The organism is Dyella caseinilytica (assembly GCF_016865235.1).
Lineage (GTDB): Bacteria > Pseudomonadota > Gammaproteobacteria > Xanthomonadales > Rhodanobacteraceae > Dyella_B > Dyella_B caseinilytica.
On sequence record NZ_CP064030.1, the window covers coordinates 1,432,540 to 1,886,937 of the forward strand.

A 454,398-nucleotide genomic window follows, 5' to 3' on the forward strand; every position below is an offset into this window, starting at 1 on the left:
CCGGTATCTGCGCAGCAGCAAAACTCCCACCCCAATATCCTATTGCGCCAAATATTATCCCGCCAATCAAGCCAGTGATTACCGCGCCCGGACCTGTTTCGACGCCTACTAGCGCCCCGGCTGTCGCACCGATCCTGGCGCCAGCAATCGCACCTCCCCATCCGCCCATCTGCCGTACAACCTCTTTCTCAATGGGGTGTACGGATTTTGCCTTGAATGATTGATCGGTAGCCACTGAGAGATCATAGGCCGTAAACGCGATACTGAATACCTGAACCACGCGGGCATATTTCACAAAGCCCAAGGATATGGCTAACCCTTTTTGGGTGAATACACCAGATGGGGGGACGCTTGGTCGCGGCTGCAAGAGAATTTCTTTGTCCAATGCTTCAGAGTATCCACGTATGCGCTCTATGCGTTTTTTTAGGTGTGGATTTTGATTTGCGTATTCATCTAATGCAGCCCTGATTTCCGCGCCCGTAATAAGGCGCGCGCCCGATCGTTTAGCCTTTGCGATATCAATATAGACCGTCTTGCCATCGAAGCGAGCCGCGCCCGCCGGATAGTCTCCGCTAGTGGATACATAGCTAGTGACTTTTTCCATTCCCATTACGTGCTCGGCTACGCGCGCACTCGAATCTGTTCCCTTGGCCCAAAGGCCGTATTTTTCGGGGTACACTTCCCGCAAATTCCCCAATTCCCCAAGGTTAAGCTCCTTCAGATATTGGTTATCTGCATCCGCATAGCAGTTGCGGACCAGAAAGCCGTCGCGCCCAGGTTCGTCAACAACTACGAAAACAAAAACTTTGGCGGGCATGAGATGTCCAATCACGTCATATTTAGAATCCGCCGTCTGGTTGGTTGTGGTTTGATAAGTGTAATTTCCCATTATTTTCAGCGCTCCAATGCTTTAAGGTCGACAGCCATGACAAAGGTCTTCTGTCCGGTCGTATAGACGCGCGGGCATCGGCCATTTTCGTCCGTTAGTCCCTGGTAGATTTTGCCCGCGTCGTCTGTTATGTGGTGCAGGCAATTCGCTGCGGAGCGGCCCGAATCATCTACGATGCGTATTTGTTCGTCATGGTTGCAACGGTTTGCGTAGGGACGTTGCTCGTGCTTGTGCGCGCGGCCTTGCTTAATCAGATAATCTTGCCGCTTGGCAAGTACGTGATTCTTTCTACACGGGCAATGCACCGGGTCCAGATCTTTAACCATCTTGCGGCCTTCGTCCGTCAAGTTGCTAACGCTACCCAAGATGTGAAACGGGCCGCCGCTGCATTTGCCACATGATGCCCAATCAAGATCAACAGCCAGCGTGTGGCCTTCTTCGTCATACTGCGCTGACGATCCGCTCAACACTTCGCCGCGCTTAGTCGTTTTGTCGCCTCTCGCTACAAGTGCGATCATAGTGTGGCGCTCCAGCGCTCAAGCGCGCGAATCCCGACGGCGATATCGAGGCGTGCTGTGTCACGCGTATAGATACGGGGGCAAAAACCTTGCGCATCGGTTAGCCCTTTATAGACGCTACCGCTTGCGGTCCGAATGTGATATGGCGTACCAGATAGCGGTTGCCCGTTAGCGTCGATTACTCTTATGCGTTCGTCATAGTCGCCGATTGGCTTGACCGGCAACGGCGCACCGTACGCGTCATAGCCCATCACAGCTAGTTCGCCGGTATCGAAGCTATGCGAAGAATGATCCTGTGATGCGCGTAGTACGGGCGGCGGATGGCATTTGCAAATGCAGACATCGCCGTCTAGTGCCTGTTGTTTGCCATGCATCGTGGCGTTACGGTGTGGCCCCTTTGACCCAATATGGCCTACGGTCTTACACCCATTGCACCAGACCTCGGCCCCGATATAGGTAATCGGCACTCCGTGATCGGAGCAATTTTCTACGCCTTGTGTGACGATGCCACCATTGCTCGATTTATCGCCTTTCCTGAGTATGTACCGTTTCACTTTTCTTTCCGAATAATCGTGAAGCGGCTTGATGCCTCGCCCTTGCGCTCCGGGCTATCGGTGATGGTGTCGCCGTTATCCAGCTCGCTTCCGACAAAGGCGAGTGGTACAAAGTCCGCTGAATCTTGCAAGCTCAAGGCGGTGATAATCCGAGCGGTTGTGCCGTCCGCGTATTGCACGATATCGCCCAAAGTGGCGACCTTGCCCGCGCGGCCGTCAATCTGCCAATCCCGGCTCGGCTCGAGCAGGACGCCGCCGCGCGCGGTGGTTGCGCCGAATATAGCGAAGCGATAGTTTGGTTTTGTCGCGGGCGGCACATAGTGCGGCTCGAAGAAACCTTCCGGGTTTTCGCCTTCGGCTACGAAAAGGCCGGATTTCCCATTGTCCCAAGGGGTGAATACGATCCGGTCGCCGTTGCTAAGGCGACTGCCGACAAGGGCAAAACATTTGTTGCGCTCATGCGCGCGCGTTCCCGAACCGTCAATAATCGCTGCTTCGCTTGCGTCGTTGTAAGTCACGACATCGCCGACAAGGGCGGCACGAAAACCTAAAATCGATAGCTTGGACGATGTGCGCGTCACGTATCCGCCGCGCTCCGTGCGCGCACCAATCGTTGCGAAAGCGTACATCGTGCCCTTACATTCTTGATTCGACATTTGCAGTGTCCTTGACAGAAAATGCGCCCTTAGCGCGGAGTAGACGATTACAGCGAGAGGTCCAACAAAGTGCACCCTAAATCTTTCGGCCGTTTTTAAAATGTTTAAAAAAGACAATCAGATAAGTTTGAAAAATAGTCATAGATGAATGGGGTTGCGCGTGGGTAGTAGTGTCCTTGCGGACGATGTTGGTATCGGCCTGGATACGTCCCCATGCTTTGTCGGGGTCGCAGTCGGCCGAATGGAACGATTGCGGTACGGTGTGCACATGGGGTTGCAGCGACAGGATGGCCTCCATGCAGCGCGGGTGGTCTTGAGCAGGCTGAGTTTCGTGACACAGCCGTGCCAGACACGCGTGTCGCCCTCCAGCGGCGTCATGGTGAAGGAGGCATTCTTCCCGAGGTAGTCCGCACACGGCAGCTCGTCGGGATGAGTGAGATCAAGGGTGATCGTGTACGGCTCGCCCAGTTGTTCGCTGGCTTCGAACGACACCACCGATAGCGCGTGGGCGCTGGCGGTGCCCGGTACGTCCACGAAGTACTTTTGCAGGCCGGCGATGCGTTGCGGCGAAGCGCTGAGCCGTGAGGCCCTTGAGCCGATACCTGCCATGCGCATACTCCCTCTCGTATGTGGTGTAAGAGGGCACTACCTCATATCAAGCACAAGAGGGTCCATCGGAAAAGTCTGATTGGCTTGTGGGAGTGATGCGCGCGTGCTGTCCGTGTTGCGGTTTTCACCTGACAACAGAGTCAGTGCAACTGATAGCTGAAAGAAAAATCGACACGCGGCTCTCGATGCGGCGCACCGATCGGCACGTCGCCAACCGGTTCGGCCACCGTCAAATCGAATGAGTAGTAATGCTTGTCCGTCCAGCGCACGCCCACACCTGCCGTGCCAAGTTCGGCTACGGTGGGCGCTGCTCCCACATTGAGGTAGACGCGGGCAAATTGCCCGATCACATACGGCGTTACCTGCTTGATCCAGCGATCGGAAAAATCGTAGTGCTGGTTGATTTCCATTGATGCGCCCCAGCCGCTGTCACCCGACGTTTCGCCGGGGTCATAGGCAAGGCCATAGCGTGGGCCGCCGAAGCTGATCTGTTCGGTTGTCGGCAGGGTGTTGTTGCTGTATTGGCCGGTGATATTGAACACCGTGCCGAATCGGTGCGGCCACATGTTGCTCTGGATAAACGTGAGGTCGTAGCGCGTGAACTGCGGATCGGCCGGCGCCACTTCGACGATATTGCCGACCTTGGTGATCGTGCTTGCGTTTGCGCCGAGTCCATCCAGTCCATGCGCGATTTCAACGTTGATCTTCTGCACGCTCGTATCGCTGGCTTTCACGTAATCCATCTTGGTATCGAGCACGCGCAGGCCGTATTGCTGGATCAGTTTTGCGCCATTGATCGTATTGGTATAGATCTCTTCCATCGTTGTCGCATACGCGCCGCCGGTGGCAGTGAGGCTGCTATGGTTACTCAGCAGCAGCGGATAGCTGAAGGAAAACGCATACTGATCCTGGTGCAGATTCTGTTGCAGGTAGGCGGGTAACTGATCGTCCGTATTGGGGTTGCCCTGGTAGTGCGAGCCGCTGACATGCAGCATCAGGCCATCGGACCACAGCGGCTGCAGATAGGTCAGCGCATACAGGCGCTGGTCGCCGGGACCGGAAGGCAGCAGGGTGGAGAAGCCGATCTGTTCGGCCTGTGACAGCAGGCCATTTTCCGTCACGCTGGTAAGGCCCTGCACGCCTGGATGGTTGAAATCGATGCCGGTGGAGGCATTGAAGCGCGTACGCTTCACCGTCAACACCAGCCTGGTTGCGCCATCGGTGGTGGTGGGTGCAGGTACGTTTGCATCGATGTGCAGGCCAGGCAGCATGCCTAGTACTTGCAGATAGCGTTCGAAGGTTTTCTGGCGCAGCGGACGATCCTTGATGATGTGCTGGGCGATGGCGCGGACCTTCGGCTCCATGTTGCCCGCGTCGCCTTTGATATCCAGCTCGGCGACATAACCTTCCACCACGGTGATGTGCACCGTGCCGTTGGCAAACGTCTGGCTCGGCACGAAACCGAATGACAGTGCGTACCCGTGAGCCTTGTAGACCGCGCTGATCTTGTTGGCAGCAACCAACAGATCGGCGACACGTACTTGCTTGCCACTCATAGGGCTGAACAATGCAGCGATGTCTTTGAATGGCACGGCGTGAACACCCACCACATCGAAACGTCTCGGTGTGAGCGGCGTGGCGAGTAGGGCTGCGAGCTGCGGATTGGGTGCCTGTTGTTGCACCTCTGTGCTGACGCGGGGCGTGACCGGTGTTTCCACGCGCGGCAACGTTTGCAGCGGATTGGCCGAGGTCGGTGGGGCGGTAGGCGGGCGAACTTGCGCTTCCGTCTGCATCGCAGCCGCGATGGAGATGCCAAGAATCGGGCCGATCCATGCCTTCATGCGCTGCCCCCTGTTTTTGCCGCTTATCGCTAAAGCGCGCATCTTGAATCTGCGCACCGTTGATAAGGTGGAGGCAGCCGTAAGGCTGCCTCCACTTCAACGTGTGATGCTTTTTGTTCGGTCTAGCTGTTCGTCAATGCTTGCCAAGCAGGCCGGCGAGTCCATCGCCGCTGCCCTTGCTGCTGGATGATGACGAAGCCGTCAGCGAACCAAGACCTCCAAGCAGGCCGCCGCTGCCGCTGGTGCCGGTCAACCCGGCCACACCGTTGACGACGTTGCTCAAGGTTTGCGTTACTGGGTTGAGTACTCCCCCAGTGGGGTTCACTGCGGCAGTAGCGTTGGTGCCAACCGCGGCAACCGCACTGCCAGCGCCAGTAACGAGGTTGCCGACGAGGCTGGTCACCGGATTGAGCGCCGCCGCCGGGCCGCTGCCCAGACTGGCCAGTGCCTGGCCTGCGCCAATGACGGTCTGGCCGATGCCGGTCACCGCACTCGTTGTCCCAGCCAGCGTTACGCCGACCGGATTACTGATGCTGCCAGCATGGCCGAGGCCGGCCGTAACACCGTTACCGAGCGTCGCCACGGAACCGCCCAAACCGTCCACGGTGCCGCCAAGCAACGAAGTGATCGGCGCCGCAGGTGTGGATGCACCGGCGCTGCTGATCTGCGATCCCACCGACGCGACGATATTGCCCACACCGCTGGTGGTATTGCCGCCAACCTGCGATACCGCGGCGACAAGATTGCCGGCGCCAGTGCTGCCGTTGCTCCCGGTGAGTCCGGCGACCGGGTTGAGTATGCTGCTGGCCGTCTGCGTCACCGTCTTGATGAGGCCGGTGCTCAACGCGGTATCCAGCGGCCCGCTGCCGGCGGAAACATCGTTGCCGATGGTGGACACCAAGCCGCCAACCCCTGAGGTAATCGGCTGGATCGGTGAGCCTTGGAAGTCGCCGACACTGGTGACTGTCTGGCCGAGATCGTTGACCGCCTTGCCGGTGTCATCGACGACGCCACTGAGGCTATCGACGGTGGTTCCGACCGGATCACTGCTATTGCCGAGTTGACCCAGGCCGCTGGTTACGCCATTGCCCAGCGCACTGACGGCGTTGCCGGTGTTCTCCACGACGCCAGCCAAACCTTGTGTGGTGGCGTTGTTGCCCAACGGCGTGTTGGTGAGCTGCGAGCCAACAGTGCTGACTGCGCCGCCGAGGCTGGATACGACACCGCCGGCGCCAGTGGCGACTGCGCCAACCAGGTTGGACGGACCTGCCGGGGTTGGCGTTGGTGTAGGCGTAGGAGTTGGTGTCGGGGTGGGAGTGGGTGTTGGCGTAGGAGTCGGTGTTGGCGTGGGCGTTCCGGTGGGTGTTCCCGTCGGTGTGCCAGTGCCAGTACCGCTGCCGCCATTACCGCTGCTACCCGATATGCCAGTGCCGGAGCCTGAGGGCGACCCTGATGAGCCCGAACTTGATCCTGAGCTGCCCGAGCTGCCCGAGCTGCTAGACGGACTAGCCGAGCTGCCTGCAAACGGAGAACGCACCGAACCCGAGCCGCCGCATGCCGCCAGTGAGGCGAGCGCTGTGACAATCAGGCTGGAAAGAAGGGTGCGCTTGAGAATATTGCGCGAAGATATGCTACGCATGATCATCACTCCACGAACGCAATGCGTTCCACCTGTAGTGGATGCGTGAAAGTAGACATCGACCCGCCCGACCGGCTCATGCATGCCGGTACTTGTTCCGCGCGGAGCTTTCCCTCCTGTTGCCTGGACGCCTACATGAGTGAGGATCGGGCAACTTGATCGTGCGAGCATTCATGTGAATGCACCGTGGAGGAAATGTCTACAACTCAAGCACAGGTGTGATGCAGCCGTCTAAACGGAAGATTGCCATTGGCAATGCGCGCGAATTGGCATGCTTTATTCCCGGAACGCCCTTAATTCCCGGGTTTTTGGATCGATTCGAAGAACCGAGCCCTGCTCGTACCAATCGCCAAGAACGATGCGTTCAGCCGTATGGCCATCCAGGTCGACATAATGGATGGCAGGGCGGTGAGTATGGCCGTGGATGAGGTGTCTGACCCCCGCGGCACGCATGGCATCGGCCACTGCGCCAGCGTTTACATCCATGATGGTCTCGTGCGTGTTGCCGGTGTGTGCGCGGCTGTCTTCGCGCGCCTTCGCTGCAAATGCGCGGCGCGCATCCAAAGGCATGGACAGCACCTGCGCTTTCCATTCGGGCGTGCGCACATTGCGGCGTACAGTTTGGTACGCAACATCATCCGTGCATAAAACATCGCCGTGCATCAGCAGCGTTGGCGTGCCGTAGAGATCGTGCACGGTGCCATCGTCGAGCAAAGTTAAGCCTGCACGTTGGGCAAAATCTTCACCGAGCAGGAAGTCGCGATTGCCGACCATGAAATACACCGGCACTCCCGCGTCGTGTACGGCGCGAGTTGCAGTAGCGATGCGCTTGGGCAGTTCGGCGTCGTCATCGTCACCGATCCATGCTTCGACCAGATCGCCGAGGATGTACAACGCATCGGCGCGGCGCACTTCTTCGCTGGCCAGGTATTGCTCGAACAGCGAGGTGATCTGCGGGCGGCTGTCGTCCAGATGCAGATCCGCAATGAACAGCGTGCTCATGGAGACTTGGAAGTGCTGCTATCCGCACCGGCTGTGGAGCTTGCTGCGGCAGGCACCGGTTCACCGTCCACGGCCACGCTTTCAATGATGACCGGTGGATTGGGCACGTCCGCGGCAAACGGGCCTTGCCCGTGCGTGGGCAGGGCGGCGATCTTGTCGATCACATCCATGCCTTTCACGACTTTGCCAAACACGGTGTAACCCCAGGTCAGGCCGCTCTGGTTGCCGACGTAATCGAGGCGACGATCATCGACCAGGTTGATGAAGAACTGCGATGTGCCGGAATTCGGATCCGCGCCACGTGCCACGGCAACGGTGCCGCGCAAATTGGAAAGACCGTTGTCCGCTTCGCTCTGCACGGGGGAGTGTGTGCGGCGTGGCTGCAGATCCTTGGTGTAAAGACCGCCCTGGATCAGGTAACCGGGAATCACGCGGTGGAAAACCGTGCCCGGATAGAAACCTTCATGCACATAGCGGAGAAAATTGGCAACGCTCTTGGGCGATTTGTCTGCGAACAATTGCAGCGTGATATCGCCTTGCGACGTATGCATCACGACTGTCGGATTGTCTGCTGCGGGCGCTGCCGTGGCGGCGACCGGTTTGGTGGTCTGCGCGATGGCGAGCGGGGTGACGAGCAGGCTGGCCAGGAGAAGAAGCGGTGCAGTCAGCAGGTGCTTGGGCATGTTCGAAAGGGCGGCGCGGCAGAAATATCCACCCATGATACGCGGCTGCGAGCTGCTGTGGCTTAAATCGCCAGGAATGGGGGTATCGCGAGATCGGCTCCCTCCCCACGAGCAGGGGAGGGAGTTAGTGCACTGCCTTATTGCGCCGATAACGCCAGCGTCAAGCCCAGATCCGACAAGGGCGTCACTTCCTGCTCCAGATCAGCCTGGCTGAGCGGATGCTGGTCCAGCCACCCGGTTGGAAGCTGCAGGATGAGGCGCTGGGTGGTGGCGCTGAGCCGCATGGGTGGCTGCGATTCGGCGCGGCGCGCGCGCCGGAACAATACGGCCAGGCGCAGCAGTGCCGTGATGTACTTGGCAAGCTGCCGGTAGCGTTGGGGCAGGGCGGAGAAGGTGGTCTTGTCAGGCTTGCGGCGATGCGACTGCACGATCGCGGCCAACAGATGCTGTTCCTGCTTGGAGAAGCCGGCCAGGTCCGCGTTGCGCAGGATGTAGGCGCCGTGATGGTGGTACTGGCTGTGCGCAATGGCCAGGCCGATCTCGTGCACACGCGAAGCCCATGACAACCATTCGCGGGCTTCGGTGTCGAGTTTCCAGCTGGGCGCGATCTGGTCGAACAGCATCAGCGCGGTGGATTCCACGCGGCGCGCCTGGGCGCGGTCGACGCCATAGCGGCTGGCCAGTGCATCAATGCTCGCAGTGCGCGGGTCGCTGCCGCCGGCACGGCCGATCAGATCCCATAGCAGGCCTTCACGCATCGAGCTCTCGCACACCCGCAGGCGCTGGATGCCCAGCGCGGCGAAGGCCGCTTCGAAGATCACCACGGCGCCGGCGAACACGGGGGCGCGTTCTTCGGCCAGTCCGGGCAATTTGAGCGTGCTGATCTGCCCTTGTGCGAGCAGGGCATCGCGCAGCGCGGCAATCGCCGCGGGTGTGACGCCGTGATCGGAGAGCTTCATCGCTTGTACCGCGGCACCGATTGCCTTGGCGCTGCCGGAGGAACCGTAGGCGTCCGTCCAGCCGGCTTCCAGGTATTCCTCGGAAAACTGCTGCAGCAGCACGCCGATTTCATCGCGGGCGCGCTGCCAGCGCTTGCGCGTGAGCTTGCCGCCCGGGAAGAAGCGCTGGGTGGACGCAATGCAGCCCACCTGCACGCTTTCGGTATGCATCGGCGCAAGGCCACGGCCGATGATGAATTCGGTGCTGCCGCCACCGATGTCGATCACCAGGCGCGGATCGCGCGAGGCGGACAGGTCGTGGGCGACCCCCAGGAAGATCAGGCGACCTTCCTCGCGGCCGGAAACCACTTCCACCGGATGCCCCAACGCCGCCTCAGCGGCGGTGAGAAAGGCTTGCGGCGATGCCAGTCGACGCACCGTATTGGTGGCCACGGCGCGCACGCGCACGGTGGGGATGCCAGCGATGCGCTGGCCGAACTTGGCCAGGCAGTTCAATGCGCGGGCGCGATGTTCGGCATCCAGCGTGCCGTCCGCGCGCAGACCAGCGGCCATGCGCACCGTTTCGCGCAAGCGATCGATCACGCGCGGCTCGCCGTGCTCCATGCGGGCGACGACCATATGAAAACTATTTGAGCCGATATCGACGGCGGCCATCAGCTCGCCATCCTTGATTTGCATCGGGTCGCCGAGGCTCACGCAAGGCTCCTGGTCAGTGTGTAGCAATCATCATCCCAGCCTACACAGGGATGATGGCGTGGGAGCTGAGGATAGCTCAGATGATGGCGGCGATTTTCTCATGCGAATGCCCGCCATCAGCAAGCTAAGAGGCGGATGGTTTCGTGAGGCTGGCGCCACACAGGGATGCCAGCAAGGTTTCCTGCGCCGAGTGCGGCGGCAGCTCGTCTGGCGTGGCGCGCGTGTAGTGTCCCTCGCTGTCCAATAGCCATGCTTGCGTATTGTCGGCAAGGTAATTGGCCAGTGTTTCGTCGTAGACGCGCCGGGCCAGTACTGGATCGAGAATCGGGAACGCCACTTCGATGCGACGTATCAGATTGCGCTCCATCCAGTCTGCGCTGGCGCAATAGACTTCAGGCTCACCATCGTTTTTGAACCAATACACGCGGCTGTGTTCCAGGAAGCGCCCGACGATCGAGCGCACGCGGATGCGTTCGGAAACACCCGGCAGCCCAGGCCGCAGCGTGCAAGCACCACGCACGATCAGATCGATTTCCACCCCGGCTTGTGCCGCGGCATACAAAGCCTCGATGACGTGCGCCTCGTTCAGCGCGTTGAGCTTGGCCACGATCCGAGCAGGTTTTCCCGCTCGCGCGTGGGCAGCTTCGCGCTCAATCTTGGCGACCACGCTTTTGTAGAGCGTGAAGGGCGAGTGCAACAGCTGTTTGAGATTGATGGTCGGTCCGAGTCCGGACAATTGCTGGAAGACTTTGTGCAGATCTTCGCCGATTTCCGGATGAGCGGTCATCAGGCCGATGTCGGTATACAGGCGACTGTTGGATTGGTGATAGTTGCCTGTAGAGAGATGCAAGTAGCGACGCAAATGACCGTTTTCGCGGCGCACGATCAGCATCATTTTGGCGTGCGTCTTGAAGCCAACCACGCCATAGACCACTTGTACACCTGCTTCCTGCAGGCGTTCGGCGAGGCGAATGTTGGCTTCTTCATCGAAACGTGCGCGCAGTTCGATAACGACCGTCACGTCCTTGCCGTTACGGGCCGCTTCCACAAGCAAGTCGACCAGCGGGGTGTCTTTGCCTGCACGATAAAGCGTCTGCTTGATCGCGAGCACATCCGGATCCTGCACCGCTTCGCGCAACAGATCGACAACGGCGTTGAACGATTCGTAGGGGTGATGCAGCAGGACGTCGCGCTGGCTGACTATGTCGAACATCCGCTTCTTGCCCGTGCCGAATGCAGCCGGCATAGCCGGTGTAAAGCGCGGGAACTTCAGATTGGGGCGGTCGAGGTCGTCGTAGATCAATCCCAGGCGAATGATGTTGACCGGGCCATCGCAGCGGTAGACGTCGGTTTCTTCCAACTCGAAGTTGTTGATCAGCATCGACACGATCGACTGTGGGCAATCGTTGCCAATTTCCAGGCGGACCGGACGCGCATAGCCGCGGCCGACCAGTTCCTCGGTCAGTGCGCGAGCCAGGTTGTCGACTTCTTCTTCCACGATCAGTTCGCTGTTGCGCGTGACGCGGAACTGATACGCACCCACCACCTTGAAGCCGGGGAACATCATGTCCACGAATGCCTGCAACAACTCGGCCAGGAATACGACGTGATCGCCCGGGCCGCTCACTTCATCCGGAATGCGGATGATGCGTGGCAATGATCGTGGTGCGCGCACCAGCGCCATATGGCCTTCGTGGCCGAACGCATCGCGACCTTGCAGCACCACCGCGATGTTCAGCGTCTTGTTGAGAATGCGCGGGAACGGATGCGCCGGATCCAGACCGAGTGGCGACAGCACCGGCAACACTTCATTTTCGAAGTAGCCCTGCAACCAGCGACGTTGACGTGCAGTCCACTGCTTGCGCGTCAGGAAATGGATGTTCTCTGCGGCCAGTGCCGGACCGAGTTCGTCCTGCCAAGTGGCGTACTGAGCGCAAGTCAGGTCGAGCACGCGTTCGCGGATACGCGAAAGCAGGTCGCCGGAGGCCATGCCATCCGGCCCGGGAGCGGCCGAGCCGAACTGGTGGCGCTGCTTGAGCATGGCCACGCGCACCTCAAAAAATTCGTCGAGGTTGCTGGCCACGATACTCAGGTAACGCAGGCGTTCCAGCAGGGGCATAGCGGGATCGCGCGCTTGGGCAAGCACGCGGAAATTGAACTCCAGGGCGCTCAGTTCGCGATTGAGGAACAGCTCGGGCTGGGGTGTTTCGTCGACGACGGGTTGTATGGCTTGGCGGCGCGGCATCCAGCCATTCTCACTCATGTGCCACCACCGCGCCTACGTATTTGTAAGATGCCGTTCAACGTTCTGTAATGAGGCGAGCTCGCAGCCTGCGCGTTCGCGCTGCTTTCAGTTGCCTTCCACCAGCCGGTTTTCGTGTACTTCGGGCGCCAGCAGGCGCTCGCGGCCGAAGCAGCAGGTGAACGTCGAGCCCTGGCCGGGAGTGCTGCGGATATCCAGGCGAGCCTGATGCAGACCCAACACGTGCTTGACGATGGACAGTCCCAGGCCAGTGCCGCCGCTGTCGCGTGAACGGCTGGAGGATACGCGGTAGAAGCGTTCGGTCAGGCGAGACAGGTGATCGGCCGGAATACCGTAACCGGTATCGGTCACCGAATAATTGGCGCCTTCAGCCGTGCGCTCCCAGCGGATGGTGATGCGTCCGCCGGTAGGTGTGTAGCGCACGGCGTTGCTGACCAAATTGGACAGTGCGCTGTGCAGATCCTTCGGCGAGCCGAGCAGGTCCAGTTCAGCGCTGGATTCCACCGTGATGCTGTGGCGGCCCTGACTCAACGCTTCGGCTTCTTTGCGCAAGGTGGCGAGCAGCGGGGCCATCGGCACGCGTTCTTCGCTGACGTGATCCTGCGTTTCCAGACGCGAAAGGGTGAGCAGATCTTCCACGATCTGGCCCATGCGTTTGGATTGCGCGCGCATTTCGTTGAGCACTGGCGCCAGATGCGGCACGTCTTCCGGATCGAGCAGTTCCAAATAGCCGTGGATCACGGTAAGCGGTGTGCGCAGTTCGTGTGAGACGTTGGCGACGAAGTCACGGCGAATCTGTTCCAGACGCGACATGTGGCTGATATCGCGCGCCAGCAGTAAACGCTGGCGCTGGCCGAACGGCAGCATCGTCACGTTGATGTGGCGGCTGGGCTGGCCCGGCGCGCTGACATCGTTGAGGGGTTCCGGTGACGGCTCCTGCAGCCAGCCGGCCAGTTCGGAGTTGTGCAGCTTTTCTTTCAGCACCACGCCGCGGTCTTGCGGACGGCGCAGGCCGAGCAGGCTTTCGGCGGCATGGTTGAACCAGCGCACATGCTGGTCTTGGTCGAGCAACACGATCGCGTCCGGCAGGCTGCCAGCAGCGCGGCGCAGATCGTGCAAATTGGCGGCTAGGCGTCGGGAGCGCATCATGAATCGGTCATGCCGGGGTTGATCGGGATCGACAAGGGGAGCGGGGGAGCGCGAACTCATCATGGGCTTAGCAATGTGACGCAAGTGCGTCAGTAGCAAGACAATCTCTGCTACAGAGACCACCGCAACACCGATGGCTACGTGATCGTTGGCCAGCCAACCGATCAAGGCACCTGCAAGCAGGCCTGCAATGAGGATGAGGGGAAGTTTCCAGGCGCTCTGGACTTGGGGCATGGTTGGGGTCACCGGGAACAGGGAATCGTGAGTTGCGAATCGTAGAAGCTTTTGCGGTGCTTGCTTGTCACGATTCTCGATTCCCTGTTCTCGATTCGCGCCTTTTAAGGACTGGCCGAGAATCGATAGCCCGCGCCACGTACCGTCTGCACCATGTCCTCAAGCTTCCACGGCTCAAGTGTTTTGCGCAGGCGGCGGATGTGCACGTCGACGGTGCGCTCTTCCACATACACGCTGCCGCCCCATACATGATCGAGCAACTGGGCGCGCGAGTAGACGCGTTCCGGATGAGTCATGAAGAAGTACAGCAAACGGTATTCGGTAGGACCGATCGGCACCGGTTCGTCACCGGCAAATACGCGGTGCGCTGGACCGTCGATGCGCAGGCGCCCCAACTCGACCATGCCCGAGCCATCATCGCCCTGGCTGCGACGCAGCACGGCTTTGATGCGAGCGATCAGTTCGCGAGTGGAGAAGGGCTTGACCACGTAGTCGTCTACGCCCGCTTCCAGGCCGTTGACACGATCCATTTCCTCGCCGCGTGCGGTGAGCATGATGATCGGCACTTCGCGGCTCAGCTCTTCTTTGCGCAAGCGGCGTGCGAGATCCAATCCGCTGGTGCCTGGGAGCATCCAATCGAGCAGGATCAGGTCGGGAACCTGCTCGGCAATCGACATTTGTGCAGTGCGAGCGTCAGCCGCTTGCGCAGTGTCCATGCCAGCCTTGCGCAGGGCGAAAGCGACCATGTCGCGAATGGAAGCTTCGTCTTCAACAATAAGGATGCGTTTATGCACGCTAAGTCCGATGGGGGTGGCCTGTGACGCAAATATTGCAGCGGTGCAATGTTACGCGGCGATGACAGCCTGCAAAAACGCCTTATTGATCAGCGAAATTCATCTACCTTAATGCGAGTCGTTTCCCAAACTGAAACAGAGCCTGCCGCTGCAGGCCCCGTTGGATCCTAGCTGTTGTTGAGTTTGATTGCTGCCATCCGGGTTGTCATCTGTGGACACCCGCCGTTTGCGCAATTCCATCACCAGCGGGGTAAGTTCGGCGATATGGGCCTGGATGCGGGCGCGGGCGTAATAGTCCAGATCGGTGCGCTTGAGCAGGGTCTTGAGCTGTTCCATGGCGTCGAACGGCCGGCCCGACAGGTAACTGGCCTGGGCGTAGGCCTCGCCAGCCCGGACGCTGTCCCCGGCTTTCTCGCTGGCCTGGGCATAGGCCGTGAAAAGGTCCGGCTCATCGGTATCTTCCAGCATCGGCCGCAGCATGTCGGCGGCCTGGGCGGCCTGCGCCTTGGTGCCTCCCACGGTCAAAGCATTGGCGTAGGCGACGCCAACGGCCTTGTTGCGTGGAGATTGGGCGTTGAGCGCCGCGTAGATATCCAACGCGGCGCCGCGTTGGCCAGCCTGGAATCTGGCGCCAGCCATGGCCAGCCGCAGAATCAGGCTATCCGGATATTTGGTGAGCAGCGGCTCCAACTGCGTGATGGCCTTGGCGCCCTGGTCACTGCGGGTCAGGGCCAGGGCATAGCCGTAGTAGTTTTCCGTGGTTCTGCCGCTGCCATCGTGGCGCGCCAGCAGCTCGCTGTAATAGCTATCCATGCGGTAGGCGTCATCGGACAGCACTCGCACCCGCTCGCGCATCAGCAGATAGGTGTTGGGATCCTTGCTATTGTTCGCGGCGAGTAGGGCGGTTGGATCCTTCACGTAGGCGATCGGGGCGGTTTGCTTATCCCAGCTTGTCTTGTTCAGCAGATTGCCGTTGGGCAGCGATTTCTGTTCGGCGATCAGTGCAGTGGCCCGTGCCTTGGCGTCAGCGATGCGCTGCGGTGTGACCGGGTGATCCTGCAACAGGGCGGGGAGTTGGAAGCCGCCGGAATCGGCGCTCATGACGTCCTCCATGCGCTGGAAAAACTCTGCCATCGCATTCGGGTCAAAGCCGGCCTTGGACAGCGTCATGATGCCAGTGCGGTCGGCTTCTGCTTCATCCTTGCGGGTGAAGTTGATTTCCTTCTGCATGATCACGCCCTGGCCACCCAGCAGGGCCGCAGCGGCGGCCTGGCCGCCTGCTGCGCCGCCAGCGGCGATCGCGCCAAGGGCTACCAGCGCCATCAGCGGCGTGTCTTTCCTGGCCGCCTCGTAGGCGCGTTGCAGATGGTTCTGGGTGGTATGGCCGATTTCGTGCGCCATTACCGCGGCGAGTTCATCTTCCGTACGGGTGATGATGATCAGTCCAGAGTTGATGCCCGTATAACCGCCCGGAGCGGAGAACGCGTTGATGACCGGATCTTTGGGGATGAAGAACGCGAAGTGATCCTTCGGCTTGGCCGAATTCGATGCCAGGCGGAAGCCGAGGTTGTTGATGTAGTCGTCGGCCAGCGGATCGTCCAACACCATGTCCAGGGCACGCATCTGCTCCAGCATCATGGTGCCGTAATCCTGCGCCTCCTGCGGCGAAATCAATGCGTTGGCCGAACTGCCCAGATCAGGCAACTGGATGTCGTCCGGCTTGTCCTGCTGAGCGCCGGCAACAAAGCTGATAGCGGCCAGCACAAGGCCAGTCAGCAGGCGTTTACGCAGATGTCGTGGTGCATTGATCATAGATCGATAACAATAGCATCTGAGACCTTTCCGGATGGTTGCAGTTCAGCACCAAACGGCTTGTTTTTAAAGGCAGCCACCGCCATTTATGGCGCAAGTAATTTCGGAGCGTTGCAATGCCCAAGATCGAAGTCTATTCCACCGCAGTGTGCCCCTACTGCGTGGCCGCGAAGAACCTGCTGAAGGCCAAGGGCCTGAGTTGGCAGGAGGTGCGTGTGGATACCGATCCGGCAGAGCGTGACGCGATGCTTCAGCGCAGCGGTGGCCGTCGTACGGTGCCGCAGATCTTTATCAACGACCAGCTTGTCGGCGGTTACGACGACCTGGTCGCTGCCGATCGCAGCGGCAAGCTGGCCCAATTGCTGAGTGAAGCAGCATGAGCGCCGAAAAGGATCGTCTCGCCGAATTCACCGCATTCCGCCAGCGTATGAACGAGCGCATCCTGGGCGAAGACAACCAGGTCGTGCGCCGCTTCTTTGCGCTTGATACGCAGACGTACAAGGCCGGTGCACTGGATGTGAAAACCAAGGAAATGCTTGGTTTGGTGGCATCCATGGTGCTGCGTTGCGATGACTGCATCAGCTATCACGTCGCGCAGTGCAAGGAAGCGGGCGTCAGCCGCGAGGAATTCTTCGAGGTGTTCAGCGTCGGACTGGTGGTCGGTGGTTCGATTGTGATTCCACATTTGCGGCGGGCGGTGGATTTCCTGGACAAGCTTGAGTCGGGTGATGCGGCTGGGCAGGGTGTTGGCTGCGGCGACCACGCGTGATTTTCTCCGTCTCTCCTCTCCCCGAAAGGGAGAGGAGGCGAACGTGAAAAGCCCATCATTTGAATTGAAGCGCACGCTTCATTCGATTTAAGGCGATGCTCCATGCGAGCATTTGCAACACTCCCAAGCCCTTTCGGGCTATTCGCCGACAGGCGTATCAGGGATAATTGAGCGGTTTTCAACCAGGCGCCTTCCCCTGTGCGCCGGTTACCCGCTTCATTCCCAAGGAGTTCCCCCATGAGCAAGACCATCGCGGTGATCCCGGGCGACGGCATCGGCCCGGAGATCATGACCGCCACGTTGCGCGTGCTCGATGCGCTGGATTGCGGTCTGAGCTATGACACCGTCGAGGCCGGCATGATTGCGCTGGAAAAGCACGGCGATCTGCTGCCCAAGGCCACGCTCGATGCCATCGCCAAGCACGAAGTGGCGCTGAAAGGCCCGCTGACCACGCCGGTGGGCGGCGGCTTCACCTCGATCAATGTCACGCTGCGCCGTCATTTCGATCTGTACGCGAACGTGCGCCCGGCGATCAGCTTCCCGGGCACCAAGGCGCGCTACGAGAACATCGACATCATCACGGTGCGCGAGAACACCGAAGGCGCCTATCTGGCTGAAGGCCAGACGCTGTCGGAAGATGGTGAAGTGGCGACTTCGATGATCCGCAACACCCGCAAAGGTAGTGCTCGCATCGTTCGCTATGCGTTCGAGATGGCGGTAAAGAAAGGCCGCAAGAAAGTCACGGCGGTGCACAAGGCCAACATCATCAAGACCGCTTCGGGCCTGTTCCTCAATGTGGCGCGCGAGATCGCCAAGGAATACCCGCAGATCGAGTTCAACGAAATGATCGTGGACAACGCCTGCATGCAGCTGGTGATGCGTCCCGAGCAGTTCGACGTGATCGTCACCACCAACTTGTTCGGTGACATCCTTTCCGATCTGTGTGCGGGTCTGGTGGGCGGTCTGGGTCTGGCACCGGGCGACAACATCGGCGAGCATGCGGCTATCTTCGAAGCCGTGCATGGTTCGGCGCCGGATATTGCTGGCAAGGGTGTCGCCAATCCGTGCGCGTTGTTGCTGGCGGCGGCGGATATGCTCGATCACCTGGGCATGGTCGATAAAGGCACCAAGCTGCGTCAGGCAATCCGCGACACGATGGCGAACGATCGCGATCACGTCACGCCGGATCTGGGCGGCAAGGGTTCCACCCAAAGCTTTGGCGAGGCGATTGTTAAGCGCGTCAAAGCTTGAACTTGGTTCTTCGTAAATCAAAAAAAGGCCGCCATGGGCGGCCTTTTTTGTGTCGTGTCGCAGAGGGTGGTCTGACGCATCAGGCTGCTTCTCGACGTGCCGGCTGAAAACTTCCTGGCTCCGTCTTCGACGGTACCGCAATACGGTTCCAGCCGTTGATCATGATCACCAGCAGATTCAGATCCATCAGCTCGCGTTCGCTGAACTGCGCGCTTGCCTGTTGGTAAACCTCATCCGGCACACCATGCACAGGATCAAGCCGCGTCACCGCTTCGCACCAGACGAAGGCCGCGCGTTCGCGATCGCTATAAAAAGGCGCTTCACGCCAGGCTTGCAGCAGATAAAGGCGTTGCTCGGTTTCGCCATCGGCACGCGCTTCCTTGCTGTGCATATCGATGCAGTACGCGCAGCCATTCAATTGGGATGCGCGCAGCATCACCAGATGAACCAGACTCTTCTCAAGGCCGGATTGATCGATGTGCGCCTTCATCGCAAACAGCGGTTTCAGGGCTTCGGGATAGGTGTAGTAGGAAAAACGTGCCATGGGGAATGTCCTCGGTTGATGGGCCACAGTCGGCCGTTTCAATGCAAGGACGGGCCACTCGGCGATTTCGTGACAGTGGCCAACCGGGCCAGCTTTTCCGGATTGCGCAAAGAGTGAAGTGCGACGATGTGCTCACCATCGCACTCGATCCAGGTAGCGGTGGCCAGCTTGTCATCCACCCAGGTCAGCATGACCGGTGCGCCGTTGAGCATCTGCAGTTGCCGCCGCACAACGTGTTCCTCTTCATGCTTCGCGACCTGCAAGTAAAGACGGGTGATCCGGTCGCCGCCTAGCAGCGGTCGCAACGCAGCGGTGACCACGCCGCCGCCGTCGGATACGTGCATGGCATCTTCGGCAAACAGCATGCGCAGGTTTTCTTCATTCGGGTGTTCCAGCGCCTGGGCGAAGCGTTCCAGCAGACGGCGCTGCGTCTGAGTGTTGGTGGTGAAACGCGTACGTTCATCGCGCAACCGCTGTTTGGCGCGATGTGCACGCTGGCGGGAAGCTTCTTCGGTGATGTCGAGGATGGCCGCGGCTTCTGCGTGGCTATAGTCAAAGACATCGTGTAGCAGAAATGCCGCCCGTTCTTCAGCCGTGAGCCGTTCGAGCAGCACCAGAAACGACATGGTGAGCGTTTCAGCATGCTCGGCATGGGCTTCAGGGCGCTTTTCCAGTTCGATCAGCGGCTCGGGCAGCCAGGGGCCGGTGTAATGCTCGCGTTCTACCTTGGCGTGGCGCAGTCGATCCAGGGCCAGGCGTGTGGTGACGGTGACCAGCCAGGCTTCCGGATCATCCAGGCTGGACTTGTCTTGCGCATGCCAGCGCAGCCAGGCGTCATGAAGAATATCTTCGGCATCGGCCGGCGTGCCCAGCATGCGATAGGCGAGGCCGAGCAGGCGAGGGCGGTGTTTCTGAAACAGTTCGGTGTGCGCGTCCACGGCAGTCCTCCAGGCGGTCGTGCAACCAGGACGCGCGAATCCGCGAAAGCGTGACAGTCAGTGGTTCAGCGCACGAACGGCCATGGTGCCAGGAACACCAGCCAGATAAAGATCACCATGCCGATGTATTTCACCGTACGGAACAGCTTCGGGTATTTCTTCTTGAATTCCCGGTTGCGTGCGCGGTTGCGCTGGTTAAGCGCAAAGATGCGATTGACGAAGCCGGTCTTTTCTTCCGGCGATTCGGTATTCGGTGAAGCGGTGATCTTGCCCATGAAAGCCCCCACGCGGTGGTTGATGGCATTCATCAGTCGGGTGCGTAACGGGCGTTCCACGTCGGCGAACAGGATCACGCGAGTCTGGTCGGTCTTGTTTTCCACCCAGTGCACGTAGGTTTCGTCGAACACGACATCCTTGCCGTCGCCCCAGGCGTGTTCTTCTCCGTCAACAAAGATGCGGCAGTCGCGCGAATTGGGCGTGATCAGGCCAAGGTGATAGCGCAGCGAACCGGCGAAAGGATCGCGATGCGGGTTGAGTTTGCTGTTTGGCGCGAGCGTGGCGAACATCGCTGCCTTCACGCTCGGAATCGATTTCAGCAAGGCGACCGTTTGCGGGCACAGTGCCTCGGCGGAGGACAACGGTTCACCGTACCATTTCAGGTAGAAGCGCTTCCAACCTTGCTTGAAGAAGCTGTTGAAGCTGGCGTCATTGTTGTTTTGCGCGGCGCGGATATGACCTTCGTCAAACAGTTGCAGCGCTTCGTCGCGAATGATTTGCCAGTTGTTTTGGAGCAGGTCGAGTTGCGGGAAGCCGCCGCGGTCGAGAATCGGTCTGGCCGGTACCGCCGAGAAGGCGTACATCAGCAGGTTGTAGGGCGCGAACACCGCGGAGTGATCAACGAGCTGACGATCGAAGCGCAGGCGGGCGCGGCCACGCAGATGCACCAACAGCACGCACAGCACGAAAGCCAGCAGCACGTAGAGGACGATGAAACGGGGACTGAGGAAATCCATCGTGAAAAGCGGCTCGGGTAGCGCCAGGGATATGGCCGGAGTATGTGGCCGGAAAGCCGCAAGTCAAGGATTTTACGGCAGATCTATGCCTGCATGGGGCCGTTCCGGACGGTCTTAGTGACGCAGCACGTAAACGGCTCCGCCGCCCGGGCGATACCCATCCTTCAAGGCGCGATGCACATAGGCGGAAGCGCGACGTATCGCTTGGCGCGGCGTATGACCCAGGGCGAGTTCGGCTGCGATGGCAGATGCCAGCGTGCAACCGGTGCCGTGGCCCTCGCGCGGCAGGCGGGTGTGCCGGATTTCTATGACGCCGCGATCATCGAAGTAACGGTCAACCACCTTGTCGCCACGCGCATGGCCGCCTTTCAACAAGACACTGGCGGCTCCGAGGGCGAGCAAAGCTTCGCCGGCTGCTTCCAGTTGTCTAGCGGTGCGTAGCGGGCGGCCGAGCAGGGATTCGGCCTCGGGCAGGTTCGGAGTCACTATGTCAGCGAGCGGAATCAGCTCGTTGATGACGGCCTCGACGGCATCCTCGTCGAGCAGTCGCGAGCCGCTGGTGGAAATCATGACCGGGTCGACGACCAGCCAGGCAGGCTTGCGTCGGCGCAACTCCCTGGCGACGAGTCGTACGGTTTTGGCGTTGCCAAGCATCCCCGTTTTTACCGCGGCGATCGGGAAGTCATCGAACACTGCTTGGATCTGGTTGCGGATGTGCGCAAGTGGCACCGGATGCACTGCGGTGACGCCACGCGTGTTCTGCGAGGTGATGGCGGCAATGACTGACAAGCCATGCACGTGGTGTGCATGGAACGTTTTCAGATCGGCCTGAATGCCGGCGCCTCCGCCGGAGTCGGAACCGGCGATGGTGAGGGCGATGGGCGGTTGGTTGGAGGTTGCCACGCTCTTAGCTCGTCATTCTGGCGAAGGCCGGAATCCATCTATAACAATGCGGGATACAGGTCGATCCATTAAGGATTTTCTTCTTCGATCAAACGAAATTTACAGTCACGCTTCCAGTTCTTAATGGCTTTTTTTCGGAGGATGGCCGACTCCATTGTGTCATGGAGTTCAAACCAAGCGAGCAAATGCACATCGTAACGGTTCGTAAATCCGGCTACGAAGTCATTTTTGTGCTGCCAAATGCGCTTGATCAAATCGCTGGTGACGCCAACGTAAAGCGTGCCTCTACGACGGCTGGCAAGTATGTATACACAAGGTAATCGCCGGTCCATGGCTACGTCCCACATGGATTCCGGCCTTCGCCGGAATCCATTTCTGTTGCTTTAGCGGTAAATAAAACCTTGCTTTTTACAGTCTCAAACAGCAGGCCGGCTCTTACAACGCTTCCGACGCAAAATCCGCCAACCGCGAACGCTCGCCACGTCGAAGCGTGATATGCGCCGAATGCGACCAATGCTTGAAGCGATCAACCGCGTAGGTCAGGCCGGATGTTGTTTCAGTCAGGTAAGGCGTATCGATCTGCTCTACGTTGCCCAGGCACACGATCTTGGTGCCGGGGCCGGCGCGTGTGATGAGCGTCTTCATCTGTTTTGGCGTGAGATTCTGCGCCTCATCAATGATCAGGTAACGCGACAGGAAGGTGCGTCCGCGCATGAAGTTGAGCGAGCGGATCTTGATGCGCGACGCAAGCAGGTCGTTGGTGGCCTGGCGGCCCCAACTGCCGCCTTCTTCGGGATTGGCGAGCACTTCGAGATTATCGGTGAGCGCGCCCATCCACGGCGTCATCTTTTCTTCTTCAGTGCCGGGCAGGAAGCCGATGTCTTCGCCGACCGAGACGGTGGCGCGGGTCATGATGATTTCGCGATAGCGCTGCTGGTCCATGACTTGCGCCAGACCGGCAGCCAGCGCGAGCAGGGTTTTGCCGGTGCCGGCGGTGCCGAGCAGGGTGACGAAGTCGACATCGGGATCCATCAGCACATTCAGCGCGAAGTTCTGTTCGCGGTTGCGCGCAGCGATGCCCCACACGCTGTGGTTGCTGTGGCTGTGATCGTCGAGCAAGACCAGCGTCGCGCGCTGTTCGTCCACGTGCAGTACGCGCAGTTCCACGTTGTCGTCACCGGGCAGGAACAGGCACTGGTTGGGATACCAGTCTTCATCCTCATGGCGCTCGACTTTGTAGTAAGTGCGACCACGTTCGTTCCAGGATTGCACTTCGGGATGCTTGTCCCAGAAGCTTTCCGGTAGTTCCGTGGAGCCGGTGTAGAGCAGGGAAAAATCATCGAGGGCGCGATCGTTTTCGTAGTCCTCCGCATCAATCCCGTAGATCTTGGACTTGATGCGCAGGTTGATGTCCTTGGTAACCAGAATCACCGCACGATCCGGATTCTGGTCACGCAGTTCGATCACCGAGGAAAGGATCTGGTTGTCGGCCTTGCCATGCCCGTTCGTCGTGCGCTGCTGGAAATACAGCCGGCCCACCGCGCCGCCGCGCCTGAGCGTGACGCCTTCCGGGCTGCTCAGTTCCAGACCGTTGCTGATGCCGTGCCCGTTGCCGCGCTCGATCAGCTCGTTGAGAAAACGACTGACCTGGCGACCGTTGCGTGAAACTTCCGAAGCCCCTTTTTTCTTTTCGTCCAGCTCCTCCAGCACCGTCATGGGAATGAAGACGTCGTGTTCCTCGAAACGGAACAGCGAAGTGGGATCGTGCAACAGCACATTGGTATCGAGGGCGTAGATGCGCTTGCTTCCGGTCATGCGGAAGGAACCTCACGAGGTTTGAGGTGGAGAGGGAAGTGCACGTTTGCGAGAGCGTGTGACGTGGAAATCACCGGGTAGGAATAGCGTCGAGCACCGCCTGGGCATGGCCGGGCACCTTCACGCCCCGCCACTCCGCGGCGAGCTTGCCGTCGGGGTCGATCAGAAAGGTACTGCGTACCACGCCCATGTGACGTTTCCCGTACAGCACCTTTTCATGGATCACGTCGAAGGCGCCGCACCAGGTTTCCTCAGGGTCAGAGACCAGCGGGAATGGCAATTCCTGCTTGCTGGCAAAGTTGGCGTGGGATTTAACCGAGTCGCGCGAGACGCCGATGATTTCGGCGTGGCGTTTCTTGAACTTCGGATAGAGATCGCGGAAGTCTTTGGCCTCGTTGGTGCACCCGGGGGTGCTGTCCTTCGGGTAGAAGTAGACGACTACCCATTGGCCTTTCAGTGAATCGAGTTTCAGCGTGCTGCCGTCGCCGGTGACGCCTTGAAGCTTGGGTACTTTCTTGCCGAGTTCGGGCATGGGCTCTCCATCAGAACAGGAGTACTGCGTGTTCCTGGGATGGAGACTAGCGCGATGTAGATGACGGAAACAGCCTTGTCAGATGACGCTGGGCGGAGCATCCTAGAACTTCACCGGCTCCATGCTAAAACTTCACCGGATCCATGATGGCATCCAGATTCAGGCTGTCGCAGAACTCGAGGAAGTCATCGCGCAACGCGGCGATGTGCAGCTTGTCCGGTACCCCGATGGTGAATTGCGCCTGGAACATCGCGGCGCCTGTCTGCATGGCTTGGTAACGCATCGAGCTCAATTGTTCCACGCTGATGTCGTGGCGATTGAAGAAGTCGACGATCTTCACCAGGATGCCCGGACGGTCCGACGACACCACTTCCACCAGATAGGGCAACAAATGCCCGCTGGGTTCGCGCGGATTAGTGCGGTAGTGGGTAAGGCGGAACTCTTCCTCACGGGCGAGCTTGGTCAACGCTGTTTCGAGTTTGGCCACGGCATCCCAGGCGCCGGTGGCGAGCAGGGTAAGCGAAGTGTCCGCGCCAATCGTGGAAACCCGCGCGTCGGAAAGATTGCAGCCGGCATCGGCGATACGGCGTGCCAGCACAAGCAACGGAGTGCGGGCTGCAGGTGTCAGCGTCTGGATCAGCAGTTGGTGGTCGTTGCTGGATCGCGCTGAAAAAGGGTTGGTGGACATGGACGATGGCGACCCCGCGTCGTGCGGGATGACGACGAACGATACGCCAGCTTACTTGCCCGTCCCGCGGGCCCGCAAGTAACATGCATGGCTTGGCTTTTGTGCGGATTGCGCCATGAACATTCACGGAAGCGTCTGCGCGCTGGTTACCCCGTTCGGATCGGATGGGGCGCTCGATATGGCGGCGTTCGGCCGCTTGCTCGACTTCCAGATCGCGGGCGGTACCCAGGCGGTGGTCGTCGCCGGTTCCACCGGCGAAGCTCACATGCTTGAACACGACGAATACGATCGCCTGTTGGCCTTTGCGGTCGAACATATCGCGGGTCGTATCCCGGTGATCGCCGGTACCGGTGACGCCGGTACGGCCAAAACGGTGGCGCTCACCAAACGCGCGCGTTCGCTGGGCGCGGATGCGGCTCTGGTCGTGGCGCCGTATTACGTGCGTCCCACCCAGGAAGGACTGCGCCGCCATTTCCTCGAAGTGGCCGATCACGGTGGCTTGCCGGTACTGCTTTACAACGTGCCTTCCCGCACCGGCTGCGACCTGTTGCCCGAGACAACGGCCGCGTTGCGCGATCTTCCGGCTATCATTGGGATTAAGGAAGCACGCGGGGATGCTGAGCGGATTCAGCAGACCGCGGAACTTGTACGCCCGGATTTCGTCTATCTGTCCGGTGACGATGGCACTGCGGCGGAGGCCATGCTGGCCGGCGCCGCCGGCACCATTTCGGTGGCGGTGAATCTCGTACCCAGGGCGTTTCGTGCGTTGTGTGATGCGGCAAGGGCGGGTGACCGCGCTGCCGCGGCACGCTGCCACGCCGCGCTCGATCCGCTGGTGCAGGCGCTGAACTGTGCGCCCAACCCGATCGCGGTCAAGGCTGGCCTGCCCGAGCTGGGGCTGGGAACGGCCGTGCCGCGGCTGCCGCTGGTGGAGCTGGAACAGGGGCCGGAGCGCGAACAGTTGCGCAAGGCCTTGGCGACTCTGGCATCCTTGGCGGATGCCGCCTGATCGGGTCGGTGGCCCGCTCGTCTCAAACTTCGGAACATCTACGGAATCTCACTACATGAAGAAAACGTCCCTCGCCGTTGCCCTGCCGGCCCTGGCTCTCACTGGCCTGCTGCTTTCGGGCTGCGGTATGTTCCGTTCCGAACGGGCATGGCAGAACGCCAAGCAGGAATCGCCGCTGGAAATCCCGCCGGGCCTGGATACGCCTTCGGCGACCGCCGCCCTGGTGATTCCGCCGGCTGGCGGCAACCAGCCGAGCGCGAATGGCGCCACAGCGCGCGTGGGTAGCAACCCAGGCACCATTACCGATGGCTTCATCCTGGCTGACAGCGTGGACGAGACCTATCGTCGTGTCGGTGAGGCACTGGCCAATGGCGATATCGGTACGCTGCAGGGGCATGACGATGCAGCGCACACCTACAACCTTTCAGTGATGGCGTCCGACCAGCCGACGGAGAAGCCGAGCTTCTTGGCCCGCATGTTCGGCAAGGGCAGCAGCTCGAGTGGCCCGAATGTGGCGCCGCGTCCGGTGGTGGTCAGCGTCAACACCAGCGGCAAGGGTTCCAGTGAAGTGCGTGCCCAGGGTGACGCGGCTGCGGTGGCCAAGGTGGTTGATAGCCTGAAGTCGCGTCTAGGCGGCAAGGGCTGATTTTTGCGGTAGCCGGGAGTCGTAAAGGCGCAAGATTCGACTCCCGTTTCGCTGCTGGTAGCGATACAAAGAAAAACGCCGCCCAAAGGCGGCGTTTTTCTTATGTCTGGTCCAGGCTAGGGCGTGGAGTCTCGCCAGCAAATCGCTCTTACGATTTCCGACGCTCCACGGTCAATTTCCGGCCTTCAGCGCTCAAGCAAGTTGAACTTGTCCGGTTTGCCGTCCCATTCTTTGGCGTCAGGCAGGGCTTCCTTGCGCGTGACGATGACCGGCCAAGCCTTGGCCAGGTCCTTGTTCAGCGCGGTGAAGTGTTCCTGGCCGGCGGGCACGTCGTCTTCCGGGAAAATCGCGTTCGCAGGGCACTCCGGCTCGCACAAGGTGCAGTCGATGCACTCGTCCGGATCGATCGCCAGGAAATTGGGGCCTTCGTGAAATGCGTCGACAGGGCAGACTTCGACGCAATCGGTGTATTTGCATTTAATGCAGTTGTCGGTGACGACGAAGGTCATGCTGCCGTGTGCCTGCTTGAGATCGGAAAGCCGATCATAATGGAGAGGTGGCGCTCCCAACGAGGTTCGAACTCGTGTTCCCGCCTTGAGAGGGCGGTGTCCTAGGCCACTAGACGATGGGAGCGTATTGCTGCGAGGCGCGGTAGTATATCTGAATTGTCTCATCCGGCAACGTCTGCGGACGCCGCCCTTTGCAGGTCTAAACGCCTGCAGGACAATGCTTACGGCCGGTTTCAACCTCAGCCAAAGCATGTCTGGCGTGCCTGGCCGAGCCCACCGGAAGTTGGATACCCGCAAGGATTTCGATCGCTTGAATCCCAAATCCAGGAACCATCAGGCGCTGCACGTCATTACCCGCGAGCAGCACACAATTTCCCGCAAGAACATCAGCAAGGCGGCCTTGCGTGTGCTCTATCGCCTGAATGAGGCCGGCTATGACGCCTATCTTGTCGGTGGCGCTGTGCGCGATTTGCTGTTGGGTGGCCATCCCAAGGATTTCGATGTCGCCACCAACGCGACACCCGACGAAGTCAAAAAGCTGTTCCGCAATTGCCGCCTGATCGGTCGCCGCTTCCGCCTCGCCCACGTGGTGTACGGCAACGAGATCATCGAAGTGGCGACCTTCCGCGGCACCAGCGAGGAGCAGAGCGAAGGCGATCGCCACATCGTCGATGGCCGCATCGTGCGCGACAACGTCTGGGGCAGCATTGAAGAAGATGCGTTGCGCCGCGATTTCCGCGTCAACGCGATGTACTACGACATCAGCGATTTCTCGGTGCGCGACTACGTCGGAGGCATGCAGGATCTGCATGATCGCGTGTTGCGCCTGATCGGCGACCCGCAGACGCGTTATCACGAAGATCCCGTGCGGATGCTGCGCGCTGCGCGGTTGGCAGCAAAGCTCGATTTTCGCATCGATTCTTCTGCTTCTGCGCCGTTTGCCGAGTTGGGGCCGTTGCTTAGCGGCGTAGCTCCAGCGCGCCTGTTCGATGAATCGCTCAAGATGTTCTTGACCGGACATGGTTTGAAGAGCTTTCGCATGCTTGAACAGTGCGGCTTGCTCAAGTTCATGTTCCCGGCCACGGCACGTGCGCTCAAGCGTGGCGACAAGGCACTGCGTGCGCTGATCGAGCATGGCTTGGAAAATACGGACGCCCGTGTTGCCGAGGGCAAGTCGGTGACACCGGCGTTTCTGTTTGCCGTGCTGTTGTGGGGTGAAGTGCGCGATCTTGCGCATACCTGGACCACGCAGGGCAAGGATGACAATGATGCCTGGTCGCGTGCAGCCGTGCACGTTGTTGCCGAGCAGTGCCAGCGCGTTGCCATCCCGCGCCGTTTCACCATCACCATGGAAGAAATTTGGTCGCTACAGCCGCGCTTTGAACAGATCCAGCGCAAGAAGGTGTTCCGCTTGCTGGCACATCCGCGCTTCCGTGCTGCGTTTGATTTCCTGCTGTTGCGTGCCGCTGAATCGCCCGCCATCGGCGAGCTGGGGCAATGGTGGGCGCATGCCCAGCAGTTGCCACATGAAACGCTGGCGGCGGCTTTGCCGCTGCATCACGGCGCACCAGCAGGTGATCTCGATACGGCACGCGCCGGGGCGACACGCAAGCGCAAGCGTCGGCGCAAGCCGACCGCAGGCAAGTCCGGGGCCGGTTGATGCGCGCATACGTTGCGCTGGGCAGTAACCTCGGCGATTCGCGAAAACAGTTGCTCGATGCCATCAATGCCTTGGCGGATCTGCCGCACACGCACTTGCTGGCGCGGTCGCATGTCTACCGCACGCCGCCATGGGGCATGCACGATCAACCTGATTTCCTCAACGCTGTCGTCGCACTGGAAACGCCGTTGCCACCGCATGAGTTGCTTGATGCGCTGCTGGATATCGAGCGTGCCGCGGGCCGTGAGCGCAAAGAGCGCTGGGGTCCGCGCACCCTCGATCTCGATCTGCTGCATGTGGCCGGCAAAAGCGTCAACGACGAGCGTTTGACCTTGCCCCATCCGCACATCGCCGAGCGTGCATTCGTGTTGTTGCCTTTGAATGAACTCGCGCCTGATCTGGAAATTCCCGGGCAAGGGCGCGTCGCCGATCTGCTGCGAGCCGTTGATACGCAAGGCTGCGAGCTGCTTGCTTGAGCCTTTGCTATCCGAAGCCGGATAATTGTTCACCGCAACACTGAAGGAAACGGCCGTGTACGTGGAAAACAGCAGCGCTCCTGCACGCAAGCCGGTCACCGTACCGAGCCTGCATGCGATGAAAGCGGAAGGGCGCAAGATCGTGATGCTTACGGCATACGACGCCAGTTTCGCCGCACAGGTCGAGCATGCCGGTGTCGACATCGCGCTGGTAGGCGATTCGCTGGGCATGGTGGTGCAAGGCCAGCGCAGTACCTTGCCGGTCACGCTGGATCAGATGGTCTATCACACAACCATGGTGGCGCGTGGCTTGTCGGCCACCTTGCTGGCGGCGGACATGCCGTTCATGGCCGATCGCGATGTTGCCCATGCACTGGAAGCCGGTGCCCGGCTGGTCGGCGAAGCCGGTGCGGCCATGGTCAAGATCGAAGGCGCTTCGCCACACATTCTTGAATCGATCCACGCACTGACCGAGCGCGCGATCCCGGTTTGTGCACACCTTGGCCTCACGCCGCAGTCCGTGCACAAGTTCGGTGGTTACAAAGTGCAGGGCAGGGCGCTGGATGATGCGGAGCGCGTGTTGAGCGAAGCGCGTGCCGTTCAGCAGGCGGGTGCCAGCATACTGGTGCTGGAAGGCGTCCCCACGCCGCTGGGCGAGCGCGTCACGAAGGCGCTCGATATCCCGGTGATCGGCATCGGTGCCGGCCTGCATTGCGATGGTCAGGTGCTGGTGATTTACGACATGTTGGGCATTACGCCCGGCAAGCGTCCGAAGTTCAGCAAGGATTTTCTTGCCGGCCGGGGTTCGGTGAGCGAAGCGATTGCCGCTTATGTCACCGATGTGCGAAGCGGAGCGTTTCCCGCCGCGGAACACGGATACAACTAATAAATAACGCGATTCAGGCAGAGCCAAACTCATGCAAACGGTGCAAGACGCAGCAGGGCTGCGCGCCACGATCCGTGGCTGGCGCTCTCAGGGGCAGACGGTCGGCTTTGTGCCGACCATGGGCAACCTGCATGCGGGTCATCATTCGTTGGTCAAGCTCGCGCGGGCGCGGGCGGATCGCGTGATAGCAAGTGTTTTCGTCAACCCGACCCAGTTCGGCCCGAACGAGGATTTCGACCGCTACCCGCGCACGCTGGCTCAGGATCAGGCCGGCCTGGCTGAGTTCGGCTGCGATCTGCTATTCGCGCCGGATGTGGCGACCATCTATCCGTTTGGCGCGGCCGGCAGTGTCAGCCTGCACGTACCGGAGATCACCGACACCCTGGAAGGCGCCCATCGCCCAGGTCATTTCGATGGCGTCGCCACGGTGGTCTGCAAGCTGTTCAACCTGGTACAGCCGGATATCGCCATTTTCGGCCAGAAGGACTTCCAACAGCTGAAGGTGATCGAGCGCATGGTGCGCGATCTTGCCCTGCCGGTGAAGGTGATGGGTGCTCCTACCCAGCGGGCCGATGACGGTTTGGCTCTCAGTTCCCGCAATCAGTACCTGTCGTCGGAAGAACGGGCCGAATCGGTGCAGATCTATCAGACCCTGCAGCAGATGCGCGACCTGATCGCCAAGGGCCACGCCCGTAAGGTGGTGGAACAGGCGGCGGCATCCAAGCTGGAACGTGCCGGCTTCGTGCCGGATTATGTAGCGATCCGCCGCGCCGAGGACCTGTCCGAGCCGGCCGACGGCGAGCACGACGGGTTGGTCGCCTTGATCGCCGCCCGCCTGGGTGCCACCCGCCTGATCGACAACTTGTTGTTCGACTAATCCGGCGGGACTTGTTCAGGGTGGCCTTGGCCCCCATGTAGCCGCCGGGCGCCGATGTTGCGGCGCAATGGCGGCGGCTCGATAATATCGGGCTTATCAGGCAGTTCCTGCTGGAATGAAGTCATGCAACTCAACATGCTGAAGGCGAAGATCCACCGTGCAACCGTGACCCACGCGGAACTGCACTACGAAGGCTCCATCGCCATCGATGGCCTGCTGCTCGATGCGTCGGGCATTCGCGAATACGAACAGATCCACGCGTGGAACATCAACAACGGCAAGCGCTTTGTCACGTATGCGCTGCGCGCGGAAGAAGGCTCGGGCATCATCTCGGTGAACGGCAGCGCCGCGCATCGTGCACAACCGGGTGACCTGATCATCATCGCTGCGTTTGTGCATCTGAACGAAGCCGAGCTGGAGAAGTTCCAGCCGACGCTCGTGTACGTCGACAAAGACAATCGCATCAGCCACACCAATCGCTCGATTCCGAAGCAGATGGTTGCGGCGTAAGGCTGCCTGAATCTCTTTTCTTGTCTAGAGCCGTCATGCCCGCGAATGCGGGCATCCATGTTGCTCTAGGGCGAAAGGTGAAAATGGATGCCCGCTTTCGCGGGCATGACGGCTTTGAGGGCGAACCTCATTCTGCAGGAAAGTGTGGGCGATGCCGAGCCAGTGCCCACGCGACATGTTCGCGCACCATCGCCGACGGATGTTCCGCACGCGCCAGCAGCGCCGCGCTCACTTCTGCTGACGGCGGCGCATTCCCCAGCGCCACCGCAATATTGCGTAGCCAGCCTTCATAGCCGGTGCGGCGAATCGCCATGCCTTCGGTGCGGCGAAGGAATTCTTCCTCGCTCCAGGCAAACAGCTCTACCAGCTTGGCGCCATCCAGTTGATGACGTGGTGCGAAATCCGGTTCGGCGGTGTCTTGCGCAAACTTGTTCCACGGGCAGATCAGCTGACAATCATCGCAACCGAAGATGCGGTTGCCGATCGGTGCGCGCAGTTCTTCAGGAATCGAACCTTTCAGTTCGATCGTGAGGTACGAGATACAGCGACGTGCATCCAGCCGGTAAGGCGCGACGATGGCCTGGGTCGGGCAGATATCGATGCACTTGCGGCAGGTACCGCAATGCGCGCTCGCGGGTGCGTCAACCGGCAACGGCAGGTTGGTGTAAAGCTCACCCAGGAAGAAGTATGAGCCGGCCTGTCGATTGATCAGCACCGTATGCTTGCCGATCCAGCCAAGTCCGGCATTGCGCGCGAGTGCCTTTTCCAGCACCGGTGCCGAGTCGACATAGGCGCGATAACCAAACTCGCCAACCGCGGCGCGGATGCGCTCGGCCAATTTCTGCAAACGGTTGCGCATCAGCTTGTGGTAATCACGGCCAAGCGCATAACGGGCCACGTAACCGGCCTCGGCATCGTTGATCACGTCCCAGGCGTGCTGCGTGCCGGGCGGCATATAGTCCATGCGCACCGAAATCACACGCACCGTACCCGGCTCGAGTTCGTCTGGCCGGCTGCGACGGGTGCCGTGGCGCTCCATGTATTCCATCTCGCCGTGGTAGCTGTCTTTCAGCCAGCTAAGCAGGTGCTGCTCGTCCTTTTCCAGCGAAACGCCGCTGATGCCCGCCTCGGCGAAGCCAAGCTCACGTGACCAGCGCTTGATATCGCTGGCGAGTGTGCAGTAGTCGGGCGTGACGGTGGACATGCACCTATTGTAATCGCTGCCTATAATCGGCTGATGCACTCCTCCCCGCATCATCGCGATCTCTATACCGTCGAACAGGTACGCGCCCTTGACCGGCGCGCCATCGATGATCTTGGCATCACTGGCTTCGAATTGATGAACCGGGCGGCTACCGCTGCCTTTGCAGCGCTGTGTCGCCATTGGCCGGAGGCGCGGCGCATCGTGGTGTTCTGCGGTCCGGGCAACAACGGTGGCGATGGCTATCTGCTGGCCAGCCTTGCTCATGGCGCAGGCATGGCGGTCGAAGTGATCGAGCTAAGTGATGCCCCGCGCGGTGATGCCGCTCTGGCGCGCGATACCTGGCAGCGCAGTGAAGGTACCTCTCGTCATTGGCAACACGATGCGCCCTTGCCGCAGGCTGATGTCTACGTGGATGCGCTGTATGGGACGGGTTTGAATCGCGCCCCCGAAGCATCAGCAGCAAATCTGATTCAGCGTATCAACGCATCGGCGGTGCCGGTGCTGGCGCTGGATGTCCCTTCCGGCTTGAATGCGGATACCGGCGAATGCCCGGGCGTCGCTGTACGCGCTGATCTGACTGTCAGCTTCATTGCAGCGAAGCGTGGCCTGTATACCGGTCAGGCTGCCACGAAGGTGGGCGGTTTGCAGATCGACACACTTGGGTTGCCGGAAATCCTCTGGCAAGGCATGCCTACCGACGCGACCTTGTTGGAAGCCATGCATTTGCCGCCACGCGCACGCGATGCTCACAAAGGTGACTGCGGGCATGTGCTGGCGGTCGGCGGCGATCGCGGCACTGCCGGTGCCATTCGCCTGTGTGGTGAGGCTGCACTGCGCAGTGGTGCAGGTCTGGTCAGCATCGCGACGCGCAACGAGAATCTCATTGCGTTGAACAGTGCGCGCCCGGAGCTGATGGCGCACGGCGTACACGGGCCGCAGGAATTGCAGCCATTGCTGGATCGCGCGGATGTGCTCGCAGTGGGGCCTGGCCTCGGGCAAGGCGCTTGGGGGCACGCCTTGTGGTTGACCGCACTGGATAGCGGCAAGCCGATGGTGCTGGACGCGGATGGGCTCAATTTGTTGGCGCGTGAGCCGCATCGTTTCGATGGCCACGTTGTCTTGACGCCCCATCCAGGCGAAGCGGCGCGTTTGCTTGGTACGACCATTGCGCAGGTGCAAACCGATCGATTCGCTGCGGCACGTGCGCTGGCGCAACGCTACGGTGCAGTGGCTGTGCTGAAAGGTTCGGGCAGTCTGGTCGCGCATCCAGATGGACGTCTGGACGTCTGTATCTGGGGCAACCCCGGCATGGCTACCGGCGGCATGGGTGACTTGCTTACGGGCGTGATTGCCGCTTTGCTCGCGCAGGGTTGTTCTGCGTGGGATGCTGCTCGCATGGGCGTTGGCTTGCACGCTCGCGCTGGTGACCTGGCGGCGCATCATGGCGAACGAGGATTGCTGGCCAGTGATCTGCTTGAACCGCTTCGCGCGCTCGGCAATGGGTTTGCGCATGACTGAGCAACAGTGGGCGTTGCCCGACGAAGCGGCGACGCATGCATTGGGTGTCCGGGTTGCCGAAGCATTGGACGGCGGACTGGTCGTCTACCTGCGTGGTGAACTGGGTGCTGGCAAGACCAGTTTCGCCCGCGCTTTGCTCACCGCATTGGGTGTGGGCGAGCGCATCAAGAGCCCCACCTACAGCCTGGTCGAGGGTTATCAGGCGATGCAGCGTCCCGCCTGGCACCTGGATCTCTACCGCATCGCCGATCCGGGTGAACTCGAATGGTTGGGGCTGGATGCCTTGTCTGATCCGGCTGCTGTCGTACTCGTGGAATGGCCGGAGCGGGGGCAGGGCGCATTGCCGGCCGCCGACCTGGAGCTGAACCTCGGCTATGACGGCCTGGGCCGCCAAGCGCGGCTGCAACCGAAGACGCCGCGTGGCGAACGATTGCTTGCCCGGCTGCGCTGATCGTCGGATCAACGCTAAGTATCCGTTTCGGCTAAGAAAACTGAACAGCGCAGGGTATGTAGCCTTGCCTGTGAAATGCGTCGCTTAGCGCCGATAGCTTGAGCTCGTCTGACGAATAGGTTGCAGGTTATGGATATTTAAAGGAAAACCTCTTGCATTCAGTAAAGCGCTGCGCTTCAATGCCGCGTTATGAGGGGACTCCTTATCCGCGCTATCTGCATGACCGCCACCGCGCTCTTGACCGCGGGGCCGGCGATTGCTGTCCACGCCTCGGACGTGAAGAACGCTCGCGTCTGGGCAGGGCCCGAATACACCCGGGTGGTCTTCGATCTTTCCGGGCCGGCCAAGTACAAGCTCAGTCAGCAAGGCGATCAGATCGTGCTGGAACTGAGCGACAGCCGCTCTGCCGGACGTCTCACGCCATCCGCCCAAGGCCTCTTCAAGGGTTTGGACAGCAGCAGTCAAAACGGTTCGTTGCGCCTGACCGCCTCCGTTGCGCCCAATAGCCAGCCCAAGAGCTTCGTGCTTGGTCCTTCGGGGACGGCGGGCTATCGCCTGGTGCTGGATCTCTATCCGGGCGCCGATGGCAACGCAGCACCGGCCAAGGCGGTTGCCGCGCCCAGCATTCCTCCGATGAAGGTGGCGGCTGCCAGCCAGCCTGCGCCGGCTTCGTCCGGGGCCGATGATGCTGCCGATGCGGCGGCGCCAGCTGCTGCGCCGGATCCGGTGGTCATCAACGCCAGCAGCAAGCTGACCAGCCGCAAGGGTGTGACCACGCGGCAGGCTGCGGTGTTGCTCAACAGTCAGCGCCAAGTGATTGTGGCGGTCGACGCCGGTCACGGCGGCAAGGACCAGGGTGCACACGGCCCTGATGGGCTACTGGAAAAGGACGTAACCCTCGCCGTGGCGCGCGCGCTGGCTGCCCAGATCAATCGCCAGCCCGGCATGAAGGCCATCCTCACCCGCGACGGCGACTACTTCATTCCGCTCCAGCGGCGCTATGAAATCGCACGCCAGAACCAGGCTGACCTGTTCGTGGCGATCCATGCCGACTCCTATCCTGGCAGCGACGCCCGCGGCTCGTCCGTGTGGGTGCTGTCCTCGCGCGGCAAGAGCTCGGTGGCGGCGCAGATGCTGGCCGATCGTGAAAACAGTTCCGACCTGATCGGCGGCGTATCGCTGGCGTCAGAGAACGACAGTCTGGCTTCCGTGCTGCTCGATATGCAGCAGGGCTGGGCGGTGCAGGCGAGCGAAACGGTTGCCCAGAACGTGCTGAACGCGCTGTCGGCGCTGGGTCCTACGCATCGCGGCTATGTCGAGCACGCCAACTTCGTCGTGCTGCGTTCGCCGGACGTGCCATCGATCCTGGTCGAGACAGCCTTCATCAGCAATCCGGTCGAGGAGCGTAAGCTGGGCGATCCCGGCCATCAGCAGCAGCTTGCTTCCGCCATCATGGATGGCGTGAAGGGCTATTTCACGAGCAATCCACCGCCGGGCACGTGGTTTGCGATGGAGGCGGCACGCAGCAAGGGTGTCAACCTGGGTGGCAGTGAGGTTGCGAGCGCTGGCAAGTCGGAAGACAAGCTGGCCAGTGCCTCCACACCGGCAGACAGCGACGTACGTGACATGCACCGCGTCGCCAACGGCGAGACTCTGCGCAGCATTGCCAAGCAGTACGGCGTGAGCGTGGATTCGCTCAAGAGTATCAATGGCATCAACAGCAACAGCGTGCGTGTCGGCACCATGCTGGAGATTCCGGATAGTTGATCAGGGGGCGGGCTAACCCCTTTTACGCAAGCGGCACTGGCCCTGACTGTCCGCACGCCATCGGTCCGTCGACTCGACAGACGGCCGGTCTGCTTTCCTCGCTCCTCAAAACCGAGCACATCCATGTGCTCTCCCCGCGTGCGTCGACGTCCCTGCGGCCTGCGAACAGTCAGAACCAGTGCCACTTGCGTAAAAGGAGCTAGCGCGTCCCGAGGGCGCTCACTGCTAAGCTTGCGCCCCATGTCCCGGATCCGACCGCTTCCCCCCGACCTTATCAACCAGATCGCCGCAGGCGAGGTGATCGAACGGCCCTCGTCGGTCGTCAAGGAACTGGTTGAAAATAGCCTCGACGCAGGCGCCACGCGCATCGAAGTCGATATCGAACTCGGCGGTGCACGCCTGATCCGCGTGCGTGACGATGGCGATGGCATTGCCGCGGACGATCTTTCGCTGGCGGTCGCTTCGCATGCCACCAGCAAGATCGGTAGTTTCGACGATCTCGAGCATGTCGCGAGCATGGGCTTTCGTGGCGAAGCGTTGGCTTCCGTATCGTCGGTGGCGCGATTTGCGATCACCTCGCGGTTGCGCGGCGAAGATCAGGCTTTTCGCATCGAAGTGGACAGCGGCCGCATGCAGGCCGCACGCCCTGCCCAACATCCGCAGGGCACCAGCGTGGAAGTGCGCGACCTGTTCTACAACGTGCCGGCGCGGCGGAAATTTCTTCGCGCTGAACGCACCGAGTTCGCGCATATCGACGACTTGCTTAAATCGCTGGCGTTGGCCCGCCGCAGTGTTGAGTTTCGTCTGAGTCACAACGGCAAATCCGTGCGTGTATGGAAAGCGGCGCGTGATGACCGGGCGATGTTGGCACGCGTGGCCGAAGTGCTGGGCGAGACGTTTCCGCAACAGAGCTTGCGCATTGATCACGCTTCAGCAGGTATGCGTTTGTCCGGCTGGGTAGGTCTACCAACGGCATCGCGTCCACAAGCGGACTCGCAGTATTTCTACGTCAACGGCCGGCTGGTGCGTGATCGCGTGGTGGCTCACGCGGTGCGTCAGGCCTACGCCGATGTGTTGTTTCACGGCCGTCATCCGGCGTTCGTGCTGTACCTGGAGCTGGACCCGGTCGGCGTGGATGTGAACGTGCATCCTGCCAAAAGCGAAGTGCGTTTTCGCGAGCAGCGGCTGGTGCATGATTTCCTGTTCCGCACGTTGCACGAAGCCTTGGCGGAAACGCGTGCAGGCCAGAACGTGCCGTCCGAAACCCAGGCATGGGAACCTGCGCTGGCTGCAACGGCACCTGCTTTGCCGCTTTCAACTCGGCCAGGAGGAAGCTGGCAGGGTGGCAATAGCTTCTCCCAAAGCCGTCTGCAGCTTGGTGTACGCGAAGAACCTTTGGCCGGTTATGCAGCTTTGCTAGGTGATGTTGCCACAGCCCAGGTGCAACCGGCGCAGCCCATGCCACCGGCGAACGATGGCGAAGCGCCACCGCTGGGTTATGCGATTGCGCAGCTGAAGACCATTTACATTCTGGCTGAGAATGCACATGGTCTCGTGTTGGTCGACATGCATGCTGCACACGAGCGCATTACCTACGAAAAGCTCAAGAACGGTCGTGTCTGCAGCAATCTTCGATCGCAGATTTTGCTGGTGCCCTTGTCGGTAGCCGTCAGCGCGAAAGAAGCGGCCGCAGCCGAAGAGCATGGCGATGCGCTGGCGGAATGGGGGCTGGAACTCTCACGCAGCGGTCCCTCGGCTGTGGTCGTGCGGCGCATTCCAGCCTTGCTGGAAGGTGCGGACGTGGCCGAGCTCACGCGCAGCGTGCTGGGTGAGCTGGCCCAGCACGGCAGCTCACGCCAGTTGCAGGAACTGGAAAACGAATTGCTTTCCACCATGGCATGTCATGGTTCGGTACGCGCCGGGCGGCGCCTGACGATGCCGGAAATGAATGCCTTGCTGCGCGAGATGGAAGCCACCGAGCGTTCCGGCCAATGCAACCATGGTCGCCCCACCTGGGTGCAAATGGGTATGACGGAACTGGATAAGCTTTTTCTTCGTGGTCGTTAGGCAAAGCCTGTCTCTTTCGAAAATGGACGTCCATACTGCCCTCTGGCCTTGTCCTGAGCGGAGCGAACCCCATGTGGCGTCATGTCCTTGCCGGACTCATCCTAAGTACTGGAGTGGTTCTCGTGCACGCTGAAACTCCCAATCAAACCGTGACGCCGGATGCTTACCAGCAAGGCATCGAGCAATGGCGCGCCGAGCGTGTCGCGCGACTGACCGCACCAGAAGGCTGGCTCAGCCTGATCGGACTGGAATGGCTGCAAGAAGGTGCCAACAAGGTCGGCAGCGCGCCGGACAACGATGTGGTGTTGCAGGCAGGGCCAGCGCATCTGGGCGTTGTGACCCTGGACAAATCCGGACAGGTGCACATCAAGCTGGCCGATGGCAGCGGCGCCACCATTGATGGCAGGTCGGTGAGCGAGGCTACGTTGATCGATGATGCGCATGTTACTGGCAATGCTTCGCCGACTACGGTGGCGTTTGGCACGGCCAATTTCTACGTGATTGATCGCGAAGGTCGCAAGGCGCTGCGTGCGAAGGATTCATCTGCAGCGACCCGTCAACATTTTCTCGGTATCGATTATTTCCCGATCGATCCGACTTGGCACATCGTCGCAGACTGGGTGCCGTTCAATCCGCCACACGATCTGCAGATGGGCTCGGTGATCGGCACCATCGATACGGTAAAGGTGCCGGGCAAGGCCGTGTTTACCCGTGACGGACACACCTATGAGCTGCTGCCGTACCAGGAAGAACCGGGTGGCGAACTGTTTTTCGTGCTCGCCGACCGTACTTCGGGCCACGAAACTTACGGCGCAGCGCGTTTTCTCTACGCCGCGCTGCCGGTGAACGGCAAGGTTGTGCTGGATTTCAACAAGGCCTACAACCCGCCGTGTGCATTTACATCCTTCGCCACATGCCCGCTGGCGCCACCGGAAAACAGGTTGGATCTGCGTATTACCGCGGGTGAGAAGAAGTATCGTGGCGCGCATTGACCGTGGCGGGAATCGTTGAGGGCGGTCGTCGGCAACCTTGCCAGGCGACGCTCCTGCGATTCCCTGTTCACGACTCCCGATTTACACGCCCTTAAAGACGGCCTTGCGCTTCTCCAGAAACGCCGCTGTGCCTTCCCGCATGTCCTCGGTTGCAAACGCGAGCGCAAAGGCCTGGGTCTCGAACTCCAGTCCCTGATCAATCGATGTTTCGCCGCCCTGCAACACACAATCCAGAATGCCGGCGGCGGCCAGCGGCGCGGCGGCGAGTTGATCGGCGAGCGCATTGACCGTCTCGTCCAGCGCTTCCGGCGCGACCACTCGGTTCACTACGCCCAGCTCATAAGCACGCTGCGCCGTGATGGTGCCGCCGGTCAGGCATAGCTCAAGTGCGGCGCCGCGACCAGCCAGGCGCAGAAGGCGCTGGGTGCCGCCGAAGCCGGGGATCAGGCCAAGATTGATTTCCGGCTGGCCGAACTTTGCCTTTTCGCCGGCAATGCGCAGGTGGCAGGCCATCGCCAGCTCCATGCCGCCGCCCAGTGCAAACCCCTGAATGCGTGCTACGACCGGCTTGCCAAGACGTTCGATGGTGCTCATCAACCGCTGGCCTGTGCGTGAGAAGCTCTGCGCCTGAACTGGCGTGTAGCCGTTCATCTCGCTGATGTCTGCGCCGGCAACGAAGGCCTTGTCGCCCGCGCCGGCCAGTACGATGGCGCGCACGCTGTCGTCCTGAGCGGCCTGGTTGAAGGCGAGGGTGAGTTCGTTCAAAGTCTCGCGATTCAAGGCGTTGAGCTTGTCTGGCCGGTTGACGGTGATCGTGCGTACGGCATCGCGATTGCCGATCTCGAGGTTGCGGTAGGCCATCTCGGGCTCCGTGTGAACATGAAGCCGGGATTTTAGCAGCGGGAACCTTTGCTGCCTTCCGGCTTTCTCAGACAGACTCTTACGACGATGCCGAACGGCCGGCATAGCTGCATCAAACGCTCGAACCCCTTAGGATGGCGTCTTTGACCGTATGCTTGCCGCAACGGAGAAAGTAATGGCAAACACGCGTTGGCTGGTTTCAGGTTTTCTGCTGCTCGCCGCATCTGGGGTGCTGGCGCAGCAGAGGCCGGCTGCGCCCAATCCATCGCCACAGCCGCCGCCGGTGACGGTAAAGCTGGACAAGTACAAGCTCTCCTATGCCATCGGCTACCACCTCGGCACACAGTTTTCCCACGGGACTTTCCCGGTGGACATGGCTGTATTGCAAAAGGCTATGCAGGATGCGTACGCCAAGCGTCCGGCGGCGTTCTCCAAAGAAGAGATGTATCAGCAAATCGCCAGCCTCGGCGAGCTCATGCACGAGCAGGCGCTGGCCGAATTCAACCGCATCGCTGACGATAATGCGCGCAACAGTGCGGAATTCCTGGCCCACAACGCGACCTTGTCGGGCGTGGTGCAGTTGCCGTCGGGCATCCAATATTCAGTGATCAAAAAAGGCGACGGCACCGTCAACCCGGGGATGGATAGCCTGGTGACGGTGAACTACCGCGGCATGCTGATCGATGGTACCGAGTTCGACAGCACCTGGGCCCACGGCTCGCCGGTCAGCTTCACCTTGGATAGCGTGATTCGCGGCTGGCAATACGTGATTCCGCGCATGCATGTGGGCGATCGCTGGAAGGTGGTCATCCCATCCTCGCTGGCCTATGGCAAGCAAGGGGCCTTGCCGCGCATCGGCCCGAACCAGGCGCTGGTATTCGATATCGAGCTGCTGGACATCAAGCCGCCGAATCCCGAGGGGACGGGGCCCTGACGTAAGGAAGGCGCCTGCGTTAGCATGTTGGGAGAATGTCGAACGATTCCCCACTTTCCCAGCAAGCCATCCTTAGCCCCTGTGTCGGCATCTGCCGGCTCGATCCGCACGGCTATTGCCTCGGCTGTCACCGCACCGGCGACGAGATCGCACGGTGGCGCAGCATGAGCGAGACCGAGCGGACCCACTACATGGACGTGGTGCTGCCCGCACGCGAGTCCGCGTGATGGAATCGCTGCTGCACGCCCTGCGCCCGCTGTCCCAGCCGCCGGCTGCGCCCGGCTGGAACCATGCCCAGATGACCGATCTGCTTGGCGATGAGCCGCGCACACCGGCAGCGGTGCTGATCGGTCTGCGTGGCGAGGCCATGCCGCGCATGGTGTTCACGGTGCGCACGGATCATCTGAGTTCGCACGCGGGGCAGGTTGCCTTTCCCGGCGGGCGCACTGATCCGGCGGATGGCGACGCGCTCACCACGGCGCTGCGTGAAAGCGAAGAAGAGATTGGCCTGGATCGCCGCTTGGTTACACCGCTTGGTTATCTCGATTGCTTTGAAACCATCAGCGGTTTCTGTATCACGCCCGTCGTCGCACGCATTGCCGACGATGCAAACTTTCGTCCGGCCCCCGGTGAAGTGGCCGAAGTGTTTGAGGTGCCGCTGGCGTTCTTTCTGGAGCCAGGCAATCTGAAGCGCTATGTGATGGACTACCGTGGCCGCCGGCGCGAGATGGTGGAATTCCAACACGACGGACATCGTATCTGGGGCGCCACGGCTGCGATGTTGCAGAACCTGCTGCAAAGGATGGAGCGTCCATGAAAACGACTTTGATTTCCGTAACCGAGCTGGCCGCGCTGCCGCCATCCGAGGTGTTGATCGTCGATTGCCGTTACGACCAGTTCGACGCCGGCAAAGGCGAACGCGATTACCGCGCAGCGCATATTCCCGGTGCCGTATTTGCCAGCCTGGACCGTGACCTTTCCGATCTCTCTCGCATCCCTATGGGACTCGGGCGTCATCCTTTGCCGACGGAAGAAGTGTTTTCCGTCGCGCTGAGCCGGTGGGGCTGGCATCCCGGATTGCAGGTCGTGTGCTATGACGCCGGCAATGGCGCGTTGGCTGCCGCGCGACTTTGGTGGTTGCTGCGCTTGTGCGGCGTCAAGCAGGTGGCCGTGGTCGATGGCGGCTATGCCGCATGGACAGCAGCAGACCAGCTCGTATCCCAGGACATTCCGCAGCCCGCGCAAACGTCGGTGTCGCTGCACTATGACCCCGTCCAAGTTCTGGTCGACCACGCAGCGGTTGCTCATTTGAAGCACGATCTGCTGCTCGATGCACGCGCCACATCACGCTATCTGGGCGAAGTCGAGCCGTTGGATCGTGCGGCCGGTCATGTGCCTGGTGCGGCGAATCGGCCATTTTCCGAGAACCTGCAACCCGATGGCCGCTTCAAGTCGGCGGCTGTCTTGCGCCAGGAGTTTCTGGCGGTGATGGGTAACCATAAGCCGGAGCAGGTGGTGCATATGTGCGGGTCAGGCGTCACTGCATGCCATAACCTGCTGGCGATGGAGCATGCGGGTCTTGCCGGTTCGCGGCTTTATGCGCCGTCATGGAGTGGATGGGTGAGTGATCCATCGCGGTCGGTGGCGACGGGTAGTGGATCGTAACGACAGCCTGATTGAATCTTCACCCGAAGGCTCAGGCATCTCCATATGTGGTGTAAGAGCAAACTTGCCTTAATGTCATTCCGGCGAAGGCCGGAATCCACGCTTCGTACTGGCCATGGAATCCGGTCTTCGCCGGAATGACGGTGAGGTGTGCGTGAGCGTCAAGGTAGAGTTGCTTATTTTGCCTTGCTCTTGAGCCTCGCCACCAGCGCCTGCAAAGTCGCCTGCGTTTCCGGATGGAAAAACGCATCAACAAAGGTGTCGATCGGTAACGCATCGATATCAGCGTAAGCACTGGTCAGATCGGTACGTGCAATCTTGCGCGTGGCCAGCATGGCGTGCGCGGGCAGGGCGAGGGTTTCGTTCAACCAGTGCAGTGCGCGGTGGGTGACTTCATCCACGTTGGCGAGTTCGTCGACGAGTCCGCAAGCCAGTGCCTGCTCCGCATCAATCAGTGCGCCGGACACCAGCAGGCGTTCCGCGCGATAGTTGCCGACGATGCGGCGCAGAGCCATCTGGATGCAATCGGGCGCGACCAGCCCAACCTGCACTTCGTTCAAGCCAATGCGATAGGGGCCTCGCGCCATCACGCGGTAGTCACAGAACAGCGAAAGCACTGCGCCACCTGCAGGGCTGTGGCCAGTGATCGCAGCGGCTACCGGCACGGGTGAATGCGCCAGCGCAGCACAGGTGGCGAAGAACTCGCGCCAGAATTCACGCACGCCGGTGCGGTCGCGCGTAAGCAATGCCGGTACGTCTACGCCGGCAGAGAACATGCCTTGCGCACCCGATAGCATGATGCCACGCGCACCATCGCGTACAGCGTCAGCGATGGCACCCTGGATGGCACGCAACAGGTCCAGGTTGAGCGCGTTGACCGGTGGCCGCGCCAGTTGGATTTCGGTAACGGCGTCGTGCTTGGTGAGGTTGAGCATGGTGCGGCTCCGGAAGCGTTGCGGCTTGCGATATTGGATTTACTTGGATGTGTGCGCTTGCACTGTCGCCCCGGCGAAGGCCGGGACGACGAATGGTAGCTTGATCGCGACTATGGAGATTATGACTGCGGATCGTTATCCGCTGTCCAGGTATAACGCACGGCATAATCAAGCACGGCCTTGCCGTTGGCAGGTACATCGACCTTGAATTCCAGCGTATCGGTGGTCTGCTTGCTCGGCTTGACGCTGGACGAAGTCACCGTCCAGGTGCGCCAGCGGTAGGGGTACTCGCGTACGGTCACGGTACGTACGCTGTCGCCGGCGTTGGTGAGCGTGACGCGATAGGCTTCATCCATGGTGCGTCCGGCTTTGTCGACATGAAAGTTCGTGCGCTCCTGATCACCTTGCAGGTCGAAGACGGTGCCCAGCGTCATGGTGACGTCGGTGCCTTTGGGGGTGTCGTCAACGCGTCCCTCGCCGATGAACTGTGGCACGTTGTTGCGATCAGCCGTCAGGACACGCAGATAGCCAGCCGGCAGGCTGTCGAAGGCCGTAAACCGCAATGCACTGGTTATGCCGCTACTCATGCCGCCGCTATTAATAATGCTGTTGATCATCGGTCGCGACGGCGTCCATGGGCTGCCCGTTGTATACAACGTTGTACGTTCGCAACTCAGGGTACGCGTGGCGTAGAGAGGCACCTGGCTGACGCTGCCGTCGGGCAGATCAACAGGAGCAGGCAAGGTATAGCTGCGGTAGTCGCCCATGGAGGATTGCTCGGGCATCGCTTCCGCGGCGACAGGCGCTGCCATGGCTTTCATCATCATCATGGGGCGCGGTCCGTTGGCCCTGGCAAAATTCGGCTCGCCGGCAATCAGCGTCAGTTTGGCGTCCTGCCAATTGCTGCCGCTGCGGTTGGCGATGCTGGCGCGCGATTCAAACTGCATGCTGCAGCTATTGCCCGGTGCCAACGTCGCAACATATGCCGCGCGCCAGCCGATGCCCGAGGTCGGGTAGCTGAGTACGGCGGTGGTGTTGCCGGTACGCGAGGCATCCACGCGCAAAACCAGGCTGGAGCCGGTAGGGAAGTTGCTGCTGGTGGTATTCACGGCTGCGTAGTTGCGGATCAGTGTGGTGCCGCCGCTTGCATTGCGGACAATCAGTCCTTCGTCGCCGGCGCGCAACAAGGTCCCATTGGCTAATGGCTGGCCGTTGTCACCAAGTACGCTGATATTGCTGCCGGTCAGGCCGGTGAGTGCGGCGTTGGCGCCCTGGCCAAGCAGCAGCCGCTGCGAGACGACTTTCGCTTCGCCACCTGGAAACCCCAGCGCGATGGCTTCGGCATCCAGATTGTTCGGCAGGTTGCCGAGCACCACGTCATGTACGCCGGCCTGCAGATCCATACTGCGCTGCTCGCGCACCACGGCATAACCCTCATCAACCGTGCCGCCGCTATTGCTCGCATAAAGGCTGGCGCTGTCGCTGCGATACAGCGTTATCGACGCATTGTCGGTGGCCTGGGCCAGCGACGCGCTGAAGCAAACGGCACAGGCAATGGCGAGGGCGGTTCGGTGTTGGATCGTCATGAGGCACTCCCTTGGCGGATAACGTGCTCCGATCATAACGAGCGGACTGTGGCGGCGAGTGTGTCGCTACCACAGGCCGTTCTTGTGCGCTTCAGGACTTGCTTGGCTACTGCCCTTCCGGCCTTACGTTAACCATCCAAGGCACACCAAACTTGTCGACCAGCATGCCGAAGCCGTCGGTCCAGAAGGTCTTCTGGAAGGGCATGCCGATCTTTCCGCCTTGCGCCAGCGCGTTGAAGCACTTTTCGCCTGTTGCGACATCCGGCGCGGTCACCGAAAGGTTGAAGCCAGAGTGGGAGACTTTTTCATCGCTGCTGTCCGCCATCAGCACATGCGTTTTGCCGATGGCCAGCGTGGCATGAAGGATCTTGTCGGCCATGTGCGATGGCGTCGGATATGCCGAATCGTTTGGCGCATCCTTGTAGCGCATCTTCATCAGTTCGGTGGCACCAAGGGCGTCGATGTAGAACGCAATAGCCTCTTCACAGCGGCCGTCGAAGTAGAGATAGGGCTGAATTTCCATGGCGGTGATGTCTCCCATGTGCAGAAAGTCGGGATGTTCGCTTAGACGTTGACGGACGCAGCTGCGTCTTTGATCGGCTGGGGCAGCGATACGGATTTACCGCTGGCCGGATCCATCCACACCATCACGACATGCCCGTCGCAATAGAGCTTGTTCTTGTTGTCAGCATCAACAATGCGGTGTCCAACGGTCATCGAGCTGTTGCCCAGGCGTGTGCAGAACAGCTCCACATGCAACTGGGCAGGCCATTCGATCGGCAGGCGATAGTTGATTTGGCTGGCTGCCATCACCGGCATGGCATGATCAGTCATCCAAGGGCCTTTCAGGCTTTGCAGCCATTGCAGGCGCGACTCTTCCAGGAAGGTGAGATAGCTGGAGTTGTTGACGTGATTGAACGCGTCCAGATCGCGCCAGCGTACGCTGATCGAGGCGATATAAAGCGGCACGATCGCTTCGTTGGCATCGTTGGATAGTGTGGTCATGAGGCTACTTTGCGCTTTGGCTTGGCTTTGCTGTTGTTGGTTTCGACTTTGGGCCGCGTGGCTTTGACGGGTTTGAGATGAGAAGCCAAGAAACGGCCGGTGTGCGAACTAGGGGTGGCTGCCACCGTTTCCGGCGTGCCGGTGACCAGGATGCGGCCACCGCCGGACCCACCTTCAGGCCCGAGGTCGACGATCCAGTCGGCGGTCTTGATGACATCGAGGTTGTGCTCGATCACCACCACGGTATTGCCCTGATCCACCAGCTGATGCAGTACGTCGAGCAATTGCTCGATATCGTGGAAGTGCAGGCCGGTGGTGGGTTCGTCGAGGATGTAGAGCGTGCGCCCGGTTTCGCGTTTGGAGAGCTCCTTGGATAGCTTGACGCGTTGCGCTTCGCCACCCGATAGCGTGGTCGCGCTCTGGCCGAGCTTGATGTAATCCAGACCCACTGCGCGCAAGGTATCGAGCTTGCGCGCGATCACCGGCACGTTTTCGAACAATTTGGCGGCATCTTCCACTGTCATGCCGAGCACGTCGGCGATGGTGTGGCCTTTGTAGAGAATTTCCAGCGTTTCGCGGTTGTAACGCTTGCCGTGGCAGACGTCGCAAGGCACATATACGTCAGGCAGGAAGTGCATTTCCACCTTGATCATGCCGTCGCCTTCGCAGGCTTCGCAGCGGCCGCCGCGCACGTTGAAGCTGAAGCGGCCTGCTGTATAACCACGTGAGCGCGCTTCCGGCACCTGCGCGAACAGTTCGCGCAGCGGGGTGAACAGGCCGGTGTAGGTGGCTGGATTGGAACGCGGCGTGCGGCCGATGGGCGATTGGTCGATATCGACGACCTTGTCGAACAGATCCAGGCCTTCCACCGATTTGTACGGTGCCGCTTGCGTGCTGGAGCCATTCAATTCCGCGGCAGCCAGTGCGAACAGCGTGTCGTTGATCAGGGTGGATTTGCCCGAGCCGGACACACCCGTCACGCAGGTGAACAAGCCGGCTGGAATCGCCAGATCGACATTTTTCAGGTTGTTGCCGCTGGCGCCCTTGAGGTACAGCCAGGATTCCTTGTCGAGCTGTTCGCGACGCTCAGAGGGAACCTTGATTTCGCGCTTACCGGAAAGGTATTGGCCGGTCAGCGAGCGTGGTGCTGCAAGAATGTCTTTCAACGTGCCTTTGGCAACCACTTCACCGCCGTGCACACCTGCGCCCGGACCGATATCCAGGACGTAGTCGGCAGCGCGAATCGCGTCCTCGTCGTGCTCGACCACGATCACCGTATTGCCAAGATCGCGCAGGCGCGTCAGCGTGCCGAGCAGACGCTCGTTATCGCGTTGGTGCAGGCCGATGGATGGTTCGTCCAGCACGTACATCACGCCGACGAGACCGGCGCCGATCTGCGAGGCCAGACGGATGCGTTGCGCTTCACCACCCGACAGCGTGTCGGCTTGACGATCGAGCGTGAGGTAATTCAGGCCCACGTCGTTGAGAAAGCTCAGACGCTCGCGAATTTCCTTCACGATCTTCACAGCGATTTCGCCACGCCAGCCGGCGAGCTTGAGTTTCTCGAAGAAATCCAGCGCATCGTCGATCGAGCGCGACGTCAGCAGCGGCAAAGGCTGATCGGCGACAAACACGTTGCGTGCCGAACGATTCAGGCGCTGCCCACCGCAATCGGGGCAGGGATGGTCGCTGATGAATTTGGCCAGCTCTTCGCGCACGGCCGATGATTCGGTTTCTTTGTAGCGGCGCTCCAGATTCGGCAGGATGCCTTCGAAAGCATGCTCGCGCGTGACCTTGCCGCCGCGCTCGGTGAGATAGCGGAAGGCGATCTTCTCGTTACCGCTGCCGTACAGCACCGCCTGCTGCACCTTGTTCGGCAGTTTCTGCCACGGCGTGTCGACATCGAAGCCGTAGTGATTGGCCAGCGACAGGATCAACTGAAAGTAGTGGGCATTGCGCCGATCCCAGCCGCGCACCGCACCGCCAGCGAGTGAAAGCTCGGCATGACCAACCACACGCTCGGCCGAAAACACCTGGGTCACGCCCAAACCATCGCAAGTAGGGCAGGCGCCGACCGGCGAGTTGAACGAGAACAGTCGCGGTTCCAATTCCGGCAGCGAGTAATCGCAGACCGGGCACGAATAGCGCGAGGAAAACAATTGTTCGCTGGCTTTGGGGTCGGCTGCTCCTGCGCGTCCTGCGCCCGCGGCACTTGGGCTTCCCTGCCCGGCGTCCATGTCGACCACGATCACCAGCCCGTCGCCCAGGCGCAGCGCGGTCTCGAAAGATTCGGCCAGACGCTGCTTGATGTCGTCGCGCGGTCGGAAGCGATCGATCACTACTTCGATCGTGTGCTTCTGGCGCAAGGTAAGCGGCGGCACGGCATCCAGGTCATACACGATGCCGTCTACGCGGGCGCGCACGAAACCCTGCGCACGCAGTTGCTCGAACACCTGCACATGCTCGCCCTTGCGCTCACGGATCACCGGCGCCAGCAGCATGAAGCGCTTTTCGGGATCCAGCGCCAGCGTGGTGTCGACCATCTGGCTGACCGTCTGCGCTTCCAGCGGGATGCCATGGTCCGGACAGCGTGGCGTGCCGACGCGCGCGTACAGCAGACGCAGATAGTCGTAGACCTCGGTAATGGTGCCCACGGTCGAACGCGGATTGTGCGAGGTGGATTTCTGCTCAATCGAGATGGCCGGTGACAGGCCCTCGATATGGTCGACATCCGGCTTTTCCATCATGGACAGGAATTGCCGCGCATAGGCCGACAGCGACTCCACGTAGCGGCGCTGTCCCTCGGCATAAATGGTGTCGAACGCCAGCGAGGATTTGCCCGAGCCGGACAGGCCCGTAATTACGATCAGCCGGTCGCGGGGCAGGTCCAGATCGATGTTTTTGAGGTTGTGCGTGCGTGCGCCGCGAATACGTATGGTGTCCATGACGCGTCGATATGGGGGAATCAGTCACTATACCAAGCTGGTCAAACCAGCCCCCTCCATACCCGCAAAAACCTGCTGACAACGTTATGTCAGCAGGCGCGTTCTTGAAGGCTTGTCCGTGGCGCTTGCAAGGTTGACGGGTGGATATCTACAACAGACACATGGATCTAGGCAGCGGCAGGGCAGGCGAATATGCTCGACCGTTATTTTCCCGGTTTCCCGTACAGCGGAGGGTGTGACATGACGGTTGGCAAATGGGCTTGGGGTGTGGGCATGTGCTTGGTGCTGGTGGCTGGTCCCGCCCTGGCGGCCCAGCCGAGCGAAGCGCAGGTGCGGGAGCTGATGCAGGTGATGGACGTGCCTGGCCAGTTCGCCACCATGAACAACCAGATGGCTGCCATGATGAGTCAGCAGCTACCTTGCGTAGATGCCACCTTCTGGCAGACCTATATCGACAAGAATGGGCAGGAGCAGCTGACCAAGGCCATGATCCCGGCCTACCAGCACCACTTCACCTCCGATGAGGTCGATGGGCTGATCAAGTTCTACAAGTCCTCCCTGGGCCAGAAACTGGTGTCCCAGATGCCCGCCACCATGGCCGAAGCGGCCCAGGCCGGGCAGCAGTGGGGGCGTCAGCGCACCTCGGACATGTTCTCGGAGCTGCAGAAAGAGGGCAAATTGGACGCCCAGGGCCGTTGCCCAGGTACAGCCGGGTCCGATAACGGCGGCAGCGCGCCGACCCAGGGCAGCGATTCGGGCCACTGACCCCCCTCCGTCGACTGGTTAGTTGTTGACCAGCAAGCCCTTTCGTCGTTAAAATCCTCAGTTCGCTACGGCCGAATCGGTCGTGGCGAACCCAAGAGAATAACGACAGAAGGGCTATTCCCATGAGTTATGCAGTCATCAAGACCGGTGGCAAGCAATACCGCGTCCAGCAGGGCGATGTCCTGCGCGTGGAGTTGCTGAACGCCGAAGAAGGCGCCAGCGTGAAGTTCGACCAAGTGCTGCTGGTCGGCTCCGGTGAGACGATCACCGTCGGCGCTCCGATCGTGGACGGCGCCATCGTCACCGCCACCGTGCGCAAGCATGGCCGCGCCGACAAGGTCCGCATCATCAAGTTCCGCCGCCGCAAGCACCACAAGAAGCAGCAGGGACATCGTCAGCATTTCACCGAAGTCGAGATCACGGGCATCAACGCCTGATCAGCCGGAGTAGAGAGTCATGGCACATAAAAAAGGCGTAGGTTCATCCCGCAACGGTCGCGATTCGAACCCGAAATACCTCGGCGTGAAGATCTATGGTGGCCAGGCCATTGAGGCCGGCAACATCATCGTGCGTCAGCGCGGCACCAAGTTCCATGCCGGCACTGGCGTGGGTCTGGGTCGTGACCACACCCTGTTCGCGCTGGTCGACGGTACCGTCGAGTTCAAGACCCGCGGCGAGAACAATCGCAAGTACGTCAACGTCGTCAAGGGCTGATCGCCCCCGATGTTGCAGCGAAGGCCCCGCTTCGGCGGGGCTTTTGTTTTATGGCAGGAATCGTCAAAGATCAAAGCCAATTCCTGGCCCATGGCATGGCCGTCATTCCCTCGAAAGAGGGAATCCATCTTGCTCTTGAGCAGATGAAGTGAATTCCCGCTTTCGCGGGAATGACGCCTGTAAGGGTACGATTCCCCATTCCTGATTCCCCATTCCCGGCAGCCAGCTCATGAAATTCGTCGACGAAGCGATCATCAAAGTCCTGGCCGGAGACGGCGGCAATGGCTGCATCAGCTTCCGCCGCGAGAAATTCATCCCCTTCGGCGGTCCCGATGGCGGCGATGGCGGCCACGGCGGTTCGGTCTGGCTGGTCGCGGACGAGGGCCTGAATACCTTGGTCGACTTCCGCCATCAGCGCAGCTTCAAAGCGCAGCGTGGCCAGAACGGCATGGGCAGCGACATGTATGGCAAGGGCGGCGAGGACACCGTCATCCGCGTGCCCGTCGGTACGGTCGTTACCAACGTCGACACGGACGAAATCATCGGTGACCTCACTGCACACGGCCAGCGCCTGCTGGTGGCTCAGGGCGGCAAGGGCGGCCTGGGCAATATCCACTTCAAGAGTTCGGTGAACCGAGCGCCACGCAAATCGACGCCCGGTACGCCGGGTGAAGTGCGCGAACTGAAGCTGGAGCTGAAACTGCTCGCCGACGTGGGCTTGCTGGGTTTCCCCAATGCAGGCAAGTCCACGTTCATCCGCGCCGTGTCCGCGGCGACGCCGCGCGTGGCGGATTATCCGTTCACCACACTGCATCCTGGCCTTGGCGTGGTCAGCCTCGGCGCTGATCAGAGCTTTGTGATTGCCGACATTCCCGGCCTGATCGAAGGGGCTGCGGAAGGTGCCGGCCTGGGCATCCAGTTCCTGCGCCACGTCGCGCGCACGCGCTTGCTGCTGCACTTGGTCGATATCGCGCCGATCGACGGTTCCGACGTGGTTGAGCAGGTACACGCTATCGAGCATGAACTAGAGAAGTTCGATCCCGAACTCATGCAGCGTCCGCGCTGGCTGGTGCTGAATAAAGAAGACGTGCTGCCCGAGGACGAACGTCAAGCGGTGGCCGAAGACATCATCAAGCGCCTCGGCTGGACTCAGCCGTGGTTCCTCGTCTCGGCCATTGCGCGCGAGAACACAATGGCCGTCTGCCAGGCGGCGCAGCGCTTCTTTGAGGCGCAGCGCGAAGTACGCGAAGGCCGCACTGACATGCTGCCAGGCGATGTGCGGCTGCGCGGAGAGTGACCTGGCTCCCTCTCCCCTTCAAGGAGAGGGTTGGGGTGAGGAGCCGGCCTTGCGATAAAGGTTACAGATGCCGCCTTTGAAAAAGCAGCAAAAAATAAGCGTGATGATGATGGAGTTCAGGGCCAGCGTGAACCCTCACCCCAGTCCCCTTCCCAGAGGGGAATGGGAGAAAAGACGATGAAGCTCCAGGCGCGCATCTCCGCCTACCATCGGCTGCGAGACGAAGCGCTATGGCGCCTGCTTGCCGCCGACCATGCGCCCGAAATCATCGGCTTGCTGCAAACCTTGCTGATGGATGATGAGCGCAAGCTCAGCGCATCCATCCTGTTCGAACGCCTGCAGCATCACCTTGATGCGATCAACGCCTCCGACCTGCCGCGTGAGCTGCCGCGCACCGCGCAAGCCTATGTTGCCGATTGGCTGGCCAGAGGCTTTCTGGAGCGTCGCTTGCCCGAAGGCGCCAGCGAAGAAGAGTACGAACTCTCCGCGCACGCCGCGCAGGCTATCCGTTTCGTCAGCAGTCTGGATACGCCGCGTATGGCGGCTACTGAAAGCCGTTTGTCGCTGGTGATCCAGCAGCTTGCACACCTGGCTGAGCAGACCGAAACCGATCCCACCGCGCGCCTGAGTGCGCTGTATGCGGAGCGTGATTGTCTGGATGCGGAAATCGCAAGAGTCAGCACCGGCAAGGTGGCGGCGATCGATGGCAAGCGCGCGCTGGAACGCACGCGTGAAATCATTCGGCTGGCCGACGAGCTGGCCGAAGACTTCCGTCGTGTTCGCGATGATTTCGAACAGCTCAACCGCGAATTCCGCGAACGCATCATCGACGACGAAGGTGAGCGTGGCGACATTCTCGACAAGTTGTTCGAAGGCGTGGACCTGATCGGTGACAGTGAGGCCGGGCGAAGCTTCAACGCCTTCTGGAGCTTGCTCAACGATATCGAACAGAGCGCACAGCTCGATGCTGCATTGGAAACCGTGTTGTCGCGTAACTTTGCACGTAAGCTGCAGCGCCACGAACGACAATTTCTACGTGGCATGACCGGCGTGATGCTGGAACGCGGCAGTCACGTGCACGACGTCATGCAGAATTTCGCACGTAGCCTTCGTGGCTTCGTGCAGAGTCGCGGCTATCTGGAGCAGCGCCGCCTTAACCAACTGCTCAAGCAGGCGCAGGCCGAGGCGCTGCAATTACGCGACTCGGTGCAGGTGCGTCAGCGCACGCCGTATACGTTGCAACTGACCACCAGCCGGCTGCGTTCGTTGTCGCAATGGCGTTTGCACGATCCGCGTCAGGCTCGCGTGGATGGCAGCGTCGCGCGCAGCGATGGCGCTGCGATTTCGCTCGATAGCGTGGGCGAACTGGTGGCGCAGTCAGAAATTAATTACCGCGGCTTACGCCGCGATCTGCATGAACTGCTGGCCAAACACGACCAGCTTTCGATTGGCGCCGTACTCGCGCAGCGTCCGGCAGAGCAGGGCCTGGGCAGCATCATCGGTTACCTTTCGCTGGCGACACGACATGGCGTAATCGCCGATGGCGAGCAGGAAACCATCAGCTGGCGCGGCAACGACGGCAGCGATCGCCATGCCCGTATTCCTCTCGTGTGGTTCGTAAAAGCAAAGCGGCATGAATTTGCGTAGCTGAGCCAAGCTCTGCTGGACCGCTTGAGTTTGAGAACGATGAGCGCATGGCGGAATAAATCAGGTCGGCGCAGGGTAGAGCGACGGCCTGCATCAAGGATTATCCGGATATTCGTCCTATTTTTGGCCGATTGCCTATGCGTGCGTTGAGCATTCGGTTCAGCGTGGCCAATCGTTATGGCTCGCCTTCGGGCAGTGGCGAAGGGATGATTATCAGCGATATGCCGCAAGTTACGGGCGACTTATTTGATTTAGATCGAGGCCAAAATTTTTATAATAATGTCAACGAGATGTGAAACGAATTAGTGTGCAATTTCTCTCCTGAATAAGCGTGGATAGCCGTGCATAAAATGCTCTCTTTTCGTACATTTCCCCTGTTACATTTTGTCTACCGGTAAGTCACTTACCACCACCAGGGGAAACCCATGTCCCGTACTCAAGGAAGTCTTGTTCGTAACGCTGTATTAGTCGGTTTTATTGCTTTGGGTTTGACGTCCACGGCCATCGCACAGACTGCGTCACCCGCTACGGGCCTGGGAGCGTCCTGGCCGAATGCGGCAGACGTGAGCGCTGCATCGAATTGGCACGTCTACGTATTCCGCTTGCATGGCATCAAGTATGTGCAGATCAACGATCTAGGCGGCACCGTTCATGCGGCCATCGGTACGGCCAATGGGACCACGATCGTGCTGCCTGTCGGTGTCGATGCGCAGAACGTTACGACGACAGCCACAGCGGCATCATCGACGGCTCAGGTCGTGTATCACGATGCAAGCACGACCATCACCGCCACGCCACAAAGCAGTGGTGCGACGACATTCGCGGTGAAAAACGCGACGCAGTCCTGCCCCGAGGCTGATTGCTCGGGCAGCAACGTCATTCAGAATATTCCCTGATTAGCGCACCCATAGGCGCACACTTGCAGAGGCACGCTCGTGCCTCTGTTCCTTTTGCTTGGGGTCATGCAGCAGCATCGTCACGCGCGTACGACCTTGCACATTGCGTTGGTGCAGCTCTCCATCGAACAGGCGCACATGACTTCGCAACTCATCCATCTCGAAGCCCATCGCGCCCAGCTTGGTAGCGAGACGACGTCGATCAGCCGCTGCTTGGATGGCGCGAACGACACTGGACTCGTTTGTGGCATCTTCGACCGCAACAAATACCCAGCGCGAACCATTGGTTTCGCCACCACGCACGGTCAGACGCACACTTGAGCAGGCTACACGGGAGGCGACATAAACCACCGCCTCACATGCCGCACGGTATGCAGCTGCCAGCACGGCCGATTGCATGCGCGTGAAACCCCGGCCTTTGATGCTGCAATCATAGGCAATGCCCGCCTCACCCAATGCCTGGCCTATCGTTTCTTGCAACGCGGCGGGTAGCCCGCGTTCGCGCCATGCTAGTGGGTGCAAGCTCTCGGCAAGCCGATATACCTGGTCCTGAGCGGTAAGCGCCTGCTTGTAGTAGCTCTCGTTTTCAATGTGTGGGTGGATGCGGCGCATATTCTGAAGCAGTCGCCCGAACGTAACGTGCAACGTCCCGGCCACATATTCCAATGACTGCGCCGTGTGCCGCATGCGTTGTTCACCCTGCAGGTAGCTTTGCCGAGCCTGCTCCCTGGTGATCTGGGATTCGTCCAAATGAGTTCGCCCTTCCATCGATTGCGAACTGATACGTGCGCCGAGGGCATACAAGCTAGTGAGCGAAAGCGCTAAAAACAGTTCGGTTTGCACGACTGCAAGGTTAGCGTTCTGAGACTCGCTAGGCAGCACGAGCACAGCACAGACGATGGCAATGGTGCTGCCGAATGCGGTTGCTCGCCAACCATGCCGCAATGTGATCCAGACGACAGGTAGAAACATCATCATCACGGTCAGCTGCAGGTCGTCGGAGTTATGACGATGGCTCACCATGGCAAGCAACGCAGTGGCGGGAAGCATAATCGTCATGCCTTCAAGCAGCAGACGGCTTTCCAGTGCATGCTTCAGCTTTTCTCGAAATTGGCCTGCGCGGTACTCAAAAACTACAATCAGAACCCAAGGCACGATGGCGAGCATGGCGAAGTAAAAGCCGATGAAATACGCAATCGCGAGCGTTGGTGTAGGAGCCAGGTTGCCAGGCTTGCCATAAGCAAGAGTGATGGCGGTCATGGCAGACGCAGCGTAGGTAAGCGCTGACGCTAAGACGCAAGCGAGCAGCGCCTTGATGTTGACCATGTTCGTGGCCGGAAAGATGGCAAAACGCTCACGGCAGATCCATGCAATGGGCATGACGAAAGCAATGGGGGGAATGGCGCGCCACGCGACCCACATCGCGCCAAACTGATCGAGGCATGGGTACACCACGAGGAAGTTAGGCACGGCGTCGGCAATAAGAACCGCGAGCCAGTAGCGATAAGGCAGGAAAAGCAGCAGCGCTAAGCGCAAGGCCACGACAATTGAAAACTGCGTATGAGAGAACGGGTGAGCCGCCTCATAGACAAGCACGTATGCGACAGCGACGGCGATCTGTTTCAGCCACTCGCTTCTTAACCACCCGTTTCCCATACTCCGTGCCCCTTACGCGAAATGTGGTGATGCTTTTGTATCCCCGAATCGACGCGTGGAATGTCGACTATTCTGCCAATTCTTGTGTGGCTGCTGTGAAATCGCCGTGTAACTCGACGGCTCTTTAAAAAGTGCGGCAGGTTGTCGCACCTTCCTGTGCTCGATGTCACGTATAGGCAGCCAAGGCCTCCATGCGGGTAACCCTCTTGCGCTTTGGCACGCGACTTGCTCATGATTTTCCTGCCGGGAAGTCCAGGCGCCGCGGGTGCTAGCCCCGCATCAAGGATGACCGACGCCCGACCGCCGCCCCTCTATCGGGGGCGGCGTTTTAATTTATGGGGTGGCTATCGGTATGCTTGTGCGTTTGCATACCCCGCGATGCCGCGTGATGCCCTCCATTTGCGGGAGTAAGCGCTACGGCCAAGCGTGTGACTGACAAGAAAATCAATAAGTTATGCCACATATGCTGCGAATGAAAAGAGAAGTGACATGAATTTGCTTGAGGACGACACCGCTCTGGTCGAGGCCGTTGCGGAGAAGCCCAAAGGCGGCACCGCGCTGTTCGATGGCGACAGCGGCAGCCTGCCGCTGGATGCGCGCCGCGCTTTGTGCCTGCTGCTGGCCGGGCCGAGCCTGGACGCGGGTCGCTACAGTCAGCTGTGGACGGCCCTGTTGCGCCACGAAGCGGCACTGCGTTCACGCTTGTGCGACCTGTTCCTGGAACTGGTGATCGACCGCGAAGGCGGCGTGGCCTTTACACGCCAGTTTGATACGGGCGAACTGGATACGCCGGTGCTGTTGCGCACCTCGCCGCTGACGTTTATCGATTCGGTGTTGTTGCTGTATTTGCGTCAGCAGCTGGCCGAGGCCGAGGCGCATGGCCATCGCGCCGTGGTGGAAGAAGCTTCGCTGGTGGATGCGCTGTCCGTCTACGAGAAAAGCGTATCCACCGACCGCGCCGGTTTTGCGAAGCGCGTTGCCGGCGCGATCACCAAGATGAAAGACAACCACGTGCTGGACAAGCTGCGCGGCAGTGACGATCGCTACGAAGTATCACCTGCGCTGAAGTTGCTGTTCTCGGCAGAAGATGTACAGGCGTTGGCGCAGGCCTATCGTGAGCTGCGCGAGGCGGATGAAGGCCAGGAGAAGCCGGATGGCGAATGAGAAAGGTGCGCCGCGCAAGGCGCGTAGCAAGGCTGTGAAGGCGGCACGCCCGGTGGCCCCGTCGCTGTTCCTCTCCGATCTGCCTGATCCGCGCGACGAGCAGTTCCGCATGCGTCGCTTGCAGGTATTCAATTGGGGCACCTTCAGTGGCTTGGTCGAAGTACCGATTGCCGAGCGTGGCTTTCTGTTTGTCGGACGGTCCGGCTCGGGCAAATCCACCTTGCTGGATGCGATGTCGGCTGTGCTGGTGCCGCCCAACCTGGTCGATTTCAACGCCGCAGCGCGCGAAGCTGAGCGCAGCGGGCGCGATCGAAGCCTGGTCTCTTATGTGCGTGGCGCATGGGCGGACCAGCACGACAGTGATTCGGGCGAGATCGCCACGCAATACCTGCGCAAGGGCGCGACGTGGTCGGCGCTGGTGCTTGAATACCGCAATGCGATGGGTGCCACGGTCAGCCTGATTCGCCTGTTCTGGATAAGCGGCAACGGTTCCTCGGCCGCCGACATACAGAAGCATTACATGGTCGCCGAGCGCGCCTTCGATGTCGCTACGGAGTTGCAGGGTTTTGATCTTGATCGTCGCCGGCTCAAAACCCGCCTTGGTGAAGACGTGCATCATTTCGATACGTTTGCCGCATACGCCGAGCGCTTTCGCCGTTTGCTGGGCATCCAGAACGAGATGGCGCTGAAGTTGCTGCACAAAACGCAGTCGGCCAAGAATCTGGGTGATCTCAACCAATTCCTGCGCGGCTTCATGCTGGACGAGCCAGAGACCTTCGGAGCTGCGGAGCGGCTCGTTGCTGATTTCGGTGAACTGGATGCCGCACACAAGGCTGTCGTCATTGCCCGTGAGCAGGTCGATACCTTGGTGCCAGCGCGCGATTCATACGAAGGTTTGCTGCAATTGCGGCGTGCCACCAGCGAACTGAAAGAATTGCAGCAGGGCGTCGATCTCTATCGTGAACAACGCCGCTTGGCGTTGCTGGATGCGCGGCTTGCCGAACTGCAGGTACAGGATCAGGCGTTGACAGGCGAACTGGCGCAGCGCCGTCAATCGCTGGATAACCATGACCAGAAGCTCGCCGACTTGGAACATCAGCGGCGCGAACAGGGCGGCGATGCGATCGACCAATTGGAGCGAGAGCAAGAGCAGGTCAGCCGCGAGCGCGACGAACGGCTGCGCCGTCGCAACAAGATCGAGCGGGCGTGTCGTGAACTTGGTTGGACCATTCCTGGCACGGCACATGGTTTTGCCGAATTGGTGGGGCAAGCGCGTGAGCTGATCGATGGTGCGCGTGGTCGCGCTGTGGCACTGGAAGAACGCATGGACACGCTTAAGCGCGAGCGCGACCAGTCTGCTCGGCGTTTCGGCGAAGTGCGCTCGGAAATCGAGGCCTTGCAGCGCAACCCATCCAGTATCCCTGCGCCGACACAGGCCGTGCGTGCGCGGTTGTGTCAGGAGCTTGGACTCTCCGAAAACACACTGCCTTTCGTGGGTGAGCTGCTGCAGGTGAAACCCGAGCATGCGGCTTGGCGCGGGGCGATCGAGCGCGTAATGCATGGTTTTGCGCTCGCCTTGCTGGTCGACGAGAAGCACTACAGTGAAGTGTCCGCTTGGGTTAACAAGACTCATCTTGGCAGCAAGCTGGTGTATTACCGCGTGGGACGCGGCGAGGTACTCAACACGCGCAAGCTGGATTCGCGTTCGATGCTGCATCGGCTGGAGCTGCGTGATCACGCGCATCGCGAATGGCTCTCCGCCGAGCTGGCACGCCGCTTCGACTACACCTGCGCGGATTCCGCTGCGGCGCTGAAGCAGGCTGACCGCGCCATTACGCGCGAAGGCCAGGTAAAGCATCCAGGCGATCGCTACGAAAAGGACGACCGCCGTGCGGTAGACGATCGCAGGCACTGGGTGCTGGGCTTCGATAACCGCGACAAACTGACCGTCTTTGAAAAGGAAGGTCAACAACTGGCGCAAGCGATTGCCACATCCGATGAAGCCTTGAAGACCTTGCGCGACGACAATGCGCGCGAGGGCGACCGTCGTGTGCTTGCCAGCGCCTTGGCGGCCACCGAATGGGAAGAGATCGACGTCGCGCCCAAGTTGCACCGCCTGGGTGATATCGAAGCGCAGCTCAAGCAACTGCGCGAAGGTGACGCAACGTTGCTGGAGATCACCCAGCGCCTGGATAACGAACGCGAATTGCGGCGTCGTGCACAGGCAGCCTTTGAAGATGCTGCCGGTGAGCGCAATGCACTGCAACGCGAACGAAGCAACCTTACCGAGAAGCGGGAGGCGTGCAAGCAGAAGGCATCGCTCGCGACGTTGACGCCGCTACAGGCCCGTGGTCTGCCGGAGCGTTTGCCGGCACATCCACCGCTATCGCTGGATAACCTTGCCGATCACTTCCGTGTACTGGAACGTGGACTCAACGAGGCGCTCAGCAACCAGATCGATGATGATAATCGTCTGGCACAGCAGACGGAAGAATGTTTCCGCAGTTTTTGCCGCCGTTGGCCGCAGGACAGCGCCGATTTCACGCCCAATCTCGATTCAGCCGAAGGCTTCCTGGCCCGTCTGCGCCGCCTGGAGCTGGACGGTCTGCCCAAGCACGAGGCGCGCTTCTTCGAACTCCTGCAGAGCCAGAGCAAGCAGAATCTGCTGGTGTTGCAAAAACACATGATCGAGGCGCGCAAATCGATCGGCCAGCGCATGGAAGAGGTTAACGAAAGCCTGGAACGTGTGCCGTTCAACCGTGGCACCTTGCTGCAGATCGAGCTGACCGACCGCGGCCTGGCGGAAGTGAAGGAATTCCAGCTGCAACTGCGTGATGTGCTGTCGCATAGCCAGACCGAAGACCGTGCATTGGCCGAAGCGCAATTCAGCGTGTTGCGCCAGTTGGTGGCGAAGCTGGCGGCGGACGATCCGGAGCACAAGCGCTGGCGCGAGCAGGTGCTGGACGTGCGTCAGCATGTCGAGTTTGTTGGCGTGGAGGTGGAGGTCGGAACGCGTCGTCAGGTTGAGGTCTATCGCAGCGGCGCAGGCAAGTCGGGTGGGCAGCGGCAAAAACTTGCCACCACCTGCCTCGCTGCAGCCTTGCGTTATCAGCTTGGCGGCGACGATGGTCATCTGCCGCGTTACGCCGCTGTTGTGCTCGATGAGGCCTTCGACAAGGCCGACAACGAATTCACCGCGCTGGCGATGAATATTTTCGAGAATTTCGGTTTCCAGATGGTGGTGGCGACGCCGCTCAAGTCCGTGATGACGCTGGAGCCTTTCATCGGCGGCGCATGCTTCGTCGATATCACTGGCCGCCACGATTCGGGTGTGCTGCTGATCGAATACGACCAGGCCGAACGACGCTTGGCGTTGCCCGAGCGTGTGCGTGAAGCCGAAGCCGTGGTTTGACCCGCAGCGTGGATGACCTATGGCATAAGACGGCCTCTGTGGGACAGGAATCACGCATCATGTTTGTCCTGCAGGCCTTCACCGATACAGAGAGAACCTGATGAACAACCGCCGCGACTTCCTGAAAACCTCACTACTGGCTACGTCTGCGCTGGCATTGCCACGCCTTTCGCAAGCAGCTGTCGCGTTATCCGGCACGGTGCCGGGCGGGGTAGGGGCGCGCGTGGTATCCACCTGGGATTTCGGCATACCGGCTAACCAGGCAGCGTGGACGGTGCTGGGCAAGGGTGGCAAGCCGTTGGATGCTGTCGAAACCGGTGTGCTGGTGCCCGAGGCCGATCTCCACAACCACAGTGTCGGCCGCGCAGGTTATCCGGATCGCGACGGCAAGGTCACGTTGGACGCCAGCATCATGGATGGCGATGGCCGCTGTGGCGCGGTCGCAGCGCTGGAGCATATTGCTCATCCGATCAAGGTGGCGCGCAAGGTGATGGAAGACACACCGCATGTGCTGCTGGTGGGTGACGGCGCCCTGGAGTTTGCGCTGCAGGAAGGCTTCACCAAGGAAGATCTGTTGACGCCGGAATCGGCCAAGGCGTGGCATGAGTGGCTCAAGCAAGCCAAGTACACGCCGGTCGCCAACAGCGAAAACATCGACTATCACCGTAGCTTGCAGAGCCTCGGCATGCCGGGCGGCAAGAACAATCACGACACCATCGGCATGCTGGCCGTGGATGCCAACGGTCATCTCGCCGGCGCTTGCACCACCAGCGGCATGGCATGGAAGTTACACGGCCGTGTGGGTGATAGCCCTCTTATCGGCGCGGGTCTTTACGTCGACAACGAAGTCGGCGGCGCGACATCCACTGGCGTGGGCGAGGAAGTCATCCGCAATGCGGGCAGCTTCCTGGTGGTCGAGCTGATGCGCCAGGGACGTAGCCCGCAGGAGGCTTGCGAAGAAGCCGTGCGCCGCATCGTGAAGAAAAGGCCGGAAGCCACCAAGGACATGCAGGTCGGATTTCTGGCTCTGCGCCGCGATGGCGAATGCGGCGCATTCGCCATCCAGAAGGGCTTCACCTATGCCGTATGCGATGCGAAGCAGCAGGATCGACTGGTCGCTTCGCCCAGCCTTTACCAGACGACTTACACCTGATGCCGCACAACTACTTGCTTGAAATTGCCGCCGGTTCGCTGGCTTCGGCGCTGGCGGCGCAGGAAGGCGGCGCCGATCGCGTCGAGCTTTGCAGCAGCTTGGCCGAAGGCGGCATCACGCCGTCGTACGGCATGCTGGCCGTGGTGCGCGATCGCGTGCGTATTCCGGTGTATGTGCTGATCCGGCCGCGCGGTGGCGATTTTCTTTATGACGACGCCGAATTCGAGATCATGCGACGCGATGTCGAAACCTGCGCACAACTTGGCTTCGATGGCGTGGTCATTGGTGCGCTGGACGCGGATGGCGTAGTCGACCCTCGTTGCCGCGAACTGGTTTCCGCAGCGGGCAAGCTAGGCGTGACCTTTCATCGCGCCATGGATGCGAGCTCAGACCTGTCGCGAACCCTGGAAGACGTCGTCGCACTCGGTTGCGAGCGTGTGCTGACCTCGGGTGGCTTCGCCAATGCCCTGGCCGGTGCCGCCGCGATTGCCAGTCTCGTCGAACAGTCGGCCGGACGCATTGCGATCATGGCTGGTGCGGGCATTCGCTCACAGAATCTGGCTGAGGTGGCCACGCTTACTCGTGCGCATGAGCTTCACGGTTCGGCGCGTGCGCTGCATCGGTCTGCGATGCGCTATCTCAATCCGGCCTTGAAGGATCTGCCGCCGGATACGGAGCGGACCAGTGTGGATGAGGTACGGGCTATGAAGCATGAGCTAGCCGTGTTAGCCCTCTCCCGCAAGGCATAGATATCTATTGCCTGTCCCACTGGGACTAGTACCTTCGGGTTGCAGGAATGTTGGGGGAGGGAAGCAGCGCACGAAAAAGCCGGCGTTTCCGCCGGCCTCCCACTCCTCTTGGGAGTGGGAATTCAGGCACGAAAAAGCCGGCGTTTCCGCCGGCTTTTCCACCAACCCAATGCTAGCTAGGCCTTAGGCCAGCTCGCGAATCTTCGTGTTGAGGCGGCTCTTATGGCGAGCAGCCTTGTTCTTGTGGATCAGGCCGCGAGCGGCATAGCGATCCATCACCGGCTGGGCAGCGGCGAAAGCGGCCACGGCGCCGGCCTTGTCCTTGGCTTCGATAGCCTTGACGACCTTACGGAGGGCGCTGCGCACCATGGAACGGGCGCTGACGTTGCGCAGGCGGCGCTGCTCGGACTGGCGCGCACGCTTCTTCGCGGACTTGATGTTGGCCAAGATAGAACTCCGGAATGAAATAGCTGGGGTTGGAAAAAGGCGGTAATTATGTCGGTAATTTGCCGATGGGTCAAGCGCTTGGGCCGTTTGGCCAGGCCATAGCGGGCCATTTTCGCCTATCTGGCTCAGAAAAGCTGAAAATTATCGGGTCCAGGCAGCGGGGTAGCGCCATGGCGAGCTTTGGAGGCTTGCGAAAACTGTTGATGGTCCACGGCGTGGTGACGCTCGCTGCCGCCATTGTACTTGCCTTCTCTCCGGGCCTGATACCGAGGGTGGCCGGGGTGCAACTGGCGCCGCAGGCCTACCTTCTCGCCTATTTGCTGGCCGGTGCCGAATTCGGTATCGCGTTTCTATCTTTCGGCGGCAGCCAGCTCACCGATCCTAGGGCGCTGCGCCTGATTGCGGGCACCTGTATTGTTTTCCACGCGGCGTCCGCGCTGCTTGAGAGTTATGCGGCCTATCGGGAATCGGGAAACCACGTTCTTGCCGCCAATGTCGTCGCGCGTGTGGTCATCATTGCGCTGTTTGCTTTTTTCTCTCGACGAACGGCCAAATGACTCTTCGGTTGCATCGCTGCGTGCGACTGTCAGAATTCAGCCTTTGCCAACAACGGCATCAGGCGTTTGCAGGGGCTATGAAGGAATCGGGAGAAGCATGAAGTCGCCGAGCCTGTTACGCGGGCTGCTCTCGTTCAGCAGCATGACCATGGTTTCGCGCGTGCTCGGGCTGCTGCGGGATATCTCGATCAGCCATGTCTTCGGGGCCAATGTGGCGACCGACGCTTTCTGGGTCGCGTTCCGCATTCCCAACTTCATGCGCCGCATGTTTGCGGAGGGATCTTTTTCCACCGCATTCGTGCCGGTCTTTACCGAGGTGAAGGAAAAGGGCACGCACGCAGAGCTGAAGGAACTGATGGCGCGCGTATCGGGCACCTTGGGCGGTGTCTTGCTGGTGGTCACCGCGTTGTGCGTTTTGTTCGCGCCGCAGGTGGCAACGGTGTTTTCGCCGGGAGCGGTGGATCAGCCGCACAAGTTCGCGCTCACCGTCGAACTGCTTCGACTGACCTTTCCCTTTTTGCTATTCGTATCGCTGACGGCGCTTTCCGGTGGCGCGCTCAACAGCTTCCATCGGTTCGGGTTGCCGGCGCTGACGCCGGTGATTCTCAACCTCTGCATGATCGCTGGTGCGTGGTGGTTGTCGAAGCGATTGCAGACGCCGATTCTGGCGCTGGGCTGGGCAGTGTTCGCGGCAGGCATCCTGCAGGTGCTGTTCCAACTGCCGGCATTGCGCCAACTCGATCTGCTGACCAAGCCTCGCTGGGGTTGGAATCATCCGGATGTGCGCCGGATCATGCGTCAGATGGTGCCGACTTTGTTCGGTTCGTCGGTGTCACAGATCAACCTGCTGTTCGATACGGTGATCGCATCGTTGTTGATCTCCGGTTCGCAGACCTGGCTGTCGCAGGCCGACCGTTTCCTGGAGTTGCCGCTGGGTGTGTTCGGTGTGGCGCTGGGGACGGTCATCCTGCCGTCGCTCTCGCGGCATCACGTCGCCACCGATCATGAGGGTTTTTCCAGGGCGCTGGATTGGGGCCTGCGCACTACCTTGCTGATTGCCGTACCGGCGATGTTTGGTTTGATGCTGCTGGCCGAACCGCTGGTGGCTACCTTGTTTCAGAACGGCCAATTCCGGCCTTTTGATACGCGCATGGCCACGCTGTCGGTTACCGCGCTGAGCTTCGGCGTACCGGCCTACGCGATGGTGAAAGTGTTGCTGCCAGCGTTCTATGCGCGCAAGGACACGCGCACGCCGGTGCGTGCCGGTGTAGCAGCGCTGATCACCAACATGCTGCTCAACGGCCTGTTTCTGTTGGTGCTGTATGCCATGTGGGCGCCGTCTGCTTTGCGGGCTGGGCCTTTGTTGGACGGTTTGTCCAAAGTACCCGGCCTGCATCTGGCGCTGGGCATGGCCAGTGCCGTGGCGAGCTATATCAACCTGCTGTTGCTGTGGCGTTGGTTGCGGCAGGCGGATATCTACCAGCAGCAGGCGGGGTGGGGGCAGCATTGCACACGGCTGGTGCTGGCCTGTGCGGCCATGATCGTCGTATTGCTGCTGGGTCGCTGGTACTGGCCGGACTGGACGCAGATGCAAGTGATCGGCCGCGTGTGGCGCCTGGCGTTGTTGGTTGGTGCGGGCGGTGCGACGTATGTGGTCGTACTTTTCGCAACCGGCTTCCGCCTACGCGAATTGCATCATGAGTGACCGCTATACTGATGGCATGATGAAACTGTCCCGGGAAGTCGCCGGGCCGTGTCTGGCCCCCGGCGGCAGTGTGGTTGCGGTCGGTGCCTTCGACGGCTTGCATCGCGGCCATCAAGCTTTGTTGAATGAAGTGCGCGAACGGGCGCAAGCCCTCGGCTGCACGCCGATCGTGGTGAGTTTCGAGCCGCTGCCGCGTGCGTATTTTTCGAAAGAGCCGGTGCCGCGCCTCTCCAGCGTGCGCGAAAAGCTGCTCGGCTTCGCTGCGTCCGGCATGGAGCACACGTTGCTCCTGCGCTTCGACCAAGCCCTGACGGCGATGTCTGCCGAGGATTTCGTGCAGCGTGTGCTGCTCGATCGCCTCAACGTGCGCGAAGTCTGGGTCGGGGCGGATTTCCGCTTCGGCCACAAGCGCGCGGGCGACGTCGCCATGCTGGAACGCATCGGCGCCGAGCGCGGCTTTGTCGCCCACACCATGCCGGCGGTGCTGCTGGACGGTGAGCGCGTCTCCGCCAGCCGTGTACGAGCCTTGCTGGCGGCTGGCAACTTTGGCGCGGCTTCGCCCTTGCTGGGCCGTCCCTTCGTGATCGAAGGCAAGGTGGAATACGGCAATCAGCTTGGCCGTACCCTGGGTTTCCCTACCGCCAATATCCATTTGCGTGAGCGGGTTACGCCCGTCCACGGCATTTTCGCCGTGCGAGTGGGACTGGGCGAGGGTGCCTGCAGCTGGCCGGGCGTGGCCAGTCTGGGTACGCGGCCGACCGTCAACGAGGTGGCTGAACCGCTACTCGAAGTACACCTGTTCGACTTCGAAGGGGATCTGTACGGCCAGCGCATGGCGGTGGAGTTCGTAGCCAAGCTGCGTGACGAGATGAAATTCGACGAATTGGACGCATTAAAGGCTCAAATGAGTCATGATGCGCATTCGGCCCGGGAGATCCTGGGCATGAACCCTGTACTGATCGGCGACTAAGGCCATGAACCTGCCATTGTCCATGCCAGCCACGCGTACCACGCCCCCAACAGCGGCCGTGGCGATCATTATTATTTGAAGCACCCGCCGAAGCGCGTGCGTTAGGGGTGACCTGAGCGCGCATTCGTGGTTGTCATGACTTCTGAAAGCGCCGCGGGGTGTGTCGCGTGGCGCCGGGAAGACTGGGGGTCTTTCCAAGCCATGGGGCGCAGCCCGCGGCGCTTTCAGAAGTCACCCGAGGGGCCGGCTCTGTTTGCCCGCAGATCACAGGGGCATCGGTTCGACAGACAGCCAGTCTGCCTTCACCGATCCCCCTGTGATCTGCGTGCAAACAGAGCCGGTGCCGACCACGAATGCGCGCTCAGGTCACCCATGACCGCCGCGCGCGGCAAGCAGTAGCACGAGGCTTCGGTAGCCCTCCAGGCATCGAAGCGGGACCACCGTAAATACGGCACCGAGCGATGACCCAGGACTACAAGAGCACCATCAACCTTCCCCAGACTACCTTCCCGATGCGCGGCGACCTGCCCAAGCGCGAGCCGGGCTGGCTGGCCGAATGGGAAAAGGTACGGCGTTACCACCAGATCCAGGCCAAGACCGCCAGCCGGCCCATGTTCGTGCTGCACGACGGCCCGCCTTATGCGAACGGTGCCATCCACCTCGGCCACGCGATCAACAAGATCCTCAAGGACGTGGTGGTGAAGTCCAAGCTGCTGGCCGGCTATCACGCACCTTACGTGCCGGGCTGGGATTGCCACGGCATGCCGATCGAGATCCAGATCGAAAAGCAGTTTGGCAAAAACCTGCCCACCAACGAGGTGATGAGCAAGGCACGCGCCTATGCCAGCGAGCAGATCGAGAAGCAGAAGGGTGACTTCAAGCGCCTGGGTGTGCTGGGTGAATGGGATCGTCCTTACCTCACCATGGCACCGCAGAATGAAGCGGGCGAAATCCGCGCGCTGGCCGAACTGCTGCGCAAGGGTTACATCTACCGCGGCCTGAAGCCGGTCAACTGGTGCTTCGATTGCGGTTCGGCCTTGGCCGAAGCGGAAGTGGAGTACGAAGACAAAACCGACATCGCCATCGACGTCGGCTTTGCGTTCGACGACCCCGATGCCGTTGCCAAGGCGTTCGGACTGGAAAAGCTGCCCAAGCCCAGTGGCCAGATCGTGATCTGGACCACCACGCCGTGGACGATTCCCGCCAACCAGGCGCTCAACCTGCATCTGGAATTCAGCTACAGCCTGGTCGATACGGCCAAGGGCCTGCTGATTCTTGCCACCGAGCGCGTCGAGGAATGCCTCAAGACCTATGGTCTGGAAGGGCAGATCGTGGCTTCCGTGCCGGGGCAGGCGCTGGGTGACCTCAAATTCCGCCATCCGCTGTACGCGGTGGATCCGGGCTATGCGCGTCTTTCGCCGATCTACTTCGGCGACTACGTGACGCTCGATACCGGTACCGGCATCGTGCACTCCGCGCCCGCTTACGGCGTGGAAGACTTCCAGTCGTGCAAGGCGCACGGCATGAAGGACGCTGACATCCTCGCTCCGGTGATGGGCAATGGTGTCTACGCATCCTGGCTGCCGTTGTTCGGTGGCATGTTCCTGTGGAAGGCCAATCCCAAGATCGTCGAAGCGCTGGATCAAGCCGGCTCGCTGCTGCACCAGAACAAGTACGCGCACAGCTACATGCATTGCTGGCGGCACAAGACGCCGATCATCTATCGCGCCACGTCGCAGTGGTTCGCGGGCATGGACATCACGCCGAAGGATGGCGGCAAGACACTGCGCGAAACTGCGCTGGAAGGCGTGGAAGCCACTCAGTTCTTCCCGGCCTGGGGCAAGCAGCGCCTGCACAGCATGATCGCCGAACGTCCCGACTGGACACTGTCGCGCCAGCGCCAATGGGGCGTGCCCATGGCGTTCTTCGTGCATCGCGAAACAGGCGAACTGCATCCGCGCACGCCAGAGCTGCTGGAAGACGTTGCAAAGCGCGTTGAGCAGCATGGCATCGAAGCGTGGCAAAACCTCGACCCGGCCGAACTTCTCGGTGCGGATGCCGAGCACTACGAAAAGAATCGTGACACGCTGGACGTATGGTTCGACTCCGGCACCACGCACTGGCATGTGCTGCGTGGCTCGCATGCCGATGTGCTGCGTTTCCCGGCGGATCTTTACCTGGAAGGTTCGGACCAGCATCGCGGCTGGTTCCATTCCTCGCTGCTCACCGCCGCGATGCTTGATGGCAAGCCGCCGTACAAGCAACTGCTGACGCACGGCTTCAGCGTCGATGCGCAGGGCCGCAAGATGTCCAAGTCACTGGGCAACGGTATCGAGCCGCAGGACATCATGAACCGGATGGGCGCGGACATCCTGCGCCTGTGGGTGGCGTCGACCGATTATCGCTACGAGATGTCCTTGTCGGAGGAAATCCTCAAGCGCGTGTCGGACATGTATCGCCGCATCCGCAACACCGCACGTTTCCTGCTCGGCAATCTGGATGGCTTTGATCCGACCAGGCTGTTGCCGGTTGAACAGAGCCTGTTGCTCGATCAGTGGGCGATAGGCCAGGCCTACGAACTGCAGCAGGCTGTGGTGGCCGCTTATGATCGCTACGACTTCCCGGAGATCGTCCAGCGCGTACAGAACTTCTGCACCAACGAAATGGGTGCGTTGTACCTGGACATCACCAAGGACCGCCTCTACACGATGCCGACCGAAAGCCTCGGCCGACGCAGTGCGCAGAGTGCGATGTACCGCATTCTGGAAGCGCTGGTGCGTTGGTTGGCGCCGGTGTTGTCTTTCACCGCAGAAGAAATCTGGCAGCACATGCCGGGCGAGCGTAGCGAAAGCGTGCTGTTCGAAACCTGGTACGACGGTCTGGTGAACACGCAAGCTTCGCCGGAACAGCGCCGCTATTGGGCCGATCTGCTGTCGATCCGCGACACCGCTTCACGTGTGCTCGAAGACATGCGCAAAGCCGAGAAAATCGGTGCCGCGCTGGAAGCCAAACTGGTACTGCATGCCGATCCCGCGACCACGGCGCGCTATGCACAGACTGCCGATGAGCTGCGCTTCTTCTTCATCACTTCCGACCTGAGCTTTGCACCGTTGCAAGCGCGTCCGGCCGATGCGACAGCGTTGCCGCTGCAAGGCGGCGAGGTGCATGTCGCTGCCAGCGTGAGCGAAGCAGCCAAGTGCATCCGCTGCTGGCATCGCCGCGAAGACGTGGGCAGCAACCCTGCGCACCCGGACATCTGTAGCCGCTGCGTAAGCAACGTGGAAGGACCGGGCGAAGATCGCCGCTGGTTCTAGCCTTGAGCTAAAACCCTCTCTCCTTTGGGGAGAGGGTAGGGTGAGGGGCCGAGGTTGGCCTTGAACTGCAACCAGAGCCTCGCTTTGATACACACCGCTGCAAGATTGTTCCCTCACCCCAGCCCTCTCCCCGGAAGGGAGAGGGAGTTGGCCTTTCTAAACGTTTGAGTACGCTGATGCACCCCAAACCCAACGCACTCCCATGGCTACTGCTTTCCGCGCTATGGATCGCCCTCGACCAGCTCACCAAATGGTGGGCGGTGACCGCGCTGCAGCCGGCGGGCATGCCGTATCCGGTGATTCCGGGCTTCCTCAACTGGACACTGGCGTTCAATCCCGGCGCGGCGTTCAGCTTCCTGGCCCAAAACGGCGGCTGGCAGCGTTGGTTTTTCGTGCTGCTGGCGTTGGTGATCAGCAGCGCGCTGGTGGTGTGGCTAACGCGCACGGCACGCCGTGCATGGCGCACGGCATTGCCGTTGGCCTTGGTCATTGGCGGGGCGCTAGGCAATCTGATTGATCGCTTGCATGCCTCGCAGGTCACCGATTTCATCCAGGTCTACTACCGCGATTGGTATTACCCGACCTTCAACGTGGCTGATTGCGGTATCACCGTGGGCGCAGTGTTGTTGATTCTGTTCGGTCTGCGTCCCCCTGCGCACAAAGTGCATTGAGCGCGGGATGGTGGTTGTGAATACAAAGGGCCTGCTAAATGCAGGCCCTTTGCTTTTGCAGGAGGCGCGATGACAGGCCCTCGCCCAGCTCGATCGGGCTGCCGTGCGGTGGCAATTGTTATCACGGCTTAGCGATTGAACGTTTTGGGGCGGAATCGGACGCGGGTGGGCCATCCGTCGCCTTATCAGCGGCGTCCTTAGGCAGCCAATCGCGTGCGGACGAGGGTCGGAAAGAGGCTTGATACAGCCCTCCGGGCCGCCGGGCGGGCTTTCCCATTTGAGGTCGAGTCGAGATACCATGAAAATGTGAACTACGTCACACAATGGCGCGGTTCCTGCTTGGCTAAAAACAAAGGCAAGGTCGGGTCAGTCGGGGGCTGAGCCGAACCGGTACACCTCAAAACGGAACGGGGGAAAACTCCAGTGTCTTCATGCACGGCTGATGCAGGCGTTCGCGCGCGCGTCGAACGCCCAGCGGAAAAGCGCGGCCTGCGCTTACGTCGCACGGCCATCGCTTTGCTGGTGATGTTCACGCTCTACGGCACCGTGGACACCGTCTGTGCGCAAACGACGATGCAGGCGACGACAGACGCCGCAAGTCTGCTGGCTCAGGCGCGCGCTGCGCGAGCAGCCGGCAAGCGTGTGGAAGCGCTGGCGTATTGCCAGGAGGTATTGGCGCGCTGGCCGGACAATCTCGATGCGCGCCAGCTCAATGTTGCGCTGCTGTCTGAATTGGGCGCTTCGGCGCGCGCGAGGGAACTTGGCGCGGCGCTTCCCTCCCAGAGTCTCGCCGAACGCTACGGCCAGATCGCCGATTACGACGCGCATCAGGCGCGCTGGGCACGCGGTGAGCCGGCTGACGCGCACCATCCTTACGCCGAGGCCGACAAGGCTGCCGCCGCGATCGAACAACTGGCGAACGACCCCGCAGCACCCGCAGACATACGGCTGCGCGCACGCCTGGACTTGCTCGCCGTGCTGGATCAGGACGATCGAGCCGATGAGGTATTGGCCGACTACGCGTCACTGAAACAACAAGGCGTGTCACTGCCACCCTATGCCGAACAGGCGGTGGCTGACGCGATGATGCAAAAGCACGACGCTCGCGATGCGATTCCCTTGTACGAAGACAGCATTCGCCGCGATCCCGGTCCTTACGATCCGAGCGAAGTCGATCCGCGTATAGGCCTGGCATATGCGTACCAGGAAGCGGGTCGCTCGCACGATGCGCTATCGACCATTCACCAGCTAGCCGATAACGAAGCGCGCTGGCTGCATCTACGGAATGTGCGCGGCAATACGCAGAACCAGCCCAAGGTAGATGCTGACAGCAATGCGGCCATGATCGACATGGACGAGGGCTTGCTCAAAAAGGGCTACGAGCCGCTTGCCGCGATGAGTGCGGAAGCACCGGGTAATGCCGACCTTCGCCGCGATCTGGCGATGGCCGAACTGGCACGCGGCTGGCCACGCCGCGCCTTGCAGACTCTGCAGATCGCCGACACGCTGGATGAGCGCGACGCCAACGCGGACCTTGATGCCGCCGCCGCTCATCAAGCCTTGTACGACTACGCAGCGGTGGAATCCAATCTCGCGCAGGCGCAGCAGGAAGCCGGCCGCAGCGGACGTGTGCAGGATGCACTGGACGCGTGGGATCGCACGCGCGGCTGGCAGTTCGATCTCACGCATGACAATGGCTGGGGCAACAGTCCCGACTACGGTGATCGCGACGAAGAAACCCAGGCGACGCTGGCGAGCCCGCTGATCGATGATCATTGGCGTGTACTTGCCTTGGCGCAGTACGCCACGGCTTCCTTGCCGGAAGGTCCGGTAGTGCGCGAACGTGCAGGTCTTGGGTTGGAAGGCTATCTGCACGGACTGCAGTTCTATCTGGAAGCGTTGCCGTCGGCTGATCGCTTTGTGAAGCGTACGGACGTGGCCGCCGGCTTCAACTGGGCCATCAACGATCAATGGTCGTGGTCCACCGACTGGAGCAGCGCCAGCAACGATGTGCCATTGCGTGCGCAGTACTATGGCATCACCGGCAATTCAATCAGTACGGCTGTGCAATGGCGTGCCAGCGAACTGACCTCGGCACGCTTGGCGCTTTATCACGATCGTTTCAGCGACGGCAATCTGCGCGAAGGTTGGCTGGCGGATGTTGTGCAGCGCCTGCACACCGCGCCGAATCTCACTCTTGATGGCGGTGTGGAAATCGGCGGTTCGCATAACAGCGAAGACGATCGCCCGTATTTCAACCCGCGCGACGATCACTCCTACGCGGTCACCGGCGCGTTGCAAAACCTGCTCAGCCAGTACGAGGACCGTAGCTGGACCGAGCGCATCGACGTCGCTGTCGGCGGATACCAGGAACTCAACTACGGCACAGGCCTGATGGTCAGCGCGCGCTACGGACAGATCTTCCAGCCGCAGGCTGGCCTGCGTTTCGGATGGGGACTGAGCTGGCATTACCAGCCGTACGACGGCCGGCATGAGTCGCGCGTCGTGCTCGACCTGACCGTGCATTGGGGAGAGTGACGATGCGCCGATTCCTTCTCACCCTTGTATTGATGCTGATGACGGGTCTTGTGCAAGCCGCTGTGCTTACGCCGGCGAAACCCGACTTTATCGTGCTCACTTATCACGACGTTCGCGACGACGTCGGCGCGCAGGGCGATCACGATCCGGATGCGATCAACACCGACCACCTGATTGCGCATTTCGACTGGCTCAAGGCCAATGGCTATCGCGTGGTGAGCCTGGAACAGGTGGTGCGGGCTTCGCACGGTGGTCCGGCCTTGCCTGAGCACGCCGTATTGCTCACCTTCGATGACGGCCTGGAATCGTTTTACACGCGTGTCTATCCCTTGCTGCGCGCGTACGACTATCCGGCGGTGTCGGCGCTGGTCGGCTCATGGATCGACATGCCCGCAGGCCAGCAGATGGCCTACAACGGAGCGCAATGCACGCGCGACTGCTTTATGACCTGGGATCAGATTCGCGAGATCCAGAAGTCCGGTCTGGTGGAATTTGCCTCGCATACCTGGCAGTTGCATATGGGCATTCCCGGCAATCCGCAGAACAACCAGATGCCGTCAGTGACCACGCTGCGCTACGACATGGCCAGCCACAGCTATGAAAGTGATGAGGCCTACCTCGAGCGTCTGCGTGTCGACTTGCGCCACAGTTCCGATGAAATTGCGAAGGAAACCGGTCATCGCCCGCGCGCCATCGTCTGGCCTTACGGCTCCTACAACAAGATCGCCGTGCAGATCGCCGCCAGCGAGGGTCTGGACGTGTCCTTCAGCCTGGACGACAAGCTGCCAGACGTGCAGGTCGACAGTACGATTCCGCGCCTGCTGATCAGCGGCAACATCAACGCCAATCGCCTGGGCTGGCTGATTCGCCATCAGCAGCGCATCGATCCGGTGCGGGCCGTGCAAGTGGATCTGGACTATGTCTACGATCCCGATCCGGCGCAGCAGGAACGCAATCTCTCCGTGCTGCTCGATCGCATCAAGAGAATGCAGCCAAGCCAGGTGTGGCTGCAGGCGTATGCCGATCCGAAGGGCGACGGTGTGGCAGAGGCCGTGTACTTCCCGAACCGCCATCTGCCCATGCGCGCGGACTTGTTTTCACGTGTAGCGTGGCAACTGCGTACACGCGCTGGCGTTCGCGTGTATGCGTGGATGCCGGTGCTTGCCTTCCGTTTTCCCGATGCGCCAAACCTGCCATCGCTGGCAGGCGAACCGAAGCCCGGCGGGGATCACTATCGCCTCGCGCCGTGGGATCCAAAAGTCGAGCAGTGGATCGGTGATGTCTACGAAGACCTCGCCATGCATGCAGACGAAGCAGGCCTGCTGTTCTCCGATGATGCCTATCTGCGTGATACCGACAACCTCGGTCCATGGTCAAACAGGAATCCGGCGCAGCGGACTGCAGCGCTGATCGGCTTTACCCATGCACTGACTGACCGCGTACGCCGCTGGCGACCGCTGGTGAAAACGGTGCGCAACATCTACACCCGGCCGATCTTCGATCCTGCGGCAGAGGCGTGGTTTGCGCAAAGCCTGCCTGCTTTCCTGGCCGGCTACGACATGACAGCGATCATGGCGATGCCGCAATTGGACAAGCAGCGCGATACCGCGTCCTGGTATCGCGACTTGGTGGCGCGTGTAAAGGCGATTCCCGACGCGTTGAATCACACGTTGTTCGAACTGGCCTCGCACGATTGGCGCAGCGATCAACCTATCAGTGAAGCGAAGATGGGATCTCGCATCAGGTTGCTGCAGACAGAAGGTGTGCGTCATCTGGCTTACTACCCGGATGATTTCATCAAGAACCAGCCGCGGCTGGAAATCATTCGGCCGTCGATTTCGATTGCCGATTACCCCTATCCGGAGCCATCACGATGAACGGTGGCATCATTCACGTCCTGCTCGAATTTGCCTTTTTCTATCCCCTGGCGATGTCACTGCTGTGGATGAGCGGAGGCCTGCTTTATTTCCTGCGTTGGGAGCGCAAGGAGCCAGCGCGCGCCAAGCCACCTGCGCTGGCCTCCTATCCGATGGTGTCGTTGATCGTGCCGTGCCACAACGAAGGCGAGCAGGTGCGCGAGACCATTGCGCAGTTGTCCGAACAGTCCTGGCCGGATTTCGAGATCATCGCAGTGAACGACGGCTCTACCGACGATACCGGCGAGAAGCTCGATCAATTGATGAACGAGTATCCGCAGCTTCGCGTGATCCATTTGTCGAGCAATCAAGGCAAGGCGATGGGCTTGCGCACTGCCACGCTGGCGGCCAAAGGCGACTATCTGGTCTGCGTGGATGGCGACGCCATGCTTGACCGCTATGCCACGCATTGGCTGATGACGCATCTGTTGTCCAGTGCGCGCGTGGGCGCCGTGACTGGCAATCCACGCATCCGCAACCGCTCAACCTTGCTTGGCAAGCTTCAGGTCGGTGAGTTTTCCTCGATCATCGGCTTGATCAAGCGCGCGCAGCGAGTCTACGGACGCATCTTCACCGTATCCGGTGTGATCGCCGCGTTCCGCAAAGTTGCCTTGCACGACGTTGGCTACTGGAACACGGACATGGTCACGGAAGACATCGACGTCAGTTGGCGCTTGCAGATGCGTCACTGGGAAATCCGTTACGAGCCCAATGCGCTGTGCTGGATTCTCATGCCTGAAACCTTGCGTGGTCTGTGGAAACAGCGCCTGCGCTGGGCACAAGGCGGATCGGAAGTGTTGTTGCGTTACTGGTCCAAGCTGTTGCACTGGCGTCAGCGGCGCATGTGGATGGTCGCAGCCGAGTACGTCGTCAGCCTGATCTGGTCGTATGACATGGTCGCGATGGTCATGCTTTGGCTGCTGGGACTCATCATCACCTTGCCACCGTCGCTGCATGTGCCGACCTTGCTGCCGCAGTGGAACGGTGTGGTGCTTGGCATCGTCTGCATGCTGCAGTTTCTGATCAGTTTGCTGATCGATCGACGCTATGAAAAGCGCATCGGCCGCAATTACTACTGGATGATCTGGTATCCGATTGCCTATTGGATGCTGACCACCGCCACGTCCGTGGTGGCATTGCCAAGAGCCGTCATCAAGCGGCGTGGCACCCGTGCTGTATGGACCAGTCCTGATCGAGGTGTGAGATGAAAGCCGATCCCATTATCAACCATCCCGAGTACCAGAAGCCGTTTCAGCGTGCACTCTTTACTGTCATCACGATGGTGGCGTGGACCTTGTGGATCTCGTTGTGGCTGCCGCTGATTACCCTGATCGCCTGGCTGCTTGGCCTGCAGGATGTGTATGTCAAGCTGGGGCTGAATCATCCCTTCCGGGCGGCCAACGATTTCGGTCAGGTGTTGCAGGTGGCCGTTATCGCTGCGCTGTCGCTGGGAAGCTGGGCGTTTTACAACCGCATGCGCTTTGCGGGTAAGCAAAAGCGTCGCGCCAATCGATTCGTTGATATTGCCGAAATGGCCCCGGCGCTCGATGCCTCGGTAAGGACAGCACAGCATCTGCGTGCAAGCCGCCGCTCCGTAGTTCACTTCAGCGATACGGGAGGTCTGTTTCTGAGGCAGGAAGAATCGTGAGCCAAGTGTCGCGAGTGCATGTTCATGCGACCCACTCCGCGCGATTGCGGCCGTTGCGTTTGGCTGTGTAAAGCGCGTGGTCGGCGGTCTGGACCAACGCATCCGGTGCCATATCGTTGGTGGGCACGATGCTTGTGGCGCCGATGCTCACCGTGAGATAGCGGGTAGGGCTGTCCTCATGGCGCAGCTGTAGCTCGCTGACCTGCTTGCATAGTCGGGCCGCGACTTCCTGCGCCCCCTTGGCACGTGTGTTTGGTAAGACCAGCACGAACTCCTCGCCGCCGTAGCGGGCAAGCATGTCTGCCGGTCGCCGCAAGGCTTGCTGCAGCAACCTGGCGACCTCGCGCAAACAGGCGTCACCGGCCAGATGCCCGTAGCGGTCGTTGTATTGCTTGAACAGATCGATATCCACCAGCAGCAGCGAAATGACCTGCTGGCTGCGCAATGCCTGGCGCCACTCTCTGTCCATCGCTTCTTCAAAAGCGCGCCGGTTGGGAACGCCGGTAAGACTGTCACGCATGGCCATTTCGGCGAACCTGGTGCGGTCCTGGCGCAGTTGATCCTGGGTTTTGATCTGATTGACCTGGCTCAGGATGCTGCGCAGACCGTAACCAAGCACGGCAATCATCACGCCAGCCACACCAAGCCCGAAGTGCTGCCGGAGCAACAGCAACGCGAGCAACAGTACCGCGAGTGCCAGCAGCAGCGGACTGCCACTGCGAACAAAGCGCACGAGCCCGATGGGTGGATCGAGCGTTTGCGAGATTCGCGTTGACCCGGTCGATGCCAGCACCATGAAAACCAGGAAGGGCACATCGACAATCAGGTCGTAGAGGCTACCGATATCAGGCGCGACGTCCAACGCGACGTGATGGTTGTAATAAGCCGCAATCACGGCATAAAGACAAGAGAAGACGGCCAGCACGCCAAAAAAGTAGCGTCGCTCCAACGTATCCGCGGCCATGAAACGGATGATCGTCGTGGCCGCAAGAAAACCATTCTCCAGATCGAACATGTCGGCAATCATATGCGCGGCGATCGGATTGGAGGCGCCTTCCAGGCTTATCCACGAAAACATCAGCACGAAATAGAGATAGCCAAGGGTAAGCGTCAGCACCGCGTCGATCATGCGTTGCATGACGCTGGTTTCCACGCCCACCGTGGCAACGGCATAGAAAATCGGCACACCATAAAGCACGTAAAACAGCATGCTTCCGCCGGGTGCCACATTATTGTTGGCGAGAAACAGATCCTCGCGAAGGCTGACGATCATGCCGCATGTCCAGAGCAGCATGCTGGCAGCCACCAGGCTCCAGCCACGCGTGGGCGCCAAACCCGTCATCCACCCACGCCGCAGGGCCGCCGCAAACGCCAGCACCGGCGCCGCAATCAAGAACAGGTACGACATCACCATGGCATGCGCGGGCGCAAGCAGGAACGACGCTGCGTGCAGGCACACAAACGTGATTGCAAACAGCACCATCATCGGGGCGGCGATACCCTTGCTCATGCAGGGATACCTTAATACATGTCCCGAGGGAGGGATGCATGGTGGCGTTCCCGGGCTGGAGGCGTAATGAGGTTACAGACGGCTTGCCGTTACCCGACTGGCGTCGTTCCTCAGCCACACCTCGCCGTCATCCCAGCGAAAGCTGGGATCCAGTGCCTTCGATGTGACAAAGTTGCTGGGATGATGCCAAGGCCCACTAGGGCAACATTCCTCAACGTGAGGCGCGATTCGTCACCCCAAACCCAAGCAACAGGTTTTCAAGGATGCTTGCCAGCCGCGGCGTGATATCGGCGACGACGTGACTGAGGCGTGGATCGCTCTGGTAGAGCGGCAAAACCTCGGGTGCTGGCGTCGCCATTTGCCACAGCGCACCGGCCATGCTGGTTGCGGTGGTCACGGTATCGATGGCCTGGCGCTGCGTCAGCGAAGCGCACTCTTGCAACTGGGTAGCGATCGCATAGGCCGAATCAAGCGCGGCGAACTTGAAAGTGCGTACCGCATCCAGTGACACGTGACGCTCAAGGCTCAGCGCTGCGTGCGCCAAGAGATCGCAGAAAAAGGGGCGGTTGCCGAGCGATTTGGCCAGCGCGGATGCGACGGATTTCGGCGACATGTCGCCTGACCGTTTAACGCGCTTGGTCACGTCCTCGGCCCACGCCTGCCAAGCCGATGCAGTGAGGATGAGAAAGATCTGCTCGCGCGTTTCGAAGTAGCGAAGCATGGCCGACTTATGCATGCCGACGGCCTCGGCGATGTCGGTCAGCGATACGTTGCCCACGCCGTGCTCGGTGCCGAGCGCCCGGGCAGCCTCAAGGATCTCGTTCAGGCGTAATTGCTTCGCTTCGTGGCTGCGTGCGCGCTGGAAAGTCGATGTCGTCATGGGGTCATTTTAACAAAACTTCGTTGTGTTAACTTCGGGATTGTGCTGAAATGCCTTATCGGCAAGAAGTTTTCAACTCTGGAAGGCATCCTGATTATGAGTTCCCAAGTCTGGTTCATTACGGGTTCTTCCCGTGGTTTCGGCCATGCGTTGGCAACCGCAGCGCTGGAGGCAGGCGATTCCGTCGTCGCCACCGCCCGCCGGCCCGAGCAGCTTGCCGAGCTGGTTAAACAATATGGTGAAAGAGTGCTCCCGGTCGCCCTCGACGTCACCGATCCCGCCGCGGCGACCGCAGCCATTCAGGTAGCTGTCAACCGCTTTGGTCGACTTGATGTAGTGGTTAACAACGCAGGTTATGCCAATGTCTCTCCGGTAGAAACGACGAGCGAAGAAGACTTCCGCGCGCAGTTCGAGACCAACTTCTGGGGTGTCTACAACGTCTCGAAGGCAGCTTTGCCCATTCTGCGTGCGCAGGGGCACGGCATCGTCGTGCAATTCTCATCGGTCGGCGGACGGGTAGGTAGTACGCCCGGCCTCGGCTCCTATCAGGCCGCGAAATTTGCGGTCGATGGCTTTACCCGCGTACTGCAGTCGGAAACGGCGCCGTTTGGTATCAAATACCTGGTGGTCGAACCGGGCGGATTCGCCACCGATTGGGCAGGATCGTCGATGAAGATCCCTGACATGCCAGCGGAGTACGACCAGACCGTGGGCGCGCTTGTACGTATTCTGGCTTCCGGAGTTGCGTTGGCCGGCGATCCGAAGCGTGCCGGCGAAATCCTTGTCCGAGTGGTCAAGCACCATCCCTTGCCCACCCATCTGCTGCTCGGGGCCGGTGCCGTCAAGATGGCGCAGGAATACGCCAGGCATCAGATTGCCGAAGCGGCTGCGTGGGAGCAGGTCAGCACTTCCGCCAACTTCGATGAATCGTATCCCGTTGACCTTCCTGCTGGTGACGCATAACGGTCGCGTTCGGCGTACGAATCACGACGGTCGAAATCGTCGGAGGCAGGTGCGGGAAATAACCTTCAACGTACAACCCGATTCCCGCAGACGGGCTGGGAGCAGCTACGCATTTGTGAGAGGCTATCGTAGCTGATCGCCCAGGAGTTATCCGATGAACGGCAACGCCGTGCAAACTGACTTGCTTCGCCTGTTCGAGCGCCACGACGTGGAGCTGGAATTAGATGAAGATTGGCTGGTAACGGATGGCGATTTTCCCGCCGTGCGTACCCGTTGGCATGAGGGCGAAGAAGGTGCGCCGGGTCGGCTGGATGTTGATGTGGTGATCAGCGAAGAGCGCCACATCGAGGAAAGTTTTGCCGGCTACGGACGAGGTGACGCCGGCGCGCGCGATGCGCTGAAAGCGTTCGAACGCGACGTCTTGTACGTACTGCTGGCCGCATGCTGGTACGTGACCGATGACCGACGCATTCAATTGCAAAGCTGGGATCTGGGCATGCGAAGCTGGGATGTCTTCGTGGGGCCGCTCACGTTCAGTCGTGATGATGTGGCGGCGCCGGAAGGTTTGTTGTCCGGCTTGCACGATGCCCTGCGCAACGAATCATTGAGTGGCGAATTGCACTGGGTCCGCTTATTCCGCCGCGAGGCCGATGATGGCTCGGTGGTTGCCGAAGCGTTGCTCGATAATCAGCCATGGCCAGGTGGCGACCGTCTGCTGAGCCAGTTGAAGTGGCCGTCAACAGGGATGGGATACAGTGCGCGTTGCTTTATTGCGCTGGATATTCGTGATTACTGAAGTGACGCATTTACGTCGAGCTTCGTGAGTCGGAAGCACACTTCAAGTCCGGATTCCTCCACATTGCGGTCAATCCTGCAGCCTCTTCTTCATGAGGTGAGTTGATTACCTTTCAGGTAATTGGTTTGTTGAACTCGTATGAATAAGGTGTCTACACCGGCATCGATTCCGATGCGCCAATTCAGAGAGAACAAACCATGTCAGCTTTTCCTATCCATACCATCGAATCCGCGCCTGAACAGTCCAAATCGTCTCTTGAGGCGCTGCAGAGCGCGTTTGGCATCCTCCCGAATATTTTGGGTGGGATCGCCACGTCCCCGGTGCTGATCAGCAGCCTGGTTGGACTCTTCGGCAAAGTCCACGGCGGCAGCTTTTCCGAGGAACAGGTTCAAATCGTCCTGCTTACCAATGCCGTCACCAATGCGTCCTCGTGGGCCGTGGCATTCCATTCCTTCCTGGCCGTGAAAGAAGGTGTGGACGCTGCGGATGTCGATGCCATTCGCGAACGCAGGACTCCTCGGAATGCGAAGAACGCCGCCTTGTCAACGCTCGCACGGACGCTTATCGAAAAGCGCGGGCATCTCAATGATCACGATGCGTCGGCATTCCTCAATGCTGGTTTCGGCAAGGATCACCTGTTGGAGGTAATCGCTATCGTCGCCGCCTCCACGATCACCAACTACTCCGGCAATGTCACCCATCCGCCGCTGGAGGACGCTTTTCAGTCGTATCGTTGGCAGGCACCAGCGGCCTGAGCCTTTGGCTGCTCATCACAGAGGGGCTGCTTTCACCGGCGGCCTCTCAGGGCAGTTGATCTTCGGAGCAGCAATAGGCAAGCATCGTCACTATCGCAGGCTCCACGCGTTAGGGAGATTCACATGGGCACTGTTCGTACGAGCCAGAAACATCCCTCTGATGATTTGGGACTCCTGCTGCGTCACTGGCGGGAGGTGCGTGGTACCAGCCAACTTGGATTGTCGCTTGATGCCGGCGTTTCACAACGACACTTGAGCTTTATTGAAAGCGGTCGAAGCGCGCCAAGCCGTCAAGTATTGACCAGTATCGTGCAGTCGCTGGATGTTCCCCTGCGAGAGCGAAACGCTGTTTTTCTCGCTGCCGGCTACGCGCCGGTCTATTCGGAAACGCCCTGGAATGCGAAGGAGATGCAGGGCATCACTCGTGCGCTTGACCGTATGCTTCGCCAGCACGATCCATTTCCCGCCATGGTCATGGACCGCTATTGGAACGTGCTGACTGCCAACGAGTCATCGCCGCGTTTTTTCGGGTCGTTTATCGACATGGCGGCGCGCCATGGGCCGCGCAATATGCTGCATCTCATCTTTGATCCCGATGGTATGCGGCCATTCGTTGTGGATTGGGAAACAGTAGCCAGAAGCCTCGTCCAGCGCGTCTATCGCGAAACGGTTGGGCGCGTTCTTGACGAACAAACGCGCAGTTTGCTCGATGAATTGTTTGCTTACCCTGGCGTTGATCCATCTTGGCGACTGCATGGATCAGTCGGATCTGCTCCAAATCTTCCCATGATTCCCCTTGGGTTTAATAAAGACGGCAAGATCCTGAGCTATTTTTCGATGGTGACCAGTGTCGGAGCGCCACAGAGTGTCGCAGCGCAAGAGCTTCGTATTGAGTCCCTGTTCCCCGCGGATGAGGAGACAGAGGTGTTCCATGCAAAGTGGATGTCGAGCAGTCAGAAACAGGACTGAATCGATAATCCCTGAAGCGTCTAGCGAATATTCCGATTCCATAGAGCCTTACCGAACGCCTTCAGGGATGACATCCCAATTCGGAATACTTCATCAGCATTTGTCGCTCGGTCAGACCCCGTTTAGCGAGTTCCTCATCGGTCATCCGGCTTTTGAATATCGCATCCTTGCAATTCAGTACGTGACCTGTCTCGCTGACTATTTCAGAAATGCTCGGCGGCGTTTGAACGTGTATCCCTGCTACTTTCACTAACTCACCATCTCCCGGTATGTGGGCTGGTGCGTCTTCATGTGAACGAGTCAGCGCTTGCTCGAACTGACTATTTCCATACGGAATAGCCGGTGGCTCAGGCGATTCTTGAGTGACAGGAGCAGGAGAGACCGGTGTAGCCGATGGGTCTGATGGACTGGACGTGATAACGCGCACCGCGTGCTTCTGCACTTCGACATGCACGGCGGATACGTGTATCGGGTTGGTACGTATCGGTTGTGGCGCCGGTACTTGCTTCGGTTCCGACAGGTTCACGAAGACAACATGCAGCGGCTCGCTTTCCAGCGTGTCGCGAGGCTTTGGCGGAATCGTCACCCAGATATAAAAGATCAGGTGCAGTATCAGGGTAAGGGCGATTGCAACGCTGCGAAGAAAAAAAGGTTTGGTTTCTTGCTGCGTAGCATTCCATGCTTTTGATGCTGGCACGAGAGTCCCCCCGATAAGATCTCACGTAAGACTTGATGGGGGATGTGAAGTTCCCATGGTTCATTACGGTGTCGTGAGGCTGTCGTGGATTCTTGCGAGCTCATGCTGAGCTTCCTTTTGGGACCACAGCCTCAACGGAGATATTTGAGTGGGCACAGCTCTTCTAAGCGAGCGTAGTTTCTTCGACAGGCTGCAGGCTACAATCGGCTCACCCCAGCAGTAGCTATGACCTCACCGATCTGGGGTAATGCCTTCACAGGGAACAGGGACAGGGGACAAAGCATGGATGGCTATCGCACCATCATTCCGTCTTTTGCAACGGGCCGGTTTGCGGCGTCGCTGGATGTTATAAAGGGGAATCACGTGAATCGGTTGCGTAACGCCTTCGGGGCGTGGACAAGTCGTGTCACACCATTACTAGTCGCAGGGTTCTTGCTAATGACCTTTGCTGCGGCCGCTCAGGCGCAAGATTGCAGCGCTGCCAACACGCGCTGCGTTGCGCCGATTACAGGACCATGGCGTTATACGAATACCTTCTATTTCAACAATGTGTCGTTTCCATCGTCTGGAGCACTGATCGATGCCCTTCAAGCGTACATTGTCAAAAGCTACAGCTACTATCCGTTCTCCGTTTCATCCGTCTCTCCTATCGACGAATCCGCTTCCGTCCTCGCCGAGCCGCCGCCAGTAAACAACTGCACAAGCGGTGGTTCCTTTATGTCGGGTGGCTCCCCGATGGTCGATTGGGGGGTGTGCGCAAAACAGGGGGCTGACTATAAGATTAGCTGGAACAACATCGGAACATTTGTCCTAAACACTGCGGGAGGAAACCCTCCTTCCTCGGAGGATGCAATAGAGGGCTCAGACCAGGCCAACCGTCCAGTTGGTTGCCCCGTGAACTACGGTGCTGAGGAATTTTGCTACATCACGACGACGGCTCTGCAGCCGGACAAGAGCCGCAAGCCGGGCGCTTGCAACAAGTGCCGTCCTTCCACGCCCGATCCGGTAGATATCGCTGAGGGCTTCATGTGGGAAAACGTCGACGATATCGATGCCACAAGCGGCCCGAGCCTTCAGCGCAACTATAATTCGCAAGCCAACATTATCGTTAGCCTGCAACTTAAACCGGCCGAAGGCTTTGGTTATGGCTGGCGTACCAATTACAGCCGCCGCGTGCGTTATACCGCCACTTCCACGCTAACTGGTGCGTATGTCGAGCGTCCCAGTGGCCAGATCGTTTATTTCAGTCAGAACGCCAGCACCGGCGTTTGGTCCACCGATCCCGATGTCCATAGCATGCTGACCGAGATCCAAAGTAACGGCAGCATCAACGGCTGGACCTATTTCGACGAAGACACCGGCGACACCGAAACGTACAACAGCTACGGCAACCTGACCCAGATCGTTCACCTGGGCGGCCGAGCGCTAACGTTTGCATACGATTCGCAGAACGAATTGATCTCCGTCACGGACGATTTTGGGCGGAGCCTCACGTTTAACTACACCTCACCCAGTGGTGCCACGTACACTGGAAACGTACAGAGCGTGACCGACAGTGCGGGAAAAGTCTGGACCTACACCTACAACACCTCCAATAACACGTTGACCCAAGTGACGGCTCCCGATGGCTCGGCCATCGTCTACCACTACGAAAACTCCAATAATCCAGAGCTAGTCACCGGCGAAGGCTACGTGCCGGCCAGTGGTACGGAGGCACGCTATTCGTGGTTTACCTATGACAACAACAGCCGCGTCACGCAAGGTTATGACGGCGGCAATGCCAATCAAACGGCGCTGACCTACAACGGCAACGGTGCAGTAACTGTCGTCAACACGCTTTCTGCAAGCCAGACACAAACGCGCAACTACACCTTCAACATCGTGCAAGGCATGTCGAAGCTGGCCAGCATCTCCGGCAATTGCGACAGCACTTGCGGACCACAGAGCACTAACTTCGACAGCAGCGGCGACCTGCTTAGTGAAACGGACTTCAACGGTGTCGTTACCAACCACAGCTACAGCCCTGATGGGGCGGGCCTGGAAGTTCAACGCATCGAGGCCGCGGGCACGTCGGCACAACGTACCGTGCAGACAGATTGGAACGAAACGCTTCGTCTTCCTGTCGAGCGGCGCGCGTTGGATATCAACAACAATCTAGTTAGGCGCGAAGATTGGGTCTACAACACTGTTGGGGCAGTGCAAGTGCATTGCTTGATTGATCCCACCAACAGCGCTGCCTCCGGTTATAGCTGCAATGCTACGGGCACGGCGCCCGCGGGTGTACGCCGCAGCACTTACACCTACTGCACCGCCGTCGACACCGTGCAGTGCCCACTGGTCGGCCTGCTGCTCACCGCCACCGGACCACGCACGGATCTCACCCAAGCCACCACCTACAGCTATTACCTGGCAGCCAGCGCGGTGAACTGCGGCACCCCCGGCGCGGCCTGCTACCAACCCGGTGACTTGCATACCGTCACCGACGCGGCAGGCCACGTCACCACCGTCGCCTCCTACGACGCTGATGGTCGCATCACCAGGCTCACCGACATCAATGGTGTCAACACCGATCTGACCTACACCCCACGCGGCTGGCTGGCGACCCGCACAGTCAACGGTGCCACCACAACGTTCACCTATACCGCCTACGGAGCGGTGGCCTCTATCGCTGATCCGGATGGCGTGACCACCACCTACGGCTACGACACCGCCCATCGCTTGAACAAGATCACCGATGCGCTGGGCAACTACATCGTCTACACCCTGGACGCGGCCGGTGACAAAACGGCTGAGCAGGTCTACGACCCCAGCGGCACCTTGCACAAGGGCCTCACTCGCACCTTCAACACCCTGGGCCAGCTCACCACGGTGGTCGATGGCCTGAGCAACACGGTGTTCAACGCCAACACCAGCACCAGCTACGACGCCAATGGCAACCTGATCCAAAGCAGCGATGCCCTGGGTATCCAGCGCAAGCTTGGCTACGACGCGCTCAACCGTCTCGTCAGTGCCATCGACAACTACAACGGCAGCGATCCGGCCACCCAAAACACCACCACCGGCTACCAATACGACAGCCTGGACCGCCTCACCCAGGTCACTGACCCCAGCAGCCTCGCCACCACGTATAGCTACGATGGCCTGAGCGATGCGACCGGTCAGGTCAGCCCGGATACCGGCACGACAAACCGCACTTTCGATGCAGCGGGCAACGTCTTCACCCGCACGGATGCCAAGGGGATCACCGCGACGAATACCTTCGATGTCCTCAATCGCCTAACAAGCACCAGCTACGCCGACACCACGCAGAACGTGACCTACACGTACGATGAGGCCAATAGCGTGACCGGGTGCAGCAGCTCGTACCCCACCGGTCGCCTGACCCGGATCATCGAAAACAGCGTCACCACGGTGTACTGCTATGACGCGTGGGGCCGTGTCATCCAGAAGCAGCAGGTCACCGCGGCGGGCACGGACACCACCGGGTATTCCTACACCGCGGCAGGGCGTCTGAGCGGCATCGTGTACCCCAGCGGCACGCTGGTGAGCTATGCCCGGGACGGTGATGGCCGCATCCAGACCGTCACGGTGACGCCGCCCGGTGGTACGGCCAGCGCGGTGGTGAGTAACGTCACCTATCAACCGTTCGGGCCGGTCAGCGGGTATAGCTTGGGCAATGGGCAGGCGATCGCTCGGACCTACGATGCCAACTACAGGCTAACGGATCTGACAAGTCCAGCGTTCAACTTGCATGTTGCAAGAGACTCGATGGGTGACATCACGGCGATCGGCAATGCAGCTGGCGCCAACCCAGCCACAGAGACTTACGCTTACGATCCGCTGTATCGGTTGCTCAGCGTGACCGAAGCTGGCGGCGGTGTGTTGGAGAGCGTGACCTACAACCCGACCGGCGACCGGCTGAGCAAGGCCGGCTCGGGACTGGATACGGGCACCTACTCGTATAACTCCGGGACGCACCAGCTCAACGCCGTGGGTAATAACGCTTTCAGCGTGGACGCTGATGGCAACACCACGGCGATGACGCAGGCGGGTAGTACCTACGGTTTCGGGTACAGCGACCGCAACAGGATGACCATTGCGCAAGTGGCTGGCGTTACGGTGGGGAACTACACGTACAACGCCTTGGGACAGCGTATCCAGAAGGTTGCCAGTAGTGCGACCGAGCGGTATGACTACAACGAAGCTAGCCAGATGCTGGGGGAGTACGGCATCACAAATCGGGATTACATATGGCTTGATGGCATCCCAGTGGCCAACGTTGATACGTCAGGGTCGGCCAGCACGATTGCCTACGTAACGGCTGACCAACTCGGTACACCACGCGCGATTGCCACCAGCAACGGCACGACCGAGTGGCAGTTGCCGAATCAGGGCAATCCATGGAACGAAGTCTCCCCGATTTCGAGCGGCTATACGTACAACCTGGGTCTTCCGGGGCAGTATTTTGACGCGGAAACGGGGCAGATGAACTGGGGATTCCGTACCTACAATTCAGGGTTGGGGCGCTCACCGCAAAGCGATCCGATGGGATTGTTCGGCGGCCAATCGAGCACATATGCCTACGTCGGCAACAATCCGTTAATTAGAACTGATCCAAAAGGGCTTGCGTGCAATGGTCAAGGCTGTTGGACAACGCCAAATGAGCGACGCTATCTAGAAGGCGGTGATTATCTTGGGTACTACGGCGCAGCATGCTCGGGTGGTGATAGCTATGCTTGCTTCGCACAGCATGTGGCAGCAAACGACGATTTTATGGGGCACCTTGCAACGAATAGACTGAGTGATGCTATTGATGTTGAAGCCGAGAGGAATCATCAGTGCTCTGATAAACAAGCGATACTCAATCAGATACGTGAGGATCTAGCAAACGCTTACGCTAACTACCTGCCTAGCTCGGAGGATCAGGCACGCTGGCCGGTAGCAGAAGATGTTGCTGCCTTCCATTGGGCTGTATTCGCCCAGTTCGGTTTGCCGCCATCAACATTTGGCGGAACACCGCTTGGTGCGTGGGCTGGCGTAATTGCGCCCGATGTTTGGTGCCCGAATTGCAGTGTTGCAGCGGAGAATGGGCCATGGTGATAGATCAAGGCAAAAACATGAAAAAAGGTATCAAGTCACAAACATCTAAGGCATTTGTTGTGGCATGGATGGCATCAGTTGCAGTGGCGTTTGTAGCTGGCTGCCTTCATTCCATTCACATGGAGAGCGGTCATGTTGCTGAGTTTTTGAAAGGCATAATCTCGGGAAACAGAGATGCACTAACTACCTTTTTCCTTGTGGGATTGGTTGCTGCAATAGCGGCGGCGCTCATTTCTGCGCTGGTCATCGTTTTTATTGCTTGGCCGCTGTATTTGGCAGCGCGGCGACATAGGGTGCTTTCTTTGGCCGCCTACTTGTTCGCTGGCTTTCTTGTCTCGCTAATCGTGACCGGGATTCTCTTACTCACTCAGCGATACTTAGACCCTTTGCTTCCCAGTGACTATAAGCTTGAAGTCATTTCAATTCTGATTGCGGGACCAGTCGCCGCGATGTCGTTCTGGCTATTGGCGCGTCCGGACCGATACAACGATTACCCGAACCAGTAGGCCGTGATCGTCAACAATGTATGTTATGGATTCTTTCGTGCAATCCATCGCTGAAAGTGACCTTGGTGATTGCATCACCAAGGTCATCCACACCGGAGAGGGTTGCCTGAAGCCTTGCGTGCGCTGTCAAGGACATATCGCCAGGCCCAGGGTCCGCCAATTAGGTAGTTATGCTCAGATGAAACGATCCCAGCATTCACGACCCCTATGGATTGGCTTAGTGGCCTGCATTCTGTTCGCGCCGATGCTACTGGCCGGTCTTATGGTCATGTCCCCTTACAGCATCATGATTCCGCCGATCGGTATCCTTCTTGTTGGCGTACTTATATCGGGTGCTACCACTGTCTTAATCGCGTTGCCACTCGTTCTGTGGCTCCGCAAACGCGGCAAGCTCAGCGCGGTCAATGTGTGCGCCATGAGTATCCTGATTGGAGCGCTGTTATTCGCAGCATTCAACTTTAATCAGAACTATTTTCCACATATGAAGGACAAATCTTTGGCCTTGTGGATAGCCGAGCGGGCTGCTTTGAAGTCTATAGTGCCGGGTGGCATTCTGGGTCTTCTATCGGCGGCGGCGCTATGCGTCGGGGCAGGAATAACCGTTCTTCCAAACGGCAACCATACTGGGATCAAAGGGGTCAGAAACCTTTTTTAGGGCGCTCACGCGGTCGAATTTTTGCCGCGCACCCAAGTTCAGCTTCAATGATGGCCTGAAATTGGTTTGTTCGCAGTGCGTGTTGCTGTTGAAGATGAGCACGCGGAAAAGTGTTCTGACCCGTTTGTTGCTGCAATTTGGGGAAGATGGCATATCCACGGTCAGCTACGAAGACACAGACAGTTTTGCCGTTACCAAGGATTTTCTGAGCCACTATCCGCGACGACTAGAACAGCTCTTTGCCGATCCATAGAGATGGTTTGCCAACCCCGATGCGCTAAACAAACAATGAGCCATGAAGGTAGTGCCACGCAGGTGCGTAGGTTTCGCAAACGTCTGATTGACCCGGACGAGCCATTTAAATAGACGTCAACACTTCTTGTTGTCCCTTCCGCAACGACGCAGAGTCATTGGTAACGCGCTGAAACAACGAGTGCGTTGACTGATGCAGCTTTTTGCCCAGCGCAGGGCCTTCAACCTGGAGGCGCGGCATATTCGGTTGATCCGTAGCCCGCAAACTACCGACACCCGACCGCCACCCTTCGGTGTGGCGTTTTTCTATGTCTTCAGGGGTTCGAGCCATTATCAGAGCCGATATTAATGGCGCTTTGCGTTTGGCTTGAAGCAGTGCTCTTATTGAAGGTTGGGTATGCACCTTATTCACGCGCTCCGGCCTCGAGCAGAAACCCGGCGATTGCCCAATGCTCCGCATTTCTGGCGGCCATGATCGCCGTGCGCCCATTGCGATCTTGCGCATTTACATCGACGTCCGCATCGATTAGTACCAACACAATACGGTCATGACCCTTTTCCGCGGCCAAAGTTATCGCAGGCACACCTTTCTCATCTCGCGCATTAGCATCTGCACCACACGAAACAGCCGTTCTGACCCCTTCAAGGTCACCTTTGTTCACACACTCGATAAGCCACTCGTTATTTACTTCGTCATACCACTTCGGATCTCCCTCATCCATACCTCGCCCCTTCGCTCAGTTCGTGATTTGGCGGATAGGTCTGGACTTATCCGCGTGCCCGGCCGCGATGTTACCTGGCACATGCGTTGCCACTAAAGTTCGAGTCGGGAAGTAAAGGCGCCGCAGTGGTGCGCCACTGCATCAAGGATGACCGCCGCTCTCTTACACGGGCGGCGTTTTCTTTTTTGCGGACTGAAGTTAGACAAATTTCAGGCAATAAAAAACGCGCCAATGGCGCGTTTTTTAAGCTGGTACCGGTGATAGGACTCGAACCTACACGACATCGCTGCCAGTGGATTTTGAGTCCACCGCGTCTACCATTCCGCCACACCGGCACGTGAGCGAACACCTATTATGCAGGTTTCAGTTCACCGGGTCGAGAGTCAGCTGGCGATCGTGGCGCTCGTAACCGTGTTCCTGGCCTTTGGGTTGGAAAATGGCGCAGTGGGTCATGTTGCCGGAGTAGATGTGCAGGCTGACGGCCACGGTGTCGTCGCTGGGGTTGCGGATGGTGTGGTACTCGTGGGGCGGGATCAGGCTGCCGGCGGAGCCGGGGCCGGCCTGGATCGAGCCGACCGGCTGGAACTGGCACAGGCCGTCTTCGTCGGCCAGGCGTTCGTACTGCACCACTTCCAGGGAGCCGCTCCACACGCCTTCCACGCACCACATGCCACAGTGGTCATGGATGGGGGTGCCCTGGCCGGGGCCCCAGGTCATGGCCACCACGCAATAGCCAAGGTCGTCGCTGTGATACAGCTCGCGACGGGCGTAGCGGTCTTCGGCGGTCTCGAACACGCACTCGGGGAGCAAGATCTCCTTGCTGCGGATCAGCTTGCACAGGCTGTTGCGCAGGCTGTCGGTGATCGCGGGTGTGGAACCTTTGGCAACGGCTTCGTCGATGGCGCTGATGAGCTTTTGACAGCCGGGAAATTCCGTGGTGAGCATGGTGATCTCGGATAAGACTGGGTTTGCAGGTAACCCGTATGAAAGAACAAACCGGCTGAAGCCTGGATGAGGCTTCTCTGCTAGCCTTTTGTGATCAATGCCTGATCGGGCCCAAAGGGGGATCCATGGGTGTCATGGTGATTGTAGCGTACCGCCCCAAGCCGGGGCGTGAGGAGGATCTGGACGCCCTGGTCCGCGAGCACGTGCCCTGCCTGCGCGCGCTGGGACTGGTGACCGAGCGTCCGGCCCAGGCCATGCGCGCCAAAGACGGCACGGTGGTCGAGGTTTTCGAGTGGGCGAACGGCGCGATCGAGGCTGCGCACAACAGCTCACGCGTGGCGGACTTGTGGGAGCGGTTCGCCAACACCTGTGACTATGTGCCGCTGTGTGAGCTGCCGGAGGGGGCGGCGACGTTTGCCGAATTCGAGCCGATCGCGTTGTAGTACGTCAGACCGTATGTCGTCACTCCGGCGAAGGCCGGAGTCCATGTGTGGTTTTCGGTGCGGTTGCGGATAGATCCTGGCCTTCCTCGCTCATCAAAGCCGGGCACATCCGTGTGCCCTCTCCGCGTACGCCGGGATGACGCCGAAGTAGGGGCGATCAGAGTTTCGACAGAAAGCCACCGATGGCGCGGCTGTAGTTTTCGATATCCACCAGGAACGCATCGTGGCCTTGCGGTGAATCCAGCGCGACGAATTCCACGTTTGCGCCGGCCGCCTCAAGCCCTTCGGCGATTTGTTCTTGTTGCTCCAGCGGAAAAAGGATATCGGTGCTGACGCCGATCACCAGCGCGCGCTCGATATGGATGCGCTTAAGCCCTTCCAGCACGCTGCCCTGACCGTATTCGGCAATGTCGAACCAGTCGCTGGCGCGTGACAGGTAGAGGTAGCTGTTGGGATCGAAGGTACGTACGAAGCGTTGCGCATGGCCTTCCAGATATGACTCCACCTGGAATTCAAAGCCGAAGGGTTGTTCTTCGCGTTGTTCGGGATCGAGCCGGATGCGTGCGAAGCGACCGTTCCATTCCATTGCCGAGCGGTAGGTGATCACGCCGAGCTTTCGCGCGATGCTCATGCCGGTGTCCGGATAGTGCGCGTGGTCGTACTGGCCATCGTTCCAATTGGGGTCGAGCCGGATCGCTTCGCGTTGCAGCGAGCGGATGGCGATAGCGAACGGCTGTGCCTGCGGTGCAGTGTCTACGCTGATATGCGCGTGTACGCTGCCTGGATGCAGCAACATGTACGCCAGTGCACTCATGCCGCCCATCGAGCAGCCGATCAGGCAGGCCAACGTGTCGATGCCCAGGCTGGCAACCATCGCGTGTGCGGCGTTGGCGACGTCTTCCAGTGAAAGGTCAGGAAAGGTCAGGCGATAGGGCTCGCCGGTCGCCGGATCGATCGAGGCGGGGCAGGTGGAGCCCTTGTCGCTGCCCAGTGAGTTCATGCAGATCACGAACCAGCGTGTGGTGTCGATAGCCTTGCCCGGCCCGAGCATGCCTTCCCACCAGCCGGGCGATGGATCCGTCGGGTTGGATGCGGCGTGTGCGCTTGGCGATAACCCGGTAAAGATCAGTACGGCATTGTCGCGCGCCGCGTTCAGCGTGCCCCAGGTCTCATAGGCGACATGCGCGCCATGCAGTGCACCACCGCGCTTCATCGCAAAGGGCGACTGCAGTTTGAAGTATTGGCGGGCGTCCTTCATGACGATTTCCTTGATCCCGATGTGCTTGCATTCAAGACATGACGTGGTGCCGTTGAAGTGTGCCGGCGCTCTGCCAAGTTACGGGCTAATCATGCACTTTGTCGATCAGGATGTTGACCGGCGTTTTGCTGTCCACAGCGACAACACCGGCATCGCCTTCCAGATCTCCGGTCTGGGCGACCGCTTCACCACTATGACTGATACGTGCGCCGACAAAAACGCGCTGCACGGATGACAATTTCATGGACGGCATCATGCCCATGGCATCGGTCAGCGTCACCGTAGTTGGCAACTGGCTGGCATCGAGCCTCGCGACCGCGAGCGGCATCGGCGGACCGTTTTCCGCACGCGCGTAGACGAATAACGTATCACCGGTGGTGAGTTTTTGTTTGAGTGCCGGAGCCAATGCCACCTTCACCTGCAAGGCAGGTTCTTGTGAATGGTCCGATGACGGCGGCGTGCGGGTGCTTGAAGTCGGCGCAGGTTTGCCACTTGCCCGCGCTTCAGCCAGCGCGATTTGCTGCGCGACAGCCTGAGCCACGCTCGAGCCGGGCTGCAATTGCGGCTGCAACACGCGCCAGGTAGCTGCCGCATCGGCGTATTGGCCTTGCTGATAATCGCTGATGCCGAGCAACCAAAGGCCACGTTGATTATCAGGCTCAAGCTTGACCGCCTGTTGCAGCAAATCGCGCGCGCGGCCCTGGATGCGATGATCGGGCTGTGCGGCAGCATCGGCTTCGGCCCAGCCTGTCATGGCTGCCGTATCGTTCGGGGTGAGCTGCAGCACATGATCAAAAGCATCGCGCGCATCGCCGGGCTTCTGCATTTCCATCGCTGCTTGGGCGAGCAGCATCCAGCCTTGTGCATCCTTGGGATTGGCGGCGAGGTGGGCGCGCAGTTCGTCCAGTGCCGTGTTGATGTCTGTGGTCGTTTGCGTCTGCGTCGGTATGCCGTTAAGCACCGAAGGCGTACCGATCTGCAGATAGAGCAGGGCGGCACCGACAGGAACGACCAGTGCCACGAACAACATCAGCACGAAGATGCCACGTGGGCTACGCGAGCGCCGGCCGTGACGTAGCAGGGGAAGCAGCAGTAATGCCAACGCCACAGCGATCATCACTGCGGCGGCTATGTAAAAGGCAGGTTTCACCAATCATCCCCACTGTCGACGGGTGCTGCGGGCATGCTGGCCCGGCTGCGCTTGCGGATCGTGTAGCCAACGGCGAAGCCACCTGCAATTAGGATCAGCAGTGGCCCGAACCATAGCAGCCAGGTGTGTGCGTTCACGGGCGGATCGTAAAGCACGAAATCAGAATAACGATCCACCAGATATTGCTTGATTTCCGCGTCGCTCTTGCCCTGCTGCATTAGCTCAAACACCTTGTGGCGCAGGTCGCGCGCAAAGTCGGCGTTAGAGTCGGCGAGATTTTCATCCTGGCAGACAAGACAGCGCAACTCGCTGGTGAGGTGCTGGAAGCGCAGTTCCTCGGCATGATCGCGGAACGGCAGCGGATCGATGGCCTGTGCCGCCACCACGCCAGTGATGGCGATCAGCAGGACAAGCAAGGCAGTGCGAAGGAAGTTGCCCATTACGGCGCTTCCTTCTGCAAGGCCGCAATCGCCGGCTTGAGTTGCTGCGCGATGATCTCCGGCGTCAACGGGCCGATGCGCTTGTAGCGGATCACGCCCTTGCCATCGATGAGGAAAGTTTCCGGCGCACCGTACACGCCGAAATCGATCGCGGTATGGCCGGATTCGTCGGTGATCACTGTGTTGTAAGGATTACCGTGTTTTGCCAGCCATGCCTTGGCATCGTTGGGGTCGTCCTTGTAGTCGTAGCCGACCACCGGAATACCGAGATTTTGTGATTCAGCCATCAGCACGGGGTGTTCGTCGCCGCAGGCGAAACACCAGCTGGCAAACACGTTCACCAGGTAGGGCTTGCCCAGCATGGATTCCTTGGTCACCGTCTGCGCGGGTTCATCCAGTTTGGGCAGGGCAAAGGCAGGTGCGGGTTTATTGATTAGTGGCGAGGGCACCGCAGTAGGATCGTGCGAACTGTTCCACCAGATACCAAAACCGAGCAGGGCTGCGAGCAACAGGAATCCGAAAAAGGGCAGCAGACGGCTCATGCCTGGGACTCCTGCGCCGGTGCAGCGAGCGGCTGCACCGTTTCGGATTCGCGTTTCACACGGAAACGCCGATCCGCCGCACTGACGAAGCCACCTAGCATCATGAGCAGGCCACCACCCCATATCCAGCGGATAAAGGGCTTGGTGTAAAGACGCAACGCCCACGCACCTTCGATGTGCTGCGGATCCATCGGCTCGCCCAAGGCAACATACAGATCGCGTGTGATGCCGGGATCGACAGCGGAGGTGGTTTGCACTTGCTCGTGCGAATAGGTGCGTTTCTGTGGATGCATCACGGCCACTGTTGCACCGCTGCGCGATACGGTAACCACGCCTTGCGCGGCCTCCCAGTTCGGACCGGTTGCTTTCGTAACGCCGTCGAAGCGGAACTCGTAGCCGCCCACCGAAGCGACTTGTCCTGGCGACATGCGCACATCGCGTGTAACGCTGAGTGATTCGGACAGCAACACGCCAATCACAAAGATCGCCACGCCGACATGTGCCAGCAGCATGCCCCCCATTTCAGCGGGATAACGGCGACCTGCAGGCATCTCGCGCCAGCGCTTGACCACGTACAGCACGACGCCCACGCCAACCCACACGGCACCGGCGACACCGGCGATGGCCTTGAGCTGTCCTTCCACAAAGAACGCCGCGATTACTGCGCAGGCTGCTGCAGCGATACCTGCACGCACCAGTACTTGCTTGAGCACGGGCGCATCGCTCTTGCCCCAGCGCAGGAACGGACCAAACGGCAGCAGCACGACCACCGGCAACATCAGCAGCGGAAACAGCAGGCCGAAGTAGGGCGGGCCTACCGAGATCTTGCCCAGATTCAGCGCGTCGCCCAGCAGCGGGAAAAGTGTGCCGAGTAACACCATCGCCGCGGCTACGGTGAACATCAGGTTGCCGATCAAGATCGCACTTTCGCGAGAAACCAGGGCGAACGCTTTGCCGCCGGCGACTTTCGGCGCACGCAGTGCGTATAGCAACAACGATCCGCCGACCACGATGGCGAGGAAGCAGAGTATGTAAGTGCCGCGGCGCGGATCAGAGGCAAAGGCATGAACGGAAGTAAGAATGCCCGAACGCACCAGGAACGTGCCCAGCAGCGATAGCGAAAAGGCAAATAGCGACAGCAGAATTGTCCACGCGCGCAGCGAACCGCGCTTCTCCGTCACCGCCTGCGCATGAATCAAGGCCACGCCCACCAGCCACGGCATGAAGCTGGCGTTCTCCACCGGATCCCAGAACCACCAGCCGCCCCAGCCCAGTTCCGCATACGCCCACCAACTGCCGGCGACAATGCCGCAAGACAGAAAGCCCCACGCTGCATTGGTCCACGGCCGCGCCCAGCGCACCCAGGCCTGCTCCATCGAACCACCCAGCAACGCGGCGATGGAGAACGCGAAGGCCACCGAGAAACCCACATAGCCCATGTACAACACAGGCGGATGAAAGGTCATGCCCGGGTCTTGCAGGATCGGATTGAGATCGGCGCCGTCGGGCGGCATCGGCAGCAGTCGCGCGAACGGGTTGGAGGTGAACAGGATGAAGCAGAGAAACCCGACCGAAATGATTCCCAGCACACTCAACACGCGTGAAAGAAACACCTCAGGCAGTTGCCGGCTGAAGAGTGCAAACGCCACCGTCCAGACGTTGAGAATCAGCACCCACAGCAGCATCGAACCTTCGTGCGCGCCCCACACGGCAGCGATGCGGTAATACCAGGGCAACTGCACATTGGAATTGTCCGCGACGTACTGCACCGAAAAATCAAAACGCAGGAATGCCCACACCAGGATTGCGAACGCCAGCGCGACGAACACGGCTTGTCCGGTGGCTGCCGGTCGCGCCACGGCCATCAGTGCGCGATTGCCTCGCCATGCGCCGACCAGCGGCAGGATGCTTTGCGCCAGCGCCAGCATCAGGGCAAGAATCAGCGCCAGTTGGCCGAGTTCAGGGGTCATGGCTGCGGCTTGTCCTGGTTGGCAGCTTCATCGATGTGCTTGCCGGCGTGCGCCTTGGTCATCGCATCTTTCAGCTCTTTGGGCATGTAGGTTTCGTCGTGTTTGGCCAGCACTTCGGTGGCGACGAAGCGGCCGTTGTCCATGTGGCCGGTCGTGATCACCGATTGGTTCTCGCGGAACAGATCAGGCAGGATGCCGTCGTACTCCACCGGCATGGCACCGCTGGCATCGATGACGGTAAAGGTGACCTTGAGCGAATCACTGCTGCGCTGTATCGATCCTTGTTTCACCATGCCGCCGAGGCGGAACGTTTTGTAGTGCGTCGCTTCGCCCGCCTGCACCTGGCTCGGTGTAAACAGGTAGTTCATGTTCTGCTGCAGGGCGTACACAGCCAGCGCCGCGGAAATGATCACGGCGACGAGAACAATGATGACGATGGTGAGCCGGCGTTGGCGCGTTGGATTCATATTTGGACTTGCAGTTGCTTTACGCCCTCTCCCCTTCGGGGAGAGGGCTGGGGTGAGGGGACAATCTTGCGATGCGGATTGTTCTCTAGCATGGAGTTATCGCTAAATTTCTTGTGCGGAGCATTGAACTTCATGGCAAGCGTGGCCCCTCACCCCAACCCTCTCCCCGGAGGGGAGAGGGAGCAGAAGCACGTTCCTTGCGCGCGTCCTGCCGCGCCAAGCGTCCGCGTAATTCGCGCAGCAGGCGACGGCGGCGAAATTGCGGCGCCAGCCAGTCGATCAGCAGCACGGTAAAAAACACGCCATAGGCGGGCCACACATAGGCGGCATAACCGCCCATGGCAAAGAACGATTGCAGCGAATGGCTCATCGGCGGCCCTCGTCTTCGGCGATCTGGCGTACCCAGTCCTTGCCGCTTTCCAGCGCAAGCAGATCGGTGCGCGTGCGGCCGAACAGGCTGGCGATGTAGTAGAACTTGGTGGCGGCCATCATGGTGAGCAGCGGCCAGATCATCGACCCTGCCATGGTCGACGGACCCAGCAAGCGAATGGTGGAGCCTTGGTGCAAGGTGTTCCACCAGTTCACCGAGAAGTGCACGATCGGTACGTTGACGATGCCGATCAGCGCGAGGAACGCCGCCGTGCGCGCACCTTGCCGGCGATCCTCGAACGAGTGGTACAAGCCGATCACGCCCAGGTACAGGAACAACAGCACGAGTTCGGAAGTGAGCCGCGCATCCCAGGTCCACCATGTGCCCCACATGCGTTCGCCCCACAGCGAACCGGTCACCAGCGTGATAAAGGTGAAGGAAGCGCCGATCGGCGCCGAGGCCATCGCCACCACTTCCGCCAGCTTGATGCGCCAGACCAGCGCAATGAAAGACGCGATACCCATGATCGCGTAGACAAACAGACTCATCCATGCACAGGGCACGTGAATGAAGATGATGCGGTAGTCATCGCCTTGCTGATAATCAGGCGGCGCCAGCACCAAGCCGCCGTACAGCGCGACCAGGCCGAGAATCAGCGCCAGCGCAATCGCCCATGGCCGCAACCTACCGGCGAAGCGGTAGAAGACCGGCGGCGAGCTCAGTTTGTGCAACCACAATGGGATCCAGTTGGCCATGGCTACGAATCCAGCGCTATGCGAAGTGCCGCCGCGCATGCCAATGGAGCGAGCACGACGGTCAGTGCGAACGCCGCGCCTAACCATGCGATAGGGGCGATCCACGGCAGCCCCTCCTGGGCGGCTGCCAGCGCCCCGGCGGCAAAGATCACCACCGGCACGCACAGCGGCAGCAGCATCAGCGCCAGCAGCATACCAGAGCGCCGAGTGCCGGCCGTAAGCGCGACAAGCACGCCGCCGAGCAGGCTGAGCAGCGGCGTGGCCAGCAGCAAGGCGAGCAGTAAAACCGGGATTACTGGCGTTGGCAGGTGCAGCATGCCAGCCAGCAACGGTGCGATCACGATCAGGGGTACAGCGGTCGCCAGCCAGTGCGCCAGGATCTTCATACCCAGCATCAATGCCAGCGGTTGTGGCGCCAGCATCAGTTGCTCCAGCGAGCCGTCTTCGATATCGCTGCGGAACATCGCATCCAACGCCAGCAGCATCGCCAGCAGCACAGTGACCAGCACCACGCCGCCGGCAATGCGGCGCAGCAAGGCGTCTTCCGGCCCCAGTGCAAACGGAAACAGCGAGGTGACGATCAAGGCGTACAACACCGGTAGCGCCATGTCGCCGCGTTGACGCCAGGCCAAGGTGAGATCGCGACGCAGCACGGCCATGCAGGCATGCCCCAGACCGGAACGCCGTGGATCAGCCATGCAGCCGGATCCGTTGTGGCTCGCCACCGTGGAATTGCACTGCGCCATGGCTGGTCACCAGCGCCGCGCCGCCTTGGGCGACGTGCGCTTCCAACAGTCGGTTGACCAGCTCGATGCCGGTGCGGTCCAGGTTGGCGTAGGGCTCGTCCAGTAACCACAGGCTGGCCGGAATCAGCAGTAGACGGGCAAGCGCGACGCGCTTTTTCTGGCCTGCGGAAAGTTTGCGTACGGCTTCATCCTCGTATCCGTTCAGTCCAACCAGGGTGAGTGCCTCGTCGATGCGCTCAAGGTTGCGATGGCCATACAGGCCGATCGCGAATGCCAGGTTTTCGCGTGGACTGAGTTCAGCTTTCAGGCCCAGTTGATGGCCGAGGAATATCACTTCGCCGCTGCAGCGGTCCCAGGTCAGCGGTTCGCCGCGCCAGAGTAGTTGACCTTCTTCCGGGTGCAGCAAACCGGTGAGGATGCGCATCAAGGTGGTCTTGCCGCTGCCGTTGTCACCTTCGATCAAGGTGAGTTCGCCGGCGTCGAGGCGGAAATCCAGCGGGCCGAATACCGGCTCGTCCTGGCGATGAAAGCTCAGTGCGCGGGCTTCGAGTAGAGGTGTGGCCGAGGTGCTGGGATTCATTCCTGGCATTGTTAGGATGGCTCAGCCTGCTTGTCCATGCGGCGGCCTGTCACTGCTCAGGCGCAGGCGCGCATAACCCTGACCAAGGCCATGTACATAGGCGTTTTGCTGGAATTGCTGCGCCAGTTCATCGATATCGGCCAGGTTGGGCCCGACCACGAAAAGGCTCGCCTCGCGCCAGGCGCCGCCGACACCAAGCCCGGGACGGATGCATGTGGTGCGCGGCAGGTGGCGCAAAGCGGCGAGCAAGGCGTGCTGCGCAACATGGTTCTGTTGTCGCAACTGCACGTGCGAGCCGGGGTTCCAGGCGGTGATGAAAGCCCAGCTTCGTTCACCGATCAGCGAATGCAGCGGCGCCGGCAGTGCGGCGTCGACGTGGATGGAAACCCAGCCGCCTTTCGGAAGGCGTACCCGGTAATCGGTGGTCCGATAGGTGTCGATCAGTGAATTATCCATGGCGTAATTGGGGTAGCGGAGGCAGGGTGGCTTCCAGCGTCTTGACGGCGGTATCGAGCTGCACATCGTTCGCGCTGGTTGAACCACGCAGCAATTGTTCGAGGAGTTGGTCTTGGGCGCGACCGCGCTCGTACGCATACGCGTAGGGCAGGTGCGTGAAGGTGACCATGCGGTAGCGCGCCATGAAATGCTTTGGCGCACGCTCGGCGAGCCGTGCGCCCAGGTCACGCTTGGCGAGATAACGCGGATCGGCCACTGAATCGCGCATCTCGATGTAATTTTCCAGCGCCATCGCAGCGATGGCATCGGCGTTGGGCTGGCGGATGCGCTGGAACTCGGCGAATGCGTCGCCAGTATCGCTGCCGGATTCGGCCAGCAGATCGGCCAGTACAACGGTGTCCTCGAAACCGCAATTCATGCCCTGGCCGTGGAATGGCACGATGGCATGCGCGGCATCGCCGATCAGCAGTGCACGGCCATCGATATGCCAGCGGTCAAGATAGAGCGTGGACAGGCTGCCGACCGGATGGCTGTCGTAATCCTCTGCGAAGCGCGGAATCAGCGGCAACAGATCCGGAAAATCTTCGCGGAAGAAAGCCGCGGCGGTTGCAGCATCCGGCAACGTGTCGAAACTCGGATGTTTGTCGTGCGCCGGCAGGAACAAGGTGACGGTAAAGCTGCCCTCGGTGTTTGGCAGCGCAATGCACATGTAGCCGCCGCGCGGCCAGATGTGCAGCGCGTTGGGTTCGATGGCAAAGCGGTTGGGGCCGGCGGCGTGCGGAATCTCCAGTTCCTTGTAGCCATGGCCCAGTGGCTCAACACGGATGCCGAGCGGCAGGTAATCATTCATCGCTGTGCGCAAGGCGGAGCCGGCGCCATCGGCGCCTATCACTACTGCTGCATCGTGCTGGCGCTGGTTGCCGTGTTCGTCAGCCAGCGTGACGTGTCTGGCATCAAGATCGGCGGCGAGCAGCGACTGGCCAAAATGCAGCTTCACCCCGGCGGCTTCCGCCGCATCCAGCAGCAACATGTTCAGGCCGCCGCGCGACACTGACCAGATCACTTCGCTGTCGTCGACACCATAGCGCTGCAGACCGGAAGCGCCTTCGCGCGGATGCACCATGCGGCCACGCATCATCACCGCGCGTTGCATGACATCGTCGCCCAGACCGGCGGTGCGCAACGCCTGCAGGCCTCGTTCGGCAAGTGCAAGGTTGATCGAGCGGCCACCGGAAAAACCGACACGGCGGGGATCGGGACGTTTCTCGAAGACCTCCACCGCGAATCCGCGCCTGGCCAGCAGCTGGGCGAGCAGGGCGCCGACCAGACCGCCGCCGATCAGGGTGATAGCTTGCCGTGTCATGCTGCAACCCGTGGGAGGAAGCTTGTCACTGTTCCGCAACTGGGCGTTCAAGGCAAGTACGTTGAGCCAGGAATGCTCTTGCTGGAACCTTTCAGAAGCTCATGAAGTAGCCGCCGTTCACCGGCAGATTGGCGCCGGTGATGTAGCTGGCGTCATCGGCGGTGAGGAATATCACCGCGCGGGCGATGTCAGATGGTGTACCCAGGCGTCCGACGGGGATGTCGGCAATGATCTGCTGGCGGATGTCGTGCGGCACCGCGGCCACCATCGGGGTGTCGCAATAACCGGGAGAAACGGTGTTGACGGTGACACCCTTGCGAGCGGTTTCGCGTGCCAGCGCCATGCTGAAGCCGTGCACACCAGCCTTTGCAGCGGAGTAGTTGGTCTGGCCGAACTGGCCGGTCTGGCCGTTCACCGAGCTCAGATTGACGATGCGGCCGAAGCTGCGTGCCGTCATGCCTTCCACCACATGCCGACACATGTTGAACACGCCGTCGAGGTTGACGCGCATCAGGTCGTGCCAGTGCTGCGGATCCATTTTGCGCAGGCTGGTGTCGCGCGTGATGCCAGCTGCATTGACCAGAATATCGGCCGGGCCGATGCTGCGCTCGATATGGGCGATCAGGCTGCCACAGCCCTTGAAGTCACTGACATCGCCGGGTTCGAAACGGATAGCGCCGTTGTAAACAGAAACTTGTTCGCGAAAGGCTTCGATGCGTTCACCGCGCGTGGCCAGATCCACCGCGATCACCTGCCGTCCGGCGTCGGCCAGCCGCATGCAGATTTCGGTACCGATGCCGCCGATGCCACCGGTCACGATGGCGACACGGGAAGTGGGATTTGACGAAGTCATCACGTATGGATTCCACGCATGCCGCGCGGCAGCACATGTTGTGCCGCAGCGGGATCACGACCACGAATCACTGGGATTCCCGATCTCAGGGTTTCTTGGTGCCGGGGCCAGTGCCAGGACGAGCGGGCTGGCCGGGGCTGGGCGTCGCCTGCGAGGCGGCATCCAAAAAGCCGCTCTGCATCGATTTCCACGCATCCAGATTCCGCTGCGTCAGGTCGTTCAACAGCGACCAGGGGGTCTGCCCCATCAAGCTGTTGAGCTGAGTACGGAACTGCTGCTGCTGGTCCAGGAAGACCTGCAGACTGCGCTCCAGGTATGGTCCCATGAATCCCTGCAAGGAGTCGCCATAGAAACGGATGATCTGACTCAACAGCTGGGGCGACAACATCGGTTGTCCCTTTTCCTCGTGCTCCGAGATGATCTGGAGCAGCACGGAACGGGTCAGGTCCTCGCCCGACTTGGCGTCAAGAACCTGGAAGTGTTCGCCATCCAAAACCAGCTGACGGACTTCTTCCAGCGTGATGTAGCTGGAGATCTCCGTGTCGTAGAGTCGACGGTTCGGGTACTTCTTAATGATGCGATTTGCTTGTGCCATGCGGCACAAGCTAGCAGAAGGTATTGCGCCGCACCAGTCGGTGTTCAGCTTTTATGCTGCACCCAGGGGTGCAGCAATGGGGATGGGCCGAGAGGAGGGTGAAGGGGCGCCGCTCTCCCAGCCCCCTGACATCAATGCCCCGCGCCGCCGCCCGCGCTGCCAAAGGGCGGCCGGGCAAACCACAGCACGGGCAGCAGCAATACGAACAGGACGGCGCAGCCGTAGAACACGTCGTTGACGGCCAGGGTGTAGCCCTCCCGGTCCACGATCTGGTTGATGTAGCCCAATTTCTGGGTGGCGCTCAGGCCCAGGTGCGACAGTTTGTCCAGATACTGGCTCGAGGCTGGCGTGCCGTTATTGACGTATTCGGTCAATGAGGCGTGGTGATAGATACCCCGATGCTGCCACAGGGTCACCATCACGGCGGTGGAGACGCTGGAGCCGAGCGTGCGGAAGAAGTTGGAAAGTCCCGAGGCGCTGGCGATCTCCGACGCCGGCAGGCCGGAGAGGTAGATCTGGTTCAGCGGGATGAAGAAACAGGGAATCGCCAGGCCCATCACGAAGCGCGGCACGATCAGAGTGCCGAACGACGCTGCACTGTCAAACGTCGAGAACCAATAAGACGTGCCCGCAAAGATCACGAACGCCAGCGTCACCAGGATACGCAGGTCGATCTTGTGCATGTTGCGGCCGATGATTGGCGACAACAGGAACGCCAGCACGCCGCTGGGCGCGGCCGCCAGACCTGCCCAGGTTGCGGTGTAGTTGAGTGTGGTTTGCAGCCACAACGGAAACACCACGTTGATGCCGAAGAAGGCGAACATGCCCAGCGACAGGCTGATGACGCCCACCGTGAAATTGCGTTTCTTGAACAGCGACAGGTCGATGACCGGATGCTTGGCGTGAATTTCCCAGACCACCAGAAAGGTGAGGCAAACCACCGCGATCAGGCCCAGTGACAGGATCAGGGGGGAGTTGAACCAGTCGTGGTCGTTGCCGTTGTCCAGCATGAACTGCAGGCAGCCCACGCCAGCGATCAGCAATATGAGGCCAACCGCATCGATCGGTGTGCGGGCGGTTTTGGTTTCGCGCTTGTGCAACAAGGTCCAGGTGATGAGCGCCGCCAGCAAGCCAACCGGCGCGTTGATGTAGAAAATCCACGGCCAGGAGTAGTTGTCGGTGATCCAGCCGCCCAGTATCGGGCCGAAGATTGGCGCTATCACGACCGTCATCGCCCACATCGCGAGCGCAACGCCCTGACGTTCCTTGGGATAACTGGAAAGCAGCAGGGTCAGCGACAGTGCCACCATCGGGCCGGAACCTGCACCCTGCATCAGGCGGCCAAACACCAGCATCGGCATGGTGGTGGCCATGCCACAGAACATCGAGAACAGCACGAAAAGCAGCACAGAGATAACGAAGGTGCGTACTTCGCCGAAGCGGCGCGCGATCCAGCCGGTGAGTGGCTGCATGATTGCGCTGGCAAGCGAGTACGAGCTGATGGCCCACGTGCCCTCGTTGGGGCTTACCGCAAGGCTGCCGGCGATATGCGGCACCGAGACGTTGACGATGGTCATGTCCAGCACCTCCATGAAGGTGCTGAACGCGACAGCGATGGTCAGCAAGACCAGCGGCATGCCATGCAGAGGCTTTAGTGGTGCGGCGTTTTGAGGAGTGGCAGCCATGATGGCCTCGCAATCTTGCCTTGGCGTCATTCACGCTTGCGAAGTGACGCCGAGGCAATGGGGTGATGTGAAAGTTGCGGATGCCTGGTTTGCGAAGACCGGTGTTATTTGCCGAGATTGGCGCTGATGATCTTTTCCGCTTCCGCGTCGGCTTGGGCGGCGACCCGGTCATACACCGAGGTTTCTGCCGGAGGCTGCTGCGGGGCAGCGGCAAGCACGGGGCCCTGATCGTTGGTGATGTCTACCGTCACGTCGGTGGACAGCCCTACGCGTAGCGGATGCTTGTCGAGCTCGTCGTTGTCGAGCGCGATACGCACCGGCACACGCTGCACCACTTTGATCCAGTTGCCGGTTGCATTTTGCGCAGGCAGCAGGGAGAACACGCTTCCTGTGCCGGCGCCGAGGCCGATTACCTTGCCGTGGTATTCCACGCTGCCGCCGTAGATGTCGGTCGAGATCTTCACCGGCTGGCCGATACGGATATGGCGCAGTTGATTTTCTTTGAAGTTCGCATCGATCCACAGGTTGTGCAGCGGTACGATGGTCATCAGCTGCTGGCCGGGTGTGATGCTTGAACCGAGCTGCACACTGCGTTGCGCGACGTAGCCGGTCACAGGCGCAACGATGGTGTTGCGTTGTGCGGCAATCCACGCGGCGCGGAAATTCGCGCGCGCCTGTTGCACGGTCGGATTGTCGGCGATATCCACGCCTTCAATCGCGGCACGCGAAGCATTGGCTTGCGCCTTGGCGGTATCGAGCGCCGCTTGCGCCTGAGCCACCGCATCGCGCATGTGCTGCACGGTTTCCGGCGATTCGGCTTGCGCCGCGACCAGCGGCAGATGGCGCTTCAGATCGGCCTGCGCCTTGCGCAGATCCACTTCACGCGCCGCGACGGTGGCGTCGGCACTGGTGACGGTATCTGTCTGCTGGCGTACCTGGCGAACGGCCTGCGCCAGTGCGCTGCTGGTCTGGCGCAGACGCACATCGGCGTCGGTGCCATCCAGTTTCACCAGCACTTGCCCAGCTTCCACGTGCTGGGTGTCGTCGGTGAGGATCGCGACCACCGTGCCGGAGACCTGCGACGAAAGCGCGACCTGGTTGCCGCCAACGTAAGCGTTGTCCGTGGTCTCGCGACGCGAGAGTACGAAGAACCAAAGCAGGAACCAGATCACCGCGGCAAGCACGAACACCGTTGCGACGATCAGCAGAGCGCGACTGCGCTTGGCGGGATCCTTCGCGGCGAGGCCGCTGTCTTTGGCGTCCTTGGAGATATCAGTGGCGCTCATTTAGGGGGCTCCGGGGAGATTCGAAGGGGATGCAGAAGAGGAGGACGCGACCGGTGTCGCGCTTTGCTCGATGTCTGAGCGGTAACCGCCGCCCAGCGCCTTGATGAGGGCAAGATCGGTGCTGAGCGCCTGGGCGTGCAGGCTGACGGCCTGGTCACGCTGTTGCAGCCATTGCGCTTCGGCGGCCAGGCTTTCGCGGGCGTCTTGCGTGCCATGTGCCTGGCGGGCTTGCGCTGAGGCCAGCAGTGCCAGGTTGGCTTTCACCTGTATTTCCTGCTTTGCGCGGCGCGCGGCAATTTGCTGCGCGGTGACAGCCTGCGTGGCGACGTCGCGCGCGGCATCCGTCACGGTGACGTTGTATTGCGCGATGGACGCGTCAAGTTGCGCGCGGCTGGCACCGTAATTGGCTTTCAGCAAACCGCCTTCGAAAATCGGCAGATGCACCGCGGGTGTAATGCCGAACACGCGGCTGCCGGCCGTGAACAAATTGCCCAGGTCACCCTTGCTCCCTTCCACCAGTCCTGGAATGGTTATCGAACCCTGGTTGGTGCTGGAAAGACCTGCCATCGCGTTGATGCTGACGTCCGGGAAGTATTGGGCGCGTGCAACATCCGTCTGCTTCAGCGAGGCCTCGATTTGCCAGCGGCTGGCGGCGATGTCGGGGCGGCGGGCGATCAGATCCAGCCGCACATCGTCGGGCAGGGCGCCTTCCAGCTTGGGCAACGCGCGTGGCTTCAAGTTTGGCAATTCGGCGGGCGATACGTTGGTCAAGGCTGCAAGCACCACTTTGCGTAGCTCGACCGAACCTTCCAGCGTGACTTGCGCCTGTTGTGCATTGGCCAGTTGTGAGCGCGCCTGTTGCACCGTGTCGGGCAGATCAACACCCTGGTGCACGCGCAACTGCGCGATCTGCAGCAAACGCTGCTGCACGGCGACCGATTGCTTGGCGAGCGTGAGCCGGTTCTCATCTGCCAGCCAGCCGAAGTACGTGTCTGCGACGGCATTTTGCAGCGTCAGTGCTGCAGCGCTGTGTTGAGCTTCCGCCGCATGCGCCTGATCCAGCGCGGCTTCGATTGATTTGCGTTTCTTGCCCCACCAATCGAAATCGTATTGGAGTTGCACGCCAAGATCGGCCTGGTTGTACCAGTCGAAACCTAGCAATGCCGGCGGGAACAAACCGTGGTCGCTCATGCGCTGCCGCGTAACCTGGGCGTTGCCGTTGATCGTCAAGCCCGCTTGTGCAGCGGCCACACGAACCGACTGCTCGGCGGTCTGCACACGCGAGTGCGCCTGCGCGAGATCGGGCGACTGTTTCATCGCCAACGTTATCAACGCGTCCAACTGCGGATCGTTGTAGACGCGCCACCAGTCGGCGGCTGGCCAGCCAGCGCGGGTTGGCACCTGCAATCCGGCCAGCGGCACGTCATCGCGCAAGGCAGGATGCGGCAGCTTCGCCGGAATGACACATCCGGCAAGACCGATCGTCAACAGCGTTACCAGCGCAAGCGGCTGCATGCGCATGGACGCGAGGGAAGGGAGGGAGTTCATGGCGGATCACCCGCTTCGTGTTCGAGTTGGCTGAGGTTGTTGGCGAGCTTGCGCAGCAACCGGCCGAGATGGTGCCGGTCGGTCTGGCTAAAGCCGTTGAAGATCTGCAGGAGGCTGGGAAACATGCCGGGCAGCATTTTTTGCACGAAGCGTCGTCCTGCTGCGGTGATTTGCAGTACCACTTGTCGGCGATCGGCAGCGCTGGGGCCACGTGTAATCAAACCGCGTTTGGCCAGCGCATTGGCGATACGCGTCATGTTGGTCGCGCCTTGCGAAGTGAATTCGCATAGCTCGCCGGGCGTGGAAGAGCCATCAGGACGCGAAAACAACATCACGAGCGTGCGGAATTCGCTGTCGTTGAGTTTGTAAGGCCGAAGCTTGTGCTCGAACTCGGCCTGCAGGCGCTCAGCCACTAACAGCATGACGCGGCAAAGCTTGGCGTCCTCAGGCAGTTCCGGGATGGCTTTCCGGATGCCGTTGATACCTTCGTCAAGTCGCTTGATGTGGTCAATCAGGGACATTTCACTGGTGCATATTTCACTGATGAAATAAATGATGCAGTGAGATTTCCGGTGTTGCAAGTGCCGTTTGGGAATGAGCCCGGTTTGCAAGGGAAATCAAACGTCGCTCCGGTGAAGACCGAGCCTCAGCGAATTCGTTGCAGCGAAGGCAATGGGTTTCGGCCTTCCTTGCCCTTCAAAGCTGGGCAGGTCGGTGCGTCCTCTCGGCGTACGCCGGGATGACGATGTGCAGGTTCTACGAGACGGGGAGGCTTTCGGGGTTGATGCCGAACAACTGCATCAGGTTGGTCGTGGTGGCATTGGCGAGTTCTTGCGGATCTGCACCACGCAATTCGGCCACGCAACGTAAGGTATCGGTAAGGTAGGAAGGCTCGTTGCGCTCACCGCGATGCGCTGCGCCAGGCTGATCCGGCGCATCGCTCTCAAGCAGCAGATAGTCGATCGGCATGTTGGTGACGATGCGTCGCAGGCGCTGCGCGCGCTCGTAGGTGACGGGTCCGCCGATGCCGAGATGGAAGCCGATCTTCCACAATTGCTCGGCTTGTTCCTGGCTGCCGGAGAAGCTGTGCACGACACCGCGCAGGCCGCCAATGCGTCGCAGAGTGCTGGTCACTTCGTCGAGTGCGGCGCGCGCATGCAGGATCACCGGTAGACCAAATTCGCGTGCCAAGCCAAGTTGCTGGCGAAAGACATCGCGCTGCGCTTGTGCATCGTGGCCTTCTTCATGAAAGTCCAGGCCGATCTCGCCGACCGCGACGGGGGTGCCTGTTTCCAGCCAGCGTGACAGGCTGGCGAGATCTTCGCTCCGATGCCGGTGCATGAACATGGGGTGCATGCCGTATGCCGGAAACAGCCCGCTACCCAGCGGACACAAGGCGTGGATGCGTGGCCAGCTCGCAGCATCCGTACCCGGAATGACCTGCAACTTCACACCGGTTGCGCGGGCGCGTTCGAGCACGTCATCACGATCGGCATCGAAGCGGGCGTCGTCCAGATGGACATGGCTGTCGGCGAGCGTTGGCATGGTATCGGGCAATGGATTTATCCGGATTCGAACTGGACGCTAACTGGACTTGCGAAGGGGTCGACACTTTGGCGTTTCGGTCCTGTCCTATTCAGCATCTCGGCGCTTCAATGCGCAGCGTAAGATATCGCGGGGACGCAGCCTACGCTGCGGCTGTCTTTAAGTTAGGAGATTCAGCAATGAGTAAGTTGGTAGTCAATGCATTGTGCATGGGACTGGCGGCGTCGTTCACGCTCGGCCTGACAGCCTGCAACCGGCAGGCGAGTGCCGATGCAAACGGTGCGGCGCCGGCCAGTACGGCTGCCGCGGCGGCCCAGGCGGTAGCAGTAGCGCCGGGGCAGGCTCCTGTCCAAGCGCCGCCGCAAGCGGCGGATGACGGTTACGCCCAGGTGGTCAGCGTGGTGCCGGTGCGCCAGGACGTCAACAACCCGCAGCAGGTTTGTCATGACGTGGTGATCAACCGGACCGTGCCGCCGAAGGATCAGCATCAGATTGCCGGCATGGCCATCGGTGCGGTAGCGGGCGGCTTGCTTGGCCATTTGGTCGGGTCAGGCAAGGGCAACGGCCTGGCCACCGCGGCAGGTGCGATCGGCGGCGGTTATGCGGGCAAGAAAATCGAGGAAAGCCATCAGCAGGCAAACGTTCAATCCGAAGTCGTTCACCGTTGCAGTACCGTTGCGAATACCAGCAGTAATATCGTTGGCTATGACGTAACGTACGTCTATAACGGAGTGACACGTACCACTCGCATGGACCACGATCCCGGTGATCGCGTGAAAGTACAGCAGAGTGTTACGGTCGTCTCCGATGCCCAATGATCGAATCCCAAGGAGGTTGTCGTGAAAATCAAATCAGGCACGTTCGGTATGGCAGCTGCGCTGCTGGTGGGCACGGCAGCCCTTGCCGGCTGCCAGACCCAGCCGGTCTATCAGGGGCAGACGACCTACGGGTATCGTGGCTGCCAGAGTTGCGGTGTGGTGCAGCAGGTGCAGCAGGTCTACATCCAGCAGCAGGGCAACAACAATAACGCCGTACTGGGCACGGTGATCGGTGCAGTCGCAGGTGGTTTGCTCGGTAGCACGATCGGCCACGGTCGCGGCAATACGGCGACCACCGTGGTGGGCGCCGTGGCGGGTGGTGCGGTAGGCAATGCGATCGGCTCGCAGAACAGCCAGCCGGGCGGAACAGTACCGGCCTGGCAGATTGTGGTTCGCTTGGATAATGGCCAGTACGCAACGGTTACGCAGGGTCCCAATCCGGGTGTGCGTCCTGGTGACTATGTTGTGATCAGCAACAACCAGGTTTATCCGCGCTGATGGATGCTGGTATTGAAATAGGCGTTTAGACGTCTATTTGATTAAATGCTTTGCAAATGAAAAGGCCCTCTTGCGAGGGCCTTTTTTATGCCGTACTTGTTGGCGTCAATTGAGTGAGTAGAACTTGTGGTCGCCAATCGTCACGGCGCTGTGATTGCGTGACCACACTGGTGCAATAGATGCGGTGGCGAAGTGATCTGCGCGTGGCACGAAGATACGGCGTTCGTCGGCGGGAAGGTCCCAGTTAGTGATCGATTTGCCGGCGATATCCCAGGCCTTCTGGAATGCTACGAGATTATCGATCTGCTGAGTGAGGGGAGTGGTGGTGAGTGCAAATTGATGCGGTGATTTCACCACATCACACACCGTATCACCCCATTGACCGCGTTCGCGCCGACGCATGGCAACTTCTGCCACGGCCATCTGACCGACTGTCGACTGGCTGCGTGCTTCCAGATAGACGGTAGTCGCCAGACAAGTCTGGTCTGCGAGCGGTTGGGGCAGTACGGACATCAGCCACAACAACATGGAAAGTTTCATACCTGCCTCCAATTTGCAGTACGCCAAGACAACACATGCATGCCTTGACGTCGTTGCGGTGGACGGGCGGGCAGACCGTTCCACCTGGATATATCGCTGGCGCCGAAACTTGTGGCGACAGCGGTGGGCCGCAGAAACGCGGCGAAAACAACCGACATGTCCGATGTCGATCGTCATGTTTCCTGCATTGACGCTGCGGGCCGAAGGCCGTGAATGCAGCGCGTTCGCGCATACGGCGAGTTGTCCACCGGCAAGTCTTTCTGCCGGGTCGCGCCGATCCGGACCCCTCCGGTTCGTCGCGTATGTCGGCGCCCTGTAGGCTGGTTGGGCGCCAAAAAAGTGTTGGCGGAATCTAGTGGGCCTTTTTCATCTTTGCAAGTGCCTGGCCTATTCAGTTCACGTTTTGCTCACACTGAAAGTGTGTCTCGCAAGGTATTGAAATCAATCCTGCCAGCTCTCCAAAAGTGTCACTGAAACGCCGTCATCGCTAGTGTTTTCGGCACTTTGCGCGATGTTGTTGGCTGTCTCATCGGTGATGACAGCGAGTGCTTCGATGCTGTTGTTATGCGAAATGACAGTGAGCAATCGTACGAATTCACGATCACCGCGACGCAGTTCCACGCCATCGGAAACCTCTCTGGAGAGTTTGACTCGATGAAGGTGACGTTTGTTCCCGCCGCGATAATGCAGGCGTGCAACGATCTCTTGTCCGGGATAACAACCCTTGTCCAAAGCGACCGCGCCAAGTCGATGTAATGACAATGAAGGCGGCAGGAATTCATTCAACGTTGTGTTGGAAAGCCAAGGCCAGCCTGTGTGCAGTTGCGCGAGTTGCCACGCATCATCGTGAGCTATATCGACACCCAGTTGCAGTGAGTGCGAGCCACAACCCAATCGAATGATGTCGTCTTGCGTATCGACAATATGTACAGGAAGTGCATCGCCGGTTCGCAGCTTCATGCCTTCCGCGATCTGCAGTTTGACGCGCGAACGAAATACGAAACGACGCAACGCATCAACAAAATGTGTAGCTTCTCCGCCGCGCAAAAACACCAGCAAGCGTTCGTCGCTTAATCGAGCAAGATGGAACAGATGACGGATGCGCCCTTGTGCATCGAGCCAACTGCTGAATTGCCACTGGCCGACGGGCAGGGTGGCAACCTGGCTGGTGAATTGGCCATGCGCGAAGGCGGTGGCGTCCGGGCCATCGATGAAGATTGCTTGGGCGGGGCTGGATGTCTGCATTGCGTTGTGATGGGGGCAATGGGCGTATGGTGCAAGGCCGCAAGCGGATGCCTGCAACGCTTGAGGGCGTACGTCAACCGGTTGTGCCGCTATGCCGCAAGTATTACGCTTTTGGCGATAACTATGCCCGACACATCCTCCAAACCCGCCACCATTCCCGAACCCGCGAAGACGGAGCGTGCTGTAACGCCTGCTTTGCCCGCGCAGGAGCAGGAACAAGGCGGGCGACCGGCACCGGATCCCACGCGCTACGGCGATTGGGAAAAGAACGGGCGCTGCATCGACTTCTGATCCACGGCGCCGGAGCTGCGTCGTGGACGCGGCGATGGAGCAGGGGAGCAGGTGGCGGTGCGGGCATCAAGCGATTCCACCCAGGATAGCCGCCATGGCAGACACACAACGACCGCTTTCACCGCACCTACAGATATATAAGTGGCAAGTGCAGATGGTGACTTCCATCCTGCATCGCGCCTCCGGCATCGCCCTTGCCGTGGGCACGCTGATGGTCCTGTGGGGTCTTGTTTCACTGGCCGCTGGCGAAGACGCTTTCAACCAGTTCAAGGTCTGCAATGGCAGCCCGCTCGGCATGATCCTGCTGATCGGCTGGACCTGGTCACTTTTCTACCACCTGTGCAACGGCATCCGTCACCTGATCCAGGACGCGGGCGCCGGCTATGCCATTCCGCAATTTGTACGCTCCAGCTGGATGTCGATCATCGGTAGCCTGGTGCTGACCCTGCTCGTCTGGGCTTACGTGCTGACTGCCGGAGGTGTCGCATGAGCACGAATGCCAAGGATCTGCGCAACCCACTCAAGCGTGCACGCGGGCTCGGTTCCTCCCAGTTCGGCGTCGGCCACTGGTGGACCCAGCGCGTGACCGCTGTAGCCCTGATTGTGCTGGTGCTGTGGTTTGTAACGCTGGTGTTGGGTCTACTGCACGCTGACTACGCCACTGCCCGTGCGGCCGTGGCCAAGCCGTGGAACGCGGTGCTGCTGATTGCCTTCGTGATCACCGTGTTCTGGCACGCCGTGCTTGGCCTGCAAGTGGTGATCGAAGATTACGTGCATACGCGCTGGAAGGAGATTGTCCTTCTCGTGGCGATCAAGTTCATCGCGGTGCTTAGCGTGCTGGCCAGCACGCTGGCTGTGCTGCGCATCGCATTGGGAGCCTGAGGCCGATGGAAGCCTACAAGATTCAGCAGCACAAATATGACGTGATCGTGGTCGGCGCTGGCGGCGCGGGCCTGCGCGCCACCTTCGGCCTGGCCGAGAAGGGCCTGAAGGCCGCATGTATCACCAAGGTGTTTCCGACCCGTTCGCACACTGTGGCGGCGCAGGGTGGTATCGCCGCTGCGCTCGGCAACATGGGCGAAGACGACTGGCGCTTCCATTTCTACGACACCATCAAGGGCTCGGACTGGCTGGGCGACCAGGATGCGATCGAGTACATGTGCCGCGAGGCCATTCCCTCGATTCTGGAACTGGAACACTACGGCGTGCCGTTCTCGCGTACCGACGACGGCCGCATTTACCAGCGTCCGTTCGGTGGCATGACCACGCATTACGGCAAGGGCACCGCGCAGCGTACCTGCGCCGCCGCCGACCGTACCGGTCACGCCATCCTGCATACCTTGTATCAGCAGGCGCTGGCGCATGACGCCACCTTCTTTGTCGAATACTTCGCCATCGATCTGATCTTCGACGACGATGGCGTGTGCCGCGGCGTGCTGGCGCTCGACATGAACGAAGGCACCTTGCATCTGTTCCGCGGGCAGTCTGTGGTATTGGCGACGGGTGGTTACGGCCGCGCCTACTTCAGCGCCACTTCGGCACATACCTGCACCGGCGATGGCGGCGGCATGGTGCTGCGCTCGGGTCTCGCGTTGCAGGACATGGAGTTCGTGCAGTTCCATCCCACCGGCATCTACGGTGCTGGCTGCCTGATCACCGAAGGTGTGCGCGGCGAGGGCGGTTACCTCACCAACTCCAAGGGCGAGCGCTTCATGGAGCGCTATGCGCCGAGCGCCAAGGACCTGGCTTCGCGTGACGTAGTCAGTCGTGCCATGACGGTAGAGATCCGCGAAGGCCGCGGCGTGGGCGAACACAAGGATCACGTGCATCTGAACCTGATGCACCTGGGTCCTGAAGTGATTCACGAGCGCCTGCCTGGTATCGCCGAATCCGCACGCATCTTCGCTGGCGTCGACGTCACCAAGGAGCCGATCCCGGTACTGCCCACCGTGCACTACAACATGGGCGGCATTCCCACCAATTACTATGGCGAAGTCGTGCAGAAGAAGGGCGACGATGTGGATTCGGTGGTGCCTGGCCTATTCGCCATCGGCGAAGCGGCTTGCGTGTCGGTGCACGGCGCCAACCGCCTTGGCTCCAACTCGCTCCTCGACCTGGTGGTGTTCGGACGCGCGGTGTCGCATCGCTGCGCTGAAATCATCAAGCCAGGCTTGGCGCACAAGGACCTGCCGGCCAGCGCGCTGGACAAGGCACTCGGTCGCTTCGACGCGTTGCGTCACGCCAACGGCGGGACACCCACCGCGAAGATCCGCGCAAACATGCAGCGCACCATGCAGGATGACGCCGCCGTGTTCCGTACCGGCGAAACGCTACAGGCAGGCTCGAAGAAGATTTCCGAGGTCTACGACTCGTTCAAGGACGTGCGCGTGAGCGACCGTTCGATGGTTTGGAACTCCGACCTGATCGAGACCTTGGAGTTGTCCAACTTGCTGGGTCAAGCCGTGGCCACCATGCATTCGGCCGCTCAGCGTGAGGAGAGCCGTGGCGCACACGCCCGCGAAGACTTCCCCGACCGCGACGACCACAACTGGATGAAGCACACGCTGGTGAAGGTCGACGAAAGCGGCAAGACCAGCTTCGACTTCCGGCCGGTGCACATGTACACCTTGACCTCCGAGGTCGAGGTGGTGCCGCCGAAGAAGCGCGTTTACTAGTTGAAATTGGAAAGTGCGGTCATGGATGGCCGCCCTTTTGACTTTCGCGTTCAAGGACGAACGCACCAACATAGTCGAGGCAATCGTGGCCGAGTTCACGCTACCGAAGAATTCCAAGATCCAGCCGGGCAAGCACTATCCGGCGAAAGACGCGAAGAAACCGCGTACGTTCCGTATCTATCGCTGGTCGCCGGATGATGGCCAGAACCCGCGCATCGACACCTATGAAGTCGATCTGGCCGCCTGCGGCCCGATGGTTCTGGACGCGCTGCTGAAGATCAAGAACGAGATCGACCCAACGCTCACCTTGCGCCGCTCCTGCCGCGAAGGCATCTGCGGTTCGTGCGCGATGAACATCGACGGCACCAACACGCTGGCCTGTACCCGGGCCATCACGGAGTGCGCATCGGGCGACGTGAAGATCTATCCGCTGCCGCATATGCCGGTGGTGAAGGATCTGGTGCCGGATCTCACGCACTTCTACGCGCAGTTTGCTTCGATCAAGCCATGGCTGCGTACGCAGAGCGCGACACCGGACCGCGAGCGCCTGCAGTCGCCGGAAGACCGCAAGAAGCTGGATGGTCTGTATGAGTGCATCCTATGCGCTTGCTGCTCGACCAGTTGCCCCAGCTATTGGTGGAACGGCGACCGCTACCTGGGTCCGGCAATTCTGCTGCAGGCATACCGCTGGATCGTCGACTCGCGTGACGAGGACACCGGTGCGCGCCTGGACGATCTGGAAGATCCGTTCAAGCTGTACCGCTGCCACACCATCATGAACTGCGCGCGCACCTGCCCGAAGGGTTTGAACCCGGCGAAGGCGATTGCGGAGATCAAGAAGCTGATCGTGGAGCGCCGTTCGGCTTGATGGGTTTCTACCCAAAGCTTCGGTATAGCGCCATGGCTAGTTTTACCTCGTTGTCATTCCCGCGAAAGCGGGAATCCATGTTGCCCTTTGACGAAAGACGTCAATGGATTCCCGCTTTCGCGGGCATGACGGCGAGGAAAATTGGAAGATTTCTTCACCCTCGAAGCGGTGGATGCTAAATGGACACGGAGCGTTTCAAGCGACTTCGCTGGCGCACCCGCCGCGGCACGCGCGAGCTTGACGCCTTGTTTGGCGGCTGGCTGGAAACCTCGTTCCCTACCGCCGATGAAGCGCAGCGCCAGGCCTTCGACGAACTGCTCGATGTGCAGGACCCTGATCTATGGGACTGGGTGATGGGGCACGCCCAGCCGCCGCGTGCGGATTGGCAGGCGATCATCGATGACATCCGCACCCGCCATCGGCTTTGAATATCGCGCCTCGCGCTGGGTAGCCCGTCTTTTTGTCCTTGTGACACTGCTGGCCGCGCTGGCTGTGGTGCTGTCCGGTACGCCGCTGATCTTTCGGCTGCTGGTGGTCCTGGCCGTCACGGCAGGCTGTCGCCGCGCCGTGCGTCTTCTAAGCCTGCCGATCAACGCGGTGGGATGGGCTCATCAATCCGGCTGGACGTTGCGAGGCATCGACGGTTCGGATGATCCCGCAGCCCTGCTTTCGTCCCGCAGCATGCTTGGCATGGTCTTGCTGCGCCTGGCCAGCCAACGCTACGGCAGGCTTACCCTGTGGCTGGTGCCCGACAACAGCGATGCCGATATCCGGCGGCGCCTGAGAATGCGGCTGGCTGTGCTGCGGGACCGCGATCAGGACCAGGATTAGCCAAAAGTTGCCGCCATGCCCGGCTTCGGGCACTCTGCGCCCGCGGCATGGTCTTAGGAAAACCCCGGTGATCAGCGATCACCAGGCCATCGGAAGACCTGTCAACCGACCCCACAAGCGACCCTTACATGTTCCGACCGCTCGAGCTATTCATCGGCCTGCGCTACACGCGAGCCAAACGGCGCAACCAGTTCATCTCCTTCATCTCTACCGTTTCCATCGTTTGCATCACCATCAGTGTGATGGCGCTGATCACGGTGATGTCGGTGATGAACGGTTTCGATGATCAGTTGCGCTCGCGCATCCTCGGTGCGATCTCCGACGCTACGGTGTCCGGCCTGCCGGGGGAGAGCGTGCAGAACTGGCAGTACGCGATCACGACAGCCAAGTCCAATCCGCACGTGAGGGGCGCCGCACCTTACGTGGAGATTCAGGCGTTCCTGCAAGCGCAGCGATCCAGCGGCGCGATCGTGCGCGGCATCGAAACGTCGGAAGAACCGAAAGTTTCGGATTTCAATACACACATGATCGAGGGTTCGTTCGACTCGCTGACACCGCGTAGCTGGAACATTGTGCTCGGCAAGGATCTCGCCGTGCAGCTGGGCGTCAGTGTTGGCGACTCGGTGATCATGGTGGTACCGGTGTTGCGCGCCACCCCATCGGGTGCCATGCCCTTGCTGCGCCGCTTCAAAGTCAGCGGCATCTTCGAGATGGGCATGGAGGAGTTCGATTCCGGGACCGGTTTGATCAACATGCAAGATGCCGAAGCGCTCGCCGGCGTCAACGGTCCCACGGGCATTCGTCTCAAACTGGATGACATGTACAACGCCCATTCCGTCGCGCGTGACCTGGCCAACACGCTGGGGCAGATCTACATGGTGACGACGTGGATGGACAGCCATTCCAACTTCTTCTCCGCGATTTCGATGGAGAAGAAAGTGATGTTCATCATCCTCTCGTTGATCATCCTGGTAGCGGTCATCAATCTGATTTCGATGCTGATGATGCTGGTGACGGACAAGCAGGCGGATATCGCCATTCTGCGAACGCTGGGCTCGACCCCGCGCAGCATCATGGGCATGTTCATGGTGCAAGGCGTGTTGGTGGGTGTGGTAGGTATCTTTTTTGGCGTGACCCTGGGGTCGCTGCTGTCGTGGCGCTTGCCTGGCATCGTGAAGTGGATCGAGCACGTCACGGGATATACCTTCCTTTCGCCTGATATTTATTACATCAGCGAAGTGCCCAGCAAACTCGACTGGCATGACGTGACCTGGGTGGCGCTGATCACCTTCGCCTTCGCCATGCTTGCTACGCTGTATCCCGCCTGGCGTGCATCGCGTACCCAACCGGCGCAGGCGCTGCGCTATGAATAAGCCTATGACGAATGCTTCGACGGACATCGTGCTGCGTGCCAGCCATATCGCCAAGACCTATGAAGAAGGCGATCTGCACACCAAGGTGCTGACCGATGTGAGCTTCACCCTCAAGCGCGGTGAAACCTTGTCGATTGTCGGCGCATCCGGCTCCGGCAAGAGCACGCTGCTGCATATCATCGGCGGACTTGATACGTTGACCAGTGGCGAAGTGGAAGTGGAAGGCCAGCTGCTTTCCAAGCTTTCCGATGCGGCTCGCGGCCGTGTGCGCAATCGCTCGATGGGCTTCATCTACCAGTTCCATCATTTGCTGCCGGAATTCACTGCGCTCGAGAACGTGTGTATGCCGCTGCTGATTCGCGGCACCAACATCGGCGAAGCACAGAAGCAGGCCAAGGTGTTGCTGGAGCGCGTCGGTCTTGGCCAGCGTCTGGAACACAAGCCGTCCGAGCTTTCCGGTGGCGAACGCCAGCGCTGCGCAGTGGCGCGCGCGCTGGTCACGCGCCCTTCGTGCGTGCTGGGCGACGAGCCCACCGGTAACCTGGACGAAGACAACGCCGCGCAGGTCTATGCCCTGATGCTGGAGTTGAATCGCGAGATCGGTACCAGTTTCATCCTGGTGACGCACGACAATCGGCTCGCAGCGCGCATGGACCGCACGCTGGAGCTGCACAACGGCGAACTGCGCGAGAAGAACGCCAACTAGACGACCGGTTCGCGTACTGGGCTGCTTCGCCTCAGCCCAACCGAAGCGCAGCGACATTCCTTCAGCAGCAAAAGCTTGCCTCCTACATGGAGGCATCGCCGCGTGCGCTAGTTTCGCCTGATCGGGAGGCGAGTAGCAGGCACGTGCAGCAAACAGGAACATGGCCGGGAGTGATAGTGGTAGCTATCGCGCTGCTAGCCGGCGCGCTCTCGGTGCAGTGGCTGCCGGTATTGCCATCGCGTTTGTGGATAACGATTCTGCTTGGTGCGGCCTTGCTGCTCAGTTGGCGGATTCCGCCGTTGCGCTGGCTGTTCATCGTCTTACTCGGCTTTGGGTGGGCTGCATGGCGAGGTGGTATGGCTATGCAGGAGCGCCTGCCTGCCGATTGGGAGGGGCAGGATTTCGAAGTGCAGGGTCGTGTAATTGGCTTGGCACAGAGCCGGGCCGATGCGACGAGCTTCCTGTTCCAGATTGAGCGCGCTGCACGCAACGGACAAGCTGTGCCTTGGCATGGCCTTGCTCGCATAAGTTGGTACGGCGAGCCTCCTGCGGAGCTGGTACCTTGTTCGCGCTGGCAATTGCAACTTCGTTTGCGCCGGCCTCGTGGCATGGTCAACCCCGGTGGTACCGATAGTGAGCGCAGTGCGCTGGCGCGGGATATCGCTGCGGTTGGCTATGTGCGCGACGATTCGTCCAATCAGCGGCAATCCGCGACTGCCTGGTGCATGGATCGACTGCGCGCATCGCTGGCCAGCGATATTCAGCAGCGTGTGTCGGACACCCATGACGCGACGCTGCTGCGCGCATTTACTATTGGCGACACACGTGGTCTGGACACACAGGACTGGGACGTCGCACGTGCAAACGGCGTTTCTCACCTGATCGCCATTTCGGGATTTCATGTTGGTGTGGCTGCCGTGTTTGGTGCCTGGTTGTGCTGGACGTTCTATTGGGCGTGGCCATCGTTGGCCTTGTATTGGCCTCGCCCGCAGGCGCAAGCCACGGCAGCGCTGTCATGGGCTTTTGCCTATGCGGGCGTTGCCGGTTTCGGCATGCCTACAGTGCGCACCGTGCTGATGATTGCCACGGTTGCCCTTGCCCGATGCAGTCGACGCGCGACAGGAGGTGCGAACATCTTGGCGCTCGCGTTGATCGCCATTTTGCTTGTGGATCCCTTGGCGGTGCTTGAAGCCGGATTCTGGCTTTCGTTTGTAGGCGTGGGCTTTCTGATCCTGTGCCTGGAAACCAAAGGGCGCGGACTGCGCGCGTTTTTACATGAGCTGACGGTGGGCCAGATCGTGATGACGGTGGCATTGTTGCCGCTCACCTTGTGGTTTTTTGGAGAGGCATCCCTAGTCGGCGCCTTGTCCAATCTGGTTGCCGTACCTTTTGTCAGTTTCGTGATTGTGCCCTTCGCGTTGTTGGGCCTGTTGCTGCTGATGATATGTCCGCCATTGGCGACGCCGATACTCTGGTTATCGGCATGGCTCGCACATGCTCAGTGGTGGCTCTTGGAGCAAACGGCCCATTGGCCGGGCGCACATTGGTATTTGCCGACGATGCAACCGTGGGCGTTGATGCTGGCGACACTTGGCGCCGTCTGGCTGTTCATGCCACGTGGCGTGCCGCTGAGAGCGCTGGGTGTTTTGCTGTTCCTGCCTTTGCTGTGGCCAATACAGCATGTGCCGGATAAGGGGGCATTCCAGGCTTGGGTGCTGGATGTAGGGCAGGGCTTGTCGGTGTTAGTGCGCACGCGTGATCACGCTTTGGTCTACGACGCCGGTGCACGTTATCCCTCGCAATTTGATCTTGGTGAGGCCGTGGTGATTCCTTCACTGCACGCGCTCGGCATCGATAGCCTGGACATGTTGATGGTGAGCCATGCCGATAACGATCACGCCGGTGGTGCGCCCGCTGTGGCGGCGGCTTTCCCGATGGCGCGTCGTTATGCGGGTGAACCGGATCGCATGCAGCTGCCGGCAGAACAGTGTCTCGCGGGCCAGCAATGGGAATGGGATGGTGTGCGTTTCCGAGTGTTGAGTCCGGACGGAATGGGAGCGGCGTCTACGGCCAATGACCGATCCTGTGTCTTGCTGGTGGAGGGAAGGGGCGGCCGGTTACTGCTGACGGGTGACATCGCCTCTGACACGGAGCCGCGTGTCGCGGCCGCTTTGGGATCGGGGCCGCCATTGGTGTTGCAGGTACCTCACCATGGCAGCCGAACGTCTTCCAGCGCACCATTCATCAAGGCGATCGAACCTGAGTTGGCCGTCGTTTCGGCCGGCTGGCTCAATCGTTTCGGTCACCCGCGGCCCGAGGTGCTCGCGCGCTATGCACAAGCCGGCGTACCGGTCTTGAATACCGCACGGGAAGGCGCCATTCAGATTGAGTTCCCAGCCACCGCACAGCCCTTTGTCGCGGCTCGCTGGCGGCGGCTGGAGCGGCGTTACTGGCGGGAATGAATTGCCACCAGCCGCACGGTATACCTTTAGGACGCTGCTATCATGCTTGCTTCAGGCAAACGGCAGGGCCGGGAGTTAGGTTGTGGATGACTTGGGTCAGATTCTGATGGCTGGCGGCTGGGCGATGGCGCCCATCCTGATCTGCTCGGCGGTGGCGCTGGCGATCGTGTTGGAACGGTGCTGGACCTTGCGCCGCAGTTCGGTTTTGCCGGCAGGACTCTCTCAGGAAGTGCGCGAATGGGCGCGTTCCGATCAGCTCGATCCCGCCCACCTGGAAAAACTTTCCACCGGTTCACCGCTGGGCGAATTGCTGGCCGCGGCGCTGGCCGTGCGCAATCGCCCGCGCGAACTGATCAAGGAGCGCATTGAAGATACCGGTCGCCACGTCGTGCACCGGATGGAGCGCTATCTGAACACGCTGGGCACCATCGCGCTGATCGGTCCGCTGCTCGGCCTGTTTGGCACGGTCATCGGCCTGATCCGCATGTTCATGCAAGTGATGGTAGGCGGCATGGCCGATCCGACCAAGATGGCCGGTGGCATCGGTGAGGCACTGATCTGCACCGCAGCCGGTTTGACTGTCGCGATCCCGGCCTATGTGCTGCATCGCTACTTCCGTTCCAAGGTGGCCGGTTACTGCGTGGACATGGAAAAGCAGGCTACCTTGCTGCTGGACGATCTCACGCTGTCCGCGCCCGCGGCTACGCCACGCCCGCGTCGTGCCTCTGTCGCCGCTGGCGACAAGGCGCCGGTCTGAGAGACAGTGGACAGGTTCTGACACATGCGTATCGGTAACGACCGTCGTGGCGACGATTTCGAGATCAACGTGGTCTCGCTCATCGATGTGCTGCTGACTTTGTTGATGTTCTTCGTGCTCACGACCACCTTCGTGCAGCACTCGCGTCTGAAAGTGAATCTGCCGCAAGCCAGCGCAGAAGATCGCGACATGCAGCAGCCGGCCATCACGGTCATGGTGGATCGCGATGGCCATTTCTATGTGGGCAGCGACGAAGTGATCGGGCAGGGTGTGGACCCCCTCAAGACAGCGATTGCCCGTGTGGCTGGCGATGACCGCAGCCAGACCGTCACCATCCGCGCCGACGCGATGACGGCACACCAGAACGTGGTCACCGCCATGGATGCGCTGGGCCAGCTCGGCTTTACCCATCTTTCCATCGCGACGACGCCGACCCAGTCGGAAGCGGGCCAATGAGCGAAGGCAAAAAGAAAGTCGCGTTGTGGGACGCGGAAAGCCGCCGCGTCTACAAGCGATTGCTTGGTTATTCGGCCCGTTATTGGCCAGTGCTCCTGATCGCCATTGTGGGCTTCACGGTGGATGGCGGCGCCCTGGCGCTGTTCACTCGTGAGTTGCAGCCGATTATGGATAACCTTCTGACGAAGAAGGATCCTCATCTCATCCATTGGATGCCGATCTGGATTATCGGCATCTTCCTGGTGCGCGGCATTGCGATCTACATCAGCAACTACGGCATGGGTTATGTCGGGCGCAACGTGGTGCAAACCATGCAGCGCGATGTGTTTGGCGCGTATCTTCATTTGCCGACGTCGTATTTTGGCAATGAGCACTCAGGCCATCAGGTTTCGCGAATCACCTTCACCAGTGAACAGATTGCCGGCGCATCGACCGATGCACTGAAGGTGGCCATCACCGAAGGCGTGACCGTCATCGGCATGTTCTTCGTGATGCTGTACCAGAGCCTGTACCTCACCACGGCGTTGTTGGTGCTGGTGCCTGCGATCGTGCTGATAACGACGGCGGTGAGTCGTCGCTACCGCGTCATCAGCCGTCGTATCCAAGGCATGATGGGTTCGGTCACCGGCACGGTGGAAGAAATGCTGCAGGCCCATCGCGAGGTACGCATCTATGCCGGCCAGCAGCAGGCTGCTGAGCGCTTCAAGCAGGTGTCCGGGCGCGCGCGTTATCTCAACCTCAAGATCGTGGCGACCAGTGCCCTATCGGGCTCGACCATTCAATCGGTGGCGTCGTTTGCGCTGGCGGGAATGGTGTTTCTGGCCTCGCGTCCGGCGGTGATTGACAGCATTTCGCCGGGTGTATTCATGTCTGTCCTCGGCGCGATGGGCGGCATGCTTTCCTCGCTGAAGCGTCTGTCCAACGTGCAGTCGACGATTCAAACCGGCCTCTCGGCTGCGGAGAATTTGTTCGCGCTGATCGATACTCCGCCGGAAGTGGATCATGGCACTAAGGTGCTGGAACGTACGCGGGGCGACCTGCGCTTCGAGCAGGTACGCTTGATCTATCCGCGCAGCGAAATGGAAGCCCTGTCTGGCGTGGATCTGCATTGCGCGCCGGGTACCGTTACTGCGTTGGTAGGACGTTCCGGCAGCGGCAAGAGCAGTTTGGTCAGCCTGTTGCCGCGTTTCAACGAACCGACCAGCGGCCGCATCCTGTTGGATGGTGCTGATTACGAAAGCTATACGCTGGCCTCGCTGCGCAAGCAGATCGCTTGGGTGGGGCAGCAGGTTGTGTTGTTCGATGGCACGGTGGCCGAGAACATCGCTTACGGTGAATTGGCCGGCGCCACTGAGCAAGACATCAGGGCCGCTGCCGAGGCTGCCAACGCGATGGAATTCATCGCCAAGCTGCCCAATGGCATCCACAATCAGATTGGCGAAGGCGGCAACATGTTGTCTGGCGGCCAGCGCCAGCGTATCGCCATCGCCCGCGCCATCCTCAAGAACGCACCGATCCTGGTGCTGGACGAAGCAACCAGTGCACTCGATACCGAATCGGAGCGTTTGATCCAGCAGGCCTTGCAGAGGTTGATGCGCGATCGAACCACGCTGGTGATTGCCCACCGTTTGTCTACCATCGAGCATGCCGACCAGATTGCGGTGATGGATCATGGGCATGTTGTCGAGCGCGGCACGCATGCGGAATTGATCGCCATGGGCGGTCATTACGCAGCGTTGCATCGCATGCAATTCAACGAACCTTCTGTGGCCGTGGTTGCCCATTGATGCGATGAGCCTGGCCGAGACGCTCCAGAAGGGCTGGTACGGCCAAGCGCGCTTACCCTGGTGGTGTTCGGCCCTGGCCGGGCTTTACGGCTTGGTGGTGGCTGCCCGGCGTGGCATGTATCGATTGGGTTGGTTGCAAACGGTGCGCCTGCCTTGTCCGGTGATCGTGGTCGGTAACCTGACGGCCGGCGGCACCGGCAAAACGCCGCTGACGCTGGCCTTGATCGAGGCTTTGCGCGAACGCGGCTATCGGCCCGGTGTGGTGAGTCGCGGCTATGGCGGTACGCAGCGCGGGCCCATGCTGCTTGGGGATCTTCCTGATCCTTCCGAGATGGGTGATGAGCCCGCGCTGATCCGCGCAGCAGGCGTTCCGGTGGCGATTGGCCGGGATCGGCCAGCTGCTGCCAAGTTGTTGGTAGATGCCGGTTGCAATGTGCTCATTGCAGACGATGGCCTGCAGCATTACCGGCTGGCGCGCGATATCGAAATCTGTGTGATCGACGGCGAACGCCGTTTCGGCAATGCTCACTTGATGCCGGCAGGGCCGTTGCGCGAGCCGCTGCGCCGCCTGGATCGCGTCGACTTCCGCGTCTGCAATGGTGGCGAGGCGCGGGCTCATGAAGTGCCCATGCGCTTGCGCGGTGGTACCGCTCGCGCCTTATTGGATGGACACGAACAAGCCTTGAGTGGCTTCTCAGGTATGCGCGTGCACGCCGTGGCGGCCATCGGCCATCCGCAGCGCTTTTTCGCTAGCCTGGCTGCGCAGGGCATCGAAGTGATGCCTCACGCCTTCCCCGATCACCATGCCTTCGCCCCAGAGGATCTCGTTTTCAGTGACCATTTGCCGGTGCTGATGACCGAGAAAGATGCCGTGAAATGCCGGGCTTTTGCTCATGCTGACTGGTGGAGCGTTCCGGTCAGGGCTGAGTTGCCAGCCGCTTTTTACGACGCGCTTTGCGCGCGTTTACAGGACAAGGCCTAAACCTCAGGCCAGGAGCGGTATCATAGACGCCGTTTCCGGCTGCGAGTCAGCCTTCTTCTGTACGAGGTTTTCATGAGCCTGATCCAGGTACCGGTGTCCTTCGGCGAGCTGATCGACAAGATCACGATTCTCGAGATCAAGTCGCGGCACATCTCCGATCCGGCGAAGCTTGTCAACGTGCATAACGAACTCAATCTGCTCAATGCTACTTGGGCGAATCATCACGCGTCGCAGACCGATATCAGCAAGGAGCGCGAACGTCTGCTTGCCGTGAACGAAGCGTTGTGGGATATCGAGGACCGCATCCGCCTGAAGGAAAAGGCACAGCAGTTCGATGCAGAATTCATCGAGCTGGCACGCTCGGTGTATTTCCAGAACGACGAGCGTGCGGCGGTGAAGCGCGAGATCAATCTGAAGCTGGGTTCGCAGCTTGTGGAAGAAAAGTCTTACCAAAACTATCGTACGTAACCCGGCACAATCCCGGCCGCTTCGATGGCGGCCGGGCAGATCAGAAACACCCTAGCGCGATACGGTCGGCAGATCGTGAGGCACATCCTTCGACAGCATGATGGCATCGCCCACCAGTTCCAGCGTGAGTGGAGTGTCGGCGGACAGATCTTTCTTCGGCACGACCAGTCGCCAGCTGCCATCGGACTTGGCCTCACGGTAGAAGGCAACGATGCCTATGTACTGGGTGTCGGGCTTCAATGGCTGCGACATGCTTGCACTGCTGCCGGGATAAATCACTACGCCGCGCTCATCTTGCAGATCCTGCGTCAGAATGGTCTTGTCGCTGGCTAGCAAGTCGTCGTAACTCGCGTTCTGAAAGCGCTGGGTATCTTTGAGCTGGTACACACGCACAGCCACGGAATACGAGCGGCCAAGCGGGTCGGGATTGAGCATGGCGCGCGCTTTCATATCCACGTCCAGCGTAGTGACCTTCTTGTAAAAGGTGGCGTGGTACGCGCTGCTCGTGGCGCTAGACATGGTCTGCCATGCGCCGCATGCGGACAGCAGCAGACACATGACGGCGACCATGAGGATTGGGGTGATGGTGCGCATGAGAAACTCCCTTTTTATGCGGCGACGCCGGCAGCGCAGGCTGGTGCGGAAGCCATGGCAGGCGACGGAAACGCTTCATAGCGTCCCAGCGGTATATCTAGTGTTTGCGGCATGCTGGGCTTGAGCAGCATCGTCCAGGACATGCGTGAGCGCGAGTCCCCCAGTTTAGGCGCGGGCATCAGCGCGGAGTCCGCCCGCATCCGCAGCACGGCGTCGGCTTTCACGCCGATATAGCTGCGCAGAAAACCCATCAGATCGCGATACGAAGTGGAGCCTGGCAACAGGGCTTCCACCTGTTCCGCGGAACGGGGGCGCAGGGTGATGCGAACCGTCTTGGTGCGGCAGCGGATGCGACGGCCAATCACATCGCCCTGGCCCAGGCCGCGTGTCGTGGATGCATCGTCTTCGCGAACGGAACGGCCCAAGCATGCGGGTGCATCCACCTTGATCCACACCGAGTGGAATTCTTCGACATCCACCCCGACGCCAGGTACCGCCAGCATCACGACGCCTGCCAGTCCTTCAGCGGTGCGCGTGCGCTGATTGAGCAGACCAAGCAAGGCCAGTACGCGTGAATCGGGCAAACCTGCCTTGGCCGGCTTTTCACCCAGACCGAAGCCGGCCAAGGCGAGCAGATCGCGCGAGCGCTCATCGCGGCCACCCGGCGTAAAGCCCATCGGATAACGGTACTTGGACCACGTGCGATACAGCAGCGTCACCAGCCGATGGTGATACATGTCCAGAAAGGCCATGACCGCTTCGTAGCCTTCGCGCCGAAGGGCAATATCGTTGACCAGATGCGAGGGCATGGCCGCGTCCACACCGTACAACCCCATGAAGGTGGTGCGTACATCAGGCGGATGGTGTGGATGCTCTTCGTCCTGCTCAACGGCGCTGACTTCCGATGCCGGAAAGCCCATGCGCGGCCAGGGCCGGAAGCGCACGGGCTCGTGGTCGGCATTGTCTTGCGTACCCAGGCCGGGGCTTTCCGGCGCCTGCAATTCAAGCAATCGGCATAGCTGGAAAAATTGCATGCGTGGCGCACGCGCCATCAACGCCTGCATCAATGGCGTCATGGTTGCTGCGTTAAAGCTGTTCATAGTGGCGATCGCTCTGCAAAGCTGCATGGCCAGGTGATGCGCTGTCCATTGGGCAGGCTTACGATCCTTAGCTGGGTGTATAGATTCATTTCGGCATACTGTGCAAAGAAGCGATGCAGAAGTTCACCGAACAGATGCACATCGCCTTCTCCGGCGAACGCGTGACTGTCCAGCGTTATCTCGATCAGCACGCCACGCACGATGCCGCCGCCTGATACGCGTTCTTGCAGCGTCTGTGTCACTTGGCGAATGCCGGCGAGGCGGCGCCGGTTGAGTTCGTCGTCAGTCCAGTCGTACAAAGCGAGTGCGCCGCGCAGTACTTCGGCATCCATCAGCGAAAGGAAATTGGGCGCAAGGTGCGATAGCACGCGCCACTGGAAACGGTCGTGCACAGGCGGGTAGACCGGAAGCGTCGGCGTGCATAGATGGCGCACGCGCGTGACATTCGGCGCATTGCCCACCACCTGGTTGATGCTGGCTTCGCGCAAACTTTTACGCGGCAGCATGCCATTGGTTCCGGTGACGCGCAGCGAAAGCGTTTCTTCCGGAAGATCCTGCATGGATGACCAGGCGTGGCCGCCCAGGATCAGCGAGGTGACATACAAGCCATTGGCGCCTTGCCGTGCCCGGGTATGGAAGTAGCGCTCCGGTGCTTCATGTCGAAGCATGCCGCCACGATGGCGGAAACTCGAAAACGGGACGTAGGCGTGGCGTTCGGCCGTGTCGTGATCGAACGATTCCACCGCATCGACCGAGTAGGTTTCCACGTATTCGCCGTGATGATGTGCGGGCACCACGCGATATTCCGTATCGTGGTGGTTGACGTGGATCGGTTCGGCATCCAACTCAAACAGGTTGATAATGGGGGTGCAGAACAGTCGTACGTTTTCCGTACTAAATCGCATGTCGAGCGGATAATCATGCTCAAGCAGCACTTCCACCTCGAAGCTGTTGGCTTGCTCGGGCAGTAACGAGATATCCAGGCCACACACGTCGACGAACAGAAATTTTTCGCGGAAGGTGAAATATTCCAACAACAGCTGATAGCCGGAAAAGGCGGCTTCCGCCTTTGGCCATAAGCGGTCTTGTGGTGCAAAGCCGCCCGCTTGAAAGCGTACCTCGGGCAAGGGTACCGCCTCGCCATCGCGCACTTGCGGAATGCGCCAGGCCACCGCTTTGACGTGACGTGTCAGCGCCAGATGCATCGCGGTCGCCACGGGGAGATCCGCGTTCAGATATAGGCGAATGGTGGACAGGTCCACCGACTCGCGCCGTGCGGAATGATCCAGTTCGAAGCGCAGGCGAATCACCGACCGGCCATCGTGCCGCACCGCCGGCATGGCCTCGGTCAGACTGATGGGTTGCAGGGTTACTGGCTGCGTGGTGCGATACATGCAGCGCACGCCGGTACCGCCGATCGCGTCGGAACGTACCGTGATGCCAGCGTTCAATACTTCCGTCTGCTGGAGCGTTTCGCGCGAAGGCAGTATTTCCAGCATCGACAGCGACGGAATCATGCGCAGGTAGTGCGGCCACAGCAGGCTCACCAAGCCTTCGGTCAATTCGGGCAATTCATCGTCGAGTTTCTGGCGCAGGCGTGCAGTCAGAAACGCGAAGCCCTCGTGCAGACGCTCCACATAGGGATCGCGATCGCCAATGCGATCGATATTGAGCGCGCGTGCCCGGTCCGGATGCCGTTGCGCGAATTCCTTGCCTGCTTCACGCAGGTAGCGCATCTCGGCTTCGTAGTAACGCAGAATGGGGTCGTCCATGGGCGATATCCGTAAAAATAAAGTGCATCAGCTCAATGTGGCAGCGCGCGCGGGATCAAGCCGGGTCAGTTCGCCGAGCAGTTGTTCGATGTGATGGGTCAGCGTGACTTTGTCCGCATGCTTGCGGTTCAGGCCCTGACGAAGCACGCGCAGCAGGTGATGTTTCAGCTCGAATGTGAGCGAAGGCTCCCAATGGAGCACGTTCAATTCGCACACCGATGTATCCAGTTCGTGCAGCAGGTGTCGCGCCAGATCATCACGGCCGGCCTGGTCGGCCAGGCGGGCCATCAGCCAGCGTTGCAGAAAACGCTGGCGCGCCGATAGCGGGCCGGGCAACTGCGTCAACCACGCCAGCGTGGCATCGAGTCCTTCGCTATCGAGCAGGTCTCGCGACTGCGCTTCGATTTCCGGCCAGTCAATACCTCTTTCCTCCGCCTCGCCGGTCGGCATCGCCGCGGTCAGGCCATGAACGGGGTCGAGTTCGTGTACCACGGTATTGCGTGCGATCCATTCCAGTGTGGCATCGTCGGCAAACGGAGTGCCATCGCTGAAGGCCAGCCGTTCCACGCCTGGCAGTCGTGACAGCAATAATGAGAAATCCGTATGCAGCAGGTCGCGCCACTCGCGATAGGGCGAGCCGGCATGGTCCAGTGCCATATGCTGGAAATACTGCAGATCCAGCCACAGATGGTTGGCGCCTTCCATAAACGCGCCTTCCACGCGTTCGAGTAATTCGTGCCACTGCTTCTGCAGTACCAGTCGCTTCAGTTGCTGGCGAAGCTCACTGCGCGGGGCGATCAGGCGGGTGCGCGATTTATTGTCTGAAGGCGGCACTTCGTACACCGTATCCCAGCGCACGCAGCGCACCAGACGTGCCGATGGCAGGTAGCCATTTTCCTGATTACGCAGATAGGCGGCCATCACGCGTGCCCGCTCGATGAGGTCACGCGTGGAAACGACTTCTCCTGGCGCAGAATGCGCTTTGGCGGCAAGCATTGGCGCAGCCGGCGATTCGGAAGCGATTGCAGGCGCCTCATCGATCTCAAAGCGCGACACCAGCGGCTGCAGGTTGGGGCGCATGCCTTCCGGCCAGGTTTGGGTGCGCCTGACCAGCAGATCCAGCGCCGCGATCGCACGTTCCAGATCGGCGGGTTCGAACGCGCCGCGCGTGGCAAGCAGATCCATCATCCGCGTAGCGGCCAGCCATTCCAGGGCGCCCTTCTTGGGCTCCTGGCGTGAGGGTTGGACTGCGGTGCCGTAGCGCTCCACCAGTGCGGCGGTCAGCTCCAGGCCGTCTGCAAAACCTGCGGTACCGTGTTGGCGCAAGCGTGCGAAGGCGTAGTAGCCGGCCAGACGAAGATCCTTTCCGGTTTCCTTAAGCAGTTGCTCGCAGGAGCGTGCGATCAGCGCATCGTCGATATCCGAAAGCTTGGCCACTTCATCGCGAATTGCCAGAAAGGCATCTTCATAGGCGACATCGCGACCCACGCCGTCCGCGCCGGACAACGGGGCCACCCAATCAGCCCACACCGCCAACCGTTCTTGCAGCCACGCTTCCGGGCTGCGTGCGCCAAGCAGTTTTTTCAACAAATGGGTGAACATGCTTAGTCTCTTTCCGGCAGCGCAATACGTGGCAACAGGGAGGAGGGCGCGTCGCCCGAAGCGGCTACGCCATCGGGTGGCAAGGGGCCACCTTCGACGCGTCGTGGTGCTTCGCTGCTCGCAAAAATGCGGGTCGGCAGCACAAAGTGCCGCAGTGCCAACACTTCCAGAGGCCCTTTGCCGGTTTCGCTGCGCAACTGCACGCGCAGATCCGGCATGGTGCTCAGTGATGGCTTCCAGGTGAGCCGATAACGGGCGCTGTCCTCTTGCGTGACCGTGGCGTGCTCCAGCAACCGGATGAGACCGAAGCGGCCTTCGAATTGCAGCGTGGAGCGCAGGCCGCCCTGCTGGGTTTGCCAGGCGAGGTGGGTGTCGTTATCCAGAGCATCGCCAGGCCACTCGAATGGCATCCAGGCTTCGCGCTGGTTGAAGTAGTGCAGCGTGCGGCCAGACAGCACGATCGACAAATCCGTGATGTCTGGGGTTGGTACAGCACGCAGTTCGTAGCGCAGGTGCGCGTCGCCCGAGGGAAACAGTACATTGGCTACGCGTTGCAGGCGATTGAGTGCCTCCAGGAAGGCCGAGTCGACATGCAGTGACTGGTGTCCCGTGCCTTGTACTTCCACCCAATGGTCGCCCTGACGCTCCACGATCCCGCCCAGCTGGTTTTGTACAAACTGCATCAGCACACCGTTGTTTGCGCCCAGGAAACGCGCGAGTTGCGGCAGCGACGCATCGTTGTCGCTGTCGGCAAACGGATAACGTCCATCAAAGTTGGCATGCCAGTCTGCGACCAGGGTGCTGCGCCAGATGTCATTGAGGCTGGCCGTGGCGGGCTTCAGTACGGCATCCCACGCCTGGTCCAGGGGGCGCTGAAACAAAGCGTCTCCAAAGCCGCCCCATTGTTGACCAAAACTGGCTGCCACACGGCTTGCATAGTCGCGACTGTCGGCCAGTTCCGACGTCTTGCCCTGCAGGATAGCCTGCGCAGCCACGCGCGACATCGCATCCGGATCATCGCTCATCATGATCTGCTGCAACTTTAGTCTCACTGCTGTTACGCGTTCCAGATAACGCGACAGGCTCATGTCGCTATCGGTAGCGGCGAGCGCCCCCTTCTGCTGCGCATTCGTGCTGTCGCCGCCGGTCAGTTGCAGCAGCGGTCCGAACGCGTTAGCCAGCGGTGAGGCGTTGGCTGGCGTGATGTTCTTGGACGGATCGGGTTCGTCGCGTTGAACTAGCTGTTTTGCCTTGTTTACCAACGTGTCGGACAGCGATGCCACATCCGTGCCGGCGCCGGCCTGATACTCGATCACCTTGAACAAGGCCACCAGAGGTGAGCGCTGCGGATCGGCCAGCAGGTTCATCTGATCGACTGTGCCGGACAGGGAGTTATCCGACTGCCAGCGCACGCTGTTGAGAAACTGCTGCCAGGCGCGCGCGTAGTCGCTGAAATAGCGTTCGCGCAATGCCGTGCGCAACGCATCGGCCGACGGCGTCGCGGAAGAGGCCTTGCTGTCGCTCAGCACCCAATCGCCCTCAACGGTGCGCGTGGAACCCGCTTCGTCGATCGCCTTGCCGATGCGCTCGTCCCAGGCGCTGCGTGTAAACACGCCAGCAATGGTTTCCGAGGTGGAGAACAAGCCGCGGCTATTGGTATCGCCCAGCAGGGTCTGCAGAGAGACCGGTGGATACTTATCGCGATTTTCTGCGAGGATCTGCTGATACACCGTGTCTGTCGAGTTCTGCAGGCCGATCACACCGACCAATGTCTGGCGCGCGGCGTTCACCAAAGCCGGATTGGCCGGCACGGCCAGCGATACACCATCCGGCAAATAGCTCTTGGCTAAGTGATTTACATGGAAAGTCACCAGATGCTGCATCAGATCGTTCCACGCACCGACACTCAGCGATGAATCCAGCGGACGTTGTGCGGCCGATTCGCTTAACAGCAACTGTGTGAGAAAAGGTGCATCCGCATGCTTCGGGTCGGCCAACATCAAATACGCCTTCAGATCCGCATAAGCGCCTTTCACAGTGTCGTCGCCGCGGCTGGCAAGCGCCTGATCGGACAAGGTGCCGAGCTTTTGCAGCTTAGTTTCCAGATCTGCGTGCAGCGGTTGCACAAGTGCACGATCGCTCGCCTCGGCGTACGGCGGCCACAACGCCGCCTGCAGAGCCTTGTCACGATTCAGGCCAAAACGCATGCGCCATGGTGCGCCATGCTGTTGATGCGTCTCCAGCGTATCCAGTTCCTTTTGCACCATGTCCAACGCTTGCAACGATTCCGTACGGTTCTTGGCCGCCTGCACGGTTTGAAGCGCTGTTTGCACACGCGTAATGGCCTCGCGATTGAGCGTGAACGAGATCAGCGTACCCAGCAGCCATCCCGCTACGCAGGCGGTAGCGATCCAGGCAAACAGGTTCGACCACGAGAAACCTACACGGTGTCCTCGCACGCGACGGCTGTGCGCAACGATGGCTTCCCAGGTAGCCTGATGGGAGGGTGACGCGTTGTCGAAGCCTTCGACATGGCTCGACTTTTGTTTGAATGCCGGCGCAAAGAGCAGGCCCGAGATAAGCGCTTGCCGCCGATAGCCGCGGCCGTTCTGCGAGAGGCACTCCACCAACGCGGCTCCTTGTGAGGCGATGTACCCGGAAAGTTGCGCAAGGTACCGCACTTGGCGTTGCTCGCTCATGCGCTTTACGGCCGTGTCCGCCAGAAGGCGTGAAAGCTCTGTTAGCGCGGTCGTTTCTCGTACGTTTTCAATGCGGCCCCGCCACGTGCAGGCAACAGCCTCACCATGCTCAGGAACGGCGCCGTCTACATTTATTACGTTCAATACATATGTAGGAGCGGCCCAACGCAACGCCACGGTTTGCGCAAACCAATGTTTGGATAACACATCTGCGTCGAGCGGCGACTGGCGATGTTGGCTGCCCGACTGCACCACCACCATGGCATCCACTGGGCGGCGGCGAGTGCGGGCAATGGCGCGGAGCCATGCCATGTCTGGCCGCTCGTTCGAACCCGCATAAAGCAGGACTGCTTCGGGAAGTATTTGCCAACACGTTTCGGTTAGACCCGGCACCAGAGATTCGATGGCTTGTGTATCACCCGAGACAAGTAGCCAACGGCGATTGTAGCGCCACCGCCAACCATCGTAGGGGCGAAGAAGGCGCTTAAGCTGGTCCAGGCGCTCCTCGACCGTGTCGGCGTGCACTTTATACACCGCCGGATCGCGTTCATATCGCGTCGATTGGAGTACGGACGAACGGCTGGCAACAAATAGCCAAACCGCTGCGAGCTTGTCCTGAAGCAATATCAAGACAAGACCCATCAACAGCACAAAGATAACTCGGTGTACGGGGGACGAATCGATGTTTGCGCCAATGAAATAAGCTGCGAGGGCAGCGAGCACAGTCAATGCGCCCATCACCAGCCAGTAAATCGAAATTCTATTCAACTTCATTCCATCAATTCCTGCTTTCTTGGTGATGGCTGTCCATGCATTCGTTGGTTGATGGCGGTGCTATACGCCAGTGATGGAACCGAGGCCAAACATGCGCACGATGCTGTACCCATCACGATGCGGGTCTCACGACAGACATTTGCAAATGCGCTTCGCGACAGGCAATAAGTACAGGCCTGCCACACTGAGAGCTATGCTCAGCCGCCAGTACTGCGGCGAGCCATGAAGCGGCTACGCCGGCGTTACCGATGGCAGCATCGATATCGTGTACACCTGTAAGTGCCCCATCATGAGAGAAACTGAGCGTTACATTGTCTGCATCTCGCAGTAATTCAGGCTTGTCCGCCTCGGATAAGCCCGCTTGCCAAACATCGTGGACGTCGGATGCATCCGCGGCGCCCCACATCAATACCTTGCGCAAATCGTCCCGGCGGTCTGGTGCTGAAAATTCGACGGGACGATGGATAAGGGCCTCGACGTCGAGTTTGTATCGCGTCGCCAATGGCGGCCACGCCAGTAGCATGGCTGTTGCCGCCTCGGCACTGTTGGGTGCCGGCTTTTCATGTAACTGGATGGCCACAATAAGTGTGAACTTCTCCAAGGCACAGCTCTGACGAAGATCGAGCCAATCATCGAGTGTGATCAGACCGCGTGAGTTTGTAACCAGTTTCGTATCGGATGGTCCAAGCCCAAGTGTCTGCCAACAGGCTTGCCATACATCTAGCCATTCTCCCGACGTCTTGATGTCAGGCAGATACAGGTACGTCTCCAGCGGAATGTTGCGTGGGAGGTGAAGCAGCATCCCTTTCATCGAGGCTAATAAGTCCACTACGCACTCATGGAATCTTTGGTCGATATCTTCGCTGTCAGAATCGGGGAGCTGTGAATAACGCAGTGTTTCGTTATCGACAGCGAAGGCACGCGACTTCAGCGCAACGTCTCTGCCAATGACGCGCCGAGCCGCATGGCCGCGGCCTAATGCACATATGTATGCCGTGCGAAGCACCGCGAGCGGCTCTCTCGCAAACGCAATGGCTCGCTCGCGGTCTTGTTGGCGAACGTTATGCGTTGCTTCGGCATACGCGCTGTGGCTTCGGTAGTAATGCAGGCGCAAAACCAGGGCGGTCAACCACCCCGCGACGGGGAGAAGCAGTAACTGAATCCAGAACAAAGGCGTTTCGCTAGGCTTGCTGCCCGACCATGTCAGTAAGGTATAACCAACGCCCGCAGCCATGAATACAACAAACAGGAATAGCCATGCGCCGACCCGCGGTGGCGATGGGGGAATTTCCTCGTAGGTGTCGCTGGCAAGCTCAATAGGCATCGTGTGGGCTCTTTACAGGCTGGAGATCAGATGACATCCACACGTCGCGCGATGACCATGGCGTGCTACGGGAATACCACTCTCTGTAACCTTGGTGTCGCCCTCGATAATCAAGTTGGGCTGGACATCAGGGTGCTTGGGACAGATCACCGCGTCTCCTTTGCGTGCGACAAATCGGCCACGAATGCGCATCTTGGCCGAGGCGCTGATCACTTTGCCACCATGGTCGGTATCGTCGCCGTGCCGAATGAATTTGCTCATGAGTTGCCTCAGGACTAAGTGGAATTGATCACGCCAGCTGCGCGAATGTGGTCTGCGCAGAAGCCTGCGAAGTCGAAACGGGTTGAGTGTTGGCGGCGGTTTGATCGCCAGTCCAGGCGTTCTGATAAATAGTGCGATAACGCAGATAGCCGCCGGTGATGCGATAAGGTTCCAGCTTTTTGGCAACGTGAAAACCTGCGCGGGAATCGTGGATATAGTCATCCATAAGCTTGCTTACTCCGTCGGGCAGGTTCGCAGCATTGTTGATAGCGGCCAGCATGCCCTGCGTCGTGGCGTCTACCGGTTCGGAAGGATCTTCGTTGAATGCCCGATAAGAGAGTGTCTCCAGGGGCGAGCTCGCAAATAGCAGATCGTCAGATTTACCCTTTGTTACGCGCATGCGCTCGCGTACCTCCGCCATCTGGTAGGTGAAGTCATTTTGTGCTTCGACCAAATCCTTCTGGTCTTTGAGTGTGGACTGCTTATAAAAGCGGCGTGTCGACAAGCCTTGTCCGGCATTGAATAGCCCCGCGCGCCATTGCAAGTATTGACGTGTGTGCTGGTGTATCACATCGAGAACGGAGTCCTTGCCGGATGCAGCGCCTATGCCGCATTCATCCCAGAAGGCGTTCACCGCCTGAATGAGCGCCGGGGGGCAAGCGAAGTCCTGGACAAGGTCGGGGCGCTGTTTGATTTCTTCGACAGTACGTAAAGGCACCCCCGCCTTGATTGCCTCGTGGTGCATATCAATCAACGGAATCTGCGACAGCTGCGATAGCTTGCCCTGTTCGGTCGGCAAATAACCACCGCCCACATCAGAGTGCACGCCAGGATAGGCCACCTGCTTCACCTTCGCAGCCATTTCCAATGGAAAGCTACCCCGTTGCTCATGCAGGGCGATGAAGTGCACGCACTGCTCCACCGCTGGGTGAATGTGCATGTTGCCATCGGCCCACGCCATGTGCCCGTCGAAACCTGGTATGGCACTGGGCGAGCCGACGGAGGCGACCGTATCGAATAGACCCATAAAGTAGAGACGCAAGGGCACGCCCGCCAAGAAGTAACCGCCATCATCTTGTTTTAGGAGTTCGCATAGCCAATTTGCAAATACTCGCGCCTCGGCGGCGCCGCGCGAAAAACCGAATACAGCCACATTGATTTGCGTCACTTTGCGTTGACTGTTTTTTACGACGGTCGCAAGTTCTTTTTCCCAATTGCGAAGAGCCCTACGGCGATAAGGGGTTTCGAAAAGCAGATTACTTAACGATGAGCTCATGTTGTTGACGATGAGCTTGGCTTCCGAGTCGTCGAACAATACCGTGCCCGTAAGATAGGCATGTAAGGCATTGTAGACTCGCGTAATGCCCCAATTGATGCGATCCGCGCCCATATAGCCTGCGCCCATGCCGGCCCAATCGGTAAGCCATTCGGTATCATCACCAATTTTATCCCAGGGGGTGCCGAGGCCGGGTATGTAGAAGGGGAAAAAGCCATTCTCAAGATCATCGATGGACGAGTTGAAAAGGCGTGCAACGTTACTGTGCTTGCCACACGCTGTTTGCGTGCCATTGAGTCCAGGCTCGTTCCAGTCTTTGTTATTGCCGGTGCCATCGAAAAAAAGGCTGGCATAAACTTGCCCTTGGCATTCGCTTGACTCCTTGCTATTGATGCAGGTCAAGGCTCGTGCCCGTTGCATAGTTTCACGTGGCGTGAGCTTACGAAATCCATCAGCGGGCATCGGGGCGGGGATGGTTATGGTGTATGGCATATATGCTTCCCTGCGTTAGTATTTTTCGCGTATCAAAACTTGGCTTCGTCACCCTTTAGTCACCCTTTAAAGGGTAGTTTGGGAGGCCAAGACCTAGCGTGGTCACAAATACTTTTACGTTGCCATCTCAAAGGAAATGTACGGCAAACATGCCTCCATCTTCTGGACGATAGGGCGGAACTTCAACGGCGCGCTGCTGGGGTGTTCCCATTTCCAGCCCACCCCAATGCAAGACGACGGTCATGCCTGACTTGTATGTGCTTGGAATAGAGATGCAGTGGGTGAATTTTTCGCCACCTTCATGTTTTCCAATACAGGGACATCCCGCGCTGTTGACTGAGAAATAGCCAATATCATGGTTGGTGTGGTTATATCCGACCACATCTAGTGACATTGTGTCGTCGTTAGCGAAGCAGCCACTGAGCATCGTGACATGAATGATGAAAACCCCAAACTTTGCGGGTGGTTTAAACATGGGCTTGAAATATCGTGTTAGTGATGCTTGTGTTGTGAGTGGATGACGTGCTGCAAAAAAAAGTGAAGACGACCATCCGCTCTTTGCGCTGGGCAATTTTTTTATGCACGCTAATACTTGTGATCGAAGAATGGCTTTGATATGTGTGCACTTGCGAAATCTTTCAGCGGGCATCGGGCGGTAATGGTCGTGGTGCATGGCATATATGCTTCCTTGCGTTGTGAGTTTGTGCGTGTCACAGCTTGGCTTCATCGCCTTTCAGTGGATAGTTCGGATGCCACAACATGTATCTAGTAACAAACACTTTCACGTTACCATCTCGAAGAAAATGCACGTGAAATTCGCCACCATCATCCGGGTGATAGGGTGGTACTTCGACGGTTCGCTGTTGGGGTGTTCCTATTTCCAATCCGCCCCAGCGCACGGTGACAGTCATGCCTGGCTTGTATTTCTCTGAAATAGAGATGCAGCATACTGACTTTCCGCCCTCATGCTTACCTTCATAAGCACCTCCTGCATTGTTGACTGAAAAGTAGCCAATATCATGATCCGTATGGTTGTATCCGACCACGTCTAGTGACATTGTGTTGTCGCTAGCGAAGCAGCCGCTGAGCATCGTGATCAGCACGATGAAAATTCCAAACCTTGCGAGTCTTTTAAACATGATCCTGAAATATCGTGTTAGTGATGCTTGTGTTGTGAGTGGATGACGTGCTGCAAAAAAACGTGAAGACGACCATCCGCTCTTTGCGCTGGGCAGTTTTTTTATGCACGCTAATACTTGTGATCGAAGAATGGCTTTAATATGTGTGCACTTGCGAAATCTTTCAGCGGGCATCGGGCGGTAATGGTCGTGGTGCATGGCATATATGCTTCCTTGCGTTGTGAGTTTGTGCGTATCACAACTTGGCTTCGTCGCCTTTTAACGGGTAATTTGGATGTTCTTCGTAATACTTGGTCACGAAGACTTTAATGTCGCCATTGCGTAGGAAATGCACAGCAAAATGACCGCCATCTTCTGGTCTGTACGGAGGCACAATGACTGTGCGGGAAGCGGGGTTTTTACCTGCTTCGTCGCTCCACGTAACAACCACAGTCATGCCGTGTTTGTACTTTTCGGGGATGACTATGCAGCAAGAAAATTTTCCGCCGCCATGATGCTTCATTAGCAACGACCCGCCCTTACCGTTCACCGAAAAATCGCCAATATCACGATCGGTGTGGTTGTAGCCAATTACATCCAGCGACATGGTGTGGTTTCTGGCGAAACAGCTGCTTAGCACCGTGATAATAGCGACGAGAATTCCAATTATTGCGATTTGTTTAAGCATGATCGTGAAATCTCGTGTAGGTGATGTTGCGTATGACTGTGCAAGTTCTCGTACATGGGCTTAAATGTGCGTGTCCATGATTGAGGCGACGTTTTTGATCTGGATGGCTAAGGGGCCCAGCGTATAGTGCAGTCGAGGCTAGGGGTTGTAATGATCGCAGCGGTATAACTTGCCACGAACAGAGCGATTCCGGTTATGGCAATGATAGGTGTCGCGCAAATGCATCGCTTGGCAGAAAAGGGAGGTGTCACCATCGCTACCAGGGCAATGAAGCTGGATGCGATGAGCATTAAGAACGGGATAGGCCACCAGAACGCGGCGAGTATGATTAGTGCGCCAAGTGCGTCTCCGGCATGGCAGCCATAGATATGGTAGCCAACGAAGATCGATACGCTTATTGCTGCCCATCCGAGCGTGCTTACTATAAATGCTGAAACACCGCGAATAAGTGCATCAAATAAAAATTTCATGGCAATGATTTCCGTCTTTTCTTGTGGCGTATTGGTTAATTTTTTAGACGGTTATTTTTCGATGGTTCGTGGGTTTTGCATAATGTCCATATGCTGTCCGGCACTGAACTGCATCAGTCCACAAAGGGCTGCGCGTGTGATAGAGGGCGAGCTATTGGCGTGTGTATTGCCCCCATTAGGCCTGCCATAGAAGCCCAGATTCCACTGTCGGGAGTGGCTATTACGTATGGCATAGAGTGCTCATTGCGTTATCACGTTTGGTTGCGTGCTTTTGTTCAAGACTTCAGTGGACTGCCATAGAGGTTCTCCGGTGTTCCATACGCTTTCCGGTAGGGCATCGCACCAGTTCGCAAAGGACTGCGCGTGGACTGATGATGGTGATGCCAGGCGTTCCATAGCCAACGGGTGGTCGACAAAGTGGCCCGATGTATGCAGCGCTAACATCATGAATTGGACCTGGTCGTTCTTTTCGTAGAGAGCATGTTTCCGAGCCAGTCGACACTGTTCGGCAATGAAGGGGTGGAGCACCGAATAGGGCACCCGTTTGATCTCTTCCCGAAGGGTTCGACGCAATTCGAAGATCAAAGTATCGGGCTCATTCGCGGCAAGAAGCGTTTGCGCTTGTGCAACATCGAGTTGCAGGGGCGCGGTTATGGTTTGAGGCGTAACTCCACCCGACAGGGTTATTGAGTGTTGCTGTTCAACACCAAATCGATCGATGCTGCTCCATTGAACGATGTGCTGGGTAAAGAATGCCCGTTGATCAGGGCTCAAAATATCGAGCCATACGGGTAGGATGCGAGTGTCGTACCAACGCATAAGCATGGTTCGCCCATTGGGCATATGTACTAGATGAAACTGCCTAAGATGCTCTGCCATGGTCATCAACGGAGCGGATGCTGCTAGCTTGCTTAGGCAAGGTTTTTTCTGGCCTATGCGAATGATTTCGTCATGCAGTCTTTGACTGTCATCGTTGTGGCGGGTTATGTCGATGAGCAGGGGGGCCAGTTCTGGGAGTGACTCCTCTGTGTGACCCTGAAACAGCGATTCGTAGGGCATGCCCCAGTGCTCCAGCCGATTGAAAAATCGCATCTGTTGGCTGGAGTCAAGCAGCAGGTAATGAAACATTGGCGAATCCATCAGGTTACGTACACTCCAGGCGCACCCTGACGCATGGCGTCAATCAGGCAGCTTTTACAGGCGGTGCGGGGAAACTGCGGTAATGGCCTCGTGCTGGAGGCGGCTTCCACGGTGTCCCAAAAAGCGCATTTTTCGTAGATATCCCCTGGGGTACCGTTTTCGATGCCAGCAGGGGTGATTTTGATGTAAGAGCCGCCTGCGCCTAGCCAGATTTCCTTGTCGGCGGCAATGATCACTTTCCCAGCGCTGCTGGTAATAGTTAGATCTTTGAGTGCAGAAAGGGACAACGCATCGGACTGCGCTTGGGCGTCCCATTTGCCTTGAGCGGCGTAGAGCTTTATGCCTTGGCCTTGCGCAAACACAGATATGGCGTTGCCCGCCGCAACGGTCACATTTCTTGTGGCGCCAATATCAACGTTGCCGCCTGCGGTGGCGATGAGATTTTCAGCGGCATTGAGGTGCAGCGAGCCACCCGTAGTCATGCCTGCGCCGTCGGGTGCGCTAAGCAGAATGACCTGTGCCTGCAAATTCTTGAGTCGATCGGAGAGCAGCGCGTTTTGCGTGGCAATATCGGCAGCGAGAGCCTGCGCCGTTTGTGCCGTTTCCGAAAGAGCTTGCATCTGTGCCTGCGCTTGTTGCAATTGCGCCATGGCTGTCTGCATCTCCAACTGCCTGCCATTCGCACTCGGCTGTGAATCGGCGCTGATAAATACGCCTTTGGCTGCGCGCACACTCGCATGTCCATCGGTGCGCAATTCCGCGCCGGTACCGCGTTCGTTGTTCTGGTCATCCACCATATGCCCCAGATTGAGTTCGCTCGTCTGGGTCGGTGTGGTGAGGTGGATGTGTTCAATACCCTCGCGATCTTCCATGCGCAGTTCGTTCTGCGCGGCGGTGCGGATCAGGTTGCGTGTGTTGTTCTGGTTGGTGACCAGATCGGTGTGCTGGCTGTTGTGGACGGCGCCGACGATGTAGGGGCGATCGGGATCGCCTTGGGTAAAGCCCAGGATGACTTCCGCGCCGTCGATCAGCGGAAAGTGGTGGCCGTAGTCACGGCCGCTGTAGGGTTTGGCGAGCCTTACCGGGCGGCTGGTGCCGCCGGGGCTCCAGGTATCCAGATCGAACGGCAACTGCACACGGTATTCGCCGTCGGCGTTGAGGTAGGCGTACTTGTAGTTGCCCGGCGACATGATGCGTGCCGGAAGCAGGCCGCTGATGGTGGGCCAGGGTAGCGGCTGGCTGCGATAGGGACGATCGGCGGGGATGGCTTTAAAGGTATTGCTATAAGCCTTATCGCGTGCCGCTTCGTGGGCGACGGCGGTGATCACCAGGCCGTTAGGCGCATCGGGCAGCGTTGTGTCGCTGATCTGCAGCACGCTGCCAGCGCCCAGGGCGAGGACGTTGCCGGTGCCGTCATAGGTGATCTGCTGGGCCAAATGCGCCTGATGGCGCAATTGTGCAAGGCGTTGGGCATCGTCGGGATCGTTTTGATGCTCGCCCCAGCGGTAATCGGTGCCTTGGGTGGTGCTGTCGTCACGAGCGACGTTGGCATCAGCGAGTAACGAGACGCCGGCGGTGCGATGGTTATCGTCGTTGAGGTGAACGGTCTGTGTCACCCGGCGGCGTTGCTGCGCGAGCGATTTGATCGCCTCCGTACCGGTGCTTTCCAGGCCGGCGTCGGCACGCATCGGTGCAGTCTGTCCGCTTCGGTCATACGCATCGAGATCGTCACCGAATACGATGACCTCGCGGTCCACCGTTTGTTGGAAGCGGAACCAGATGCCTTCGTCCGCCGCGATACGTTGCAGAAAATTGAGCGTGGTTTCTTCGTATTGCGTGGTGTATTCACGCGTTGGGTAGGTGGCGCGCAGGCTGAACTGGAAATCGGTGGCGGTGAAGCCGGCATGGCGCAGCACCGCTTCCAGGATCTCTGGGGCGCTTTGTTGCTGGAACAGGCGGCTGGTGACGTCGCGCGACAGATCGGCCAGGCGTGGTTCGAGTACCAGGCGGTAGTGCGTTTGATCGGCGGAGGTGCTGATCTGGTGAAACTCGGTGATCAAGCCATGAAATACGCGTGCCGGAGCAGGGCTGGCCAACGTATTGGCGAGCTCGCCCACCAGAGATGCCAGCGACATGACGGTCAGGTCGATGGGCTGGATAGCGAAGCTGGCGGTTTTGCCCAGGATGGAGGCGGTCGTCAGGTCAGCGAATGAACTGGTGACGTCGATCTCGAAACGATACGGGGTGCTTAACGGTTCCTCGCCCTTGAAACTCAGTACGGAAAGCAGCGCGGGTGTGCCGGTGATGCTGAGGTGATAGGCCTGGCTGATGGAGGGTGTTACTGCCATGGGAAACCTTTTCCTTGCGTCACGATGCGATGGATTCACCGCACTGCATGGGGTTTGAACAGGATGGCTGCCAGCTTCGATAAGAAAGCTGGCAGCCATGGCTTCGGGTTGTGCTACGTCGTAGCGATTAGCTCTTGGCTTTAGGCATCTGCGAGACCAGCGACAGGCCAATATCCATGCCTTCCACCTGGAAGTGCGGCACGATGAAGAGCTTGATGCGGAAGAAGCCGGGGTTGTCTTCGATGTCTTCCACCGTGACCTTGGCTTCGCGCAGCGGGTGCGAGGCTTGCAGGTCGTCGCCCGGATCGGTCATCTCGGTGACGAGGTTCTTGATCCAGTTGTTGAGTTCCAGCTCAAGCAGGCGGCGGTCCTTGGTGGTGCCGATGTTTTCGCGCTGGATCAGCTTGAGGTAATGCGCAATACGCGAGAGCAGGAAGATGTACGGCAGGCGCGCGTTGATGCGGCTGTTGGCCGTGGCTTCCTTGGTGTCGTACAGCGCCGGCTTCTGGGTGGAGTTGGCGGAGAAGAAGCACGCGAAGTCGTGGTTCTTGTAGAACGACAGCGGGATGAATCCGAGGTTGGCGAATTCGAATTCGCGTGTTTCGGGGATCAGTACTTCGGTAGGGATCTTGGGCTGGTAGCCGGTGCCGAGGTCGTACAGGTGCACGGGCAGGTCTTCCACCTTGCCGCCAGCCTGCGGGCCGCGGATCTGCACGCACCAACCGTTCTTGATGAAGCTTTGCACCATGTTCGCGGCGAAGGCGAAGGCAGCATTGACCCATAGATAGCGGTTGTGGTCCGGACCTTTGACGGCTTCCTGGTAGTTGAAGCCACGCACGGGCTTGGTATCCGGCCCGTAGGGCAGGCGGCCCAGCACACGCGGCATGGTCAGGCCGATGTAGCGCGCGTCGTCGGTGTCGCGGAAGCTCTTCCACTTGATGTATTCGGCGCGATCGAAGTAGTTGCCGATGTCCTGAATGGCGGCGACTTCTTCCATGGTCTCCTTGCCGAAGAAACGCGGACCGGCAGAGCCGATGAACGGCATATGTGCGGAGGCGGCGACCTTGGAAATGTTGCGCAGCAGGGCAACGTCTTGCGGCGAGTTGTCGAATTCGTAGTTGGAAATGATCGAGCCGATGGGTTCGCCACCCGGGGTGTCGTATTCCTGGATGTAGGTATGGCGATACAAGCCGCTCTGGATCACTTCCGGCGTGTCTTCGAAGTCCTGTTGCAGGGCTTCCTTGGAAACGTCCAGCACCTCGATTTTCACGTTTTTGCGGAAGTCGGTGCGGTCGACCAGGAATTTCAAGCCGCGCCATGCGGCTTCGATCTGCTGGAATTCGGGGGAGTGCATGACGGCGTCGAGCTGTGCGCTGATTTGCGCATCGATGCGCCCGATGTGGAAGTCGAGCAGAGACTTGTCCAGGCGGTCGATCTGTCGGCTGGCGTCGCCCACCATTTTGAGGAACACGCTGACTGCACGCGCCATGCGTTCATCGGCAGGCGATTCGGAGAGCAGGTCGTTGTCCTGGAATGCTTCGAGCGGACGCGCTTCCTGCACCGGGCGCAGATTGATCTTGTCGCAAAGCGACTCGTAAACGCTGCGGCCTTCGAGGACGACGCTGGTGGTGTTTGCTTGGGTTTCCTTGCTTGCCATGGTGAATCCTTAATAAGTTGCCGTCGGATCGGGAGCGAGGTTGCGCGCAGATATGACAGGAGTGCGGCGGATGGCTAGCAACTCGAACGGTCCTCTGTTGGCGTGTCCTCGTCCGCTGTTTTGCGCCGCCTTCTCGGGCGTGGAGACAGGGTGGAAGGATCAGGTGTTGCCAGCGGGCTGTGCAGTGGCGATCTTTTCCAGATCGTCGCGTAGGCTCTGCGATAACGACTTGTCCTTCAGGATGCGCTCCAGCTCACGGCGGAAGGTGCCGTTGTCGAGCAGGTTGGATTTGAGATCCCGCAGCAAATTGCGCATGGCGAGAAGCGCCTGAAGTTCAGGAATCTGGCGTGCAACCGCTTCAGGTTCGAAATCCTTCATGGATTTGAAATCGAGCGCTACGGCAAGTTCGCTGCCATCACCGGCCAGTGCGTTGGGTACCGCGATGGTGGCTTGAGGATTGAGTTCGGTCAGCACTGAGTCGAAGTTATTTTTGTTGATGTCGATTTTTTTGCGTTCGGCCAGAGCGGTCTGCTCCTTGCCTGCACTGTAATCGCCCATGACCAGAAGCTTGAGCGGTAACTCGACCCGCTTCTGCACGCCGCCTGTATGCAGATCAAGGCTGATATTGACGCGGGCCTTGGGAATCTCGCGCTGATAGCTCTCTGCCATGTTTTTCTCCTGAAAGGTAATGACACGGTGTGTCAGTGGATGCGATGAGTCGGACGGCATGTGATCGATGTAGGCATCGGATCCCATGTTGCCGGCCATTTTTGGGGTTGCGTATTCGCTCTGGACGTCCTGCATCCACTGATCACACAGGGATATATCAGGCAGTCGGCAGGCATCATCGCCCGAGCTGAAGAATGCATTGCGTGGGGGATGGAAACAGCCGCACCCATATCGATGTGATGGGTGGGGTTTGTTTGAAAGGTTGAGTAGGAATCACCTGTAGTCCCATGTCGGGAAAAAGGAGTGGCGCTATCGGCGCCTGAAAGAATGTGCATTCTCGCGCGACCATACGCTCTGCAAAGTTGCGCTTGCGCAGTCGCGTGGACTGGGGCCTCATTCGCATCGTTTATCATTGAAGACGGGGCTTTTGCCATGCGTGCACAGAAGCCGCTGTGGCATGAGGGGTTGATCCTCACACCGCAGCATTTTCAACAGCAGGAACAATGGTTGCGGTTTGCCCACCGGCAATTGGCGTCTCTGGCCTTGGCGGAGCCGTGGGGCATGCTTGGCGTGGATGTAGACGAAGAGGCGTTGAATGCAAGCCGCTTCAAGCTGACGCGTCTCGCTGTGCGGCTGCCCGATGGAACATCCATCGATACATCTGTGACTGATATCTTGCCACCGGCGCGGGATCTGGCACGCGATGTGCCGCCGGATGTGCTCAGCATGACGGTTTATGCAGCGCTTCCCCTGTTGCAAGCCGATGGAGACAATTGCCGATTCGATGATGTGCCATCGCCGAGGCCGCGTCGTTATGTCCGGGAGTTTGCGGAAGTTGTCGACCAGAATGGCCATGGTGTTGAAGAGCTATCGGTGGAGCGGCATGCCCTGCGCCTGGTGTTCGAATTCGAATCGATGGCGGACGATGTGGTTTGTCCTGTTGCGCGTCTGAAGCGTGGCACGAATGGCCGATTCCAGCTTGACAATGCGTATGTACCGCCTTGCTTGTTCTTGTCGGCACATACCGCGCATCTGGAGCGTGCGACGCGAATGGCGGATATCTTGTTGGCCAAAGCCACGGCACTGGCGGCGCGGCGGGGTGAACGCATCGATCAGGTTGTCGAGTTTGGTGTGGCCGATGTGTCGCTGTTTTGGCTGTTGCACTGCATCCATACACATTGGCCGAGGCTGGCTTTTCTCGCATCGCATCCGCAGCAATCACCGGAACGGCTTTATGCAGTGCTATCGGAATTGGCCGGCGCATTGATGACGTTTTCGACTGGTCATGGATTGTCGGAAATTCCACGGTACGACCACGCGCGGCAGGATGAAATCTTTGCCAAGCTGGAGTCACTCGTTCGCACTCTCCTAAATGCGATTATTCCGTCGCGCGTTATTCCCATTGGACTGGTCAAGCGCGGTGCCACTTCATGGGTCGGACGGTTTGACGATGATCGCTTGCTTAAGAATGCGGATTACTACCTGTCGGTCAGTGCCTCGTTGCCGGCGCTTCAGCTGCTGGAACTGATTCCGCGATTGTGCAAAATCGGTGCGCCAGACGACGTTGAGCATATTGTGAACTCCGCATTGATCGGGATTCCCTTGAAGCCCGTCCAACGCGTGCCTGCGGCTATTCCTGTGCGTTTGGAAAATCAGTACTTCGCACTGGATGCGGCCGATCCGGCCCATGCGCGCATGCTGGCCGCACATGCTTGCCAGATTTATCTTCCGGCCTCGGTGCCGGAGGCTTCTCTTGAATTGTTTGCGGTGCTTCCGTCGTGACTATTTCGATTTTCGCCAAAATTAAACGCGCGGCGCCTTCAAGCATGCGCGAGTGCCTGCGCGAGACGGCGTTGCAGGTGTCGCTGATGGCGCAGGGTGGCCGCTCCCAGTCGGTGGAGGCGCTGCGTGAGCGCTGCATGAGCGTGGTAACGGAATTTGAGCTGGCACTGGATGCGCTTCAGGTTCCGGAGGATGTGCGGAATGAATTGGTACACGCACAATGCGCTCTGCTCGACGAAGTGGCGCTATCCAATCCGTCACCGGAAGACCACGGCGAATGGGCGGCACATCCGCTCCAGGTAGAGCGTTTCGGCAATTACGATGCCGGTGAGCGTGTGTTCGATAAGTTGAGCGAACGTATGCGGCAGGCGCCGCCGAATGTCGAAGTGCTGCAATGTTACGCGGCCATTCTCGGCTTGGGTTTCAGGGGTAGGTATGCGCGCGAAGGTGAGGCGGCTCGAAAGGCGCTGATCATGTCGCTGCAGTCGTTGCTGGCCAAGCTTCAGCCTGCTGTTGACCAGTCTTTCATCATCGACAAGACGCGCAGGTATACGTGGTTCCGCTTATCGCCATGGGCGGCAACGGTCGCCGCATGCATCGTGGCTGCATGCGTGTATGTTGCCTGCAATCGGGTTTTGGATGTTCAGTTGGCGCAATTGCTTACTCAGTCGCCATGATGGGTTATAGCGTGCTTGGCTATCCTTACCGCACGCAGGTGGCGTTTTGCACGCTGCTGGCGATCGGACTTGCGCTGTGCGTGGCGCCAGTCGTCGCAACGACGGCATGGATCTTGGCTGGTTTGGCGGCTGCAGTGGGCCTGTTGTTTATTATCTGGCGCAGCCTCCACTTGCGTCGCGCGACTGTTCGCCATGGCGCGGAGTTGGCCGCACTGGCCGCGGCGACGTCTTATTTGCCGCTGCGGCTGCGTACGCGCCTGCCGCTGGTGCTGGTGATCGGCAATCATCTCGATCAAGTGTTTGATCGCGGCGGCTCTTCGGACGCGCTTGTCCATGTAGGCGATGGCGCTATCTGGCTGCGTGCCGATCATTTGAAAGACCTTCCGCATCTTGCAGTGGCGTTGCGCCAGTGGCGCGACGGCCGTGCGCCGGACGGCATTGTAATGATGCTTTCGCCAAGCGCTTATGCGGATGTAGAAGACCTGTTCCAGGCGTTGAGGCTGACGCGACAGGCGGTAAGCGACACTTCACGTCTGCTGGGTAGGAGTTTGCCGGGTTACCTCGCTGTTTATCAGCGCGTCACCGACGACGAGATGTCTTCGTCATCATGGTTTGGCGTTTCGTCGGCATGGTCGATGCGCGACATGAGTCGCTTTGATGCCATTTCGAGATCCTTCGACACGGATATTGAGTGTTCCGATGGCGATCGCTTCAAGGCGTGGCGTGCTGCGGCGCTATCGGGTCTGATCGACTGGACGTGCGACGTAGTGTTACCGGCGCTGCAAGAGCGCCGGCAGCCGTCGCCTCCCTGGTCGCCGCACGGCGTGGCGTGGGTCGATGCAGGGTTGGGTGTATCCCCTGGTACCTCATCCGTCTGGAGCTCGGCCTTGCAAACGCGTACGCGTGTGGGTACGCCGACCTGTACAGGGACTGCGACACCTTGGCCACTTCCGCAGCCATTGATTGAAGCGATGCCTCAGCAAGCGTGGATGTCGCCACGTTTACGCGCCTTGGCACATGCGCTATGCCTTCTGGCGTGTGCTGCCGCGCTCGCTCTTGGGTGTGCAGCCTACAACAATAAAACGTTATTGGCGCAGACATCTGAACATCTGGACCGTTTCAGGTCGATTCCGGCGGCACATGATGATGCGCGCCGTAGAGCGCTGAGTGTGTTGGTGGATGACCGCGATCGGCTCGATCGATACCAGCGTACAGGGGTGCCAATACGGCTTGGTTTGGGCTTGTATCACGGTGCCGCAGTCATTCCTTCGCTCAATAACGCTATTGCTTCCTATCAACCTCCACCGCCGCCGCCCACGATATTTACCTTGGATAGCATGTCGTTGTTCGACACGGGAAAAGCCGCACTTAAACCCGGCTCGACGCGTCTGCTCGTCAACGCGCTGGAATCGATCAAGGCGCATCCGAAAGATCGCATTCTGGTGGCGGGTCATACCGATGATGTAGGCAATGCCAGTGCAAACCTGCAGTTGTCGGTGGCACGGGCTGTAGCGGTACGCGATTGGCTGATGGAAGCTTCAAACGTTTCCGTGTCGCGCTTTGCCATTCAGGGTTACGGCGATACGCGGCCCATCGCGGATAACGATACCGCTGAAGGTCGGGCACGCAATCGGCGTGTGGAAATTACGCTGATACCCGATGCCCCTGGCGGTTGAGCGTCTTGCAACTTTTGACCCCGGCTTCAAGGCGTCGGGGCGCCCCCGGAAACTTGTTGTCCGGGATCTTTGAAGTACCAATCTTAAGGAGAATCGAACATGGCAATTCCTGCCTATATGTGGATTAAGGACGACGGCGGTGCGGACATCAAGGGTTCGGTGACCGTGCAAGGCCGTGAAGGAAGCGTCGAAGTCGTGGCGCTGGATCACAGCGTGAACATTCCGACGGATTCGAACACGGGCAAGCTGACGGGTACCCGCATTCATAGGCCAATCACCTTTACCAAGGAAACCGATTCGTCAACGCCTTACCTGTACAAGGCCGTGACCAGCGGGCAGACGCTGAAGTCGATCGAAATCAAGTGGTACAAGATCGATGACGCGGGTAAGGAAGTCGAGTACTTCAATACCAAGCTGGATAACGTCAAGGTGGTGGCGGTGAAGCCGAAGATGCACGACATCAAGAACCCGTCTTTTGAGAAGCACAATCATCTGGAAGACGTGGAGCTGCGCTACGAGAAAATCACTTGGGCGTACAAGGACGGCAACATCATCCATTCCGACAGCTGGAACGATCGCTAAGCAATTAGGTTCGTTCCCACGCCGGTGCGGGCTCGCAGCCTGCGCCGGCTGCAGAAGCTTTACGTCGCGCTGCCGGTAGCTGCGATGACTTTCCTTCAATGCCCCCATGAAGGGCAAGGTTCTATTCGGCCGCCATCATGACACTTCGCGATGCCACCCATTTGCTGCGTAAACTCAACCCGCATATGACGGCTGCTCTCGAAGCCGCCGTTAATTTTTGCCAGGCACGCATGCAGGGCGAGGTCGCGCTTGAACATTGGCTGCTCAAGCTGATTGAGCACGGTGATGGAGATGTCCCGATCGTTCTGCATCATTATCGCATCGATATCGACGCCGTTTGGGAAGCCCTGCTGGCAGCGATTGATCGTTTTCCCCGTGACTTGCGCGGCAAGCCAGCGTTGTCGCGTGCATTGGCCGATGCGCTGCAGGATGCCTGGTTGCTCGCATCCAGGGATGAGTCACCGTCGATCCGTTCAGCGCATCTGATGGCCGCTTTGGTGGAGTCGCCGCATTGGCTGCGCGCTACGGATGCGTGGTCCTTGCTGTCGATAAGCGCAGCGCAGATACGGCGATTGATGCCGGTATTGGATCGGCAGTCGGTGGAATCCATGACCGACGACGTCATCGATAGTGCTGCAATCGGTGAAAAGTCAGTCGACGAGGATGCGCCGGCATCGCGCGAGCCTGTTTCTACTGTGGCCAGCCGCTCTGCCAAGGAAGAAGCGCTGGCGCGATTTGCCATCGACCTCACGGCCAAAGCCCGTGACGGCAAGATCGATCCGGTCTTCGGACGCGATCGCGAAATCGCGCAGATGGTTGACGTGCTAGGCCGTCGACGTAAAAACAATCCCATCTTGGTCGGCGAGCCGGGTGTGGGCAAAACAGCTCTGGTAGAAGGGCTTGCTTTGTGTGTGGCCGAGGGTAGTGTTCCAGCCTCGTTGCGTGACGTGCGCATTTTGACGCTGGATCTTGGGTTGTTGCAGGCCGGTGCGGGTGTGAAGGGCGAATTTGAACAGCGCCTCAAAAACGTGATTGACGAAGTACAGCGATCGGTCACGCCGGTGCTTCTATTTATCGATGAGGCGCATACGCTCATTGGTGCGGGAAATAGCGCAGGTGGCGCCGATGCGGCGAATCTGCTGAAGCCTGCGCTGGCGCGCGGCGAGCTGCGTACCATTGCAGCGACGACCTGGTCTGAATACAAGGAGTATTTTGAACGCGACGCAGCGTTGGAGCGTCGCTTTCAATTGATCAAGGTGGATGAGCCGGACGATGCCACGGCGTGCTTGATGATGCGCGGCCTGGTGGATCGTTATGCGGCTTATCACGATGTGCGTATCCTTGACGAAGCGCTTGTCGCGGCGGTCAAGTTGTCACGCCGTTACATTCCTGGCCGTCAGTTGCCGGACAAGGCGGTAGATCTTATTGATACGGCAGCGGCGCGCGTGCGCAAAGCCTTGGAGTCGCCACCCGTGGAGCTGCAATGCGCACGCGCCGAAGTGGTGGCGTTGGAGCGTGAGCTGGAGGTCGTCGAATACGATCGGAAGGCGGGAGTCGCAGTGCCGGATACACGCCTGCACACGATTGAAGCGCAACTTGCAGCCGCACGCACAGCCTCGAATGCTTTGCAGACATGCTACGACCAGGCGCTGAGTGAGGTAGCCGCATTCCATGATCAGCGTGACGGTGATGCAAACGCCACGCCTTCGACCTTGGCAGTGGCGCGCCAGTCATTGATGCTGGCGCAAGGTAAGTCGCCCGTGATTTCCCCGGATGTCGATGCCGCTGCCATCGCGCGCGTCGTGGCAGAGTGGACGGGTGTTCCGGTTGGCGATTTGGTGGAAGATGAGCTGATCGGTCTTCTTGCCCTGGAAAGTCGCCTGACCGATCGCGTAGTGGGGCAGGGCGACGCGCTCGCCGTGTTAGCGCAAAGCTTGCGCACGGCTCGCGCCGGCCTGAAAAACGAGCATTCGCCACTCGGTGTGTTTTTGCTGGTTGGTCCTTCGGGCGTGGGTAAAACGGAGACCGCGCTGGCGTTGGCAGATACGTTGTTTGGCGGTGAAGCTTCGCTCACAACCATCAATATGTCCGAATATCAGGAGGGGCATACGGTGTCCCAGCTTAAAGGGTCGCCGCCTGGTTATGTCGGTTATGGTCGTGGAGGGGTGCTCACCGAGGCGGTTCGGCAGCGCCCGTATAGTGTGATCCTGCTTGATGAAGTGGAAAAAGCCCACCGCGATGTGCTCGAAATTTTTTATCAGGTTTTTGATCGCGGCAGCATGCGCGACGGAGAAGGGCGCGAAGTAGATTTTCGCAATAGTGTGATCCTGATGACGTCCAATCTGGGGGCTGAGCAGATTATGGATCAGGTCGATACGGATCCGGATATCAGCAGCGAAGCGTTGCTGGCCGATATTCGCCCCATTCTTACGGATCACTTCCAGGCAGCGTTGCTTGCACGGTTTCAGCCCATCGTTTATCGCCCGCTGGATGCGGAAGCACTGACAGCCATCGTGCGTATGAAGTTGATGCACGTCGGCGAGCGATTACGGCGTCAGCATGGCATCGCACTTCACTGCGAAGATGTGTTGCTGGCCACTTTGGCACAGGCTTGCCTGATTCGAGAGTCTGGCGCTCGTAATGTGGATGGCCTGCTCAATACACAGGTCTTGCCCGTGTTGGCGCGTGAAATTCTATTACGCATGCAAGGTGGCGAGGTGCTGGGTGAAATATGCCTGGGCCTCTCCGAGTCCGGAGGGCTTGCCATCGATTTTGTGAGCCGTGCCTGCGCGCTTGACGTAAATGTGACTGCGGTCGAGGCATAAGGGGGCGGTATGCCGACTGGGCCATCCTTGTATGAGTTGCTTTCCGGCCATATTGGCGAGGTTTCGCTGGATACGCATGACGAGGCAACACAGGAGATCCTGAGCGTGATGGAGAATCTCAAGCAGATTCTTAATACGCGAGCCGGCGCGCTCAAACATCTTCCGGATTATGGGTTGCCGGATCTGAGCCAGATCTATCGTGCGTTGCCGGCTTCGGCGCACTTGCTGAAAACCCAGATGCAGAAAACGCTGCTGTCTTACGAGCCGCGGATTCGCGCGATTGATCTTGAACTGCTGCAGGATACCGACCCGGGTATGTTGGTCAGCTACGACCTTACCTGTCATTTAAAAAAAGGTGGTTTGGTACGTTACGGCACGCATTTTGAGCCAAGTGGACGGGCTTTTATGCATCTTCGCGGGCGGTGACAGATCGAATGCGTGGCGCTCTGCTGATTGTTTTTCTGCTTGTTTCGGCCGCATGCCATGCCGATTGCATTGATGAGGCTTCGACCTACCATCAGGTGCATCCTTACATTTTGCGTGCCATTGCGTTTCAGGAGTCGCGCATGAAGCCTTCGGTGGTTAATCGCAATACCGATGGAAGTACGGATTTTGGGATGATGGGCATCAACTCCGTGCATCTATCGGAACTGGATCGCTATGGCGTGAAACCGCATCAGTTATTCGATCCGTGTGTGAGTGCCTATGTGGCGGCGTGGTATTTGCGCCAGAAAATGGACAAGTATGGCAATACTTGGCGAGCCGTCGGCGCATACCATTCGGAAACGCCGCAAACGGGCGCTATGTATGTGGCGCAGATAAAAAGAATTCTCTATTCCTGGGGTGTGCACTAACGCGAATGGGTGCGGTAGCCCATTGCCTCGGCAGCGGCCTCGAAGCGTTCGATGACGTCGTTGATCTCGATCAGATCCATCACGCCCGGCCGTTCGATCTTGCTGCCCCACGGAATCTCGCTGGCTGGTTTGCCGAAGTATTTGCGCGAGGCGGCGTCGTATTTGTCGACGCACCAGCGGCGATCGGAATAGGGGCCTGAGCGTTCCGGATTGCTCGCGGCATGCAGACCGAGCACCTTCATGCCAACTGTGTTGGCCATATGCATCGGACCCGAATCGGGCGTCAGCAGCAGTTGTCCGCGGCAGAACATCCCCATCAGCTTCTTGAGCGTGTCCTTGCCAGTAAGGTCTAGCGGCTGATGGCGACAGGCAGCGAGTACTGCATCAGCCATGCTGCGCTCAGCCGGTGAAGGCCCGCCGATCAGCGCGACGCGCCAATACTTGGCCGCGGCGTGATCCATCACTGCGGCGTAGCGTTGTGGCTGCCAGTTGCGCAAGGTGTGGCTGGAAGTGGGGCTGACCAGCAGCGTGGGTTGATCGCCGGGCAGTTGCTCCGTTGCCCAGGCATGGTCCTGCTCGCCAATGGGGATATCCCAGCGCACATCCGTTTGTTTCAGGCCAAGCGGTTCGCAGAAACTGCCGATGGCCTGCAGCACATGCTCGCCGGTGCGGGCTGGGATGCGCTCGTTGATCACCAGCCCGTGCAGATCCTTGGCGCGGGCAGGGTCGTAGCCGATGCGCTGTTTGGCCTTGATGCCCAGACTCAGTGCGTTCGAACGCAGTGCGACCTGCATGTGCAGCAGGGCATCAAACTGACGTCCACGCAGGGCCGACCATACCTCGCGCATGCCCGCCCAACCGGCGCCCTTGTCGAAGGTGACGAATTCCACGCCCGGCAGATCGCCCACCAGCTTGCGTTCCAGCTTGCCCACGATCCAGGTCAGCGAGGTCTGCGGCCATGCCTGCTGCAACGTGCGGACCAGCGGCACCACGTGGGTGACGTCGCCAATAGCGGACGTACGCAGCAGACATATGGATTGGGGAGCGGACATGTAGAATCTTCGGGCAATGAACCAGAACAGGGCAGCGCCAGCACCGATGCACGAGCAACTGCACCAGGACGCCGAAGGTGTGATTCTGTTCGACGCCGACCTGTCGCCACAAGTCGATGGCGCCTGGTTCGACCTGGACTACTGGCGGGAGCGTGCCGCCCTTAGCACACTGGGCGGCGGTCGCGGCGGTATCGCCGTCATTGCCACGCCGGCTGGTGAATGCGTACTGCGGCATTACCGACGTGGCGGCATGGTGGCGGCCTTGATGGGAGATCGCTATCTGTGGACGGGCGCGGACCGCACCCGCAGTGTCGCCGAATTCCGCCTCTTGCAGGCCATGGGCAAGCTGGGCTTGCCGGTGCCGCACGTCGTGGCGGCACGTTATCAGCGCGCAGGGCTGTACTACCGCGCCGATCTGATCACCCGGCGCATTGCCGAGACGGGGACACTGGCCGAATGTCTCGCCGAGGGTCGTCTGGATGCGGAGCTGGCGCAAGAGGTCGGGGCGCTGGTCGCGCGCTTTCATCGCGAAGGCATCTGGCATGCGGATCTCAATGCGCACAACGTGCTGGTTGCGCCGGCTGCGCTTTACCTGATCGACTTTGATCGTGGCCGCATACGTGCGCCCGGAGCAGGTTGGCGCATGGCGAACTTGCAGCGGCTGCGGCGCTCGCTATTCAAGCTCGGCGCAGCCGCCGATGGTGAGGAAGCTTTTGATCAGAAGATCTGGCCCCCCCTGATGTATGGCTATGAGCGTACGCTAAGCGCATGAACTGGCATTTGCATTTTCTTGGTACGGGCGCTGCGCATGCGGTGGAACTCGGTTCATCATCCGCGGTACTGGAATGCGATGGCAAACCCTTGCTGCTGATCGACTGCGGTCCCGATACGTTGGACCGTTATCTGGCCGCCTACGGCGAACCGCCGCAAAACATCTACATCACGCATACGCACATGGATCACGTGGGCGGGATGGAGCGCTTGTTTACGCGTCTGTGGTTCAACGAAGCCTTGCGTGGCCGCACGCGCGTGTTTGCGCATGCGGCGCTGGTTCCATGGCTGCAGATGCGTGTGGCGGATTACCCCGGCGTGCTGGCCGAAGGTGGTGTGAACTACTGGGAAGCATTCCGGCTGGTGCCGTGCTCACGCGGGCTCTGGTTGGATGGCCTGTGGTTCGACGTGTTTGCAACGCGGCACCATCGGCCGGACACATCGTTCGGCATTGGCTTGCATGGAAGTTTTGTCTTTACCGGTGACACACGTCCGATTCCGGAAGTGTTGGCGCATTACGCAGCAGAGCCGGCGCTGATTGCCCACGATTGCGGTCTGGTTGGCAATCCTTCCCATACCGGCATCGACGATATCGAACGCGAATACGATGCCGCCCTGCGCTCACGTTTGCTGCTGTACCACTACGGCAGTGCTGCGGATGGCGCGGCGTTGGCCGCTCGCGGATATCGCATTGCGAGCACCGGACAGCACATCGCGCTGGCCGCTCCGCTGCCCCCGCGACCGGACGCCGGCTGAATCTCTCTCTTGTCTGAGTCAGGCCCAGACGCTATCCTTCCGCTTCTTTGCCGGGCTTGTGACGGCAAAAAGGGTTTTGCGTCCGGAGAGGTGTCCGAGTGGTTGAAGGAGCACGCCTGGAAAGTGTGTATACGGCTTATACCCGTATCGCGGGTTCGAATCCCGCCCTCTCCGCCAGCGCAATCATGGTTGAAACTGGCTACGCCTTGAAGTCATCGGGTTAGACGCCAGTTTCAGGCTTGAAACCCACGTCTATGGTGGCCCCGTCGGTCCCCCCGCGACGATAGTCCGCAAATCCCGCCAGGTCCGGAAGGAAGCAACGGTAGTGGATGATTCGGGTGCCGGGGTGTGGCTGGCGGGGCCGCCGCCTTTTGTGCCCGGCGACGCCGTCGCATGACTTGCCTTGAGCGACTTGGCACAATCGGCTTCTAGCCCTCTGCCTCAGAGCATTCCCAACGCATGTCCTATCAGGTACTCGCGCGTAAATGGCGCCCCCGCAAGTTCGCTGAACTGGTCGGTCAGGAACACGTGGTACGCGCCTTGACCAACGCCTTGGACAGTGGGCGCATGCACCATGCCTATCTGTTCACCGGCACCCGTGGCGTCGGCAAGACGACCATCGCGCGCATCTTCGCCAAGTCGCTCAATTGCGAGCGTGGCGAATCGGCTGATCCCTGCGGCGAATGCGCGGTCTGTACCGCGGTCGATGCCGGACGTTTCGTCGATCTGCTGGAAATCGACGCGGCCAGCAACACCGGCGTGGACGACGTACGTGAAGTGATCGAGAACGCACAGTACGCACCTGCGCGCGGTCGCTTCAAGGTCTACCTGGTGGACGAAGTGCACATGCTGTCCAAGCCAGCCTTCAACGCCTTGCTGAAGACGTTGGAAGAGCCACCGCCGCATGTGAAGTTCCTGCTGGCGACGACCGATCCGCAAAAGCTGCCCGTGACGGTGCTATCGCGTTGCCTGCGCTTCAATCTCAAGCGCCTGTTGCCCGATCAGATTGCCGGCCAGATGCATCACATCCTCGGTGCCGAGCATATCGAGTATGAGGATGCCGCCATCGCTGAGCTGGCGCGCGCCGCCGATGGCTCGCTGCGCGATGGTCTGTCCTTGCTGGACCAGGCCATCGCCTATGGCGGTGGTTCGCTGAAGGCAGACGAGGTCCGGGCGATGCTTGGCAGCGTGGAACGCGGGCAGGTGCTCGGCGTGCTCGGTGCACTGGCTGCTGGCGACGGACAGGCCTTGATGGTGGAGTGCGCGCGTATTGCGTCGTTCTCACCGGATTTTGGCAGCGTGCTGGATGATCTTGCCGCAGCGCTGCACCGTATCCAGTTGATCCAACTGGTGCCCGGTTACCAGCCGGATGCCAACGATGGCGACAGTCATGCACTGATCGGCCTTGCCGAACGGATGACGGCCGAAGACGTGCAGCTTTACTACCAGATCGCCACCGCCGGAAGGCGTGATCTTGCCTTGGCGCCTGATACCCGCACCGGCTTCGAGATGGCCTTGCTGCGCATGTTGGCGTTTCGTCCGTCCGATGATGCAGCTCCTGCAGCTCCTTCCAGTGGACAGCGAGTGATGCCGCCAGCGCCGCCACAGCGCGCGCCGATGGCATCATCCGCGCCCGTTGTTCCACCAAGCGCACAACCGCCTCGCCATGAAGCTGCTGCGGTTCCCTATCCCGCGCCATCGCGAGCGCCTACGCCTGCCGCGCCCGTTCAACGCATGGCGGATGCGGGTGGTTTGCCGGATTGGGAAAGTCTGATTCAGCGTGCCGACCTTCGCGGGCCGCTTGGCCAGCTCGCGCAGAATTGCGCTTTGCAGGGCAGGGATGGCAATACGATGATCCTGGCATTGCAGCCAACCTATATGCACCTGGCCGTCGAGCCGATCGTGAGCCAGATTGCCGATCGTCTCAGCGATGTCGTGGGTCAGCCGATCAAGCTGCGTTTCGTCAGCGACAGCCAGAGCGCTGCACATACCCCGGCGGCACGCGCAGCCGTCGCACGCAGCGAAGCACAGTCCGCTGCCGAAGCGTCGATCGAAGGCGATCCGGTGGCGCAAGCTTTGAAACGCGAATTTGGTGCGCGTGTGGTGCCGCAATCCATCAAACCATTTGAATCCTGATATTTCGGAGTAAACGTCATGAGAGGACAACTTGGCCAGCTGATGCAGCAGGCGCAGCGTATGCAGGAAGACATGAAGCGCGCGCAGGAAGAGATTGCCAAGCTTGAAGTCACCGGCAGTTCCGGTGGTGGCCTGGTCAGCGTCGTGATGAGCGGCGCGCACGAAGTGCGCCGCGTGCAGATCGATCGCAAACTATTTGCCGATGATCCGGAGATGGCTGAAGACTTGGTTGCCGCGGCGATCAACGATGCGGTGAACAAGGTGGCCGAGGCCAGCAAGAACAAGCTCGGTGGTGTCACCGCCGGGATGAACCTGCCGCCTGGTTTCAAGATGCCGTTTTGATACGTCACATTCATTCCCTCTTCCTTGGGAGAGGGTTAGGGTGAGGGAGCCATCTTGTGTTGAAGTTTGAAGCAAGCACAGCCCTTCATCCCCGCCCTCACCCTTGAGGAGAGCGTAAAGGTCTATGAGCTCATCCCCTCTGCTCAGTGAACTGATCGAAGCCCTGCGCTGCTTGCCCGGCGTAGGCGGCAAGAGTGCGCAACGCATGGCCTTTCATTTATTGGAGCGCGAACGCGAGCGCGGCTTGAAGCTCGCCGCAGTGCTGCAACAGGCCATGCAGAACATCGGTCATTGCACGCGCTGCCGCAATTTCAGTGAAACGCCAGTGTGCTCCATCTGCGCTAGCGCCAGTCGCGATCGGCACGTGCTCTGCGTGGTTGAATCGCCCACTGATCTGGCAGCGATCGAACAAGCAACCGGTTATCGCGGCCAGTATTTCGTACTGATGGGGCGGCTTTCGCCACTCGATGGTCTCGGGCCCGAGGAACTTGGTCTGGGTTTGTTGAGCGAGCGTCTGGCCGAAGGCGACGTGGAAGAGCTGATTCTCGCCACCAATCCGACTGTCGAAGGCGAGGCTACCGCACATTATCTGGCGCAACTGGCGCGCGCAGCGGGCATCCGGCCGACCCGGCTGGCGCACGGGGTCCCGTTGGGTGGTGAACTGGAATACGTCGACCGCGGCACCCTCGCGCATGCTTTCGGTAGCCGGCAATCCGTGGAATAACCTGCACACAGCGAAGGAAAACACTTATGGGTGACACCATCTTCGGCAAGATCGTTCGTCACGAAATTCCCGCTGATATCGTTTTTGAGAACGATGAGGTGTTGGCCTTCCGTGATCTCAATCCGCAGGCGCCGGTCCATGTGCTGTTCGTGCCCAAGCGGACCATCGCCACGTTGAACGATGCCACCGGGGCCGACGCAGAACTGCTTGGCAAACTGCTGCTCGCTGCTGCCAGTTATGCGAAGCAGGAAGGTTTCGACAAGGAAGGCTATCGCACTGTCATCAATTGCAATGAGCATGGCGGTCAGACCGTGTTTCACCTGCATGTGCACCTGCTCGCAGGCCGTCGTATGACCTGGCCGCCGGGCTGATTCGCAGCGCTTTTTAGCGAGGTACAAAAAACGCCGGCAGATGCCGGCGTTTTTCATCAGGTGATCAGAACGATCAGCGGTGGCGAACCACGATGACCGGCGGTGCGTACCAGCCGCCGCCCCAGCCCCAACCGCCACCCCAACCCCAGCCTGGACCCCAATACGGGCCCCAGAAGGGATCATACCAGCCCGGGCCATACGGATAGCCTGCGTAAATCTGACGCTTCGGCCACAGGTAGACCACATTGGTTTCCACGCGCGGATAGGCGTAATCGTAATCACCCACCTTGCGGGTCATGGTGCCCTGGATGGTGCCAGTGACAGTGATCTCGCGGCCCGGCTTGAACACTTCCGGATCATAGAAGCCGGAGCGGCAGGCGACGAAGCGGCCCTGGCTGTTGTTGTTGTCGCGGACCGGACGCGCCTGGCTATCAAGCGGGCGACCCAGTACATAGAAGCAGGTCGACTGCTGACCAGGCTCGGTGCTGATGATGTCACCACCCCAGCGCACCTGCGTGCCGTTAGCCGGGGCCTGCTGGGCATTCAGTGATGAGATGTTGGCGTAGTTGCCCTGCAGCGGCTGTGGCACGGTGGCGCACGCGGCCATCAAGGTGCCGACCGCAGCGAGGCTGAGAATTCGGAAAAGGGGAGACATGGTGTGTTTCTCCATCATGGGCGGTTACATGCTACATCGTCGCGCGCAGCTTAGACCACGTGACGCGGTTGGAAATTCCGTACTGCCCGTCTAAACATGCGCAAAGATTCAGGGGATGGTTCGGCAGTGGCGTAGCGCAGATCGATATAGCACCTCATCAAATGGTCCAGTTCGGCGCGCTGCGTGGGCAACGCGCGGCCGGCGCGGCGAAGGTAGTGTTGCGGCCCCTCGCTGCGCCCTCGAGCGACGCCTGCACGACCAAGCTTGCGCTCCAGCGCACGCATGGCCGCCAGGGCCGGGTCGCCCTCCGGTCGACGCCACAGCGCCCATGCCAAGCCTGCTGCGCCGAACACCGCGATGCTGATGGCCAACAGCTTTTCCAGCATGTCGGTGTCGACATCGCGAATGCCAAACGGAGTCAGCATGCCGCGCTGGCGCAATGCGTCAAAACCGATAACGCCTTCGTTCCACCATCGGTTGACGATGTCCCAGTGATTGCGAAGCGATTCCAATACACCAGATTCGTACCAGGGCAGCAGAGGGTTACTCCCTCCCGCTGCCGTACCGAGGTTGATGCGTTGCGGACGAACCGCCGCCGTGGGATCGATGCGTACCCAGCCATGGCCATCCAGCCATACTTCGCTCCACGCATGTGCGTCAGAATTACGCACCAGCAAGTACTGGCCGATGTTGTTCCAGAAACCGCCCTGGTAGCCGGTGACGACGCGCGCTGGAATACCGGCGGCACGCATCAGTACAGTGAAAGATGATGCGTAGTGTTCGCAAAAACCTTCGCGTGTGTTGAATAGAAAATCATCCACCGCATCGTGGCCGAGCGGCGCCGGCACCAGGGTGTAGCTGAAACCGTCGTTGTGGAACATCTGCAACGCGGCCTGGATGATGGCGGCATCGTTGCGGCCAAAGCGTTGCCGCCACTGCGCGGCCAGTGCATGCGTGCGGGGGTCGAAATCTGGCGGCAGCTGCAAAGCATGCTGGCGCGTAACAGGATCGAGTACGGGTTGAAAACGATATCGCAGGGCGGAGCGCGCGGTGTAATCCAATGCGTCGTTGACTGGCTTGTCCGCAAAGACTTCACCATCCGCATGCATTTGCGATTGCGCGGGTGCTTGCAGTGGCAGATCCAGAACAGGCAGCACACGCTGGTGGGTGGGCTCAAGGTTGATGTGGTACGTAATGGTGCTTGCCGCTTCGATGGTGGGAGCCGCGTCGCTGGGCGAGTCGAGTCGTCTCCAATCCTTCCCGTCGTAATCCCACATCACATAGGCACGGAAGTAGCGCAGGTTTTTCAGTGGTGGCGCACTGTCGAAACTTACCCGCATGGCCGGGCTGTCATCGGTAAGTAGTTCGGTGAAGTCGCTCGGCGACATCTGATCGCTCAGTCCGGTAGTAGCCGCTTGGGTGCTGGATGTACCCCATAGCGGCGAGCTGAGCCGCGGCAAGAAGACAAACGCGGCCAATGCCAGGGGCAGCGATATCATCAGCAATAACAACGCAGGAAGCAGTTGGCGTGGCAGATTGATGGGTATCTGCGTCGGTTCCAGCGATCGCCAAGTCGTCAGCGCCGGCAGCAGGCCGAGCGCAACGATCAGGGTTGCGGTCAAACCCTGCCCGAACAAGAGGGCAGCCATCAGCAGGAAACAACCGAAGGCTGCACCCACGCGCGCATCTCGTGGTGTTTCGCTTTCGCTCAACTTGAGCACCAGCAAACCTGCAGCCAACGCCGATCCAGGATCACGGCCGAATACATTGCCGTAATCGAGCACGACTGCAGCGACCAACAGGAGCAGTGCCGGTACTCTCAACCATCCGGGTACTCGGCCCGGACGATGCCTGCGTTGCCACCAGCGCAAACCGAGCGCGGCGAACAGCGTGATGCTCAGCCAGACCGGCAGATGTCCGGCATGGACAGCCAACACGAACGCAGTGGTGATACACAGTAAGTCGAAGCTGCGATCACCTAACCGTTCCTGTGCGCGCCGATGTCTACCGCGCGCTATGGCCGTGAATAAAGCATTCATGGCAGCAACGCCAGTGCGCTCATGCCGCGCGCGTAATGGGCGTGGCCGCTGCCCAGTTCGATGGCTTCGCCTGGCAGCCAAAGACTCCATGGGCGGCCTTGCGCCTGTGCTTCACCGAGCCAGCGTGCAAGGCGGGCAATGCGCGCCTCGTTGCTCATTCCGTGCAATTGACGCCAATCGAGTTGCCATTCCTGCCGGGCTTCAGGTTGTTCGTAATCCTTGACCAGCAAGGATTCATGACGCGCGCTGGCCTTCCATGCCACATGGCGCATGGAATCGCCGCTGCGGTAATCGCGCAGTGCGGCCAGGTCTTCGCCGCGGTGCAGGCGTTGGCGACGATTATCTTCGGCCGGTAACGTGGGAGCGGGACCGGAAAGTTCGGGCCGCGGCCACACCAGCACCGCGTAGTTCGCATGCATCCAGCTCCACGCGCGAAACAGCCCTAGTGGCCAGGTGGTCCAGATGCGAAAGCGCGGCAGGCTGAGCCAGCCGCGTTCTTCGGTAGGCAGACGAAGGGTGACATCCGTACGCCCTTGCACGTCGAAAGCGCGGGTTTGTTCGTCGAGATCAAGCCGTACCGCTTGCCGCAGTCGCGTCGCTTCCATGTCGAAAATAATGTCGATCGGCTCGCCGGCGATGGCGTGTCCGGCGCGCAGCCCCCGCAAGCGCAATCCGTTGAGCGTGCGGAACGCGATCAGCATGCTGATCGCCGTGGCCGCGCCGAGCATGCAGGTAAGGAGAAGCGCGGCATTGTTCGAGTAGTTGAGGCTGCCTGCCATCATCACCAGCAGCAGCACCGTGAAAGCCAGGCCAAAGCCGGTCGGTACGATGTAGATGCGGCGCCGATGCAGTTCGATCGGCAGTTCTTCTTGTCGTCGATGTCGCGTCAGCGCCGGCAGTCGACGCTCCACCCATTGCTGCAAGCGCTGGAACTGAGCACGCATCAACGTCAGCGCTTCAATCGACCGCGACTTCGTTCAACAAGGTGCGTGCCAGCATCTCGCCGCTCGCGCCGCGTGCCGCGACCAGGCGATGCGCCGCCAGCGGCACGAACAGCGCCTGGAGATCTTCCGGCAACACATGACCACGATCGCTGATCATGGCCCACGCACGCGCCGCGGCAAGCAGGGACAAGCCTGCGCGTGGCGACAATCCCACCCGGATATCGGGATGACGGCGGCTGGCAGCCAGCAGCGCCTGCAGGTAATCGAGCAGGGCGGGGCTGGCGGTAATCGCCTGTGTTTGTCGATATAGGAGGTTGAGGCTGGGCGCGTCCAGTTGTGGCGTCAGGCGTGTCAGCAAATCACGACGGTCCGTGCCGGTGAGCAGTTCGCGTTCAGCGCTGGCGTCGGGATAGTCGAGCGAGACGCGCAGCATGAAACGGTCGAGTTGCGAGTCCGGCAAGGGAAAGGTGCCAGCCAGATCCAGCGGGTTTTGGGTGGCCACCACAAAGAACGGTTCCGGTAGCGCGTGGGTTTGGCCATCCACCGTGACTTGTCGTTCGGCCATGGCTTCGAGCAGGGCGCTTTGCGTTTTCGGCGTGGCACGGTTGATTTCATCGGCCAGTAGCAACCCGGCGAACACCGGGCCAGGATGAAAGCGGAACTGCCCCGTCTCGCGCTCGTACATGCTGACCCCGATAATGTCCGACGGCAGCAGGTCGCTGGTGAACTGCACGCGCTGGAAGTCCAGCGCGAAGCTCGCCGCCAGCGCATGCGCGAGCGTGGTCTTGCCGACGCCGGGTACGTCTTCCAGCAACAGGTGTCCACCTGCGATCAGGCAGGTAAATGCCAGTTTGACCTGACGTGCCTTGCCAAGCAGTACTTTGTTGACCTGGGCAATGGCGGCATGGACTTGCCGTTGCAGGTTTTCATCACGAAGCGGGGTGATGGCTGACATGGGTTTGTGGAAGGCACGGATAGATTCGGAGAGTGATGCCAGTGTAGTCGCCGGCCTTGCGCGCTGGCGAGCGGCATTCGTCACGGCCTTCGTATGTCTGCTTGTCGTGAAGCTGATACTTGCCGCCACGTTGCAGCCGTTCGGCGACGAGGCGTTCTATTGGCAGGAAAGCCGCCATCCGGCCTGGGGTTATAGCGACTTGCCGCCGCTGACGGCATGGCTGATTCGCGTCGGTGAGGCGATTGCGGGGCACGGTGTGCTGGGCATGCGCTGGCCATTCCTGCTGATGGGGAGCGCTTTGCCGTGGCTGCTGGTGGTGTTCGGCCGTCGCGTGTTCGGTGCGCGCGCTGGTTGGCAGGCCGGATTGCTTTGTCTGTGCCTGCCATTGGCCGGCAGCCTTGGGGTGATGGCGATGCCCGATGTGCCGCTTACCGTGGCAGGCACTGTCGCCATGCTGGCCTTGTTGCGGGTGATGGACGAAAGCCGTTGGCGAGACTGGTTGCTGCTCGGCGTGGCGCTTGCTGTTTGCTGGATGAGTCACTATCGCGCTGCCATGTTCATGCTCGCGGGCTTGTTGCTATGCCTGCTGACGCCGCGTGGTCGTCAGCAATGGACGCGTGGTGGTTTCTGGCTGGCGATGGGTGTTGCTGCAATCGGTTTGCTGCCACTGCTCATTTCCAACTGGCAACAGCATGGTGCTGGCTTGGCCTTCCAGTTGGTTGAGCGCAATCCTTGGCGTTTTCATGCCGATGCATTGGTGCAACCGTTGGAACAGGCGGTGACGTGCACGCCATTGCTCTATATCTGTCTGCTGTGGGCCGCCTGGCATGCCTGGAAGCGTCGTGCGGCCGGGCCGTGGGATGTGATCGCCTTGCTGTCGCTGACGTTTATCGTGGTCTATTTCGTTGCCGGTTTGTTTGCGGATGATCAGCGCTTCCGCGTGCACTGGCCATTGCCAGGTTACCTGCCTTTGCTAGCGGCGCTTCCAGTGTTGCTACATGAAGCACACGTATCTTTGACATGGCGCAGGTTTGCACTGGCTGGCGCAACATTGGCGTTTATGGCGCAGCTGGCCGGATTGCTTTATCTCGGTCTCGCGGCGTATCCGGATACGGCCCGATGGCTGGGCGCTGCACGCGCTTTTCCAACCGCCTTCATTGGCTGGCAGGAGAGTGCTGATATCGCCAGGGAGCAATTCGCTGTACGTCCCGCGGTGCTGGTGGCGGACAACTTCATGATGGCTGCGGAACTGGATTTCCAGTTCGATGGGCAGCGCCCTGTCTACACACTGGATAGCCCGTTGAACGTCAAGTACGGCCGCGCGCCGCAAGTGGCGCTATGGGGGTGGAATGAAATCGCATTGCGTCAGCAGCACGCGGGCGAGTCGGTTTTGCTCGTTGTTGACGAACATGCCTTGCGCGAGCGCGAGCGCGGACCTTGGCTCGGGTCTTTGTGTGCACGCATCGACAACCTGCAGCCGCTGCAAAGGCTGAGCTTGTTCGATGGTCGCAAGAGTGTCGCGTTTTATCGAGGACAAGTCGCTGCCGCGCCGTTTACAGCCGTTGCCAGTCCGGGGGATTGCATCGCCTGGCGACGTGCGGCAGCAGGTGAGGAGTGATCAGGGGACGCTGATGCCGGTGTCACGCAGCAACTGCGCCAGCGCAATCATGGGCAAACCAATCAGGGCCGTGGGATCGCTGTTTTCAATGCGTTCGAACAGGCTGATGCCCAAGCCTTCGCATTTGAAGCTGCCGGCGCAATCCAAGGGTTGTTCGCGTTCGATGTAGCGCGTGATTTCCGCGGCATTCAAGTGGCGGAAGTGAACGCGCGTGAGATCGAGATGCGTGCGCTGCGTTCCATCACGGGTATCGAGCAGGCAAAGCGCAGTATGAAAGTTCACGGCGTGGCCCGAGCAGGCCGCGAGCTGCGCATGGACACGTTCGGCGGAGCCCGGTTTTTCCAACAGCACGCCGTCCAGTTCGGCTACCTGATCCGAACCGATGATCAGGACATCGGTGAGCCCGGCTCCAGCATCGGTGGCCTTGGCTACCGCCAGCCGCATGGCGCGCTTGGCCGGCGCCTCATCGGGCCGTTCATCTTCAATGGTTCCCGGTGAGCGTGCTTCGAACGGCAGGCCGAGCCGTTGCAGCAACTCAGCCCGATAGCGGGAGGTGGAACCCAGGATCAGCCTGCGTGCCGTCACGGCTGGGCATCCAGCCGGATGTGTTCGCGCATGGCGCTGTCCAATTCGTTCTGGGCCTGACCCAGTGCCTGGAGCAGGGGGCGTAGCCGTTCGCGGGTCTGTTCCATGGCCTGGGTGGCGTTATTCAGTTCGGCCTGGGAGGCCTTCGGCGCATGGTCCCGGATCCAGATCCGCTGCTGCAGCAGCGCCAGCAACCCCGCGTCAACGGCATGGGCGGCCTCTTTTTCGCTGTCGGCGGGCAGGTCCGGGTTGAGCGACATCACCGCATGGGCCTGCTGTAGCCGGGTGCGGCAGGATTTCAGGTCGGCTTCCAGCCTATCGGCCAGATCCAGCAGGTGTCGGAGGCTGGTAGTCCGCCGGGTGATTCGGCGCAGGACAAGGGCGCCGGCGAGGGCGGCGACCACTAAGATGAACAGGACGGCCAAGCCGATCGTGAGATAATTATCCACTTACAATGCACGGCTCTGGCGGGATTGAGGCGCAGTCTGCCGTATGCGCCGGGTTCAGGCAAAGCCGGATGGTGGGGGTGTGACACGGTTTGCGGCTCCCCTTTGCCGATCCGGGGCGGTTGACTTGACCGGGTCGGAAAATTTACTATTTCATAGTTATGTCCGTGACACTGCCAGAGTCCGTGGACGCTTGGCGCATGGTTTCGGCGCGGCGTTCGTTTCAGGGAGCACTGCCCATCGCCGCAATGCCTCGCCTCTGCGAAGCACTGGCGGATGATGCAGGCGTGGCTTCGTATGAGCTCGATTTTGGTCGGGACGAGTACGGCACGGCTTATGTCGATGTCCGTGTCCAGGCGCCCTTGTGGCTGATCTGTCAGCGGACGCTCGAGCCATTCGTCATGCCTGTCACGGTCGACAGCCGACTGGGTCTGATCCGTTCCGAACGCGAAGAATCCGCGTTGCCGGGGGGGGTGGAGCCGCTGCTGGTGGCCGAGGACGCCAAGTTGAACCCGATCGATGTGATCGAGGACGAATTGTTGTTGGCGCTGCCGCTGGTGCCGGTCAATCCGGACAGTGAGCTGCCTGAAGAAGTCATACGCCCGCCGGAGGAAGCTGTTTCCGCCGGAGAGCGCCCCGATAACCCGTTCGCGGTATTGCGCGAACTCAAGAAGACCTGATTAAGCTGGAGAACCACCATGGCCGTTCAAAAGAGCCGCAAGACCCCGTCCACTCGCGGCATGCGTCGCTCGCATGACAAGCTGAGCACCGTGCAGCTGGCCACCGATCCGACCAGCGGCGAAGTGCATCGTCGTCACCACGTGACGGCCGATGGCTACTATCGCGGCAAGAAGGTGATCGACACCAACGTTTCGGTGGTCGAGGAAGACTGAGCCACCCCGCGAGCCTACAGGCTTAAGGGTCGGGTTCGGCAGGCGGCGCGGTGACGCGCCGCTTTGCGTTCCGGCGTCCGGCAACGTAACGTTGCGGTTCTAAAGTGCCTGTCACCCGCGCGGCGGATGGCGCAAGGCACTCTCCGCTTGCTGATGGATATTCAATGGCTCAGATCTACTCCCGCCTTCTTGGTACCGGCAGTGCGCTGCCAGAGCGCGTCCTCACCAACGCCGATCTCGAGAAGTTCGTCGACACCAGTGACGAATGGATCCGCGAACGCACCGGCATCCGCCAGCGCCACGTCGCTGCCGAAGGCGAAACCACGGGTGATCTGTCTACGCTTGCTGCGCAGCGCGCGCTGGAAGCTGCAGGCGTAAAGGCCTCCGAGCTGGACCTGATCGTACTGGGCACCACCACGCCCGATATTATTTTCCCCTCGACCGCCTGCCTCGTGCAGCACCGTCTCGGTGCGAATGGTTGCGCGGCGTTCGACGTCAATGCTGCATGCTCGGGTTTTGTCTACGCGCTGGGCATAGCCGATAAGTTCATTCGCAGCGGGCATTCGAAGAAAGTGCTGGTGATCGGTGCCGAAACGCTGACCCGCATGATCAACTGGGAGGAGCGCGAAACCGCCGTGCTATTCGGCGATGGTGCTGGTGCTGTGGTGCTGGAAGCTTCCAGCGAACCGGGCATCTACGCCACCTGCCTGCATGCTGATGGCGGCCATAAGGAACTGCTGTACAACCCGGTAGGCGTTTCCGTCGGTTTCAAGGATGCGCCCAACCATGGCGTGGTCATCCGCATGTCTGGTCGCGAAGTGTTCAAGGTGGCGGTGAAGACACTCGACTCGCTGGTCGAGGAGACGCTCGCAGCAGCCGGTATGGAAGCATCACAGCTCGATTGGCTGATTCCGCACCAGGCCAACCTGCGCATCATCGAGGCGACCGCCAAGCGCCTGAACATGTCGATGGATCAGGTGATCGTCACCGTCGATAAGCACGCCAACACCTCGGCTGGCTCCGTGCCGCTGGCGCTTGATTACGCCGTGCGTTCGGGCAAGGTCAAGCGTGGGCAGAATTTGTTGCTGGAAGCCTTTGGCGGCGGCTTCACGTGGGCTTCCGCGCTGCTGCGGTATTGAGTCAAGCCACAGAAGGCTCCGGTGCAATGGTTCCGGGGCTGCTCGTTCACGTTCAATCGTATGTATGGCGTTGCCTGAAGGCGGCGTATGTGTTGACGAGCCTGCAGCCTGCTTGCCAACAAAACGGCTGCGTATGCACATGAATGCTGGCACCATTGCGCCTTTCATTTTGAGGCACGCGCATTTCCTATGAGTTCTGCTTCGCTCGCTTTCGTTTTTCCTGGTCAGGGTTCTCAGTCGGTTGGCATGCTGGCTGACCTGGCGGCTGCTCACGGTGAAGTGAAAGCCACTTTCGACGAAGCCTCGCAAGGCGCGGGAGTCGACCTGTGGACACTCAGCCAACAGGGGCCTGAAGATCAGCTCAATCGCACCGAGAACACCCAGCCTGCGCTGTTGGCTGCCAGTGTGGCGGTGTGGCGGGTATGGCAGAAGCTCGGTGGTGCGCAACCGGCGCAACTTTCCGGGCATAGCCTGGGTGAATACAGCGCGCTGGTTTGCGCTGGCACCTTGTCGCTGCACGATGCGGCGGCGCTGGTTGCGGAGCGTGGGCGCCTGATGCAGGTCGCCGTTCCTGCCGGTGTAGGCGCCATGGCAGCGATTCTTGGCGGCGACGATCAGCAGATTGCCGATGTGTGCGCCGAAGTCGCGCAGGGGCAGGTCGTTGCACCGGCCAATTTCAATTCGCCCGGACAACTGGTCATCGCCGGTCATGCCGAGGCGGTGGATCGGGCATTGGCCCGTCTTGCCGAACGGGGCGTTAAAAAGACGGTGAAGTTGGCGGTGTCTGTGCCGTCGCACACGGCGCTGATGCGTGAAGCATCGGACACGCTGGGTGAGCGCATGACATCGATCAACTGGCACGCGCCAGCCATTCCCGTGGTGCAGAACGCCGAAGCGCGTGCCTACACCTCGTTGGACGATATCCGCGGCGCGTTGCAGCGTCAGTTATATCTGCCTGTGCGCTGGAGCGAATGCGTCCAGGCGCTGGTCGCTGGCGGCGCAACGCGCATGGTCGAGTGCGGTCCGGGCAAGGTGCTTGCCGGTCTGATCAAGCGTATCGACAAGAGCGTCGAAGCACGTGCGATCGGCGCACCGGCCGAACTCGATGCCGCTCGCAGCGAATGGGCTTGATGGATCAACGGTCACAGGAAATCGAAGCATGAGCACACTGCAAGGTGAAATTGCGCTGGTCACGGGTGCTAGCCGCGGCATTGGCGCGGCGATTGCCGATGAGCTGGCCGCGATGGGCGCAACCGTCATCGGCACGGCGACGAGCGAAGCGGGCGTTGCAGCGATCGGCGAGCGGCTTGCTGCGCACGGCGGCCACGGACGCGTGCTGAACGTCACTGACGGCGCGGCAGTAGAGGCTCTGATCGATGGGATCGCCAAGCAATTCGGCGCAGTGTCGATTCTGGTCAACAACGCTGGCATTACCCGCGATCAGCTGCTGATGCGCATGCGAGATGAAGATTGGCAGGCCATTCTGGACACCAACCTCACCTCGGTCTACCGCACCTCCAAGGCGGTGATGCGAGGCATGATGAAGGCGCGCAAGGGCCGCATCATCTCGATCGCTTCGGTGATCGGCCTTACCGGCAATCCCGGGCAGGCCAACTATGCGGCAGCCAAGGCCGGCATTATCGCCTTCTCCAAATCGCTGGCGCGCGAGATCGGTTCGCGTGGCATTACGGTCAATGTGGTGGCGCCGGGCTTTATCGATACCGATATGACCCGTGGCTTGCCGGAAGAGTCCAAGCAGGCCCTGCTGGGCCAGATTGCCCTCGGGCGTCTGGGCGAGGCCGTCGACATCGCCAAGGCCGTCGGCTTCTTGGCGTCGCCCGCGGCGGCCTACATCACCGGCGAGACCCTGCATGTGAATGGCGGCATGTACATGCCCTAAGTACGCCTGAGACTAAGGCGGGCTTGAAAAGGACACGGCCGGCGCAAGCTGAGGGCCTATGGCCCAGGATGTTGGGCCGTGTTGTTTGAAACTTGGTGGCTCTTGGGCCGCCGAGACAAGAGGAGTCGTCACGGCGGCGGTTTTAGGCGACAATTGGCGCTTTCGCGTCGACGCGGGCACCGTGGCGGCTTGTTTTCACTGGCATATGTGGCGGCTCAGCAACTTAGCCACTACAATGCCGCGGAATTTGCCGGTGAAAAATCCGGCAAGACAGACACACCCCTTGGGAGGTATAGGCAACATGAGCACCATCGAAGAACGCGTCAAGAAAATCGTCGTCGAGCAGCTGGGCGTGAAAGAAGATGAGGTCACGGCGAACGCTTCGTTCGTGGACGATCTGGGCGCGGATTCGCTGGACACGGTCGAATTGGTGATGGCTCTGGAAGAGGAATTCGAAACCGAAATCCCCGACGAAGAAGCCGAAAAGATCACCACCGTGCAGCAGGCCGTGGACTACATCAAGGCCCACACCAAGGAATGATTCCTTCGTGCTGCGGCGGCGCTTCCTGCGTCCCATGCACTACGTAGTGATACCGGAAGCTGCGCCATCTCGGCGCAGTTTTCGTTTCTGCAAGGTGTAACGTCCGATCCCGTATGGTTGGCTGTACAAGATCGGAGTGCATCGCAATATATGGAAAGTGATGCCTTCCGGCTGATCTTTCCTGAACCAGCTTAGGAATTCGATCCATGAGCAAACGACGTGTGGTAGTGACCGGCATGGGCATCATCTCGCCGGTCGGCAACGACATCGCCACCGCCTGGGACAACATTCTCAAGGGCGTCAGCGGCATCGGTTCTGTGACGCATTTCGATGCCACCGCGTATGCGACGCGCATCGCGGGACAGGTACGCGACTTCGATCCGGCAGAATGGATCGCGCCGAAAGAAATCAAGAAAATGGATCCGTTCATCCATTATGGCATTGCCGCAGGCACGCAAGCGCTGCGCGATTCCGGCCTGGAAGTGACGGAAGAAAATGCTCCGCGCATCGGCGTGGCAGTGGCGGCTGGCATTGGCGGCCTGCACACCATTGAACGCACGTCGATCGAATTGCACGACAAGGGCCCCCGTCGCGTATCGCCGTTCTTCGTGCCCAGTTCGATCATCAACATGGTCTCGGGCCATCTGTCGATCATGTACGGCCTGAAGGGGCCGAACATTGCGTGCGTCACTGCCTGCACGACCGGTGCGCACAACATCGGTTTGGCTGCGCGCATGATCCAGTACGGCGATGCCGACGTGATGATCGCTGGCGGCGCCGAGTTCGCCACCACCGGCACGGCGATGGCGGGTTTCTGCTCGGCCAAGGCCATGTCCACCCGCAACGATGAGCCGGCCAAGGCCAGCCGTCCGTGGGACAAGGACCGCGACGGTTTCGTACTGTCCGATGGCGCCGGTGTGCTGGTGCTGGAGGAATACGAACAAGCCAAGGCACGCGGCGCGAAGATCTATGCTGAGCTGGTGGGCTTCGGCATGAGCGGCGACGCTTATCACATCACCGCTCCTAGCGAGGGGGGTGAAGGTGCGGCACGTTGCATGCAAAGCGCGCTTAAGGACGGCGGCATCAATCCGTCCGACGTGCAGTACATCAATGCGCACGGTACCTCGACACCGCTGGGTGACCTGGGCGAAGTGTTCGCGGCCAAGCGCGTGTTCGGCGATCACGCCTACAAGCTGGCAATGAGTTCGACCAAGTCGGTGACCGGTCATCTGCTCGGTGCGGCGGGTGGCGTGGAGGCGATCTTCTCCATCCTGGCCCTGCGCGACCAAGTGTTGCCGCCCACGATCAACCTCGACGAGCCGGGTGAAGGTTGTGATCTCGACTTCGTGCCGCATACGGCGCGTGATGCGAAGCTCGATGTCGTCATCTCCAACTCGTTCGGCTTCGGTGGCACCAACGGTACGCTTGCTTTCCGTCGCATCTAAGTGACTGCCATCCATCGTGTAATCGCCGGCCGGCGCGATCTCCTCGCGCCGGCCGCTGCATTTCCAGAGCGTTATCCCGCGTTGCTTGAGAGTGTGACGCAGGGCAGTGCGCATGCACGCTACGACATCCTGTTCGCGTTTCCACAAGGCTCACTCACGCTGGGTGCCGATGGTTGCGTGCGTGACGATCAGGGGAAGACGCACCCGGGGCGCTTTCTTGATCTGCTCGATGGCGCATGGAAGATGGAGCGTTTATCGCACGGCAAGGACGATGGTTTGCCGTTCCATGGCGGCTGGGTATTGCTGCTCGCCTACGAACTGGCTGCGGAGATCGAGCCGAGCCTGCGTTTGCATTACTCGCCTTATTTGCCGGTGGCACTGGCCGTGCGCTGCCCTGCTGCGGTGATCGTGGATCATCTGCGTGACCAGACCGTGCTGGTTGCGGAAGCAGGTCATGAGGCCATGCTCGATGCCATGGCGGCAGATCTCGATGCTGCCACGCCGCAGATCCATCCACTCACGCTGCCTGATGTCATCGACGAAGATGATCCTTCCGTGTTCTTGGATGGGGTAGCTCGCGTTCACGAGCACCTGCATGCTGGTGACGTGTTCCAGGCCAATCTTTCGCGCGCATGGCATGCACAGTTTGCCGATGCGCCGACGGCGGCGAGTCTTTATGCCGCCTTGCGGCGTGCCAATCCTGCGCCGTTTGCTGGATTGCTGCAGCAAAAGGATTGGGCGGTCGTCAGTTCATCCCCCGAGCGCCTGGTCGAGGTGCGGCGTGGCATGGCGCAAACTCGACCGATTGCCGGTACGCGTCCCCGTGTCGCCGGTGATGATGATCTGGCGCGCATTCGCGAGCTCACTGCGCATCCCAAAGAGCGCGCCGAGCATGTGATGCTGATCGATCTGGAACGTAACGATCTCGGCCGTGTTTGCTGCCCCGGCACGGTCGAAGTGAATGAATTGATGGTGGTGGAAAGCTATGCGCACGTGCACCACATTGTTTCAAACGTGCGAGGTCGTTTGCGTGACGGCGTGACGCCAGGGCAGGTGATTGCCGCGACATTTCCTGGCGGCACCATCACCGGCTGTCCCAAAGTGCGCTGCATGGAAATCATCGCGGCTTTGGAACAGGCATCGCGCGGCGCCTACACCGGCGCGCTGGGTTATCTCGATCGCAACGGCGATCTCGACCTGAACATCTTGATCCGCACATTGACCTTGCATGGCCGTGACGTGAGCCTCCGTGCTGGCGCGGGCATCGTGGCCGATTCCGTGGCGGTGAAAGAACTGGACGAAACGCGCGCAAAGGCTCGTGGCATGTTGCGGGCGTTGGGAGTGGCGGGGTGATGATGCTGGTCAATGGCCAGTGGCAGGACAGTGTGTCGGCACTGGATCGCGGCCTGAGTTACGGCGACGGTCTGTTCGAAACCATTCGCATGGTGGGTGCACAAGCACCACTCTGGGAGCGGCACATGCAGCGTCTTGCGGCTGGCTGTGTCCGCCTGCGGATGCCGGCTCCCGATCCACAGCAGCTTTGGCGCGAAGTTCAACAGGTCAGCGCGGCCCTGCCGGATGCGGTTGTGCGCGTCACATTGACCCGCGGAACAGGCGAGCGCGGCTATGCGCCACCAAAGACGAGCAGTATGACGCGCATCGTCGCCGCGTTCCCGGCGCCGATGATTCCCGCTGCGTTCTACCGTGACGGCATTCGCACGCGTCTGTGCACGACCACGCTCGCCGATCAGCCCTTGTTGGCGGGTATCAAACATTTGAACCGGCTGGAGCAAGTGCTGGCACGCGCTGAATGGGACGACCCTTTGATCACCGAGGGCCTTGTCTGTGATCAGCATGGTCAGGTCATTTCGGCGACGGCGGCAAACCTGTTTGCCGTGATCGATGGTGTGTTGCTCACGCCGTCGGTGGAGCGTTGCGGTGTCGCCGGTGTCGCCCGCGCTGCTGTCATCCAAGCACATGCTGCCTGTGAGATCCGTGACTTGCCGCTGACGGAGTGCTTGCGTGCTTCCGAGCTCTTCCTCAGTTCCAGCGTTCGCGGCATTCTGCCGGTTCAGGCGGTGGGCGATACCGTGTACGCTCCCGGTCCGGTGACCCGCGCCATGCAGCGGTATTGGTGCGAGCTCGGTTTTTCGATGGAGCAGGCATGAAGCAAAGCAGTGCAAATTTGGGGCGCGTCTCTTGGCGCTTGCTGCTGTTGATCGTGGTGCTGGCATTCGCAGGCACCGCTGTGTGGTTCTGGCGTGATTTCTCGCGTTTCGGTGCCACGCCGCTGCGTGTCAGTGCCAGCGGTGAAAGCATCGATATCGGGCGTGGGACCAGTTTCAAGGACATCGTTCGCCAATTGCGCGGGCAGGGTCTCAGTACTTCGGCACCGTTTTACTGGCGCCTGCTGGCCGAGCGCATGCATGTGGCCGGACGCCTGCATGCCGGCGAATACGCGCTGGTGCCGGGCATCACACCGCAGCAATTGCTAAGCAATATGGCGCAGGGCAAGGTGATGCAGCGCGACGTCACCATCGTGGATGGCTGGGCTTTCCGAGATGTGCTGCAAGCCTTGGCCAAGGCAGACAAGTTGAAGCACGACACAGCAAACCTCGACGACGCCACGATCATGCAGAAGATCGGCTCGCCGGGAGAAAAGCCGGAAGGCCAGTTCCTGCCGGAAACCTATGCCTACGTGAGGGGTGACAGCGATCTCGACGTGCTGCGTCGTGCGCATGACGCCATGAACAAGACGTTGGCCGCTTTGTGGGCGCAGCGCGATCCCAATCTTCCGCTGGCCAAGCCGTACGACGCGCTGATCCTGGCATCGATTGTCGAAAAGGAAACCGGGCGTGCCGACGAGCGTAACAAGGTGGCTGGTGTCTTTGTCCGCCGTCTGCAGAAGAACATGCTGCTGCAGACCGATCCCACGGTGATCTACGGCATGGGTTCCAGCTACGCCGGTACGATTCACAAAAGTGATCTGACCACCGATACGCCTTACAACACCTATACCCGGCTGGGCTTGCCCCCCACACCGATCGCGATGCCGGGTAAGCCGGCGATCGAGGCGGCACTGCATCCGGCGACGGGAGATGCGTTGTATTTCGTAGCACGCGGCGATGGCACGCACATCTTTGCTGCGACGCTTGAAGAGCAAAATCGCAACGTCGCCTGTTACCAGTTGAAGCATTGCCAATGAATCTCTGTGGACCAGCGTCATGAGCATTCCTCCCTGGCACGTTGAGCATTGGACGCGGCTGCAAGCACGGCGCGAGCGCGATGCCTTGCCGCATGCTTTGCTGTTGTGCGGACCACGCGGGCTCGGCAAACGGGATTTTCTGCAGCGCTTCGTGCGTGGCTTGCTGTGCATGCATCCGAGCAACGGCGAAGCCTGCGGCAGCTGCCGCAGTTGCCTGCTGTTCGCGGCGGGTACGCATCCGGACTACGTCGCCCTGAGTTACGGGTTGCGCAAGGATGGCGTGCAGCGTTCGGAAATCGTGGTCGACCAGATTCGCGAGCTGTCCGCGCGACTCGCCACATCAAGCCAGTTTGGCGGTTGGCAGATCGCCAGTATCGATCCGGCCGATGCCATGAACGCCGCTGCAGCCAATGCGTTGCTCAAGACGCTGGAAGAGCCGGCGTCGCAAACCATGCTGATTCTTGTGGCCGACGAAGCCTGGCGTATGCCAGCGACCATCCGCAGCCGCTGCCAGCGCATCGATTTCCAGTTGCCTGACGAGCCGGCATCGCTGGCCTGGTTGCAGCAGACCGGCATTCGCGACCCACAGGCCGCGCTCGCGGCAGCTGGCGGCAATCCGGGGTTGGCCCGGATCTGGTCGGAAGAGGGCGCTTTGGCTCAGCGCCAGGAAGTCCGCAAAGATCTTACGGCGCTGGCCGCCGGGCGGGGTGACGCCATAGAGATGGGTAAGCGTTGGCTTGATGGTGGCGCCGAACAGCGGCTCTGGTTTGCGGCGCAGGCCGTGGCTGATGAAATACGCGCCCGCGCAGCCGCACAGACGGGACCGCTTTCCAGTGGCCTGGATACTGAAAGCCTTGGGGCCTGGTACGACGCGGCAAACCGGACACGGGAGGCGCTTCGCGGCCCCCTGCGCGGGGACTTGCTGTTGCTGGAGTTGTTGGGGCGCTGGCGCTAATGCCTTCGCTGTCCGTGTCCGCGCAGACCCGTTTGCTGGTCGTGGCGCCGCATCCGGACGATGAGACCCTTGGCTGCGGGCTGTTGATCCAGCAAGTGCTTGCAGCGGGAGGAACGGTCCGCGTACTGCTGCTGACCGATGGCGACAACAATCCATGGCCGCAGCGCTATATCGAGAGGCGCGTGGGTATCGATGCGGCTGGGCGCCGGCGCTGGGGGGCGTTACGACGGGATGAAGCGGCCCAGGCTGTCACGCAGTTGGGCTTGCCGGTTTCTGCACTGGAAAGCATGGGTTGGCCTGACATGGGACTGACCGCGAAACTACGCGACGATACCTCCGGCGTCATGGCTGCGATGCGCACGGTTCTGCGGGCGTTTGATCCCAATCTGATCTGTTGTCCCGATCTGAGTGATCGCCATCCGGATCATGGTGCCGCGCATGTGCTTTGCCGTCTGGCCTTGGCGGGTCTGGAGCCGCTGCCGGTCCTGCTTGCATATCCCGTACATGGCAGCGCCGATGCGTCCGCTTATCCGATCTTGATCGATGCCACCCCGGAGCAACTGCAGCACAAGTTGCGGGCCCTGGCGGAGCACAAGACGCAGATGAGACTGAGTGGCGCGCGCTTGCGTCGGTTGGCACTTAGTCCTGAGCGTTATATGCGGGCTGGATCGCAAGGCGGTTCGGGCTGTTTGCCTTGGCGTCCGCCAGCGATGCTGCAGCAGTGGCTGCGGCTGTTGGTCGCCACGCCGGCCGGTGTCCAGGACTTTCGCTGGAAGGATGCGCCGATGTCCTTCGAAGCCGACGGCTACCGGCTCCAGGGGGTATCTCATGATGGCGAGCGTGGCCCCGTTTTCGTGAAGCTCCACCTGGACTGGCCATCTCCGTGGATCTTTGATCACTGGGGCTGGCGCGCATTGTGAGCGGGTGGTTCCGTTTCGCCACAGATGTCTTTGCGCGCAGAGGGTCGGCTGGTTAGGATGTAAGTCCGCCATGCGCTTACCGCGTGGCACGACAGGAGTAAGCATGAACCCGGCCGCCGCCCGCCAGGGCATCATCTCGCTGAAATTCAAGGACACGGCATCGCTCTACAACGCGTACATGCCGTTCCTGAAGCATGGCGGCCTGTTCGCGCCAACGGCGCAGCGCTATTCGCTGGGCGATGAGGTGGTCTTACTGATTAGCCTGATCGACGAAAGCGAGCGTCTTTCGGTTGCCGGCAAAGTGGTGTGGATCACGCCGATCGGTGCGCAAGGTAATCGCACCGCGGGAATCGGCGTGCAGTTCAACGAATCCTCCGATGGCGAGGCGGCACGCAGCCGCATCGAATCCCTGCTGGCCGGTGCGCTGGGCTCCGAGCGAGCCACGCAGACGATGTAACCGTTCTGCATTAATGCACTGGCACCCGGTCGAAACGGGATCATTTGCGCATAAAACAACCAGAGACGTCTGCGAAATAGTCTGAGCAGACGCTTTTATTGCAAGAAATGTCCCATGGTGCGCCACACAAGGCTTGTCGGCCCACCCATGCGCGCTGATACAATGTCGCGATCCCCGGGCTCGCCCCGTGGATCGTCGAGCACCTGCATTCTGCACGTCAGCGTACAGGGCTGGACAGCCCGCTGAATCGAACTCCGGACCGTTTGCCCCGACGGTCACTGATGCACCATTGAGGTGCGGAGGTAAGTTAAATCGTGCTTGCCGAATATTGGCCCGTTCTCCTGTTCATCGCGGTTGCCGCTGGAATGGGCATCGTCCTCGTCACGCTCGGCCTGCTGGTCGGTCCGCGTCGTCCTGAATCAGACAAGCTCTCGCCGTACGAATGCGGCTTCGAGGCCTTCGAGGATGCGCGCATGCAATTTGACGTGCGCTACTACCTCCTCGCCATTCTCTTCATCATCTTCGATCTGGAAATCGCCTTCCTGTTCCCCTGGGCGGTGGTGTTCAAGCAGATCGGTATCGTGGCGCTGATTGAAATGGGACTGTTCCTGTTGCTGCTGGTGATTGGTTTTGCCTACGTGTGGAAGAAGGGAGCACTGGAATGGGAGTGATCTCCGCCATTGATCGGGTGATGCACAACCCGCAGCCGTTGAACGTGGTGGACGACATTCTGCGTCCGGCCGGCGACAACCCCGTCATCCAGCGCGGCGCGGTCACCACCAGCGTCGATGCGCTGATGAACTGGGCGCGTACCGGTTCCATGTGGCCGATGACGTTCGGTCTTGCCTGCTGCGCGGTGGAAATGATGCACGCCGGCGCGGCGCGCTTGGATCTGGATCGTTACGGCGTTGTGTTTCGTCCCAGTCCGCGCCAGTCCGACGTGATGATCGTGGCCGGCACGCTGGTCAACAAGATGGCGCCCGCGCTACGCAAGGTTTATGACCAGATGCCCGACCCGAAGTGGGTGATCTCGATGGGCAGCTGCGCTAACGGTGGTGGTTATTACCACTACTCCTACTCTGTGGTGCGCGGTTGCGATCGAATCGTCCCGGTGGACATCTACGTGCCGGGCTGCCCGCCCACGGCCGAGGCGTTGATTCACGGCATTTTGCAGTTGCAAAAGAAAGTCCGTCGTACCAGCACCATCGCGCGTTCCTGAAAGGCGTCGTCATGAGTGATATACAAACGAACTCGCTGGCCGAGCGCCTATCTGCGCGATTTGGCGATTTGCTGAAAATTACCGTTTCGCACGGTGAGGTCACGGCGGTAGCGACTGCTGCCAACCTGTTGACGGTGGCAACGGCGCTGCGTGATGAGCCCGGCTTCCGTTTCACCGAAGCGGTGGACCTGTGCGGTGTTGACTACCTGAGCTACGGCCAGACCGAGTGGGACACCACCGATGTCACCAGCACCGGTTTCTCCCGCGGTGTGGAAGGTGAGGCAGTCGGCCGTTTCACCTGGGCCGATCGTCCACGCGATGTGTCGATACCGAACCGTTTCGCCTCGGTTGTCCATCTGCTCTCGATCGAACTCAACCAGCGTCTTCGCCTGCGCGTGTTCTGCGAAGACGACAGCATGCCGGTGGTGCCGTCGCTGGTGCACATCTGGTTGGGCCTGAATTGGTTCGAGCGCGAGTCGTTCGACCTGTACGGCATCATCTACGACGGCCATCCGGATCTGCGCCGCATCCTTACCGACTACGGTTTCGTCGGTCATCCGTTCCGTAAAGACTTCCCGCTTATCGGCAACGTCGAAGTGCGTTACGACCCGGAGCAAAAGCGTGTGGTCTATGAACCTGTTTCGATCGAACCGCGCGTGCTGGTCCCGCGCGTGATCCGCGACGACGCCGACCTGATCCAGGCCAAGGCCGAAGCCGCCGACCACTGGCGGGAGAACTGAGCATGTCAGTGCAAGAAATTCGCAATTACACGATGAACTTCGGCCCGCAGCATCCCGCTGCGCACGGTGTGTTGCGCCTGGTGCTGGAGATGGACGGCGAAACCGTCGTTCGCGCGGATCCGCACATCGGCCTGCTGCACCGTGGCACCGAAAAGCTGGCTGAGTCCAAGCCGTTCAATCAATCGATCGGCTACATGGATCGTCTCGACTACGTGTCGATGATGTGCAACGAGCACGCTTACGTGCGCGCCATCGAGGGCCTGCTGGGCATCGAGGCCCCGGAGCGCGCGCAGTACATCCGCACGATGTTCGACGAGATCACCCGCATCCTCAATCACCTGATGTGGGTTGGCTCCAACGCGCTCGATCTGGGTGCGATGGCGGTGTTCCTTTACGCCTTCCGCGAACGCGAAGAGCTGATGGACTGCTACGAGGCGGTCTCGGGCGCGCGCATGCACGCCACGTATTACCGTCCCGGCGGTGTCTATCGCGATCTGCCGGGCAAGATGCCGCAATACCGCGAGTCGCCGTGGCACAAGGGCAAGGATCTGAAGCGCCTGAACAGCTGGCGCGAAGGTTCCATGCTCGATTACCTCGACGCATTCACTACCGATTTCTCGGTCAAGGTGGATGAGTACGAAGAGCTGCTCACCAACAACCGCATCTGGAAGCAGCGTACGGTCGGCATCGGTGTGGTCTCGCCGGAGATGGCCCAGCAATGGGGCATGACCGGCGTGATGCTGCGCGGTTCGGGCATTGCCTGGGATCTGCGCAAGAAGCAGCCGTACGCCAAGTATGCGGAAGTGGATTTCGACATCCCGGTCGGTGTGGGCGGCGACTGCTACGACCGCTACCTGTGCCGTGTTGAGGAAATGCGCCAATCCAACCGCATCATCAAGCAGTGCGTTAATTGGCTGCGCGCCAATCCCGGCCCGGTGATGGTGGATAACTTCAAGGTCGCGCCGCCCAAGCGTGAGGCCATGAAGGAAGACATGGAAGCGCTGATCCACCACTTCAAACTGTTTACCGAAGGCTATGGCGTGCCCGCCGGTGAAACCTACGCAGCGGTCGAAGCCCCGAAGGGCGAGTTCGGTTGCTACCTGGTTTCTGACGGCGCGAACAAGCCTTTCCGCGTGCATCTGCGCGCACCGGGCTTTGCCCACTTGTCGTCGATGGATGCCGTCGTGCGTGGCCATATGCTGGCCGACGCCGTGGCAGTGATCGGCACCTATGACCTCGTGTTCGGCGAAGTCGACCGCTGAGCCCGGAGGAAACACATTCATGAAAGCCACCGGAAATTACGAGCAGGTCAAGAACGTCGATCCGCTCGTCGTGCTCACCGAGCACACCCGTCATCACATCGATCACTGGCTGGGCAAGTTCCCGCCGGATCGCAAGCGCTCCGCGCTGATCCAGGCGCTGTTCGCCGCGCAGGAACAGAATCACGGCTATCTCACCGATGAGCTGATCACCGCCGTCGCCCGGTACATCGATGTACCGGCTGTGTGGGCTTACGAGGTGTCCAGCTTCTACTCGATGCTGGAAACCAAGCCGGTCGGGCGCAACAACGTCGCCGTCTGCACCAACATCTCGTGCTGGCTCAACGGCGGTGAAGACCTGCTGCGTCACTGCGAGAAGAAGCTCGGTATCAAGGCGGGCGAGAGCACTGCTGATGGCCGCGTGTATTTGAAGAAAGAAGAAGAGTGCATCGCTGCCTGCGTGTATGCGCCGGCGATGACGGTCAATGGTCATTACCACGAGCGTCTCACGACCGATAAGGTCGACGAGATTCTCGATGGTTTGAAATAAGGGAGGAGAGCCTGCCTATGGATTCCCAGCAGCTCGCGTTGCTCCGCAGCCGCCGTCAGGTGGTAGTGCGTGGCGCAGGGCAGGGTGGTTCCCTGGTCAAGCCGCGCGCTGCCGCATGGCGGCGGCTGCGGAGCAACCCTTCGGGCCGGGTCTGTTTGCCCACAATCCCGCGTCATCACTCAGTCGTGTATCGACATACACTCCTTCGTTCTTCCTTGGCTTGCGCGCAAACAGCTTCCGGCGCGAGCTGCTGGGAATCCATAGGCAGGCTCTAAAATGGCAGTCGGACCCGCACCCCAGGAACACCAGGTCGTCTATACCACGCTGCATTTCGATAAGCCGTGGGCGATGGACAGTTATCTGCAGGTGGATGGCTACAAGGCGTGGAAGAAGATCCTCGCTGAAAAGCCAGACCCTGCTTCGATCGTCGATATCGTCAAGAACAGCAATCTGCGCGGCCGTGGCGGCGCAGGCTTCCCCACCGGTCTGAAGTGGTCCTTCATGCCGAAGGGCAACATGCAGAAGTACATTCTCTGCAACTCCGACGAGTCGGAACCCGGCACGGCGAAAGACCGCGACATCCTGCGCTACAACCCGCATTCGGTGATCGAAGGCTTGGCGATCGCGTGCTACGCGACCGGTTCGACGGTGGCCTACAACTATCTGCGTGGCGAATTCCATCACGAACCCTTCGAACATTTCGAAGAGGCGCTGAAGGAAGCCTATGCTGCGGGGCTACTCGGCAAAAACATTCAGGGCACCGGCATTGACGTCGACATCTACGGCGCGCTCGGTGCAGGCGCTTACATCTGCGGCGAAGAAACCGCATTGATGGAATCGCTCGAAGGCAAGAAAGGCCAGCCGCGCTTCAAGCCGCCGTTCCCGGCCAACTTCGGCCTGTACGGCAAGCCGACCACGATCAATAACACCGAGACCTATGCTTCGGTGCCGGCCATCCTGCGCAACGGCGCCGAGTGGTTCCTCAATCTCGGCAAACCGAACAACGGCGGTCCGAAGATCTTCTCGGTGTCCGGTCACGTCAACAATCCGGGCAACTTCGAGATCCGTCTCGGCACGTCGTTCAAGGACCTGCTGGAATTGGCCGGTGGTGTTCGCAACGGCAACAAGCTGAAGGCGGTCATTCCCGGTGGCTCCTCGATGAAGGTGCTCAACGCCGACGAAATGATGGACGCCACCATGGATTACGACTGTCTGCAGAAGGCAGGTTCGGGCCTGGGTTCCGGCGCCGTGATCGTGATGGACGAGACCACTTGCATGGTGAAGGCCTGCCAGCGCATCTCGCAGTTTTATCACGCCGAATCCTGCGGCCAGTGCACGCCATGCCGCGAAGGCACTGGCTGGATGTATCGCGTGTTGACCCGCATCGTGGAAGGCAAGGGCACGCAGGATGACCTGCATCGCCTGAAAGCCATCGCCGGCCAGATCGAGGGCCACACCATCTGCGCATTCGGCGAAGCCGCCGCGTGGCCGGTGCAGGGCTTCCTCGCCAAGTTCTGGGATGAATTCGAATATTACGTGCAGCATGGTCGCTCGATGACCGAAGACCGGCTTGCCGAAACCCGTCGTGGAGTTGCTGCATGAGTGCGCAGCCAGCCAATACCGCGCCCGATCTTCTGAACATCGAGATCGATGGCAAGCCTACGCAGATCCGCAAGGGTGCGATGATCATCGAGGCGGCCGACGCCATCGGTATCGCGATTCCGCGCTTCTGCTATCACCGCAAGCTGCCGATCGCTGCCAATTGCCGCATGTGCCTGGTCGACGTCGAAATGGGCGGTCGTCCGATGCCCAAGCCGCAGCCGGCGTGCGCTACCCCGGTGGCCGAAGGCATGAAGGTCACCACCCGCACGGAAAAGGCGCTGAAATTCCAGCGCGACGTGATGGAGTTCCTGCTCATCAACCATCCACTCGATTGCCCGATCTGCGATCAGGGCGGCGAGTGCGAACTGCAGGATGTTGCGCTTGGCTATGGTCGCAGCGTGTCGCGCTACACCGAACGCAAGCGCACCATCGCCGATGAAAACCTCGGCTCGCTGGTCGCTACCGAGATGACTCGCTGCATCCAGTGCACGCGCTGCGTGCGCTTCACCAGTGAGATTGCCGGTACCTACGAACTCGGCGGCATGAGCCGCGGCGAGAACCTGCAGATCGGCACATACATTGGTAAAACGCTTGAGACGGAGCTGTCGGGTAACATCATCGACGTCTGCCCGGTCGGCGCGCTGACCAACAAGCCGTTCCAGTTCAAGGCCCGTGCATGGGAACTGATCGCCAAGCCGTCGATTGCCTATCACGATGCGCTGGGTTCCAACTTGTGGTTGCATTCACGCCGCGGCGAAGTGCTGCGCACGGTGCCGCGCGACAACGAAGCCGTCAACGAATGCTGGCTGTCTGACCGTGATCGCTACAGCCACCAGGGCCTGTATGCCGCAGATCGCGTGCATGCACCGCAGTTGAAGCGCAACGGCCAGTGGCAGAACACCACCTGGGAAGATGCGTTGGCCGCTGCGGCCGAAGCGCTGAAGAGCGTTTCCGGCAACGATCTCGGCGTGCTGGTGCATCCGTCGACCACCAACGAAGAAGGCGACCTGCTCGTGCGTCTGGCGCGCGGTCTTGGCAGCGCGCACGTCGACCATCGCCTGCGTCAGCTCGATTTCGCTGATAACGCCGTCGCTCGCTCATTCGGCATGCCGGTAGCAGGTGTGGATAAGGTGAAGGCGGCGCTGCTGGTCGGCTCTGACCTGCGTCATGAAATGCCGCTGCTCAATCATCGCGTGCATCAAGCGGTGAAGAAGGGCGCCAAGGTGTATGCCGTCAATCCGGCAGAATTCCATTTCAACTACAAGCTCGCGGGCGAGGCGATTGTCGCGCCGCACGCACTGCCCGACGCACTGCTGTCGCTGGCGAAGGCTGCGGTGGCTGCCGGTGTTACGGCACCAGCCCATCTGGCCGACGCGATCAACGCTGCTGCCAACGATCAGGGCGACGCCGATGCCATCGCCGCGCTCAAGTCGGGTCATGCCGTGGTGATTTTGGGCGAGGCGGCGGTCACCCATCCGCAGGCCTCCTGGCTTCGTGCCATCGCGCGTTTCATCGCCGAGGCAACGGGTGCTTCGTACAACGAGCTGCCGGCCGGCGCCAATGCGATTGGACTGGCCAAGGTGGGTGTGCTGCCGGGCCATGGCGGTCTGCATGCACAGGCCATGCTGGCTCAACCGCGCAAGGCTTACGTACTTTACGGCGTTGAGTTGCCGCATGACTTCGCGGACGGTACGGCTGTCACCAATGCCCTGCACGGCACGCAGCACATCATTGCTTTCACCGCCTTTGCCAGCCCGGCGCTGCGCGATGTGGCCGATGTGATCCTGCCGATTGGCCTTCTGCCGGAAATCGATGGCACGCTGGTTAACGTCGACGGTTTTGCGCAGCGTGTCGAGGCTGGCGCTAAGGCGCCGGGCGAAACACGTCCGGGCTGGAAGGTATTGCGTGCACTGGGCGGCCTGATGAAGTTGGCCGGCTTTGAATTCGACGATCTGGCCGGTCTGCGCAGCGGCATCGTGGAAGGTAATCCGGTTGGCACGCAGGGTCTGGCCGAGCGTAAGCAGGTCCAGGGTCTGAGCCGTCTCGCTACCTGGCCAATCTACCGCAGCGACGCGGTGTTGCGTCGCGCTACCGCGCTACAGGCCCACCCACTTAATCGTGCGCCGGCGGCCCGCTTGAATGAGGCCGAGGCACGGCGGCATGGATTGGGCGAGGGCGATCAGGTCAAGCTCGCGAATGTTGTTTTGCCAGTGGCGATCGATGCGACGGTGCCCGATGGCGCCGTGTGGATCGAAGCCGCCCACGATCAGACCGCGACGCTGCCGCCTTACGGCGCGGCTATCACCTTGAGCAAGGCGTAAATCATGGGCGATCAGATTCTTCATCAGCTAATCATCCCTATATTGCTGGTCCTGGCGGTCGTCATTCCGCTCACCCTGACGGTGGCGCTGTACGTGTACTGGGAACGCAAGGTGCTCGGCTGGATGCACGTGCGTATGGGGCCCAACCAGGTCGGTCCGTTGGGTTTGTTGCAGGCCTTCGCCGACGTGGTGAAGCTGATCTGCAAGGAAGTGATCCTTCCTACCAATGCCAACAAGTTCCTGTATTACACGGCACCGCTGCTGGCCTTGATTCCCGCGCTGGCAGCATGGGCGGTGGTACCTTTCGGTGCGCGCTTTGCGTTGTCCAACGCCAATGCTGGTCTGCTCTATCTGCTCGCGATGACATCGCTGGGTGTGTACGGCATCATCCTCGCCGGCTGGGCCTCCAACTCGCGCTATGCGCTGCTGGGCGCCATGCGCTCGGCCGCGCAGGTGATCTCCTACGAATTGGCGATGGGCTTGTGCCTGGTCTGCGTGCTGGTGCTCGCGGGCAGCCTCAATCTCACCGACATCGTCACGGCACAGAGCGGTCACAAGGGCATCCTGGACTGGTTCATGTGGCCGCTGCTGCCAGTGTTCGTGGTCTATTTCATCTCGGGTGTGGCCGAAACCAATCGCGCGCCCTTTGACGTGGCCGAAGGCGAGTCGGAAATCGTCGCCGGTTTCCATGTGGAATATTCGGGCTCTACGTTCGCGCTGTTCTTCCTGGCCGAATACGCCAACATGATTCTGGTCGCCTTCCTGGCTTCGCTCCTGTTCATGGGCGGCTGGCTGAGTCCGTTCCCGGAAAGCGTGCCGGTGCTTGGACACGCCAGTTTCATCTGGCTATTGCTGAAGGCTTTCTTCTTCGCGTTCCTGTTCCTGTGGTTCCGCGCCACTTTCCCGCGCTATCGCTATGACCAGATCATGCGCCTGGGTTGGAAGGTATTCATTCCCATCGCCATCGTGTGGGTGTTCGTCGCCGGTTGCATGAAGTACTACGGCTGGGTTCACATCGGCACGGGGGGCTAAAGAAAGCCATGTCTCGCATTACCAACTACTTCAAAAGCCTGCTGCTCATCGAATTGCTCAAGGGCATGGCGTTGACGGCCCGTTACTTGGTCAGTCCCAAGTACACGATGCGCTATCCGATGGAGCACATTCCCAAGTCCAACCGCTTTCGCGGTCTGCACGCGCTGCGTCGTTATGCCAACGGCGAAGAGCGATGCATCGCGTGCAAGCTGTGTGAAGCCGTGTGCCCCGCATTGGCCATCACCATCGATTCCGCTCCGCGTCCGAGCGACGGCCAACGCCGCACCACGCGCTACGACATCGACTTGTTCAAGTGCATCTTCTGCGGATTCTGCGAAGAAAGCTGCCCGGTGGACTCGATCGTGGAGACGCATGTGCATGAATACCACTTCGAACATCGCGGCGAGAACGTGGTGACCAAGCCTCAGCTGCTCGCCATCGGTGATCGCTTCGAGGCTGAAGTCGCGGCGGCACGTGCGCAAGACGCGGCCTATCGCTGAGGACACGACTGATGATTGATCCTTCTGTGTTCCAACTTGTTTGTTTCTACGCCTTCGCCGCGGTCACCGTCGTGGCGGCGCTGTCGGTGGTTACCCTGCGCAACTCGGTACACGCCGTGCTCGCCTTGGTGCTCACCTTCTTCAGTACCGCCTGCATCTGGATGCTCGCCGAGGCGGAATTTCTCGCAATCGCCCTGATCGTGGTCTACGTCGGCGCGGTGATGGTGCTGTTCCTGTTCGTGGTGATGATGCTCGACATCGACCAGGAAAAGCTGCGCGAGGGCTTCGTGAAATTCTTGCCGGTCGGCCTGATCGTCGCGGTCGCGATGCTGGTGGAAATGCTCGGCCTGATTGGCGTGCGTGTGCTGCATGCCCAGACCATGGGTGAGAATCCGGCTACCGCCGCGGGCATGTCCAACACCGCATGGCTGGGCCACGCGCTCTACACCGACTATCTGCTGCCGTTCGAAGTCGCTGCGCTCATCCTCACCGTGGGTGTGGTCGCCGCTGTGGCACTCACCTTGCGCCAGCGCACCGGTGTGCGTCATCAGCAAGCCAGCGAGCAGGTGCTGGTCAATCCGCGCGACCGTGTGCGCGTGGTGAAGATGGCAGCCGAGCGTCCTGTCGACAGCCAGGCTGCACCGGCCCAGGAGCCCAAGCCATGATTACGCTTTCACACTACATCGTGCTTGGCGCGATCCTGTTCTGTATCTCGGTGGCCGGCCTGTTCATCAACCGCAAGAACGTCATCGTGTTGCTGATGGCGATCGAGTTGATGCTGCTTGCCGTGAACATCAACTTCGTGGCCTTCTCCCGCTTCAATCACGACGTGGCCGGGCAGGTCTTCGTTTTCTTCATCCTCACCGTGGCCGCCGCAGAGTCTGCAATCGGCCTGGCGATCCTGGTCCTGCTGTTCCGTAACCGCAGAACGGTCAACGTCGCCGAAATCGACAGCATGAAGGGCTGAGCACCATGGAACTTTCCTCCTCCATACTGTTGACTATCGCACTGGCGCCGCTGGTGGGATGCTTGCTGGCGGGTTTCCTCGGCAAGCAGATCGGCCGCGTCGGCGCACATAGCGTCACCATTCTGGGCTTGCTGGTTTCCTGCGGCCTGTCGTTCTATGTGCTGTACCAGATCACTGCGGGTGGTGCGCCGGTCTACAACCACAATCTCTATACCTGGTTCGAGATTGGCAAGTACACGGCTAGCGTGGGTTTCCTGATCGATCGCCTCACTGCCATGATGATGGTGGTAGTGACCTTCGTGTCGCTGTTGGTGCATGTCTACACCATCGGCTACATGGCGGATGACGACGGCTACCAGCGCTTCTTCAGCTACATCTCGCTGTTCACCTTCTCGATGTTGATGCTCGTGATGAGCAACAACTTCCTGCAGTTGTTCTTCGGCTGGGAAGCAGTGGGCCTGGTGTCATACCTGCTGATCGGCTTCTGGTACAAGCGTCCGACTGCAATCTTCGCCAACCTCAAGGCATTCCTCGTCAACCGCGTGGGCGACTTCGGCTTCCTGCTTGGTATTGCTGCAATCCTGTACTTCCTGGGTACGCTGGATTACGCCACGGCGTTCGCCTCGGCTCCGACCCTGGTGGGTAAGACGCTGACGTTGACCCAGAACATCCACTGGGACGCGGCGACGGTGATCTGCATCCTGCTGTTCATTGGCGCGATGGGTAAATCGGCGCAGGTGCCGCTGCACGTGTGGCTGCCCGACTCGATGGAAGGCCCGACCCCGATCTCCGCGCTGATCCACGCGGCAACGATGGTGACCGCCGGCATCTTCATGGTGGCGCGCATGTCGCCGCTGTATGAACTGTCCGACACCGCGCTGAGTTTCGTGCTGGTCATCGGCGCTACCGGTGCGCTGTTCACTGGCCTGATCGGTATCGTGCAGAACGACATCAAGCGTGTGGTGGCGTATTCGACGCTGTCGCAGCTGGGTTACATGACGGTGGCGTTGGGTGTGTCGGCTTACGCCGGTGCCGTGTTCCACCTGATGACGCACGCCTTCTTCAAGGCGCTGCTGTTCTTGGGCGCGGGCTCGGTGATCATCGCCATGCACCACGAGCAGGACATGCGCTACATGGGTGGTCTGCGCAAGTACATGCCGATTACCTGCATCACGATGTGGATCGGTGCCCTGGCACTGTGCGGCGTACCGTTCTTCTCGGGCTTCTATTCCAAGGATTCGATCATCGATGCGGTGCACGAGTCGCATCGCTGGGGTTCCGGTTACGCATACTTCTGCGTGGTGGTTGGCGCGTTTGTGACGGCAACGTATACGTTCCGCCAGATGTACATGACCTTCCATGGCAAGGAACGCTTCAAGGTGGTTGAGCATCATGATCACCACGATGCACACGGCCACGATGATCACCATGACGATCACGGCCATCACGAGCCTGGCGTGCTGCACCATGCACCCAAGGAATCGCCGTGGGTGGTCACGCTGCCGCTGATCCTGCTGGCCATTCCGTCGCTGCTCGTGGGCTTCTTTACCGTGCAGCCAATGTTGTTCGGCAACTGGTTCGGTAGTGCAGTGCACGTCGACGAGGCCAACAACGTGCTCGGTGAAATCGGCAAGGAATTCGGCGGCTCAATGGCGATGGCGCTGCAAGGCTTTACCCAGCTGCCGTTCTTCCTGGTGCTGGCGGCGTTTATCATCACCACTTACATCTATCTGTTTAACCCGTCGGTGGCCGACAAGATCAAGAGCGCGCTGAAGCCGATCTGGGTGATCCTCGATCGCAAGTATTGGGTCGATGACATCTACTTCGCGATCTTCGCGCGTGGTGGCGTCGCACTGGGTCGCATGTTCTGGAAGGGTGGCGATGCCGCAGTGATCGACGGTGTGCTGATCGACGGCTCCGCCAGCACGATCAAGCGCATCGCATCGGGCGTGCGTCGTCTCCAATCCGGTTATCTGTATCACTACGCGTTTGCGATGATCCTCGGCCTCATCCTGCTTCTGGGTGGGTACTGGCTGGTCGGGCAATAAGGGAAGCGAGCTCCATGTTCAATCATCTGCTCAGCCTGCTGATCTGGCTGCCCATCGCAGGCGCGGTGCCTGTCCTGTTGGCCGGTTCGGACCGTCCTAACACGGCCCGCTGGCTGTCCTTGTTGGTAGCCATCCTCACCTTTGCCGTCAGCCTGTACCTGATTCCGCAATACAATACGGGCGCAGGCGGCATGCAACTGGCCGAAAATCACGTGTGGATTTCGGCGCTCAACGTCCATTACGCCCTGGCGGTGGATGGCATCTCGGTCGCGCTGATCCTGCTGACCACGTTCGTGGGCATCTTGGTGATCATTGGTGCCTGGGAAGTGATCCAGGACAAGCCGCACCAATACATGGCTGCGATGCTGGTGCTCGAAGGCCTGATGATCGGTGTGTTCTGCGCGACCGACGCCTTGCTGTTCTACGTGTTCTTCGAGGCGATGTTGATTCCGATGTTCATCCTCATCGGTATCTGGGGTGGTCCACGTCGTGTCTACGCGACACTGAAGTTCTTTATCTACACCTTCCTGGGCTCGATCTTCATGTTGATCGGCCTGATCTACCTGTACCTGAAGGCAGGCACGTTCGATCTGCACACGCTGGCGACGCTGCCGCTCACGCTGCAGGAGCAGAGCTGGTTGTTCTTCGCCTTCCTCATCGCGTTCGCGGTGAAGGTGCCGATGGTGCCGGTGCACACCTGGTTGCCGGATGCCCACGTGGAAGCCCCGACGGGCGGTTCGGTGGTGCTGGCCGCGGTGATGCTGAAGATCGGTGGCTACGGATTCCTGCGTTTCAGCCTGCCGATCGTGCCGGATGCTTCTGCGCAGTTCGCCTGGCTGGTCATCCTGCTGAGCCTGATTGCCGTGGTCTACATCGGCTATGTGGCGCTGGTGCAGGAAGACATGAAGAAGCTGGTGGCGTACTCGTCCGTGGCGCACATGGGCTTTGTTACCCTCGGCATCTTCATCGCCTTCATGCTGGTGCGCGAGCAGGGCAATACCGATGCAGCCCGTTTGGGTATGCAGGGTGCGATGGTGCAGATGATTTCGCACGGCTTTATCTCGGGCGCGATGTTCTCGTGCATCGGGGTGCTGTACGACCGCATGCACACTCGCCTGATCAAGGATTACGGCGGCGTGATCAACGTGATGCCGTGGTTTGGTTTCTTCTATGTGCTGTTTGCCATGGCCAATTGCGGCCTGCCGGGCACCAGCGGTTTCGTAGGTGAGTTCATGGTGATTCTCGCCAGCTTCAGCGCCAGTCCGTGGATTGCGTTGTTTGCTGCCTTCACCCTGATTATCGGCGCGGCCTACACGCTGTGGCTGGTGAAGCGGGTGCTGTGGGGCGAGGTGACCAATTCCCATGTGGCCGAGATGAAGGACATTAACGGGCGCGAAACCCTCGTGCTCGGTGCATTTGCCGCGCTGGTGCTGATCATCGGCGTCTGGCCTGAGCCGCTGACCCATCTGATGGACAGCTCGGTCACGCAGCTGGTCCAGCTGTTGGCCATCCATAAGGTTTGATCGAGAGCGACCATGCCGACTTTTAACGACATTCTCATCATGGTGCCAGAGTTCTATCTGGTTGCCGCGGCGTGTGTGCTCCTGCTTGCAGATGCCTTCCTGCCGGAAAACCAGCGTGGCATCACGATTCACTGGGCGTCGATCTTCGTGCTCGCCGCCGGCATCTACCTGGTCATGGCTCACCAGCCTGACGGCGCTGTAACCGCGTTCAACGGTATGTTCATCCGCGACGGAATGGCGGAGATCCTCAAGGTCTTTGCCTTGCTGAGCACCATCCTGGTGTTCATCTATGCCAAGCCCTACCTGAGTGACCGAAAGCTGTTTGTCGGCGAGTTCTACACGCTGATGATCTTCGCGGTGATCGGCGTGATGCTGCTGGTATCGGCTGGCAACCTGATCATGATTTACCTGGGTCTGGAACTGCTGACACTCTCGTCGTACGCGCTGGTTGCACTAAACCGCGATTCGCAGCTTTCGTCGGAAGCCGCCATCAAGTACTTCGTGCTGGGCGCGTTGGCCTCGGGCATGCTGTTGTATGGCATGTCGATGGTCTACGGTGCCACCGGTACGCTGGATCTGGCGCAACTGCGTGATGCGATCCCGCATAGCCAGATGCCGCATCTGCTGGTGTTCGGCCTGATCTTCATGATCATCGGTATTGCATTCAAGCTGGGTGCTGCGCCGTTCCACATGTGGATTCCAGACGTCTACCAAGGCTCGCCTACTGCCGTAACCGTGTTCATCGGTTCCGCACCAAAGCTGGCGGCATTCGGTATGGCGTTCCGCTTGCTCGGGACCGGCATGGCTGATCTGTCGCAGCACTGGCAGTTGATGCTGGCGGTATTGGCTGTGCTCTCGCTGGCAATCGGCAACTTGGTTGCCATTGTGCAGACCAATCTGAAGCGTCTGCTTGCGTACTCGACCATTTCCCACATGGGTTACCTGTTGCTGGGTCTGGTCAATGCAGGGCCGGAAGGTTATTCCTCGGCGATGTTCTATGCGATCAGCTATGCGCTGATGTCGACGGCTGCCTTCGGTGTGATTCTTGCGCTGAGCCGTGCGGGTTTCGAGTGTGAAGAAATCGACGACTTCAAGGGCTTGAATCAGCGTTCGCCGTGGATGGCGTTCTTGATGCTGCTGTGTATGTTCTCGTTGGCGGGTGTGCCGCCGATGTTTGGCTTCTTCGCCAAGCTGCTCGTGCTGCAAGCTGCGATCCACGCCGGCATGATGTGGTTGGCTATCGTGGGTGCTGTGTTCGCCATCATCGGTTTGTACTACTACCTGCATGTTGTGAAGGTGATGTATTTCGACAAGCCGGTGGAAGGAACCGAAGTGCGTCTTCAGCCTGATGTCACCCTGCGTCTTGCGCTGTCGCTGAATGCGTTGGTGTTGCTGGTGCTGGGTGTGTACTGGGGCCCGCTGCTGGGCTGGTGCAAGCAGGCATTTGTCGGTTGAGTGTCGCGTTACACATCTGTGATCGAGAAATTTTCAGTTTTAAGACTTGCAAGAATTCTGCCATCTCGCTAGAATTCTCGGACTCTGATGCGGGGTGGAGCAGTCTGGCAGCTCGTCGGGCTCATAACCCGAAGGTCGCAGGTTCGAATCCTGCCCCCGCTACCAGATCTTTCTTGGACAAGAAAGCCTCCTCGTGAGGCTTTTTTGTTGGGCGCAAGGATGCGAGCGCGTTTAATCGGGCAAAATGGCACGATAGGCGCGGGGGAAAGAGTCTGGAGGAGTCGGGACATCGGCGAGATAAGGGAATGGGCCGCTTGAGCCCATTTTTTGTTTCTGACGGTTAACGGATGACATGGACACGCAAGCTCTAGCACAACGTTTTACCGAGGTTTTGGCTGATCTGCAGTTGGAATGTCTCGGCGTGGAATTCAGCCCTTCGCAGGGGCAGAGTACGTTGCGTGTGTATCTGGATGCGGATGGGCGCGAAGTCACGCTCGACGACTGCGAAGCGGCTAGCCGCGAGCTGTCGGCGATGCTCGACGTTGAAGACCCGATCCCCGGGCATTACTTATTGGAAGTGTCCTCGCCGGGTATCGACCGTCCACTCTTCACGGTCGGTCAGTTCGCCAAGGTGGTTGGTAAGGAAGTGAAGGTGCTGTTGACAGCGCCGCTCGAAGGCCGCCGCCGCTTGCGCGGCAAAGTGGCCTCGGTGGAAGGCAGCCTGATTGCGCTGGAAGCCGAAGGCAAAGTGTTTCAATTCGGGCACGACGCAGTGGAAAGCGCGCGTATCGTGCCGGACTGGGTGGCGCTCGGGTATGTGCCGCAGCCCAAACCCGGCGGTCGCAAGCCGGGTAAGAAGAAATGAGTATTGAACTGGTCAATCTGTCGATGGGATGCCGGACGGCGTTCACGGAGTGGTTGCAATGAGCAAAGAGCTTTTGCTGGTAGTTGATGCGGTCGCCAATGAAAAGGGCGTGTCGCGTGACGTGATCTTCCTGGCCATGGAGGCTGCCTTGGCGTCCGCTGCCAAAAAGCGCTACCCGGACGAAGACCCGGACATCCGCGTCAGCATCGATCGCACTTCAGGCGACTATGAAACCTTCCGTCGCTGGGAAGTGATCGCCGATGATGGCGAGATGGAATCGCCGTTCCGCCAACTGCGCCTGATGGACGCAGTGGACGAGCGCGCGGACGCCGCCATCGGCGAATACATCGAGCAGCAGATCGAAAACGCCGAATTCGGCCGCATTGCAGCCCAGGCCGCAAAGCAGGTGATCGTGCAGCGCGTGCGCGAAGCCGAACGCCAGCAAGTGGTCGATGCGTTCAAGGATCGCGTGGGTGAGTTGGTCACCGGCATCGTCAAGCGTGTCGAGCGCGGCAACATTTACCTCGACCTCGGCAGCAACGCCGAAGCCTTCATTCCGCGCGACAAGACCATTCCGCGCGAATCGCATCGCGTCGGCGATCGCGTGCGTGGCTACCTGCAGGAAGTGCGCTCCGAAGTGCGCGGTCCGCAGTTGTTCGTGTCGCGCGCTGCACCAGAATTCATGATCGAGCTGTTCAAGCTCGAAGTGCCGGAAGTGGGCCAGGGCCTGGTTGAAATCAAGGGCTGCGCCCGCGATCCGGGCGATCGCGCCAAGATTGCCGTGGTCGCGCACGACAGCCGTACCGATCCCATCGGTGCCTGCATCGGCATGCGCGGCTCGCGCGTGCAGGCGGTGTCGAACGAGCTCAATGGCGAGCGCGTGGACATCATCCTGTGGCACGAGAATCAGGCGCAGTACGTCATCAATGCGATGGCGCCGGCGGAAGTGCAGTCCATCATCATGGACGAAGACAAGCACTCGATGGACATCGCGGTGGCCGAAGACAAGCTCTCGCAGGCCATCGGCCGCGGTGGCCAGAACGTGCGCCTCGCCAGCAAGCTCACCGGCTGGCAGCTCAACGTGATGACCCAGGACCAGGTCGCCGCCAAGAGCGAAGCCGAACAGGAATCTGCCCGCCAGCTGTTCATGGACAAGCTGGAAGTGGACCAGGAAATTGCCAACATCCTCGTGCAGGAAGGTTTTTCCAGCGTCGAGGAAATCGCTTACGTACCGAGCGCCGAGCTGCTAGCCATCGAAGGCTTCGACGAGGATATCGTCGAGGAACTTCGCGCCCGCGCTCGCGACTCGCTGCTGACGGAAGCCCTGGCAGTCGAGGAGACCCTCGACGAGCACCAGCCGTCGCAGGAGCTGCTCGAGCTGAAGGGCATGGACGAAGCCACGGCTTATGCGCTCGCCGAGCGCGGCGTGGTGACCGTGGACGATCTGGCCGACCTTGCAGTCGACGACCTGATCGATATCGAAGGCATGGACGAAGATCGTGCTGCAGCACTCATCATGGCCGCACGCGCGCCGATGATTGCGAAGCTGGAAAAGGGCGGCTAACCGCGGGCGACACGCCCTGGATGGGCGTGCCGAGGAACCCTTTGGGTTTCCACCAAGGATGGAGGTGACCGTGCAAAGCACTTTTGTTTTGTACGGACGATAAGCGCGGGAACGGCGGAGAAAGAACACGATGTCGGATGTCACGATCAAACAACTCGCCCAGGTTCTGGGTATGCCAGTCGACAGGTTGCTCACGCAGCTTGGCGAGGCTGGCATGAAATTCTCCGATCCGGAGCAAGTCATCAGCAGCACCGAAAAGGTGAAGCTGCTGGGCTTCCTGCGTCGCACGCACGGCAAGTCCGACGTTGCTCCCGAAGCGGAAGACTCCTCGCCTCGGCAAATTACCCTGAAGCGCCGCAAGATCAGCGAGCTGAAGGTCGCCACGCCAGGTGGCCGCGGCACGCAGAGCAGCGCCAAGACCGTGAACGTGGAAGTGCGCGCCAAGCGCACCTACGTCAAGCGCAGCGTGATTGCCGAGGAAGCCAGCGCGGATACGACGCGCGAAGATGCACTGCGCAAACTGCATGAATCGCAGCAACAGCGTGAGCATGAAGAAACCGAACGCGTCGATGCAGAACATCGTCGCCAGGAAGAGGCGCGCCAGCGCGCTGAGGAAGAGGCCCGCCGCGAAGCTGAAGCGGAGCGTGCGCGTCAGGAAGCGCAAGCCGCTGCCGAAGCTGCCGCCGCTGCTGCCGCCGCAGCCGAAGAGCAGCATTTTGTTGAAGAAACGGTTGCTGATGATGGGGTGGAGGTCAAATCTGCACCATCCGAAACGGAGCCGAAGGGCGCTTCCGAGCCGGTAGCCGTGCCTGTGCAGCGTATCGACCAGCATTCGCTGGGTATGATCCTTCCGCGTATCCACGAACCGCGCAAGCGTGAAAAGAAGCCCGTTGCCGTTGCTCCTACGCCGGCTCCTGCACCCGCGCCGGCCCCCGCCGCCGCAGCGGCGGGTGGTGCGGATAACCGCAACAAGCCGCGCCACGCCGTCCGCGAGCGCGACGATGTACCGGGTGGCAAGCGTTTTGCCGCCGGCGAGCTGCACCTTTCCGAAGCCGATCGCGCGCGTCGTTCCACCAAACGTGGCAAGTCCGGCAAGGGCTCCTCGCGTGACGTGCCGCGTTCCGGCAATTCAGCTGCGGCCACTGGTGCGCATGGTTTCTCGCGTCCTACCGCGCCGGTCGTGCGCGAAGTGGTTGTGGGTGACGCCAACGTCGTAGCCGAACTCGCGCAGAAGATGGCGGTGAAGGGTTCGGAAGTGGTGAAAGCGCTGTTCAAGATGGGCGTGATGGCCACCATCAACCAGACCATCGATCTCGACACCGCCGTGCTGGTGGTGGAAGAACTCGGCCACAAGCCGGTGGAAGCGAGCGATCAGGGTGCGGAAGCTGCACTGGCCGCGCACACCCAGAACGCCGAGCTCGAAGGCGAGCGCTTTGCACGTCCGCCGGTGGTCACCATCATGGGCCACGTCGACCACGGCAAGACCTCGCTGCTCGATTACATCCGTCGCACCAAGGTGGCAGCGGGTGAAGCGGGCGGCATTACCCAGCACATCGGCGCGTATCACGTGGAAACGCCCAAGGGCGTGATTACTTTCCTCGATACGCCAGGCCACGCAGCGTTCACCTCTATGCGTGCACGCGGTGCGCAATCCACGGATATCGTCGTGCTGGTGGTGGCGGCCGACGACGGCGTCATGCCGCAGACCAAGGAGGCTGTGCAGCACGCTCATGCCGCCAAGGTGCCGCTGATCGTCGCTGTCAACAAGATGGACAAGTCCGATGCCAATCCGGACAACGTCAAGCAGGGCCTCGGCAATCTCGAGGTGATTCCGGAAGAGTGGGGTGGCGACACGCCGTTCGTGCCGGTTTCGGCCAAGACGGGCATGGGTATCGACGATCTGCTCGATGCCATTTCGGTACAAGCCGAAGTGATGGAACTGACCGCCGTGAAGGACGGTCCTGCTTCCGGCGTGGTGATCGAATCCAGCCTCGACCGTGGTCGTGGCCCGGTGGCCACCGTGCTGGTGCAGCAAGGTACGCTCAAGCGCGGCGACTTCGTTGTCTGCGGTATCGAGTACGGTCGCATGCGAGCGCTGGTCGATGAAACCGGCAAGACCGTTCAGGAAGCCGGTCCTTCCATTCCCGTGCAGGTGCTCGGCTTGTCTGGCGTGCCGGAATCGGGCGACGATTTTGTGGTGGTGGCCGATGAGCGTCTGGCACGTGAAGTGGCGGCTGAGCGTCAGCTCAAGCGCCGCGAAACACGCATGGTCAGCAAGGCCAACCGTCTCGAAGACATCATGGCCCAGATGGGCCAGGGCGCCGAGCAGCAGACGCTCAATATCCTGGTCAAGGCCGACGTACAGGGTTCTGTGCAGGCCTTGCGCGAGTCGCTGAGCCAGATCGGTAACGAAAACGTGAAGGTGAACGTGATTGCAGCTGGCGTCGGCGGCATCACCGAATCCGATGCCACGCTCGCAGCAGCGTCCAAGGCGCTGGTCATCGGCTTCAACGTTCGTGCTGACGCCTCGGCACGCAAGGTGATCGATACCGCGGGTCTGGACGTCCGTTACTTCTCGATCATCTATGACGTGATTGATCAGGTGAAGCAGGCGGCATCGGGTCTGCTGGGCGTGGAAGTGCGCGAAGAAATCATCGGTATCGCCCAGGTGCGCGATGTTTTCCGCAGCTCCAAGTTCGGCGCCGTGGCCGGTTGCATGGTCGTGGAAGGCGTGGTCAAGCGCAGCAAGCCAATCCGCGTGCTGCGCGACAACACGGTGATCTTCCAGGGCGAACTGGAATCGCTGCGCCGCTTCAAAGACCTGGTCGACGAAGTTCGCAGCGGCATGGAATGCGGTATCGCGGTGAAGCAGTACAACGACGTGAAGGTCGGTGACCAGATCGAGTGCTTCGAGCGTATCGAGGTTGCCCGCACGCTGTAATGAAAGGGACGAGGAGCAAGTAGCGAAGGCGCGAAAACTCCACGTTCTATTGATTCGAAGCCCGGGCATGCTTTGCCCGGGCTTTTTCTCTTGTCGTAACCTAGCGAACCAGTGTCTTTGCTATTCGCTGCCACATCCCTGTTGTCAGGGATAGGAGCTACCCATGCCATCACGCGACTTCAAACGCACAGACCGCGTCGGCGCCGAACTCCGCCGTGAGATCGGTACTTTGGTGCATGCTGCCGTGCGCGATCACGGCTTGCCCTCGTGCAGCGTATCGGACGTGGAAGTAACACGTGACCTGGATTGGGCCACCGTATGGGTAACCGCGTTGCTGCCGGCGCAATCGAAGGAAGCCGTCAAGGCGCTCAACGAACTGGGGGGCGAATTCCGTCGCAGCCTCTCGCGCCAGATGCGCCTGCGCCGCGTACCGGAACTGCGCTTCAAGTACGACGATTCGGTCGACAAGGGCGAGCGCATCGAGCACCTGCTGCGCCAGGATTCGCCTCAGTCTGAGGCGGACGGCAACGAAGACTGAGTTTCCGTAACCGTTTCAGTATTCGCCATGAGTCGTCGTCGAAAACGCCCCGCTGCGCGTGACCTGCACGGCATCCTGCTGCTCGATAAGCCGTTGGAATTGAGCTCAAACAAGGCTCTGCAAATGGCTTTGGCGATTCTGCGTGCCGCCAAAGGTGGTCATACCGGCGCGCTGGATCCATTGGCCACCGGCCTGTTGCCTTTGTGCTTCGGTGAGGCCACCAAGATCGCCGGCAGCCTGCTCGGTTCACGCAAGGCGTATGTTGCCCAATGCCGCCTGGGTGTTACGACGACGACGGCAGATCTCGAGGGCGAGGTGGTCGAGCAGCGCCCGGTTCCCACACTGGATGACACGGCTATCGAGGCTGCGCTGATGCCTTTGCGTGGCCGGATCATTCAGATTCCACCGGTATATTCCGCGCTCAAACAGGACGGCGAGCCGTTGTACCTGAAGGCCCGGCGTGGGGAATCCGTTCAGGCTCCGCCCCGTGAGGTCGAGGTTGATCGGCTCGAGCTGGTATCCCGTACCGGGGACACATTGACCCTGCATGTGGAGTGCGGCTCGGGCACCTACATCCGCAGCCTGGCGGTCGATCTGGGGGAACGTCTGGGCTGTGGTGCCCACCTGACGGCGCTGCGCCGGCTCTGGGTCGATCCGTTCCGTGAGCCGGTGATGGTCACCCTGGATCAGCTTCGCGAGGCTGCTGAGCGTGGCGAAGAAGTGCTGGATCGCCTGTTATTGCCGCTTTCGGCGGGAGTTTCCGACCTCCCGGCCCTGCATTTCGACCCGGAAGCCAGTCACGCCGTCTCACAAGGGCGTCAGATTGAGTGGCCTGGCGATGCTCCTCAGGAGCGTTCCGCCGCTTTTGCCAGCGACGGGCGCCTGCTGGCCCTGGTCGATTGTGACGGGCAGGGCAGGGTGCGCATCCTGCGTGGCTTCAATCTCCCTGCCGTCTCCGTTCAGGCCTGAAGTCGGGCAGGAAAATCCATCTTTAACATGGTCTTGTTGCAATACGCTCAGGGTCGCTACAATAACCCTCTTGATTCAGTACGTTTGTCCAACTGTCGGAGCTTGCGCAACCTCATCGGGTGGTGAGGTTGCGCAAGTTCCGCACCCGTTTTTATAGGAAGAGATACTCATGTCCCTCACCGCAGAACAGTCCGGCAAGATCATTGCTGACTTCGGCCGCAAGCCTAACGACACCGGTTCGCCGGAAGTGCAGGTTGCCCTGCTTTCCGCCCGCATCGAACACCTCACCGATCACTTCAAGACCCACAAGCAGGATCACCATTCCCGTCGGGGCTTGCTCAAATTGGTCAATCAGCGCAAGAGCCTGCTCGGCTATTTGAAGAAAAACGACTTGGCTCGCTATCAGAGCCTGATCGAGCGCCTCGGCTTGCGTCGCTGATCGGACCTAAGGACAAAACCAAGTGGCAAAAGTAACCAAGTCATTCCAGTACGGTAATCACGAAGTCACACTGGAGACGGGCGAAATTGCCCGCCAGGCTTCGGGCGCCGTCATGGTCAGCATGGGCGGCACCGTCGTGCTCGTTTCCGTGGTGGCTGCGGCCAAGGCGAAAGATGGGCAGGATTTCTTCCCGCTCACCGTCGACTACGTCGAGAAGTTCTACTCCGCCGGTCGTATTCCGGGCGGCTTCTTCAAGCGTGAAGGTCGCCCGACCGAGAAGGAGACGCTCACCTCGCGTCTGATCGATCGCCCGGTGCGCCCGCTGTTCCCGGAAGAGTTCAAGAACGAAGTGCAGGTCATCGCGCAGGTCGTTTCGCTGAACCCGGAAATCGACGGTGACATCGCTGCAATGATCGGTGCCTCTGCTGCGCTGACGCTGGCCGGTATCCCGTTCAAGGGCCCGATCGGTGCCGCGCGCGTTGGTTACGCCAACGGCCAGTACCTGCTGAATCCGACCGTTTCGGAGCTCAAGACGTCCGATCTGGATCTGGTTGTCGCCGGCACCGCCAACGCCGTGCTGATGGTGGAATCCGAAGCCAAGCTGCTCAGCGAAGAAGTGATGCTGGGTGCGGTGGTGTTCGGTCACCAGCAGATGCAGGTGGTGATCAAGGCCATCAACGACTTCGCCGCCGAAGCCGGCCGCAAGCCGTTCGGATGGACCGCTCCGACGCGCAACGATGCGCTGTTCAACGACATCCAGGGCATCCTTGGTGATCGTCTGGAGAAGGCTTTCGCGATCCGCGACAAGCTGGAGCGCCGTGACGCCATCTCCGCACTGAAGAGCGACATCAAGACGGGTATCGCCGAAACCGCCGCTTCGCACGGCTGGAGCGATCTCGATATCAGCAACGCGTTTGCCGAAATCGAATACCGCACCATGCGCGATGGCGTGCTGAAGACCAAGATCCGTATCGACGGCCGCAAGCTCGACGACATCCGCCCGATCTCCGTGCGCGTGGGCGTGCTGCCGCGTACCCACGGTTCGGCACTGTTTACCCGCGGTGAAACCCAGGCGCTGGTCGTGGCCACCCTCGGCACTACGCGTGACGCGCAGATCATCGATGCGCCAGAAGGCGAGTCGAAGGATGCGTTCCTGTTCCATTACAACTTCCCGCCGTTCTCGGTGGGTGAAACCGGTCGTTTCGGTGCGCCGAAGCGCCGCGAGATCGGGCATGGTCGCCTTGCCAAGCGCGGTGTGCAGGCCGTCAAACCGAGCATCGAAGAATTCCCGTACGTGCTGCGCGTGGTTTCGGAAATCACCGAATCGAACGGCTCCTCCTCGATGGCGTCGGTGTGCGGCTCCTCGCTGGCCATGATGGATGCCGGTGTGCCGCTGAAGGCACCGGTGGCGGGTATCGCCATGGGCCTGGTGAAGGAAGGCAGCGACTTTGTCGTGCTGTCGGACATCCTGGGCGACGAGGATCACCTCGGCGACATGGACTTCAAGGTGGCCGGTAGTGCCGATGGCATCTCCGCGCTGCAGATGGACATCAAGATCGAGGGCATCACCGAGGAGATCATGAAGATCGCCTTGGAGCAGGCCAAGCATGGTCGTCTGCACATCCTGGGCGAAATGGCCAAGGTGATCAGCACGCCGCGTTCGGAAATGAGCGAATACGCACCGCGCCTGCTCACCATCAAGATCCACCCGGACAAGATCCGCGAAGTGATCGGCAAGGGTGGCGCCACCATCCGCTCCATCACTGAAGAAACCGGCACCACCATCGACATCAGCGACGACGGCACCGTGATCATCGCCTCGGTCAACCGCCTGGCGGCGGACGAAGCGAAGAAGCGTATCGATCAGATCGTTTCCGATGTCGAGCCGGGTCGCATCTACGAAGGCAAGGTCGCCAAGCTGATGGACTTCGGTGCCTTCGTGACGATCCTGCCGGGCAAGGACGGTCTGGTTCACGTGTCGCAGATCTCCAACGAGCGCGTCGAGAAAGTCTCCGACAAGCTCAAGGAAGGCGATATCGTCAAGGTCAAGGTGCTGGAAGTGGACAAGCAGGGCCGTATTCGCCTGTCCATGAAGGCCGTCGCCGAGGACGAAGGCGCCAGCGCCTGAGTTTTTCTGACAGCCTGATCATCGAAAACGCCCGGCCTCTGTAGCCGGGCGTTTTCATTTTTGAAAGGTGGGATTTGGTACGATCACGACTCGGCTCGAGGATGCAAGCATGTCGGACCAGGTCAATGATTTCTTGAAGGACTACCAGGCTTTTGCGCAGCAATCCTGGGATGCATGGATGCGGTATATGCAGCAATCTGGGGCACAGCCGCAGTTTGGCGTCAGTCCCGCCGCATCCAACGAGGATCTGCTGACCCGCAGCCTTTCCAGCCTCAAAGCTTATGGAAGCTGGCTGCAGCAAGCCGCCGGTGCCGCTGGGTTGGGACAATTTGGCAACTGGCAGCAGCCAGCAGCCATGCAGCCGTTCCTTGCAGCATTCAATCAACCCTTTGCACAGACAGTGGCGGGTATCGACAGCGCCTCTGCCTTCGGTCTGGATCACCAATGGCAGTCCTGGCTGCAGGCCATGCAGCGCGCCGGCATGGGTGGTATGGGCGGCATGGGAGCTGCGCCAGGGCCGTTACCGGCCTTTGGCCTCACGCGAGAAATGCAGCTGGACCAGCAAGCGCTGACCGCGGCCATCCACGAATATCTACAGATCACCAATCGCTATCAGGCGTTGCTGCAGCAGGTAAACACGAAAGGTATTGCACGATTGCAGGAAATGCTCGGGCAGCGCGCGGAGCCCGGCAAGCAGATCGAATCCATGAAGGCGCTGTACGACCTCTGGGTCGACGCGATGGAAGAAGCGTATTCGGAAATGGCTTTGTCCGACGAATTCCGCGACGTCTTCGGTGCGCTGGTCAATGCACAGATGCAGGTGCGCAAGCTGCAGCAACAGCAAACCGAGCAGATGTGCCGCGAACTGGGGATCCCGACGCGTAGCGAAGTGGACAGCCTTGGCCAGCGCGTGCAGCAATTGCGGCGCGAGCTGCAGACGAGCAGGTATCAGGAGTCGCACGCGGATGCTTCTGAAGTCGATGCATTGCAGGCCGAAATCGCTGAGCTAAAGCGTGAGCTGGCAGCCAGCAAGGTTGCCGCGAAGGTACGGCCCATCACCCGCAAATCCGGTGATGATGACAGTGCAGCAGCACCGCGCGCCAAAGCTGCGCGTTCCGCCTCGGGCAAGCGCAAGTAAGGATCGATCATGCAGACACCGTTGCACATTGACCCGCAGCAAATTTTCAACGAAATGGCCAATTTCCAGCGCAAGCTGGCCGCTGGCATGCAAAACCTCCGCGGTTTGGGCGAGCAGGAATACGCCAACACTCCGCGCGAGGCCGTCTACCGCGAAGACAAGCTCACCCTGTGGCACATGAAGGGCAGCAACAAGCCCACGGCCAAGGTGCCGATGCTGATCGTGTATGCGCTGGTGAATACGGTCTGGATGACCGATCTGCAGGACGACCGTTCGCTGGTGCGCAATCTGCTGGCACAGGGCGAAGATGTCTATCTGATCGACTGGGGTTACCCGGATGGCGCCGACCGATGGCTGACGCTGGACGATTATCTCAACGGTTATCTTGACCGCTGCATCGACGTGATTCGCAAGCGTCATGACATGGATGCGGTCAACCTGCTCGGCATTTGTCAGGGTGGCACGTTCTCGCTGTGCTACACCGCCATGCACCCGGAGAAGGTGAAGAACCTGATCACCATGGTGACGCCGGTGGATTTTCGTACGCCCGACAACATGCTCTCGCAGTGGGTGCAAAGCATGAACGTTGATCTGTTCGTCGACACGATGGGTAATATCCCGTCAGAGCTGATGAATTGGGTCTACCTGATGCTCAAGCCTTTGCGCTTGAACCAACAGAAGTACGTCAGCATGGTCGACATTCTGGATAATCCCAACGAACTGAAGAACTTCCTGCGCATGGAGCGCTGGATCTTCGATTCGCCCGATCAGGCCGGCGAAGCGTTCCGCCAGTTCATCAAGGAATTCTTCCAAGAGAACAAGCTGATCAAGGGTGATCTGCAGATTGGCAAGCAGCCGGTCGACTTGGGCATGGTTTCTCAGCCCATCCTCAACATCTACGCCACTCAGGATCATTTGGTGCCGCCGGATGCATCCAGGTCGTTGGGACGTCATGTCAGTACCACCGACTACACCGAGCTTGCCTTCAAGGGCGGTCATATCGGTATTTACGTGTCGGGACGTGCACAGCGTGAAGTCGCTCCAGCTATTCACCAGTGGCTGCGCGACCGAACCTGATAGCAATCGATCCAGGTCGGGGTCGTGGAATAGGTTGGGTTCGCGCAACTCATCCAACTGTTTTGCCGAGCGTGCGGGGATTACTGGGTCACGCTCACATCGAGTCCGCGGCAACCCAACCCACGATCTACCGTGCCTTGCCAGCCTGATAGAATGGCCCGATGACAAACGCCTCTTCCAAGCAAATCCACGACACCATTCGCGCCGTGCAATGGCATGGCGATCATTTGCGTCTGCTCGATCAGCGCTTGTTACCTGCCGAGGAAAAGTGGCTGGATTGCCGCGACGCTACGGCAGTGACCCTGGCGATCAAGGATCTTGCCGTGCGCGGTGCACCTGCCATCGGTATTGCTGCCGCCTGGGGCGTCGTCCTCGCTGCGCAGCAGGGCGAGGTGCTTGATCAGGCGCTGGCGCAATTGCGTGCAGCGCGCCCCACCGCGGTGAACCTGATGTGGGCGTTGGACCGCATGAAGGCGCGTATCGCAGCCGGTGCGGACACCGCGGCGCTGGAGCGTGAAGCGCAAGCGATCCAGGACGAAGATCTCGCCGCCAATCGTCATATGGGCGAACTCGGTGCAGCGTTGATTGTGCCGGGCTCCAGCGTGATGACCCATTGCAATACCGGCTCGTTGGCTACCTCCGGCTATGGCACGGCATTGGGCGTGATTCGCGCGGGTGTCGCTGCGGGACGCATTAATCAAGTGTATGCAGGCGAAACCCGTCCGTGGCAGCAGGGCGCACGCCTGACCATGTGGGAGCTGGTCCGCGATGGCATTCCCGCCAAGCTGATTGCCGACTCCGCGGCCTCGCACTTGATGAAGGCAGGCGAGGTGAAGTGGGTGATCGTCGGCGCCGATCGCATTGCCGCCAACGGCGATACGGCGAACAAGATCGGCACCTATCAGCTGGCCATCGCTGCGCGCCATCATGGCGTGAAGTTCATGGTCGTGGCGCCGTCGTCAACGGTCGACATGGCGACCGTATCCGGCGACGACATCGAGATCGAGCTGCGCGATGCAGCGGAATTGCTTAGCGTTGCCGGACGCCGCACCGTAGTGGAAGGCGCAGAAGCCTGGAATCCGGTCTTTGACGTAACACCTGCGTCGCTGATCGATGCCATCGTGACCGAACGCGGCGTGATCGAGCATCCCACCACGGAATGCATGAGAGCAGTGTTCTCGGAATGAAACTACGTCACGAAGTGATGCTGTTTGCCGTCGGCGGTGCCATTGGCTTCGTCGTCGACGCCGGTATCGTGCAGATGCTGGTGAGCTTTGCGCACTTCAACCCGTACTACGGGCGGGTGATTTCCTTCCTGATCGCAGCGACGGTTACTTGGTGGTGGAACCGTAGCCAGACCTTTGCAGCGCGGCAGAGTGGTCGTTCACTGGCGGCCGAATGGTTGCACTGGATGGCCTTGATGAGCGGTGGCGCGGCGATCAATTACGCCGCTTATGTGGCTTGCCTGATCGCGTTTCCAAGCTGGCACAAGTGGCCGGTGCTGGCCGTCGGGGTGGGCTCGTTTTTCGCCGCTTTCGTCAATTTCGTGAGCGCTCGGACGCTCCTTTTTAGACGCGCCAAAACAAGCTCGTAACTCATTGATTGGAAAGGTTTAAATAAGCGCTTTCCAATGCCTTTTGTGATACACTCCAGGGCTACCGCCTGACCCTGCAAACAAGTGCGCGAAGCGCGCTGTTCCGGGGCTCTTATTCGTTACCAGGGAAGCCTATTGATGGCAGAGCTCGCCAAAGAAGTCATCCGCGTCAATATCGAAGACGAAATGCGCCAGAGCTACCTCGATTACGCCATGAGCGTGATCGTGGGACGCGCCCTCCCGGACGTTCGTGATGGTTTGAAGCCCGTGCATCGCCGTGTACTGTTCGCGATGAACGAACTCAATAACTCCTGGAACAAGCCTTACAAGAAATCCGCCCGCGTTGTCGGTGACGTGATCGGTAAATACCACCCGCACGGCGATGCTTCCGTCTACGATGCGATTGTGCGCATGGCTCAGCCGTTCTCGCTGCGCTATATGTTGGTCGACGGCCAAGGTAACTTCGGTTCGGTCGACGGCGACAACGCCGCAGCCATGCGTTACACCGAGGTGCGCATGGCGCGCCTAACGCACGAACTGATGGCGGATATCGATAAGGAAACCGTCGATTTCGGCCCGAACTACGACGAAAGCGAGCACGAGCCGCTGGTGCTTCCCACCCGTGTGCCGAACCTGCTGGTGAACGGCTCGGCCGGTATCGCCGTGGGCATGGCCACCAACGTGCCACCGCACAATCTCAACGAGGTGATTTCGGCGACGATCGCGCTGATCGACGAACCCTCGCTCGGCGTCGATGAGTTGATGCAGCACGTGCCCGGTCCGGATTTCCCGACCGCCGGCATCATCAATGGCGCGGCGGGCATTGTCGAAGCCTACCGCACCGGCCGCGGCCGCATTCTGGTTCGCGCGCGTACCGAGATTGAAACCGAATCCAACGGTCGCGAAACGATCCTTGTTCACGAACTGCCGTATCAGGTGAACAAGGCGCGGTTGATCGAAAAGATCGCCGAGCTGGTGAAAGAAAAGCGCCTCGAAGGCATCTCTGAATTGCGCGATGAGTCCGACAAGGACGGCATGCGCATCGTCATCGAGATCCGCCGCGACGCGATGGCCGATGTGGTGCTCAACAACCTGTTCCAGCAGACCCAGCTGCAGGTGACCTTCGGCATCAACATGGTTGCGCTGGTCGATGGTCAGCCGCGCACGCTCAATCTCAAGGAAATCCTCGAAGCGTTCATTCGCCACCGCCGCGAGGTGGTAACGCGTCGCACGATTTTCGAACTGCGTAAGGCGCGCGCCCGCGCACATATCCTGGAAGGCCTGACGGTTGCGCTCGCCAACATCGACGAGATGATCGAGCTGATCAAGAACTCCGCTTCGCCCCAGGAAGCACGCGAGCGCATGCTGGCGCGCAAGTGGGAGCCGGGCATGGTGGGCGCCATGCTAGGCGCGGCTGGTGCCGAAGCTTCGCGTCCGGAAGACATGGATCCGCGCGACGGCCTGAAGGCCGATGGCTATCAGCTGTCCGACACGCAGGCACAGGAAATTCTGGCCATGCGCCTGCACCGCCTGACCGGCCTAGAGCAGGAAAAGCTTTCCGACGAATACCGCGAAATTCTCGAAACCATCCGCGGGTTGATCCAGATCCTAGAAGACCCCGTGCGCCTGCTCTCGGTGATTCGTGAAGAACTGGAAGTGATCAAGGCTGAGTTCGGCGATGCGCGCCGCACCGAGATCCAGCATTCGCAGGAAGATCTCAACGTCCTCGACCTGATCGCGCCGGAAGACGTGGTCGTGACGCTGTCGCATGCCGGTTACGTGAAGCGGCAACCCGCCAACATCTATCGCGCGCAACGCCGTGGCGGCAAGGGCCGTTCGGCCTCCGCGCTGAAGGAAGAAGATTTTGTCGAACAGCTGTGGGTGGTGAACACCCACGATACGCTGCTCACCTTTACCAGCACCGGCCGTGTCTACTGGCTGAAGGTCTATCAGATGCCCGAGGCTGGCCCGAACGCGCGTGGCAAGCCGATGGTGAACCTGCTGCCGTTGGGTGAAGGCGAGAAGGTGCAGGCGGTGTTGCCAGTGCACGAATACAGCGAAGACCGCTTTGTGTTCTTCGCTACCGCACAAGGCACAGTCAAGAAGACACCACTTACCGAATTTGCCTTCCAATTGCAGAAGGGCAAGATCGCCATCAATCTTGACGAGGGCGATGCGCTGGTCGGCGTGGAACTGACCGATGGCAACACCGACGTGCTGCTGTTCGCATCGAACGGTAAGGTCGTACGCTTCGATGAAGGCGAAGTGCGTTCGATGGGCCGTACCGCCACTGGCGTGCGCGGCATGAAACTCACCGATGGTGCCGAAGTCGTCTCGCTGATCGTGGCCTCAGAGGGCGACATCCTTACCGCCACTGAGCGCGGCTACGGTAAGCGCACCCAGCTTGACGAGTTCCCGAAGAAGGGGCGCGGCACGCAAGGCGTGATCGGCATCCAATGCTCCGAGCGCAATGGTGCTTTGGTCGCTGCTGCGCAGGTGACGGAAGCACACGAAGTGATGCTGATCTCCAACCAGGGCACCTTGGTGCGTACGCGTGTTACCGAGATCTCGCAGCTTGGCCGCAATACGCAGGGCGTGACGCTCATTCGCCTGCCTGCCGAGGAGTCACTGGTCAGCGTGGTTCGCCTGGATGCTGATGAAAGCAACGGCGATGAAGCCGATGTGGGTGATGACACCACGCCGCCCGAGCAGGGTGAGCCGGTGGATGCTTCGCCCAGCGTCGAGTGAGTTTGACGTCGTGTGTTATGCAAAGCCCCGGTTTAACCGGGGCTTTGTTTTTGCGTTGGAGCGGAGCGCACATCCTGCCGATGGAACGCTCAATAAGGCGTGTTTCAACGCTCGAAAGTACTTACAAGTAGGTCACACTGAATAGCTTGGCATTTGCGCCAGAATAGTGGGCGAAATATTCGAGTAGGTCACTGTGTAATGCTTTTTGCGCGTCGGTGAGTGACACGGAAGACGTGGCGTCAACGGTGTCTGCGCGCGTCTTGGCACTGAGCATGCGGGAGGCTGAGGCCGGCAGGTACACGCTGCCATAAAAATGTATGGCACCTCTCGATGACGTAGCGTGGGCACTCGTCGCCAGCAAGAACATGGCAAGAAGTGCATTCGCTAAACGATGACCGTTCATGACAACCTCCCATGAATGACCCGGCCATTGCGCTGCATGCGCTTGTATCTATCATCGGTTGGGCTTTGACCAACGCGCACGTCCATTTGCTTTTACCGGATCGCTTCTAAGCGCCCGAACACATTATTGTGAGAAGTGTCTTGCCTGCGGCGTGATCTATATCTTGTAATTTTGTAGGGCGCTCCAAGGGGCGGCGTTCAATATCGCCTCTGCCGTGGTGACACGCAGTTCGCCAGGGTGTTCAACATAAAGTTGTTTGACCACGCTGTCATCCGCATACAACGCCGCACGCCGCGAGCGGACACCCATGCCATAGGCAGCGCCATCCATCTCCCAGCCCAATGCTTTGGTAAACGCTGCGTTGCCATCTGCGAGCAGCTTAAGTCCCGCGGGGACATGCTGCGATGCGGCCCAGGCTTTCATCACGAAAGGGTCGTTGACGGCCAGGCAATACACGTCGATGCCCTGATTCTTGAAGTCACTATAGTGTTTGACGTAACCCGGCAGATGGCGTTCCGAGCAGGTTGGGGTAAAAGCGCCGGACACCGCGAACAGCACGACCTTGCGTCCGGTGAAGAGTGCTGCGGTTTGGATGCGTTGGATATCGGCGTCACGATCGATGACCGCCACTTCAATATCCGGTACGACAGAATCGATTTGGATGGCCATATGCTCGCTGAAGAAAAGGCAACGTCGGGGAATAGCTGGCCATGCTAACGCTCTGGAGGGTGCGCTGTCGCCTTGAAACCGTCAGGTTGGGAACCATCTAGGGTTTGTTCGCACTAGTGGCGTGGCCTGCGCCGGGAGCTGCTGGCCGTTTGTTCAAGCCATTGCGGTGCAGCGTAGGGGCCTTCTGAACGTTTTGAACTCAAAATGTCGGTCCACACAGTATGTGGAATCGATCAGAGCACCCCTAAGTTGCGGAGGTGGCCTGCCACGGACGATGATCCATGGCGGGCCGCTTGTGTTATCAGAGCATCCCTTGATCGATGCCGGGGAGTGGCAGTGGAATTCAAAGACTATTACGACATTCTGGGCGTGAAGCCCGACGCCAGCGAGACCGACATCAAGACGGCCTATCGCAAGCTGGCGCGCAAATACCATCCGGACAAGAACAAGGACGCTGGCGCCGAGGAGAAATTCAAGGCAATCAACGAGGCCAATGAGGTGCTGCGGGACACTGAGAAGCGCCGTGCCTACGATCAGCTGCGCGCAGGCGGCTATCGCCCCGGCGAACAGTTTCGGCCGCCGCCGAACTGGGGGCAGGGCCAGGGCTACGACTTTGGTGAGGCAGGCGAGGGCGACTTCAGCGACTTCTTCGAAAGCCTGTTCGGCCGGGCCGCTGGAGGCGCCCGCCAAGGGGCTCCGCGGCCGCGCCGTGGCCGTGATGTGCAGGCCCATGTGGATATCGACCTGCAAACCGCCTTTGACGGCGGCCGTACGCGCTTGAGCCTGGATGACGGCAGCGGCAAGGAACGGGTCTTGGAGGTGAAGATCCCCGCCGGCATTCAGCCCGGCAAGATCATCCGCCTGAGCGGCCAGGGGCAGCCTGGTGCGGCGGGTGGCCCGAATGGCGACCTGCTGCTGGAAGTGGGTATTCGCGACGATGCGCGCTTCAAGCTGGACGGACGCAACGTGCTGCATGTGCTGCCGGTCAGCCCGTGGGAAGCTGCCCTGGGCGCGACTGTGCCAGTGCCGACCTTGGCGGGTACGGTGGATCTGCGCATTCCTGCAGGTTCACAGTCGGGACGCAAGCTGCGTCTGAAGGGACGCGGTTTGCCGGGACCGACGCCAGGCGATCAGCTGGTGGAGATATCCATCCGCGTACCTTTGGCGGAGAACGAAGCGCAACGCGAGGCATACGAAGCGCTGCGTACCCAGTTCGCGCACTACGACCCGCGACATTGACCGCAATTTATTTAGATCTGGACATGCAAACGGCGCCGCAAGGCGCCGTTTTGCCAGGCGCAGAAGAGACGTTTCAGGCCGTCAGCAGTTCTTTCAGTACGGCGATCAGTTCTTCTTCCTTGATTGGCTTGGTGACATAGGCTTTGGCACCCTGGCGGATGCCCCACACCTTGTCGGTTTCCTGATCCTTGGTGGTGACCAGCACGATGGGAATGCCCGCCGTTTCGGGATCTTTGCTGATCGTGCGCGTCGCCTGGAAGCCGTTGAGGTTCGGCATCACCACGTCCATCAGGATCAGGTCAGGCTTCTCGCGCTTTGCCACATCGACACCGGCGGCTCCGTCTTCGGCTGTCAGCGTCTCATGCCCAAGCTTCTCGACGATGCGCTTGATACCAAGAAGCTGCGACGGCGAATCGTCGACAATCAGGATGCGTGCCATAAGGTGGGAATCCCCTTGTTGTTTCGTGAATTCTAACAGGAAGTCAGATAAGTGCTGACCTGCACTTCCTCAACTTGCCGGACTCGGCACGTGTCCAAACCCGGTTCTGCCGGATCAGACATGTAACGTGCCAGATCGGCGGCAGCCCCCGTCCATGGTCTGCTTCAGCAGGTTTTTTCTCAACTACCTGTGGCGCTCGATCGGCGCCGCACCCAGTGTAAACGCGCCGGGCCGGGTCAAACGTTGCCGACGCGCACAAGCGTGCGGCCGAACGAGTCGCCCGCCAGCATACGATCGAAAACATCCGGAAGCTGCTCCAGCGTGACTTCCCGGGTGGCGATCCGATCGAGATGGCGAGGTTTCCAGTCGCTGGCCAGATGTTGCCATACCTGGTCGCGCTGGTCGCGGGCGGTGCCGGCAGAGGCGATGCCGAGCAGGCTGACGCCGCGGATGATGAACGGCATCACCGTGCTGTCGAACGCGATGCCGCCGGCGTTGCCGCAGTTGGCGATATTGCCGTAGGGCACGATCAACGGTAGCAGTCCGGCGAGCATGGCGCCGCCGACGTTATCGAATGCACCGCCGAAGCGGGCCGAGTCCATCGGTTTGCTGCTGAAGGTGAGCTGGTGGCGATCAATGCATTCGCTGGCGCCCAGATCGCGCAGCATATCGAACTCGGCCGCCTTGCCACTGATTGCGTGCACCTCGTAACCCGCGCGGCTGAAGATGTCGATCGCCAGCATGCCGACACCGCCGCTGGCTCCGGTAACGGCGATAGGACCCAGCGCAGGCTTCTGGTGGTTATCCTGCATGCGCAGTAGGCCAAGTGCAGCGGTGAAACCGGCGGTGCCGAGGATCATGCTCTCGCGCAGACTCAATCCTTGCGGCAGGTGGATGGTCCACGACGAAGCCAGGCGGATGTATTCGCCATAACCGCCGTCGCGAGTCTCCGAAAGACCACTGCCCGTGCACAGCACGTTGTCGCCTTCCTTGAAGTGCGGGTCGGTGGAGGCCACCACGACGCCGGCCGCGTCAATGCCGCCGTTGAGTGGATACTGGCGAAGAATTTTTCCCTTACCGGTACCGGCGAGCGCGTCTTTGTAATTCACCGACGAGTACGCGACCTTCACCAGCACTTCGCCAGCGCTGAGCGCTTCCGTGTTCATGGTTTCGATGCCGCCGCGATAGCCAGCAGCGTCGTTGTGGATACGGAAGGCGCGAAAATCGATGGGTGCGGTCATGGCAGTGGTCTCGCTCAGGCTTTGACGCTGCTGTTGTCGATCCATTTCGGGGTGTGGCCACCCTCGTACTGCGACATCCAATCGAACAGCTGCTCCTTATCATCGCCGAACCAGATGCTCTCGCGCTGCTCCGTGCGCAGGAAGGCTTCGTTCACCATGTGATCCATCATCTGGCGCAGCTGCGTGTAGTAGCCGCGCACGTTGAGAAATGCGCAGGGATATTTATGCAAACCGAGTTGCGCCCAAGTCAGCATCTCGAACATTTCGTCCATGGTGCCGAAACCGCCGGGCAGGGCGACGAAGGCATCGGATAGCTCATACATGCGCGTCTTGCGCTGATGCATGGTCTCCACCACGTGCATCTCGGTCAGACCGGCATGCGCCACTTCGCGTTCGACCAATTGCCGCGGGATCACGCCGATCACTTTGCCGCCAGCGGCCAATACCGCATCCGCAACCGTACCCATCAGGCCTACTTTGCCGCCGCCGTAGACCAGCGCAATACCGCGGTGTGCCATGGCAGTGCCGAAGGCGCGTGCGCTTTCCTCGTATTCGGGATGCTTGCCGGGGCTGGAGCCGCAGTAGACGCAAAGGGCGGTTGGGAGAGGCATGGTGGAGATCGCTCAATCAGGTCACGAAGTAAAAACGCACTGTATCGATGCGTTGTTTTCGCCGAAGCTGAAAACAACAGGCCCGCCCATGTCGCCACGAGCGGGCCGTCGATCCTATGAACTCCGGATCATCGCGTATTCACGCTCTGCCCGGGGCGAAGTCATCCTGACTTCAATTGCCCTTGTGAATGGCGCGCTTGTCGACCGAGAGTGCCGCTTCGTGCACGGCTTCCGACAGGGTCGGGTGCGCGTGGACGATACGGGCCAGATCTTCGGCGGAGCCCTTGAACTCCATCGCCACCACGGCTTCGGCGATCAGCTCGGACACGCCCGGGCCGACCATATGCACGCCGAGCAGGCGATCAGTTTCAGCGTGGGCGATCACCTTCACCTGGCCAATGGCTTCGTTCATCGCCACGGCACGGCCGATGGCGGCGAACGGGAAGGTGCCGATCTTGTAGGGGATGCCGGCGTCCTTCAGTTCTTTCTCGGTCTTGCCGGCCCAGGCGATTTCCGGCTCGGTGTAGATCACCCACGGAATGGTGTCGTAGTTGATATGGCCGGCCTTGCCAGCGATCCACTCAGCCACGGCCACGCCTTCTTCTGAACCCTTGTGCGCCAGCATCGGGCCGCGCACGGCGTCACCGATCGCCCACACACCATCAACGCCGGTGTGGTTGTGCTCGTCGACCACAATGCGTCCGCGCTCGTCCAGCTTCACGCCGGTGTCGTCGGCCAGCAGGCCTTCGGTGTAGGCGCGACGGCCCACGGCAACGAGCAGCTTGTCCACGGTGAGTTCGTGCGAGCCGTCCTTGTCTTCATAGGTCAGCGCGACTTCGTTCTTTTTGACCTCGGCCTTGGTCAGCTTGGCGCCGAGCTTGATGGTCAAGCCCTGCTTGGCGAATTCCTTGGCAGCGATCTTGGCGACGTCAGCGTCGGCGACAGACAGGAAATCCGGCAATGCTTCGAGGATCGTCACTTCCGAACCCAGGCGATTCCATACGCTGCCCAGCTCCAGACCGATCACGCCAGCACCGATCACGCCCAGACGCTTCGGCACTTCATTGATGTCGAGCGCACCGGCGTTGTCGATGATGTTCTTGCCATCAAACTTGGCGAACGGCAACTCGATCGGCACCGAGCCGGAAGCGAGAATCACGTTGGTGGCGCTGATGGTCTGCTTGCTACCGTCGTTGCCGGTGATCTCGACGTTGTTGCCTTTCAGCAACTTGCCCTTGCCGAAGAACGGCGTGACTTTGTTGGCCTTGAACAGCTGACCAATACCGCCGGTGAATTGCTTGACGATCTTGTCCTTGCGGCCGATGAAGGTGGCCATGTCGACCTTCGCATTCTCGACACTGATGCCGTGCGCCGGGAGGTTGTGCGAGAGGTTGAAGTACTGCTTGGACGAATCCAGCAGCGCTTTGGACGGAATGCAGCCCACATTGAGGCAGGTGCCGCCGAGCGCCTGCTTGCCATCTTTGCCAACGAAGGCATCCACGCAAGCGGTCTTCAGGCCGAGCTGGGCGGCGCGAATCGCGGCCACATAACCGGCAGGACCGGCACCGATGACGATAACGTCGAATTTGTCGCTCATGATTGGAGGTTCCTGGGGAGCGGATCGTGCCGTATATGGCGGCGTGTAAGGGATTTCGAAAGGGGCCAGTTCGACGTGGCGGAAGCGCGTCGCGCGCTCCCGCCAGTCAGGAGCAGGCAATTACATGCCAAGCAGCATGCGCTGCGGGTTTTCCAACTGGTTCTTGATATCAACCAGGAACAACACCGCGTCCTTACCGTCGATGATGCGGTGGTCGTAGCTCAGCGCCAGGTACATCATCGGCGCGGCGATCACTTGGCCGTTCTCGACGATCGCACGCTCCTTGATGGTGTGCATGCCGAGAATCGCACTTTGCGGCGGGTTCACGATCGGCGTCGACAGCAGCGAACCGAAGGTGCCACCGTTGGTGATCGTGAAGGTGCCGCCCTGCAGGTCGTCCAGGCCGAGCTTGCCATCACGCGCCTTCTTGGCGTAATTGACGATGCCCTTTTCGATGTCGGCGAAGCTCATGGTCTGCGCATCGCGCAGCACCGGTGTCACCAAACCCTTGTCGGTGGACACGGCGATGGAGATGTCCTGATAGCCGTGATAGACGATGTCGTTACCATCGACCGAGGCATTGACGACCGGATGACGCTTCAGCGCTTCGGTGGCTGCCTTCACGAAGAAGCTCATGAAGCCGAGCTTCACGCCGTTGGCCTTTTCGAATTGCTCGCCCAACGTCTTGCGCATCCTGCTGACTTCAGCAAGGTTCACTTCGTTGAACGAGGTGAGCATCGCGATCGAGTTCTTCGACTGCATCAAGCGCTCGGCGATGCGGGCGCGGATGCGGGTCATCGGCACGCGCTCTTCCGGACGAGAGCCTGGTGTCGGCGCCACGGCGGGAGCCGGCGCGGCAGCGCCACCCTTGCCGTAGTTCACCAAATCTTCCTTGGTCACGCGGCCATCGCGGCCGGTGCCGGCAACCTTGGACGGGTCGATGTTCTGTTCGGTGGCCACGCGCAGGCCGGCCGGCGACAGATCCGCGGCGCCCGTGGCAGCAGCTTTCGGTGCGGCAGGAGCAGGAGCGGCGGGAGCCGGCGCAGCAGCGGCCGGTGCCGGAGCCGGGGCAGCAGCCACAGCGCCTTCCTCGATGACCGCGATCACCTGCTGGCTGTTCACGGTGTCGCCGCTCTGGAACTTGAGTTCCTTGATCACGCCATCGACCGGCGAAGGCACTTCCAGCACGACCTTGTCGGTTTCCAGGTCGACCAGGTTCTCGTCGCGCTTGACCGCATCACCGGCTTTCTTGTGCCAGGTGGCGATGGTGGCGTCGGAGACGGACTCGGGCAGAACGGGGACTTTGACTTCGGTGGACATGGGTAAGGTGATCCTGTGGTTTAGCGCTCATCCCTGAGCGCGAGAGTCAAAAAGCGGTCATCCTGACCGCACTTCTAATAGTATTTATTCTGCTGAGTGATCAGGGCCGATCGGCGCGACCAGTGCCTGTTCGACCAGCGCTGCCTGTTCGGCAATGTGATCGTTGAGGTGACCGGCTGCCGGCGCCGGTGAACGGGCGCGACCGGCGTAGGAAAGGCTTTGCTTGCTGCCCACGCAGGCTTGCAGGTGATGACGGATCTGGAACCAGGCACCCTGGTTCATCGGTTCTTCCTGGCACCACACCACTTCCTTCACGGAAGGATATTTTTCCAGTTCGGCCGTGACTTCCGGACGCGGGAACGGATAGAGCTGCTCGACACGCACGATGGCGACATCGTTGATGCCGCGCTTGTCGGCTTCTTCCAGCAGGTCGTAGTAGACCTTGCCCGCACACAGGACAACGCGCTTGACCTTCTTCGCAGGCAGGTCGCGATGCTCGCCGATCACCAACTGGAAGCTGCCGTTCGCCAGTTCGTCCAGCGTCGACACAGCCAGCTTGTGACGCAGCAGCGACTTGGGCGTCATCACGATCAGCGGCTTGCGTGCCGGGCGCAGCATCTGACGGCGGATCATATGGAAATCCTGCGCCGGTGTGGTGGGCACGCAAACCTGCATGTTTTCCAGCGCACACATCTGCAGGAAGCGCTCCAGGCGTGCGGAGGAATGCTCCGGACCCTGACCTTCGTAACCATGCGGCAGGAACAGCGCGAGACCGCACAGGCGATCCCACTTCGCTTCGCCGGAGCTGATGAACTGGTCGATCACCACCTGTGCACCGTTGGCGAAATCGCCGAACTGCGCTTCCCAGATGTTGAGCGTGTAGGGATCGGTGGTCGCATGACCGTATTCGAAGGCCATTACGGCTTCTTCGCTGAGCAGCGAATCGATCACTTCGACATCGGCATCAGGACGCAGTGTCGCCAGCGGCATGAAGGTGTGACCGTCCTTCTGATCATGCAGCACCGCGTGGCGATGGAAGAAGGTGCCGCGACCGGCATCCTGGCCGACCATGCGCAGGTTGTGGCCTTCGTCGATCAGCGTGGCGTAGGCGAGATTTTCGGCGAAGCCCCAGTCACCCGGGAGTTCACCGCTGGCCATCTTGCGGCGGTCGTCGTAGATCTTGGCGACGCGCGACTGCAGCGTCAGATCGTTCGGCAGATCCAGGATGCGGTTGGCCAGTTCCACCAGCTTGGTCTTTGCCACGCCGGTGTTGGCCGGAGTGGAAAGCTTCTTGCCGATGAATTGGCTCCAATCGACTTCCACGTCCTTGGTCAGCGACGGATGCAAGTCGGTCATCGCCGCGCCAGCTTCGAGGCGGTCGCGGTAAGCATCAAACTGCTTCTGCGCATCGCCGTCGGCGAGCACGTTTTCCTTCACCAGCGCCTGCGCATACAGTTCGCGCGTAGTCGGGCGCTTGCGGATGATCTGGTACATCACCGGCTGCGTGGCTGACGGCTCGTCGGCTTCGTTATGGCCGTGACGGCGGTAGCAGACCAGATCGATGACTACGTCTTTGCGGAACTGCTTGCGGAATTCGTAGGCCAGGCGAGTTACCTGGATCACCGCTTCCGGATCATCGCCGTTTACATGGAACACCGGCGCGTTGACCATCTTGGCCAGATCGGTGCAGTACAAGGTGGAGCGCGCGTCCTGCGGGTTGGAGGTGGTGAAGCCCACCTGGTTGTTCACCACGATGTGCAGCGTGCCGCCGATCTTGAAGCCGCGGGCCTGCGACATGTTGAACAGTTCCATGTTCACGCCCTGGCCGGCCAGCGCGGCGTCGCCGTGGATCAGCACGGCCAGCGACTGGGTGCGCTCGTGATCCTTGCGGCGAACCTGGCGCGCGTGCACCGAGCCGGCCACCACCGGATTGACAATTTCCAGGTGAGACGGGTTGAACGCCAGCGCCACGTGCACACCGCCCTTGGGCGTACGCACGTCGGCGGAGAAGCCCATGTGGTACTTCACGTCGCCGGAATGGGCCGGATCGTCCACCACGTGCTCGAACTTGCCTTCGAACTCGTTGAACAGGGTCTTCGGCGGCTTGCCGAGGATGTTCACCAGCACGTTCAGACGGCCGCGATGGGCCATGCCGATCACCAGGTCCTTGATGCCGTTGTCGCCAGCGGCGCGGACGATGTCGTCCACCATGGGGATCAGGCTGTCACCGCCTTCCAGCGAGAAGCGCTTCTGGCCGACGTACTTGGTGTGCAGGTAGCGCTCAAGGCCTTCGGCCGCGGTCAGTCCATCCAGGACGCGCTGCTTGCCGGATTTATCCAGGCCGGCGCTGCCGTTGGCTTGTTCGATGCGCGAGTAAATCCAGTTGCGCTGCGCATGGTCGGAGATGTGCATGAACTCCGAACCCACCGTATTGGTGTAGACGCGCTTGAGGCGGGAGTACAGCTCCCGCAGCTTCATGCGCTGACCGCCACCGGCGAAGTTGCCGCAGTCGAACTCGGTGTCGAGGTCGGCATCGGACAGGCCGTGGAAAGGCAGGTCCAGATCCGGCGCATGCGTCTTGTGGGCCAGGCCCAGCGGATCCAGATCGGCGGCGAGGTGGCCGCGTGAACGGTAAGCCGTCAGCAGACGCAAAACACCCGCCTGCTTGCGCGCGTGCTCATCGCTGACCGGGACCGCCACGGCGCCATTCGGGCGCTGCTTTTGTGCGGCCTCTATACGCGCAATGGCCGCGGAATGGGGAACGTCCCCAGACTCGCGGCCTTTGAAAGTCTTGAAGTATGTATTCCACTCGGCAGGCACCGATTCGGGATCGGCCAGCCAGGTTTCATACAACGATTCAACATAATCGGCGTTGCCGCCTGCGAGTTGCGAGGATTCTGAAAACTCGCGGATTAGGTTTGTGCTCACGTCACCACCGGCAGGGAAGGGAGGCCCGCAGCGATCCGCCTTGGGGGAGGCGGTTTCGCTGGCGAAAAATCCCGTTAATTATAGCCTGTGGCTGCTGCGACGCGGCAAGTTGATTGGCAATTTTTGTCAGGATGGCCGGCGGCTGGCCGACGAATACGAATGCAGCAGAGACAAGGCCTTAGCCTGTCCGCCTGTCCCATGCTTGGAGAGGATGCCTTGTCCCGGGGCAGATCCTGTTCAGCGAACGGTTTACAAACCCAGCGGCTGGAGCTGGGTTGCCGGTGCGGCACGTTCCCAGATTCGTTCGAACTGCAGCAGCAGCGGGGCTTGGCCAGGGCCATCGCGCAGGGCGGCGCGCCCTTCCAGCCGCTCGGCATCCGGCAGGAACAGGTAGCCATCGGTATCGTTGAGCAGCCACGCGCTGCTGGCCGTCGCCTCGCTGGTTTCTTCGTCGGACGGCATACGGATCTGGATCGCCGTGGACAGCCGTTGCGCCAGATCGATGAGACGGTGACCCATCCGCAACGCCGCGTTCGGGTTGCCGAGGATCAGGCGGATCTCGGCACCGCGTCCGGAGGTAGCAATTCGGCGCAATTCGGCCAATTCAAGCGGACTGCCCAGCATGTCCGGCGACAGCGCAGGGAGATAGATGGCCAGCTTGTAGCGGGCAGCGGCCAGCAACTGCAGCCGTGCCGCCGCTGCCTCTTCGCGGCCTGCTATCGCATAGGAACCAGAATCCGGCGGCGATGGTGATGTACTCAAGTGCGGCGTCCTCGCAGTTTGCGGACAATCAGGTAACCATCATTGACCAGGGCCAGCAGCAGGGCGCGCTCGGCGGCGTTCGGCTTATGCGGTGGCGCGAGAATGCGTTGCCCGCAAAGTTGCGTCGCCAGTGAGACCGTGGCCGGGTAAGCATGGCCGTTGGCGAACAGGGTGCACTGCGAACGATGCTGGGCCCAAGCCATCCGCGACCATGGATGGCGCAACAGCGACGCGCCGGCATCCAGTTGTTTTACCAATGCAGCTTCGGTCATCGGCTTGCTTGGTGCGAGCGGGGTCTGGGCGCTGCGGTAACGGGTGATGAAGCGGCCAAACCAGTCGGCAAGGGTGTTGTCATCCAGTCCTGCGGCGAGCGGCACGGCTTCCCGCGCCCGCTGCAGCGCTGCCTTGTCGATCTCGCCGGGGCGCTTGACCGGTGCAAGGTCCGGGTCGGCGTAGCGCTGGTCTTCCGTCAGATGTTCGGCCAGATAGTCGGCCAAGTCGCCTACCAGTTCGCCTTGCGACGGCGCGCGCATGCCGACCGAGAAGGTCATGCAGGGGCCGCCGAACGCCACGCCGTCGTGCGGAACGCCGGGAGGCAGGTACAGCATGTCACCGGGTTCGAGCAGCCACTCGTGCGTGGGTTCGAAATGTTTGAGTTGCTTCAGCTCCACATCGCTGCGGAAATCCTTCGGCGCATTCGGATCGATGCTGATTCCCCAATGACGCTGACCGAGCCCCTGCAGCAGGAATACATCGTATTGGTCGACGTGTGCGCCGACGCCGCCGCCGGGTTCGGCGTAGGAAATCATCACGTCATCCACGCGCCAGCTCGGCAGGAAGCTGAAATGATCGAGCAGGGCGGCAACATCCATATCCCACTTGTCGACGTCCTGCACCAGCAGCGTCCAGTTCGCGTCGCCGGTCTTGGCGAAATCACTTTCGCTCAAGGGGCCGGTTTTTACACGCCAGCGTTCGCGGTCTTCATCGTGCTGGATCAGGCGCGACAGAGCGCTTTCTTCGCAGGCGAGGCCGGCAAGGTCTTCCGGTTGGACGGGCGACTGGAAATCAGGGAATGCGTTGCGGATCAGCAGCGGACGCTTCTGCCAGTAGTCGCGCAGGAATTGCGCGGCAGTCATGCCAAGCGGCAGCTTTGGGGTGCCGCGTACTTCGATCGGCAGCGGCTTGCGGGAAGGGGAGGCGAGAGTCATGGGGTGGCATTGTAGGCAATCCGCCTGCAGATAAGCGCGTGTGGACTCGCCAAAACAGTCCATCCGGCACATGTGTCTGGCTGCACCAGGGATATGCTCGGCACGCCCTTTCTGTCCGGGCACAAAACCAAAACGGGAGGAGAGTATGGCTGCGGTAAGACTGGCTGCACCGAAGTTCCTCGTGTCATGGATAACCGGCGTCGCGTTGCTGATAGGGGTGGTCTTCCCAGTCGTGGCAACCGATACATCAGATCCCAATGCGGTCATGGCAGGACCGCAGCACGACGGCTCCCACGATTTCGACTTTCTTATCGGTGACTGGAAAGCGCATGTCCGTCGCTTGCCCGACCGCTTGGTCGGTGCGCATGACTGGGTGGAATACGACGGTATTTCCAACCACCACAAGCTGTTCGATACCAATGCCAACGTCGAGCAGTTCGAGGTCACCAGCACGGACGGGAAGGAGCGTCTTCGGGCGCAGACTTTGCGCATGTACAACCCGCATACGCATCAATGGATCATTTACGGTTTCGATGCAGACAATGCCGAGCTTGATCCGGCGGCGCCCGTCGTAGGCGAATTTCACGGCAACCGCGGCGAGTTCTACAACCGGATCACCTGGAATGGACGCGTCGTATTGGTACGCTGGATGTGGCTCAACGTCTCGCCGCATGCAGCGCACATGGAACAGTCGTTCTCAGCGGATGGCGGCAGAAATTGGGAAGTGAACTGGATCTGCGACCTGTCGCGGTAGTTTCGGCGACCGATGCAGGTAGCCACGGTGAACATGGGCGGCTACCTGCGTCAAGCATGCGCAATCGTCAGCGCAGCAGGTGGTAGAAGTTGTACAGCCCCAGCGTCAGCACGGTCAGGCCCGCCAGCAACGTGGTGACACGTGGCGGCAGACGGCGCACCAGCCACGCGCCAAATGGCGCGGCAATGACTCCGCCAAGGATCAATCCAAGCACCACGTGCAGCTTGCTTTCGCCGATGCTGAGCAAGAAGGTGATGCTGGCCGCGAGGCTTACGATGCACTTGGCCAGATGCACGCTGCCGATCACCATGCGCGGCTCCTGACCACGCGCCACCATGGTGGTGACGGTCAGAGCACTCCAGCCGCCGCCGCCGGCTGCATCGAGCAGACCTGCAACAAAGCCCAGGATGCCGGTGCCGCGTGGTACATCTGTCCGGCGATCCTTGCGTTGAGCGGTACGAAACAGCAGGAAAAGGCCCATGAATAGCAGATAGGGCGTAAGAAAATACCGGATCCACGTCGGTGGCAGATGGGCCAGCAGGGTCGCGCCAATCACTGCGCCGATCACGCCGGGAATGGCCAGCATCCAGAACAGACGCTTCTGCACATTGCCCGCCCACCAGTGGCTCAGGCCGGAGGCGCCGCAAGTGAAGGTTTCCGCATAATGCACGCTGGCGCTGGCGAGTGCCGGTGGCATGCCCATACCAAGCAGCATGCCAGCGGAGGTCACGCCGTACGCCATACCCAGCGCACCGTCCACCAACTGGGCGAGCGCACCGATGCCGGCGAAGATCAGGAATTCGGAAAGGGGCGACATGATGCTCGTTTGAACCGGGCAGTGGTCATCATGGCAAATGCCACACTGCCTTGTCCGGTCCGGCAGATCAGATCGTCTTTGCCAGATCGGTGGCGAGGCCGGTGTAAGTGCCGGGCGTCAGATCGAGCAGGCGCTGCTTCGCATCCGCCGGCAGCGCCAGGCTGTCGATGAATTGGCGCATGGAATCACGGGTGATGCCTTGGCCGCGTGTCAGCGCTTTCAATTGCTCGTAGGGCTCGGGCAGGCCGTAGCGGCGCATCACCGTCTGCACGGCTTCGGCAAGCACTTCCCAACTGGCGTTGAGGTCAGCTGCGAGGCGGTCCGCATTGACGTTGAGCTTGCCAAGACCTTTCTGCAGCGATTCCAGCGCCACCAGCGTGTGACCGAAGGCCGTTCCCAGCGCGCGTAGGACGGTGGAATCGGTCAGGTCGCGCTGCCAGCGGCTGATCGGCAGCTTTTCCGCAAAATGGCCGAGCAGGGCGTTGGCGAGACCGAAATTGCCCTCGGCATTTTCGAAATCGATCGGGTTGACCTTGTGCGGCATGGTCGATGAGCCAACTTCACCGGCCTTCAGCGCTTGCTTGAAATAGCCCAACGAGATGTAGCCCCACACGTCGCGCGCCAGGTCGATCATGATGGTGTTGGCGCGGCGGATTACATCGCAATATTCCGCAACGCCATCGTGCGGTTCGATTTGGGTGGTGTAGGGGTTGTAGTCGAGACCGAGGCTGGTCACGAAGTGCTGCGAGAACGCACGCCAATCGACTTCCGGATAGGCAATGGCGTGCGCGTTGTAGTTGCCGACGGCGCCATTGATCTTGCCCGGCACTTCCAATGCGGCCAGCTGCTTGCGCTGGCGCTCCAGGCGCGCCACCACATTGGCCAATTCCTTACCCAACGTGCTGGGGGAAGCGGTCTGGCCGTGCGTGCGCGAGAGCATCGGCAGATCCGCGTTGGCATGCGCGAGCTCGCGCAGCTTGGTGATGATCTTGTCCAGCCACGGCTGCAGCACGTCAGCGCGCGCATCGCGCAGCATCAGTGCATAGGAAAGATTGTTGATGTCTTCGCTGGTGCAGGCGAAATGCACGAATTCTTTCGCCTGGGCCAAGGTTTCATCGTTGCCGATGCGTTCCTTGATGAAATATTCCACCGCCTTGACGTCGTGATTGGTGGTGGCTTCGATCGCCTTGATGCGGGCGCCGTCCTCGACGCTGAAATCCGCTGCGATCGCTTTCAGCTTGGCAATCTGTGCCGACGAGAAAGGTGGCAGCTCGGCGATGCCCGGTTCGGCGGCCAGTGCCAGCAGCCATTCGATCTCCACGTGTACGCGGCGATGCATCAGGCCGAATTCGCTGAAGATGGGGCGCAGCGCTTCGGTCTTGCTGGCGTATCGGCCGTCCAGCGGGGACAGGGCGGTGAGGGCGTGGGTGGACATCGGGCAGCTTCCGGGGGACTCAGAATCCGGCATTTTACATTGCCGCCGGGTTTACGTCGGCAGGCCTATAGTTGACGGGTGAAAAATGCGCGGAAGGGTTGCTATGTGGCCGCCAGCGCCTTATCTCACGTCACATCTTCAAATTAGTACGACCCCAACCAGTTCCCCTGTTACGAGGCATTGCCATGAGCGGTTTTCGTATCGAGCACGACAGCATGGGCGAGTTGAAGGTGCCTGCCGACGCCCTGTACGGCGCGCAGACCCAGCGCGCGATCGATAATTTCCCCATCTCCGGCCTGCATTTGCCGCGATCCTTCATTCGGGCGCTGGGGCTGATCAAGGTGGCGGCCGCGGAGGCGAATCTCGCACTGGGGCATCTGAAGAAAACGCAGGCCTCGGCGATCCGCAAGGCTGCCTTGGCAGTGGCCGAAGGGAAGTTCGATGACCAGTTCCCGATCGACGTCTTCCAGACCGGTTCGGGTACCAGCACCAACATGAACGCCAACGAGGTGATTGCACATCTCGCAGCGAAAGCGGGTGCCAAGATCCATCCGAACGATCATGTGAATTACGGGCAAAGCTCCAACGACGTGATTCCCACCGCCATCCATGTCAGCGCGACCCTGACCACGCATGAAGAGCTGCTGCCAGCGCTGAAACGTCTCAAGCGCACGATCGATCGACGCGCACAGCAACTGCGCAATGTGCCCAAGACCGGGCGCACGCATCTGATGGATGCGATGCCGGTGACCTTCGGGCAGGAGCTTTCCGGTTGGTCGGCGCAAATCGAGTCGGCCATCGAGCGTATCCAGGATAGCCTCAAGCGTATGCGCCAGCTGCCGCTGGGTGGTACGGCGGTAGGTACGGGTATCAACGCTGATCCCAAGTTCGGCACCGCAGTGGCGCGTGAGCTGAAGAAGCTGACCGATGTGCGTTTCGATTCCGCGGACAATTATTTCGAAGGCATGGCCGCACAGGATGCAGCCGTCGAACTTTCCGGTCAGCTCAAGACGCTGGCGGTGGGCTTGATGAAAATCGCCAACGACTTGCGCTGGATGAACTCCGGTCCGCTTGCCGGCATCGGCGAAATTGAATTGCCAGCGTTGCAGCCTGGCTCGTCGATCATGCCGGGTAAGGTGAATCCGGTGATTCCCGAAGCCACCGCGATGGTGGCGGCGCAGGTGATCGGCAATGATGCCGCGATTACTGTGGCCGGCCAGTCGGGCAACTTCCAGCTCAACGTGATGTTGCCGCTGATCGCCTACAACCTGTTGCAGTCGATCCATATTCTCGCCAACGTCTCGCGTTTGCTGGCGGATAACGCGATTGCCGGTTTCCGCGTTAATACGGAGCGCGTGGATCAGGCGCTGGCAATGAATCCGATCCTGGTGACGGCATTGAATCCGGTGATTGGCTACGAGAAAGGTGCAGCGATTGCCAAGCAGGCTTACAAGGAGAAGCGTCCGATCATGGACGTGGCGCTGGAGAAGTCAGGATTGTCCAAGGATGTGTTGACGAAGCTGCTGGATCCGCGAGCGTTGACCAAAGGTGGCATCCATGGTGAAGGCGGTGGTGGTGGCGGTTGATTCACCGCCATTTTGTCAGTTAGCGACGGTGTCGTCCTTGCAGTCGCTGATGTCGTGATTGGTGACGAGATGACTATAGGGCTGGAAGGCAGGAAGCTTGGCAGCAAGTTGGTCCTGTGCGGTCTGAATGGCACCAAGGTCTTGGCATATTTTCAACGCCGACTGCTTCACTAGCTGGGCCTTGGCTTCGACATCCTGCCCGATCTGTTCGGGATGGCCGCTGGAGAGTGCCTGGGTCACACTCTTTGCCACTTGCTCGCCTATGGCCGCGCCCGCCTTGCCGGTGGCGATGCCATCCGTGCGCACCATCATGGCATTTTGGTAGTAGGTTTTTAGCAGTTCGCGCACGGCTGGATCAACGGCAACGGCCTGCTGGTTGATCTGCAGATCGCCATTGGCGCTGATCACAGCATCCGGTGCATTCGAAACGTACACCCTGATCTGCCCATCGCCTGCATGGATGCCGCCGTGGGAAAGATGAATGCCGGGACCGATGTTGACAATCGAATAGTCACTGCTGCCGTGGCCGCAGGCAGTGAGCAGACTGCATAAAGCCAGGGTTCCGAGCACATTTGCATAGTTCATGGCGATGCCTGTTGTTTGGGCGATGAATGCGCTTGGCAGAGCAGGGGGTCAGTTCTTGTTGTCGTTCTGGCAACTGGTGACGCTTTTTTGGGTCATGAGGTTTCCGTATGGCTTGAACTCGGCAAGCTGCGCGCTGAGCTGATCTTGCACCGTTTTGATATTGGCGCTGTCCTGGCACATTTTCTGGCTGAGTTTGCTCAATTGATCGGCGCCTGCTGAGGCATCCTGATCCTGGTCGGTTTTGGATTTGCCTTGCACTTTGTTCGCTAGTGCTTTAACTCCCATCCCGGCGCCAACCTTGCCCATTTCCTTGCCGGTTTGGCTCACGTCGTGGACATTTTGGTAATACAGCATCAGCAGTCCACGTTGAGCGGGATTGATCGTGATCACCTTATCAGCGATCTCCAGGTCACCGTTGGCGTTGATGGCGGCATCCGGCGTGCCGCTGACGTGCAAGGTCACGATGTTGTCTTTCAACGTGATCGCGCCATCCTCCATCGAGGTATCAGGTATGTCGCAGGCGCTGATGGCGGTGCACAGCGCAAGCAGCAGGATCGTTCGTTGGTACTTCATGATGTGTTCCCCTATCTGATCATGGTTGGCCAAGCGAAAAGTGTGTCGCTTCAGCTGTCGTCGCGCCAGCGGCGGAACCAGACGGACAGGGCGAGCATCGCGACACCGGCGACGGCGCCAATCCAGATGTCGGGCTTAGCCAGAACGCTGTAGGCGTTGGACAGGCTGAAGAAGTCACTGATGGCTTGCGGATCATGGCCGATCTGCACCAGGCCTGTGTCCTTGAACCAGCCGCCAGGGAAGACGCTGAACAACACGCGCGCCAGGATCTCGCGCCAGTACCAGTCGCTTCTCACGTCAAGCAGGCCGAGAATGTGGAACCAGCTCAGGATGACACCCAGCGCGACCGGAATCACCACTGCCCACAGGAAGGGTTTGCTCCTGGCCCACGACGAACACAGCATCAGCCAGCCGACGGTCGGCAGCGACCAGAGCATATAGATCGGAAGTGAGCCGATCAGGAAGCTGATTACCTGGAGGGGATGAGCCAACATCAGCAGCGACCACACACTCACACCGTGCAGTGACAAGGTGATAGCAAACAACAGTAGCATCGCAAAGCCGGTAAGCACGCCACAAGCGATCGCAATGATGGGTGCTGCGATGATCGCGGCGATGACCTTGGATGCAACGGTCTGCGTATTGGAGATTGGCAGGGATTTCCAGAACAGTATGCTGCGATCACGGCGGTCGTCATACAGCGCGCCAAGGCAGTAGAAAAACACGACGAAGCAGAAAACGATGCTGATCAGGAAACTGGCCGAAAGCATGGCCATATCCAGGCCGGAGCCCACCATCTGCATCTGATGCGCATCGAGCGAGTTGATCAGGCGGGGGAGGTTTTCGAGGTCGCCGGCATCACCGAAATGGAAGCCATGATGCACGCCGAAGACTTCGCCGCCGATGATGCCCATGATGTTCAATAGCAGGAACACGCCGCCTGTGATCACCGGGGCCCAGAAGAAGCCGCCGCGATGTTCCCAGAATTCGCGCTTGATCAACCAGTAGACAGTTTTCATGCGTAGGTCCCCTTCATGGTGGCGACGAACAGATCGCTGACAGAGGGGCGGCGGATTTCGCCGAGCGCCTGCAAGCGCGAGTGTTCGATGCCATCGAACAGGAAAATGCTTTTGCCAAATACCTGCCGCTCGTCCATGGGATTGAGCTGGCGTGCAGTGGCGGCCATGTCGGCGCTGCACAGGACTTCGGCGAAGCGTTCGCCGACCGCTTCCATGTCGGTATCGAGCACGATCTTGCCGTCGCGAATGAACATCAGGTCGGTGAGGATGTGTTCGATCTCCTCGACTTGATGGGTGGTGACGATAATCGTCTTGTTATCGTCGAAGTATTCTTCCAGCAGACTCTGGTAGAACTGTTTGCGGTAGAGAATGTCCAGGCCGAGCGTAGGCTCGTCCAGCACCAGAACTCGCGCATCAATGGCCATTACCAACGCCAGATGCAGCTGTACGATCATGCCTTTGGACATTTGCCTTACGCGTTGATCGGGCGTGAGTTTGGTGCGCGCCAGGAAGGCTTCGCATTTGGCGCGGTTGAAGCGTGGATGAATGTTGGCGACGAAATCGACCGCCTCGCGCACGCGTATCCACCGCGGCAGCACCGCAACGTCGGCGATAAAGCACACTTGCTCCATCAACTTGTCGCGCTGGGTGCGTGGGTCCAGTCCCAGCACGCTCAGGTGGCCCTGGAAATCGGTCAGACCCAGCATCGCTTTTAATGCCGTGGTCTTGCCGGCGCCGTTCGGGCCAATCAGGCCCACGATGCGGCCGGGCTGGATATCGAAGCTCACATTGTCCAGCGCAACGGCATTCTTGTAGCGCTTGCTCAGACCGCTGGCGGTGACGACAGCATTCATGAGTGATTCTCCGTATCCTGTGACGCTTCGCGCATCAGGGTTTTCAGGTCCAGGCCCAGGCGCTGCAGGCGTGCATACAGCGCCGGCCATTCCTCGCGCAAGAAGCGCTCGCGCTCAGACTTGAGCAATGCCTCACGGGCTCCATCTGTAACAAACATGCCCAACCCCCTCCTTTTTTCCACAAGTTGATCGTCGACCAGTTCCTGGTACGCCTTGGACACGGTGAGCGGATTGATCTGGAAATCCGCCGCCACCTGACGCACTGACGGCAGCGGGTCGCCCTCGTTCAAGGCGCCGTCCAGGATCATCGCCACAACGCGTTCGCGTAGCTGGCGATAGATCGGGACACTGTCGTTCCAGGTGATGGACATGGATTTATTCCTTGCTGATGCTGGCGAGCTTGGTGTTGCCAAACGAATAGTAGGGCATGGCCAATTGCGCTCCGAGCAGGCTTGCGCCGCTTTCGGACTCGCGCGCGATGGGCGAGTTGGCGATGGTGAGGCTGGCTGTCGTCAGCAGCGCGGCGGCACGCTTGTCTTCCGCTGAGGGGCGCACTTCCACCGGGGCCAGGTTGATGACCTTCACGCCATCGATTTCGGCTACGGGGGCTTTGGGGGTATTCGGGCTCATGGCAATCAGGCTGACCGAGGTGAACAGAACCGCGGCAGTCAAGGCGATCGGATTCGGTGCTTTCATGACGGCTCTCCTTAGTGATCTCGTGGACCGGTGTTGTAGTGAACTATAACACCATCTACGCAGGTGTCAACGACGACCGGATATGACTGATGGCCTAGGTCGAGCTAACCGCGAAATGGCGCTGGGCTGGGGTTCCTGGCCCGAGACATAGCCTGCGCCGCCACCGCACGAAGCGGCAGCGGCGGGTGTCAGGTATCCGCCCTGACAGGTATCAGCAGGTGGGGATCAGCGGCGGGAGGTGCGCGGCCGAGCGGGGCGCATCACGCGCCGGCGGAGCAGGGCTGACTGCAACACGCTTACGCTTCCAGCGCCGGCCCAGTAAAGGCACAGGCCGGCGCTGAGGTGCCAGGTGACTAGAAAGACGACAACCACCGGCAGCCAGTGCAGCAGCGTGCGCGCCTGTTCTGGCATCGTTGGATGAAGCAGCATGGCGGCGCAGGTCAACAGGGTTGCGATCAGTGTGAGCCAGATGTCCGGGCGCATCAGCTTCCCGATCCATAGAAACGCGCCTGCGCCAGCAACACTCTGGCGGATGGCCGCATAAAGGCCGGCGCCGAGCGGAGCCTGCACCATAGCCGTAAGCATTCCGCTCCCCCATCCGCTGGTCATGCCGTGTTGCCGGTAGAGATCCTGCACGGCGCCGGTGTAAGCGGCTGGATCTTTGGCGTGACGCTCGCGCAAGCGCTCAAGCTCGGGTTTCAGCTTCAACAGCTTGCGCTGGCGATGCCAGGATTGCTCGGCGGCGTGCAATGTCATCGGCAGCAGAAGCAATCGCACGGAGATCGCCATGGCGATGATGGCAAGGCCATAGCTGCCATCCAGCCCGTGGGCGAGTTGTGTCAGCAGCCCGGAAAGTCCATCTACGAACATCGACCACATGGCAGTGCTCCCTGTGCATTGCGCCTGTCCTGGCCAGATGGGCCTGAACGGATGTGATTCAAGCCTGTCGCGTGCTCGCTGGCGCAGTCAGCTAAAATCACGGATTGCATGAGGGAGCACGACAACGATGTGGTACGCCATCCTTGGCACGGATCATCCTGACTCGCTTGATCGCCGCATGGCGGCGCGCAGCGCCCATCTGGCTCGGCTGGAGGCCTTGCAGCAACAAGGTCGCCTGTTGCTGGCCGGCCCCTTTCCGGCGATTGACGCCGAGCAACCCGGCCCCGCCGGTTTCACCGGTAGCCTGATCGTGGCCGAGTTCGCCTCCCTGGCCGACGCCGAGCAATGGGCCAAGGCCGATCCCTATGTCGAGGCTGATGTGTATGCCAATGTCAGCGTCAAGCCTTTCCGCAAGGTGCTTCCTGCATGACCGCGGCGATGGTCGAGGAAATCCGCCAGCGCCTCACGGCGGCGCTACATCCCGTTGAACTGGAAGTGCTGGACGAGGGCCATAAGCACGCCGGACATGCCAATGAGGGTAAAGGGCATTTCCACGTACGCATCGTCAGCCCCGCTTTTGCCGGGGCTTTGCCGATCAAGCGGCACCGGCTGGTGTATGCGGCGCTGGGAGAGCTGATGGACAACGGGATTCATGCGCTGTCCATTGACGCCAAGGCGCCGGATTGAGCCGAATCAATCACTTGTCCGTGCTTTCCCGGATCTGTTCACGGTCCGGACGCATTGCGGCGCTGTCCCACGTTTGGCACAGTGACCCATCGCCCGCGCTTGTGGGCCATCCCTATTTGAGCTGCTGATCTGCATGCGTCTAACCACGATCAAACTCGCCGGATTCAAATCCTTCGTCGATCCGACCACGTTGCACCTGCCTACCAATATGACTGGTGTGGTGGGACCCAATGGTTGCGGCAAGTCCAACATCATCGACGCCATCCGGTGGGTGATGGGCGAAAGTGCGGCCAGCCGCTTGCGCGGCGACTCGATCACCGACGTGATCTTCTCCGGCTCGAATGCGCGCAAGCCAGTGGGGCAGGCGACAGTCGAGCTGATCTTCGATAACTCCGACGGCACCATTCAGGGCGAATACGCCCAGTACGCCGAAATCTCGGTGAAGCGCCAGGTGACGCGCGACGGGCAATCGGCGTATTTCCTCAATGGTGCGCGCTGCCGCCGCCGCGATATCACGGACCTGTTCCTCGGCACGGGTCTTGGGCCGCGCAGCTACTCGATCATCGAGCAGGGCATGATCAGCCAGATCATCGAAGCTCACCCTGAAGAGTTGCGTACGCATCTGGAAGAAGCTGCCGGTATTTCCAAATACAAGGAACGCCGCAAGGAAACCGAAAGCCGAATCAAGGCAACGCGCGAGAACCTCGATCGTGTGCGTGACGTACGCGACGAAGTGGACAAGCAACTGGAGCATCTCAATCGCCAGGCTCGTGCTGCCGAGCGATGGAAGGGCTACAAGGAAGAGCAGACCCGCAAGGAAGCCGAGCTGCGCGCCTTGGAATACCGTGGGCTGAAGAGCCAGCATGAAGGGCAGGGACAAGGGCTTTCCGCCGCCGAGATCGACATCGAAAAACGGCTGGCCACTCAGCGCCAGATCGAATCACAGATCGAAAGCGCGCGTGAACGCCATACTGAGACCAGCGAGCATCTGAATACGGTGCAGGCTGAGGTCTACAAGGTGGGTGCGGAGATTGCGCGCGTCGAACAGCAAGTTCGCTACAACCGCGAAACCGCCGACCGCTTGCAGCGAGCGCAGGCGGATGCCGAACGTGAGCATGGTGAGCTGGCCGCCCACATCGCCACCGACCGCGAGCAGATCGAAACGCTGCGTCTGGCTTTGTCCGAGGGGGAGCCGAAGCTGGAATCCCTGCAGCAAATGCAGGATGAAACCGCCGAGTCGCAACGCGAAACCGAAACCAAACTGGCAGATTGGCAGCAACGCTGGGATACCTACACCCGCACTGCCGGCGAGGCGAGCCGCGCCGCGGAAGTCGAGCGCACCAAGCTGGCGTATCTCGATCGCCAATCGATGGATCTTGGTAAGCGCAAGGAAACACTGGAAAACGAGCAAAAAGCCACCGACGTAGCGGCGCTCGATGCGGCCGCCGAGCAGCTACACAACGAGCACGATATGCAGCGCGAGCGCGTGGAATCGCTCGGCGGTGTGCTCGATCAGCACAAGCTGTCCTACGAAAAGGTGCTCGACGAAGAGCGTCAAGTACAAAGTGTATTGAACGAAGCGCGTCAGCAACTGCAGACGGCACGCGGTCGCCTCGCTTCGCTGGAGGCCTTGCAGCATGCCGCACTGGGCCAGGAAGAGAGCGCTTCCAGCACTTGGCTTGCGCAGTTCGGCCTCGATAAGAAACGCCGCCTGGGCGAAGTGCTACAGGTCGAGGCTGGTTGGGAAACGGCTGTCGAAACGGTGCTGTCCGGTTTCATCGACAGCGTTCTAGTCGACGGCGCACATGATCTGGCGCGTGAACTTCACGCGCTGAAAGATGCCGATGTCGCCCTGTTGGATGCGGCCGAAGGCGGCGTTGCCACGGCCGGTACGCTGGCGGCTCATGTACGCGGTCCTGCATCGGCGATGGCCATTCTGGGCCACGTGCTTATTGCTGAAACGATCGAGGAGGCGCATCAGCGCGTATCGGGACTTTCCGCGCTGGCGCCTTATCAGTCGGTGATTACCCGCAGCGGCGAATGGCTGGGACCGGGCTGGGCTCGCGTGCGCCGTGCGCAGGGCAATCAGGTTGGCGTGCTGGCGCGTGAGCGTGAAATCCGTGTGCTCACGGAACAGACCGAATCGCTGCAGGCACAGATCGAAGAAGCCTCGGCGCGGCTCGATATCCTGCGCACCAGCAAGTTCGAAACCGAGCGTGCTCGCGATGATGCGCAGCGCGAGTTGTACAACACACATCGCCGTCAGTCTGAGCTGGCCGGACAGCTGCAGAGCCATCGCGGCAAGGTCGAAACCGCTCGCGCCCGCTCAGAAAAAGTGGCTGGAGAGATTTCTGCGCTGATCGAGCAAATGGAAGAGCTGCAGGGACAGACGCGCGATGCCCGTGCGCGTCTGGATGAGTCGGTCAACAACATGGGCGATCTGGAAGATCAGCGCCGTGAGCTGGAAAACGAGCGGCGTGCGCTGCTCGAAGCCCGCGAAGAAGCACGCATGAACGCGCGCGAAGCGGCCGATCAAGCGCATGCGCTGGCACTGAGCATGGAGTCCAAACGTTCCTCGCTCACCTCGCTGGAGCAAGCGCTGGGACGTATGGATAGCCAGATCCGCGTGATCGAAGCGCGCCGCACCGAAATCGCCGAACAACTTGAGGCGGGCTCCGATCCCATTGCCGAACTGGAAGCCGAGCGCCAGACTTATCTCGATCAGCGTTTGCTGGTGGATCGCCAGTTGGTCGAGGCGCGTCGCGCGATGGAAGATTGCGACATCGAAGTCCGCAAGCTGGAACAACAGCGGCACAGCGTAGAGCAGGAGCTTTCAGGTCTACGCGAAAAGATATCCGAGCAGAAACTCGCAGCGCAGGCACTGCAGATGCGCGCAGATCAGCTGGCTGAGGCGATCACGGCGTCGGGGCTGGATCTGGAAACTTTGCTGGCCGAATTGGCTGAGGATGTCGACGCGACACAATGGCGTCAGCAACTGGCCGATCTCGCCCAGAAGATCGCGCGGCTGGAACCGGTCAACCTGGCCGCGATCCAGGAGCATGCCGAGCAGAGCGAACGCAAAACCTATCTCGACAATCAGCTCAACGATCTGACCAGCGCAATGGAAACGCTGGAAAATGCCATCAAGAAGATCGATCGCGAGACACGCCAGCGTTTCAAGGAAACCTTCGATCGCGTCAACGCAGGTGTGCAGGAGTTGTTCCCTCGTCTGTTCGGTGGTGGTCACGCCTATCTGGAACTGACGGGCGACGATCTGCTTAGCACGGGCGTATCGATCATGGCTCGTCCGCCGGGCAAGCGCGTATCCAATATCACGCTGCTTTCCGGTGGCGAGAAAGCGCTGACTGCAGTGTCACTGGTGTTCGCGATCTTCGCCCTGAATCCTGCGCCGTTCTGCTTGCTGGACGAGGTGGATGCGCCGCTCGATGAAGCGAACGTGGGTCGTTTCTCGAACATGGTGCGCGAGATGAGTGAAAAGGTGCAGTTCATTTTCGTCAGCCACAACAAGGCCACCATGGAAGCGGCCAGCCAGCTTTGCGGCGTTACCATGCGCGAGCCGGGTGTTTCGCGCCTCGTGCAGGTTGATCTTGCCGAGGCGGCCAAACTGGCCGGCGCCGCTTGAGGAGTGTGATCATGATGCCTGCAACCGAATTGGCACTGGCTTGGAATCCATGGGTCGGCATTCCGCTGACGATCATCGGCGCGATCTTGCTCGTGCTGGTGTGGCTGTTCGGTGAGCCCAGGAGAGAGCAGGGCAAGCGTCGCCCCGTGCCGGAGCCAAGCATGGAGCGGCGTGAGCCGACGCTGGGCGGTTCGGGCGAGCAAGACGATGCCTTCCCGGATAGGGATGACGATCGCCGCGATCCGCTGTTTTCCGCATCGTCGCCTCAGCAAGGCGAGCTGGATGTCGGTTTGCGTGAAGAATTGGAAAAGCTGGGTGCGGCGCTGGCGAACGAGCGCCATGGCTCCGCGCAGATGCCCAAGCCCACTGGTCACGCCGCATCTATTGTCGAGGTACTGCGTGCGCCGTCGCAGCCGGTAAATCCGCCGGAACCATCGCCGCAACCCGCTGCATTTATGCCATCGGCACCAGTGGAAGCGTATGAGCCTCCTGTTGCCGCGCCGGCTCCTGTTCCCACTCCCGCGGCAGCGGTTCCAGCACCGGCACCCACGCCACGCATTCCGCCACGTTCCGACCTGGGCAAACGTCCTTCGCAGTTGCCCGTCGAGCGCATTGTTACGTTGTTTGTGGTGGCTCGCGAAGGGCATGTCTTCAACGGTGCCGATCTGATCGTCGCTGCCGAAAAAGCGGGTCTTGAATACGGCGACATGGGCATTTACCACCGCCTGGTCGATGGCCGGCGCGAAGTGGGGCCCATCTTCAGTGTCGCTAACATGCTCAAGCCGGGCAGCTTCGACCTCACTCGAGTCGACACATTGCGCTCGCCAGGATTGAGTTTCTTCATGGCGCTTCCGGGGGCCGTCACTGCACTGGATGCCTGGGATGCGATGTTGCCGACGGCACAGCGTCTGGCGGAATTGCTGGACGGCCAAGTGCTGGACGAAGAGCGCAACGCGCTCGGACGACAGCGCATTGCGCATATTCGCGACGAATTGCGCGGCTGGGATCGTGATCACGATGGTGGCGAAATCCGTTTTGGCCGCTGATCGCGTGACATTCGCGCAAAAAAAAAGAGCGCCCTTTATGGGCGCTCTGTGAAACTAAGCTAAGGCCAGTGTTTTGTCTGACCGTTCGCTCGATCAGGCGGCTTTGCTGGTCAGCTGGCCAATCGTGATATGAGCGGCGGCCACCGCGTTGGTCTTGTGTTCGGCGCTGAGGTTTACGCCTTCGGCGCGAATGAACTCCACATCCGTCACGCCAAGGAAGCCGAGCACGGTGCGCAGATAGGTCTCCTGGAAATCCATGGCCGTCGCCGGACCGGCGCTGTAAACGCCGCCGCGCGAAGAAACCACGATCACGCGCTTGCCGGTCGCCAGGCCCTGCACGCCGGACTCGGAATAGCGGAAGGTTTTGCCAGCGACGGCGATGCGATCGATCCAGGCCTTCAGCTGGCTGGGGATCGAAAAGTTGTACATCGGGGCGCCGATTACGATGACATCAGCGGCCAGGAATTCTTCCATCACCGCCTCGCCCAGCTTGGCGGCTTCGCTTTGGGCATCGACGACTGGCGTCCAATGCGGCAGGGCGTGGGTGGCGAGGTCGCGATAGGTCGCGCTGGTGTTGGGGTTTTCGCGGGTGATCTGGGCGACCACGGCGGCGGTCAGCGCGCGCGATACGGAGTGCTGACCCAGCGGGCTTGCGTCAAGATGCAGCAGTTTCATGATGATATCTCGAGTCCAGTCGGGCAGTCCGACGTTGGAAACAAGATAGATTCAGGACAAACGAACGATAAGATAGGTCTTTCTGAACTTATTGTTCCGAATGGGAAACGACAATGACGGCTTTACCGGGTGCCATGCAGGATCTGAACGACCTGTATTTCTTTGCGGCGGTGGTCGAGCACGGTGGTTTCTCCGCCGCGGGCCGGGCTTTGGGCGTGCCCAAGTCCCGGCTCAGCAAGCGTATCGCCCAGTTGGAAGACCGGCTGGGAGTGCGACTGTTGCAGCGAACCACGCGCCGCTTCGTGGTTACCGAGGTGGGCGAGCGCTTCTACAGCCATTGCCGGGCTGTTCTGGAAGAGGCGCAGGCAGCCCAGGACGCCGTCGAGGAACTGCGGGCTGAGCCGCGCGGAGTGGTCAGGTTGAGTTGTCCGGTCTCGATCGCGCAGACGGTGCTGGCGCACATCCTGCCGGAGTTCATGGTGCAGTACCCAAAGCTGCAGGTAAGGGTGCTATCGAACAACCGCCGTGTAGACCTGATCAATGAAGGCTTTGATCTCGCTATCCGCGTACGCAACAAGCTCGATACCGACGCCAACATGATCGTGCGCAGTTTCAGCCAGGCGCGCGTGCTGCCGGTGGCCAGCCCGACCTTGCTCAAGGCGCACGGTCATCCCAAGCATCCAGAAGACCTTGCGCGCTTGCCGGCATTGTCCATGCAGGAGCACGAAGGCGCGCAGATCTGGGAGCTAATCGATGCGAACGGCGACCGGGTCAGCGTGGAAGTGCAGGCGCGTTTGATCACGGGTGATTTCGCGGTGTTGCTCCAGGCGGCACGAGCCGGAATGGGTGTCACATTGCTGCCAGAATTTGTTTGCGCGCCGGCCATTACGGCTGGAGAGCTGGAAGTGGTGCTGCCCGATTGGAGCGCGCCACAAGGTGTCATGCATTTCGTGTATCCAAGCCGTCGGGGCATGCTGCCGGGCGTGCGCGCGCTGGTGGATTTCCTGGCGGAGCGGCTGCCGGAGGCAACGCGTGTGAAGCATGAGCAATGCATGAAACGCCCGCTGGAGTCGATGGATCTTGCCGGCACTCCGATGCCCTGAGCCACCATGCTAGTCTTCGCGTTTGGACATCCATACTGCCGCCCATGACCATCGAAACCAAGCTTCCGAAAGTAGGCACCACCATCTTCAGCGTGATGAGCCATTTGGCCGTGCAGCACAAGGCGGTCAATCTGGGGCAAGGTTTTCCCGACTTCGAGCCTCCGCAAGCGTTGCGTGATGCAGTGAGTCGTGCCATGACAAATGGGCTCAACCAATACGCGCCTGGCATTGGCACCGCTGCGCTACGCGAGCAGATTGCACTCAAAACCGAGCGGCTTTATGGGCATAAGGTCAGTCCGGATAGTGATATCACGGTGACGTCCGGTGCGACGGAGGCCCTGTTCGCAGCGATTGCCGCGGTGGTGCGCGCAGGCGATGAAGTGATCGTGTTCGATCCGGCTTACGACTCCTACGAACCAGCGATCGATTTGCAAGGTGCGCGAGCTGTGCACATACCGTTGACGGTGCCCAGCTTTTCGATCGACTGGCAGCGCGTGCGTGATGCGATCACGCCGAAAACGCGCGTGATCTTGATCAACAGTCCGCACAACCCATCCGGCGCAGTGCTGTCGCGGGCGGATCTGGATGAACTGGCGGACATCGTGCGCAATACGCCGATCATTGTCCTGTCGGACGAGGTGTACGAGCACATCGTGTATGACGGCGCCGAGCACCAGAGCGTGTTGCGTCATGCAGAGCTGGCCGAGCGCAGCATCGTGGTGTCCAGCTTCGGCAAAACCTATCACTGCACCGGCTGGAAAGTTGGCTATGCCGTGGCACCCGCCAAGCTGTCGGCAGAGTTCCGCAAGGTGCATCAGTACCTCACCTTTTGCACCTTCCATCCCGCCCAGGTGGCATTCGCTGAATTCCTTGCCAGCACACCCGAGCATTACCTGGAATTGCCGGCGTTCTATCAGGTCAAACGCGATCGCTTCCGTAAGCTGCTGGCGCCATCGCGCTTGAAGCTGCTGGATGTGCCGGGCGGTTATTTCCAGTTGGTGGATTATTCGGCCATTCGCGACGAGGACGATCTCGCGTTTTGTGAGTGGCTGGTGAAAGAGGGCGGTGTGGCGGCTATTCCGCTCACGCCGTTCTATGAGAAGGCACCGGGCACACGTCTGGTGCGGCTGTGTTTCGCCAAGAGCGATGCCACCATGGATGCTGCGGCGGAGCGGCTATGCAAACTCTGAACGTCTCGCTGGTGCAAGGCGCGACACGCTGGCATGACGCTCCGGCCAATCGCGACTACTACGGATCGCTGGTGCGCCGTGTAGCAGGGCAGAGCGATCTGATCGTGTTGCCGGAAACGTTTCTTTCCGGCTTCAGCAACGACACGCGCAGCGCTGCCGAAGGCATGGATGGCGAGGGCGTGGCGTGGTTGCGTGCGCTGGCGACCGAGGTGAATGCCGTCATCACAGGCAGCCTGGCCATTCGCGAAGGCGAGAAGGTCTACAACCGATTGATCTGGGCGCGCCCCGACGGCAGCTTCTTGCAATACGACAAGCGGCACCTGTTTCGCATGGCAGGCGAGCACACGCGTTATGGTGGTGGCTCGGAGCGATTGATTGTCGAACTGAAAGGTTGGCGCATCCTGCCGCAGGTCTGCTATGACCTGCGTTTTCCGGTGTGGCTGCGCAACCGTCGGCTGGAAGCGGCAGCGGGCGGCATGGAATACGACCTGAGTTTGTTCGTCGCCAATTGGCCTGCGCCGCGCAGGCAGCCTTGGCGAACTCTATTGCGCGCGCGCGCTATCGAGAATTTGGCCTACGTCATCGGTGTAAATCGCGTAGGCACCGATGGCAATGACCTTCCTTACGCAGGCGATAGCGCGGTTATCGATCCGCTAGGCGAGCCACTGGTGGAGCTTGGCGTGCAAGAGCAAGTGGTGACGGTAACGCTTGATCCAGCGCTGCTGCTGGCTCATCGCGAACGCTTTCCGGCGTGGATGGATGCCGACGATTTCACGCTCAACGGCTTGTAAATGGCCGTGTCCTTACTCTGTGTTGTCTGAAGCATGAACAGAATATTTCAAAAATTTTCACAAAGAGTATTGACGAAGGTGGTCTGTACCTGAATAATTCCGCTTCTGGCTTCGGCGCCTTTCGAGTTTCGGGTAGGGTCGTAGCAAGACAGTTTTAACCATGCGCCCGTAGCTCAGCTGGATAGAGTACCAGGCTACGAACTTGGTGGTCGGGAGTTCGAATCTCTCCGGGCGCGCCATATTTTGAAGGCACGATGTTGTTCGGATCGTGTCTAGATCGCAGGCAAAGCATCGTTTGCGAGACCGGACAAAAAATTGGAGTCCGGCGTGTTCGATACGGATTGACCGGCCAGAGTGTCACCCGTAGCATTTCAGGACTCAGGTACGCGTAAGCTGACTGGGTTTCGAAAACGGGGTATAGCTCAGCCTGGTAGAGCGCCAGCTTTGGGAGCTGGATGTCGTGGGTTCGAATCCCTCTGCCCCGACCAGCAGGTGTTCTGCTTAAGTCAAGCGCCTGTAGCTCAACCGGATAGAGCATCGGCCTTCTAAGCCGACGGTTGCAGGTTCGATTCCTGTCGGGCGCGCCAGATTCGTGGTTACGGTGGGCGTAGCTCAGTTGGTTAGAGTACCGGATTGTGATTCCGGTTGTCGTGGGTTCGAGTCCCATCGTCCACCCCAATTTGCAGTATTTACAATGTAGTTTTTCGGGCCGTTAGCTCAGCTGGTAGAGCAGTTGACTCTTAATCAATTGGTCGTAGGTTCGACCCCTACACGGCCCACCAATTGAAAAGGCACTTAGCGAAAGCTAAGTGCCTTTTTCTTTATGTCGAGGCCAGCGGCCAGCATGGCCGGCTCGCGACGAACAAGGCTTGTGGTGGAATGGCGGGCGCCGCAAAGGCGCGAGATCCTTCTTCCATTGACGATGATCTGGTGTAGAAGGGAGCCGATTACGGCTCCCTATCCGGTAGAACCCAGCCGGCTACTTACGCAGCCAGAGGCATCATTCGTCGACACCGAAATCGAACAGCTCGCCCATATAAAGGCCATATTCGCCAGGTTTCAGGTCCGTGGTCGGCGTCAGTTTCCACTGGTTGCCGTTGCCGACAGCGACCGCGTCGTAGGCGATCTGGTTATCCTTGTCCGGAGCGCCTACGTTCTTCATGCCACCCCAAAAGCGGGAATTACCCAGCTTCAGCGAGCGATCCTGGTCACCCTTGTCCACCTCGACCGACACAATGTAGATGCGCCCCTTCGGCTGGTCAGTCGAGTTGACGATGAACGATGGCCGCGCATCGTGCGTGCGCACGGTGGCTGCAACACCCGGGAAGTTGTAATGCTCCAGCACCGTTACAAAGGCATTCGTCGTGCTGATGGTGCCGGATATGCCACGCAGGTGCACATTGCCCCCGTTCGTCGTGACCATCGTGACATCGAAGGGATTCCCCGCCATGGCGCCCGTGGGTGGCGTTCCCGAACCTGCAGCCGCTGAAGCTGCGCCACCGTCGGCGCGTTTTAGCATTTCAGAAATCACATCTTGCGAAACACCCGAGCTCTTCAGATTCACGAGGTCATCGACCTCCAGCTTGAAATTGACGGCGGATGCTCCGTCGATCTTCTCCTTGATTACTTCCGAGCTGAAACCTAGCTTGGCCAGCTTGACGACATCTGCGTTGGTCATCGCAGTAGTGCCGGAGGCCTGTGCGAAAGCAGTAGAAGTGGTAAGCAACTGGAGCGGCACCGCCCCCAGTGTGAGCATCAGTCCGATAACAGCAATCCTAGCGAAACGTGACTTCATTACATATTTCTCCCTGGTTGTAAGGGGGCTCCGATTTAACTATCCCCTTAAGCCCTGCCAGTATATGGCAGCTTGTATTTGTTCAAACGGCTCCGCGGTAGCTTTGATCGCTGGCTGGATATTGAATCAGGTGCCATGCGCAAATTGGATGCCTATTTCTTTGGCTCGCATTTCGATCCACTGATCCGAGGCCATGCTGACCTGCTCGTCTACTGCTTCCAAAGCCAACGAAGCGGATCGACGGCGAAGTTTTGTCAAGGACGGCGGTCGCTTCGGTTTGGTGATTGTGTTTTTGACTGCACATAGTCCGTGCGCAGTGCGGGTCAAGGAGATGCCGCATATTTTCTACGTACGAACCGCAAGCCTCCAAACGGCCGCCAACCTCAGTATTCATGGGAATTTGATCGGCAACGCCAGAGACCTGGGCATCAGTCTCACGACAATCTTGCCGTACAACGGGCCCCCGGCAGGGCCACACTCGATTTCCTAATTGGCGTGATCTGATCATTTGCAGCCCAGCAAGGGCATTCAGTGCTTGTGCGGGCCTGCCGCTCCTACTTAAAATGGATGGCTTGGCATAAGGTAATCATCGACTTAGGGTCGCGGCCCGACAGTTTTTCCACGAATCCGGTCTTTCCGGTGAAAATCGTTGAAAATCTGTGGGTTGCAATCCGGCAGACGATGCGAAAGTGGCGGAATTGGTAGACGCACTGGATTTAGGTTCCAGCGGGTAACCCCCGTAAGGGTTCGAGTCCCTTCTTTCGCACCACCGGCCTTGAGTTTGATTTTGCGGGCGGCCGGGGCCGCCGCGGCGCCGTTACGGGCCTTCACAGGTAATTCCAGGAGACGTCATGCAGTTTTCCGTTGAAAACGTCGGCAAGCTTGAGCGCAAGCTCACGGTCAAATTTCCGGCAGAGCGGTTCGAGACGCAGGTCAGCGCTCGTATCGCCGAAATGAGCCGCACGGTACGCCTGAAGGGCTTCCGTCCCGGCAAGGTGCCCGCCAATGTGATCCAGCAGCGTTTCGGCGCGCAGGTCCGCGGCGAAGTACTCTCGGACTTGATCGGCAGCACGCTGCGCGAGGCCTTCGAGAAGGAAAACCTGCGTCCGGTCGCCAATCCGGCGATCGATACCACAGGGCAGCCGGAGAACGGTGAAATCGCTTACACGGCGACGTTCGAAGTGATGCCGGAATTTCCTGAAATCGACGTCGCTGCGCTGGAAATCAGCCGCCCGGTGGCGGAAGTCAGTGATGCCGACATCGAGAAGATGATCGAGACGCTGCGCCAGCAGCGCCGCAGTTTCGAGGAAGTCGAGCGCGTTTCGGCCGAAAGCGACTTCGTGATGTTCGAATACGCCGCTGTCGCCGGTGACTATCGCTTCCCGGCCGAAGGCCTGGAGCGTGCGGGCAGCGTGATCGGTTCGGGCACGCTGTTTAAGGCGTTGGATGCCGCGCTGGTTGGCCGCAAGTCGGGTGAAGAGTTCGAGACCGATATCGAATTCCCGGCAGATTTTCGCAACGATCAGCTGGCCGGCAAGACCGCCAAGGTCAACTTCAAGATCGTGAAAGTGCAGGAACAGAAGCTGCCGGAAATCGATGCCGAGTTCATTCAGTTGTTCGGCATCACCGACGGCAACCTGGACAACTTCCGCAAGGAAGTGCGCGCCAACCTCGAGCGCGAACTGAAGGCGGCGCTGATGGCTCGTCTGAAGGCGCAGGTGGCCGAGAAGCTGGCCGAGACGCACAAAGAGTTGGAAGTGCCGAACCTGATGGTGCAGTCCGAGGCGCGCAATCTTGCCGCCGGCAGCGTACCGCGCGGCCAGCAGCCTCCGCCGCAGCTCATCGATTCGGCGATGCCTACCGCGCGCATGCGCGTGATCGCCGGACTGCTGATGGGCGAAATCGCCCGCAAGCAGGAACTCAAGCTGGACCGCACCCGCCTGGCCGAACAGCTCGCGGCGATTGCCTCCACCTACGAAGAGCCGGAGAAGGTCATTGAACTGTACAACGGGGATCCCCAATTGATGTCTGGACTGCAAAATCGCGTGATGGAAGACCAGGTGGCCGAGTGGGTGGCAGAACATGCCAACAGCACCGTGCAGAACCTGAGCTTCGACGAAGTGATGCGTCCGGTCGGCGCCTGAGACGATTCGATCAGGTCCGGCTATAGTCAGACCTGATTCGACGAATCGCCCTACAGTCCCCACACGCGGAGAGTCACACGCATGGCCATGGACCCGATCCAGAACCTCAACCTGGTGCCGATCGTTGTCGAGCAGACCGCTCGCGGCGAACGTTCGTATGACATTTACTCGCGCCTGTTGAAGGAGCGCGTGATCTTCCTGGTCGGTGAAGTGAACGACCAGGTGGCCAATTTGCTGGTGGCGCAGATGCTGTTCCTGGAGTCGGAAAACCCCGACAAGGACATCCATCTGTACATCAACAGTCCGGGTGGCGCGGTCACGGCCGGTTTGGCGATCTACGACACCATGCAATTCATCAAGCCTGACGTCAGCACCATGTGCATCGGCCAGGCCTGCAGCGCCGCCTCCCTGCTGCTGATGGCCGGGGCCAAGGGCAAGCGCTACTCGCTACCCAATTCGCGGGTAATGATCCACCAGCCATCGGGCGGCGCCCGTGGCCAGGCCACCGATATCGAGATCCAGGCCCAGGAAATCCTGTACCTGCGCCGTCGCCTGAACGACATTTACGTTCAGCATACCGGGCAGCCCCTGGAGAAGATCGAGCGGGATATGGAGCGTGACCGCTTCATGAGCGCCGAGGTTGCCAAGGAATACGGCCTGATCGACGACGTGCTGGACCGTCGTGCCGTCGAAACGGTCAAGTCGGCCTGATTTCCGCCGATCTCAAGCTTTAGGCAGACAGGGGTCCCGCGTCCGGGTGCGGACGCGGGACCCTGTGCTATTCTCGACCCGTAACCGGGATTTATCAGCAGGATCAAACGAATGAGCGACGAGCGGCAGGGCCGTTCCAACGACAGCGGCAAGATTCTCTACTGCTCCTTCTGCGGCAAGAGCCAGCATGAAGTACGCAAGCTGATCGCGGGTCCGTCCGTGTTCATCTGCGACGAGTGCGTGGAGCTGTGCAACGACATCATCCGTGAGGAGCTTGAGGAGAAGGCCGCCTCAGGGCGCAGCCAGCTGCCCAAGCCCAAGGAAATCATGGAGACCCTCGACCAGTACGTGGTCGGGCAGACGCGTGCCAAAAAGGCGCTCGCCGTCGCGGTCTACAACCATTACAAGCGGATGGAATCTCGCCAGCGCAGTGACGATATCGAGCTGGGCAAGTCCAACATCTTGCTGATCGGTCCGACCGGTTCGGGCAAGACGCTGCTGGCGGAAACGCTCGCGCGCCTGCTCAACGTTCCGTTCACGATCGCCGACGCCACCACGCTGACCGAAGCCGGCTATGTGGGCGAGGATGTCGAGAACATTATCCAAAAGCTGTTGCAGAAGTGCGACTACGACGTCGAGAAGGCGCAGTCGGGCATCGTCTACATCGACGAAATCGACAAGATCTCGCGCAAGAGCGAGAACCCGTCGATCACTCGTGACGTGTCCGGTGAAGGTGTGCAGCAGGCGCTGCTGAAGCTGATCGAAGGCACACTCGCCTCGGTGCCGCCGCAGGGTGGCCGCAAGCATCCGCAGCAGGAATTTCTGCAGGTCGATACCAAGAACATCTTGTTCATCTGCGGTGGCGCGTTCGCAGGTCTGGAAAAAGTTATCCAGCAGCGCTCGGAAACCACGGGCATTGGCTTCTCCGCCGAAGTACGTTCGAAAGAGCGCACGGAAAATCTCGGTAAGGTGCTGGCCGAAGTCGAGCCTTCGGATCTGGTGCGTTTCGGTCTGATTCCGGAATTCGTCGGTCGCCTGCCTGTTGTGGCGACGCTGGACGAACTGGACGAACCGGCGCTAGTGAAGATTCTTACCGAGCCGCGCAACGCTGTGACGAAACAGTTCCGCAAGCTGTTCGAGATGGAAGGCGTCGAATTGGAATTCCGTCCCGAGGCATTGCAGGCGGTGGCCAAGAAGGCGCTCAAGCGCAAGACGGGTGCACGCGGTCTGCGCACCATTCTTGAGCAAGTGCTGCTGGACACCATGTACGAGCTGCCGTCGCTGGAGCACGTCAGCAAGGTTGTGGTGGATGACGCAGTGATCGAAGGTCAGGCCGAGCCGTATCTGATCTATCGTGGAAACTTGCAACAGCAACCACGCATCAGCAGCGAGAGCGGCGACGCGGCTGCCTGATTGTTACAACATCCGCATCCCGCGGCCCCGGCGGGCAACTGCCGGGGCCGCGTGTTTTTTGTTAGCAGGCCAGCACTTGAGTGCTGGCCGCATCGCCTCCACTTGACGAGTCAATGACCTCGGCGCAGTGTCGGGGCCGTAAGCCTCATTTTTCGCGAGAGATTTCCTGCGATGGCAAAAAGTGCTGCAAATCCTGTCGCCACTGGCGCCCTTTTGGACGCGCTGCCGGTGCTGCCCCTGCGCGATGTCGTGGTCTATCCACACATGGTGATTCCGTTGTTCGTCGGCCGCGATAAGTCCATGCGTGCCCTCGAACGTGCCATGGAAGGTGAGCGCCAGATTTTGCTGGTGGCGCAGAAGAGTCCTGATATCGACGATCCCGAGGTGAAGGACCTTCACGAAATCGGCACGCTTGCCGGCGTGTTGCAGCTGTTAAAGCTGCCTGACGGCACCGTGAAAGTGCTGGTGGAAGGGCAGTCGCGTGTCGCGATCGAGGAATATCACGAAGACGGCGGCATGCTGACCGCACGCTCGCGTGTGATCGAGCCCGTCTACAACGTGAAGGAGCGCGAGCTGGATGTCGTTTCGCGCACACTGGTGTCGCTGTTCGAACAGTTGGTCAAGCAGAGCCGTAAGCTACCGCCGGAAGTGTTGGCGACCTTGTCGGGTATCGATGATCCTTCGCGTCTTGCCGACTCGATCGCCGCGCATCTCACTGTGCGCATGTCTGAAAAGCAAAAAGTGCTGGAGACGGCCGACGTCGGTCAGCGCCTGGAACTGCTGATTGGTCTGGTCGATGGCGAGATCGATCTGCAGCAGGTGGAAAAGCGCATCCGCGGCCGCGTGAAGTCGCAGATGGAAAAGAGCCAGCGCGAGTACTACCTCAACGAACAGATGAAGGCCATCCAGAAGGAGCTGGGTGAGGGCGAGGATGGCCCGAACGAAATCGAAGAACTGCAAAAGAAAATCGAAGACGCCGGTATGCCCAAGCCGGTGTTGACCAAGGCGCGTCAGGAATTCGGCAAGCTCAAGCAGATGTCGCCCATGTCGGCTGAAGCCACCGTGGTGCGCAATTATCTGGATTGGCTGATCGGCGTGCCGTGGAAGAAGCGCAGCAAGGTGCGCAAGGATCTCGCATTGGCGCAGGAAGTGCTCGACACCGACCACTTCGGTCTGGAGAAGGTCAAAGAGCGCATCCTTGAATACCTCGCTGTGCAGCAGCGCGTCAGTGCCATGAAGGGCCCGATCCTCTGCCTGGTCGGTCCGCCTGGCGTAGGTAAGACCTCGCTCGGCCAGTCGATCGCCAAGGCGACGAACCGAAAGTTCGTTCGCATGAGCCTCGGTGGCGTGCGCGACGAAGCAGAGATCCGTGGCCATCGCCGTACCTACATCGGTTCGATGCCGGGTCGCATCGTGCAGAACATGAACAAAGTGGGCACCAAGAATCCACTGTTCGTGCTCGACGAAATCGACAAGATGTCGATGGACTTCCGCGGTGATCCGTCCTCAGCACTGCTGGAAGTGCTCGATCCGGAACAGAACCACACATTCAACGATCACTATCTGGAAGTCGATCTCGATCTTTCTGAAGTGATGTGGATTGCAACGGCCAACTCACTCAACATCCCAGGCCCGCTGCTTGATCGCATGGAAGTCATTCGCATTCCCGGTTATACCGAGGATGAGAAGCTTGGCATCGCGCAAAAGTATCTGCTGCCGAAGCAGATCAAGGCGAACGGCCTCAAGCCTGAAGAGCTTAGTGTCGACGAGGAAGCGGTGCGCGATATCGTGCGTTACTACACGCGCGAATCCGGCGTGCGCAATCTTGAGCGCGAGATTTCCAAGATCTGTCGCAAGGTGGTCAAACAGCTGACCCTGGGTGAACACAAGAAGGCCGCAGAGAAGGCAAAACCCGAAACCAAGAAGGGCAAGGCCAAGGCTGCACCAAGTAAGGTGCGGGTGGACTCCGATAATCTCGATCATTATCTTGGCGTGCGCCGCTTCGACTTTGGTCGCAAGGAGCAGCAGAACGAGGTTGGTCTCGTGACGGGTCTGGCTTGGACTCAGGTCGGCGGTGATTTGCTCAGCATCGAATCGTCGATCGTCCCCGGCAAGGGCCGTCTGGTGCATACCGGTCAGCTCGGTGACGTGATGAAGGAGTCGATCCAGGCGGCGCTTTCCGTGGTGCGCGCACGTGCCAGCCGCATGGGCATCGAGCCGGATTTCCACGAGAAACTCGACCTGCACATCCACGTGCCGGAAGGTGCTACCCCGAAGGATGGTCCCAGCGCGGGCATCGCGATGTGCACGGCGTTGGTGTCGGCCTTGACCAAGGTGCCTGTCCGCTCCGAAGTGGCCATGACCGGCGAGATCACACTGCGCGGTCGCGTGCTGCCAATTGGCGGTTTGAAAGAGAAGCTGCTGGCGGCTCATCGCGGTGGCATCACCACCGTGATCATCCCGGACGAAAATCGCAAGGATCTGGCGGATATTCCGGAAAACATTACCGGATCGCTGGATATTCACCCCGTGCGCTGGATCGACGAAGTACTCGACATCGCATTGGAGCGTCCGCTGCAGCCGCTGCCCGCCAAGACGGATGCAGAGCCTGCGTCAGCATCGGCTGAGGCGGGTACGCACGACGAAACAACTGAAGCGCCTACACGTACCCATTAAGCGCAGGGGCTCCCCCCAGAGATTGCGATAGGCGACACGTTTTCCGTGTCGCCTCTTTCACACCGTGCAATACCGTCACGCAAGTGGCGGTTGTGCGGTGTGCGTCTGTGTGAGAGAAGATACCGCTGAACCCCCGCAAAGCGTTGGTAATGCTTGTATTGCGGACCCTTGGAGCCGCTGGTATAAAGGCTCACCGCCATCCTGGGGCTGCGCCAGCATGCACAGTGATGCGGGATCGCGTGGCAACGCCTTCCGTAGAATCCTTTCAATCCTTTCCTGCGTTGTCCCGTCCCATACCTATCCGCGGGCCGAATACCTGTTTAAGGGAGTAACTCAATGAATAAAACCGATCTGATCAATGCCGTCGCCCAAAAAGCCGAACTGTCCAAGACCGACGCCGGTCGTGCCCTCGAAGCTTTCTTCGAGACCGTGCAAGAGGCCCTGAAGAATGGCGACGACGTGGCGGTTGTCGGCTTCGGCACCTTCACCGTGCGCGAGCGTGCCGCCCGTACCGGTCGCAATCCTCGCACCAACGAAGAGATCAAGATCGCCGCTTCGAAGATTCCGGCGTTCAAGGCTGGCAAGGGACTCAAGGACGCCGTAAACTAAGCGGCCCGCTTGGTTGCGGGCGCTTAGCTCAGCGGTAGAGCGTCGCCCTTACAAGGCGAGGGTCGTAGGTTCGATCCCTACAGCGCCCACCAGTATGTGGAGCGGTAGTTCAGTCGGTTAGAATGCTGGCCTGTCACGCCGGAGGTCGCGGGTTCGAGTCCCGTCCGCTCCGCCACGGTCTGCAAGGGCGCCCCCGTGGCGCCCTTGTTGTTTAGGACATGCGCGGAAACGCGCCAACAACATCGCGGGAAGATCTATGCTGCAATCACTACGCGACAAAATGCAGGGATGGCCAGCCATTGTGGTGCTGGGCATCGCCGTATTTGCCATGTCATTCTTCGGCATCGAGGGTTACTTCAGCTCACAGTCTGAAACCTTCGTCGCCAAAGTCGGCAAGCGCGAGATCAGCCAGCAGCAATACCAGGACACCATGAACCGCATCCGTCAGCAGCAGCGTGCGCAGATGGGTGACCAGTTCGATCCGAGCGTGTTCGACAAACCCGAATTCAAGCAACAGGTGCTGGACGAGCTGATCGGCCAGCAATTGATTTTGCAAGCCAACGAAGACCTCGGCATGCGCGTGTCGGATCAGTCGTTGCGCGACACCATCGCTGCCAATCCTGCTTTCCAGGTTGACGGCCAGTTCAATGCGGACATGTATCGCGCGCAGCTCGCCGCTGCCGGCATGACGCCCGATATGTTCCAGAGCAACATTCGCACGTCGCTGGAAAGTGGCTTGCTGCCGGATGCCATCAGCGGTAGCACCATCGTCACCCAGACCGATATCGACCGTTACCTGGATATCAAGCTCCAGCGCCGTGACATTCGCTATTTCGTGTTGCCGCATGAAGCGCCAGCCGATAGCCAAGTCACCGATGCACAGGTGCAGGATTACTACACAGCGCACCAGGCGGATTTCATGAATCCAGAACAGGTGTCGCTGAAGTACATCGAAGTGAATGGCGCCGATCTGAAGCCGGAATCGCAACCCTCCGACGACGATCTCAAAAAGCGCTACCAGGATGAAATCGCCCGTTTCGGCTTGCCGGAACAACGCGAGGTTTCGCACATCCTGATCAACGTGCCGAAGAATGCGACACCGGCCCAGCAGAAGGTTGCGCTGGACAAGGCCGAGAAGATTGCTGCCGAAGCCACGCCGGAAAATTTTGCCAAGCTGGCGCAGCAGGATTCGGATGACGTCGGTTCCCGCCTTACGGGTGGCGATCTCGGCTGGCTGCAGAAGGGCGTTACCAATCCAGCCTTCGAGTCGGCCATGTTCGCGCTGCAGAAGGGTCAGATCTCCAAGCCGGTGCTGTCCGATGAGGGCTATCACATCATCTATCTGCGCGACGTGCGCAGTGGCCAGACCAAGCCGTTCGAACAGGTTCGCGACCAACTGCTCAAGGAAGCGACCTCAGCCGATCATGATCGCGCCTACAACGATGCCGCTGGCAAGATGACCGATCTCACATCGCAGAATCCGGGCTCGCTTGAGCCGGCTGCCCAGGCGTTGCAGTTGCAGATCAAGGAAACTCCGCTGTTCGGTCACAGCGGCGGGGAAGGCATTGCTGCCAATCCGAAGGTGATTGCGGCGGCATTCTCCAGCGACGTATTGAATTCCGGCAATAACTCCAGCTTGGTCGATCTGAGCAAGACCGATTCGGTGGTGGTGCGCCTCGACAAGCACGTGCCGGCTTCTCCCAAGCCGGTTGCCGAAGTGCATGATGCGATCGTGCAGAAGATCCTCGACCAGCGCATCGCTGATGCCGCCAAGCAGAAGGCTGAAGTGTTGGCCCAACGCCTGAACAAGGGTGAAGACATGGCGACGCTGGCCAAGGCCGAGCACGCTGATGTGCAGACCATCACGCAAGCCCAGCGCGTTCAGCAGGGCGCGCCGCAGCCGATTCTTGACCAAGCCTTTGTCACCCCGCACCCGGCCGATGGCAAGTCGCAATACGCGGACGTTTCGATGGGCAATGGCGCTTATGCCGTGCTCGCGGTCGACAAAGTCGAAGGCGGCGATCTTTCCAAGTTGACGGAAGACGATCGCCGGCAGCTGTATCGCCAGATGATGCAAGCTTACGGTGGTGTCGAGACCCAGGGTTTCATCGACATGCTGAAGGCGAAGAGCAAGATCCAGATCGCCAAGGACCGCATGTAATCGGCGCTATCGCGATCAAGCGATCATCATGATCAAAAGAGAAAAGGCGGCCTCGAGCCGCCTTTTTCTTTTCCACAAACCCGTTGCTCAGACGCCAGTCATGCCGAGGATGTTGTAGCCCGCATCCACATAGGTCACTTCCCCGGTGATGCCTGAAGCCAGATCCGAACACAGGAATGCGCCGACATTGCCGACTTCGTCGATAGTCACGCTTCGCCGCAGCGGTGCGTTTTCTTCCACATGTTCGAGCATCTTGCGGAAATTGGCGATGCCCGCTGCAGCCAATGTTTTGATTGGCCCGGCTGAAATCGCGTTGACACGCGTCGTCTCGGGACCAAGGTTGTAAGCGAGGTATCGCACATTCGCTTCAAGGCTCGCCTTGGCCAGTCCCATGACGTTGTAGTTGTTCAGGGCCCGCTCTGCGCCGAGATAGGTCAGTGTGAGGATGGCGCCATTGCGATGGGCCATCATCGGGCGCGCTGCTTTGGCCAGCGCGGCAAGACTGTAGCTGGAAATATCGTGGGCGATGGTGAAGTTTTCGCGCGTGAGGTGATCCAGAAATTCTCCCTGGATGGCCTCGCGTGGCGCAAAGCCAATCGAATGCACCAGGATGTCGAAACCATCCCAATGCTTGCGCAAGGCTACGAACAGGTTTTCGATTTGCGCATCCTCGGCAACATCGCAGGGCAACACGATGTTGGAGCCGAACGCATTGGCGGCTTCGTCGACGCGATCCTTCATTCGCTCGTTCGGATAGGTGAAGGCAAGTTGCGCGCCTTCCCGATGCATGGCGTTGGCGATGCCCCAGGCGATGGAGCGCTGGCTGGCAATGCCAGTGATAAGGGCTCGCTTACCATGCAGGAATCCCATGCGTCCTCCTGAAGATGATCAGTCAGCACACGAAGGCGCTCGCTCCCGCGAGTCTAGCAGGCAGTCGCGAGGACGGAGGGATTCAGGGCGTATCGAGCTTGAGTACTTGCCCCGGCTTAAGCGGCTTGCCGTGCAAGTTGTTCAGGCGTTCAATCTTGCTTACGCTCGTGGAGTAATTTTTGGCGATCTGCCACAAGCTTTCTCCCGAGCGCACCGTGTGAGTGCGGGCGTGGTGCGGCTTGGTTGACGTGTTGGAACTGTCGTCGGTGATGGCAGGTGCATCCGCAAGCATGGGCGGCGGCGGATTGTTGTCAGATAGGCTGGCCGTCATGCCCTGGTCGTTGGCTATCTGCAACGCGGTGCGCAACTGCTCGGCGTTACGATGCGGCATCAACAACAGGTGCCCCGGCGTGTTGTTATCCACGTTACCTGTAAGCAAAGCAGGATTCAGTTGCTTGAGCGTGTCGGCATCCATGCCGGCACTGCTGGCTGCATGGGACAGCGTCATGCTGTGGCTGACTTGCACCGCCTCCAGATGCTGATCTGGCGCCAGCGTGGGTAATTCCACATTGAATCGTCCGGGGTCGCGCACCACGCAGGAAATGGCCAGCAGCTTGGTCAGATGTTCACGTGTGACGCGCGGTACCGGCAGGTTCGGAATGGCCGGTTCGTCTGGGGGTAGGCCATGCTGCTGAACCAGCTTCTGCATGCCGAATTCGCCGCGGTTGAAGGCGTAATCCACCAAGCGCCAGTCATGCAGGTTGTCGTGGTAATCGTGCAGCATGCGCATGACGCCGTCAGTCGAGGCGGCTGTATCCAGGCGCCCGTCATAGCCGCGATCCGTATGCAATCCGATCACGTGCGCGGTACTGCTAACGATTTGCCAGATACCAACAGGAAGATTGCGATGTCCCGGCACGGGCCGGTACTGGCTTTCCACCCACGGCAACAGGGCGAATTCACCGGCTACGTCGTATTTCTCAGCGACTTGCTGCACATAGATGAGCTGCGGCAGCACCTGATTCATCTGTGTTTCAAAGCGCTGAGGATTTTGCGTATAGCGATGCGCCCATACCATGATCTGCGGATCGGCATCGCAATCGGACATGGCGAAGCTGCCGCGCAACCTGTCCCAGACATCTACCGTTTCCGGCTGCGAAGCAGGCGTTGCCGCTGCCTGGGGTGCAGGCGCTGGTGTCGGCGCAGGGGCTTGGGTTGGCGTAACTGTCGTCGCGGGCGCGTGCGTCGGGCCAGTCGTCGGTGGTGTCGCGCATGCCGCCAGTAACGAGGCAAGCGCAACGGGAAGAAGTCGTTGCGTGTGTTTCATGCGCGGAATGCGTCCTTGGCGGACCGCAGCGCGGCGAAACGAGCGACAGGATCATTCGCTGCACCATGCCGGCGACACCAGTCGATCACGCTCTCACTATCCACGCGCAGGAAAGGATTGCACGCCAGTTCGCTCGACAACGTGGCGGGCAGGCTCGGACGGTGTTCGGCTCGAAGCCTGGTCACTTCATCCAGTCGCTGCTTCAGTGCCGCATTATCGGGCTCGATGGTTTGCGCAAAGCGGCCGTTTGCAGCGGTGTATTCGTGGCCGCAACACACCAATGTGTCGCCGGGCAGGGAGGCAAGACGCTGTAGTGATGACAGCATCTGCGTGGGCGTGCCCTCGAACATGCGGCCGCAGCCGAGGCTGAATAAGGTGTCGCCACAGAGCAATACGCCTTCGCCAACGTAAACGATATGGCTCAGCGTGTGGCCCGGCACGGCGATAACTTTGAAGCGTGCAGATGGCTGTTGGAGTTCCAGCGTCTGGCCGTCGTGCACCCGATGCGTCGCGATCTCGATGCGGTCATCGTCAGGCGCATAGACGGGAATGCCGTAGCGGTCTCGCAGCTGGCCGGCACCGCCGATGTGATCGGCGTGATGATGCGTCAGCAGGACAGCGCGCAGGGTCAAGCCGCGAGAGGCGAGTGCCGCTTCCACCGGGCTGGCTTCGCCCGGATCCACCACGATGGCTTGGCCGCTGTCGTTATGCAGCAGCCAGATGTAGTTGTCGGCAAGCGCCGGTAACGGTACGACGTGCAAGGGCGTACTCCGCTCTGTTTCTTCGTATCGACTGACGCAGGCGTCCGGCATGCGCGCGACTGGGGACTATAAAACCCTAGGGACGACAGGTAGTTAGATATCCGTTAATCGAAATATCGTTCGAATCCTGTTGCGGACTGGTTCGTCTTTGTGAAGCCAGCCGGTAAACTCGCAGCCTGACCCCGCCCCCGCGACAGGCCCTCGTTCCATGCCACAGCGCGCCCACGATATCTACGCAAGTGCGCCCATGCGTGGTCTCATGGCCGATGAAACGGTAGCCTACCTGCCGGATCTGCGCCGTTGCGCAGGTACTCGGGCGCTGCTGCTCTCCGCCGCCGCCCAGGATGCGCCACCCAATCCACCCTATCTGGGCCAGTGGGTGACGCTCCGGCTCGCGCAGGGACGATTCCGGGGCGATGTCCAGGCCAGTGCCAGCGAGCCGTTGCCGTTTATAGACCGGGCTTTCGATCTGATCCTCCTGCGCCACGCTCTGGAGCCTGCTTCCCTTTCGCTGGACGAGATCATTCGCGTGCTGGCGCCAGGCGGCATGCTGGTGCTTACGGGGATCAATCCGTTGAGCGGCTGGACACCCTGGTGGCTTTGGCATACGCGTGGCAGCGATTCGCATGCCACGTCTCCCATGCAGTTGGCAGTCAGGCTGCGCCGGGCAGAACTGCAGATCGAGCGGGTACAGCGGGTAGGGCGAGCGTTGCCAGTACCCTCGAACGGACAAGCTGATGCGCCGGCCTTGCTTGGCGGCGGCTATGTACTGGTGGCGCGCAAGCAGGGCCCGATGAACGTACCGACGCGGCTGCGCCCCAAGCCAGTGACGCCGCCGGTGCGAGCCGGCCTTGCTCCCGGTGCGCGGCGCAATTCGGTCAGTTGATGGCGCGTTTCGAAGACACACCTCAATTCAGAAGAAGACGGAGCAGAACGAGTGGCGGATGTAGAAGCGTTTACCGATGGCGCGTGCCTCGGCAATCCCGGTCCGGGAGGCTGGGCGGCACTGTTGAGAGCCAAGGGAACGGAGCGTTTGCTGAGCGGCGGCGAGGCTCAGACCACCAACAACCGGATGGAACTGCTAGCCGCAATCAGCGCGCTCGAAGCTTTGACGCGCCCGTGCAGCGTCAAGGTCACCACCGATTCGCGTTACGTCATGCAGGGCATGGAAGAATGGGTGCCGCGCTGGATCAGCAACGGCTGGCGCACCGCCGATAAGAAACCGGTAAAGAACCAGGATCTATGGCAACGGCTTTCCGCCGCGGTAGCACCGCATCAGGTACGTTGGCAGTGGGTAAAGGGCCACGCCGGTCATGTTGAAAACGAGCGCGTCGATCAGGCTGCACGCGAACAGGCAGAGCAATTCAAGGAAAAGGCATGAGACAGATCGTTCTCGATACCGAAACCACCGGCCTCGAAGTACGTCAGGGCCACCGCCTGATTGAAATCGCCTGCGTCGAGTTGATTGAGCGCCGACCCACCGGTCGTCATTACCAGACCTACCTCAATCCGGATCGTGCCATCGATGAAGGTGCCCGCGAAGTAACGGGTATTGAGGATGAATTTCTGCTCGACAAGCCGCACTTCGAGGACATCGTCGAGGAGTTTCTGGCATTCATCGATGGCACTGAACTGATCATCCACAACGCGACCTTCGACGTTGGCTTTTTGGATGCCGAGTTAGCGCGCGCGGGCGCGCACTACGGGCGTATCAGGGACCGTTGTCCCGTGCTGGATACCCTGGCCATGGCGCGCGAGCGTTATCCCGGCCAGCGCAACAGCCTCGATGCACTCTGCAAGCGCCTTGGCGTGGACAACTCTGCGCGTGGCCTGCACGGGGGCTTGATCGACGCGCAGCTGCTCGCTGATGTTTATCTCGCGATGACGTCTGGCCAGGTCGTACTCGACCTGGGATTTGAAGGCGCAAACGAAACCGGCGAACGCTCGGTGGTCACGCCGCTGGTGCTCGCCCGCCGCCCGCGGGTGCTGCGCGCCAGCCAGGACGAACTTGACGCGCACGGCAAGCGATTGGATGCCCTGGACAAAAGCGCCGGTGGTCAATCGGTGTGGCGCCGGGTGGAAGTCGAGGGCTAAGAGCCGCCAAACAGGCGCTGATTTAGCGGTTGCGGGCGAGAATCGCGGTGACGTTGTCGCTGCCGCCCGCATCGAGGGCGGCCAGCAGCAGATGATCGACGCATTCCTGTGCGGCCAGATCTTGTCGGCCAACCATGTTGGCGATGGCGTTGTCGTTCACTTCTTCGGTAAGGCCATCGCTGCAGATGAGGAAGCTCATGTCGGGCGTGAGTTGTCCTTTGGCCAGGCTGATATGCAATTGCTCTAGCGCAGTGATGCCCAACGCCTGGGTCAGCACATTGCGTTGTGGATGCCGCCGAGCTTGGGACTCCTCGATTAGGCCAGCGTCAACCAGACTCTGCACCAAGGAGTGATCGTGGCTGACCTGACGCAGCCCGTTCTTCCACTGATAGATGCGGCTGTCGCCCACCCAGGCTATTTCGTAGTTCTGCTCGGATAGGCGGAGCGCCACGATGGTAGTGCCCATGGGGAGCGCATCGTCGTAGCGCTGTGCGCGTTCAAGCACGCGAGCGGCTGCGCCATGCACGGCTTCAGCCAGCGGCAAACCGCGGCGCACACCTTCGATCACCGCATCGCGCGCCAATGCTGAAGCCACTTCCCCGTGCTGATGCCCACCCATGCCGTCGGCAACTAGAAACAGGCCTAGCGCCGCGTCGGCGCAATACGTGTCTTCATTGCGCGTGCGGCGCAATCCAACGTGGGTTCCGTGTCCGAACTCGATCATGGGCATCTGCTGATTAGATAGGCGCAGCATGCCGGATGTGGATGCGTGGCGCAAAAATTTTGTGTGGTGATTCACAGAATGGTTTGGATATTGAGCGCGGTCACATGTTCAAAACACTTTCTTGATGGTTGTCTTGAGGCGCATGCAGGTGGATTGTTCTGCACGTCTATGGGCACCACCCTCCGTGAGTGGCGCTTCAGGACCAGCCTCCGGCTGTCTTTGTCGAACCGATAGCTCTTATCCAAATCACCCGCCGCCACCGCCAGATACGCAAAAAGCCCCACGAGGGGGCTTTTTGCGTATCTGGCGGAGAGGGTGGGATTCGAACCCACGGTACGCTTACACGTACGCCTGATTTCGAGTCAGGTACATTCGACCACTCTGCCACCTCTCCGAAAAGGTGCGCGTTGGTCAGCGCGAGCCGGACATGATACGTGCTCGCCCTGGGCCTGACAACTGCCTGGTTCGGGATTTATCGAGGCGAGGGGCTGGGAACGTCAAGGCGGGCCCCAAAGCGCTGCTTGCGTGGCAGGTAATCGTGATTCGGATCCAGCGACATCGCCACATAGCGGGATCGCCCCACGATTTCGTTACGGGGGAAGAAGCCCAGGTAGCGGGAATCCATGCTGTTGTCGCGATTGTCACCCATCAACAGATATTGGCCGGTCGGTACGGTAATCGGACCGAAATCACGCATCTCGCTGGGTCGATAGATCGAAAGCCGGATCAGGTGTTGCAGGTGGCCCAGGCTTTCCATTTCGTACCGGGCAGGATCCTGCTGATCGTCGTGGATGCCTTGCACGTTGACGGGCGAGTAGGTGGCGGCCACGCCATTGATGTAGAGCATGTTGTCGCGCAGGGCGACTTCGTCGCCGGGAAGGCCGATGACGCGCTTTACCAGGCGCTCATTAGCAGCGTGTGAATCGAGTACCACGATGTCGCCGCGTTGCGGATCAGCCAGATGGATGAGCGAGATATGTGTGAGCGGTACGCGGATGTCGTAGGCTGCCTTGTCCACCAAAATGCGGTCGCCAATCTGAATGGTCGGTTGCATGGAGCCGGTAGGGACGACACTCCAGTCAGCGAGCGCGCTGCGGAACATGATCATGCAGAGCATGAAGGTAATGAATCCCTTGTTCCGGTAGAGGTGCTGCATCAGGCTGCGCATCGTCTTCCCCTTCTTGCGGTAATGGATAGGGGTACAGACAGCGTTGCGATGATCGAGTTTCACAAAAGCAACGGGGCGGTGTTGCCACCGCCCCGTGCTTCAAGCCTTGTGCTTTAACCGGCTTTCTTCTTGGCCAGACGCAGCCAGGTATCGACCACGGTGTCAGGGTTGAGCGACACCGATTCGATACCCTGATCCATCAGCCATTCAGCCAGATCAGGGTGATCAGACGGGCCCTGGCCGCAGATGCCGACGTATTTGCCACGCTTGCGTGCAGTCTGAATGGCCATCGACAGCAGCTTCTTCACCGCTGGATCGCGCTCGTCGAACAGGTGGGCGACGATGCTTGAGTCGCGGTCCAGGCCGAGGGTGAGCTGGGTGAGGTCGTTGGAGCCGATCGAGAAGCCATCGAAGATGTCGAGGAATTCGTCGGCCAACAGCGCGTTGGACGGCAGCTCGCACATCATGATGATCTTCAGGTCATGCTCGCCTTGCTTGAGGCCGTTCTTGCCGAGCACCTCGACCACCTTGCGGCCTTCGTCCAGCGTGCGCACGAACGGGATCATCACCCACACATTCGTGAGACCCATCACTTCGCGCACGTGCTTGACGGCTTTGCATTCCAGACCGAACGATTCAGTGAAGCCGGCATCGACGTAACGGCTGGCGCCGCGGTAGCCGATCATCGGGTTTTCTTCATGCGGTTCGTAGCGCGAACCGCCGAGCAGATTGGCGTATTCGTTGGACTTGAAGTCGGACAGGCGCACGATCACCGGCTTCGGATACACCGACGCGGCGATGGTGGCGATGCCTTCGGCTAGACGATCGATGTAGAAGCTCACCGGATCGGCATAGCCGGCGATGCGCGCGTCGATCTTGGCCTTGGTTTCGGCATCCTGCCTGCTGTATTCGAGCAGCGCCTTCGGATGCACGCCGATATGACTGGCAATGATCATTTCCAGACGGGCCAGGCCGATGCCTGCGTTCGGCAGCATGCCGAAGTCGAAGGCGCGCTCGGGGTTGGCCACGTTCATCATGATCTTCAGCGGTGCTTCGGGCATCGCGCCGAGATCTGCAGTGACGCGGTCGAACTTCAGCTGGCCCTCGTAGATCATGCCGGTATCGCCTTCCGCGCAGGACACGGTGACGTCATGACCGTCCGGAATGGTGTTCAGCGCATTGCCCGTGCCGACCACCGCCGGTACGCCCAATTCGCGCGCAATGATTGCCGCGTGGCAGGTGCGGCCGCCGCGATTGGTGACGATGGCCGAAGCGCGCTTCATCACCGGTTCCCAGTCGGGGTCAGTCATGTCAGCGATCAACACATCGCCCGGCTGCACTTTGTTCATATCGGCCAGCGAACGAATCACGCGAGCCTTGCCTGCGCCGATCTTCTGGCCGATGGCGCGGCCTTCGGCCAGCACCTTGCCTTTTTCGGTGAGGTGGAAACGCTCCAGCTGCGTGGCATGCGCACGCGACTTCACCGTTTCCGGGCGGGCCTGCACGATGTAGAGCTTGCCGGTGTTGCCATCCTTCGCCCACTCGACATCCATCGGACGGCCGTAGTGCTTTTCGATCACCAGCGCCTGCTTGGCCAGTTCCTGCACATCGGCATCAGTGATACAGAAGCGGTTGCGATCAGCTGCCGGGGTTTCCTCGATGCGCACGCGCTCGCCAGGCTGGGTGGAATACACCATGCGTTGCTGCTTGGCACCGAGGCTGCGGCGCAGTACGGCCGGCTTGCCTTCCTTCAGTGTCGGCTTGAACACGTAGAACTCATCCGGGTTCACCGCGCCCTGGACAACCATTTCGCCCAGGCCGTAGCTGCCGGTGACGAACACCACATCGCGGAAACCCGATTCGGTATCGAGTGTGAACAGCACACCGGAAGCCCCCACATCCGAGCGCACCATCAGCTGCACGCCGGCGGAGAGAAACACGTCTTCGTGCTTAAAGCCCTGGTGCACGCGGTAAGCGATGGCCCGATCGTTGTAGAGCGAGGCGAAAACTTCTTTCACCTTATGCAGCACGTCGTCGATGCCGACCACGTTGAGGAAGGTTTCCTGCTGGCCGGCGAACGATGCATCCGGCAGATCTTCGGCGGTGGCGGAGGAGCGTACGGCGACGGCGATATTGTCGCTGCCGGCATCTTTGCAGAGCTTGATGTAGGCCGCGCGGATGGCATTTTCCAGCTCGGCAGGCAGGGCGGTGTCGACAATCCAGCCCCGGATTTCCTTGCCGCCGGCGACCAGTGCGTCGACGTCATCGACATCCAGTGTGGCCAGCCGTTCGGCGATACGCTTGGACAGGCCGCTCTTTTCCAGATACTGCTGGAAAGCGTCGGCGGTGGTGGCAAAGCCGCCCGGCACGGATACGCCGAGCTGGGCCAGGTTGCCAATCATCTCGCCGAGCGACGCATTCTTTCCGCCGACCTTGCCAAGGTCGGTCATGCGCAGTTGGTCGAGCCAAAGCACCAGATCGTTCAAAGGAGTCTCCTTAAGAGCTCGTCATTAATAAGCCGGGAGCGGTGGGGGAAGCCGGACCGCGAAAGACTGGTATTGTCCGTTGTCGATGGTGCGCGGCACAAGAAGACCATTGCGCGCAAAGACCGCGCCAACTGCATACCAGTCAGGTTTAAGTCAAGCAAAGACAGGAATTCTTGCTTGCGATATGGTGCAGGGCAGGAACTCCAATCGCCCATGGAATACCCATGCAACGCTCGGTTTTTTTCATCTCCGACTCTACTGGTATTACCGCCGAAACCATCGGAAACAGCATCCTTGCTCAATTCGAAGGGGTGCAGTTCGAAAAACATCGCCTGCCATTCATCGACAACCCCCAGAAAGCTGAGGCGGCAGCGACGCGCATCAAGACGCGGTATGCCCAGAGCGGGGATCGGCCGATCGTGGTCAATACCATGGCCGACCGGGCTCTGTGCGACATCGTCGCCAGCAGCGGTGCGCTGATGCTGGACGTGTTCGCGCCGTTCATCGGGCCATTGGAAGACGAGCTGGGCACCCGTCATTCCGGTGCGGTGAACCGCTCGCATGGCCTGGTGGACTTTGATAAATACGAGGCGCGCATCAACGCCACCAACTACGCCTTGAGCCACGATGACGGCCTGGACGTGGACTATGCCCAGGCGGATCTGATCCTGGTGGGTGTGTCGCGTTCGGGCAAAACGCCGACCTGCCTCTATATGGCCTTGCATTACGGGGTCAGTGCCGCCAATTATCCGCTGACCGATGAGGACCTGGAAAAGCTCGAACTGCCCGCCCGTCTGCGGTCCTATAAAAACCGCCTGTTCGGCTTGACCATTGAGCCCGATCGCCTGGCGCAGATCCGCGAACAGCGGCGCCCGGGCAGTCGTTATGCCACGCTGAAGCAATGCAAGTGGGAACTGGAACAGGCCGACCGGCTGTTGCGGCAGGCGGGGATTCCTTGCCTGAATACCACGCATGTATCGATCGAGGAGATTGCGAGCAAAATCTTCGATCAGTTCGGTATCGAAAAAACCATGTTCTAAGCGATGGAGAAAACCTTACCCCTATGAGTGCCGTTCTCGACCGCCGTGCCGCCTTGCTGCCAGGACGCTTTGAGTACCTGATGGGACTCTATGCCGAAAACTATCATCGGCTGACGCGCCTGTTCGCACCACAAAAGCTGGTAGTGGGCGATTACGTGTCAGACGTCGACGACGGTCTGCCGGTGCATTTGGTGGTACAGGAATGTCATCCGTATACGCTGGAGCTGGAACTGACGTACGGTTTCGTCGACGCACAGACTGGGCGTCGCGCGCCATCCGCCCAGCTGCGTGTCTATAACGATGCGCACGTGGCTGAGGCGCTGCACTGCCATCCGGGGCGTCACTTGTGGCAAGTGCTGGGGCCGTTCCCGCCAGCGCATACCGTGTTCCAGCATCGTTTGCAGATGAACGGTTTTCTGGCTCGTTGGCTGGAGTACCTGGCAGAGCAGGGGCATTCGGCAGGTACGCTGGAGCAGGTGTCGAAATAGGCGGTTAAGGGTTAAGGATGCTCTGATCTATTCCACGCATCCGGCATACCGTCCAGAAGACTCGCAGGCTGTATCGCGCGACTTGAACAGACGGCCAGTCTGCCCTGCGCCACGCAATAGAGCCTGCGAGTCTTCTGGACGTCACCCCATCCTTTGAATTCAATATGTTGGGGCCGGAGTGATGCGAGGCGCGCATACAGTGCGGTGACGGGTACGTGGAATAAATCAGAGCATCCTTAAGTCCCCTGATTTCAGGCAACAAAAAAGCCCGCGCGATGGCGAGCTTCTTGTGACGATCTTTCTCAGTAATGGCGGAGCGGACGGGACTCGAACCCGCGACCTCCGGCGTGACAGGCCAGCATTCTAACCGACTGAACTACCGCTCCGCGTTGTTACTGCCTTCCAGCGTACTCAAACACAATAAGTCCGTTTCCAATTCGATGCGACGGCTGGTTGGCTATCGCTTGAATTGGCGTCCCCACGGGGATTCGAACCCCGGTCGCCACCGTGAAAGGGTGATGTCCTAGGCCTCTAGACGATGGGGACGTTTGTGTTGGTGGAGCCAGGCGGGATCGAACCGCCGACCTCCTGCATGCCATGCAGGCGCTCTCCCAGCTGAGCTATGGCCCCACGGCTGGAAGCCCGAAAGAATAGGATGGGTTTGGAATTCCGTCAAGCAAATTTTTATAAAAATCTCATCGTTTGATGAACCGATCGTTTTGCTTCGACTGCTGTTGGATTGGTGCTTCGGTTTAAGCTCACGTCAAGACTGCGCCATGAGGACGGCATGCACGATATTGGCTTTATCCGCGACCTTGCGTTGGTGATGCTTGTGGCTGGTGCCACGACCATCCTGTTCCAGCGCCTGCGTCTGCCTGTGCTACCCGGTTACATCCTTGCTGGCGTGGTGATTGGTCCACATACACCAGGCGTGTTGGTGGCTGATCCGCGCGCCATTGGCGATATCTCCAACCTCGGCGTAGTGCTGTTGATGTTTACGCTGGGGCTCGAGTTCAGTGTGCGCAAATTGCGCCAGGTCGGTGGCACTTTGCTGCTGGTCACGGTGATCGAAGTCGGATTCATGCTGTGGATGGGTTATCAGCTTGGACTTTTGTTCGGCTGGGGTGGCAGGAATGCGTTGTTCCTTGGCGCGATCATCGCGCTGTCGTCGACCATGGTGGCGACGCGCACGCTGACCGAGAACGGTCTGCGGCAATGGCCATTCGCGCGGTTAGTGGTCGGCATGCTGGTAGCGGAAGACATGCTGACCATCGTGCTGCTCACGTTGCTTACCGCGATCGCAATCAGCGGCACAGTGCAGACAGTGGCGGCATTTACCCTGGTGGGGCACCTGGGGCTGTTTGTCATTGCCGGCATGATTGTGGGGCTGTTGCTGCTGCCACGCCTGGTTGATTACGTCGCCCGCTTCGACCGCGATGAAACGTTGCTGGTCAGCGTGCTCGGCATCTGTTTTGGCGCCAGCTTGCTGGCGGCGTGGCTGGGTTTCAGCGTGGCGCTAGGCGCTTTTCTTGCAGGTGCCGTAGTAGCAGAGGCGCGCAGTGCGCCGCGTGTCGTGCATCTGGTGGAACCTTTACGTGACATGTTCGCGGCGCTGTTTTTTGTGGCTATCGGACTGAAGATCGATCCGATGCAGCTTGTGCATTACGCGTTGCCGGCGCTGTTGATCGCGCTGACCGTGATGGTTGGCAAAAGCGTGGTATGCGGTCTGGGCATGTTTTTTATCGGTCACGATGTGCGCACCTCGTTGCGCACCGGCTTGTGCATGGCGCAGATCGGCGAGTTTTCGTTTGTGATTGCGACCCTCGGGCTGACGCTTGGCGCGGTGGACGACTTCATCTATCCCATTGCCGTGGCCACTGCGCTGATCTGCATGGTGTCGTCGCCATACTTGCTTCGTTCTGCGGATCTGCTGGCGCATGTCGGCGGAAAGATCGTGCCGCGCCCAATGCGCGTTTTGATGACCAGCTACAGCGGCTGGCTGGAGAACCTGCGTCCGGTGGATGACAACGCGGTGATCGCGGCGATGTTCCGCCGACTGTTGTGGCACATCGCAGTGAATGTGGCTTTGATCGTCACCCTGTTTGTGATGGGTGCTTACATCAATGCGCATAACGCAGCATGGTTCGAGCGTTGGGGATTGAGTCGTGATATGCGCCATTCCCTGATCTGGGCAGCAGCCTTGTTTCTGTCGTTGCCATTGCTGATCGCGGTGTATCGCAAAGCCGAGGCCCTGGGAATGCTGCTGGCAGAACTGGGAATACGCGAGCGTTTTGCGGGTGCGTACACCCAGACCATTCGGCAGATTCTTGCGAAATTGATCCCGCTGGCGACGCTGGTGGCGCTGGCTATCTTGGTCAGCGTGCTGGGATCGGCGATTTTGCCTCCGCGTGGTGTAGCGCTATCGCTAGTAGGTGCGTGCGTTTTGCTCGCAGTGCTGCTCTGGCGCGGATTGGTGAAAATGCATGCGCGGTTGCAGGCGGCGCTGCGCGAGACGCTGGAAAAGCCTTCACCTGCCGATCACAAATGAAACTGAATGCGATCGCGTGCACATACTTGCGAGTGAACCTTCGACTTGTATCGTGGTCAATGCCGGAACGTCGTTGCCAAGACCGGACTGGACACCGCACAATGGGTGGCCAGCCTCCATTTGGGGGAGGTCCGGCCGGCTCGCCGGCATATCCATAACGAGGGAGTTCCAAATGAAGCAATTTCTGCGACCCACGCTGACGGCGGCCGCGCTGGCCGTTGCGCTGGGCATGACCGCTGGCGCGCAGGCACAGACGTCCAGCACCGCCGCAACGGGCACGGTCGACAAGATCAAGGCCAGTACCGTCGTCGGCTATGAGCTGGCCGGTTCCGTGCCGCCGATCATGCGTGACGCCGTGGACCCGGCAACGGTTGCAAAGGCCGTTCAGGACGCACTTTCCGGCAAGAAGCCGCCGATGAGCGAGGCGGAGTTCAACTCCACCGCGCAGGCTTTCGAAGCACAGCTGCGTGCCAAGGCCAAGACCGAGTTCGACGCCGCTTCGGCCAAGAACAAGGCTGAAGGCGACGCCTTCCTCGCGAAGAACAAGTCCGCTGCGGGCGTGAAGTCCACCGCATCGGGCCTGCAGTATCAGGTGCTCAGCCAGGGCACCGGCGCTCGTCCGGGTCCGAATGACACCGTGAAGGTGAACTACACCGGTACGTTTGTGAACGGCGAAGTGTTTGACAGCTCGACGAAGAACAACCCGCCGGGCCCGACCTCGATCCCGTTGGCTCGCGTGATTCCGGGCTTCCGCGAAGGTCTGCAGTTGATGCAGGTTGGCGGTCACTACAAGCTCTTCATCCCGGCCAACCTGGCCTATGGTGCTGAGCCGCAGCGTCCGTTCCCGCCGAATTCCACGCTGATCTTCGACGTCACTTTGGTGAGCACCGGCCCGACTCCGGCTGGCGCCCCGCAGGGTGGTGCTGACGCTGGCGGCGGCAATGATGCTGGTGGTGGCAATGGTGGTGGCGAGCAGTAATCGCCGCTGGCGTACTGCAAGCAGGTCACACAAACAGGGCGCGAAGCGATTCGCGCCCTGTTTCTTTGCATGAATGCATACCGGACGGCTGACATGAGGGTTTCTTACACGCCCTGCTAGAATCAGCACCCCCGAGTAAGGTTTGATCCTATCCGATGAAAGTCACCATTTTCGGCACCGGTTACGTGGGCCTGGTCACGGGGGCCTGCTTGGCCGAAATGGGCAACCATGTTGTTTGTGTGGATATCGATCAGGCCAAGGTGGCACGCCTGGAGCGTGGTGAGATTCCCATCTTCGAACCTGGGCTCGAACCCATCGTGCGGCGCAATCACGCCAATGGGCAGCTTGAATTCACGACTGACGCAGCCAAGGCGATTGCGCATGCGCAGATCATCTTCATTGCGGTCGGTACACCGCCCGACGAAGATGGCAGCGCGGATCTGCAATACGTGCTGGGCGTGGCCAGGTCGGTGGGTCGTCATCTGGATCGCTACGCAGTGATCGTCAACAAGTCCACCGTGCCGGTCGGCACCGCGGATCGCGTGCGCAAGGCGGTGTTGGCAGAGCTGTCCGAACGTGGTGCAAACATCGAATTCGATGTGGCTTCCAATCCGGAATTCCTCAAAGAGGGTGACGCGGTCGAAGACTGCCTGCGTCCTGATCGCATCGTGATCGGCAGTTCCAGCGAGCGGGCCATCGAGATGTTGCGCAAGCTGTATGCACCGTTTAACCGCAATCACGATCGCACTGTGGTGATGGACGTGCGTTCGGCCGAGCTGACCAAGTACGCTGCCAATGCGATGCTGGCGACCAAGATCAGCTTCATGAACGAGATCGCCAATATCGCCGAGCGGGTCGGCGCGGATGTGGAGCTGGTGCGTCAGGGCATCGGTTCGGATCCGCGCATTGGCTATCACTTTATCTATCCTGGCGCGGGTTATGGTGGCTCGTGTTTCCCCAAGGATGTGCAAGCGCTGGAGCGAACGGCTCGTTCGGTGGGATATGAAGCGCGGTTGCTTAGTGCGGTTGAGGCAGTCAATCACGACCAGAAGGCGAAGCTGTTCGATTTCATCCAGCACTACTTCAACGGGAATGTGCGCGGCCGCACCATTGCCCTGTGGGGACTTGCGTTCAAACCCAATACCGATGACATGCGCGAAGCATCCAGCCGACGTTTGATGGAAGCGCTGTGGGCAGCCGGTGCCAAGGTACACGCGTTCGATCCGGAGGCGCGTGACGAGACGCGCCGCGTATACGGTGATCGCGATGATCTCGTCTTGTGCGACAACGCTTATCAGGCGCTGGAGGGCGCGGATGTGCTGGCTATCGTGACCGAATGGAAGGCTTTCCGTAGTCCTGACTTCGCACGTATACGCGCCACGCTGAAAGAGCCGGCCGTTTTCGATGGGCGTAATCTGTATCAGCCGGAAGCTGTCGAAGAAGCGGGTCTGGCCTATTACGGTATCGGCCGCGGACGCAGTGTGCGGTACCCTGAGTGATTATGAGCGACATCGAGCAACGACTTGCGGAACTGGAAGTACGGCTTACTTTTATCGATGATGCCGTACAGGCGCTGACGACGGTCGACGCGGAGCAATCCCAGCGCATTGCCGCGCTGGAGCGGATGGTGCGTGACTTGCGCAGCGAGTTGGCGACAGTGCGCACGGGGCAGGGGCACGATCCGCACTCCGAGCCACCGCCTCCGCATTATTGAGAAACTTGCAAAACCGGATTTCGATTATGGTCGATTCACTGCGAGATCAGCTGCTCAAGAGCGGCATCGTCAAACAGCTCAAGGACGAAAAGCGTCAGCAACAGCCCGCGCAACGTCCCAGCCCATCACATGGCAAGGGCAAGCCGCAGCACAAGCCCAACAGGCCGGCGCGCAGCCAGGAAGAGATGGACCTGGCCAAGGCGTACGCGATGCGTGCCCAGACAGAAGCCACTGAACGCAAGCGTGCCGAACAGGAGGCTGCCGAGCAGGCGCGTATCAAGCGCGAACGCAAGGCCAAGGTGCAGCAGCTTCTTCAGGGCAACATGCTCAATAAGGCCGATGCTGATCAGGCACGCCACTTCGAATACGGCGGCAAGATTCGCCGTATGTATGTGGATGCGGCCCAACTGGCTGATCTCAATGCCGGTAAATTGGGCATCGTGCAGAACGGTGGCCGTTATGTGCTTGTCACGCTGGCGGTTGCTGAACAGATTCGCCAGATCGATCCACATCTACTGGCACTGCTGATCGATCCGTCCACCGGTGGCATCGGCGATGACGGCGTGCCTGACGACCTGATGTGGTGAGCCGATAAAAACGAAGGTGCCGTAAGGGCACCTTCGTTGCCTTCCAGTTTGTTGTTCCAGTGGATCAACTGCCGGAGGGGAATTCGAAACCGCTCTGCTTCAGGGCTGGATGATCCCAGCCGTTCTTGGGTGTGAAGCGTTCGCCGTAGCGCTTGGCCAATGCTTCGAGCTTCTGGCGAATGGTGTCCACGCCCTCGCTGCGTACGTACTGGATCGGGCCACCGCGGAACGGCGCAAAGCCGGTGCCAAAGATCACGCCGGCATCCAGCAAGTCGGCATCATCCACAACGCCATCGCCGAGACAGGCGACAGCCTCGTTCACCATCGACAGAACCATGCGCTCTTGCAGATCCGGCGGTGGCGTGTAGTCCGGATCGACGTCGGGTTTCTGCGGCTTGCCATCCTGCCAAGTGTAAAGACCCTGGCCATCTTTCTTGCCGCGCTTGCCTGCTTCGAGCTTGTCTTCGAGTCCCGGTGGAAGTTCCAGTCCAAGGAACGGCGCCAGTTCTTTGCCGACTGAAGCGCAAACATCCAGACCGACGGTGTCGGCCAGTTCGATCGGCCCCATCGGCATGCCGAAGCTCTTCGCCTGCTTGTCCAGCACGGGGCCTGGTACACCTTCGTTATAAAGGCGCAGCGCTTCGAGCAGATAAGGCATCAGGATGCGGTTGACCAGGAAGCCTGGCGTGCCTTTGACGGCCACCGGCAATTTGCCGATCGCCTTGCAGAATGCCAGCGCGCGTTTCTCGATGACCGGATCGAGTTGATCATGACGAACCACTTCCACCAGCGGCATCTGCGCCACTGGATTGAAGAAATGCAGGCCAAGGAAACGCTGCGGCGCTTTCAGCTCCTTGCGTAACTCGTCGAGCGGAATCGAAGAGGTGTTGCTGGCCAGGATTTCATTGTTCTGGAATTGCGGCTCAATGGTGGCGTACAGCGCTTCCTTGGCCTGCGCATTCTCGAAGATCGCTTCGATCGCAAGATCAGCTTTGGCAACACCTGCACCCTCGACATCGGGACGCAGGCGGCGACTGGCGGCTTCCACTTTTTCGGGAGTCTTGAGCTTTTTCTCGTAGAGCGCGCGGGCGCGATCCAGTGCAGGCTGGATGTACTTCATCTCGCGATCCTGCAGTGTAACGTCGAAGCCCTTGAGCGCCGCCCACGCAGCAATATCACCGCCCATCACGCCGGCGCCGACCACATGCACGTGCTTGATCTGGGCGTCGACGCCGCTACCCTGCCTCTTGAGACGCTCTTGCAAGAAGAAGATGCGAATCAGGTTATGCGCAGTGGGTGTGTCGGCAAGTTTGGCTACCGAACGCGCTTCCAGCTTCAGTCGCTGCTGGATGCTGCTGCCGCCGCGTTTCCATACATCGATTAACGCGAAAGGGGCGGGGTAGTGTTCTTTGCGCACTTTGGCAGCAGTCTGTTTGATGACCATGGGGGCAAGGATCTGCCGTGCCAGCCAGGTGTTGGTGGCCCATGCAGTCGCCCGTTGTGCAAATGGCCGCACATGCGGGTTGCGCAGCAGCGCACGCGCTTCGGGCAGAAGCTCGTCCAGACGGGCCAAACGGTCGACCACACCCAGGTTCTTGGCGCGGCGGGCCGAAAGAGCCTTGCCAGTCAACATCACCGGCAGGGCTTCGGGGGCACCGATCAGGCGCGGCAGGCGGGCCGATCCACCCCAGCCAGGATGAATGCCCAGCATCACTTCAGGCAGGCCAATACGTGTCTTGTCATCATCGGCGGCAATACGCTGGCGGCAAGCCAGGATCAGCTCTGTGCCGCCCCCCATGCAGGCGCCGTGCACGGCCGCGACGGTCGGGCAGGGCAGTCGCGCCAGCGCCTCGTACACCCGTTGGCCATTCTCGATGTTTTCCAGCACGGTGCCGTGCTTGGCGTACTCGACGAATTCTTTGATGTCGGCGCCGACAGCGAACCCATTCGGCTTGGCCGAGTGAATGATCACACCGGCGGGCTTTTCGATCGCCAGGCGTTCGACAATCTGGCCAAGCTCATCAAGCACTTCGCGGGAAATCGCGTTGACGTTGCTGTTGGCGCGATCCAGGGTGAGCGTCACGATGCCGCTGTCATCCAGGCTCGTTTTCCAGTGATTGAAACGCAATCCTTCGAACATGGGGATTAAGGATGTGGCCGGGAAACCGCCACCATACCGTCCCGCAGCGTTGATTGCGAGACGCCCCAGTCCATAAATGGCAGGGGTTCTGGGGATGCCCCGATCATGTCGCATTGCCGCAATGACTTGCGGGGCGGGATGTCGCATGCGTCACGCCTCGGCACTCCGGCTATTGCGCTCGGCGTACGAGCGCGTAACGTACGAATGGCGACAACTTCTTTTACTAGGGCGCAATGACACCCCTGATGGCTCCATCGCCGCTTGCCGGCAGCGACATTTACGAGCGCATCCTGACTGCGCCCGGCGGTCTGGTCGTCCTTGAGCACGACCATAGTGCTGCTTTGATCGAGCAGTTTCGTGCGATCGCACGACACAACGGCCAAGCCGTCTATGTCTGGCATCCCGAGGAGGGCATGGAGAATCTGCGCGAAGCACACGCGCGTGTTCCAGGCTCGCAGCGCCTGAGCATTGCATTACGTTATATCCAGCAAAGCATCCATTTCGGAGTGTATCTGCTTTCGCAGTTCCCGCTGCCCATGTCGGCCATGGACAGCACCTTGCTGCGGCAGTTGGCGCGCGCGCCGGCGGGGCATGTCAGGCGCGTCGTGCTGCTCGACGCCGCGCCTGCTCTGATCGCCAGTTTCGACGACGTGGCGGTGCGCCTGAGTACGACGACGCCTGCGACGCAGCGTCCGCGTTTGCGTGATGGGCGCTGGCTGCTGTGAACGGCGCGGCGCTCCATACCGGAATTTTGCTGGTGGCATCGCAGCGCGAGTTGCGGCGCGAATTGTTCGACGTGCTCGATCGCGAGGGACATCCCACCATCTATTCCGCACGCGACACCACCCACGCAGCCATCTTGCTGGAAGGGCGCGCATCGCTGGCGTTGATCGTGGTGGCGTTCGAAGGCGATGGCCGCTCCAGCCTTACCTTGTGCGAGCAGCTCAGGTTGCTGCCTCCTTGCAGCGAAGCGCCGATCATCGCGGTGCTGGTGGATGAGGCGACGATCAAACCGGCCCAGTTGCCGACCGTGGTGGCCGGATGGCTATACGCCTCTCAGGTCGGGACAGAGCTGATTCCCCGTTGGCAGCAGTTGAGCAACGGCAAGCCGGCGGCAGTCGCTGAAAAGCTGGCGAGTGTTGTTTCATCACCTCGGCCTTCAACGCCGTTGCCGTCAACGGGTGGTGATTACCGCTTTGTGTTCGAGGATGGCGACGGCGATTGGCTGATTGTCGATCCAGTAGCTGAGCGTGTAGTGGAGGCCAGCCCGGCATACATGCGTCATAGCGGCTTGGCCAATAGCGTCCTGACCAGCCAGCCCTTGCGTGAAGTGCTGTCGTTTGAAAACAGCACCATGGAAAAAGCATTCAGCGATGCGGATCGCCGCTGGCTGGCTTGCCAGCGCAAATCGATCCGTGGACATGACACTGGCGAGGCCAGTGTGCGCCGCGTACGCCACGGCGGTCGCGACTTGATCGCGCTGCAATTTCGCAGCGATCGTGCGGGCGTGCGTCCAGCGGTTGCCCTGACGCTGTTGGCGCGCCTGTTCAGCGGCGGGCACGATGATGCTGGCGTCACCGAAACGGCCCAGTTGTTGCTGGATGAGATGGGCCTGGATTATCTGACCGTATGGTCGGCGCGGCCTGAAGAGAACAGCGTGCCGGTGCAGATCGTGCAGCGCTGGCGCGGGGAAGATAAGGTGCTGCCGGGCCCGCAATTGCAGAGTTCGTTGCGACTGGTACTCGGCGGCCGTACGCTGATGCATCCGCACGATGCCAAGCGCCTGGCCGATGTTGACCCATTGATCGGCCAACTCGATTTGCGCGGATTTGTCGGTTTACCGTTGCTGGACGAACGACATAGCGTGCTCGGTGCCCTGCTGGCCGGCAGCCGCAGTCCGTTTGGCGCGCATGAAATCGTGGAACCCGTGTTGCGATGTGCCGCGGCCCATTTCGCGCACATGCTGGAGCTGCGCCGTACACGTGAGCAGGGGCGTGCGGAAGGCTTGCTGGATGCGCTGACTGGGCTGCCCAACCGCCTGCTGTTCAATGACCGCCTCGACACCATCATTCGCGAAGCGACACGCACCGGCGAAACGTTTGCAGTGCTGTTCGTCGATCTGGACCGTTTCAAGTTCATCAACGACACGCTTGGTCATGCGGTAGGTGATCAGGTGCTGGTGGCGGTAACACAACGCCTGCGTAGCAGCGTGCGCGCGTCCGATACGGTGGCGCGCTATGCCGGTGACGAATTCACCATCGTGCTGCGGCATATCGTGAAAACAGACGATGTGCTGCGCGTTGCCGAAAAAATCGTGCAACTGATGGATGTGCCGTTGCATCTGGATGACGGTCCCGAATTGCAAGTCACAGCATCTATTGGCGTCAGCTTTTTCCCGGAAGATGCGCCGGATGCCGAAACCCTGCTCAAGCACGCTGACGAGGCGATGTATGCGGCCAAGAGCATGGGACGCAACAACTATCGGGTGTACGACGTCAGCCCAGCGCAGGAGCAGCAGAATGCCGCGCTGAAGGCGCGGCTTCGCCACGCCGAAGCGAATGGTGAATTGCGCGTGTTCTACCAGCCGCAGATTCATGCGGGTACCGAAGATATTGTCGGTATGGAAGCCTTGTTGCGGTGGGAGCATCCGGATCTGGGCAACATCGGTCCCGGGTTCTTCATTCCGCTGGCCGAGGAGACTGGGTTAATCGTTTCCATCGGCGAGTGGGTGTTGCGTACTGCTTGCAAGCAAGCCAAGGCTTGGGAGGACCGTTTCGGTCTTCGCCTCCGGCTTGGCGTCAATCTCTCGGCAGTGCAGCTGATGCAGCCGGATCTCTCTGAAGTGGTTGCTACCGTGCTGGAGGAGACCGGGCTCGATCCGGGCCTGCTGGAAATGGAAGTCACCGAAAGCATCAGCATCAAGGCGGCGCCCAATCTGATGGAGAACATGCAGAAGCTGCACAAGATGGGCTGCCATATTGCGATCGACGATTTCGGCACCGGCGCAGCCTCGCTGGATTACCTGCGCAAGCTGCCCGCCGATCGCATCAAGATCGACCAGAGCTTCGTGCGCAATATAGGTGTCGATCCGGATGACGAGGCGATCGTGCGGGCGACCATCGAAATGGCCCACCGGCTGAAGCGCGGGGTGGTGGCCGAGGGCGTGGAGATCGAACAGCACCTGCAGTTCCTGCGCGCCAATCATTGCGATGAGCTGCAGGGCTATCTGTTCTGCCGGCCCATCCCGCATGGCAGCTTCGAGCGTCTGTTGACCGAGCGGGAGCGTCTGCTATCCGGCGCCCTGGAAAAATTGCCGGCTTGAGTCCGGATCACGCGCACTTATCTTAGAATCTCGATGGGCCGTGACATCTCGCTGAACTTGCGGGCGCGGCGCGGGTCAGATCAGCTCACCCATCCGATGGGCGGAAGCCCGGTATGGTGCAGAGACGAAGGAGACGGCCCGGATGGGCGATAACGAACTCGACAGTGCGCTGGTTGAGCGTGTTCAAAATGGGGACAAGCGTGCTTTCGATCTGCTCGTGCGCAAGTACCAGCATAAGGTCTTAGGCCTGATCTCCCGTTATGTGCACAACCACGCCGAATGTGAAGATGTAGCCCAGGAGGCGTTCGTGCGGGCGTGGCGAGCGATTGGCTCGTTCCGCGGCGAGAGTGCTTTCTATACTTGGATGTACAAGATTGCCGTCAACACCGCCAAGAACCACCTGGTGGCGATGGGGCGGCGTCCGCCCACGGACGATATTTCGGTGGAAGATGCGGTTTTTGTACCCGGCGCAGATCGCATGCAGGAGAGCGCCACCCCTGAACGCGAATTAATGCGCCAAGAAATTGAACAAACGGTGTTTGCCACTGTCCAAGCTTTGCCCGAGGAGCTGCGGACGGCCATCACCCTGCGTGAAGTGGAAGGCCTCAGCTATGAAGAGATCGCCGAATCCATGGGCTGCCCTATTGGTACGGTGCGTTCACGCATCTTCCGGGCACGTGAGGCGATTGATGAAAAGCTGCGGCCCTTACTTTCAGACCGCGAGGATCGGACGTCATGAGTGAAGCGAACATGGAAACCCTTTCTGCGGCGATGGACGGTGAATTGTCCAAGGATGAGCTGCGCTTTCTACTGCGCCGCCTGGACCGCGATGCCTCGCTGATTGACGCCTGGGCCAGCTATCACGTGGCCGGTGACGGGTTGCGCCGCGAGCTGCCGATCATGGCCAGTGCCGGTTTCGCGGCGCGCGTCATGGAAGTCATTGAAGGCGAGCAGGCGACTATCCAGGTCGCGCCCAAGCGCCGGGAGTGGCTGCGCCTTTCCGTGGGTGGTGCCATTGCTGCCAGTGTGGCGGTAACCGCGCTGATGGTTTCGCAACCGACGGCGCCTGATGCCAAGCACGCAGTGTCCACCGCCAGTGTATCGTCGCAAGCTCAGCCCGCCGGCCAATCGCTGGCTTCGGCCAACCCCACGCGCGCTAACAATGACGTGCTGGCAGCGGTACCCCCTTCGTTGAGTGCGTATTCGGCCTCCGGATTGAGCCAGCGTGCTTCCGTGACCCTGGGTGATCCCTCCGACAACCCGTTGTTTCAGCAATACCCGGCCAGTCAGCGTTACTCCGTCAACGGCTATCGGGCGCTGAATAATCGTGATGGCAGCTATCTGCTGCTGATCGACACGCCGCAGGCCAAGTCTGCGGTACAGAACCCGGCCTACCAGGTGGGTGCCGGGCGTTAACGCCCGCACCTGCTTGCATATCGGCTGAGAGGTTTTCCTTTCACTTTTCTTGATCGCGTCCCTTCTCGTTCCACCCTACGAGCCATGGATCGGGAGTGGGGTGCCCAGCACCGAGGAGGAACCATGAGTTATCCCCGTCTCGTCAGCAGCCGTCTTTTCAGCGGTCTGATGTGCTGTGCCATGGCGATGGGCCTTGCAGGCCCGGGCATGGCATGGGCGCAAACGGTCCCGGCTGCCACGGCCTTGCCCGATTTCACTGGCATCGTGCAGAAGAATGCCCCGGCCGTTGTGCAGGTGGAGGCCAAGTACACCGGCCACCGCCCCAAAGGTGCGGGCGGCGGCATGCCGATGCAAGGTATGGATCCAGGACAGGCTGAAATCTTCCGGCGCTTCTTCGGCATGCCCATGATGCCGTCGCCCGAAGACCAGGCTCGCACCTCGCTCGGCTCAGGATTCATCCTTTCCAGCGATGGTTACATCATCACCAATAACCATGTGGTGGATGGCGCTGATACGGTGACGGTCCGCTTGCAGGATCGTCGCACGTTGACCGCCAAGGTGGTTGGCACCGATGCCACCTATGACATTGCCCTGCTGAAGGTTGATGCTGGTGGCAATCTGCCGGCGGTAACGATCGGCGATTCGCGGTTGCTCAAGCCGGGGCAGTGGGTGTTGGCCATCGGCTCGCCGTTTGGTTTTGACTACACGGTGACACAGGGCATCGTCAGCGCCGTGGGGCGTAACTTGGGCAGCCAGGATCAGCCTGCGACCTCCTTCATTCAGACCGACGTGCCGATCAATCGCGGTAATTCCGGCGGTCCCCTGTTCAACCTGCAAGGCCAAGTGGTCGGCGTCAACTCGCAGATCTATTCGAGTTCCGGCGGCTACCAAGGTGTGGCTTTCTCGATTCCGATCGACTTGGCGATGAACGTCGTCGATCAGCTCAAGGCCAAGGGATATGTCACACGCGGCGAACTGGGCGTGATGATCAAGCCGGTCGATGACGATGTCGTCAAAGCCCTCAAGCTGGATCGTGCACAGGGTGCGATTGTGGTCAGTGTGTCGCCGAACAGTGCGGCGCAGAAGGCCGGGCTGCAGGCGGGTGACATCATCCTTGCTTATAACGGACATACCATCGATCAGGGCGCTGACCTGCCTCCGCTGGTATCGATGACCAAGCCTGGTGATACGGTGCCCGTGCAGATCCTGCGCAATGGCCAGACCAAGACCCTCAACGCCACCATTGGCACCATGCCGCGTGACAAGAATGCTCTTGCCAGTGCGGAAGCCAGTGCTCCGAGCAAGGGTGCCGATGCGTTGGGCTTGACCGTGCAGAGCGTAGATCAGTCCACCCGAAGCCAACTTGGCCTGCAAGCCGGCGAGGGTGTGGCGATCGCCAATGTCACCGGACCGGTGGCCGCCCAGGCTGGTTTGCAGCCGGGTGACGTGATCCTGATGGTGAATCAGAAAAAGGTCGGTAGCGTTGACGCATTCCGTGCCGCTACGGCCGGCGTGAAGCCAGGAGATACGGTTCTCCTGCTGGTACGCCGTGGTGACCAGAGCAATTTCATTGCCCTGACGGTTGCCGACGCCAAGGACGAGTGAACCATCCCCAACAGGGACCTGCCCACGGCAGGTCCCTGGCAGCGGGCGGCTGGAATTCAATCCGAATTCTCAATCCATGCGATAATAAGCGGCTAATGTCGCCATCCCGGTGATAGGCTGCCCGCGCATCGCGTGAGGCTGCGAAGCTGACAGCGTATTCCATGGAACTGATCCGCAATTTCTCTATCATCGCCCATATCGATCACGGCAAGTCGACGCTTGCCGACCGCATCATCCAGATTTGCGGCGGATTGGCCGAGCGCGAGATGGAGGCCCAGGTGCTGGACAGCAACCCGATCGAACGCGAACGCGGTATCACCATCAAGGCTCAGTCCGTGTCGCTGCCTTACAAGGCGCGGAACGGCAAGACCTATCAGCTCAATTTCATCGATACGCCCGGCCACGTCGATTTCTCTTATGAGGTGAGCCGGTCACTGGCTGCCTGCGAAGGTGCATTGCTGGTCGTGGATGCGGCGCAAGGCGTTGAAGCACAATCGGTGGCCAACTGCTACACGGCGGTGGAGCAGGGGCTGGAAGTGGTGCCGGTGCTCAACAAGATCGACCTGCCCACCGCCGATCCAGACAAGGTCAAAGGTGAAATCGAAGCCGTAATCGGCATCGATGCCACGGATGCCGTGGCGGTCAGCGCCAAGACCGGGCAGAACGTCATTGAAGTGCTCGAGGCGATCGTTGCGCGCATTCCGCCGCCGAAGCCGCGCGATACCGATCGCCTGCAAGCATTGATCATCGATTCCTGGTTCGACAATTACCTCGGCGTGGTGTCGTTGGTGCGCGTCATGCAGGGCGAAATCAAGCCGGGCGACAAGCTGCTGGTGATGTCGACCGGTCGTGCTCACGAAGTCAGCGAAGTGGGTGTGTTCACGCCCAAGCGCAAGAAACTCGACAAGCTGTCCGCAGGCGAAGTGGGTTGGATCACCGCCGCCATCAAGGACGTGCACGGCGCGCCTGTGGGCGACACGCTGACCCAGGCCGGCAAACCTGCTCCGCATCCGCTTCCCGGCTTCCAGACCATGCAGCCGCGCGTTTTCGCCGGCCTATTCCCCGTTTCTGCCGATGACTATCCGGCGCTGCGCGAAGCGCTGGACAAGTTGCGCCTCAATGACGCTGCCTTGTTTTTCGAGCCTGAAAGCTCGGAAGCGATGGGCTTCGGTTTCCGCTGCGGCTTCCTCGGCATGCTGCACATGGAAATCGTGCAGGAGCGTCTTGAGCGAGAGTACGACCTCAACCTGATTACCACTGCACCAACGGTGGTTTATCAGATCCTCAAGGCCGATGGCTCGATCATGCAGCTGGATAATCCGGCGCAGCTTCCACCGTCGCCGCAGATCCAGGAGATCCGCGAGCCGATCATCGTGGCCAACATCCTCACGCCGCCCGATTACATCGGTAACATCATCACTTTGTGCGAAGAGAAGCGTGGTGTGCAGCGTTCGATCCAATACCTGGCGACCCAGGTGCAGATCAGCTACGAGCTGCCGCTGGCCGAAGTGGTACTGGATTTCTTCGACAAGCTGAAGTCCGTGTCGCGTGGTTACGCGTCAATGGACTATCACCTTGAACGCTTCGATGCCGGTCCGTTCGTGCGGGTGGACGTCCTGATCAATGGCGACCGCGTCGACGCGTTGAGCTTGATCGTGCATCGCAGTCATGCAGATCGCCGCGGGCGTGATTTGGTCGAACGCATGAAGGATCTGATTCCGCGTCAGCAGTTCGACGTGGCGATTCAGGCCGCTATCGGCGCACAGATCATTGCGCGTTCAACCGTGAAAGCGCTGCGCAAGAACGTTCTTGCCAAATGCTATGGCGGTGACGTCAGCCGCAAAAAGAAGCTGCTGGAAAAGCAAAAGGAAGGCAAGAAGCGCATGAAGCAGGTTGGCCGGGTGGAGATTCCACAAGAAGCCTTCCTTGCCGTGCTCAAGGTGGACAAATAGCAGCGGTCAGAGCACCTCTCGGGAGTCATTGCATGGATTTTGATTTTTCGGCCATTTTGCTCGCACTCACCGTGGTATTCGGGGTGGTGTGGGGTCTTGATCGCCTGCTTTTCTACAAGAAGCGCAAGGCCCGCTTTGACGAGGCGCGGGAGGAGTACCGTGATCCGATGCCCGTGGACTGGGCGCGATCGCTGTTTCCAGTGATTTTTGTGGTGCTGCTGCTGCGCTCCTTCGTTGCCGAACCGTTCCGCATCCCGTCGGGTTCGATGATGCCCACGCTAGATGTGGGCGATTTCATCCTGGTCAACAAGTTCGCCTATGGTCTGCGCCTGCCGGCCTTCAACAACAAGGTCGTCAGCCTCGGCGAGCCCAAGCGCGGTGACGTGGTGGTATTTCGCTTCCCCGGATACCTCTGCCGAGATGAAAACGGCAACACCATCCGCAGCGGCGACATGACCTGCGCCGATCCCCATGCCCCCGTGGCTAGCCAGAACTGGATCAAGCGCGTGGTCGGCGTGCCCGGCGATACCATCGAAGTCCAGGACAGCCGCATCGTCATCAACGGCAAGCCGGTGGTCGATACCCAGATCGGTCCGTTCAAGGGCAATCCCAGCCGCGCCGAAGACAATTACCTGCTCTACAACAACGCAAGCATCTGGAGCGAGCAGCTCGGTACGGTCAACCATTTGATTGCCCGCATGCCATCGCTGCAGACGCCGCCGATCCCGAATTCACGGGTTCCCTCGGTCGTGCCGGACAACTGTTACATCGTGATGGGCGACGATCGCGAAAACAGCGAAGACAGCCGCTGGTGGGGTTGTATGCCGGAGCAGAACCTGGTCGGCAAGGCATTCATGATCTGGTTCAGCTGGAAGGGCCTGCATACCGGTGCCGTGGATTTCCATCGTATTGGCAACGTGATCCATTGACACACAGGGTGTCGACTCCGTGTGGAACCGTGAACATGTCGCTGGCGGCGGACGCTCTGACAGGGCAAAGTATGTTCAACAGGCTCGGCAGGGCGTGTTCTAACGGCGGCATAGTGAGGGGACTATGAAATCGAAGCAGACTGGTATCACGCTGATCGGATTTCTCGTGGTGTTGGCGGTGGTTGTCTTTTTCGCCTATATGGCGATGAAGCTGGTGCCTTCCTACACCGAGTACATGGGCGTGGTGAAGGCCATGAACCAGATGTCCAGCGAGGGTGTAGACGGTAAATCCTTGGATGAAATCCGTCGTGAACTTCTCTTCAAACTAGGCTTTCAGTACGTCGACGACGCAACCATTCATCCCAGTGATATCACCATTGGTCAGGGCGCAAGCGGTAACGAGTTGCACGTCAGCTACGACAAGGACGTACCCTTCATGTACAACATCGATTTCCTGATCCATTTCGACAAGAGTGTGCCCATCCAGGGTAATGTCGTGGCACCCAACTAAGCACAGTGGAACTGCCTTATCACTTTCGCGATGACTCGCTTGCCGCGCTCGCACTGACTCATCGCAGCGTCGGCAAGCCGAACAATGAGCGCATGGAGTTTCTTGGTGACGCCCTGCTCGGAGCGATCGTCGCCGAAATGCTTTATGAAACGCACCCCAAGGCCACCGAAGGGGAGATGTCCCGCCTGCGAGCTCAACTCGTGAACGGTCAGGCGCTGGCGTCGCTGGCGCGTGAACTTGAGCTTGGCGACCAGCTCAAACTGGGTTCCGGTGAATTGAAAAGTGGCGGATTCCGGCGCGACTCGATTCTTGCAGACGCCTTTGAGGCACTGGTCGCTGCGGTCTATCTGGACGGCGGTTTTGCGGCCTGCCGGGAGACGGTACGGACCCTGTTTACCGATCGTGTTGCCGCGCTGCCGCGTTCATCCAAGGATGCCAAGACCCGCCTGCAGGAATGGTTGCAGGCCAATGGTTGGCCCTTGCCACAGTATGAGCTGGTGGCAACCGAGGGTGAAGACCATGCACGAATCTTCGACGTGAACTGCGTGGTCGCAGAGCCGATGGCAATTACGGCGCCAGGCCGCGGAAGCAGCCGACGACTGGCGGAGCAGGATGCGGCGGAAATCGCGCTGAATCGTCTGCTGGAGTCCCGAGAAGGCGCCTGATTCCATCCTGGGCCGCCTCCTTTCCACCCCTAAATTTTTTATCAGTGGCGTTCGCCAGCGCGCGGAGCCATGCTTATAGCCGTCTTTAGAGAGTACAGCGTGCCATGAACGATGAACGCGACGACATCGCCGAAAACGAACTGCCTCATCCGGATTTTCGTTGCGGCTTCGTGGCATTGGCCGGCCGGCCGAATGTCGGCAAGTCGACCCTGCTCAATGCCCTGATCGGCTTTCGCCTGTCGATTGTCAGCCCGAGGCCACAGACGACACGTCACCGGATCCTGGGCATTGCCACCAGCGAAGCGGGGCAGATTCTGTATGTCGATACGCCAGGTCTGCACCGCGGCGCCAAGCGCGCGATGAACCGTAGCCTCAATCGCGCGGTGCGTTCGGCGATCAGCGAAGTCGAGGTGGCTGCGCAAGTTATCGAAGCAGGGCGCTGGACGGACGAAGATCAGGCGCTTTACGAAGCCCTGGCCGAGCAACAGGTTCCCCGCCTTTTGGTGATCAATAAGGTCGACCTCAGCAAAGACAAGGCGGCCTTGCTGCCGTTCGTGGCCGATCTGTGCGAAAAGCACAGTTTTGACGCCGTGCATTACGTCAGTGCGCTCAAGCGCAAGGGACTGGATGCGCTGACGCAAGACATCCTGACGCGCTTGCCGGTGCGAGCGCCGATCTTTGGCGAAGATGAAATCACCGATCGCAGCGAACGCTTTCTGGCTGCCGAGATGGTGCGCGAGCAGCTGATGCTGCGCCTTGACCAGGAGCTGCCTTACGCCACCACGGTGGAGATCGAGCAATTCAACGATCGCCCTGATGGGGTAGCAGAAATCCATGCCGTGATCTGGGTCGAACGCGATGGGCAGAAAGCGATCGTGATCGGTCAGGGAGGCGCTCAGCTGAAAGCCATCGGCACGGCCGCCCGCCGTCATATGGAGCGCATGTTCGATCGCAAGGTGTTCCTGAAGCTCTGGGTCAAGGTGCGCGAGGGCTGGGTTGACGACGAGGCCATGCTCAAACAGTTCGGCTATACCGACTGATATGCCGCTGGGGCAGGGGGCTGATGCTTCATGCTGATCGAACAGCAACCAGCCTTTGTCCTGCATGCGCGTCCTTATCGGGAGACGTCACTGCTGCTCGAATGCCTGACGCGTGATCAGGGTCGTATCGGTGTCGTCGCGCGCGGCGTGCGCAGCCAGCGTGGACGGTTGCAGCGATCGCTGTTGGAACCTTTTCAGCCCCTGTTGCTTGATTTGCAACTGCGCGGCGAACTGGCCACCTTGCGCAGCGTGGAGTCCGCAAGCGCGCCCCTTCGTCTGCTGGGCGATGCAGGCTTGGCGGGGCTGTACATCAACGAATTGGTGGTTCGCCTCACCGAGCGTCAGGATCCACACCCCGAGCTCTACGCCGCCTATGCGCAAACCCTTGGTCGGATGGCGCAGGAGCCGCCGCTCGCCTGGCAGCTTCGTCGGTTCGAGCGCGATTTGCTTGGGGCCTTGGGGTACGCCCTGCAACTGAGCGAGGATGCCGACAGTGGTGGGCCTTTGCTCGCAGAGGCCTTGTACATCTATCGCCCCGAGCATGGTCCGGTGCGTTGCCGGAGCGCGGATCCACATGCCGTGCGCGGCAGCGACCTGCAATCCTTGCAAGAGGATCGCTTGCCAGACGCGCAAGGACTGCACGCCCTGCGCGGCATGATGCGGGCGCTGATCCGCTTCCACCTGGGTGGTGTCGAATTGCGTGCGTGGCGCGTCCTGCGTGGCGCCATCGTCCGCCGATAAGGAGGTCAGGAGGCCTGCAGCGCTGCCATCGTTTGCCTCAACGATTGGCGAAACGCTGTAAGCGGCAGCATGACACCCCGATGGGAAAGTTTCAGGTGCGATTGCAGTGACGCAATGTGTTCGCTCAATGCTGCCGCGCCGCAAAAGCCACAGGATGAGCGCAGCTTGTGCAGGCGCGCCTCCAGCGCCTCGGCGTCCTGGCTGAGGTCGTCCCATTCGCGGTCTATGTTGACCAGTTCTTGGTAGAACAAGCCTCGCAGCGCTTGCATGACGGCCGGTGTGCCGCTGGCATTCAATGCACGTGCGTCATCCAGCAGCGGCCTGTTTCCAGGGCCGGCGCTCGAGAGGGCAAGCACGTCCTGTAGATCTTTCAAAGTGCAAGGCTTGAGCAACACAGCATGGAAGCCAGCTGCGAGCAGGGTGCGTTGCTGGTTTGCATCGAGCTCTGCACTGCTAGCCACTGTGGGACTACTGGCCGAGCGTGCATCCGGCGCGTGGCGCAGATGGCGCAACACGCTCATGGCATCCATGTCCGGCATACGGCAATCGAGGATGAGTAGATCGAAGGCTTCGGTTTGCGCCTGCTCCAGCGCGCTGATTCCGCCGGGACTGAGTGCGACCCGGGCTCCCAGTTGATGCAAGGCATCGCCTAGAAAGCAAAGGCTGGTGGCATCGTCATCCGCGACCAATACATAGGGTGTCGCGGTAGGAGCGGATGAAGTGTCGGCAGATGCCTGCATGGCGTAGCGCTTCCTTGTGTCGTGTCCAGATAGCCTGCGTTGTAGCGGTTGATGCGTAATGTGAAAAAGCAGGTTGAAGTGTATGCCGAGAGTGGCCCTGCAGGGCGTATTCCCGCGCCCGATCCGGGGTGTCCACGGCTGACCTGACCAGTCCGTACACGGTCATGTCCGTATCGTTCAGCTTAGTTTGGCAGAATGCACCTACATGATCCGCCTGACTTATCGTTTGCTGTTATGCCTGTGCGTTCTGTGCAGCCTCATCGGGGCTGCCTCCGCGCGGGCGGATACCGTGGTCGCAGCCAAGCGGATCGCATTGGCGGGGATGACCCTGCAGGATGTCCAGGCCCAGCTCAAGCCCGGCGCCGATCCAAACACGGTCCAGATCAGCCTGCGTGCCGTCAAGGCCGACATTCCGGCGTTCGGCTTGCGGCATGTGCCATTGACCCTGGCGGGCAATCTGCGGCGTGACATCCAGATGCGCTGGATGTTCGATGGCACGATCCAGCTCAACGGCGCCCCGGGCGGAGTGCTAAGCGATGCCAGCATCAACATGGTGGTCGATGCATCAGCCAACACGCTGACGATCAACGCCGATCAGGGGCCGGTCCATATTGGCACGGCCTTTCCGCTGGACCAGACCAGCCACGTGCAGGTCAATCTGCGCAACTTCCCTGCCAGTTGGCTGCAAGGGCTCCTGGCAACGGCTTGGCCTGGGCACATCGCCAGCGGGAAGCTGGACGCGGATCTGGCCCTGGATGTGCGGGATGAGGGTTATCAATCGTCGGGTGACGTCACCGTGGCGGATCTCAAATACGCTACGCCAGCCGGCAATCCGGGCGGGGAAGGTTTGAGCGGCCACATGCGCTTCGCGATGGATGCGACGGGTCACCCGGCGCAGTGGACGCTCGATGGTGGCATTCACGGTGGTGTACTGCAATTGGGACCGGTGCTGGCCAAACTTCCTGCACACGATGTCGTGTTCGATCTCACCGCTGCGATGGAGAAGGGTGGTCTGGCCATTAGTGAGCTGCGATTGGATGACGCCGATGCGTTGCAACTGGAAGGCGCGCTTGCCATCGATAGCAAAGGCAATCTGCAGAAACTCCGACTGGATCATTTCCAGGCGCGTTTCCCCTCGGCGTACAACCGCTATGGACAACCTTGGCTGGACAGCACCGTACCCAATCTGCATGTGGCCGGGCGGCTCGAGGGACACCTCGATTATGCAACCGACACGTGGCGCAGCTTTGCCTTCCACACGGATGGATTCGATCTCGCCGACAGCAGTGGTCAACTGCAGGCTAACGGCTTGCATGGCGACCTGGATTGGTCGGAGCAGGGTGACCAGCCGGCCACCAGTCTTGCGTGGAATCAACTGGTGATGCGCCAGTTTGCGGTGGGCGCTATGCAATCGCATTGGCGCAGTCGCAGTGGCGCGCTCAGTCTGCAGTCTCCCCTCGATATGCCGCTCTGGAAGGGAGAGATTCACTTCACTGCCATGGAGTGGCGGCCTGCCGCGCCGAAGGCGGAACGCGTGAATCTGGCCGCGAATGTGGCAGGTATCGATATGGCCACGCTTAACCAGAGCCAGGGCTGGCAGCCTTTTGCCGGAACCCTTGGCGGCAGCATTACTTCGGTGCAATGGCTGGACGACCACTACGCCTTGCAAGGCGAGCTGACTATCAACGCCTTCGACGGCACTGCCACCATTCGTCGTCTTTCCGTGCAACAGCCTTTCAGCAGCATGCCGGTAGTGAGCGGGGATATCAGCTTGCATCACATCGACCTGGCGCCGCTGGCAGATACCTTTAACTTCGGCAGCATGACCGGACGGCTGGACGGCTCGATCAATGACCTGCAACTGATAGGTGGCAGCCCGATTGCGTTCAAGGCATCGTTACTTGCGGCGGATGGTGGACGAATCAGTCTGCACGCGGCCAACAATTTGTCCGTGGTGACTGGCGGTGCACCGGCCAGCGGCCTGCAAGGCGCGGTGATGAAGCTGTTCAAGACACTCAGCTACAAGCGCATGGGCATCAACAGCAACCTGCAGAACGGCATCTGCACCCTCAGCGGTCTGGAAGGCGATGCCAGCAGCTATACCATCGTCGAGGGCAGCGGTTTGCCCTATCTGCATGTCGTCGGCGAACAGAGTCGCATCGAATGGCCGGTTTTCCTGCGCCGTTTGAAGGCAGCCTCCCAGGGCACGGTTGCCGAGCGCTAAGAGTTCTGGCTGGTATCATAGGCGGCTGGTGAGGCGTCCACGCCCGATTTTTATCCTTTTTCTCCTTGCCTGGATCGGTCGATCCGGGCGTCATGTTTTCCAAGAGTGCCGATGAACGAGTTCGAAGCCCCCATTACCGATTTGAGTCATGACGGCCGGGGCGTTGCCCGCATCGACGGCAAGACGGTGTTCGTTAGCGGCGCCTTGCTTGGCGAACAGGTGCGCTTGAAGATCCGCAAGCGCCATCGCCATTTCGATGAAGCTGAAACGCTCCAGATCATCACGCCATCACCGCACCGGGTGGAGCCACGTTGCCCCCATTTTGGTCAATGCGGCGGCTGTTCACTGCAACACCTGGATGCGGCTTCGCAGATCGAAGCCAAGCAGCGCGTGCTGGTAGACAACTTTGCCCGTATCGGCAAAGTGGAACCGGAAAGCTGGCTGCCGCCGCTGACCGACGAAGCCTGGGGCTATCGACGCAAGGGCCGCTTGTCAGTGCGTGCCGTGGCGAAAAAAGGTCGCGTACTGGTGGGTTTTCGCGAGGAAAGTAATCCGCGCTTCGTCGCCGACATCACGCGCTGTGAAGTCGTACATCCTGCCATTGGCACAAAGATTGGCCTGCTGGGTGAACTGGTTGGCGGCATGGATGCTGCTGCCGATATCGCGCAGATCGAATTTGCCGCAGGCGACGATACGGTGGCCCTGGTTTTCCGTCATCTCAAGCCGTTGAGTGAAGGTGATCGCGCCAAGCTGATCACCTTCGCGCAAGAGCATGGCTTTGCTATCTATCTGCAGCCCGGCGGCATCAGCAGCGTGCATCCGCTATGGCCCGAAAATCCGCGCCTCGCATTCCGCGTTCCTGCGGGCGATGGCTTGGACGACGTCGAGCTGGAATTCCAGCCGCTCGATTTCGTGCAGGTCAACGCGGGCATGAACCGTCGCATGATGGCGCATGCGCTGGAACTGCTGGATCCGCAACCGACTGATCACGTGCTTGATCTGTTCTGCGGTCTCGGTAATTTCACCTTGCCGTTGGCGCGCCGCGTGGCCGAAGTGACGGGCGTGGAAGGTGAGCATGGTCTGGTTGCACGGGCAGCCGAAAACGCTGCGCGAAACAGCATTACCAATGCAAACTTCCATGTCGCCAACCTGTTCGAAGACCAGCGCGGCACCGAGTGGGCACGCAAGCCATGGGACAAGCTGCTGCTTGATCCGCCCCGCGCGGGCGCTGACAAGGTGCTGGAATACCTGCCGCACAAGGAAACCAGCCGTATCGTCTATGTTTCGTGCCATCCGGCTTCGTTGGCCCGCGATGCCGGCATCCTGGTCAACCAGCATGGTTTCCGGCTGGTGTCGGCCGGGGTGATGGATATGTTCCCGCATACAGCGCATGTCGAATCGATCGCGCTGTTCGAGCGCAGCTAGTAGCGCAGGTAATATCGCCACATGGGTATCGAAATCGAACGCAAATTCCTGCTGGCCAACGACGATTGGCGAGCTGCCGTGACGCAAAGCAAGCACATTGCACAAGGCTATCTTGTCAACGTGCGCGCCCTGCGCGAAGGCACCGCGCGGGCATCGGTGCGCGTACGCATCAGTGGCGAGCAGTCATGGCTGAATATCAAATCCGTGGAGTTGGGTATCGCCCGCGCCGAATACGAATTGCCGCTGCCGCTTGCCGATGCGCAATCCATGCTGGCAACGTTGTGCGACGGTGTGTTGGAAAAGACACGCCATCATGTGGACATCGATGGCTGGTTGTTCGAGATCGATGAATTTCTTGGCGACAACCATGGATTGCTCGTAGCAGAAATCGAACTGCCTGCTACAGACGCCGTATTTCCGCGTCCAGCCTGGCTGGGCCGGGAGGTCAGCAATCTGGCGCGGTATTACAACGTCAATTTGATCGAGCATCCGTTCGCTCAGTGGAGCGACGCAGAGCGTGATGCGGCCGACGCATCTCCCGGAGGACAGGCCTGATGCTTTTAATCGGTATCACCGGCACCGAGTTGTTGCCAGGCGAGCAGGCGTGGCTGACGGCACCGGGCGTGGCAGGCGTGATTCTGTTTTCACGCAATTACGCCAGCCGAGATCAATTGCTGGCGCTGGTTGAATCGATTCGCGCCGCTGCCGGTGAAGACTTCCTCCTGGCCGTCGATCAGGAAGGCGGTCCTGTGCAGCGTTTCCGCGACGGCTTTACCCGGTTGCCCGCGCTGGCCAAGATTGGCGCGGTATACGACCGCGATCCGACCGAAGCCGTGCGCCTGGCGGAGGAGCACGCCTGGGTCATGGCGAGCGAGTTGCGGGCCAGTGGTATCGATTTCAGCTTTGCTCCCGTGGCCGATCTGGCCAGGGGAAATGCCGCCATCGGCACGCGTGCCTTTCACGCCGATCCAGCAGTAACCAGTGAGCTGATCCATGCCTACATACGCGGCATGCATCTGGGTGGCATGGCGGCGGTGCTCAAGCATTTCCCCGGACACGGCTCCGTTGCCGTGGACACGCACAAGGCACAGGCGATCGACCCGCGCCCGCTGGACGACATTCGTCAGAATGATCTGCGCCCGTTTGTCGAAGCGTTTTCCGCCCATGCCGAAGCGATCATGATGGCGCACGTGGTCTATCCGGCCGTCGATGATCAGCCCGCCGGTTTCTCACGCTGCTGGATCCAGGACATCCTGCGCGGCGAGCTGGGTTTCCAGGGGGCGGTCATCAGCGACGACATCAGCATGGCCGCCGCGGGTGTGGCCGGTGGCGTCAGTCAGCGCGTGCATGCCCATCTGGAAGCCGGTTGTGATCTGGTACTGGCGTGCTTCCCCGACGTCGTCGAAGAAGCGATTGCCGCCATGCCGACACCTTCTGCCGCTAGCATCCAGCGCGTAGCGGCCTTGCGCGGTGCCATCGGCGCAACCTGGGCCGGTCTGCTGGACAACCCGCAGCGCGACCGTTTTGTTGCCCGTGTCACCGCACTCGATAGCTAAGGAATTGCCATGAGTCCATCCCTTTCCAATCAGGCTGTCCCGGCGCTGGCCGACGCCTTGCTTCGTTCCGATGTGCTTTTCGAGCGGGCCGAACTGGACACCATCATTGCCGATATGGGGCGCGCTATCGACGTGGCGCTCGATGGCGAACGCGCGGTATTCCTGACCGTCATGAATGGTGCGTTGATGTTCGGCGGCCAGCTTGCACTGGCCATCCGCACCGATCTCGAATTCGATTATGTGCATGCCACCCGTTATCGCGGCGCCACCTCAGGCAAGGATCTGCACTGGCTGCGCGAGCCGGTAGCATCACTGCAGGGACGCACCGTGCTGCTGGTCGACGACATCCTTGATGAAGGTCATACCCTCAAGGCAGTGCGCGACGATTGCGTGCGCCGCGGCGCAAAACGCGTGCTGGTGGCGACGCTCTGCTGCAAACGGCATGACCGTTGCGTGGAAGGTATCAAGAGCGATTTCAACGGGGTCGAACTGCCTGACCGCTATGTCTTCGGTTATGGCATGGATTACTACGAACAAGGTCGCAATTTGCCGGCGATCTATGCATTGAAAGAATAGGGCGGCTCTTTCGTTTTTCCTTTTCCGACCCTTTTGCCAAGGTAGCAATCCCCATGACCTCATTGATCGATCTGGCCGTTATCGGCGGCAGCGGCCTCTACCAATTCCCGGGCCTTCAGAACACCACGCGGCAAAGCGTCGATACGCCGTATGGCCCTGCCTCCGGCGATGTCGTCATCGGCGACTTCGCTGGGCGCCGCATCGCCTTCCTGGCCCGTCACGGCGAAAGCCATACCTTGCCGCCGCACCGCGTGAACTACCGTGCTAACTTGTGGGCGCTGCACCATCTTGGAGCCCGCAAGGTGATCGGTGTGAATGCCGTCGGTGGCATCCGCGACGACATGGGGCCGCGCGTCATCGTGGTGCCGGATCAGATCATCGACTACACCCACGGCCGCTTCACAAGTTTTTGCGATGTGGAAGGCGCCGAGGTCAAGCACATCGACTTCAGCGAACCGTATACGGCTTCGCTCCGTGTCGACCTGTTGGCGGCGGCGAAGAGGGCTGGTGTCGCGGTCATCGATGGCGGTTGCTATGGCGCCACCCAAGGGCCGCGCCTGGAAACCCGCGCCGAAATCGCCCGCATGAAGCGCGACGGCTGCGATCTGGTCGGGATGACCGGCATGCCCGAAGCCACCTTGGCGCGCGAACTGGAACTCGATTACGCCTGCCTTGCGCTGGTTGCCAACTTCGCCGCCGGGTGTGGTGACGAGGCGGAAATCAGCATCGAGGAAATCTTCGCCCACCTGGCCGCAGCCACCGGCTCAGTGCCGCCGATTCTTGCCGAATTGCTCAAAAGCTAAGCAAGCGATGCGCACTTAGGTCACGTCCGGGACGTACCAGACGCAGGCGCATATTGCGCTTTTCCTGAAAACATGCAGATACTTTCTCTGTGCCAGGGGCGGCGGACCTAGGGGTAGAGGTGGTTCTCGCAGAGACTTGGCGCATCCAGTCCTTAGATTCAGAGGTTCACGCAATGCGTTTCGGTACGGTCAAGTGGTTCAACGACGCCAAGGGTTTCGGCTTCATCGCACCCGAGGACGGTGGGGAGGACGTGTTTGTCCACTTCTCGGCGATCAACGCCAAGGGCTTCCGTAGTCTGCAAGAAGGTCAGCGTGTGAAATTCGAAGTGACCCAGGGCCCGAAAGGTGCTCAGGCGTCCGGAGTTGAACTCGCGCAGTAATTTCTCGCCGTTGCATGCAGTTCTGAAAAAGCCCTGCCCGAGCAGGGCTTTTTCTTTTTGGTCGGGAGTCGGGAATCGCAAGGGCCGCAAAGCGAAACGCTTTTCGATTCCTGCATTAAGCCACAAACTGCAGTCGCGCCAGCTCCGCATACAACCCGTCTTCTGCCAGCAGACTTTCATGCGTGCCTTGCGCCACGATCCGACCGCCGTCCATCACCACGATCCGGTCCGCGCGTTGCACGGTCGCCAGCCGATGCGCAATCACCAGCGTAGTGCGGCCTTTCTCCAGCCGTTCCAACGCCTGCTGGATGGCGGCTTCCGATTGCGCATCCAAGGATGAGGTGGCTTCGTCCAGCAGCAGCAATGGTGCGTTGCGCAGAATGGCGCGGGCAATGGCGATGCGCTGGCGCTGACCGCCGGACAAACGCACACCGCGCTCGCCAAGTTCCGCGTCGTAGCCCTTTTGCAGCAACTGGATGAAGTCGTGCGCTTCGGCGGCGCGCGCTGATGCGTGCACCTCCTCGTCGCTGGCGTCCTGGCGGCCGAAACGGATGTTGTCGGCAGCCGAGCCGCCAAAGAGCACTGTCTCTTGCGGGACGAGGGCGATGGCACCGCGCAATTCAGGCAAGGTCATGGCGCGCAGGTCGATGCCATCGAAGCTGATGCGGCCGCGTTGCGGATCATAGAAGCGTAACAACAGTGCAAAGACCGTACTCTTGCCCGCGCCGGAAGGACCCACCAGTGCCACCGTTTCGCCCGGACGGATATCCAGATTGAAATCGTGCAGTGCCGGTGCTTCGGGACGGCTGGGATAGTGGAATTCGATACCCTCGAAACGTAGTGCACCACGTACCGGCTGCGGCAGCGCCAGCGGGTGCACGGGATCGGCAATCGTGGCCTGTTCGTTGAAGAGCTCACCGATGCGTTCCATGGCGCCAGCCGCGCGAAGAACATCGCCCCATACATCCGAAAGGCCCATCATCGAACCGCCGGAAAGCATCGCGTACACGACGAACTGCGCCAGCACGCCTGCATCCAGGGTGCCTGCCAGCACGTCGCGCGCGCCGACCCACAGCACCAAGGTGATCGCACCAAAGAACAGCACGATGACTGCCGCGGTAAGTACGGTGCGCATGCCGATGCGCTGGCGTGCGGTGGACAGGGCGCGCAGGATGGCGTCGCCGTAACGCTGGCTTTCGATCCCTTCGCGTGCATACGCCTTCACCGCCGGAGCGGCATTCAAGGTTTCGTTGGCAATGGCGGCGGCATCGGCGAGGCGATCCTGGCTGGCGCGCGAGAGCTTTTGCACACGCCGGCCGAAGATCAGGATCGGTAGCACGACCGCCGGGATCACCAGGGCAGTAAGGCCGGCCAGGCGCGGGCTCGTCCAGATCATGGCCGCCGTGGCGCCAATCAGCATCACAGCGCTACGCAAGGCTACCGAGATGCCCGAACCCACCAGTGCCTGGACCACTTCAGTATCTGTGCCCAGGCGCGAAATCAGCTCACCGACACGGTTGCGCTCGAAAAAGCTGACGTCCAGCCGGATGACATGCTCATACAGTTTGGAACGCAAGGCCGCCAGCGTGCGCTCGCCCAGCAGCGAGATGCAATAGAAACGTGCCGCGGTGGCGAACGCCATCACCAGCGCCACTGCAAACAACCCCAGGAAGCTGCTGTTTATCGCTGCCGCGCTGGAGTTGCGAAAACCATGGTCGATCATGTGCCGAACGGCAGTCGGCAATATCAGCGTGGCTCCGGAGGCGATACCCAGAAAGACCAGCCAACCCAACGCCAGCTGCCTGTTCGGCTTGATGAACGGCCAGAGCAGGCGCAGCGAGCCGATGCGGCGGGGCGGTTTCGGATCGTTCGCTGGAGTGGTGCTCATGGGGCCTCGCTGCAAGCTGGATCGAATTCAGATGGGGGTATCGGCAAGTGATTCAATCGGGACGGCAGGCCCCGGATTATCCGGCTGAAACATCCGCCTGACCGATAGCTGCCGGCATGCGGGATGCTGCGCGCCGGTCACGCAAGCGCAAGAACGGCTGTTCCACGCCGTAATGAAGCAGGGTACCAAGCAGGGTAATGGCGACAGCGTAGAGGACGAAAGCCACCCATCCATGCACGGCCGGGTGTGCAGCCAGCCAGCGCGCCACGGCATGCAGGGCGAGCTTGTGGCTGAGGTACAGGCTATATGACATGCCGGCAATCCAGCCGGTGCCAGGTACTCGCCAACGTCCCAAGCCTTGCCGTCCCGCGCAGGCCGCCACCAGCAGCGCAATGCCGAACGAAAGCAGTGGAAATCCAAAGACACTGGGCATGAATGTCAGACGGTCGCGGAACAGCCAGATGGCAATGCCGACCACGGCAAGCCCGATCAGGGTCAAGATGTTCCCGTTGCGCTGCAGCAAACTCCACACGCTCGGACGGTAAGCCTGGATGGCCGCCAGCGTGACGCCGGCCAGCAAGCCATCCAGTCGGGTATAGGTCGGGTAGTAGATGTTCTCCAGATAATCCAAATTGTGTCGCGCCGCGTAGGCGCGTAACAGCATGCCGGCAGCGACGATCACGCTACCCACACACAGCGTGACTGGCAGCGATGGCCTGCGTGTCAGCAACCACGCCAGTGCGGGAAACACGAGATAGAACTGCTCCTCCACACACAACGACCATGCGTGCGAGAAAGCCTCGTTATGTTGATAGTCGATCAGCAGATTCAGCGTGAAGGTCAGGAACTGCCACGCCGGCTGCATCCCGGGCGCTTCGCGCCAGCTCGGAAACCACGCGTACACGGCGAGAACGACCAGGAACGCAGGCAGAATGCGATAGGTCCGGCGCCGGTAAAATTCAGCGAAATGGAGCGGCTGCCGCAAGCTCAAAGGCTTCAGCACCTGGTAGCCGATCAGATAGCCGCTCAACACAAAGAAAAGGTCGACACCCATCCAGCCGTAGTCGCCAATGGGTTGGAACGGATCACCGAGACCACCGACTATCCAGGAGTGGAACAGCATCACCCAGAGGATGGCGATGGCACGCAGCAAGTCGAGGCCGGACAAACGATTCATGGTTCCATCCCTAGGCACAGGCAGCGACGGGCCCCCGCCCGGATCTATTGCCAGCCGAAGCGGCGATTGTGGGGGGAAGGCATGCTATGTAAAAGGCTGAAAAAGGGCCTTTTGATGGCGGTGGCGCCGTGTTCTTAGTCGAGTGAGAACGCTTCGCTGCGTCCTCGGCTGATATCGACAATGCGCAGCCTGGCCTCGTCGAGCTGATGCTGCGGCAGGCGCATATGCAGGCTTACGCCGTTGGCGTCGAAGTTCTCTTGCTCGACCTCTGCGCCGAGTTCCTTCAAGCGAGCTTTCATGCGTGCCAACTCTGCAAACTCGCAATGCACACCCAACCGTGCCATAGCCACGATCGGTACGCGCTCGGCCAACCGCAGGCATTCGGCAGCGGTGCCACCGTAGGCGCGAGCCAAGCCGCCCGCACCTAGCTTGATGCCGCCGTACCAGCGCGTGACCACCACCGCGACGCGATCGATGCCTTGTCCGTCGATTGCCTGCAAGATAGGACGACCTGCGGTGCCGCCGGGTTCACCATCGTCATTGAAGCGGTACTCCTGGCCGATCCGATAAGCCCAGCAATTGTGCGTGGCTGTTGCATCACTCACAGCCTGCACGTAAGCCAGCGCTTGCTGCGGCGTTTCGACCGGCGCGGCCTGGGCAAGAAACCGGCTTTTGCGAATGTCTTCGCTGAGGCGTGCTGCGGCGACAAGGGTATGTAACATCGGATTCGCAAGGGTGCGGGATAGTTGAAGCCAAGCTGGATATCCTACTGCCTACACATTCAAGGGAACGAACAAGCATGTTGATCTTGCTGGTAGTGCTTTGTCTGCTTGGCCTGGCCTTCGGCCTTCTTCGTTGGCGCCGTTGCCAGTGGACGTCCTACGGTTTGGCCCTGCTGCTTTTCTTCTTGGCAGGCTGCGGGCCTCTGCCGGCGTTGCTGTTGAAATGGTTGCAGGCGCCGTATGCCACGCGCCCCACTATTACCTGGGCACAACGCAATGCCATCGTGCTGCTGGGCGCGGGTACTGCGCATGTAGTCGGCACCCAACAGGTGGAGCCGAATATCGCTGCCAATGGACGCATCATCGAAGCCTATTCTCTGTACCGCGCTTGCCGGCAGGGTGGCAACGATTGCAAGGTTGTGGTCAGCGGCGGCGATCCATTTCGCAACGGTATGACGGAGGCGGCGGCGTATGACCGAGTCTTGTTGTCGATGGGCGTGAATGACACCGACTTGCTGTTGGAGTCGCGCAGCATGAACACGTGGCAAAACGCACAGTTCGTGCAACCCATGCTCAAGGACTACCGTCCTGAACAGGTACTGCTGGTGTCATCGGCGACCCATCTGAATCGTGCGCTGATTTACTTCGCGCACTTTGGCATCGATGCCACACCCGTGCGCGGTGATTATGTCGATGTGCGTTTCACCTGCTGGCCAAATGCCTGGAACATGGCGCTGACCGATTTTGCCGCGCACGAATACATCGGCGTACTGACCTATCACTTCTACAACTTCATGGGCTGGAATGCGCCGCCCAGCCGGAACGGCGCAGCCTAGGTATTGAACATCGTTCCCCGCACGCAACGATCGTACCGCTGCAGTGGTTGAGGCCACCCAGCGATACGTAGCTACGTCACGCAGTTCACAACATGCTGCCCGCTTCGTTCAGGTGAAGGAGACATCGCTCACTTCACTCATGCCGAACGGGAGGGCAGTCCATGCCTTGGATGACCCAGCTTTTCAATACCAACGATCCAGCCAGAGGCCTCTTTCAGACACGCCCCTTGCACCGAATCACTCTGCCGGGAACGCATGATTCCGGGTGCTATCGAGATCAGACCTGGTCGAACTATCTTTCCAAGACACAGATGCAGGATATCGGTGCTCAGTTGCAGGGAGGCATCCGGTATTTTGACATCAGGCCGAAAAACCTGGGAGGTGGACAATTCGTCACTTATCACGGCGGCCTCTACGAAGGTGGCATGCTGACCGGGGCAGGGGGAATCCTGCAGCAGATTCAGGCGTACTTCGCCGGACTGCTGGCGCAGGATCGCGAACTAGTGATTCTCAATATTTCCCATTTTTCGAACTTCAACGCCGCAGCTCACCAGGCACTGATTAATGCGATCACTGGAGCGCTTGGGAACATCCTGGTTCAGCACAGGCAAAGTGCGATCAATCTGTTTGATGCGCCGTATCATAGTGTTCTCAGAGACGCGAATGCGGCCATGCGTTCGCGCGTAGCTGTGCTGTACGACGGCGCGATGGATACCCCTATCGATGCTTTCGTCACCCAAGCGGCTCAGAATGCGAACCTTCCTCCGGGTTTCTTCACCGTTGCGCCCAAGTACATCAGCCCGACCAACAATATCTTTCTGTTTGATCAGTACTCCAATAGATCCAATCTCGATAACAGCTTCTTTTATACCGGCATGAAGCCGGACCAGCTGGCCAAGTTGACCAATCGCGTTAATTACAATTACGCACCCAACGCGAATTGGGTTGTGCCGCCCCCGTACACCGCCAATTGGACTAACAATGCCCCCTTGGGAGTGGCCGGCACGATGCACTTGCTGTCCTGGACGCTCACGCCGCAGTTCAGCGGCGGAGAACCAATCTGGTATGCGGACCATAGAGCCAATCCGTATTTGGCTGATTTCTTTTCCGACGTAAATCGATGGGCCAATGGGGCGAGCTACAACGCTGTAAAAGATCCACAGGTCAACATTGTCTATGTGGATCACTATGAATCCCATCAACACAACAACCCGTTTTCACCATGGAATGGGCTGGCTATGCCGGTCGCAATTGCGGCGCGGATGAATGTGGGATCGGTCGGCCTTCCGAACACATGGTGATGAAAAGCTGTTGACGGGAGTGGCGCCCAATTAAGGGTGCGCTATGGATTGAGAGCCGCCGCGCTGACAATGGCGCGCGGCTTTTCTGTGCGCATGTCGGCAGGTTGGTTAGCTGTGGCGCAGGCACAATGCAATCACGTCATATCGTTCACAACATGCTGTCCGACGCGTTCAGGTGAAGGTGACATTGCTCACCTCACTCAAGCCAAACGGGAGGCAGTCCATGCCTTGGATGACTCAACTTTTCAATAGCGAACAAGCCAATGGTGATGACGTCAGAGGCCCTTTTCCAAAGCGTCCTTTGCATCGAATCGCGCTGCCAGGGACACACGATTCCGGATGCTATGTCGATAAGCCCATCTCGAACTCGCTTTCCAAAACGCAAAAGCAGGATGTGAATTCGCAGTTGAAGGGAGGCGTCCGGTATTTCGATATCAGACCGAAATACCTGGGCGACCAACAGTTCACGACCTATCACGGTTCACTTTATTACGGTGGCATGCTCACGGGTGACCAGGGGATCTTGCGTCAGATCCGGGACTTCTTTGAAGAGCTGGATGAGGAAGAGCGTGAACTGGTGATCCTGAATATCTCTCACTTCTCGGATTTCAGTGATCAGGCTCACCAGCAGTTGATCACGAAGATCGCCGAGGAATTCAAAGGGTTTCTGGTGCCCTTTACGCAGAGCGAGATCAATCTGTTCGACACGCCATACCAAGCGCTTTTGACAGATAGCGACGAGAACATCGCTTCGCGTCTGGTGGTGCTATATGACGGCGCTTTGGATACGCCACAGGAAAGCTACATCACCAAAAGGCTCCTGACCAAGGATGCTTTTCCGCCAGGTTTCTTCGTGGTTGCACCCAAGTACATCTGCCCGGTCAACAACATCTTTCTGTTCGACCAGTACGCCAACAAAATCTATGTGGAGGACTGGGGGACTTTTAAGGGCATGCTGCCAGACCAGTACGATAAGTTGACCCATCGCAGTAACTACAATTACGCGCCCAATTCGAATTGGATCGTACCAAGCGGCTATGACCCACATTGGACCGACAATGCGCCCTTGGGTGTGGATAGCACGATGCATTTGCTGTCCTGGACGCTGACGCCGCAGTCAATCGGGGGAGACCCCATCACCTACGCGGACGATTACGCCAATCCTGCCTTGGCCAGCTTCTTTTCCAAAGGGAGTCGGTGGGCGAATGAGCAAAGCTACGACTCTACGAAGGACCCGCAAATCAACATTGTTTACGTGGATGACTATCGGTCCGAGGTGCACAACAACGACAACTCGCCGTCATATGACTTGGCGATGCCGGTCGCGATCGCTATACAGCTCAATCTCGGCATGGTTGGGGATCCGAGCGCCTGGTGACACCGAGGCGTTGACGACCGTAAGTCGTCAGACCTGATCAGGCGAGGGCCGCAGTTGTACGATGCGGCCCTCGCGCTGTTTTCAGGCGGCTTTGGCCAGTGAAGCCAGATCAATCACGAAGCGATAGCGCACGTCGCTCTTGAGCATGCGTGCGTAAGCTTCGTTGATGTCCTGGATGTTGATCATTTCAACATCCGAGCTGATGCCGTGCTGGGCGCAGAAATCCAGCATTTCCTGCGTTTCAGCAATGCCGCCGATCAACGAGCCTGCGACCGAGCGGCGACCGAAGATCAGCTGGCCGGCGTGCGTCGGCGGTTCGATCGGTTCGACCAGGCCCACCAGTACATGCACGCCATCCAGCTTAAGCGTGGCGAGGTACGGGTTGAGATCGTGCTGGTGCGGCACGGTATCGAGGATGAAGTCGAAGCTGCCGGCTACGGCCTGCATTTGCTTGGGGTCGGTGGATAGCACCACATGATCGGCGCCGAGCCTGCGTGCTTCTTGTTCCTTGCCGGGCGAGCGGGTGAACAGCGTGACATCCGCGCCCATCGCCTTAGCAAACTTCAGGCCCATATGGCCGAGGCCGCCCAAGCCGATGACGGCTACCTTCTGACCTTTGCCGATCTTCCAGTGGCGCAGCGGCGACCAGGTGGTGATGCCAGCGCACAGCAGTGGTGCGGCGGACTTCGGATCCACGCCATCGGGGATGCGCAACACGAACTTGTCGGATACCACGATGCGCTCGGAATAGCCGCCATAAGTCGTCAATCCGTCTTGGCGGTCTTTACTGTTGTAGGTGAAGGTTGCGCCTTCCTTGCAGTACTGCTCAAGACCTTGCGCACAGGCGTCGCAATGCTGGCAGGAATCGACCATGCAGCCCACGCCGACCATATCGCCAGGCTTGAACGCGGTGACTTTGCCACCGACCGAAGCGACGCGGCCGATGATTTCGTGACCAGGCACCAACGGGTACATGCTGCCACCCCATTCGTTGCGGGCCTGATGGATGTCGGAGTGGCAGACGCCGCAGTAGAGGATATCGATAACCACGTCGTCCGGGCGCGGATCGCGGCGCTCGAAGCTATGCGGGGCCAGCGGGGTCGTGGCGGATTGCGCGGCATAACCGCGGATGCTCAGAGCCATGTGTTTCTCCTAAGGAGCGAGAGGCAAGCGGTGAATCGGAAGCTAGGCAACTAGTATGCGAAGCGTCTCCCGATCTGGGTAGTCGGATCCTACGAAATGCTTGCCTGATCCTGTAAAGTCGTTTTAGAGGACTCGCCAAGATCTGCAGTAACAGGCAATCTCTGGGTTCCCGTGAAATCTCAGTTTTCGTCCATGAATAGCCAATTAAAGCCAGAAAAGTCATTCTCGCGCCTGGAACGGGACCGCGAGGAATTGACAATCCTGGTTGAACGATACGCCCAGTCAGAAGGGGTGTGGCCAACTGCCTGGCCAGCCTTGTCGTTCTTCCGCGCGGATGAGCCCGGCGACCGCAGTTGTGCCATGTACGAACCCTGCCTGGGCCTGCTGTTGCAGGGTAACAAGCACATCCTGCTGGGAGAGGAACGTTTCGAGCAGGAAAACGGGCATTACCTGATCAGCTCGATCGACGTACCGGTTTCGGCCCAGGTGATGCGCGCCTCGCGCCAGCAGCCCTGCCTTTGCCTGACGCTGCGGCTGGATCCGGTGCGGATCGGCGAATGGCTGTCCGAGGTGAAACCGCCGAAGCGCTCGACGGTCACCGCGCGCGGATTGGCATTGAGTCCGGTCAGCGTCGAGATACTCGACCCGCTGCTGCGCTTGATCCGACTGCTCGAAACGCCGGTCGACCTGCCACTGCTGGCGCCACTGATCGAGCGCGAGCTGATCTATCGCTTGCTGACCGGCGAGCAGGGTGCGCGTCTTGCGCAGATCGCCATGGCGGGCGGGCAGGGACAGCAGGTTGCGCGTGCCATCCAGTGGCTGAAACAGCACTACAACAAGCCACTGCGTATCAGCGATCTGGCCAACATGGTGAATATGAGCGCGTCATCGCTGCATCATCATTTTCGCGAGATCACGGCGATGAGCCCGCTGCAGTACCAGAAGGTGCTGCGTCTGCATGAAGCGCGCCGCTTGTTGCTGACGGAAGGCTGTGATGTTGCCACCGCAGCGCATCGGGTTGGTTATGAAAGTCCATCGCAGTTCAGCCGCGAATACAGCCGGCACCATGGTGCGCCGCCGTTGCGGGATGTGAATCGGTTAAGGGCAGTGCGTGTTTGATTGGCGCATGTTGATCATCAAGTCAACGTGGTGCTCTTTGGTTGAGTGAACTTTACCCGTCGTCCCGGCGTAGGCCGGGACCCAGCGACTTCGATGCTGCCAAAGACACTAGGTCCCGGCCTGCGCCGGGACAACGGTGAGTGAGGTGTCACGTAGATGTGATGATGCCCAACATCAAAACTCCCGCATCACCATCAATCGGATCTCGCTCATATCCTCGATCGCATAGCGCACACCCTCGCGGCCAATCCCTGAAAGCTTCACGCCGCCATACGGCATGTTGTCCACGCGAAAACTCGGTACGTCGTTGACCACGACGCCGCCTTGCTCCAATTCGTTCCAGGCGCGCATCGCGTGCGCAAGGCTGTCGGTGAAGATGCCGGCCTGCAGGCCGTAATCGGAATCGTTGACCATCGCGATGGCATCATCCATTCGCTTGAACGGCACGAGTAGAGCAAACGGGCCGAACACTTCCATGGTGTTGACCTTGGCGTCGTTCGGCACGTTTTCCATCAGTGTGGCTTCAAGCATGTTGCCCTTGCGCTTGCCACCACAGAGGATCTTGCCACCGGCTTTGCGTGCTTCGTTGATCCAACCTTCCAGGCGTTCGGCAGCGGCCTCGTCGATCATGGGGCCAAGGAACACGTCTTTCTTTTTCGGATCGCCCGCCTTGAGTTTCTTCACGGCGGCGACGAGGCGCTTTTTGAGTTCGTCATAGAGGGAGGCATGCGCGTAGATACGCTGCACGCTGATGCAGCTTTGCCCGGACTGGTAGAACGCACCGAAGATCAGACGTTCGATCACCCTGTCCAGATGCGGCTGCTGATCGCCATCGATGATGCAGGCGGCGTTGCCACCCAGTTCCAGCGTCACCTTCTTGTGTCCGGCGCGTGCTTTCAGATCCCAGCCAATCTGGCCACCGGTGAAGGAAAGCAGCTTCAGGCGAGGATCTTCCACCAGCGGTGTTGCGTGTTTACCGTCCAGCGTAAGTACCGAGAAAGCACCTTTGGGCAAATCGGTTTCAGCGAGGATCTCGCCAATGATCAATGCGCCGATAGGGGTTTTTTCCGAAGGTTTCAGCACGAAAGGACAGCCCGCTGCAATGGCTGGTGCTACCTTGTGCGCCACGAGGTTCAACGGAAAGTTGAAGGGTGTGATAAACGATACCGGCCCCAACGGCACGCGCTTGGTGTAGCCGTGATAACCGTCCAGACGCGAAGCCAACTCCAGATTCAGCGTTTCGCCATTGATGCGTACAGCTTCTTCCGCGGCGATGCGGAAAGTTTCGATCAGGCGGGTCACTTCGCCAGCCGAATCCTTGATCGGTTTGCCAGCTTCGATGCACAGCGCCATGGCCAGCTCATCGTGCCGTTCCTCAAAACGCTTCGCACAATGCTGCAGCACCGCCTGCCTGGCCCAGGGACGAAAATCCTTCATGGGGCCGGCTGCTTTCACGGCGGCCTTGATGGCTTTTTCGGTAACGCTATCATCCGGCACCGCCACGCGGGTGGCGACCTTGCCGCTGTATTTGTCATAGACGTCCATCATGGACTTGGATGTCTGCGGCTGGTTAGCGAGATAGTAGGGGTAGGTTTTCTTGAGCATGGTCGTTTCCCTTAAACAGCGGCACTGAGACGGCGGATTTCTTCGTCCAGCACGCGGTGGTTGTCGGAATAGTCGATAGCTAGATCGATAAGGTGCACGCCGCCTTCGTCGAAGGCGCGCTTCAAGATCGGCAGGAACTCGTCGGCTTTTTCCGGACGATGACCGTGTGCGCCGTGTGCTTCAGCAAAGCGCACGAAATCGGGATTGTTGAGTTGCATACCGAAATCGGCAAAACCCATGTCAGCCTGCTTCCAGCGGATCATGCCGTAGGCGTCGTCACGCAGCAGCAGGATCACCAGATCCATCTTCAGGCGCACCGCCGTTTCCAGTTCCTGCGCGTTCATCATGAAACCGCCGTCGCCACAGATCGCCAACACCTTGCGGTCCGGGTGCACCATCTTTGCCGCCATCGCTGAAGGCAGACCCGCGCCCATGGTCGCCAGGGCGTTGTCGAGCAGTACGGTGTGAGGTTGGCGTGCTTTGTAGTAACGTGCGTACCAGAGTTTGTACATGCCGTTGTCCAGGCACAGGATGCCGTCGTCGGGCATGTATTTGCGCGTATCGCTCACTATCCGCACCGGGTGCATCGGGAAGCGCGGTTCGTCGGTATATTGCGCCAGCTGTTTATGGAAGGCAGTGCGCACCTTGTCGAAGTAACTGAAGTCCCAATCCGGCTGAACCACCAGCGCATCCGTCAATCGCTCGATGGTATGGGCGATGTCACCAACCACTTCGATTTGCGGGAAATACACCGTGTCGACTTCGGCCGAAGAGAAGTTGATGTGGATGACGGTACGACGCCCGCGCAACATGAAGAACGGTGGCTTTTCCACCACATCGTGACCGGCATTGATGATCACGTCGGCGGCATCAATCGCGCGGTGGACGAAATCGCCGTCGGAGAGCGCGGCATTGCCAAGCCACAAGGGGTGATCTTCGTCGACTACGCCCTTGCCCATCTGCGTGGTGAAGAAGGGAATGCCCAGCTTGTCAACAAACGCTCGCAACGCCACCGCGGTACGTTGACGATTGGCTGCGGCACCGATCATCAGGATGGGATGCTTCGCATTGCTGATCGCTTCGGCGGCTTGCACCAACGCAGCGTCGTCGGGAGAGGGGCGACGGGCGTATTCCGTCGGCAGCAGGATCGCATCCTCGATCTCATCGCGTGCGATATCTTCCGGTAACTCCAGATGTACCGCGCCGGGGCGTTCCTCCTCGGCGCGGCGAAACGCTTCGCGGATACGCGCGGGGATCGTTGCCCCCGACACGATCTGTCGCGTGTACTTGGTCAACGGCTGCATCATGTCGACCACGTCCACCAGCTGGAACAAGCCTTGCTTGTGCGTGCGGATCGGTTTCTGGCCGGTGATCATCAACATCGGCATGGCGCCGAGCTGGGCGTAAGCTGCGGCAGTCACCAGGTTCGTCGCGCCAGGTCCAAGAGTGGATAGCGCCACGCCCGCTTCGCCGGTCAAGCGGCCCCAGGTGGCAGCCATGAAGCCGGCCGCTTGCTCATGCCGGGTGACGATCAGCTTGATCGAGGACTCGCGCAGGGCTTCGACCAGATCCAGGTTCTCTTCGCCGGGAACACCGAAGATGCTGCGCACTCCTTCGGCTTCCAATGCTTTCACGAATAAAGTAGCAGCCTTCATGCATCGTCTCCGTAGTGAAGAAAAGCAGGTGCTATATGTACATCAATATTCGATTCGTGCGGGAAAGCGTTTCATTCGTGTGAAGAATGGATGCACTTGCTGGGGCCAGGCGTTCCCAGTAGATATTTATTCCTTGGTTACTTGCAACGGCAATTCGCCATCGGCAAGACGCGCGCGCAAGGGTGTATCGACAGCGATGTTTTGTGCTGAACGCAGCACTTTACCTTCAGCGTCGAACAGGATCGCGTAACCGCGCTCCAGCGTCGCCAGCGGGCTGACGGCATGCAGCGCACGTGCCGTTTGCTGCAATGTAAGCTGTTCACGCTCCAACTTGTGTTGGATCAAGCGGCGTAAATGCAAGGCGTGTTGCTCGATACGCTGCCGCAACAATGCGAGCTGTTGCCGCGGATGTTGCGTAAGCAGACGCGCATGGGCGCGATCAAGCCTGACGCCAAGCTGGGTTATCTCTACCGTGCGCGCAGCAAGTAACCGGCGATGCAGTTGCCACAAGCGCTCCTGGTCACGCGCCAGCCGCGCTTGCGGGCGTTGTGCCTGCAAGCGGGTGAGCAAGTGGTCAAGGCGCTGGATGCGTGCCTGCAGTCGCCGCTCCTGGATGGCGACGATGCGTTGGCGCAACTGATCAAGATGTCGCAGCTGTGCCCGGGCATCGGGCACCAGCAATTCCGCCGCGGCGGAAGGGGTGGGCGCGCGCAGGTCGGCCACGAAATCAGCAATGCTGAAATCGATCTCATGCCCCACGGCGCTGACCACCGGCACCTTGCTCGCATGGATGGCGCGGGCGACTTGTTCATCGTTGAACGCCCACAAATCCTCCAGCGAGCCGCCTCCGCGTGTAAGCAGCAATACGTCGTAACGGCCACAAGTCGAGGCTTTGCGCAGCATCGACACGATAGCCGGTGGCGCTTCGCGACCTTGCACTGGTACCGGCAATACGTCTACGTCGACCAGCGGCCAGCGGCGGGAGAGCACGCTTAGCACGTCACGGATGGCGGCGCCGGTAGCGGAAGTGATCACGCCAATCCGGCGTGCGAATCGGGGCAGGGGGCGCTTGCGGTCCTGGGCGAACAGGCCCTCGGCATCGAGCTGCGCCTTCAGTCGTTCGAATTCGCGCTGTAGAGCGCCTTCACCCGCCGGTTCCATATGCTCGGCGACGAGCTGGAATTCGCCACGCGGTTCGTACAGCCCCACGCGTGCGCGGACCAGCACCTGCATGCCATCGCTGGGTTTGAAGCGCAGCGAGCCGCTTTTGGGCTTGAACATGGCGCAGCGGACCTGTGCCGCGCTGTCCTTTAGCGTGAAATACAGATGCCCTGAGGCGGGCCGCGCCACGTTGGAAAGCTCACCCTCGATCCACACCAGTGGCAGGGCATCTTCCAGCAAGCCGCGCACCAGCCGATTGAGCGTGCTGGGCGTGAGGATGTGCCGCGGCGGCTGGCCTTTGGCACCGTCGCTGAAATCGTCGGGCGCGTGCATGGAGGCGGGAGACTAGCACGAATGGCTTGGAGAACATCCCATTGGCGCGCGATGCGCAGGCTCTTTGTTACGCATGATATACAAGTATTTGATTTATATTGTTTATGTTCTTTTTTCCTGGGCGCATGCAGGGCAATCACTCGCTTTCATCGACACTGCGGATGCGTCGCAGACGGCGCTGTCGCAGTTGCCAGGCGCGGATGCCTGTATTGATGGCAAACCATGCCGCCAGCGTCGCCACCGGCCAGCCGATAACGGCGGGCCATAGCACAGCGACCAGCGCAAGCAGGGCCAACAGCAGCGACGTACTCGCCAGGGTGCCGGTTTCGGTGTCGGCCAGCATGCGCCGCTCGGTCAGCGCGGCACCCATCGTATTGGCAATGCGCAAAGCGCCTGCGGCCGCCCGGCTGGAACTGCCACCTACGTGGCGTCGATGTGGTGGGTGCACTTCGCTGCTGCGCACGCTTTCACCGTGCCGGTAGCGACGCGGCGAAAGCACAATTTCGGTCGCGTTCTGCAGATCCTTTTCGTATTGGACGGCAAGCTGCGCGGCAAAGCCGGCGTCTTCAATGGCTACGTCGATTTCGCGATTGTTCAACCAACTGGCGAGGTTGAGATTGGACGAACCCACGCGCGCCCACTGTCCATCGGCAACGGCTGTTTTGGCGTGCAGCATGGAACCGTTCCATTCAAACACGCGGATACCGGCCTTCAGCAACGGGCGATAGCCGGAGCGGGACATGCTGGCGACGATGGGAATATCGCTGGTGCCCGGCACCAGCAAACGCACATCGACGCCATCTCGCGCCGCCGCTGAAAGGGCTTGTACATAGGGCGCAACGCCGACGAAATAGGCATCGGTCAGCCACAGGCTGCGGCGTGCCATCGAGGCGATGAGCTGATCGAGCCGATACATGCCAGCGGTTGCCGGTTGTGTGGCGATCACTCGCAGGGCGACATCGCCGGCTTCTTCACGCGGAATGGATGCAAAGACCGGCAGCGGTTCGCCTGCAGCATGCCAACTGTCGGCAAAGGCCGCTTCCAGTTCGGCTACGGCCGGCCCGCGCAGTGCCACGCCGGTATCGCGCCAGGGTTGCATCTTGCGCGAGGCATCGCCCAGCCACTTGGCGCTGATGCATACGCCGGAAAGAAAGCCAAGCACGCCATCGACAACAAGCTGTTTGCGATGGTCCCGGCTCATCCAGCCCAGCGAATGCCCGAATTGCGGCGGGTTGAAAACCCGGACCTGACCACCGGCATCACGCAACGGTTTCCAGAACGATTTGCCGGATTGCCCAAGGCACCCCATCCAGTCGACGATCACGGCGACGAACACGCCTTCGCGCGCCCGTTCGACCAAGGCGGCGCAGAACGCCTGGCCGACCTCGTCGTCGCGAATGATGTAGTTCTCCAGCAATACGCGCTCACGTGCACCACGGATCGCCGCGAGCCAGGCGGCATAGTGGGCTTCGGCATCGATCAGCAGTTCGACGTGATTGCCGCCAAGAAGGGGGGCGCCCGCCGTGCGGCTCAAGGCCTGCTCGGCCAGCAGCCGGTTTGGCGTAGGCGGTGATGATGTCGTGACCATGCCGCGAGTATATCGACGGCCTTTATCGCGTCACTTGCAGTCGTAGCCAGCGTGCCGGGACAGTCTGCGCAAGTTCACAAGCTTCTGGCATGATCATCCCATGTTGCCAGAGCAGCGTTTTACGGACACCGACGCCTGTGCGCAGCTGATCGTCGAGCGGCTGGGTGCCGATCTGCGGATTGCCGCCCCCCTGGGCCTTGGCAAGCCGCATGATTTGCTCAATGCGCTGTACGCCTTGATGCAGGCCGACACCTGGCGTTCGATGACGCTCTATACGGCTTTGTCGTTGACCCGGCCGCAACCCAAGCCGGGCCTGGAAGAACGCTTTCTCGGGCCGTTCCTGGAACGCCATTTCGGCGCCGATTACGTCGATCCGCAGTATGCGCTGGATCAGGAGCACGGCAAGCTGCCGCCCAATGTGGCCGTGCACGAGTTCTATATGCAGTCCGGTGTGTTGCTCAATTCGCCCAGCGCACAGCGCAATTACATCAGCCAGAACTACACACACGTCGCGCGCGACTTGGTGATCCAGGACATCAACCTGCTCGTGCAACTGGTCGCGCGCCATGAAACGCCGGGTGGTGTGCGTTACAGCCTCGCCTGCAATCCCGACCTTACGCTGGATTTCCTCGATCGTGTCCAGGCAGCAGGCAAGGCGCGTCCCTTGTGCGTCGCTGTGGTGCACCCTGCGTTACCGTACATGGGCGGACATGCGGAAGTACCGCATGACTTTTTCGATTTGGAACTGGCGCCGCCAACCTCGCCGCCGCTGTTCGCGTTGCCCCGGTTACCCGTGGATATTGTGGAATACGCGCTGGGCTTGCATGCCAGCGCCTTGGTCAAGGATGGCGGCTGCCTGCAGATCGGCATCGGCGCGTTGTCCGACGCCCTGGTAAAGACGTTGTTGCTGCGTCACAAGGACAACATCGCCTGGCGGCAAGCCCTGCTGGCACTGGATCCAGGTGGTGCCACACATGCACTTGCCGGTCGCATCGGCGGACTTGCCGGCTTCAAGACCGGTTTGTACGGCGCCAGCGAAATGGTGATGGATGGCTTCATGCATCTGGCCAAGGGCGGCGTTCTGAAGCGGCGCAGTTGGGACAACCTTGCACTCGAACGCGCCGCCGCAGCGGGACGTCTGCCGGAGGATGTTCCCGGCGGCCACTACCTGCGTGGCGGGTTCTTCCTCGGCTCGCGCGAACTTTATGATTGGCTGGAGGTGACGGCAGGCAGCGATCCGGATGCGGTGGACATGACCCGCATCTCCAACGTCAACCAGCTCTATGGCGACCATCAGCCGCTGGCCATGCTGCAGCGGCGTGGGGCGCGTTTCTTCAACACCTGCATGATGACGACACTGCTTGGCTCGGCGGTATCCGACGGGCTTGAGGACGGGCACGTCGTCAGCGGCGTGGGCGGCCAATACAACTTCGTAGCCATGGCTCACGAACTACCTGACGGACGTTCGATCCTGCTGATGCGCGCCACGCGCCAAGGCAAACATGGTGTTGAAACCAATGTGCGCTGGAACTACGGGCACACCACCATCCCACGTCACCTGCGCGACATGGTGGTCACCGAGTATGGTGTGGCCGACCTGCGCGGCAAAAGCGACAGCGAATGCATCGAAGCGATGCTGGCGATCAGCGACGCACGCTTCATCGATGCGCTGGCGGCCGAGGCCAAGTCGCACGGCAAGCTGGCGGCGGACTTCAAGATCCCCAAAGCGTGGCGCCGTCATCACCCTGACGTGTTGCGAGAGGCGCTGGCCAAACACGTCCATAAAGGCATGCTTCCGCCGTTCCCGTTCGGCAGCGATTTCACCGAGATCGAGCGGCGTTTGTTGCCGGCACTGGATTGGGTCAAATCATCAAGCGCGAGTTGGAAAGGGCGCTGGTCCTTGCTCAGGGCCTTGTTGCGTCCAGGTCAACCCGATTCAGGCGAAGCGGCAGCACTGGAACGCATGGGCTTGGCAAGCGCAAAATCGTTGAGTGATCGCTTGCAACGGCGCATGCTGCAAACGGCATGGCGGCGTCAGGCTATGTAAACACTGGTATTGCCGGTCATTCACACGGCGCACTGGATGATTTGCGCATAGCAGCACATCGGACACTGTGTCGCCGATGGCAGAATGCGGCTTCACCAGACGCCCAGGGGGAGGGCAAGGTAGTGACCTTAAGCCCGCAGTTGCGCACCGCCGGCACCTACATGCTGGTCGCCGGGGCGTGGATCTGGTTTTCCGGACACCTGCTCGGAAATCTCGTGCATGATCCGCACAAGATCGTTTTTTATCAGATCCTCAAGGGCTGGTTTTTCGTTCTCAGCACCGGATTGCTGCTGTACTGGCTGGTGGGTCGCACCGTGCACCGCCTTAACGAAGCCAACCAGCGGTTGCTGGATAACCACGAGCAAGCTTTGCGCGTGCTGGTCGAAGCCATGGATGCTCGCCACAAGGAGACCAGTGATCATTCCGAACGTGTTGTGCGCATGGCCACAGGGCTCGCACGCCTCGCTGGTGTGGAAGGCGCCGCCTTGCGTGATATTCGATTCGGCGCGCTGCTGCATGACATCGGCAAGCTGGCCTTACCCGACAGCATCCTGATCAAGCCGGGTAAGCTCGATGAAGACGAAACACGGCTGATGCGTACGCATCCGAACATCGGCTATGACATGCTGCAGCGGATCGATTTTCTGCATGGTGCGAGTGTCATTCCTCATAGTCATCACGAACGTTGGGATGGCACCGGGTATCCGCAGGGCTTGGCGAATGAAGACATTCCGCTGGCGGCCCGTATTTTCAGTGTCGTCGATGTGTGGGACGCCTTGAGTTTTTCGCGTGTCTACAAGCCGGCTTGGCCTGAGGACGAGGTGTTGAAGTACTTGCGTGATGCGGCGGGTACTCAGCTGGATCCCCGGCTCGTGCAACTGTTTCTCGACAACTACCCAGAACTGAAAGCGCTTGCACTTACGCCGAGTGCGTAAAATTGCCACCTTCCAGCACGTGCGTCAGCGAAATTGTGGGCAGGTTATGCCAGCGCTGCGGATCGAACGGTGTCGATACCAAAACGTGGATCTGACGAAGAAATGTGCTGCGTGGCATTTCGGTGGCCCCAAGACCCAGCAAATGCGGATTGCTGACCTGCGCATCGATCAGTGGGAATCCCCAGCATCGCAATTGCGAAGCAAGCGCACATAACGCCAGTTTCGAACCGCCGCTGCACGCGCTGAACATCGATTCGCCGCAAAACAGCTTACCGATCGACACACCGTAAATACCACCCACCAGACGGCCGGCTTCCCATACTTCTACGCTGTGCGCATGGCCTTGATCATGCAGCGCACTGTAAGCCTCGATCATGATCGGACTGATCCATGTGCCTGCTTGCCCTGCTCGCGGCGAGGCGCAGGCTTCGATCACCTGCCGGAAGGCTCGATCCATCGTGATCTCCCAAGCCTTGCCCATCAGGGCCCGGCGCAGGCTGCGGTTGGCGCGTAATGGCTCCGTATGAAAAACACAACGCGGGTCGGGCGACCACCACAGAATCGGTTCGCCTTCGTTGAACCAGGGGAAGATGCCGTGTCGATACGCTGTTTTCAGGCGTTCGGGCGATAGGTCACCACCAAAGGCGAGCAGGCCGTTCGGCTCGACGAGCGCGGTGCGCGGATCGGGAAAGCGATCTGGAACGTCTTCATCGAGCAAGGGTAGGCGGATCATTGCTTGGCGTAGGGGCTATGGTCGAGAAGCTCTTCCGCGTAAGCGTCTATGCCTTCGCGTTCTTGGGCAAGCGCGCGACCAACGGCCTGGCGAAAACCTTCGTGTAACAGGTAATGACGGGAGTGCGTGCACACCGGCAGAAAGCCGCGAGCCAGCTTGTGTTCACCCTGTGCGCCGGGCTCGAAGCGTTCAAGACGCTGCGAAATCGCGTAATCGATGCCCTGGTAGTAACACAGTTCGAAATGGAGATCGGGCAGGTCGACACAGGCTCCCCAGTAACGGCCATACAAGGTTGTTTCGCTGCGCAGGAATATCGCTACGGCGACAATGTCATCATCTTGTTTGGCGAGTGCCAGCTGCACGGTATTGCCTAGTTCCTTGCGCAGGTATTGGAAAAAAGGCTCGGTCAACGCGGCGTGATTGCCTTTGGCATCGAACGTCGATGCGTATAGCGCATGTACACGGCGCCAGCTTCGCATATCCAGCTCAGCGCCGCCGTGCATGCTGATTTGCAAAGGGTGATTGGCGACGCGCTGGCGTTCGTGCCGGATATTTTTCCGCTTCTTGTGGTTCAGCGCAGCCAAAAACGCATCAAAATCGGCGTAGCTGCGATTGTGCCAATGGAATTGCACATCGTTGCGTGCTAACCAGTCGTCATTGAATCCGGCAAGGTCGTCATCATTCAGAAAATTGGCATGGACGGAAGAAAGCTGCAGGCGCTCGGCCTGCTCTTGCATGGCCTGCACCAATAGCTCTCGCAGTGCTGGCGCTTGGACTGGATCGCGGCCGGCGAGCAGACGCGGTCCGACGACGGGCGAGTAGGGCACGGCATTGAGCAGCTTCGGGTAGTAATCGTGACCGGCACGCTCCCAGGCACTGGCCCAGCTCCAATCGAACACGAATTCGCCGTGCGAGTTGCCTTTCAGATATAGCGGTGCTGCCGCTATCAACGCGCCGTTGCGATAAAGGCCAAGATGATGAGCTTGCCAGCCCCAGTCAGGGCGGATGCAGCCGGTGCGTTCGAGACCGGCCAGGAAGCTGTGCGAGAGAAACGGATTGTCATCCAGGCGCAGAGCATCCCACGCTGCAGCAGGAATGTCGTCGATGTGGTCGTGGAAGCGTGCTTCGATCACGAGAATGATGCTGCCATTGACTCGACTATCGCGGTATCAGGAATGAGCGGTGATTTCGGCGTTGTTGATCAGTTTCTGCTTATCACCTGAAATCCGCAAAAAATTCACATCCGTCGTCCCGGCCTTCGCCGGGACGACGGGTTACGATTCATCGCAAGATGATCGACGATCAACCAACCGGCTTGCCCTGATCCAGCCAACGCTCCGCATCCAGGGCAGCCATGCAACCAAAGCCCGCGGATGTCACGGCCTGGCGATAAACATGATCGGCCACATCGCCCGCGGCGAATACGCCGGGAATTGAGGTCATCGTCGCCATGCCTTCCAGGCCGCTGCGGATCTTGATGTAGCCGTCATGCATTTCCAGATGGCCTTCGAAGATACCGGTGTTCGGCGTATGGCCGATGGCCACGAAGAAACCGGTTGCCTCGATATCGCGGGTGGCGTCGCTGTTGACGTCTTTCACGCGCACGCCGGTGACGCCGGTGTTGTCACCAAGCACTTCAGCAATGGAGTGGTTCCACACCAGCTCGATCTTGCCGGCAGCGGCTTTCTCGAACAGCTTGTCCTGCATGATTTTTTCGGCCCGCAACTTGTCGCGGCGATGCACCAGGTACACCTTGCGGCAGATGTTGGATAGGTAAAGGGCTTCTTCCACAGCGGTGTTGCCGCCGCCGACCACCACCACGTCCTGCTCGCGGAAGAAGAAGCCGTCGCAAGTGGCGCAGGCCGAAACGCCCTTGCCCTTGTAGTGCTCTTCGCTGGGGATGCCCAGGTACTTGGCGGTGGCGCCTGTGGCGATGATCAGCGCGTCACAGGTGTATTCGCCCGAATCGCCCTTGAGCCGGAATGGACGCTGCTTGAGGTCGGCGGTGTGAATGTGATCGAACACCATCTCGGTTTCGAAGCGCTCGGCATGTTCGGCCATGCGCTGCATCAGCTCCGGACCCTGCACGCCCTTTACATCGCCAGGCCAGTTGTCCACGTCAGTCGTGGTCATCAATTGACCACCCTGCTGCAAGCCGGTGACCATGGTCGGCTTGAGATTGGCGCGCGCAGCGTAGACGGCAGCGGTGTAACCGGCAGGACCGGAGCCGAGGATCAGCAGGCGGCTATGTTTAGGGGTGGTCATTGCTATAATCCTTAACGTTTTGCGGGCGACTTGTTCGGTGATTTCGCTGGATCGGCGGTGCGGGTTGCACCCGTGTCCCGGAAGTCCGCAAGGATGGGGAAGTCGCGGGGGCTATTCAAGGTATCAGCTGGCTGAGGGTGCTGTTCATCTACGAACCGCCAACATCCGGGCTGACCGGCACGAACCGCAAAAGCGCTCCGTCTCGCTTCGGCCAGGTTTTGGGGCGTCCGCAAAATATCCCTTTCTGTCGATCGCGTGGCCGTTGCGGCTTGCGCTTTCGTGACTCGCCCCCAACCACCCGGCCCTTGTTACACTGCGTCGCGCAATCCTATGCCAAATACTGAAACTGCAAGGAAAAAGACCCCGGTGGCGCGTAGCGCGAACGCAAAAAAAGAGAAAGACAAGCCGGGCATGAGCGAAGAGCTCAAGCGCCGCCTGCGCGAGGCCGGCGCATTGCTGCTGTTGCCGCTGGCGCTCTATCTGCTGGTGTGCCTGCTCAGTTACGACGGCACCGATCCCAGCTGGTCGCACGCCGACACCGGCTCGCACGTGAACAACCTGGGTGGCACGGTTGGGGCCTATATCGCCGATTTGCTGCGCTATCTGTTCGGTGGGGTGGCGTATTTCTTCCCCTTGCTGCTGCTGTTCCTGGGGGTGCAGGTGCTGCGCAACCACGGCGCGCGTAGCGTGCAGCCGTGGGAACCCTCGCTGCGGCTGATTGGTTCGGTGTTCTTCTTTATCACCTTGCCGGGGTTGTTCTGGATCAATTTTCCGGACAGCACCATGGGGCCGGAAGGTGCGGGCGGGGTGATCGGCCATGCGGTGGGCCACGGTCTGCTGCGCGCCTTCGGCGACAAGGGCGCGCCGTTGCTGCTGCTAGCCCTGTTCCTGATCGCGGTGACGCTGGCGACCGGCCTCTCGTGGTTCAAGGTGATGGACCTGACCGGGCAGGGCGTCGTGAGGCTGTTCTCCTGGTTTGGCGGCAAACTACGTGAAGCGCCGGAAGTGATCGCCGCGCACCAGGCGCGCGCTGAGCGCGAAGTGGTCAAGAAAGTCGAGGCGATCAAGCAAGCCAAGCGCGAGCCGGTGCGCATCGAAGCCCCGGCTGCGCCGGTGGTGAAGAGTGAGCGCGCCAAGGTGGAAACGCAGATTCCACTGTTCGTCGGCGCCGCGCAGCCGGGCGAACTGCCACCGCTTTCGCTGCTGGATGAAGCGCCGGAGCAGGGGCCGGGCTATTCGGAAGAAACACTGGAAGTGCTGTCACGCCAGGTCGAGCTGAAGCTGAAAGACTTCAAGATCGATGCCAAAGTAGTCGGCGTCTATCCCGGTCCCGTGATCACCCGCTTCGAGCTGGAACCTGCTGCCGGTGTGCGCGGCAGCCAGGTGTCGAGTCTGGACAAGGACATTGCACGTGGCCTTTCTGTGGTCAGCGTGCGCGTGGTCGACGTGATCCCGGGCAAGAACGTGATCGGCCTGGAAATCCCCAACGCCAAGAAGCAGATCGTGTACCTGTCGGAAATCCTGCGCTCCGACAAATACGATCAACAGAAATCGCCGTTGGCTCTGGCGTTGGGCAAGGACATTGCTGGTCGCCCGGCCGTGGCCGATCTGGCGAAGATGCCGCACTTGCTGGTGGCAGGTACCACCGGTTCGGGTAAATCGGTGGCCGTGAACGCGATGGTGCTTAGCCTGCTGTACAAGGCCAGCGCCAAAGACGTGCGCATGATCATGATCGACCCGAAGATGCTGGAGCTTTCGGTCTACGAAGGCATTCCGCACCTGCTCGCTCCGGTCGTCACCGACATGAAGGAAGCCGCCAACGCCTTGCGCTGGTGCGTGGCCGAAATGGAGCGCCGCTACAAGCTGATGGCTGCGGTGGGCGTGCGCAACCTGGCCGGCTTCAACAAGAAGGTGAAGGACGCCGAGAACGCCGGTCAGCCGCTGCTGGATCCGCTGTTCCGGCCGAATCCGGAAATGCCCAATCTGGCCGCCGAGCCGCTGGAACCGCTGCCTTACATCGTCGTGATCATCGACGAATTCGCCGACATGATGATGATCGTCGGCAAGAAGGTGGAAGAGCTGATCGCCCGCCTCGCCCAGAAGGCGCGTGCGGCAGGCGTGCATCTGGTGCTCGCCACGCAGCGTCCGTCGGTGGACGTGATCACCGGCCTGATCAAGGCCAACATCCCCACGCGCATCGCCTTCCAGGTATCCAGCAAGATCGACTCGCGCACGATTCTCGACCAGTCCGGCGCGGAAACCCTGCTGGGCCACGGCGACATGCTGTACTTGCCGCCGGGCACGGCCACGCCTGAGCGCGTGCACGGTGCTTTCGTGGATGACCATGAAGTGCATAACGTGGTCGCCTGGCTCAAGGCGCAGGGTGCACCGCAGTACATCGAAGGTGTGCTGGAAGAAGTGCAGGCGACCAGCGACGGCAAATTCATCAACGACTCCGGCCTGCCGCAGGATGGCGAAGAAGGTGGCGATGTCGAAGCGCAGCTGTACGACAAGGCCGTGCGCATCGTCACCGAAACCCGACGTGCGTCGATCTCCGGCGTGCAACGGCACCTGCGCATCGGCTACAACCGCGCCGCGCGCCTGATCGAGCAGATGGAACAGGACGGTGTGGTCAGTGCGCCCCAGCACAACGGCAACCGCGAGGTGCTGGCGCCTCCACCGCCGAAGCACTGATACAAAGCCCCTTTCCCTGCGGGAAAGGGGCTGGCGTGAGGGATTCACTAAGGAAAGTGTTCATCACACCCGCCATTAAGCCTCTTCGCAGCACACTTGGTGCATGCGCACCATCAGGAACAGGAATTCATGAAACGCTTCCGCTTCGCCGCACTCGCAGGCTTGTTTGCGTTATCCCTAACCCTATCGGCCCAAGCCGCCACCGGCCCGGCGCGCGCCCGGCTGGATGCTTTTGCGCAGGGCCTGCACGCGCTCTCGGGCAATTTCACCCAGACGCTCACGGATCCCACCGGCAAGGTGCAGACCAGCAGCGGCACCCTGGTGCTGGAAGCGCCGCGCCAGTTTCGCTGGGATACGCTCACGCCGAACAAGCAGACCATCGTTGCCGACGGTAGCCGCGTGTGGCTGTACGACCCGGATCTGGAGCAGGTTCAGGTGCGTAAGCAGGATGCCGAAGAGGCGCATAGTCCGCTGACGGTGCTCACCGACCTCAAGCAGCTGGACAAGGATTTCACCGTTTCGGAGCAGGGCGCTCACGACGGCTTGAACTGGCTACGCCTGACGTCCACCGGTTCGGATGCGCAATTTAGTTACGTTGATCTGGGCTTCGACGCCAACGGTTTGGCACGGATGCAGTTCAAGGATCAGCTTGGCGCGGTTTCCGACATCCGCTTCTCGAACTGGCAGCGCAATCCGACGATCCCACCGCAGGATTTTAATTTCACGCCACCCAAGGGTGCGGATGTGATTGGCGATTTGCCGGAACTGACGACGCAGCCGATCAAGAACTGAGCTGTTGGTTAAAGCAGCCTGTGAATCGGCTAGAAAATCTGAATCTTGCCCTACCGTCATTCCGGCGAAGACCGGAATCCATGGCGAGTGCGAAGCATGGATTCCGGCCTTCGCCGGAATGACGGCGTGGCAAGATTAGACTCAACGTAAATCGATTGATGCGTAGCTAAACAAAGACAACGCAAAGATCAGTGATCATCATCGTCATGATCCAGTCCCACCGCTCGCGGCGGATTAGCCGGCAGCCCCAGTGCATGACGTAGTTCCAACCGCGCCGCTTCGTAATCCTGCCGCCAAGTCGGATCTTGCATGATCTGGGTCGCAATCACCGTACCGGCCAGATGTCCCGCTTCCACATCACTGGGAAAGTGTGCGCCCATCACGATGCGGTGCTGGGCGTAGACGTCGGCCCGGGCAAAAATCGCTGCACGCTTCTCCGGTAGCATGTTCGCAAGCAGAACCGCCGTGCTGTAACCGAAGGTGGCGTGGCCGCTCGGATAGCTCCAGTCGTTGTCCTTTTCTTTCGCCAGCGGATGTACCTCGCTGGATACGGCTGCAGGTCGCTGGCGCTTCCAGTAATCCTTGACGTCTTTGACGGCATCTTTGTCGAAATTGAGCACGCGACTAAAGAACGCGGACGTTTTCGGCAACGCTTTCGGTTGAAGCCCGGATCCCAAAGCATCGGCAAAGCGGAACACCGAGCGTTCGGTGTCCGCCTTGGCGGCATCCATGTCTGCCTGCGTACGGCTTTGCTGCGTGGCCAGCACGACTTGCAGATCGTGCTGGGCCGCAGTCGAACCTGCTGCCGGCGGAGGCGGCAGCAGGTTCGACAGTTCGACTTTGTCGATACAGGTGGTACCGCCATCGTCGTCGGCCAGTGAGGGCTGGCCGATCAGAAGCAGCGTCAACAGTAGTGCATAACGTTTCATCAGAACAAATCCGCCGAAACGGTGAAGTTGAAGTTGCGGGCGGGAATGGTCCAGAACAGCGGCGTGCTGTCGGCGACAGTGGTGCCTTCCAGCGCGTTGATGTGAGTATTGTTGAACAGATTGTTGATCTGGAAGCCGATCTTGAAGTCCTTCACGTCGCTGATGTGCGGATCGAACTTATAGCTGGCGGTGAAGTTGGTTATCGCATAACCGCCGATCGGCGTGTCGTCGTTCGTATTGGCGGTGTAATAGGTCTTGCCGACGAACTTGTCGATCAACGAGGCATACACCGAGCCGTTGCTGTAGATCATACCCAGCGCGGCGGTCTTGTCCGGTGTGTTCGGGTTCCAGGTGTTGCTTTCGGTCTGGATCGCGCGGTTGAGCGAGCCGTTGGCATAGACACTGAAGCCGCCGCCAAGCATGTAGGTGCCTTCGAGCTCGACACCTTTGTAATGTACGCCACCACCGTTGTAGAAGTAGGTGATGTTGCCGACCTTCTGGCTCTGGATGAAGTTGTTGAAGTCGATCTTGTAGACATCGCCCGAGAGCGTCAGACGATCGTTGGTCCAGGTGGTGCCGAGCTGCCAGTTCGTGGTCTTTTCCGGCTGGAGTGCGCTATCGGAAAGCGACGGATCGGTGGTGTAAAACAGATTGAGGTTGGGCGCCAGGAAGCCCTTCGCCCACTGTGCATACGCGGTCCAGTCGGAGGTGAACGCGTAGTGGAAGGCGGCCGAAGGCAGCGTGGCGTTCCATTCCTTCGAATAGTCCTGTGGTAGACCGGTCTTCTGGTTGTATTCGGCATCGAGGTCGCGCAGGAAGTCCTCATACTTCACGCCGCCCACCAGGTAGGCCTGGTCGGTGATGTTCCACTGGTATTCCACGAACGGCTGGATGGTGCGCAGCGAGTCGGTCATGTAGCGGTCGACCGGACTGTCACTGCCCTTGGTCGGCGCGCCCGTCGTGTTGATGGCCGGCAGATCCACCGTGTCGTCGAAGTCATATTCCCAGCGCAGGTTGTCCTGGTGGTCGAACCATAGGCCAGTGCGGATTTCGCCTGGGCCCAGTTCCTTGCTCAGGCGGAAGATGTCGCCCCATGAGCGATACCAGTTGCGCATGTGCTGGCCGGGTACGTCGTCCGGGTCCTGGCAATCGTCGCCTTTCTTATTGCAGAACGTGCCGTTCGGCGTTTCACCGTTCGGGTCCAGGCCGTTGAAGCCGAAATGGTTGTAGGCGTAGGTGTAGGCCTTGTTGTCGATCGTCCAGCCATCAAACTCGGAGTGCAGACCGACATAGCCCATGTAAGTGCTGATCTGGTCATTGTTGTAGCGGTAGTAGGACTGGCTGTCCGGGTTGTTGTTCAGCGCATAGTTCGGGCCGTATTCGGCGATCTGCGCCTTGGTGGCACCCAGCGGCACATACTGGTTGATCTTGTTCCACATGCCGCCGAAGGTCAGCGTGGTGTTATTGCCCAGCGGCTGTACCACCTTCGCGAAGACATTCTGACGACGCTGGCCGGCGTAGGTGAGGTAGCCGTCGGAGGTGCTGTTCTGCACGTTGACCACGGCATTCGTGCCGCTGTTGTTGAGCTTGCCGGTGTCGATGGTGGCGCCTTCGATAGCGGTCTCCCAGCTGCCGAGGCTGATGTACGGATGGATATTGAAATCATTGGTCGGAACGAGCGATTCCACCGACACGGTGCCGCCGAAGGTGGCATCGCCCAGCGTGCTGGCTGTGCCTGGGCCGCGATCGACCGTCACGCTGCTGGTTTCTTGATTGGTGAAGTACGAGGTGGAGTGATGCGTAAAGTCGTTCGAGTCGCCCCACGGAATACCGTCGAAAGTGACGTTGTACTGGCCGTCCTGGAAGCCGCGGATGGAAGCCACGGACGTTTCCATCAAGCCCGAGCCGTTGGGCGCGATGGTGTATACGCTCGGGGAGATGGCCATGGCGTCCGTGTAGTCGCCAGTGGGCGCAATGTTTTCCTGGATGTAGGTGCTGCCGATGATCGACTGCGGCTCCGTCGCGATGGTGGAGCCCTGCGTCGGCGCAATGGCGCTTACCGCTGAATTAGCGTTTACCTGCAGTCCGGCAAGGGTCTTGGCCTTATTCGACGAGGCGCTGTTATCCGTATTGTCGGTTGCGCTGGGACCGCTGGTGGCAGCATTCGAATTATTGGCGGCATCCTGAGCCGAAACCGGGCTGGCAATAGCCAATGCAAGGCAAAGAGCGAGGTAAACCGACGAACGGCGGTGCAGCGCAAGTGTCGATGGCGTCATTGTTTTTTTCCGGTGCTTACGGGGTTGTAGAAAGCCCGACACCGTAGAGACGCTACATGACAATTACATAACAAATACATTAAATAGGCATTTTCTTTGCTGCGAAAGAAAATACGCTAAGCTTAATCTAAGATTTGAATGGTTTCTGTAATAAAGGGCATTTATTTTGATTATTTGTTGAGCAATTTAAGCTTGTTCTAAGAAATGGTCAATGAGTGTAATGAGTGATTATGGTAGATAATAATCACGGGTAATCGCGTTCCGCAAGATGGACGCTTCAACCGGCCCGTCTCATGGGCCGACATGCCGGATGTCCTATCATGCGGCCATGGATCGACCGCACCACACCTCCGAGCTGTTCGCGACGGATTCCGAAGAGCTGAAGCCCCTGGCCGAGCGCATGCGTCCGCGTAGTCTTGATGAGATCGTCGGGCAGCAGCGCCTGCTTGCGCCGGGTAAGGCCCTCCGGCGTGCGCTGGAAACCGGGCGCGTGCATTCAATGGTGCTTTGGGGGCCACCAGGTTGTGGCAAGACCACGCTGGCCCTGCTGGTGGCACGCTATGCAGACGCGGATTTTCGCGCCATCTCTGCGGTGCTTTCAGGGTTACCCGATGTACGCAAGGCGCTGGCCGAAGCTGAGGCCAATTTTGCCCAAGGCCGGCGCTCGGTGCTCTTTGTCGATGAAGTCCATCGCTTCAATAAGGCGCAGCAGGATGCCTTCCTGCCGCACATCGAGCGCGGCGTGATCATCTTTGTCGGCGCCACCACCGAAAACCCGTCTTTCGAACTCAATTCAGCATTGTTGTCGCGCTGCCGTGTGCATGTGCTGGATGCCGTGTCGCCGGACGATATTGCTGCCGCGTTGCGACGTTCGCTGGCTGATGACGAACACGGTCTTGGCGCGCTGAAGCTGGACGTTGCCGATGCCTCCTTGCAACTGATCGCCCAGGCTGCCGATGGCGATGTACGCCGTGCGCTGACATTGCTGGAAATCGCGGCCGAACTGGCTGACGGTCAGACGATCGACAACACCACGCTTGAGCAAGTGCTGGCCGACCGCACGCGCCGTTTCGACAAGGGTGGTGAGCAGTTCTACGATCAGATCTCGGCGCTGCACAAATCCGTGCGCTCGTCCGATCCTGATGCAGCGGTGTATTGGCTGGTGCGCATGCTGGATGGCGGTTGCGATCCGCTCTACCTCGCACGTCGCCTCACGCGCATGGCCGTCGAAGATGTCGGTCTGGCCGAACCGCGCGCGTGGCGCATGGCGTTGGATGCTTGGGACACCTACGAACGCCTCGGCAGTCCCGAAGGTGAATTGGGATTGGCGCAGTTGGTCATTTGGCTGGCTATCGCACCCAAGAGCAATGCCGCTTATATGGCTTATAACCAGGCGCGGGCAGTGGTCAGTGAAACCGGCACGCTCGAAGTGCCGATGCATTTGCGTAATGCTCCGACCAAGCTGATGAAAGGTCTGGGTTACGGCAAGGGCTATCAATACGATCACGATGTCGAAGGTGGTATTGCGCTCGATCAGCAATGCTTGCCCGATGCGCTGATCGGCACCGAGTTCTATCAGCCGGTGGAGCGCGGGCTCGAGCTGAAGCTGCGTGAGAAGCTTTCAGGGTTGCGTGAGGCACGCGCGCAGGCGCGTAGCGGGGGAAAGGGGAAGGGCGGATGATTTGAACGCCGTCCTGGCCCGGCCTTGGCCGAGCCAGTTCAGTAGCTGCTGGCAGGTGCCCTGGTGGCGTGCGTGGTGGCATGGGGTGGCTTGCCGCGTTGCGACAGCGTAGGTGCCGCAGCGATAATCCCCCATTCTTGCCCTGACACCGGATCCGAACATGCTGGACCCCTCATTGCTGCGTTCGCGCCTGGCCGAAACCGCTGCACGCCTCAAGGAAACCCGAGGCTTCGTGCTCGATGTGGCCTCGGTGGAGGCACTGGAAAGCCAGCGCAAGCAGTTGTCCACGGAAACCCAGGATCTGCAGAACCTGCGCAACACCCGTTCCAAGGCCATTGGCCAGGCCAAGGCTAAGGGCGAGGATGTGGCGTCGCTGATGGCCGAGGTCGCCGGCATCGGCGACAAGCTCAAGGCCAACGAGCTTGCCCTGGCTGAGGTACAGACCCAGCTGTCGGACATTGCGTGGCTGATTCCGAATATCCCGCACGAGTCGGTGCCTATCGGCAAAGACGAAACCGATAACAAGGAAATCAGCCGCTGGGGTACGCCGCGCAGCTTCGACTTCGAGGTAAAGGACCACGTCGACCTCGGCGAACGGCACGGCTGGCTGGATGGCGAAGCTGGCGCGAAGCTCTCCGGTGCGCGTTTCACCGTGTTGCGTGGCCAGTTGGCGCATCTGCACCGTGCCCTTGGCCAGTTTATGCTCGACCTGCACACGCGCGAGCATGGTTATCTCGAATGCAACGTGCCAGTGCTGGTCAACAGCGATTCGATGTTCGGCACCACCCAACTGCCGAAGTTCGAGGAAGATCTGTTTGCGACACAGGTGGGCGATTCGCGCCGTTACCTGATTCCGACCGCCGAAGTCTCGCTTACCAATCTGGTGCGTGACAGCATCCAGGATGCTGATGCATTGCCGTTGCGCTTTACCGCGCACTCACTGTGCTTCCGCGCCGAAGCCGGCAGTTATGGCCGCGATGTGCGCGGCATGATTCGCCAGCATCAATTCGAAAAAGTGGAAATGGTGCAGGTGGCCCGGGCTGGCGAATCCTATGCGCAGCTTGAGGAAATGGTGGGGCACGCCGAAAAAGTGCTGCAAAAACTCAACCTGCCGTATCGCAAGCTGTTGCTGTGCACCGGCGACATGGGCTTCCAATCCACCAAGACCTACGATCTGGAAGTGTGGCTGCCCAGCCAGAGCACCTATCGCGAAATCTCCAGTTGCTCCAATTGCGAAGACTTCCAGGCTCGCCGTCTGCAGGCCCGTGTGCGCAATCCGGAAACCAACAAACCCGAGCTGGTCCACACACTCAACGGTTCCGGTCTCGCTGTGGGCCGCACAATGATTGCGGTGATGGAGAACTACCAGAACGCCGACGGTTCCATCACCCTTCCCGAAGCCCTTCGCCCCTACATGGGAGGCGTGGAGAAAATCGCATGAACACCCCGGCGCGCACGTCATGGGACAACGTGGAGTTCTACACCAGTTACTTCCTCATGTTCGTGCTTGCCTCCGTGATCGGCACGCGCCTGAGCTTCGCCACGGTATGGGAACTGCCCATACTCGATCTGGTACTCAGCAGCGTTGCGCTCATCTTGGTCATCGCCAGCTTTTGGATCGCCCGTAAGCGCCGTAGCTGGCGCCTGTGGATCATCGCCTTCGCCACGGCCACGCAGATCCTGCCCATGATCGTGCGCCATCCTGTGATGTTGTTCCCAGTACTAGGCGGACTGATCCCGGTGATCATCATGGCATGGGCGTTGTTCTCGCTTTCTCGCAAAGGTTCAAATAGCCCTCGCGCGCGCGGTTCCTGATAAGATTAGCCCCCTTGATCGGCGCAGCTTGCTGCGTAGCGGTCACACAAATTGGAGAGGTGGCCGAGTGGTTTAAGGCAGCAGTCTTGAAAACTGCCGTAGGTTTACGCCTACCGTGGGTTCGAATCCCACCCTCTCCGCCACCCATAAAAAAGCGCCCTTAAGGGCGTTTTTTTATGGGTGGCGGAGAGGGTGATGTGGACGAACCCACTAGGTTCGACAAATTTGTCTGGAACAAATTTGGACAGCCGAAGGCTGGCCCCGGAGCGCTACGCGCGGAGGGGTTCGGCCCATGGACGGGCCGAACAATCCCGCCCGCCATACGATAACGATCGTTGATGCCAGTTTTCAAAACAAAAAGCCCCACAACTACATCATGGGGCTTTAAGGTCTTACTGACTAACCTCTTACTGAATTCAGCGCTTGCGAGCCTTCTTGCGAACAGCCTTCTTGGCAGCTCGTTTGGCCGGTGCAACCTTGGCCTTAGCCCCTTCAATCAGCAGACTTTCCGCCGTGACACCCCGACGTTTCACTGCCGCCGCGAACCACAGAGGGCGCTTGCCGCGGCCAGTCCAGGTCTGGCTGGGGTCATCCGGGTTGCGGTACTTCGGTGCGACCGAACCGCGCTTTCCACCCTTGCCACCACGAGTGGGGTAGACATCGGCCAGGCTGAGGCCGGAGCTGCTTAGCAAAGCGTCGATCTTCTTCCTGACTTCCTGGATCTGGTTGGCCCTTGCATCCTGCATGTGCGATTCGGCGTTTGCAATAAGTGCCTTGAGTTCTTTGGGAGACAGAGATTTTAGATCGATAGCCATGCATGGTCCTTGTTGACGGGTGTTTCGAATGGGTAGGTTATAAAGATTAGCAGTCCAAATGCAATAAACACGCTGCTTATTTTTAGCCGCGTGTTTATTTTCTCTTGGATTCGTATTTGTTCGTATTATTTGTACTTTTCAGTACTGTTGATGCCAAAGCTCAAACACGGCGGATATATGTGTTCCGCAAAGCAAGCATTCTTGTTTGGAGCAAAGTCATCGCTCCACAGTGGCTAGTCAACATTTATGTTTGCATAGGCGCTTGTCTGTCAATCGCCTTCGACGTGTCTTGGGTGCCGTTGGCGTCAACGGCAGCCCACATTATCGCGTCCATTTTTGCCTTTGATGGGATTGGCTATATCTACACAAATCACTGCAACGTTCGCCAGCAGTGGAGTTGGGCAAGTCAATGTTATCCAAGCTGACACGTGTCGGGTTCTGACAGATTGTGGAGGCAATGTGAGAAATCGAATCGGAAATGGATGGACACATCATCGACGATAGAAACGTTCTGAACGCATATAAACAGTTCATCGACCCTCACCAACCGCTTCGACAGAAACAGACCAAGCCGCTGCCTGCTCCGCCAGACCACAGGCGCAGCATAGAAAATGAGGTAGGTTGGTTATCGTCCAGGTCGACACAAAATCGACCAGATGCGCTGCCAAGGAGCGGTATTCTGCGCCTGAGAGCTATCATACGCACCAAGGTGCTTTAAAACGCGGATGTGGCGAGTGTCTGATGTGACACGGTTTCGGTGGCACTGGGGCATTTCCCTCGATTTCCGCTGATGATTCGGCCGCTAAGGCCTTGCTTCATGTGAGACAATCGGCGTTCCCGCAATACCCCTAGTTGCCATGACCCTCCCCAAAGATGCCTTCCGCCGCTTCCAGGAAGAACTGGCCGCGCTCGACAAGCAGATCGAACAAGACCGTGGAACGAAGAAACCCACGGCGAAACAAGCCGCCATGTCAGCTATGGAGCGGGCAAAAGAGGAGTTCCTGGCGCTCCGCCAACGCCACAATCTGACGGTAGCGGATGTGGTGTCTTTCTTTCCGGAGGAAGAGGGCATTGCGTACCTGCAAAGCTTGATCGCCCAAACGGAAGTGAAGCCCCGCCGGGGACGTAAGCCCAAGGCAGCCAGCAGCGACTGAGCGGCCGCTCAGCGCAGCATATTGCGAACAATCATGATCAGCTGTTCGCCGGCCAGCATGCCGAACAGCCCGATCAGCGCAACGGTAGGAGGGGCGGGCGACTTCACCCGCAGCAGGCCGTAGATAACGCCGACCAGCACGCCGACGGCCAGGGAAATGAGGTATGGCTTCATAGGATCTCCTGCACGGGATGTGTTGAATCAGGGAAGCAGCACCACACGGCCCGCTGTGCCATTGGCTACGGCTTGATAGGCCTCGCGCCCTTCGGCGAGTGCGTAACGATGGGCGATCACCGGCGCGTCGAACTTTCCTTTGTCGAAGCCTTGCGCAATGGTTCGCATCAGCCGCGCTGATTCCACCACGTCTAACTTCGCGCTATCTGCACCGAGCAGCTGTGTTTCGTTGTGGTAGAAATCGATCAGGTCTAATTCGACACGGCGGCGTCCGGTCCCGCTGATTTCCACGACGCGTCCGCGCCGTTTCGCCAGTCCAAGCGCCATCTCGAAGGCAATACCGCCGACGCTGTCGTAGACGACATCGACGCCATCGCACAGTTGATCGAGGCTCCGCACGCGTTCTACTGTGTGCTTATCGAACGGCACGAACGCGTCGATAAGTTTGCCCGCAGGCGAGTCTGCATCGATGGGCTGGCGATCGATCCCGATCACGCGGCAACCCAGCGATTTGGCGATTTGCGTCACCGCGCCGCCCACACCGCCACCTGCGCCGATCACGGCGATCGTCTCGCCTTCGCGCAGTTGCGCGTAATCGATGACGCCAAGCCAGGCGACGGCAAAGTTGACCCCGATGGCGGACGCCTGCCCGTGATCCAGTGTGCGAGGCTTGCGCGCCAATGCGCTCGCCGGTATCCGGATGTATTGCGCATGTGTCCCGTCGCGAGTAAAGCCGATATCGCCGCCTGTACCCCAGACTTCAGCGCCGAGCCAATCCTTGGGCCCTTGCTCCACAACGCCACTGAAATCACGCCCTGGAATGCGAGGCAGCGTGGTGTGGGAGAAATGACCGGAAACGTTTTTCACGTCACTGGGATTCACCGAAGCGGCAAGAATGCGCACAAGGGCGGAGTCCGCATCGATGGATGGGGTGGCGACGTCGACATAATCCAGCGCGTCTGGACCGCCGTGACCGGTGAATTGAAGAGCCTTCATGTGCGCCTTGATCCTGAACAGCTTTGCATAGCGTCAGTTTAGGCGACCGGTGTGCGTGACATCGGTCAAAGGCGTTCGAATTTCGGACAAGTGGGGCTGACGCCGTTACGGATCGGTGCTTCTGTCATTGTCGTCGGCCGACTTGTAAGCCACCGGGGGCATGCCGAGTTCGCGGCGGAACATGTCACTGAAGCTGCTCGGCTGATAGCCCAGCGAGCGCGCTATGGCGTTGATCGCGTGGCCCTCGGCGAGGCGCGAGGTGGCGACCGCCAACTGGACCTGACGCCGCCATTCGGCAAAACCCACGCCTAATTCCTGCGTGAACAGTCGGGAGATCGTGCGCACACTGGCGCCCGCGCGTTCTGCATGCTGCTCCAGGCTGATGTCCTGCGATGGGTTGTCGATGACCGCCTGGCACACTGATCCAAGGCGGCGGTCCGCACCATTGGGCAGGGCGATGCGTAGCGAGTTGTGTTTGGCGGCTAGCAATTCCAGCACGATCAGGCGGTACGCTGCATCACGATAGTCATCGCTGCGAAGATCACCTTCTTCGGTCATCGTTACGATAAGTTGCCGCAGCATCGGGCTGACTTCGAATACTTCGCCACGCGGACTCAACGATGTGACGACCTGTGGTTGCAGATAAAGATTGCGCATCTGCACCGCGCTCATCATGCGGATCGAATGCGGTAAACCCGCCGGCAGCCACACCGCACGTTGCGGCGGCACCACCAAAGCCTCCTGTCCGACCTCCACCCACATCACACCTTCGATGGCATAGAGCACCTGCGCCCATTCATGCGCATGCGGTTCAACGAAGGTGCCGCGAGGATGTTTGCGCTGCAGCGTGTGCAGGGCACGGTCGTCGTGATCGAGGCGGGGCGGGGTGGCGCGTGTCATGGCGATAGCATATCGCCGTCTTGCGCATAGTCGTGGAGAGCGGGCTGCCGGGTTTTGGGCCGGCAGCCCGGATGACATCAGGATTTGCCGAGCTCGGCCTTGAGCTTTTCGAGCTCTGCATCGACGGCGCTATGGCTGCGCAGGTCGTCCAGTTCTTTCTCGGTGCTGCTGCGGCGATCAAGCGGGTCATTCAGGATGCCGGCTTTCAGCAGCCCGTCCATGGCATCGGCCTTGGCCTGAGCGCCACTCACCTTGTCCTCGGCACGACGCAGGGTGTCGCCGACCTGGCCGAGCCGATTGCCCACGCCAGTCAAGGATTCGGTGACTTTTACCTGCGCCTGAGCTGCTGTGTAGCTGCTTTTCATCACCTCCTTCTGCGTGTGGAACTGCTCGATGCGGGTTTCGAGCGTTTTCTGGTAGCCGACCAGCTTCTCCACCTGGGCTGTGATGTTGTCGTGTGCCTTGGCCAGTGATTGTTGCTTGTCCAACGCTGCCTGACGCTTGCTTAGCGCTTCGCGTGCCAGATCCTCGCGGGAGGATTGCAGCGCAAGCCGTGCATTATCCTGAGCATGATCGGCTTCCTGCTTGGCCTGGTCCATCTGCCGTTCCAGCATTTTCTGCTCGGTGACGACTTCGGCCAGATGCTGCTTGGTTTCCTGCAGTCCGCTGATCATCTTTTCATAGGAAAGATCCAGCAGCTCATTCGGATCTTCCATCTTGTCCAGCAGTGCATGTGTCTTGGCCTGCAGCAGGTCGGCCATGCGTCCAAGGATGCTCATGTGCGTTCTCCCGTATCAATTGTTGACCGACAGCACTAGCTGAGGGTCGGGGATGGTCGAAGCATCCCGTTCGGTGGTGATGGGTGTGACCGCGGTACCCACGGCAAAGAATTCGATGATGTGCGGTTGCCAGTTGTGCGATCCTTCGTGCAGATCCACACCAACCACACCTTCGGCTTTAACGGCGATGGCCTCATGCTGCATCCGTTCCATCGCAATTTCCCGCGCGTCGTAGAGTGCTTGCGAGAAGTTGGTCAGCTCGGTGTTGCTGCCAATATTGCCCAGCGACTTGAACATGCCCTGGTGTGCAACGTGATACACACACGAGCCCATGACCATCTCCAGTGGGCGATAGCCGGACTGCAGCAAGGTCCAGAAATCCTGGCCGGAAAGATCGGAGGTAAACGGCTTGCCGTTATGGCCCTTGTATCCCGGATGTCCCTTGGCGTGGACAACACCTGTGCCAATGGCGATGAATTCCAGGATCTTGTCATCCCACTCCATACGCTTGACGGTGAGCTCAACTCCAACGATCCCGTCCGCGCCCATACCCTCAGCTTCTGCGCGCATACGCGACATCGCCAGTTCGCGCGCGTGATACATGGCCTGGGAAAGAACGCTCATTTCCTGGTTCTGACTCCAGCTCGCATACTGGATGCCCAGGTGGTAGATGCATGAACCCACGCACAGGCCAACCGGTTCAAAACCAGCCTTGCGCACCAGCAAAAATTCATTGACTGAGAAATCCGATGTGAAAATCCCGCCCGGATGTCCTTCGCTGCGCAGCCCTTTCAAACGCTCCAGCGCATGTTGTGGAATCGCCATGCCGTCACTCATATCGAACCCTCTTCCTGATTGGTGTCATAAACGTTGTGGGTGCTCGGCCGCGGTTTGATCAGCGGTGAGGGGCCATCGCACATATCCACGACGTGGCGGATATCGTGCGGCACCGAACGGTAGCGCTCTCCGTCGGTAACAGTAGCGATCACGATGTGCCGGCCGAGATAGCGGGGATTGTTGTCGTCTTCCACTTTTAGCAGCTCGCCAAAATGGATATGCGCCAACGCGCCGTTGCCGTACTTGTGGACGTCCTGGCGAAGCTCGCTCAAAGCTTTTTTGCGTACACGCTCCCAGAAGTTGCCTAGCGTAGTCAGCGGCTGGTTGAGCCAGCCGCCCCGGGCATCCAGAGGCATGAGACTGCCTTGCCAGTTGGTCAGCCACTCGTAATGGGCGCCGATGGCAATGCCGGTAGGCACGATTCCTGCCTCCAGCAGCCGCATGAATTCCAATGCCGACACCGTGGCGACGACGGGCTCCGGATTGGGCGGCATGTCTTCGATACGGATTGCGGTGCCGATCACGGTGAAGTCCATGCTGGATTCCACTTCCAGTTCGATCTTGCGCATGCGCACGTCGATGATGGCATTGGCTCCGGCCGCAACCGCTTCCTGCTTCATGCGCTGCAATGCAGTGTGCCAACCATTGATGTGCCCATTCGTCCAGGAGTAGCCGAAGTGGTACCAGCACGTGCCCGACACCATGGCGATAGGACGCACGCGATAACGATGCGTCTGCGCCAGTTCCACAGGTGTCATCGTGGCGATCCATGGCAACTTGCCGTTGCCTGCTTCGGCCAGGCGATGCTTGACGAAATCGGGAAGGTGATGATGCAGCAGCGCACTTTCCCACTTCTTTAGCCGTTCTGCGGCATCGCCCGCAAAGTCTTGTTGAGCTGAATCTGGTGTAGAGGGAAGGGAGGCATTGCCTCGAAAACGGTTAAACCAAGACATCTCGAAACTCCATGCTGTATTCCTTGCAGCGGGATTCGATGGATACGCCGTTATCATGACGGCGTGGTTATGGCGTTAGGACATCAGAAAGTCGTGCAGCACACTCTGTGCATTGCCCGCGTGCTCGGCCAGCGTCTGGATATCGCCTTGCAGTGCGCTCAGCCACGTGGGCACTGCCATGTGTTCGGTGCTTAGTGTGACGCCGTGCACCGACTTGCTGCGATGAGCGGAGAGTCGTTCTTTCTGAAGTTCCAGAACGTAGAGATGGTCGTGCGCTTCAACGCTTATTCGGGAAGCATGGCTGCTCTTGGAAAACAGTCCATCTTTCTTGCGTTCCACCGAAACCCGTCCGGGCATGGCGCCCTCGAGCCGCACTGCAAAGGCTTCCATGAATGCCTTCAGGTCGCCTTGGGCCTTGCGGTACCAGGCTGCGTTCAAATCGAAATCGCTGGGAATACTGCTCAAGGCTACGCCCCTGTAGTGCCAAGCAACACCACGGGTGGGCGAAGGCGCCTTCCGTGGTCCTCGAACCGACATCAATGTCTTTAACGTCGATTAGCCTAGCACGGACTTATCGGGCAGTGCATGAGTCTAAGGGGCCAGGTACCCCACATGGCGGGGTACCTGGCTACTCTCCAGATGACCGAAATATGTCCTGCCGGTGGCAGGACGCTCGCGTCAATACTTCAGCGTGACGCTGCCGTTACTGGTGGAAATACCATAGTTACAATTCGGGCCCGATGAACCGATGATGTTGTCGGGGCTCCAGGGATTGCTGAGTGTTGTGCCACTCATGTTCTTGACCACGATGCTGGTGAAGGCGACTGATCCGCTTGCAGGTAATAGGTCGCAATTGGAGATGTTGTAGGCCTCCAGCGTGCCACCGAAGACCCAGGTCAGTGCGCCATAGGGGCTGGTGGTAAAGGTCGTGGATGTTTTGCTGGTTTCGTCGGTGCTGGTGATCTTGGCGCACGTGCTGCTTGTACTCGTGCTAGTGCAGGTTGCGGTGACGATGCCGTAAATCTCATGTCCGGCTGCTGTGTTGATCGGGCCACTGTAGTAGGTGCTGCCGGCGTAGCAGCAATTCCAGCTGGACAGTGTCCACTCGCTTACACCGGAACCGCTGAAGGCGTTATATCCAAGCACCGGTTGCAAGATGGAATCCGGATTGCTGTCGTTCTGTTCCAGACCGGGGAAGAAATAATCCACCTGATCGGTGGTCTTGCTGGGATTGCTCGGCACGGTCCAAGTGGCGGAGATGCTTCCTACATCGGATGAACTGACATAGTCCGCAGTAAGCAGCCAGCCGCTGTAGCTGGAGGCAGGCTTCTTGCTTTGCGGAACGATTCCGAAGGCTCCATTCGCTTCAATCCGCACGCCGCTCTGGGTGTAGTGCGGCAGGGTGCATGCAGCGGGCTTGCGAATCGAACCGTCCAAGGCTTCGATGCTGCCATCGGCGTGGACTTTTTCACCATTGGCTACGGCGTGTACGCAGGATGCGGCAAAGTAGCCGTTGGGGGTGATGACATAGTCGAGTGGAACGTTCTGCGGCCGAAAGTTCGGGGCGAGCGAACTGACAGTCGTAAGCGCAGCTTGCGGTTGTGCGTCATCGACGGCCTGTGCGATGCCGGTCAAACCGACCAGCGACACAGCGGCAATCATCCATTTACCGAACCACGACGAACGCCTGACAAAAAAGGGTTTCATAGATCGCGCACTCCTCTCAAGATGATGACAAAGCGGTCCATCGCAAACGAAGGGCGTTGCCCCTCAAAGCGCAGCGAAACATAACCTGATGAAAAGGCGACTCCCCAGCCAAATATCCATGGCGTGTGCTTTGATGTTCAAAGCCGGCGTACTGTCGCGACGCACACGTGCAGCGGGCGTGAACCAAAGCTGCGGAATCCTTCACTTGATTTCGATGTGTGCGCTAGCCCGCGTTTAGCGCCCAGTTGCGCTGGATCAAAGGGACACGTGACGGTTACATGACGGTGAAAGGGGGCGGTAAAACGTCTATGGGGTGTGATGATCGGGATAAGATCTCCCTAAGCCAATCCCGGCAAAATGAAAGGTTGAGACAATACCTCCGGGTATGGTTGGTGAAGGTAAGAGGGCTATGCACATCATCCTGGTCGAAGACGACCTGCAACTGGGAACGGCCATCAAGCACGCCCTTGAGCAGATTTCCTATGCCGTGACCTGGCTACGCGATGGCCGGGAGGCTTTGACAGCCCTGCGTGACCAGACGGCCGACCTAGTACTGCTGGATCTTGGCCTACCCAACAAGGACGGCCTGGAGGTACTGGCCGAGGCCCGCCGTGCCCATGTGAATACACCGGTGATCGTGATGACCGCGCGCGACGCGCTTGAGGCGCGTGTGCGTGGCTTGGATGCTGGCGCGGACGACTACCTGGTCAAGCCTTTCCATCTCGAAGAACTTAGCGCGCGCATTCGCTCGCTGACGCGGCGCGCACAAGGTCTGGCAGCGAATCGTATCGATGTCGGCGTGATCAGCCTGGACATTGGTACTTCTGAGGCGGAATACCGCGGCAAGCGCGTGGAGCTGACCCGACGCGAATTCTCGCTGCTGCGCATCCTGATGGAACGCGCCGGGCGCATCGTGCGCCGCGAGCATCTGGAAAATTCCCTCTATGGACTCGATAACTCCGTCGGCAGCAGCGCGCTGGAAGTGCAAGTGCATGCCTTGCGCCGCAAGTTGAGCTTCGACGCTATCCGCACCATTCGTGGCGTGGGCTACATGATTCCCAGGGATCCCACGTGAATCCATTGAGTCTGCGCGGACGTCTGCGCTGGATGATCATCGCTGTGCTGGTGGCCGTGCTGCTGCCGCTGGGCCTGTATAGCTATCACAGCACGTTGAAGGAAACGCGCGAGCTGCTGGACGGGCGCCTCGCGCAGTCCGCACGCACGCTGGATGTGCTGATCCAGAATGGCGGCGTGGCATCGATCCGCAAGCAAGGGCAGGGGCCGTTGATCGTGCCGATTATCGGCCGCAAGGCCGAAGAAGAATTGATGCATGGTCGCACCTACGAGTCAGAAGTCGGCTATCAATTGCTCGACCGGCATGGACAGATCCAGCTGACCACCGCCAACCTGGCGCGACTGCCGCTGCCACATACGCTGATATCTGGCTTCGAAAATTATTTCTTTGAAGGCTATGGCTGGCGCGTGTTCACCTTGACCGACGAGGCCAACGGTGTCGTCATCCGCATGGGCGAACGCGACGATAGCCGTCGCGACATTACACATGCCCTGTCGGTAGACCTCGGGTTAACGCAACTGATCGGACTGCCCCTGCTGGCCGTGCTGGTCGGTTGGGCCGTGGGACGTGGATTGCGTCCGCTGGAACGTTTGACCCAGGCTCTCGCCTCGCGTGCGCCAGGCAGCCGCCAACCCATCCAGCTGGATCAAGCGCCGCAGGAACTGCAACCGGTCGTGCAAGCTTTGAACTCGCAATTGGAACGTCTGGAGGATGCGTTGGAACGCGAGCGCCGTTTTAGCGCCGACGTTGCGCACGAGCTACGCACGCCGCTTGCCTCTACCATGATTCATCTTGATACGGCGATGTCCGGCGAAGTCCAGCCAGGCACTAAAACTGCCCTGATCAGCGCGCAGTCCGGACTCTCGCGATTGGCTCGGCGCATTGAGCAATTGCTCGCCCTGGCGCGCATCGAAGCGGGTGCAGCAGCAGGGCAGCGGCGTGAAGTCGACCTGGTGGTGCTGGCCATGAACGTGATTGACGAGCTAGCGCCACTGCTTGGCGAGAGCGGCACCGATTTCGCCTTTCTGGAGCATGAGCAAAGCCTGCCTGTGCATGGCTACGAAGCTGCGCTCGCGGCTCTGTTGCGTAACCTGATCGAGAACGCCATGCATCATGTGCCACCCGGTCATGGCATGGTGCAATTGGCGCTTGAGCGTTATGGCGACAAGGCGGTGATCGAAGTGATCGATAATGGCCCTGGCATTCCTGCCGAACGCCGCGCAAGCGTATTTGCGCGGTTCCATCGCGAAGCGAGCAGCAGCGGTGATGGCTATGGGCTGGGTCTGTCGATCGTGCAGCGTGCCGCCCAGTTGCATGACGCCACGATCGAGTTGCTGGATGCGTCCTCGGGGCGTGGCTTGCGGGTGCGCGTCACGCTTCCCTTATTCGCCAGTGCCAAAGCGGCTTCGCCTTTGTCCGCCAGCGAGTAGGCGAGAGTGATGGCAACGGCCGACACTCTCGCCCCGGCCTGATATCAGGGCTTGCCCACGGTCAGTATGGCAAAGCTTCCAGGTACCACTTGCTGATGTCCACGTGCGTCTTTTTCCGTGCCCAGCTGCGCAGCTGACAGATAGATACGGTGCTTGAGTGGATCCAGTGCCTGGGTGCGTGCACTGATTTGGGTGGGTACATCAGCAACGACGTGGTAGTGATCGGGGTCGTCCTCATGGACGACGGTAAGGGTGCCGCTTTCTCCGTTGGAGCTGTAAATCATCCCTTCGGAGGCATCGAAGGTGACGGCATCCGGACCATCGCCAATCGCCACCGTCGCGACATGATGGCCGTTGACGGCATTGAGCACCGTCATGGTGCGGTTATCGCAGACAGAGAACAGCCGTTGATGCGTAGCATCCATCGCCAGCCCGCTAGGCGATTCGCAAGGCGCTAGCGACCAGGTATTGAGCACCTTGTTAGCGGAGCTGTCGATTTCTGCCAGCGCGGATTTGTCTTCAATATTGACGTAAATGTGGCCGGCATTGTCCGTCGCCGCAAATTCGGGCTTGCCAGGCAGTGCAATAGTAGCGATGACGGCATTCTTCGACGGGTCGATCACGCTGGCATTGCCGCTCTTGCCGTTAAACGTCAGCACATGATGCGATGCCTGGTCATAAAGAATGGCATCGGGTTTCTGTCCGGTGCCGGTAATCGTGGTGACTGTCTTGAGCGTATCCAGATCGAATACGGTGACGGAGTCAGATTTGCCGTTGCTGGTGAAGCCGTGGTGCAGATCCTGCGCGATGGCAATGCCATGTACGCCATTGGTATTCGGAATCGTACCGATCTGCTTGTTTGCATCGACATCGATCACGGCCACATGGTCACCACGGCTGACGAACAGATGGCGGCGCTGGGCATCGAAGCTGAGGTAGTCCCAACCACCGGCGCCACCAAGTTTCAGCTGGTTGATCAGCTTGTAGGCAGGTTGCGCCGCCGCACCCTCGATGGACGGCGTAGCAGCCAGGGCGGTGAAGGAGGCGAGCAATGCGGTACAAACGGCAACGGACAACGATCGATGCATGGGGCAAACCTAGTCTGAAGGGTAGGCCAAGCTTGCCCCGACTTACTTATAAGACCCTTAGTGACGGCGAGAGGGTTCCCATAGGGTGGATTTCACCAACGGATACGTACCCCCAAGTCTCCCATCGCGCCGCGGCGGTGCAGGCTGTCTATGTTGTGCAGGTAGCTGGCTTCGCCGTAGAAGCTGACATGTTCCGTTAACGTTGCGCTGACACCGCCGCCGAATTCCAGCGCGGTACTGGCGAGATTGCTGGGAATGGCATCCGTACCCGCAAAGACCGTGTTGTAGTCGCGGTGGAAGCTGCGCCACAGATTGAGTTTGAGATACGGCTGCCATTGCTGCGCATCGTTCGGGAAATTGCCAAGCAATCGTGCCCCGACACGGCCGGTAACGGCATTGGTGGGATTGAATGTCACCGTCGATACCGGATCCTGGAAGCCATCGGTGGTGATGTGCTGCATGATGACTTGCCCCTGCGGCTCCAGCGAAAGATGCGAGGTCAAGGCGATCGGCTTGCCAGTCTCCAGCGATGCGCTCACCGAACGCCCGCGTGTGTTGTTCTGGAATCTCTGGATGGAATTCACATTGGTGTTGAACCAGGTGCCCATCAGCACGGCGTCGATATACGCATTGGATGCTGTGATAAGCGTCCAGTACGCGCCCACGCTATCGCCGTGACTGCTCAGGTCACCGGCGCGAACATCATCGAAGCCGCCGACGTTGCCGTTCACGGAACCATTGGCATGCGTGTAGCCGACGAAGAGCCCGATGTGATCGCGCTGGCCGCTTTCGTCACCGAACGCGTAAATGTCATGCCCGGCTTGCGCGCCTTCCATATTGCCGTCGAAGCGTGGTGTTGCGCCGCCGCTTTGTTGCTGGTCGTTATGCGATCCCAGCACGCGTACCCATGCGGCAGGCACCCAGCCATCACCATTGACCTGCAGCTGGCCACCTTGCCGTTGGTCAAAAGTGCCAAGCTGGATCAGCCCCATTTGTGCAGCGACGGAAGGAATGGCGGAATCAAGCGCCACTTCAGGTCGGTACAGCGGCACCGGTGGATCCCCCGCTGGAGGCGGTGTTGGTAATGGGGGAGTGCCTTCTGCGGCAATCGGTGTGCTGGGAGTGGGTGTAGGAGTAGGAGTGGGCGCCGGTGTAGGTGTAGGTGTTGGGGTAGGCGTAGGCGTAGGGGTTGGTGTTCCCGTGATTTCCGCCGGCATGCTGGAACGCAGATACCAGTTGTTCGATGTGCCAGGCGTGACACCGCCTTCGAACAAATAATACGTATAGGCGCCTGCCTGGATGGAACCGCCATTCAAGGTGAACGCGCTGGATGCAATCGTCGCACCATTCGCCGCCTCCACCAGCATGATGCCGTTGGTGGTGGTGAGTCCGCCGGAACCTCCCGCATTCGTCACGTGGATGGACGTGTCGCCGCTGCCGGTGCCGCCACTGATTACAAGTTTGTCCGATGGTGAGCTGTCGTCACCCAGCACCGTATTCAACAGCAGCTTCGCCTGATTGCCCGTGTAGTTGCCGGTGATGGTGAAGGTGTTGGCGGCTGTCGAGCCGCCGTTGGTGAGGTCAATGGTGCCGGCATTGCTTACGTTGACCCATTGGCCGCTGGCATACGGACTGATGCCGCCATTCGCACCATTGCCCGCGAGCAAGGTGCTGCTTGCATCGATAGTGACAGTACCGGTTCCGGTGCCTGCATTGCCAACGGTCAGTGTCCCATCCATCGTCAACTGGGTGCCGTTGGTGACGTTCACGGTGGGCCAGTTCGTAAAGCCTGCGACGCCTGTCACCGTCGCACCGTTGAACGTCAGCGTATCGGTGGATGTTCCGGCACCGCTGACCGTGCCCGTGAGGTTGAACGTGCCTTGTATCTGCGCCGTATTGAACGCACCGCTGCCACTCCAGCTCCAATCGCTGCCTTGAGCAAGCAAGGTCTGGAAGCGCGTAAAGGCATTGGTGACATTGCCGGTGCCTTGCAGAATGACGGTTGCCGATTTACTGCCGCCACCATCGGCAGAGCCGATGATCTGCGAGCCTGTCTGCAAAATCAGCGTATTCACGCCGGTGCCCATTTGCACCGCTACGCCGCTGTGACTTTCCAGCAAGCCCGCATTGGTCACGATGCTGGCGCCATTGAGCGTGCGGACAGCCGCGCCCGATTGGGCGATGATCTGGCCGCCAGCCAGGTTCTGGATGTTGGCCGTGAAACTTGATCCAGCGGTATTGGAGAACACGGCATCGGCGCTGCTGCCCTGTGCCTGGATGGTGCCGCTATTGACCAGCTTGTCGTTGTTGCCCTGCATATAGGCGGTCGTGCTGCTGGCGCCCGTGGTCAACAGCGTACCGGTATTGGTGATCGTGCCGTTCTGGCCGAGGATCGACATCGCACGCGCATTGCTGCCGGATGTCGTGATAGAGCCGCTGTTGCTGAGGTTGTTGTTCGCCTGACCGGTATTCGTCTGGCCCCACGCGGCTGTCATGCCGTAAGCATTCGGCCCCGAAGTGCTGATTGAGCCGTTGTTGATCAACGTATTGCCGTTGCCGTTGGCCGCCATGCCATCGTTGTAAGCCCCCGTAGTGGTGATACTGGCGCCCGCGGCATTGGTGATGGTGTTGCTGTCGCCGCTGCCGAGCAACGCCGCACCGCGATTGGTGCCGGTGCCGCCGCCACCCGTGAGCGACAGAGTGCCGCTGTTGGTGATCTGGCTCGCCTGGTTCACGCTGAAGGACACCGGATTGACGGCGCGCGTGTTGCCGAAGTTCACATTGCTGGTGACCATGATGGTGACATTGCTGCTGCCCGATTGCGCTGTCACCGGCGCGACGCCCGAGCCGCTGCAGGTTACGGTGGTGCCACTTGCCGGTGTTGTGCTGGTGCAAGCGGCATAAAGCGCGCTTGGATGACACATGTACAGCAGCAACGCCGGCACGGCGGCATAGGCATTCAGCAAACGGGGGCGGGAAACGAGCGGAGTGGGTCTTGCACGGTTCTTATGCAACATGCCTTTCTCCCTGCGAAGCGGCCCTGAATTCCCTCAGGCGCCGGATAGCGGATGCAGCACATGGCTGCATCCGGGTAATGCAAGAACTTTCGGCTGTTGCGTTTTTGAAGCGAGACCCGTCAAGGTGGCGTGAAAGCCGCAATAATCAGCTTGTTACAGCGTAAATGTCACGCTGGCACGTACGGTGCGCGGGGTGCCCTGGTTGAGAATGAAGCCCCAGCTGGTCAGCCAGTACTTCTCGTTGGTGAGGTTGTCCAGCCCGACCCGATAGGTCACTGGATGACTGCCCAGCGTCGTGGTGTAGCGCGCACCCAGATCGAAGGTGTGGTACGCGCCGATGAAGTTGCTGTTGTTGGCGTCAACCGCTTCATTGCCAACGTAGCGGGCACCGCCAGTCAGGAACAGGCCGGGTACCTGTGGCACGCTGTATTCCACGTACACATTACCCTGCAGCCGTGGTGCGCCGTATGCGCGCTTGCCATCCACATCAGCGGCGGCTTGCACGTTGGTAGCGTCCAGATACATCACGCCGCCCATCAGCATCCAGTTCTGGCCCAGGTGAGTCTGTGCCGAGAAATCGATGCCTTGATAACGTGTCTGTCCGTTCTGTACGTAGACGTTGTCGTTGTTGAGGTACTGCAGGCCGCGCTGAACCTGGAACAGCGCGAGGTTGGTGCTCCAAGTGTCGAATTCGGTTTTGGCGCCGAACTCGAACTGTTTGCTGATGGTCGGCGAAAAAGTCTGGTAAGCGTTCGCAGCCGTTTCCGGTGCACTGCTGGCCTGCTCCAGCGATTGCACATAGCTGGCGTACAGCGTGACCGGTGCGATGGGTTTGTACATGATCGCAGCGGTGGGTGTGAGCGGATTCTTGGTGTAGCGCGCACTGGGCGTGGTGCTGCCCTGGTTGTACGACGTATCGATGTATTCCATGTAGCGCAGGCCGAGCAGGGCGGACCACTGCGGCGAGAACGTCACCGTATCGCTGGCGAACAGCGCACGCTGCGTGGTCGTTTCCGCCAGGTAGGTGGCATGGCTCACTGGCGTGTCAGGATTGGGGAAGATCGGCGCATCGAAGATGTTGCCGGTGCCCAGAAGCTGACTGGTGGTAAACAAGCCGGAGGGATAATGCTCGTCCAGGGCTTGCCAGGAAGCGCCGAACACCAGATCGTGCTTGATCGCGCCTGTCATCACTGTGCCGTTGAACATGCCTTGCCACTGCTGGTAGTCGTAGCGCGAATAGCCGAGGTAATTGAGGTCGGTGTAGGTGCCCTGGTTATCTGTGATGGTCAGCGCGCTGTCGTGGTTCTCGCGCGTCTGGTTGGCGTAGCTGTAATCAAGGTGGAAGCTCCAGTCAGGTGAGATATCCCAGGTCACGCCGGTGTTGGCGACGCGATACGTGGTTTGGTAACCGGTATAGGGCTGGCTGACGCGTTGGTCGCCTGGCAAGGGCGCCGGTGTGCTTACACCCGGGGCGAGGAGGATGCCGTAGTAGGTGCCTTGAACGTCGCGATCCTGGTAGATGCTGTTGAAGTGCCAATGCAGGTTGGAGGTGATGTCTTTGGTCAAGGCGAGCGAGGCAGCGTTGCGCCGGATATGCCCATCGTCCACGAATGTGTTGCCATCCTCATGCACGAGGTTGAGGCGATATCCCCAGCCGCTCTGACCACCAATCGTCCCGCCCAGATCGGCCTCTTCGCTGAGCACACCGTCGTTCATGTAGCCGAGTGTGAAGCTCGCATACGGTTGCAGGGTGGGCTGCTTGGAAACGAAATTGATAATGCCGCCGGGTGCGCCAAAGCCGTACATGAAACCACCTGGACCTTTCAGCAATTCGATCTGGCTGAAGGCCTCCAGTGGCAGATCAGTCCCCCAACTCGGTATCGACAAGCCATCCATCTTGTAGCCGTTGAGCAAATCCACTGGCAGGCCGCGCACCGCGATGCCTGATGATTCGCCGGAATAACCGCTGGACAGTGGCGTGACACCCGGATCCGCAGCAAAGGCCTCGTTGATGTCAATGGATTGTCGGTTTTGGATCAGATCCGACGTTACCGCGCTAATACTGAAAGGCGTGTCGAGCAGACTTCGCTGTCCCAATGCGCCGGTATCTGCTTCGGTTGCGTGATACGCGTCCTGTGCACTGGTCGCTGTGACGCTGACCTGATCGAGCACCTTCGCATTTTGCGGGTCGTTATCGTCGGCGTGCGCAATACCAACAGCCAGCGCCGACAAAATGAAAACGGCGAGGCGGCGGCGCGCCATGGAAAAATGCAAAGCGTGACAACGGGCAGCCACGGACATGCGGAACTCCTTGGTAAGTGATTTTTCGGCTGGCGATGGCTTGCCGATGAGATGAGAAGCGAAAAGCTATGACGTCGATGCAAGCGCCCATACGCTGCGTGGGTCGCCCTGACGTGCACGCCGTGCTGTGGCGCGCGCAAGGAGCGCGAAAATCAAGCCAAGAACGATGCCGGTCAGATCGACGCCAAGTACGGCAAAGCTTTGTGGGGAAGCGGTATTCAGCAGTGCCGACGCATTGCCAATCAAATCGGCACAAACGACGGTGATGGTCAGCACGCTGGTCGCTGCAAGCAATTCCACTGTGGCACGGGGAATCGGTCGCACGCAGGCATACATGCAGGCCGCCAGAAATAATCCATAACACGCGACGCGCTGCGCGATCTCGCTATCGGTGCCGAGATGTGAGGTCACCAGGGCAGCGGCAAATGCGCCGGAAATACCCAGGCACGTACCGATGCAAACGCCAATGGTGGCGCGCGCCATAACGCGCGTACGCGTGGGCTGATCGACATGGCGGCGCTTGCGCCGTGATTCGATCCACAACAGATTGCCCGAGTAAAATAGGAACGCTCCTGCCAACCCGAGCACGAAATAAAGCCATTTGACGAAATTGCCGCCGAACGTGCCGAAGTGCAGGCCATACATGGCTGAGTTGGTGATGCCGTTGATGGTGTGGCGAGTGCCAACGTGCGTCGACAGCGCTTTTCCATCCATCGCCAAAAGCGCCACGGTGCCGTAGGTGCCGAGCGTGTGCTGCGACAAGCCGCGTACCTCGGCGACGGCATTGCGGTCACCATAGTGCATGTAGTGCAGATAATCGGGTTCGAAACTGCTTACACCACCTGTCGTGGCCGCCTGCTGCGCCTGTGCGATCAGCGTTTCCGGCGGCAGCATTGGAGCCGTGGTATGGCTCACTGGAAGGCTGGGAGCGGTAGTGACTGCTTGCGCAAAAGCGTCATAGAGCTTGCCGTCGAAGGCGACGGTATTGAGCGCAGCGAGGGTAATGGTGAACAGGCAAAGAAGAGAACCTGTTACGGCGAAAATGATGTGAAAGGGCAGGCTTAGCACGCCGATGGCGTTATGCGCGTCCTGCCACAGGCGCTTGAGGTTATGACTGACCCGCATGGCGAACAGGTCGCTGACCAAATGTGGCAGATGGATCAGAAATCCTGAAATGAGCGCGAGGCCATACAGCACGCTCACGATGCCCATCAGGTACAGGCCGACTACCGGTATGCCAAGCGAATCGTGCAGTTCGTAAACGAAATCCGCCAGGTTGCCGCGATTCGCTTCATCACTGGGCTTGGCCATCTCGCTGTAGGTGGCAAAGCGCGTTCCATGGTCGTCCTGCCAATAAGCATACGCAGCATGCGCGGCATCACTGGGCAAGATGATGCCGAAGTCGTCTTTGGCTTGCGGATGTTCTGCGACAAGTCGTTCAATCAGGGTGCTGATCGGAACATCCGCATCGCGCGCCGTACGCCACGGAGGGTTCTGCCACGCCGCGATGGCATCGTGGAAAACCGTCAAGGCACCGGCGTAAAACGCTACAAATAGCGCAAAGCCAGCCAGCAGACCGGTCCATGTGTGGACCGTCTGGAATGTGCGAAGCGTGGCGGCTTTCATGACGCGAGTTCCTTACCCTGCATGGTGGGTCAACCAGAGCATCAGGAACGCGGCGGCATTGGCACCGCCCAGTGTCGCCCACGCGCGCACCGCGTTACGAAACGCGAACGCGCCGATCATCCATGCCATCCATAAGGGGAAGAATGCGATTAGCGCTGGGATGACCCAGTCCGCTCCATCGTTTGGCAGCACGCGCAGAAAGAGTCGGAGCATGACTGCCGCTAAGGGAAATCCCAACAAAACGCCGGCCAGGCAACGGCCGATCATGGTTGTTCAGTTCTTACGATGGCAGCGTGCCTGCGGCGCCACCAAGCCATATAGGGCAGCGCAACCCATGCCAGCATCAGCGTCGTCGCGGTGCCGGCAATGCCTGCCGCTGCGCCGGATGCGATACACCAGCACCACAGGCTGGCGAGAATGGCCATGACGCCGATGACGTTGTAGCCAAGCGCCAACGGCCTGCGCAACAGCCGCTGCTGCCGATGCGTGAGATAAATCGTCGCTGCGCCCAGAAAGCTCAGCAAAAGCGCGCAGACCATCACCATTTCGCGATATTTCCCAGTCCCACCTTGCGATATCTGGTGGGTACCGCGATATCGGTTATTGATGTTTGTTAATGGGAATTATTCTCATTAATGTGCGTCCCAATGTCAACCCGTCAGGTAGGAGCAAGGTTGTGACGCCCTTGTGGCGAGCCATCACCAGTCGATTGGGCGTTCGTCGCGAGGCGTCCCGTAGCTGTGCCGCTTTGACTTGCCGAACGCTAAAAGCAGGAATGACCGCATTGGCTTTCCTGCGTGGCTAGGTGTTTAGGAGTATGGTGGCAGCGCTACCTATCCATCATGCGGGTATTCGAACGATCGATACACCCAGCCCTTTATTGGCTGCCGCAATGCATTTCATGTGTCCGTTATTCGGTCGAGATGCGCTTTTCAGCCGCTGAGCAGACCAAAGGTTTTCAATCTACAAAGCGCTTTGTGTGTGAGTTCTCGCATTTGGGCCAGAGACCGATCAAGCCGAACGTCAGAACGAGACGGCTTCTCCGGCCATGATCGCGTCACCGATATCACTTTAAAAATGAGAGGACTCCTCTATGTCTAACACTCACCAGCGCAGCGCAAATGGGCCATCGCCCGCTGTGCCTGCTACCACCACTCCTGCTGTTGCCAAAGCTTCCTCTGGCAGGGGTCTGACCAGCGAGCGCATTGCCTCGGACATCGCTGCGTTCAACAAGGCCGGCGGCCACATTGAGGTGCTCGGCAATACGCCGTTCCATTTAAGGACGGGAAAAACCGAAACCCCAGCAAGCCCAGGCAATACCGCTTCTGGGCCCAAGCAGGCTGCTGACAAAAAGTAGCGGACGAAATATCCGCTGCTTTCGAGTGCTGAATGACGCGATCGTGCGATCATGCAGCATGACTGCTTTCGACACACTGCCCCTGAAACCCGCCTTGCTTGCCAGCGTTGAAACGCTTGGTTATAGCGAAATGACTCCCATCCAGGCGCAAAGCCTTCCAGTCATGCTGGAAGGGCGCGACGTCATCGCTCAAGCGCGGACTGGCAGCGGCAAGACCGCGGCCTTCGGGCTAAGCCTGCTGCAATCACTTAGCGTAGAAACGATCCGCTTGCAGGCACTGGTGCTGTGCCCGACGCGCGAACTGGCCGATCAGGTGAGCAAGGCCATTCGCAAGCTCGCTGCGAACATTCCTAACGTCAAGCTGCTGACCTTGTGCGGAGGCATGCCGCTGGGGCCGCAACTGGCCTCGCTGACGCACGATCCGCACATCGTGGTTGGCACGCCCGGCCGCGTGCAGGAGCATTTCAAACGGGGGAGCTTGCACGGTGGCGGCATCAAGGTGCTGGTGCTCGACGAAGCCGATCGCATGTTGGACATGGGTTTCAGCGAAGCGATCGACGATATTGTCGGGCGCATCGCGAAGCATCATCAAACGCTGTTGTTCTCAGCGACCTATCCGGACGACATCAGGGCGGTGAGTCAACGCGTGCAGCACAATCCGGTTGAAATCACCGTCGAGACGCCGGTCGAAGAGAAGCCTGCCATCGAACAGCAGTTTGCGGAGGTTGATGCCGACCGCAAACTCGACGCGCTGGCCCAACTGCTTACCGGCGAACGCGGTCAGCACGCCCTAGTGTTCTGCAACATGCGGCGAGATGTGGACACCGTAGCCAATGAGCTGGATCGGCGCGGTTTTTCTGCGCTAGCCTTGCACGGTGATATGGAACAGCGCGATCGCGATGAAGTGATGGTCCGATTCGCAAACCGAAGCTGCTCCGTGCTCGTGGCTACGGATGTCGCCGCTCGCGGACTGGACATCGCCGCACTGCCGCTAGTGATCAGCTACGACATAGCACACGATCCCGACACACATATCCATCGTATCGGCCGCACTGGCCGCGCAGGGCAAATGGGCCTGGCGATAACGCTATGTACGTCGCGTGAGAAGCCTAAAGCCGAAAACATCGAACAGGCGCTAGGCCGGCCGTTGCCTTGGCACCCTCTGAAGCTTTCGTCACCGCGCGGCAAGACATTGAATCTGGCGCCGATGAAAACGCTGGTGATCGACGCCGGTCGTCAGGACAAGCTCCGCCCCGGCGACATCCTCGGAGCGCTGACAGGTGACGCCGGACTCAAGGCGGATGACGTCGGCAAGATCGACGTTTTCGCTACGCGTGCCTATGTTGCCGTCAGCCGCGAGCTCGCGAACAAAGCACTGGAGCGCTTGCGTGCTGGCAAGATCAAAGGGCGCAATTTCAGGGTGCGGCCGCTGAGTTGAGGCCGAATTGCGGAACAAAAGGGTAGGAGTCAAATCGCTGAAAAGCGTTGGTGCCCGGAGCGGGAATCGAACCCGCACAACCTTTCGGTCGAGAGATTTTAAGTCCGTAGTCGATTTTTTCGCATTCAATGGGTTAGGTGTATTTTTCGTTCCGCAATTCTTACTTTTCGATACCCGTTAAACCGTTGTGGCAGCTAGAGTGGTGACGTTTTGCGGAACGACTATCGAGTCGGCGTGACCTTCGCGCCGCGCCGGTTTCGAGTATACGCCTCGGTCATCACGACAGACGTGTGGCCGAGCTGTTTTTGTGCCTCGCGGATGTCACTGGATGAATCCGCCTTATCGGTCCCCGCCTTGGCGCGCAGGTCACGGAACTGGAATTGACCCTTGGGCACGCCCGCTGCTTTCCTGGCCCGATCAAACGCCCCGCGCAACATAGGGTAGGTGAGTGGCTGCCCGGACTCGGCAACAACCAGACGGGTGGCGCGCACCACCAGGGAAGCCTTCCGCTTGGCGATTCGAGCGAGTAGAGTCTCCAACTCTCCCATGATTTCGATGCGTCGTTTGTACCCACGCTTATTCTGCCGGACGTGAAGAAAGCCGTCCCGGACGTCACGCTCGTCCATCTTGAGCGTGTCGGCCACGCGCTGCCCCGTCAGGTACGCCAAGTCCATGGCATCGCGTAGCGGCTCGCCTGCGACCTTCCATACCGTAGCAAAGAGATCATCCTCGACATATATGTCACGCCCCGTCTCTGTGAAGCCTCTGATGCCAGCGCATGGGTTTGGCAGCGCCGTATAGCCTTGCTCACGCGCCCAATTCCAGATATGGGATAGCAGAGCCTTCTCTCGGTTCGCCCGAATCTTGCCAGTGGCGCCACGCCAGCGCAGGAATGCCTTCACCTGATGGGGCTCGATCAAATCCAATGGAATCGGTGGATCGTCGAAAAACTCGATCAACCTAACCATTTCGCGCAGGTTGACCTTCTGCGTACCGGGAGCCTTCAGTGGGATCACTTCTGATCGATAGCGGTTAGCTACATAACGAAAGGTGATCACCTGCCGCGTCTTTTCAATTCCGGCATTCTGGATCTCAGCCCATTTTTTAATAGCGAGACCATAATCCGTGCCCAGCGACTCCTCTTTGCGAGGCTTGCCACCATGGTCATAGAAATAATACTTGGTGTCGCCCCTCTTGCGCACTCGCAGATGCGGGACAGCCCCTGATGTTTTCGGTCGGCGACCCATCGTCAAGCGGCCTTGTTGGACTTCCACGTTTTGACAGATTGCACCTGATCACGCTCACCCTCAACTGCGACGCGCGTCACCACCGGCCAGCCGTGAGCGTCCAGATAGTGGCGGATGCCATTCTGACGCAGGAAGGCGACTTGACCGGCTTTGCGCGGAGTACGGGCAAGTTCGGTCAATTCGTCGCGGGTGAGGCAAAGGCTCATTACTCCCTCCTCATCCTCTCAATTTTCTCAGCGGTGTTCATAGGCTTCACCTTTGCGCATCGCTTCGTCCATGGCGGCGTCAAGGAATTCATCATCAAGCGTTGCAATGTCTCTGCCCGTTTGGTTGAATAGCGCTACGGCGGGCGCATCCGGACTGCCTGCAGGAAGTCTCCACGCTACATTACGCAGCCACCGATACCTAATCGCATCCCTCACATCCTCATAGGCTGGCCGCGGGCTGGTATAGAGCGGTATCGATGCAAAGGGTTCTTGCCCGTTCCATTTGATCGGGTGGAATTCTCGGTGCACTACACCCGGCCCTAGACCTTCGTACTCATATACGTACAGATAAGGCTCATACTCCCCCAAATTCTGAGCGATTTGGTTGAGCATGGCGGCGGCATTGTTGCATGGGCTTAGTTCCATAGCACGCAACGCTTCGATCATCAAATCGATTTCCTCACGGGGGGGCATCATGAGTTTGACTCCCGAATCCAGCCTCGAAGAACCATTCTTCATCGCAATAACAATATTCCGAACCCTCGGGAATTTCTTCGTCACAGGTTGGACAGAATTTCTTCTCGCTCATCTCGCCTCTCCATCTGGTGCGGCGGCTAACATCAATTTCCATACTTCCGCAGCCCCTTCCTCGCATATATCGTTGCGGTCATAGTAGCTGTCGCCAGCGTCATAATTTCCGCCCGCCTTCAGCATTGCGACTGTCGGCTCAACCGGCGCCCACCGATACCCCTCGCGCTCTCGGCGTTCGGCTAGAAGTTGTAGCAACATCGTTTCAGTGCTACGAAAACCGCGCAATTGCATGCGCTCGGCCATGCTGAGAATTTCCTTATCAGTTGGCCTTGTCATCATCTCCGAACTCGGCGGGGTGGGGGTTTTCATGGCTTTAACCTCGGATCATTCATCGCTTTATCAATCGCTTCGCGTAAGTGATTGGATGTGCTTATAAACACTGCCTCCCTGCTGGGCTGTTCAATAGTTAGGAAAACTCCACCATCTATATCGAAACAAGCAGTAATGACTGAAACATCAGTCATGTCGGAAAGCCATTTCATGCGATCACTATCTGAGCCGCTATCTTCTAAAAAGGGAGTCAAGGCTTCCAATTGAGCCTCCAATTCCCTGATTATTTTTAACGCTTTGCCAAGCGTCATGACACTATCGGCATAGTTACCGCTCATCGCGCACCTCATCGCTAACGTGTGTGGAGTTGGTCTTTGCCTTGAGTTGTTTCATATAGCGGTTGAATAACCTATTTCGCATGGCAACTAAGCGTGGATCACTGGTGAAATGAAACCCAGGATATGTGCAGCGCCCATATCCATCTTCATATTCTGCTTTTTCACTTGGAAACCATTGATACATCCTTGCATTTGCTTCAGCCATAGCTGCGCCACGCGCAGTGATGAAATGTCGCTTGCGGCGTTCGCTGTAATAGATAGGGCGATCTATGCGAATAACACTCATGCTCAGCCCCATTCGTATGTCGGCGCAGCAGCCAACATTGCATCCCATGCCTTCTTTACGTTATGAATGCCACCGACATATAGAGCTACATGCTCCATGTTCTTTGTCAGCTCAATCGGAACAAGCTTCCATCTTTCCGGCGCGCCCTTCTTTCGCTCGTCGGCAAAGGCGCGTAGCATGGCCGACGCTTGATAGCGTGTGCCAATAGCCGAGTTACGCACGTCCATATTTTCAGCATCAATGCGATCTGCTATTGCCCGCATTTCCTCTGATGAGTAAATCATGTCTTCACCTTGATGCTGATGCGCCGTCCTTCCAGCTGATGGCTAAACCGGCGCTTGGTGGATGTGAGGGTTCGTAGCCACGGTTGACGCGCTAGGATGCGCTCCTGCAGCTTGTGGCTGTTGGCGTGCTTCATATGGCCTCGGTAGCTTGCCCATATCGACTGAAGCCTCCGAAAATCAGCAGGTGTCGCACGGGCCATATCGCCATGGACATGCTGTGATTGCCATGCCTGCAAAGTCTCTGTGGCATGACTCAGGACACGGTGACGTACGCGGGTATGCGTGGGATAAACCACATAGCCCAGAAAATCGATGCCGCTGGCTAACGGACGAAGGCGGATATCATCCTTAAGTTCCAGGCATAGCTCATCACGCAGGAAGGCACGGATCTGCTCCAGCCAAGCCTCCAGCACCGCGCGGTCACGATGGATCAGCACCATATCGTCCACATAGCGGACATAACGGGCTACGCCGAGAGTGCGCTTTACGAACTGGTCGAGCAGGTCCAGATAGACGTTCGCCATAAACTGACTACTCAGATTGCCGGCAGGAAGCCCGCAGTGAGGCGCGGCATTCTCCAGACGCTTATAGGCCGGAATGCGCGCCAATTCAGTCGGCATGCAACGATAGATGACACCCGTCTTCTCAACCGATTGACGGAGCAGGGCATGGATGGCGTGCATGATCCAGGGCGCTATGCCGGATCGCTCCATGCGAGGCTTTAGGATGCCCCACAGCACCTCACGGTCAATGGTCGGGAAGAAATTCTTGATGTCGATTTGCAGATACCAGCCGCCGCCCTGTCCGCTGTAAACCTGTCGCATGAAATGCTGGACGCGCTGGACGGCCTTGTGACTGCCTTTCCCTTTGCGGTTGGCATAGCTATCGTGAATGAAGGTCGGGTCGTATTCCGCCTCTAGGGGCGCGATGACGGCATGATGCACAACACGATCAGCGAAGTCAGGTGCATGGATCTGTCGGGCCTTCGGCCGCTGAGCAATGAAACAGGTCGCGGGACGCGGCTTCCAGGTAAAGCTGTTGAGGGCTTGCTGAAGCTCCAGCAAATGATCCATCCAATGATGATCGAATCGCAGCTGGTTGATACTCGCCACCTTGCCGCGGCGAGCCTTGATGAGAGCCTGATACAGCTCCTTGTACGTAACACCCTGACTCTCACTGGCGGGCACGGGGCGGCACACCGCAAGCGCACGTTTGTGGTTGTTGCGGTTGTTGTAGTTGACGTTGCCATTGTTGAAATTGACGTTCCACGCGTAGTCCGAGGACGACGCTAACCCGGAAACTTGCGATCCCGCCGAGCGATCGAGATGATGGCGCGGCATCGTCATGTGTTGACCTCCGCAGAGGTGCTCCGGGCACTCAGAGTCTTGGCACGCTGGCGAGACGTGACAGTCTTGCCATCCTGGCCTTTAGGGTATTGCAAACTGCGTTTCCAGCCGCCCACCATGCGACCCAACTCGACTTTCAGAAGCGCGAGAGCACCGAGATGGTTGGCACTGATCTGCCCTAATTCCTTCGCGGTTTGCAAGCCTTCAGCAAGATCATCGAGCGCCCAGGATAGGTCGCTCACCCATTTGATCGCATTGGCGGTATCACGCCAGGCACGATTGATGAGCGAGACGAGCCTATCGGCATAACTGCAGATCGTGCGACCAAGTTCGTAACGGTGAGATCGGGCAAAGCGACTCACCGTCCGATGGATCTCGGCGCGGAAAGATCGGGCTTTCTTCATGATGGGCGGAATGGCTGGATTCATGATTAGATTAAAGGCCCCAAAAAAGCCCCATCACTCCTGACTGGCGGGCACGGGGCGGCACACCGCAAGCGCACGACAGTGGTTGACGCGGCCGCCGCAGTCGACGTTGCCATTGCCGAAATCGACGCCCCACGCGAAGCCCGAGGACGACGCACAAGGATCTTTGCTAATCCATGCTCGCTCCGACTTGATGCCGGGATGTTTTTCAATATCGACGGCGGGGTTATATTTTCCGTAGTGAACGAGCCGCGTTGCTTCATGTGGCATCGCCATTTCCCATGGCGTATAGCCAGGAACTTGCTCCAGCTTCGCTACCGCTTCCGGCGCTTCGTAATGCGTAACGGATTTGGTGAAGGTATAGAGCATGTCCGTGCCATCGATGCGGTTGACGCCATCAGGCAACCGTTTACCGGCAATTGCATCCAACTTATTCTTGAGTGCTTCGGCGATCTCGCCGAGTGCATTTGCTGGATCGTTGATAGTTAGATCGAGATGAATCTTTGTCGGTGCGTTCATCATGTTCTCCATTGTGGGCGTACAGGGAAGCTGCCTGCGGGGTTGCGGTCGGTGGTTCCCAAGCCGTTATCCGCCTTGGCCCTCGGCAGGCAGCTTTCATGTCAGGCCGCATAGCGTGCTGCTAGTTCATCATCGGAATCGCGAATGCCTCGGGCACCCAGTACGACGGCGCACCAATGCACAGCTTTACAATTCAGTCCCTGGTCTTCTGGTACATCACCGATCACAAAAGCCAAGGTGATTGCATCTGTCGCCTCGCTGCGTGTCATGTCGAGGCTAGAGCCGCCAAGCATGATCCAGCCGCGTTGCCCGTCACCGCGATCGATGCCCGGCATCGATCGCCAACCAAGCAGTGTTCCGGCCAGCATATGTCGGTAGTCATCGCGCGATAGACGCAGACCGCCATGCCATATGAGCTGCTCGGCTAGATCGCCGCAGGCGGCGTTGAGCAAGCGACGCTGCGCGTCAGTCATATGACCGTCACCAGAAAGCTTCCAGTCATGCGGTGATAGGGGCTTCATGCCGCCACCTTCGAGGCATTCGCAGGAAGATCCGGGTAACTTCCCCAGGGCTTGCGCATTACATTCCAGACGCTGTGGATATTCAGCGCGTTGCGATGGCAGTACCGACGCAACATTCCGTCCTGCCAGATTTCTCTCTGGTCGGAGCGCCGATTATCGAAAACACCGTCGAAGATGTCAGCGTTCATCAGCTGGCCAACTTGGTGACTGCCGGCTGGGCGGCTGATTCAATGACCTTCAACATGGCGCGGTAGATCGCCGGCATGTCCGCGACGTTATAGAGCTTGGACGCGCGCTCCGTGGCTACAGGTTGGAAGCCGAGGTGGAAAAGACCTTCGGCCGTGATCGATAGCGGGGCGATGCTGAGGTTGATATCGCCGAGTTTGATACGCTGTTGAGCCACCGGTACGGCTTGAGCACCCGATGGTCGATGTGCAACGAACAGCTGTTCGCCAACCTGCTCAGTTGAAGTCGTGGCAACAGTCGACATGTCCACGGCGACTCGTAACGGCTTGGCTGCCGCGAGTTCTTCGGCTTCCCGCTTGGCATCCTCGCGACGGCGGTGTTCATCGATGCGCGCCGTGACCAGGTTACGAAGGTCTTCTGGCGATTTGGCCGCGCACAGCGTGACCCGGTCGGCGAATAGGCTGGCGTGGTCGCTGTGCTCATCCAGAACGGCCATGTTCACGCGGATGCGTTCGGCCTGCTGGCTGGCGCTGATCTTGGCGCCGCTGACCGCCACGTTGACGGCATCATGAATGCTCGCCAGGGTCTTCTTGCCCTTGATGGCTGCACCGATGTCTGTCTGGACGTTGGGTGGCATCACCAGGGCGTGCTGGCCAAGCGTCGCATTGATCTCAGCGTAATGCACCCGGACTGCATTGACGCCACCGGAGACGATTTCGGTGCGGCGATTCTGCTTTTCCGCCGTCACCTGACGATCTAGATCAAGGCGGATGCGGCGCGTTTCCGCAGCGATGTCGTCAATGGTGCGAAACAGGGTATCGATGCTACTCGTCTGACTCAGCGCGTGCTGCTTGGCAGCCTCCAGTCGATCCTCAACATCCTTAGCCCACTTGACCGTCTGCTCGGCGCTGGCGAAATCCTCATCGGTTTTCAGGTTGCGGTTGATGGCACCCAGCACGTCCATGGCATGAGACTTGAATTCAGCCAAGTTGCTGGCAGTGACCATGCCAGTGACCTCAATGCGCAGGGCGGGCAGTTGGTCAGGTGCGCGTCCAACAGGCGCGGGCGCAATGGCAATGGGCTGGTAGTCAGCGACATCGCGCGCGAACTGCTCCCAGCCAGCGATAATGCGGGCGCGCAATTCGGGGTTTGGCGTGTACCAGCATTGACGCTTTTCAATGAGCCGGTCGCCCTCCCACTCGGATGCCATGAACAGCACGCGAGATGCGCCTGAAACCATGCATTGCTGTTCCATCTGTTCCTGATAGAAGATGGGCAGATCAGCACCGGTACAGCCATCAAACATGGTGTCGCGCAGTTCCTGGTTGAGCGTCTTATGCTCGAAGGCGGCGTCCTCCATGAGCGTTAGACCATCGAAACTCGCCGAAAGACGCCCTTCGACGCCAACGCATGGATAGAGATCTTCACCGATGATTTCTTCAGCCAATGGGCGGGCTAATGCCTCAAAACGATGGCCGTCGTCAAAGATCTTTTGCAGAAACCATGACACCTCCGACGCAATGCCAGTGGCACGAATCGTGATTAAGTCGGTGCGCTTCACGTTCGGATAATCGCCGAGCATGATGGATGCTTCGCTGGCATTAAAATACTGTGTGCGATGGGCGTGCCATTCCGGAGAGCCCTGTACGAGGTTCAGAATTTTCATTTGATTACTCCTTCATGAATTTCGTAGGCGGCGATAATGGCTCGCTGTGCGTCGGACAGCATCGCCTTGCTTTCGACCAGGGCAATGATTTCGCTCGCACTTTTTCGGCCTGACTCAATAAGGTCACGCCACTTGGGTAGATTCTTTGAGAAATCATCATCCGAATAGGTCGATCGACCTGGCTGTGACACCATGACGGTGGCGCGCACCTCTGCCGGCGCTTCTTCCATTTCATCTGGCGTATAGACGCCGAGCAATGCTTCGGGTGCATATCGGCGCGCCCACTGCCGCGTGCCACGATAGACAAGCATATCCTCGGGCATCTTGTCCCATGCGTTATCGATACGATTGCCTTGTTTGTCTTTTCCGTATGTGCGCCAGTCTTTAACTGCTCCGCTCACCGACTGCGCACCCATGCTGCCGCGAGGCGTTCCTGTGACAATGATCGACGCACCTTGACCATGACCGCTGATTTCGTAATGCAGCCTACCTTCTACGGCACCCATCGCATAAAGGGCTGCCGCAACGAGCTTGCCCTCATAGCAAAGTTTGCCGTGAACTACAGAGGTTGATTGAGCGACACTGACGGCATCCATGCCCCAGCGTTGTGCCTGCATGATTACAAGCAGGCAATCACCAGGCTTCCCGCGCAAATGATCTGGTAATAGACCGGCGCTGGCCATAATGTCGGCCAACTGCATCGCCTCAGACATCGATGTCGGCACTAGCGCATTGGCTCGCGCACTGTTTGTTTGCGCAAGCGATAATGGCTGAGTTGCTACAACCTGAGCATTCATAGAATTCCTTACCGGGAATCCGCCCGGCGCGGTGTAGGAAGGAAAAGCCCCAAAAAAGCCCAACTGCTACTGACTGGCGGGCACGGGGCGGCACACCGCAAGCGCACGTTTGTGGAGGTTGCGGTAGTAGCAGTAGACGTCGCGATCGTTGAAATCGACGCTCCACGCGAAGACCGAGGACGACGCTCCATAGATATCTTTTGCCCAATGCCATGTTTCGATGATGTCGGGGTACTGTTCGATATCGAACACGTCCTCGTCGCTTGAGGCCAAGATGGCCTCAAGATCTGCCTTCGAGGAAAGATCCCACGACGTATGACCGGGTAGCAGTGGGAGTGCCTGTGCGGTGGCGATGGCGCGTTCGTGCTGGAATTGCTTATTACCGAAGAGCTTCCACGCGCGGACAGTGCCCGTCACGGTATTGAGCACGGCGACCACATTGGTATCGCCATCAGCCAAAGGCTTGCCATCCGCGCCTAGTAATACAGAATTCTTGGTCGGCAACTGGCGGGAACGAATGATGGCGTCCGATTCACCCGTGACTTTGCCATTGCGATCCCAGTACAGCTTTCCGCTATCCAAAAAACGACGGATGGTTTCGCTGGCTTCGGCTGGCGTAGCCTGAAGATACGATGTGAAAAGTGTCTGCGCCTCGACAGGATTGAGGCCGCATAGATCCCCGGCGTAGTCACCGATATCGCAATACTCGTTAGCGGCTTCGTCGCTGATTTCACTGACATCACCCTCAGTGAGGGTACTCTTGCCGCGCGCAGCTTGGTCAAACTGCACAATGGTGCCCGCAAGGCAGCATGAGGTGCCGCATTCGTTCTCTTCAATCCAATGACTCATATTGAATTTTGCGACGCCAGCCTTTAACGGTGTTTTGGCTTCGAGCCATTCCACGACCTCAATGAGTCGATCTCGCGGGGTGATGCTGATCTGTGCGTTCATGATTTCTCCAACAAATGGGATTAAGCGGCCTGAATGACATCCGTAGCCCGATCGGGTGCGGGATCAGGTGCGATGCGAATGCCTTTGTTTTCGAGCTTGGTAAGCACTGCATCGCGACGGCGTTGAAGAACATCTCGCATTTCGTCATGACTGATCGATACAGATAGGTCGACGACCTTAAGATGTGTTCTGCGCCCATCGGTTTCTATTTCGATTTCTTCCAGCAACTCGATGTCGCTATCGATTAGATAGAGCTGATCAAATAGAGCACGGACTTCATCCAATGCAGCGCGGCCACGGATCGTTGCAGGAATCGTAGCTAAAGCGTTCATGCCGCTTTCTCCTGATGGGCGCCAACCGCAATGGCTTCAGTGCCGGGAGAAGGAGGTAGCACCTCCACCACTGCGGTTGGCATAAAACGGTTAGCGCGTGCTCGAATACCTTCATCGAGCAGCAGTTGCCTGCGGCGACGTTCGGCGAGCATGAGTTCCAGCGCGCAGATCTGGCGCTGTGTTTCGCGGTCGTAATCAGCAAGCGCGGCGAGGCACATTATTCAGCCCCTTCTTCGTCGGATTGCCGTGTGCAATAACCGCAAGGGGCATTGATGTGGCACGAACAGCAATCACGCCCGTTCGCTACATATTCGTCATATGCGCGCTCACTGGATGCCTTTAGGCTGCGAAGGTCGCTGTATTGCTCTGATAGCTTTCGCAATGCGGACTCGCCCTCAGATGCAACACGCTCGGCGTCTTTGGCGTGATCGTAGTCATCAGCGCGACGGGCGTTGTTGTAGAGGTGATTCGCATAACGACGCGCGTTGTCCACGGCGCGTTGGATTGGCCACAAATCTGGGAGACTCATCACGCAACCCTCCGACGCACAGATACATAGCGCATGACGATGTGCCAGCAGCCGTCCCATTGGCCGAATGGGCCTATGTAGTCGATACGCAGGCCATCGGCGCGTTGAAGCTTGCAGCGGAAGAGGCGGCTCATGGCTTGGCCCTCAAATAAAGCGGCGTTGGCAGCAAGCCGAGTTTCTTCAGGACTGCTTCGGAGGGATGTGTCTTATCGCCGTTACCCATGCGCAACAGATACGTTGGGTCAATCTTTAAGTGACGAGCGGCTGAACGAATGCCACCATGCCGCTCGATAATTTCAGCTATGTGATCGCAAAGAGGAAGCGCATTCATGACTGCTGATTCTCCCAAGCCGCAATACGCGCCTCAGCCTTCTCAACTTCGAAATGCAGCAACGTCTGCTCATCGATGCGATGCGCCCATTCCAAGTCGTATTTGCCGCGCAGCCAGAGCAGCGCGTCATGCACGACCGATTCGGGGGCCGTCACGACGGAACCATCCGGCAACTCGGCATCGGTATCGCTCGGCACCAGTTCCTCATACTTGGCTAGAAATTGCGCAGTAGCCTCGCGCTGGAATCGGAGCTTGTTTTCCAATTCCGCAATGCGCGCTTCGAGCTGCTGGATATGCGTGCGTGCGGCATCGACCGGAGCGGGTTGGCCAACGAAGGCGCGCAGGGCGTCATCGAAATGCGGATGCACATTCATGGGATCGCTCCATAACTGATCGCGAGCACCATCAGCACCACGGCAAGCATCAGGACGCCGAAGCCAGGCCGTTCACTAAGCGGCAGCGCAGGCAACTTGACCGGAAAGGAATCCGGGCTCAGCGCCACGCGTGTCAGCAACGCATCGACATGATGCTCAGCTGATCGGCGCTTCAGATCATCAAGGCTGGAATCGAACATGGCGGTCTCCAATGAGATGCCGAGGTCAATGAGGGGGAGAGCCCAAACGCCAACTGCTACTGACTGGCGGGCACGGGGCGGCACACCGCAAGCGCACGAGCGCGGCCGCTGCGGCTGTTGCAGCCGACGCTGCCACCGTAGAAATTGACGCCCCACGCGACGTCCGAGGACGACTTGTAATCCGTGCGCGTCCAGTGCGGCTCCGGCATGATGTGCGGGTATTCCTCGGGATCAACCGCAGGATTATAGAAGCGACGATCTATGATCAGTTCGCCATCCTTGTCGCTGATGAGCTGCCAGGGTGTATGACCTGGGAGTTGTGCGAGCTTGGCGCAGGCTTTCTCGGCATCGGACTGCGTCAGATAACGATCGCTGGCGTAGACCGTCACGATCCCATCGCGGATGTTGAGGATGCCGGTGTAGTCGTTGGCATCAGGTGCGAGATGAGAACCGTCTGCGGCGAGCTTGATGAAGCGCGATACGGCGTGTTCTGGCTGTGCGTTCATGCCGCGCCCTCGCATTCGCCGTATTGGTTTTTGCGATTACCCCATTTGATGCAGGCGAGAACATGACTGTGGATGGTTTCGATCGCCATGAGACGGCGCCATACGACACTCTCGGTCAAGGGGCGATTCGGATTTTTGCGATTGGCTTTTGCGATCCGACAGATATGCTGCCGTGCGTTTTGGCGCTGAATTGGCTGGCGTATGCGGGCAAGTTGTGCGGGCATGCGTGGTTCTCCCGAGCCAGCGGGGTGCTGGCCTCGGGAGAGACATTACGGTGTTCCGTAATGCGTTGTCAACGGTTTTCCGTAATTTATTTTCGTGGTCTCATCGCGCGCATGAAAAAGGCCGCGCTAGGCGGCCTTCAGGATCAGGATGTCGCAGCGGCGTTATGACGCGCCAGAACGCCTGATTTCCAGCTCATGCATGCTGATGCTGCCACGCACAAAATGAACGTATTCGACTTCCTCTGCGTCAATGGTCAGGCGCTCAGGGCTCACGAGCCCCTGCAGTCGATACTCATGCGTGTCATAAACACGCAGTCGGCAAATGGCGCTTTTGCCAGACTTGAGATGCATCAAAACACGGCCGTCCAGCTTTAATGGGACGCTCGGTTCGACCAGTACGCAGTCCCCAGCTTCAATAGCGGGATCATATTGGTCCCCTTTGATACGGATGGCATATGCATTTGGGTCGGTGGTCGGATGCGGGAAGCTCTCATCGCCGTTGCTGGTATCCAAGCTGAACCAAAATCCATCTTTGTCCACAGCTGCAATCCCCTTAATTAGTACCCAACGCGATTGTTGGGAGGGAGGATAAGCAACGTTCTCGCCATACAGTGAGATTGGCTCTGCTGCGCCATTTTCCGGATCAGTGGCATCCATTCCCTGATGGAGAGTGTTCGGCATCGTTGGGATTAGGCGCGGACCCTTGCCTGTGTCCAGCCATGCCGCCCGGACGCCCAATGCCTCGGCAATGGCGTATAGCTTCTTGGATGATTGAGAGTCGCCACGTTCCAAGTCATAAAGCGTCGAAGCGGCGATGCCGGCGGCCTTGGCGAGCTGCGCGACCTCCATCCCCAATTCGATCCGTCGCTCTTTAATTCGATCGCCTGGTGTCATGTTTGTATTGCAACGGAATTCCATTACGGAAGGCCGTTGACTTCCATTACGGCGTTCCGTAATCTCCGTGCCATGACTACCTGGGCCAACCGAATCAGCGAACTCCAAGCCCTCGGCATGACCTATGCCGAGATCGCCGAAGAGACCGGGCTCGCGCCCTCCACCATTGGCGATCTGGCCACTGGACGCAGCAAGTCCCCGCGAGGTGAGGCGGCTTTGACGCTTCATTTATTGCACGCCCGCAAATGCGGGGTTGTATCGCAAAAACCAAAGCGCAAGAGGGCGGCGTAACTCATGCGCTACTTCCAGCCAAGCTTCTTGGCCAATCGCGCCCATTGCGCATGCCACGACCAGACATCCACGCGCACAACCGATGCGCATATCGGACATGGCACCTCGGCTGATTGGGTTAACCGCTTGCCCGTCGCGACAAATTCCTCGCTGCACGTAGAGCAGGAGAGGGGGATTTGCCAGTCGTCGAATTTCATTGGTTGGTTCGCTCGTCATGGAAAAAATTTTGCGTCATGGAGGACCGTCCAATGAAGTCCAATCTTTTGCATGCGCTTGACGCAGGACAGTTGTCACTTCGTCTGGCTCGTGCTGATCAAAGGGTGGATCCAGCCCTTGTTATTGCGCAGCCGACATTACTTGCCTCAATCAAGCTCTGTATTTCGCTTGGCGGCTTCGAGGCCGACAAACAGGTTTATTCGGCCCTAGATATCGATGCCAGCCATTGGACGCGGATTCACCGCGGAGAAGCGCATTTCCCGGTCGATAAGCTCACTGCACTGATGGATCTCTGCGGCAACGAGTCCCCACTTATCTGGCTCACACATAGCCGTGGATATGACGTGACCAGTTTGCGAAAACGCGAGAGCGAAACAGAGCGTGTACTCCGTGAAGTGCACGAAGCCTTGGAAGCAGAGCGCGTGAAAAACCGCGTTCTCATTGAAGCCCTTCATGGGAAGGTGAATGCATGACCATCAAAACCAAGTTACCCCCCCCTATCGTCAACAGTTGCAATCTCAGCGAGTATCGCCTGACGAAGAAGCATCTCAGCGTCCTGCAGCGCTGGAGGGATATGCGCCAGTATATGGCGCTCGCCAACCGCAAGTCGGAATGCGTGCGTCTCAACAAGGCCGACTATAGCGACATCAACGCAGCCGTCATCAATCAATCCGATGGCAAGTTTTCGTTGGCCGATCTTCGCTACGAAGGCGTACCAATCCTATCTGCAGAGATTTCACCGCAAGAGAGCTTGGCGGTATGAGTGCGAATCTCGTCATTGGCGATGAGGTAGAACTGAATGTCGGCGCGCGCAAGACCATTCATACCATTATCGCTCGCAAGCTCACTGCACATACGCGCTCCGGCGTCTCATATCGGTTGCTGCCAGCAGTATCACCAGAATGGATTGATGCGGGGCAGCTGCGTAAGGCGAAGGGATTTAGTCGGCATGTATCGCGCAAGGCCGGTCCATTCGAGATTGCACCATGACCAGCGCCATTCCCGTTAGTGAGCGTATAGGCGAACTTCTCAACGAGCATGGATCCTATAGAGCTATTGCGAAAAGTGTGGGCGTTGACCATGCCTATCTGTTCCGACTGCATGGTGGTATGGAATCTCATCCGAGTGCTGACACGCTTCGAAAGCTTGGTTTGTTGACTACGCCTCTGTTTCTGAGGGCGAAGTCATGACACGCATCTATTCCGCCTATCACCGCTTCGACGCGCCCGAAATCTTCGATGCCGTCGAGCAATCGCTATGGGCCGAAATCATCCAACACCTTGAGAGGTTCAACCATGAAGCCGACTGAGGGAAAGATCATTGCCTGGGTCATCTATGACCCGAAATCAGGTGAGATTCTGGTGCAGTGCTGGAGCCGAAAAGAAGCGCGGAAGCTTGCCGGCAAGGATGGAAAGATTGGCGTTGTTCGGAGTACGCATTGATGGAACAACCATCCTTCAACTTTGGCCGTGCGCCCAACGTGCGCCGGATCGAAACACCGATCAGCCGTGCGAATGATCCGGTTTCTTCGCATCTCGCGGCTGAGCAGATTACACAGACTGGTAAGCGTCAGTCGCATCTGGAGCTGATTGTGGCTGCGGTGTATGCGCATCCTGGCTGCACCGCTGGCGAACTGACGCAATACACCGGTCTCACGCATGTGCAGATTGATCGCCGTACAGGTGATCTCCGTATGAGCGAGCGCATCGTCTTCGGCGCCATCCGTCAATGTCGCGTAATCGGGAGCCAGCAACAGACTTTATGGCCCATGCAGGCAGAGAGGCTTGTGGCGTGAAGGCTGCGGTCTATTACAACGAAATTGACCTTTACTGCGCGCAATGGCTGCGTTGCTCGAAATGCGCGTTAGAGAAAGATGCGAAAAGTTTCTCTTCGAATGGTAGAGGCGGCAAAAGAACTATCTGCAAAGCATGTATGGCCAAAGACGCTACCAATGATGGTCGCGTTGTGGGCAACGCCAACGGCGCAAATGGCAAATGGCGAGCCGGAGCGATTTCTCGACCGCAAACGGAAGTCAGTGGCGAAAACAGGCCGGTCGATGGGGGTATCCCTCACCGATCTGAATATGCAGGTGAAGGCTGCATTTTGGCCGACACCCATGAGTTCTGCTCGCGATCACACTCCAAAGCTGTTCAAGCGCGGCAACCCGAATTTGGCAGCACTATCGGCTGGATTATCGGCCACGACGGAAAAGCGCGGTGCGTTGAACCCAGCATTCGTCTGTTGGCTGATGGGATACCCGCAAGAGTGGGTAAATTGCGCGCCTTCGGCAACGCCATCGACCCGAGGCCAGCGGCAACGTTCATCCAGGCATACATCGAAGCCCGAGGCCTGATCGCCGATCAGCAGGCGAGGGCGGCATGAACCTCAGGAAGCTCGCCCGCGGCCAAGCCTGTCTCGTCCGCCTTCCAGGTTGTGACGGGGGTGGCGAAACAACCGTCCTGGCACATTACCGGATGCTCCCTTACTGCGGCATCGGCATTAAGCCGCCTGATCAGCTCGCAGCATTCGCCTGCGCCGCTTGCCACGATGCAATCGACGGTCGGCGCAACTGTGGCTTGCCGCGCACTGAGATGCGCCTAGCACATGCAGAAGCATGTCTGCGTACGGCGCTCGCTGTGTTGGAGATGGCGGCATGATTCAGCGCCTCCGCGATTGGCTTCATGAGCGCACCATCCGCCGCATTGGCAACGAAATGCTTGCTGCCATGGGGCGCGATGACAATCTCACTGCTGGCTATTTGTGCCAAGCCCACATCAAGGCGATCAAGGCTAGGTCGCCGCAACAGATTGCTCGCATGGAGCGAGCTAGGGAGCTTCGCTGATGGATTGGTTCCGGCTCTATAACGAATTCGCTACGGACCCGAAGGTCCAGATGATGAGTGAGGCCATGCAGCGCCGACTCGTCATGTTGTTTTGCCTGCAATGTAGTAACGGTATTGAAACGTTTCATGAAACGGAACGAGAAACATCCATAGCATTTGCATTGCGTATTTCGGTCGAAGAAATTGCTGCCACTAAGAACGAATTTCTACGTCGCGGCTTCATCCATGAAGACTGGACATTGCGCAATTGGAGCAAGCGTCAATACGCCTCGGACTCAAGCACTGTGCGGGTTCGCAAGCATCGGGAGACAAAGAAACAAGATGAAACGTTACATGAAACGAATAAGGAACGTTCCGGTAACGCCCTAGAACAGAACAGAACAGATACAGAACAGAAAGAGAACGCGAGAACGCGTTCCAACTCTGCGGTCAGTTTCAAAACCTGGATCGAATCGATCCCTGAAGGCGAGAACGCCATTCCTGTTGATGATCCGGTTTACGCCTACGCCGAGCGAGTCGGTTTGCCCGAGGCGTTTCTCCGGCTGCAATGGGCTTGGTTCAAGGAAAAATATCTGGCTGAGACCAAGCGGCAGAAAAGCTGGCCTCAGAAATTCCGCAATGCCGTGGAAGGCGGCTGGGGAAACCTCTGGAAGCTCGCTCCGGATGGCCAGTATTTCCTGACAACCCAAGGCCAGCAATTGAAGCGTGACCTGGACGGGAGGGCGACATGAACGCCCAGGTGCAGTTCGACCGCGCGCCAGCGGACGTCCAGCAATTGCGCCTTCCACCGCATGACGTGGGTGCCGAGCAAGCGGTGCTTGGGGCATTGATGATCGACGCCAAGGCTCTCGCCAAAATCTCCGACTGGCTCGGGGAAGGGGACTTTTACCGCAAGGATCACCGACTGATTTACCGCGCGATCTGCGCGCTGATCGGCCGCGGCGATCCGGTTGACCCTCTCACGTTAGGGGAGTGGTTCGAAGCGAACGACCTGGCTGACCTAATGGGAGGTATGGATTACATCTACGAGCTGGATCGCAATACCCCGAGCGCCGCCAATATCGTCGCCTACGCCGAAATCGTGGCGGAAAAATCGAAGTGCCGACAGGCCATCAACATCGGGACGAACCTCATGGAACGGGGCTATTCGGCGCAGATGGAATCGCAGCAAATTTTTGCCGATGCTCAACATGCGCTGTCACAGATCCAGGCCAGCAAGCTACGAGCTTCCCTGGTTCCCGTGAAGAGTGCTATGGCCCGCATGCACGCCGAGTTGCTGGAGCGTTACCAGTGTGGTGGTGGCTTGAACGGCATCCCCACCCCCTGGGATGCGGTCAACGACTGGACGAATGGCTTGGAGTCGGGGTCGCTCACTTTGGTCGGCGCACGCCCCAGCATGGGTAAGTCGGCCTTCGCGATTCAGCTCGCCTTACACGCGGCCTCCCTAGGTCATCGCACCGCGCTGTTCAGCGTCGAGATGAGCGACAAGCAGTGCATGGCTCGCGCCGTCGCCTGTCAAGGACGTATCCCATACGCCTGGGTGCGTAATCCAAGCAGTGACAATCCGGACGCCGGACTCTACTGGGGCAGACTGGAGCGCGCTACCGCAGATATTCTGGCCATGCCGCTGTTGCTTGATGCCACACCTGCCATCAATCGCATGCAATTGGATGCCCGCTGCCGGCGTGCTCATCTGCAAGCGCCGCTCAAGCTGGTGATTGTGGATCACATCCATGACATGAAGATCGATCCCAAGCGCGAGGCGCGATTCGAATATGGCGAGATCGCGCAGACCGGCAAGACTCTAGCAAAGGAGCTCGACTGCTCCGTCATCATGCTCTGCCAACTTAATCGCAGCCTGGAATCTCGCGCCAACAAGCGTCCCGGCATGCCCGACTTCCGCGAGTCCGGCGAGCTGGAGCAGAAAGCCGATGTCATGATTGGTCTCTATCGAGATGTGGTCTACGACCCCAGCACACCCTTCCGGGATGTGGTGGAAATCCTACGCATCAAGGGACGCGAAATGGGCATCGGCGCATCGATCATGCTGCAAAGCCAGCTGGATGTGATGCGGATGGATAACTGGATTGGTCCACTTCCCGTGGATGACCGCGATTCTGGCAAACCAAACCATAGGGGTATGCGATGACCCTCCGCAGCAACGGCAGTCTTCGCGTCCGTGCCGCCCTTGGCGCCGACTGGCTCACCATCGCCGAAATCCAGTCCCGCACCGGTATGGGCGTTCTTGGCGTGAAATCCACGCTCACTGCCATGCTGGCTCACAAAGAGGTACGCCGGAGGTTCGGCAGGGATGGGAAGAGGGTATATGCGGCGAGGGCTGCAGCATGACCCATCCTTCCCACATTCCGCGCGCGATCGTCATCGACTTGCCTATCAGGACTGGCGCAGGGCTAAACGACCGCATGCATTGGCGTAGGCGCGCCAAATTGGTGAAGGAGCAAAGGACAGCCGCCTATCACAGTGTATTTTTTCGCTCCATGACAGATGCGGCGCTATTTTTTCCGGCCACCATTACCCTGACTAGGCTGTCATCTGGCGTTCTGGACGATGACAATTTACAGGGGGCGCTGAAGGCGATCAGGGATGGCGTTGCTGACGCTTATTGTCGTGCAGACAACGATCCAGGCTTCGTATGGTGTTACGCGCAGGAGAAGTGCAGGCGCGGCACATATGGGGTGCGGATAAGCATAACGCCTGGATCGGTCTCGCAGAGGAGCGCGGCGTGAATGCCGATCTATTACCACTTGCACCATCCCCTACGCATCCTGAAGCTACCGGGCAACCAGTGGATACCGGAGCTGGAGAAACTGTCGCCGGAAGCCCGAGCGGAATGCGAACCGTGGCTAAAGGCTCAAGCTCAGCGCTTGCGGATAAAGCGGCAATCCGCATCGCCATCCATCAGCTCACCGATGGCGAACTCAGTCACGAGGCGCAGGTGATGGCCGAGGACATCGCTCACCGCCAGAGTGCGCTGCATCAGATCCGAATGGAGATGCGTCGCCGCAAGAGGGTGCGCGGTTGATCCGGGCTCGGAATGCTCCACGACCTGATAGCGCCTGCCATAGCGCCGATGTGCTGACGCCTACCGAGCGTGCCGCGGAGCGATTGCCATCCGGATTCGCTGTGCCAGAACGGCTGGTCTATCGAGACCACGCTATGCATTGGGGCGATGTGCCAGAGATCCGCCAAATACTTCTCAGCCTGAAGGGGAAATCATGAACGCCAAAGCAGAAAAGATTGCCCGGATACTGGGTAAGACGACATTCAAGGATTTCCGGCAGGGATTTTCGACGCGACTTGCGCTCGATGCGGATAGCGATGCGGATATCAAGCATGCCCTTGGCGTATCCCAGCGAATGACCGGCGCGATGGCGGTATATGCCCTTGAAACCCATTACGCCTCGACATTGCTGCATGAACACCATCTTCGCCGTGCTTGGGACGCGCTCCGCGGCGAGCCGAAGCGGTCCAGTGACTATCCGATCCGGCGCCTGGGTTGTTCGCTGGCGATCCGAGAACATGCCGGCCTGAAACTCAGTCAGAAGGAATTGAAGGAGTGGGCCTGGATTCTCCACACCAATTACGAAGCCATTGAGACCTCAGTACGCGCCTCGGGCACATGGCTAGATGACATCACGGGGCGCGCGACCGTCGCTTTTATCAATGCCATGAAGGAACAACGCGAGAAAAGGGATTGAGAAGAAAAAGCAGCTAAGTCGTTGAAAACTGGTTGACAGGGTAAAATTACCCCCATACCCTCGCAGCATCCAAAACTGTCACTCATGAAAGCCGCCCATCCGAGGCGGCTTTTTTGTTGCCCGGAATCCGCCATGACCCTAGCTGTTCGCATCACCCATCCGACCGAATATCCCGCCAAAGCTCAGGTGACCGAATTCGCCACCGATGGCAATGGTGCCCTGCAGGGCGAGGGCCGAGTCGTCGCCACGCTGGAGCCCGGGCAGAGCTACGACGGGTACGTATACCAATCACCTGGCCATGGCGGTTCGGTGCTAATCGTCCGCGAAGTTCACTAACGCCTTATGCAACCCACCCAAGCCGCCATTGACTTAGTCAAGGCGAGCGAGGGATTGCGTCTATCGTCGTATCAGGACGATGCGGGTATCTGGACGATCGGCTGGGGTCATACCGCCGACGTCATCGAAGGTATGGCCATCACCGAACAGCAGGCATTGGACTTCCTCGCTGCCGACTTGAGTGTGGCCGGGAATGCAGTCTCGGCGCTGGTGAAAGTTTCCCTGACTCAGTCGCAGTTCGACGCACTGGCCGATTTCGTGTTCAACGAAGGCGAAGGGCATCTGCGCAGTTCGACATTGCTGCGACTGCTCAATGCCGGCCAGTACCAGGCCGCGGCGGCGCAGTTCAAGTTTTGGAATCTGGCCGCGGGTCAGGTTGAGCCCGGTCTTGTGACGCGACGCGCCAAAGAAGCAGCGCTTTTCCTCTCCACACCCGCAAACGTCTCAGGGGGCGTTGCATGAATCCTGTCCTGGTCGCCGCAGCTGGCGGCATTGCCTCCGGCGTCATCTCGGCGATCCTCTCGGCATTCCTGCTGACGCTCAAATATTCCGAACGCCTCGCCAGTATCGAGCGTGGCCTTTTGGAGCAAGACAAGCGGATGGACCGCTTGGAACAGCAGATCTTCGGTGCGCTTCGCCGGATCGAAGACAAGATTGATCGCAAGCAGGATCGGCCGTGAAGATCAGCGAGGGCACTTACAGCCTCCTGGTGAAGTTGCTGACCAAGTTCAACGAGAAATCATCCGTATATGGCTACGCCATGGTGTTTGGCGGCCAGTTTCTCGCCACCAAGTACCAGGGCGATGTCGCCAAAGGCGTGGAGATTGTCTCTGCGCTTGCCGGCATTGTGCTGTGGGTGGTCAGTGACAGTGAGATCCATTCGCTGCTGACCGGCAAGAAGCCCGATTCCCAGCCTCCTACCGTCCCTCCTAATCAAGGTTGACCCTATGAAAATCCTGAAATCGCTGTCCCTGGCGCTCGTCGTGGGGCTTATTGGTCTGGGCATCGGTTCGCTTGATGGTTGCGCGACGCTGCAGGCCGATCAGTCGAAAGCCGAGCTCGTTTGCTCAAACCTGTCTTCGGTGAATGCCACTTTCACTGCGTTCAACAACGTACTGATTGCCGAGCCAGCCACGAAGGTTATCGGCACGAAGGCGGCTGCCGATCTTGCTGCGGCCCAGGCGCCGATACAGGCGCTTTGCGCGAATGTCGGCATCGTGACTGATACGCAGATCACCGGTGCGTTGCAGCAGGTGCTGCCGGCCATTGCCGCCATTGTTGCGACATTGCCTTTGCCAGCCGCCACCCAGGCCAGCATTCAGGGCGGTCTCGTTGCGGCTGAAGGTGTTGTCGGCCTAGCTGGCTTGTTCGAATCGCAGCTCCAAGCCGCGCAGGCGGCGAAGGCCATGCCTGCACCAGCATCGACGGTAGCCTCACCCGCGCAATGACCCCCTACGACTTCGCCCTCCTGGCCAAGCAGGCCTATACAGATGCGCCTACGGTCGGGAGTGCTGACTCTGCCTCGCGCATGCATGTGTATGAGGTGGATGACTTCGGGACGGTCCATGTCTTCCGCGGCAGTGACGATATGGCTTCCTGGGAAGCTGACTTCGATATCGCCACGACGGATGTATGGGGATTGGGCAAAGTGCATGCAGGGTTCTATGCCGCGCTTGCTGCAATTCTTCCGGCATGTCTCGCGCTCCCACGCCCCAAGGCGATTGCCGGCCACAGTCTCGGCGCTGCGTTGGCGATTCTCTATGCCGGCGTTTTGGCGCAACAGGGTTGCATTGTGCCGGTCTACGCTTTCGAACCGCCGCGACTCTGCGCTGATAGCGGTCTTCAAAAGCTGCTCTTCGATAAATGTGTTCCATGGATTGCCACACGGAATGGTAACGATATTGTGACGCAGGTGCCGATCAGCATGACGCTGCCTGGTCCTCTGCGACTTATCGGTAGTCCTTCCGCTCCGGTCGATAACGCCACCGATCACAGCATTGATAGGGTGATAGCAGCCCTTCAGGCCTAACCATGGACGCCTTCCTCCGCTGGACTTATGCACTCGCATGGGTCTTCGTGGTGACCTTCGTGGTATCGCTGATCGTGTATGTCGAATGGCGTAGGCATAAGGGTTTGTAATTTCCATAATGGATATGAGTAGAAATGGCAGGGCGTCCTAAAGGAACACCTAAAACGGGTGGCAGGCGGCCTGGCATACCCAATAAAGTTACGGCTGATATCAAGGCTATAGCGCAGCAATATGGCAAGCGAGCCATTCAGCGATTAGTGCAAATCATGGAAAACGATGAAGCGCCTCATGCTGCTCAGGTAGCAGCCTCTCGCGAATTGCTTAATCGTGGTTACGGACAGTCTCAGCAATCCACTGACATCACTAATAGCGATGGATCACTAAGCCATCCCGGCTATGCGGTAATTCCGGAGCAAGCCGAGGGTATGGAAGCATGGACTCAGCAAACGCAGAGTTCATCCCAGATCCAGACGGACGAATAGTCTGGGCACCCCAGCCGGGGCCGCAAACGTTACTGCTGACGTGCCCTGTCGAAGATATTCTCTTCGGAGGTGCCCGAGGTGGTGGTAAGTCCGATGCTTTGCTTGGCGATTGGATCGGCCATGCCAGCCGGAGTCATGGTCATGCACGCGGCGTCATCTTTCGCCGTACCACGCCGCAGCTGGAAGAAATCATCCAGCGCAGCAAAGAGCTATTTCCGCCCCTCGGGGCGAAATGGCTTGCTGGTATCAAGACATGGGTATTCCCCGATGGCTCGCGCCTCAAGATGCGCTGGCTGGAACGAGATGAAGATGCTGATAACTACCAGGGGCATCAATACACTTGGATTGGTGTTGATGAGATCGGCATTTTTCCGAATCCCGATCCGATCGACAAATTGAGGGCCACGCTGCGTTCACCGTGGGGCATTCCCTGCGTGATGCGCGCTACCGCCAATCCGGGGGGCGTAGGTCATCAATGGCTGAAGGAACGCTATGTGTTGCCGGCCAAGCCGATGACGCCGTTCTACGATGCCTTTCGCGAGGTGTGGCGGGTCTTCATTCCGTCGAAACTCAGCGATAACAAGAAATTGTTGGAGAACGATCCGACATACATAAGCCGACTCAAGTCGGCGGGCCCAGAATGGTTGGTGCGGGCTTGGTTGCATGGCGACTGGGACGCCAGCGCTGGCGACAGCTTCTTTACCGAAGCGATTCTTTTGCAGGACGGTCAACCGGTCGATTGGCCGGAACGCTGTGATGATGTTTACGCCGTAGTGGACACGGCGATGAAGGATGGCGCGCAGCATGATGGATCGGCCGTCATGTACTACGCGCGCAATACTTTCTACGGCACGCCACTAACTATCCTCGATTGGGACGTTCGCCAGATTCAGGGCATCGATCTCGAAGAATGGCTGCCGCAAGTTACGCAGCGTTGCGAGGAATTAGCACAGCTCACGCGTGCGCGCCGGGGAAGTCTCGGCGCATGGATTGAAGACAAGGCATCCGGCACGGTTCTGATCCAGCAAGGTCAGCGGGCAGGGTTGCCCGTTAATGCGATCGATGGATCGCCGACCGCGCTTGGCAAGGAGGGCCGCTGCCTCGCTGCCTCGCCGCATGTGTACCAGCACAAAGTGAAGATGAGCCGGTACGCCTATGAGAAAACGGTCATCTACAAAGGACAGTCCCGCAACCATGCGCTTTCGCAGGTCTGCGGTTTCCGGCCAGGCCAAGATAAAGGGCCTCGCGACTTACTCGACACTTTCACCTATGGCGTCTTAATCGGCTTGGGTGACTCGGATGGTTACTGACACATGAGCGAATTCGACGGTGACAGCGCGTCGAGTGTGTTAACACTCAATGCGACGCTGGGAAGTCCGCTCTATCAGTTTCTGACATCCGATGCGATTGTTCCCGGCTCGTCGGCGTCGTATGAGTTGTGCAAGACGATCTTTGCTTATCACCCCCTGGGCATGAAGATCGCTGAGGAACCGATCAAGCGCGCGCAGAGTCAGTCGCGCCTGATCAAGATTGGCACGGCTCCGGATCGCTGCGTTGAGGCATTTCAGAAGGCATGGGATGCTCTGGGCACGGTGGGTGCCGATACGCTGATTCGTAATACGCATACGCTTAGCCGCGTATATGGCATCGCTTCGTTGGCGGTTCTGGCCGAAGGGACGGAGCCGAAAGATCCGCTTCCGTTCGACCGTCTGCACGAATTGAAACTCAGTTTCAACGTGCTCGATCCGCTGAACACGGCGGGCAGCTTAGTGATGAACCAAGACCCGAACGATCCGGGTTTTATGAAACCTACCGGTGTAGCGGTCTCTGGACGTCCGTATCACAACAGCCGCACGTCGGTGTTGATGAACGGACAGCCGCTCTATATCGAATGGTCGAGTTCGGCGTATGGCTTCGTGGGACGCTCAGTCTATCAGTCCGCGCTGTACCCGCTGAAGACCTATATCCAAACGATGATCACAGATCAGGCAGTGACGGAGAAAGCCGCCGTACTGGTCATGAAGCTGAAGTCGCCAGGTAATTTCATCGACAAGGTGACGCGCGCCTTTTATTCGATCAAACGCACCATTACGAAGGGTGCCCGCACCGGAAATGTGGTTTCGATTGGCGTTGATGAAGATATCGCCGCCATCAACTATACGAATCTGAAAGATGCTGCCGAATTCGCACGGACTAACTGCATCAAGAATATCGCCACGGCAACACCTATGCCGGCGAGCATGATCGATCAGGAAACCTTTGCGAGTGGTCTGGCAGAGGGAACAGAGGACGCGAAACGCGAAGCGGTCTATGTGCAAGGTATCCGCAAGGATATCGAGCCGCTCTATCGCTTCCTCGATGTCATCGTGATGCATCAGGCGTGGACGCCGGAGTTTTATGAGTCCATTCAGCGTGAGTTTCCGAAGGAGTATGGAGAAGTTCCCTATGAAACGGCCTTTTCGGAGTGGAAGAATTCATTCAAGGCGACCTGGCCGAATTTACTGGAAGAGCCCGACAGCGAAAAAGTTAAGACCGATGATGTCGTGACAAAGGCTGCTATTGCAGCCTTTGAAGTATTGGCTCCTAATCTCGATCCAGTGAATAAGGCGCGTCTCGCCAAATGGGTCTCGGAAGTATTTGCCAGTCGTCCGACCTTCGAGGCGTACCCGATGGATCTGGACGAAGAGGCCATCGCCGAATACGAGCCGCCGGTTCCGGAAATGGAGCCTAAGCCCGTCGTCGAGTCCTCGCACGAATAGCCATGGCGAGTACATTCCGCAAGGCGCTCGAAGAGGCGGTCGCGTATTACACCGAATACGGTTATGGCAGTTCGGAGCGCCTGAGTGATTGGATGCGCCGGCTCTATGCTGTAGCGCGTCAGGATTCACCGTCGCCGGAACAGCTCCAGAAACGCATGAAGATGGCGATGGAGACCTATTTCAAGCGCGCGACCAGTTACACCACGACGCGCCGGAAGCATCCCGGCGTGCCGCGCTACACGATTCAGCAGATTGAGCCGCGCCTGCGTCCGGAACTGTCGCGACGGATTCAAGCCAGCGCCGACCTGATCAAGCTTAATCGGGATCAGGCGATTGAGAAGACGATGCAGCGTTTTGCCGGATGGGCAACGTCCGTTCCGTCTGGCGGTTCGAATGTTGTGGCGAAAGGCGAAGTAAAGCAGGACATCGCGAAATCGCTTCGACAGCTTTCCTTTGTCGAACGTCGCGTTGCCATCGATCAGGGCCATAAGCTGGTCTCCAACGTTAACGCGATTATCGCGGAACAGGGTCAAGCCATCGCCGGCATGTGGCGCTCGCATTGGCGACGTCCCGGCTATGACTATCGGCCGGACCACAAAGAACGCGATCAGAAGGTTTTCGCGCTTCGCGGCAATTGGGCGATGCAGAGCGGCCTGATGAATAAGGGTGCCGGTTACATGGATGAAATGACCGCGGCAGGCGAAGAGCCATTCTGCGAATGCTACGTCGTCTATTTCTACAACCTTCGAGACTTGCCCGCCGATATGTTGACGAATAAGGGGCGGTCGGAGCTTGAGCGGACGCGGATCAAGGTTGCCTAAATGCCATCCGTCAGTTCGGCCCAGCACCGCGCCATGGAAGCCGCAGCGCATGGGCATTCGACGCTTGGCATTCCGGCATCGGTAGGCAAGGAGTTCGTCAATGCCGATAAGGGCCGTAAGGATGATGCGGCGACCAAGGATTGCTCGGGCATTCTATTTCGCGCAAACGGTCCATTTTATTTGCTGTGCAAGCGCTCCGATACGGGGCAATGGGCGCAGCCTGGCGGCCATATCGAAGGCGGCGAATCGGCTGAAGAGGCCGCTGTTCGCGAATGTGTCGAAGAGATCGGAGGATGCCCGAATGGATTGCGCTGGGTTGCGCGACGCAGCAATCTTCCGAAAGGCAAAGGAACGTTCACCTGTTTTCTGCAGGATGTAACGAAACCTTTCAAACCCGAGCTCAATGATGAGCACACAAAATGGGGATGGTTCGCGCCGGATCAGCTCCCAGCGAATACGCATCCAGAAGTAGCGAAAACAATTCGTGCCGTCACTGGCAATGAATTGGATATCGCTAAGCGCATCGCGAAGGGCGAATTGCCATCGCCGCAGCGCTATCACAATGTTTGGTTATTCAAGCTTCGTATTACTGGAACCGGCACGAGCTACCGGTCCAAGCATAAAGAGTTTGTCTACAGGCCGCCGGAGAATTTCCTCACCGAGGAATTCGTCGAACGCTGCAATGGGCTGCCGCTGATCTTCGAGCATCCGAAGGAAAGCGTGACGCTCACCTCTGATGAATATCGAAATCGGGCCATCGGCACGATTGTCCTTCCATTTATCGAAGGCGATGAAGTTGATGGCATCGCCAAAGTGTTCGATGACGATGCGGCGCTGCTTATGCGGATGTCGCATGCATCAACAAGCCCGGCGGTTGTTTTCCGTGACGCCGGTTCGACTGAGACCGTCCAGCTGGACGACGGCTCGACGGTTTTGATTGAAGGCAACCCTTCCTATCTGGATCACCTCGCCATCTGCGAAGAGGGCGTGTGGGACAAGGGCGGGGAACCCACTGGTGTACACATCGAAGGAGATCCCGCTGTGGATAACGTAGAACAAGCGCCCGCATGGGCCGATGCTCTGGGTAAGGGCATGAAAGAGTTTCAGGATTCCGTGTGCGCGCGCCTGGATGCCCTTGAAGGCAAGGGTGGCGGCGAGTCGGAAGAGGAAAAGGCCAAAAAGGCGGCTGAAGAAGAGGCCAAGCGGATTGCTGATGAGGCCGCTCGCGGTAGTCGCGCTGACGAATCCGAGGAAGAGAAGCTGAAGCGCGAGGAAAAAGAGCGCGCCGATGCCGAAGAAAAAGAGCGCAAAGATTCCGAGGAAAAGGAAAAGCGCGAGAAGGAAGAGAAAGAGCGCGCCGATGCGCAGGCGGGAACGATCAAGGGTCTCGAAGCTCAGATCGCCGCCATGCAAGCGCAGATCGCCAACGTCACCAAGCCGCGCACCAACGAGGATCGTGATCAGCTGAGTCGCATTCAGCGCCGCGCGGAAGGTGTTGCGATGGCGTTCGGTGATGCCAATTCAGTGACGCCGCCGATGTTCGACGAGTCTCCGATTGGTTATCGCAAGCGCATGGCTGCGATTTTCCAGAAGCACAGCCCGCGCGCGAAGACCACGAACATCAAGGCACTCGATGATGACACCTTTGGCTTGATCGAAGACATGATTTACGCCGATGCGCAGGCGTCCGCCAACAAATCAGCCGTGCTTCCGAAGGGTCGCTTGCATGCATCGGTGGATACCTCGACCGGTCATCGCGTCACCACATACACGGGCGATCAGGAAGTCACCTGGGGTCCGTTCAAGGCGCCGGTCTTCAGTGGCCGGATCAACAAAGACGTCGGCAAGAGGGTTGAATAATGAGCGGCATTTCTTTGAACCCGATGGTCACGTCGCAGCCTTTTGGCACCTTCGACGTCACCACCCAAGGCTACTATCAGGGCGATTTCGTCGATGATTCGAGCAGCTATCAGTATCTCGACGCCGGTCAAATCGCTTCCTCCGTTACGCAGCCCATTTGGGGCGGCATGGCGATCACCGAAACCCTGTCGTCTGCGGGCGAGGGCAATCTCGGCAATCAGCTGACGCTGGCTTCAGCCGCAGGCAATGTCACTGGCATCACGACCTTCCTGAAAAATGGCTCGGCCATCATCACTGCTGGTGCCAGCAATGTGCCGCAGGTTCAGGCCAGCATGACGGCGAACTTCTTCCGCTTCGGATCGAATGCGCGCTTGAAGGTTGCCGTTCTGAACTCATACGTCGCCACGCTGGAAGGTGGCGCGATCAATCAAACCTTGTATTGGGATCCGGCGCTTCAGCAGCTCACCGCCGAAGGGACCAGCGGTGCGTTCGCGTTGCCCGCTACGACCAAGGTTATCTCCGTCAACACGAACAGCAAGGTTGTCTCGTACAACTCGGGCACGGGTGCTGTCACCTGGGAGTCTGGCGCTGTGGCGATCATCTCGATCTAAGGAGCCCATGACATGAGTGGTTATTTTCCCTCCGTAGCAAAAGTCACCCCGAGCTATTCGGAGCCTGGCCTCATCCTGACATGGACTCAGGTGACCGGTGCATTCGAGTTGCTCCCCGGTGGCAACATGAAGACCACGCTTGGACAAAATGACAAGTTCGTTTACGTCTCGGCGTTGGATGTTCGCACCGATGCCGGCGCCGCGCAGTCCGCATTTAACCTGCTGCCTAGCGCTACCTTCAGTGCGTCGCTCTACAGCACGCCGACGTATCTGCTGGCGACACGCGCCATTTACGACCATCATCAGGTAGCTGATGCGGCCGAATGGAATGTGTCGTTGCCGAAGGCGCAGGAGCTGGGTAGTCGCCAGGGTATCTTCCAGTTTGCCCGCACCGCATTGCTGTATGGCATCAACCCAACCAATGGCGAAGGCCTGCTGAACTCGGCCAATGCCACCAACGTCACGTTGCCGCCTGATCCGTGGGGCAATGACACGACGCAAAGCTATGACAATGGTGCCATGGCCTTTTGGCTGGGTGAGCAGGTCCAGCAATGCGCTGCGAACATGTTCATGTCCGGCAAGAAGGCCGCGCTGAAGGTCACCATTGCGGGCCCGCAGCGCGTCGTGATGCCATGGATCACCTATGACATCGTGCAGGTCACCAGCTATCAGCGCGAAGGCGCCGGTACGGAAAACACCGGCACGGTGCTGCAGAACATCCTCGGTAAAGCGGGTTATGAAGTCGAATTCACGTTCGATGACACGCTCGAAGGCAAGGGTGCAGGCGGCACGGACATGGTGGTGCTTTCCATTCCGGAAATCGTCGACCTCAATCCGGTGGACATCAATACCAATGAGTTTGCGGAATTGATGCCGAGCATCAAGGACGTCAACGCCATGTATACCGACATGGTTGCGCCCCGCAAGATCAGCACGCCGATCCCGGATGGTGGCGTGAATGAGCGCTACGAACAACGCATCACCTCGGGTTGGAATCTTCGCCCGGAAGGCTTGTTCTTGCTGAGCATGCCTTACACCTGATCGGCAATTGATCGCGCGTTATCCAATGGCCCCATTCGGGGCTTTTTTATTGCTCGGTCTCCAGCAACGGAGCCTCATCCTTTAAGGGGATTCATCCATGTCCAAGCTCTACATCTGCAACACCACGCGCCAACGCTGGCACCATTCTTTCCGTGTCCCGGAAATGAAGCGTCTGTATTACGTTCGCATTCCAGCGGGTAGTCAGGTCGAGGTCGACCACAATCTCGGCGAGGCGGCGCACAAGGCCATCATCAGCCAACTTGAGCGCTATGGCGGTCGCGACGCGGCTAGCGTGAACGGAAAACTCGAAAAGTTTCCGGGGTTGTTCTATAAGTTTGATCGTCCGATTCCAGTCGACGACATTGTTGCCGGCCACGATGCCGTGCTTGATCACGCCGAGAGGCGTTCAGCGGGCGCAGTGGCGGCATCCGCCATGGCGATCGATGCCATTCAGCGCGACAAGACAGGTCAGCGACTTTCGAGCGTGACCGAAGTTGAGGTGACCGAAGAAGTGAAGCCGGGGAATAAGCCAACCGGCAAAGAGATCAAGTCCAAGTTCATCGTCTCGCCGGATGGCAGCGATTCGGTGAAACTGCCTGAAGTGGTCTGATATGCCCTGGACCAATCCGACCGCGCCGAACCTCACTGACTTCATCACGTTCTGCCAAGGGCAGGGCGTGACCACGGTGGTGCTGAATCCCGATTCGGATTATTTCCAATGGTCATTCAATCAGGCCTTTGTAACCTGTCCCTATGTTCCGCAGGTTCCATCGAATATCTATGTGAGTGCGGTCTATAACTTGGGCCTGCATTTATTGATCGAGATGGCGCAGGATCAGACTGGACTGGCCATCACAAGCATGGTCTGGGCGAACGGTCTGGTTACAGTCACGGCAGCAGCTGCCACAGGCTATAACGCCGGACAACAGTTTGATGCGCAGATCGTGGGTACGGCACCAGCCATCTACAACGGTTGTTTCTGCATGACGGTGACGGGAGCGGAAACGTTCACATATCAGATTGAAAGCAATCCAGGCGCCGTGACGGCTGTTGGCATGTTCAACATGCTGTTCTTCGCCAGTGCTCGCAAAGCGTTTGAGCTTAATCAGCTTGTTGCCGGACCGGTGCAATCGACGGGCGACCAGGGCACTGACACCACACTTGCTGTAGCCGATTTCTGGAAGACGCTGACGCTGGAAGACCTTGACCTCATCAAGACGAAATGGGGTAGGGCTTATTTGTCGTATGCGCAGAAAGCTGGTCCGACAGTGGTAGGCATCAGCTAATGAACTTAAACCTGGGCGTAGTCGACGTCGTTTATACGGACGGTGATGGAACGACTACGACGGGTGATGTGGCTGGCTACCTCGAATCGCGCTATCACATCATGCGCATCTTCCTCGAAGAAAATGAGGGATTCATCCACGACTGCATTACCAATGAGGTGGCCGGCGCCATCGAGATCATTGCGCAAGGTAAGCGAGTTCCGAAACTAGAACTGCGCCCAGCCATGTCGAGAATTGAAGAGCGCTTCCGAGATGCGTTGGATAGTGGCGAGCTGCATCGAATATTGCCACAGAGTCAACAAGTCAGCGACGCTACCTTGAAGACAAGCTCTCGCAAGAAAGTCATGACACAGACAGAAAGTCGTCAGGCATTTATTGATTCCGGATTATTCCAGAATTCGTTCCTAGCCTGGGTCAGTTAAGGCTAAAACATGAGCGCGATCCAAGAGGCGATGCAGGCACCGCCTCAGATGGCGGCTGCGCTGGATGCTGGCATTGCCACGCTTTCCGGCAACCAGTCAATCACATTTCAACAGTACACCAAGGTCACGCTTGAACAGGACGGCACGGTTTTTTGGGTAGCTGCTAGCACCGTATGCAATTTTCATGGATCGCTTCACTACATCACGGATCGACATCAGGATGAAGACCAGACCGTAGCGGCGAATCGCTTCATCTTCACCGCGGAGCAGGAAATCACGCAGCTCAATAGCGTGAGTCCATCATCGATGTGGATTGGCACATGGACGACCGATGGCGGATCGCTGCAGATCGCTTTTGCGGATCGCGGCTCCTTTTATCAGCAGTCGGATTTGTGGCATTACAGCGGCTATGCGGTTTATCCCGCGATGGCCTCTCAGGTTCAAGGCAATGAGGCGAATCTTCCAGAGGGGCCGGTTGTCACCAATAGCTTGCCTATTTGGCTGGCGCAGAATAGCTATCAAGGCATCACCGTTCCGGTCTATTCGTCATTTCTTGTTCCAGACAACATCCAGCCGCCTTACATCGTCGCTCATATCGAGCCCGATAGTACGGAAGTGCTTGGTGCCTTTCCGATTCAAAACGGTCCCGGCACGGTTATTCCTGATTCCGGATCGGCACCGCTCTACGAATACACGACGACGCAGCTCTGCGCAGAGGATGTGCGGCTGACGTTGTATGGATTCACCAATTCTCAGGCTCGCGCCTATCTGCAGGCCTTGATCGATAACTCATGGAATGACGTTTACGGATTTTGCACGTCGCCCGTCATCAAGGATGACAAGCGCACGCAGGCGGAAATTGCCGCCCTCGCCATGAAAAAGCGCATCGAGTTTCGCGCTTCATATAACCAAAGCTCCGCTGACGCCATCGTGCGTCGCTTCATCGTGTCGGCGAGCGTCACTACAACCACGCAGGAGTAATTTCCATGGGCTCTCAGAATCAGCTCGGTCCTTTGCCGGGCGGTAATACGCGCACGCTTGATATCACCGCAGCCACCGTCCTCAAAGCGAATCCCGGTCGCGTCTACACGGTTTCCATTTTGGTCGCCGGATCGACGACGGGTGCGATCTATGACAACACGCTGACTACCGGTAATTCGGTGACGAATCAGATCGGCACGATTCAAGAAGCCATCGGCACGCAGCCGTTTTACGGCTTCCCGACCACGAGCGGCATCGTGGTTGTTCCTGGCACGGGCCAGACCCTCGCCGTGTCCTGGTCCTAATAGGAGAACGCCGGCATGGCGACCACGCAAACTCCAACGATCGTCAACGAAACTACCGTTGTCACGGTCGCCCCGACTCCGTCGCAGCTTCAGCAGAGCGGTGCCGCCGTTTCTGCTGGCGGTACGACGTTAGCCACCGGCACCTATACCTATATCGCCGAAGAGAGTCAGCTAGCAGCAATTCTTCCTGCGCCGCTTACGCTCACATCTCTGACGTGGGCTTCCGAAGTCGTCACCGCGACAGCAGCGGGCGCTATCGGTCTATCGACGGGACAGACTTTTACCGTCACTATCGCAGGCGCCGTGCCGACTGGCTATAACGGCACTTATACGGCGACAGTCACGGGAACAGATACCTTCACCTTCCCACTGACAGTAAATCCGGGTAGCGAAACCAGCCCCGGCACCTACACCGCGCCTTATGTAGGCTTCCTGCAGAACGCCGCAACGACGTTCTTTGCGCAGAGCAATAGTTCCGGCTCCCCCATCGGTTTCTACGTATTGGAAATCGGTGAGGAATCGACAGCCTCCGCGGCCATCACGGCGCTGCAGGCATGGATCACAGCGAATACGCCGCAGCAGTTCTACGCCTATCTCGTCCCGGCCTCATGGGATAGCGCCGCACTTAATACGATGACGGGAAATTACAGCAGCCCATCGGGACAGACCTATTTCTTCCCGACGACGACTGTCAGTAATTTGAGTTTTTACGCGGCCAATAAAGCGGTCATTGCCACTGTGCCTAGCCCGACACAGGCCAGCACGGAGCATCAGGCGGCAGTTCCGTTTTATAACTGGCTCGTCAATAACCCGAGTGCATCGAACAAGCTTGCGCCAATGGCTTATCGATTCGCCTTTGGCGTGACGCCATGGGTTCAGCAGGGTAATGCGACCAACTTCCAGAACATCCTGACGGCTTTCGGAACCTACGTTGGTACGGGTGCCGAGGGCGGCATTTCCAACGCCTGCCTATTCCGTGCGCAAACTATGGATGGCTCGCAGTCCAATTGGTGGTACGGAGTTGATTGGTTCCGCATTCAGTCGAAGCAAGCGCTGGCTGCTGCGGTCATCAATGGATCGAACCAGAATCCGCCACTCGAATACGACCAGCCTGGCATCAACAGCCTGCTTTCCGTCTTGCAGAACGTCGCTAATAGCGCCGTGCAGTTCGGTTGCGATCTAAGCGTGACTGTCACAGCGCAAACCTTCGCTGCCTATACCACCGCCAATCCTGACAACTATCAGGCCGGCATCTATGGCGGCTTCGCGGCAACCGTCGTCGGTCAGAACGGTTTCTTGACTCTAACTTTCAATATCGACGCGGTTCAATTCGTCGCTTAAGGAGCTAGCTTATGGCTACGTGGGTTCCGCAGGGCGTTCTGAACCGCCTTCGCTGCAATATCGTCGTGTCGAACAATCTGGCGCTGAATATCACCGCGCCTTATATGGGCAAGAATCTAGCGCGCATCGCGTTCTCCGGAAAATTCGTGACCAAGGAGCCAACGGCTACGGGTTACGTCAATTCGCCGGAGCCTTACGTGATGGCATCGATATCGGTCGAGCTGTTGCGTCCGCAGGTTCTGTCCGCGGCATGGATTGCTCAGGCGCAGCTCTATGGCGATATTGGCCCGGTCACGATCTACTCGGACGCCAGCACCTTCCCGGCATTGACCGCTTACGAGACATCCATCGGCGATATCGATCCGGGTGCCTTCAACGGTATGGATCCAGTTGTTCGCCTCACACTCGAAGGCAAGTTCCCGGCTAACAGTCAGCTTTGGAATATGGCCTAACGCCGTTCCGTCTCGGCTAGGTGGACCCACCGAAAAGCCCGTTTCCCCTGCGGACCTGCCGAGGCGTAACCATTCAGGGATGAGACCATGGGAGTCTCTATGCGTATCGATGAAAAACTCAATCTTGTTATTCCGCTCAGCTCGGATGACAAGAACGTCAGCCTGTACGTCTATCACATACCGATCTCGAGAGAGGTATTTGAGCAGAATTATCGCGTCATGGCGGCGACACAGGCTTATATCGCGAGCAAGGGCGTCCGGTTTCAATTCGGCACTGGCCCGCGCATTGCCACACTGACCCTCAAGGAAGAAGGCTTGCGAGAAGCCGCGCAACGCGGCGAGGTCGACAAGGATGGCAAGCCAGTCGATAGAGCTACCGATGCATTGCTGCTCGAAATACGCCGCCTCACGACCATCCTCGCGCCAGGCTCCCAGGGTTACGAAACGCTTCCCATCGACACCGCCATCCAGCGCGGCCTTCTCGATGAAGACGATTGGCGCGAAACGGAGTCTATCCTCGTTTTTTTTACGTTTCAGTATGCGCTGGAGCAGAAGTCGAAGAAGCGGGACATGGCTATGGCGATCGCTTCAGTAACGAAGGCTGTAATTACGTCGTCAACGCCTACGGAGTTCCTCAACTCCTTGCAGACATCGACGAAGGTCGAACCTTCCGTGAAAGCGGAGCCTCTGGCGCATGTGGAGGACTCGTTCATTCCATCCTGAATCAGGTGGCGACCTTCGGCTTTAATGAGTTCTTCGAGCAATTCAATTTCGCTTATAAGTCCCCGAGAGAGTATCGGGAGCGTCATATCTTGCATGCCTTGATGGGGTTACGCGGTGGCCAATAAAGCCGTAATTACAATCCCCATCGATGACAAGCAATTTAACGATTTCATTGCTCGTTTCGAGAAATTCGAGCAGAAGCTAGACGCGCTCCCGGATGCGTGGAAAAAGATAAACGACGCATCGTCCGAAACAAGCGAGACGATGGCCGCGGGTCTCGGCGCCTTCATTGAGCATATGGTCGAGGCGACGACTCATGCAAAGAACCTTTCGGAGCATCTGAAGAACGCGGCTGACGCGCAGGGCCAGTTCAATGCCTCAACGCGCGACGGTGAATCCGGCCTCAAAAAGATGGCCAAGGAAGCCAAGGAACTCGGCGATAATATCTTTGGTATTGGCAAGTTCCTGCTGAAGGTCGGCGCTATTGGCATCGGCTCAGTCGCGGGCGGCCTATTCGGACTTGATAAGCTTGGCGAAAGTGCCGTCTCAAATCAGCGTTCGGCGCGCCAACTCGGCCTGACGACCGGCCAATATCGTGCTTTTGATACCGATCTAGGACGTGATGTCGGCGATTCGACCCTGCAGCATGTGGTCGATTCCAGGCAGACATTCGCCGGCCAGTTTTGGTTGCAGAAGGCGACCGGGCTAAGCGCCGATCAGCTCAAGAACATGGATTCCGGAAGCGTGGCTGCTGTTTTGGCCATGCGAGAGAATCAGTTCTACAAGTCCCATCCTAATGCGAATATGCAGACCATTGGGGCGACTGGATTCCTGCAGGTAGGTGAAGGTCAGGCGGATCTATTGCTGCATAAGAATGCCCCGCTCGAAGAGCAGCAGCGTGGATTCGCGCGTTACCGGAGTGATCAGGCATCACTCAATTATGGGGGAGGAACAGTTGACGCGCTCTATGACTTCAACAATCGCCTTCGCCTTGCTGGGCAGCATATCGAAACGGACTTTTCCGACAAGCTGTCGGAGCTGAATCGCAATGGAGCGCTTAGCGGCTTCATAACAAGCCTAGAGAAAGATGCTGAGATTCTTTTTAATGGCATCCTCAGCGATAAGAATCTAGCGGGCATACAGGATGGCCTCACGAAACTGGCGACCTATCTTGGATCGTCTGATTTCCAAAAGGCAGTCGCTACATTCTCCGATGACATTGTTAATTTAGCGACATGGGTCGCCAAGGCGCTTGGCATCGTATCGCCGACTGGTACTGGAGGTCAGAATGGCGCTCCATCAGACTGGTGGGATCCCAATAGCTCAAACATGCCCGATCCGGCTAACACTGGCGCCAATAGCAAGACATGGCATGAGTATAATTTTGCCACAGCAAAATCAGTGATGGGTACAGATTACACCAGTGATCAATACGTCGGTCCCGGTTTCGAGAACATCAATCCGAATAACCCTTCTGCACAAAAGAATTTAGCGTTGTTCAAGTCGCTTGAGTTGCAAAATGGATTGCCATCCGGCCTTGTTGGCGCGGTGGCCTATGACGAATCGAGAGGCTATGCGCATGCCAGATCCAAATCAGGTGCCATGGGTTTGATGCAGCTTTTGCCGGGAACCGCAAATGATCTTGGCGTCAATGACCCCTATGATTTCGGCCAATCAGCAGCCGGCGGTGCGAAATATCTGGGACAACTATTCAAGAAATATGGTGGTGAAGGCGGTGGTTTGGACGCTTTAGAAAAGGCTATTGCTGCCTATCACGATGGACCTGGCAATATTGATCGTGATATCAAGAATCGCGGACGAAATTGGATGTCTGCTATATCAATCGAAGGTCAGGGAGAGATATTGACCGTCCTGAAACAGATTGCGAAATATAAAGCTTTCAATACAAAAATTTGGGTTGCTAATACGGCTGGCGCCAATGTGGCTGTCTCCACCAATGCAGCAGCTCACTCATGAGCGTACCGGGTAATCTTGTAGCGAGCATTGAAGGAGTGTCGCTCATCGCCGCGACAAATCCTGCAGGCCTATCGAACTATGAGAATTCTTACGAGGTATCGCCCATTCTTCTCGTTGGAGGAATTGCAGCAAATGCCCAGGGTGGCGTGTTGCCCATCTCGCAGTTTCTGGGGGCGCCAGATGGTGGCGGATCGTTTCGTTTTGTCGTGATCCCTGGCGGCATGTTGATCAGCAACGCTATTGGTACTTATCCATTTGCCAATCAACAGGTCGCGGCAAATGCGGTCATCCAGCAGCCGCTGCCGATCTCGCTTCTGATGATCGCTCCGGTTCGCGAAGAAGAGGGCGGTTATTACGGCAAACTTGCTTTGTTCACGTCACTACAGAACACTCTGCAGGCGCATAACAATGCGGGTGGCTCATACAACGTCGTGACGCCGGCCTACATCTATCAAAACTGCCTCTTGCCAAGCCTTCAGGACGTTACATCGGGCGAGACAAAGCAGAAACAAGTTCATTGGCAGTGGGACTTTACCCAGCCGCTTATAACGCCTCAGCAGGCGCAGCAAGCCTATAATTCACTGATGGGAAAAGCGGCAGCGGGGCAGCAGGTCACATCGTCGAGCTGGTCGAACAATAATTCGCTCTCTGGAACACCACAGTCCAATGCTTCATCGTTAGCGCCGCAGAATAGCGGATCTGCCATCACCTATCCGACAGGTCCGTGATGACTACTCTTATTGCGTTCCAGCCAAATAACACGGCTAGTCCTCCGTTTCAGACAAATTTTACTTTGGATGGGGCTAGTTATTCCGGCACGGCTTGGTGGAACATCGCGGGGCAGCGCTGGTATTTAAGCCTGACGGATCAGAGCGGCAACAACATCTGGACAGGCGCGTTGATTGGTTCGCCGATCGGTTTTGATATTCCGCTAGCGCCAGGCATCTTTTCCGCATCGACGCTCATCTATAGAGCCGATACGGGGAATTTCGAGCAGACGCCCTAAGCCATGCGCTTCTATGAGATATCGGTGACGCCGCAAGGTTCATCGACGCCGAGACGTGTCTGGTCTTCGTTTCCGAATGGCGTTTTCAATCCCGGCGCACTCAATATTGAGTTCGATATGCCAATCTTTCAGGCGGGATCGCAGAACAGCGCTATCACGCTTTCGATAGAGGGGATATCGCTGCAGGATTTGAATCAGGCGCAGAATTTCGCCGGGATGCAGATCGTCATCAAGGGAGGCATGGGTAAGGGATTGCCTCTGGTCAATCCTGCACAAGCTGGCGTGCTTTTTACCGGACAAATTCTCTATGCCTTCGGAAATTGGCAAGGCACTGAACAGACGCTCGAATTTGTTGTTGTCCCAACGCAGATATACACCACGGATGAGCCGGGGAACTTCGTTCTCAACTGGAATGCCGGACAGACGCTAGGTCAAGCACTTTCGCAGACGCTGGGGATTGCCTATCCCGGCGTGCCTGTGAATATGAACATCAGTAGCTCGCTGGTGAACAGTTTCGACTTTCCGCATTTCTGTTCCACGTTCGATCAGCTCGGATCATTGATCAGCGAATTTACCAGTGACAACTTCAACAACACCGTGAAGATGTCGATGCAGAACGGATCAATCAATGTGTTTGATGGTAGTTATCAGCCATCACCCATACAGCTGGTTTTCACTGACTTCATAGGTCAACCGACATGGATAGAAAATAGCCAGCTTCAGATTAAGACCGTGTTGCGTGCCGACTTGGCGCTAGGTGGTCAGGTTCTCATGCCGCAGGGCTTGCAGAATGCTCCCGGTGTCATCACCCAATCCGGCGCAGCGCTACCTGGCGCATTGAAATACAAAAGCACTTTCGACGGAACTTTCAGCATTGCCGCGATGCGTCATGTTGGAAGCTTCCGGTCATCCGATGCGGGAAATTGGTGCACGGTGATCAATTGCGTTCCACCTAACGATTTCGCCTCGAACAATAACTGACAACATCATGGCATCTAACTGGCTCAAGCTTTGGGTTCAAGGGAACCTAGGGAAGCTTGCGACCAATCGTGCCAGAAATGAAATACAGAGTACTGGACGGTGCCTGCCATGCAGTGTCGTTGGCGTCAATGGCGCACTGGTCACAGTGAAATTCGAGGTCAACTCGAAACCGTGGACGCTTCCACAAATCACGATTCCGATTGCCGAAAGCCAATGGATACGCGCGCCGATTCAAATAGGCGACAAGGGCATAACAATACCTGCTGATGTGTTGATCGGAAACATTTCAGGTCTCGGTGTTGGCGTACCGACGATGGCGCGTCCAGGGAACTTGTCAGCGCTTTCCTTCTTGCCGATATCTAGCAAGAACTTTTCGCCGGTGAACACAAACGCGGCTTTCGTCTCTGGCCCGCAGGGTGTTGTATTACAGACCGAGGATGGAAGCGTTTCGCTAACACTGAGTGAGACGGGATTCGTCTTCAAGTTAGGCACGCAAACATTCACATTCAATGCCAGTGGTCTTACCTCAAGCGTTGCATTGCAAGTGAATAGCACGATCAATGCGACGAACGATATCAAGGCTGGAACTATAAGCCTACAGAATCATGTCCATAGCGGCGTGCAATCCGGCGGTAGTAACACTGGTCCGGCTACGGGTTAACTCATGCGCACTTATGGCCGCGATATCAATGGCAATTGGCAAGTCATTACCACGGATGTGAATGGATTCAATGATAACGTTTTTCTTACCACGCTCGCCCAAGTCCTGAAGCTCAATCTCGGTGAATCGCCGTTCTATGCCAATTATGGCATCCCGCAATATCAAACCATCGTGACCCAGGTGTTGCCTGACTATTATGTCATGCAGACACAGACGAATCTCGCGCCGAACTTCGCGTCACTGTCTATTACGCGCGTACCGAACTCCGATCCTCCTGTCTATAACGTGCAGGCGGTTTGCCATAGCGGCGCTATCTTGAATAAGACAATCTACACATGACGAGCGCCACATCGATTCCGCTGGTGATGACGGCAGCCGGCCCAGTTCCGACATCGCCATCTGCACTGCAGCAGGCTCTGATCAATGGCGTCGCCGCGACCAATCCCGATTATACTGTTTTGCCGGGATCGCTGATTGAGGATATTTCCTCGACCGATGTTGGTGCTCTGGTCACTATGGATCAGGCGCGCATTGAATCGGTCAACAATGTGACGCCCTTTGGCGCTAATGCATTTGTCCTAGCTCAGCTAGGCATCCAGTTCGGAATTCCGCAGGGAACCCCCGCGAATGGGAGCGTTGATGTCGTCATCAGTGATCTCACGCTCAGCTCAAATGGCTATGTGATATCACCGGGATTCACGGTGTCGGATGGCACTAATCAATACGTGATTCAAGATGGAGGCATTGTCCAATCCAACGGGCAGACGGAGCCTATGTTCGCGGTGGCAGTGTCCAGCGGAACGTTTGCTATCCCCGCCAATAGCGTAAACCAGCTTATTACGTCGGTGCCCAGTAGCTATCCGTTATCAGTCAATAACCCGATTGCTGGTACAGCTGCCACTGCTGCAGAAAGCGTACAAAGTTACCGTTCGCGCGTATTGCAGGCCGGACAGGTTGCATCGACCGGAACACCGGCCTATTTGAAGACGCTTCTACAGGCAATAACCGGCGTTCAACCGCAACTAGTATCGATCAATCAGGTGTCGGGAGGGTGGCAAGTTATCTGCGGTGGCGGCGATCCGTTTGCAGTCGCTAACGCAATCTTGCAAGGCGTTCCCGATATTTCGACGCTGCAAGGATCGCAGCTATCCATCACAAACATGTCTGAGACGAACCCAGTTGTCATCACGACGAATCTCAATCATGGCTACATCGCAGGTCAGACCGTTACTGTAACGGGCGCTACGCCGAGCGCTTATAACATTACTTATACGATTGCGTCAGTTACGGCCACGACAATCACCACGACGACTAATGGCAGCGCGTTTGGCGCTTATGTCAGTGGCGCTACGCTTTCGCCGAATCCCAGGAATGTCTCGGTGTCGGTTTTCCAGAATCCGAATACCTACAACATCACCTTCGTCAACCCTCCACAACAAATCGTGACGATGGCGGTGGAATGGAATACGACACTGCCGAATTTCACCGCAGGTGCATCAGTCGATCAATTGGCAGCACCTGCACTTCAGTCCTATATCAATTCGATCTATACCGGTCAGCCGCTCAATCTTCTTGAGGCAACGGCAACCTTTCAGAATGCCGTATCGTCGGTCATCGCGGCCAACAATATTACAACGCTGCTATTCACTGTGACGATCAATGGCGTAACCGCATCGCCAACCGCAGGAACGAGCATTATTCCGAGTGATCCGGAATCGTATTTCTTCTGCAGCTCAACGGGCGTGACGGTCTCCCAAGGATGAGCCAGATAGAGTCGTTCCAGACGCTGCCTTTGCAGGCGGTGATCCCTAGCTATTTGTATTTTGAATATAGCAATGATGACAACCTGCAGGCTTTCGTCGCCTCGCAAAACTCGTTGGCGCAAGGCTATCTAAACTGGTTCCTCAATAATTCGCTGGGGCTCTATACATCACCATTCATTGCAGGACCTATGCTCGATTGGATAGGGCAAGGTGTCTATGGGATCAGCCGGCCAGTCCTTTCCACACAAACCGTACAGCGTATTGCGGGCTATAACTCATCGCCCTATAACACGGTTCCTTACAACAATTTGACTGTGACGACGAGTGGCAATGCAACGATTGCCAGCGATGATATTTACAAGCGTGCGATGACATGGTCTCTATATCGCGGTGATGGGCAAGTCTTCACGATGCAATGGCTTAAGAATCGAATCAATCGATTCTTGAATGGCGCGAATGGGGCGGATTATGCGGTCCAAAACTACCCGCCATCTATAACGGTTTCTGGAAAGACCTTCACGATTACAGCATTCGCGAGTCCGGCGCTAACGGCGCTGATCGAACTATTCGCTAATGGCGCTCTACCTATCCCATTCCAATACAACTTCGCCTTCGTCTCTGCATCGTTCACCAATGATGGCGGAGTACTTGCCTTAAGCGAGCCGCTAAATTTCCCATCAAATAGCGCGCATCTTCCCGCTGGATCGATTTACTACAACGGCGGCACATTGGGCATCGTTCCAGGCATAACGCCATCCCCGACTGCTCCAGCCGTCTATTTCAACACACTTACTCCGGGCCAACTCCAGTCGCTGGGGGGCGGGAATTTCCCGCTAACCGATCCCAATAACGCGAATCAGTACTGGAACAACGGCGGAATGATCGCCATCTCCATAGGCTAAGCCATGTCATTCAATTTCATTTTCTCCGACAATGTCAATACGGCATTGGCAAGTCCGTTTTCGAACACATCGACACAATTTACTTTAGCAAGCACGCTGAATGTTCCATCCTCGATTCCATCGGGATCGTATTGGGTCGTTTCGCTAACAGACCAGGCGACACAGCAGAATAAAGAAATCATCTATGTTGGAACGATTAATGGGGCAACTTGTTCAAATCTATTGAGAGCGCAAGAAGGTACTAGCGCGCTTTCATGGAATACGGGTGACTTCGCATTCAATGGACCTACTAGCGGTCAGATGGCCAATATGGTGCAGGGATCCTACACAGATGTTTTTGGGCAGAATGGTTATCGAATAAGCCCGGATGGATTTATCAAACAATGGGGTAAAGCAGGATCTGCATCGAATGGACTGTCGACCGTGACATTTCCCATTCCTTTTCCGAATGGATGCCTTATCGCAAAAGCTACTCCGGTAGGCGGAACCATCTATAACGGCGATACGGCCCAGATCATCACAATTAATGGGAATACAGGAATGACAGTTGGTGCAAGTAATCCCGTATCTGGTGGTGGTCTAGTCAATTTCTTTTGGGAAGCAGAGGGCTATTAAAAATGAAGAAAATGTTGTTAAAATTATTTGGTGCAGCACTGTTGCTATTGCCTGCATTGGCCGTTGCCCAAACCTATCCTTCGCCTACCTTTAACTCGGTCACACTGCAGACACCGCTTGCCGCAGCCTATGGCGGAACAGGTGTAGCGAATAGTTCCACAATCACGCTCGGCGGTCCTTTTGTCACATCTGGATCTAGCTCGCTTACCCTGGCCACGACGGGCGCCACCAGTGTCACGCTGCCAACGAGCGGCACGCTGCTTACGACAAGTGGCGCTGCAAGCACCTATGCGCCGATTGCATCGCCAACCTTTACGGGCTCAGTAACGATCCCTGCTGGCTCCATCAATGGAACCACCATTGGTGCATCGACGGCTAGCACTGGCGCATTCACGACGCTGTCTGCAAGTAGTACGGTTAGCGGAATCGGTTTCAGCAATTATCTTGCATCCCCACCGGCTATTGGCGGAACGACCGCCGCAGCCGGCAGTTTCACCAATCTATCTGCGTCCGGCACGCTCACTGGTTTCCCTGGGCGCCTTATCAATGTTGTTGTTATTTCGACGACCGGCACCTATACGCCCGATGCCGGCACTAACAAAGTTGTCGTTTATGTAGTGGGCGGTGGCGGCGGGAGTGGTGGTGTCGCTACAACGACATCTAGCCAAGTGTCCGCATCCAATGGTGGTGGCGGTGGCGGAACAGCAGAAAGTTATCTGACGAGTGGTTTCTCCGGCGTCACCGTCACGATTGGTGCAGCAGGCACCGCGGGCACGACCAGCACATCTGGCGGTAATGGTGGAACGACATCATTCGGATCCGTGCTTTCAGCGACGGGTGGCACTGGTAGTGGTGCCGGCTCAGCGGTTGCTTATGCAACAGCCGCGTTCCAAGGTGGTGGAAGCCTGGGAGGACTCGGCAGCAGCGGAAATATCCTCAATGCCAATGGGTCAGCATCCGGCTACTCCATTACTTTCGGTGCCAGCTTTGGCATTGGTTCCAACGGTGGCAATTCTTTATTCGGTATAGGGGGTGCCCAAAACGTCAACGGCACTTCCACGGGAAGCAGTGGCAATGCCGGCGCCGGCCCGGGCGCCGGTGCTGGTGGCGCATCCTGCGGTCCTTCTTGTACGGGTGTTGCCGGTCATGCCGGCAATGCAGGCGTTGTCATCATCTTTGAATTCAGCTGAGAAAGTCCATGACCGCTATTACTAGCTCACCGCTTGTCGTGTCCGTCATGAATTATGGCGCAACCGGGAATGGAACCACTGATGATGGCCCCGCAATTCAAGCCGCAGCCAATGCTGCAGCTTCCGCGGGTCTTCGCTTGTATTTTCCATATCCGCCAGGAGGTTCCTATTTCGTTCAAACCTATATTGATATCCCTGGAAATAGTTCATGGTTCGGTGATCCGGGAACAGTCATCAATATTTCGCCAACTTGTTCATTAGGTCCGGTAAGTATTGGAGGCTCTAATCGCGCCATCTATGCCAATGCGGTAAGCAATATCAAGCTTGTTGATTTGGTATTCGAAAGTTCATCCACCGGGCTAGCTCAAGAGGGCGTGAGTATCGCTTTCAATAACGTAGCAAATGCGGTCATCAAAGGCTGTTCGTTTAATAACTTCGGTGATTCCACCTATTACGCGCAAGGTATCGTTTTTTTGTGTAGTAATGGAATTCTTGTCAAAGATTCCATGGCCTCCGGAAATTCCGGAGATGGATTTGCTTTCAGTACCTGCACAAATTTCCAGTTTGTTGGCAACGATAGTTCTAGCAATGGTGATTGGGGATGCGCGACGACTGTCAGTTGCAACAATGGCATCGTCAAAGGCAATATTTTCACCGGCAATGCAAGCGTGGCGACGGGTGCAGATCGATGCACCAATATGACATTCTCAGATAACCTATGCATTAACAATGCTTACGGTGTTCGCATCTGTCGTTATGATCCAGATACTTCTGCATCGCAATACATCACCGTCTCTGGGAATATTGTCAATGGAGCAAAGACAGTTGGCATCTCGGTTGAGCAATGCACATCGCCTGCTTGTGTTTCAGTGACAGGGAATGTCATTGCAGGTAGCAATGGACCCGGCATGAATATTTCCGATTCCTGTCTCGTGACAGTGGCAGGAAATAGTATCGACTCGACCAATGGCGCATCGATACTGATCATCAGCTATACAGCTGCTTACGAGACAGGTCGTATTACGGTGACTGGGAATACGCTAAGTCTTGGCACCTATGGTGTTCAGCAGGTCACTGGGCCAGGAACCATCACACAGGTCACGATCGGCCCGAATAACATTTCAGACATGTCGGCCGGCTTCTATTCGCTGCTCACAAGCGCCAATTTCATCGAATTCAATCCTCCGGGCGCATACATCGATACCAGCAATCCGACAAACATACCCAGTGGATTCACGGCGAGCACTGCAACGGCCGGTGGCGCGGCTATTCCCGCCACTTGTTCAGAATTTGTCTATCAATATGTAGGCGGACAATTAAGGAAATACGCCGTTTTTAACCCATAAATTTCCGCTTGGCACGATAACTGCTGGTTTTAGCGGTACAATTCGTGCACCGAGAGGGGATTGGTATGGAACGGACGAAGGATTTCACCCAGAACGGGTTCACGCTCATTCGGATCATCGCGGCTTCGCTGGTGATCATTACGCATACGTATGTGGTTCTCGGGTATGCACAGGGTGATCCGTTTGAGCGCCGGCATTTGCTTGGACTGAGCAAGCTCGGTGTAGATACCTTCTTCGTCATCAGTGGATATCTCGTTGCTCTTTCGGCTCAGCGCAGCGCTAATCTTTTTCAGTTCGCTATGAAGCGGCTGATCCGCATCGTCCCAGGTCTAGCTGTCGTCACGCTGCTAACCGTATTCGTACTTGGCCCTTTATTAACCTCAGCAGATAATTATTTCTCTCAGTCTTCGACATGGACCTATCTAGGTCACATCTTAGTTTTCAACCAGCAAAAAGAGCTCCCTGGCCTGTTCGCAAATAATCCTGTCCAAGCGGTCAACGCATCCCTCTGGACGCTAGCCATTGAAGTGGCCTGCTATGGGGCGTTGATGGCGCTTATTTGGGCCGGCGGAATGCGCTCGCGCATCCTCTTCCTGATTGTCATGGTGATGCTTGGCCTTCATCTCAACGATACCTTCAGGATGGACAAATTCTTTCTAGGCGTCTTTCAACTCAGATTGAACGAATGCGGGATGCTATTTTTCTATGGAGCCCTATTAGCAACCCTGAATGATCGGCTTCGCCCATCATGGGCGGTATCTGCATTGTTTGTCTGTGCAATCGCTGCCGGATTTATCTATAGCAAGGCTGACTGGCATTACTCGGCGCTGATCTATCTCACACTCTGGCCTTATACGATCATCACGTCTGCGCTACTGCTCAAGCGCATGGCCTGCCTCAATCGCTTCGACATCTCCTACGGCACCTACATTTATGGCTTCGTGATCCAGCAATGCTTGGTGTCGGTGATTCATCATCGGAATGTGGGGCTCTTTATCCTGGCGTCGCTGCTGCTGTCATATGCGGCAGGGGCGTTGTCGTGGTTCCTCGTGGAGCGTCCGGCGATGCGGTTGAAGGGTATGGTGTTTGGACGACGAAAGTCAGCGACTGTTGCCTCTCAGGTCATAACGACCCAGACCATTTAACGACGTAATTTTCCAGGATTGCGGAAAAATCTCAGGATTGCGGAAAAATTCACGCACTCATAAATCGCTGAAAAGCGTTGGTGCCCGGAGCGGGAATCGAACCCGCACAACCTTTCGGTCGAGAGATTTTAAGTCTCTTGCGTCTACCAATTTCGCCATCCGGGCAGGGCAGCTACCGGGGTGACGAGAGCTGCAGGCGCGCGGATCGTAACATGCGCCCACCTTTTCGCGGAGCAGTTAGCTCCATTTGTTACAGCGCTATCAGGCTACGGCACTTTCAATTGGTGCATCGGGACGTGCGTATTGCGCCAGCCGGATCGTGGAGGCTGGGCCGGGCATCTCTACGCAGGTGCTGCGTCCGGAACGATTGTGTTCGTCGCGGGCAGCTTCGCGCGCCAGTTGAATGGCAGGGCCCAGCCGCAATTGGCTGAACAGGGTCGCCGTCTCTCGGCGAATGCTCCAATCCCCGTCAGGAGATTGTTTGAGCGAGTAGATCACCATCGGAACCTCCATCGGTTAGCGAGAACTAGCCTTACTGGGGACTGCGACTTACGTGACTTACAACATCCTATGCACGCAATAATGACATTGAAACTTAGGACTCGTATGTAGGCAATTTCCTACTATTCATGTGGGAGTTGACGCTATATGGAAAATCCTTGCCAATCGCGAGGTTACGGGCTTGCAATGTGCCGGCTACCCGCCTACTTTGCAGGTGCACAATACCTAGGCAGGGAGAGCGAAAGATGATTGACGTTGTACTCGTGGATGATCACGAGCTTGTTCGAACTGGCTTCAGGATGATCCTACAGCAGCCGGATATTCGCATTTGCGGCGAGGCGGGTACAGCCGAGGAAGGGCTGCGTCTCATCCGGGCTGCCAAGCCTCACATCGCACTGGTCGATGTGCACATGCCCGGCATGAGCGGCATCGAGCTGACCGAGCGGGTGGCACGGGCGAATCTGCCTACGCACGTCATCGTCGTAACGGTGGTGGACGATGCGCGTTTTCCGAAGCGACTGTTGGATGCCGGCGCACATGGTTACCTGACCAAGAGCTGCGCTGCCGAGGAATTGCTCAATGCCGTTCGCCAAGTGGCTGGCGGTCGGCGTTACCTGGCTCCGGCCGTGGCGCAGCAGTTGGCGCTGGCCACTCTGGATGGCGAAGGTTCGCCATTCGACGTGCTCTCCAGTCGCGAGCTGGAGGTAGCGATGATGTTGGTGCGCGGCAAGGCGCTCACTGCGATTGGCGAGCAGCTCAACCTGAGCCCCAAGACGGTTTCCACCTACAAGCAGCGGCTTATGGAAAAGCTGCAGGTGGATCATGTGATCAGCCTTGCGCATCTGATGACGGTGCATGGTTTGCTGGATACGCACAACAACCAGGTCGGCAACTAAGCAAGCACCGCCGATACTGCAAGCAAAAGAAAGGGCCGGACATTGTCCGGCCCTTTCTTTTTGGATCCTTGAACCGGCTCGTCAGGAGAGCCGGTTGTCATGCTGCTCATGCGGCGGCGCATCTTCGTTGGAAGCGGGTTCTTCCTTGGCTTCCTGGTGGCCATGTTCCGGTTGAGCCGAAGCGTGGTGACGAAGCGGCTGCGAAAGTAGGTCGCCTTGCTCTGGCTGATGGAACAGCGGAGCCGGTGCCACCGGAGCAGGTGTCACGATTTCCGTGACCGGTGCGGGGGCGTCCTCCGCAGCCTCAACGACCGGTTTGATAACCGGGGCAACCTCATTGATCACGATCGGCGCGACGGGCGCAGTGACATGCGCTTCGTTAACGGCCAGTGTGACGTCATTGTCGTGCGATACCGCCACGGTCACGACTTCCGACGGCGTCGCGGGCGTTTCGGCCTTCTGCTCGGCAACTGCTTCGCTTACGACCGGAGCCGGTACCGTTTCAGCGGCTTCGCGCACCGGAATCGGCGGCAATACCGGCAGATTGAACGAAGCGGCTACCGGGGCAGGGGCGATGATCACCGGTACTGCCGTGTGCTCTTCCGCTGCCGGTGCATGATGGGTTTCCGTTTCGACAGATGCCTTGACTGCATCGGCCTCTGTGGTCGGGAACGTGGCAGGTTGCGGCGCTTCAATCGCAGCAACGCTCGCTTCTGCCGCGGTGACTTCCGTGGCAAGCTTCTGTACCGGCGCCTCAACGCGCGACGGCACTTCTGCGCGCGGCGACTCGACAGTCAAGGGCTCGGGCTTCGCTTCCGGAACATGGATGGCTTCTGGCGCGTCGTCGCCCTCATCGCGATCCTCGTCATCCAGCACGTCGCCAAGCTGCTCGTTCGCTACGGCGCCGGTTGCGGTGGCACTGTCGTGACGGCGGCGGCGACGGCCACCACGGCGGCCACGGCGACGACGCGACTGACCCGCTTCAAGTGTCTCGGCCGCAGCGTTCTGTACGCCTTCGGCTACGGTTGCTACTGCAACGACGGTTTCTGCAGTGGGCTTGGGTATTTCCGTAGCTTGAGCCGGTGCCGGCGAATTGGCGCCAGCCGCTTGCTGCGGACGCTCGGCTTGCGGTGCACGCTCAGCCTGTGGCTGGCGCTGCTGACGTTCTTGCTGGGGCTGCTTGGCGGCTTGCGCATTCTGCTGTTTGTTGCGCTGCTCGGCGTTAGCGGCCTCGTTGGCCTGGGTCTGCTTCGGCTGACGCTGTTCCTGCTTGTTGCCTTGCTGTTGCGGTTGCTGCTGGCGGCCCTGCGCTTGCTGCTCATTGCGCTGGCGCTGATTCGGGTTCTTGCCTTGTCCTTGCTGCTGCGCGTTACCGCGAGCGCCGGCACCCTGCTGCTCGCGCTGCTGGCGCGGAGCACCGTCAGCGCGGTTGCGCTGTTCGTTGCGGCGGTTATCTTGCTGCCTGCCGCGCTGTGTTTCCTGACGCGCCACCGGTGCGGGGGCTGGGGCAGGTGCAGCGGTTTCGTCGCCGCCACGGAAGAGACCGCCGAACAGGCGGGAGAAAAAGCCGCCGTTGCCCTTACCGTTGCTCTTGAGAGCAGGTGCCGTCGCAGCCACCGGCTGGCGTTTTGTGGCCGGTGCCGGTGCAGGGGCCGCTGCCGCGGGCTCGTCCTCGCGCACTGGCGCAGGGCTGGCCGGCACAATGCCACTGACAGCGGGCTGCTCGGTGCTGCCCAAAGCCTGGCCCATTTTGCGGATGGAGGTGGGCTCTTCAGCAGTGAGGCGCTCGTAGCTGGGCTTGCTGTGCTCGCCCATGTCCACTTCGCGGATGCGCTGGATCTCGATGTGCGGCGTGTCGAGCTTGTCGTCCGCCACGATCACCACGTGCACCTTGTTGCGCAGTTCGATCTCCACCACGCTGGCGCGCTTTTCGTTGAGCATGAAGTTAGCCACGCTCGCCGGGGCCTGCACCAGCACCTGGCCGGTGTTGTCCTTCATGGCGTGTTCTTCGATCAGGCGCAGGGTCGACAGCGAGAGCGATTCCACGCTGCGGATGTGGCCGTGGCCATCGCAGCGCGGGCAAACGATCTGGGTAGCCTCACCCAGCGATGGGCGCAGGCGCTGACGCGACATTTCCATAAGGCCGAAGCGTGAGATGCGGCCGATCTGGATGCGTGCCCGGTCCAGCTTGGACGCTTCCTTCAGGCGCTCTTCGACTTCCCGCTGGTGCTTGGGGCTGTCCATGTCGATGAAGTCGATCACGATCAGGCCGCCGGCATCGCGGATGCGCAACTGACGGGCGATCTCGGTGGCCGCTTCCAGGTTGGTGTTGAAGGCGGTCTCTTCGATATCCCCGCCCTTGGTAGCCTTGGACGAGTTGATGTCGATCGCGGTCAGCGCTTCGGTCTGGTCGATCACGATCGAGCCGCCGGAAGGCAGGCGCACGCTGCGGTCGAAGGCACTCTCGATCTGGGTTTCGATCTGGTAGCGCGAGAACAGCGGGGTGTCGTCCTTGTACAGCTTCAGCTTGCGCAAAGCATTGGGCATCACTTGCTGTACGAATTCGCGGGCGTCGTTGTAGAGCGACTCCTCGTCGATCAGGATCTCACCGATGTCATTGCGCAGGTAGTCGCGCAGGGCGCGGATGAACAGCTTGGATTCCTGGTAGATCAGGAACGGTGCCTTCTGCGCCTGGGCGGCCGACGAGATGGCCTTCCACAGCTGGATCAGGTAGTCGAGATCCCACTGCAGCTCTTCGGCATCGCGGCCCATGCCGGCGGTACGCACGATCAGGCCCATGTCGTCCGGAACGGTCAGGTGTTCCAGCGCCTCCTTCAATGCCTGGCGGTCTTCACCCTCGATGCGACGAGAAACACCGCCGGCCTTCGGGTTGTTTGGCATCAGCACCATGTAGCGGCCGGCCAGGCTGATGAAGGTGGTGAGGGCGGCACCCTTGTTGCCACGCTCTTCCTTCTCGACCTGGACAACGACTTCCAGGCCTTCCTTCAGCAGTTCGCGGATGTTCGACTTGTAGGGATCCAGGCCCGGCGTGAAGTACTCGCGGGCGATTTCCTTCAGCGGAAGGAAGCCATGGCGCTCGGCGCCGTAGTCGACAAAGCAGGCTTCGAGGGATTGCTCAACGCGCGTGATACGGCCTTTGTAGATATTGGCCTTTTTCTGTTCGCGGGAGGGGATTTCAATATCGAGATCGTAAAGGGTTTGGCCATCAACGATGGCCACACGCAACTCCTCACGCTGAGTTGCGTTGATCAACATTCTTTTCATTGTGATTCCTCGGCTTGGCCGCGCGTCGCGCGCCGCGGTGGCGCCTGGTGTGGCGGCCTGTCCGGGGATCGCGCCGCTGCGGTAAAGCGGCAAAATAAACGGTAACGTTCCCGATACCGGGGTGATTCTTGGGCACGCATGCCACGTTGTCTGTCTGCACATGAGACCGGACAAGCGGCTACCCGAACCGTTACGATTACAGGGTGTTTGCAACTGGCTGCCGTGATGGCGACCGAGCCAAACCTCACCAGCGTTACGGGCAGGCACCCGGCCTTCACAAACGTCGGCCGACCGGGTTAAGCGCCGTACGAGTATCCTCTCTACCCAGGTTTTTTTCAATGCAGACGGCAACTTCCCCCGATGCACCTCAAGGGGTGCGTCAAGTCGAGATCGGCCCGGAGCGGGACGGTCAGCGCATCGACAATGCGCTGATGACCATCCTCAAGGGCGTGCCCAAAAGCATGATCTACCGCCTTCTGCGCACCGGCCAGGTGCGGGTGAACGGCAAGCGGGCGAAGCCGGATACCCGTCTCACCCTGGGTGATATGCTGCGCATCCCACCGGTCCGGGTAGCCGAACGGCCGGCCGAGAAGGGTGCCTCCGAAGGAGCGATTGGGGCCGTCACCGAGGCCATCATTTTCGAGGACAAGCACTTCCTGGTGATCGACAAGCCCTCCGGCATGGCCAGCCATGGCGGCAGCGGTGTCAGCCATGGGGCCATCGAGCTGTTGCGGCAGGCCCGACCCAAAGAGCATCTGGAGTTGGTCCATCGCCTGGACCGGGACACCAGCGGGGTGCTGGTGTTCGCCCGCACTCGTGCTGGGCTGGTCGGTCTGCAGGCCGCGATCCGGGCCGGTGAGGTGACCAAACAATATTTATGTCTGATGGTCGGTCATCCGTCCAAAGCGCGCTTCGACGTGAATGCGCCGCTGCAGAAATCGATCCTGCAGGGCGGTGAGCGAATGGTGAAAGTGTCCGACGGTGGCAAACCCTCGCTCACCTTCTTCCGCGAAATGGAACAGTACCCCGGCGCGCGCTTGATGCAGGCCACCCTGGGTACGGGCCGCACCCATCAGATCCGTGTGCATGCGGCGCACGTCGGCCATCCACTGGCCGGTGACACGAAGTACGGTGATCGTGATGCCAACAAGCGCTTTAAGGATAAGGGCCTGAACCGGCTGTTCCTGCATGCGTCGAACATGTCGTTCGAGCTGGATGGCCGTTCATACGGGTTCTCAGCGCCTCTGCCGGATGAGCTGAAGACTTTCCTGGATACCTTGGCATCAAGAGGCAGCCCTCGTCGTCCGCGTAGCTCGTCCAGACCCGACCCGAAGGGCCGACCCTTTAAAGGAAAAAGCGCGCGCTGACTTCCAGCGAGCGCACCAAGCCGCCAACCAGTCCGGACTCGACCAGCAGCGCGCAGGCGGCGTGGGCCAGCCCGATGGGCAGCACGCTGCGCGAACGCCGGAAGCACCAGGCCCACCACAGTTCGGCAATAAAGCACAGCTGCATCAGCATGCCGTTCGGGGTATGCAGCAAGGCAAACAACAGGGCGACCGCGATGATCGAGGGCGCAGTGCGGTGACGCGTCATCTGCTCGACTCTCGGCAGCAGCACGATCAACATCAGCCACTGCTGGAGCCAGGCCCAGGCAAAGTAGGTAAGCACGTGGCCCAGCGGCAGCGGATGCAACGCATGGCCACGTGTTGCGATGAGTACCAGGGTCACCGGCACGGTCAGCGAGGGCCATAGCCAGTCTCGTCCCGTCGTTGGCCATCGCCACAGGCGCGGCAGGTGTCGGCGCTCAATAAAGAAGGCGTAGGCAAGGCCGCCGCCGAAAGCCAGGATGCCCAGAGCAGTCGGATAGAGCCCCCAATGGAGGCCGATCACCAACCATAACGGCCCCAGCAGACAACCGGTGATCTCAAGCCAGGCGCGAGGCGGACCTTTGATAGGCCGGGCAGCCAGCCATGCAAGCGCCACCAAATAGAGTACGCAAGCGATCCACCACAAAGTGGTACGCGAGATTGGTGGCGACGCCTGCGGTGTTGCCCCGGCAGGCAGGATCAAGGCTCCGGGCCATCGTGCAAGCAGCTGATCACGCAAGGACAGCATGTTTTCTGCGCTAAGACCATGGGGAAGGCGGAACCACGGCATGGCCTGGTTGCCGCCCCGCACAAACGCTTGTTCGACATGGCCCGACGGAAGATCGATGGCGGTGCCAGGGGCAGGCATCATCGGTTCGGTGGTCAGCAATGCAGCCGACGTCAACTGCGCACTGGCGCTGGCAGGGATCTGTAGGGTCAGCCGCAACATCCGGGCGACACCTGGCGCTGGGCATTGGCTGGCGCCCACGGGTTGCCAACGCAGACTGCGCAGATCGATACGCAAAGTGCGTGTGTCAGGTGTTAGCGCGCTGGCGACAGCGATCTGACACGTGGGCGTCAGATCGGAACCCCAGATAAGCCCCAGCGTGCCGGGTGCACTGCTTTCCAGTTGCACCTGCAGTATCGGCCAGTGCGCGAGATCCAGTGCATCCTCCACCGGTAGGCCGAGTTCGAAAGGCGTGCCGTCCTGACTGGTGATGCGCAGCGTGTCGTCGTTATGCGCAAGCGCGGCATGTCCGAAGGCGCGGCCTGCGATCAGGTCGCGTGGCTTGTGCAGATGCCATTGCCATAAAGATCGGCCCGTCTCGACCCGCGCGAGCCGCCGGTTGGCGTCATCAAGCAGCCGGTTTGTCGTGATACGTGCGGCGAACCAGCCAAGCACCATGCAGATGACAACAGCGGCCAGCATGTAGCCGGCAAAGATCCCGACACTGCGCAGGCGCTGGCGCTGATCCAATGGAGGCGCCGTTCAGTGGGCGAGCAGGGCGTCGACGCGTGCCGCGCAGATGAAATCGTTCAACGACAGGCCGCCCACGTCATGCGTGGACCAGCGTAGCTTGCAATGGCCGTAGCCGGCCTCGATATCGGGATGGTGGTCCTCATGATTGGCCATGAAGCCGACCGCGTTGATGAAGCCGAGCGTGTGATGGAAATTTTCGAAGCGGTAGTCCTTCACCAGCGCATCCCCTTTTTCGCTGAGCTTCCAGCCTGGCACCACCGGCAGCAAAGCGCTGATAGCGGCTTCGTCCAACGCGTGTTCCTTGCCTTTGCGAGGCTGGCAGTGTTGGGCGGCGAGCGGAAGGGCGGTCATGGTGATCTCCGTAGTCATGGACTGAAGCGCCGAAACTGTACGCGAAAACGTCACGTTCGGACATTCGTGATGAAACAGGACTAAAATGGTGCTGTATAGCCCGTCCTACAGGGCATTGAAATGATTCCGGAGCAGGCATGATCGAGATTTCCGAGCGCGCGCAGGAGCACTTCCAGCGCCTACTCTCGCAACAAGGCATTGAAGGGTTGGGTATCCGTGTGCGCGTGACCGCGCCGGGCACTCCTGCGGCCGATTGCGAGCTGGAATTCTGCGAACCACAAGAACTGATCGGCAGCGAGTGGACGATCGAGTGCCACGGCTTCAACTTCCATATCGAAGGCGACAGTGCTCCTTGGCTGGAAGGTGCCACCATCGACTTCGAACCCAATCAGACCGGTGGCCAGCTCAATATCCGCGCGCCCAAGATCAAGGGCGAATTGCCGGGCATGGAAGCTGGCTTGGTCGAGCGCGTGCGCTACGTGCTGGAGGCGGAAGTGAATCCGCGCATTGCTGCACATGGCGGACGCGTCAGCTTGCTGGAGATCGATGCGAACGGCGTGGTGTTGCTGCAGTTCGGTGGTGGTTGTCATGGTTGCGGCATGGTTGACGTGACGCTCAAGCATGGCGTGGAAAAAACGCTGCGTGAGCGAGTGCCGGAAATTACTGAAGTGCGGGATGCGACCGACCATAAGGGTGGAAGCAATCCGTATTACCGCAAGCACGAAGGGCAGTCTGCGATGGGCTGAGTTTTTCGTTTCTGTTTGCGCAGCGAATAGCGTTTTCTACCAAATTGCCTGTTTCCTCTCAGTGTCATTCCGGCCTTCGCCGGAATGACACTGAGATAAGGTGGATGTCTTAAATCAACCGTTACTTTCCACTTCGTATAAGCCAGACAAACACGCCGGTCGACACCAATCCAAGCAGCAAGCCGATGCCGGTTCCCCACAACATCCCGGTATCGCCCCAGAACACGTGGCCAATAAGCGCGCCCAATAAAAACAGAATCAGCAAAGGCAGGCATCCCACAGATTTTCTCCTGATGCTTAGAAGCTTCGGCCCGATGTTTGTACAGAAACGCGAAAGCCCGCAACGGATGTTGCGGGCTTTCGTATTTCATCGGCATCGCGGCGCAATAGGCGAGCTTAATCGCCCTGGATATGACCCTTCAGCGTATCGAGCTTGGTAGGCATGGCGGAAAAGTATGCGGCGATATCTTCGATATCCTGATCGGAAAGCGTTGCGGTAAAACCTTTCATGATGGCGTTGTTGCGCCGGCCATCTTTGTATTCGTGCAGGGCCTGCTGGATGTATTCGTTGTACTGGCCAGCCAGGCGCGGGTATTGCGGGTCGACCGCGTTGCCATCCGTGCCATGACAGGCCACACAGGCGGCAGCCTTGGTTTTGCCGTTTTCGGGATCACCACTGGCCAGCAGCGGCGCCGAAACCAGCGCAAGGGCCATACCAAACGAGAGCAGCGTAAGCGCGCGTTTCATGCAGATGGAATCCTCGGACCGATTACTTCGGGGAGATGCTGGAAAGATAGGCGGCGATGTCCTCGATCTCCTTGTCGGAGAGGCTTTGCGCCTGCGCCATCATGGTTGGATGGGTACGGTCCCCTTTCTGGTACTCATGCAGGGCGCTGATGATGTACTGCGCGTTCTGCCCGGCAATCTTCGGCACCGGATACTGGGGATAAGCGTTGTTGGTACCGGGGACGCCGTGACAACCATTGCAGGTGTAGACGAGGAACTTGCCGTTTTCCTTGTCACCGGCAGCGTGGGCATTGCCCGCAGCAAAAAAGACAGCAACTACAGCCAGGCCAAACAGTTGCGTTCGAATCATCGAGAGGATCCCCAGGGTTCCAACGGACACAGGCAACGTCTTCAACCGAGTATAGGGGCTGGCCTTGAGCCGTCACAACATTGCGACATGTGGTCGCAGGCGTGGCTGGATTCCGCCATGGATCACGAAGCAGCAGACTGGAGTGGGACGCTAGTTACGCTGCAATGCAAAACGCATTCGACAAGTGTGCGGATCGCGCCTTCTCGTATGCGCCCGCCGCTAAAACAGGCTTTTAAGAATGTGAATACCTGCGGCGTATTCACCAATGACGGTGCCCAGGCACACCAGGAAAAAGTTGAGCAGGGTGCGGGCAACGCGATTGGTCCACCAGCCGCTCCAATGCACGATGTCGTCACGCAGCATTTCGAAATCCGCCACGCGCGGCCGGCGCACCCAGGCCTCGACCATGGCGCTGATGCCGCCTGAAGGAATGCCCGGGCGGAACGGCTTGATCGGTGCTGCGATAAATGCCGCCAGGATGCTCAGCGGATGCGCGCGCGCGGCCAGCGCCCCGAGTGCAGCAAATCCGCCGGTAAACAGCACCCAGTCACGAAGCGCCTGTGCGCCCAGCGCCGTATTGCGGTGGAAGGCTACGGCAATGGCGGCAAACACCAACAGCACCAGGCCGATCGCCAGCCATTTCGGCCATTGCGCTTTCGGTGGAGTCTGCGCCAGTTCCGCTGCCGTTGTTGCTGGATCCGACTGCTGGATACGCAGGTGCTCGCACATGCCCTTCAGATGGCCTGCGCCAATCACGACCAGCACTTTGCACGGATTGGCCGTGATCGATTGTCCCGCTTCCTCGCGCAAACGTGCTGCCATGAAGGTGTCGCGTTCTGCGATGAGGCTGCGGTAAAGCGGCGCCGATTCGCTGGCGAATTCGCTGAATGCGCTTTCCAGCATGTCGCCTTGCTTGAGCTTTTCGATTTCTTTTTCGTCGATCGTCTCGCGCTCGAACACACTGGCGAGCAGGCCGCCCAGCAAACTGAAGCGCTGCCAGAAGCCTACGCTGTGCCAGGCACGCTTGAGTGTGGTGCCTACCTCGCGGTCGATCAGCCACAGCGGAATGTTGCGTTCCTCCGCACCATCCATGGCGGCTTTCATTTCAGCACCGGGCTGTATGCCATATTGATCGGCCAGCCGCTTCTGAAACGTGGACAGCACCAGGCTTGCTGCAACCATGCCTGCCTTGCCCTGGCGGATCACCCGGAACAAATCCATCTGCTTGAACGCTTCCGGATCGCGCATGCCCTGGGCGCGGCTTTCGCACAGCTCCACCGCGACGGCATCAAAGGATTCATTGGCCAGCAGCGCTTGCACCGCCTCCACGCTGCTGCGCGAGACGTGTGCCGTGCCAAGCACGACATACTCCACGCCATCGCGGTGCACCCGTTCGATCGGCTGGCCATGCAGGCTGGAGTTGGAGAGAACGTCGGTCTCAGTCACGCTCATGCAATTGCTACAGCTAGGGGAGGGGATGGGCCAAGCATGGGGATGTGGGAAACGCCACGCAAGTCAGATTTACCCGACTTGCGAAGCACAACCTCATAAAACGTAATTAATCGCGAAAACGGCGCAGCAGGTCACTGTAGGCATCGATACGGCGATCGCGCAGGAACGGCCAGATCCGGCGCACGTGCTCGCTGCGGGCCATATCGACCTCCACGACCAATAGCTGGCGCTTATCCGTCTCGGCCTGGGCCAGGAATTCACCCTGCGGGCCAGCCACGAAGCTGCTGCCCCAGAACTGGATGCCCGCGCCAACGCCTGCCGGGTCGGCTTCGTAGCCGGTGCGGTTGCATGACAGCAGCGGAACGCCGTTGGCGACCGCATGGCCGCGCTGCACGGTGATCCAGGCATCGCGCTGGCGATCTTTCTCAGCCTGTTCGTCGTTCGGATCCCAGCCGATGGCGGTGGGGTAAAGCAGCAGTTCCGCGCCGGCCAGAGTCATCAGGCGGGCGGCTTCCGGATACCACTGATCCCAGCACACCAGCACGCCAAGGCGGCCTACCGAGGTATCGATCGGCTCGAAGCCCAGATCACCCGGCGTGAAATAAAACTTCTCGTAGAACGCCGGATCGTCGGGAATATGCATCTTGCGATACTTGCCGGCGATGGCTGCGGAGCGGTCGAACACCACAGCGGTGTTGTGATACAGCCCGGCGGCGCGCTTCTCAAACAACGAGGCCACGACGACCAGCTTCAGCTCTTGGGCCAACTTGCCGATGCGCGCAGTGCTATGACCGGGAATGCTTTCGGCCTGATCGAATTCATTCACCGATTCGTGTTGGCAGAAATATGGCCCGTTGTGCAGCTCCTGCAGCAACACGAGTTCGGCGCCGGCCGCGGCGGCTTCGCGCAGGCCGGCTTCAATCGCATCGAGATTGGCGTCGCGGCTGCCGCGGTGGGTTTCCTGCAGCAGCGCAACCTTGAGAGTCTTGCGGGTCATGCCTGTGTCCTGTCGCCGTGCTGGCGAAAGCACATAGTGTAGCGGCACCGGCCGGCATCGTCCTGCCGAGCCGAGGGAATCCTTCAGCTTGCGGTTGCAGCGGTGAGGCAGGTCTTGAGCTGAGCATTTGTGACCGTCGTGGTGACGATGTCGCAGCCTGGGTTCACCGTGGCGCGCAGCATGTTCCCGGCCCCTTTATCCGCCGATCAAATCCCCAGGCAATTGCATCGTGATGCAATGCAGACTGCCGTTCTGCCAGATCAGCGGGCGGCAAGGTACCTGCACCACCACACGTCCCGGATGCGCTTCGCCAATAATGCGGGCCGCTTCGTTGTCGGCCGCATCGCCATAGGCCGGCACCAGCACTGCGCCGTTGACGATCAGATAATTCGCATAAGACGCTGCCAGACGCCGGTCGTCATCGATGATCGGTTGGGCCCAAGGCAGCGGGTACAGCGTGTAGGGCTTGCCATCGGCCGTGCGTAGCGCTGAGAGTTCTTCACCCATGCGCTGCAGTTCGCTGTGATGTACATCGCCGGCATCACTGCAGGCCTGATAGACAATGCGTTCGCCCGGCGCGAAACGCGCCAGCGTATCGATATGCGCGTCGGTGTCGTCACCTTCCAGATAACCGTAATCCAGCCAAAGAATGCGCTTGGCATGCAGGCTGTCACGCAGGATCGTGCTCATTTCCTCGCGCGATTGTTCCGGATGGCGTTGCGCGAGGCAGCGCCAGGTGGTGAGGATGGTGCCGTCCCCATCGCTCTCGATGCCGCCGCCTTCCAGCGCCCAGTCGATGCGCTTGTGCGCGGCTTTACCGAATACGCCCGCTTCGACCAGCCCGGCGATCAGCGCGTCATCCTGCTCGGCGCCGAACTTGCCGCCCCAACCGGTGAAACGGAAATCGGTGAGTTGGAAGCGGTCGCCGTCACGCAGCGTGATAGGTCCGGAATCGCGCAGCCAAGTATCGTCATAAGGCAGCTCCACGAAGCGGATACGCGCCATATCGGCCTGCGTGCCTTGCAACTTCGCAGTGACATGCGCGCGCAGCGAAGCGTCGGCCACCACGATGATCAGTGGCTGAAAACGTGTGACAGCTGCTGCCAGGGCGAGGTAGGTGGACTCAACGTCCGCCAGCCGCTCGGCCCAGTCAGTGTCGACATGTGGCCAGGCAATCAGGACGGCGGCCTGCGGCTCCCATTCGGCCGGCAGGCGCAAGGTGGAATCAGTCATGGGGACGACACTCGCGCAAGGGTGAGGCCCGGAACGCTGCCGGGCTGAGCAAGTGGTCAAGTTTACAAGCAGGGATGAGAGGCGAGTAGTGAGGACGCGAGATTTCGTCCTGCGTGCGGGGCGGTTTGCGCCCTCGCCACTGGCCTCTTCATGTGATCAATTCACGGATCCGGGATTCTGGTTGTTGCCAGCCGGCGTATTGAGCACGGAGTGAATCACGTGGCTCTTTTCGAAATACACAATGAAGTTGGTGTATTCCCAGCGATTGATGGTCGGATGCGCAGCCGAATCACCGCCGCGGGGCGACAGCTTGCGCAAGGGTTCACCATATTCCTTCTCAACCTGAGCCATGCTCAACCCGCGCGCCGGCAGGTTCATGCTTTTTTCGTCCTGCACGCGCTGGGTCAGCGTTTGTTGGGCGTGTGCTGCCTGTGTCACGGCAAGGCTGGTGCCGATGGTGATCGCCGCCAGCAAAGGCAGGTGGTAACGGTGCTTGAACATGGTCCCCTCTCCGCGTAAAGCGTTGCTGCGTCGTTGTAGCAGAACTGTTGGCGGGGTGCCACGAGCAAAATGAACAGATGTGACGTGGGCAAGCTCTGACCCACTTTGCATGGGTGTCAGCGGCCCATTGTCTAGCCAGATGGCCAGTCTGCCGTTGCCGATGGTCCGGTTGCTGGCGAGTGGACAGAACCACCGACACCCACGCAAAGTGAGTCAGGGCACGCCTAACCGCTATCATGTGCGGCCACGGGCACCCATGCCCGGTCCGAGTCCGTTCCAATGATTGCGTTTCGCCACTTCGCTCTGCGCCGCGGCAGCCGGCTATTGCTTTCCGATATCGATCTGGTAATCCAGAGTGGCTGGCGCCTGGGCGTGGTCGGCCGCAACGGTTGCGGCAAGTCGAGCCTGTTCGCCGCATTGCAGGGACAGTTGGAAGCCGACGCCGGCGAGCTGGATATGCCAGCCCGGCTGCGCTTGGCCTCGGTGGCACAGGAAACCCCGGCTTTGCCCGATCCGGCCATCGAATATGTGATGGGCGGTGACGTGGAGCTGGCTGCCGCCTTGCGCGATGAACTCGATGCGCAGGCGCGTGGCGACACCGAGGCGATGGCACGTGCGCATCATCGCATCGAGGAACTGCACGGCTACGACGCACGTGCCCGCGCAGGCCGTCTGCTACACGGACTCGGCTTCAGTGCAGAGACCCACGAACGTGCAGTGTGCGAATTCTCGGGCGGTTGGCGCGTGCGCCTGAACCTGGCGCGCGCGCTGATGGCGCCCTCCGACTTGCTGTTGCTCGATGAGCCGACCAACCACCTTGATCTCGATGCCGTGCTGTGGCTGGAAGAATGGTTGCGCCGTTACCAGGGCACCATGCTGGTGATCTCGCACGATCGTGAATTCCTGGACGGCGTGATCACCCACACGATGCATCTCAACGAGGGCAGGGCCAGGCTCTACACCGGCAACTACAGTTCGTTCGAACTGCAGCGTGCCGAGCAGTTGCGCTTGCAGCAGATCGTGCACGAACGCGAACAGGCTGAGCGCGCCCATCTGCAATCCTTCATCGATCGCTTCAAGGCCAAGGCCAGCAAGGCCAAGCAGGCGCAGTCGCGTATGAAGCGCCTGGAAAAAATGGCGGGTACGGAAGCTGTGCGTGCCGAGCGTGCGTTCCGTTTTCAGTTTGCTGTGCCGGACCGCGTGCCCGACTCCATGCTGCAGTTGGAAGAGGTGGCGGCAGGTTATCCCGGTGAGCCCGGCGAGCCAGCAGCAACCATCCTGCATGATGTGCGTTTTCGTCTTGAGGCGGGAGAACGCATCGGTCTGCTTGGTCCAAACGGCGCAGGTAAGTCCACCATGGTCAAAACCCTGGTCGGCGAACTGGCGACACTGGCCGGTGAGCGCAAGGCGCACAAGGATCTGAAGATCGGCTACTTCGCCCAGCACACGGTGGAAAGTCTGCGTGAAGGCGCCAGTCCGTTCGATCATCTGCAGGACAAGGCCCCGGGTGTATCAGGGCAGGCGCTGCGTGATTTTCTCGGCGGCTGGAATTTTGCCGGTGATCGCGCGTTCGAATCGGTGGATGGTTTTTCCGGCGGTGAGCGCGCCCGCCTTGCCCTGGCATTGATCGCCTGGGATAAGCCGAATCTGCTGCTGCTCGACGAACCGACCAACCATCTTGACCTCGACATGCGTGAGGCGCTGGCCGATGCGCTGGCCGATTTCGACGGCGCGTTGGTGCTGGTTTCGCACGATCGCCATCTGCTCGGCATGGTTTGCGACAGTTTCTGGCGTGTCGCCGACGGCAAAGTGGAGTCTTTCGATGGCGATCTCGATGACTACGCGCGCTGGCTGCGTGCGCGTGGCTCGGCACCTAAGAAATCCGCTGAAGCCGATGCAAAGCCGGTGGAATCTGCCGCTGATCGCCGTCGTGCAGCCGCTGCGCAACGCGAGAACGAGAAAGCCACACGCCAGCGTGTCAAAAAAATCGAAACGCGTGTGGCGGCCATCGACACCGATCTCACGGCCCTGGAACAGAAGCTCGCCGATCCGGCGACTTACAACGGTTCCACCGCCGAGTTGATGAAACTGGGCCAACGCCAGGCCGAACTGCGCAAGGAAAAGGAAACGCTCGAAGCCGAGTGGCTGGAGCTTTACGAACTGCTCGAAGCCTGAGCTTATGTCCGATCATTCGCCTGCTTCCCTGGAAATCTGGCTGCCCGACTTGCAGCGTTTCGAGCGTTCGCATCCGTTGCGCACACTGCTGCAGCGTGCGGATCGTATCGGTGACGGTGCCAAGGGCTATCTTGGTGGTCTTGCTGCTTATTTCCAATGCGATCATCGCCTGCCTGCCGCGGCCTTGATGCGCGAGCATCTGGCCGGCGATGCAGGTGACATCAGTTGGCTCAGCGCGGATCCTGCCTGGGTGCAACCCGACCTCAGCGGCGCGCGTCTGCTCGCTTGCGGCCAGTTGCAACTGAGCCGGGAGGAAGCGCAAGCGCTGGCCGAACCCTTGAAACCGGTGTTCAGCGATGCTGGCATGACGCTGGAAATTTCTTCGCCGGACCGCTGGCATGTGCGTCTGCCGCCACAAACGCCGTTGCCGGAATTCGATGCGCCGGAACAAGCCCTGGGCGAAGATTTGTACGAGCATCTGCCGCAAGGGACGGATGGCCGCCGCTGGCGTGTGTTGTTGAACGAAGTGCAGGTGCTATTGCATCAGCATCCGGTCAATCTCCAGCGACGCGCGCATGGCTTGCCGCCGGTCAATAGCGTGTGGCTGTGGGGCGGAGGCGCATTGCCATCGCGCGTGGCCACGTCGCTGGCGGGTGTGATTGGTGAGGACGTGCTGCTGCTCGCGTTGGCAAAACGTGCAGGTATTCCTGCACAGGCGCGTAGCGATGCATCCATCCGCGCCGCGCGCGCAGGCTGGCTTATCGATCTGCAGGATTTGAGTGTGGATGACATCGCAATCCACTGGTGGCCGCTACTGCAGGAACTGGCCAAACGCCAGACGCTGACATTGACCTTCGCCAGTGGCGAGCGTTGGCTGCAACGTCCCTGGCATCGTCTGCGTTTCTGGCGGCGGGCCGCGGGATGAGCAAGCTGCAATTGCGTCACCGCCCCTTGTTAGGTGAGCCAGCGGGCTGGGGCGACGGCTTGCATCCCCTCCTGCAACGCATTTACGCCGCGCGCGGTGTGTTTGGGCCGGATCAGGCGGAGCATCGCCTGAATCGCCTGCTATCCCCACAACAACTCGGCGGCATGCAGCAGGCTGTCGAGCTGCTGGCGCAAGCGATTCGCGACGATGCCTCGATCATGATTGCCGGCGATTACGATTGCGATGGCGCTACAGGCTCGGCAGTAGCCATCCGCGGCCTGCGTCTGCTTGGTGCGCAGCGTGTCGATTATGTGGTGCCCAATCGCTTCATTCACGGCTACGGATTGACGCCCGAGCTGGTGGCATCGCTGCCGGATCATGTGCAGCTTGTCGTTACGGTCGATAACGGCGTGGCCAGCGTAGCTGGTGTTGCAGCCGCCAAGTCGCGTGGCATGCGTGTGATCGTCACCGATCATCATCTTCCCGGTGATTTCCTGCCTGCCGCTGACGCCATCGTCAATCCCAATTTGCGCGGCGACGATTTCCCCAGCAAGGCGCTGGCTGGTGTGGGCGTGATGTTCTATGTGCTGTTGGCTTTGCGCGCGCATCTGCGCGAGCAGGGTGCTTTCAGTGCGAACAACGAACCGGACTTGTCGGTACTGCTGGACCTGGTAGCACTTGGCACGGTGGCCGATCTGGTACCGCTGGATTTCAACAACCGCGTGTTGGTCGAGGCGGGCATGAAACGTCTGCGCAGCCGCCGTGGTTGCGCCGGAATCACCGCATTGGTGGAAGCCAGCCAGCGCAGCGTGGCGACCTTGTGCACAAGCGATCTCGGCTACGCCGTCGGCCCGCGCCTCAATGCGGCAGGGCGATTGGAAGACATGCGGCTGGGTGTGGAATGCCTGCTGACCGATGATGCGCGGCAAGCGCACCATTACGCTGAATTGCTCAGTTCGATCAATCAGGAACGACGCGAGCTGCAGGCGGCGATGGTGGCAGAAGCCGAGGTCATGGTTGCCCATGCGGCGCGGGTTGAGGAAAGCGTAATCGGCGTGAGCCTGTTCGAGCCAAGTTGGCACGCTGGCGTGGTCGGTTTGGTGGCGTCCAAGCTCAAGGAGCGGCTTCACCGCCCGGTGATCGCGTTTGCGCCGGCTGGCGAAGACAATCCGGATCAACTGCGTGGCTCTGCGCGTTCCATTGCCGGTTTCCACATTCGCGATGCGCTGGCCACGATCGATGCGCGCCATCCGGGCTTGATCGAACGCTTTGGCGGACACGCCATGGCTGCCGGTCTTAGTCTGCGCACATCGGATTACTCTCGCTTCGCAGACGCTTTTGATGCGGTGGCGCGCGAATGGCTGAGCGAAGAGCAACTGCAGGCCGTGCTCTACACCGATGGTGAAATGCCTGCCGGCATGTTCACGTTGGAGATGGCGCGGCTGTTGCGCTACGCCGGTCCTTGGGGACAGGCCTTTCCTGAGCCTATTTTCGAAAATCGATTCGAATGCTTCAGCTGGCGCCTGATGGGCGAGAAGCATTTGCGCCTGAGCCTGCGTGATCCACGCGATGATGCAGTGCATGACGCAGTCATGTTCAATGCCTACAACGGCCAGCCGCCGCCAGCCATGTTGCGCGCGGCGTATGAACTGACTATCAACGACTGGCAAGGGCGCGAGTCGCCGCGGTTACTGTTGCGGCATATCGAGCCCATCTGATTAATCGCGCCACAATCTCGCATACTTCCTTCACATCCCGTCACTTGTGCGCGGGAGCGATTAGCGTTTGGATATAGCAAACAACCTCAAGGGGTGATCGCCATGATCGAGCAACTCCCCAATCTGCCACCTGGCATCCTTGGTTTCCGCATGCGCGGCGTGGTAACAGCCGATGATTATGAAAATGTGATGGTGCCGGATATCGAGGCGGCCTTTGCACTTAACCGCAAGCTGCGCTCGATCATTCATATCGGCGACGACTTCACCGGCTTTGCACCCGGTGCCATGTGGGATGACGTCAAGCTCGGCTTCCGCCACATCACCGGCTGGGACCGTACCGCCCTGGTCACCGATGTCGGCTGGATACGCGTGATGTCGAGCATGTTTGGCTTTGCCATGCCCGCGCATTTCAAACTTTTCAGCAATGCCGAGATGGATGAGGCATTCCGTTGGATCACAGCAGCTTAGTTTGTCTACATCCAGCCGCGGTGACTGGTGAACATGATGTTCAGCCATTCGGCCCGGATATCACCGCCAAGGCGTGCGGCGATCTCCGCGCGAACCTCATCGACCGAGGCGATGGTGCCAAGCTCAGCGTCTGGCGGCAGCAGGATATGAATGTCGATAAAGCGCATGCGGCCCATCTTCGCGACATAGCTGGCGAAATCCAGATAACCGCGTTCGCCGACAATCCCTTGCATCACGCTACGCACGTGGCTATCCAGCGCATCGGGGGCCAATTGCAGCACTTCGCGCATGGCGTGCCACAAGCTGCCGAGTGGTAGTGGCAGAAGAGCGATGGTGAGCAACAGCAACACGCTGGAATCGATGTACGGCGTCCAATGGTCGAGTGATCCGCCGCGAATGACGGCGGCGATTCCAAAACCCACCAGCACCGCAAGACTGATGCTGGCGCCGATAAACCAGCCTTTTGCATCCAGCTCGAGCAGTGCGGAGCCAAGCGTGCGCGCACGACGACGCAGGGCCAGGGCCATCGCCATGCTGAGAACCCCCATCAGCGCCGCCCAGCCAGCACCGACGCCGAACCGGATTTCATGTCCCCCGATGGAAAGATCGTGGATGGCGGTGATGGCCGCATAAGCGCAGGTGATGGTGAGCACGGTGGCGTTTAGTACCACCACCAGCGGCTCCAGATGCCAATAGCCGAACTGGAAGCGCCGACTGCCGTCGTGGGTAATCAAGCGTGATACCGCGAGCGAACCGGTGGTCAGCACCACGTCGACCAACGAATAAAAGCCGTCGAAAGCGATCGACTGCGAATGCAGTAGCAAACCGATCGCGACGCTCGTGGCACCGACCAGAAAAGTAACGGTGATCGAGAAGCGTAGTTGTGCTTGTTCGATGGTCGTGTCCATGGCGATAGCCAGTCTATTATCGTGGATGCTAAATCGGGCGGTTCGTCATCCCGGCCTTCGCTGAGATGACGACTGGGCGCGAGGGGCCATTGCGGCAAGCCATGGACGAGATGGCTGCGGGATGGATTCATGCGAACAGTAGTACCGCATCGCATCACTGCCTTGGCATCACCGTTTCAGCACTTCGACCACGTAACGAGGCCCTTTCGGTCCCTGTTCCACGATCAGGCCGTGAATATCCGATTCAAAGCCCGGGAACTGCTCGTTCTGCGCGCGAGCGATACGCAGGGATTCCAGTATCGCAGTGTCCTGCTTGCCGAAGCGTTCACCCGGCATGATGGTGGGAATGCCCGGCGGGTAGGGCACCAGCATGGTGGCGGCGATGCGGCCATCGAGCTTGTCGATCTCCACGCGCTCCACCTCGCCGAGAACAAGGCGGTTATAGGCTTCGGCGGGGATCATCACCGGCTCGGGAAGATCCACGTACATCTCGCGCATGACGTGCGCCACCTTGTGCTGGACATTGAAGGCATGCAGCGCATCGCACAGCTCGCGAAGACCCTTGCCGGCATACGTTTCCGGATGATCAGTGACCAGCGATGGCAAGGCTTTTTCCAGTGGCGCGTTGGCATCGTAGAGCTCTTTGAAGGCCAGCAGTTCCGTGGTCAGTGTGCTCCACTTGCCCTTGGTGATACCCATCGAGAACAGGATCAGGAAGGAATAGAGATTGGTCTTTTCCACCGTGATGCCGCGTGTCCACAGGAAGCGGCTGACCACGGCGGCGGGAATGCCGAGTTTTTCGGTCTTGCCATCCATCTTCAGACCCGGCGTCATCAAGGTGACCTTGATCGGGTCGATCAGCACATAGTCTTTGGGCAAGTCGCCGAAGCCGTGCCACGCGGCCTTGGGTGCCAGCTTCCAATCACTCTGCTTGGTCGCGATCGGTGCAGCGGCGCGGTTACCTTCGTCAAGACGCGTGGTCATGGCGTCCGGCTGCCATACGTGGAACCACCAGTCGTTCTTTTCCAGCTCGTCGCCCACATGCAGCATGGCGCGGCGGAAGGCAATGGCCTCCTTTTGCATTTGCTCAACCAGACTGCGGCCGGTGCGCCCTTCCATCATGCGCGAGGCGACATCGCAGGAGGCGATCACGCCGTAGTGCGGCGAGGTGGAGGTATGCATCATGTACGCTTCGTTGAAGCGGTCGGCGTCCAGCTTGCGCGTGCGGCTGTTGCGGGCATGAATCATCGAGGCTTGTGAGAACGCCGCCAGCAGTTTGTGCGTGGAATGCGTCGCGAAGATGATTGGATCCTGCTCGCGCGGCTTGCCCTTGGCCATCGCGTAATGGTTTTCGTACATCTCGTGGAAGGCCGCATAGCCGTACCACGCTTCATCAAAATGCAGGTACTCCACGCCGCCGCCGATGTCTTCGGCGATCTTCTCAACGTTGTAGCAAAGCCCATCGTAGGTGGAGTTGGTAACTACGGCGATGCGTGGTTTGGCGTCCTTGCCCTTGGCCTTCAGCGCCTTGCCTGCCAGTGGATGCGCCGCGATACGCTTGGCCATCGCCTTGGGATCGAACTGGTCCAGGCTGATCGGTCCGATGATGCCGTGGGCGTTACGGCTGGGTGTGAAATACACCGGCACCGCGCCGGTCATGATCAAGGCATGCAGCAGGGATTTGTGGCAATTGCGATCCACAAATACGATGTCGCCGCGCGCGACTGTGCCGTGCCACACGATCTTGTTGGCGGTCGAGGTGCCATTAGTGACGAAGAAGGTGTGATCAGCGCCGAAGTTGCGCGCCGCTTCGGTCTCGGCGGCTTTCACCGGTCCGGTGTGATCCAGCAATGAACCCAGTTCCGGCACGGATACGGACAAATCGCTGCGCAGCGTGTTCTCGCCAAAGAACTGATGGAAAGCGCGGCCTACCGCCGATTTGGTAAACGCCACGCCGCCGCCGTGGCCAGGCGTGTGCCAGGAGTAATTCGATTCGGCGGCGTGATGCACTAGCGCCTTGAAGAAGGGCGGTAGCAGCGCCTCCATGTATTCCTCGGCAGCACGCATCACCTGGCGGGCGATAAAGCTCCGGGTGTCCTCATAGAGGAAGACAAACCCATGCACCATGCCAAGCAGCTTCGTCGGCACCTGTTCCACCGTGCGGCGTTCTCCGTAAAGGAATACCGGAAGATCATCGCGATAGGCCAATTGTGTATCGAGCAGGGTGTAGAGCCGGTCGAACTGATGCGGACCTTCCTCGCTGCCGTCGATGGAAATCAGCACCGCGGAAGCGGCATTGTAGGTGCGTGCGCCCGCTTCGGCGTCGGCCATCGTCAGGCCGCTCAGAACACGATGGCCGTAGCCGCGCAACGTATCGGCAAGGGCGCGAATCAGGATGCCGTTGATGCGCGGCGAATCATAGTCTTCATCGATGATGATGATGGGGTAGTCGAGCGTGTTGTAATACATCACAGAACTCCGTCAATCCTTAAAAGATATTTAGGTCGCTGCTTTCGATCCGGCCTTGGCTGCACGTTCGCGTCGACGCTGTTCGCTGAAGAAGGGATAGAACACGGTGATGAACAGCATGAACAGGAAGGCATAGGCCACCAGTTGTCCGGTGGTGCCAAAGATTGCCCACAGGCAATACACCACGGTGACACTGGTGAGTACCCAATAAAAGCCGGTGTGTATCGTGCTGTGGCTGTTTTCGATGACGAAATAGCAGGCAACTGATGAATAGATGTAAGGCAGCAAGGTCAGCACGACAGCGGCCTGCGTAATCAGTTCGAACTGTTCGGAGGCGCTGGGCGAGGCCGCGGTCACCAGCACTACCAGCGACATCAGCACAGCCACGATGATCAATCCGGGCACCGGTGTATCGTCTTTGTTGGCCTTGGAGAAGATCCGCGGGAACAGGCCGTCATCGCCGGCTGCCTTGGCGCTCAGCGCGGTCAGCATGATCCAGCCGCCCAGTGATCCGGCGGCACCCAAGGTTGCGCACAGGCTGACGATACCGCCACCGATCTTGCCCACCGCCACTTGTGCGGCCAGCGCAAAAGGGGCGTCGGCTACTTGCAGTTGGTCGTTGGGGATCATGCCCATGATGACTGCCGAACTGGAGATATAAACCACCGCGGCCATTGCCACGCCGGCAAGCGTGGCAATGGCGACATTCTTTTCCGGATTCTTCACTACCGCCGCCGATACCGATGCGGACTCCACACCAATAAAAGCCCATAGCGTCAGTGAGGCTGCCGAGGAGATGGCATGGAAATCGCTGCCACCGCTCACGTTATGTGCACCAGCGAAGATATCGCTCTTGAAGAAGAACCAGCCGAAGATCGCGATGCCGAACAGCGGCACTAGCGCAAACGAGGTGGTGATGGACTGGATCCGCGTTACCACCTGCGCCCCCATGATGTTGGCCAGCGTGAACAACCAGATCAATGCGATCACGACCACGGTGCGCATCAGCGGCTCGCTCAGCGCCGGAACGAAAAAGCTGAAGTAACCCACCGCGGCGACCGGCAGTGCGACGTTGCCAATCCAATTGGCAAACCAGTAGATGGTATTGGTCTGGAAGCCCATGTACGGGCCAAAGGCGTCGCGCGCGTAGGCATACGGGCCGCCGGCTTTGGGCGCCAGCCGCCCCAGTTTGGCAAACACAAAGGCAAGCAGCAGGGAGCCGATAGTGGTGACCACCCAGCCCCACATCGATACGGTGCCGATCTTTGCCAGACTGCCAGGCAACAGGAACACGCCCGAGCCCATCATGTTGCCGGCCACGAGGAAGGTGGCGGCTACTACGCCGATCTTGCGCTTTTCATCAGCCATGACGAAGTGTCCCTGATGCGTCGTGATGAGGGATTATTTGATGAAGCTGTATTGCAGCGAGCCCTGGATGCGAGTGTCGTCGTTGTAGCGGTTGTCCTGCACCATCAATCGGCCGTGCAGCAATTCCAGGCCGACGGTGAGCGTGGAAACCGGATTCCAGATCAAGTTGGCTGCGCCGTAGTTGCTGTCGCGGAAAACATCCTCGCCAAGCAGGGGGGAGTGCTGGATACGGGCAATGCCGTAGACCAGATTGCTGCGCCAGTCGCTGTTCCAGTAGTGCGTATAAGCGACATGTGCACCCAGACCGGTCAGTGCGTAAAGCTTTCCGTCCGGCCCCACTGCGGCATCCAGGTTCAAGCCATCGGTATCGGCCAGATAGTGTCCGATGCCCTTGCCCCAGCCGGCGGCAAACATGAACAGGTCGCTGTAGGGATCGGATGGTCCTACTTTGAATGCACCGCTGAACTGCGCGCCGCCACCCACCACGCGATGGCTTTCCTCGTAATCGGTGTAGCCCAGCTGTCGCGCAACGCCACCCAATTGCAGATGGCCCCAGTCCTGTTCGGTGCGGAACGCAAGAATGAGGTCGGGAACGTGCTGTGTGCCGTGGAGATTCGCGCTGTCGACCACCACATTCGGATACGTGAAGACAGGACCGCTCACTTGCGAGGTGGGCTGCTCCGCGGCAATAGTCAGGCTGCTGTTGCTGCCAAGTCGGAAGAACTGATGGATGCCGGCCTGGCGTGGTGCGATGGCGCCGGGTGGTCCTTCGAAATCCAGCGTGTCTGGTATGGCGTCCAGGTCAGCAAACGACGACCAGCCAAAGCCGGCGTAGGTATTGCCAAGCTGTCCATAAGCTTGGCGCAAGCGAAAGCCGTAGTTGCCATTGCCGCCACCATAGAGATCCGTCTCGAAATAGAAGCGCATGCTCTCGTCGAACATGGTCGGTCGGCGTATTTCCATGCTCAGGCGGGTCTGGCGCGCCTGCATGGTGAAGTTGCCGGTATCCGCATGCGGGGCAGGGACGGGAATGGACGAGGTGACGAAGGCGTCGGTCGAGCCGATGCTGTTCACATCGTAGATGGTGTCGAGCTTGGCGTAGCCACCCAGGCGGATCAGCGTCTCGGTGCCGGGGATCTGGATAAAGCCTTTCAGGTCGGGATCGGTGGGTGGTGCCTCGTTGTCGATGCGCGAGGCGGACGTCTGGTTTTCCGACACGCTTTGCTGGATCGGCAGCGGTGAGCGCTCGGTGTTGGTCATTTCCAGCACGTTGACCTGATTGCTCGGCACTTCCGTCAAAACGGTCGTGAGGGAAGGAGGCGCCAACGTAGCCTTTTCAGGCGGTGCGGCTACCGGTGCTGGTGAGGTAACGGCGGCCGCCGCCGGCTGGGCTTTCTCGGCTTTGAGTTCTTTGACTTCAGCTTGCAGTTCCTGGACCGTGGTTTGCAGTTGATCCACTTCTTTCTGCAGCTTTTGCGTTTGGGTTTCGTCCTGCGCAAAGGCAGGAGATATGACCGCGAGCACCAGCAAACCGCTCAAGCATTTCATCCGTCTCATCGTTCGCTCCTGTTGAACGGATGGCCCAAGCGATGGACCGCGAGGCGAGGTGGGTGGCCAGCTTCAACTGCAGATGCGTCATGCCCTGGTTCGTGCTTGCGGTCCAGCGTGTCCCCGATGTGAGCCGGTAAGAGCCGCATCACGCATGGATCAGACGTGCGTGGTGGGAAATCTCAGCAAATGAAAGGCTAAGGCGGCGTGAAAATTTGCGATCAGCAACGGATGAGTCGCCGCTTATGAGGCGTGGCTCACTTATGCCTGTATCGAATGTGTAACAGCTTGCACGTCAGCGCGGCATGTGCTGTAGTCGAGGCATGAACACGTCTGCCACCAGCCTCGTCGCCTTCGTCGCCGCATCCCCGGCAGGCACGTGCGCGGCTGCCATCGGCCTGAATAACAACGCCAATAATAATACCCGTCACCACGGGTGGGCCGGCGTGTAGACGAAAGAAGCAACCATACACACGCAAAAGGGCCCGCCAAGTGCGGGCCCTTTTGTTTTTGCCGTTTGATCAACCTGCCGACTCAAGGAACCTGTCATGTGTGCCATCTTCGGAATCTTCGATCTTCAGCCAGGCGATGACTTGGCTGCGTTACGCCAGCTGGCGCTGGAACTGTCGCAGCGTCAGCGTCACCGCGGACCCGATTGGAGCGGTGTTTATGTGGACGCCGGGGTGATCCTGGTGCATGAGCGGCTTGCCATCGTCGATCCAGCCAGTGGTGCGCAACCGCTGCGTTCCCGCGACGGACACCTTGCGCTGGCGGTCAACGGTGAGATCTACAACCATCGCGAACTGCGCGCCCAAAGTACCTATGACTTCACCACCGGTTCGGACTGCGAAGTGATCAACGCGTTGTACCAGGAACATGGTGCGGATTTCCTCGGCAAGCTCAACGGCATCTTCGCCTTTGCGTTATGGGATGGCGAAGCGAAGCGGTACCTGATCGCGCGCGATCCGATCGGCGTCTGCCCGCTCTATTGGGGACATGATGCACAGGGGCGGTTGTGTGTCGCATCGGAAATGAAGGCACTCGTTGGTGTCTGTGCGGATGTGTCACCGTTCCCGCCCGGCCATGTATATGACAGCGCCAGTGGCGAATTGCAGCGTTATTACAGCCGTCCGTGGCGCGATTATGCGGTGACCCAAGGGCAGTCGTCTGGTCCGGGCGAACTGCGCAAGGCCTTCGAGCAGGCCGTGCATCGCCAGTTGATGACGGACGTGCCGTACGGCGTGCTGCTGTCGGGTGGCCTGGACTCGTCGCTGGTCGCCGCCTGCGCCGCACGTTTCGCGCGCGAACGTATCGAAGATGAAGACCGCAGCGAAGCGTGGTGGCCACGCTTGCATTCTTTTGCCATTGGCCTGGAAGGCTCGCCCGATCTCGCTGCGGCGAAAGTGGTAGCCGATTCACTGGGAACGGTGCATCACGGTTTCATCTATACCTTCTGGGAAGGCTTGGACGCATTGCCGGAAGTGATCCGCCATATCGAAACCTATGACGTCACCACCATCCGCGCTTCCACACCGATGTACCTGCTGGCACGGCGCATCAAGGCGATGGGTGTGAAGATGGTGCTGTCAGGCGAAGGTTCCGACGAAATTTTTGGCGGTTATCTGTACTTCCACAAGGCGCCATCAGCCGAAGCATTCCACGAAGAAACCGTGCGCAAGATCGACGCCTTGCACAGCTACGACTGTTTACGCGCCAACAAATCGATGATGGCCTGGGGCGTGGAGGCGCGCGTGCCGTTCCTGGACCTGGAGTTTATGGAAGTGGCCATGGGTATGGATGCCTCACACAAGATGGCGGGCAAGGGGCGTATCGAAAAAGCCGTGTTGCGTGAAGCGTTTGTCGGCGCGCTGCCCGAATCGATCCTGTGGCGGCAAAAAGAACAGTTTAGCGATGGCGTGGGCTACGGTTGGATCGACGGCCTCAAAGCGCATGCCGAGCAGGCGGTCAGTGATCGCGAGTTTGCCGCAGCTGCCGCGCGCTATCCGTTCAACACCCCGGCAACCAAGGAAGCGTATCTGTATCGGCGGATCTTCGAGAAACATTTCCCCGGCGAGGCGTGTGCTGCCACGGTGCCAGGCGGCAAGTCGATTGCATGTTCGTCGCCGGCTGCCTTGGCGTGGGATCCGGCGTTTGCTGCGATGGCGGATCCTTCTGGACGTGCGGTGCGCGACGTGCACGCGCATGCGCTGGAGACCGCGGGTTAAGCAACGTGTGCGACCTGGGATGAGCAAATGGGGCGCAGTGCCGATGACGGCCGCGCCCCGTGGTTTCTTGGGATAACTAGGTCGGGTTGCACCATGCTGTTGCGGGCATGCAGAGCGTGGCTGTACCGTTGCCCGCTGGATTGGCTCCGGGTAGTAGCCGATGCTGTGGACGGTATTGCGCTCGGCAGCGTTGACGCTGCTGCTCTATCTGGCCGTCTATCTGCCGGCATTTGCCGTTGTCTTCGGCTTGCACCTGTCGATGACTGTCATGGTGCCCACACTGATGGCCATCAGCCTGGTCATGACTTGTGTGCTGATGGCCATCGCCATCCATCGTGGCTGGTTAAGTGCCGAAGCATTTGGCTGGCAATGGCCCGCCTGGCGCTATCTACTGTATGCGCTGCTATGGGGCGTGGTGCTGAGTCCCTTGATCGTCTTGATCGAGATTCATCTTGCCGACACGGGCATGCTCGGCGGCCTGAATCTCGCACCGTGGCAACTCTACCTGTGCTTTCTGGTCGGCGCGCCCATACAGGAAGAAGCCGTCTTTCGTGGCCTGCTGCAGTCGGCGCTTGCCAGGAGCCTTGCCAGCGGGGCGATCAGTGCTGCCTTGGCCGGCGTGGCCTCGTCGCTGGCTATAGGCGTGTTGTTCGGCGCGGTCCACTTGAGGGTTGCTCCGGTGGTGGTGGCCGCCGGCGCGATGGTGCTTGGCGTGTTGACCGGGGAATTGAAGCGTCGCAGCGGCAGCCTGCTGCCGGGCATGCTGTGCCACGCCTTGTTTAATCTGGGTGGCATGCTGCTGAGTGGTGGGTAACGGACGAGGCAGGGCGATCGCGGTTCAGCTAGGCGGCTACGCCGCCGGTTTGTTACGATAACCGTTTGATTCGCGCCCAGATGGGCGCCCGCCACCTCAGGTTCAACTCAACATGATCGAAACCAATCCGATCCTGGCGCAGATCGCGGATCTCAAGGACCGCATCGAGTCGCTTAGGGGGTATCTTTGACTACGCCACCAAGCGTGAGCGCCTCGAAGAAGTAAGTCGCGAACTGGAAAGTCCCAACGTCTGGGACGATCCGCCGCGCGCGCAGGAACTGGGCCGCGAACGCGCCCGCCTGGACACCATCGTCAGCGGCATCGACCGCATCAGCTCCGGCCTTGCCGACGCTGGCGAACTGTTGGAAATGGCTGCCGCCGACGGCGACGATGCCACGGTGAACTCCGTGGTCAGCGACGTGGCCGCGATCGATGGCCACGTCAGCAAGCTGGAATTCCAGCGCATGTTCTCCGGCAAGATGGATTCGGCCAACGCCTTCGTTGACATTCAGGCCGGCGCCGGTGGTACCGAGGCACAGGATTGGGCCGAAATGCTGCTGCGCATGTACTTGCGTTGGTGCGAATCGCGCGGCTGGAAGGTCGAGCTGATGGAAGCGAGTGCAGGCGAAGTAGCCGGCATCAAGTCCGCCACCTTCCGCGTGGAAGGCGATTACGCCTATGGCTGGCTCAAGACCGAAATCGGTGTGCACCGTCTGGTGCGCAAGAGCCCGTTCGACTCCGACAACCGTCGGCACACCAGCTTCACCTCGGTGTTCGTGTCGCCGGAAGTCGATGACGACATCGATATCGAGATCAACCCGGCCGACCTGAAGACCGATGTGTACCGCTCATCCGGTGCCGGCGGCCAGCACGTCAACAAGACCGAATCGGCCGTGCGTATCACCCACATGCCCAGCGGCGTGGTAGTGGCCTGCCAGACCGAGCGCAGCCAGCATGCCAACCGCGATCGCGCGATGAAGATGCTGAAAGCCAAGCTGTACGAGTTGGAGATACAAAAGCGCAATGCTGAAAAGGACGCGCTGGAAGCCTCCAAGTCCGACATCGGCTGGGGTAGCCAGATCCGCAACTACGTACTGGACCAGAGCCGCATCAAGGACCTGCGCACCGGCATCGAGCGCACGGATACGCAAAAGGTACTCGATGGCGACCTGGACGAATTCGTGGAAGCCAGCCTGAAATCTGGCCTGGATGCCGGTGCCAAGCGTCTCGATGCGTAAATCATAGGTGTGCCTGACCACCGAACACGGAGTCACCGCATGAACGGCAAGAAGATCTGCGCAATTCTGCTAACGTGCTTCGTGTTCGCGTTGTCCAGTCACCCGGTCAATGCGCAACCTGGCCAGACCGTCAAGCAGGATGCGAAGGACGCTGGACATGCGATCGGCAACGGTGCCCGCGACGTTGGACACGGTACTGCACATGTTGCCAAATCGGTCGGGCATGGTACGGCGAACGCCGCCAGGACGGTCGGGCATGGCGCTGCGGATGTCGGTCACAGTATTGCGCACGGCACGCGCGAGGGCTGGGACGCGACCAAGCATGCAGTCAAACAGGTGTTTCACAAGGGCGATTGACGCGTAGCGTTATTCGGTAAGAAAACCACCCCGCGTTGTTGGGCAACCACAGCGATACATAACAAGGCGTTCGGCAGCCAGTACGAGCGTCGGCAGCAAATGGAATCTCCATGACTGAATCTACCGACAACCCGATCATCGACGAGAACAAGCTGATCGCCGAGCGCCGCGAGAAGCTCAAGGCGCTGCGTGAGCAGGGCATCGCTTTTCCGAACGACTTCAAGGTCGATAGTTTTGCAGGCGACTTGCAGACGGAATTCGCCGACAAGGAAGCGCATACCGCCGAAGCTATCGAAGCCGCCGCACGCCATGTGAAGATTGCCGGCCGCATCGTGCTCAAGCGCGTGCAGGGCAAGGTCAGCTTCGTGCAGATGCAGGATTTCAGTGGACGCATCCAGCTGTTCATCCACGCCGGCACGGTAGGTGACGTGTACGAAGCCTTCAAGGGCTGGGACGTGGGCGATATTGTCGGTGCGGAAGGCGTGCTGATGCGCACCAAGACGGGCGAGCTGTCGGTGAAGGTGAATCACCTGCGCCTGCTCACCAAGAGTCTGCGCCCGTTGCCGGACAAGTGGCATGGCCTGGCTGACGTGGAACAGCGCTATCGGCAGCGCTATGTGGATTTGATCGTCACCGAAGAAGCGCGCCGTACCTTTGCGCTGCGTTCGAAGATCATCGGCTTTATCCGCAAGTGGCTGGAAGCGGAGCCGCGTCGCTTCATGGAAGTGGAAACGCCGATGATGCATGTCATTCCCGGCGGCGCCACCGCGCGCCCGTTCGTCACGCATCACAACGCGCTGGATATGGATCTGTACCTGCGCGTAGCGCCGGAGTTGTACCTGAAGCGTCTGGTGGTGGGCGGTTTCGATCGCGTCTACGAAATCAACCGCAACTTCCGTAACGAGGGCGTGTCCACCCGGCACAACCCCGAATTCACCATGCTGGAGCTGTACCAGGCTTACGCCACCTATCACGAGATCATGGACATCACCGAGAGTGTGATTCGTGAAACGGCGAAGAACGTACTCGGCACGACCCAGCTGGCCTGGGAAGGCGCCAGTATCGATGTCGGTCCGGCCTTTCGCCGCTGGCGCATGGAAGACGCCGTGCTCGAACTCAACCCCGAGATCAAGCGCGAAGAGTTGCGTGATCGCGAAGCGATGGCCGCACACGCCAAGCGTCTGGGTCTCCAGGTCAAGCCCGGCTATGGCTGGGGCAAGCTGCTGCTGGAAATCTTCGAGAAGACGGTCGAGCACACCCTGGTGCAGCCGACCTTCATCATTGATCACCCTGTCGAAGTGTCGCCGCTCGCCCGCGAGAACGACACCGACAAGGGCATTACCGATCGCTTCGAACTCTTCGTCAACGGCAAGGAACTGGCCAACGGCTTCTCCGAATTGAACGATCCGGAAGATCAGGCCGCACGCTTCCAGGCCCAGGTCGATGCCAAGGATTCCGGCGACGACGAAGCCATGCATTTCGACGCCGATTACATCCGTGCACTGGAAGTCGGCCTGCCGCCGACCGGCGGCTTGGGTGTCGGAATCGATCGCCTGGTGATGCTGCTTACCAACTCGTCGTCCATTCGCGACGTGTTGTTGTTCCCCTACATGCGCCCCGAGGCGTAATGCCGATACTCCCTCTCCCCACCGGGGAGAGGGCTGGGGGGAGGGGGCAATCTTGCGTAGATATGTATTCGAAGCGTTGCTTCGATATGGTTTGTCGCAAGGCTAGAAATCCAGCTCCTGCGACGCGCACAAATAATCAATCATCGGCGCAATCCGCTTGTAGCTCTCGATCATAAACGGCAACAACTCTGCCGAGCACGCCAGCGATTCCTCGAAACCTCCGCCTGCCGCGAAATCCTTGCGCTTCAGATCTTCGATCAGCTCATGCTCCGGGTCATAGCCACGCGGCGGACGCGTCAGCGCTTCTCCCCAGAACTCGAAATGATCGCGGAATGCCTTGCTCTGCGTCGCGCGCTTCCAGGCCGCGGGATTGTCGGCAATAAAGGCGCGAAGGCGCTTCAACGCATCCGGCTCCGGATGCCACATGCCGCCGCCGATAAAGCAATCGCCCGGCTGGATATGCAGATAGAACGAAGGTGCCGGAATCTCATGCCGGCGTTCGTGAAAGAAGCGCGCACTGGCCCAAGGCTTGTACGGTTCCTTGTCGCCGGAGAAGCGCGTGTCGCGATAAATGCGGAACAATGAGCCGCCGTTCTTGCGCGGATCGGCGCGGAAGTGCTTGCTGATCTTCGTCAGCGGCGCTTGCATATCGGTAATCAGCTGCAGGAAGGGGTCGCGTACATCCCTCTCGTATTCAGCTTTGTGTTTCAGAAACCATTCGCGATTGTTGTTGCGTGCCAAGGCGCGTAGGAACTTGAACGTGGCAGGGGTGAAATAAGCACTCGGCATGAATTCAGATCCGTAAGTCAGGCGGCAATACCGGCCTCGGCGGCGAGCTGTTCGCCCCAGGCCTGCAACTGGTCCAGGAGTGCCAATTTATCGCTTTGCGCGGGGTCGTTGCGCAAGGCGGTAAGCTGCTCGAAGTAATCGGCCAGCGTCAATAAGGTCAGCGGGGTAGGGCGTGTGAGGCGTTCGATGCGGAAATGCTCCCAGCGCGCGCGCTCATCGGGCGTCAAGGTATCAGGCCAATTGCGGGCGCGATAACGGAACAACAGTTCGGCATAGCGCGGGTCACGGAAACCAAACGCGCGCTGCGCCAGTTGCTCGGCCGGCGTGGCGCGCACTTCGCGCAACAGGCGTTTGTCGGCGTCGGGCAGGAAGCCGCTGTACAACGCGAGTTCAGGGTCTTCCGGCGGCGGCAGGTCGGCCGCCTGCTGAAAGACGCGACGCAGCTTCTCGCCCAATCCCGTTGCAGCACGTAGGGTGTCGGCATGCGCAAGGCAACGATCGAGGTCCAACTGCAAGCGCTCCATATCCACGCCTTTGAGCACCGACAACGGCGCCAGGGCGGGGGAACGGTTGGCATGCACGGTGCGCAGCGGAATGCGTTCCACGCCCTCGGGCAGATCGGCGCGCGGCGTAAACATCCGATCGGCGATGTCTTCAGCGTCAAGCGTGAGCAGATCGGTCGGATCCTGCGCCAGGTCGTACACAATAATTTCACCTGATCGGCTTGGATGCACGGCCAGCGGCACGATCACGGCCAGGCAGCGTCGGCTGGCGGGATAGCGCGAGGACACATGTACCAGTGGCGTCATGTTGGTGACGTCGAGCAGCTCGAACACGCGCTGTTTGCGGCGCAATGCGTAGTGCCAGTCCCACAACCGCGGCTGACGTACGCGAATCAGCCGTGCCAGATCGATCAGCGCATGCACGTCCGACAAGGCATCGTGCGCGCGTTCCTGCTGCAGATGATTGGCGGTAGCCAAGTGCTCCAGTTTGAAGCTCAGCGCGCCGTCCTCATGCGTCGGCCAGACAATACCCTCTGGCCGCAGTGCGGCGCACATCCGCACCAGATCGATCAGATCCCAGCGCGAATTGCCGTTTTCCCATTCGCGTGCATAGGGTTCGAAAAAGTTACGGTAGAACAGCTGCCGCGAGAATTCGTCATCGAAGCGCAGCGAGTTGTAGCCCACGCCGCAGGTGCCAGGCGCCGCCAGCTGCTCGTGCACGCGTGCGGCGAAGTCCGCTTCGATCAGGCCTTCATGCTCGGCCTTTTGCGGTGTAATGCCGGTGATCAGGCAAGAGATGGGGCCGGGCGGCATGTCGTGCGGCGGTTTGCCGTAGAACATCACCGGTTCGTCGATGATCTCCAGCTCCAGATTGGTGCGGATGCCGGCAAATTGAACGGGACGATCCCGCCGCGCGTCCGTGCCGAAGGTTTCGTAGTCGTGCCAGAAGAGGGTTTGCATGGGCAAATCATCGCACGGGGAGCCATCGATCAGCTCTGCTAGACTGCGCCTCCAGGAGGGCGCATGAGCCAAGCCAACGAAGACAACCTTATCTGGATCGACCTGGAAATGACCGGTCTGGATACCGACAACGATTCGATTCTCGAAATCGCCACCATCGTCACCGACAAGGATCTGGTGATCCTCGCCGAGGGTCCGGTCTTCGCGATACGCCATGACCTGATGCGTCTGGAGGCGATGGACACTTGGAACCGCAACCAGCACCGCCGTTCTGGCCTGTGGGACCAGGTGGCTAGCTCGAGCGTTACGCACGCCGAGGCGGAGCGGGCCACGGTGGAATTTCTCAAGCCGTGGGTGATGCAGGGCAAGTCGCCGATGTGTGGCAATTCGATCTGCCAGGATCGCCGCTTCCTGCATCGGCAAATGCCCTCGCTGGAGCGCTTCTTCCACTATCGCAATCTTGACGTGTCCACGCTCAAGGAACTCGCCCGTCGCTGGGCGCCGACGATCGGCCGCGGTTTCAATAAAGACTCGGCGCACACCGCCTTGTCCGACATCCGCGACTCCATCGACGAACTGCGCTATTACCGTCAATTCATGGGGCCGCTCGGCGGCGCGGAGTAACGCGGTATGTCGACGGATCTGTTCGCTACCGTGCTCGATTGCAACGGCCGTCCGCTGACATTGGATCGACCGCGGGTGGTGGGCATCGTCAATGTTACGCCCGATTCGTTCTCCGACGGCGGCCAGTTTGCCGATCTCGATGCAGCGGTCGCCCATAGCTTGCGCCTGGCGGAAGAGGGCGCTGACATGCTCGACATCGGGGGCGAATCGACACGCCCTGGTGCCGACGATGTCTCTGTCGAGGACGAATTGCGGCGCGTTATTCCGGTAATCGAGCAACTGGTGGCACGAACCACGTTGCCGGTCGCCGTCGACACCTCCAAACCGGAAGTCATGCGTGCAGCGGTTGCTGCTGGCGCCGGCATGATCAACGATGTGTACGGGTTGCGCCGGGAAGGCGCGATAGATGCCGCAGCGGAACTGCGCGTGCCCATCTGCCTGATGCATATGCAAGGTGAGCCGCGCAGTATGCAGGAAGCGCCGCATTACGATGACGTCGTGGGCGAAGTGCACCGCTTCCTCACCGATCGTCTGTTCGCGTGCGAACTGGCCGGCATCGACCGGCGCAAAGTGATGGTCGATCCGGGCTTCGGCTTCGGCAAGGATCTGGAACACAACCTCGCCTTGCTGCGCCGGTTGGAGCGTTTCGCTGATCTGGGCAGTGGCGTCTATGTCGGGCTGTCGCGCAAGTCGATGATCGGCGCCATCACGGGTCACCAGCATGCGGCAGATCGTGCCGCCGGCTCGGTCACTGCAGCGCTGATCGCGGTACAGCGGGGTGCGCGTATGGTGCGGGTGCATGATGTTGCCGCCACCGTGGATGCGTTGAAGGTTTGGCATGCCGTGCAATCGGGCGACAAACCTGAACGCAAAGATGTGCCCCAGGTGCCACGCTGGCCCGATGATGATTAAGCTCGTCTCCTCCCTCTGCTAGCAGGGGGAGTGAAAAGTAAAAAGAAAAAATCAGCAGTGAAGCAGGACGTTCAATGACGCAACGCAAATACTTCGGTACCGATGGCATCCGCGGCCGTGTTGGGCAATGGCCGATCAGCGCGGATTTCATGCTGCGTCTCGGGCGTGCCCTCGGCGTGGTGCTCAGCAAGCAGAAGAAGACGTCAGGCCGTCCGCTGGTATTGATTGGCAAAGACACCCGCGTTTCCGGCTACATGTTCGAATCCGCACTGGAAGCGGGTCTGGCCGCTGCGGGCGCAGATGTTCGCCTGTTCGGCCCGATGCCGACCCCTGCCGTGGCCTACCTCACGCGCAGTCTGCGCGCCGATGCCGGCATCGTGATCAGCGCCTCGCACAACCCGCACCACGACAACGGCATCAAGTTCTTCTCCACCCACGGCGAGAAACTCTCCGACGAGATCGAGGAAGCGATCGAGCGCGAAGTCGAAGCCGAATTCACCACCGTCGATTCCGAAAACCTCGGCAAAGTCGTGCGCGTCACCGACGCCATCACTCGCTACGCCGAGTTCTGCAAATCTACAGTGCCCGAGGATTTCAGCCTCGCCGGCATGAAGATCGTGCTTGATTGCGCGCACGGCGCTACTTATCAGGTTGCCCCGAAGGTGTTTGCCGAACTGGGTGCCGAACTGCATGTCATCGGCGACCGGCCCGACGGTTTCAACATCAACCATGACGTTGGTTCCATGCACCCGCAGACGCTGCAGAGTGCAGTGCTGGCGCACCGTGCCGACATCGGCTTCGCGTTCGATGGCGATGGCGATCGCGTGCAAATGGTCGATCACAACGGCGTACTGGGTGACGGCGACGACATGCTCTATGTGCTCGCCCGCAGCTGGCTCAAGCGAGGCGTGCTGAAGGGGCCGGTCGTCGGCACCTTGATGAGCAACTTCGGTTTGCATTTGGCGCTGGCGGAATTGAGCGTCGATCTGATTCGCGCCAACGTCGGCGACCGCTTCGTGCTGCAGAAGCTGAAGGAACACGATGGCGTGCTGGGCGGCGAAACCTCCGGCCATTTGCTGTGCCTGGACCGTGCCACCACCGGCGACGGCATCGTCGCGGCGCTGGCCGTGCTCGAAGCGCTGAAGCTGGAAGGGCAGGATCTGGCCACCGCCCGCCAGGGCTTGCACAAGCTGCCGCAGGTGATGATCAATGTGCGCGCTCCCGGCGCCCGGGAAGCGTTGAACAGCGACGCCGTTCAGCAGGCATTGGCCGACACCGAAAAGGCCCTGCAGGGCCGTGGCCGCGTGGTGCTGCGTGCTTCGGGCACCGAACCGATGGTCCGCGTCACCGTAGAGGCTGCCGACGCGGCGGAAGTCAGGCACTTGGCAGAACAGCTCGCCGCCGTCGTAAAATCCACAGCCGAACGCTCGTGAACCAGTAGCGCGTAGCCCGAAACCGGCAGCGCTACAGCCAGAACCCAGGTCGCCATGGAGTGGAACCTGTCTACGCGTCATCCAGACAGATTCCTAAGGCCCGACGTGCACCGCCCCTGCGGTGGCGGAACACAAATAGACCGCACGCCAACCTGTGGAAGCAATCATGGACACGCCCAACAGCGCACCTATTAAAGGGGTTCCGACCCTCGACATTCGCCGATTTGATACCGACCGCAAGGCATTTGTGGCTGAAATCGGCGCCGCGTATCGCGAATTCGGTTTCTGCTGCATCAGCGGTCACGGCATCGCGCCGCCATTGATCGACGGTGCCTACGACGCTTTCCAGCGCTTCTTTGCGCTGCCCGGCGAAACCAAGATGAAGTATCACGTGCCCGGCACCGGTGGCGCGCGTGGCTATACGCCATTCAAGATCGAAACGGCCAAGGACAGCCGCTATCCCGATCTCAAAGAGTTCTGGCACATCGGCCGAGAAATTCAGCGCGATTCGAAGTTCGCCGATGTGATGCCACCGAACATCTGGCCAGCCGAAGTGCCCGGTTTCCATGAATACGGCTACGAGCTGTTCCAGGCGCTGGATCTGCTCGGCAGTCGCGTATTGCGTGCGCTCGCCTTGCACATCGATCTGCCCGAAGACTACTTCGAGGCCAAGATCGACCAGGGCAACTCCATCCTGCGCCCGATCCACTACCCGCCGATCACCGAAGAAAATATCCCCAACGTGCGTGCCGGCGCTCACGAGGACATCAACTTCATTACCCTGCTGGTCGGCGCCAGCGCCGAAGGTCTGGAAGTACTCACCCGCGAAGGCAACTGGCTGCCCATCACCACCGAAGGCGATGCCATCGTGGTGAACATCGGCGACATGCTGCAGCGCCTGAGCAACCACGTGTACCCATCCACCACGCACCGGGTTGTGAATCCGCAGAACGACAATGCCCGCAAGCCGCGTTATTCGGTGCCGTACTTCCTGCATCCGAATCCGGATGTGATGCTCGACCCGCTGCCACAGTGCATTACTCCCGACAACCCACGCCGTTACGACACGGCCATCAGCTCGCACGATTACCTGATGCAGCGGTTGCGTGAAATCAAGTTGATCTGATTGCCGCGTCGATCTCGTCCATAGTTTCAAACTTGCCTCACTGTCGTCCCGCAAGCCGGGACGACAGTGAGGCACTATGGCATTCAAAGCGCCAGTTCAAGCCACGCCTGCGTAAACGCGTATCGCAAACCGCAATGCGTGCGCTTCTCATTGCGCACATCCCTCAACACTAGTCGCTACATTAGCGCCGTTCCACGGAGCGTCATCATGGCTGCTAAACATCACCACACCGAAAAACACTTCACGTCATCCGACGTGGTGCGCGATCTGGTTATCGGCATGGCCGACGGCCTCACCGTGCCTTTCGCACTTGCCGCAGGCCTCTCCGGCGCCGCCGTAGCCAGCAGAGTTGTGGTGGTGGCAGGCGTGGCAGAAATCGCGGCCGGCGCCATCGCCATGGGTCTTGGCGGCTACCTGGCAGCACGTGGCGATGCCGATCACTACGCCGCCGAACGCCGCCGCGAAGTGCGGGAAGTGCGCGAATTAGCGCGCGAAGAAGAACTGGAAATCGTGCAGATCTTCGCCCAATACGGCCTCGACCGCGAAGCTTGCAAACCGGTGCTCACCCATTTCCACCAAGACCATGACGCCTGGGTGGATTTCATGATGCGTTTCGAACTCGGGCTGGAAAAACCCGAGCCCGGACGCGCACTGCGCAGCGCCTTGACCATCGGCGGCGCCTACATCATCGGCGGCCTCGTGCCGCTGGCGCCTTACATGCTGATCGAAGGACTGCAGTCCGCGTTGCGCGTGTCGATCATCGGCACATTGATCGCACTTGGCTTGTTCGGTGCAGCCAAGAGCCGCTTCACCGGTATCGGCATGCTGCGCGGCGCAGTGCAGACCATGCTGGTCGGCGGCCTCGCATCCGCCGCCGCATTCGTGCTCGCGCGCTGGATTGGCAGCTAACTCGCACAAATGCGGTAAACGGCTCCCTCCCATGCGTATGGTGGAGGGCTGGAAAGGGGGTGTTGGCCTCACCTCCATGAAAACCCACTCAGTTCGCAGGTTGAGATGAAGGGTCAGTGCGTCGAGTCCTGTGCCCGATACCGCAACTTGATCATGTGCGCCTTGCCATAGAACACAACTTAAAAGTATGTCCTGCTCGCACTCATAGTGGTGGCAGACTCCAAGCATCCAACGCTGCTAGTGTTGCGTTCGGCGGGACGGGGCGTGTCCCGCCACGCAACCCATACTCAAACCCCATGAAGAGTTGTAAATGAGTGATTTACCATCTAGTGAGGCGCAGGTTACGAAGCAGCCGGTACGCAAGGGGGTTATTGCGCTGTATATGCTTGTTTTTGCGATAGGTGGCGGGTGGCTGGGGTACGGAGTTTTTGATGGCTGGCACTGGCAAAATGTCGAGCAACACTGGGCATCGACTGACGGGACGATAGAGACCGCATACGTTCACGAAGCTATGAGCCGTCACGTCAATTGGGAGACTGGCTGGACCTACTCATATTCAGTAAATGGACAAAAATATGAGGCTAAAAGCACCGCGCTGAACAATGCTTATTTCGTTCATATGTTCTCATCCAGGCAGCGCGCCGAAGCTGATGAATACACGAGACCAGTTGGAAGCTCTGTCTCCGTCTACTACGACCCCGCTGAACCGAAACATTCAGTACTGGACTTTCCGCCAGATAGTTCTCAGGTGTGGCCTCTGGAATTGTTCACATTGAGCCTATCGGCACTGTGTATTGGTGTTGCGATCTTGGGCGCGTTCGCGCTCGTGAAGGCAATCAGAAACCGTCAATCTGATGCTTGAGTCACTCATCAGTCACTTCACCGGTCCGTGGAACGCGTTGCCGCGCTAGATCAGCAAATTAACGGCCGCCTTCCTGCGCGAAGAGCCGTTCAAGGGGACGGCCGTCTGGAAGATAATGGATCAAAGGACTCGTGTAGCGATGCCTACCTGCACACGTTGCGGGCTCTCGTTTAGGTGCCCTCGGCAGTCTGCAGCGCGCCTCGGCCGTGGCCAGCGAGAAGGCTACATCGGAGCGGTTATGGACACCTGTCAGATAGCTGTGGGCTATCTTTTGTCTTGTGTTCGGTACCGCTTCGATTGCTTCGCCGACAACGTCAACGCCATCCTGTCCGGCATCAGCTTGAACAAACTCTTCACCGCGCGATTGAAGCGCCCAGTGACATAAACCGCATCGCCACGCTCCACCGCATCGATACCTTCCTGCACCACTTGCTCCGCCGTCTGCCACATATACGCTGGCAATTTGTTCATCATCGACCGCGTGCCTGTCACATCATGGAACTCGGATTTGGTGAAGCCGGGACACAGCGCGCACGCATGTACGCCTACCGCCTTGTTCTCCAGCGCCAGCGATTGCGAAAACTTAATCATGTACGCCTTGCTTGCTGCATACAGCGTGTGTCCCGCCGTACCGGGCACATGGCCGGCAAGCGATGCGACATTCACAATGCGTCCGTAACGACGTTCACGCATACCGCGAATCAAACGCCACGCCAGTTCCGTCGGTGCCGTCATCAGCACGCGAAAAAAATCCGCATGCACCGGCCAATCCACCTGATCGAAACGTCCAGGCACGCCATAACCGGCATTGTTGATCAGCCAATCCACCTGTAAACCGCGTTCATCCAGTGTCTGGCACACCTGTTCCACGGCATGCGGATCGGCTAGGTCGTTGGTGATCACCGTCGCGTTGATGCCATGCGTGGTGCGCAGTTCTGTCGCGAGCGTTTCCAGGCGTTCCGTACGCCGTGCCGTCAGCACCACATCATGGCCGCGGGCAGCGAGTGCTCGGGCAAACGCCGTGCCAATACCGGCGGAGGCACCCGTAATCAGGCTGAGCGGACGTGCTTGGGACATGGAAACGTTCCTTAGATCGAGTGAAATGAATAATCACGTTAAAGCGCGTTGCTGTTCACGATGCGCGCTGGTTAAGCTTGCCAGCTTTCATTGCAGTGGACGCACTCATGCGCAAGAAACTCGTGGCCGGTAACTGGAAAATGCACGGCAGCCACTCGATGGCCGCAGCTCTGGTGCACGAGATCGCCCAAGGCAAGCCCGCTGATGTCGACGTGCTGGTGTGCCCACCCTTTCCGTACCTCGCCAGCCTTGTTGCGACGCACGCCGGTTCCGGCGTGGCCTTCGGCGCGCAGGACGTGAGCGAGCACGAAGGGCAGGGTGCCTATACCGGCGAAGTCGCGGCCGCGATGGTGGCCGATGTCGGCGCCCAGTGGACCCTGGTCGGCCACTCCGAGCGGCGCCAGTACCACGGCGAGAGCAATGAACAGGTCGCCTGCAAGTTCGCCGCCGCCCGTGCCGCCGGCCTCACTCCCATCTTATGTGTGGGGGAGACCCTGGCTCAGCGCGAGGCGGGTGAAACCGAGGCCGTCATCGTCCGCCAGTTGCAGGCCGTGCTGGCGCTCAATGGTGTGGCCAGCTTCGACACCGCCGTCATCGCCTACGAGCCCGTCTGGGCCATCGGCACCGGCCACACCGCCACCCCGCAGCAGGTACAGAACGTGCATGCATTCATCCGTAGCCAACTTGCGCAAGGTGATGCTATGATTGCCCGTCTGACCCGGCTGCTTTACGGCGGCAGCGTCAAAGCGTCCAATGCTGCGGAGCTTTTCGCCCAGCCGGACGTGGATGGAGGTCTGATCGGGGGTGCTTCACTCGTCGCAACCGACTTCCTTGCCATCTGCAACACCGCTCACTGAGCGATACCGAATCCTACGCGAGACACCATGTTCGTCATCTTCAGCGTGTTCTACATCCTGATCGCTGCGGCCATGATCGTGCTGATCCTGATGCAGCGCGGCGCTGGCGCCGATGCAGGTTCCGGCTTTGGTGCCGGCGCTTCGTCCACGGTATTTGGCGCGCGCGGCTCGGCCAACTTCCTGTCGCGCTCTACCGCCGTGCTTGCCGCGCTGTTCTTTGCGCTCAGCCTCGGCATGGGTATCTACCTGAAGATGAATGGCGGCGCCATTCGTCAGCAGCAGGTCACCAAGGATCTCGGCGTCATGGCGGGTATTGGCAACAAGCCCGTAACGCAGCAAAATGCGCAGCTTGCCGCCCCGGCCCAGCCACAGGCAGCGATCCCGGCGCCCGCCGTTCCGGCCGCAGGCAACGGCGATGTCCCCGCTGCCCAGCCAGCCCCGGCCAAGGCGCAGCAGGGTGAAGTCCCGGTAGCCACGGCTCCGGCAGCAGCATCGACGAGTAAGCACTAAAACAAAGAACACTTGCCCAGGTGGCGGAATTGGTAGACGCACTACCTTGAGGTGGTAGCGACGCAAGTCGTGGGGGTTCGAGTCCCCCCTTGGGCACCATTAAGCAGTCTGATCCGGTCCAATACAGACCAAAAAGACTAAAGAAACCCGCTACTTAGGCGGGTTTTTTATTGTCCAGTCGTCTGGATCAGTCCGGGGGCATCCATTGCAATCCACCCCTCTGTGGGGGCAGACTTGGGGGCAATGCAAGAAATTGCGTCAGTCCTTTGCAAGGAATGCCCCCATGCCCCTGACCGTCCTCGACATCAAGCAGGCCAAGCCTGCCGACAAGCCATATCGGCTGTACGACGAAAAGGGGATGTACCTGGAGGTGTCCCCATCGGGCGGTAAGCTGTTCCGCCTCAAGTACCGGGTGGATGGTAAGGAAAAGCGGCTGGCGCTCGGTGGCTACCCGGACACTAGCCTTGCCGAAGCACGCGAGAAACGGGACGAAGCGAGGAAGCTGGTCGCGCAGGGCATAGACCCTAGCGCCGAAAGGCAGGAAGCCAAGCGCCAGCGAGCCGAAGCCAATCAAGCCGCCGCTGACACCTTCGAAGCCGTCACTCGAGAATGGATGACTCGTGAGCAAGAAAGAGTGGCGGAGGTAACTGCGAACAAAAATCGCTGGTTGTTCGAGACGTTTCTGTTTCCTGAAATCGGCGGCTTGCCGCTGGCTGCGATTACGCCACGAGTGCTGTTAGATGCCCTGCGCAAGATAGAAGCTGCGGGCAAACAGGAAACTGCGCGCCGTGCCAAGATCAAAGCGGGGCAGGTTTTTCGGTTCGCTATTCTGGAAGGCAAGGTTGATAACGATCCAACCGCCGCGCTGCGAGGTGCCATCAAGCGGGTAAAGCACAAGCATCATGCCGCCATCACTGATCCAGCGAAAATCGGTCAGCTGTTGCGCGATATCGACGGCTTTACCGGCCAGCCCGTTACCCACGCTGCATTGAAGCTGGCGCCGCTGGTGTTCGTACGCCCAGGCGAGCTGCGCGGTGCGGATTGGTCGGAAATCGACTTCGACGGCGCAATGTGGCGTATTCCTGCCGCGCGCATGAAGATGAAAGCCGATCACCTTGTACCGCTATCCGCGCAAGCCATTGCGATCCTGCGAGACCTGCACCCACTTACTGGACATGGACGCTACGTGTTCCCAAGCTTGCGCGGCGCCAGCCGCCAAATGAGCGAGAACACAGTAAACATCGCCTTGCGAGGTCTTGGCTATGACGGTGACACGATGACGGGCCACGGCTTTCGCGCAATGGCGTCTAGCCGTTTAAACGAGATGGGCTGGGACGAACGCGCTATCGAGCGCCAACTGGCACACGCTGAGCCTAACGAGGTCAAAGGTGCTTACAACTACGCCGCGAAATACCTAGAAGATCGTAAACGGATGATGCAGGCGTGGGCCGATTATTTGGATGGCTTGCGTGCTGGCGGTCAAGTAATTGCATTCAAGAGCAAGGCAGGCTGACTGCCATCAACGAAGGAAAGGGAGCGTGTATGCAGATGCAAACAATAGAGCCAGTGGACCTGACGCAGCAATTGCATGCGCTGAGATTGGCTGCACGATCGCTGTTAATTGACATTGAGCAGCGCGTGGCAGCGCAACACGATGCAGCCGTGGAAGCATTTGATCGTAACGAGATTGAACGATTGGCGGAGGCTGATGCGCTCACGTGGTTGGACGAGGCAGAGCGCGCTTTGCGGCGAGGACTGATGTTTGCGGAGCGTGCAATTCTTCAGCCTGCTACGTTCTAGTCGTCTAATACTCAGGTGACAATCAATGCCATGAGGCCGCCGCAAGGTGGCCTCATGTTTGCGCGTCCAGCACGAGAATAGGTAAAGGCGTGGCGAAGTCGTACATAAAATCAACTGCAAAGCAGGCTGTAAAACAGGTTAAAGGAGCGGCGACTAATTCAGGTCCCACTATGACGAAAAAGCAGTGGAAGCCTTTCGCTCCTTGGCACGAAAGGGACGAGCGCGTACAACAATTTATCGATATGTTGCGATGTCAGGACGAAGTGACTGTGGGAGAGCTCTGTTTAATTGAGCCGATGGATGGGCTGACTCTTCTCAGGCTTGTATCAAAGTTGGAGCAGACGGACATAGCAAACGCACTTCTAAGGTGGCAATCGGCCGGTGGAAAGAAAACCGCCGTGGTCAACAAAAAGAGGGTCCGCGATGATCATCAAAAGATATGCGAAACGGCGCGCAAACTTCTTAAGGACGGAATCCCTTCTCATAAATTAACTGGCATTCTTGCTGAGAGGTCTGATCTTTCGAGGCAACGTATTGCAGTTGTCCTGAATGCCTCTGGCATTAAAAAAATGAAAGGGCGCTGAGTTCGCTTTCATTTTGATGTCCAGAATCCGTTTCCGTAGCAATCAATACGGATCGGTACAACTCACATGCAATCAATAGTTACCCCTCAGTATGTAAGCGCCAACGAAGCGGCGCGAATCTTGTCAATCTCTCGCAGCACATGGTGGAGCTGGTGTCAGTTAAATAAGGCACCCAAGGCTATTCATCTCTCCCCTGGATGTACTCGTTGGCGATACGCCGATGTGCTGGCTTTTGCCGAATCTCAGGCGGGAAGGGCTGCATGATCCCGCAGAAACGAAAGGCCCATTCGACCAGCCGTCCGACTACTCTTAAAAATGCTATTCAGGCCGCAAAACAACACAGCGCCTGCCGAATTAGTGACTACATGCATTTTATCCCGGCCTTGTGCGCAACCATTGAGCACTTAACTGGTGTGGAATTGCGCGACGCGATGCACGTTTACTGGTCTGCCATCGTGCACGCTAAATCGGCGAAAGAGCAGGTGCGACATGTTTGCACGGCAATCGCCGCCCACGCAGTATGCATGCGCGGGGTCCACACCGACTGGCATTACACGCTTCCACTGATGCTTAAGCAGCATGCCCGCTACGCAGGGATTGGCACGAGGTACTGCACCGATGATATGCGCGCATTCTGCAAGGCGGCTATTGCCCATACATGGCCGGAGACTGCGGCATGAGTGCGGGGCAGAGCTACGGGGCCGTTGATGTGGTGCGCCAGTTTGAGGCCGCGATGCATGCGGCGAACATCGTCCCCGTTCTGAATCGTGGTGGTATCAGCGATGACGGCCAGCTTATCCGCTTCCACGTTGACGGTGATAACAAAGGCACTCTAAACGGCTGGGCGGTCCTGCATGGAGACGGCATTCCGGCTGGCGAGTTTGGCAGTTGGAAAACCGGCGAGTCGCACAGTTGGTGCGCGAAGCGTGATTCTGAGCTGACCCCAGCCGAACGTGCAGAGCAAAAGCGCCGTGTGGAACTGGCGCGCGTCGAGCGCGAGCGCGCCCAAAAACTACGCCATGCCGAGGCTGCAAAGGAGGCCAACGCCGCATGGCAGGCAGCGGCGTCGGCTTCCGACCATCCCTATCTGCGTGCCAAGGGGGTGCAATCGCACGGCCTGCGCGTGGCGCGTAACGATAGTAACGGCGTCCGCATTGGCGATTTGTTGATCCCCATCCAAAACTCGCACGGCGAACTGGTCAGCCTACAGCGCATTACCGATAACGGTGCCAAGTTCTATCTAGTTGGCGGTGAAAAGCGTGGATGTTTCTATCGTTTCGGTGGTGAAGGTAAAGCGTGGCTTGTTGAAGGCTACGCCACCGGCGCCAGCGTGCATGCGGCGACCGCTCAACCTGTAGTAGTTGCGTTCGATGCGGGGAGCCTGAAGCAAGTTGCTGACTTACTGCGCGGGCAGTTGTTCGGCGTGGCAGCCGACAACGACGAAAGTGGAGTAGGGCAGAAGGCTGCCGATGCCACGGGTCTACCTTGGGTTATGCCGCCCACAACGGGGCAAGACTGGAATGATTACGCGGCAGAACATGGTGCTGAAGCCGTGCGTGAGTTGCTCACCCTGGCCGGAGAGCTTTCTCCGATCGGCCGGCGCAAGCAAGTAGACGTTCATCGGATGCAGCCCGTCGGTTTCACCAGTTGGCCCGACGTGAACACGCAAGGTCGTCCGCAGGATACAGTCACCAACATGCAACACATGCTTAGCCATTACGGCTTTACAGTGCGCTATGACGTGATCCGCAAGCGCATAGACGTCAACTATCCCGGCATGACCGCGATGGCAGAGAATCAGCAAAGTATTGCGCTGGCGACCGTGCGTAGCCTGTGCGCCAAGAACTGCCTACCTAAACAAGACGTGGCAGAACATCTGATCCACGTAAGCAACATGCCTGAAAACCTGTGGAACCCGGTCGCTGACTTCATTCGATCGCGGCCGTGGGATGGACAGTCTCGCTTTGGTGACTTGCTCGCGACCGTGGAGTTGCGCGAGGGATACGACTTTGACTTATGGGTAGTGTTGCTACGCCGCTGGTTGATATCTGCCGTAGCTGCCGCTCTTAAACCGTCTGGCTTTATGTCTAAGGGCGTCCTCGTGTTTCAGGGTGCGCAGTCCGTGGGTAAAACATCGTGGTTCCGCTCGCTCGTGCCTGCCAGCATGCGCGACCTAATCAAGGTCGACGCTATGATCGACCCGCAAAACAAAGACACTGTGATATCGGCCGTCAGTCATTGGCTGGTGGAAATTGGCGAACTTGACGGAACACTGCGCCGTGCCGACATTGCGCGCCTAAAGGGTTTCATAAGCCAAGATTGCGATCAGTTCCGCCGCCCCTATGCTCGTGCCGAGGATAAAGCCCCGCGCCGCACCGTGTTTTTCGCCAGTGTGAATCCTGAGCAGTTCCTTGCCGACGACACCGGCAATGTGCGCTGGTGGACAATCCCTGTTGCAGCCATCAACCATAGCCATGCCATCGACATGCAACAACTTTGGGCAGAAGCTGCGACGTGGTACGAAAGCGGGGAACGCTGGTGGTTGGATGGGGATGAAGAGGTGCGCCTAGAGCGTTTAAACGGCTTGCACCAAGTAACAGACCCGATCGGCGAGCTAATCGCTTCGAAGTACGGGAACACTCCCGCATCTGCTCCGCGTAGACCAATGACAACTAGCGAAGTATTGCTAGAAATCGGGTTTGATCGGCCAACAAAAGTCAACCTCAACGAAGCGGCTAAAGCGTTACGTGCACTTTTTGGCGAACCTAGGCGGACGAATGCGGGTCGGCAATTCACGGTACCGTGCGCGCGATTCAATGACAGCCCACTTTGAACGCGTCGATGGTGACCAATTCCAGTTGGTCACCACTTGGTCAGTGAGTTGGTCGAGCTCGCAAGCTACTGATGTGAAGAGAATTCAATGCTTATCGTGACCAAGTGACCAACTGTTTAGGGAAAGCTTCTATATGTAATGAGTGCTGCGGTAGTGCCATGACGTAGCGGAATCTACGGACGTATAGAAAAGTTGGTCACTTGGTCACGCATGCCTTGAAACCGTTGGGACTTAAGCGCTTTGTGCGCGTACCAACTATTTGGCGTTGGTCATGGTGTGAATGTAATCCAATGCTAGAGTTGAGCGGCGCCGGAGGCGTCCGCTTTGAACAAGTTGTTAGACCTTGTCTGCAGGCAGTTGGACGTCTTTGGCATCTTGGAACCGAATCTGACCATTGGGTAACTTTTCGATTATTTTGGCCAACTTCGCGGTCGCTTTACGTGAGACAAAGAATCTACCTAACTGAGCCAAGTGTGCCTCATCACCGTCCGGTGGAATTAGTTGCAGGATCTCTTGTCCGATTCGCGTGAATTTCCATACCGGCAATTGGATCTCATTGGTGATAGAAGCCCTGTCAACAATAAGCACGAAATTCCCGGAAACGAACACGGCTTGATTGACGCTTGGATCTTGAAAAACCCTGTAATTTAGGTCGGTAGGGTACATGGCGCCAAGCTCGCCTGCAGCAAAATGGTGGCCCGGGAAGAGGTCTCTTTCTGTCTTTAGCCACTCTGCATCATGGTTAGGGAGGATCGCTACGCCTTGGTAGAAGACTGCGAGCTTTGACATTTTCTCTAACGTGGTCGCATCTTCTTTTGTGAGGTTTTTTACGAAGTCCAGCGTCTTCAACGAGTAGCTGCCTGGCTTCTTGATTTCGCCAGATAAAATCCGGCCCCAAAGCTCTTGCATCTGTTCGGAGGACACATCTTCTGCTGCACTGAAAAATCTATTGATCCAGTCTTCGTCGGGGCGTTGGTCAGGAACCTCTGTTTGATCAAAAAGGTCAGCAGCGGCTACTGAGGTGATGCTTTCAACATTGTTCTGACGCTTACGTTCACGGTAGTCAGTACGGCTCGCCGTACGCTCGTCACAACTGGAGGTATCCAATAGCAAGGTTCTGTCTTCGGGCTTTTGCCAAAGCTCAACCTCTCCATCCTTGAACACAACAGGGAGTTGATGCTGGTTAGCAACATCTTTCAAAGCCGCAGCAATTACGCGCACTTCGTGAGCTTTCGCGTCTGCTGTTCTTCGGATCAAGTATGGACGCGACACTGCACCGATCCCTTGAGATATCACCTCAATTAATCGAGTAAGCGGTTTGCTAAGCCCAGCGAGGTCTTTGATTTCCATGCTGATACGTCCGTAAGTATCAAAAAGGTCTAACTACCGAATGGACGGATGTGCACGTCCGGTTATACATCTGCGCGAACTTGCTGAATGCAGCCCCTAAAGCACTGAACTCTTTAAACTTTATCTGGCCCACGTTCGGCTAACAATCGACGCAAAGGCAGACGTCGATTGCTGTTTTTGGGATCGCTTCGAGTCGAGAGCAGACGCTACAGGCTAAGGCCATGAAATCTTACGGGTCCTTCCTATAGGGGTATATAGGGCGGGGTCCCCGACACCTCAGAATTAGCGTTGTGCGTGGCCTTAGAAATTCCATTTGTTGTTTATACCTGTTCAACTATATCTTATTGAAATATATGAAATTGTATGCGTAGCCAACATGAAAAAGGGCGCCACTTGGCAGAAGATCGGCAGCCCCGTCGACTTAATACAAAACCCGCTCGTCCCGGCGGTTTTTTTGTGTTTATGCTTCAGCAAACAGGGCGGATAACTTATGCACGTACAAACTAGCAGCCCGGCGGCTGCGGCACGCGAGGCTAGCTCGGCGCAACAAACTCCACAGCAAGGCGCGCAAGCTTCAGTGCCAACGCAGGCTCTGTCGTACAGCGCGGGGATAATAGGGGCGATCGTCTTGGCGGTCTTAGTGGCTGCCAGTGTTGTCGTTGTAATCAGGTGGTGAAGCGTCCTCGTTCCTTTGAGTCATTCAGAAGTAGAGGTTAAGGCTGATAATGCCATGGCGTAGTGGACGGGCGACAGCCCGCCCAATGAGCGATGGGGTCGATCATGGTTGTAACGGTGCCGCCAGTCTTCGGTCATGCGGCGCACTTCATCCAGCGTGGTAAAAACATAGCGGTCCAGTACTTCGGTTCGTAAGGTGCGGTTGAAACGTTCGATGTAAGCATTCTGAGTGGGTTTGCCGGGCTGGATGTGCACCAACTCGATGCCGTGTCGCTGCGCCCATTGGTGCAAGGCGGCGCTGATAAATTCCGGGCCATTGTCCAGACGTAACCTCCGAGGTGAGCCACGCAGTTCAACCAACTCGTCCAAGGCCCGAATCACTCGTTGGGATGGCAAGCTGGTGTCGATCTCGATACGTAGCGACTCACGATTGAAATCGTCGTTGACGTTGAAGGTGCGAAAGCGTCGGCCTGACCAGAGGGCGTCGGCCATGAAGTCAGCCGACCAGGTGTGATTGGCCTGCAAAGGGACCTCCAACGGCTCGCGAATGCGATCGGGCAAACGTCGCTTGCCGCGACGAGGCAAGTTCAGTTTCAGCGCCACATAGACACGCCAACTGCGGGTTTTGCCGAAGCCTTGGGGTCGCAGTGCCTGATCGAATAAAAGGCCAAAGCCATGGCCGGGATTGTCCTTTAGATGCCCTTGGATGACGTCGATCAGCGGACTGTCGTCGTGTGGCCGAGGCCGATAGTGCCGGGCCGAGCGCGACAACCCTAGCGTGCGATCGGCACGCCGCGCACTGAGGCCATGGTGGGTTTGCATTGCCAGACTCAGCTCTAATCGCCGAGCCTGGCTCAGAGCTTTCGCGAAAGAACGTCCTTCAGAGCGTGATGCTCCAGCGCTAGGTCCGCGTACATGCGTTTGAGTCGGGCCAGTTCGGCCTCGACGTCCTTCAGGTGACGCAGCTGCGACACCTCCATGTTGGCGTACTTGCTCTTCCAGACGTAGTAGGTCGGTTCGCTTATACCGTGCTTGCGGCATGTCTCGGCGACCTTGGCGCCCGACTCGACCTCTTTGAGGATCCGGACGATCTGTTCTTCGCTGAATTTTGACTTCTTCATGCAGAGCTCCTTGGGATGGGAACTCTACTTCTAACTGGCTCGAATCGGCGAGGACGCTTCAGTGGCGCAAAAAAAAGAAGCCACGGGAAACGCCGGACTCAGTACCGTCACTTCCATCAAAATGGCAAATCACTTTGAGGTTTTTCAAACGGCATTGGCTTAGTTTCGCCGCCGTTATCGCCTACCTCGGCGTCTTGACTGTGTGCTCGCTCTTGGACCACGGCAAGGGTACGCTTCACAGCATGATCAATGGTGTTCTTCCTTTTGTCGGGACGTTGGTCGGTGCGGGCGTTGCATTTATGAGCGATCGCGCTAAGGAAGAAAAGCGCATTGAGGATAATCAAGTTGCGGCCATTAATAGAGCTTGTATGGGACTTTTTGCGCAACTTGAGGAATTGGCGCGCCTCAACTTGGAAATAGCGAAGCACGATGGACCAGCCATCATGATTCGGGCAATGGCTATACCAGAGAACTTGGGCTACAGAGTGACTACAGATGATCTAGCGTTCCTTGTCGATCATCGTTACGTCGAGATCCTTGCAAAGCTTCAGCTTGAACAAAGGCGACTTGATTCGGCCTTCTTTTCAATTCACGACCGAAATAAAATCGTTGTAGAGTCCATTGAACCGAAATTAGCTGCGGCCGGGTTTGGTGGGAAGCTAGTGACTCTTGACATGGTCAAGGATTGCCTTGGTGGGTTCGACTACGGACGAATTGTTCAGTCTACGAACAATGTCTTGGAAAACGTGCCGTCTACCGTTGAATCGTGTCCGATCATCATTGACGAACTGAATAAGATAGGAAAGGCGATATTTCCACATCGGATCATAGTGAAATTTGGCGGCTTCATTACGCTTGCCGATGAGCCGCAAGCTGATGCTGGTAATGCGCGCCAACGGGATCATCAAGAATAGCCTTCATATCCGCCAGCTGGTACGCGTGTGGGTCTAGGCCACCGATAACGTTCGGGTCTTCGTGGAAGACTCGAACGAAGTCACAGGGTAAGTCAGGGAGGAGGCCAAGTCGACGCCGCTTGGGGGCATAGTTGGGGGCATGTAGAAAAGCCGCATTGGAAAAATTGTTTTATATCAATAGCTATTTTGCTTTATGCGGCGCCCCCCTTGGCACCAACAAAAGGCTTCGGTTTCCTCAACAGAAATACTGTAAGCTAAAAAGAAACCCGCCAAACGGCGGGTTTTTTTATGCCCGAAATAATCGGCATGATCCTGAAACATCCCAACGTTCTTGCTCTACAACTCCAACAAAATCACGGCGCCCTAATCAGCCGACATCCCCATACCGCCCCATCGTCATCCCAGCGAAAGCTGGGATCCAGTGCTTTTGATGCACTAGATTCCGGCCTTCGCGGAATAACGAGCAAAAAAGAAACCTCAGGACTTGCGGCACTCACGACTAGGCAGCGTCCCCCACGCCATCCTCATCTTCGATAGGCACACATCAATCGTGCAAAGCCTTTAAGAAAGCGATGACATCCTGGCGTTCTTCTTCGGTGAGATGTAGCGGCCTGCCGGATTGCAGACTGCGATAGTAGATTTCAAGATCAACCGCTTTTTCCAAGGTGGTCACACTCCCGTCATGCATGTAGGGGGCGGTATCTGCGACATTGAGCAGAGAAGGGGTTCGAAAGGTGTTGATGTCCGCAGGCGAACCACTGACTAGAAAATGCCCGAGTTCTGCCAGATCTTTTCGTTGACCCACCAAGGCACCGAGTTGTTGCCCCGATGCATGATCGGCGAGACCTTCCGTGACCAAAGCCGCTAACTGAGGTGCGATCGCTTGCGTGCCCAATGCAGAGGGGTGGAAGCGATCGTCCGTAAAGCGTCCATCATCGGGGCTCACGGCATGGCATGTCCCGCATTGTGCTTTGCCGAAGAACACCTGCATGCCGTGCTTAGCCGCCCCCTGCAAACCCCATTCCGACGCGGGGCGCCGATATCTCGACACGTCGCCGCTCAAAGATCGGACATAAGCAACCAATGCTGTCTGCACATGGGTCATGGATACTTCCGGCGACTCCGGAAAGGCCGCGGCAAACCGTGCTGCATAGCCCGCACGCTTCAAGCGATCCACAAGTTCAGCCTCATCACTTAACCCCATCTCGCGTGGCATGAAGAACGGATCGCTCACAGCATTATCCAGATGCGTGCGGCGACCATCCCAAAAATAGACGTCTGATGACCCGATATTTCTGAGGCTCGGCGCATGGCGACTGCCTATGCGGCCGAATACACCTACCGCCAAACCATGCTCATCACTGAAGGCATGCGTAGGGCGATGACAGCTTGCGCAAGCCATATGCCCGTCTGCGCTCAGGGAGGTATCGCTAAAAATAGCGCGGCCCATGCCGACTATTTCCCCCTCTTGCTGAACTGAAGCCTTCGCATAGCTTGCGAAGTAAAGCAAGAGAATGAAGGCGATCCCTATTAGATGCCGTCCGTCCATGACGTAAGTCCTTGTCGAATGAATTTGCGAGGCATTACTCTACCAGCCGTCCATCGCGGTGCGATGTGGCCCTCAGGGAACGACGACATAGACAGGGAGACGTTGCATGCGTCAGTCGCATGGTGGTGGGCAGGGCGGCATCTCGCAAAGAGCCAAAGTGCAAAGCGTTTGGCGCAACAACATCTTGTGGTTGCTTACATCGATAGGTGTGCTCGTTGCGGCATTTCCGGTCAAGGCAAACACGACTTACCTCTACGATGCCAACAGCCGCTTGCTCGGTGTGCTGAATACATCGGGCAATTCGACGCGCTACGTCTACGACGACATTGGCAATCTCGTTCGCACGGATAGCATCCCGTCCTCCCAACTGATGGTGCTTGGGTTTGCACCTGAACATGGGGCGGTAAGTAGCGCCGTGACGATATGGGGGCAGGGGTTCAGCACCACCACGAGTGCCAATGCCGTGAGTTTCAATGGCACAGCCGCCACGGTGACCTCGGCCACGGCCAATCAACTGCAAGTGACTGTTCCCTCCGGCGCTACAACAGGCCCCCTTTCCATAACAACCGGCGGCAACACGACGGCCAGCTTGAACCCCTTCACCGTCGATGACTCGGGTATCGCACCCACGCTCACCAGCGTCTCGCCTACCATCGGCGTGGCGGGAACGGTCGTCACGCTGACGGGCACCCATTTGGACCCGGTCGCCGGTGGAACGACGGTGACTCTCAATGGGGTGTCTGTCGTGCCTACGACGTTGACAGATAACACCATCAGCTTCACGACACCGACTGCATTTGGAAGCGGCAAATTTCTGGTCACGACGCTCTATGGTCAAGTGACAGCGGCTTCGGACTTCACAACGATCGCTCCGGACTTCGCTTCCTACACGATCAGCACGGGGCGTATTGCCATCAATGGCGCGACGGTGAATGTGAAGGCTACTTCGGAAGAGGGCGTCACCGAACTACTGTTCGATGCCCCTGCCGGTACTTGGCTTTCGCTCCAGGGCTCCGGCTTGCCTAACTCGGAAAGCGCCGAAATTGAACTCTATGATCCACGCGGACTTGTCATTGGGGCTCAAAACTATCTGGTAACCACCGCCCCTAGCGTTCATTTCTTGCAGATCCCAACCACGGGCACCTACACCATGGTGGTTTGGCCGGAACAGAGCGCCACGTTCAACGTGTGGTTGGAGCAAAACGCTCAAATTCAGCCCAACGTCCCGTATGCGTTCGCAGCGACCGTCAATGGCCAAAGCAAGCGGCTTATGTTTAACACGACGCCGACCCAAAGTTTTGGTATTGGCTTCAGTGGCCTCTCGGTGTCGCAAGCCAACTACGACATCTTGAGCATGATTCAGGACGCTGACGGCCTTACTCTCACCAGCGGAAGCTGCCAGCCCTCCAGCCAGACGACGTGTAGCCTCAATCTTCCGGCCTTTGCCGTCAACCAAGGCAATGCAACATTCCCCGCACCTGGCTGGCGACAACTGATCGTGACATCCCAATCGGGTACGACATCCAAAGCGAGCATTGTCCTCACACCGGATGTTGTCCAACCCATCGCCGTCAACAATGCCGCGACGATGCAGCTGGCGACGATGGGGCAAAATGGAGATCAGACGTTCAACGGGAAGGCAGGGCAATTCCTGTCCCTGAATGTGACCGCGCAGACAACCACGCCCTCCAACAACTCGATCACCTATACGGTCTACGACCCGACGGGAACGCAGATCTTCAGCGATGCCATATCTACAGGCCAAGTATTTAACTTGCCTCAGCTCCAACTGACCGGCCCATACACTCTTTATGTCGTTCCCTATGAAGGCATGACGGCGAGTGTCAATGACACGTTGCTGTTGGATGCTTCCGCAGCGGCGACAGTCAATGGCGCGGGCGTTGTCGTCAGTTCCAACGTGGCCACCCAGAATGCGTACGTAACTTTCCAAGCGGTCCAGGGAAAGTCGTATACCGTGAGCGGCGTTTGCTCATCGTCGGATGGTTACACCTCCATCAACGTTACCGATCCGTCAGGGAATACGGTGGCTGAAGGTAACTGCGGAAGTACGACCAGCGACGCGTCGCTAAGCAGCGCTGCTACCTCGGGAACCTATACCGCGATACTTCAAGACAATGCGCCCTTTAGCGGTACGGTGACCGTAACTCAACCCTAAAGGCACGTCAGTGCTTAGCATCCAGCGTCATGGAAGGAATGCGCATGATCAAGTGGATTGAACTCAAGTGGGCATGGAAGGTCGCTGCAGCGTTGGCGATGAGCGGCATGATTGCCGCGGCCTTTGCAAGCGTCGATGCCGCACAAGCACCGCAAACGGATGGAAGTAAAACCATTGCGTTGCCAGGCGGCGGCGTGGTGAGCCTGGATAAGGGTCACCTTCACGTTCTGCTTTCCCAAGCGAATGGCGCATCCAGAACTCTGGCGCCCATGGAGGCCGGCAACGACGCATCGCTGATCGCCATGCCTCACGGCGAGGTGTGGATCGAAGGCGTACACGTTGAACAAGGTGTCACCAACTCCTCTCACGGCCTGTCGCTGGATCCCATCATCGCGTCGGTCTCCTCCGCTGACGATGCGGGTTTGCCTCGCTCATCGCCGACGCTCTATGCTGTGCTGACGGACGGATCTGTTTTCGCACTGCCCGTGGGGACGAATACCGCAAGCCGATGGAGCCCGACGGATCACAAAGTGATAGCGCAAACGCGCACACCGATCGATCCGACGATCACTGGCACAACCTTGCTTCGTGACGGCAGTGTTCTGCTCAGCTCAGCCGCCGTAGCTTCGGTGACAAGCCAAGTCTTCGACCCAAGCATCAGTGACGTGCGCAGCGCATCACTGACTGAGTTGGCGGATCTTAAATCGGAGACGCCGCAGTGGACGGCGTCGGCGCCCTCCTCGGACGCCAAGGACATCAAGCCGGATACGACGCTTGCGATTGCCTTCTCTCAACCGTTAGATGCGACCAGTGTAAACAGCAAGACCGTCGTGCTGTTTGGGCCGGAGGGTGCGGTTTCGGGGCGATTAGCACTTGCGGACGACGCACGTTTGCTCTTCATCACACCCGATCGCGAGCTCTATACAGGTTCGTCTTATACGGTATTCCTCAAAAGCCTCCGTGCTGCATCAGGCAAGGATGTTCCGTTTGGCAGCTACCATTTTTCGACGGTGACGCTCCATGGCGATGCGTCAAGCCCTCTGTTCGTCGCGGTGACCGGCGATAGCAGCACGGCGCCAAGCCTGGCGACCCAAGGCGGTGCATTGTCTGCCGATACCGCCCAACATGCGCTCTATCTGTCGACTGGCGAGCATATCCCGGGCGTGACGAAGAGCAACGGCGACTGCCTGCCCGGGAGCAAACAGATAGCGTTGTGCCGGACACATGCATTCATTCGTGATGGTGCGTTCTATCCTGGTCGCGACAACGCCATCAATGCCAGCGGTGGTCATTGGCGGACGTATCGCAAACAGGTGGCCGCCCTGGGTCATCTTCAACCGCTAAAAAAGGTGCAGTCCAAAGCATTGAATGCACGTATCGCAGCCGCTGGCTCGATTACCGGTCGTGTCCTTCGTATTGACGACGCACCCGTCGCCAACGTCACGGTCAGCGCGGGCAAGCTAAAAACGCGCACCGCTGCCGACGGTACATTCGTTCTGCGCGGTCTATCGGTGGGCCTGCAGACACTCTTTGTGGATGGTGCCAGTGCCAGCCGGGGCGATGTGGAATATGGCAGCTTCGAAGTGGGCGCAGCAATTCCGTCGAACGGCGTATTGAAGCTGGCCTACAACATGTACCTGCCACGTATCCTCCCGCGTGACAAAGTGCAGATTCCGTCGCCGACGACGCAGGACCTGGTGATCACCCATCCGGATATCCCGGGACTAGAAATCGATATCCCGGCAGGCACCGTGATTCGTGATCGCGATGGCAAAATCGTCACCGACCTGGCTATCGTGCCGACACCGGTGGATCGTGCGCCGTTCCCGACGGGCAGCAATTACCCGGTGTACTTCTCGATCATGCCGGGCGGTGCCGTGATCCAGAACCTGTCGCCAAACTCACCGCACGGTATCCAGATTCGTTATCCCAATTACAGCCATGCCAAGCCAGGCACGATCGCGAACTTCTGGAACTACGACGACAAGGAAGGGTGGCGCATTTATGGCAAGGGCCATGTTTCGGCCGATGGTCGCCAATTCGTTCCTGACGACGGTGTGGGCCTCACCACTACGCTGCATGGCAGCTTCACACTCGCCGACATACTGAAGGGACTGTTCGGCACGCCCGATTGCGGTTGTGGCGTAAGCGCTCACGCTGGCGATCCAGTGGATCTTGCTACCGGCGCCTTCGTGCACAGCTGGCATGATCTGGGGATTGCAGATATCACACCGTTATCCCTCGATCGCACCTACCGCAGTGGCGATACATCGGTGCGTGCATTTGGTATCGGCATGTCGTCCAGTTACGGGTGGTTTCTGTATGACGAAAAGTCCGATTACTCGCAGCCCAAGCTCGTTCTACCGAATCTGGCCACGCTGCCTTTCAATCCGATTCTAGGCAATCCCGCCGGTTCATACAGCGATGTTCTGGCGGAGTGGCAATACACCGGCAGCCAAGGCCCGTTCTACGGTGCATTGCTGACGCATGTGCAGTATGAGCATGATCAATTCGAGGAGCATTGGATCATCCAGACCCGTGACGGAACGCAGTATTGGTTCCAGAACGAGCAGACCAACCAGCTCAACCAGATCGTTGATCGTTTCGGCAACGCCACCGTTTTCAATCTGTCGACCGGTCTTCTCGATAGCGTTACCTCACCGAGCGGTCGATCCATTTACTTCAACTACGACAGCAACAATCGGGTATTGAGCGCGGTAGATAGTGCCGGCCGCACGGTCACCTATACCTATAACCCTGCCGGCTACCTCGGTCAGGTGACGTACCCCGACAACACCTATGAGAAGTACACCTATGACGGCAGCGGCAATCTGCTGACGATCGTCGATCGGCGCGGTAACACCGTGCTGACCAATCAATACACGAATGGCCAAGTGACGCAGCAGACCTACGCGGACGGTGCGATCTACAAGTTTGGATATACCGCAGGCACCGGCGGTTACAACACCCAATCGACCGCTACCGATCCTAACGGTTACCAGCGCATTACCTCGTTCGATCCAGTCAGCCACTATCCCAGCAGCGAAACCTTGGCTGCTGGAACGTCGCTGGCCCAGACCACCAGTTACACCCGTAACGCCGCTGGCTACGTTACTTCCATGACCGATCCGCTCAACCGTCAGACGACGATGAGCTACGATAATTTAGGTAATCTGATCAGCATCACGGCCCTCGCCGGTACCACCAAAGCAGTCACGGAAAGCTTTACCTATACCCCGGATTTCAATCAGGTTGCCACGATCACTGACCCGCTCAATCATGAGACCCAATTCAGCTACACCGCCGGTTGCATGACGGGCGCCACCAATGCCCTGGGCTACAGCATCAGCGTGATCTGCAATGCCTATGGTCAGCCCACATCGGTCACCGATGCGCTGGGCCACACCACCAACTTTGGCTACAACGGCTACGATCTGCGAACGGTGACCGATGCACTGGGTCGCACCAAGACCTTTACCGTTGATGGCCTGGGACGAAAGATAGCCGTGCAGGATGCGATGGGTAACGTCAGTCAAATGGCGTACGACATCGACGATCGCGTGTTGCAGGTAACCGATCCGCGCAACAAGACCACGCAGTTGACCTACGACAATGACGGCAACGTCACCGCAGTGGTACTGCCGGGTGGCGGCACCTTTGGGTACAAGTACGACAATCGCAATCGCGTCACCAAGCGCACCGATGCCTTGTCCCAATACGAAAGCTGGACCTACGATGGCCTCAATCATGTCCTGACCCACGTAGACCGCAAATCGCAGACGATCGGCTATCAGTATGATCAGTTGGGTCGCCAAAACCTGATTACCTACGCTGATGGCAGCACGATTCAGCTGGGTTACGATGCGGGAAATCGCGTTACCGCCATCAATGACTCCGCCAACGGCACCCTCAATCGGGGTTACGACGGTCTGGATCGACTAACCAGCGAATCGGGGCCGCAGGGGAGTATCAGCTATCAATACGATGCCGCAGGCCGTCGCACCCAGATGATCGCCGGCACCCAGGCAACGGCTTTCTACAACTACGACGCCGGCAATCGGCTGACGTCGATCGTGCAAGGCAGCGAACAGGTCGGTTTTCAGTATGACAACGCCAACCGTCGCCAGACGCTCACGCTGCCGAACGGCATCGTGGCGACCTACAGCTATGACAACGCCAACGAGCTGACCGGGATTAGTTATGCCCAAGCCAGTGGCGCGGCAGTGGGAACGCTGACCTATGGCTATGACTTGCTGGGGCGCGTTTCAGGGCAGGGTGGAACGATCAATAGCACCGCTATCGCGGCGGCGACCAGCAATGGAACATTCGATGCCAACAATCGTCAGACCTCGTTCAATGGCCATACGCAAACGTTTGATGCCGACGGCAATCTGACCGGTGATGGCACTAATACCTATACGTGGAATGCCAGAAACCAACTCACCCAAGTGAGCCAGAATGGTGTGGCTCAGTTGAGTTACACGTATGACGCACTCGGTCGTAGAACGAGTAAAGCCGTGGGCAGTGGTACGGCAACGCAGTATCTCTACGATCGCTTTAATGCGGTGCAGGAGACGCAAGGTAGTGCCATCAATCCGATCCTGGTTGGGCTGGGTATCGACGAACGCTTCGCTAGAAACGACACCACCGGACGCACGTACTTCTTAAGCGATGCGTTGAACAGCACGATCGCGCTCACCAATAGCAGCGGCGTGATCCAAAACACGTACAGCTACGATCCTTACGGCAACACGACGCAAAGTGGCACAGGCTTCACGAATCCGTATCAGTACACGGGCAGAGAGGCCGACACCGCGGCGCTCTACTACTACCGAGCGCGCTACTACAGTCCGCAACTTCCTGGCTTCATTAGCGAGGACCCGATCACATTTGGCGGCGGCCAGTTGAGCTTTTATGCCTATGTGGGTGGTGATCCGATCATGTATCGAGACCCCCGCGGGCACGAGTTAATGTTGGCGCTGATAGGAGCCGGTGTAGGCGCCGCTTGGGGTATAGCTAATGGATACTTGTCTGGCGACCGTGATTGGCAGAGTCTAGCTTTAGATGGTTTGGCCGGAGCTGGGACTGGGGCTTTGGCGGGACTCTCCAACGGGGCCACATTGCTTGAGGCGGCAGGAGCTGTTGGAACGCGAGCGGTCGTAAGTATGGGGATTGAGTCAACTCGTCAGATGGCCAAGGGCTTACTGCCATGTCACGACATGGATATCAGTTACGTAGACATTGGACTGGCTGGTGTTGGAAGTGTCTTCGGTGATATGAGCGGATTTGGTGGTGAGGGAGTTATGGGTGAGCGTGGGGCTACGGCATTCGGTGGAACAATGGGCGGAGCGGTATCAACGCCTGCCGCCATAGCAGAAGGGGCACAAGCAGCGGCAGATGCAGGGCAAGGAAACCAATGAATACTGCAATCGTTTACATTCTGACTTCTCTTACTCTGGCGATCATCACGATGGTCGCGAGAGATAGGGCCGGTAATCAGCAATTGGGTGGTGAATTTCGGTATCAGTCTACGCTTCTTAAGGTTCTGCTCGTTTGCTCATTCATTCCGATTTTGGCAGTAGCCTTCATCTATGCGGTAGCGAAGGCAAAACCGTCAGGCATTGCTCTTGCGCTATTTGTGGGGGGAGGGTTAATAGGGACGGCGCTGTTTTTGTACGGCTACCGCTATTTGAAATCATTTGTCGTCAGCGTAAACGACAGTGGTGTAGTCGTAAGTAGCCTCAAGGGGGAGAGGCTAATTCCGTTTAATGGCGTAAAAAAGGTTATCTATCTTTGTCCGTCCGGCCGTGGTGGCATTTTATGCTTTTATGATGAGCGAAATAGGAAGGTGATTGAATTTTCGGAATCAATTTCTGGGATAGAAGGTTTGGCAAAGTTGGTCGAGCTTAAGTCAAGGCAACATGGTGTTCTGTTCGAGGCTAGGAGTCGAAGAATTTAGAAGTAAAGGTTATGGATAAAACTCCGTAAGTTATTGTCTAAATTAAGCGATATTCACTTGGAATTTCAGTATCTATGCGGACCTATCTCGTTTGGGCCCCTTTGGGGCAGTCCTGGCGGGTGGGGTGTAAATGGTTCAATTCTCATCCATGAGGCAGGCCTTAAAGGTTGCGATACGCAATTTATTTGCACATTCGCCACGGCTTTATTGCTGCTCCTGTCGTTCTATTTTCATGCTTGCCTCCACACGTACGAGTATTTCGCTCCGTAAGGGTTTTGTAGATCGCTGCCCTCGTTGTCTAGCAGAGGGGCCTTTTAGGCGGCCAACCCAAGATGAGCTTTTTGCAGCCGTGCCTGAAGCACGTCGTCAATGGCCATTGGCGCTAGCAATTGGAATCTTTACAGTTGCTATGGTCTTCGGCATATGGCACATGGCGCACCACGGCTGATGATTATTTGGTTGCTGAGTCGTTTGCTCGTGGCCGTATGGCGTGCAATGGCGGTAAGCCGATGAAAACATACGAACTCAAGGACAAGAGCGGCCGGATATTTGCTTTTGAGGTGCCGAATGGCCTTTTAGGTCGTCGAGGTGCATGTAAGGTCGCTCGCTCAATCCCAGGCGTGCGCATCTTGAGATCGCCGCGATTTCTTTCCTGGTTTTGAGAGGAAAAGTTCTGCGAGTTCGAGTTAGATGGGCAGCGCTTCAAAATGTGGGAGCCGTTTGGGGACAATAGCCG

General features: G+C 59.3%; 431 protein-coding genes, 19 tRNA genes, 1 other RNA gene and 2 pseudogenes (1 of these 453 only partly in view). 265 read left to right on the top strand and 188 right to left on the bottom strand.

Annotation, left to right across the window (positions count from 1 at the left end; genetic code table 11):
• From ISN74_RS06060 to ISN74_RS06125, 14 genes are all read right to left on the bottom strand, one after another.
• A protein-coding gene (locus tag ISN74_RS06060; protein ID WP_188798355.1) for a glycine zipper family protein crosses the window boundary here: on the bottom strand, positions 1-889 show its 5' portion. 8 nt of this gene lie to the left of the window's left edge; only the first 889 of its 897 coding nucleotides appear in the window; its start codon is at positions 887-889; its stop codon lies off the left edge, out of view.
• Between the two features lie 5 nt (positions 890-894).
• Complete coding sequence (locus ISN74_RS06065) at positions 895-1,407, bottom strand: PAAR domain-containing protein (protein WP_188798357.1); 513 nt, start codon at positions 1,405-1,407, stop codon at positions 895-897.
• A complete protein-coding gene (locus ISN74_RS21320; RefSeq protein ID WP_188798359.1) occupies positions 1,404-1,961 on the bottom strand; it encodes a PAAR domain-containing protein in 558 nt (185 codons plus the stop codon). Before ISN74_RS21320 ends, ISN74_RS06065 begins: the two co-directional genes overlap by 4 nt.
• Positions 1,958-2,617 (bottom strand): PAAR domain-containing protein, encoded by a 660-nt coding sequence (locus tag ISN74_RS06075; RefSeq protein ID WP_188798361.1) that lies wholly within the window; start codon positions 2,615-2,617, stop codon positions 1,958-1,960. Before ISN74_RS06075 ends, ISN74_RS21320 begins: the two co-directional genes overlap by 4 nt.
• 138 nt (positions 2,618-2,755) lie before the next feature.
• Entirely contained in the window at positions 2,756-3,226 is a 471-nt protein-coding gene (locus tag ISN74_RS06080; RefSeq protein WP_203546713.1) for a hypothetical protein, read from the bottom strand.
• A 140-nt stretch (positions 3,227-3,366) separates the two neighbouring features.
• Positions 3,367-5,067: a ShlB/FhaC/HecB family hemolysin secretion/activation protein gene (locus ISN74_RS06085; protein ID WP_188798365.1), complete on the bottom strand. Its 1,701-nt coding sequence runs from the start codon at positions 5,065-5,067 to the stop codon at positions 3,367-3,369.
• Positions 5,068-5,200: 133 nt separating this feature from the next.
• The gene (locus ISN74_RS06090) at positions 5,201-6,706 is read right to left on the bottom strand and encodes a collagen-like triple helix repeat-containing protein (RefSeq protein ID WP_188798366.1); all 1,506 of its coding nucleotides are present in this window, start codon (positions 6,704-6,706) and stop codon (positions 5,201-5,203) included.
• Between the two features lie 276 nt (positions 6,707-6,982).
• Complete coding sequence (gene lpxH / locus ISN74_RS06095) at positions 6,983-7,708, bottom strand: UDP-2,3-diacylglucosamine diphosphatase (protein WP_188798368.1); 726 nt, start codon at positions 7,706-7,708, stop codon at positions 6,983-6,985.
• On the bottom strand, positions 7,705-8,391 hold the full coding sequence (locus tag ISN74_RS06100; protein ID WP_188799539.1) for a peptidylprolyl isomerase: 687 nt from the start codon (positions 8,389-8,391) through the stop codon (positions 7,705-7,707). Before ISN74_RS06100 ends, lpxH begins: the two co-directional genes overlap by 4 nt.
• 137 nt (positions 8,392-8,528) lie before the next feature.
• Positions 8,529-10,028 carry a Ppx/GppA phosphatase family protein gene (locus ISN74_RS06105; RefSeq protein ID WP_188799540.1) on the bottom strand — a complete coding sequence of 500 codons (1,500 nt, stop codon included), beginning with the start codon at positions 10,026-10,028 and terminating at the stop codon, positions 8,529-8,531.
• A gap of 142 nt (positions 10,029-10,170) precedes the next feature.
• Positions 10,171-12,291 carry a polyphosphate kinase 1 gene (gene ppk1 / locus ISN74_RS06110; protein WP_188799541.1) on the bottom strand — a complete coding sequence of 707 codons (2,121 nt, stop codon included), beginning with the start codon at positions 12,289-12,291 and terminating at the stop codon, positions 10,171-10,173.
• A gap of 105 nt (positions 12,292-12,396) precedes the next feature.
• Complete coding sequence (gene phoR / locus ISN74_RS06115; RefSeq protein ID WP_188798370.1) at positions 12,397-13,692, bottom strand: phosphate regulon sensor histidine kinase PhoR; 1,296 nt, start codon at positions 13,690-13,692, stop codon at positions 12,397-12,399.
• Positions 13,693-13,796: 104 nt separating this feature from the next.
• A complete protein-coding gene (gene phoB / locus ISN74_RS06120) occupies positions 13,797-14,486 on the bottom strand; it encodes a phosphate regulon transcriptional regulator PhoB (protein WP_115476890.1) in 690 nt (229 codons plus the stop codon).
• 108 nt (positions 14,487-14,594) lie between these two features.
• On the bottom strand, positions 14,595-16,298 hold the full coding sequence (locus ISN74_RS06125; RefSeq protein ID WP_188798372.1) for a M48 family metalloprotease: 1,704 nt from the start codon (positions 16,296-16,298) through the stop codon (positions 14,595-14,597).
• A gap of 116 nt (positions 16,299-16,414) precedes the next feature.
• On the opposite strand from ISN74_RS06125, the gene grxC reads away from it, so the two are divergent.
• The 3 genes from grxC to ISN74_RS06140 all read left to right on the top strand — a co-directional run bounded on the left by grxC (position 16,415) and on the right by ISN74_RS06140 (position 18,318).
• Entirely contained in the window at positions 16,415-16,678 is a 264-nt protein-coding gene (gene grxC / locus ISN74_RS06130; protein ID WP_188798374.1) for a glutaredoxin 3, read from the top strand.
• Positions 16,675-17,067 carry a carboxymuconolactone decarboxylase family protein gene (locus ISN74_RS06135; protein WP_188798375.1) on the top strand — a complete coding sequence of 131 codons (393 nt, stop codon included), beginning with the start codon at positions 16,675-16,677 and terminating at the stop codon, positions 17,065-17,067. Before grxC ends, ISN74_RS06135 begins: the two co-directional genes overlap by 4 nt.
• Before the next feature lie 237 nt (positions 17,068-17,304).
• Positions 17,305-18,318, top strand: a complete 1,014-nt coding sequence (locus ISN74_RS06140) for an isocitrate dehydrogenase (RefSeq protein WP_188798377.1) — start codon at positions 17,305-17,307, stop codon at positions 18,316-18,318.
• Between the two features lie 79 nt (positions 18,319-18,397).
• On the opposite strand, the gene ISN74_RS06145 is transcribed toward ISN74_RS06140, so the two are convergent.
• From ISN74_RS06145 to ISN74_RS06180, 8 genes are all read right to left on the bottom strand, one after another.
• Positions 18,398-18,862: a carboxymuconolactone decarboxylase family protein gene (locus ISN74_RS06145; RefSeq protein WP_188798379.1), complete on the bottom strand. Its 465-nt coding sequence runs from the start codon at positions 18,860-18,862 to the stop codon at positions 18,398-18,400.
• 38 nt (positions 18,863-18,900) lie between these two features.
• Positions 18,901-19,800, bottom strand: a complete 900-nt coding sequence (gene sigJ, locus ISN74_RS06150; RefSeq protein ID WP_188798381.1) for an RNA polymerase sigma factor SigJ — start codon at positions 19,798-19,800, stop codon at positions 18,901-18,903.
• A 65-nt stretch (positions 19,801-19,865) separates the two neighbouring features.
• Positions 19,866-20,789, bottom strand: coding sequence for an aspartyl/asparaginyl beta-hydroxylase domain-containing protein (locus tag ISN74_RS06155; RefSeq protein ID WP_275411508.1), 924 nt, complete (start codon positions 20,787-20,789; stop codon positions 19,866-19,868).
• A gap of 138 nt (positions 20,790-20,927) precedes the next feature.
• On the bottom strand, positions 20,928-21,716 hold the full coding sequence (gene thiD / locus ISN74_RS06160; RefSeq protein WP_188798385.1) for a bifunctional hydroxymethylpyrimidine kinase/phosphomethylpyrimidine kinase: 789 nt from the start codon (positions 21,714-21,716) through the stop codon (positions 20,928-20,930).
• 68 nt (positions 21,717-21,784) lie between these two features.
• Positions 21,785-22,063 carry a GIY-YIG nuclease family protein gene (locus ISN74_RS06165; RefSeq protein ID WP_308420750.1) on the bottom strand — a complete coding sequence of 93 codons (279 nt, stop codon included), beginning with the start codon at positions 22,061-22,063 and terminating at the stop codon, positions 21,785-21,787.
• Between the two features lie 88 nt (positions 22,064-22,151).
• Positions 22,152-23,531, bottom strand: coding sequence for a PhoH family protein (locus ISN74_RS06170; protein ID WP_188798387.1), 1,380 nt, complete (start codon positions 23,529-23,531; stop codon positions 22,152-22,154).
• Between the two features lie 70 nt (positions 23,532-23,601).
• A complete protein-coding gene (locus tag ISN74_RS06175; protein ID WP_188798389.1) occupies positions 23,602-24,063 on the bottom strand; it encodes a peroxiredoxin in 462 nt (153 codons plus the stop codon).
• A gap of 124 nt (positions 24,064-24,187) precedes the next feature.
• Positions 24,188-24,751, bottom strand: a complete 564-nt coding sequence (locus ISN74_RS06180; protein ID WP_188798391.1) for a glycine cleavage system transcriptional repressor — start codon at positions 24,749-24,751, stop codon at positions 24,188-24,190.
• A gap of 115 nt (positions 24,752-24,866) precedes the next feature.
• On the opposite strand from ISN74_RS06180, the gene dapA reads away from it, so the two are divergent.
• Positions 24,867-25,760, top strand: coding sequence for a 4-hydroxy-tetrahydrodipicolinate synthase (dapA, locus tag ISN74_RS06185; RefSeq protein ID WP_188798393.1), 894 nt, complete (start codon positions 24,867-24,869; stop codon positions 25,758-25,760).
• A 55-nt stretch (positions 25,761-25,815) separates the two neighbouring features.
• Positions 25,816-26,406, top strand: coding sequence for a hypothetical protein (locus tag ISN74_RS06190; protein WP_188798394.1), 591 nt, complete (start codon positions 25,816-25,818; stop codon positions 26,404-26,406).
• A 185-nt stretch (positions 26,407-26,591) separates the two neighbouring features.
• Here ISN74_RS06190 and fdxA read toward each other — a convergent pair whose 3' ends face one another.
• Together fdxA and ISN74_RS06200 are read right to left on the bottom strand one after the other, a co-directional pair.
• Positions 26,592-26,915 carry a ferredoxin FdxA gene (gene fdxA, locus ISN74_RS06195; RefSeq protein ID WP_188798396.1) on the bottom strand — a complete coding sequence of 108 codons (324 nt, stop codon included), beginning with the start codon at positions 26,913-26,915 and terminating at the stop codon, positions 26,592-26,594.
• A gap of 48 nt (positions 26,916-26,963) precedes the next feature.
• A tRNA-Glu gene (locus tag ISN74_RS06200) sits at positions 26,964-27,039 on the bottom strand.
• Between the two features lie 186 nt (positions 27,040-27,225).
• On the opposite strand from ISN74_RS06200, the gene pcnB reads away from it, so the two are divergent.
• The 5 genes from pcnB to panD all read left to right on the top strand — a co-directional run bounded on the left by pcnB (position 27,226) and on the right by panD (position 31,324).
• The gene (gene pcnB, locus ISN74_RS06205) at positions 27,226-28,575 is read left to right on the top strand and encodes a polynucleotide adenylyltransferase PcnB (RefSeq protein ID WP_229679045.1); all 1,350 of its coding nucleotides are present in this window, start codon (positions 27,226-27,228) and stop codon (positions 28,573-28,575) included.
• On the top strand, positions 28,572-29,051 hold the full coding sequence (gene folK, locus ISN74_RS06210; RefSeq protein ID WP_188798398.1) for a 2-amino-4-hydroxy-6-hydroxymethyldihydropteridine diphosphokinase: 480 nt from the start codon (positions 28,572-28,574) through the stop codon (positions 29,049-29,051). The genes pcnB and folK overlap by 4 nt, the downstream gene beginning before the upstream one ends.
• 55 nt (positions 29,052-29,106) lie before the next feature.
• Positions 29,107-29,937 carry a 3-methyl-2-oxobutanoate hydroxymethyltransferase gene (panB, locus tag ISN74_RS06215; RefSeq protein WP_188799544.1) on the top strand — a complete coding sequence of 277 codons (831 nt, stop codon included), beginning with the start codon at positions 29,107-29,109 and terminating at the stop codon, positions 29,935-29,937.
• A 31-nt stretch (positions 29,938-29,968) separates the two neighbouring features.
• Positions 29,969-30,814, top strand: coding sequence for a pantoate--beta-alanine ligase (gene panC / locus ISN74_RS06220; RefSeq protein ID WP_188798400.1), 846 nt, complete (start codon positions 29,969-29,971; stop codon positions 30,812-30,814).
• A gap of 123 nt (positions 30,815-30,937) precedes the next feature.
• Entirely contained in the window at positions 30,938-31,324 is a 387-nt protein-coding gene (panD, locus tag ISN74_RS06225) for an aspartate 1-decarboxylase (RefSeq protein ID WP_188798402.1), read from the top strand.
• A gap of 127 nt (positions 31,325-31,451) precedes the next feature.
• Here the strand turns inward: panD and queG are convergent, their stop codons facing one another.
• A complete protein-coding gene (gene queG / locus ISN74_RS06230; protein WP_188798404.1) occupies positions 31,452-32,528 on the bottom strand; it encodes a tRNA epoxyqueuosine(34) reductase QueG in 1,077 nt (358 codons plus the stop codon).
• Between the two features lie 33 nt (positions 32,529-32,561).
• Here queG and ISN74_RS06235 point away from each other — a divergent pair, with 33 nt between their 5' ends.
• The 5 genes from ISN74_RS06235 (at position 32,562) to ISN74_RS06255 (ending at position 39,323) form a co-directional block, all read left to right on the top strand.
• Positions 32,562-34,046: an NAD(P)H-hydrate dehydratase gene (locus ISN74_RS06235; protein WP_188798406.1), complete on the top strand. Its 1,485-nt coding sequence runs from the start codon at positions 32,562-32,564 to the stop codon at positions 34,044-34,046.
• Positions 34,039-34,497, top strand: coding sequence for a tRNA (adenosine(37)-N6)-threonylcarbamoyltransferase complex ATPase subunit type 1 TsaE (tsaE, locus tag ISN74_RS06240; protein WP_188798415.1), 459 nt, complete (start codon positions 34,039-34,041; stop codon positions 34,495-34,497). Before ISN74_RS06235 ends, tsaE begins: the two co-directional genes overlap by 8 nt.
• Positions 34,498-34,716: 219 nt before the next feature.
• Positions 34,717-36,264, top strand: coding sequence for an N-acetylmuramoyl-L-alanine amidase (locus ISN74_RS06245; RefSeq protein ID WP_229679047.1), 1,548 nt, complete (start codon positions 34,717-34,719; stop codon positions 36,262-36,264).
• Between the two features lie 240 nt (positions 36,265-36,504).
• Positions 36,505-38,331 carry a DNA mismatch repair endonuclease MutL gene (gene mutL, locus ISN74_RS06250; protein ID WP_188798419.1) on the top strand — a complete coding sequence of 609 codons (1,827 nt, stop codon included), beginning with the start codon at positions 36,505-36,507 and terminating at the stop codon, positions 38,329-38,331.
• Between the two features lie 71 nt (positions 38,332-38,402).
• Complete coding sequence (locus tag ISN74_RS06255) at positions 38,403-39,323, top strand: DUF1684 domain-containing protein (RefSeq protein WP_188798421.1); 921 nt, start codon at positions 38,403-38,405, stop codon at positions 39,321-39,323.
• Between the two features lie 81 nt (positions 39,324-39,404).
• On the opposite strand, the gene ISN74_RS06260 is transcribed toward ISN74_RS06255, so the two are convergent.
• Positions 39,405-40,184 carry an enoyl-CoA hydratase/isomerase family protein gene (locus tag ISN74_RS06260; RefSeq protein ID WP_188798423.1) on the bottom strand — a complete coding sequence of 260 codons (780 nt, stop codon included), beginning with the start codon at positions 40,182-40,184 and terminating at the stop codon, positions 39,405-39,407.
• 175 nt (positions 40,185-40,359) lie between these two features.
• Between ISN74_RS06260 and bamJ the strand changes: the two genes are divergently transcribed.
• The 3 genes and pseudogenes from bamJ to ISN74_RS06275 all read left to right on the top strand — a co-directional run bounded on the left by bamJ (position 40,360) and on the right by ISN74_RS06275 (position 42,783).
• Positions 40,360-41,118: a BamJ family beta-barrel-assembly machinery protein gene (gene bamJ / locus ISN74_RS06265; RefSeq protein ID WP_188798424.1), complete on the top strand. Its 759-nt coding sequence runs from the start codon at positions 40,360-40,362 to the stop codon at positions 41,116-41,118.
• A 35-nt stretch (positions 41,119-41,153) separates the two neighbouring features.
• A pseudogene (locus tag ISN74_RS06270) lies at positions 41,154-41,935 on the top strand (NUDIX hydrolase).
• Positions 41,932-42,783 (top strand): sulfurtransferase, encoded by an 852-nt coding sequence (locus tag ISN74_RS06275; RefSeq protein WP_188798426.1) that lies wholly within the window; start codon positions 41,932-41,934, stop codon positions 42,781-42,783. The pseudogene ISN74_RS06270 and the gene ISN74_RS06275 overlap by 4 nt, the downstream one beginning before the upstream one ends.
• 176 nt (positions 42,784-42,959) lie before the next feature.
• On the opposite strand, the gene ISN74_RS06280 is transcribed toward ISN74_RS06275, so the two are convergent.
• From ISN74_RS06280 to uvrA, 5 genes are all read right to left on the bottom strand, one after another.
• Complete coding sequence (locus ISN74_RS06280) at positions 42,960-43,718, bottom strand: enoyl-CoA hydratase/isomerase family protein (protein WP_188798428.1); 759 nt, start codon at positions 43,716-43,718, stop codon at positions 42,960-42,962.
• A gap of 119 nt (positions 43,719-43,837) precedes the next feature.
• Positions 43,838-45,304: a DUF4139 domain-containing protein gene (locus ISN74_RS06285; RefSeq protein ID WP_188798430.1), complete on the bottom strand. Its 1,467-nt coding sequence runs from the start codon at positions 45,302-45,304 to the stop codon at positions 43,838-43,840.
• A 106-nt stretch (positions 45,305-45,410) separates the two neighbouring features.
• Positions 45,411-45,827: a VOC family protein gene (locus tag ISN74_RS06290; protein WP_188798432.1), complete on the bottom strand. Its 417-nt coding sequence runs from the start codon at positions 45,825-45,827 to the stop codon at positions 45,411-45,413.
• 41 nt (positions 45,828-45,868) lie between these two features.
• A complete protein-coding gene (locus ISN74_RS06295) occupies positions 45,869-46,309 on the bottom strand; it encodes an acyl-CoA thioesterase (protein ID WP_188798434.1) in 441 nt (146 codons plus the stop codon).
• On the bottom strand, positions 46,306-49,254 hold the full coding sequence (gene uvrA, locus ISN74_RS06300; RefSeq protein ID WP_188798436.1) for an excinuclease ABC subunit UvrA: 2,949 nt from the start codon (positions 49,252-49,254) through the stop codon (positions 46,306-46,308). Before uvrA ends, ISN74_RS06295 begins: the two co-directional genes overlap by 4 nt.
• A 240-nt stretch (positions 49,255-49,494) precedes the next feature.
• Here uvrA and ISN74_RS06305 point away from each other — a divergent pair, with 240 nt between their 5' ends.
• The 7 genes from ISN74_RS06305 to ISN74_RS06330 all read left to right on the top strand — a co-directional run bounded on the left by ISN74_RS06305 (position 49,495) and on the right by ISN74_RS06330 (position 54,573).
• Complete coding sequence (locus ISN74_RS06305) at positions 49,495-50,019, top strand: DUF2059 domain-containing protein (RefSeq protein WP_188798438.1); 525 nt, start codon at positions 49,495-49,497, stop codon at positions 50,017-50,019.
• A 122-nt stretch (positions 50,020-50,141) separates the two neighbouring features.
• Entirely contained in the window at positions 50,142-50,456 is a 315-nt protein-coding gene (gene rplU / locus ISN74_RS06310; protein WP_188798440.1) for a 50S ribosomal protein L21, read from the top strand.
• A gap of 19 nt (positions 50,457-50,475) precedes the next feature.
• The gene (gene rpmA / locus ISN74_RS06315) at positions 50,476-50,733 is read left to right on the top strand and encodes a 50S ribosomal protein L27 (RefSeq protein ID WP_188798443.1); all 258 of its coding nucleotides are present in this window, start codon (positions 50,476-50,478) and stop codon (positions 50,731-50,733) included.
• 229 nt (positions 50,734-50,962) lie between these two features.
• Positions 50,963-52,030, top strand: a complete 1,068-nt coding sequence (gene cgtA / locus ISN74_RS06320; RefSeq protein ID WP_188798445.1) for an Obg family GTPase CgtA — start codon at positions 50,963-50,965, stop codon at positions 52,028-52,030.
• A gap of 177 nt (positions 52,031-52,207) precedes the next feature.
• Positions 52,208-53,677 carry a DUF3375 domain-containing protein gene (locus tag ISN74_RS06325; protein WP_188798447.1) on the top strand — a complete coding sequence of 490 codons (1,470 nt, stop codon included), beginning with the start codon at positions 52,208-52,210 and terminating at the stop codon, positions 53,675-53,677.
• Positions 53,678-53,841: 164 nt separating this feature from the next.
• On the top strand, positions 53,842-53,973 hold the full coding sequence (locus ISN74_RS21220) for a hypothetical protein (RefSeq protein WP_275411500.1): 132 nt from the start codon (positions 53,842-53,844) through the stop codon (positions 53,971-53,973).
• Between the two features lie 129 nt (positions 53,974-54,102).
• The gene (locus tag ISN74_RS06330) at positions 54,103-54,573 is read left to right on the top strand and encodes a hypothetical protein (protein WP_188798449.1); all 471 of its coding nucleotides are present in this window, start codon (positions 54,103-54,105) and stop codon (positions 54,571-54,573) included.
• Here the strand turns inward: ISN74_RS06330 and ISN74_RS06335 are convergent, their stop codons facing one another.
• Positions 54,574-56,229 (bottom strand): MASE1 domain-containing protein, encoded by a 1,656-nt coding sequence (locus tag ISN74_RS06335; protein ID WP_268235684.1) that lies wholly within the window; start codon positions 56,227-56,229, stop codon positions 54,574-54,576. It abuts the gene before it with no gap.
• A 489-nt stretch (positions 56,230-56,718) separates the two neighbouring features.
• Between ISN74_RS06335 and ISN74_RS06340 the strand changes: the two genes are divergently transcribed.
• From ISN74_RS06340 to ISN74_RS06355, 4 genes and pseudogenes are all read left to right on the top strand, one after another.
• Positions 56,719-57,393, top strand: coding sequence for a DUF4194 domain-containing protein (locus ISN74_RS06340; RefSeq protein WP_188798453.1), 675 nt, complete (start codon positions 56,719-56,721; stop codon positions 57,391-57,393).
• A pseudogene (locus ISN74_RS06345) lies at positions 57,383-60,802 on the top strand (ATP-binding protein); the annotation flags it as partial. The gene ISN74_RS06340 and the pseudogene ISN74_RS06345, both read left to right, overlap by 11 nt.
• 103 nt (positions 60,803-60,905) lie before the next feature.
• A complete protein-coding gene (locus ISN74_RS06350; RefSeq protein ID WP_188798457.1) occupies positions 60,906-61,958 on the top strand; it encodes a glycosylasparaginase in 1,053 nt (350 codons plus the stop codon).
• Complete coding sequence (locus tag ISN74_RS06355; RefSeq protein WP_188798460.1) at positions 61,958-62,707, top strand: copper homeostasis protein CutC; 750 nt, start codon at positions 61,958-61,960, stop codon at positions 62,705-62,707. Before ISN74_RS06350 ends, ISN74_RS06355 begins: the two co-directional genes overlap by 1 nt.
• A 183-nt stretch (positions 62,708-62,890) precedes the next feature.
• On the opposite strand, the gene rpsT is transcribed toward ISN74_RS06355, so the two are convergent.
• On the bottom strand, positions 62,891-63,154 hold the full coding sequence (rpsT, locus tag ISN74_RS06360; protein ID WP_188798462.1) for a 30S ribosomal protein S20: 264 nt from the start codon (positions 63,152-63,154) through the stop codon (positions 62,891-62,893).
• 170 nt (positions 63,155-63,324) lie between these two features.
• On the opposite strand from rpsT, the gene ISN74_RS06365 reads away from it, so the two are divergent.
• The 9 genes from ISN74_RS06365 to pgaD all read left to right on the top strand — a co-directional run bounded on the left by ISN74_RS06365 (position 63,325) and on the right by pgaD (position 76,473).
• Entirely contained in the window at positions 63,325-63,711 is a 387-nt protein-coding gene (locus ISN74_RS06365) for a hypothetical protein (RefSeq protein ID WP_188798464.1), read from the top strand.
• A gap of 112 nt (positions 63,712-63,823) precedes the next feature.
• Positions 63,824-65,416 carry a murein biosynthesis integral membrane protein MurJ gene (murJ, locus tag ISN74_RS06370; protein WP_188799545.1) on the top strand — a complete coding sequence of 531 codons (1,593 nt, stop codon included), beginning with the start codon at positions 63,824-63,826 and terminating at the stop codon, positions 65,414-65,416.
• A gap of 16 nt (positions 65,417-65,432) precedes the next feature.
• Positions 65,433-66,386 carry a bifunctional riboflavin kinase/FAD synthetase gene (locus ISN74_RS06375; protein WP_188799546.1) on the top strand — a complete coding sequence of 318 codons (954 nt, stop codon included), beginning with the start codon at positions 65,433-65,435 and terminating at the stop codon, positions 66,384-66,386.
• Positions 66,387-66,847: 461 nt separating this feature from the next.
• Complete coding sequence (ileS, locus tag ISN74_RS06380) at positions 66,848-69,700, top strand: isoleucine--tRNA ligase (protein ID WP_188798466.1); 2,853 nt, start codon at positions 66,848-66,850, stop codon at positions 69,698-69,700.
• A 176-nt stretch (positions 69,701-69,876) separates the two neighbouring features.
• Positions 69,877-70,371 carry a signal peptidase II gene (lspA, locus tag ISN74_RS06385; RefSeq protein WP_188798468.1) on the top strand — a complete coding sequence of 165 codons (495 nt, stop codon included), beginning with the start codon at positions 69,877-69,879 and terminating at the stop codon, positions 70,369-70,371.
• Positions 70,372-70,794: 423 nt separating this feature from the next.
• Complete coding sequence (locus tag ISN74_RS06390) at positions 70,795-72,909, top strand: PgaA family protein (RefSeq protein ID WP_188798470.1); 2,115 nt, start codon at positions 70,795-70,797, stop codon at positions 72,907-72,909.
• Positions 72,910-72,911: 2 nt separating this feature from the next.
• On the top strand, positions 72,912-74,786 hold the full coding sequence (gene pgaB / locus ISN74_RS06395) for a poly-beta-1,6-N-acetyl-D-glucosamine N-deacetylase PgaB (RefSeq protein WP_188798472.1): 1,875 nt from the start codon (positions 72,912-72,914) through the stop codon (positions 74,784-74,786).
• Positions 74,783-76,033 (top strand): poly-beta-1,6-N-acetyl-D-glucosamine synthase, encoded by a 1,251-nt coding sequence (pgaC, locus tag ISN74_RS06400; protein WP_188798474.1) that lies wholly within the window; start codon positions 74,783-74,785, stop codon positions 76,031-76,033. The genes pgaB and pgaC overlap by 4 nt, the downstream gene beginning before the upstream one ends.
• Positions 76,030-76,473 carry a poly-beta-1,6-N-acetyl-D-glucosamine biosynthesis protein PgaD gene (gene pgaD, locus ISN74_RS06405; protein ID WP_188798476.1) on the top strand — a complete coding sequence of 148 codons (444 nt, stop codon included), beginning with the start codon at positions 76,030-76,032 and terminating at the stop codon, positions 76,471-76,473. The genes pgaC and pgaD overlap by 4 nt, the downstream gene beginning before the upstream one ends.
• A 22-nt stretch (positions 76,474-76,495) precedes the next feature.
• Here the strand turns inward: pgaD and ISN74_RS06410 are convergent, their stop codons facing one another.
• Positions 76,496-77,983, bottom strand: a complete 1,488-nt coding sequence (locus ISN74_RS06410; protein ID WP_188798478.1) for a GGDEF domain-containing protein — start codon at positions 77,981-77,983, stop codon at positions 76,496-76,498.
• A gap of 211 nt (positions 77,984-78,194) precedes the next feature.
• Positions 78,195-78,863, bottom strand: a complete 669-nt coding sequence (locus ISN74_RS06415; protein ID WP_188798480.1) for a TetR/AcrR family transcriptional regulator — start codon at positions 78,861-78,863, stop codon at positions 78,195-78,197.
• 42 nt (positions 78,864-78,905) lie between these two features.
• Between ISN74_RS06415 and ISN74_RS06420 the strand changes: the two genes are divergently transcribed.
• The 4 genes from ISN74_RS06420 to ISN74_RS06435 all read left to right on the top strand — a co-directional run bounded on the left by ISN74_RS06420 (position 78,906) and on the right by ISN74_RS06435 (position 82,346).
• Positions 78,906-79,826, top strand: a complete 921-nt coding sequence (locus ISN74_RS06420) for an SDR family NAD(P)-dependent oxidoreductase (RefSeq protein WP_203546714.1) — start codon at positions 78,906-78,908, stop codon at positions 79,824-79,826.
• Between the two features lie 154 nt (positions 79,827-79,980).
• On the top strand, positions 79,981-80,622 hold the full coding sequence (locus tag ISN74_RS06425; RefSeq protein ID WP_188798482.1) for a DUF6348 family protein: 642 nt from the start codon (positions 79,981-79,983) through the stop codon (positions 80,620-80,622).
• 197 nt (positions 80,623-80,819) lie between these two features.
• Positions 80,820-81,377, top strand: coding sequence for a carboxymuconolactone decarboxylase family protein (locus ISN74_RS06430; RefSeq protein ID WP_188798484.1), 558 nt, complete (start codon positions 80,820-80,822; stop codon positions 81,375-81,377).
• A 123-nt stretch (positions 81,378-81,500) separates the two neighbouring features.
• Positions 81,501-82,346 carry a helix-turn-helix domain-containing protein gene (locus ISN74_RS06435; protein ID WP_188798486.1) on the top strand — a complete coding sequence of 282 codons (846 nt, stop codon included), beginning with the start codon at positions 81,501-81,503 and terminating at the stop codon, positions 82,344-82,346.
• Positions 82,347-82,407: 61 nt separating this feature from the next.
• On the opposite strand, the gene ISN74_RS06440 is transcribed toward ISN74_RS06435, so the two are convergent.
• The gene (locus ISN74_RS06440) at positions 82,408-83,043 is read right to left on the bottom strand and encodes a hypothetical protein (RefSeq protein ID WP_188798488.1); all 636 of its coding nucleotides are present in this window, start codon (positions 83,041-83,043) and stop codon (positions 82,408-82,410) included.
• An 894-nt stretch (positions 83,044-83,937) separates the two neighbouring features.
• On the opposite strand from ISN74_RS06440, the gene ISN74_RS06445 reads away from it, so the two are divergent.
• Genes ISN74_RS06445 through ISN74_RS06455 form a run of 3 tightly spaced genes read left to right on the top strand, consistent with a single transcriptional unit; the run spans position 83,938 to position 89,304 of the window.
• The gene (locus ISN74_RS06445) at positions 83,938-88,143 is read left to right on the top strand and encodes an RHS repeat-associated core domain-containing protein (RefSeq protein ID WP_188798490.1); all 4,206 of its coding nucleotides are present in this window, start codon (positions 83,938-83,940) and stop codon (positions 88,141-88,143) included.
• Entirely contained in the window at positions 88,137-88,649 is a 513-nt protein-coding gene (locus tag ISN74_RS06450) for a hypothetical protein (protein WP_188798492.1), read from the top strand. Before ISN74_RS06445 ends, ISN74_RS06450 begins: the two co-directional genes overlap by 7 nt.
• 37 nt (positions 88,650-88,686) lie before the next feature.
• Complete coding sequence (locus ISN74_RS06455) at positions 88,687-89,304, top strand: hypothetical protein (protein ID WP_188798494.1); 618 nt, start codon at positions 88,687-88,689, stop codon at positions 89,302-89,304.
• A gap of 656 nt (positions 89,305-89,960) precedes the next feature.
• Here the strand turns inward: ISN74_RS06455 and ISN74_RS06460 are convergent.
• The 3 genes from ISN74_RS06460 to ISN74_RS06470 form a co-directional block, all read right to left on the bottom strand.
• Positions 89,961-90,278, bottom strand: a complete 318-nt coding sequence (locus ISN74_RS06460) for an ankyrin repeat domain-containing protein (protein WP_188798496.1) — start codon at positions 90,276-90,278, stop codon at positions 89,961-89,963.
• A 249-nt stretch (positions 90,279-90,527) separates the two neighbouring features.
• A tRNA-Leu gene (locus ISN74_RS06465) sits at positions 90,528-90,613 on the bottom strand.
• Positions 90,614-90,641: 28 nt separating this feature from the next.
• Entirely contained in the window at positions 90,642-91,223 is a 582-nt protein-coding gene (locus tag ISN74_RS06470; RefSeq protein ID WP_188798498.1) for a cysteine dioxygenase family protein, read from the bottom strand.
• A 125-nt stretch (positions 91,224-91,348) separates the two neighbouring features.
• Here ISN74_RS06470 and ISN74_RS06475 point away from each other — a divergent pair, with 125 nt between their 5' ends.
• Positions 91,349-91,666, top strand: coding sequence for a hypothetical protein (locus ISN74_RS06475; protein WP_188798500.1), 318 nt, complete (start codon positions 91,349-91,351; stop codon positions 91,664-91,666).
• A gap of 157 nt (positions 91,667-91,823) precedes the next feature.
• On the opposite strand, the gene metX is transcribed toward ISN74_RS06475, so the two are convergent.
• From metX to ISN74_RS06570, 19 genes are all read right to left on the bottom strand, one after another.
• A complete protein-coding gene (metX, locus tag ISN74_RS06480) occupies positions 91,824-92,924 on the bottom strand; it encodes a homoserine O-acetyltransferase MetX (RefSeq protein ID WP_188798502.1) in 1,101 nt (366 codons plus the stop codon).
• Between the two features lie 85 nt (positions 92,925-93,009).
• Entirely contained in the window at positions 93,010-94,074 is a 1,065-nt protein-coding gene (locus ISN74_RS06485) for a tetratricopeptide repeat protein (RefSeq protein WP_188798503.1), read from the bottom strand.
• Positions 94,071-94,514, bottom strand: coding sequence for a cytochrome c-type biogenesis protein (locus tag ISN74_RS06490; protein WP_188798512.1), 444 nt, complete (start codon positions 94,512-94,514; stop codon positions 94,071-94,073). The genes ISN74_RS06485 and ISN74_RS06490 overlap by 4 nt, the downstream gene beginning before the upstream one ends.
• On the bottom strand, positions 94,514-95,056 hold the full coding sequence (locus tag ISN74_RS06495; RefSeq protein WP_188798514.1) for a DsbE family thiol:disulfide interchange protein: 543 nt from the start codon (positions 95,054-95,056) through the stop codon (positions 94,514-94,516). The genes ISN74_RS06490 and ISN74_RS06495 overlap by 1 nt, the downstream gene beginning before the upstream one ends.
• Positions 95,053-97,026: a heme lyase CcmF/NrfE family subunit gene (locus ISN74_RS06500; protein ID WP_188798516.1), complete on the bottom strand. Its 1,974-nt coding sequence runs from the start codon at positions 97,024-97,026 to the stop codon at positions 95,053-95,055. Before ISN74_RS06500 ends, ISN74_RS06495 begins: the two co-directional genes overlap by 4 nt.
• Positions 97,023-97,493: a cytochrome c maturation protein CcmE gene (gene ccmE, locus ISN74_RS06505; protein WP_188798518.1), complete on the bottom strand. Its 471-nt coding sequence runs from the start codon at positions 97,491-97,493 to the stop codon at positions 97,023-97,025. The genes ISN74_RS06500 and ccmE overlap by 4 nt, the downstream gene beginning before the upstream one ends.
• A gap of 130 nt (positions 97,494-97,623) precedes the next feature.
• Positions 97,624-97,863: a heme exporter protein CcmD gene (gene ccmD, locus ISN74_RS06510; protein WP_188798520.1), complete on the bottom strand. Its 240-nt coding sequence runs from the start codon at positions 97,861-97,863 to the stop codon at positions 97,624-97,626.
• Positions 97,860-98,618, bottom strand: coding sequence for a heme ABC transporter permease (locus ISN74_RS06515; RefSeq protein WP_188798522.1), 759 nt, complete (start codon positions 98,616-98,618; stop codon positions 97,860-97,862). The genes ccmD and ISN74_RS06515 overlap by 4 nt, the downstream gene beginning before the upstream one ends.
• Before the next feature lie 2 nt (positions 98,619-98,620).
• Entirely contained in the window at positions 98,621-99,316 is a 696-nt protein-coding gene (gene ccmB / locus ISN74_RS06520) for a heme exporter protein CcmB (protein ID WP_188798524.1), read from the bottom strand.
• The gene (gene ccmA, locus ISN74_RS06525) at positions 99,309-99,944 is read right to left on the bottom strand and encodes a cytochrome c biogenesis heme-transporting ATPase CcmA (RefSeq protein WP_188798526.1); all 636 of its coding nucleotides are present in this window, start codon (positions 99,942-99,944) and stop codon (positions 99,309-99,311) included. The genes ccmB and ccmA overlap by 8 nt, the downstream gene beginning before the upstream one ends.
• Before the next feature lie 21 nt (positions 99,945-99,965).
• Positions 99,966-100,400 (bottom strand): DUF3293 domain-containing protein, encoded by a 435-nt coding sequence (locus tag ISN74_RS06530; RefSeq protein WP_188798529.1) that lies wholly within the window; start codon positions 100,398-100,400, stop codon positions 99,966-99,968.
• The gene (locus ISN74_RS06535) at positions 100,393-101,763 is read right to left on the bottom strand and encodes an FAD-dependent oxidoreductase (protein WP_188798531.1); all 1,371 of its coding nucleotides are present in this window, start codon (positions 101,761-101,763) and stop codon (positions 100,393-100,395) included. Before ISN74_RS06535 ends, ISN74_RS06530 begins: the two co-directional genes overlap by 8 nt.
• A gap of 91 nt (positions 101,764-101,854) precedes the next feature.
• On the bottom strand, positions 101,855-102,616 hold the full coding sequence (phbB, locus tag ISN74_RS06540; RefSeq protein WP_188799548.1) for an acetoacetyl-CoA reductase: 762 nt from the start codon (positions 102,614-102,616) through the stop codon (positions 101,855-101,857).
• Between the two features lie 85 nt (positions 102,617-102,701).
• Positions 102,702-103,211 (bottom strand): polyhydroxyalkanoate synthesis repressor PhaR, encoded by a 510-nt coding sequence (gene phaR / locus ISN74_RS06545; RefSeq protein WP_188798540.1) that lies wholly within the window; start codon positions 103,209-103,211, stop codon positions 102,702-102,704.
• A 131-nt stretch (positions 103,212-103,342) separates the two neighbouring features.
• Positions 103,343-104,896: a DHA2 family efflux MFS transporter permease subunit gene (locus tag ISN74_RS06550; protein WP_188798543.1), complete on the bottom strand. Its 1,554-nt coding sequence runs from the start codon at positions 104,894-104,896 to the stop codon at positions 103,343-103,345.
• A 104-nt stretch (positions 104,897-105,000) separates the two neighbouring features.
• Entirely contained in the window at positions 105,001-106,182 is a 1,182-nt protein-coding gene (locus ISN74_RS06555; RefSeq protein WP_188798545.1) for an HlyD/EmrA/EmrK family protein, read from the bottom strand.
• Complete coding sequence (locus ISN74_RS06560) at positions 106,183-107,730, bottom strand: efflux transporter outer membrane subunit (protein WP_188798547.1); 1,548 nt, start codon at positions 107,728-107,730, stop codon at positions 106,183-106,185.
• Positions 107,727-108,251, bottom strand: coding sequence for a MarR family winged helix-turn-helix transcriptional regulator (locus ISN74_RS06565; protein ID WP_188798548.1), 525 nt, complete (start codon positions 108,249-108,251; stop codon positions 107,727-107,729). The genes ISN74_RS06560 and ISN74_RS06565 overlap by 4 nt, the downstream gene beginning before the upstream one ends.
• 235 nt (positions 108,252-108,486) lie before the next feature.
• On the bottom strand, positions 108,487-109,275 hold the full coding sequence (locus ISN74_RS06570; protein WP_188799549.1) for a TatD family hydrolase: 789 nt from the start codon (positions 109,273-109,275) through the stop codon (positions 108,487-108,489).
• A gap of 179 nt (positions 109,276-109,454) precedes the next feature.
• Between ISN74_RS06570 and ISN74_RS06575 the strand changes: the two genes are divergently transcribed.
• Together ISN74_RS06575 and ISN74_RS06580 are read left to right on the top strand one after the other, a co-directional pair.
• A complete protein-coding gene (locus tag ISN74_RS06575) occupies positions 109,455-110,093 on the top strand; it encodes a glycine zipper 2TM domain-containing protein (protein WP_188798550.1) in 639 nt (212 codons plus the stop codon).
• Positions 110,094-110,114: 21 nt separating this feature from the next.
• Positions 110,115-110,591, top strand: a complete 477-nt coding sequence (locus ISN74_RS06580) for a glycine zipper 2TM domain-containing protein (protein ID WP_229679052.1) — start codon at positions 110,115-110,117, stop codon at positions 110,589-110,591.
• 105 nt (positions 110,592-110,696) lie between these two features.
• Here the strand turns inward: ISN74_RS06580 and ISN74_RS06585 are convergent, their stop codons facing one another.
• Positions 110,697-111,131 carry a cell wall hydrolase gene (locus ISN74_RS06585; protein ID WP_188798551.1) on the bottom strand — a complete coding sequence of 145 codons (435 nt, stop codon included), beginning with the start codon at positions 111,129-111,131 and terminating at the stop codon, positions 110,697-110,699.
• A 441-nt stretch (positions 111,132-111,572) separates the two neighbouring features.
• The gene (gene ygfZ / locus ISN74_RS06590) at positions 111,573-112,376 is read right to left on the bottom strand and encodes a CAF17-like 4Fe-4S cluster assembly/insertion protein YgfZ (protein ID WP_188798554.1); all 804 of its coding nucleotides are present in this window, start codon (positions 112,374-112,376) and stop codon (positions 111,573-111,575) included.
• A gap of 123 nt (positions 112,377-112,499) precedes the next feature.
• Here ygfZ and ISN74_RS06595 point away from each other — a divergent pair, with 123 nt between their 5' ends.
• The 15 genes from ISN74_RS06595 (at position 112,500) to ISN74_RS06665 (ending at position 126,032) form a co-directional block, all read left to right on the top strand.
• Positions 112,500-112,667, top strand: coding sequence for a DUF1674 domain-containing protein (locus ISN74_RS06595; protein WP_188798556.1), 168 nt, complete (start codon positions 112,500-112,502; stop codon positions 112,665-112,667).
• 94 nt (positions 112,668-112,761) lie between these two features.
• Positions 112,762-113,157 carry a succinate dehydrogenase, cytochrome b556 subunit gene (gene sdhC / locus ISN74_RS06600; RefSeq protein WP_188798558.1) on the top strand — a complete coding sequence of 132 codons (396 nt, stop codon included), beginning with the start codon at positions 112,762-112,764 and terminating at the stop codon, positions 113,155-113,157.
• Complete coding sequence (gene sdhD, locus ISN74_RS06605) at positions 113,154-113,549, top strand: succinate dehydrogenase, hydrophobic membrane anchor protein (protein ID WP_188798559.1); 396 nt, start codon at positions 113,154-113,156, stop codon at positions 113,547-113,549. The genes sdhC and sdhD overlap by 4 nt, the downstream gene beginning before the upstream one ends.
• Positions 113,550-113,554: 5 nt before the next feature.
• Positions 113,555-115,342, top strand: coding sequence for a succinate dehydrogenase flavoprotein subunit (gene sdhA / locus ISN74_RS06610; RefSeq protein ID WP_188798561.1), 1,788 nt, complete (start codon positions 113,555-113,557; stop codon positions 115,340-115,342).
• A gap of 85 nt (positions 115,343-115,427) precedes the next feature.
• Positions 115,428-116,210, top strand: coding sequence for a succinate dehydrogenase iron-sulfur subunit (locus ISN74_RS06615; protein WP_188799551.1), 783 nt, complete (start codon positions 115,428-115,430; stop codon positions 116,208-116,210).
• Between the two features lie 179 nt (positions 116,211-116,389).
• Positions 116,390-116,638 carry an FAD assembly factor SdhE gene (locus ISN74_RS06620; protein WP_188798563.1) on the top strand — a complete coding sequence of 83 codons (249 nt, stop codon included), beginning with the start codon at positions 116,390-116,392 and terminating at the stop codon, positions 116,636-116,638.
• Positions 116,610-117,041, top strand: a complete 432-nt coding sequence (locus ISN74_RS06625) for a YgfX family protein (RefSeq protein ID WP_188798565.1) — start codon at positions 116,610-116,612, stop codon at positions 117,039-117,041. The genes ISN74_RS06620 and ISN74_RS06625 overlap by 29 nt, the downstream gene beginning before the upstream one ends.
• 128 nt (positions 117,042-117,169) lie before the next feature.
• Positions 117,170-118,414 carry a lipoprotein-releasing ABC transporter permease subunit gene (locus tag ISN74_RS06630; protein WP_188798567.1) on the top strand — a complete coding sequence of 415 codons (1,245 nt, stop codon included), beginning with the start codon at positions 117,170-117,172 and terminating at the stop codon, positions 118,412-118,414.
• Positions 118,407-119,120 carry a lipoprotein-releasing ABC transporter ATP-binding protein LolD gene (gene lolD, locus ISN74_RS06635; protein ID WP_188798569.1) on the top strand — a complete coding sequence of 238 codons (714 nt, stop codon included), beginning with the start codon at positions 118,407-118,409 and terminating at the stop codon, positions 119,118-119,120. Before ISN74_RS06630 ends, lolD begins: the two co-directional genes overlap by 8 nt.
• Positions 119,121-119,296: 176 nt before the next feature.
• The gene (locus ISN74_RS06640) at positions 119,297-121,582 is read left to right on the top strand and encodes a DNA internalization-related competence protein ComEC/Rec2 (RefSeq protein WP_229679215.1); all 2,286 of its coding nucleotides are present in this window, start codon (positions 119,297-119,299) and stop codon (positions 121,580-121,582) included.
• 106 nt (positions 121,583-121,688) lie between these two features.
• Positions 121,689-122,339: a MotA/TolQ/ExbB proton channel family protein gene (locus tag ISN74_RS06645; protein ID WP_188799552.1), complete on the top strand. Its 651-nt coding sequence runs from the start codon at positions 121,689-121,691 to the stop codon at positions 122,337-122,339.
• A 24-nt stretch (positions 122,340-122,363) separates the two neighbouring features.
• Positions 122,364-122,795 (top strand): ExbD/TolR family protein, encoded by a 432-nt coding sequence (locus ISN74_RS06650; RefSeq protein WP_188798573.1) that lies wholly within the window; start codon positions 122,364-122,366, stop codon positions 122,793-122,795.
• Entirely contained in the window at positions 122,792-124,582 is a 1,791-nt protein-coding gene (gene msbA / locus ISN74_RS06655) for a lipid A export permease/ATP-binding protein MsbA (protein WP_188798575.1), read from the top strand. The genes ISN74_RS06650 and msbA overlap by 4 nt, the downstream gene beginning before the upstream one ends.
• A gap of 4 nt (positions 124,583-124,586) precedes the next feature.
• On the top strand, positions 124,587-125,564 hold the full coding sequence (gene lpxK, locus ISN74_RS06660) for a tetraacyldisaccharide 4'-kinase (RefSeq protein ID WP_188798577.1): 978 nt from the start codon (positions 124,587-124,589) through the stop codon (positions 125,562-125,564).
• Positions 125,565-125,636: 72 nt separating this feature from the next.
• Positions 125,637-126,032: a DUF6165 family protein gene (locus ISN74_RS06665; protein ID WP_188798579.1), complete on the top strand. Its 396-nt coding sequence runs from the start codon at positions 125,637-125,639 to the stop codon at positions 126,030-126,032.
• 51 nt (positions 126,033-126,083) lie between these two features.
• Here ISN74_RS06665 and tssJ read toward each other — a convergent pair whose 3' ends face one another.
• The 16 genes from tssJ to tssB form a co-directional block, all read right to left on the bottom strand.
• Positions 126,084-126,626 (bottom strand): type VI secretion system lipoprotein TssJ, encoded by a 543-nt coding sequence (tssJ, locus tag ISN74_RS06670; RefSeq protein ID WP_188798581.1) that lies wholly within the window; start codon positions 126,624-126,626, stop codon positions 126,084-126,086.
• Between the two features lie 14 nt (positions 126,627-126,640).
• Positions 126,641-127,726: a type VI secretion system baseplate subunit TssG gene (tssG, locus tag ISN74_RS06675; protein WP_188798583.1), complete on the bottom strand. Its 1,086-nt coding sequence runs from the start codon at positions 127,724-127,726 to the stop codon at positions 126,641-126,643.
• Positions 127,723-129,498, bottom strand: a complete 1,776-nt coding sequence (gene tssF, locus ISN74_RS06680) for a type VI secretion system baseplate subunit TssF (protein ID WP_188798585.1) — start codon at positions 129,496-129,498, stop codon at positions 127,723-127,725. Before tssF ends, tssG begins: the two co-directional genes overlap by 4 nt.
• Positions 129,499-129,525: 27 nt before the next feature.
• On the bottom strand, positions 129,526-131,100 hold the full coding sequence (gene tssA, locus ISN74_RS06685) for a type VI secretion system protein TssA (protein ID WP_188798592.1): 1,575 nt from the start codon (positions 131,098-131,100) through the stop codon (positions 129,526-129,528).
• Positions 131,101-131,102: 2 nt separating this feature from the next.
• On the bottom strand, positions 131,103-134,573 hold the full coding sequence (locus ISN74_RS06690) for an ImcF-related family protein (protein WP_188798593.1): 3,471 nt from the start codon (positions 134,571-134,573) through the stop codon (positions 131,103-131,105).
• A gap of 112 nt (positions 134,574-134,685) precedes the next feature.
• On the bottom strand, positions 134,686-135,897 hold the full coding sequence (locus ISN74_RS06695; RefSeq protein ID WP_188798594.1) for a hypothetical protein: 1,212 nt from the start codon (positions 135,895-135,897) through the stop codon (positions 134,686-134,688).
• Between the two features lie 12 nt (positions 135,898-135,909).
• On the bottom strand, positions 135,910-136,158 hold the full coding sequence (locus ISN74_RS06700) for a PAAR domain-containing protein (protein WP_188798595.1): 249 nt from the start codon (positions 136,156-136,158) through the stop codon (positions 135,910-135,912).
• A 28-nt stretch (positions 136,159-136,186) separates the two neighbouring features.
• Complete coding sequence (locus tag ISN74_RS06705) at positions 136,187-137,926, bottom strand: T6SS phospholipase effector Tle1-like catalytic domain-containing protein (RefSeq protein WP_188798596.1); 1,740 nt, start codon at positions 137,924-137,926, stop codon at positions 136,187-136,189.
• A gap of 127 nt (positions 137,927-138,053) precedes the next feature.
• Positions 138,054-138,599, bottom strand: coding sequence for a DUF3304 domain-containing protein (locus tag ISN74_RS06710; RefSeq protein ID WP_188798597.1), 546 nt, complete (start codon positions 138,597-138,599; stop codon positions 138,054-138,056).
• A 37-nt stretch (positions 138,600-138,636) separates the two neighbouring features.
• Positions 138,637-139,263, bottom strand: coding sequence for a DUF3304 domain-containing protein (locus ISN74_RS06715; RefSeq protein ID WP_188798598.1), 627 nt, complete (start codon positions 139,261-139,263; stop codon positions 138,637-138,639).
• A 37-nt stretch (positions 139,264-139,300) separates the two neighbouring features.
• On the bottom strand, positions 139,301-139,732 hold the full coding sequence (locus tag ISN74_RS06720) for a DUF3304 domain-containing protein (protein ID WP_188798599.1): 432 nt from the start codon (positions 139,730-139,732) through the stop codon (positions 139,301-139,303).
• 107 nt (positions 139,733-139,839) lie between these two features.
• Positions 139,840-140,202, bottom strand: a complete 363-nt coding sequence (locus ISN74_RS06725) for a hypothetical protein (protein WP_188798600.1) — start codon at positions 140,200-140,202, stop codon at positions 139,840-139,842.
• A 240-nt stretch (positions 140,203-140,442) separates the two neighbouring features.
• Entirely contained in the window at positions 140,443-141,330 is an 888-nt protein-coding gene (locus tag ISN74_RS06730; protein ID WP_188798601.1) for a DUF4123 domain-containing protein, read from the bottom strand.
• A gap of 11 nt (positions 141,331-141,341) precedes the next feature.
• Positions 141,342-143,690: a type VI secretion system Vgr family protein gene (locus tag ISN74_RS06735; RefSeq protein WP_188798602.1), complete on the bottom strand. Its 2,349-nt coding sequence runs from the start codon at positions 143,688-143,690 to the stop codon at positions 141,342-141,344.
• Positions 143,691-143,817: 127 nt separating this feature from the next.
• Positions 143,818-145,347, bottom strand: a complete 1,530-nt coding sequence (gene tssC / locus ISN74_RS06740; RefSeq protein ID WP_188798603.1) for a type VI secretion system contractile sheath large subunit — start codon at positions 145,345-145,347, stop codon at positions 143,818-143,820.
• A gap of 159 nt (positions 145,348-145,506) precedes the next feature.
• Complete coding sequence (tssB, locus tag ISN74_RS06745) at positions 145,507-146,016, bottom strand: type VI secretion system contractile sheath small subunit (protein ID WP_188798604.1); 510 nt, start codon at positions 146,014-146,016, stop codon at positions 145,507-145,509.
• Positions 146,017-146,448: 432 nt separating this feature from the next.
• Between tssB and tssK the strand changes: the two genes are divergently transcribed.
• The 7 genes from tssK to ISN74_RS06780 all read left to right on the top strand — a co-directional run bounded on the left by tssK (position 146,449) and on the right by ISN74_RS06780 (position 154,412).
• Positions 146,449-147,798 (top strand): type VI secretion system baseplate subunit TssK, encoded by a 1,350-nt coding sequence (tssK, locus tag ISN74_RS06750; protein ID WP_188798605.1) that lies wholly within the window; start codon positions 146,449-146,451, stop codon positions 147,796-147,798.
• 44 nt (positions 147,799-147,842) lie between these two features.
• The gene (locus tag ISN74_RS06755; protein ID WP_203546715.1) at positions 147,843-148,475 is read left to right on the top strand and encodes a DotU family type IV/VI secretion system protein; all 633 of its coding nucleotides are present in this window, start codon (positions 147,843-147,845) and stop codon (positions 148,473-148,475) included.
• Entirely contained in the window at positions 148,472-150,151 is a 1,680-nt protein-coding gene (locus ISN74_RS06760; protein ID WP_188798607.1) for an OmpA family protein, read from the top strand. Before ISN74_RS06755 ends, ISN74_RS06760 begins: the two co-directional genes overlap by 4 nt.
• Before the next feature lie 99 nt (positions 150,152-150,250).
• Positions 150,251-150,733 (top strand): Hcp family type VI secretion system effector, encoded by a 483-nt coding sequence (locus ISN74_RS06765; RefSeq protein WP_188798608.1) that lies wholly within the window; start codon positions 150,251-150,253, stop codon positions 150,731-150,733.
• Between the two features lie 137 nt (positions 150,734-150,870).
• Complete coding sequence (tssH, locus tag ISN74_RS06770; protein ID WP_188798609.1) at positions 150,871-153,558, top strand: type VI secretion system ATPase TssH; 2,688 nt, start codon at positions 150,871-150,873, stop codon at positions 153,556-153,558.
• A 9-nt stretch (positions 153,559-153,567) separates the two neighbouring features.
• On the top strand, positions 153,568-153,984 hold the full coding sequence (tssE, locus tag ISN74_RS06775; protein ID WP_188798610.1) for a type VI secretion system baseplate subunit TssE: 417 nt from the start codon (positions 153,568-153,570) through the stop codon (positions 153,982-153,984).
• Between the two features lie 8 nt (positions 153,985-153,992).
• A complete protein-coding gene (locus tag ISN74_RS06780; protein WP_188798611.1) occupies positions 153,993-154,412 on the top strand; it encodes a lytic transglycosylase domain-containing protein in 420 nt (139 codons plus the stop codon).
• Here the strand turns inward: ISN74_RS06780 and ISN74_RS06785 are convergent.
• Positions 154,409-155,464 (bottom strand): glycosyltransferase family 9 protein, encoded by a 1,056-nt coding sequence (locus ISN74_RS06785; protein WP_188798612.1) that lies wholly within the window; start codon positions 155,462-155,464, stop codon positions 154,409-154,411. The two genes, ISN74_RS06780 and ISN74_RS06785, sit on opposite strands and share 4 nt — an antisense overlap.
• A 16-nt stretch (positions 155,465-155,480) precedes the next feature.
• Here ISN74_RS06785 and ISN74_RS06790 point away from each other — a divergent pair, with 16 nt between their 5' ends.
• The 8 genes from ISN74_RS06790 (at position 155,481) to ISN74_RS06825 (ending at position 160,564) form a co-directional block, all read left to right on the top strand.
• Positions 155,481-156,236, top strand: a complete 756-nt coding sequence (locus tag ISN74_RS06790; RefSeq protein ID WP_229679054.1) for a 3-deoxy-D-manno-octulosonic acid kinase — start codon at positions 155,481-155,483, stop codon at positions 156,234-156,236.
• Positions 156,233-156,991: an MBL fold metallo-hydrolase gene (locus ISN74_RS06795; RefSeq protein WP_188798613.1), complete on the top strand. Its 759-nt coding sequence runs from the start codon at positions 156,233-156,235 to the stop codon at positions 156,989-156,991. The genes ISN74_RS06790 and ISN74_RS06795 overlap by 4 nt, the downstream gene beginning before the upstream one ends.
• Positions 156,992-157,075: 84 nt before the next feature.
• A tRNA-Ser gene (locus ISN74_RS06800) sits at positions 157,076-157,168 on the top strand.
• Between the two features lie 87 nt (positions 157,169-157,255).
• An RNA gene (gene ffs / locus ISN74_RS06805) (signal recognition particle sRNA small type) lies at positions 157,256-157,352 on the top strand.
• A gap of 98 nt (positions 157,353-157,450) precedes the next feature.
• Entirely contained in the window at positions 157,451-159,127 is a 1,677-nt protein-coding gene (dnaX, locus tag ISN74_RS06810) for a DNA polymerase III subunit gamma/tau (protein WP_188798614.1), read from the top strand.
• Positions 159,128-159,145: 18 nt separating this feature from the next.
• A complete protein-coding gene (locus tag ISN74_RS06815; RefSeq protein WP_188798615.1) occupies positions 159,146-159,469 on the top strand; it encodes a YbaB/EbfC family nucleoid-associated protein in 324 nt (107 codons plus the stop codon).
• 124 nt (positions 159,470-159,593) lie between these two features.
• A complete protein-coding gene (gene recR, locus ISN74_RS06820; RefSeq protein ID WP_188798616.1) occupies positions 159,594-160,193 on the top strand; it encodes a recombination mediator RecR in 600 nt (199 codons plus the stop codon).
• Positions 160,194-160,219: 26 nt separating this feature from the next.
• On the top strand, positions 160,220-160,564 hold the full coding sequence (locus tag ISN74_RS06825; protein WP_188798617.1) for a histidine triad nucleotide-binding protein: 345 nt from the start codon (positions 160,220-160,222) through the stop codon (positions 160,562-160,564).
• A 73-nt stretch (positions 160,565-160,637) separates the two neighbouring features.
• On the opposite strand, the gene ISN74_RS06830 is transcribed toward ISN74_RS06825, so the two are convergent.
• The 4 genes from ISN74_RS06830 to ISN74_RS06845 are packed head-to-tail and all read right to left on the bottom strand — an operon-like array spanning position 160,638 to position 165,157.
• Positions 160,638-161,219: a Slp family lipoprotein gene (locus ISN74_RS06830; RefSeq protein WP_188798618.1), complete on the bottom strand. Its 582-nt coding sequence runs from the start codon at positions 161,217-161,219 to the stop codon at positions 160,638-160,640.
• Positions 161,220-161,269: 50 nt separating this feature from the next.
• The gene (locus ISN74_RS06835) at positions 161,270-163,258 is read right to left on the bottom strand and encodes a transglutaminase TgpA family protein (RefSeq protein ID WP_188798619.1); all 1,989 of its coding nucleotides are present in this window, start codon (positions 163,256-163,258) and stop codon (positions 161,270-161,272) included.
• On the bottom strand, positions 163,255-164,202 hold the full coding sequence (locus tag ISN74_RS06840) for a DUF58 domain-containing protein (protein WP_188798620.1): 948 nt from the start codon (positions 164,200-164,202) through the stop codon (positions 163,255-163,257). Before ISN74_RS06840 ends, ISN74_RS06835 begins: the two co-directional genes overlap by 4 nt.
• A gap of 13 nt (positions 164,203-164,215) precedes the next feature.
• The gene (locus ISN74_RS06845; RefSeq protein ID WP_188798621.1) at positions 164,216-165,157 is read right to left on the bottom strand and encodes an AAA family ATPase; all 942 of its coding nucleotides are present in this window, start codon (positions 165,155-165,157) and stop codon (positions 164,216-164,218) included.
• Here ISN74_RS06845 and ISN74_RS06850 point away from each other — a divergent pair.
• Positions 165,156-166,775, top strand: coding sequence for an ArnT family glycosyltransferase (locus ISN74_RS06850; RefSeq protein WP_188799554.1), 1,620 nt, complete (start codon positions 165,156-165,158; stop codon positions 166,773-166,775). The two genes, ISN74_RS06845 and ISN74_RS06850, sit on opposite strands and share 2 nt — an antisense overlap.
• Here the strand turns inward: ISN74_RS06850 and ISN74_RS06855 are convergent, their stop codons facing one another.
• Together ISN74_RS06855 and ISN74_RS06860 are read right to left on the bottom strand one after the other, a co-directional pair.
• The gene (locus ISN74_RS06855; protein WP_188798622.1) at positions 166,776-167,360 is read right to left on the bottom strand and encodes a Maf family protein; all 585 of its coding nucleotides are present in this window, start codon (positions 167,358-167,360) and stop codon (positions 166,776-166,778) included.
• Entirely contained in the window at positions 167,357-167,809 is a 453-nt protein-coding gene (locus tag ISN74_RS06860; RefSeq protein ID WP_188798623.1) for a hypothetical protein, read from the bottom strand. Before ISN74_RS06860 ends, ISN74_RS06855 begins: the two co-directional genes overlap by 4 nt.
• Before the next feature lie 197 nt (positions 167,810-168,006).
• Between ISN74_RS06860 and ISN74_RS06865 the strand changes: the two genes are divergently transcribed.
• From ISN74_RS06865 to gyrA, 40 genes are all read left to right on the top strand, one after another.
• Positions 168,007-168,486, top strand: a complete 480-nt coding sequence (locus ISN74_RS06865; protein ID WP_188798624.1) for a YceD family protein — start codon at positions 168,007-168,009, stop codon at positions 168,484-168,486.
• Positions 168,487-168,504: 18 nt separating this feature from the next.
• Complete coding sequence (gene rpmF / locus ISN74_RS06870; protein ID WP_115476792.1) at positions 168,505-168,699, top strand: 50S ribosomal protein L32; 195 nt, start codon at positions 168,505-168,507, stop codon at positions 168,697-168,699.
• 164 nt (positions 168,700-168,863) lie between these two features.
• Positions 168,864-169,838, top strand: coding sequence for a beta-ketoacyl-ACP synthase III (locus tag ISN74_RS06875; protein ID WP_188798625.1), 975 nt, complete (start codon positions 168,864-168,866; stop codon positions 169,836-169,838).
• 189 nt (positions 169,839-170,027) lie between these two features.
• Entirely contained in the window at positions 170,028-170,969 is a 942-nt protein-coding gene (gene fabD / locus ISN74_RS06880) for an ACP S-malonyltransferase (protein WP_188798626.1), read from the top strand.
• 28 nt (positions 170,970-170,997) lie between these two features.
• Complete coding sequence (gene fabG / locus ISN74_RS06885) at positions 170,998-171,738, top strand: 3-oxoacyl-ACP reductase FabG (RefSeq protein WP_188798627.1); 741 nt, start codon at positions 170,998-171,000, stop codon at positions 171,736-171,738.
• A 301-nt stretch (positions 171,739-172,039) separates the two neighbouring features.
• Complete coding sequence (acpP, locus tag ISN74_RS06890; RefSeq protein WP_038616856.1) at positions 172,040-172,279, top strand: acyl carrier protein; 240 nt, start codon at positions 172,040-172,042, stop codon at positions 172,277-172,279.
• Between the two features lie 206 nt (positions 172,280-172,485).
• Complete coding sequence (gene fabF / locus ISN74_RS06895) at positions 172,486-173,724, top strand: beta-ketoacyl-ACP synthase II (RefSeq protein WP_188798628.1); 1,239 nt, start codon at positions 172,486-172,488, stop codon at positions 173,722-173,724.
• Positions 173,725-175,077, top strand: a complete 1,353-nt coding sequence (locus ISN74_RS06900; protein ID WP_188798629.1) for an aminodeoxychorismate synthase component I — start codon at positions 173,725-173,727, stop codon at positions 175,075-175,077. It begins immediately after the preceding gene.
• Positions 175,077-175,892 carry an aminodeoxychorismate lyase gene (gene pabC / locus ISN74_RS06905; protein WP_188798630.1) on the top strand — a complete coding sequence of 272 codons (816 nt, stop codon included), beginning with the start codon at positions 175,077-175,079 and terminating at the stop codon, positions 175,890-175,892. Before ISN74_RS06900 ends, pabC begins: the two co-directional genes overlap by 1 nt.
• Positions 175,889-176,929: an endolytic transglycosylase MltG gene (gene mltG / locus ISN74_RS06910; protein WP_188798631.1), complete on the top strand. Its 1,041-nt coding sequence runs from the start codon at positions 175,889-175,891 to the stop codon at positions 176,927-176,929. The genes pabC and mltG overlap by 4 nt, the downstream gene beginning before the upstream one ends.
• A gap of 19 nt (positions 176,930-176,948) precedes the next feature.
• Entirely contained in the window at positions 176,949-177,884 is a 936-nt protein-coding gene (gene holB / locus ISN74_RS06915) for a DNA polymerase III subunit delta' (RefSeq protein WP_188798632.1), read from the top strand.
• Complete coding sequence (locus tag ISN74_RS06920; protein WP_188798633.1) at positions 177,884-178,804, top strand: PIG-L deacetylase family protein; 921 nt, start codon at positions 177,884-177,886, stop codon at positions 178,802-178,804. The genes holB and ISN74_RS06920 overlap by 1 nt, the downstream gene beginning before the upstream one ends.
• 103 nt (positions 178,805-178,907) lie before the next feature.
• On the top strand, positions 178,908-179,261 hold the full coding sequence (locus ISN74_RS06925; protein WP_188798634.1) for a PilZ domain-containing protein: 354 nt from the start codon (positions 178,908-178,910) through the stop codon (positions 179,259-179,261).
• Between the two features lie 314 nt (positions 179,262-179,575).
• Positions 179,576-179,932, top strand: coding sequence for an NADH-quinone oxidoreductase subunit A (locus ISN74_RS06930; protein WP_188798635.1), 357 nt, complete (start codon positions 179,576-179,578; stop codon positions 179,930-179,932).
• Positions 179,923-180,480: a NuoB/complex I 20 kDa subunit family protein gene (locus ISN74_RS06935; protein ID WP_188798636.1), complete on the top strand. Its 558-nt coding sequence runs from the start codon at positions 179,923-179,925 to the stop codon at positions 180,478-180,480. Before ISN74_RS06930 ends, ISN74_RS06935 begins: the two co-directional genes overlap by 10 nt.
• Before the next feature lie 11 nt (positions 180,481-180,491).
• Positions 180,492-181,220: an NADH-quinone oxidoreductase subunit C gene (locus ISN74_RS06940; protein ID WP_188798637.1), complete on the top strand. Its 729-nt coding sequence runs from the start codon at positions 180,492-180,494 to the stop codon at positions 181,218-181,220.
• Positions 181,221-181,222: 2 nt separating this feature from the next.
• The gene (locus ISN74_RS06945; RefSeq protein ID WP_188798638.1) at positions 181,223-182,482 is read left to right on the top strand and encodes an NADH-quinone oxidoreductase subunit D; all 1,260 of its coding nucleotides are present in this window, start codon (positions 181,223-181,225) and stop codon (positions 182,480-182,482) included.
• A gap of 19 nt (positions 182,483-182,501) precedes the next feature.
• Positions 182,502-183,029, top strand: a complete 528-nt coding sequence (nuoE, locus tag ISN74_RS06950) for an NADH-quinone oxidoreductase subunit NuoE (protein WP_188798639.1) — start codon at positions 182,502-182,504, stop codon at positions 183,027-183,029.
• Between the two features lie 276 nt (positions 183,030-183,305).
• Entirely contained in the window at positions 183,306-184,631 is a 1,326-nt protein-coding gene (gene nuoF / locus ISN74_RS06955) for an NADH-quinone oxidoreductase subunit NuoF (protein ID WP_188798640.1), read from the top strand.
• Complete coding sequence (gene nuoG, locus ISN74_RS06960) at positions 184,628-186,952, top strand: NADH-quinone oxidoreductase subunit NuoG (RefSeq protein WP_188798641.1); 2,325 nt, start codon at positions 184,628-184,630, stop codon at positions 186,950-186,952. The genes nuoF and nuoG overlap by 4 nt, the downstream gene beginning before the upstream one ends.
• A 3-nt stretch (positions 186,953-186,955) precedes the next feature.
• Positions 186,956-187,984, top strand: coding sequence for an NADH-quinone oxidoreductase subunit NuoH (gene nuoH, locus ISN74_RS06965; protein WP_188798642.1), 1,029 nt, complete (start codon positions 186,956-186,958; stop codon positions 187,982-187,984).
• A gap of 8 nt (positions 187,985-187,992) precedes the next feature.
• The gene (gene nuoI / locus ISN74_RS06970) at positions 187,993-188,484 is read left to right on the top strand and encodes an NADH-quinone oxidoreductase subunit NuoI (RefSeq protein WP_188798643.1); all 492 of its coding nucleotides are present in this window, start codon (positions 187,993-187,995) and stop codon (positions 188,482-188,484) included.
• An 11-nt stretch (positions 188,485-188,495) separates the two neighbouring features.
• Entirely contained in the window at positions 188,496-189,149 is a 654-nt protein-coding gene (locus tag ISN74_RS06975; protein ID WP_188798644.1) for an NADH-quinone oxidoreductase subunit J, read from the top strand.
• The gene (gene nuoK, locus ISN74_RS06980) at positions 189,146-189,451 is read left to right on the top strand and encodes an NADH-quinone oxidoreductase subunit NuoK (protein WP_188798645.1); all 306 of its coding nucleotides are present in this window, start codon (positions 189,146-189,148) and stop codon (positions 189,449-189,451) included. The genes ISN74_RS06975 and nuoK overlap by 4 nt, the downstream gene beginning before the upstream one ends.
• Positions 189,452-189,456: 5 nt before the next feature.
• The gene (gene nuoL, locus ISN74_RS06985; protein ID WP_188798646.1) at positions 189,457-191,499 is read left to right on the top strand and encodes an NADH-quinone oxidoreductase subunit L; all 2,043 of its coding nucleotides are present in this window, start codon (positions 189,457-189,459) and stop codon (positions 191,497-191,499) included.
• A gap of 14 nt (positions 191,500-191,513) precedes the next feature.
• Positions 191,514-193,022 (top strand): NADH-quinone oxidoreductase subunit M, encoded by a 1,509-nt coding sequence (locus tag ISN74_RS06990; protein WP_188798647.1) that lies wholly within the window; start codon positions 191,514-191,516, stop codon positions 193,020-193,022.
• 12 nt (positions 193,023-193,034) lie between these two features.
• Positions 193,035-194,477, top strand: coding sequence for an NADH-quinone oxidoreductase subunit NuoN (gene nuoN, locus ISN74_RS06995; RefSeq protein WP_188798648.1), 1,443 nt, complete (start codon positions 193,035-193,037; stop codon positions 194,475-194,477).
• An 88-nt stretch (positions 194,478-194,565) separates the two neighbouring features.
• Positions 194,566-194,642: transfer RNA gene (locus ISN74_RS07000), tRNA-Met, on the top strand.
• Between the two features lie 187 nt (positions 194,643-194,829).
• The gene (locus tag ISN74_RS07005) at positions 194,830-195,342 is read left to right on the top strand and encodes a ribosome maturation factor RimP (RefSeq protein WP_188798649.1); all 513 of its coding nucleotides are present in this window, start codon (positions 194,830-194,832) and stop codon (positions 195,340-195,342) included.
• A gap of 58 nt (positions 195,343-195,400) precedes the next feature.
• Positions 195,401-196,906, top strand: coding sequence for a transcription termination factor NusA (gene nusA / locus ISN74_RS07010; protein ID WP_188798650.1), 1,506 nt, complete (start codon positions 195,401-195,403; stop codon positions 196,904-196,906).
• 130 nt (positions 196,907-197,036) lie between these two features.
• Positions 197,037-199,847, top strand: coding sequence for a translation initiation factor IF-2 (gene infB / locus ISN74_RS07015; protein WP_188798651.1), 2,811 nt, complete (start codon positions 197,037-197,039; stop codon positions 199,845-199,847).
• Between the two features lie 163 nt (positions 199,848-200,010).
• Positions 200,011-200,385: a 30S ribosome-binding factor RbfA gene (rbfA, locus tag ISN74_RS07020; protein ID WP_188798652.1), complete on the top strand. Its 375-nt coding sequence runs from the start codon at positions 200,011-200,013 to the stop codon at positions 200,383-200,385.
• A 27-nt stretch (positions 200,386-200,412) separates the two neighbouring features.
• A complete protein-coding gene (gene truB, locus ISN74_RS07025; RefSeq protein ID WP_188798653.1) occupies positions 200,413-201,354 on the top strand; it encodes a tRNA pseudouridine(55) synthase TruB in 942 nt (313 codons plus the stop codon).
• Between the two features lie 169 nt (positions 201,355-201,523).
• Positions 201,524-201,793 (top strand): 30S ribosomal protein S15, encoded by a 270-nt coding sequence (gene rpsO / locus ISN74_RS07030; RefSeq protein ID WP_188798654.1) that lies wholly within the window; start codon positions 201,524-201,526, stop codon positions 201,791-201,793.
• 22 nt (positions 201,794-201,815) lie between these two features.
• Complete coding sequence (pnp, locus tag ISN74_RS07035; RefSeq protein WP_188798655.1) at positions 201,816-203,921, top strand: polyribonucleotide nucleotidyltransferase; 2,106 nt, start codon at positions 201,816-201,818, stop codon at positions 203,919-203,921.
• Positions 203,922-204,030: 109 nt separating this feature from the next.
• Complete coding sequence (locus ISN74_RS07040; RefSeq protein ID WP_188798656.1) at positions 204,031-205,059, top strand: poly(R)-hydroxyalkanoic acid synthase subunit PhaE; 1,029 nt, start codon at positions 204,031-204,033, stop codon at positions 205,057-205,059.
• Positions 205,060-205,068: 9 nt separating this feature from the next.
• Positions 205,069-206,136 (top strand): class III poly(R)-hydroxyalkanoic acid synthase subunit PhaC, encoded by a 1,068-nt coding sequence (locus ISN74_RS07045; RefSeq protein ID WP_188798657.1) that lies wholly within the window; start codon positions 205,069-205,071, stop codon positions 206,134-206,136.
• Positions 206,137-206,297: 161 nt separating this feature from the next.
• Positions 206,298-207,323 (top strand): S-methyl-5-thioribose-1-phosphate isomerase, encoded by a 1,026-nt coding sequence (gene mtnA, locus ISN74_RS07050; RefSeq protein WP_188798658.1) that lies wholly within the window; start codon positions 206,298-206,300, stop codon positions 207,321-207,323.
• Positions 207,320-207,730, top strand: a complete 411-nt coding sequence (locus ISN74_RS07055) for a GtrA family protein (protein ID WP_188798659.1) — start codon at positions 207,320-207,322, stop codon at positions 207,728-207,730. Before mtnA ends, ISN74_RS07055 begins: the two co-directional genes overlap by 4 nt.
• A 138-nt stretch (positions 207,731-207,868) precedes the next feature.
• The gene (gyrA, locus tag ISN74_RS07060) at positions 207,869-210,478 is read left to right on the top strand and encodes a DNA gyrase subunit A (RefSeq protein ID WP_188798660.1); all 2,610 of its coding nucleotides are present in this window, start codon (positions 207,869-207,871) and stop codon (positions 210,476-210,478) included.
• A 121-nt stretch (positions 210,479-210,599) separates the two neighbouring features.
• On the opposite strand, the gene ISN74_RS07065 is transcribed toward gyrA, so the two are convergent.
• Complete coding sequence (locus ISN74_RS07065; RefSeq protein WP_188798661.1) at positions 210,600-210,881, bottom strand: hypothetical protein; 282 nt, start codon at positions 210,879-210,881, stop codon at positions 210,600-210,602.
• 156 nt (positions 210,882-211,037) lie between these two features.
• Positions 211,038-211,550: a peroxiredoxin gene (locus ISN74_RS07070; protein ID WP_188798662.1), complete on the bottom strand. Its 513-nt coding sequence runs from the start codon at positions 211,548-211,550 to the stop codon at positions 211,038-211,040.
• Between the two features lie 336 nt (positions 211,551-211,886).
• Between ISN74_RS07070 and ISN74_RS07075 the strand changes: the two genes are divergently transcribed.
• On the top strand, positions 211,887-212,789 hold the full coding sequence (locus ISN74_RS07075) for a DnaJ C-terminal domain-containing protein (protein ID WP_188798663.1): 903 nt from the start codon (positions 211,887-211,889) through the stop codon (positions 212,787-212,789).
• A gap of 73 nt (positions 212,790-212,862) precedes the next feature.
• Here ISN74_RS07075 and pilH read toward each other — a convergent pair whose 3' ends face one another.
• The 8 genes from pilH to ISN74_RS07115 form a co-directional block, all read right to left on the bottom strand.
• Complete coding sequence (gene pilH / locus ISN74_RS07080; protein ID WP_188798664.1) at positions 212,863-213,228, bottom strand: twitching motility response regulator PilH; 366 nt, start codon at positions 213,226-213,228, stop codon at positions 212,863-212,865.
• Positions 213,229-213,464: 236 nt separating this feature from the next.
• Positions 213,465-214,469, bottom strand: coding sequence for an oxidoreductase (locus tag ISN74_RS07085; protein WP_188798665.1), 1,005 nt, complete (start codon positions 214,467-214,469; stop codon positions 213,465-213,467).
• A gap of 14 nt (positions 214,470-214,483) precedes the next feature.
• Positions 214,484-215,080 carry an LOG family protein gene (locus ISN74_RS07090; protein WP_188798666.1) on the bottom strand — a complete coding sequence of 199 codons (597 nt, stop codon included), beginning with the start codon at positions 215,078-215,080 and terminating at the stop codon, positions 214,484-214,486.
• Between the two features lie 172 nt (positions 215,081-215,252).
• Entirely contained in the window at positions 215,253-216,677 is a 1,425-nt protein-coding gene (gene lpdA / locus ISN74_RS07095) for a dihydrolipoyl dehydrogenase (RefSeq protein WP_188798667.1), read from the bottom strand.
• Positions 216,678-216,797: 120 nt separating this feature from the next.
• Complete coding sequence (gene odhB / locus ISN74_RS07100) at positions 216,798-217,997, bottom strand: 2-oxoglutarate dehydrogenase complex dihydrolipoyllysine-residue succinyltransferase (RefSeq protein WP_188798668.1); 1,200 nt, start codon at positions 217,995-217,997, stop codon at positions 216,798-216,800.
• Positions 217,998-218,081: 84 nt separating this feature from the next.
• Complete coding sequence (locus ISN74_RS07105) at positions 218,082-220,925, bottom strand: 2-oxoglutarate dehydrogenase E1 component (protein WP_188798669.1); 2,844 nt, start codon at positions 220,923-220,925, stop codon at positions 218,082-218,084.
• 249 nt (positions 220,926-221,174) lie between these two features.
• Positions 221,175-221,687, bottom strand: a complete 513-nt coding sequence (locus ISN74_RS07110) for a DUF7931 domain-containing protein (RefSeq protein WP_188798670.1) — start codon at positions 221,685-221,687, stop codon at positions 221,175-221,177.
• Positions 221,684-222,895 (bottom strand): cupin domain-containing protein, encoded by a 1,212-nt coding sequence (locus ISN74_RS07115; RefSeq protein ID WP_188798671.1) that lies wholly within the window; start codon positions 222,893-222,895, stop codon positions 221,684-221,686. The genes ISN74_RS07110 and ISN74_RS07115 overlap by 4 nt, the downstream gene beginning before the upstream one ends.
• 145 nt (positions 222,896-223,040) lie before the next feature.
• Between ISN74_RS07115 and ISN74_RS07120 the strand changes: the two genes are divergently transcribed.
• Positions 223,041-223,649, top strand: coding sequence for a hypothetical protein (locus ISN74_RS07120; RefSeq protein ID WP_188798672.1), 609 nt, complete (start codon positions 223,041-223,043; stop codon positions 223,647-223,649).
• Between the two features lie 67 nt (positions 223,650-223,716).
• Here the strand turns inward: ISN74_RS07120 and ISN74_RS07125 are convergent, their stop codons facing one another.
• Positions 223,717-224,466: a sulfite exporter TauE/SafE family protein gene (locus ISN74_RS07125; RefSeq protein ID WP_188798673.1), complete on the bottom strand. Its 750-nt coding sequence runs from the start codon at positions 224,464-224,466 to the stop codon at positions 223,717-223,719.
• A 67-nt stretch (positions 224,467-224,533) separates the two neighbouring features.
• Positions 224,534-225,901 (bottom strand): adenylosuccinate lyase, encoded by a 1,368-nt coding sequence (gene purB / locus ISN74_RS07130; protein ID WP_188798674.1) that lies wholly within the window; start codon positions 225,899-225,901, stop codon positions 224,534-224,536.
• Between the two features lie 185 nt (positions 225,902-226,086).
• Between purB and ISN74_RS07135 the strand changes: the two genes are divergently transcribed.
• On the top strand, positions 226,087-227,487 hold the full coding sequence (locus ISN74_RS07135; RefSeq protein WP_188798675.1) for a class II fumarate hydratase: 1,401 nt from the start codon (positions 226,087-226,089) through the stop codon (positions 227,485-227,487).
• A gap of 15 nt (positions 227,488-227,502) precedes the next feature.
• Here ISN74_RS07135 and ISN74_RS07140 read toward each other — a convergent pair whose 3' ends face one another.
• The 7 genes from ISN74_RS07140 to ISN74_RS07170 all read right to left on the bottom strand — a co-directional run bounded on the left by ISN74_RS07140 (position 227,503) and on the right by ISN74_RS07170 (position 232,093).
• Positions 227,503-228,072 carry a DUF2884 domain-containing protein gene (locus ISN74_RS07140; protein ID WP_188798676.1) on the bottom strand — a complete coding sequence of 190 codons (570 nt, stop codon included), beginning with the start codon at positions 228,070-228,072 and terminating at the stop codon, positions 227,503-227,505.
• A gap of 48 nt (positions 228,073-228,120) precedes the next feature.
• Entirely contained in the window at positions 228,121-228,645 is a 525-nt protein-coding gene (locus ISN74_RS07145; protein ID WP_188798677.1) for a hypothetical protein, read from the bottom strand.
• A gap of 50 nt (positions 228,646-228,695) precedes the next feature.
• Positions 228,696-229,664 carry an ABC-2 transporter permease gene (locus ISN74_RS07150; protein WP_188798678.1) on the bottom strand — a complete coding sequence of 323 codons (969 nt, stop codon included), beginning with the start codon at positions 229,662-229,664 and terminating at the stop codon, positions 228,696-228,698.
• Positions 229,661-230,518 carry an ABC transporter ATP-binding protein gene (locus tag ISN74_RS07155; RefSeq protein WP_188798679.1) on the bottom strand — a complete coding sequence of 286 codons (858 nt, stop codon included), beginning with the start codon at positions 230,516-230,518 and terminating at the stop codon, positions 229,661-229,663. Before ISN74_RS07155 ends, ISN74_RS07150 begins: the two co-directional genes overlap by 4 nt.
• A complete protein-coding gene (locus ISN74_RS07160) occupies positions 230,515-230,889 on the bottom strand; it encodes a GntR family transcriptional regulator (RefSeq protein WP_188798680.1) in 375 nt (124 codons plus the stop codon). The genes ISN74_RS07155 and ISN74_RS07160 overlap by 4 nt, the downstream gene beginning before the upstream one ends.
• A 4-nt stretch (positions 230,890-230,893) precedes the next feature.
• Complete coding sequence (locus tag ISN74_RS07165; protein WP_188798681.1) at positions 230,894-231,214, bottom strand: hypothetical protein; 321 nt, start codon at positions 231,212-231,214, stop codon at positions 230,894-230,896.
• Positions 231,215-231,439: 225 nt separating this feature from the next.
• Positions 231,440-232,093, bottom strand: coding sequence for a YidC/Oxa1 family membrane protein insertase (locus tag ISN74_RS07170; RefSeq protein WP_188798682.1), 654 nt, complete (start codon positions 232,091-232,093; stop codon positions 231,440-231,442).
• 127 nt (positions 232,094-232,220) lie between these two features.
• Here ISN74_RS07170 and ISN74_RS07175 point away from each other — a divergent pair, with 127 nt between their 5' ends.
• The 4 genes from ISN74_RS07175 to zipA all read left to right on the top strand — a co-directional run bounded on the left by ISN74_RS07175 (position 232,221) and on the right by zipA (position 237,469).
• A complete protein-coding gene (locus ISN74_RS07175; RefSeq protein ID WP_188798683.1) occupies positions 232,221-232,523 on the top strand; it encodes a YciI family protein in 303 nt (100 codons plus the stop codon).
• Positions 232,520-232,780 (top strand): BolA family protein, encoded by a 261-nt coding sequence (locus ISN74_RS07180; protein WP_188798684.1) that lies wholly within the window; start codon positions 232,520-232,522, stop codon positions 232,778-232,780. Before ISN74_RS07175 ends, ISN74_RS07180 begins: the two co-directional genes overlap by 4 nt.
• Before the next feature lie 133 nt (positions 232,781-232,913).
• Entirely contained in the window at positions 232,914-236,423 is a 3,510-nt protein-coding gene (smc, locus tag ISN74_RS07185) for a chromosome segregation protein SMC (protein WP_188798685.1), read from the top strand.
• Positions 236,424-236,437: 14 nt separating this feature from the next.
• Positions 236,438-237,469: a cell division protein ZipA gene (gene zipA / locus ISN74_RS07190; RefSeq protein WP_229679219.1), complete on the top strand. Its 1,032-nt coding sequence runs from the start codon at positions 236,438-236,440 to the stop codon at positions 237,467-237,469.
• Positions 237,470-237,562: 93 nt separating this feature from the next.
• On the opposite strand, the gene ISN74_RS07195 is transcribed toward zipA, so the two are convergent.
• Positions 237,563-238,144: an FMN-dependent NADH-azoreductase gene (locus ISN74_RS07195; RefSeq protein WP_188798687.1), complete on the bottom strand. Its 582-nt coding sequence runs from the start codon at positions 238,142-238,144 to the stop codon at positions 237,563-237,565.
• A 113-nt stretch (positions 238,145-238,257) separates the two neighbouring features.
• Between ISN74_RS07195 and ISN74_RS07200 the strand changes: the two genes are divergently transcribed.
• The 8 genes from ISN74_RS07200 (at position 238,258) to ISN74_RS07235 (ending at position 242,010) form a co-directional block, all read left to right on the top strand.
• Entirely contained in the window at positions 238,258-239,247 is a 990-nt protein-coding gene (locus ISN74_RS07200; protein WP_188798688.1) for a LysR substrate-binding domain-containing protein, read from the top strand.
• Positions 239,248-239,291: 44 nt separating this feature from the next.
• On the top strand, positions 239,292-240,437 hold the full coding sequence (locus tag ISN74_RS07205) for a pyridoxal phosphate-dependent aminotransferase (protein WP_188798689.1): 1,146 nt from the start codon (positions 239,292-239,294) through the stop codon (positions 240,435-240,437).
• Positions 240,425-241,228 (top strand): amidohydrolase, encoded by an 804-nt coding sequence (locus ISN74_RS07210; RefSeq protein WP_188798690.1) that lies wholly within the window; start codon positions 240,425-240,427, stop codon positions 241,226-241,228. Before ISN74_RS07205 ends, ISN74_RS07210 begins: the two co-directional genes overlap by 13 nt.
• 162 nt (positions 241,229-241,390) lie before the next feature.
• A tRNA-Arg gene (locus ISN74_RS07215) sits at positions 241,391-241,467 on the top strand.
• A gap of 172 nt (positions 241,468-241,639) precedes the next feature.
• Positions 241,640-241,716: transfer RNA gene (locus tag ISN74_RS07220), tRNA-Pro, on the top strand.
• Positions 241,717-241,738: 22 nt separating this feature from the next.
• Positions 241,739-241,815, top strand: a tRNA-Arg gene (locus tag ISN74_RS07225).
• Positions 241,816-241,829: 14 nt separating this feature from the next.
• Positions 241,830-241,906: transfer RNA gene (locus ISN74_RS07230), tRNA-His, on the top strand.
• Between the two features lie 28 nt (positions 241,907-241,934).
• Positions 241,935-242,010 (top strand) — tRNA-Lys (locus tag ISN74_RS07235).
• A gap of 218 nt (positions 242,011-242,228) precedes the next feature.
• Here the strand turns inward: ISN74_RS07235 and ISN74_RS07240 are convergent.
• A complete protein-coding gene (locus tag ISN74_RS07240; RefSeq protein WP_188798691.1) occupies positions 242,229-243,023 on the bottom strand; it encodes a hypothetical protein in 795 nt (264 codons plus the stop codon).
• Positions 243,024-243,706: 683 nt separating this feature from the next.
• Here ISN74_RS07240 and ISN74_RS07245 point away from each other — a divergent pair.
• The 9 genes from ISN74_RS07245 to ISN74_RS07285 all read left to right on the top strand — a co-directional run bounded on the left by ISN74_RS07245 (position 243,707) and on the right by ISN74_RS07285 (position 252,737).
• A tRNA-Leu gene (locus ISN74_RS07245) sits at positions 243,707-243,792 on the top strand.
• A gap of 82 nt (positions 243,793-243,874) precedes the next feature.
• On the top strand, positions 243,875-245,167 hold the full coding sequence (gene tig, locus ISN74_RS07250) for a trigger factor (protein ID WP_188798692.1): 1,293 nt from the start codon (positions 243,875-243,877) through the stop codon (positions 245,165-245,167).
• Positions 245,168-245,248: 81 nt separating this feature from the next.
• Positions 245,249-245,878, top strand: coding sequence for an ATP-dependent Clp endopeptidase proteolytic subunit ClpP (clpP, locus tag ISN74_RS07255; protein ID WP_203546716.1), 630 nt, complete (start codon positions 245,249-245,251; stop codon positions 245,876-245,878).
• A gap of 111 nt (positions 245,879-245,989) precedes the next feature.
• Positions 245,990-247,291, top strand: a complete 1,302-nt coding sequence (gene clpX / locus ISN74_RS07260; protein ID WP_188798693.1) for an ATP-dependent Clp protease ATP-binding subunit ClpX — start codon at positions 245,990-245,992, stop codon at positions 247,289-247,291.
• Positions 247,292-247,462: 171 nt separating this feature from the next.
• Entirely contained in the window at positions 247,463-249,967 is a 2,505-nt protein-coding gene (lon, locus tag ISN74_RS07265) for an endopeptidase La (protein WP_188798694.1), read from the top strand.
• A gap of 336 nt (positions 249,968-250,303) precedes the next feature.
• Positions 250,304-250,576 (top strand): HU family DNA-binding protein, encoded by a 273-nt coding sequence (locus ISN74_RS07270; protein ID WP_188798695.1) that lies wholly within the window; start codon positions 250,304-250,306, stop codon positions 250,574-250,576.
• A gap of 17 nt (positions 250,577-250,593) precedes the next feature.
• Positions 250,594-250,668 (top strand) — tRNA-Val (locus ISN74_RS07275).
• Positions 250,669-250,674: 6 nt separating this feature from the next.
• A tRNA-Asp gene (locus ISN74_RS07280) sits at positions 250,675-250,751 on the top strand.
• 81 nt (positions 250,752-250,832) lie between these two features.
• Complete coding sequence (locus ISN74_RS07285) at positions 250,833-252,737, top strand: SurA N-terminal domain-containing protein (protein ID WP_188798696.1); 1,905 nt, start codon at positions 250,833-250,835, stop codon at positions 252,735-252,737.
• Positions 252,738-252,824: 87 nt separating this feature from the next.
• On the opposite strand, the gene ISN74_RS07290 is transcribed toward ISN74_RS07285, so the two are convergent.
• The 3 genes from ISN74_RS07290 to gloB form a co-directional block, all read right to left on the bottom strand.
• A complete protein-coding gene (locus ISN74_RS07290; RefSeq protein WP_188798697.1) occupies positions 252,825-253,607 on the bottom strand; it encodes an enoyl-ACP reductase FabI in 783 nt (260 codons plus the stop codon).
• An 82-nt stretch (positions 253,608-253,689) separates the two neighbouring features.
• Positions 253,690-254,934: a LysM peptidoglycan-binding domain-containing protein gene (locus tag ISN74_RS07295; protein ID WP_229679059.1), complete on the bottom strand. Its 1,245-nt coding sequence runs from the start codon at positions 254,932-254,934 to the stop codon at positions 253,690-253,692.
• Positions 254,931-255,695 (bottom strand): hydroxyacylglutathione hydrolase, encoded by a 765-nt coding sequence (gene gloB / locus ISN74_RS07300; protein ID WP_188798698.1) that lies wholly within the window; start codon positions 255,693-255,695, stop codon positions 254,931-254,933. The genes ISN74_RS07295 and gloB overlap by 4 nt, the downstream gene beginning before the upstream one ends.
• 208 nt (positions 255,696-255,903) lie before the next feature.
• Here gloB and ISN74_RS07305 point away from each other — a divergent pair, with 208 nt between their 5' ends.
• Genes ISN74_RS07305 through dnaQ form a run of 3 tightly spaced genes read left to right on the top strand, consistent with a single transcriptional unit; the run spans position 255,904 to position 257,789 of the window.
• Positions 255,904-256,581, top strand: coding sequence for a methyltransferase domain-containing protein (locus ISN74_RS07305; RefSeq protein WP_188798699.1), 678 nt, complete (start codon positions 255,904-255,906; stop codon positions 256,579-256,581).
• Positions 256,582-256,632: 51 nt separating this feature from the next.
• On the top strand, positions 256,633-257,076 hold the full coding sequence (gene rnhA, locus ISN74_RS07310; RefSeq protein WP_188798700.1) for a ribonuclease HI: 444 nt from the start codon (positions 256,633-256,635) through the stop codon (positions 257,074-257,076).
• Positions 257,073-257,789, top strand: a complete 717-nt coding sequence (dnaQ, locus tag ISN74_RS07315; RefSeq protein WP_188798701.1) for a DNA polymerase III subunit epsilon — start codon at positions 257,073-257,075, stop codon at positions 257,787-257,789. Before rnhA ends, dnaQ begins: the two co-directional genes overlap by 4 nt.
• 22 nt (positions 257,790-257,811) lie before the next feature.
• Here the strand turns inward: dnaQ and ISN74_RS07320 are convergent, their stop codons facing one another.
• The 4 genes from ISN74_RS07320 to ppsA form a co-directional block, all read right to left on the bottom strand.
• Positions 257,812-258,513: a PP2C family protein-serine/threonine phosphatase gene (locus ISN74_RS07320; protein ID WP_188798702.1), complete on the bottom strand. Its 702-nt coding sequence runs from the start codon at positions 258,511-258,513 to the stop codon at positions 257,812-257,814.
• Positions 258,514-258,817: 304 nt separating this feature from the next.
• A tRNA-Ser gene (locus ISN74_RS07325) sits at positions 258,818-258,907 on the bottom strand.
• Between the two features lie 78 nt (positions 258,908-258,985).
• Complete coding sequence (lepB, locus tag ISN74_RS07330; RefSeq protein WP_188798703.1) at positions 258,986-259,681, bottom strand: signal peptidase I; 696 nt, start codon at positions 259,679-259,681, stop codon at positions 258,986-258,988.
• 113 nt (positions 259,682-259,794) lie between these two features.
• Complete coding sequence (ppsA, locus tag ISN74_RS07335; RefSeq protein WP_188798704.1) at positions 259,795-262,167, bottom strand: phosphoenolpyruvate synthase; 2,373 nt, start codon at positions 262,165-262,167, stop codon at positions 259,795-259,797.
• Between the two features lie 224 nt (positions 262,168-262,391).
• Between ppsA and ppsR the strand changes: the two genes are divergently transcribed.
• Together ppsR and ISN74_RS07345 are read left to right on the top strand one after the other, a co-directional pair.
• Positions 262,392-263,207: a posphoenolpyruvate synthetase regulatory kinase/phosphorylase PpsR gene (ppsR, locus tag ISN74_RS07340; protein WP_188798705.1), complete on the top strand. Its 816-nt coding sequence runs from the start codon at positions 262,392-262,394 to the stop codon at positions 263,205-263,207.
• 23 nt (positions 263,208-263,230) lie between these two features.
• Positions 263,231-263,695, top strand: coding sequence for a DUF1249 domain-containing protein (locus tag ISN74_RS07345; protein ID WP_188798706.1), 465 nt, complete (start codon positions 263,231-263,233; stop codon positions 263,693-263,695).
• A 309-nt stretch (positions 263,696-264,004) separates the two neighbouring features.
• On the opposite strand, the gene ISN74_RS07350 is transcribed toward ISN74_RS07345, so the two are convergent.
• From ISN74_RS07350 to ISN74_RS07360, 3 genes are all read right to left on the bottom strand, one after another.
• Positions 264,005-264,081 (bottom strand) — tRNA-Asp (locus tag ISN74_RS07350).
• Between the two features lie 84 nt (positions 264,082-264,165).
• A tRNA-Glu gene (locus ISN74_RS07355) sits at positions 264,166-264,241 on the bottom strand.
• Between the two features lie 8 nt (positions 264,242-264,249).
• Positions 264,250-264,325 (bottom strand) — tRNA-Ala (locus tag ISN74_RS07360).
• A 157-nt stretch (positions 264,326-264,482) separates the two neighbouring features.
• Here ISN74_RS07360 and ISN74_RS07365 point away from each other — a divergent pair.
• From ISN74_RS07365 to ISN74_RS07385, 5 genes are all read left to right on the top strand, one after another.
• Positions 264,483-266,243: a cation:proton antiporter gene (locus ISN74_RS07365; protein ID WP_188798707.1), complete on the top strand. Its 1,761-nt coding sequence runs from the start codon at positions 264,483-264,485 to the stop codon at positions 266,241-266,243.
• A gap of 172 nt (positions 266,244-266,415) precedes the next feature.
• On the top strand, positions 266,416-267,222 hold the full coding sequence (locus tag ISN74_RS07370) for an FKBP-type peptidyl-prolyl cis-trans isomerase (RefSeq protein WP_188798708.1): 807 nt from the start codon (positions 266,416-266,418) through the stop codon (positions 267,220-267,222).
• A gap of 155 nt (positions 267,223-267,377) precedes the next feature.
• A complete protein-coding gene (locus tag ISN74_RS07375) occupies positions 267,378-268,721 on the top strand; it encodes a UDP-glucose dehydrogenase family protein (protein ID WP_188798709.1) in 1,344 nt (447 codons plus the stop codon).
• A 2-nt stretch (positions 268,722-268,723) separates the two neighbouring features.
• A complete protein-coding gene (locus ISN74_RS07380) occupies positions 268,724-268,936 on the top strand; it encodes a SlyX family protein (protein WP_188798710.1) in 213 nt (70 codons plus the stop codon).
• Between the two features lie 26 nt (positions 268,937-268,962).
• Entirely contained in the window at positions 268,963-269,523 is a 561-nt protein-coding gene (locus ISN74_RS07385; protein ID WP_188798711.1) for a DUF2058 domain-containing protein, read from the top strand.
• 64 nt (positions 269,524-269,587) lie between these two features.
• Here ISN74_RS07385 and ISN74_RS07390 read toward each other — a convergent pair whose 3' ends face one another.
• Complete coding sequence (locus tag ISN74_RS07390) at positions 269,588-271,663, bottom strand: 3-hydroxyacyl-CoA dehydrogenase NAD-binding domain-containing protein (RefSeq protein ID WP_188798712.1); 2,076 nt, start codon at positions 271,661-271,663, stop codon at positions 269,588-269,590.
• 245 nt (positions 271,664-271,908) lie between these two features.
• On the opposite strand from ISN74_RS07390, the gene ISN74_RS07395 reads away from it, so the two are divergent.
• The 11 genes from ISN74_RS07395 to recO all read left to right on the top strand — a co-directional run bounded on the left by ISN74_RS07395 (position 271,909) and on the right by recO (position 283,844).
• Entirely contained in the window at positions 271,909-272,388 is a 480-nt protein-coding gene (locus ISN74_RS07395; RefSeq protein ID WP_229679062.1) for a hypothetical protein, read from the top strand.
• Between the two features lie 32 nt (positions 272,389-272,420).
• Positions 272,421-274,985, top strand: a complete 2,565-nt coding sequence (locus ISN74_RS07400; protein ID WP_229679064.1) for a putative bifunctional diguanylate cyclase/phosphodiesterase — start codon at positions 272,421-272,423, stop codon at positions 274,983-274,985.
• A 142-nt stretch (positions 274,986-275,127) separates the two neighbouring features.
• Positions 275,128-275,724 carry an RNA polymerase sigma factor RpoE gene (rpoE, locus tag ISN74_RS07405; RefSeq protein ID WP_188798715.1) on the top strand — a complete coding sequence of 199 codons (597 nt, stop codon included), beginning with the start codon at positions 275,128-275,130 and terminating at the stop codon, positions 275,722-275,724.
• A complete protein-coding gene (locus ISN74_RS07410; protein ID WP_188798716.1) occupies positions 275,721-276,401 on the top strand; it encodes a sigma-E factor negative regulatory protein in 681 nt (226 codons plus the stop codon). Before rpoE ends, ISN74_RS07410 begins: the two co-directional genes overlap by 4 nt.
• 123 nt (positions 276,402-276,524) lie before the next feature.
• The gene (locus ISN74_RS07415) at positions 276,525-278,006 is read left to right on the top strand and encodes a DegQ family serine endoprotease (RefSeq protein ID WP_188798717.1); all 1,482 of its coding nucleotides are present in this window, start codon (positions 276,525-276,527) and stop codon (positions 278,004-278,006) included.
• A gap of 161 nt (positions 278,007-278,167) precedes the next feature.
• Positions 278,168-279,958, top strand: coding sequence for a translation elongation factor 4 (gene lepA / locus ISN74_RS07420; RefSeq protein ID WP_188798718.1), 1,791 nt, complete (start codon positions 278,168-278,170; stop codon positions 279,956-279,958).
• Between the two features lie 32 nt (positions 279,959-279,990).
• Positions 279,991-280,887 (top strand): signal peptidase I, encoded by an 897-nt coding sequence (lepB, locus tag ISN74_RS07425; protein WP_188798719.1) that lies wholly within the window; start codon positions 279,991-279,993, stop codon positions 280,885-280,887.
• Positions 280,888-281,011: 124 nt separating this feature from the next.
• Positions 281,012-281,398, top strand: coding sequence for a DUF4845 domain-containing protein (locus ISN74_RS07430; RefSeq protein ID WP_188798720.1), 387 nt, complete (start codon positions 281,012-281,014; stop codon positions 281,396-281,398).
• Positions 281,399-281,403: 5 nt separating this feature from the next.
• On the top strand, positions 281,404-282,063 hold the full coding sequence (gene rnc, locus ISN74_RS07435; protein ID WP_188798721.1) for a ribonuclease III: 660 nt from the start codon (positions 281,404-281,406) through the stop codon (positions 282,061-282,063).
• Between the two features lie 104 nt (positions 282,064-282,167).
• Positions 282,168-283,103 carry a GTPase Era gene (gene era / locus ISN74_RS07440; RefSeq protein WP_188798722.1) on the top strand — a complete coding sequence of 312 codons (936 nt, stop codon included), beginning with the start codon at positions 282,168-282,170 and terminating at the stop codon, positions 283,101-283,103.
• 30 nt (positions 283,104-283,133) lie between these two features.
• Positions 283,134-283,844 (top strand): DNA repair protein RecO, encoded by a 711-nt coding sequence (gene recO / locus ISN74_RS07445; RefSeq protein ID WP_188798723.1) that lies wholly within the window; start codon positions 283,134-283,136, stop codon positions 283,842-283,844.
• 5 nt (positions 283,845-283,849) lie between these two features.
• On the opposite strand, the gene ISN74_RS07450 is transcribed toward recO, so the two are convergent.
• Positions 283,850-284,584, bottom strand: a complete 735-nt coding sequence (locus ISN74_RS07450) for a response regulator (RefSeq protein ID WP_188798724.1) — start codon at positions 284,582-284,584, stop codon at positions 283,850-283,852.
• 205 nt (positions 284,585-284,789) lie between these two features.
• On the opposite strand from ISN74_RS07450, the gene ISN74_RS07455 reads away from it, so the two are divergent.
• The 7 genes from ISN74_RS07455 to ISN74_RS07485 all read left to right on the top strand — a co-directional run bounded on the left by ISN74_RS07455 (position 284,790) and on the right by ISN74_RS07485 (position 291,548).
• Positions 284,790-286,808 (top strand): DUF748 domain-containing protein, encoded by a 2,019-nt coding sequence (locus tag ISN74_RS07455; protein WP_188798725.1) that lies wholly within the window; start codon positions 284,790-284,792, stop codon positions 286,806-286,808.
• Positions 286,809-286,919: 111 nt separating this feature from the next.
• Positions 286,920-288,233, top strand: a complete 1,314-nt coding sequence (gene rlmD, locus ISN74_RS07460) for a 23S rRNA (uracil(1939)-C(5))-methyltransferase RlmD (protein WP_188798726.1) — start codon at positions 286,920-286,922, stop codon at positions 288,231-288,233.
• 21 nt (positions 288,234-288,254) lie between these two features.
• Positions 288,255-288,788 carry a CYTH domain-containing protein gene (locus tag ISN74_RS07465; protein ID WP_188798727.1) on the top strand — a complete coding sequence of 178 codons (534 nt, stop codon included), beginning with the start codon at positions 288,255-288,257 and terminating at the stop codon, positions 288,786-288,788.
• Positions 288,788-289,789 carry a beta-N-acetylhexosaminidase gene (gene nagZ / locus ISN74_RS07470; RefSeq protein WP_188798728.1) on the top strand — a complete coding sequence of 334 codons (1,002 nt, stop codon included), beginning with the start codon at positions 288,788-288,790 and terminating at the stop codon, positions 289,787-289,789. The genes ISN74_RS07465 and nagZ overlap by 1 nt, the downstream gene beginning before the upstream one ends.
• A gap of 9 nt (positions 289,790-289,798) precedes the next feature.
• Positions 289,799-290,365, top strand: a complete 567-nt coding sequence (locus tag ISN74_RS07475) for a hypoxanthine-guanine phosphoribosyltransferase (RefSeq protein ID WP_188798729.1) — start codon at positions 289,799-289,801, stop codon at positions 290,363-290,365.
• Positions 290,366-290,418: 53 nt separating this feature from the next.
• Positions 290,419-291,168: an S-methyl-5'-thioinosine phosphorylase gene (locus ISN74_RS07480; protein ID WP_188798730.1), complete on the top strand. Its 750-nt coding sequence runs from the start codon at positions 290,419-290,421 to the stop codon at positions 291,166-291,168.
• Positions 291,169-291,341: 173 nt separating this feature from the next.
• Positions 291,342-291,548 (top strand): cold-shock protein, encoded by a 207-nt coding sequence (locus tag ISN74_RS07485; RefSeq protein ID WP_188798731.1) that lies wholly within the window; start codon positions 291,342-291,344, stop codon positions 291,546-291,548.
• A gap of 115 nt (positions 291,549-291,663) precedes the next feature.
• On the opposite strand, the gene ISN74_RS07490 is transcribed toward ISN74_RS07485, so the two are convergent.
• The 3 genes from ISN74_RS07490 to ISN74_RS07500 all read right to left on the bottom strand — a co-directional run bounded on the left by ISN74_RS07490 (position 291,664) and on the right by ISN74_RS07500 (position 295,335).
• Positions 291,664-293,436, bottom strand: coding sequence for an ABC transporter transmembrane domain-containing protein (locus tag ISN74_RS07490; protein ID WP_188798732.1), 1,773 nt, complete (start codon positions 293,434-293,436; stop codon positions 291,664-291,666).
• Positions 293,437-293,512: 76 nt separating this feature from the next.
• On the bottom strand, positions 293,513-294,613 hold the full coding sequence (locus tag ISN74_RS07495; RefSeq protein WP_188798733.1) for an acyltransferase family protein: 1,101 nt from the start codon (positions 294,611-294,613) through the stop codon (positions 293,513-293,515).
• A 134-nt stretch (positions 294,614-294,747) separates the two neighbouring features.
• The gene (locus ISN74_RS07500; protein WP_188798734.1) at positions 294,748-295,335 is read right to left on the bottom strand and encodes an IMPACT family protein; all 588 of its coding nucleotides are present in this window, start codon (positions 295,333-295,335) and stop codon (positions 294,748-294,750) included.
• 77 nt (positions 295,336-295,412) lie between these two features.
• Between ISN74_RS07500 and ISN74_RS07505 the strand changes: the two genes are divergently transcribed.
• The 3 genes from ISN74_RS07505 (at position 295,413) to ISN74_RS07515 (ending at position 298,850) form a co-directional block, all read left to right on the top strand.
• Entirely contained in the window at positions 295,413-296,171 is a 759-nt protein-coding gene (locus ISN74_RS07505) for a YdcF family protein (RefSeq protein ID WP_188798735.1), read from the top strand.
• Between the two features lie 161 nt (positions 296,172-296,332).
• Positions 296,333-297,472 (top strand): PI-PLC domain-containing protein, encoded by a 1,140-nt coding sequence (locus tag ISN74_RS07510; RefSeq protein ID WP_188798736.1) that lies wholly within the window; start codon positions 296,333-296,335, stop codon positions 297,470-297,472.
• A 223-nt stretch (positions 297,473-297,695) separates the two neighbouring features.
• A complete protein-coding gene (locus ISN74_RS07515; protein WP_188798737.1) occupies positions 297,696-298,850 on the top strand; it encodes a PI-PLC domain-containing protein in 1,155 nt (384 codons plus the stop codon).
• Between the two features lie 81 nt (positions 298,851-298,931).
• Here ISN74_RS07515 and ISN74_RS07520 read toward each other — a convergent pair whose 3' ends face one another.
• Positions 298,932-299,993 carry an NAD(P)-dependent alcohol dehydrogenase gene (locus tag ISN74_RS07520; protein WP_188798738.1) on the bottom strand — a complete coding sequence of 354 codons (1,062 nt, stop codon included), beginning with the start codon at positions 299,991-299,993 and terminating at the stop codon, positions 298,932-298,934.
• Positions 299,994-300,185: 192 nt separating this feature from the next.
• Here ISN74_RS07520 and ISN74_RS07525 point away from each other — a divergent pair, with 192 nt between their 5' ends.
• A complete protein-coding gene (locus ISN74_RS07525) occupies positions 300,186-301,112 on the top strand; it encodes an AraC family transcriptional regulator (protein ID WP_188798739.1) in 927 nt (308 codons plus the stop codon).
• Between the two features lie 174 nt (positions 301,113-301,286).
• Here ISN74_RS07525 and ISN74_RS07530 read toward each other — a convergent pair whose 3' ends face one another.
• The 4 genes from ISN74_RS07530 to ISN74_RS07545 form a co-directional block, all read right to left on the bottom strand.
• Positions 301,287-302,717 (bottom strand): aldehyde dehydrogenase family protein, encoded by a 1,431-nt coding sequence (locus ISN74_RS07530; protein WP_188798740.1) that lies wholly within the window; start codon positions 302,715-302,717, stop codon positions 301,287-301,289.
• An 11-nt stretch (positions 302,718-302,728) separates the two neighbouring features.
• Positions 302,729-304,372, bottom strand: a complete 1,644-nt coding sequence (locus ISN74_RS07535) for an acetolactate synthase large subunit (protein ID WP_188798741.1) — start codon at positions 304,370-304,372, stop codon at positions 302,729-302,731.
• Positions 304,373-304,498: 126 nt separating this feature from the next.
• Positions 304,499-305,866, bottom strand: coding sequence for an exodeoxyribonuclease VII large subunit (gene xseA / locus ISN74_RS07540; RefSeq protein ID WP_188798742.1), 1,368 nt, complete (start codon positions 305,864-305,866; stop codon positions 304,499-304,501).
• A gap of 136 nt (positions 305,867-306,002) precedes the next feature.
• Positions 306,003-307,454: a phospholipase D-like domain-containing protein gene (locus tag ISN74_RS07545; RefSeq protein ID WP_188798743.1), complete on the bottom strand. Its 1,452-nt coding sequence runs from the start codon at positions 307,452-307,454 to the stop codon at positions 306,003-306,005.
• A 100-nt stretch (positions 307,455-307,554) separates the two neighbouring features.
• On the opposite strand from ISN74_RS07545, the gene ISN74_RS07550 reads away from it, so the two are divergent.
• Positions 307,555-309,501 (top strand): acetyl-CoA hydrolase/transferase C-terminal domain-containing protein, encoded by a 1,947-nt coding sequence (locus ISN74_RS07550; protein WP_188798744.1) that lies wholly within the window; start codon positions 307,555-307,557, stop codon positions 309,499-309,501.
• Between the two features lie 122 nt (positions 309,502-309,623).
• Positions 309,624-310,436, top strand: coding sequence for an HD-GYP domain-containing protein (locus ISN74_RS07555; protein ID WP_229679068.1), 813 nt, complete (start codon positions 309,624-309,626; stop codon positions 310,434-310,436).
• Here the strand turns inward: ISN74_RS07555 and aat are convergent.
• The 3 genes from aat to trxB form a co-directional block, all read right to left on the bottom strand.
• Positions 310,420-311,169: a leucyl/phenylalanyl-tRNA--protein transferase gene (aat, locus tag ISN74_RS07560; RefSeq protein ID WP_188798746.1), complete on the bottom strand. Its 750-nt coding sequence runs from the start codon at positions 311,167-311,169 to the stop codon at positions 310,420-310,422. The two genes, ISN74_RS07555 and aat, sit on opposite strands and share 17 nt — an antisense overlap.
• Positions 311,166-312,302 (bottom strand): GNAT family N-acetyltransferase, encoded by a 1,137-nt coding sequence (locus tag ISN74_RS07565; protein ID WP_188798747.1) that lies wholly within the window; start codon positions 312,300-312,302, stop codon positions 311,166-311,168. Before ISN74_RS07565 ends, aat begins: the two co-directional genes overlap by 4 nt.
• Before the next feature lie 169 nt (positions 312,303-312,471).
• Positions 312,472-313,434, bottom strand: coding sequence for a thioredoxin-disulfide reductase (gene trxB / locus ISN74_RS07570; protein ID WP_188798748.1), 963 nt, complete (start codon positions 313,432-313,434; stop codon positions 312,472-312,474).
• 411 nt (positions 313,435-313,845) lie between these two features.
• Here trxB and ISN74_RS07575 point away from each other — a divergent pair, with 411 nt between their 5' ends.
• Positions 313,846-316,128 (top strand): DNA translocase FtsK, encoded by a 2,283-nt coding sequence (locus ISN74_RS07575; protein ID WP_188798749.1) that lies wholly within the window; start codon positions 313,846-313,848, stop codon positions 316,126-316,128.
• A gap of 129 nt (positions 316,129-316,257) precedes the next feature.
• A complete protein-coding gene (gene lolA, locus ISN74_RS07580) occupies positions 316,258-316,920 on the top strand; it encodes an outer membrane lipoprotein periplasmic chaperone LolA (RefSeq protein WP_188798750.1) in 663 nt (220 codons plus the stop codon).
• A 188-nt stretch (positions 316,921-317,108) separates the two neighbouring features.
• Here lolA and ISN74_RS07585 read toward each other — a convergent pair whose 3' ends face one another.
• Both ISN74_RS07585 and ISN74_RS07590 read right to left on the bottom strand, forming a co-directional pair.
• Positions 317,109-317,849 (bottom strand): acid phosphatase, encoded by a 741-nt coding sequence (locus ISN74_RS07585; RefSeq protein ID WP_188798751.1) that lies wholly within the window; start codon positions 317,847-317,849, stop codon positions 317,109-317,111.
• Positions 317,849-320,125 (bottom strand): TonB-dependent receptor, encoded by a 2,277-nt coding sequence (locus ISN74_RS07590; protein WP_188798752.1) that lies wholly within the window; start codon positions 320,123-320,125, stop codon positions 317,849-317,851. Before ISN74_RS07590 ends, ISN74_RS07585 begins: the two co-directional genes overlap by 1 nt.
• 328 nt (positions 320,126-320,453) lie before the next feature.
• On the opposite strand from ISN74_RS07590, the gene ISN74_RS07595 reads away from it, so the two are divergent.
• The 4 genes from ISN74_RS07595 to ISN74_RS07610 all read left to right on the top strand — a co-directional run bounded on the left by ISN74_RS07595 (position 320,454) and on the right by ISN74_RS07610 (position 323,764).
• Positions 320,454-321,806, top strand: coding sequence for a replication-associated recombination protein A (locus ISN74_RS07595; protein WP_229679070.1), 1,353 nt, complete (start codon positions 320,454-320,456; stop codon positions 321,804-321,806).
• A gap of 160 nt (positions 321,807-321,966) precedes the next feature.
• On the top strand, positions 321,967-323,247 hold the full coding sequence (gene serS / locus ISN74_RS07600; RefSeq protein WP_188798754.1) for a serine--tRNA ligase: 1,281 nt from the start codon (positions 321,967-321,969) through the stop codon (positions 323,245-323,247).
• Positions 323,244-323,621 (top strand): LrgA, encoded by a 378-nt coding sequence (locus tag ISN74_RS07605; RefSeq protein ID WP_188798755.1) that lies wholly within the window; start codon positions 323,244-323,246, stop codon positions 323,619-323,621. Before serS ends, ISN74_RS07605 begins: the two co-directional genes overlap by 4 nt.
• A gap of 53 nt (positions 323,622-323,674) precedes the next feature.
• Positions 323,675-323,764 (top strand) — tRNA-Ser (locus tag ISN74_RS07610).
• Between the two features lie 273 nt (positions 323,765-324,037).
• On the opposite strand, the gene ISN74_RS07615 is transcribed toward ISN74_RS07610, so the two are convergent.
• Positions 324,038-324,436, bottom strand: a complete 399-nt coding sequence (locus ISN74_RS07615; RefSeq protein ID WP_188798756.1) for an H-NS histone family protein — start codon at positions 324,434-324,436, stop codon at positions 324,038-324,040.
• 857 nt (positions 324,437-325,293) lie between these two features.
• Here ISN74_RS07615 and ISN74_RS07620 point away from each other — a divergent pair.
• A complete protein-coding gene (locus ISN74_RS07620) occupies positions 325,294-325,590 on the top strand; it encodes a 2-hydroxyacyl-CoA dehydratase (protein WP_188798757.1) in 297 nt (98 codons plus the stop codon).
• A gap of 8 nt (positions 325,591-325,598) precedes the next feature.
• Here the strand turns inward: ISN74_RS07620 and ISN74_RS07625 are convergent, their stop codons facing one another.
• The 8 genes from ISN74_RS07625 to ISN74_RS07660 all read right to left on the bottom strand — a co-directional run bounded on the left by ISN74_RS07625 (position 325,599) and on the right by ISN74_RS07660 (position 331,935).
• Complete coding sequence (locus ISN74_RS07625) at positions 325,599-325,763, bottom strand: DUF1427 family protein (RefSeq protein WP_188798758.1); 165 nt, start codon at positions 325,761-325,763, stop codon at positions 325,599-325,601.
• Positions 325,764-325,790: 27 nt separating this feature from the next.
• Positions 325,791-326,759 carry a quinone oxidoreductase family protein gene (locus ISN74_RS07630; RefSeq protein ID WP_188798759.1) on the bottom strand — a complete coding sequence of 323 codons (969 nt, stop codon included), beginning with the start codon at positions 326,757-326,759 and terminating at the stop codon, positions 325,791-325,793.
• Between the two features lie 105 nt (positions 326,760-326,864).
• Positions 326,865-327,659, bottom strand: coding sequence for an AraC family transcriptional regulator (locus ISN74_RS07635; protein ID WP_188798760.1), 795 nt, complete (start codon positions 327,657-327,659; stop codon positions 326,865-326,867).
• 77 nt (positions 327,660-327,736) lie between these two features.
• Entirely contained in the window at positions 327,737-328,438 is a 702-nt protein-coding gene (locus ISN74_RS07640; protein WP_188798761.1) for a PspA/IM30 family protein, read from the bottom strand.
• A 15-nt stretch (positions 328,439-328,453) separates the two neighbouring features.
• Positions 328,454-329,263 (bottom strand): heavy metal-binding domain-containing protein, encoded by an 810-nt coding sequence (locus tag ISN74_RS07645; protein ID WP_203546717.1) that lies wholly within the window; start codon positions 329,261-329,263, stop codon positions 328,454-328,456.
• A gap of 8 nt (positions 329,264-329,271) precedes the next feature.
• Positions 329,272-330,228, bottom strand: coding sequence for a heavy metal-binding domain-containing protein (locus ISN74_RS07650; RefSeq protein ID WP_188798763.1), 957 nt, complete (start codon positions 330,226-330,228; stop codon positions 329,272-329,274).
• Positions 330,229-330,303: 75 nt separating this feature from the next.
• The gene (locus tag ISN74_RS07655; RefSeq protein ID WP_188798764.1) at positions 330,304-330,693 is read right to left on the bottom strand and encodes a hypothetical protein; all 390 of its coding nucleotides are present in this window, start codon (positions 330,691-330,693) and stop codon (positions 330,304-330,306) included.
• A 213-nt stretch (positions 330,694-330,906) separates the two neighbouring features.
• On the bottom strand, positions 330,907-331,935 hold the full coding sequence (locus tag ISN74_RS07660) for a hypothetical protein (RefSeq protein ID WP_188798765.1): 1,029 nt from the start codon (positions 331,933-331,935) through the stop codon (positions 330,907-330,909).
• A 409-nt stretch (positions 331,936-332,344) separates the two neighbouring features.
• On the opposite strand from ISN74_RS07660, the gene ISN74_RS07665 reads away from it, so the two are divergent.
• Both ISN74_RS07665 and ISN74_RS07670 read left to right on the top strand, forming a co-directional pair.
• Positions 332,345-333,010, top strand: a complete 666-nt coding sequence (locus ISN74_RS07665) for a response regulator (protein WP_188798766.1) — start codon at positions 332,345-332,347, stop codon at positions 333,008-333,010.
• The gene (locus tag ISN74_RS07670) at positions 333,007-334,440 is read left to right on the top strand and encodes an ATP-binding protein (protein ID WP_229679072.1); all 1,434 of its coding nucleotides are present in this window, start codon (positions 333,007-333,009) and stop codon (positions 334,438-334,440) included. The genes ISN74_RS07665 and ISN74_RS07670 overlap by 4 nt, the downstream gene beginning before the upstream one ends.
• Before the next feature lie 44 nt (positions 334,441-334,484).
• Here ISN74_RS07670 and ISN74_RS07675 read toward each other — a convergent pair whose 3' ends face one another.
• The 6 genes from ISN74_RS07675 to ISN74_RS07700 all read right to left on the bottom strand — a co-directional run bounded on the left by ISN74_RS07675 (position 334,485) and on the right by ISN74_RS07700 (position 343,017).
• On the bottom strand, positions 334,485-335,528 hold the full coding sequence (locus ISN74_RS07675; protein WP_188798767.1) for a YncE family protein: 1,044 nt from the start codon (positions 335,526-335,528) through the stop codon (positions 334,485-334,487).
• Positions 335,529-335,620: 92 nt separating this feature from the next.
• Positions 335,621-338,545 (bottom strand): autotransporter family protein, encoded by a 2,925-nt coding sequence (locus ISN74_RS07680; RefSeq protein ID WP_188798768.1) that lies wholly within the window; start codon positions 338,543-338,545, stop codon positions 335,621-335,623.
• Between the two features lie 153 nt (positions 338,546-338,698).
• Positions 338,699-340,846 (bottom strand): TonB-dependent siderophore receptor, encoded by a 2,148-nt coding sequence (locus tag ISN74_RS07685; protein ID WP_188798769.1) that lies wholly within the window; start codon positions 340,844-340,846, stop codon positions 338,699-338,701.
• A 66-nt stretch (positions 340,847-340,912) separates the two neighbouring features.
• Positions 340,913-342,472: a PepSY-associated TM helix domain-containing protein gene (locus tag ISN74_RS07690; RefSeq protein WP_188798770.1), complete on the bottom strand. Its 1,560-nt coding sequence runs from the start codon at positions 342,470-342,472 to the stop codon at positions 340,913-340,915.
• A gap of 12 nt (positions 342,473-342,484) precedes the next feature.
• Positions 342,485-342,739: a hypothetical protein gene (locus ISN74_RS07695; RefSeq protein WP_188798771.1), complete on the bottom strand. Its 255-nt coding sequence runs from the start codon at positions 342,737-342,739 to the stop codon at positions 342,485-342,487.
• Positions 342,736-343,017, bottom strand: coding sequence for a hypothetical protein (locus tag ISN74_RS07700; RefSeq protein WP_188798772.1), 282 nt, complete (start codon positions 343,015-343,017; stop codon positions 342,736-342,738). Before ISN74_RS07700 ends, ISN74_RS07695 begins: the two co-directional genes overlap by 4 nt.
• A gap of 548 nt (positions 343,018-343,565) precedes the next feature.
• Here ISN74_RS07700 and ISN74_RS07705 point away from each other — a divergent pair.
• Complete coding sequence (locus ISN74_RS07705; protein ID WP_188799618.1) at positions 343,566-343,829, top strand: hypothetical protein; 264 nt, start codon at positions 343,566-343,568, stop codon at positions 343,827-343,829.
• 58 nt (positions 343,830-343,887) lie between these two features.
• Positions 343,888-345,267 carry an ATP-dependent RNA helicase DbpA gene (gene dbpA / locus ISN74_RS07710; protein WP_188798773.1) on the top strand — a complete coding sequence of 460 codons (1,380 nt, stop codon included), beginning with the start codon at positions 343,888-343,890 and terminating at the stop codon, positions 345,265-345,267.
• 221 nt (positions 345,268-345,488) lie between these two features.
• Here dbpA and ISN74_RS07715 read toward each other — a convergent pair whose 3' ends face one another.
• The 21 genes from ISN74_RS07715 to ISN74_RS07815 all read right to left on the bottom strand — a co-directional run bounded on the left by ISN74_RS07715 (position 345,489) and on the right by ISN74_RS07815 (position 357,172).
• The gene (locus ISN74_RS07715; RefSeq protein WP_188799558.1) at positions 345,489-346,514 is read right to left on the bottom strand and encodes a tyrosine-type recombinase/integrase; all 1,026 of its coding nucleotides are present in this window, start codon (positions 346,512-346,514) and stop codon (positions 345,489-345,491) included.
• 2 nt (positions 346,515-346,516) lie between these two features.
• Entirely contained in the window at positions 346,517-346,720 is a 204-nt protein-coding gene (locus ISN74_RS07720) for a DUF4224 domain-containing protein (RefSeq protein WP_188798774.1), read from the bottom strand.
• A gap of 27 nt (positions 346,721-346,747) precedes the next feature.
• Complete coding sequence (locus ISN74_RS07725) at positions 346,748-347,197, bottom strand: hypothetical protein (protein WP_188798775.1); 450 nt, start codon at positions 347,195-347,197, stop codon at positions 346,748-346,750.
• A gap of 108 nt (positions 347,198-347,305) precedes the next feature.
• Positions 347,306-347,620 (bottom strand): hypothetical protein, encoded by a 315-nt coding sequence (locus ISN74_RS07730; RefSeq protein ID WP_188798776.1) that lies wholly within the window; start codon positions 347,618-347,620, stop codon positions 347,306-347,308.
• Positions 347,617-347,919, bottom strand: coding sequence for a hypothetical protein (locus ISN74_RS07735; RefSeq protein ID WP_188798777.1), 303 nt, complete (start codon positions 347,917-347,919; stop codon positions 347,617-347,619). Before ISN74_RS07735 ends, ISN74_RS07730 begins: the two co-directional genes overlap by 4 nt.
• Complete coding sequence (locus tag ISN74_RS07740; protein ID WP_188798778.1) at positions 347,909-348,205, bottom strand: hypothetical protein; 297 nt, start codon at positions 348,203-348,205, stop codon at positions 347,909-347,911. The genes ISN74_RS07735 and ISN74_RS07740 overlap by 11 nt, the downstream gene beginning before the upstream one ends.
• A gap of 2 nt (positions 348,206-348,207) precedes the next feature.
• Positions 348,208-348,489, bottom strand: coding sequence for a hypothetical protein (locus ISN74_RS07745; protein ID WP_188798779.1), 282 nt, complete (start codon positions 348,487-348,489; stop codon positions 348,208-348,210).
• The gene (locus ISN74_RS07750; protein ID WP_188798780.1) at positions 348,486-349,835 is read right to left on the bottom strand and encodes a reverse transcriptase/maturase family protein; all 1,350 of its coding nucleotides are present in this window, start codon (positions 349,833-349,835) and stop codon (positions 348,486-348,488) included. Before ISN74_RS07750 ends, ISN74_RS07745 begins: the two co-directional genes overlap by 4 nt.
• Complete coding sequence (locus tag ISN74_RS07755; protein WP_188798781.1) at positions 349,832-350,263, bottom strand: four helix bundle protein; 432 nt, start codon at positions 350,261-350,263, stop codon at positions 349,832-349,834. Before ISN74_RS07755 ends, ISN74_RS07750 begins: the two co-directional genes overlap by 4 nt.
• Before the next feature lie 30 nt (positions 350,264-350,293).
• Positions 350,294-350,779, bottom strand: a complete 486-nt coding sequence (locus ISN74_RS07760) for an Lcl domain-containing protein (protein ID WP_188798782.1) — start codon at positions 350,777-350,779, stop codon at positions 350,294-350,296.
• A gap of 101 nt (positions 350,780-350,880) precedes the next feature.
• The gene (locus ISN74_RS07765; protein WP_188798783.1) at positions 350,881-351,300 is read right to left on the bottom strand and encodes a recombination protein NinB; all 420 of its coding nucleotides are present in this window, start codon (positions 351,298-351,300) and stop codon (positions 350,881-350,883) included.
• The gene (locus ISN74_RS07770) at positions 351,297-351,488 is read right to left on the bottom strand and encodes a hypothetical protein (RefSeq protein WP_188798784.1); all 192 of its coding nucleotides are present in this window, start codon (positions 351,486-351,488) and stop codon (positions 351,297-351,299) included. Before ISN74_RS07770 ends, ISN74_RS07765 begins: the two co-directional genes overlap by 4 nt.
• On the bottom strand, positions 351,488-353,152 hold the full coding sequence (locus ISN74_RS07775; protein WP_188798785.1) for a hypothetical protein: 1,665 nt from the start codon (positions 353,150-353,152) through the stop codon (positions 351,488-351,490). Before ISN74_RS07775 ends, ISN74_RS07770 begins: the two co-directional genes overlap by 1 nt.
• The gene (locus ISN74_RS07780) at positions 353,149-353,949 is read right to left on the bottom strand and encodes a recombinase RecT (protein ID WP_188798786.1); all 801 of its coding nucleotides are present in this window, start codon (positions 353,947-353,949) and stop codon (positions 353,149-353,151) included. Before ISN74_RS07780 ends, ISN74_RS07775 begins: the two co-directional genes overlap by 4 nt.
• A gap of 66 nt (positions 353,950-354,015) precedes the next feature.
• Positions 354,016-354,900, bottom strand: coding sequence for an Lcl C-terminal domain-containing protein (locus ISN74_RS07785; RefSeq protein WP_188798787.1), 885 nt, complete (start codon positions 354,898-354,900; stop codon positions 354,016-354,018).
• A gap of 20 nt (positions 354,901-354,920) precedes the next feature.
• Positions 354,921-355,232 (bottom strand): hypothetical protein, encoded by a 312-nt coding sequence (locus ISN74_RS07790; protein ID WP_188798788.1) that lies wholly within the window; start codon positions 355,230-355,232, stop codon positions 354,921-354,923.
• Positions 355,229-355,450: a hypothetical protein gene (locus ISN74_RS07795; RefSeq protein ID WP_188798789.1), complete on the bottom strand. Its 222-nt coding sequence runs from the start codon at positions 355,448-355,450 to the stop codon at positions 355,229-355,231. The genes ISN74_RS07790 and ISN74_RS07795 overlap by 4 nt, the downstream gene beginning before the upstream one ends.
• Positions 355,451-355,891: 441 nt before the next feature.
• The gene (locus ISN74_RS07800; RefSeq protein ID WP_188798790.1) at positions 355,892-356,092 is read right to left on the bottom strand and encodes a hypothetical protein; all 201 of its coding nucleotides are present in this window, start codon (positions 356,090-356,092) and stop codon (positions 355,892-355,894) included.
• Positions 356,089-356,466, bottom strand: a complete 378-nt coding sequence (locus tag ISN74_RS07805; protein WP_188798791.1) for a hypothetical protein — start codon at positions 356,464-356,466, stop codon at positions 356,089-356,091. The genes ISN74_RS07800 and ISN74_RS07805 overlap by 4 nt, the downstream gene beginning before the upstream one ends.
• The gene (locus ISN74_RS07810) at positions 356,463-356,666 is read right to left on the bottom strand and encodes a hypothetical protein (protein ID WP_188798792.1); all 204 of its coding nucleotides are present in this window, start codon (positions 356,664-356,666) and stop codon (positions 356,463-356,465) included. Before ISN74_RS07810 ends, ISN74_RS07805 begins: the two co-directional genes overlap by 4 nt.
• Positions 356,667-356,722: 56 nt before the next feature.
• The gene (locus ISN74_RS07815) at positions 356,723-357,172 is read right to left on the bottom strand and encodes an Lcl C-terminal domain-containing protein (protein WP_188798793.1); all 450 of its coding nucleotides are present in this window, start codon (positions 357,170-357,172) and stop codon (positions 356,723-356,725) included.
• A gap of 62 nt (positions 357,173-357,234) precedes the next feature.
• On the opposite strand from ISN74_RS07815, the gene ISN74_RS07820 reads away from it, so the two are divergent.
• Positions 357,235-357,564: a hypothetical protein gene (locus ISN74_RS07820; protein ID WP_188798794.1), complete on the top strand. Its 330-nt coding sequence runs from the start codon at positions 357,235-357,237 to the stop codon at positions 357,562-357,564.
• On the opposite strand, the gene ISN74_RS07825 is transcribed toward ISN74_RS07820, so the two are convergent.
• Positions 357,559-358,518: a helix-turn-helix domain-containing protein gene (locus ISN74_RS07825; RefSeq protein WP_229679076.1), complete on the bottom strand. Its 960-nt coding sequence runs from the start codon at positions 358,516-358,518 to the stop codon at positions 357,559-357,561. The genes ISN74_RS07820 and ISN74_RS07825 overlap by 6 nt on opposite strands.
• A gap of 239 nt (positions 358,519-358,757) precedes the next feature.
• Between ISN74_RS07825 and ISN74_RS07830 the strand changes: the two genes are divergently transcribed.
• The 45 genes from ISN74_RS07830 (at position 358,758) to ISN74_RS08045 (ending at position 392,393) form a co-directional block, all read left to right on the top strand.
• Positions 358,758-359,270, top strand: a complete 513-nt coding sequence (locus ISN74_RS07830; protein WP_203546718.1) for a hypothetical protein — start codon at positions 358,758-358,760, stop codon at positions 359,268-359,270.
• Positions 359,267-359,560, top strand: a complete 294-nt coding sequence (locus ISN74_RS07835) for a hypothetical protein (RefSeq protein WP_188798796.1) — start codon at positions 359,267-359,269, stop codon at positions 359,558-359,560. Before ISN74_RS07830 ends, ISN74_RS07835 begins: the two co-directional genes overlap by 4 nt.
• Positions 359,557-359,787 carry a hypothetical protein gene (locus ISN74_RS07840; RefSeq protein WP_188798797.1) on the top strand — a complete coding sequence of 77 codons (231 nt, stop codon included), beginning with the start codon at positions 359,557-359,559 and terminating at the stop codon, positions 359,785-359,787. The genes ISN74_RS07835 and ISN74_RS07840 overlap by 4 nt, the downstream gene beginning before the upstream one ends.
• 196 nt (positions 359,788-359,983) lie before the next feature.
• Positions 359,984-360,106 (top strand): hypothetical protein, encoded by a 123-nt coding sequence (locus ISN74_RS21225; protein WP_268235689.1) that lies wholly within the window; start codon positions 359,984-359,986, stop codon positions 360,104-360,106.
• Positions 360,107-360,238: 132 nt separating this feature from the next.
• A complete protein-coding gene (locus ISN74_RS07845) occupies positions 360,239-360,592 on the top strand; it encodes a hypothetical protein (protein ID WP_188798798.1) in 354 nt (117 codons plus the stop codon).
• Positions 360,589-361,179 carry a hypothetical protein gene (locus tag ISN74_RS07850; RefSeq protein ID WP_188798799.1) on the top strand — a complete coding sequence of 197 codons (591 nt, stop codon included), beginning with the start codon at positions 360,589-360,591 and terminating at the stop codon, positions 361,177-361,179. The genes ISN74_RS07845 and ISN74_RS07850 overlap by 4 nt, the downstream gene beginning before the upstream one ends.
• Positions 361,176-361,454, top strand: a complete 279-nt coding sequence (locus tag ISN74_RS07855; RefSeq protein ID WP_188798800.1) for a nuclease domain-containing protein — start codon at positions 361,176-361,178, stop codon at positions 361,452-361,454. Before ISN74_RS07850 ends, ISN74_RS07855 begins: the two co-directional genes overlap by 4 nt.
• Complete coding sequence (locus ISN74_RS07860; protein ID WP_188798801.1) at positions 361,451-361,639, top strand: hypothetical protein; 189 nt, start codon at positions 361,451-361,453, stop codon at positions 361,637-361,639. Before ISN74_RS07855 ends, ISN74_RS07860 begins: the two co-directional genes overlap by 4 nt.
• Positions 361,639-362,370 (top strand): hypothetical protein, encoded by a 732-nt coding sequence (locus ISN74_RS07865; RefSeq protein WP_188798802.1) that lies wholly within the window; start codon positions 361,639-361,641, stop codon positions 362,368-362,370. Before ISN74_RS07860 ends, ISN74_RS07865 begins: the two co-directional genes overlap by 1 nt.
• Complete coding sequence (locus ISN74_RS07870) at positions 362,367-363,788, top strand: replicative DNA helicase (RefSeq protein WP_188798803.1); 1,422 nt, start codon at positions 362,367-362,369, stop codon at positions 363,786-363,788. The genes ISN74_RS07865 and ISN74_RS07870 overlap by 4 nt, the downstream gene beginning before the upstream one ends.
• A gap of 711 nt (positions 363,789-364,499) precedes the next feature.
• A complete protein-coding gene (locus ISN74_RS07875; protein ID WP_188798804.1) occupies positions 364,500-364,682 on the top strand; it encodes a hypothetical protein in 183 nt (60 codons plus the stop codon).
• A gap of 193 nt (positions 364,683-364,875) precedes the next feature.
• Entirely contained in the window at positions 364,876-365,358 is a 483-nt protein-coding gene (locus ISN74_RS07880) for a hypothetical protein (protein ID WP_188798805.1), read from the top strand.
• A 132-nt stretch (positions 365,359-365,490) separates the two neighbouring features.
• Complete coding sequence (locus tag ISN74_RS07885) at positions 365,491-365,694, top strand: hypothetical protein (protein WP_188798806.1); 204 nt, start codon at positions 365,491-365,493, stop codon at positions 365,692-365,694.
• A 6-nt stretch (positions 365,695-365,700) separates the two neighbouring features.
• A complete protein-coding gene (locus tag ISN74_RS07890; RefSeq protein WP_188798807.1) occupies positions 365,701-366,156 on the top strand; it encodes a lysozyme in 456 nt (151 codons plus the stop codon).
• Positions 366,153-366,374, top strand: coding sequence for a hypothetical protein (locus ISN74_RS07895; protein WP_188798808.1), 222 nt, complete (start codon positions 366,153-366,155; stop codon positions 366,372-366,374). Before ISN74_RS07890 ends, ISN74_RS07895 begins: the two co-directional genes overlap by 4 nt.
• Positions 366,371-366,637, top strand: a complete 267-nt coding sequence (locus ISN74_RS07900; RefSeq protein WP_188798809.1) for a hypothetical protein — start codon at positions 366,371-366,373, stop codon at positions 366,635-366,637. Before ISN74_RS07895 ends, ISN74_RS07900 begins: the two co-directional genes overlap by 4 nt.
• A gap of 4 nt (positions 366,638-366,641) precedes the next feature.
• A complete protein-coding gene (locus ISN74_RS07905) occupies positions 366,642-367,142 on the top strand; it encodes a hypothetical protein (protein WP_188798810.1) in 501 nt (166 codons plus the stop codon).
• Positions 367,139-367,723, top strand: a complete 585-nt coding sequence (locus tag ISN74_RS07910; protein WP_188798811.1) for a lipase family protein — start codon at positions 367,139-367,141, stop codon at positions 367,721-367,723. The genes ISN74_RS07905 and ISN74_RS07910 overlap by 4 nt, the downstream gene beginning before the upstream one ends.
• Before the next feature lie 134 nt (positions 367,724-367,857).
• A complete protein-coding gene (locus tag ISN74_RS07915) occupies positions 367,858-368,205 on the top strand; it encodes a hypothetical protein (RefSeq protein ID WP_203546719.1) in 348 nt (115 codons plus the stop codon).
• Positions 368,157-369,515, top strand: a complete 1,359-nt coding sequence (locus ISN74_RS07920) for a terminase large subunit domain-containing protein (RefSeq protein WP_188798812.1) — start codon at positions 368,157-368,159, stop codon at positions 369,513-369,515. Before ISN74_RS07915 ends, ISN74_RS07920 begins: the two co-directional genes overlap by 49 nt.
• A gap of 3 nt (positions 369,516-369,518) precedes the next feature.
• The gene (locus ISN74_RS07925; protein ID WP_188798813.1) at positions 369,519-370,964 is read left to right on the top strand and encodes an anti-CBASS protein Acb1 family protein; all 1,446 of its coding nucleotides are present in this window, start codon (positions 369,519-369,521) and stop codon (positions 370,962-370,964) included.
• 2 nt (positions 370,965-370,966) lie between these two features.
• Complete coding sequence (locus ISN74_RS07930; protein ID WP_188798814.1) at positions 370,967-371,785, top strand: hypothetical protein; 819 nt, start codon at positions 370,967-370,969, stop codon at positions 371,783-371,785.
• Between the two features lie 33 nt (positions 371,786-371,818).
• The gene (locus tag ISN74_RS07935) at positions 371,819-373,645 is read left to right on the top strand and encodes an NUDIX domain-containing protein (protein ID WP_203546720.1); all 1,827 of its coding nucleotides are present in this window, start codon (positions 371,819-371,821) and stop codon (positions 373,643-373,645) included.
• Positions 373,645-374,256 carry a hypothetical protein gene (locus tag ISN74_RS07940; RefSeq protein WP_188798816.1) on the top strand — a complete coding sequence of 204 codons (612 nt, stop codon included), beginning with the start codon at positions 373,645-373,647 and terminating at the stop codon, positions 374,254-374,256. Before ISN74_RS07935 ends, ISN74_RS07940 begins: the two co-directional genes overlap by 1 nt.
• Positions 374,257-374,268: 12 nt before the next feature.
• Positions 374,269-375,297: a DUF2184 domain-containing protein gene (locus ISN74_RS07945; RefSeq protein WP_188798817.1), complete on the top strand. Its 1,029-nt coding sequence runs from the start codon at positions 374,269-374,271 to the stop codon at positions 375,295-375,297.
• Positions 375,298-375,394: 97 nt separating this feature from the next.
• A complete protein-coding gene (locus ISN74_RS07950; protein ID WP_188798818.1) occupies positions 375,395-375,907 on the top strand; it encodes a hypothetical protein in 513 nt (170 codons plus the stop codon).
• A 1-nt stretch (position 375,908) separates the two neighbouring features.
• Positions 375,909-376,583, top strand: a complete 675-nt coding sequence (locus tag ISN74_RS07955) for a hypothetical protein (RefSeq protein ID WP_188798819.1) — start codon at positions 375,909-375,911, stop codon at positions 376,581-376,583.
• Positions 376,583-377,005 carry a hypothetical protein gene (locus ISN74_RS07960; RefSeq protein ID WP_188798820.1) on the top strand — a complete coding sequence of 141 codons (423 nt, stop codon included), beginning with the start codon at positions 376,583-376,585 and terminating at the stop codon, positions 377,003-377,005. Before ISN74_RS07955 ends, ISN74_RS07960 begins: the two co-directional genes overlap by 1 nt.
• 9 nt (positions 377,006-377,014) lie before the next feature.
• Positions 377,015-377,986 carry a hypothetical protein gene (locus ISN74_RS07965; protein WP_188798821.1) on the top strand — a complete coding sequence of 324 codons (972 nt, stop codon included), beginning with the start codon at positions 377,015-377,017 and terminating at the stop codon, positions 377,984-377,986.
• 5 nt (positions 377,987-377,991) lie between these two features.
• Entirely contained in the window at positions 377,992-378,291 is a 300-nt protein-coding gene (locus ISN74_RS07970; RefSeq protein ID WP_188798822.1) for a hypothetical protein, read from the top strand.
• A 15-nt stretch (positions 378,292-378,306) separates the two neighbouring features.
• On the top strand, positions 378,307-379,632 hold the full coding sequence (locus tag ISN74_RS07975; protein ID WP_188798823.1) for a hypothetical protein: 1,326 nt from the start codon (positions 378,307-378,309) through the stop codon (positions 379,630-379,632).
• Positions 379,633-379,643: 11 nt separating this feature from the next.
• Entirely contained in the window at positions 379,644-380,084 is a 441-nt protein-coding gene (locus tag ISN74_RS07980; RefSeq protein WP_188798824.1) for a hypothetical protein, read from the top strand.
• A gap of 99 nt (positions 380,085-380,183) precedes the next feature.
• A complete protein-coding gene (locus tag ISN74_RS07985) occupies positions 380,184-380,807 on the top strand; it encodes a hypothetical protein (protein ID WP_188798825.1) in 624 nt (207 codons plus the stop codon).
• Positions 380,808-380,921: 114 nt separating this feature from the next.
• Positions 380,922-382,784, top strand: a complete 1,863-nt coding sequence (locus tag ISN74_RS21230) for a lytic transglycosylase domain-containing protein (RefSeq protein ID WP_275411502.1) — start codon at positions 380,922-380,924, stop codon at positions 382,782-382,784.
• Positions 382,781-383,512, top strand: a complete 732-nt coding sequence (locus ISN74_RS07995) for a hypothetical protein (protein ID WP_188798826.1) — start codon at positions 382,781-382,783, stop codon at positions 383,510-383,512. Before ISN74_RS21230 ends, ISN74_RS07995 begins: the two co-directional genes overlap by 4 nt.
• Positions 383,512-383,790 carry a phage baseplate plug family protein gene (locus ISN74_RS08000; protein ID WP_188798827.1) on the top strand — a complete coding sequence of 93 codons (279 nt, stop codon included), beginning with the start codon at positions 383,512-383,514 and terminating at the stop codon, positions 383,788-383,790. Before ISN74_RS07995 ends, ISN74_RS08000 begins: the two co-directional genes overlap by 1 nt.
• 3 nt (positions 383,791-383,793) lie before the next feature.
• Complete coding sequence (locus ISN74_RS08005; protein ID WP_203546721.1) at positions 383,794-384,771, top strand: hypothetical protein; 978 nt, start codon at positions 383,794-383,796, stop codon at positions 384,769-384,771.
• Between the two features lie 7 nt (positions 384,772-384,778).
• Positions 384,779-385,432 carry a phage baseplate assembly protein gene (locus tag ISN74_RS08010; protein WP_188798828.1) on the top strand — a complete coding sequence of 218 codons (654 nt, stop codon included), beginning with the start codon at positions 384,779-384,781 and terminating at the stop codon, positions 385,430-385,432.
• A 3-nt stretch (positions 385,433-385,435) separates the two neighbouring features.
• Entirely contained in the window at positions 385,436-385,771 is a 336-nt protein-coding gene (locus ISN74_RS08015) for a hypothetical protein (protein ID WP_188798829.1), read from the top strand.
• A complete protein-coding gene (locus ISN74_RS08020) occupies positions 385,768-387,195 on the top strand; it encodes a hypothetical protein (protein WP_203546722.1) in 1,428 nt (475 codons plus the stop codon). The genes ISN74_RS08015 and ISN74_RS08020 overlap by 4 nt, the downstream gene beginning before the upstream one ends.
• The gene (locus ISN74_RS08025; RefSeq protein ID WP_188798830.1) at positions 387,192-388,097 is read left to right on the top strand and encodes a hypothetical protein; all 906 of its coding nucleotides are present in this window, start codon (positions 387,192-387,194) and stop codon (positions 388,095-388,097) included. The genes ISN74_RS08020 and ISN74_RS08025 overlap by 4 nt, the downstream gene beginning before the upstream one ends.
• Before the next feature lie 3 nt (positions 388,098-388,100).
• Positions 388,101-388,712 (top strand): gp53-like domain-containing protein, encoded by a 612-nt coding sequence (locus ISN74_RS08030; protein ID WP_188798831.1) that lies wholly within the window; start codon positions 388,101-388,103, stop codon positions 388,710-388,712.
• A gap of 11 nt (positions 388,713-388,723) precedes the next feature.
• A complete protein-coding gene (locus ISN74_RS08035; RefSeq protein WP_188798832.1) occupies positions 388,724-389,902 on the top strand; it encodes a glycine-rich domain-containing protein in 1,179 nt (392 codons plus the stop codon).
• Between the two features lie 8 nt (positions 389,903-389,910).
• On the top strand, positions 389,911-391,248 hold the full coding sequence (locus ISN74_RS08040; protein WP_188798833.1) for a right-handed parallel beta-helix repeat-containing protein: 1,338 nt from the start codon (positions 389,911-389,913) through the stop codon (positions 391,246-391,248).
• A gap of 65 nt (positions 391,249-391,313) precedes the next feature.
• Positions 391,314-392,393, top strand: coding sequence for an acyltransferase family protein (locus ISN74_RS08045; RefSeq protein ID WP_188798834.1), 1,080 nt, complete (start codon positions 391,314-391,316; stop codon positions 392,391-392,393).
• 78 nt (positions 392,394-392,471) lie between these two features.
• Here the strand turns inward: ISN74_RS08045 and ISN74_RS08050 are convergent.
• Both ISN74_RS08050 and ISN74_RS08055 read right to left on the bottom strand, forming a co-directional pair.
• A tRNA-Leu gene (locus tag ISN74_RS08050) sits at positions 392,472-392,558 on the bottom strand.
• A gap of 96 nt (positions 392,559-392,654) precedes the next feature.
• Entirely contained in the window at positions 392,655-392,894 is a 240-nt protein-coding gene (locus ISN74_RS08055; protein ID WP_188798835.1) for a hypothetical protein, read from the bottom strand.
• A 245-nt stretch (positions 392,895-393,139) separates the two neighbouring features.
• Between ISN74_RS08055 and ISN74_RS08060 the strand changes: the two genes are divergently transcribed.
• Entirely contained in the window at positions 393,140-393,790 is a 651-nt protein-coding gene (locus ISN74_RS08060; protein WP_188798836.1) for a response regulator, read from the top strand.
• A gap of 81 nt (positions 393,791-393,871) precedes the next feature.
• On the opposite strand, the gene rne is transcribed toward ISN74_RS08060, so the two are convergent.
• Positions 393,872-397,075 carry a ribonuclease E gene (rne, locus tag ISN74_RS08065; protein ID WP_188798837.1) on the bottom strand — a complete coding sequence of 1,068 codons (3,204 nt, stop codon included), beginning with the start codon at positions 397,073-397,075 and terminating at the stop codon, positions 393,872-393,874.
• A 338-nt stretch (positions 397,076-397,413) separates the two neighbouring features.
• On the opposite strand from rne, the gene ISN74_RS08070 reads away from it, so the two are divergent.
• Positions 397,414-398,442: an RluA family pseudouridine synthase gene (locus ISN74_RS08070; protein WP_188798838.1), complete on the top strand. Its 1,029-nt coding sequence runs from the start codon at positions 397,414-397,416 to the stop codon at positions 398,440-398,442.
• On the opposite strand, the gene ISN74_RS08075 is transcribed toward ISN74_RS08070, so the two are convergent.
• Both ISN74_RS08075 and ISN74_RS08080 read right to left on the bottom strand, forming a co-directional pair.
• Positions 398,420-399,919: a CPBP family intramembrane glutamic endopeptidase gene (locus ISN74_RS08075; RefSeq protein WP_188798839.1), complete on the bottom strand. Its 1,500-nt coding sequence runs from the start codon at positions 399,917-399,919 to the stop codon at positions 398,420-398,422. The genes ISN74_RS08070 and ISN74_RS08075 overlap by 23 nt on opposite strands.
• 12 nt (positions 399,920-399,931) lie before the next feature.
• Positions 399,932-400,273 carry a 4a-hydroxytetrahydrobiopterin dehydratase gene (locus tag ISN74_RS08080; RefSeq protein WP_188798840.1) on the bottom strand — a complete coding sequence of 114 codons (342 nt, stop codon included), beginning with the start codon at positions 400,271-400,273 and terminating at the stop codon, positions 399,932-399,934.
• 137 nt (positions 400,274-400,410) lie between these two features.
• On the opposite strand from ISN74_RS08080, the gene ISN74_RS08085 reads away from it, so the two are divergent.
• Entirely contained in the window at positions 400,411-401,019 is a 609-nt protein-coding gene (locus ISN74_RS08085) for an NfuA family Fe-S biogenesis protein (RefSeq protein ID WP_188798841.1), read from the top strand.
• Between the two features lie 121 nt (positions 401,020-401,140).
• Here the strand turns inward: ISN74_RS08085 and ISN74_RS08090 are convergent, their stop codons facing one another.
• The 7 genes from ISN74_RS08090 to ISN74_RS08120 all read right to left on the bottom strand — a co-directional run bounded on the left by ISN74_RS08090 (position 401,141) and on the right by ISN74_RS08120 (position 406,298).
• Complete coding sequence (locus tag ISN74_RS08090) at positions 401,141-401,299, bottom strand: hypothetical protein (protein ID WP_188798842.1); 159 nt, start codon at positions 401,297-401,299, stop codon at positions 401,141-401,143.
• Between the two features lie 116 nt (positions 401,300-401,415).
• Entirely contained in the window at positions 401,416-401,766 is a 351-nt protein-coding gene (locus ISN74_RS08095; protein WP_188798843.1) for a c-type cytochrome, read from the bottom strand.
• A gap of 22 nt (positions 401,767-401,788) precedes the next feature.
• Positions 401,789-402,115 (bottom strand): c-type cytochrome, encoded by a 327-nt coding sequence (locus tag ISN74_RS08100; RefSeq protein WP_188798844.1) that lies wholly within the window; start codon positions 402,113-402,115, stop codon positions 401,789-401,791.
• 219 nt (positions 402,116-402,334) lie between these two features.
• The gene (locus ISN74_RS08105; RefSeq protein WP_188798845.1) at positions 402,335-403,567 is read right to left on the bottom strand and encodes a TraB/GumN family protein; all 1,233 of its coding nucleotides are present in this window, start codon (positions 403,565-403,567) and stop codon (positions 402,335-402,337) included.
• Between the two features lie 106 nt (positions 403,568-403,673).
• Positions 403,674-404,564 carry a carbon-nitrogen hydrolase gene (locus ISN74_RS08110; RefSeq protein WP_188798846.1) on the bottom strand — a complete coding sequence of 297 codons (891 nt, stop codon included), beginning with the start codon at positions 404,562-404,564 and terminating at the stop codon, positions 403,674-403,676.
• A gap of 195 nt (positions 404,565-404,759) precedes the next feature.
• Positions 404,760-405,797 (bottom strand): agmatine deiminase family protein, encoded by a 1,038-nt coding sequence (locus ISN74_RS08115; protein ID WP_188798847.1) that lies wholly within the window; start codon positions 405,795-405,797, stop codon positions 404,760-404,762.
• A 156-nt stretch (positions 405,798-405,953) separates the two neighbouring features.
• Entirely contained in the window at positions 405,954-406,298 is a 345-nt protein-coding gene (locus tag ISN74_RS08120) for a hypothetical protein (protein ID WP_229679078.1), read from the bottom strand.
• Positions 406,299-406,577: 279 nt separating this feature from the next.
• On the opposite strand from ISN74_RS08120, the gene ISN74_RS08125 reads away from it, so the two are divergent.
• The 4 genes from ISN74_RS08125 to ISN74_RS08140 all read left to right on the top strand — a co-directional run bounded on the left by ISN74_RS08125 (position 406,578) and on the right by ISN74_RS08140 (position 411,584).
• Complete coding sequence (locus tag ISN74_RS08125) at positions 406,578-408,473, top strand: ABC-F family ATP-binding cassette domain-containing protein (protein ID WP_188798848.1); 1,896 nt, start codon at positions 406,578-406,580, stop codon at positions 408,471-408,473.
• A gap of 4 nt (positions 408,474-408,477) precedes the next feature.
• A complete protein-coding gene (locus tag ISN74_RS08130; RefSeq protein WP_188798849.1) occupies positions 408,478-409,398 on the top strand; it encodes a phosphoglycerate mutase in 921 nt (306 codons plus the stop codon).
• A complete protein-coding gene (gene recJ, locus ISN74_RS08135; protein ID WP_188798850.1) occupies positions 409,395-411,116 on the top strand; it encodes a single-stranded-DNA-specific exonuclease RecJ in 1,722 nt (573 codons plus the stop codon). Before ISN74_RS08130 ends, recJ begins: the two co-directional genes overlap by 4 nt.
• A gap of 102 nt (positions 411,117-411,218) precedes the next feature.
• Entirely contained in the window at positions 411,219-411,584 is a 366-nt protein-coding gene (locus tag ISN74_RS08140) for a SpoIIAA family protein (protein WP_188798851.1), read from the top strand.
• Between the two features lie 5 nt (positions 411,585-411,589).
• On the opposite strand, the gene ISN74_RS08145 is transcribed toward ISN74_RS08140, so the two are convergent.
• From ISN74_RS08145 to ISN74_RS08160, 4 genes are all read right to left on the bottom strand, one after another.
• On the bottom strand, positions 411,590-412,492 hold the full coding sequence (locus tag ISN74_RS08145; protein ID WP_229679081.1) for a cation diffusion facilitator family transporter: 903 nt from the start codon (positions 412,490-412,492) through the stop codon (positions 411,590-411,592).
• 168 nt (positions 412,493-412,660) lie between these two features.
• The gene (locus tag ISN74_RS08150; RefSeq protein WP_188798852.1) at positions 412,661-414,961 is read right to left on the bottom strand and encodes an Orn/Lys/Arg family decarboxylase; all 2,301 of its coding nucleotides are present in this window, start codon (positions 414,959-414,961) and stop codon (positions 412,661-412,663) included.
• A 30-nt stretch (positions 414,962-414,991) separates the two neighbouring features.
• Positions 414,992-416,329, bottom strand: a complete 1,338-nt coding sequence (adiC, locus tag ISN74_RS08155) for an arginine/agmatine antiporter (RefSeq protein WP_188798853.1) — start codon at positions 416,327-416,329, stop codon at positions 414,992-414,994.
• A gap of 33 nt (positions 416,330-416,362) precedes the next feature.
• The gene (locus tag ISN74_RS08160; protein WP_188798854.1) at positions 416,363-417,886 is read right to left on the bottom strand and encodes a DcaP family trimeric outer membrane transporter; all 1,524 of its coding nucleotides are present in this window, start codon (positions 417,884-417,886) and stop codon (positions 416,363-416,365) included.
• Positions 417,887-418,425: 539 nt separating this feature from the next.
• Here ISN74_RS08160 and asnB point away from each other — a divergent pair.
• The 5 genes from asnB to lysS all read left to right on the top strand — a co-directional run bounded on the left by asnB (position 418,426) and on the right by lysS (position 424,139).
• Positions 418,426-420,102, top strand: coding sequence for an asparagine synthase B (gene asnB / locus ISN74_RS08165; protein ID WP_188798855.1), 1,677 nt, complete (start codon positions 418,426-418,428; stop codon positions 420,100-420,102).
• 160 nt (positions 420,103-420,262) lie between these two features.
• A complete protein-coding gene (locus ISN74_RS08170; RefSeq protein ID WP_188798856.1) occupies positions 420,263-420,916 on the top strand; it encodes a CPBP family intramembrane glutamic endopeptidase in 654 nt (217 codons plus the stop codon).
• Positions 420,917-421,028: 112 nt separating this feature from the next.
• A protein-coding gene (gene prfB, locus ISN74_RS08175) for a peptide chain release factor 2 (protein WP_188798857.1) occupies positions 421,029-422,154 on the top strand; the annotation gives its coding sequence in 2 pieces (ribosomal slippage) (positions 421,029-421,103 and positions 421,105-422,154; 1,125 coding nt in all).
• Between the two features lie 39 nt (positions 422,155-422,193).
• Positions 422,194-422,511 carry a hypothetical protein gene (locus tag ISN74_RS08180; RefSeq protein ID WP_188798858.1) on the top strand — a complete coding sequence of 106 codons (318 nt, stop codon included), beginning with the start codon at positions 422,194-422,196 and terminating at the stop codon, positions 422,509-422,511.
• A gap of 110 nt (positions 422,512-422,621) precedes the next feature.
• Positions 422,622-424,139 (top strand): lysine--tRNA ligase, encoded by a 1,518-nt coding sequence (lysS, locus tag ISN74_RS08185; protein WP_188798859.1) that lies wholly within the window; start codon positions 422,622-422,624, stop codon positions 424,137-424,139.
• Between the two features lie 102 nt (positions 424,140-424,241).
• Here the strand turns inward: lysS and ISN74_RS08190 are convergent, their stop codons facing one another.
• Entirely contained in the window at positions 424,242-424,928 is a 687-nt protein-coding gene (locus ISN74_RS08190) for a DUF2461 domain-containing protein (RefSeq protein ID WP_188798860.1), read from the bottom strand.
• A 17-nt stretch (positions 424,929-424,945) separates the two neighbouring features.
• Entirely contained in the window at positions 424,946-426,391 is a 1,446-nt protein-coding gene (sbcB, locus tag ISN74_RS08195; RefSeq protein ID WP_188798861.1) for an exodeoxyribonuclease I, read from the bottom strand.
• Between the two features lie 63 nt (positions 426,392-426,454).
• Between sbcB and orn the strand changes: the two genes are divergently transcribed.
• The 6 genes from orn (at position 426,455) to ISN74_RS08225 (ending at position 432,257) form a co-directional block, all read left to right on the top strand.
• Positions 426,455-427,015 (top strand): oligoribonuclease, encoded by a 561-nt coding sequence (gene orn / locus ISN74_RS08200; RefSeq protein ID WP_188798862.1) that lies wholly within the window; start codon positions 426,455-426,457, stop codon positions 427,013-427,015.
• 6 nt (positions 427,016-427,021) lie between these two features.
• Positions 427,022-427,927 (top strand): dihydropteroate synthase, encoded by a 906-nt coding sequence (gene folP / locus ISN74_RS08205; RefSeq protein ID WP_188798863.1) that lies wholly within the window; start codon positions 427,022-427,024, stop codon positions 427,925-427,927.
• A gap of 74 nt (positions 427,928-428,001) precedes the next feature.
• Positions 428,002-429,360, top strand: a complete 1,359-nt coding sequence (gene glmM / locus ISN74_RS08210; RefSeq protein ID WP_188798864.1) for a phosphoglucosamine mutase — start codon at positions 428,002-428,004, stop codon at positions 429,358-429,360.
• 166 nt (positions 429,361-429,526) lie between these two features.
• A complete protein-coding gene (locus ISN74_RS08215) occupies positions 429,527-430,486 on the top strand; it encodes an isopenicillin N synthase family dioxygenase (RefSeq protein ID WP_425488833.1) in 960 nt (319 codons plus the stop codon).
• A gap of 207 nt (positions 430,487-430,693) precedes the next feature.
• Positions 430,694-431,395, top strand: coding sequence for a VIT1/CCC1 transporter family protein (locus tag ISN74_RS08220; protein WP_188798865.1), 702 nt, complete (start codon positions 430,694-430,696; stop codon positions 431,393-431,395).
• Positions 431,396-431,705: 310 nt separating this feature from the next.
• Positions 431,706-432,257 carry a DUF3592 domain-containing protein gene (locus ISN74_RS08225; RefSeq protein WP_188798866.1) on the top strand — a complete coding sequence of 184 codons (552 nt, stop codon included), beginning with the start codon at positions 431,706-431,708 and terminating at the stop codon, positions 432,255-432,257.
• A gap of 264 nt (positions 432,258-432,521) precedes the next feature.
• Here ISN74_RS08225 and ISN74_RS08230 read toward each other — a convergent pair whose 3' ends face one another.
• On the bottom strand, positions 432,522-433,334 hold the full coding sequence (locus ISN74_RS08230; protein WP_188798867.1) for an SDR family NAD(P)-dependent oxidoreductase: 813 nt from the start codon (positions 433,332-433,334) through the stop codon (positions 432,522-432,524).
• A gap of 107 nt (positions 433,335-433,441) precedes the next feature.
• Between ISN74_RS08230 and tpiA the strand changes: the two genes are divergently transcribed.
• The 9 genes from tpiA to ISN74_RS08275 all read left to right on the top strand — a co-directional run bounded on the left by tpiA (position 433,442) and on the right by ISN74_RS08275 (position 439,918).
• Positions 433,442-434,191, top strand: coding sequence for a triose-phosphate isomerase (gene tpiA, locus ISN74_RS08235; protein ID WP_188798868.1), 750 nt, complete (start codon positions 433,442-433,444; stop codon positions 434,189-434,191).
• A gap of 27 nt (positions 434,192-434,218) precedes the next feature.
• Positions 434,219-434,701 (top strand): preprotein translocase subunit SecG, encoded by a 483-nt coding sequence (secG, locus tag ISN74_RS08240; RefSeq protein ID WP_188798869.1) that lies wholly within the window; start codon positions 434,219-434,221, stop codon positions 434,699-434,701.
• Between the two features lie 14 nt (positions 434,702-434,715).
• Positions 434,716-434,800: transfer RNA gene (locus tag ISN74_RS08245), tRNA-Leu, on the top strand.
• A 184-nt stretch (positions 434,801-434,984) separates the two neighbouring features.
• Positions 434,985-436,214 carry a tyrosine-type recombinase/integrase gene (locus ISN74_RS08250; protein WP_188798870.1) on the top strand — a complete coding sequence of 410 codons (1,230 nt, stop codon included), beginning with the start codon at positions 434,985-434,987 and terminating at the stop codon, positions 436,212-436,214.
• A 29-nt stretch (positions 436,215-436,243) separates the two neighbouring features.
• Positions 436,244-436,501, top strand: coding sequence for a hypothetical protein (locus tag ISN74_RS08255; RefSeq protein ID WP_188798871.1), 258 nt, complete (start codon positions 436,244-436,246; stop codon positions 436,499-436,501).
• A gap of 89 nt (positions 436,502-436,590) precedes the next feature.
• Complete coding sequence (locus tag ISN74_RS08260; RefSeq protein ID WP_188798872.1) at positions 436,591-437,085, top strand: hypothetical protein; 495 nt, start codon at positions 436,591-436,593, stop codon at positions 437,083-437,085.
• Between the two features lie 66 nt (positions 437,086-437,151).
• Positions 437,152-437,349: a helix-turn-helix transcriptional regulator gene (locus tag ISN74_RS21325; protein ID WP_188798873.1), complete on the top strand. Its 198-nt coding sequence runs from the start codon at positions 437,152-437,154 to the stop codon at positions 437,347-437,349.
• A complete protein-coding gene (locus ISN74_RS08270; RefSeq protein ID WP_188798874.1) occupies positions 437,346-437,765 on the top strand; it encodes a hypothetical protein in 420 nt (139 codons plus the stop codon). The genes ISN74_RS21325 and ISN74_RS08270 overlap by 4 nt, the downstream gene beginning before the upstream one ends.
• On the top strand, positions 437,762-439,918 hold the full coding sequence (locus tag ISN74_RS08275) for a VapE domain-containing protein (protein ID WP_188798875.1): 2,157 nt from the start codon (positions 437,762-437,764) through the stop codon (positions 439,916-439,918). Before ISN74_RS08270 ends, ISN74_RS08275 begins: the two co-directional genes overlap by 4 nt.
• A gap of 336 nt (positions 439,919-440,254) precedes the next feature.
• On the opposite strand, the gene ISN74_RS08280 is transcribed toward ISN74_RS08275, so the two are convergent.
• Positions 440,255-441,268, bottom strand: coding sequence for a DUF2806 domain-containing protein (locus tag ISN74_RS08280; RefSeq protein WP_188798876.1), 1,014 nt, complete (start codon positions 441,266-441,268; stop codon positions 440,255-440,257).
• A 696-nt stretch (positions 441,269-441,964) separates the two neighbouring features.
• Positions 441,965-443,064, bottom strand: a protein-coding gene (locus ISN74_RS08285; RefSeq protein ID WP_188798877.1) for an IS3 family transposase whose coding sequence is annotated in 2 segments (ribosomal slippage) — positions 441,965-442,809 and positions 442,809-443,064 — 1,101 coding nt in all. Because the reading frame shifts where the segments join, the coding sequence is not laid out codon by codon here.
• A gap of 242 nt (positions 443,065-443,306) precedes the next feature.
• On the opposite strand from ISN74_RS08285, the gene ISN74_RS08290 reads away from it, so the two are divergent.
• On the top strand, positions 443,307-443,978 hold the full coding sequence (locus ISN74_RS08290; RefSeq protein WP_188798878.1) for a hypothetical protein: 672 nt from the start codon (positions 443,307-443,309) through the stop codon (positions 443,976-443,978).
• A gap of 544 nt (positions 443,979-444,522) precedes the next feature.
• Here the strand turns inward: ISN74_RS08290 and ISN74_RS08295 are convergent.
• The gene (locus ISN74_RS08295) at positions 444,523-445,527 is read right to left on the bottom strand and encodes a cytochrome-c peroxidase (RefSeq protein WP_188798879.1); all 1,005 of its coding nucleotides are present in this window, start codon (positions 445,525-445,527) and stop codon (positions 444,523-444,525) included.
• 106 nt (positions 445,528-445,633) lie between these two features.
• Here ISN74_RS08295 and ISN74_RS08300 point away from each other — a divergent pair, with 106 nt between their 5' ends.
• From ISN74_RS08300 to ISN74_RS08310, 3 genes are read left to right on the top strand one after another with little or no spacing between them, the layout of a single operon-like run.
• Positions 445,634-447,703 carry an IPT/TIG domain-containing protein gene (locus ISN74_RS08300; protein ID WP_188798880.1) on the top strand — a complete coding sequence of 690 codons (2,070 nt, stop codon included), beginning with the start codon at positions 445,634-445,636 and terminating at the stop codon, positions 447,701-447,703.
• Between the two features lie 44 nt (positions 447,704-447,747).
• The gene (locus ISN74_RS08305; RefSeq protein WP_188798881.1) at positions 447,748-453,123 is read left to right on the top strand and encodes an RHS repeat-associated core domain-containing protein; all 5,376 of its coding nucleotides are present in this window, start codon (positions 447,748-447,750) and stop codon (positions 453,121-453,123) included.
• Positions 453,120-453,662: a hypothetical protein gene (locus tag ISN74_RS08310; protein ID WP_188798882.1), complete on the top strand. Its 543-nt coding sequence runs from the start codon at positions 453,120-453,122 to the stop codon at positions 453,660-453,662. Before ISN74_RS08305 ends, ISN74_RS08310 begins: the two co-directional genes overlap by 4 nt.
• The last annotated feature ends 736 nt before the right edge of the window (positions 453,663-454,398 follow it).

Excerpts from the sequence above, each read along its gene's own strand:
- ISN74_RS06065 (WP_188798357.1), bottom strand. The coding sequence starts at position 1,407 with ATGATCGCACTTGTAGCGAGAGGCGACAAAACGACTAAGCGCGGCGAA.
- ISN74_RS06075 (WP_188798361.1), bottom strand. The coding sequence starts at position 2,617 with ATGTCGAATCAAGAATGTAAGGGCACGATGTACGCTTTCGCAACGATT.
- ISN74_RS06080 (WP_203546713.1), bottom strand. The coding sequence starts at position 3,226 with ATGGCAGGTATCGGCTCAAGGGCCTCACGGCTCAGCGCTTCGCCGCAA.
- ISN74_RS06085 (WP_188798365.1), bottom strand. The coding sequence starts at position 5,067 with ATGAAGGCATGGATCGGCCCGATTCTTGGCATCTCCATCGCGGCTGCG.
- ISN74_RS06090 (WP_188798366.1), bottom strand. The coding sequence starts at position 6,706 with ATGCGTAGCATATCTTCGCGCAATATTCTCAAGCGCACCCTTCTTTCC.
- lpxH (WP_188798368.1), bottom strand. The coding sequence starts at position 7,708 with ATGAGCACGCTGTTCATTGCGGATCTGCATCTGGACGACAGCCGCCCG.
- ISN74_RS06100 (WP_188799539.1), bottom strand. The coding sequence starts at position 8,391 with ATGCCCAAGCACCTGCTGACTGCACCGCTTCTTCTCCTGGCCAGCCTG.
- ISN74_RS06105 (WP_188799540.1), bottom strand. The coding sequence starts at position 10,028 with ATGCAAATCAAGGATGGCGAGCTGATGGCCGCCGTCGATATCGGCTCA.
- ppk1 (WP_188799541.1), bottom strand. The coding sequence starts at position 12,291 with ATGCCGCGCCGCCAAGCCATACAACCCGTCGTCGACGAAACACCCCAG.
- phoR (WP_188798370.1), bottom strand. The coding sequence starts at position 13,692 with ATGCCCCAAGTCCAGAGCGCCTGGAAACTTCCCCTCATCCTCATTGCA.
- ISN74_RS06125 (WP_188798372.1), bottom strand. The coding sequence starts at position 16,298 with ATGATCAATGCACCACGACATCTGCGTAAACGCCTGCTGACTGGCCTT.
- grxC (WP_188798374.1), top strand. The coding sequence starts at position 16,415 with ATGCCCAAGATCGAAGTCTATTCCACCGCAGTGTGCCCCTACTGCGTG.
- ISN74_RS06135 (WP_188798375.1), top strand. The coding sequence starts at position 16,675 with ATGAGCGCCGAAAAGGATCGTCTCGCCGAATTCACCGCATTCCGCCAG.
- ISN74_RS06140 (WP_188798377.1), top strand. The coding sequence starts at position 17,305 with ATGAGCAAGACCATCGCGGTGATCCCGGGCGACGGCATCGGCCCGGAG.
- ISN74_RS06145 (WP_188798379.1), bottom strand. The coding sequence starts at position 18,862 with ATGGCACGTTTTTCCTACTACACCTATCCCGAAGCCCTGAAACCGCTG.
- ISN74_RS06165 (WP_308420750.1), bottom strand. The coding sequence starts at position 22,063 with ATGTGGGACGTAGCCATGGACCGGCGATTACCTTGTGTATACATACTT.
- ISN74_RS06170 (WP_188798387.1), bottom strand. The coding sequence starts at position 23,531 with ATGACCGGAAGCAAGCGCATCTACGCCCTCGATACCAATGTGCTGTTG.
- ISN74_RS06175 (WP_188798389.1), bottom strand. The coding sequence starts at position 24,063 with ATGCCCGAACTCGGCAAGAAAGTACCCAAGCTTCAAGGCGTCACCGGC.
- ISN74_RS06180 (WP_188798391.1), bottom strand. The coding sequence starts at position 24,751 with ATGTCCACCAACCCTTTTTCAGCGCGATCCAGCAACGACCACCAACTG.
- dapA (WP_188798393.1), top strand. The coding sequence starts at position 24,867 with ATGAACATTCACGGAAGCGTCTGCGCGCTGGTTACCCCGTTCGGATCG.
- ISN74_RS06190 (WP_188798394.1), top strand. The coding sequence starts at position 25,816 with ATGAAGAAAACGTCCCTCGCCGTTGCCCTGCCGGCCCTGGCTCTCACT.
- fdxA (WP_188798396.1), bottom strand. The coding sequence starts at position 26,915 with ATGACCTTCGTCGTCACCGACAACTGCATTAAATGCAAATACACCGAT.
- panC (WP_188798400.1), top strand. The coding sequence starts at position 29,969 with ATGCAAACGGTGCAAGACGCAGCAGGGCTGCGCGCCACGATCCGTGGC.
- panD (WP_188798402.1), top strand. The coding sequence starts at position 30,938 with ATGCAACTCAACATGCTGAAGGCGAAGATCCACCGTGCAACCGTGACC.
- queG (WP_188798404.1), bottom strand. The coding sequence starts at position 32,528 with ATGTCCACCGTCACGCCCGACTACTGCACACTCGCCAGCGATATCAAG.
- ISN74_RS06235 (WP_188798406.1), top strand. The coding sequence starts at position 32,562 with ATGCACTCCTCCCCGCATCATCGCGATCTCTATACCGTCGAACAGGTA.
- tsaE (WP_188798415.1), top strand. The coding sequence starts at position 34,039 with ATGACTGAGCAACAGTGGGCGTTGCCCGACGAAGCGGCGACGCATGCA.
- ISN74_RS06245 (WP_229679047.1), top strand. The coding sequence starts at position 34,717 with ATGACCGCCACCGCGCTCTTGACCGCGGGGCCGGCGATTGCTGTCCAC.
- mutL (WP_188798419.1), top strand. The coding sequence starts at position 36,505 with ATGTCCCGGATCCGACCGCTTCCCCCCGACCTTATCAACCAGATCGCC.
- ISN74_RS06255 (WP_188798421.1), top strand. The coding sequence starts at position 38,403 with ATGTGGCGTCATGTCCTTGCCGGACTCATCCTAAGTACTGGAGTGGTT.
- ISN74_RS06260 (WP_188798423.1), bottom strand. The coding sequence starts at position 40,184 with ATGGCCTACCGCAACCTCGAGATCGGCAATCGCGATGCCGTACGCACG.
- bamJ (WP_188798424.1), top strand. The coding sequence starts at position 40,360 with ATGGCAAACACGCGTTGGCTGGTTTCAGGTTTTCTGCTGCTCGCCGCA.
- ISN74_RS06275 (WP_188798426.1), top strand. The coding sequence starts at position 41,932 with ATGAAAACGACTTTGATTTCCGTAACCGAGCTGGCCGCGCTGCCGCCA.
- ISN74_RS06280 (WP_188798428.1), bottom strand. The coding sequence starts at position 43,718 with ATGCTCAACCTCACCAAGCACGACGCCGTTACCGAAATCCAACTGGCG.
- ISN74_RS06285 (WP_188798430.1), bottom strand. The coding sequence starts at position 45,304 with ATGACGATCCAACACCGAACCGCCCTCGCCATTGCCTGTGCCGTTTGC.
- ISN74_RS06290 (WP_188798432.1), bottom strand. The coding sequence starts at position 45,827 with ATGGAAATTCAGCCCTATCTCTACTTCGACGGCCGCTGTGAAGAGGCT.
- ISN74_RS06295 (WP_188798434.1), bottom strand. The coding sequence starts at position 46,309 with ATGACCACACTATCCAACGATGCCAACGAAGCGATCGTGCCGCTTTAT.
- uvrA (WP_188798436.1), bottom strand. The coding sequence starts at position 49,254 with ATGGACACCATACGTATTCGCGGCGCACGCACGCACAACCTCAAAAAC.
- ISN74_RS06305 (WP_188798438.1), top strand. The coding sequence starts at position 49,495 with ATGACGGTTGGCAAATGGGCTTGGGGTGTGGGCATGTGCTTGGTGCTG.
- rplU (WP_188798440.1), top strand. The coding sequence starts at position 50,142 with ATGAGTTATGCAGTCATCAAGACCGGTGGCAAGCAATACCGCGTCCAG.
- rpmA (WP_188798443.1), top strand. The coding sequence starts at position 50,476 with ATGGCACATAAAAAAGGCGTAGGTTCATCCCGCAACGGTCGCGATTCG.
- cgtA (WP_188798445.1), top strand. The coding sequence starts at position 50,963 with ATGAAATTCGTCGACGAAGCGATCATCAAAGTCCTGGCCGGAGACGGC.
- ISN74_RS06325 (WP_188798447.1), top strand. The coding sequence starts at position 52,208 with ATGAAGCTCCAGGCGCGCATCTCCGCCTACCATCGGCTGCGAGACGAA.
- ISN74_RS06330 (WP_188798449.1), top strand. The coding sequence starts at position 54,103 with ATGTCCCGTACTCAAGGAAGTCTTGTTCGTAACGCTGTATTAGTCGGT.
- ISN74_RS06335 (WP_268235684.1), bottom strand. The coding sequence starts at position 56,229 with ATGGGAAACGGGTGGTTAAGAAGCGAGTGGCTGAAACAGATCGCCGTC.
- ISN74_RS06340 (WP_188798453.1), top strand. The coding sequence starts at position 56,719 with ATGAATTTGCTTGAGGACGACACCGCTCTGGTCGAGGCCGTTGCGGAG.
- ISN74_RS06350 (WP_188798457.1), top strand. The coding sequence starts at position 60,906 with ATGAACAACCGCCGCGACTTCCTGAAAACCTCACTACTGGCTACGTCT.
- ISN74_RS06355 (WP_188798460.1), top strand. The coding sequence starts at position 61,958 with ATGCCGCACAACTACTTGCTTGAAATTGCCGCCGGTTCGCTGGCTTCG.
- ISN74_RS06365 (WP_188798464.1), top strand. The coding sequence starts at position 63,325 with ATGGCGAGCTTTGGAGGCTTGCGAAAACTGTTGATGGTCCACGGCGTG.
- ISN74_RS06375 (WP_188799546.1), top strand. The coding sequence starts at position 65,433 with ATGATGAAACTGTCCCGGGAAGTCGCCGGGCCGTGTCTGGCCCCCGGC.
- ileS (WP_188798466.1), top strand. The coding sequence starts at position 66,848 with ATGACCCAGGACTACAAGAGCACCATCAACCTTCCCCAGACTACCTTC.
- lspA (WP_188798468.1), top strand. The coding sequence starts at position 69,877 with ATGCACCCCAAACCCAACGCACTCCCATGGCTACTGCTTTCCGCGCTA.
- pgaB (WP_188798472.1), top strand. The coding sequence starts at position 72,912 with ATGCGCCGATTCCTTCTCACCCTTGTATTGATGCTGATGACGGGTCTT.
- pgaC (WP_188798474.1), top strand. The coding sequence starts at position 74,783 with ATGAACGGTGGCATCATTCACGTCCTGCTCGAATTTGCCTTTTTCTAT.
- pgaD (WP_188798476.1), top strand. The coding sequence starts at position 76,030 with ATGAAAGCCGATCCCATTATCAACCATCCCGAGTACCAGAAGCCGTTT.
- ISN74_RS06410 (WP_188798478.1), bottom strand. The coding sequence starts at position 77,983 with ATGAGCAAGGGTATCGCCGCCCCGATGATGGTGCTGTTTGCAATCACG.
- ISN74_RS06415 (WP_188798480.1), bottom strand. The coding sequence starts at position 78,863 with ATGACGACATCGACTTTCCAGCGCGCACGCAGCCACGAAGCGAAGCAA.
- ISN74_RS06425 (WP_188798482.1), top strand. The coding sequence starts at position 79,981 with ATGAACGGCAACGCCGTGCAAACTGACTTGCTTCGCCTGTTCGAGCGC.
- ISN74_RS06430 (WP_188798484.1), top strand. The coding sequence starts at position 80,820 with ATGTCAGCTTTTCCTATCCATACCATCGAATCCGCGCCTGAACAGTCC.
- ISN74_RS06435 (WP_188798486.1), top strand. The coding sequence starts at position 81,501 with ATGGGCACTGTTCGTACGAGCCAGAAACATCCCTCTGATGATTTGGGA.
- ISN74_RS06450 (WP_188798492.1), top strand. The coding sequence starts at position 88,137 with ATGGTGATAGATCAAGGCAAAAACATGAAAAAAGGTATCAAGTCACAA.
- ISN74_RS06460 (WP_188798496.1), bottom strand. The coding sequence starts at position 90,278 with ATGGATGAGGGAGATCCGAAGTGGTATGACGAAGTAAATAACGAGTGG.
- ISN74_RS06470 (WP_188798498.1), bottom strand. The coding sequence starts at position 91,223 with ATGCTCACCACGGAATTTCCCGGCTGTCAAAAGCTCATCAGCGCCATC.
- ISN74_RS06475 (WP_188798500.1), top strand. The coding sequence starts at position 91,349 with ATGGGTGTCATGGTGATTGTAGCGTACCGCCCCAAGCCGGGGCGTGAG.
- metX (WP_188798502.1), bottom strand. The coding sequence starts at position 92,924 with ATGAAGGACGCCCGCCAATACTTCAAACTGCAGTCGCCCTTTGCGATG.
- ISN74_RS06490 (WP_188798512.1), bottom strand. The coding sequence starts at position 94,514 with ATGGGCAACTTCCTTCGCACTGCCTTGCTTGTCCTGCTGATCGCCATC.
- ISN74_RS06495 (WP_188798514.1), bottom strand. The coding sequence starts at position 95,056 with ATGAGCCGTCTGCTGCCCTTTTTCGGATTCCTGTTGCTCGCAGCCCTG.
- ISN74_RS06500 (WP_188798516.1), bottom strand. The coding sequence starts at position 97,026 with ATGACCCCTGAACTCGGCCAACTGGCGCTGATTCTTGCCCTGATGCTG.
- ccmE (WP_188798518.1), bottom strand. The coding sequence starts at position 97,493 with ATGAATCCAACGCGCCAACGCCGGCTCACCATCGTCATCATTGTTCTC.
- ccmD (WP_188798520.1), bottom strand. The coding sequence starts at position 97,863 with ATGAGCCATTCGCTGCAATCGTTCTTTGCCATGGGCGGTTATGCCGCC.
- ISN74_RS06515 (WP_188798522.1), bottom strand. The coding sequence starts at position 98,618 with ATGGCCAACTGGATCCCATTGTGGTTGCACAAACTGAGCTCGCCGCCG.
- ccmB (WP_188798524.1), bottom strand. The coding sequence starts at position 99,316 with ATGGCTGATCCACGGCGTTCCGGTCTGGGGCATGCCTGCATGGCCGTG.
- ccmA (WP_188798526.1), bottom strand. The coding sequence starts at position 99,944 with ATGAATCCCAGCACCTCGGCCACACCTCTACTCGAAGCCCGCGCACTG.
- ISN74_RS06530 (WP_188798529.1), bottom strand. The coding sequence starts at position 100,400 with ATGGATAATTCACTGATCGACACCTATCGGACCACCGATTACCGGGTA.
- ISN74_RS06535 (WP_188798531.1), bottom strand. The coding sequence starts at position 101,763 with ATGACACGGCAAGCTATCACCCTGATCGGCGGCGGTCTGGTCGGCGCC.
- phbB (WP_188799548.1), bottom strand. The coding sequence starts at position 102,616 with ATGACTTCGTCAAATCCCACTTCCCGTGTCGCCATCGTGACCGGTGGC.
- phaR (WP_188798540.1), bottom strand. The coding sequence starts at position 103,211 with ATGGCACAAGCAAATCGCATCATTAAGAAGTACCCGAACCGTCGACTC.
- ISN74_RS06550 (WP_188798543.1), bottom strand. The coding sequence starts at position 104,896 with ATGGCTGCCACTCCTCAAAACGCCGCACCACTAAAGCCTCTGCATGGC.
- ISN74_RS06555 (WP_188798545.1), bottom strand. The coding sequence starts at position 106,182 with ATGAGCGCCACTGATATCTCCAAGGACGCCAAAGACAGCGGCCTCGCC.
- ISN74_RS06560 (WP_188798547.1), bottom strand. The coding sequence starts at position 107,730 with ATGAACTCCCTCCCTTCCCTCGCGTCCATGCGCATGCAGCCGCTTGCG.
- ISN74_RS06565 (WP_188798548.1), bottom strand. The coding sequence starts at position 108,251 with ATGTCCCTGATTGACCACATCAAGCGACTTGACGAAGGTATCAACGGC.
- ISN74_RS06570 (WP_188799549.1), bottom strand. The coding sequence starts at position 109,275 with ATGCCAACGCTCGCCGACAGCCATGTCCATCTGGACGACGCCCGCTTC.
- ISN74_RS06575 (WP_188798550.1), top strand. The coding sequence starts at position 109,455 with ATGAGTAAGTTGGTAGTCAATGCATTGTGCATGGGACTGGCGGCGTCG.
- ISN74_RS06585 (WP_188798551.1), bottom strand. The coding sequence starts at position 111,131 with ATGAAACTTTCCATGTTGTTGTGGCTGATGTCCGTACTGCCCCAACCG.
- ygfZ (WP_188798554.1), bottom strand. The coding sequence starts at position 112,376 with ATGCAGACATCCAGCCCCGCCCAAGCAATCTTCATCGATGGCCCGGAC.
- ISN74_RS06595 (WP_188798556.1), top strand. The coding sequence starts at position 112,500 with ATGCCCGACACATCCTCCAAACCCGCCACCATTCCCGAACCCGCGAAG.
- sdhC (WP_188798558.1), top strand. The coding sequence starts at position 112,762 with ATGGCAGACACACAACGACCGCTTTCACCGCACCTACAGATATATAAG.
- sdhD (WP_188798559.1), top strand. The coding sequence starts at position 113,154 with ATGAGCACGAATGCCAAGGATCTGCGCAACCCACTCAAGCGTGCACGC.
- sdhA (WP_188798561.1), top strand. The coding sequence starts at position 113,555 with ATGGAAGCCTACAAGATTCAGCAGCACAAATATGACGTGATCGTGGTC.
- ISN74_RS06620 (WP_188798563.1), top strand. The coding sequence starts at position 116,390 with ATGGACACGGAGCGTTTCAAGCGACTTCGCTGGCGCACCCGCCGCGGC.
- ISN74_RS06625 (WP_188798565.1), top strand. The coding sequence starts at position 116,610 with ATGACATCCGCACCCGCCATCGGCTTTGAATATCGCGCCTCGCGCTGG.
- ISN74_RS06630 (WP_188798567.1), top strand. The coding sequence starts at position 117,170 with ATGTTCCGACCGCTCGAGCTATTCATCGGCCTGCGCTACACGCGAGCC.
- lolD (WP_188798569.1), top strand. The coding sequence starts at position 118,407 with ATGAATAAGCCTATGACGAATGCTTCGACGGACATCGTGCTGCGTGCC.
- ISN74_RS06645 (WP_188799552.1), top strand. The coding sequence starts at position 121,689 with ATGGCTGGCGGCTGGGCGATGGCGCCCATCCTGATCTGCTCGGCGGTG.
- ISN74_RS06650 (WP_188798573.1), top strand. The coding sequence starts at position 122,364 with ATGCGTATCGGTAACGACCGTCGTGGCGACGATTTCGAGATCAACGTG.
- msbA (WP_188798575.1), top strand. The coding sequence starts at position 122,792 with ATGAGCGAAGGCAAAAAGAAAGTCGCGTTGTGGGACGCGGAAAGCCGC.
- lpxK (WP_188798577.1), top strand. The coding sequence starts at position 124,587 with ATGAGCCTGGCCGAGACGCTCCAGAAGGGCTGGTACGGCCAAGCGCGC.
- ISN74_RS06665 (WP_188798579.1), top strand. The coding sequence starts at position 125,637 with ATGAGCCTGATCCAGGTACCGGTGTCCTTCGGCGAGCTGATCGACAAG.
- tssJ (WP_188798581.1), bottom strand. The coding sequence starts at position 126,626 with ATGCGCACCATCACCCCAATCCTCATGGTCGCCGTCATGTGTCTGCTG.
- tssG (WP_188798583.1), bottom strand. The coding sequence starts at position 127,726 with ATGAACAGCTTTAACGCAGCAACCATGACGCCATTGATGCAGGCGTTG.
- tssF (WP_188798585.1), bottom strand. The coding sequence starts at position 129,498 with ATGGACGACCCCATTCTGCGTTACTACGAAGCCGAGATGCGCTACCTG.
- tssA (WP_188798592.1), bottom strand. The coding sequence starts at position 131,100 with ATGTTCACCCATTTGTTGAAAAAACTGCTTGGCGCACGCAGCCCGGAA.
- ISN74_RS06690 (WP_188798593.1), bottom strand. The coding sequence starts at position 134,573 with ATGAAGTTGAATAGAATTTCGATTTACTGGCTGGTGATGGGCGCATTG.
- ISN74_RS06695 (WP_188798594.1), bottom strand. The coding sequence starts at position 135,897 with ATGCCTATTGAGCTTGCCAGCGACACCTACGAGGAAATTCCCCCATCG.
- ISN74_RS06700 (WP_188798595.1), bottom strand. The coding sequence starts at position 136,158 with ATGAGCAAATTCATTCGGCACGGCGACGATACCGACCATGGTGGCAAA.
- ISN74_RS06705 (WP_188798596.1), bottom strand. The coding sequence starts at position 137,926 with ATGCCATACACCATAACCATCCCCGCCCCGATGCCCGCTGATGGATTT.
- ISN74_RS06710 (WP_188798597.1), bottom strand. The coding sequence starts at position 138,599 with ATGCACCACGACCATTACCGCCCGATGCCCGCTGAAAGATTTCGCAAG.
- ISN74_RS06715 (WP_188798598.1), bottom strand. The coding sequence starts at position 139,263 with ATGCACCACGACCATTACCGCCCGATGCCCGCTGAAAGATTTCGCAAG.
- ISN74_RS06720 (WP_188798599.1), bottom strand. The coding sequence starts at position 139,732 with ATGCTTAAACAAATCGCAATAATTGGAATTCTCGTCGCTATTATCACG.
- ISN74_RS06725 (WP_188798600.1), bottom strand. The coding sequence starts at position 140,202 with ATGAAATTTTTATTTGATGCACTTATTCGCGGTGTTTCAGCATTTATA.
- ISN74_RS06730 (WP_188798601.1), bottom strand. The coding sequence starts at position 141,330 with ATGTTTCATTACCTGCTGCTTGACTCCAGCCAACAGATGCGATTTTTC.
- ISN74_RS06735 (WP_188798602.1), bottom strand. The coding sequence starts at position 143,690 with ATGGCAGTAACACCCTCCATCAGCCAGGCCTATCACCTCAGCATCACC.
- tssC (WP_188798603.1), bottom strand. The coding sequence starts at position 145,347 with ATGGCAAGCAAGGAAACCCAAGCAAACACCACCAGCGTCGTCCTCGAA.
- tssB (WP_188798604.1), bottom strand. The coding sequence starts at position 146,016 with ATGGCAGAGAGCTATCAGCGCGAGATTCCCAAGGCCCGCGTCAATATC.
- tssK (WP_188798605.1), top strand. The coding sequence starts at position 146,449 with ATGCGTGCACAGAAGCCGCTGTGGCATGAGGGGTTGATCCTCACACCG.
- ISN74_RS06755 (WP_203546715.1), top strand. The coding sequence starts at position 147,843 with ATGCGCGAGTGCCTGCGCGAGACGGCGTTGCAGGTGTCGCTGATGGCG.
- ISN74_RS06760 (WP_188798607.1), top strand. The coding sequence starts at position 148,472 with ATGATGGGTTATAGCGTGCTTGGCTATCCTTACCGCACGCAGGTGGCG.
- ISN74_RS06765 (WP_188798608.1), top strand. The coding sequence starts at position 150,251 with ATGGCAATTCCTGCCTATATGTGGATTAAGGACGACGGCGGTGCGGAC.
- tssH (WP_188798609.1), top strand. The coding sequence starts at position 150,871 with ATGACACTTCGCGATGCCACCCATTTGCTGCGTAAACTCAACCCGCAT.
- tssE (WP_188798610.1), top strand. The coding sequence starts at position 153,568 with ATGCCGACTGGGCCATCCTTGTATGAGTTGCTTTCCGGCCATATTGGC.
- ISN74_RS06780 (WP_188798611.1), top strand. The coding sequence starts at position 153,993 with ATGCGTGGCGCTCTGCTGATTGTTTTTCTGCTTGTTTCGGCCGCATGC.
- ISN74_RS06785 (WP_188798612.1), bottom strand. The coding sequence starts at position 155,464 with ATGTCCGCTCCCCAATCCATATGTCTGCTGCGTACGTCCGCTATTGGC.
- ISN74_RS06790 (WP_229679054.1), top strand. The coding sequence starts at position 155,481 with ATGAACCAGAACAGGGCAGCGCCAGCACCGATGCACGAGCAACTGCAC.
- ISN74_RS06795 (WP_188798613.1), top strand. The coding sequence starts at position 156,233 with ATGAACTGGCATTTGCATTTTCTTGGTACGGGCGCTGCGCATGCGGTG.
- dnaX (WP_188798614.1), top strand. The coding sequence starts at position 157,451 with ATGTCCTATCAGGTACTCGCGCGTAAATGGCGCCCCCGCAAGTTCGCT.
- ISN74_RS06815 (WP_188798615.1), top strand. The coding sequence starts at position 159,146 with ATGAGAGGACAACTTGGCCAGCTGATGCAGCAGGCGCAGCGTATGCAG.
- recR (WP_188798616.1), top strand. The coding sequence starts at position 159,594 with ATGAGCTCATCCCCTCTGCTCAGTGAACTGATCGAAGCCCTGCGCTGC.
- ISN74_RS06825 (WP_188798617.1), top strand. The coding sequence starts at position 160,220 with ATGGGTGACACCATCTTCGGCAAGATCGTTCGTCACGAAATTCCCGCT.
- ISN74_RS06830 (WP_188798618.1), bottom strand. The coding sequence starts at position 161,219 with ATGTCTCCCCTTTTCCGAATTCTCAGCCTCGCTGCGGTCGGCACCTTG.
- ISN74_RS06835 (WP_188798619.1), bottom strand. The coding sequence starts at position 163,258 with ATGAATGCTTTATTCACGGCCATAGCGCGCGGTAGACATCGGCGCGCA.
- ISN74_RS06840 (WP_188798620.1), bottom strand. The coding sequence starts at position 164,202 with ATGCGTGCTCAGTTCCAGCGCTTGCAGCAATGGGTGGAGCGTCGACTG.
- ISN74_RS06850 (WP_188799554.1), top strand. The coding sequence starts at position 165,156 with ATGGGTTTGTGGAAGGCACGGATAGATTCGGAGAGTGATGCCAGTGTA.
- ISN74_RS06845 (WP_188798621.1), bottom strand. The coding sequence starts at position 165,157 with ATGTCAGCCATCACCCCGCTTCGTGATGAAAACCTGCAACGGCAAGTC.
- ISN74_RS06865 (WP_188798624.1), top strand. The coding sequence starts at position 168,007 with ATGGTTTCGGCGCGGCGTTCGTTTCAGGGAGCACTGCCCATCGCCGCA.
- rpmF (WP_115476792.1), top strand. The coding sequence starts at position 168,505 with ATGGCCGTTCAAAAGAGCCGCAAGACCCCGTCCACTCGCGGCATGCGT.
- ISN74_RS06875 (WP_188798625.1), top strand. The coding sequence starts at position 168,864 with ATGGCTCAGATCTACTCCCGCCTTCTTGGTACCGGCAGTGCGCTGCCA.
- fabD (WP_188798626.1), top strand. The coding sequence starts at position 170,028 with ATGAGTTCTGCTTCGCTCGCTTTCGTTTTTCCTGGTCAGGGTTCTCAG.
- fabG (WP_188798627.1), top strand. The coding sequence starts at position 170,998 with ATGAGCACACTGCAAGGTGAAATTGCGCTGGTCACGGGTGCTAGCCGC.
- acpP (WP_038616856.1), top strand. The coding sequence starts at position 172,040 with ATGAGCACCATCGAAGAACGCGTCAAGAAAATCGTCGTCGAGCAGCTG.
- fabF (WP_188798628.1), top strand. The coding sequence starts at position 172,486 with ATGAGCAAACGACGTGTGGTAGTGACCGGCATGGGCATCATCTCGCCG.
- pabC (WP_188798630.1), top strand. The coding sequence starts at position 175,077 with ATGATGCTGGTCAATGGCCAGTGGCAGGACAGTGTGTCGGCACTGGAT.
- mltG (WP_188798631.1), top strand. The coding sequence starts at position 175,889 with ATGAAGCAAAGCAGTGCAAATTTGGGGCGCGTCTCTTGGCGCTTGCTG.
- holB (WP_188798632.1), top strand. The coding sequence starts at position 176,949 with ATGAGCATTCCTCCCTGGCACGTTGAGCATTGGACGCGGCTGCAAGCA.
- ISN74_RS06920 (WP_188798633.1), top strand. The coding sequence starts at position 177,884 with ATGCCTTCGCTGTCCGTGTCCGCGCAGACCCGTTTGCTGGTCGTGGCG.
- ISN74_RS06925 (WP_188798634.1), top strand. The coding sequence starts at position 178,908 with ATGAACCCGGCCGCCGCCCGCCAGGGCATCATCTCGCTGAAATTCAAG.
- ISN74_RS06935 (WP_188798636.1), top strand. The coding sequence starts at position 179,923 with ATGGGAGTGATCTCCGCCATTGATCGGGTGATGCACAACCCGCAGCCG.
- ISN74_RS06940 (WP_188798637.1), top strand. The coding sequence starts at position 180,492 with ATGAGTGATATACAAACGAACTCGCTGGCCGAGCGCCTATCTGCGCGA.
- ISN74_RS06945 (WP_188798638.1), top strand. The coding sequence starts at position 181,223 with ATGTCAGTGCAAGAAATTCGCAATTACACGATGAACTTCGGCCCGCAG.
- nuoE (WP_188798639.1), top strand. The coding sequence starts at position 182,502 with ATGAAAGCCACCGGAAATTACGAGCAGGTCAAGAACGTCGATCCGCTC.
- nuoF (WP_188798640.1), top strand. The coding sequence starts at position 183,306 with ATGGCAGTCGGACCCGCACCCCAGGAACACCAGGTCGTCTATACCACG.
- nuoG (WP_188798641.1), top strand. The coding sequence starts at position 184,628 with ATGAGTGCGCAGCCAGCCAATACCGCGCCCGATCTTCTGAACATCGAG.
- nuoH (WP_188798642.1), top strand. The coding sequence starts at position 186,956 with ATGGGCGATCAGATTCTTCATCAGCTAATCATCCCTATATTGCTGGTC.
- nuoI (WP_188798643.1), top strand. The coding sequence starts at position 187,993 with ATGTCTCGCATTACCAACTACTTCAAAAGCCTGCTGCTCATCGAATTG.
- ISN74_RS06975 (WP_188798644.1), top strand. The coding sequence starts at position 188,496 with ATGATTGATCCTTCTGTGTTCCAACTTGTTTGTTTCTACGCCTTCGCC.
- nuoK (WP_188798645.1), top strand. The coding sequence starts at position 189,146 with ATGATTACGCTTTCACACTACATCGTGCTTGGCGCGATCCTGTTCTGT.
- nuoL (WP_188798646.1), top strand. The coding sequence starts at position 189,457 with ATGGAACTTTCCTCCTCCATACTGTTGACTATCGCACTGGCGCCGCTG.
- ISN74_RS06990 (WP_188798647.1), top strand. The coding sequence starts at position 191,514 with ATGTTCAATCATCTGCTCAGCCTGCTGATCTGGCTGCCCATCGCAGGC.
- nuoN (WP_188798648.1), top strand. The coding sequence starts at position 193,035 with ATGCCGACTTTTAACGACATTCTCATCATGGTGCCAGAGTTCTATCTG.
- ISN74_RS07005 (WP_188798649.1), top strand. The coding sequence starts at position 194,830 with ATGGACACGCAAGCTCTAGCACAACGTTTTACCGAGGTTTTGGCTGAT.
- nusA (WP_188798650.1), top strand. The coding sequence starts at position 195,401 with ATGAGCAAAGAGCTTTTGCTGGTAGTTGATGCGGTCGCCAATGAAAAG.
- infB (WP_188798651.1), top strand. The coding sequence starts at position 197,037 with ATGTCGGATGTCACGATCAAACAACTCGCCCAGGTTCTGGGTATGCCA.
- rbfA (WP_188798652.1), top strand. The coding sequence starts at position 200,011 with ATGCCATCACGCGACTTCAAACGCACAGACCGCGTCGGCGCCGAACTC.
- truB (WP_188798653.1), top strand. The coding sequence starts at position 200,413 with ATGAGTCGTCGTCGAAAACGCCCCGCTGCGCGTGACCTGCACGGCATC.
- rpsO (WP_188798654.1), top strand. The coding sequence starts at position 201,524 with ATGTCCCTCACCGCAGAACAGTCCGGCAAGATCATTGCTGACTTCGGC.
- ISN74_RS07040 (WP_188798656.1), top strand. The coding sequence starts at position 204,031 with ATGTCGGACCAGGTCAATGATTTCTTGAAGGACTACCAGGCTTTTGCG.
- ISN74_RS07045 (WP_188798657.1), top strand. The coding sequence starts at position 205,069 with ATGCAGACACCGTTGCACATTGACCCGCAGCAAATTTTCAACGAAATG.
- mtnA (WP_188798658.1), top strand. The coding sequence starts at position 206,298 with ATGACAAACGCCTCTTCCAAGCAAATCCACGACACCATTCGCGCCGTG.
- ISN74_RS07055 (WP_188798659.1), top strand. The coding sequence starts at position 207,320 with ATGAAACTACGTCACGAAGTGATGCTGTTTGCCGTCGGCGGTGCCATT.
- gyrA (WP_188798660.1), top strand. The coding sequence starts at position 207,869 with ATGGCAGAGCTCGCCAAAGAAGTCATCCGCGTCAATATCGAAGACGAA.
- ISN74_RS07065 (WP_188798661.1), bottom strand. The coding sequence starts at position 210,881 with ATGAACGGTCATCGTTTAGCGAATGCACTTCTTGCCATGTTCTTGCTG.
- ISN74_RS07070 (WP_188798662.1), bottom strand. The coding sequence starts at position 211,550 with ATGGCCATCCAAATCGATTCTGTCGTACCGGATATTGAAGTGGCGGTC.
- pilH (WP_188798664.1), bottom strand. The coding sequence starts at position 213,228 with ATGGCACGCATCCTGATTGTCGACGATTCGCCGTCGCAGCTTCTTGGT.
- ISN74_RS07085 (WP_188798665.1), bottom strand. The coding sequence starts at position 214,469 with ATGACCGCACCCATCGATTTTCGCGCCTTCCGTATCCACAACGACGCT.
- ISN74_RS07090 (WP_188798666.1), bottom strand. The coding sequence starts at position 215,080 with ATGCCTCTCCCAACCGCCCTTTGCGTCTACTGCGGCTCCAGCCCCGGC.
- lpdA (WP_188798667.1), bottom strand. The coding sequence starts at position 216,677 with ATGAGCGACAAATTCGACGTTATCGTCATCGGTGCCGGTCCTGCCGGT.
- odhB (WP_188798668.1), bottom strand. The coding sequence starts at position 217,997 with ATGTCCACCGAAGTCAAAGTCCCCGTTCTGCCCGAGTCCGTCTCCGAC.
- ISN74_RS07115 (WP_188798671.1), bottom strand. The coding sequence starts at position 222,895 with ATGACTCTCGCCTCCCCTTCCCGCAAGCCGCTGCCGATCGAAGTACGC.
- ISN74_RS07120 (WP_188798672.1), top strand. The coding sequence starts at position 223,041 with ATGGCTGCGGTAAGACTGGCTGCACCGAAGTTCCTCGTGTCATGGATA.
- ISN74_RS07125 (WP_188798673.1), bottom strand. The coding sequence starts at position 224,466 with ATGTCGCCCCTTTCCGAATTCCTGATCTTCGCCGGCATCGGTGCGCTC.
- purB (WP_188798674.1), bottom strand. The coding sequence starts at position 225,901 with ATGTCCACCCACGCCCTCACCGCCCTGTCCCCGCTGGACGGCCGATAC.
- ISN74_RS07135 (WP_188798675.1), top strand. The coding sequence starts at position 226,087 with ATGAGCGGTTTTCGTATCGAGCACGACAGCATGGGCGAGTTGAAGGTG.
- ISN74_RS07140 (WP_188798676.1), bottom strand. The coding sequence starts at position 228,072 with ATGAACTATGCAAATGTGCTCGGAACCCTGGCTTTATGCAGTCTGCTC.
- ISN74_RS07145 (WP_188798677.1), bottom strand. The coding sequence starts at position 228,645 with ATGAAGTACCAACGAACGATCCTGCTGCTTGCGCTGTGCACCGCCATC.
- ISN74_RS07150 (WP_188798678.1), bottom strand. The coding sequence starts at position 229,664 with ATGAAAACTGTCTACTGGTTGATCAAGCGCGAATTCTGGGAACATCGC.
- ISN74_RS07155 (WP_188798679.1), bottom strand. The coding sequence starts at position 230,518 with ATGAATGCTGTCGTCACCGCCAGCGGTCTGAGCAAGCGCTACAAGAAT.
- ISN74_RS07160 (WP_188798680.1), bottom strand. The coding sequence starts at position 230,889 with ATGTCCATCACCTGGAACGACAGTGTCCCGATCTATCGCCAGCTACGC.
- ISN74_RS07165 (WP_188798681.1), bottom strand. The coding sequence starts at position 231,214 with ATGAAAGCACCGAATCCGATCGCCTTGACTGCCGCGGTTCTGTTCACC.
- ISN74_RS07170 (WP_188798682.1), bottom strand. The coding sequence starts at position 232,093 with ATGTGGTCGATGTTCGTAGATGGACTTTCCGGGCTGCTGACACAACTC.
- ISN74_RS07175 (WP_188798683.1), top strand. The coding sequence starts at position 232,221 with ATGTGGTACGCCATCCTTGGCACGGATCATCCTGACTCGCTTGATCGC.
- ISN74_RS07180 (WP_188798684.1), top strand. The coding sequence starts at position 232,520 with ATGACCGCGGCGATGGTCGAGGAAATCCGCCAGCGCCTCACGGCGGCG.
- smc (WP_188798685.1), top strand. The coding sequence starts at position 232,914 with ATGCGTCTAACCACGATCAAACTCGCCGGATTCAAATCCTTCGTCGAT.
- zipA (WP_229679219.1), top strand. The coding sequence starts at position 236,438 with ATGCCTGCAACCGAATTGGCACTGGCTTGGAATCCATGGGTCGGCATT.
- ISN74_RS07195 (WP_188798687.1), bottom strand. The coding sequence starts at position 238,144 with ATGAAACTGCTGCATCTTGACGCAAGCCCGCTGGGTCAGCACTCCGTA.
- ISN74_RS07200 (WP_188798688.1), top strand. The coding sequence starts at position 238,258 with ATGACGGCTTTACCGGGTGCCATGCAGGATCTGAACGACCTGTATTTC.
- ISN74_RS07205 (WP_188798689.1), top strand. The coding sequence starts at position 239,292 with ATGACCATCGAAACCAAGCTTCCGAAAGTAGGCACCACCATCTTCAGC.
- ISN74_RS07210 (WP_188798690.1), top strand. The coding sequence starts at position 240,425 with ATGCAAACTCTGAACGTCTCGCTGGTGCAAGGCGCGACACGCTGGCAT.
- ISN74_RS07240 (WP_188798691.1), bottom strand. The coding sequence starts at position 243,023 with ATGAAGTCACGTTTCGCTAGGATTGCTGTTATCGGACTGATGCTCACA.
- tig (WP_188798692.1), top strand. The coding sequence starts at position 243,875 with ATGCAGTTTTCCGTTGAAAACGTCGGCAAGCTTGAGCGCAAGCTCACG.
- clpP (WP_203546716.1), top strand. The coding sequence starts at position 245,249 with ATGGCCATGGACCCGATCCAGAACCTCAACCTGGTGCCGATCGTTGTC.
- clpX (WP_188798693.1), top strand. The coding sequence starts at position 245,990 with ATGAGCGACGAGCGGCAGGGCCGTTCCAACGACAGCGGCAAGATTCTC.
- lon (WP_188798694.1), top strand. The coding sequence starts at position 247,463 with ATGGCAAAAAGTGCTGCAAATCCTGTCGCCACTGGCGCCCTTTTGGAC.
- ISN74_RS07270 (WP_188798695.1), top strand. The coding sequence starts at position 250,304 with ATGAATAAAACCGATCTGATCAATGCCGTCGCCCAAAAAGCCGAACTG.
- ISN74_RS07285 (WP_188798696.1), top strand. The coding sequence starts at position 250,833 with ATGCTGCAATCACTACGCGACAAAATGCAGGGATGGCCAGCCATTGTG.
- ISN74_RS07290 (WP_188798697.1), bottom strand. The coding sequence starts at position 253,607 with ATGGGATTCCTGCATGGTAAGCGAGCCCTTATCACTGGCATTGCCAGC.
- ISN74_RS07295 (WP_229679059.1), bottom strand. The coding sequence starts at position 254,934 with ATGAAACACACGCAACGACTTCTTCCCGTTGCGCTTGCCTCGTTACTG.
- ISN74_RS07305 (WP_188798699.1), top strand. The coding sequence starts at position 255,904 with ATGCCACAGCGCGCCCACGATATCTACGCAAGTGCGCCCATGCGTGGT.
- dnaQ (WP_188798701.1), top strand. The coding sequence starts at position 257,073 with ATGAGACAGATCGTTCTCGATACCGAAACCACCGGCCTCGAAGTACGT.
- ISN74_RS07320 (WP_188798702.1), bottom strand. The coding sequence starts at position 258,513 with ATGATCGAGTTCGGACACGGAACCCACGTTGGATTGCGCCGCACGCGC.
- lepB (WP_188798703.1), bottom strand. The coding sequence starts at position 259,681 with ATGCGCAGCCTGATGCAGCACCTCTACCGGAACAAGGGATTCATTACC.
- ppsR (WP_188798705.1), top strand. The coding sequence starts at position 262,392 with ATGCAACGCTCGGTTTTTTTCATCTCCGACTCTACTGGTATTACCGCC.
- ISN74_RS07345 (WP_188798706.1), top strand. The coding sequence starts at position 263,231 with ATGAGTGCCGTTCTCGACCGCCGTGCCGCCTTGCTGCCAGGACGCTTT.
- ISN74_RS07365 (WP_188798707.1), top strand. The coding sequence starts at position 264,483 with ATGCACGATATTGGCTTTATCCGCGACCTTGCGTTGGTGATGCTTGTG.
- ISN74_RS07370 (WP_188798708.1), top strand. The coding sequence starts at position 266,416 with ATGAAGCAATTTCTGCGACCCACGCTGACGGCGGCCGCGCTGGCCGTT.
- ISN74_RS07375 (WP_188798709.1), top strand. The coding sequence starts at position 267,378 with ATGAAAGTCACCATTTTCGGCACCGGTTACGTGGGCCTGGTCACGGGG.
- ISN74_RS07380 (WP_188798710.1), top strand. The coding sequence starts at position 268,724 with ATGAGCGACATCGAGCAACGACTTGCGGAACTGGAAGTACGGCTTACT.
- ISN74_RS07385 (WP_188798711.1), top strand. The coding sequence starts at position 268,963 with ATGGTCGATTCACTGCGAGATCAGCTGCTCAAGAGCGGCATCGTCAAA.
- ISN74_RS07390 (WP_188798712.1), bottom strand. The coding sequence starts at position 271,663 with ATGTTCGAAGGATTGCGTTTCAATCACTGGAAAACGAGCCTGGATGAC.
- ISN74_RS07395 (WP_229679062.1), top strand. The coding sequence starts at position 271,909 with ATGGCTCCATCGCCGCTTGCCGGCAGCGACATTTACGAGCGCATCCTG.
- rpoE (WP_188798715.1), top strand. The coding sequence starts at position 275,128 with ATGGGCGATAACGAACTCGACAGTGCGCTGGTTGAGCGTGTTCAAAAT.
- ISN74_RS07410 (WP_188798716.1), top strand. The coding sequence starts at position 275,721 with ATGAGTGAAGCGAACATGGAAACCCTTTCTGCGGCGATGGACGGTGAA.
- ISN74_RS07415 (WP_188798717.1), top strand. The coding sequence starts at position 276,525 with ATGAGTTATCCCCGTCTCGTCAGCAGCCGTCTTTTCAGCGGTCTGATG.
- lepA (WP_188798718.1), top strand. The coding sequence starts at position 278,168 with ATGGAACTGATCCGCAATTTCTCTATCATCGCCCATATCGATCACGGC.
- lepB (WP_188798719.1), top strand. The coding sequence starts at position 279,991 with ATGGATTTTGATTTTTCGGCCATTTTGCTCGCACTCACCGTGGTATTC.
- ISN74_RS07430 (WP_188798720.1), top strand. The coding sequence starts at position 281,012 with ATGAAATCGAAGCAGACTGGTATCACGCTGATCGGATTTCTCGTGGTG.
- era (WP_188798722.1), top strand. The coding sequence starts at position 282,168 with ATGAACGATGAACGCGACGACATCGCCGAAAACGAACTGCCTCATCCG.
- recO (WP_188798723.1), top strand. The coding sequence starts at position 283,134 with ATGCTGATCGAACAGCAACCAGCCTTTGTCCTGCATGCGCGTCCTTAT.
- ISN74_RS07450 (WP_188798724.1), bottom strand. The coding sequence starts at position 284,584 with ATGCAGGCATCTGCCGACACTTCATCCGCTCCTACCGCGACACCCTAT.
- ISN74_RS07455 (WP_188798725.1), top strand. The coding sequence starts at position 284,790 with ATGATCCGCCTGACTTATCGTTTGCTGTTATGCCTGTGCGTTCTGTGC.
- rlmD (WP_188798726.1), top strand. The coding sequence starts at position 286,920 with ATGAACGAGTTCGAAGCCCCCATTACCGATTTGAGTCATGACGGCCGG.
- ISN74_RS07465 (WP_188798727.1), top strand. The coding sequence starts at position 288,255 with ATGGGTATCGAAATCGAACGCAAATTCCTGCTGGCCAACGACGATTGG.
- nagZ (WP_188798728.1), top strand. The coding sequence starts at position 288,788 with ATGCTTTTAATCGGTATCACCGGCACCGAGTTGTTGCCAGGCGAGCAG.
- ISN74_RS07475 (WP_188798729.1), top strand. The coding sequence starts at position 289,799 with ATGAGTCCATCCCTTTCCAATCAGGCTGTCCCGGCGCTGGCCGACGCC.
- ISN74_RS07480 (WP_188798730.1), top strand. The coding sequence starts at position 290,419 with ATGACCTCATTGATCGATCTGGCCGTTATCGGCGGCAGCGGCCTCTAC.
- ISN74_RS07485 (WP_188798731.1), top strand. The coding sequence starts at position 291,342 with ATGCGTTTCGGTACGGTCAAGTGGTTCAACGACGCCAAGGGTTTCGGC.
- ISN74_RS07490 (WP_188798732.1), bottom strand. The coding sequence starts at position 293,436 with ATGAGCACCACTCCAGCGAACGATCCGAAACCGCCCCGCCGCATCGGC.
- ISN74_RS07495 (WP_188798733.1), bottom strand. The coding sequence starts at position 294,613 with ATGAATCGTTTGTCCGGCCTCGACTTGCTGCGTGCCATCGCCATCCTC.
- ISN74_RS07500 (WP_188798734.1), bottom strand. The coding sequence starts at position 295,335 with ATGTTACATACCCTTGTCGCCGCAGCACGCCTCAGCGAAGACATTCGC.
- ISN74_RS07505 (WP_188798735.1), top strand. The coding sequence starts at position 295,413 with ATGTTGATCTTGCTGGTAGTGCTTTGTCTGCTTGGCCTGGCCTTCGGC.
- ISN74_RS07510 (WP_188798736.1), top strand. The coding sequence starts at position 296,333 with ATGCCTTGGATGACCCAGCTTTTCAATACCAACGATCCAGCCAGAGGC.
- ISN74_RS07515 (WP_188798737.1), top strand. The coding sequence starts at position 297,696 with ATGCCTTGGATGACTCAACTTTTCAATAGCGAACAAGCCAATGGTGAT.
- ISN74_RS07520 (WP_188798738.1), bottom strand. The coding sequence starts at position 299,993 with ATGGCTCTGAGCATCCGCGGTTATGCCGCGCAATCCGCCACGACCCCG.
- ISN74_RS07525 (WP_188798739.1), top strand. The coding sequence starts at position 300,186 with ATGAATAGCCAATTAAAGCCAGAAAAGTCATTCTCGCGCCTGGAACGG.
- ISN74_RS07530 (WP_188798740.1), bottom strand. The coding sequence starts at position 302,717 with ATGCTCAAGAAAACCTACCCCTACTATCTCGCTAACCAGCCGCAGACA.
- ISN74_RS07535 (WP_188798741.1), bottom strand. The coding sequence starts at position 304,372 with ATGAAGGCTGCTACTTTATTCGTGAAAGCATTGGAAGCCGAAGGAGTG.
- xseA (WP_188798742.1), bottom strand. The coding sequence starts at position 305,866 with ATGCACGCGCCCGACGATTTCAGCGACGGTGCCAAAGGCCAGCCGCCG.
- ISN74_RS07545 (WP_188798743.1), bottom strand. The coding sequence starts at position 307,454 with ATGGTCACGACATCATCACCGCCTACGCCAAACCGGCTGCTGGCCGAG.
- ISN74_RS07550 (WP_188798744.1), top strand. The coding sequence starts at position 307,555 with ATGTTGCCAGAGCAGCGTTTTACGGACACCGACGCCTGTGCGCAGCTG.
- aat (WP_188798746.1), bottom strand. The coding sequence starts at position 311,169 with ATGATCCGCCTACCCTTGCTCGATGAAGACGTTCCAGATCGCTTTCCC.
- trxB (WP_188798748.1), bottom strand. The coding sequence starts at position 313,434 with ATGACCACCCCTAAACATAGCCGCCTGCTGATCCTCGGCTCCGGTCCT.
- ISN74_RS07575 (WP_188798749.1), top strand. The coding sequence starts at position 313,846 with ATGAGCGAAGAGCTCAAGCGCCGCCTGCGCGAGGCCGGCGCATTGCTG.
- lolA (WP_188798750.1), top strand. The coding sequence starts at position 316,258 with ATGAAACGCTTCCGCTTCGCCGCACTCGCAGGCTTGTTTGCGTTATCC.
- ISN74_RS07585 (WP_188798751.1), bottom strand. The coding sequence starts at position 317,849 with ATGAAACGTTATGCACTACTGTTGACGCTGCTTCTGATCGGCCAGCCC.
- ISN74_RS07590 (WP_188798752.1), bottom strand. The coding sequence starts at position 320,125 with ATGACGCCATCGACACTTGCGCTGCACCGCCGTTCGTCGGTTTACCTC.
- ISN74_RS07595 (WP_229679070.1), top strand. The coding sequence starts at position 320,454 with ATGGATCGACCGCACCACACCTCCGAGCTGTTCGCGACGGATTCCGAA.
- serS (WP_188798754.1), top strand. The coding sequence starts at position 321,967 with ATGCTGGACCCCTCATTGCTGCGTTCGCGCCTGGCCGAAACCGCTGCA.
- ISN74_RS07605 (WP_188798755.1), top strand. The coding sequence starts at position 323,244 with ATGAACACCCCGGCGCGCACGTCATGGGACAACGTGGAGTTCTACACC.
- ISN74_RS07615 (WP_188798756.1), bottom strand. The coding sequence starts at position 324,436 with ATGGCTATCGATCTAAAATCTCTGTCTCCCAAAGAACTCAAGGCACTT.
- ISN74_RS07620 (WP_188798757.1), top strand. The coding sequence starts at position 325,294 with ATGACCCTCCCCAAAGATGCCTTCCGCCGCTTCCAGGAAGAACTGGCC.
- ISN74_RS07625 (WP_188798758.1), bottom strand. The coding sequence starts at position 325,763 with ATGAAGCCATACCTCATTTCCCTGGCCGTCGGCGTGCTGGTCGGCGTT.
- ISN74_RS07630 (WP_188798759.1), bottom strand. The coding sequence starts at position 326,759 with ATGAAGGCTCTTCAATTCACCGGTCACGGCGGTCCAGACGCGCTGGAT.
- ISN74_RS07635 (WP_188798760.1), bottom strand. The coding sequence starts at position 327,659 with ATGACACGCGCCACCCCGCCCCGCCTCGATCACGACGACCGTGCCCTG.
- ISN74_RS07640 (WP_188798761.1), bottom strand. The coding sequence starts at position 328,438 with ATGAGCATCCTTGGACGCATGGCCGACCTGCTGCAGGCCAAGACACAT.
- ISN74_RS07645 (WP_203546717.1), bottom strand. The coding sequence starts at position 329,263 with ATGGCGATTCCACAACATGCGCTGGAGCGTTTGAAAGGGCTGCGCAGC.
- ISN74_RS07650 (WP_188798763.1), bottom strand. The coding sequence starts at position 330,228 with ATGTCTTGGTTTAACCGTTTTCGAGGCAATGCCTCCCTTCCCTCTACA.
- ISN74_RS07660 (WP_188798765.1), bottom strand. The coding sequence starts at position 331,935 with ATGAAACCCTTTTTTGTCAGGCGTTCGTCGTGGTTCGGTAAATGGATG.
- ISN74_RS07665 (WP_188798766.1), top strand. The coding sequence starts at position 332,345 with ATGCACATCATCCTGGTCGAAGACGACCTGCAACTGGGAACGGCCATC.
- ISN74_RS07675 (WP_188798767.1), bottom strand. The coding sequence starts at position 335,528 with ATGCATCGATCGTTGTCCGTTGCCGTTTGTACCGCATTGCTCGCCTCC.
- ISN74_RS07680 (WP_188798768.1), bottom strand. The coding sequence starts at position 338,545 with ATGTTGCATAAGAACCGTGCAAGACCCACTCCGCTCGTTTCCCGCCCC.
- ISN74_RS07685 (WP_188798769.1), bottom strand. The coding sequence starts at position 340,846 with ATGTCCGTGGCTGCCCGTTGTCACGCTTTGCATTTTTCCATGGCGCGC.
- ISN74_RS07690 (WP_188798770.1), bottom strand. The coding sequence starts at position 342,472 with ATGAAAGCCGCCACGCTTCGCACATTCCAGACGGTCCACACATGGACC.
- ISN74_RS07695 (WP_188798771.1), bottom strand. The coding sequence starts at position 342,739 with ATGATCGGCCGTTGCCTGGCCGGCGTTTTGTTGGGATTTCCCTTAGCG.
- ISN74_RS07700 (WP_188798772.1), bottom strand. The coding sequence starts at position 343,017 with ATGGTGATGGTCTGCGCGCTTTTGCTGAGCTTTCTGGGCGCAGCGACG.
- ISN74_RS07705 (WP_188799618.1), top strand. The coding sequence starts at position 343,566 with ATGTCTAACACTCACCAGCGCAGCGCAAATGGGCCATCGCCCGCTGTG.
- dbpA (WP_188798773.1), top strand. The coding sequence starts at position 343,888 with ATGACTGCTTTCGACACACTGCCCCTGAAACCCGCCTTGCTTGCCAGC.
- ISN74_RS07715 (WP_188799558.1), bottom strand. The coding sequence starts at position 346,514 with ATGGGTCGCCGACCGAAAACATCAGGGGCTGTCCCGCATCTGCGAGTG.
- ISN74_RS07720 (WP_188798774.1), bottom strand. The coding sequence starts at position 346,720 with ATGAGCCTTTGCCTCACCCGCGACGAATTGACCGAACTTGCCCGTACT.
- ISN74_RS07725 (WP_188798775.1), bottom strand. The coding sequence starts at position 347,197 with ATGATGCCCCCCCGTGAGGAAATCGATTTGATGATCGAAGCGTTGCGT.
- ISN74_RS07730 (WP_188798776.1), bottom strand. The coding sequence starts at position 347,620 with ATGAAAACCCCCACCCCGCCGAGTTCGGAGATGATGACAAGGCCAACT.
- ISN74_RS07735 (WP_188798777.1), bottom strand. The coding sequence starts at position 347,919 with ATGAGCGGTAACTATGCCGATAGTGTCATGACGCTTGGCAAAGCGTTA.
- ISN74_RS07740 (WP_188798778.1), bottom strand. The coding sequence starts at position 348,205 with ATGAGTGTTATTCGCATAGATCGCCCTATCTATTACAGCGAACGCCGC.
- ISN74_RS07745 (WP_188798779.1), bottom strand. The coding sequence starts at position 348,489 with ATGATTTACTCATCAGAGGAAATGCGGGCAATAGCAGATCGCATTGAT.
- ISN74_RS07750 (WP_188798780.1), bottom strand. The coding sequence starts at position 349,835 with ATGACGATGCCGCGCCATCATCTCGATCGCTCGGCGGGATCGCAAGTT.
- ISN74_RS07755 (WP_188798781.1), bottom strand. The coding sequence starts at position 350,263 with ATGAATCCAGCCATTCCGCCCATCATGAAGAAAGCCCGATCTTTCCGC.
- ISN74_RS07760 (WP_188798782.1), bottom strand. The coding sequence starts at position 350,779 with ATGAACGCACCGACAAAGATTCATCTCGATCTAACTATCAACGATCCA.
- ISN74_RS07765 (WP_188798783.1), bottom strand. The coding sequence starts at position 351,300 with ATGAAGCCCCTATCACCGCATGACTGGAAGCTTTCTGGTGACGGTCAT.
- ISN74_RS07770 (WP_188798784.1), bottom strand. The coding sequence starts at position 351,488 with ATGAACGCTGACATCTTCGACGGTGTTTTCGATAATCGGCGCTCCGAC.
- ISN74_RS07775 (WP_188798785.1), bottom strand. The coding sequence starts at position 353,152 with ATGAAAATTCTGAACCTCGTACAGGGCTCTCCGGAATGGCACGCCCAT.
- ISN74_RS07780 (WP_188798786.1), bottom strand. The coding sequence starts at position 353,949 with ATGAATGCTCAGGTTGTAGCAACTCAGCCATTATCGCTTGCGCAAACA.
- ISN74_RS07785 (WP_188798787.1), bottom strand. The coding sequence starts at position 354,900 with ATGAACGCACAGATCAGCATCACCCCGCGAGATCGACTCATTGAGGTC.
- ISN74_RS07790 (WP_188798788.1), bottom strand. The coding sequence starts at position 355,232 with ATGAACGCTTTAGCTACGATTCCTGCAACGATCCGTGGCCGCGCTGCA.
- ISN74_RS07795 (WP_188798789.1), bottom strand. The coding sequence starts at position 355,450 with ATGTGCCTCGCCGCGCTTGCTGATTACGACCGCGAAACACAGCGCCAG.
- ISN74_RS07800 (WP_188798790.1), bottom strand. The coding sequence starts at position 356,092 with ATGAATGCGCTTCCTCTTTGCGATCACATAGCTGAAATTATCGAGCGG.
- ISN74_RS07805 (WP_188798791.1), bottom strand. The coding sequence starts at position 356,466 with ATGAATGTGCATCCGCATTTCGATGACGCCCTGCGCGCCTTCGTTGGC.
- ISN74_RS07810 (WP_188798792.1), bottom strand. The coding sequence starts at position 356,666 with ATGTTCGATTCCAGCCTTGATGATCTGAAGCGCCGATCAGCTGAGCAT.
- ISN74_RS07815 (WP_188798793.1), bottom strand. The coding sequence starts at position 357,172 with ATGAACGCACAGCCAGAACACGCCGTATCGCGCTTCATCAAGCTCGCC.
- ISN74_RS07820 (WP_188798794.1), top strand. The coding sequence starts at position 357,235 with ATGACTGTGGATGGTTTCGATCGCCATGAGACGGCGCCATACGACACT.
- ISN74_RS07825 (WP_229679076.1), bottom strand. The coding sequence starts at position 358,518 with ATGAAGCGTCAAAGCCGCCTCACCTCGCGGGGACTTGCTGCGTCCAGT.
- ISN74_RS07835 (WP_188798796.1), top strand. The coding sequence starts at position 359,267 with ATGACCATCAAAACCAAGTTACCCCCCCCTATCGTCAACAGTTGCAAT.
- ISN74_RS07840 (WP_188798797.1), top strand. The coding sequence starts at position 359,557 with ATGAGTGCGAATCTCGTCATTGGCGATGAGGTAGAACTGAATGTCGGC.
- ISN74_RS21225 (WP_268235689.1), top strand. The coding sequence starts at position 359,984 with ATGACACGCATCTATTCCGCCTATCACCGCTTCGACGCGCCCGAAATC.
- ISN74_RS07845 (WP_188798798.1), top strand. The coding sequence starts at position 360,239 with ATGGAACAACCATCCTTCAACTTTGGCCGTGCGCCCAACGTGCGCCGG.
- ISN74_RS07855 (WP_188798800.1), top strand. The coding sequence starts at position 361,176 with ATGAACCTCAGGAAGCTCGCCCGCGGCCAAGCCTGTCTCGTCCGCCTT.
- ISN74_RS07860 (WP_188798801.1), top strand. The coding sequence starts at position 361,451 with ATGATTCAGCGCCTCCGCGATTGGCTTCATGAGCGCACCATCCGCCGC.
- ISN74_RS07865 (WP_188798802.1), top strand. The coding sequence starts at position 361,639 with ATGGATTGGTTCCGGCTCTATAACGAATTCGCTACGGACCCGAAGGTC.
- ISN74_RS07870 (WP_188798803.1), top strand. The coding sequence starts at position 362,367 with ATGAACGCCCAGGTGCAGTTCGACCGCGCGCCAGCGGACGTCCAGCAA.
- ISN74_RS07880 (WP_188798805.1), top strand. The coding sequence starts at position 364,876 with ATGAACGCCAAAGCAGAAAAGATTGCCCGGATACTGGGTAAGACGACA.
- ISN74_RS07885 (WP_188798806.1), top strand. The coding sequence starts at position 365,491 with ATGACCCTAGCTGTTCGCATCACCCATCCGACCGAATATCCCGCCAAA.
- ISN74_RS07890 (WP_188798807.1), top strand. The coding sequence starts at position 365,701 with ATGCAACCCACCCAAGCCGCCATTGACTTAGTCAAGGCGAGCGAGGGA.
- ISN74_RS07895 (WP_188798808.1), top strand. The coding sequence starts at position 366,153 with ATGAATCCTGTCCTGGTCGCCGCAGCTGGCGGCATTGCCTCCGGCGTC.
- ISN74_RS07905 (WP_188798810.1), top strand. The coding sequence starts at position 366,642 with ATGAAAATCCTGAAATCGCTGTCCCTGGCGCTCGTCGTGGGGCTTATT.
- ISN74_RS07910 (WP_188798811.1), top strand. The coding sequence starts at position 367,139 with ATGACCCCCTACGACTTCGCCCTCCTGGCCAAGCAGGCCTATACAGAT.
- ISN74_RS07915 (WP_203546719.1), top strand. The coding sequence starts at position 367,858 with ATGGCAGGGCGTCCTAAAGGAACACCTAAAACGGGTGGCAGGCGGCCT.
- ISN74_RS07920 (WP_188798812.1), top strand. The coding sequence starts at position 368,157 with ATGGACTCAGCAAACGCAGAGTTCATCCCAGATCCAGACGGACGAATA.
- ISN74_RS07925 (WP_188798813.1), top strand. The coding sequence starts at position 369,519 with ATGAGCGAATTCGACGGTGACAGCGCGTCGAGTGTGTTAACACTCAAT.
- ISN74_RS07930 (WP_188798814.1), top strand. The coding sequence starts at position 370,967 with ATGGCGAGTACATTCCGCAAGGCGCTCGAAGAGGCGGTCGCGTATTAC.
- ISN74_RS07935 (WP_203546720.1), top strand. The coding sequence starts at position 371,819 with ATGGAAGCCGCAGCGCATGGGCATTCGACGCTTGGCATTCCGGCATCG.
- ISN74_RS07940 (WP_188798816.1), top strand. The coding sequence starts at position 373,645 with ATGAGCGGCATTTCTTTGAACCCGATGGTCACGTCGCAGCCTTTTGGC.
- ISN74_RS07945 (WP_188798817.1), top strand. The coding sequence starts at position 374,269 with ATGAGTGGTTATTTTCCCTCCGTAGCAAAAGTCACCCCGAGCTATTCG.
- ISN74_RS07950 (WP_188798818.1), top strand. The coding sequence starts at position 375,395 with ATGTCCAAGCTCTACATCTGCAACACCACGCGCCAACGCTGGCACCAT.
- ISN74_RS07955 (WP_188798819.1), top strand. The coding sequence starts at position 375,909 with ATGCCCTGGACCAATCCGACCGCGCCGAACCTCACTGACTTCATCACG.
- ISN74_RS07960 (WP_188798820.1), top strand. The coding sequence starts at position 376,583 with ATGAACTTAAACCTGGGCGTAGTCGACGTCGTTTATACGGACGGTGAT.
- ISN74_RS07965 (WP_188798821.1), top strand. The coding sequence starts at position 377,015 with ATGAGCGCGATCCAAGAGGCGATGCAGGCACCGCCTCAGATGGCGGCT.
- ISN74_RS07970 (WP_188798822.1), top strand. The coding sequence starts at position 377,992 with ATGGGCTCTCAGAATCAGCTCGGTCCTTTGCCGGGCGGTAATACGCGC.
- ISN74_RS07975 (WP_188798823.1), top strand. The coding sequence starts at position 378,307 with ATGGCGACCACGCAAACTCCAACGATCGTCAACGAAACTACCGTTGTC.
- ISN74_RS07980 (WP_188798824.1), top strand. The coding sequence starts at position 379,644 with ATGGCTACGTGGGTTCCGCAGGGCGTTCTGAACCGCCTTCGCTGCAAT.
- ISN74_RS07985 (WP_188798825.1), top strand. The coding sequence starts at position 380,184 with ATGCGTATCGATGAAAAACTCAATCTTGTTATTCCGCTCAGCTCGGAT.
- ISN74_RS07995 (WP_188798826.1), top strand. The coding sequence starts at position 382,781 with ATGAGCGTACCGGGTAATCTTGTAGCGAGCATTGAAGGAGTGTCGCTC.
- ISN74_RS08000 (WP_188798827.1), top strand. The coding sequence starts at position 383,512 with ATGACTACTCTTATTGCGTTCCAGCCAAATAACACGGCTAGTCCTCCG.
- ISN74_RS08005 (WP_203546721.1), top strand. The coding sequence starts at position 383,794 with ATGCGCTTCTATGAGATATCGGTGACGCCGCAAGGTTCATCGACGCCG.
- ISN74_RS08010 (WP_188798828.1), top strand. The coding sequence starts at position 384,779 with ATGGCATCTAACTGGCTCAAGCTTTGGGTTCAAGGGAACCTAGGGAAG.
- ISN74_RS08015 (WP_188798829.1), top strand. The coding sequence starts at position 385,436 with ATGCGCACTTATGGCCGCGATATCAATGGCAATTGGCAAGTCATTACC.
- ISN74_RS08020 (WP_203546722.1), top strand. The coding sequence starts at position 385,768 with ATGACGAGCGCCACATCGATTCCGCTGGTGATGACGGCAGCCGGCCCA.
- ISN74_RS08025 (WP_188798830.1), top strand. The coding sequence starts at position 387,192 with ATGAGCCAGATAGAGTCGTTCCAGACGCTGCCTTTGCAGGCGGTGATC.
- ISN74_RS08030 (WP_188798831.1), top strand. The coding sequence starts at position 388,101 with ATGTCATTCAATTTCATTTTCTCCGACAATGTCAATACGGCATTGGCA.
- ISN74_RS08035 (WP_188798832.1), top strand. The coding sequence starts at position 388,724 with ATGTTGTTAAAATTATTTGGTGCAGCACTGTTGCTATTGCCTGCATTG.
- ISN74_RS08040 (WP_188798833.1), top strand. The coding sequence starts at position 389,911 with ATGACCGCTATTACTAGCTCACCGCTTGTCGTGTCCGTCATGAATTAT.
- ISN74_RS08045 (WP_188798834.1), top strand. The coding sequence starts at position 391,314 with ATGGAACGGACGAAGGATTTCACCCAGAACGGGTTCACGCTCATTCGG.
- ISN74_RS08055 (WP_188798835.1), bottom strand. The coding sequence starts at position 392,894 with ATGGTGATCTACTCGCTCAAACAATCTCCTGACGGGGATTGGAGCATT.
- ISN74_RS08060 (WP_188798836.1), top strand. The coding sequence starts at position 393,140 with ATGATTGACGTTGTACTCGTGGATGATCACGAGCTTGTTCGAACTGGC.
- rne (WP_188798837.1), bottom strand. The coding sequence starts at position 397,075 with ATGAAAAGAATGTTGATCAACGCAACTCAGCGTGAGGAGTTGCGTGTG.
- ISN74_RS08070 (WP_188798838.1), top strand. The coding sequence starts at position 397,414 with ATGCAGACGGCAACTTCCCCCGATGCACCTCAAGGGGTGCGTCAAGTC.
- ISN74_RS08080 (WP_188798840.1), bottom strand. The coding sequence starts at position 400,273 with ATGACCGCCCTTCCGCTCGCCGCCCAACACTGCCAGCCTCGCAAAGGC.
- ISN74_RS08085 (WP_188798841.1), top strand. The coding sequence starts at position 400,411 with ATGATCGAGATTTCCGAGCGCGCGCAGGAGCACTTCCAGCGCCTACTC.
- ISN74_RS08095 (WP_188798843.1), bottom strand. The coding sequence starts at position 401,766 with ATGAAACGCGCGCTTACGCTGCTCTCGTTTGGTATGGCCCTTGCGCTG.
- ISN74_RS08100 (WP_188798844.1), bottom strand. The coding sequence starts at position 402,115 with ATGATTCGAACGCAACTGTTTGGCCTGGCTGTAGTTGCTGTCTTTTTT.
- ISN74_RS08105 (WP_188798845.1), bottom strand. The coding sequence starts at position 403,567 with ATGAGCGTGACTGAGACCGACGTTCTCTCCAACTCCAGCCTGCATGGC.
- ISN74_RS08110 (WP_188798846.1), bottom strand. The coding sequence starts at position 404,564 with ATGACCCGCAAGACTCTCAAGGTTGCGCTGCTGCAGGAAACCCACCGC.
- ISN74_RS08115 (WP_188798847.1), bottom strand. The coding sequence starts at position 405,797 with ATGACTGATTCCACCTTGCGCCTGCCGGCCGAATGGGAGCCGCAGGCC.
- ISN74_RS08120 (WP_229679078.1), bottom strand. The coding sequence starts at position 406,298 with ATGTTCAAGCACCGTTACCACCTGCCTTTGCTGGCGGCGATCACCATC.
- ISN74_RS08125 (WP_188798848.1), top strand. The coding sequence starts at position 406,578 with ATGATTGCGTTTCGCCACTTCGCTCTGCGCCGCGGCAGCCGGCTATTG.
- ISN74_RS08130 (WP_188798849.1), top strand. The coding sequence starts at position 408,478 with ATGTCCGATCATTCGCCTGCTTCCCTGGAAATCTGGCTGCCCGACTTG.
- recJ (WP_188798850.1), top strand. The coding sequence starts at position 409,395 with ATGAGCAAGCTGCAATTGCGTCACCGCCCCTTGTTAGGTGAGCCAGCG.
- ISN74_RS08140 (WP_188798851.1), top strand. The coding sequence starts at position 411,219 with ATGATCGAGCAACTCCCCAATCTGCCACCTGGCATCCTTGGTTTCCGC.
- ISN74_RS08145 (WP_229679081.1), bottom strand. The coding sequence starts at position 412,492 with ATGGACACGACCATCGAACAAGCACAACTACGCTTCTCGATCACCGTT.
- ISN74_RS08150 (WP_188798852.1), bottom strand. The coding sequence starts at position 414,961 with ATGTATTACAACACGCTCGACTACCCCATCATCATCATCGATGAAGAC.
- adiC (WP_188798853.1), bottom strand. The coding sequence starts at position 416,329 with ATGGCTGATGAAAAGCGCAAGATCGGCGTAGTAGCCGCCACCTTCCTC.
- ISN74_RS08160 (WP_188798854.1), bottom strand. The coding sequence starts at position 417,886 with ATGAGACGGATGAAATGCTTGAGCGGTTTGCTGGTGCTCGCGGTCATA.
- asnB (WP_188798855.1), top strand. The coding sequence starts at position 418,426 with ATGTGTGCCATCTTCGGAATCTTCGATCTTCAGCCAGGCGATGACTTG.
- ISN74_RS08170 (WP_188798856.1), top strand. The coding sequence starts at position 420,263 with ATGCTGTGGACGGTATTGCGCTCGGCAGCGTTGACGCTGCTGCTCTAT.
- ISN74_RS08180 (WP_188798858.1), top strand. The coding sequence starts at position 422,194 with ATGAACGGCAAGAAGATCTGCGCAATTCTGCTAACGTGCTTCGTGTTC.
- lysS (WP_188798859.1), top strand. The coding sequence starts at position 422,622 with ATGACTGAATCTACCGACAACCCGATCATCGACGAGAACAAGCTGATC.
- ISN74_RS08190 (WP_188798860.1), bottom strand. The coding sequence starts at position 424,928 with ATGCCGAGTGCTTATTTCACCCCTGCCACGTTCAAGTTCCTACGCGCC.
- sbcB (WP_188798861.1), bottom strand. The coding sequence starts at position 426,391 with ATGCAAACCCTCTTCTGGCACGACTACGAAACCTTCGGCACGGACGCG.
- orn (WP_188798862.1), top strand. The coding sequence starts at position 426,455 with ATGAGCCAAGCCAACGAAGACAACCTTATCTGGATCGACCTGGAAATG.
- folP (WP_188798863.1), top strand. The coding sequence starts at position 427,022 with ATGTCGACGGATCTGTTCGCTACCGTGCTCGATTGCAACGGCCGTCCG.
- glmM (WP_188798864.1), top strand. The coding sequence starts at position 428,002 with ATGACGCAACGCAAATACTTCGGTACCGATGGCATCCGCGGCCGTGTT.
- ISN74_RS08215 (WP_425488833.1), top strand. The coding sequence starts at position 429,527 with ATGGACACGCCCAACAGCGCACCTATTAAAGGGGTTCCGACCCTCGAC.
- ISN74_RS08220 (WP_188798865.1), top strand. The coding sequence starts at position 430,694 with ATGGCTGCTAAACATCACCACACCGAAAAACACTTCACGTCATCCGAC.
- ISN74_RS08225 (WP_188798866.1), top strand. The coding sequence starts at position 431,706 with ATGAGTGATTTACCATCTAGTGAGGCGCAGGTTACGAAGCAGCCGGTA.
- ISN74_RS08230 (WP_188798867.1), bottom strand. The coding sequence starts at position 433,334 with ATGTCCCAAGCACGTCCGCTCAGCCTGATTACGGGTGCCTCCGCCGGT.
- tpiA (WP_188798868.1), top strand. The coding sequence starts at position 433,442 with ATGCGCAAGAAACTCGTGGCCGGTAACTGGAAAATGCACGGCAGCCAC.
- secG (WP_188798869.1), top strand. The coding sequence starts at position 434,219 with ATGTTCGTCATCTTCAGCGTGTTCTACATCCTGATCGCTGCGGCCATG.
- ISN74_RS08250 (WP_188798870.1), top strand. The coding sequence starts at position 434,985 with ATGCCCCTGACCGTCCTCGACATCAAGCAGGCCAAGCCTGCCGACAAG.
- ISN74_RS08255 (WP_188798871.1), top strand. The coding sequence starts at position 436,244 with ATGCAGATGCAAACAATAGAGCCAGTGGACCTGACGCAGCAATTGCAT.
- ISN74_RS21325 (WP_188798873.1), top strand. The coding sequence starts at position 437,152 with ATGCAATCAATAGTTACCCCTCAGTATGTAAGCGCCAACGAAGCGGCG.
- ISN74_RS08270 (WP_188798874.1), top strand. The coding sequence starts at position 437,346 with ATGATCCCGCAGAAACGAAAGGCCCATTCGACCAGCCGTCCGACTACT.
- ISN74_RS08275 (WP_188798875.1), top strand. The coding sequence starts at position 437,762 with ATGAGTGCGGGGCAGAGCTACGGGGCCGTTGATGTGGTGCGCCAGTTT.
- ISN74_RS08280 (WP_188798876.1), bottom strand. The coding sequence starts at position 441,268 with ATGGAAATCAAAGACCTCGCTGGGCTTAGCAAACCGCTTACTCGATTA.
- ISN74_RS08290 (WP_188798878.1), top strand. The coding sequence starts at position 443,307 with ATGATCAATGGTGTTCTTCCTTTTGTCGGGACGTTGGTCGGTGCGGGC.
- ISN74_RS08295 (WP_188798879.1), bottom strand. The coding sequence starts at position 445,527 with ATGGACGGACGGCATCTAATAGGGATCGCCTTCATTCTCTTGCTTTAC.
- ISN74_RS08300 (WP_188798880.1), top strand. The coding sequence starts at position 445,634 with ATGCGTCAGTCGCATGGTGGTGGGCAGGGCGGCATCTCGCAAAGAGCC.
- ISN74_RS08305 (WP_188798881.1), top strand. The coding sequence starts at position 447,748 with ATGATCAAGTGGATTGAACTCAAGTGGGCATGGAAGGTCGCTGCAGCG.
- ISN74_RS08310 (WP_188798882.1), top strand. The coding sequence starts at position 453,120 with ATGAATACTGCAATCGTTTACATTCTGACTTCTCTTACTCTGGCGATC.